The sequence below is a fragment of the Gordonia sp. 135 genome (assembly GCF_009720185.1).
Lineage (GTDB): Bacteria > Actinomycetota > Actinomycetes > Mycobacteriales > Mycobacteriaceae > Gordonia > Gordonia alkanivorans.
In genome coordinates this window covers 3,788,007-4,249,379 of record NZ_CP046257.1, presented here as the reverse complement: position 1 = coordinate 4,249,379, position 461,373 = coordinate 3,788,007, and the positions used below count along the sequence as shown (strand labels likewise).

The following is a 461,373-nucleotide window of genomic DNA, read 5'->3' as shown; positions in this document are numbered from 1 at the left end:
CGCGCTGAGAGGTGATCCACTTGCGCATGAGGACCACCTGCATCCGCCTGGGATCGTCGTCGGCGAGGCCGGCGGCGATCTCCTCGAGTCGATGCTCCGCCTCCCGTGAGGCCCGGTCCTGGGCGGCGGCGTAGGCGAGACGATCCTGCGCGCGCTCGTCGCCGGTGACGCCGAGCTTCCGGATCACCCAGGGCAGGGTGGTGCCCTGGATCAGGAGGGTGCCGACCACGACCACGAACGTCAGGAGCAGGATCTCGGCGCGCGCCGGGAAGGGTTCGCCGGATTGGGTCGTCAACGGGATGCCGAAGGCGGCGGCGAGCGAGACCACTCCGCGCATCCCCGCCCAGGAGACGACGAAGACGGAGGCCGGCGTCGGGCGCGGATCGGGGCCGAGTCTTCCGCGGAAGATGACACCCGGCAAGTAGGCCGCCGGGTAGACCCAGAGGAACCGGATGACGATCGTGGCGGTGAGCACCGCGGCCGCGTCGATGGCGACCTGAACCCACGATTCACCTTCGACACCCTCGATGATGAACGGCATCTGGACGCCGATGAGCAGGAAGACGAACGATTCGAGGATGACGTCGATGGACTTGCGCACCGCTTCGTCCTGGAGTCGGGTGGCATAGCCGAGGCGGACCGAACGCTGACCGAGGAACAGTCCGGCGGTGACCACGCCGATCACGCCCGAGCAGTGCAGTTGTTCCGCGACGAAATAGGTGGCGAACGGCACCATGATCCCGATCGCGGTCTCCATCGGAGGGTCGGTCAACCAGATCCGCACCCACGAGACGGCCACGCCGAAGAGGAGCCCGACCACGAGTCCGCCGACCGCCGCGACGGCGAAGGTCAGCAAGCCCTCGCTCAGTGAGGCGGTCAGGCCGATGGCGGCGGCGAGGGCGATCCGGAACGCGGTCAGCGCCGTGGCGTCGTTGAGGAGACTCTCCCCGCCGAGGAGCGTCATGACCGGCCGCGGGAGTCCGAGGCGACGGCCGATCGCCTGCGCCGACACCGCGTCCGGAGGAGCGACCACGGCTCCGAGCACGAGTGCCGCGGACAGTGGGAGGTTGGGGACGGTCAGATGGGCCACGAACCCGACGACGACCGTCGTCACGAGTGGCAGACCCACGGCGAGTGCCGCGATCCCTCGCCAGCGTGCTCGGATCGCCTGGTAGGAGCTCTCCTGGGCGGCGGAGTACAGGAGCGGCGGCAGGATGAGGAAGAGCACGAGTTCGGGGTTCAGCTCGGGCGTCGGCAGACCGGGAATCCAGCCGATGGCCAGGCCGACGGTGACCAGGATCAGTGGCGAGGACAGCCCATGGCGACGGCAGAGTGCGGCGACCGCCAACGCGACGACCGCGATGACCAGAAGCGATGCACTCATCCGAGCGACTGTAATCGCGACAGGCGCCGTTGATAATGGTGAACATGCAGATCTTCCGTCGATCCTCGTCCCGCGGCGACGCCTCGTCGGGGCCGGCACCCGACGCCGACGACGCGTCGGTTCCGTCCGCGCGCTGCCCCGAGCTGGCCGCGGTCGCGGGTGAATCGATACCCGTGCCGGAACCCGCGGCGGGCGAGAAGCTCGGCTGCGAGGGCTGCGTGGCGATCGGGGGGGATCATTGGGCGCACCTGCGGATGTGCCTGCGATGCGGGTACATCGGGTGCTGCGACTCCAGTCCGCGCCGGCATGCGACCGCGCACTTCCACGACACCTCCCATCCGGTCATGCGGTCCGCCGAACCAGGCGAGAGCTGGAGGTGGTGTTACGTGCACGAGGTCATCGGTTGAGAGCCGCACTACGACACCGCGCAACCGGGTGTCACCGTGGCCGAACCCGGACCGACGACAAGTAGGATTTGGGAATGACGTCGAACAGCGAGAGCGCGACCAGCGCGGATCAGCCGGCGCCGACGATCGGCCCGCCGGATGTCATCGGCACGCCGCTGAGTCCGACGGCGACCAAGGTGATGGTGCTCGGTGCGGGCGAACTCGGCAAAGAGGTCGTGATCGCGTTCCAGCGTCTCGGCGTCGAGGTCGTCGCCGTGGATCGCTACGCCAACGCGCCCGGCCAGCAGGTCGCGCACCACGCGGAGGTCATCGACATGACCGACCCGGAGGCGCTGCTCGCCGTCATCGACAAGCACCGGCCCGCCTATGTGGTGCCGGAGATCGAGGCCATCGCGACGGAGGCCCTCGTCGATGTCGCCGAGCGGGGCCTCGCCGAGGTCATCCCGACCGCGAGTGCCGTCGTCGCCACGATGAACCGCGAGGGCATCCGACGCCTCGCCGACGAGGAACTCGGCCTCCCGACGTCTCCGTATCTCTTCGCCGACACCCTCGAGGAACTGACGGTCGCCGCCCGGCAGATCGGCTTCCCGTGCGTCGTGAAGCCGGTGATGTCCTCCTCCGGCAAAGGGCAGTCGGTCCTGCGCGGACCCGACGACGTCGCGTCGGCGTGGGAGACCGCGAACACCGGCGGCCGCGTTCAGGGCAACCGCGTCATCGTCGAGGGATTCATCGAATTCGACTATGAGATAACGCTTCTCACGGTGCGCGCGATCGACCCGCGAACCGGGTTGCTGACGTCGCACTTCTGTGCCCCCATCGGTCACCGGCAGATCAACGGCGACTACGTCGAGAGCTGGCAGCCGCACGAGATGAGTCCGGATGCGCACGCCTCCGCGACGTCGATCGCGGCCCGCATCGCCACCGCGCTCGGTGACGGAAAGCTCGCCGGCCGTGGCGTTTTCGGCGTCGAATTGTTTGTCCAGGGTGACGACGTCTACTTCTCCGAGGTGAGTCCGCGTCCGCACGACACCGGTCTCGTCACCATGGCGACCCAGCGGCTGTCGGAGTTCGAGATGCACGCCCGCGCGATCCTCGGCCTGCCCGTCGACGTCACCCTTGCGTCGCCCGGCGCGTCTGCGGTGATCTACGGACAGCTCGACCAGCCCGCCATCGGATTCGAGAACGTCGCCGCGGCACTCGCGGTGCCCGAGACCGACATCCGCCTGTTCGGCAAGCCCGAGAGCTTCCATCGCCGGCGCATGGGTGTGGTCACCGCGACCGCCGACGACGTGCCCGCCGCCCGCGAGCGCGCCGTGCGTGCGGCCTCGCTGGTCTTGCCCGTGCCGGGTCGGGCCGCCGTCCGCAAGGCGACGGTTCTGCCGCCGCCGGCCCCGCCCGCACCGCCGCGCCGTCCCGGCCCCCAGCCCGGACACGCCGGCCCGCCGCCCGGGCCCGTCGGTCCTCCGCCGGGGGTCGCCGGACCCCCGCCCGGTCGTCCCGTCCCGCCGCCCGGTCGTCCCGTCCCGCCACCCGGCCGGCCGGTACCGCCGCCCGGCCCGCGTCCGGCTCCCCGACCCGCCGGCGGTTCCGCCGGACCCGGAGGTCCCGGAGGTCAGCGGCCGATCGCACCTCCCGGGGCACCCCGTCCCGCAGGTCCTCCCCGTCCGGCGGCCCCGGGACAGTCCCCGGTCATGGCGTCGCTGGTGAAGACCGGCGATCCCGCCGACGAGCCGGCCCCCCGGTCGCCCGTCGCGGGCGAGTGACCGGGCGTCGAACAGGTGCCGCTCTGGGGTGAGCTGCTTGTCGCGGCCGTCATCTTCGTCGGTCTGGTCGGGATCGTCGTCCCGATCCTGCCGGGAACGCTGCTGATCGCCTCCGCGCTCCTCGTCTGGGCGATCGTCGTGGGCGGTTGGGCCTGGTCGGTGTTCGCCGCGGCCCTCCTCGCGCTCGTGGTCGGCGAGGTGATCAAATACCTCGTCGCCGGAAAGTCGTTGCGCACGGACGGTATTCCGAACCGGACCGTCGTGGTCGGCGGTCTCGTCGGGATCGTCGGTTTCTTCGTCGTGCCCGTGATCGGTCTGCTGCTCGGCTTCGTCGTGGGTGCGGTGGCCGCCGAACTCGTGCGTACCCAGAGTCTCGAGTTGGCTTGGCGCGGCGCGGTGGCCGCACTCAAGGCGGCGGCCAAGACGATCGGCATCGAACTGCTCTTCGCGCTCGTCGCCACCAGCATCTGGACGGGTGGCGCATTCGTCTGGTGAGGCCCGTTCTCCGAGAACGGGATACGCGCGACCTCCGCGTGCCAGAATGGCGCCTGTGCGCATCGGGATGACGATGCCCGTGATGGAGCCGGACCTCGACGCAGGAACGCTCCACTCATGGGCCACCACCATTGACGACGGCCCGTTCAGCTCCCTGTGCTGGGGTGAGCGGATAGCGTTCGACAACCCCGAATGCCTGACGTTCCTCGGTGCGGCAGCCGCGTGGACCCGGCGCGTGCCGTTGGTGATGACCGTCGTCGTGCCCCAGCTGCACGACCCGGTCATGCTCGCGAAGGCGCTGGCCACCGGAGACATGCTGTCGGAGGGCCGGCTCACCGTGGCGCTCGGGGTCGGCGGCCGACACGAGGATTACCGGGCCGTCCGCGCCGACCCGTCCACCCAGACCATGCGGCAGCTCGCCGAACGTGCCGAGACGATGAAACGGGTCTGGGCGGGCGAGAAGCTGACCGAGTCGGTGCTTCCGGTCGGACCGCTGCCGCATCGCAAGGGCGGTCCGTCGCTGCACGTCGGGACCACCGGGCCCAAGACGATCCGCAGCGCCGTCGACTGGGCCGACGGCATCGCCGGGGTCACCCTCGATCTCGACGCGTCGAAGCAGAACGAACTGTTCGACGTCGCGCGTTCGGCATGGGCCGAAGCCGGGCGTCCCGCACCGCATCTCGCGACGTCGTTCTGGTTCGCCATCGGCGAGGGCGACGCACCTCGGGCGCAGGTGACCCGGCACCTGCACCACTACATGAACTGGATTCCGACGGAGTTCGTCGACGCCATCGCACCCACAACGGGGTGGTCGGGTACCGAGGCCGAACTCGGGGAGGTGCTGCGCCGCTTCGCCGACGTCGGCACCGACGAAGTGCAGCTCATCCCGACGAGTTCGGACCCCGACCAGCTCCGACGCGCGGCGGACGTCGCCGCAGCGTTCACCTGATCTCCCCCGAAAACGACATTGCGGCAGTTGATTCCGGAATCCGGAACCAGCTGCCGCAAGTCCTCGGTGATCAGTGGGAGGCGTCTGCCCCGGGCTTGAGCATCACCAGGCACAGCACGGCGGCTGCCGCAGTGAGGATGCCCGAGAAGATCAGGCACAGCTGCATACCGTCGAGGAAGGCGTCGCCCACGGCGTTCATGACAGTCGGGGTGTCCGCGCCGAGATCGAGACCTGTCACCGCACCGAGGCCCTGACCGTCCACCGCGTCGACGACGCGCTCGCGCATCTCGCCGTCGACACCCGCGTCGGCGAGCTGCCCGGGCAGCGAGTCCACCGCGCCCGCGGTGAGCAGGGCGCCGAGGACGGCCGGACCGAGCGCGCCGCCGACCTGACGGAAGGCGTTGTTGCCGGCCGCCGCCATGCCCGCAAGCCGATAGGGCACCGCGGAGACCGCGGTCGCGGTCATCGGGGCCATCACGAAGCCCATACCCAGGCCGAGGACGACCAGGCGCCACCCGATCGCGGCGAACGAGGTGCCGGCATCGATGGTGAGCAGCGCGAACTGCGCCGCCGCGACCGCGGCCAGACCGCCGCCGATCAGGAAACGCGCCTGAACCTGGTGCATCATCTTGCCCGCGAGCGCACCCACGATCATGGATGCGCCGTTCATCAGCGCGAGGCGCCAGCCGGCCTCGATGGTGCCGAGCTGCTGCACCATGCCGAAGTACATGCTGAGCACGAAGATGAAGCCGATCAGCGACAGGAAGCTGATCATCGCGATCAGCGTGGTGACGGTGAAGGCGCGGCTGCGGAACAGTGCGAGGTCGAGCATCGGGCTGTCCGAACGGCGCTCGACCGCAACGAAGGCCGCACCTGAGAGAACCGCGATGATCAGGGCGGTGATCACGCGGGGGTCGCCCGGTCCGTTGACGCCGGCCTCGATCACGCCGAAGACCAGTGCGGTGACCGCGACGGCCGCGGTCACCTGACCGGGCCAGTCGAGACGTCGGGTGTGCGGGGCACGCGACTCCGGAAGCGCCGTCAGGGCGATCGCGAAGGCGGCGACGGCGAACGGGATGGGCAGCACGTAGATGAAGCGCCAGCCCATGTTCTCGGCCACCGGTCCGGCGATCAGCGGACCCACGGTGAGCGCCAGCATCAGCGACGAGGCCCAGATGCCGATGAACTTTCCGCGTTCACGGAAGTCGGGGACCGCGTGGCTGATGAGCGCAAGGGTCGTCGGCAGCAGCGCGGCGGCACCGGTGCCCGCCAGGGCCTGTCCGACCCACACGAACTCGATCGACTGCGCGGAGAGCGCGACGACGGCACCAAGGGTGGACAGCACGAGACCGGTCAGATAGACCTTGCGGCGGCCGTGGACGTCGCCGAAGACGCCGGCGGTCAGGATGAATGCCGCCATCGGCAGCACGAAGGCGTCCTGCACCCAGGACAGCTGCGCTGTCGATGCGCCGAGGGCGTTGCCGATCGCCGGCAGGCTGACCGCGACGCTGGTGATGGGCAGGTAGGCCACGAAGACGCCGAGGCAGGCCATCACGATGGTGGCCGTCCGGTGCTCCGGGGGAGCGGGAAGGGTGGTGGACGTGGTGGTCACGCACTCTCGCTTTCGATGTCGGGGGTGACCGGGCACGGCCCGGTGATCGGACGCGACCACGGGTCGTCGTCTCGGGAGGGGCCTCGGCGATGCGATGGTTGCCGCGCGATGAAGCGCAGAACCCAATTGTCCGGTGCACGTGTACAAAAACGGCAGCCGGATCACTCTGTGCGGAACATTTGTCGGTTGAGGTAATGATCACGCGTAGTATTCCTCCATGATGGACGACACCGACGGAACAATCCTCCGCGCTCTCCAGGTCTATCCGCGGGCATCGTTCCGCCTGCTCGGCGAGGTCGCCGGGATCTCCGAGCAGACCGCGGCGAGGCGGTATCAGGCCCTGCGTCGCGCCGGGGTGACCAGAGTCGTCGGCGTCGTCCGGCCGGCGGTGCGTGGCGATGCGGAGTGGGTGGTGCGCGTTCGGTGCCGTCCGGACCGGCTGGAACCGCTCGCCGCGTCCCTCGCTCGGCGCCGAGATGTGGTCTTCGCCTACGTCGTCTCCGGCGGAACCGAGATCGTCTGCATCGTCCGGGCACCGATCGTGGCCGTCGGCGACGATGCGCTGCTGGCGGCGCTGCCGTCGCGTGCGGCGGTCCTCGACCTTCGCGTCGATCTCCTGTTGCACGCATTCAACCCGGGTTCGGCGTCGAAGTGGACCGGTTTCGGCGGGTGCCTGCCGGAGGAGTCCCGGGCGCTGGTGGCCGCGGCGGCCTCCGGTGCCGCCGGTGTCGAGGAGGAGGCGGTCGACGGCGGGGCCGTCGAGAACGCGCGCCTGACCGACGACGACGCGCCGCTCATCGCCGCGCTGACACAGGACGGCCGTCTGCCGCATCGGGAGCTGGCACGTGTCTGCGGGTGGACGGTGGGGCGTGTGCGTCGACGGTTGCGGACGCTGGAGCAGGGCGGCGCACTGCAGTACGACGTCGAGATCCTGCCCGAGCGACTGGGTTTCGATCTGAGTGCCACACTGTGGCTCGAGGTGTCGCCGGGCGCGATCGATGCGGTGGGTGAGGCGGTCGCCGCGCACGACGAGGTGGCGTTCGCGGCCGCGATCAGCGGCGAACACAACCTCATGGTCTCGGTGATCTGCCGGAACGCCGACGATTTCTACCGCTATCTGCGCACCAGAATCGGTGCGATGGAAGGGATTCTTGGCTACTCGGTCAGCATCCGTGTCCGGCGGCTGAAGCAGAACGCGTCACTCGTGGTGCAGGGGCGGCTGATTCAGCCCGTCTGACCCCGATTGGCCTCGGTGACACGAATCTGCCGTTCGGAAGTACCGGCTGGGGGCGTGGTGCACGGTAACTTCCTTCTGTGACCTCGCCGACGACCGACAACCAGGGCCTGGTGCGGTTGTGCGTGCTCGCTGTCCTCGCCGGCTGCGTGACCGGCGTCCTCGGCGGGGCTTTCCGGTGGTGCCTCGACCATCTCAACCGGTGGCGGTTCGAGATGCTGGACTGGGCGGACGGTCTCGGCGCCCCGGGATGGTTCATCCCGGTCGCGGTGACAGCCGCGGGCGCGGCCTTCGGGGCGCTCGTCTCGCACCTGGTGCCGACCGCGGCGGGTAGCGGCATCCAGCATGTGGAGGCCGTCGAACGTGGTGAGGCGGAGCCGGCGCCGCTACGTGTCATCCCCGCACGATTCTTCGGTGGACTGGCCGCGATCGGTTCGGGTCTCATCCTCGGGCGAGAGGGCCCGACCGTGCACATGGGTGCCGCCGTCGGCTCCGAGACCGGACGCCGTGCCGGACTCGACCAATTCGACCTCCGCGTCATGCAGACCTCCCTCAGCGGGGCCGGCCTCGCGGTCGCCTTCACCGCGCCGGTGGGTGGCGCGCTCTTCGCGCTCGAGGAGGTGACGCACTCATTCCGGCTGCGGGTGGTCATACCGACCATCCTCGCAGTCGCTGCTGCGGTGGCCTGCGGTCACGTGATCCTCGGCGACCGGCCCGACTTCCTCGTCGGCGTGGTGGCCCCACCCTCGATCACCCTGCTGCCGGTGTTCGTGGTCTTCGGTCTGCTCAGTGGCCTCGTCGGGATCGCCTACGGGAGAGCGGTTCTCGGCGCGATCCAGGGGGTACGCGGGATCACCCGCGTTCCGGCGATCGCGAAGGCCGCGATCATCGGTGCGATCGTCGGCGGGCTGATGGCCATCGACACCGATGCCGCCGGGGGCGGAGACAACCTGGCGCAACAGATCTTCGACGGCTCGGTGGTCCTGCCGGTGGTCGCCGCACTGTTCATCGTCCGGTTCGTCGCCGGACCGTTGTCGTACGCCGCGGGCACCCCGGGAGGTCTGTTCGCGCCGATGCTCGCGCTCGGTGCGCTGTGGGGTGTCCTGTTCGCCGCGGGCCTCGACGCCGTGATCCCGCAACCGGATTCGACGCTGCGCGATGCCCTGGTGCTCGCGGGCATGGCCGCACTGTTCGGTGCGGTGGTCCGGGCGCCGCTCACCGGCATGGTCGTCGTGATGGAGATGAGCGCGACGACGACGGTGGCGGTCCCCATGCTCGCCGCGACCGCGGCGGCCGTGCTCGTGGCACATCTCTCCGGGACCCCGCCCGTCTACGACTCGCTGCGGGAACAGATGCTCGCCAACGACGCTTCCCGCGAACGGGATTCGGGCGCCTAGAAGGTACGCGTGTGCGCGCCGAGCGGCACGATCAGCGGTCCGCCCGAGATCGGGTCCGTCATCACATGTGCTCGCAGGCCGAAGGCTTCGTCGAGCATCTCGGCGTCGATGACCTGGGCCGGGGCGCCCGTGGTGACGATGGCGCCGTTCTTCATGACCACCAGTGAATCGCTGTAGCGGGCCGCGAGATTGAGGTCGTGGAGGACCATGACCACGGTCTTGCCGTGATCGTCGCGGAGACGACGGACCAGGTCGAGGACGTCGATCGAGTGTGCGAGGTCGAGATAGGTGGTCGGCTCGTCGAGCAGGATGAGGTCGGTGCCCTGCGCGAGCGTGAGCGCGATCCAGACCCGCTGGCGCTGACCGCCGGAGAGCGCGTCGAGGGTACGGTCGGCGAGTTCGAGGGTGTCGGTCATCTCCATCGCCTCGGCCACCGCGGCCTCGTCGGCGGCGGTCGCCTGCTGGTACCACCGCTGATGCGGATGCCGGCCCCGACCGACCAGGTCGGCGACGGTGAGACCCTCGGGCGCCACCGGGTTCTGGGGCAGGATCGCCAGGGTCCGGGCGACCTGCTTGGGCCGCACGTGCGCGATGTCCTCGCCGTCGAGGAACACGGTGCCCGCCTTTGGCGGCAGCAACCGGGCGAGGCATCGCAGGAGCGTCGACTTGCCGCAGCCGTTGGAGCCGATGATGGTCGTGACCCGACCGTCGGGGATGTCGATGTCGAGACCGTCGATCACCACTCGCTGGTCGTAGCCGACGGTGAGTCCGCTGCCGCGAAGCCGGGCCGTCGTCTGCGGGGCGTTCTCGGTGGGGGAGATGGTCATACGGTCGCCTTCCGGGACATCGCGATCATCAGGTAGATGAGGAACGGTCCGCCGATCGCGGCGGTGACTATGCCGACGGGTAGGCCGCCGGGCAGCACAGTGCGGCACAACAGATCTCCGCCGAGCACGAGGGACGCACCGACCAGGCCGGACAACAACGGCGTCGGAACCGCGGTGCGGGCCAGCCGCAGCGCGATCTGTGGGGCGAGCAACGCGACGAAGGCGATCGGTCCGGCGGCTGACACACACAGCGCACTGACCAGGACCGCGGTCAGCAGCAGTGTCGTGGACACCGCGCCGGTCCGGACGCCGAGTCCGCGTGCGAGATCCGGTCCGAGGCTGAGCATGCCGATCTGCCGCGAGAACACGACGATCACCACGATCCCGAAGACGACCCCACCGACCACCGGCCAGACATTGGACCAGCCCACGTTGGCGACCGAGCCGACCAGCCACACCTGGGCACGCCCGACGTCGCGGATGTCGGCACGGGTGAGCAGGAAGTTGGTCAGCGCCTGCAACATCCAGGTCATGCCGACGCCGATCAGCACGAGGCGGAACGGGTTGATGCCGCTGTTCGCCTTGCGGCCGGGCCAGGCGAGCACGTACATGAGCGCCGCGGTCAGGAGGGCGCCGATCATCGCCGACGCCGGGACGCCGAGGTCGCCGAACCAGCTGCCCCAGCTCGTGGTCGAGAAGGCGATTGCCGCGACCGCCGCCGCACTCGCACCGGCGGTGATGCCGAGGATGTCCGGGGTGGCGAGGGGGTTCTGGGAGATCAGCTGGGTGATGGAGCCGGAGAACCCGAGCCCGATGCCCACCAGCAGGCCGACGAGGGCCCGGGGGAGCGCGACGTCGAAGACGACGACGTTCTCGATGCGGGTGCCGCCGCCCAGCAGGATGCGCGCGACGTCGATCGGGGTGAGAGGGAAGTCGCTGACGCCGACGCCGGTCAGGAACAGCACCACCGCGAGTGCCGCCGAGACGAGCGCGACGACCAGCATGCGCGGACGCACGACGAACGACACCGGCTCGATCGCGAGGCGGTAGCCCCCGGGATGCGGGGCGACGCTGCGGGTACGTGCTGCGAGGCCACGAGCACGGGGCTCGGGCGTCTTCACGTCGGAGGAGTTCATACGGTTGCCAACCTCTGCCGACGGACCAGGAAGATCAGGAACGGAGCGCCGACCAGGGCCAGCATGACGCCCACCTGGACCTCACCCGGACGCGCGACGACGCGGCCGAGGATGTCGCAGCCGACGAGGAGTATCCCGCCGAGCAGTGCCGAGTACGGAATGATCCAGCGATAGTCGGCGCCGACGAACGCACGCGCGATGTGCGGTACCACCAGTCCGAGGAACACGATGGGCCCGCAGGCCGCGGTGGCGGCGCCGATCAGCAGAGTGATCGTCAGGATGCCGAGCGCGCGGATGAGGATCACCCGCGAGCCCAGGGCCTTGGTCATGTCGTCACCGAGGCTCAGGACATTCAGGAAGAAACCGCTCGCCAGCGCGAACACGAGTCCGACGCTGATGAACGGCAGGCTCGCCCAGAACACGTCGATGCCACGGCCGGCGGTCGAACCGACGCTCCAGAATCGCCACTGGTCGAGCGAGTTGGTGTCGACGAGCACGATCGATGATGTGATCGCGGTGAGCATCGCCGTCAGTCCCGTTCCCGCGAGGATCAGGGTCAGCGGACTCGAGCCGCTCAGTGCCGACAGCCCGAAGACGACGGTCGCGGCGATGATCGCGCCGAGCAGTCCGAAGAACATGAAGGCGACGGGGCTGGTGATCCCGAGCAGGTAGATCCCGGCCACGACCGCGCACGCGGCTCCGGCGTTGACGCCGAGCATGCCGGGATCGGCGATGGGGTTGCGCGTGTGTCCCTGGGTGATGGCACCGGCGGCGCCGACGGCCAGACCGGCGAACAATCCGAGCAGGGTTCGCGGGACGCGGAGATCCCAGACGATGCCGTCGACGTCGGTGTCCTTGGTGATCTCCGGCAGCCGGAGATCGAGGAGGGCGGCCCAGACCTCGGTGATCCCGGCGGCGAAACTCGTCCACACCTCGTCGAGCGGGACGGGGCGGGTACCGAACAGCACGGAGGCCACGACCAGCCCCACCAGAGCCGCGACCAGCACGGGAATGCCGAGAACACGAAGGGAGCGGCGCACGAAGGGTTACCTTACCAACGCTGGTCGGCGACTCTCGCGGCGCGGCACCGTGGATGTCGTTCGGGTAACGAAAGACCGCACCGGAGTTAGTGGAGGCTGTGTCTTCGGTAACACTGCGATGAGCTCGGATCGATATGCCCAGTGTTTCGAGGGTTCTGAAAACAGGAGGATCGATGAAGTCATTCAAACGGGCCGTTGTCGGAGTGTTGGCTGCGGGAAGCATCGCGGCGGGCACACTCGTGGGTGCCGCGCCCGCGCAGGCCGCCGTCCCCAACCTGCAGATGACGGGTGGGGTCTACTGCCAGTTCGGAGCCCCGGGTACCCCGTGGAACCAGGCGTGGAGCATGACCCGGTTCATGCGTGTCACGGCGCGTGACGGCGATTTCCGCAACGTCACCCTGCAGGAGAGCGGCGGCGCGACGAAGTTCAAGCCGCTGCTGAAGAAGAACGAATCCCTGCTGATCAAGACCACCTGGTTCGGCTGCTTCCCGTCGTCGATCTCCGGGTACGCGATCTCCGACTACGCCGAGAACCTGACCGACAACGTCGGCTTCTGGTGGAACGTGCGACGCATCGACAACCCGTTCGACCGGTTCGGCACGGGCTCGTCCGCGTCGGCGTCCGCGCTGACCGGCGGCGGCAACACGGTCAAGGGAGTGCCCACCATCCCCGGGCGCTGAGTCCGTAGAGAACAGACGACGAGGGGCGACCGGTGAGAACCGGTCGCCCCTCGTCGTCGATCTCCAGAGGTCGTCTCAGGCCGACGGCCGCGCCACCTTGTGGGGCTCCGACGCGGCGAGCATGTCCTCACGCTCGACGACCTTCACGCGCTCGCGGCCCTCGGCGGCACCGAGTGCGCGCTCATGCTCGTCGAGGCGGTACCAACCGTCCCACGTGGTGAACGGGATGTTCTTCGACTCGAGCAGCTCGATGATGGCGTCCTCGGCCGGAGCGGCGGGCTCGAGCAGCTTCTCGGCCTCCATGTCCTTGAGGATGCAGTCGACGGTCTCGTTGGCGTCGCCCTTGGTGTGGCCGATGAGACCGACCGGACCACGCTTGACCCAGCCGGTGGTGTAGACGCCGGTGAGCTGCTCACCCTCGTCGAACACGCGTCCGGCCTCGTTGGGGATGACCCCCGCCTGCGAGTCGAAGGGGATGCCGGGCAGGTTGTCCGACAGGTAGCCGACCGCACGGTAGACCGCTCCGACCTCCCAGTCGGTGATCTTGCCGGTGGGCTTGACGTTGCCGGTGCCGTCGAGCTGGGTGCGCTCGGTGCGCAGGCCGACGACCTTGCCGTTCTCGCCGAGGATCTCGGTGGGGCTCTCGAAGAAGTGCAGGAAGAGCTTGTGGATCGCACCCTGCTTGGGCTCGCGGATCGCGTAGTTCTCGATGATCGTCGCGACCTGGTCGGTGATCTTCGAGCCGCGGCGGGCGACGGTCGAACCCTCGTCGTAGTCGATGTCCTCGGGATTGACGATGACCTCGATGTTCGGCGAGTGGTCGAGCTCCTTGAGCTCGAGCGGGGTGAACTTGGCCTGCGCCGGTCCGCGGCGACCGAAGACGTGCACCTCGATGGCCTTGTTGGCCTTGAGACCCTCGTAGACGTTGGCCGGGATCTCGGTGGGCAGCAGCTCGTCGCCGGTCTTGGCGAGAACGCGCGCCACGTCGAGGGCGACGTTGCCGACGCCGATGACGGCTACCTTCTCCTGCTCGAGCGGCCAGGTGCGCGGGAAGTCGGGGTGGCCGTCGTACCAGGCGACGAACTGCGCGGCGCCGTAGCTGCCCTCGAGGTCGATGCCCGGGATGTCGAGCGCGCGGTCGTCGGTGGCGCCGGTGGAGAAGATGATCGCGTCGTAGTGCGACTTCAGCTCGTCGAGCGAGATGTCGGTGCCGTAGTCGACGTTGCCGAGCAGGCGGACCTGCGGCTTGTCGAGCACCTTGTGCAGCGCGGTGATGATGCCCTTGATGCGCGGGTGATCAGGCGCGACGCCGTAACGGATCAGACCGAACGGGGCCGGCATACGCTCGTAGAGGTCGATGCTGACGCCGCGATCCTTCACGGTGTCGGACTTCATCAACGCGTCGGCGGCGTAGATCCCGGCGGGACCCGCACCGACGATCGCAACCCGAAGCGGGCGGCTGTTCTCGCTCATGGAGTAGGTGTCTTCCGTTGCTCGGCGCGCCCCGCCACAGGAACCGGATCCGAAACCCTTGATTCTGGTGTCGACACGCTTGGATAAGGCCTATCCCTTCTACGGTAGGCGCTTGGTGTCCACTCCCAAAATTAGCTGTGAGGTAATCCTCACTTCTCGACGTCATCGCGATGACGCGGTGCGACGCGCGTCAGCGTGAGCCGGCAGCTTCGGCGAGGGGTCCGACGGCCTGATCGGCCACCCACGGGATCGTCAGCAGGGTCGGCACCGACATGGCACTGCCGACCTCCTGCGGCAGGTAGGCGACCCGTCCCGAACGCGCCACCTCGAGCCGGGTGAACGCCGGGTTCGACCGCAGCTTGTCGTTCGAACCCTCCCAGTCGACGGCGACGACGATGTCGGCCGCGTCGAGCCGGTCGAGGCTCTCGGCCGGTAGTTCGCCGTAGAACCCGCTGGTGATCGTGTCGCGGAGGACCGGCGGGAACGTGAGGCCGTAGCCCGCGACGGTCTGCGCCCGGCCGTCTTCGGGTCCGTACACCGAGACCCCGCCGGTCGGGCTCGCGGTCACCACGACGGCGGTCTTGCCCGCGAACTGCGGATTCTTCGCCCTGATGCCCGCGAGGAACGCCTCGGTCTCGGCGATCTTGCGCCGGGCGAGGTCGGGTTGCCCGATCGCGGTGCCGATCTGGATGGTCTGCGCATTCCACGGCACCTGCCACGGCTTGTACTGGGCGGGGCGGAGGATGGTGGGTGCGGTCTTGGTGAGCAGGTCGAACTGGTCGCGGGTGGGATCGGCGCCGACGGCGGTGATCAGGTCGGGGCTCGTGGCGAGCGCCTTGGGGATCTCGTTCCCGAGAGCTGCCGAAGTATTGGCGAGGACCACCGGTTGCGAGTCGCCGATCAGGTCGGCGTTCCACGGCGCGGTCGCCTGGTCGGGATCGGCGAACGGGGCGATCGTCGTCGGCATGACGCCGAGGGCGAGCAGCGTGTCGCCGTCACCCACGCCCAGCGCGGCGATCCGCGTGGGTGCCTTCTCCACGACCGCCGGGGCGTAGGCCTGCTGAACGGTGACGGGAATCGAGCCGGTCTCGGGAGCCGGGACGGACGCGGAATCGTCGGCGACCTTCTCCTCGGGAGCGGCGCAGGAGCTCACCACGAGGGCCGCCGCGGTCGCCGCGAGCACGATTCCGGACAGTCGATGGGGAAGCGGACGCATGTGGTTCCTCGTCGGTCGGCGTTAGGTTAGGCCCACCTTACCGAGCGCGGATCAGGTGCCCGCGCGATTCGACGCGATGGCGGCCGGAGAATCCGGACGGAGGTCACACCCGGCCTGTCGTTACACTTCGCGCCATGGCCAAAGCTGCAGGCGGGGGCCCCGACAAGCCCTCCGGTAAGGGTGCCGCATCCGGGAACACCTCTCGGGGCGCCGCGTCCTCGAAGAAGTCTGCCCTCGGCAAGGCGACATCGAACGACGACGTCGACGCCGCCCTCGTCGAGGAAGGGCCGCCGAACTGGAAGAACGCGTGGCCGTTCTTCGTGGCGGCAGGTGTCGTCGCGTTCCTCGTGCTGGGGATCGTGCTCTCGAGCATCTCGCGGCCGCCCGAGGAACGCGTCAGCGACGACGCGCGTGTCCAGTACGCCATCAACGACCTCTACACGGCGAAGAACGGCCCGAACTACGCCGAATATCGCGCCAACACCTGCGATGCCGACCTGGACAAAACCGGTTTCCCCTCCGAGGCGCAGTTCGTCGCGGAGAACCAGGCGTCGCTGGACCAGAACGGCCGCATCGAGATCCCCGAGATCACCGACCTGGTGGTCGACGGTGACCGGGCGACCGCCAAGGTCCATTGGCACTATAAGGACAAGGCCGATGCCAAGCAGGTCGTGGAGACGATCGTGGTGCGCGAGAACGGCGAATGGAAGGTGTGCTCCTCATGACCTATGCCGGCGACCTGACCCCGCGGGAAGCGTGGGAGAAGCTCGAGAACAATCCCGACGCGGTCCTCGTCGACTGTCGGACGCAGGCCGAATGGTCCTTCGTCGGCGTCCCCGACCTCGAGGTGCTCGGCAAGCGGACAATCTTCGCCGAGTGGACGACGTTCCCCGAGGGGCGCCGGAACGAGCAGTTCGTCGAACAGTTGCGCGGCGCCGGGGTCACCGATGACCACGAGGTCATCTTCCTCTGCCGCTCGGGGCACCGCTCGATCGGTGCGGCCGAGGCGGCGACCGCCGACGGAATCGGCAAGGCCTACAACGTGGTCGACGGGTTCGAGGGTGCCCTCGACGAGAACGACCATCGAGGTGCGTCGGGATGGCGCGCCGAGAATCTGCCGTGGAGGCAATCGTGAGTCCTGATTTGTCCGTGGGTCGTGAACTGCCGGAGGGTCTTTCACCCGACACCATCGCCGTCCGCGGTGGCCTCGCCCGCTCCGGCTTCTACGAGACCACCGAGGCGCTGTACCTGACCAGCGGATACGTCTACGACTCCGCCGAGGCCGCCGAGCGCGCCTTCACCGGCGAGGACCAGCGGTTCGTCTACTCCCGGTACGGCAATCCGACGGTCCACATGTTCCAGGAGCGGCTGCGTCAGCTCGAAGGTGCCGAGGCCTGCTTCGCGACGGCCAGCGGCATGGCCGCGGTGTTCGTCGCGCTCGGCGCCCTGCTCAAGGCCGGCGACCGGCTCGTCGCCGCCCGCAGCTTGTTCGGCTCGTGCTTCGTGGTGTGCAACGAGATCCTGCCGCGCTGGGGTGTCGAGACCGAGTTCGTCGACGGCGAAGACCTCGAACAGTGGGAGCGTGCACTGTCGAAGCCGGCCGACGCCGTCTTCTTCGAGACCCCGTCCAATCCGATGCAGACGCTCGTCGACGTCGCCAAGGTGTCCGAACTGGCGCATGCCGCGGGCGCGAAGGTGGTGCTGGACAACGTCTTCGCGACCCCGCTGCTGCAGCGCGGCCTCGATCTCGGTGCCGACGTCATCGTCTACTCGGGTACCAAGCACATCGACGGCCAGGGTCGCGTCATGGGCGGTGCCGTCCTCGGCACCAAGGAGTACATCGAGGGCCCGGTGCAGCAGCTGATGCGCCACACCGGCCCGGCGCTGAGCCCGTTCAACGCTTGGACCCTGCTGAAGGGCCTGGAGACCATGCGCCTTCGTGTCGACGCCTCGGTGGCCTCGGCGCTGCGCATCGCCGGGTTCCTGGAAGCCGACCCGCGGGTCCGCTGGGTGAAATACCCGTTCCTGCAGTCGCATCCGCAGTTCGAGCTGGCCAAGAGCCAGATGTCCGGTGGCGGCACCGTGGTGACCTTCGAGCTCAACGACCACGACGGCATCGACGGCAAGAAGCGCGCCTTCGAGGTCCTCAACGCGCTGCAGGTCATCGACATCTCCAACAACCTCGGTGACTCCAAGTCGCTGATCACCCACCCGGCCACCACCACGCACCGCGCGATGGGGCCCGAGGGGCGTGCCGCGATCGGTCTCAGTGACGCGGTCGTGCGCCTGTCGGTCGGGCTGGAGGGCATCGACGACCTGCTCGCGGATCTGGATCAGGCGCTCGGCTGAGCCCGCGCACGAGGCTCTCCTGCCCATGCCCATCAGGCCGCCCGGGCGGGACGCTCATGACGGAACCTGAGTGCGGCCAGCGCGACCGCGATGGGCAGGACACTGACGGTCAGCATGGTGAGTCGCACGGCGTCGGAGAAGTCCGCTCCGAGGTCGAGGCCGCCCACTTGCTGTAGCAGGTTCGGGTCGTATCCGACGCCACCCGGGCTCCGCGCCACTGCGCTACGCGCGGCGTCGACGGCCTCTTGTCCCTGTGTCACCGTCAGGCCCCGTTGTTCGCTGTCGGCGAGCCATTCACGCTCGAAGAACACATTCAGGAGGAGCAGGTACACGGTGGGCCCGAACGCGTAGCCCGTCATCCCGAAGGCCGTCTGCACCGAGGCCACTGTTCCGGACTGCCCACTCGGCGCATGCGAGAGCACCGTCTCCGACACGGATGTGGAACTCACCATCGACCCGAGGTTGTACAGCCATACGGACATCACGAGCAGCCAGAGCGCCATGATCGGGCTGACCGTGCCGGCCATCAGCAGCCCGGCGGCCGCCATGGTCGCGAGACCGGCGACCATCACCGGTCTCGGCGAGAACTTCTCCATCAGACTCCCGGACATGATCAGGGCGCCGGCGATCAGCAGCGAGCCGGGAAGGAACAACAGTCCGACCGTCTGCGGTGACAGCGCGAGCACCTTGCTGCCGTACTGCCCCAGGACGATGCTGAGCCCCGCGATCAGGAAGTTGAGTGTGAAGGCGGCGGCGAGCGCCACCGTGAACGTCCGGTTGCCGAACAGCGACAGGTCCAGCGCCGGTTCGGGGGTGCGCCGTTCGTGGCGGACGAAGAGCACCGCGCCGACGACGCTGACGAGTAGCGGCAGCCAGGCCTGGGGCCGGAGGACACCGTTCTGGGCGGCCGCGAGTCCGATGACGAGGGTCAGGAGTGCCACCCCGATCAGGACGATGCCGATCACGTCCAGCTTCGCACGCTCCTGACGTGGCGACTCCGGAACGAACTTCGCCGTCAGCAGCATCGAGACCACGGCAAGCAGTGGTGCGACCAGGAACACGAACCGCCAGCCGAGACCCGTCACGGCCCAGCCCGTCAGAGCGGGGAGCGCCCCGCAGAGAACCATCTCGATGGCGACGAAGATGCCGATGGCCTTCGGTCGCTGCTCTTCGGTCACCGATGTTTTGAGGAGGGCCAGCGATACCCCGAGCAGGGCCGCCATGCCCAGGCCCGCCGCGACGCGCATCGCCAGGAGAAAGCCATACCCGGGCGAAAGCATGGCGAGCACATCGGCGACGGCGACCACGGCCAGTCCGGACATCAGGAGTCGTCGGAGTCCGATCGAGTCGCCGAGATTCCCCGCGCCGAGGACGGACGCGGCCATGACCAGCGTCGACATTCCACCCAGCACTCCGACAGCAGCGGGCGGGACGTCGAGTTCCCGGCTCACCTGCGGCAGATTCAGGCTCAGCACCAGCGGATCGACGGCCGTGATCGTGAAGGCCAGGGACAGCGCGAAGATGATCGGCAGAATGCTCTTCCGGGTTGTCGACCGCTCCGCAGGCATCCGCTACGCCTCCCTGGCCCCTTCGCCCCGACGTTCATCGACCATAACGCCGACCTTCGTGGTCGGAGGCGAGATCGCGGGAGGGCGTGCTCACCGGAGGGTCAGTTCACGATGTCCGCGAGGGGGGTGCCGAGCGCGTTGAACACGGTCCGTAGTTTGAACTGCGTCTCGTCGAGTTCCGCCTGCGGGTCGGAGTGTTCGACGATGCCGCCGCCCGCCCAGGTGCGCAGACTCCGACCGTCGGCGGCGAGTTCGGCGCACCGGATGGCGACCATCCATTCGCCGTCGCCCGCGGCGTCGCACCACCCGACCGCGCCTGCGTAGAAGCCACGATCTCCCTCTACGTCTCGAATGATCTGTGCGGCAACGTCACTGGGGGTGCCGCACACTGCGGGGGTGGGTCCGAGGAGTAGTGCGAGGTCGAGTGCGGTGGTCGCCGGGTCGCGCAGCGTCGCGCGGATCGGGGTGGCCAGATGCCACATCTCGCCGGTCGACTCGAGCTGTGGGGTCGACGGCGCGTCGACGTCGTCGCAGAGATGTCCCAGGCGCTCGCGCAGATGATCGACGACGAAGGCGTGCTCGGCGAGGTCCTTTGTCGAGGCGGCCAGTTCGGCGGCGGTCGCACGGTCGACGACCGGGTCGGCGGATCGTGGTGCCGAACCCGCGTAGGGATGACAGGTCACCGTCGATCCCGACTTGCGCAGCAGTGCTTCGGGACTCGCGCCGAGCAACCACGAGCCCGAACCCGTCGCGGCGCCGAGGTCGACCGCGAAGGCGTTGTGGTCGGCGTTGCCGCCGGCGAGTGCGTCGAGGAATTCCGCCGGGCGGATCTGTTCGTCGAGCACCAGGTCGACGCTGCGTGCGAGCACGACCTTCCCGACGTCGCCGGCGACGATGCGCTTGACCGCATGTGCGATGCGCTCGCGGTGCTCATCCCGGGCCGGGTGGCTCACGGTCGACACCGCTCGCCGTGACAGCGGCCCGGTCCCGGGCAGCGGTGCTTCGCCGGTCCGGAGCCGGACGGGGGCGACCAGCGCCGCGGGGTCGCGGAGGTCGAAGGGGATCGCCCCGGTCAACGCCCCGACCTCGCCCGCCCGCAGTGCGGCGGATGCCTCGTCGACGTCGGTGAACGACCGGACCACCCCTTCGCCCCGCACGGTGCCGTGCGGGCGCGACAACACGAAGACCTCACTCGATGCCACGACAGCCAGGGTACAGGTAAGCCTGTCCTAACTAGGAATCGCGGTGAATCTAAATTGACACCCTTCGCCGGGATCCGCGAACCTTGTCGCAGGTCATGAGTGCCAGTGACAAAGCCCCGGCTCGCTGGTCGGCAACCCTCCTCCACGGTGGGGTGCTCCGGGTGACGACCTGGCTGCGTTCGAACCCGAACGCGGCAAGTGTGGATTCTCGAGGAGCTCTTGTCATGACTGCTGTGCTTTCGGCACCCGTCACAACCGTCCGCCCGACCCCTGCCGTGGTGTCCGCCGCCATCGCCGACCGGGCACCCTTCATCCCCGCGCTGGCGCCGGTCGTCGGCGCGGATGCGCAGGTTCCCGTCGCCGCCGGACACCGCGTCGGCTACGCCAATCTCGACTACGCGGCGAGTGCCCCGGCGCTGGCGTCGGTCGCCGCGCAGGTCGCCGGGGCCCTCGGCGAGTACGCGAGCGTGCACCGCGGCGCCGGCCACCTCTCGCAGGTCACCACCCGCCGGTACGAAGCCGCCCGCGAGACCGTGCGCGGCTTCGTCCGCGGCCGCGTCGACGACTCCGTCGTCTTCACCCGCAACACCACCGACGCGATCAACCTCGCCGCCCACATCACGCCCGGCGACGTCGTGGTCCTCGACATCGAGCACCACGCCAACCTGTTGCCGTGGTGTGCGCCGAAGGACGGTCGCAACCGGGCTCGCGTGGTCACCGCCCGCGCCACGATCGAGGACACCCTCGTCGCGATCGAGGCGGAGCTCGCGTCCGAGCCGGCGTCGCTGCTCGCGGTGACCGCCGCGTCGAACGTCACCGGTGAGGTCCTCCCGATCAGCAGGCTGGCCTCGATCGCCCATCGCCACGGCGCACGCATCCTGGTCGACGCGGCGCAGCTCGTCGCACATCGCCCCATCTCGATCGTCAGCCACGGTATCGACTATCTGGCGTTCTCCGGTCACAAGGCCTACGCCCCGTTCGGCGCCGGCGTCCTGATCGGACGCTCCGACTGGTTCGACGCCGCCGACCCGTACCTCGCCGGCGGGGGAGCGACCGCCGACGTCGAACTGGGCGGTGAGGAGAGTTCGGCCGGGACCACCTGGCACACCGGCGCCGCCCGCCACGAGGCCGGTCGCCGAACGTGCTCGGCGCCGTGTCGATCGCCGAGGCGTGCACCGCGCTCGCCGAGCTGGGGCCGGAGGCCATCGGCCTCCACGAACTACGGCTCTGCGAACGGCTCGACGCCGGCCTCGCCCGCATCGACGGCGTACGTCCCCTGCAGATCTTCACCGATTCGAAGGACCGCGTCGGCATCGCCGGCTTCACCGTCGACGGCTTCGCCCCGCGGGCCGTGGCCGAATACCTGAGCAGCGAGCACGGCATCGGGGTGCGGGACGGCAAGTTCTGCGCCCACCCGCTGCTCAAGCGACTCGGTCATCCCGAAGGGGCCGTCCGCGCGAGCTTCGGTGCGGGCACCACCTCTGACGACGTCGACCGCTTGCTCGACGCGCTCGGCACGCTCTGCGCCACCACCGACCACCGACCGACCAGAACTCGACGAGGGGTACCCCGCATGACCATCCAACTCGACACTCCGCGCAGTGCCGTCACCATCGGCCGTCCCGGCTTCCAGGTCGCGATCGCGGGAGATGTCGTCGCCCAGACCTTCCCGATCGTCGTGCGTCGCGAGACCCTGCGGGGGGCCCAGCGAGCGCGCTCGCTGCTTCGGGCCGGCACCCACGACCAGGCGAACTTCGTCGTCGCCCTCGAGGTCGAGGTGGCCATCGCATCGCACGCGGCATCGGCACGCGCCGCCGTCGCACAGGCCGGGGCCGCCACCGACAACTCGGACACCATCCGCTATGTCGGCACGACCCACGGCCTGATCACCCTGCTGCGTGACATCTACGCCGCCGAGGTCGCCGACGCGGTGATCCTGGTCCCGATCGACGGGTCGGCCACCGACAGCCGAATCCGCGAGCAGGTGCTCCCGGTCTTCGCCGAGGCGCGTCACCGGGTCGCCTAATCCATCAAGGCTTGCTGCGCTCTCGTGTCGTGGGGCATGTCGAGCATCTGACTGGCGAACCTCATCTCGACTGACAGACGTCGATCGACGTCTGTCAGTCGAGATGACAACGACCCGTGGTCGGGCTTGCCGCAAACGCCGACCGCCGACGACAGCGTGTGTCGTCGGCGGTCGTGAATGACTGCTCGGGTGGCGTCAGCCGCGCGAGGGCTCGTTGGCCTCGTCGGGGTGAGCGGCGAGACGGTCGATGGCCTCCTGGGCGACCTTCTCGGCAGCCTCCCGGCCGACCCAACCACCGGGCTGGACCTCCTTGCCGGGCTCGAGGTCCTTGTAGTGCTCGAAGAAGTGGCTGATCGGGCCCAGCTCGTACTCCGACACGTCGGAGATGTCCTTGATGTGGTCCCAGCGCACGTCGCCGGCGGGCACGCACAGCAGCTTGTCGTCGCCGCCGGCCTCGTCGGTCATCGTGTACATGCCGACGATGCGGGCGCGCACGATGATGCCGGGGAAGACCGACTCGGGCAGCAGGACCATCGCGTCGAGCGGGTCGCCGTCCTCACCGAGGGTGCCGTCGATGTAGCCGTAGTCGGCGGGGTAGCCCATCGAGGTGTACAGGTAGCGGTCGAGGTAGACCTTGCCCGTCTCGTGGTCGACCTCGTACTTGTTACGGCCACCTTTGGGGATCTCGATGGTCACATCGAATTCCACTGTTCCTCCTGGCAGTTGCGAATCGGGGGGTGTGATCGCCGGACGGCCAGATGGCCGCGCGTCGCAACAACGATACTGTTAGTCCGACGACCTCGGACTTCGTACCCCAGAAGTTCGCGGGTATATCAGGTGCCAGGTCGCATTACCCGACATAACGGTCAGAGCTGTGCGAGAGATCCGGAGGCTTCGTGGGCGCAACCACCAGACCCGCAGGTCGTGATGGCAGGCCACGCAGTCGCAAACTCCTCTGGTGGACGATCGTCGCCGTCGTGGTCCTCGCGCTGGTATCGACCGCTGCGGTGGTCGTGGCACTCCGTCTGGACAGGGAGGCCGAGCTGCCGCCGGGGATCCCGCCGCAGCCCGCCGCGATCTCCCTCGACCCGCAGATCGACCCCGTCGCCGCCACCGCTCCGGCCCCGACGCCGGCCGGTGTGTCCCGGGCGATCGCCCCCGCTCTGCGGAATCCGGCGCTCGGCGTCCTGAGCGGCATGATCTCGGACTCGCTGACCGGCGAGGTGCTGTGGTCGCGCAACCCCACCCGTCCGCGCATCCCGGCGTCGAACGACAAGGTTCTCTCGGCCGCGGCCTTCCTCGAGGCCATGCCGCACGACGCGCGCCTGACCACGACGGTCGTCGCCGGGTCGAACGGACAGGTGATCCTCAAGGGCGCCGGCGATCCGACCCTGACGGCGCAGCCCGCCGGTGCCGACACCTTCTACAGCGAACCCGCCCGGATCGCCGACCTCGCCGAGCAGATCAAACAAGCCGGCATCCCGGTCACCTCGGTGGCGGTGGACCTGAGCGCCTTCTCCGGCCCGACGATGGACCGGACCTGGGACCGTCGGGACATCCAGGGCGGCGACATCGCGCCGATCGAGTCGCTGATGGTCGACGGCGCCCGCCTCGAACCGCTCGACGAGTACTCGCCGCGGTCCGCGACGCCCGGGATCATGGCCGGTGAGGCACTGGCCGCGGCGCTCGGCGTCGACGCGCCGGTCGCCGAGGCGTCCGCACCCGCCGGCGACCGCGTCGTGGCGAAGGTCGAGTCCGCACCGCTGGTGACCCGGGTCAACGACATGCTCCGCTACAGCGACAACGTGCTCGCCGAGACGCTGTCGGTCGAACTGGCGGTGCATCGCGGCGGACCCGCGACCCTCGCCGCCGGTGTCGACGCGGTCGAGGAGGTCCTGTCGACCACCTTCCCCGATCAGTGGACGGGCACCACGCTGGCCGACGCCTCGGGCATCTCCTACGCCAACCGCACGACGCCCGCGCTGCTCGACGCGGTGATGACCGCGGCGAGCGGACCCTCGCATCCCAAGCTGCGACCGATGCTCGACGGTCTGCCGATCGCCGCCGGTACGGGCACCCTCGCCGACCGGTTCCCGGTCGCCACCACACCCGGTGCCGGATGGGTGCGAGCGAAGACAGGAACACTCACCGGCGTCAGTTCGTTGACGGGCATAGTCCAAACGATCGATGGCCGCGTGCTGTCGTTCGCCCTCATGTCCGGCGGCACCTCGCCGGCGGACGCGAGACCCGCCCTGGACTTCGTGGTGGGTCAACTCAGAGAGTGCGGGTGCCGATGAGCATGGCAGGAACCGACAGCAAGGCAGCGGTCGAGCCGGTGGGTGAGGACACCCGTCTGAGCATCGGGTCGCAGATCGACTGGCCGCTCGCCGCGTCGACGGCGAAACGGCTCGTCCGACCCGGCCCCAAGACCACGGCCTACACCTACGAAGCCGCGCAGGCCGAGCTCGCCGACGCCGCGACGCGTGCGGAGGCTCCGGTCCGCGAGGTCACCGGTCTCGCCGACGGACTCCGCATCCCGACGACCCGAATCCTCGACCGCTCGGGCTGGATCGACGCGGCCTCCGTCTCGATGCGATCAATGCTGGGGTCCGACGCCGGAGTCGGATCGTCAGGCCTCGCCGCCAAGTTCGGCGGTGTACAGGCCGGGGGGCTGCTGGCCTTCCTCTCCACGGCCATCCTCGGCCAGTACGACCCGTTCACGCCGGACCCGGAGACCGGTGAACCCGGCGTGCTGATGGTCGTGACACCCAACATCATCAACGTCGAACGCCAGCTCAAGGTGGTGCCTTCGGACTTCCGCCTGTGGGTGTGCTTACACGAGGTGACGCACCGTGTGCAGTTCTCGGCCAACCCGTGGCTGCGCGACTACATGCAGGACAACGTCGCCGTGCTCACCTCCGAGACCGGTGAGTCGACCACCGAGATCGTCACGCGGATGACCAAGGCGCTCAAGGGCTCCGAACCCCGCGAGAAGGGCATCATCGGCGCGATGCAGCTGCTGCAGAGCCCCGAGCAGTTCGACGCCTTCCAGCGGATGATGGTTCTCGGCACCCTGCTCGAGGGTCACGCCGACCACGTGATGGACGCCGTCGGCCCGGCCCACGTCCCGTCCGTCGCCCGTATCCGCACGGCCTTCGACAAGCGCCGCAAGGCGCCGCAGAACCCGGTGCAGCGCATCATCCGCGCTCTCATCGGTATGGACGCCAAGATCGCGCAATACGTCCGCGGCAAGGCCTTCGTCGACGAGGTGGTCGAGACCGTCGGCATGGAGCGGTTCAACACGGTGTGGACCTCGCCCGAGACGATGCCGCTGCCGGACGAGATCGACACGCCGCAGGCATGGATTCGACGCGTGCTGTGACGCGGGTGGTCGCGGATTTCTCGACCACCGTTCTCGACGACCCGCACGCCGCCGTCTGTGTCGGGCTCTCCGGCGGTGCGGACTCGCTCGCCCTCACGGCGACGGCCGTCCGCGCGGGACTCGACGTCACCGCGCTGGTCGTCGACCACGGTCTGCAGGAGGGTTCGGGCCACGTCGCGGCCCGAGCCGCCGAGACGGCACGCGAACTCGGTGCCGCCGCCCGCGTGCTCGAGGTCAGGGTCGGGACCCGCGGGGGACTCGAGGCCGCGGCCCGCGATGCGCGATATGCGGCGCTCGACGTGGCCCGGGACGGTCGTCCGGTCCTCCTCGCGCACACCGCCGACGATCAGGCCGAGACCGTACTGCTCGGCCTCGCACGAGGTTCCGGGGCACGATCGATCGCCGGTATGCGGGCGTGGAAGGGCCCCTGGGGGCGGCCGTTGTTGCGTGTCCGCCGGATGCAGACGCTGGCGGTGTGTACCGAACTCGGGCTGGCGGTGCACCATGACCCGCACAACCGCGACCCGCGGTTCACCCGCGTGCGACTGCGTGCCGAGGTGATCCCGCTGCTCGACGACGTGGTCCGCGGAGGCGTCGTGGATGCGCTGGGCCGCACCGCAGACGCGCTGCAGGACGACAACGACGCCCTCGATGCCTGGGCGGAGACGGTGTGGGGAAGTGTCCGAACCGTCGACGGACTCGACGTCGCACCGCTGCTGGACGTGCCGAGGGCGGTGCGGACCAGGGTGATCCGTCGCTGGTTGCTCGGAGTGGGGGCGACCGAGCCGACGCAACGGGTGATCGCCGCGGTCGATCGGCTCGTCGTGGAATCCGGAACGGGGCGCGCCCAGGTGGCGATCGGCGGCGACCCGGGCGTGCGCACGGTCGTGGAACGTGGTGGTCAAATGCTGACGGTCCGCCTCACCGAGAGGTGAGACGGACCGCCAGGAGAGAACTGCGACCTACCGCTTGGGCGGCGTGAACGGCGAGTTGATCGTGTTGAAGTAGTGGATTCCGGCTCCGATCAGCGTGCCGCCTCCTCCGATCACGAGACCGACGAGGCCGCCGACGGCAGCTGCGGGGGCGACGCCGACGAGACAACCGACGACCGGCGCGGCGATTCCGAAGACGAGGCAAGCGAGCCCTCCGCCGACGATTGCACCGACGATCGTGCCGACCAGCGACGAGATCGACGTGCCCGCACTCAGTTGCTGCTGGAAGCGGACCAATGCCTGATCGTCGCGCTCCTGACGGGTCTGAGGCGCTGCAACCTGGTGTCGTGCAAAACCACGCACTCTTTCGACGTCCGCCGGATTGACCTGCACGGACCGCGCGTTGTTACGCGACGGAATGAGCGTCACCTTGTTACCGGCCTGACGTGCGTCGATCGGGAACTGACGGTCCTCCAAGCGATATGCAAGAGGCATACGGAACAGCTCCGCGCCGTTGCGACCGCGAATGGTCAGCGAACCGTTATCGGTGCTCGCGGACGCATTGTGCAGCGTGAGGGTCAGCGACGACTGATTCCAGGTTGCGTCGTAGGTCGCCGGCCCGACCTGCTTGGGGGCGGCCTGCGCGGTCCCGGCGAAGGCCGTGATCACAACAGTGGCAAGCGATATGGCAACGGCGACCAATGTGCGCGTGGACTTGCGCGACAAGGCCCCGTCCTGTCGTTCAGTTGACATGAAGGAATTCTTTCCATGAAGGGGAGTTCCCCGAGGAAGGGAATGGGGGAACTGTGATCGATCATATTCACAGGTCGAATTGCCCCTGCTACCCACGGTGCTGGCGGGTTCATCAACGTTCACAAACCCGGCAAAACAATTGTGAAAAAAAGTTTCGCTAGGGGCTGATGTTAAAGTTCGTTATCTGACTGTTATACAAGCAAACAACTCGGCGGTCAAAATTGGTCCGAACGGTCTACTCGCTACTCGCGAGTAATTTCCGGCGGCGGTCCCACCCGTCGGCCATGTGACCCGCGAAACATGACAAGCTGTAAAGGTGCAGTCCGCTGACCCCTACGCCGCTGACATCGACGCTGTTCTGATCACCGAGGAGCAGATCAAGCAGCGCACCGTCGAACTAGCCCACTCCGTCGCCTCTCGGTACACCGCCATCGAGGACGACCTGGTCCTGATCGGGGTACTCAAGGGAGCGGTCATGTTCATGACCGATTTCGCGCGCGCCCTGCCGATCCCGTCGCAGCTGGAGTTCATGGCGGTGTCGAGCTACGGCTCGTCGACCTCATCGTCCGGCGTCGTGCGGATCCTCAAGGACCTCGACCGCGACATCGAGGGCCGCGACGTCCTGATCGTCGAGGACATCATCGACTCGGGTCTCACCCTGTCGTGGCTGATGAAGAACCTCGCCACGCGTTCGCCCCGCAGTCTCGAGGTGTGCACGCTGCTCCGTAAGCCCGAGGCCGTCCGGTCGCCGGTTCGTGTCGCCGACGTCGGCTTCGACATCCCGAACGAGTTCGTCGTCGGGTACGGACTCGACTACGCCGAGCGTTACCGGGACCTGCCCTACATCGGGCGCCTCAAGCCCGCGGTCTACAGCAGCTGATCCGTGAGACCCGAACCCGCCACGACCTGCGCGCCGTCGCGGTGATCCTGCGACGGGAACGGTTTCACCAGCGTGATCGTTGACCGGTAGCCTCAATGTGTACGTCGATGGGAAGGACATGGGAACGGAGTGGGCGCCGGGACTCGATCCCGCACGCCGGTCGAACCCCCACCAACTGGCATGAACCGTAAGACAGTCTTCCGCAACCTCGCCATCCTGGCGCTCGTCCTGCTCGCACTGTGGGGCTGGAGCGTGATGAGCGACTCCGACCGCGAGTACCGGGGCGTCGACACCTCCGTCGCGCTGGAGCAGCTGAACAAGAAGAACACCAAGTTCATCAGCATCGACGACCGCGAGCAGCAGCTGCGCATCGAGCTCAACTCGCCGATCAAGGTCGACGACGCCGACGCGGACAAGATCAGCACCAAGTACCCCGCCCAGGCCGGCGAACAGATCTTCGACGCGGTCCAGGAGACCGGCACCAAGTACACGACGAACGTCAACGAGCAGTCGGTGCTCTGGCAGATCCTCATCTTCGTCCTGCCGATGATCCTGCTGTTCGGTCTGTTCTTCTTCGTGATGAGCCGCATGCAGGGTGGTGGCCGCGGCGGCGTCATGGGCTTCGGCAAGTCGAAGGCCAAGCAGCTCAGCAAGGACATGCCGAAGACGACCTTCGCCGATGTCGCCGGCGCCGACGAGGCCGTTGAAGAGCTCTACGAGATCAAGGACTTCCTCCAGAATCCGGCCCGCTACCAGGCCCTGGGCGCCAAGATCCCGCGCGGCGTGCTGCTGTTCGGCCCGCCCGGAACCGGTAAGACCCTGCTTGCGCGTGCGGTCGCCGGTGAGGCCGGGGTGCCGTTCTTCACCATCTCCGGCTCCGACTTCGTCGAGATGTTCGTCGGTGTAGGTGCGTCCCGCGTCCGAGACCTGTTCGAGCAGGCCAAGAACAACAGTCCGTGCATCATCTTCGTCGACGAGATCGACGCCGTCGGCCGCCAGCGTGGTGCGGGCCTCGGCGGTGGCCACGACGAGCGTGAGCAGACGCTGAACCAGCTGCTCGTCGAGATGGACGGCTTCGGCGACCGGTCGGGCGTTATCCTGATCGCGGCGACCAACCGTCCCGACATCCTCGACCCGGCACTGCTGCGCCCTGGCCGCTTCGACCGTCAGATCCCGGTCGGCAATCCCGACATGGCCGGGCGCCGCGCGATCCTCAAGGTGCACGCCAAGGGCAAGCCGATCGACTCGGACGCCGACCTCGACGGTCTGGCCAAGCGCACGCCGGGTATGTCCGGCGCCGATCTGGCGAACGTCGTCAACGAGGCCGCTCTGCTCACTGCACGTGAGAACAAGCAGACCATCACGGCCGAGGCGCTCGAAGAAGCCGTCGACCGGGTCATCGGCGGGCCGCGGCGCAAGGGCCGGATCATCAGCGAGCACGAACGCAAGGTCGTGGCGTACCACGAGGGTGGGCACACCCTGGCCGCGTGGGCGATGCCCGACCTGGACCCGATCTACAAGGTCACGATCCTCGCGCGCGGTCGCACCGGCGGTCACGCCCTCGCCGTGCCCGAGCAGGACAAGGACCTGATGACGCGGTCGGAGATGATCGCGCGCCTGGTGATGGCCATGGGCGGCCGCGCCGCCGAGGAACTCGTCTTCCACGAGCCGACCACCGGCGCGTCGTCGGACATCGACCAGGCCACCAAGATCGCCCGCGCGATGGTCACCGAATACGGCATGAGCGCCAAGCTCGGCGCCGTACGGTACGGCCAGGACCAGGGCGATCCGTTCCTGGGCCGCTCGATGGGTGCCCAGTCGGCCTACTCGGCGGAGATCGCCAGCGAGATCGACGACGAGGTCCGGCGTCTCATCGAGGCGGCGCACACCGAGGCGTGGGCGATCCTCACCGAGTACCGCGACACCCTCGACGTGCTCGCGACCGAGCTCCTCGAGAAGGAGACGCTGACCCGCAAGGACCTGGAGAAGATCTTCTCCGACGTCGTCAAGCGTCCGCGGATCACCGCCTTCAACGACTTCGGTGAGCGGACCCCGAGCGACAAGCCGCCGGTGAAGACTCCGGGTGAGCTCGCCATCGAGCGCGGCGAGCCGTGGCCCCCACCGGAGGCGGCAAAGATCCCCGAGCCCGTCGGTGCGGGCTACCCGGGTGGTTCGCAGGTTCCGGGGCAGGTTCCGAACTACCCGCCCACCTACCCCGAGCCGGGTACCCAGGGCGGACCGGTTCCGCCTGGATCGGGGAGCCCGAATCCCCAGTACCCGAATCCCCAGTACCCGGATCCCCAGTACCCGGGTGCGCAGTATCCGGGTGCGCAGAATCCTGCTCCCCGGTATCCGAATCCCCAGTACCCGAACCCGGGTCAGTCGGCTCCGCCGCCCGGTGGTCCGTACACCGGCGGCACCCGCCCGGATTACGGTGCGCCGCGCGACTGGTCGGCACCGGGATGGCCGCCGGAGCAGCCCTCGGCCGATCGTCCCGCCTCCAACGGGACCAACGGCTGGGGCCGGCACGGCGACAACGGGAATGCCCGGACGGACAGTGCCGGTGAGGGTGATGACGGGCGAAGCTCGTAAGGTTTGACGCATGACGATCAGCGAGGGGCGCGACGCCGTGGTGAATGGGCACCGGTCGGAGTTCGATCAGGCACGTGCCGAGGCCGCGGTCCGCGAGCTGCTGCTGGCGATCGGCGAGGACCCCGACCGTGAAGGTCTGGTCCGCACCCCGACGCGGGTGGCCAACGCCTACCGCGAGATGTTCGCCGGCCTGTACACCGACCCCGACGAGGTCCTCGCGACCACCTTCGACGAGGACCACGACGAACTGGTGCTGGTGAAGGACATTCCGATGTACTCCACCTGCGAGCACCATCTGGTGTCCTTCCACGGTGTCGCGCACGTCGGGTACATCCCGGGGACGTCCGGCCGGGTCACCGGCCTGTCGAAGCTGGCGCGGCTCGTCGACCTGTACGCCAAGCGCCCGCAGGTCCAGGAGCGGCTGACCAGTCAGATCGCCGACGCGGTCATGCGTAAGCTCGAACCCCGCGGCGTCATCGTCGTCATCGAGGCCGAGCACCTGTGCATGGCGATGCGGGGCATCCGGAAGCCGGGGGCGACCACCACGACGTCGGCCGTCCGCGGAATCTTCAAGACCAGTGCGGTATCCCGCGGCGAAGCCCTCGACCTGATCACCCGGTGACCCCGGCCGATCCTCCGATGACTCCCTCGAGCGCGGTCCCGGCCGGTGGTGGGAACCACCAGACGCTGGTGATGGGCGTCCTGAACGTCACCGCGGACTCCTTCTCCGACGGCGGTCGCTACCTCGACACCGACGCAGCGGTCGCGCACGGACTCCAGCTGATCGAGCAGGGCGCCGACCTCATCGACGTCGGTGGTGAGTCGACCCGTCCGGGCGCCATCCGCGTCGACCCCGACCTCGAGGCGAAGCGCGTCGCCCCGGTCATCGCAGCCCTCGCCTCACACGGCGTCGTCGTCTCGGTCGACACCATGCGCTCCGAGGTCGCGGCCGCCGCCATCGAGGCCGGTGCCTCGATCGTCAACGACGTCTCCGGCGGTCGTGCCGACGCCGACATGGCGCGCGTGGTCGCCGACGCCCGACTGCCCTGGATCCTGATGCACTGGCGGCCGGCGGGGGAGAGCACGGATCGTCGGTTCACCCACCGCATCGGTGATGTCGGTGGGTACCGCGACGTGGTCGCCGAGGTCAGCGGTGAGTTGCTGGCGCAGGTCGACGCCGCGGTCTCCGCAGGCGTCGACCCGGATCAGCTCATCCTCGATCCGGGACTCGGCTTCGCCAAGACGGCCGAACACAACTGGGCTCTGCTGCATGCGCTCCCGACCTTCATCGGGCTGGGTTTCCCCGTCCTCGTCGGTGCGTCCCGCAAACGGTTCCTCGGCACACTTCTCGGTCGCGACGGCGTCGACCGTCCGCCCGCGGGCCGCGACATCGCGACGGCGTCGATCTCGGCGCTCACCGCCGCGGCCGGCGCCTGGGGCGTCCGCGTCCACGATGTGGCGAGCACCTACGACGCCGTGACCGTCGCCGAGGCCTGGCGTGCGGGCGGCTCACGCACCACATTCGGAGCAGGAGGGTCGCATGGCTGACCGGATCGAACTACGCGGACTGAAGGTCCGTGGGAATCACGGGGTCTTCGACCACGAGCGCGAGGACGGCCAGGACTTCTTCATCGACGTCACCCTGTGGCTCGACCTGCGTGCCGCCGCCGACACCGACGACCTCGCCGAGACCGTCGACTACGGCGCACTCGCCCAGCAGGTCGCGGCGATCGTCGGGGGCGAGCCCCGCAACCTGATCGAGACGGTCGGTGCGGAGGTCGCGGAGACGATCATGGCCGACGAACGCATCTCCGCCTGCGAGGTCACCGTGCACAAGCCGTCGGCACCGATCCCGTTGACCTTCGACGACGTCGCGGTGGTGACCCGCCGCTCCAGGAAGGGCATGCGATGAGTCGCGCGGTGCTCTCGGCCGGCTCCAATGTCGGGGATTCACTGGGCCATCTGCGGTCGGTGGTCGAGGGTTTCGGAGACGAACTCGTCGCGGTGTCCGCGGTGTACGCGACCCCACCCTGGGGCGGCATCGAACAAGACGACTTCCTCAACATCACCCTCATCGTCGACGGGCCGCTGAGCGCGCGGCAATGGCTGGACCGGGGCAACGAACTGGAGCAGGCCGCCGACCGTACCCGTGAAGTCCGTTGGGGGCCGCGAACTCTCGATGTCGACGTCATCTCCGTCACGGAGGCCGGGGGCGTCGTCGTCGACGACGACCCGGTGCTGACGCTTCCGCACCCGCGGGCGGCGCAGCGTGCTTTCGTCCTCATCCCGTGGTTGGAGATCGAACCGGAGGCCACTTTGTGGACGCCGGAGGGGGAGCGGCCGGTGCGTGAGCTGATCGATGCCCTCGACGCCGCCGAACGGGACGCGGTGCGTGCCGTCGAGCGACTCGGGCCGGGCGGGGGTGGCGGGTCATGACGCTTCCCGACCCACGCCGTCCGGGGCAGGACGACGAGGAGACCGGCCTCGGTCCCACCCGGCTCCGCGACCTCGTCGTCATCGCCGCCGTCACCGCGATCGCCGCGTGGATTCTGGTGCGCTACAACTACAACGACTTCCCGCCGCTGCCGCTGCTGGCCGGGATCGTGCTCTACGTGCTCGCCGCTCTCGAGGTCGTCATCGCCTTCGTCGTCCGGTCGAGGGTCGAGTCCCGGGACGTGGGTCGTGCTCGCGGACAACTCCATCCGCTCACCGCGGCACGAGTGCTGGCCCTCGCCAAGGCTTCTGCCATCCTCGGGGCGATCGCCGTGGGCGTGTGGACCGGACTGCTCGTCTTCCTCCTCGGTCAGCAGAACGTGACGGCCGCCGACCAGGACCGACCCGGCGCGATCGTGGGCCTGATCGGGGGCGTGTTGTTGGTGTGCGCGGCGATGTGGCTCGAGTACTGCTGCCGGGCGCCCGAGGACCCGCCCGCCGTCGGCGATTCCTGACATCGCTCGTCGGCCACCACAGAGGAATTCTCGGCATGGGGGACCCGAACCGACTCCGGCGCACACGGCGAAATATGGGCGACATAACACGTCGCCGATCTGAGAAACTCCGAACCCGGTTCGCGTGTGAATGTACTGACAGCGGGTAAGTTCACGATCATGACGACCTCGAACGGCCGTTCTGCCGACTCGCGACGCTCAAGTCGGTCGGCGGCGCAATGGCTGCTCGGTCTGCTGATCGTGCTCGCCCTGGCGGCCAGCGTACTGATGGTCTTCACCGATCGCCTGTCGATCCTCGGTTCGCTGGCGGTCATCGCTGCCCTGTGGGCGGCGGTCATCGGCGCGATCCTCGTGACCAAGTTCCGGCGGCAGGCCGAGAGTGCGGAAGCCAAGAGCCGCGACCTCCGACTGGTCTACGAACTGCAACTCGAGCGGGAGATCGCCGCGCGTCGTCAGTACGAGCTCGACGTCGAGACGACCATCCGCAAGGAGATCACCGCCGAATCCAACGAGGAACTCTCCGAGCTCAAGGCCCAGGTGCTCGCACTGCGGTCGAGTCTCGAAATGCTTCTCGGGGAACCGCTCCCGGATCAGCGTGCCGCGCTGTCGAGCGAGAAGATGCGTGAGCTGGCCTCCGGTCTGTCGGGTGCCCACGCGGGGTCCTTCGGCGGAGAGTTCGGCGGCGTCCCGCCCTACCGCTCGACATATGACGACGACGGTCTGCGCGCCGCACGCGACTTCGCGGCCACCGCGCCGACCGCGGACGACGGCCGCCACACCGGGCCCGTCGACCCGAACGAGATGACCGAGGTGATCCCCGTCATCACCGACGATCCGATCTCCGGTCGGATCGCCACCGAGGTTCCCGTCGAGGAGGTCGACCAGCACTCCGCCGGTTCGACGCCGTTCGCCCCACGCGCCGATGAGTCCCGGACCGCCGACGCCGAGGACGTGTCGGATGCGGAGGTCGTCGACGATTCGCGCGGTGCGGACGAGTCGGCCGCCTACACCGACGAGACGCCGACCGACGAGTGGGCGACCGGAGCGAGCGCCGAAGCTCCGGCCGAGACCGGCGAGACCGGCGCCGCACCGGAAGAGGAAGAGACCGCGACCTCCGACGTCGAGGCCCCCGCGTTCCTCGGTGCCGCCGGTCGTCACGAAGGAAACGCCGGGCGCCCCGCCTCGACCTTCGGTGGTGGTCGCCGTCGGCGAGCGGCCGACGACGACTCCGAGTCCGCGCACTCGGCGGGCCTGCCCGTCTCGGAACTGCTCAACCAGCTGCGTCAGCAGTCCGGGACCACCGGCGGTGGTCGCCGGCGACGCGACTGATGACAGCCGCGCTTCTGCCGTCGACAGACGATTCGTCGAATTCGTATCGGCTTCGTCATCCGGTTGGATCAGTTCTGTGACGTAGGTGCTTATTCGCGCCGTAGAAGTTGGACGGTCGACCTAGACTGCCCGCATGAGCGGAGCTCTGGCAGGCGGTGAGCCCGGTCTGGTCGACCGGGCCGGCACCCCCTACGTGCCGCTCCGCCACACCGACCGCGGAACCGCGATCAAACGGTCACTGGTCAGTGCGTCGTTGTTCCTGCCGCTGCTCGCATGGTGGCCGATGGTGTTGTGGCTGTTCACCTTCGATCCGCTCAACGAGACCCCGTTCCCGGAGTATTACGCGGACTATGTCGCCAACGGGCCGGCGACGAGCCTGATCCTGATCTGGGCGCTCACCGCGTTGATGCCCGTCTACATTGTCCTGGTGCTCGCGTTCTGGTCACGCAGTATGGTTCGAGCGGCGATCGCGGTCCCGATCGGGGCGATCGGGGCACTCGGTTTCTGGGGCGGTCAGGTCCCGGTGCTGGTGCGGTCGGGCGAGTACGGGATTCTCAATCTCTGTTCCGAGCACATGCCGGCGTGGGTCGTGTTGCTGATCGTCGCGTGGTCGATCGCGCGCCGGCGACATTTCTGGTGGGTTCTCGCAGTTCCGGTCATCGCGTTGCTCGCGATCAATGCCTACGAAGGGTGGGCGACGAATCCGGTGGACACGATCGTCGACGGCACCGGCGATCTGCTGGGGGTTCCCGCGGCCGAGGTTCTCGATCCCTTCTCTCCCCGTTTCCGATCGCCGTTCGACGACGCAGTCGACATCATCGCCGGCGTGCTGACGCTGTGGATCGTCGACGCGGTGATCGGTGCCCTGGCGCGACAGGACCGACCCGAGCCGACGACCTACTCGATCGACGAACGCTGACCCGACGCACCGGTGGGCCGTCAGAACTGCAGGACGATGGCGCGGACGATGGTGAACCCGAGCAATCCGACGCTCAGGAGCATTCCCAGGACGCACAGGGTTCGGGCCAGTCGCGCCGCCGACGAGGCGCGGCCGCGTCCGGCGAGGTACCAGCCTGCAACGCCCACGGGCAGGCCGAGGCCCCCGACGACGCTGAGTGGCACCGCCGCGATGCCGCAGGCCAGCGACGCCGTGGTGAATCGTGCCGGGTCGGTCTCGGGCGGGAGAGGTTCGATCACGTGCAGGTCGCCGGAGGCCCGGATCATCGTCGACTCCAGGGCGGAACCGGGAACCGTCTGACCCGGGAGTTCCGAGTACGCCGTGGCCGCGGGGAACCCGTGACCGTGTGAAGAAGCCGGGGGTACGTGCCCGGTGTCGGCAGGCCGCGATCGGGGTGTCCCTTCCACCGGCGCGGTGCGCAGGCCCGCGGCCTCGGTCGGCGGCAAGGCGCCGCGGACACGCATCGTCCGGGTCTGCGGTGGGATCGGAGTACCAGCACCCGGCCGTGCTCGGGGCGGTGCCGTGGCAGCAGGCCGTGGGCCGGGGGCGGGAAAGAAGCCGGTGGTGTCGACCGCGTACCGGAACTCGGCGGCGAACGCGCCCGCCGAGGGCGGCCGGTCCGCGGGATTCTTGGCGAGCCCGTGGCGCACCGCCTCCGACACGGCCGGCGGGAGACCGGGCCGCAGGGACGACACGTCCGGCGGGGGTGTCGTGAGGTGGTGATGGATCATCATCATCGGTGTACGGGCGGTGAACGGGACTGTGCCCGTAAGTAGTTCGAAGGTCGAGCAGGCCAACGAGTAGACGTCGCTGCGGGCGTCGAGGGCCTCCGCCGAGAGTTGTTCGGGTGAGGAATAGGGGAACGAACCGAGCACCAGGTTGGCCGATGTCAGCGACGTGCCCCCGTCGGTCTGCCGCGCGATTCCGAAGTCGGCCAACCGGATACGACGCTCCTCGGGGCCCCCGGTGTCGGATTCGGCTGCGCTGATGAGGATGTTGGCGGGCTTCACGTCGCGGTGCAGCAGTCCGTGGCGATGGGCATGGTCGAGGGCGGCGCCGATCGAGTCGCTCACCGCCGCGACGTCGTCGAGCGGAAGGCCTCCGGGGGACGCCTTGACGAGGGCTGCCGCATCGGTTCCGGCCACGTACTGCATCGAGATCCACAGCCGGCCGTCGACCTCGCCGCGGTCGTAGACGCTGACGATGCACGGATGGTCGAGTTGGGCGGCCAGGTCGGCTTCGCGGGTGAATCGCGCGCGGAACGTCGGATCGTTGGACACGTGCTCGGCGAGCACCTTGATGACGTCGAGGCGGGGGAGTCGAGGGTGTTGCGCGAGGTAGACCGCGCCCATGCCGCCGGCGCCGATCTTGCGCACGATCGTGTAGCCGGCGAACTGGGTACCCGCTTCCAGGCTCATCTGCGGACCCCCTGAGGTCGGGCGATGGAGCGATGAACGCCTCGGACGGCCTCAGCGTACGCCGGTTCGGCCCAGGTCACAGCTGGGTCTGTCGGCCGATGGACATCGACGGCCGTCGACTCGCCGTCGGCGGCGGACGAGAGCCCCGGGTGACACCTGTCACACAGTTGGCCCGGACCGCGGTGAGAGTCCTACCCTTGCTCTGCAACGTCTGGTACCCGTGCCGAGGCCGCCGTGGAGAGAACTCCGTCCACGCGGAATCCGGTGAAGGCGGGACTGGAACGAACCATGGAGGACAGCGGTGACCTCACCGACCGGTGATCCCGGCGTGCCGTTCGCACGGCAAGCCGGTGGCGACGACGCCCACGGCAGCACTGCCGCGGACGCTTTCGGTGACCGCCCGTATCCGGTCCGGTCCGATCCTTTTCCCGGTACCTCGAACCTGCCTGCACCCGCCCGCCTCACGGTCGGCATCGTCTCGGCCGGCCGTGTGGGGACCGCGCTCGGCGAGGCTCTCGAGAAGGCCGGGCACGTCGTCGGCGCGGTCGTCGCCCGGTCGCCGCAGTCCCGGGCCCGCGCCGCCCAGCGTCTCCCCGATTCGGAGATCCTCGCCCTCGACGCCGTCGTCGCCCGTTCGGAGCTGCTGCTGCTGAGCGTGCCGGACGCCCGGCTGAGCGCGGTGATCGACGAGATCGCGGCGTCGGGCGCGCTGCGTCCCGGCACGATCGTCGCGCACACCGCCGGCGCCCAGGGCGTCGACATCCTCGCGCCGGTGACCGCACGCGGCGCTCTCGGACTGGCCCTGCATCCCGCGATGACCTTCGTCGGCAGCGCGGAGGACACCGCGCGTCTGACCAACGCCTGCTTCGCGATCACCGCCGCCGACCCCGTCGGCGAGGCCATCGCGTCGTCGCTCGTCCTGGAGATGGGCGGGGAACCGGTACGGATCGCCGAAGCCGACCGCACGCTCTACCACGCGGCACTCGCCCACGGCGCGAATCACCTGATCGCACTGATCTCCGACGCAGTGGCCGCGCTGAACGCCGCGATCGACCACTCCGGACGCGACGTCGCGACCGTCGACGGCAGTGGCACGCGCCTCGCCGAACGCATCCTCACCCCACTCGTCACCGCGTCGTTGAACAACGTGCTCGATCTCGGCCCGTCGGCGCTCACCGGTCCGGTGGCGCGCGGCGACGCCGAGGCCGTCCGCAAGCACCTCGCCGCGCTCCGTGCCGTGCCCGGCGGGTCCGGCGAGCACGGGATCGCCGAGGCCTATCGGACCCTCGCCCGCCGGGCCGCCGAGCGGACCGACGCCCCGGCCGCACTCCTCGACCTCTTGGAGGAGCGATGAGCCAGACCACCCATCCGACACCGCCGATCAAAGGAGATGCCGTGAGCGCCCCGCCCGATGAGACGCCGACCTACAAGGCCGGTCAGATGACCGTGCACCGCGAACCGGCGACCCTGACCCGGGTGACCCGGGCGCTGCGCGCCGCGGGCAAGCGAGTGGTCTTGGTCCCGACGATGGGCGCTCTGCACGCCGGCCACCTGCAACTCGTACGGGCGGCGAAGGCCAAGGGCAACACGGTGGTCGTCGTCTCGATCTTCGTCAACCCGCTGCAGTTCGGCGCCAACGAGGACCTCGACGCGTACCCGCGCACACTCGACGCCGACCTCGCGTTGCTCGAGCCCCTCGGCGTCGAACTCGTCTTCGCGCCGAACGCCGCGTCGATGTACCCCAACGGGCAGCGGACGATGGTGCACCCCGGCGAGGCCGGTGGAATCCTCGACGGCATCTCGCGCCCGACACATTTCGCCGGGATGCTGACGGTGGTCCTCAAGCTGCTCAACATCGTCGGACCGAATGCCGCCTTCTTCGGCGAGAAGGACTATCAGCAGCTCGTCCTGATCAAGCAGATGGTCACCGACCTCGATCTCGACGTCGAGATCGTCGGCGTCCCGACCGTCCGCGAATCCGACGGGCTGGCGATGTCGTCGCGCAACCGCTACCTGACCCCCGAGCAGCGCGAGCTGGCCACGACGCTGTCGGCAGCGCTGGTCGCCGGCGCCCATTCCGCCGAGGGCGGCCGGGACGCGATCGTCGCGTCGGCGCGGGCCGTGCTCGACACCGTGCCCGAGATCGACGTCGAATACCTTGCTCTTCGCGGCCGTCAGTTGGAGGAGGCGCCGGAGAAGGGGGCCGCCCGGTTGCTCGTCGCCGCGCGCCTCGGAACGGCGCGTCTCATCGACAACGTCGGCGTGAACGTCGGCGGTCTCGCCGCACTCGAAGAAGAAATCGCCTGGAACAACGCCGCCACCACCACGACAGAGGGACGATGACCATGCTGCGCACCATGATGACCTCGAAGATCCACCGCGCCACCGTGACCCAGGCGGATCTGCACTACGTCGGCTCGGTGACGATCGACCAGGATCTGCTCGACGCCGCGGGACTGCTCGAGGGTGAACAGGTCACGATCGTCGACATCGACAACGGTGCCCGTCTCGTCACCTACGCGATCGCCGGTGAACGCGGCAGCGGTGTCATCGGGATCAACGGCGCCGCCGCACATCTCGTGCACCCCGGCGACCTCGTCATCATCATCGCCTACGGCATGCTGAACGAGGCCGAGCTCGAGGAGTATGCGCCGAACGTCGTCTTCGTCGACGACCACAACCGCATCCTCGAATCCGGCGACGACCCGGCACACGCACCCGAGGGCTCGGGTCTCCTCGACCCGCGGCAGCTCGACGGCCCGGTCTTCGCCGACGCGACGGTCTGACGCCGGCGAACGACACGGAGCCCATCGATGCTGCTCACCGTCGACGTCGGCAACACCAACATCCACCTCGGCGCGTATGCCGGGACCGGGGATCACGCACGGCTGGTGCGTGATTGGCGCATCCACACCGACCCGCACTACACCGCCGACGAACTCGCCTGGGTCTTCCGCGGCATGCTCGGCTCGGACATCGAGCAGGTCACCGGCGTCAGTGCCCTGTCGACGGTGCCGTCGTTGCTGCGGGAGTTGCGGGTCATGCTGCCCCGCTACTTCGGCGACGGCCCGCACGTCCTGCTCGAGCCCGGCGTGCGTACCGGGGTGCCGCTGCTCGTGGACAACCCGAAAGAGGTGGGCACCGACCGCGTCTCCAATTGCCTTGCCGCACATCACGAATACGGCGGACCCTGCATCGTGGTGGCCTTCGGCACCGCGACCGTCGTCGACGCCGTGTCGGCGAAGGGCGAGTTCCTCGGCGGCGCCATCGCGCCGGGCGTGAACCTGGCGGTCGAGGCGCTGTCGGAGCACACCGTGACCGTGCGCAAGGTCGAGTTGATGCCGCCGCGCAGCGTGCTCGGCAAGAACACGGTCGAGGCCCTGCAGTCGGGCATCCTGTACGGCTTCGCCGGCCAGGTCGACGCCCTCGTCGACCGCGTCTGCGACACCGTGCCGGGCTTCGACGGCGACGACGTCACCGTGGTCGCCACCGGATACCTCGCCCCGCTCATGTACGACGAATGCCGGTCCCTCACCGACCACCACCCGCACCTCACCCTCGAAGGGCTGCGACTGGTGCACGAACGGTCCAAGGCCAGTCCGCGGCGGGGCAAGTAGGACTCGCCTCACCGTCGGCTCCGCAGCGCCCCTCCGGTATACGCCGCGATCCGGTCGGTGAGCTCGTCCTCGTCGAGACCGGTGCCGGCCAGCTGATGGATCTGCGCGTCGAGCGCGGGGAACGTGAGGCGTAGGTCGGCCTGCGCGTCGTCGGGCGTCCAGCCGTCGGCCACGAGATATTCGGTCAGTCGGGTGATGAGGCGTTGCGCGAAGGCGGTGTAGAGGTCTCCGACAACGGCGGGGCTCGCCAGTTCGCGAAGGCGACCGTGCGCCCGGCCATGACTCGAGTTCTCCGCCACCGCAGCCGCGACCACCTCGCGCAGCACGGTCGGCCAGGCTGCCGATTGGACCGGGTGGGCGTCGAGGACCGCGACCATCCGCGCTTCTGCCTCCGCGAGATGACGGGCGGCGAGCTCGTCGAAGATCGCCTGTTTGTCACCGAAGTACTGATAGATCGAACCGACCGAGACGCCGGCGGTCTCGGCGATCCGATTGGTCGTCAGCGCAGCGCCCTCGGTGTCCAGAAGCTGAGTCGTCGCCTCCAGGATCGCCTCGACGGTGAACGAAGATCGTTGCTGTCGTGGTCTTTTGCGCATGTCCGAGGTCTCCGGTGAATGCGAGTTGTGCCGGGTTCGCGGGCGCTCGACGATTGATGGGTGACTTACGGATCGTACCTACGCTTCCTACCCGAACCCTGGCGTTCGGCCGCCGCGGGCATCGATGCCACGTCGTCGTGGTGGCGGTGGCCGGCGAGTGAGACGCGCGCGTCGGGCCCGGTGGACGTCCACATCCGGGCGTCGCGGCCGGCGGCGCCGCTACGGGTGCTCCTGCTTCACGGCGGTGGTGGGCACAGCGCGCTGGTCTGGCCACTGGGTGCCGTGCTCGCGGGGGAGGGGTACGACGTGCTGGCACCAGACCTCCCGCAGTACGGACGGACGCGCGTCGCCGATCTCGGTCGCGTGCGGTACCGGGACTGGATCGATCTGGTCGGTGATCTGATCGCCGCGGAGACCGAGCGCGATCCCCGGCCGATCGTCGTGTTCGGTGCGAGTCTCGGCGGCATGCTCGGCTACGACGTCGCGGCACGGGGTGCGCGGGTCGCCGCGGTCGTGGCCACCTGCCTCCTCGACCTCGCCGGCGATCCGGCGGCGCGACGAGCAGTCGCCCGCACGCCTGCCCTGGCGCGCTTCATCCCGCTGATGTCGGCCACGGCGCGGATCGGGGTGCCGGCTCGGCTGCGGTTCCCGATCAGGTGGGTCGCGCCGATGGCGCGGATCAGTAACGACCCCGCGGTGTCGCAGGCCTGCATCGACGATCCGCGTGGGGCGGGCTCGGTTGTCTCTCTGGGGTTCCTGGCGGACCTGATCACCCACGAGGTTCCCGTGCCGGAGGACTATCGGGGGCCGCGGGTGGTGCTGGTCCATCCGGCGGCCGACACCTGGACGCCGCCGGACATCAGCATCCGGTTCGCACAACGGATCGCAGCGCGAACCGACATCCACCTGCTCACCGGCTGCGGTCACTTCCCGGTCGAGCAACCGGGCGTGGACGAGTTGGCCGGCCATCTGAGGGCGCTCGGCGACGAACTGATCGAACCCGGCAGTACGTCGTCGGGGTCGGCCGAACATGTGCGGTAGCCCCGAGCAGGATCGTGGTCGGCGTTCGGCGATCTAGCCTCTTCTCCATGCGGAGGAGAACGTCGTGAAGGTCGCCGTGGTCGGCGCGGGCATCGCCGGTCTGTGTACCGCGGCCGGGCTGTCGTCGTCGGGCGCGGAGGTCATCGTGCTCGAGCGTGCGTCCGAGGTTCGTGGGGGAGGGTCGGCGCTCAGCCTGTTCGGCAACGGGCTCCGAGCGCTCGAATCGCTCGGTCTCCGATCTGTGGTTTCCGGCGCCCGAGGGGTTTCGCCCACCCTGAACGGAACCCGCCGTCCTGATGGGCGATGGCTCACCCGCTTCGACCCGTCGGCCATCGAGCAACTCCGGGTGGTGCGGCGGACCGACCTCCACGAGGCACTCCTCGGCCGGGTCGGATCGGGCGTGGAGATCCGGACCGGAACCGGCGTGCGCGAGGTGCGCGGCGGGACCGTCCAGCTCGACGACGACACCACGATCGATGGCTGCGACGTGATCGTCGGAGCGGACGGTCTGCGGAGTCGGGTGCGTCCCGCCGTCACCCACGACCCGGGCGCGGCCTACAGCGGCTACGTCGCCTGGCGGGCCATCACCGCGCGGCCGGTCGACCTCGACGCGGCGGGCGAGACGATGGGGCACGGGCAACGGTTCGGTATCGCGCCGCTACCGGACGGGCACGTCTACTGGTTCGCCGCGGTCAACTATGACGAGGGTGTCGAAACGGGCGGCATCGGCGAAGTGCGAGAACGTTTCTCGGGATGGCACGCGCCGATCGGGGAGATCCTCGAGGTGACCGATCCGGCGGACGTCGGGGTGCTGCCCATCGAGGAACTGGCGCGCCCCCTCCCCACCTTCGTGCGGGGCCGATGCGTGCTCGTCGGCGACGCCGCTCATGCGATGACCCCGAACCTCGGGCAGGGGGCGAACCAGGCGATGGAGGACGCGGCGACCCTCACCGCGCTGCTGGGCAGCGCAGGGATGGATGTCGACGACGCTCTGCGTACCTACGACCGTCCGCGTCGGCGTCGTACCCAACGCATCGCGCGCCAGGCGTCGGCCATCGGGAAGGTCGGGCAGTGGCGGTCGGCACCCGCGGTCCGGCTGCGCGATCTGGCGATGCGGGCCGCTCCCGACGCGGCGCTCAACAGACAGTTGCGGCGTATTCAGGATTGGCAACCGCCCGTGCGGTGATCGTCACCGGAGTCTGGTCCCGGGCGTGGAGCTGTGGCATACTCGTCGCCGTGATCAAGAGCTGTCAGGAGTGTTGTCAGGGCTAGTACCGCATCTGCGGCTGCCCTACTTCGCGCTCCCCGCTCGTTTTCGATCACCTGAGGACTCCCTCTCATGACCGCTTCGGTTGCCACCTCTGTCGTTTCCCGCACCATCTTCGCCGCGACCGCGCCGACCGTCGCCCCGGCACCTGCCGCACCGCTGTCCCTGCAGGTCAGCGACTATGCGAATGCTGTCGCAGAAGGCGCCACGCCGGTGGACGTCCGCTCCCATCGCCGACGCCAGATCGACGGCGCACTGTTCGGCGCGCTCGCCATCGACGCCGTCGAGGTACTCGACCGGCTCACCCCCGGCACCTCCGAGTCGCTGACCGCGGCCCGCGCCGACTCCCGCTGGATTCTCGTCAGCGAGGACGGCCACGAGGCCGAGTGGCTGGCGTGGCACCTGCAGGCGCGGGGCGTCCACGGTGCGGTGTTCGTCGTCGGCGGGCATCGTCGGATGCGCCAGGCCAAGGTCAACGGCCGCATCCATCCGGACGAGCTCGCCATGATCTCCGCGCACGAGAGCTGAACCGCCCCGTCCGTCCCTGTCACCGCTGTCACAGCAGGTGCGGCGAGTTGGGAGTCGGTGACCGGCCCCGATAGTGTGCGTGGGGTGAGTGACAGCCCGACCAGCACCGCCTCCACCGCGGCCGAGACGACCACGGACGCCGACGACCAGACTCCCGAACAGCTGCGAATCCGACGCGAGAAGCGCGAGCGCATCCTGTCCGAGGGTCGCGAGGCGTATCCGGTCTCGATTCCGCGCACCCACTCTCTCGGCGAGATCCGCGCCGCCTACCCCGATCTCGAGGCCGGCACCGAGACCGGTCAGCACGTCGGTGTCTCCGGGCGCGTCATCTTTCTGCGGAACAAGGGCAAGCTGTGCTTCGCAACCCTGCAGGAGGGCGACGGCACGCAGCTCCAGGCGATGATCAGCTTCAACGGCGTCGGCGAGGATGCGCTGGGCCGCTGGAAGTCCGACGTCGACCTCGGCGACATCGTCTTCATCTCCGGTGAGGTGATCAGCTCCCGTACCGGTGAGCTGTCGGTGATGGCCGACGGCTGGCAGATGGCGTCGAAGTCTTTGCGTCCGTTGCCCGTTGCCCACAAGGACATGAACGAGGAGACCCGGGTGCGGCAGCGCTACGTCGACCTCATCATGCGTCCGGAGGCCCGCAGTATCGCCCGCACGCGCGTGTCGGTGGTCGCCGAACTCCGTGCGGCACTGGATCGTCGGGGCTTCCTCGAGGTCGAGACCCCGATGCTGCAGACACTGCACGGCGGTGCCGCGGCGCGTCCGTTCGTGACGCACTCCAACGCCTTCGACATGGATCTGTTCCTGCGTATAGCGCCGGAGCTGTTCCTCAAGCGGTGCGTCGTCGGCGGCATCGAGCGGGTCTTCGAGATCAACCGCAACTTCCGCAACGAGGGCGCCGACTCCACGCACTCGCCCGAGTTCGCGATGCTCGAGACCTATCAGGCCTACGGCACCTACGACGACTCCGCGAGAATGATCCGCGAACTCGTGCAAGAGGTTTCGCAGGCTGCGCTGGGCACCCAGACCCCGACCATGCCCGACGGTTCGACCTACGACCTCTCCGGCGAGTGGACCTCCCTCGAGATGTACCCGTCGCTGTCGGAGGCGCTCGGCGAGGAGATCGTGCCCGCCGGCAATCCGGGGGAGACCACCGTCGAGCAGCTGCTGGCGATCGCCAAGCGCGTCGGCCTGGAGGTTCCCAAGGACAAGGGGTACGGCCACGGCAAGCTCGTCGAGGAGCTGTGGGAGCACATGGTCGGCGAGAAGCTGAGCGAGCCGGTGTTCATCCGCGACTTCCCGGTCGAGACCTCGCCGCTGGTGCGCTCCCACCGGTCGGTCAAGGGTGTGGTCGAGAAGTGGGACCTCTACGTCCGCGGCTTCGAGCTGGCCACCGGCTACTCCGAGCTCGTCGACCCCGTCATCCAGCGCGAGCGCTTCGTCGACCAGGCCCGCCTGGCCGCCGCCGGCGACGACGAGGCGATGGTCCTCGACGAGGAGTTCCTCGCCGCGATGGAATACGGAATGCCCCCGACCACCGGCACCGGCATGGGCATCGACCGCCTGTTGATGGCCCTCACCGGCCTCGGCATCCGCGAGACCATCCTGTTCCCGCTGGTGAAGCCCCGCACCTAGCCGTTTTATAGCTCGAAACCGCGCTCACCGCGGCTTCGAGCTATCGATCTGCGCACGTTGGCCAGCACCGACGCCGGCTGGCCGGTGATGTCCTGCCAGGTGAACCGCAGCACGGTCCATCCGTTGGCGATGAGGACGTTCTGCCGCGTGCGGTCGTGCTGGAACGACGCCGCGTCGCTGTGGAAGGCGAAGCCGTCGATCTCGACGGCGACCTTCTGGTCGATGAAAGCGATGTCGACCACATAGCCGCACACCTTCGCGTTGGCAGTCCAGCCGGTGATCTCCGCGGACCGGAGCAAGGCGAGCGCCTTCCTCTCGGCCTCGGAGCGGGAGCCGTCCGTGATCGCGGCGACCATCTCGCGAGACCTCCGCGACCCGCGTCGACCGCTGTTGCGGATCTGGGCGTCGACGACGTCGGCCACCTTCGTGTGCTCGCGCAGCAGGGCCGAATCCAGCAGGCGGGAACCGCCGTCGACGGCCGCGTCGAGCACGGTCAGTGCTTTCGTCGTGATCTGGAGTCCGTCGACCTCGGTGAGGTCTTGCGGTGCGACCGTCCGATGCCAGATGCGAACGCCGTCGATGGCGCGTCCGTGGCGTCCCTGCGGCGTGACGACATGGATCTGCTTGGGCGCCTTCGTGGTGAAGCCGTGCCACCAGTAGGCGGATTCGGAACACAACGCCGCTCGTGGCGACGTCGACAACACCGCGATGCGGGCGCGCATGCGGTCGTCGAGGCTGCGGTCTCCGACGTGATAGACGCCGCGCCAGACCCGAACCCACTCGCCCGATTTCACCCGCCGGAACGCGGTGTCGGAGCTGATGGCGCAGGCAGTGACGTCGGCGGACGTGAACACGCCGTCGTGAGCGGCGACCAGCTCGCGGAACTTGTCGAAGTCGGGCACGCAACTTCGACGCGGCAGACCGGCGTCCGGTTCCCTCCCCGCAAGTCATAGCTCGAACCCGCGGTGAGCGCGAGTTCGAGCTATAGAACGGCTAGGTGAGATTCCGCTTGAGGATCTTGCCCGACGCGTTGCGCGGGAACTGGTCGACGAACACCACCGACCGGGGCACCTTGAAGTTCGCGAGATGCTGCTTGGCGAAGGCGATGACCTTCGCCTCGTCGAGGTCGGCGCCGTCGTGGACGGTGAGGTAGGCCCGTCCCACCTCGCCGAGCCGGTCGTCGGGGACGCCGACGACGGCCGATTCGGTGACACCGTCGAGGCGTGCGAGAGTCTGCTCGATCTCGGCGGGGTACACGTTGAAGCCGCCGCAGATGTACATGTCCTTGAGCCGGTCGGTGATCGTGAGGTTGCCGTGCTCGTCGAGGGTGCCGATGTCGCCGGTGTGCAGCCAGCCGTCGGCGTCGATGGTCTCGGCGGTCGCCTGCGGGTCGTCGAGGTACCCGACCATCACGTTCTCGCCGCGTGCGAGGACCTCCCCGACGTCGGAGAGTTTGATCTCCATGCCGGGGAAGGCTCGGCCGCAGGTGTTGGCGACGGTCTCATCGTCGTCGTCGGGGGTACACGTGGAGACGAACCCGCTGGCCTCGGTCAGGCCGTAGGCGGTGATGACGGTGTCGACGCCGAGGTCGTTCTGCAGTCGTTGTACGAGGACGACCGGCACGATCGACGCCCCGGTGATCACGATGCGCAGGCTGGACAGGTCGTGATCGGAGCGCTTCGGGTCGTCGAGGATGGTCTGGAAGATCGTCGGCGCGCCGGGGAAGACCGTCGCGCGTTCGTCGGAGACGAGCTTCATCGCCTCGGTCGGCGAGTACACCGCGAGCGGCAGGATGGTGACGCCGAAGAGCACGCACGGCAGGATGCCCGCCTTGTAGCCGAAGGTGTGGAAATACGGGTTGACCATCAGGTACCGGTCGCCGGGGTGCAGGCCTGCGTTGGAGCCCCACCCGTGCGACCCGTTGAGCGTCTGGCGGTGGGTCGCCAACACTCCCTTGGACTTCCCGGTGGTGCCGGAGGTGAACAGGATGTCGGAGATGTCGTCGGGGGAGACGGCGGCGGCTCGACGATCCGCCTCGGTCAGCGCCTCGTCGGTCTGGCGTCCGAGGAAGTCGTCCCAGTCCACCGCGCCGTCGGGGGTCGACGACCCGCCCGACAGAGGCACCCGGATCACCAGATCCGGCAGCTTGCCGCGATGGTCGCGCAGGAGTTCGGCCGCGTGGTCGGCACCCAGGAACTCACCGGACACGACGAGCCCGCGCGCGGCGGAGCGCTCGACGATCTCGACGGCCTCGCCCGCGGTGTAGCGGGTGTTGAGGGGGACCAGCGTCGCGCCGGCGTAGTGGACGCCGAGGGCCGCGATCGGCCAGTGGAAGCTGTTCGGCGACCAGATGGCCACCCGGTCGCCCGCCTCGATACCCGAGGCGACCAGCGCCGCGGCGAAGGTGCGCACCGCGTCGTGGAACTGCGCCCACGTGAGTTCGAGCTGCGGATCTGTCGAAGGGAGCCACTGGCCGTCGACGATGGCGATACCGTCAGGCCAGCTGCGCGCTGCGCGCTGCAACGCGGCCGGCGTCGTCGTCACGGAGAGAGTCCCTGCCCGGGAGGTCTGCGCCATGCGGCCCAACCTAGCACTTGCTTGGTGGGTTATGCTAGCGCCATGACCTCGATCAACCTTGCGGATCGTGGTGTCGACCTGGGTGAATGGGCCAAGTCGACACCGAACGCCGCCGACGAGTTCGCCGCCGCGGTGCGGTCCTGGCTCGACGAGAACCTCACGGGCGACTTCGCCCACCTGAAGGGGCGCGGCGGACCGGGCAGCGAGCACGAGTTCTTCGCCGAGCGGCTCGCATGGGACCGGCACCTCGCGAGCGCGGGCTGGACCTGCATCGGCTGGCCCACCGAATACGGCGGCCGCGGTGCGACGCTCGAGCAGCGCATCATCTTCCACCGCGAGTACGCCCGCGCGAACGCGCCCGCCCGCGTGAACCACCTGGGCGAGGAACTCCTCGGCCCGACGCTCATCGAGTACGGCACCGACGAGCAGAAGGAGCGGTTCCTGCCGGGCATCGTCGACGTCACCGAACTGTGGTCGCAGGGCTACTCCGAACCCGGCGCAGGCTCCGACCTCGCGGGCGTCTCGACCTCCGCTCGCCTGGACGACGGCAAGTGGATCATCAACGGGCAGAAGATCTGGACCTCGCTCGCTCACGTGGCGCAGTGGGTGTTCGTGATCGCGCGTACCGAGAAGGGATCGGCGCGGCACGCCGGCCTCAGCTTCCTCCTGGTCCCGCTCGAGCAGCCCGGCGTCACCGTGCGCCCCATCCAACAGCTCACCGGCACATCGGAATTCAACGAGGTCTTCTTCGACGACGCGACGACCGACGCCGATCTGATCGTGGGCGAACCGGGCGACGGCTGGAAGGTCGCCATGGGTCTGCTCCAGTTCGAACGCGGCGTGTCGACGCTGGGCCAGCAGGTCGGTTTCGCCCGCGAGCTGGAGAACCTGACCGAGGTGGCCCGGGCCAGTGGCGCGGTCGCCGATCCCGAACTCGCCTCACGTCTGGCCCGCGCCGACATCGGACTGAAAGTCATGCGGGCACATGCCCAGCGGACGCTCGACGGTGACGTCACCTCGCAAGCAGGTGCGGCGTCGGTGTCGAAGCTGTTGTGGGCCAACTGGCATCGCGACCTCGGCGAACTGGCGATGGACGTCGTCGGTGCGCCGGCGCTGATCGGACCCGACGCCACCGCGGAGGGGCAGCCCAACGACATCGCCGACCCCGAACACGTCGAACTCGACGAATGGCAACGGCTCTACCTGTTCACGCGCGCCGACACCATCTACGGCGGCTCGAACGAGGTGCAGCGCAACATCATCGCCGAGCGGGTGCTCGGCCTTCCCCGAGAGGCACGCTGAATGACCGCAACGGATGCAGGTACCCCATTGATCTCACCGCTCGCCACCCCGCCAGCCGAGATCCCCGGCCACAACCTGTTGCTGGGCAAGAAGGTCGTGGTCACCGCCGCCGCAGGCACCGGCATCGGATTCGCCTCCGCGCGTCGTGCGCTCCTCGAAGGCGCCGACGTCCTCATCAGCGACTGGCACGAACGCCGCCTCGGTGAGGCCGCCGAGAAGCTCGCGGCCGAATTCCCCGAACGCACGATCGCCCAGCGCACCTGCAACGTCCAGGTCACCGCCGAGGTCGACGCCCTGATCGCCGACGCCGCAACCGAACTCGGCCGCATCGACGTCCTGGTCAACAATGCCGGACTGGGCGGGGAGACGCCGGTCGCCGAGATGACCGACGAGGAGTGGGACCGAGTTCTCGACATCACCCTCACCGGCACCTTCCGCGCCACCCGAGCCGCACTCCGCTACTTCGGGTCGGTCGAACACAACGGCGTCATCGTCAACAACGCCTCGGTCCTCGGCTGGCGCGCCCAGCGCGGACAGGCGCACTACGCGGCGGCGAAGGCCGGCGTCATGGCCCTGACCCGGTGCTCGGCCCTCGAAGCCGCCGACATGGGGGTGCGGATCAACGCGATCGCGCCGTCGATCGCCAAACACCCCTTCCTCGCGAAGGTCACCAGCGACGACCTGCTCGACGAACTGGCCTCGAAGGAGGCCTACGGTCGTGCCGCCGAGGTGTGGGAGGTCGCCGCGACCGTCGCCATGCTCGCCAGCGACTACACCACCTACCTCACCGGCGAGGTCATCTCGATCTCCAGCCAGCGAGCCTGAACCGGTTGCCCTCCAGCGCCGCCCACCCCAAGGAGTACCGCCCATGACCACACCGCAGGCCTACATCGTCGACGCCATCCGCACCCCCGTCGGCAAACGCAACGGTTCGCTCGCCAAGGTCCACCCCGCCGACCTCGGCGCACACATCATCTCCGCACTCGTCGAGCGGACCGGGATCGACCCCAACGTCGTCGACGACGTCGTGTTCGGCTGCGTCGACGCCATCGGCCCCCAGGCCGGCAACATCGCCCGCACCGCGTGGCTGGCCGCAGGCCTGCCGCTCGACATCCCCGGCACCACCGTCGATCGACAGTGCGGATCGAGCCAGCAGGCCATCCACTTCGCCGCACAGGGCGTCATGAGCGGCACCCAGGACGTCGTCGTCGCCGGCGGCGTGCAGAACATGAGCGCGATCCCGATCTCCCAGGCCATGATCGCCGGCCAGGAATTCGGATTCACCACGCCCACCGCAGAATCGGCGCGCTGGCGCGAGCGCTTCGGCGACGCCGAGGTCTCCCAGTTCGTCGGCGCAGGCATGATGGCCGAGAAATGGGACATCAGCCGCGAGGACATGGAGCACTGGGCCCTGCAGTCCCACGAGCGTGCCCGCGCGGCCATCGCCGCCGGCCGCTTCGACAACGAGAACGTCGCACTCGGCGACTGCGTCGTCGACGAATGCCCTCGTGAGACCTCGTTGGAGAAGATGGCCGGACTGCAGCCCCTCGCCGAGGGCTCCCGCCTCACCGCGGCCGTCGCCTCGCAGATCTGCGACGGCTCGTCGGCCACCCTCGTGGTCTCCGAACGCGCTCTCAAAGAACACAACCTCACCCCGCGCGCCCGCATCCACCACATGTCCGTCCGTGGTGACGACCCGGTGATGATGCTGTCCGCGCCGATCCCCGCCACCAAGTACGCCCTCGGCAAAGCCGGCCTGTCCATCGACGACATCGACGTCGTCGAGATCAACGAGGCCTTCGCGCCGGTCGTGCTCGCCTGGCTCAAGGAGACCGGCGCCGACCCGGCCAAGGTCAACCCCAACGGCGGTGCCATCGCTCTCGGTCACCCGCTCGGTGCCACCGGTGCCAAACTGTTCGCCACCATGCTCAACGAACTCGAACGCACCGGCGGCCGCTACGGCCTCCAGACGATGTGTGAGGGCGGCGGGACCGCCAACGTCACCATCATCGAACGGCTCAGCTGAGACAGGCGGTCAGCCGCGGGTGTGAGGGCGGCGGGACCGCCAACGTCACCATCATCGAACGGCTCAGCTGACTCCCAGCGCGAACTGACACGTTCCAACCGAAAGGTCGGGACCTCCCCGGACATCCCCTCGGGCGAGGTCTCGACCTTTCGCCGTACCGGTCGTACCCTTCTGGCAACCGACGTGCCCACATGTACTTGTGATCTGGCGCATACTATGGTGTGGGACAAGCGGACGTTTTTGTTTCAAAGTCCACATCGCCGCAAGTCCGACCTGCAGCAAGAACTACCTGAGGGGATCTCGATGACCAAGCCTGCTGAGCACACCAGCACCGGGGCGCCGATCGCGAAGCGCGGCGTCTCGTCCGAAGAGCACACACTGACCGAGTTGGTCGAGATCCAGCGAGCCGCGTTCCTCCGTGACGGCATTCCCGACGCCGACACCCGCATCGACCGCATCACCCGTCTGGCCGCGCTGCTGCTCGACCACTCGGACGAGATCGCCGCCGCGCTCACCGAGGACTACGGTTCACGTCCGCGCGAGCTGTCGCTGGCCGCCGACGTCGCCGGCTGCATGATCGACCTCACGCACCAGCGTCGTGGCGTCAAGGAGTGGATGGGCGAGACCAAGTACGCCAAGGTCCAGGGCCTGCTGGGCTACAAGCAGAGCGTCCGCCACGACCCGCTCGGCGTCGTCGGCATCATGGGCCCCTGGAACTTCCCGCTGCAGCTGACGATCGTCCCCGCCGGATCGGCCTTCGCCGCGGGTAACCGCGTGGTCATGCGCCCGTCGTCGATCACCGCCAAGACCACCGAGGTGCTCGCCAAGTACGCGCCCGACTACTTCTCGATCGAGGAACTGGCCATCGCCACCTCGAAGCACGGTTCGGGCTCGGACTTCGCGAAGCTGAAGGTCGACCACATGTTCTTCACCGGTTCACCCGAGGTCGGTGCCTCGGTGGCCCAGGAAGCCGCCAAGAACCTGATCCCGGTAACCCTGGAGCTGGGCGGCAAGAACCCGGCCGTCGTCGACCTCGACGCAGACATCGACAAGGCCGCGAACATGCTCGCCGACGCCCGCCTGGTCAACGGCGGCCAGGTGTGCCTGTGCCCCGACTACGTCTTCGTCCCGGAGGCCAAGCTCGGCGAGTTCACCGACAAGGTCATCGCCCGCTGGACCGAGCACTTCCCGACGATCTACGACAACGACCAGTACACGGCGACGATCAACCAGAAGAACTTCGACCGCATCGTCGGCCTGATCGACGACGCCGTCGAGCTGGGCGCCGAGAAGCGTCAGGTCATCCCCGGTGGGGAGCCGCTGCCGAACGCCGAGCGTCGCAAGATCCCGCCGACGCTGCTCACCGGCGTCAAGGCCGGCATGAAGATCGAGGAGGACGAGGTCTTCGGTCCGGTGCTGACCGTGTACCCGTACCGCGAGCTGTCCGAGGTCATTAGTCACATCGCGTCGCACCCGCATCCGCTGACCATGTACTGGTGCGGCGATCGCAACGACCGCTTCGAGAAGCTGGCCGACAACACCCGTAGCGGTTCGATCAACGGCAACGACTTCGCCATCCACCTGTTCAGCGGCGACCTGCCGTTCGGTGGCGTCGGACGTTCCGGTATGGGCGGCTACCACGGCAAGACCGGTTTCGAGACCTTCAGCCACGCCCGCGCGGTCGCGTTCTCGACGCTGCCGCTCACCGTCGCCGAGATGATGTCCCCGCCGTTCCTGGCAAAGGACTCGAAGATGACCGATCAGCAGCTCAAGCTGTTCAAGTTCTTCAACTCCCGCGCGATCAAGAAGGTGCGCAAGCGCCTAGGTGTACTGCCCAGGCAGGTTGGTTGAGGGATTGCGACGACACGCGGTAGTGGGTCGTTGAACAGCGAAGGTCTCCCGTCGTGAAGTGGAGCTGCTACGACACACACTCCACAACCGGGAGACCTTCGTGGTTCACGCTAACGCACCTTTGACCCCCAAGGGCCGACTACTGCTGGCCCGTCGCATCGTCGATGACGGCTGGCCCATCGTCAGGGCAGCCGAACACTTCAACGTTTCGTGGCCGACCGCCAAACGCTGGGCCACTCGCTATGTCGAGATGGGCCCAGAGGGCATGTACGACCGCTCGAGTCGTCCTCATCGCAGTCCGAACCGCACCCCCGAGCCGATCAAACGCAAGATCGTGGCCCTGCGGTGGCGTCAGCGCCTCTCACCCCAGGCGATCGGCTCCCGACTGTCGATGCCGGCCTCGACCGTGCACGCGGTGCTGGTCCGATGCCGGCTCAACCGGCTCTCCCACATCGACATCCGCACTGGGGAAGTGATCCGCCGCTACGAGCACCCTCATCCGGGCTCGATGATCCACGTCGACGTCAAGAAACTCGGCAACATCCCCGTCGGTGGCGGCTGGCGGTTCGTCGGACGCGCCAAAGGACGCAAGAATCGGCAGGCCACGCCGGGAACCCGCCGGAGCAAGCACCACAACGAACTACTCGGACATGCCTTCGTGCACACCGTCATCGACGATCACTCTCGCGTCGCCTATGCCGAGATCCATGACGACGAAACCGCTGTCACCGCAGCCGGAGTCCTTCAGCGAGCCGTGGGCTGGTTCGCGGCCCGCGGCGTCACTGTCGAACGAGTCTTGTCCGACAACGGTGGCTGCTACCGCTCAGCGTTGTGGAAGCGCACCTGCACCGAGCTCGGAGTCACGGCGAAGTACACACGCCCCTACCGGCCGCAAACCAACGGCAAGATCGAACGGTTCCACCGGACCATGGCCGCCGAATGGGCTTTCGCCCGGCACTACCGGTCCGAACAAGCCCGACGCGCAGCGTTGCCAGGATGGTTGCACACCTACAATCACCACCGGCAACACTCCGCCATCGGCCGGAACGTTCCCTTCAGCCGCTTGACCAACGTCCCTGGGCAGTACACCTAGGCGCGTGACACTGCCGCGCATGACCTGCGCATAGCAGCTCCGCTTGGCCAGGTTCGTCGTACGACGTTCCCGGCCAAGCGCTTGCTAGGGTGATGGGCAGACTCTCCAGGAGGATGCGTGTCCCCACGTGGCCAGACGAAGACCAATGACAAAGCCGGCGCCGACACCGCCGTCCGTTCGTCGCGCCGCGACGAGTTGCTCGCCACCGCCGGGCGGATGTTCGCCGAGAACGGCCTGCGTTCGACGACGGTTCGCGACATCGCCGACGCCGCGGGAATCCTGTCGGGAAGCCTCTATCACCACTTCGACTCGAAGGAGTCGATGGTCGACGAGATCCTGCGCCGATTCCTCGACGACCTGTTCGCCCGCTACCGCGAGATCGCCGGAGCGGGACTCTCGGCAAGCGAGACGCTCCGCGGACTCGTCGTGGCGTCGTTCGAGTCCATCGACGCGGAACGCAACGCGGTCGCGATCTACCAGGACGAGGCCAAGCGGCTGTCGGGGCAGGAGCGCTTCGGCTACATCGGCGAGCTGAACGTCGAGTTCCGGCAGTTGTGGCACGCGGTCTTGCAGCGTGGTGTCGACGACGGTGAGTTCCGTCCGGATCTCGATGTCGAACTGGTCTACCGCTTCATGCGCGACACCGTGTGGGTGGCCGTGCGCTGGTACCGCCCGGGAGGTCCGATGACCGTCGAGTCGATCGCCGACCAATACCTGTCGATCGTCCTGGACGGCATCCTGCCCCGCTGATCCCAGGAAGTTAGGGTACCTTTCCCTACGTCTCTCGGGTGTCGCTAAGGTGCGGATATGACAATTGGCGGAACACAAGTGGCCGCACCCACGCCGACTCCGGAACCCGAGCACGCGCCCGATGATCCGAAGGCCGCGCGGGTCAAGGCCCGGGCGGAGGCCAAGGCCAAGTCGGCGGCTCTCGCCGATGTCCTGGCGCCGGTGAAGACGCGCACCGTTCTCGCCCAGTTCGTCCAGATCCTTGCCTCCGCTGCGACCGTCGTGCCGTTCATCGGCATCGTCGAACTCGGTCGCACCCTGTTGGCCCCGGGACCCACCGACACCGGGCGGGTGTGGCTGGTGGTGTGGCTCGTCGTCGGCGGGCTCGCGGCGCGCGCCCTGTTCGCGTTCCTCGCGCTGGCGATCACCCACTTCGCCGACCTCGACCTCCAGGCGCAACTCCGAATCCGCATCGCCGACAAGCTCGGCCGGCTGCCGCTCGGCTGGTTCAGCCGCACCAGTTCGGGCGCGGTGCGCAAGTCGGTGCAGAACGACGTCGCGGACCTGCACTATCTGGTCGCCCACGCACAGGTCGAGGCGACCGCGGCGGTCCTGTCGCCGATCTTCGCGCTGATCTACTGCTTCATCCTCGACTGGCGCCTCGGTCTGCTGGCCATCGCCACCGTGCCGCTGTACGCCCTGACCTACTCGTACATGGCGCGAGATCTCACCGCCGAGATGGAGAAGATGGACACCGGAGTCGCCCGTATCAGCGCCACCATCGTCGAGTTCATCGCCGGTGTCGCGGTGGTCAAGACGTTCGGGCAGACCGGAAAGGCCCACCGCCGCTTCATCGATGCCGCCGACGAGTTCAACGACGACTTCGCCGGGTACATGGGTCCGATGCTGCGCGTGCAGGCCATCACCACGGTCCTGATCTCCGCTCCGCTGATCCTGCTGGTCAACCTCGGTGTCGGCTACTGGCTCGTCGACAAGGGTTGGGTCACGCCGATCGAGCTGGTCGGTTCGACGCTGATCGCGATGATCCTGCCGACCGCGCTGCTCACCGTCTCCACTGCGGTTCACACCCGCCAGCAGGCATCGGCTGCGGCACTGCGCATCGCCGACCTGCTCGCCGAACCCGAGCTCGCCGTCCCGGAGAACCCGCAGGTTCCCGCCGGCCACGACGTGCGCATCGAGAACGTGCACTTCACCTATCCGCCGCGTCTCGGCATGCCGTCCGGGGTGAAGGCGCTAGACGGCGTCAGCGTCGAACTCGCCGAGGGTACCGTGACCGCGCTCGTCGGGCCGTCGGGCAGCGGTAAGTCGACGCTGGCGACACTGCTCCCGCGCTTCGGCGATCCCGACTCCGGCTCGGTGCGCATCGGCGGCGTCGACGTCCGCGACATCGCCCCCACCGAGCTCTACCGCCACGTCGGCTTCGTGCTGCAGGACGTGCAGCTGCTGACGATGTCGGTGCGGGACAACATCCGACTCGGCCGGCCCGAGGCCACCGAGGAGCAGGTCCACGACGCCGCCCGCGCGGCCCGGATCCACGAACGCATCCTGGAACTGTCCGACGGCTACGACACCGTCGTCGGCGACGGCGCACACTTCTCCGGCGGTGAGGCGCAGCGCGTCTCGATCGCCCGCGCCCTGCTCGCCGACACCCCGATCCTGGTTCTCGACGAGGCGACCGCCTTCGCCGACCCGGAGTCGGAGGCCCAGATCCAGCAGGCCATCGGTGCGCTGATGGTCGGCCGGACGGTCCTCGTGATCGCACACCGGCTCGGTTCGATCACCCACGCGGACAACATCGTCGTGCTCGATCGCGGGCGCGTCGTCGAACAGGGACGTCAGGACGAACTGGTCGCCAACGGCGGTCTGTACGCGTCGATGTGGGCCAGTTACGAGGCCGGCACCACCCGGCAGGACGAGAAGATCGCGCTCGGCGCGGTCGGAAGTGACGAGGTGGCGCGATGATCCGCGGTTTCTACACGATCCTGGGTTCCGAGCGCGCCCGGATGGTCGTCTTTCTGAGCTGGGTCGTCCTCTACGGCGTCGCGCAGGGCCTGGCGATGCTCACGCTCGTCCCGATCACCGAGAACCTTCTCGACGGTGACCTCTCGGCCGCCGCGAAGTGGTTGTGGCCGTTGGCCGTTCTGGTGTTGATCTGCACGGTCAGCGCCTACGTCCAGTCCCTCAAGGGCATGACGATGGCCCTGTACGCGATGCGTATGCTGCATCACCGGCTCGGCGATCACATGGTGACGCTGCCTCTCGGCTGGTTCACCCGCGAACGCATCGGCGACGTCTCGCAGATCGCCGTCAAGGGAACGATGTTCGTCGGCAGTACCGGTGCGCACTACATCACGCCGGTCGTCGTGAACACGGTCAGCTCGGTGGTCGTGGTGATCGGGATCTGCCTGTTCGACTGGCGCATCGGCCTGCTGATGGTCGCTGGAACGCTGGTTCTCATGTACATCGGCAAACTGTCCAGCCGGTTCCTGGCGAAGGCCGAGCGCCGCAAGCGGGCCGAGGCCGTGAAGGTCAACAACCGGGTGCTGGAGTACGCGCGTTGCCAGGCGGTGTTGCGTGCCTTCGGCGCCGCCGACTCCGCTCACGCACCGCTGGCCGAGGCGCTCGGTCAGCAAGCGCGCGTGGGCAAGTCGATGCTCTGGCGATCGATCCTCGGCATCCTGCTCAACGGCCTGTCGGTCCAGGTCGTGTTCAGCGCGGTCCTCGCCCTCGGTGCCTGGCTCGCGGTGGCCGGCCACATCGAGCCTGCCCTGCTCGTCGCGGTGTTCGGACTCGCGGCCCGCTTCTTCGGCCCGATCGGCGAACTCGCCGAGCTCGGTTCGACGCTGCGCATGTCGACCGACGAGATCAACCGCATCACCGGTGTCCTCGACACCGACCGCATGCCCGTCCCGGATCAGCCGAAGCCGATCACCGAGCCGGGCGCGGTCGAACTGTCCCACGTCGCTTTCGGTTACGAGAACGGCACTCCGGTGCTGCGGGACGTGTCCGTGCGGGCGCAGCCGGGCACGATGACCGCACTCGTCGGACCGTCCGGTTCGGGCAAATCGACCATCTTCCGGCTGATCGCCCGGTTCTACGACGTCGACGGCGGTTCGGTGAAGGTCGGGGGCACCGATGTCCGCGACCAGGAGACCGGCGCACTGATGGGCCAGCTGTCGCAGGTCTTCCAGGACGTCTACCTCTTCGACGACACCCTCTGGGAGAACATCAAACTCGGTCGCCCCGACGCCACCGACGACGAGATCCGCGCGGCTGCCGAGACCGCCGGCGTCACGTCCATCGTCGAGCGTCTGCCCGATGGCTGGCAGACCGTGGTCGGCGAAGGCGGGTCGGCCCTGTCCGGTGGTGAGCGCCAACGTGTCTCGATCGCACGCGCGCTGCTCAAGGACGCCCCGATCGTGCTCTTCGACGAGGCGACATCCGCCCTCGACCCGGAGAACGAGGCGCACGTCGCGGAATCCATCCGCCGCCTCGCCGACCGCAGCACCGTGCTCGTCATCGCGCACAAGCTGTCGACCGTGACCGCCGCCGACCAGATCGTCGTCCTCGACGACGCGGGCGGCGTCGACGACATCGGCACCCACGACGAATTGCTCAGCCGCGGTGGCCGTTACATGGAGTTCTGGAACCAGCGCACCGCAGCCGCCGGCTGGACGCTCACGGCGGCGAAGTAGCCCGACCCTCGCTGCCTGAGGTGCGAGGAGCGAAAGCGACGAGCCACGAAGGCCTGCTGACATGACGTCGGCGGCCCTTCGTGGCTCGCTCCGCTCGCACCTCAGGCAGCAGAGGGGTGGCCCGAAGTAGCGATTCTGCTCAACCCAGCGACCCGAGCGTCTTCAACCGCTCGTGGGCCTGGTGCATGATCGACTGGATCAGCTCGTCGCAGCTGGGCAGGTCCTCGATCATGCCGACGACCTGACCCGAGGCGAGGACACCCGCGCGGGTGTCGCCCTCGACGAGACCGGCCTTCAGCAGCATCGGGGTGTTCCCGGCCATGATGACCTGCTGCCACGTGCGTTCGCCCGACTTCTTCATCGTGCGACCGTCTCTGAGCATGGTGGTCCAGCGCATGCCGGTCATCTGCTTGAACTCGTTGGCATTTCGCGCGGCGGCGAACAGCGCCTTCACCGGGCTGCCGCTCTCGAGTGCCTCGACGAGCGGGGTACGCAGCACGCGGTGGGGCATACCGTCGACCTTCACCGAGACGACGGTGTCGTTGAGCCCGCGCTGCAGATACTCGTGCTTGACCGAGTCGGGGACCGCGCTGTCCGACGTCAGCAGGAAGCGGGTACCCATCGCGACGCCCTGGGCGCCGTAGGCGAGCGCCGCGGCCAGTCCGCGACCGTCGAAGAAGCCGCCGGCCGCGACGACCGGCATGTCGATGTTCTTGGCTGCCAGGGCATCGAGCACCGACGGCAGCAGCAGGGTGGTCGCGACCGGGCCGGTGTGGCCGCCGCCCTCGCCGCCCTGCACGATGACGGCGTCCGCGCCCCACGACGCGACCTTCACCGCGTGCTTGGCCGCGCCGATCGACGGGATCACGACGATGCCGTGGTCCTTGAGTTTCGCGATCAACTCGGGCTTCGGGGCGAGCGCGAACGACGCGACCTTGACGCCTTCACGGATCAGGAGATCGATCCGTTCCGGTGCGTCGGTGGCGTCGGCACGCATGTTCACACCGAAAGGCTTGCTGGTCAACGACTTTGTCTTGGCGATGGCCGCCTCGAGCTCGCCGTAGGTCATCGTCGCCGACGCCAGGATGCCGAGACCGCCGGCGTTCGACGTCGCCGAGGTCAGCGACGGCCCGGACACCCAGCCCATACCGGTCTGCACGATCGGGTACTCGATCCCGACGAGTTCGGTGAACGAGGTGGACAGGCCCGCAGCCCTGGCCGGACTCATCGGACTTCCTTGTTGCGAACGCCCCTGGGATCGAGCACGTCTCGGATCAGGCTCAGTTCCTCGGCGGTGGGCTGCCGCGTCTCCGGCGCGTCGGCCAGACCCTCGATCTCGAAGCCGGTGTTCTCTGCGACCTCGTCGGCGGTGACCCCCGGATGCAGCGACAGCGCGCGCATCGTGTGATCCGCCCCGCCGAAGTCGAAGACGCCCAGATTGGTGACGACGCGGTGGATGTCGAGATCGTCGAACGCCGGGTTGGCCGGGTCGACCTTGTCGAAGCCGACGCCGGAGACGATGTCCACCGAGTCTCCGAAGACCCGGGCGGAGTGGCGGGGCACCCAGTAGCTCGTCGGGTGGTTGATCGTGTTGCCGGGCGCGCCGCGCACACCGAACATCTGGCGTGTCGGCTTCTGCAGCGGGCCGAACGCGGAGAGGTTCTGATTGCCGTACCGGTCGATCTGGTTGGCGCCCATGACCACGTGGCGACGGCCCGACGCCACGACGTCGAATACCTTGCGGAACGGCATCCAGCCCTCGATGGGGCCCGACTTGCCGATGCCCGGGGTGTCGGCGAAGATCAGCGCCTCGCCGTCGGTGATCAGCAGGTCTGGTTCGGTGGTGAGGCGCGCCAGGCGGGCTCCCAGCAGGGGCACCGGCGCCATCGGCGACGCCATGATCTCGCCTGCACCGGAGAAGATGTCGGCACACGAGATGACGCAGTACTCGGCACGACCCACTTCTGCGGGGGCCTGGCTCTCGACGGTGCTCACTGTCCGTCCTCCTTCTGCTCGTCCTGCCATGCGCTGACCTCGCGCTGGTAGGTCTCCTCGTCGACCTGGAGGAACCTGCGGGAGAATGCCTCCCAGGTGTCGGGTTCCTTGGCGCTGGCGACGTAGAACTGCTGGAACTTCTCATCCCGCCCGTAGTCAGCTGTGACATTGGGCCCGCTCGCTGCGCTCCCGGCACCCGCGAAGGTGAAGTGGGCGCCGTTGGGCGTGTGCACCACCCGGTCGACGTTCATCCGGTTCAGCAGGAGTCGCTGATGCGGAACGGTTTTCACGAGCACCTCGGTCGACACGAGCTGGTCGGTCTCCAGGTAGCGGCGCTCGGCGGCCGCGCAGTAGAGGTCGTCGAAGTACGGGTCGACGCCGGTGTAGGCGGCGTTGCCGTGGGCGTCGGCGAGATCGAGGTGGACGAAGGCGGCGTCGAGCTTCAGCGCGGGCATCGCGATCAGCGTCTGGGTCCGGCCGTCGGCATCAGGGTAGGGCGACTGGACCGTCTTGAGTTCACCTTCCCAGAACTTCAGGACGTCGGAGCCGAGTCCGGCGCGGATCGGGAGGAACGGTAGACGGGCGGCCGCGGCCTCGAGGCCGCACTTGACCATGCCCTCGTCCATCTCGCGCACCTCGATCTCGCCGTTGGTGCGTGCCTTGGCGAACCACGGGTCGTAGAAGGGGGCGGAGTCGAGGGAGACGAATCCGTAGTAGGCGCGACGCACCTTGCCTGCGGCGCAGAGTAATCCGAGGTCGGGGCCACCGTAGGTCACGACCGTGAGGTCCTTGACGTCCGAGCGGGCGATCGCGCGGACCAGTGCCATCGGCTTGCGGCGCGAACCCCAGCCGCCGATGCCGATGGTCATGCCGTCGCGGAGTTCAGCGACGACGTCGTCGAGGGTGCTTGTCTTGTCGGTCGGCATCTCAGGCGTGTCCTCCGTTGTCAGAAGCGTTCGAGGCGAGGGGCTTACCGGTCGAGACGAAGGCGTCGCGATGTTCGTCGGCGACGCCGGCCAGGTTCAGCTCGAAGGTGAAGCCCTGTTCGAGGCGGTAACTGGCCTTCACGTCGACCGGGTCGATGTGGTTGATGGCCTCCTTGGCCGCCCGGATGACCCGGGTGTCCTTGGCGGCGATGGCCTCGGCGACCTCGAGCGCGGCGTCGAGGAGCTCCTCGCGGGGCACGACGCGGTACACCGAACCGAAATGCTCGAGCTGCTGGGCCGTCACGTTCTTCGCGGTGAAGTAGAGGGTGCGCATCATGTGCTGCGGCACCAGGCGGGCGAGATGTGTTGCTGCACCGAGTGCTCCGCGATCGACCTCGGGAAGGCCGAAGACCGCGTCGTCGGAGGCGACGATGACGTCGGCGTTGCCGACCAGGCCGATGCCGCCGCCGACGCAGAAGCCGTTGACCGCGACGATCACCGGGACCGCACAGTCGTAGACGGCGCCGAAGGCCGCCGCACATCCGCGGTTGGCGCCGATCAGGGCGTCGAAGCCCTCGGTGGCCTGCATCTCCTTGATGTCGACGCCGGCGTTGAAGCCGCGTCCTTCGGCGCGCAACACCACGACATGCGTCGCCGGGTCGACGCCGGCTGCGGTGACCGCATCGGCGAGTTCGAACCACGCCGCCGATGGCAGCGCGTTGACCGGCGGGTAGTCGACCGTGATGGTCACGATGCCGGATTCGGTACGTGTCGTGGTGATCGGCACGCGTGCTCCTCTCGTGGCTGCCTTGGCAACCTCGTGGGCTGCGCAAGCATTGAACCAAGCAAGTGCTTGGTTGTTTGGTAGGGTAGCACCCATGCAGACGCAGTCACAGGCCGAGCTGGGCCTGGTCGGGAAGGTTGTCCTGGTCACCGGAGGCGCGCGCGGCGTCGGGGCGGGTATCACCCGGGTGCTCTCGTGCCTGGGTGCCCGTCCGGTGATCTGCGGTCGCAACGCCGACAGCCTGGCCGACGACCTCCGCGAGTTCGATTTCTTCTCCTGCGACGTCCGCGACGCCGCCGCCGTCGAGGCGATGGTCGACGGCATCGTCGGCCGGGCCGGACGCCTCGACGGGGTGGTCAACAACGCCGGTGGGTCGCCCTTCGCGCTGGCCGCCGACGCCTCGGTCCGCTTCGCGAGCAAGATCGTCGACCTCAACCTCCTGGCGCCGCTCGCCGTGGCCAAGGCGGCGAACGCGGTCATGCAGACGCAGCCGGACGGTGGCGCGATCGTCAACGTCTCGAGCGTCAGCGGGCACCGACCCTCGCCGGGCACCTCGGCCTACGGTGCGGCGAAGGCCGGCCTCGACAACCTGATGACCTCGCTGGCCGTGGAATGGGCCCCGAAGGTGCGGGTCAACTCCGTCGTCGCCGGACCCGTCGAGACCGAACAGTCGCACCTCCACTACGGAGACGATGCCGGGGTCGCGGCCGTCGGCGCCACCATCCCGCTGGGCCGGATGGCGACGCCCGTCGACGTCGGGAACGCCGTTGCCTTCCTGCTCTCGCCGCTCGCCGGTTACATCAGCGGTTCGACGCTCACCGTGCACGGCGGGGGCGAGAAGCCCGCGTTCCTCGACGCCGCGACCGCCGGCAATGCCGTTTGATTCATCTGATCCACAAGTCTTTGCAGTTCAGAAAGGAAACACCGTGAGCAGCAAGTTGAATGAGGGCCGCGTCGTCATCGTGACGGGTGCCGGACAGGGCATCGGTCGGGCTCACGCCCTCGCCTTCGCCGCCGACGGCGCCAAGGTCGTGGTCAATGACTACGCGGAGAACCTGGCTGCCGGGGTCGTCGACGAGATCCGCGCGGCCGGCGGCGAAGCCGTTGCATCGGTGGGCGATGTCGCGGACTGGGCGAGCGGCGAGACCATGGTCGCCACGGCGCTCGAGACGTTCGGTCAACTCGACATCCTCGTCAACAACGCCGGTTTCGTCCGCGACCGGATGCTGGTGTCGCTCTCGGAGGATGAGTGGGACGCCGTCATCCGCGTGCACCTGAAGGGGCATTTCGTCGGACTGCGCCATGCCGCGGCCTACTGGCGCGCCGAGGCCAAGGCCGGCCGCACCCCGCAGGCGCGGATCATCAACACGAGTTCCGGTGCCGGACTGTACGGCTCGGTGGGCCAGGGCAACTACGTCGCCGCGAAGGCGGGAATCTCCGCGCTCACCATCCAGGCGGCCGCCGAGCTGGGTGGCTACGGCGTCACGGTCAACGCGATCGCGCCCGCGGCCCGAACCCAGATGACGATGGGCGCCGGCGACGAGATGGCCGCACAGATGGCCGCACCCGCCGATGGCTCCTTCGACGCGATGGACCCGGCGAACATCTCGCCGCTCGTGGTGTGGCTGGGTTCACCCGAGGCGGGGTCGGTGACCGGCCGGGTCTTCGAGGTCGAGGGCGGCAAGGTCTCGGTGACCGACGGCTGGCAGCGAAGTGTGGAGCGCGACAAGGGTTCTCGCTGGGAGGTCGCCGAGCTCGGCCCGGTGATCGAGGAGATCCTGGCCAAGGCGCCGGTCCCGATGCCGGTCTACGGCGCGCGGTGACCTCGGCGGACGACAGAGACCAACAGCGGGTCGCGGCGGCCCGGGCGTATGTCGACGCCCTGGTCAGCCACGACCCGTCAGCGGTGTCGCTGCATCCCGACTGCACCCGCGTCGAGTTCGGCGTGCGTACGGGGCGCAACGGACCGCACATCGCCCGCAGCCTCGCGAAGGGTCCGCAGTTCCGCCTGATCCATCGCGTCTCGGACTTCACCGCGACCGTCGACGGGCACAGCGTCACCACTCGCTACGTGGTGCACGTCCGCCCGCGGGCACTGCGCCTCGGTGCCCCGGTGTCGGAGACGTTCGTCGTCGACGAGGAGAACCGGATTCGCGCGATCGTCGCGCGGTTCGGGCTGCCGCGGCCCCAATCCGCCTGACCTGCAACGGAGAACGACGACGAAACGGCCGAACCCACCACCCCGTCGGGCAGTGGGTTCGGCCGTTTCGTGCTGTGAGACTAGGCGCCGGGTGCGCGCACGACCATCGGCACTCCGGGGAAGTACGCGGCCATCTCCGAGCGCGACTTGCGCAGGGCGGCGGTTCCATAGCCGGACTTGCGGTACTGCGGGTGAATCCAGATGCGCAGGTCGACCTCGCCGTTCTTGAGCTCGCCGAAGACGAAGCCCACCTTGGAGTCTCCCTCGACGGCGACGAGCCACACGGCCTCCTCGGCGTCGACGCGGTCGGTGGCGGCGCTGATCTCGGCGGCGACGTCACCGGCCGGTGCTCCCGAACCGTCGCCTGCGGTGCCGAGTTCGTCGGTACGGGCCGCGAACAGTTCGGCGTCGGCCTGCGGGTCGAACGGACGCAGGTCGAGGGTGTCCCCGCTACTGGCCGGACGCTCCACCAGGGTGAAGGTCAGGGCGTTGTTGAGGTCGTCGAGCTCAGCCTGATTCTTGCGGCGCTCGTCCTTGGTCAGCTGGTTCAGCTTCATGTCCAGGATCGCCTTCGCACCCAGCTGCGACTTGCCGAGCAGCTCGACGATGGCGGTGACGGCCTCGTCGTGATTCTCCGCGTCGACGATGGCGTCGAGGACCTCGTGTCGCCGCTCAAGCGCGGTGAGCAGGGCGTCGGCGATGTCGCGGCGAGTGGTGGCCAGGTCAAGATCAGTCATGCTTCGATCCTAGGACACCCCCGGCCCTTCCGGGGCTCGGCATCGTGGGTTCGAAACCGTGCCGGCGGCGTCGAGTTAGAACAGGTTCTACGCATCAGAACCGCCATTTGGTGGAGGTTCTTTCGAGAACCTGTAACACGTCCTAGTCTTGTGGCATGACGAACGAGGGCACGACGACCGCACCGACCGACTTCGATCACCTTCGCGGGGGCACGCACATGGGCGACCTGATGGTCGCCGCGCTCAAGCGCCATGCCGATCGCACGGTGTTGTCCCTGGGGGACACCGAGATGACGGGTGGTGAGATGGCCGCCGCGATCAGCCGGTACATCCAGGCCTTCGAGGGTCTGGGCGCGGGCACCGGCACGGCGGTCGGTCTGCTGGCCCTGAATCGTCCGGAGGTGCTCTTCGTCATCGGGGCCGGCCAGACGCAGGGATGGCGACGCACCGCGCTGCACCCGCTCGGCTCGCTCGACGACCATGCCTACGTCCTCGCCGACGCCGGCGTCTCGACCCTCATCATCGACCCCGTGCCGATGTTCGTCGAGCGGGCGGCCGCCCTGCTCGAACGCGTCCCCGGCCTGAAGCAGGTGCTGACCCTCGGTCCGGTGCCCGAGCAGTTGTCGGCGCAGGCCCGTGACGTCATCGCCGAGGCGGAGAACTTCGAGCCGAAGCCGCTTGTCGCCGCGCATCTGTCACCCGAGCACGTCGTCTCGATCACCTACACCGGCGGGACCACCGGAAAACCCAAGGGCGTCATCGGAACCGCGCGTGCGATGGCGACCATGACGCAGATCCAGCTCGCCGAATGGGAGTGGCCGGAACACCCGCGGTTCCTGCTCTGCACCCCGCTGTCGCATGCGGGTGCGGCCTTCTTCATCCCGACTCTCATGAAGGGCGGGTCGATGGTGGTGCTGTCGAAGTTCGACCCCGCCGAGGTCCTCAAGACCATCGAGGAACAGAAGATCACGGCGACGATGCTCGTGCCGTCGATGCTGTATGCGCTGATGGATCACCCGGATTCGCGGACGCGTGATCTGTCGTCGCTGGAAACCGTGTATTACGGTGCGTCGCCGATCAATCCGGTGCGTCTCGCCGAGGCGATCGAACGGTTCGGCCCGATCTTCGCCCAGTACTACGGTCAGTCCGAGGCGCCGATGGTGATCAGCTACCTCGCCAAGGGCGATCATCCGGGTCCGGGGGAGGACCAGCGTCGCCTCAGCAGTTGCGGCCGGCCGTCGGCGTTCCTGCGCACGGCTCTCCTCGGCCCCGACGACAAGCCCGTCCCCCAGGGCGAACCGGGCGAGATCTGTGTCGCCGGACCGCTTCTCGCCGGTGGTTACCTCGGCCTCCCGGAGCAGACGGCCGAGACCTTCCGCGACGGATGGCTGCGTACCGGCGACGTCGCGCGTGAAGACGAGGACGGCTTCTGGTTCATCGTCGACCGCACCAAGGACATGATCGTCACCGGCGGCTTCAACGTGTTCCCCCGCGAGGTCGAGGACGTCGTGGCCGAGCATCCGGCCGTCGGCCAGGTCGGCGTGATCGGTGTGCCCGACGAGAAGTGGGGTGAGGCCGTCACGGCGATCGTCGTCCTGCGTGCCGATGCGGACGCCGACGACGCGGCCAAGGAACGCATCACTGCCGAGATCCAGCAGACGGTCAAGGACCGCAAGGGTGCGGTGCAGTCGCCGAAGCGGGTCATCTTCGCCGAGTCGTTGCCGCTGACCGCCCTGGGCAAGCCGGACAAGAAGGCGCTGCGGTCGCAGTACTGGGCCGACTCCGAGCGCGGGGTCGGCTGACCTCAGACGTCCACCTGAGAACCGCTCCTGACAAGCACCCCTGAAAACGCCCGCTGTGGCCGGGCCGTCGACATATTCGCCGAACCGCCTGTGGAGGGTCGACTCCAGGGGCAGATCGCATGGGCGGTTCTCAGTGGCGTGCGAGGACTGCCCGGGCGCGGTCGGCCAGGGTCTCCCGGACCCACTCCGGTTCGAGTACGACGATGTCGCGGTCGAACATCAAGCCCCACAACGCACCGGCGGCATGCCGATGGTCGGCGAACCGGAGTCCGACGCGCTGCCGATCTCCGGCATCACTCAGCGTCTCTGCGGAGAGTGCGGTTGCCCGGAGCGTCTCGACGTCCGCGGGGGCGCAGTCGACCACCACGTCGACCGGATCGAACGAGGACCGGAACGCCGCGCGCCGACGCTGCCAGATCTCGTCGAGATCCACGTCCTCGTCGCGTACCGCCGGCTCGTCGAGGACCTCGACCTCGCTCATCCGGGACAACCGGTACATCCGTTCCTCGGTCCCCTCACGCGACCCCGCACCGTGTGCGACGAGGTACCACGTGTCGCCGGCGATGATGAGTCCGACCGGATCGAGAAGCCGTTCGCGTGCCTCGTCGGCGTCGCGCGGGCGGTAGCGGGTGCGGATACGCCTGCCCGCGAAGACCGCGAACTGCACCGGATCGAGCGCATGGAGTTCTTCCGGCCTGCGCACGAATCCCTCGGGACGGACGAGTACCCGCTGTGCGGCCCTGACCGCGGTTCCCCGGTACGCCTCGGGAATGGCCGCGGTGACCTTGCGCATCGCACTGGCGAAGGCGGGGGAGTCGAGCCGACCCGTTCCGGCGAGCAGTGAGGTCGCCTCCTCGACTGTCAGACCGGTCAGGTCGGTGCGGTAGCCGGGGACCAGCGAGAAGCCGCCGTGCCTGCCGCGCTCGGCGTACACCGGGACCCCGGACAGCGAGAGTGCCTCGATGTCGCGCAGCACGGTCCGCTCCGACACCCCGAGTTCGGCGGCGATCGTCGACGCGGTCACCCGATCGTGTCTCTTGAGCAGCATCAGGACCGCGATGAGGCGTTCGGCGCGCATGCCCAATCATCTCGCAAAAATATGACAGAAGATGTCAGGTTTCACGGTTTGACTGGACTCGTCAGTCAGCGAGAGAGGAAAGAACATGAACGCACCGACCACCCCACCGGATCCCCGCCCGGCCTTCGCGGCCGCCACCACCTGGGTCACCGGACTGCTCTCCGAGGTGACCGCCGAGCAGCTGGCCGCGCCGACGCCGTGCGACGAGTTCGACGTCCGCACGCTCGGGGCCCATCTGCTGGCGACGGCCCAACGAGCGGCGGCGCTACCCGAGGGGGTCGACGTACGGGCCATGCCGTTCATCGCCGACCGTTTCGACGCGCAGGAGTACGCAACGGTCGTGGCGCGGGCGGTCGGCCTCTGGTCCGACGACGCCGTGCTCGCCAGGATGGTGCAGGTGCCGTGGGGTGAGGTGCCCGGCGCCGGCGCGTTGTGGGGTTACGTCAACGAGACGATCGTGCACGGATGGGATCTCGCGGTGGCGACCGGGCAGCCGTCGGAAGCGGTTCCGGAAGCCGCCACCGCCACCCTCGCGATCGTCCGCCGGTTCATCCGGCCCGAGATCCGCCAGGACCCGAACGTCCCCTTCGGCGTCGTCGTCGAACCCCGCGACGGGGCGGGACCCGTCGAGACCCTGGCGAACTGGTCCGGACGAGATTCTGCCGCATGGGTTTCGGCGGCAACCCGGTGAACCCGGTGATCAGCTGCGATACGCGACGTCGAGCTGTTTGACCCCGTTCAGCCAGCCCGATCGCACGCGACGCAGCTCGCCGAGTCGTGCGATGTCGGGCAGGGTGTCGGCGATGGCGTTGAAGATCAGGTTGAGTTCGAGCCGGGCGAGGTTGGCGCCGATGCAGAAGTGGGCGCCGTTGCCGCCGAAGGACAGGTGGGGGTTGGGATCTCGCGTGATGTCGAAGGTGAACGGGTCGTCGAAGACCTCTTCGTCGAAGTTCGCGGAGCTGTAGAACAGCCCGACGCGCTGGCCGGCCGCGATGTCGACGTCGCCGAGTCGGGTGTCGGCCAGTGCGGTTCGCTGGAAGCCGTGAACGGGTGTCGACCACCGCAGGATCTCTTCGATGGCGGTCGCGGGACGTTCGCGTTTGTACAGATCCCACGTCTCCGGGTGGTCCAGGAAAGCGTTCATCCCGTGCGAGGTCGCGTTGCGGGTGGTCTCGTTGCCGGCGGTGATGAGCAGGACGACAAAGAATCCGAACTCGATCTCGGTCATGCCCTCGCCGTCGATGTTGGCCTCGATGAGGGTGGTGATGAGGTCGTCGGTGGGGTTGTTGCGTCGTTCCTCGGCCATCGCATAGGCGTAACCGAGTACCTCGGCATTCGCGGTTGCCGGGTCGATCGTTTCCTCAGGATCATCGTTGTTGATCATCGCGTCGACGAGCACATGGAGGCGCTCGCGATCGGCCTGCGGGACGCCGATGAGGTCCAGGATCGACTGCAGGGGAAGGTGTACGGCGATGTCGTCGACGAAGTTGCCCCTGCCCTTCGCGGCCGCGGCCTCGACGATCTCGTGCGCCGAGGCGGTCAGCTGTTCCTTGAGCAGCGCGACGGAGCGCGGAGTGAACATGCGCGACACGATCTTTCGCAGTCGAGTGTGCTCCGGCGGATCATGGTTGATGAGCAGTGCCTTGGTCAGTTCGATCTGGTCCGGGGTCACGTAGTCGGGCAGGCACAGGATCGCGCCCTTGGCGTTGGTGGACCACAACTGGTGGTTCTTCGAGATCTCACGGATATGCGCGTGCTTGGAGATCACCCAGAATCCGCCGTCGGTGAAGCCGGACGTACCTTCCGGTTGCGCGTTCCACCAGACCGGCGCGGTGCGTCGTAGCTCGGCGAACTCCCGCACCGGCATGCCGTGCTGCTGGAGCAGGTCGGGATCGGTGAAGTCGAAGCCGTCGTGGAACGGGCCGGCCCTGGTCGGTGTCGTCATCTCGAACCTCCGGTCGACGGGCACGCGGGTGCACTGTGTGCCACGTCACCACACCATACACCAACTATGAAATCGTATGGTCAGTCGAAGCGGTCGCCGGAAAACTGCTGGTCCAGCTGCCTGAGGAGCGAGCGCAGCGAGCCTTGAGGGGTAGGCTCGTGAGCTGATGCGCACACATGGTTGGAGTGGTCGGGTACCCGTCAACGACGCCGAGGCGGTCGCGCGGATCCTCGCGGCGACCCGCACGACCATCGATCGGCGCGGCACGGCCACCAGCATCGCCGACGTCGCACGCGAGCTGGGAGTCACCCGGCAGACGGTGTACCGCTACTTCTCCGGGATTGAGGAGTTGTTGTCGGCGACCGCATTCGACGCCGTCGAAGGGCTTCTCGAACGAGTGATGACGCGGCTGGCCGGCATCACCGAACCCGACGCGGCGATCGTGGAGGGTATTGCCGCAGTGCTCGAAGAACTCGCCGAAGACGACTACGTCGGCCTGCTGCTACGAGCGGACAAGTTGAGCGTGCCGGTGGTCGGCGGATTCACCTCCGACGACGCCCGACGATTCGCACGCACGATGGTCGACCGGCTCGAGGCCAGTTGGACCGACCATTGCCACGACGACGCCGCACTCGACCTCATCGCCGAGATCGTGTTGCGCACATTGCAATCCATGGTGCTCGACGCCGTGTCGCACCGGAGCGGCGACGAACTCAGGGCGTTCCTCGACGCCTGGACCGGTGCGGCGGTGCGGGAGCTGGCGCGACCGGGTTAGCGCTGCGCCGGCTCACAGATGACGACCGGGATCGTTCGGTCCGTCCACGCGACGTAGGTGTCGAAGTCCGCGTAGACCTCGACCAGTTCCGGCCACACCTCGGCGCGTTCGGCCTCGGTGGCGGTACGCGCCGTGAGGTCGAACGTCTCCTTGCCGAGCTGGACTGTGACGCTGGGGTTGTCGCGCAGGTTGAGGTACCAGGCAGGGTGTTTCGCCGAGCCGCCCTGCGACGCGACGACGACGAACTGGTCGCCGCGCCGGAGGTAGACCAGCGGCACGGTCCTGGGTTCACCCGACTTGCGGCCGATGGTGGTGAGCAGGCACACCGGCGCGGGCTTCTTCAGGCCCGCGCCGACGCGCCAGGTGCCACCGATCCGGCCGCCGGTCGCCTTGTACAGCCGCGTGTTGATCCGCGAGCCGACCTTGATGAGTGTGCCGACGATCGGCGAATCGAGCTGTGCGGGCTTCTTGTCCGGGTCGAGGAGGGGCATCCGATACTCAGATGCGCTCGAGGATGGTGCCGGTGGCCATGGCGCCGCCAGCGCACATCGTGATGAGAGCGGTCTGGCCGTCGCGGCGCTCGAGCTCGTGCAGTGCGGTCGTGATGAGGCGGGAACCGGTGCTGCCCACGGGATGTCCGAGGGCGATGGCGCCGCCGTTGACGTTGACGCGATCCATGTCGGCGTTGTGGACCTGGGCCCAGCTGAGCACGACCGAGGCGAAGGCCTCGTTGATCTCGACGATGTCGATGTCGGACAACGACATCCCCGACTTCGCGAGGACGCGCTCGGTCGCCTGGACCGGGCCGTCGAGGTGGAAGTGGGGTTCCGAACCGACGAGCGCCTGCGCCTTGATGCGGGCGCGCGGGGTCAGTCCGAGTGCGCGGGCCTTCGCCTCGTCCATGATCAGGACAGCGGCTGCGCCGTCGGAGATCTGCGACGACGTTCCGGCGGTGTGGATGCCGCCCTCGATGACGGGCTTGAGTGCAGCGAGGGATTCGAGGGTGGTCTCACGCAGGCCCTGGTCGCGGCTGACGTCGATGATGTTGCCGGTGAACTCGCCCTCCTTGGTCCGTTCGGGCGCCTTGAACGAGAGGATCTCGCGGCCGAAACGGCCTTCGTCCCAGGCTTGACGGGCGAGGCGCTGGCTGCGCTCACCGAGTCCGTCGACGTCGGCGCGGGTGATCCCGCGACGCTTCGCGATGCGCTCGGCCGCCTCGAACTGGTTCGGCAGGTCAACGTTCCACGAGTCCGCGTGGTACGGGCCGGCGCTGGTGCCGACATTCGCACCGAGCGGCACGGTGGTCATCGTCTCCACGCCGCAGGCGATGCCGACCTCGATGGCGTCCGAGGCGATGAGCCCGGCGATGAGGTGGTTGGCCTGCTGGGCCGATCCGCACTGGGCGTCGATCGTCGTGGCGCCGGTGTGCTCGGGGAGTCCGGCGGACAGCCACGCCTTGCGGGAGACGTTGCCCGCCTGTGAGCCGGCCTGCGTGACGCAACCGCCGATGACCTGCTCTACGAGTGCCGGGTCGATACCGGCCTTCTCGATGAGACCGCGCTGTGTGATGCCCAGCAACTCCTCTGCATGGAGGCCTGACAACCACCCGGCGCGCTTGCCGATCGGCGTGCGTACTGCTTCCACGATGACCGGAACGCCCATCTCAACTCCTTCGTTCACCCGGCGGAACCAGTCCGTCGTCTACGGGTCGACGGCGCTTCGACGGATGTGCCGAGGCCGTGTATTCAAGCTAGAACATGTTCTATGTTTGCGTCCATGGGCGGCATTGGAAGGCTGGTCGCGACCGCCTCGAGCGGCGATTCGAGCCCTCCCGCTGCCTACTGGAACGTAGTGGATGTTACTTGTTCCATGGATTAAGTCCGCAGTTGGGGGACCATCCGGTCATCCAAAACTAGAACAAGTTCTCATCGGGGGCTGTCGCGTGTGTCACAATGTGGTCTAATGAGAGTGAAACAGGTTCTAAATCTCCAGCGAGGTGGTGTGACGTGACCCAGGCCCAGAGTGCCCCGATCGGCAGTGAGCCGACCACGGCGGATTCTGCGCGCACGAGCCCTTCCGACGTCGTCGGCAAGTGTGCGTTCATGGAGCAGGAGGGGTGGGATTTCACCAACCCGGACCTGCTCGAGCAGGGAATCCCAGTGGAGGAGTTCGCGCAGCTCCGTAAGACCGCGCCGGTCTGGTGGAACGCCCAGGCACCCGGCAAGGGTGGTGGCTTCCACGACGGCGGGTACTGGGTGATCTCCAAGCACGCCCACGTCCGCGAGATCTCCAAGAACAACGATGACTGGGAGACCAACGCCAACGGCGTCATCATGCGTTTCGAAGACGACATGACCGCCGAGCAGATCGAGATCACCAAAGCGCTGCTGATCAACCACGATCCGCCGGAGCACACCCGCCTCCGCAAGCTGGTCTCCAAGCTGTTCACCCCCCGTGCGGTGCACTCGCTGGAGGAGAAGCTCGACGACGCCGCCCGCGAGATCGTGTCGCGTGCCGCGGAGAAGGGCACCGGCGACTTCGTCAAGGATGTCGCCGTCGACCTGCCGCTACTCGCCATCGCAGACCTCCTCGGTGTGCCCCAGGAGGACCGCGAGAAGCTGTTCGACTGGTCGAACTCGATGATGAACGCCGACGATCCGGACTACACGACGGATCCGCAGCAGGCCAACGCCGAGATCCTCGGTTACGGCTACCAGATGGCCGAGGAGAAGCGTCGCAATCCGGGCGACGACATCGTCACCACTCTCGTCAACGCCGACATCGACGGCCAGCATCTCGACGAGACGGAGTTCGGGTTCTTCTTCATCCTGCTGACCGTCGCCGGCAACGAGACCACGCGCAACGCGATCAGCCACGGTATGAACGCCTTCCTGGACAACCCCGACCAGTGGGAACTGTTCAAGAAGGAGCGTCCGGCGACCGCGGTCGACGAGATCGTCCGCTGGGCCACCCCGGTCAACTGCTTTCAGCGAACCGCCAAGCGCGACACGCAGATCGGCGGCGTCGACATCAAGAAGGGCGAGCGCGTCGGAATGTTCTACGGCTCGGCCAACTACGACGAAGATATCTTCGACGATCCGTTCTCGTTCAACATCCTTCGCGACCCGAACCCGCACGTCGGCTTCGGTGGCAACGGTGCGCACTTCTGCGTCGGCGCCAACCTGGCACGCATGGAGATCAACCTGATGTTCAACGCGCTTGCCGACCTCGTCCCGGACATCACCAAGCTCGACGCGCCTCGTCGTCTCCGCCACGGGTGGATCAACGGTGTCAAGGAACTCCGCGTCGACTACGGGACGAAGTGACCGCAGCTGAAGAGGCACCCGCCTACCTGAACATCGACCGCGAGAACCATCCCGCTGTCGTGGCGGGGCGTCGTTCCCGAGAGTTCGTGGAGTCCCGCGACAAGCAGGCGTGGATCGACAACTTCGCGCCGGACGCCATCGTCCAGGATCCGGTGGGCCCCTCGATGTTCGACCCCGAGGGTGTCGGATTCCGGGGATACGACCGCATCTCGGAGTTCTGGGACAAGTCGATCGCAGCCACCGAGAGCATCGAGTTCCGCTTCGACGAGGAGATCATCTGCGGGAACGAGGTCGCCTACATCGGCAGCATCGTCACCCACATCGCAGGTCACGTCTCCGAGGCACGCGGCGTGTTCACCTACCACGCCGACTCGGAGGGCCGGCTCTCGGCGCTCCGGGCCTACTGGGAGGTCGAGAGGACGATCAACTCGGTGCGCAAGGCCTGACCTCGCACAACGATCCGCCGCGGGCGGGACCGGTGACCACGTCACCTGTCCCGCCCGCGGTTTCTTCGTCCGATCCGTCGTTACAGCCGGCGGTGCCGGGCGGAAGATGAGTCGAGGGAACGTCGACACGAAAGGTGTGAGGACTCGGAGTCCGGCGCGATCGACCAGTTCGACGCGGTGTACCGCGAACACGTTGCGGGGGTCTGGCGCTACGTGCGTACACGCGTGCCGGGAGACGCCGACGCCGACGATGTGACCGCGGAGGTGTTCGCCAAGGCGATTCGTTCGCGGGGCGGCTTCGACGACCGGCGCGGCACGATAGGCGGGTGGCTCATCGGGATCGCCAGACACGTCGTGGCGGACTGGTGGGCACGCAATGCCCGGGAGGTGCCCGTGGCCGAGGTGGATGTCGACATCGACCGGCGCGGGGCCGCCGCGGATGATCCGGAGACGGCGATGCTGCGGGCCGCAGACGTCGAGGATGTCCGAAGCCGGTTGTGGGTGCTCACCGCCCGGGAGCGTGAGGCGGTCACGCTGCGATTTGCCACCGAGCTGACCTCGGAGGAGATCGGAGCGGCGATGGGTATCTCGGCGACCGCCGCCCGGATGCTCGTCTACCGAGGCGTGGCGAAGCTGAGGGAGGTGATGCCACAGTGACGTCGCCTGATCCGTACGAGGCCGACGTGGCCTTCGACCCTGTCGAGATCGCCGCCGCTGCGCGTCTCGACGACGACATCGCAGCAGTCCTGGCCGGCTCCGCCCGGCCGGGGTCGGTGGACCCCGACCTGGTGGTGCTGGCGAACGCGTTCCGGCGCGAGCCGTCCGCGTCGACGTACGCCGCCGTCGAACGACGGGTCGCCGAGGCGAGGCCGCGGGACAGTCGGTGGCGATGGTCGCTCGCGCAGGTTTCCGCAGCCGTGCTGGGCATCGTGCTGGTCGTCCACGGTGTGGTGAACATGGTTGCAGGCGAGTGGATCTCGACCTCGCTCGGCGAGCCGTACAACCAGCACGCGATGATCGACGGCGGCCTCGCGTTCATCGCGATCGGTGCCGCGATCGCGGTGGCGTCGACGCGTCGGCGTGGGCTGCCACTGGCGGTCATCGTCGGGGTGCCGCTCGGGCTGGTCATGGGCGGCCGTGGCGTGCACGAGATCGGGGTCTTCGCGTGGGGGGCCGTGGCGCACGGGTCGGCGGGGCTGGCGGCGATCGTTCTGCTGGTCACATACTTGATCGCGTGGCGTTACAGCCACCGGCGAGGACGGGAAGAACCGGTATGAGATCACTACATCGAATCCGACACTTCATCCGCGCGTTCGGGCAGGCGAAACGTCATCGCACCGACCTCATCCGGCAACTCGGGCGCCGCCCGCTGCTCGCCGGGGCTACGGTCGGGGTGGAGAGCGCGATGCTGCTGTCCAACAAGGTGGACCCGAAACTCAAAGAGCTCGCCGAACTCAAGGCCGCCGGGATGGTGAGCTGCGAGTTCTGTCTCGACATCGGATCGGCGCTGGCCGCGAGTTCCGGCGTCACCGAACAACAGATGCGCGACCTTCCGCGCTATCAGAACTCGACGGCCTACAGCGATCTGGAGAAACTCGTCATCGCCTACGCCGAGGCGATGACCCTGACCCCAGCAGTGGGGGATGATCTCGCGGACCTGCGTCGACGCCTCGGTGAACACCTCACGGAGACTCAGATCGTCGAACTCGCGATGACCGTCGCCTGGGAGAACCAGCGGGCACGCCTCAACCAGTCGCTGGGTGTCCGCCCGACCGGAATGTCAGATGGCGCGACCTGTGCTCTGCCCGAACGGATTTCGTAGCATTCATGCGCAGATGGCGCGCAAGAATGCTACGAAACGCCGGTCAGTGGAGCGGCTTGTCGGCTCCGACGAGCCACATCGAGAAGTACTGTGAGCCACCGCCGTAGGCGTGACCCAGGGCCTTACGGGCACCGTCGACCTGGTGGTCGCCGGCCTTGCCCATGACCTGGATCGCGGCCTCGGCGAAACGGATCATGCCCGACGCGCCGATCGGGTTCGACGACAACACGCCACCCGAGGCGTTGAGCGGGATGCGGCCGCCGATCTCGGTGTCACCGGATTCGGTCAGCTTCCAGCCCTGGCCTTCGTCGGCGAACCCGAGGTTCTCCAGCCACATCGGTTCGAACCAGGAGAACGGCACGTAGATCTCGGCGACGTCGATCTCGTCGAGCGGATTGCTGATCCCGCCCGACTTCCACAGTGCGGCAGCGGCATCGCGGCCGGCCTGCGGACTCACCACGTTGCGGTGGGCGAAGGACAGCGGTTCGGTGCGCATCGCGGTGGCGTGGATCCAGGCGACCGGGTTGCCGGCGGCGACCGCGTCGTCGGCAACCTGTTCGTCACCGATCACGACCGCACACGCGCCGTCCGACGACGGGCACGTCTCGTCGTAACGGATGGGGTCCCAGAGCATCTGCGAGCTCATGACCTTCTCGACGCTCTGATCCGGCTGGTGGAGATGCGCAAGGGGATTGAGGGCGCCGTTGCGACGGTCCTTCGCCGCGACCATCGCGCCGATGTGCTCCGGGGCGCCCGACTGGCGGATGTAGGAACGCACGTGCGGCGCGAAGAAGCCGCCCGCGCCGGCGCCGACCGGTTTGGTGAACGGCACCGGGATCGACAATGCCCACATCGCATTGGACTCGGACTGCTTCTCCCATGCGACGGCGAGCACGCGCTTGTGGACGCCGGCGAAGACCAGGGACGCGGCCACGTTCGCCGTCGAACCGCCGACCGAGCCGGCGGTGTGCACGCGGATGAGCCGCTTGCCGACCGCGCCGATCGCCTCCGCCATCGCGAGCTCGGGCATCATCGACCCCTCAAAGAGGTCGGGGGCCTTGCCGATGACGATCGCGTCGATGTCGTCGAGGGAGACCTTGGAGTCGATCAGTGCCGCATCGATGGCCTCGCGGACCATCCCGGCCATCGTGACGTCGGATCGCTTGGCAACGTAGCGGGTCTGGCCGGTACCGAGGACCGCCGCACGGTTCTTGTGCCCCATCAGTTTCCGCCTCCCGCGTTGTTCTGTGCGCTCAAGGTGACCACCATGTTCTGCTGCAGCAGTGGACCGCTCGTCGCGTGGGCGACGGCGGTTCCGGCGTTGCCGCTCAGGATCTCGTGGGCCGCGTAGCCGATACGCTGCAGGCCCGCAGAGAACAGCGAGTTGCCGGCCAGTGCGCCGCCGGACGGGTTGATCCGCACCGAATCCGGGAGACCCAGAGCGTTGCGCACGATGATCTCCTGGTGGGTGTACGGCGCGTGGATCTCCGCGACGTCCACGGCGCGACTCGCATCGCCGAACGCGGTGTCTCCGGCGAGCTTCGTCGACGGCGAGATGGTCAGGTCCCGAGCGCCGAAGTTCGGGGTGTCGATCCGGTGGTCCCAGCCGGTGACGAACGCCGGATTGGCCACCAGTTCACGGGCTTTGCGTTCGCTGGCGATGACGACCGCGGCGGCGGCGTCGGTGTAGGGCGCGATGTCGTGGCGGCGCAGCGGACTCGCGACGTAGTCGCTCGCCAGCAGATCGTCGACGGAACCGCCGGACGTGCGGGCCCCGATGGCGGCCATGTCGGCCTCGGTCCAGGTTCCGGCGTCGACGCCGGCGCGCGCCTGCAGGGCCGCGAGCGACCGGGCGTCCGGACGCAGCGGGGCGACCGTATAGGGGTCGGTCTGCAGCGCCAGGGTCTGGTCGGTGTTGCCCGCGGAAGCCTTGCCGAAGCCGTAGGCCAGCGCGAGGTCGACCTCGCCGGTGGCGATCTTCACCCACGCCTCATACAGCGCCCAAGCGCCGTCCATCTCGACGTGGGACTCGTTGATCGGCGGCATCGCCCCGATCGAGTCGATCGCGGAGATGAACGAGAAGGCGCGTCCGGCAAGGTAATCTGATGATCCGCTACACCAGAACTCGATGTCGGTGCGGGCGATGCCCAGTTCGGCGTAGAGCTTGTCGAAGCAGGGGATGAGCATCTCGACACCGTTGGTGGTGCCGTGGCTTCCCTCGATGTTGGGGCTGTGGGCGAATCCGATGATCGCGATCGGTGGCAGTGTCATCAGAGGTGATCCTTGTAGGTTTCGTAGTCGGCGTCTGGTTCGCCGGTGGGCGCGAAGTGGCTGATGTTGCCGATCGAGTACTCCCACTCGTCTTCGGGGAGCCAGACGGCCTTGACTCGCATGCCCATTCGGACATCAGCGGCCTCACAGTCGAGGATCAGGTGCAGGAACGGGATGTCCGCGCCGTCGAGGAGCACGTAGGCGGCCACGTAGGGCGGCTTGATCCGCTGGCCCTGGAACGGCACGTTGACGATGCAGAACGTCGTCACGATACCGGTGTGTGCGAGTTCGACGCGTTCGACGGCCCGTGACCCGTCGGCGGGACTCACCCCGCGGGGCGGGAAGTACACGCGACCTTCGTCGACGCCCGAACCGATGCGGGTGCCGATCAGCTTGCCGGCCTTCAATCCTTCGAGGTAGACGGACTCCTCCTCGTTGGCGGAGTGCGTGATCTCGGTGGTGACGGGGGTCGGGATGACGACGAGGCCGGTGTCGGCGCCCTTCGGTGCGTCCGCGGTGTTCTCGGGTGCGGCGTCGGTGCTCTCACCCGGGGCGAAGTACGCGATGTCGTCGATGCGGCCGATCCGTGCCGCGGAGAACACCGCGTGCACGCGCAGGCCGGTCGAGATCTCCGACGGGGAGTCCACCGAAACCGCGTGCAGCAGTGTGGTGTCCGCGCCGTCGAGTTTGATCAGGGCCCAGGCGAAGGGCTTGTCGAGCGGCTGTCCGGGCACCGGGGCGTCGTGCCAGGTCCAGCTGGTGACGGTGCCGACGGTCGAGACCTCCACGATCTCCGTCGACTGTTGTCCGGTGACGGGATCGAATTCGACCGGCGGCACAGACACTGCGCCGTCGCTGCCCTTCGACCCCACGATCCGGCCGTCGCGCAGTGCGAGCGCGAACTGGCTCAGCACCGGGCCCAGTGACCGGGTGTAGTCGAAGGAGTTGATCAGGGGAGCGGTCAGGATCGGGGACTTCGGCTCGGGCACCGTGGCAACGGGACTGGCGATGGGGTTGCCGGCGGCGGGAGACGTTACGCTCATGCTCACGACTTGAGTAGAACACGTTCTAGTATTGGACACAAGATGCATGTCAGGCCGCGAGATTCCCGACGGCCCGGCGAGAGGGGAGTGGAGTGAAACTCGGTCTGCAACTCGGATATTGGGGTGCCGATCCGATCCCGAACGCGCCGAAGTTGATCGCGGTCGCGGAGGAGTGCGGGTTCGACGCGGTGTTCACCGCGGAGTCCTGGGGATCGGACGCTTACACACCGCTGGCGTGGTGGGGCGCGGCGACGTCGCGCATCCGGCTCGGCACCGCGGTGGCCCAGCTGTCGGCACGGCCGCCGACATCGCTGGCAATGCATGCGTTGACCCTGGATCACCTGTCGAACGGCCGGCATATCGTCGGCCTCGGTGTCTCCGGGCCGCAGGTGGTGGAGGGCTGGTACGGCGAACCGTTCGGAAAACCGTTGGCGCGCACCCGCGAATACGTTCAGGTGGTCCGCGACGTGCTCGCGCGTGCCGACAAGGTGACCAACGACGGGCCGCACTATCCGCTGCCATATCCCGCCGACGCGCCCGGTGCCACCGGACTCGGCAAGCCGCTCAAGCCGATCACGCACCCGCTGCGCGCCGATTTGCCGATCTGGCTGGGCGCCGAAGGTCCGAAGAACGTCGCGCAGACCGCCGAGATCGCCGACGGCTGGCTCGCCATCTTCTTCAGCCTCGGACTCGCCGATCAGTACAACTCCTGGCTCGACGAGGGCTTCGCCCGCCCGGGCGCCCGCCGCAGCCGTGAGGACTTCGAGGTCGCCGCCACCGTGCAGGTCGTCATCACCGACGACGTCGCGTCGGCGATCGAACTCTACCGGCCCTCGACCGCGCTGTACGTCGGCGGAATGGGCGCCAAGGAGAGGAACTTTCACGCCGAGCTGTACAAGCGGATGGGTTACGGCGAAGCGGTCGACGAGATCGTGAGTCTGTTCCTCAGCGGCAAGAAGGCCGAGGCGATGGCCGCGGTGCCCGACGAGATGGTCCGCGAGACGATGCTCGTCGGCACCGCCGACGAGGTCCGCGCACAGATCAAGGAATGGGAGGCCGCCGGCGTCACCATGCTGATGGTCACCGCCCGCGACACCGACACCATCCGGCAGCTGGCGACGCTGGTGTGATCCGTGTTTGGGGCGCTACGCCTCGAGGCCGTCCATGATCTCGGCGAGCGTCTCGTCGGCGAGCGGGAACGGTTGGTAGATGGCGACATCCGTGGCGATGTCATCCGATCGTGCGCGGATCGTCGCGGCCACGTCGCGGGGGCTGCCGTGGGCGACGATGAGCTCGAGGAGCTCGTCGTCGACGAGTCCGACCATCTCGGCCCAGCGGCCCTGCTTCGACAGCAGGTTGAGTTCGGTCTGGAGGTCGCCGTAGCCGTGCAACTCCAGCACCGGCCGATAGGCCGGTGTGGAGCCGTAGAACGACAGCAGGCGCCGGGCCGCGTCGACCGAGGTCTCGAACTCCTCCTCGGTACGACCGGTGGCCACGATGATCTCCGGCATCACCGAGAAGTCCTCACGACGACGCCCCGACGCCGCCAGGCCGGCGTCGACACGCGGCAGGATCGATTCGCGGACGAACCGGTCGGTGGTGAACGGCATGACGAGCAGGCCGTCCGCATGTTCGGCGACGGCGCGGGTGAGGCGCGGTCCCAGGGCACCGACGAAGATCGGTGGCAGCCCGTGCGGATTCGGTCCGGGGTTGAACATCGGCGTCATGAGCCGATGGCGGTAGAACTCGCCGTCGAAGTCGAGGCGGGCGCCGTTCTGCCAGCAGTCGAAGATCGCGCGTAAAGCGGCGACGAATTCGACCATGCGGTCGACCGGACGCTCGAACGGCACCCCGAACCGCTTCTCGATCTGCGGGCGGATCTGAGTCCCCAGTCCGAGCGTGAACCGGCCGCCGCTGAGCAGCTGGAGATCATTGGCCTGATGGGCGACCGTGATCGGATTGCGTGGGAACGCGATCGCGACGTTGGTCATCAGCGCGACGTCGTCGACGCCGGACGCGCCGAACAGCGGGCTGAAGACGTCGTGCGGGCCGTCGAACGTGAACACCCCGTCGACTCCGACGTCCCGTAACGCCCGGGTGCGTTCGGCCGCGTGCTGTGGACCGAAAAGTGCGGTGTGGATTCTCACCGGCGGTGGGTGGCTCTCACTCTCCGGTGAACTCCGGGGTGCGCTTCTCCGCGAACGCGCGGGGTCCGACCTTGGCGTCCTTCGACTTGAAGACCGCGACGCCGATCTTCGCGTCGAGCTCGAAGGCGTCGAGTTCGTGCAGACCCTCGGTGTCGCGGATGGTCTTGAGGATGCCCTGGACGGCGAGCGGACCGTTGGCGGCGATCTTCTCGGCCAGCTCGAGCGCCTTGTCGAGTGCCTTGCCGTCCTCGACGACGTGGCCGATGAGGCCGTACTCGAGGGCCTCGCGTGCGGTGACGTGACGGCCGGTCAGCAGGATGTCGCAAGCGACGGTGTAGGGAATCTGGCGGACGAGGCGGACCGCGCTGCCGCCCATCGGGTAGAGGCCCCAACGCGCTTCGGACACACCGAACTTGGCGCTCTCGCCGGCGATGCGGATGTCGGTTCCCTGCAAGATCTCGGTACCGCCTGCGATGGCCGGGCCCTCGACCGCGGCGATCAGCGGCTTGGTCAGGCGACGGCCCTTCAGCAGCGCCGGCAGCGACGCGGGGTTCCAGGCGCCGGAGTCGACGGTGTCACCGGGGGCCTTCTTGTTCATGCTCTTCAGGTCGGCCCCGGCGCAGAAGTAACCGCCCGCGCCGGTGAGGATCGCGACCCGGATGTCGGGATCGGAATCGACCTGATCCCAGGCCTCGGTCATGATCCGCATCATCTCGGTGGAGAGCGCGTTACGCGCCTCCGGACGGTTCATCGTGACGATGAGGATGTGTCCGCGCTTCTCGACGAGGCACTCAGGAGCCTTGTCGGTGACGGACTCGGTGGGGGTGGCTGTGGTCATCGCTGTCTCCCGGTCATATTCCGCACTTGCCCAGAACGATAACACGTTCTAATTTTGAGCCATGGCCTATACGATCGCTGATCTCATCGAGCACGCCGTCGACCTTGTTCCGGAGCGGGTCGCCCTGGAATCCGGCGATCGCAGCCGTAGCTATGCCGAACTCGAGGCGCGGTCCAACGCCCTCGCCCACAAGCTCCGCGGACTGGGTGTGCAACCCGGTGACCGGGTCGGCCTGTACAGCAGAAACACCATCGAGTCGGTCGAGTCGATGATCGCGATCTTCAAGGCCCGGGCGGTCATGGTGAACGTGAACTACCGCTATGTCGAGGCCGAATTGGAGCACATCTTCACCGACTCCGGGATGAAGGTCCTGATCCACGAGCGCCGCTACTCGCCGCGGGTGTGCAACACGTTACCGAAATCGCCCTCCATCGAGTACCGCATCGCCATCGAGGACGGGACGTCGGAAGACCTGTGCTGTGAGGGCCACGGCGACGCGATCCGCTACGAGGCCGCCATCGCCGAGTCGTCGTCGGAACGCGATTTCGAGGAGCGGTCGAACGACGACCTGTACATGCTCTACACCGGCGGTACCACCGGGAAACCGAAGGGCGTCGTCTGGCGTCAGGAGGACGTGTGGCGCGTCCTCGGCGGCGGAATCGACTGGTACACCAGCGAACCCATCCCCGACGAGTGGCACCTCGCCAAGACCGGCGCCGACGGCGGCCAGCTGGTTCGGTACCCGATCCCGCCGTTCATCCACGGCGGCTCGCAGTGGGCGATCTTCCAGTCGCTGTTCGCCGGCGGAAAAGCCGTGGTGTACCCCGAGTTCAGCGGGTCGTCGGCCTGGGAGATCGTCGAGCGACACAAGGTCAACGTCGTGTTCATCACCGGAGATGCCATGGGGCGCCCCATGGTCGAGGCGCTCGGACAGGGCGAGGAGTACGACCTGTCGAGTGTCGTCTCGATCGCCTCGTCGGCCTGTCTGTTCTCGCCGAGTGTGAAAGAGCAGTTCCTGGAACGATTCCCGAACGCGGTGATCGTCGATGCGATCGGCTCGTCGGAAACCGGCTTCGGCGGTCTGGGCATCGTCGCGAAGGGCACCCCGCACACCGGTGGCCCGCGCGTGAACGCCGACAGCGAGACCCACGTTCTCCGCGAGGACGGTACGCCGGTGGAGCCGGGCAGCGGCGAGGTCGGGGTGCTGGCGCGGTCCGGGCATGTGCCGCTGCGCTATCACAACGATCCGGAGAAGTCGGCCAAGACGTTCAAGGTCTTCAACGGCGTGCGCTACTCGCTGCCGGGTGACAACGCCGTGCTCGAGGCCGACGGCAGCATCACGATGCTCGGTCGCGGCTCGGTGTCGATCAACACCGGTGGCGAGAAGGTCTTCCCGGAAGAGGTCGAGGGCGCGCTCAAGGCACATCCCGACGTCTTCGACACCGTCGTGGTGGGCGTCGCCGACGACCGTTGGGGTCAGCGCGTCGCCGCGGTGATCGCCGCGCGCGACGGAGCCCGACCATCCCTGGAGAGCCTCAACGACGTCGTGCGCAAGGAACTCGCGGGCTACAAGTGCCCGCGCAGCGTCTGGTTCGTCGATGAGATCAAGCGTTCGCCCGCAGGAAAACCCGACTATCGCTGGGGGGCGGCGGTCACTGCCGAACGACCCGCCGACGAAGCGCTGTAGCGCCGAAAATCTGACAGAGGCGCTGTAGAGCGCCGGAAACGAGTAGTAGCAAAAATGCGTACAGAACTCGCCGACAAGTTCGGCATCGAATACCCGATCTTCGGGTTCACGCCCAGTCAGGATGTCGCGGCCGCGATCAGCCGTGCCGGCGGACTCGGCGTGCTCGGGTGCGTGCGGTTCAACGAGGCCGAGGAACTCGACGAGGTCCTCGAGTGGATGCACGAGAACACCGACGGTAAGCCGTTCGGCGTCGACATCGTGATGCCGGCCAAGATCCCGACCGAGGGTTCCAAGGTCGACCTGGATTCGATGATCCCGCCGGAACATCGGGCGTTCGTGGAGCGCACGCTCGACGACCTCGGCGTTCCGCCACTGCCCGGTGAGGACCGCGTCAATGCGGGCGTGCTGGGTTGGCTGCACTCGGTGGCCCGCTCGCATGTCGACGTCGCCATGGAGCATCGTCGTAAGTACGGGCAGATCAAGCTGATCGCGAACGCTCTCGGTTCGCCGCCGTCGGACGTCATCCAGACCGCACACGACAACGGCGTGCTGGTCGCCGCGCTCGCGGGCGCGAAAGACCATGCGCTGCACCACGTCGAGGCCGGCGTCGACATCGTCATCGCCCAGGGATACGAGGGTGGCGGACACACCGGCGAGGTCACCTCGATGATCCTGTGGCCCGAACTCGTCGACGCGGTCGGCGACACCGCGCCGGTGCTCGCCGCCGGCGGCGTCGGTAGCGGCCGCCAGATCGCAGCTGCGATCGCGCTGGGTGCGCAGGGCGTGTGGATGGGGACCTACTGGCTCACCGCTGCCGAGTACAAGCTCGGAGTGCCGGAGGGATCGGACAAGCCGTCCACCGTGCAGCAGGCGCTGCTCAAGGCGACGTCGCGGGACACCGTGCGTCGTCGTATCTACTCCGGCAAGCCCGCCCGCCTCCTGAAGACCGCCTGGACTGACGCCTGGGACGCCGACAACGCACCCGAGCCGTTGCCGATGCCGTTGCAGAACCTGCTCGTCGCGGAGGCGCACGCGCGGATCTCGGCTGCCGACAACCCAGACGTCGTCGCGATGCCGGCAGGCCAGATCGTCGGGCGCTGCAACGCGATCACCCCGGTCGCCGATCTCATCGCGGACCTCGTGAGCGAGTACGAGGAGGCCGTCGGCCGGATGAACAAGACGCTCCACAGCTGACCCGCTCCACAAACCCATCCCTTTTCCTCAAACACGCCCCGACGACGACGGGCGGGTATACGGAAAAGGGGTGGGTTTGTGTCAGGGGCGGTAGGTACAGCGCCGGCCGCCACGATTTTGACGGACGCAATCATCCCTTGTTAGCTGGTTGCCCTCGGTGCCAGGGGGCCTGGAAAAGCCGCGTCGTCAATCCATCACGACGAAGAATGCGATCGCGAGACCTCCAAGGACAAAAAGAGTTCCGATCGCGACGCCGGTGCAAATATGCCTCGTTTTCCCGTGCGCGTACATCCCGATTGCGCCAGCAAGAAACAGAAGTATGTCGAGGACCAGTCCCGGCGCCCAAAGGAGCGTGTATGCGAGTAGAGATACCGCTGATGCTGCGACAGTGACGAACGGCGTCACAGGTCCGAAGAATCGCTTATCCATCAGTCAAGACTCCAGGACGGTCAACAGAACAGCGCTGGCGAAAACTGTTCCTGAGATGATTGCAGGCCATTCCCGCCACGGCTTCCCGATCGCCAGGAGGGCGCACGAGATAACAAGGGTTCCCGCCAGAAGAAGTAAGCGCGAGGCGACAGCTGGCCATGCCGGGATGACGTTGGGTATCAGGAATGTCACGTACATCAGTAGGACGGCCATGAACGTTTGCACCACGAAGGTGGTTTGGGGTGCGTGACGGTTCGAGTCGTTTTGACTCTCCTCTGGAGTCATCGGCCGAAGGGGTGATAAGAGTCGGAGAAAGAAAACCTCGTCAGACCGAGAACGTCTTGGCGATTCATCGCGCTCCTTCAAGCTCAGGAGGATCGTCCGCGCTACCCAGGTCGGTCATGCCGGTAATGTTGCCTAGGTCAATCGGATACGAGTGATTGCCAGGTGACGTGTACTTCTCCGTCGGAAAGCGATCGAGGTCATTGTCGTAGTCTCCGTAGTCGTGATGGAACTTGAGGTTCAACATAGGTCCGGTCTTGTCGTGGTCGCCCGCGTCGTCGCGGTGAAGGACCTCAGTGCGGCCGTCAGGTAGATGCTGGTACGTCTCCATCGACGGATAGTCTGTGGCCTCGCCTGAAACGCGAGCGCCGCCGGCCTCAGGTGTGACAATGGTCTGGCCATTCACGGACCAACCGAGGTCCGCTGCGATCTCAGGGGCCAGTGGATCTGAACCTTCGTAGACGATTGCGACCGTTCCGTCAGCCAGTTGGCTGGCCTTGACCGAGGGCGTCCCGGTCTTCACATTGCCGTGCTCATCGACAGATGGATTTTGGCGTGCGACGATTACGCCATTCTCATAATCGATGAAGTATGACACGCGGGTGTCTTCGGGTGCGAAGTTGACATCGAATTCGCGATTGTCGCCTAGATTCCTAGGGAGTGGCAGCGGTTTGTCCGCTTTCATGCCGGCGATGACCTCGTCAATAGGAATGAACAATCCAGTGGCTACAACGCCTTGCCCGGGGACAGGTCTTATCTTTATGACACTGATAGCCGGCGGCACGCCCTTGTTCTTCGGGTCGTAACTGTGCGGATCGAGGGCGGCGGCAATGCGCCAGTCGTTCGCCGTGGCGGGCATGTAGCCGTATACCTGCTCAAAGGCCTTCGCCTGATTGGTTGTTCGCGTCATGGTGCCGCTGGCGGTAGCGATGGACGCAGGGGTGATTCCACCGATTTCGCTGAGCGCCGATTCAATCGCGTTTTTGGTGTCGGTAACTGCCTGGTCGGATGCCGTGCCGTGAGCAGGCAAAGCCGTTTGATGTTGGAAGGCGAGATCTGCGCTGTACTCGGCGCCGGACGGGGCCGTGTTCGGGTCGAACGTAACGGTGTACTCGCGGCTTCCGCGGTCGAGGATATAACCTTGGTCGCCCGCCGCCTCCGTAGCGTTCTTGAGTGTGGTAACAGCACTCTCTATATTCGCCGCTCCGGAAGTGGCGGCGGATGCCAGATCGCCATACTCGTCCGCGACGTTCCTCAGCCATCGCGTGACCGATTCTGCTCTCGAATCAGCTGGTCCTCGGGCCTCGCCTGTCCATTCAGCGGGGGTGAGGTCGAGGACTGGGTTCCCGGCTAGAGGTGCTTCCAGGTCGAGGCTCGCTTTGAGCGCGAATATCCCGTTCGCGATGGAGACGAGGTTTGAGGGCTTCCATGACGTGACTTCGTTGTAGCTAGGCGGCATCTAACGTGGCGCCCTCGTGAGTACGTCCATCAGGATTGGCACCGGAACCGGGTGGTCTGTCGCAGGTCCGACACGTGCGGGGTACGCGACCGCGTCGCGGATGAGCTTCCCGCTGCTCTGATCCGTTTCGACGGTGGTGTTTCGGCATGCCATCACCAGCTCTGCGAATGCTGATACAGCATTGGAGGCAGTCGACAAGGAGCTTTGGATTAGACGATCACCGTGCGCAGCGATACCTGACATGTCGTCAGTCGCGCCTCGGAAAGAGCCAGCGAGTGTGCTGAACGTTTGAGTCATAAAGCTGGTTCCGAGGCCAGCATTGAGGCCGAGTTCGCCGATACGGGTCGCACAGTCGTGAATCTGGGTGGCGGCCGAAACCAGCGACGGCGGCTCTACGATCAGTTCTGACATCATCTCCCCCGAATGTTCCGGTCGAAGCTAGCACGCACAACGCAGTCCTGGCGTTTAGCCGTCTTCGACGTCGTTCACACTAGTGGTGACCAGTGGGTTCGCGGGGGAACGATCCACATGCAGCGGCAGGATCGCGGGCACAGGCGCCCCACAAACCCACCCCTTTTCCGTAAATCCGCCCCGTTAGCGAGGGGCGGGTTTACGGAAAAGGGGAGGGTTTGCGTCAGGGGCGGTAGGCGCGACCGTCACGAACCCACGTCGGCGGGGTGGGGTCCGACGCGAGCAGTCGCTTCACGGTCTTGAACGTCGCAGTCTCGGGAAGCGATTCGACGATCCGCACACGGTGCGGCCATTGCTTCGGGCCGAGATCGTCCTGCGCGGAGAGGAACTCGGCGAAGTCGTCGGGGTTCAGGCTTCCGTCTACGACGACCACCGCCTCGATCTCGTCGCCGATCTCCACCGGAACCCCGTGCACCGCGGCCTGTCGGATCGCGGGATGCCGCAGCAGGATTCGTTCGATGGGCCCGGTGCCGAGGTTCTCGCCGTCGACGCGCAGCCAGTCACCGAGTCGGCCGGCGAAGTGCAGGTAGCCGTCGTCGTCGACCCAGGCCAGGTCGCCCGTGTGGTAGATGCCGCCGTGCATGCGTTCGGCGGTGGAATCGGGATCGTTGTAGTAGCCGGCGAACAGTCCCGGCCCGGAGGAGTTCACGATCTCGCCGATCACACCGGTCGGCACGGGTTGTCCGGTCTCGACGTCGACGACGGCCGTCGGTTCACGCAGGGGACCCAGCGCGTCGTGCGGGGTGTCCGGCGTACGCGTGATGGCGACACCGCCTTCGGTGGAACCGAATCCGTCGACGACGCGGCAACCGAACCGCTCGGCGAATCGCTTCCAGTCCACCGCCGACGCCTCGTTGCCGTACATGATCCGCAGTGAACTCGATGCGTCGTCGGGATGCGGGTCGGTGGCGAGGATGTAGTTGAGGGGCTTGCCGACATAGTTGGCGTAGGTCACGCCGTAGCGGTGGAGGTCGGCGACGAAGCCGCGCGCGGAGAAGCTGCGGCGCAACGCGATCGACGCACCGCTGGCCACTGCCACACTCCAGCCCGCGATCATCGCGTTCGAGTGGAACATCGGCATCGACAGATAGACGACGTCGTCGGCGCCGATCTCGAAACGCTCGGCGAGCATCGGTCCGCTGACCGCGAAGGTGCGATGGGTGCAACGCACGGCCTTCGGATCGCCGGTGGTTCCCGACGTGAAGATCAGCATCAGCAGATCGTCGGGTGAAGCCTCGGCAAGCGGCGCCGCAGCAGCGGCAGAGACCGCCGACGACCACTCCCGCCCGTCGACGTCGACGACGCGGACATCGCCGAGGTCGACGTCGGTCAGCAACTCGCGGGTGTCGTTGCCGTACAGCACGATCTGGCAGTCGGCGCGTGCGACATCGGCCGCGAGCGCGGCTCCTCGGCGGGTCGTGTTCAATCCGACGAGGACGAATCCGTGCCGTGCCGCGGCCGCGAACAGGGCGGCGAATTCTGCTGTGTTGGAGAGCAGTACGCCGACGTGTGGAGGTCGCTCCGGCGACAACCACTCGAGCAGGACGCCGGCCCGGACCGCGGCATCGTCCAGATGACGCGCCCAGGGGGTGAATTCGTCCTCGAAGTGCACACCGCGATCGGTCACGGCGGACAGGTCGGCCAGCAGGCCGGCGACCGTGGACCGCTGGGTCACGGCTCCCGAGACGCTCACGCCGGGGTGGCGGCCAACTCGGTGCCGATGGCGCGCACCGACGCGGTCGCCGAACCGTAGGCGAACTCGTTGTGCTTGGCGCGCAGGAAGTACCGGTGGACCGGGTGGCTGGTGTCGAGGCCGACGCCGCCGTGGACGTGCACCGTCGTGTGCGCGACCCGATGACCGGCTTCAGCGGCCCAGAACTTGGCGGTGGCGATCGCATTGTTGATCTCACCGGCATTGTCCGAGTTGGCCAGCAGCCAGGCGGCCTGCGTGGTGGTCAGGGCGAGACCCTGGGCATCGATGTACCCATCGGCCAGACGCTGGGCGACGGCCTGGAACGAGCCGATCGCGCGACCGAACTGCTCACGCTCACGGGCGTATTCGGCGGTCAACTCGAGTGCGCGCCCCACCACGCCCGTCTGCTCGGCGCTGCAGGCCAGCGTCACCCGGACCCGAAGCGCGTCGGCCACGTCCGAACCCGCCAGCACGGCGTCGGAATCGACGGGAACGTCGGCGAACTCGACGTGTGCGGTGGGGATCAGGCCGGTCGCCGGGGTGGCGGTGATCCGGATGCCTTCCGCGGTGGTGGGAACCGCCACCACGACGACTCCGTCGGGGCCGGTTGCGTTGACCAGCAACAGATCCGCTGCCTCGGCGTAGGGCACGCCGACCTTGACGCCGGACAGTCGGGAGCCGTCGGAGGAGAGCGTCGTGGTGGGGGAGTCGGTCGGCGAACCCAGGTCCTCCTCGATGGCCACCGACACGACGAGACCACCCGACGCGGCGGACGCCAGCACCCGGTCGCGCAGACCGGACGAACCGTGTGCGGCGATCACGGGCAGCGCGGCCACCGCGTGCTGGCCGAACGGCACCCGTGCGAGCACCCGGCCGAGTTCGGTTGCGACGAGGGCGTTCTCGATGACGCTCAGGTCGCCACCGGCATCGCCGACGGCCGCCGACGACAGTTCGAGTCCCAGCAGACCGGCGCTGCCTAGTTGCTGCCAGAGATCGGAGTCGATCGGCGCGCGGGTCGACTCGAGGTCGGCGACGCGTTCGGGCGTGCTGACGGAGGTGGCGATGTCGCGGGCCAGGCCGCGGACGTCGTCACCGGATTCGGGGAGGGAGAAGTCCATGGTGGAGAGCCTTTTCGAGGGTGGGGTCAGCGACGCTGGTGCGGCAGGCCGAGGGCGAGCATGGCGATGATGTCGCGCTGGATCTCGTTGGTGCCGCCACCGAAGGTGAGGATCAGCGAGGTGCGCTGGAAGCGTTCGAGGCGACCGTTGATGTGGGCGCCGGGGCTGCCGGCGCGCAGCGTCGCGGCCGGGCCGACGACTTCCATGAGCAGGCGGTAGGCCTCGGTCGCGAACTCGGTGCCGTACACCTTGGTCGCCGAGGCGTCGGCCGGCGACGGCGCGCCGCCGGAACTGGCCGCCGAGGCGATCTTCCAGTTGATGAGCTTGAGGAACTCGACCTTCGCATGCACCCGGGCCAGGTTCTGCTGAACCCACGGGGCGTCGATGACGCGTTGGCCGTCGCCGGTCTTGGTCTGCTGCGCCCAGGCGATCGTCTCGCGCAGAGCGGTCTGGATCGGTGCCGCGCTGCACAGCGCGACCCGCTCGTTGTTGAGCTGGTTGGTGACCAGGGGCCAGCCGCCGCCCACCTCGCCGACCACCGACGATGCCGGCACCCGCACGTCCTGGTAGTAGGTGGCGCTGGTGTCGACCCCGGACATCGTGTGCACCGGCGTGTAGCTGAAGCCCTCGGCGGTCGTCGGCACGATGAGCACCGAGATGCCCTTGTGCTTCTTGCCGCCCTCCTGCAGCGTCGACGGGTCGGTGCGGCAGGCGAGCCAGATGTAGTCGGCGTACGGGACCAGGCTGGTCCACATCTTCTGGCCGTTGATCACGTAGTCGTCGCCGTCGCGGACCGCGGTGGTGCGCAGGGCGGCGAGATCGGTACCGGCGCCCGGCTCGGAGTAGCCGATGGAGAAGTGCAACTTGCCCGCGGCGATGCGCGGCAGGAAGAAGGACTTCTGCTCGTCGGTGCCGTAGTGCATGATCGTCGGCGCCACGGAGTTGATGGTCAGGAACGGTACGGGCGCACCCGCGATGGCGGCCTCGTCGGTGAAGATCAGCTGATCCATCATCGAACGGTTCTGGCCGCCGAACTCGGTGGGCCAGCCCAGGGCGAGCCAACCGTCGGCGCCCATCTGCTCGACGACGTCGCGGTAGGCGTCACCCTCGCCGAGCTCGCCACCGTCGCCGCCGGACAGAGCGGCCCGGCGGTCCTCGGTCATCAGGTTCGAGAAGTACGCGCGGAGCTCCCGCCGGAGCTCGGACTGTTGATCGGTATAGGCGATTCGCATCGAAACTCCATGGGTGGGTGGCTAGCGTCCGGACCCCGCTTGTGGTCAAGTTATGGGGGTAAGGCTCGTCTAGTTTCTGAAACACGTTCTAACCTGTTCTGGCAGCCCCGTCAACAGGCGACGAGCCGGTGAGGAGAAGGTTCTGATGCGTATCAAGGCAGATTTCGACCTGTGCGAGTCCAATGCCATCTGTGTGGGGATGGCGCCGGACTTCTTCGACCTGGACGATGAGGATTACCTGGTCATTCTCCAAGAAGAGATCCCCGCGGACCGCGTCGAGGAACTGCGACAGGTGGCGGCGAACTGCCCCAAGTCCGCCCTCACGGTCGTGGAGGACTGACCCAGCTGGAACTCCCGTTCGGTTCCATCCGACGGGGAATCATGCTAGAACAGGTTCTAGTTTCAGCTCAGGAGGAATGTCGGGTGGGTTACTCGTTGGACGGTCGCGTCGCGGTCGTCACCGGTGCAGGTGCAGGTCTCGGGCGGGCGGAGGCCATCGGCCTCGCGGCGGAAGGTGCCACGGTCGTGGTGAACGACCTTCCGGCAGCGCTCGATTCGAGTGATGTCATCGACACGATCACGTCGGCCGGTGGCCGCGCGGTCGCCGTCGGGGGTGACATCAGCGACTCGTCCACCGCCAGTGCCATCATGGCCGCGGCCACCGAGCAGCTCGGCTCACTCGACATCGTCGTGAACAACGCAGGCGTGGTCCGCGACAAGATGCTGTTCAACATGACCGACGACGAGTGGGATCTGGTCATCCGCGTTCACCTGCGGGGCCACTTCCTGCTCAATCGCAATGCGGCGTCGCACTGGCGTGCGGCGTCGAAGGCCGCTGGTGGCCCGGTCTACGGCCGGATCATCAACACCTCCTCGGAGGCCGGGCTGCTCGGCCCCGAGGGACAGGCCAATTACGGTGCCGCCAAGGCCGGCATCACCGCGCTCACGCTGTCCGCGTCGCGAGCACTCAAGCGTTACGGCGTCCGCGCCAACGCGATCTGTCCGCGTGCCCGGACCGCGATGACCGCGGACGTCTTCGGAGACGCGCCCACCGACGGCGTCGATCCGCTCGATCCAGCACATGTGGTCCGGCTCGTGAGCTACCTCGCCGGACCCGAGGCCGACGGCGTCACCGGTCAGGTGTTCGTCGTGTACGGCCCCAAGGTCACCCTCATGGCGGCACCCACGGTCGACGAGGTGTTCACCGCCGACGGCGATGCCTGGGACTCCGACGACTTGGCCAAGACCCTCACGGGCTTCTTCGCCGACCGCGATCCCGGACGCACGTTCTCGGCAAGCGCTCTGGTCAACTGAGCATTTCGTCGAGTTTCTGCGTGATAGGTTTCGCGATGGTTCGAGGGTGAAGGGGGTCCGCTGGTGCTGAGCAAACTGGCCACGCCCCTTGGGGGGATCGGCGACTTCGTGGCGCTCGGCGTCGAATCGGCGCGCGAGTTGTTCCATCGCCCGTTCCAGTGGCGGGAAACAGTAGAACAATCGTGGGCGATCGCCCGTGTTTCGATGGTGCCGACGCTGCTCGTCGCCATCCCCTTCACGGTGCTCGTCAGCTTCACGTTGAACATCCTCCTGCGCGAGATCGGCGCGCAGGATCTGTCCGGGGCCGGCGCCGCCCTGGGAACGATCACCCAGATCGGTCCGATCGTGACGGTGCTGATCGTGGCGGGTGCGGGTGCCACCGCGATCTGCGCGGACCTCGGTGCCCGCACCATCCGCGAAGAGATCGACGCGATGAAGGTGCTCGGCATCAACCCGATCCACCGGCTCGTCGTGCCGCGCATCGTTGCGTCGACCTGCGTCGCGCTGCTGCTGAACAGTCTCGTCTGCACCATCGGCATCGGCGGCGGCTTCATCTTCTCCGTCTATCTGCAGGACGTGAACCCGGGCGCCTTCGTGGCCAACCTGACGCTGCTCACCGGCTTCGGTGAGCTGATGATCTCCATGGTCAAGGCCGCCTTGTTCGGCCTCTTCGCCGGCATGGTCGGCTGTTACCAGGGACTCAACGTCAAGGGCGGTGCGAAGGGTGTGGGCGACGCCGTCAACGAGACCGTCGTGTATTCGTTCATGGCGCTGTTCGTGGTCAACGTCGTCGTCACCGCGGTCGGACTCAAAGCGACGGCGGGCTGAGCGATGGTACTTCCTTTCACAACCCGATTCCGGACCGCGCGCGTCGCGGTGAAACGAGCCGGCGAGGACTGGGACCAGATCGGCGATCAGGCACTGTTCTACTGGGACAGCGTCGTGTCGATCCCCCGCGCGATCAAGCACTACAAGAAGGAGACCCTGCGGCTCATCGCCGAGATCTCCATGGGTACCGGCGCGCTCGCCATGATCGGCGGAACCGTCGTGGTCGTCGGCTTCCTGACGCTGTTCACCGGCGGCACGATCGCCGTCCAGGGTTACAGTTCGCTGGCCAACATCGGCGTCGAGGCGCTCACCGGCTTCTTCTCGGCCTTCATCAACGTGCGCATCGCGGTGCCGGTGATCTCCGGTATCGCCCTCGCGGCGACCATCGGTGCCGGAGCCACCGCGCAGCTCGGCGCCATGAGGGTCTCGGAGGAGATCGACGCCCTCGAGACGATGGCGATCTCCTCGATCCCGTATCTGGTCAGCACCCGCATCATCGCCGGCCTGATCGCGATCATCCCGCTCTACGCGCTGGCCTCGCTCGCCTCGTTCCTCGCGAGCCGCTCGGCGACGGTGTTCCTCTACGGACAGTCACCGGGTGTGTACGACCATTACTTCGACACCTTCCTGATCCCGTCGGACATCCTCTGGTCCTTCGTGCAGGCCATCTGCATGGCCGTCGCGGTGATGCTCATCCACACCTATTACGGGTACAACGCCTCCGGCGGCCCGGTCGGCGTGGGCGTCGCGGTCGGCAACGCGGTCCGCGCGTCGCTCGTCGTGGTCGTCGTGATCACCCTGCTCACCTCCCTCGCCATCTATGGCGCGGACGGCAAGTTCAACCTGGCGGGCTAAACCATGAGCAGAAAACAAGAACGGACACGGAGAACCCGTCGCCTGGCCGCCGTCGCGATGGTCGCGGCGCTGCTCGCGCTGATCATCGGCGCCAGCGCGTCGTTCCTCGGCGCGTTCAAGGGCACCCAGCAGATCACCCTGGTCGCGCCGCGTGCCGGCCTGGTGATGAATCCCGACGCCAAGGTCAAGCTGCGCGGGGTCGAGGTCGGTCGCGTCGGCAAGATCGACGAGCAGGGCGGCAACGCGATCCTCACCCTCGACATCGCGAACGACTCGATGTCGAAGATCCCGGGCAACGTGGTCGCCGACATCAAGTCGAACACCATCTTCGGTGCCAAGGCCGTGAACTTCGTCGTGCCGGGCGAGGCCGAGGGACAGCTCAGCGCGGGCGACGAGATCTCGGCCGACCGCGTGGTCGTCGAACTCAACACCGTCTTCCAGCAGCTTGTCTCGGTACTCGCCGACCTGCAGCCGGAGAAGCTCAACGCGACGCTCGGCGCGGTCGACACCGCGCTGTCGGGTCAGGGAGAGGACATCGGTGTGGCGCTCGAGCAGCTGACCACCCTGTTGGGCAAGACCAATCCGCATCTGCCGGCGCTGAACCGGCTGTTCCGCGAGGGCGCGACGGTCACCAACGTCTACGCCGACTCGATGCCCGACCTGATGCGCACCGTCGACAACTTCACCACCGTCGGGAACACGTTGGTGGACAACACCTCCAACCTCGACGCGCTGCTGATCAACGCCACCGGGATGGCCAACACCATCGACGGCGTCATCGCACCGACGAAGAAGACCCTCATCGGTGCGCTGTCGGATCTGAATCCCATTGCGGCGCTGCTCGGTTACAACTCGCCGGGCATCAAGTGCTTCCTCACCGCGGGCGCCATCGCCTCCGAGGTCGCCGCGCCGTTCATGGGCGGCCGCAACGGTATGCTGATGCTCGACGCCGGTCTGCTGCCCGGTAGGGACCCCTACGCCTACCCGTACGACCTGCCCGAGGTCGGGGTCGAGGCACCGCCCACCTGTGCGGGTGGCCTGTCCGACCCGGGCACCACCGATCACGCCCCGTTCTTCGTGGGCGACAATGCACCTCAGCCCTACCAGCCCAGGACCGAGCCGAAGGCGAACTCGAAGAAGCTGTTCCAGATCTTGTTCGGGGAGCCGCCCCGTGGATAACCGCGCACGCGCATTCCGCGCGATCCTCATCAAGCTCGGCGCGTTCACCGTGGTGATGATCCTGGTGTTCGTCGCGCTGGTCGTGGTCTTCAGCCGCTACCGCTCCGGGGCGTCGAACGAGTTTTCCGCGGTCTTCACCAGTGCCTCGGCCATGAAGTCGGGCAGCAAGGTCAAGATCGCCGGCGTCGAGGTCGGGGCCGTCGGCGACGTGGGGCTGAACCGTGCCAACGAGGCAGTGATCACCTTCTCCGTCGACGAGCAGTACCCGCTCCCGAAATCCGTTCGGGCACTGATCCGTTACGAGAACCTCACCGGTGACCGCTATCTCGAGCTCCAGCAGGGGGCCGGCGACACCTCGACCTTCCTCGGCGGCGGCGCGCAGATCCCGGTCACCCAGACCGAACCGGCGCTCGATCTCGACAAGCTCGTCGGTGGCTTCAAGCCGCTGTTCCGCACCCTCAACGCCGACGAGGTCAACGCGCTCACCAGCTCGCTGATCGCGGTGTTCCAGGGACAGGGCGGGGCGCTGAACACCCTGCTGTCCAACACCGCGTCGTTCACCGATGCCCTCGCCGACCGGGATCAGCTCATCGGTGACGTCATCGACAACCTGAACACCACGCTCGCGACGCTCGACGGCGACCGCGCGGGACTCGACACCAGCGTCGACCTGCTGCAGCAGCTGGTGACCGGGCTCGCCGAGCAGAAGGGCACGATCGGCAACGCTCTCACGCAGACGTCTCGGGTCACCAACGGTCTCTCCGACCTCCTCTCGACGACCCGGCCCACGCTGCAGTCGATGGTCACCAACACCGGCCGGGTGTCGGAGGAGCTGCTGGCTGCCGAGCCGTTCGTCCGGAACCTGCTCACGCGCCTGCCGGAGGACTACAAGACCCTGTCCAACCTCGGTTCCTACGGGGCGTGGCTGCAGATCTACTTCTGCCGCCTGCGTCTCCTGCTCCCCGCACCCGGTGGGCAGACGATCATCTACACCTCGAACAACGTGATGGGTGACACCACCCGTGCGGGCGGAAGGTGTGACGGCTCATGAGCCTTCCCTTCGGCGGCATGTTCTCCAGCCGCAGAACAGAATCGGACCAGGCCGACATCGCGCGCGAGGAGAAGCACGGCGGACGCACCCGCGCCCAGGTCGGTGTCATCGGCATCGTCGTCATCGCCTTGGTGGTCATCACCGCGATGCAGATGGACAAGCTGCCCTACCTGGCGCCCATCAGCACCTACAGCGCGTACTTCGACGACGCCGGCGGGTTGGCCAAGGGCGACATCGTGTCGGTCTCCGGTGTGCAGGTGGGGACGGTCGAGGGCATCGAACTCGCCGGCACCGACCAGGGCACCAAGGTGAAGGTGTCCTTCCGGATGGACGACACCATCGAGATGGGCGACGAGACACAGGCCGCCATCCGCACCGAGACCGTGCTGGGCCGCCGCAACCTGACGGTCATCCCGCACGGCGGCGAACGCATCAAACCGGGCGGATCGATCACGCTGGGCAACACCATCGCGCCGTACTCGCTGCAGGACGCGCTCGAAGGTGCCACCGACACGATCTCCGGAACCGACACCGACCAGCTCAACACCGCGCTGAACACCCTCACGGTCACCTTCTCCGAGACCCCGGATCAGGTGCAGGGCGCGGTCGACGGCGTCGCCCGACTGTCGAAGGCCGTCGCCGACCGCGACGACGAACTCCGGGCCCTGCTCGCCAAGGCCAACCAGGTCAGCAAGATCGTCGGGGACCGCAACGACCAGATCAACCGACTGCTCATCGACGCCAACGCACTCGTCGGCGAGATCGAGATGCGCCGGTATGCGCTCGATCAGCTGATCAAGGGGATCGGCGACGTCACCACGCAGCTGCGCGGCTTCATCGCCGAGAACAACGCCCAGCTGACACCGGTGCTCGAGAAGTTCGACCGCGTGGCGAACATCCTCACCGACAACGAGAAGAACCTGAAGGAGACGATCGACCGGTTGGGTCCGTTCGCCAACACCCTCGGTGAAGCCGTCGCATCCGGTCCCAACTTCGATTCCCTGGTCGGCCTGAACACCTTCGGCGACTACACCGCCATCTTCCTGAACGCGCTGCGCGGCCGGTACCCGCAGGTCTGGCAGTCGCTGATGTACTCGGCTTTCCCGCTGATCCCGGACAACTACAAGCTGGGCCCGCCGGACAACACCGACACCCCGCGCGGTCCGCTGCCGTCCCCGACCTATCCCAAACCGGCACCGACCACGAGAGGAGGACGGTGACCATGACCATCGGACGCAAAGTCCTGCTCGGCGTGCTCGCCGTCGTGCTCGCCATCGCCCTGGTCGTCGTCGGGCGGACGGTCTTCCTGAAGTCCACGACCAACACCTTCACCGCCTACTTCGGCTCGGTCGCCAGCCTCTACGAGGGCGACCCGGTGCGGGTGCTGGGCGTCAACGTCGGCAGCGTCTCGAAGATCACGCCGCGCGAGAACGACGTCAAAGTCGAACTGCGCGTGGACAAGAGCATCGACATCCCCCAGGACGCGAAAGCGGTCATCGTCGCGCAGAGCCTGGTGTCGGGGCGGTTCCTCCAGCTGACCCCGGTCTACTCGGGCGGACCGACCATGCCCGACGGCCACGACATCCCGATGGATCGCACCGCCGTCCCGATGGAATGGGACGACATCAAGGCCCAGCTCACCAAGCTGACCGAGGCAATCGGTCCGGAGGGACCGGATCAGGGCTCGGCGGCCAAGGCGGTCAACGTCTTCGACGAGAACCTCGCGGGCAACGGTGCCGCGATCAACAAGTCGATCCGTGAGGTGTCCGATGTGATCGGCACCCTCGCGGCCGGACGCGGAGATCTGTTCTCGACCATCCAGAACCTGCAGAAACTGACCGATGCCCTCGCGGGCAGTCACGAGCAGCTCGTGCAGTTCAACGGCCGGATCGCCTCGGTCAGTTCGGTTCTCGCCGACAACACGACCGAACTCGACGAGGCGCTCAAGGGTCTGGACTCGGCCATGACCGACGTACAGGTCTTCATCGACACCAACAAGGATTCGCTGTCGTCGTCGGTGGAGCGTCTGGCGTCGACGACCAAGATCGTCGCCGACAAGAACGAGCAGGTCGAGGGTGTGCTGCACTCCGCACCCAACCAGCTCGCGAACTTCTACAACATCTACAACCCGCTCTCCGGTTCCCTGTCGGGTGTCTTCGGCCTCGCGAACGGCACCAACCTGATCACGCTGCTCTGCGGCTCGATGGATGCCACCAACCGGCCGGGGACGTCCAAAGTGGACATCGACAAGTGTGTGGAGATCCTCGCGCCGGTGCTGTCGTCGATCTCGATGAATTACCCGCCGTTCCTCGCCAACCCGGTGCAGGGAGCGAATGCGTTGCCGAGCCAGCTGCAGTACCAGAACGCGGACGTGAAGGCCCGCGCCCAGGCCGGTGTGCGTCGCATCGACAACGAGACCCGGCGGGACAACGCCGGCTCTCCGCTCGGAAACCTGCTGGTGCCGTTCGGGGGTGACCGATGATGTCGTCCCGCCTGCGGGGCGGACTCGCGGCGGGCGCGGTGGCGCTCACGACGCTGCTCGCCGGATGTTCCTTCGACGGACCGAATTCGCTGCCCGTCCCCGGTGCGGCCGGAACCGGCAGCGGGTCGTACCAGATCACCGCGCTCATCCCGTCGGCCGCAGGCCTTGTCAACAACGCACCGGTCCTCATCGACGACTCGACCGTCGGCAGCGTCGGCGACATCGAGGTCCAGGACTGGAACGCACTCGTGACGATCCGCCTCAACGAGGGCGTCATCATCCCGCGCGGATCGCATGTGATGGTCGGGATGACCAGCGTGCTGGGGTCGACGCACCTCGAGATCGTCCAGCCCGCCGAACCGGAGGGCGGACGCCTAGAAGAGGGCGACGAGATCCCGCTGACCAAGTGCCCCGAGCAGTCCAACATCGTCACCGATCCGAAGGTGCCGGCGGTGCCCGACATCAACGCCGCACAACAGGTTGCGGCCTGCACCTACCCCAGCACCGAACAGGTACTCAGCTCGCTGTCGGTGGTCCTCAATGGCGGCGGACTGTCGCAGGTCGGCGACATCGTGCACGAGATGAGCGAGGTGTTCGGCGGACGCGAGGACCAGATCAAGAAGCTCATCCCGCGACTGAACACCCTCGTCGCGGATCTGGATGCGCAGAAGGACAACATCATCCGCGCCACCGAAGGACTCGATCGGTTGTCCCGCACGATGAACGAGCAGAAGGACACAATCGAACGCGCACTCGACGCCAGCCCGCAGATCCTGCAACTGCTCGTCGACCAGCGTCAGCAGTTCCTCGACACCCTCGCCTCGGTGTCGAAGCTGTCGAAGACCGCCAACGACATCCTCGACGCCAACACCGAGGACATCGTCACGATCGTCGAGGGTATCGAACCCGCCCTCGACCAGCTGCAGGCCTCGGGACCGGCGATGACGCAGTCGCTGAACATCCTGCTGACCTTCCCGTTCTACGAGCCGACCATCCGGACGATCGTCAAGGGCGACTTCGTGAACTCCGACCTCGTACTCGATCTCACGGTGGACCGCCTGAGCGAGACCATGTTCGCCAGCCTCGGCGTCACCGGACCCGAAGGCGTCTTCGGTAAGCCGGCCGGTGCGGCCGCCCGCGGACTCAATCCGTTCACCGCGCCGCTGATCCCCGGCGGGGAAAAGCTCCCGGACACCGCGGAACCGGTTCCGGCGAACCTCATCCCGCCGGTGCAGGTGCCTTCGCCCACCGCCCCGCCGACGGTGCCCGCCGATCAGAAGGGCGGCCGCTGATGAAGATCACCAGATTCGTCCGGATGCAGCTGATCATCTTCTCGATCGTCACCGTGGTCGCGATGGTCGTGATGGCGCTGTTCTACATCCGCATCCCGTCGATGTTCGGCGTCGGCAGTTATCGCGTGCAGCTGAACATGGAGACCAGCGGCGGGCTGTACCAGAACGCCAACGTCAGCTACCGCGGCGTCTACGTGGGCAAGGTCGACTCGGTGAAGCTCACCGACGACGGCGTGCAGGCCACGCTCGTCATCGACTCCGGCACCGACATCCCAGCATCGGCCAAGGCATCGGTACGCAGCGTCTCCGCGATCGGCGAGCAGTTCGTCGAGTTCACCCCGAACCCGGATCCGCCTGCCGATGCCCCGACCGGTTACCTGCACAACGACTCCGAGGTCACCGTCTCCGAAGTGCCCGTGGAGATCTCGACGATGCTGGACCAGGCCGATGCGCTCCTGAAGGAGATCGGCGACACCAAACTCCGCTCGCTCGTCGACGAGGCCTTCGTCGCTTTCAACGGCACCGGTGAGTCGCTGCAGCGCCTCCTCGATTCGATGACCCTGTTCATCGGCGAGGCCAACAAGAACACCGACACCACGATTTCGTTGATCGAACAGGGTGCACCTCTGCTGGGCACACAGTCCCGCACGGCCGACGACATCCGGGCGTGGACCCGCAACGTCACCGCGTTCACCGATCAGCTCCGGGCCGACCGCCCCGAGATCGGCGACATCCTCCGCAAGGGACCGTCGACGACGTCGAAGGCGCAGGACCTGTTCGAATCGCTCGGCGGGTCATACCCGCTGCTGGTGTCGAACCTGGGCACGATCGCCCACACCCAGGTGGTCTACCTGCCGAACTGGAAACAGATCCTGGTGCTCTACCCGCGCCTGATCAACTCGTTGATCACCGCCCTGAACACCGGCACCAACAACTTCGGGCCGAACGTGAACTTCTCCCTGAGCTTCCAGGACCGGCCAGGGTGCAACATCGGCTTCCTGCCCAAGGAGGAGTGGCGGTGGCCGTCCGAACAGACCGCTCGCGAGCTGCCCCCGGGCATGCTGTGCCGCGTCCCGCAGAACTCCAACATCGCCGTGCGCGGCGCCCGCAACTACCCCTGTGCCGAGTTCCCCGGCCGCCGTGCGCCCACGCCGGCGGAATGCCGGACCGGGTACAAGCCGAACCCCGGCTCGGTGGATCCCTTCCAGAACGGCCTGCCGTTCGGCCTGAAATGGGAGCCCGCGTCCTCCGGTACCGTGACACCGGGCACACCGAAGGACTTCGAGGCAGAGCCTGCGGTGTACGCCACGACATACGATCCGGAGTCGGGCAACTTCATCGGACCCGACGGCAAGACGTACAACGCCGGCACGGGGCGTGAAGGGCAGGGACAGAGCAGTACATGGCAGACGATGATCAGCGGGACGGTCAGTCCGTGACCCCTGAGGGCACCGGCACCACCACCCCGGTCACCAGGAACCCGACCGACACCACACCGAACCGCACCGGCTCCACCGACCGTCGGGCGGCCAAGCGTCCGGTCCGATCGGCACCCATTCGCCGCGGCCGCTCGGGGGGAAAGAAGCCGTCACAGCGCTCAGCGGCAACCCCGGTGACCGAGACGGCCGTCGAGGACACAGCCACCCCCAATGCAGCCGCCCCGGATGCCGTGGAGACCCCGGCCGACCGGAACGCGGAGACCGCGACCGGTGCGGTGTCGCTCACGAAGCCGGACGCCGGGGAGGAGATCGCCCCCGATCCGTCAGAGGTCGAGAAAACCGTCAGCTACCGGGAGCGGCGTCGCAACCGACTGGCGTCGAAGACCCCGGAGAAGACGGGCAAGGGCAAGGTCCGCTACCGCGGCTCCGGCCGGCGGTCGTCGCGGACCGTGGTCGGCGTCGTCGTCGGGATCGTGCTCATCGCCGTCTGCGCGGTGGCGTCGGTGGTGTTCGCCCTCGGCATCGCCCGCCAGGACCAGCAGAACGACCTGCGGGCCGAGTACTCGGCATTCGCCTCGCAGGTGTTGATCAACCTGACGAGCATGAACCCCGACACCGTAGACCAGACACTGAAATCGGTGCAGGACGACACCTCCGGCAAGGTCAAGCAGGAGGTCCAGAACAACATCCAGCAGGTCGCCTCGCTCGTCCGCGACGGGAAGCTCGAGACCAAGTCGATCATCCTCAGCTCGGCGGTCACCAAGTCCGAACCCGACGAGGGATCGGTGATCATGGTGTTCGGCTGGCATCAGCAATCGCTCGACGGCCAGACCCCCGCCCAGGACAAGGTGTTCCGCTGGCGCGTCGACATGACCCGCATCAACGGTGAGCTGAAGATGACCGACTTCGAGTGGGTGGCGTGATGGCCGACAAGAAGCCCGGAACCGACAAGGGACGCCTCGGACTGATCGTGCTCACGGTGCTCGTCGTCGCGGCTCTCGCGGCCACCGCGTTCCTCGGCTACCGGTACATCGAGGGTCGATCGGTGGAGGATGCGCGCGAGTCCTCGCTCGCCGCCGCACGCGACTACGCGAACACCATGTTCGGCTACAACGCCGAGAACGTCAGCGACCACATCGACCAGTCCATGAGCGTGCTGACCGGCCCGGCCAAACCCGAGTACACCAAACTGATCACCGAGAACAACCTCGCCGCGGAGGTCCGCAAGCAGCAGGTCGTGTCCGAGGTGACCATCCAGGACGCCGGCGTGGTCACCAACACCGCCGACACCTCGAACGTGCTGATCTTCATGAACCAGTCGGTCACCCGCGGTCAGAAGGAACTCGTCAGCATCAACCCGTCACGGCTGACCTTCAACATGGAACTCCAGGGTGACCGCTGGATGATCAACAACATCGAGGTCATCACCGACGACACCTTCCGCTCCAAGCTCGAGGTCGTCGAGTCCCTGCCCCCGGACGCCAAGCCGTTGCCCGGGCAGTCACCGGCCCCGTCTCAGGCGCCGTCCGCACCGCCCGCGGCTCCGGCCCCCGAATCGGGCGCACCCGCGGTTCCCGTGCCCTGACACTCCTCCGAAATCCCGTTGCGGGACGCCGGAATCGGGCGTACTTTCGCGGGTACACAGGGAAGGAGGTGGTCTGATAGTGATATCTCATCGGACATGTGAGGTGACCATCCGTTAGCAGCTGACCGTGTGGCATTCGTGTCGCCGGAGGTGGATCCCCGCCTCGTCAGCGCCGACGAATACCAGGTGGTCACCCGGCCCCCGCATCCCGACCCGGTCCGGTCGGCACGAGGCTCGTATGAGCGATGCGGGGGCCGTTCCATGTCCGGGCATCGTGTCCGGACATTGTCGTTCGGGTGGTGGACTACTCGAGAGTTCGGGGTGCGGGCGTTATGAACCGGAGCAGTCCGGCGATGTACCTGTCACGAATACCTGCCACAGGGGACACCCGCCCGAGGAGAGAACGATGGTCGCCACGAACGCAGTCCGCGAACAGTCGGTCGGTCCTGGTCTCGGAGGTGCTGTCGCCGACGACGCCGCTGCTCGCGACGGCCGGTGGGACGATCTGTACTGGGGTCCCGGCGATCCCGACTTCGGAACCACGACGCCGCCCCGCTTCACCTTTGCCGACCCCCACGAGGCCGGACTCTTCCATGCCGACGACGAACACGTGTCCATCCACAACCGGGGTGCCGGCCCCGCGGCCGCGCTGATCTTCTTCGTCGACGGCCGCGTCGAGCTCCGGCGTCTCGGACCCGGCGAGATGATCATCCTGCCCGACGAGGATTCGTTCACCAACGTGCAGGCGCCTCGACGCGCCGACGGTCGTCCGGTGGTCTATGGCGGGGTGTGGGTCCAGCAGGGGAGGGCGAGGCCGGTGACCATCCCGATCCCGACCGAGCGGGAGTTCCTCGCCCAGCGTTACCTGACCCCGTGGAGCACGGATTGGGTCGGCGGACTCGCCGGCTGCCGCCTACGGGACCCGGCGGAGGATCGGATCTCATACCAATACCGGTCCGGTGGAACGACTTTCACTGTTCGCAATGCCGGCGACAGCTGGGTTGCGGTCGTTCATCGGGCCGGGACGGAGTACAGCGTCGTCGAATGTGGTCCGCGTGAGCGGGTCGACTTCCCGGTCTCCCCGCACTCAGCGCAGAGCGACGTGTTCTCGGTGGTGGGACAACGGCAGACCGGTTCGCCCGGACGTGGCCCCTACGTCTCGGCGTCGGGAACCGTGCACCCCGGATGGGCGGGTCGCCCCGGAGCCGCCACGGCATACGGATCGGTTGTGGTCATGCTCGGATCGCTGGTGTACAGCGCGCTACCGAAGCGCAACCTGTACGTGGCGTTCTCGGATCGCCGACGCGGCTGCAGCCGGGTGCATCGCTGAGCGACGCCCGGAGCGCGCGTCGAGAAGAGTGCGGCCGGGCTCAGCCGACGTGGCGTCGTAGTTTGGCCGACAGTCGGGGGAAGAGGTCACCGTCGGTGCCGACCCGTTCTTCGACGTAGGCGAGGTCGCCGTCGGGAACCAGACCGTAGAGCCGCTTGGCACCGCCGGCGCGACGTCCGGACTGGGACTTGATGACGACGTCGGTCGCAAGTTCCCACGAGGTCTGATTGAGAGGCGTGCCGTAGAAGAGTTCGACCGACCCTTCGGCGTGGGCGAGGAGCAACTCGATGGTGTCGTCCTCACCGATGCGCCAGAATCCCGATTCGCGAAGGTCGGGCCGCACGAAGGCGGCGTCGTCGTCGATGACCCACGAGCGGGACTCCCAGGTGAGGAAGTTCTGGCCGTCGTGCGAGACGACGATCTGCTGCGCGAAGTGGTAGTCGGTGTCGGCGTCGACGTCGTGGCCTTCGCCCTCGCCGCGCCATACACCGACCAGCGGCAGCAGTGCCAGCAGGCCGGGATGGAGGTCGGCGCCGAGACGGAGGTTCGCGGTGTCCGCGGGCAGCGGGAGGTCGTCCCACGTAGGGATGTTGCGCTCACGGCTACCGGACTCGACGGCGCGTGCCTCGGCCTGGTTGATCGCCTCGTCGCCTGAGCGATGGGCGCCACCGTCGGCGACGACACCGTCGCCAGAAGGCACACCGTCCCCGGAGGAGGCGGCGCCGACTGGCTCGTTGCCGGCGTCACCGGCTCCCGGGTGGGACGTCACGACTCGTCGGTGACCAGGCGGTAGAGGGTGTAGACACCAAACCAGGTGATCAGCACGGCGGCCAGGATCAGCAGGATTTCGAAGAAGAGGACCACGACGCAAATTCTAACCCGGGGATGTCCGGGAAGTTCAGGGGGTCACCCTTCGAAACGCTTCGCTCCTCAGGGGACGGAAGGGGTGGACACCCACCCCTTCCAACCCTCGGAAACGACGAACCCGGTCACCGCAATGCGGTGACCGGGTTCGTCGTGGGGTGTCAGACGCCCACGATCAGGATTGCATCACTTGGAGACGATGATGTCCTGCTCGTGGATGCCGGGACCCTCGGGGCTGATCGACGCATCGCCGTTGCCCACGGAAGACAGGGCGCGAACCGTCCAGGTTCCGGGAGCGGCGAAGAACCGGAAGTCACCGGTGGGCGAGGCGACGACCTCGGCGGTGAATTCACCGGTCGAATCGAGCAGACGCACGAAGGCGCCGGCAACCGGGTTGCCCGAGCCGTCGGTGACCTGTCCGGTGAGGACGGTCTCCTTCTCCACGTCGACGCCCGCAGGCAGCTTCTGTCCCTGCTTGGGTGCAGCACACATAGTTGTTACTTTCCTTCTCCGAGTTCGATCGGGGCGCCGACCAGCGAGCCGTACTCGACCCAGCTTCCGTCGTAGTTCTTGACGTTCTTCTTGCCGAGCAGCTCGGTCAGCACGAACCAGGTGTGGCTCGAGCGCTCGCCGATGCGGCAGTACGCGATGGTCTCGCGGCTGTCGTCGAATCCCTTGTCCGCGTACAGAGCGGTGAGCTCCTCGTCGGACTTGAAGGTGCCGTCCTCGTTCGCGGTGGTCGACCACGGGATGTTGATGGCGCCGGGGACGTGGCCACGCTGCTGCGCCTGCTCCTGCGGGAGGTGCGCCGGCGCGAGGATCTTGCCGGAGAACTCGTCAGGGCTGCGCACGTCGACCAGGTTCTTGGTGCCGATGGCGTCGATGACCTCGTCGCGGAACGCGCGGATGCTCAGGTCGGGCGAGGAGGCCTTGTACTCGGTGGCCGGACGGGTGACCGCATCCGAGGACAGCGGACGGCCGTCGAGCTCCCACTTCTTGCGGCCGCCGTCGATCAGCTTGACGTCGTTGTGGCCGTACAGCTTGAAGTACCAGTAGGCGTAGGCCGCGAACCAGTTGTTGTTGCCGCCGTAGAGGATCACGGTGTCGTCGTTGGCGACGCCACGCTCGGACAGCAGCTTGGAGAAGCGGTCGGCGTCGACGAAGTCGCGACGGACGCCGTCCTGCAGATCCTGCTTCCAGTCGAGCTTGATCGCGCCCGGGATGTGGCCGCCATCGTAAGCCGAGGTGTCTTCGTCGACCTCGACGAAGACCGTGTTGTCGGCGTTGAGGTTCTGCTCAGCCCACTCGGCGCTGACCAGGACGTCGGAACGTGCCATGTCTGGTTCCTTTCGGATGAATAACTGGTGATGGATGGATCGGATGGTGCGGAATAGCGGCGAGGCGCGGACGGCGCCCGCGGCTCTGTCTGTGATGAACGAGGAGGCGCATGGAGAAGACACTCAGGCCTCGGGAGAAACGCACCCCGTCGTCATCGGCGGTGCGCATGGCGCGGCTGCGGGGCAGCGCTTGTCATGGCACACCGTCAGCGGTGCGTGCGACAGCAACAATCGGCGACACGACAGAAGTCGATCGCCCGGCGACGTGTGAGCATGTACTCACGGCGCTGTTGCATGCCAACGAGGGTACAACAGTGCCGAACAGAGTCCGAAACCCCGGGTGGATTGCACTCTGACCTGCGAGAAAAGGCTGCGAACGGAATGTGCGCGAGTCTGGTCGCGGCGTCGGGTCAGAACCGGTCCGGACGCACGTCGGTGACGCCCGATTCGGAGACCAGCTGGACGTCACCGCCGAAACTCTCCGCGCGCTGCGCGACGAGACCCCAGGCCATCGGGAGTCGGGGGAGGACCATGCTGAATCGGTCGAGTACGGCGGCGCGCATGTCCTCGGGGACTTCGGCATCCAGGTGGCGTTCGGGTCCGGTGTAGAAGTCTGTCGCCCGGATCTCCAATGCGCCGTAGGTCACCGAGAGGTCGACCGCGACGCTGACCCGGACCTTCGGACCGGTGTACGCCGACGCCGACGGCGGATCGTCGGCGTCGAGGCCGTCCTCGGGCGGCAGTGCCACCGTTCCGGTGAAGACGACTCCCTCCGAACGTGAGACGACACCGTCCTGGGGGCCACCGCCGCCGGCTCTGCCGTCGGGGGCGGGCGTGCTCACGGTCAGGTCGGTGATCCGGAGATAACGGGCGAGGGTGACCGCGTCGAGGCGGGTGTACGCCGAGATCGACGCGGTGTGCAGAACATCACTCCCGGTGAAATCGCCCCGATCCGCGCCCTGAAAACGCCCCAGGGTGGCGCCGAGTTCGCCTCGGCAGACGCCACGCGCGGGCTCGCAACCGGGCATTTCGACACCGCGCGCGGAGATCGTCGCTCCCGAGTACTCACCGTTCGCGGCCTGCGTGAGAAAGGGGAACCCGGCGAGCGTGACCTCGGGATCGAATGGGACGCGGGGGGATTCGGCGAGGGCCCGGGACAGTCGGTGTTCGCCGCGGATTGCCGCGCCGACGTCGACGAGAAGCGCGGCCGCTGCGGCGACGACCGCCACGGTCACCGCCACGACGAGGATCTTCCGCATGCCCGGCATATCGGACGACCACCCTCCCCGTCATCTGCAGCGTTGCCCCGGCCGGCTTGTTAACAGCGAAGTGCGGCGGTGGCGCTATTCTGTCATCTATCTCGCACACGTTGGTAAGGCAGCGTAAACAATCCTCGGTGACGTGTGCGTAGTCGTTCACAGCGTGGTGAGCAGATCGGAAGGTCCGGGACGGGACGAACGAGATCGGAGTTCTAGGTGGATCTCTTGTTGTTGACGGCCGACCCCAATCCGGAGTCGGTCCTGCCGTCGCTGTCGCTGCTCGCCCACAACGTGCGTGTCGCTCCGACGGAGGTGTCCTCCCTCATGGAGGCGGGCAACGCGGATGTGGCATTGGTCGATGCGCGCGCAGACCTCGCTGCGGCGCGGGGACTGTGCCGACTGTTGGGTAGCACCGGTTCGTCGGTGCCGGTGGCGGCTGTACTGACCGAGGGTGGGCTGGTCGCGGTCAATGCGGACTGGGGCATCGACGAGTTCCTGCTGCCGGGTACGGGGCCGGCGGAACTCGACGCGCGATTGCGTCTGCTGGTGGCACGCACCCGTGGCGTGGCGGCAGAGGAGACGTCGGGCAAGGTCACGCTGGGGGAGCTGGTCATCGATGAGGGGACGTACACCGCGCGACTGCGTGGACGTCCCCTCGACCTCACTTACAAGGAGTTCGAACTCCTGAAGTACCTGGCGCAGAACGCGGGTCGCGTGTTCACGCGCGCCCAGCTGCTCCAGGAGGTGTGGGGGTACGACTTCTTCGGTGGCACACGCACGGTCGACGTGCACGTGCGTCGTCTGCGTGCCAAGCTCGGCAGCGAACACGAGTCGCTCATCGGTACGGTTCGCAACGTCGGATACAAGGCGGTGCGGCCGACGCGCGGCCGGGCATCGGCTGCCGAGATCGCGGACACGGCGGAAGGTGTTGCGGCGGATGTCGACTCGGCCGACTTCGACCACGATCTCGACGGACCCGATCCCTTCGACGAGGAGTTCAGTGCCAGCGCCGGAAACTGACGAGATGCAGGTACGACGAGGCGCCGCTCCGGCGGAGGTGGCCGCCGAAGCGCACCGCATGGTGTGTGCGGCGACGTCCGCCGACGGTGTCGGACCGCTGTCGGACGACGCGGTCAAAGCGATTGACGCAGCACCGGATTCGCCTGTCGTCCACGTGTGGTCGAAGGGTGCCTACGCGAACATCGTGCCCGGTCGTGACGGCGAGCCGTCGATGATCGAGGTGGTCGTCGACCCGGAGCGGCGACGGCGGGGGCTGGGCCGATCGTTGCTCGACACCGCGTTCGCCGCGGCGCGACAGGACGGCCTCGAGGCGCGGGTGTGGGCGCACGGCGATCTTCCCGGTGCGGTGGTCCTCGCCTCGGCGATGGGGCTGCAGAAGCGTCGGGAACTGCTGCAGCTACGACGCCCCGTCGGGGAGGGACACGAACTCCCCGAGCTGGCAGTCGATCCGGGACTCACACTCCGGACCCACGCCGGGCCGGCGGACGATGCGGAGATCCTGCGCGTCAACAACGCCGCCTTCGACTGGCATCCCGAACAGGGCGGCTGGGAGCTGGATCAGATCACCGAGCGGGTTGCGGCCGACTGGTTCGACCCGGAGGGTCTCTTCCTGGCGTTCGACACCGAGGACCCGACACGGCTTCTCGGCTTCCACTGGACCAAACAACACGACGCCGATCTCGGCGAGGTGTACATCGTCGGCGTCGATCCGCAGGCTCAGGGGCGCGGGCTCGGTCGGCTGCTGACGCTGGCCGGACTCCACCACCTCGCACAGCGTGGTGTCGCCGAGATCAACCTCTATGTCGAAGGCGACAACACGGCGGCGTTGCACACGTATGAACGCCTGGGCTTCACCAGGTTTGCCGTCGACGTCGCCTACGGCTGAGTCGCGATCTCCCGCGCGCGGTGCTGCGCTGTGTGCTGATGCCGACCGTTCCGTAGCGCAGATCACTCCGGGGCGGGGTGCCGAGGTCACGGAGATATCCGCACCGGACTGCCTTGGTCGGTTCACCTGTCGTTCACCTTCTGGCGGGGATTCGGCCACCCGGCGCGCATAGCTTTCCCTTCGGACACTCCGGACACCCGAGCCTCGGGACGGAGCACGAGACGGAAAGGCAACACCTGCGGTGAGAATCAAGCGGAACGGCGCTCTGGCGGCGGTGTCGACGATCGCGGCATTGACCCTGGTGACGGCGTGTGGTGGGGGAGACACCCAGACGGTGAGTGGAGAGGGTTCCACTGCCCAGCAGAAGGCCATGGAGCACTTCAGCCAGATCCTCTCGGACGACAGCGACATCGTCCTCGACTACACCGGCAGCGGCTCCGGTGACGGCATCAAGAAGTTCATCGCCGGCGACGTCGACTTCGCGGGTTCGGACTCGGCCCTGAAGGGCGACGAGATCACCCAGGCCAAGGAACGCTGCAACGGTAACGATCCCTGGCATCTGCCGCTGGTCGTCGGACCGGTTGCGATCGCCTACAACCTCGAGGGCGTCGACAACCTCAAGCTCGACTCCGCCGTGATCGCCAAGATCTTCAACGGCAAGATCACCAAGTGGAACGATCCGGCGATCGCCGCACTCAACCCGGGTGTGCAGCTGCCCGGTGGCGACATCGTCCCGGTCTACCGCTCCGACAGCTCGGGCACGACCGACAACTTCCAGCGGTTCCTGCAGAACTCGGCGCCGAACGACTGGCCGTATGAGCACAGCAAGGAGTTCGCTCCCAAGAACGTCGGTTCGGGTGCGTCCAAGTCGACCGGAGTCGGTGACACCGTCAAGAAGACCCCCGGCTCGATCACCTACGTCGAGTGGGGCTTCGCCACCGAGAACGACCTCGGCGTCGCCGACATCGACTTCGGAGCAGGTCCGGTGGAGCTGAACGCCGCCAGCGCCGGCAAAGCCCTCGACGAGCTGGCCTTCAAGAACCCGGACAGCAAGGACCTGGTCGTCGACACCGACGCGCTGTTCGCGTCGAAGGCCCCGGGTGCCTACCCGCTGCTGCTGACGCCGTACTCCATCGTCTGCTCGGCGGGCTACTCCGACGATGCGACCAGCACCACCCTCAAGGACGCGTTCACGAAGATCCTCGGCGACGGCCAGACCGGCCTCGAGGAGATCGGCTACGTGCCGGTGCCGCAGAACTTCAAGGCCAAGCTGCAGGGCAGCATCGACGCGCTCGCCGGCAGCGGCAACGCCTGACGTGACACAACTGAACAGCGCGTGCGGGGCCGCCACGGTTTGCGGCCCCGCACGCGCGGTTGACACACTGACACGACTCTTCGCGTGTTGCACGGACTGTGAGCGGTGGACCGGGAAGTGGCCCCAATGACCAGAGCGGAAGCACAAGAGGGACGCATGACGTCGCTGAGCAAAGAGGATGGCGCGGTCTCGCCGGATTCGGACGGGCCGGCCCTTCACGGGCCGCCGGACGGAGCCGCACCCGGCGGCCTGGATTCGGCCGCCCGTCACCGCGTGGCCGACCAGGTCTTCCGCACCCTGGCGGTCGGTTCGGGATTCGTGGTCTCGCTCGTCATCGGACTCATCGCACTGTTCCTCCTCGCACAGGCCGCCCCGTCGCTGGCGAAGAACGAGGAGAACTTCTTCACCTACACCGGTGACTGGATCACGAGCGGCAGCCAGCTCGCATTCGGCATTCCGCAGCTGTTCTACGCGACGGTCGTCGTCGCCGTCATCGCTCTCCTGATCGCGATGCCGGTCGCGCTCGGGATCTCGATCTTCCTCACCGAGTACGCCCCCAAGCGCCTGGTCGGACCGATCACCTACACCGTCGACCTGCTGGCCGCGGTGCCCTCGATCGTGTACGGCCTCTGGGGCATCCTCGTTCTTGGTCCGGCGTTGGTCCCGGTGAACGAGTGGCTCGTCGGCCACCTCGGCTTCCTGCCGTTCTTCCAGCAGCCCACGCAGGTCGCGAACATGTCCACCGGCGGCACGCTGCTCACCGCGGGCATCGTGCTCGCCGTCATGATCCTCCCGATCATCACCGCGGTCACCCGCGAGGTCTTCATGCAGACGCCGAAGGGTCACCGCGAGGCGGCCCTCGCGCTCGGCGCGACGAAGTTCGAGGTCGTGAAGCTCGCGGTGCTCCCGTTCGGCTTCTCCGGCTACATCTCCGGGTCGATGCTCGGCCTCGGTCGCGCGCTCGGCGAGACCATGGCGCTGCTGCTGATCATCTCCACGGCCGGCCCGATGAACTTCAACCTCATGGAGAGCGGCGAGACCTTCGCGACCAAGATCGCGAACAACGCGGCCGAGTTCGACTCGCCCGCCAAGACCGGCGCCTACATCTCCGCCGGCCTCACCCTCTTCGTCCTGACCTTCGTCGTCAACGCCGCCGCCCGCGCGGTCGTCGCCGGAAAGAAGTGACCATGACCGTCACCACCTCGTCGCCCACGGCCGACCCGGTAAAGAAGCCCTCGGGCTTCACCCCGCTGGCCAAGCGTCGGCGCCTCACCGATCACGTCGTGCGCGTGACCGTCATCGCCGCGCTGCTCGTCGCGCTGGTGCCCCTGGTGTGGCTGGTCTCGACACTGGTCATCCGGGGCATCGAACCGCTGCTCGACATCGACTGGTGGACGCTGCCGGAACGCAAGGGCGGCGCCGCGAACGCCATCGTCGGCACGCTCATGCAGACCGCGCTGGCGGCCGTGATCTCGATCCCGCTCGGCATCTTCGTCGCCATCTACCTCGTCGAGTACGCCACCAAGAAGTCGGTGCTGGCCCGGGTCACCACCTTCATGGTCGACATCCTCTCCGGTGTCCCGTCGATCGTGGCGGCCCTGTTCGTCTACGCGGTCTGGCGCACCACCCTCGGCCTCCCGCGCTCCGGTTTCGTCGTGGCGATCGCGTTGGTGCTGCTGATGGTCCCGCTGGTGGTCCGCGCGACCGAGGAGATGCTCAAGATCGTCCCGCAGGACCTGCGTGAGGCGTCGTATGCACTGGGCATCCCGAAGTGGAAGACCATCGTGAAAATCGTGCTGCCGACGGCACTCTCGGGAATCGTGACCGGCGTGATGCTGGCCATCGCCCGCGTGATGGGGGAGTCGGCACCCGTGCTCATCCTGGTCGGCTCGACGCGAGCGATGAACTGGAATCCCTTCGACGGCAATCAGGAATCGCTACCGCTGATGATGGTGCAGCAGTACAACAACGGGCCCGGCGCCTTCGACAAGGTCTGGGGCGCGGCCCTGTGCCTGGTCATCCTCGTGGCCATCGTCTACTTCGGGGCCAAGATCGTCTCGAAGATCTTCGCGCCCAAGACCTCCTGAACACCTCTGTAGAAACGGAAAAGTCATGGCGAAGCGCCTCGACATCAAAGACCTGAACATCTACTACGGCGACTTCCACGCGGTGAAGGACGTGACCCTCGAGGTGCCGCCGCGCTGCATCACCGCCTTCATCGGCCCGTCCGGCTGCGGCAAGTCGACGGTGCTGCGCACCCTCAACCGCATGCACGAGGTCACCCCGGGGGCGTACGCCGAGGGCAGCGTGTTGCTCGACGGCGAGGACATCTACGGGCGCAACGTCGACCCGGTGAGCGTCCGGGCCACGATCGGGATGGTGTTCCAGCGGCCCAACCCGTTCCCGACGATGTCCATCAAGGACAACGTGGTCGCCGGTCTGCGTTTGCAGGGCGTGCGCAACAGGGCCGAGCTCGACGAGGTCGCGGAGCGCAGCCTGCGTGGTGCGAATCTGTGGGAAGAGGTCAAGGACCGCCTCGACAAGCCGGGCGGCGGCCTGTCCGGCGGTCAGCAGCAGCGCCTGTGCATCGCGCGGGCCATCGCGGTCTCGCCCGATGTGTTGCTGATGGACGAGCCGTGCTCAGCGCTCGACCCCATCTCGACCCTCGCGATCGAGGACCTGATGGGTGAACTCAAGAAGGAGTACACGATCGTCATCGTGACCCACAACATGCAGCAGGCCGCGCGCGTGAGCGACCAGACCGCTTTCTTCAACCTGGAGGGCGTCGGCCAGCCCGGGCAGCTCGTGGAGATCAGCGACACCGAGACGATGTTCTCGAATCCGTCGAAGAAGGCGACCGAGGACTACATCTCGGGTCGTTTCGGCTAGATCTGCGGCGATTTCACTCCGACAGGGTCCTTCCCGCCACGGGAGGGGCCCTGTCTGCATCTCACATGTTGATCAGAAGGATGACGAGCAGAGCGGCGAGCGAGGCGATGACACCGAGGTAGGTGATGATCTGCCGGCGGTGAGCGGCGGCCGCGGCGTCCTCGTCGGTCATCGCATTGAAGTCGGGTTCGATCGGCTGATGCTGGCCCATGCCCGCCACCATAACGGGGACCTGTGTGGCTGCGAAATCGTTTCCGGGCACAAACGGCCCCAGATGTTCACTGATATGAAGAGAGGCCGAGTTCAGTTCGTCGAACTGAATTCTCGGCCTCTCGAGATGTGTGCCCTCGCTCGCCCCGGGGAGGTGAGCGAGGAAGATCACCCGACGTTCTGGAACTGCTCGGGCGTCTTGCCGGTCGCGGTGAACACCACCCGGCGACCGATCAGCACGGCGTGATCGGCGAAGCGTTCGTAGTAACGGCCGAGCAGGGTCACATCGACGGCGGCGGCGACGCCGTGCTGCCATTCGCGGTCCATCAGGACGGTGAACAGGTGGCGGTGGAGGTCGTCCATCGCGTCGTCGTCCTCCTGCAGGCGCAGCGCGGCCTGGGGATCGCGGGTCTCGAGGACCTCGTGAGCGCTCTTCGCGAGGGTCACCGCGAGCCGGCCCATCTCCGCGAAGTACCCGTTGACCTCCTCGGGGAGGGCCTTCGCGGGATGGCGTCGACGGGCGACCTTGGCGACGTGCAGGGCCAGCGCGCCCATCCGGTCGGCGTCGGCGACGATCTGGAAACCGCTGACGACGCCGCGGAGGTCCCCGGCGACGGGCGCCTGGAGTGCGAGAAGGGCGAAGGACTGCTCCTCGGCGCGGGCCGACAACTGCGTCATCCGCTCGGCGTCGCCGATGACCTCTTCGGCAACGGCGAGGTCGGCTTGCAGCAGTGCCTGGGTGGCTCGCGACATCGCGGTGCCCGCGAGTTCACACATCTCACCCAGGACGTGGGTCAGCGCCTCGAGTTGCTCTTGGTAGGCGGTACGCATGTTCCCAGGATACGTCGGGAATCGGTCCAGCCCGCCCACGGCCGATGAACGCAGCGTGAACGCCCGGTGCAGAACCTTCGATGTCGGTTCGTCCGGACCGGCCGGACTAGGTGCAGGTGGTGTCGCCCGCGTTGGTGACGGCGAGGTCGTTGGGCAGGTCACCGGAGTTCTCGGCCGGCGCGAGCTGCTCGACGTTCACTGTGGCGCCGGCGTCGGGCACCGACCCCAGCTCGCCGGTGAAGTCGGACCCGAGGATGAGTTCGACACCCGACTTGACCGTCCGGTCGAGCTGGATCTCGGCGCCGGGGAACATCGCGGCCAGCGTGGCGGCCGCGTTCTGCTGTCCCGGGCCGTACCGCACGACGGTGTCGTCCCGGTCCTCCGACGCGTCGGCGACGCCGCGGACGTCGAAGCCGTACGGGGTGAGCTGCTCGGAGACCTCGGCGGCCAGACCGGTGGTGGAGGTGCCGTTGAGCACGCGGACACCGACGTTGCCGGGGTTCTGCGCGGTGGCGTTGATCCGTCCCGGGGTCTCGGTCGAGTTCCGCGAACTCGGAGCCCGTGAGGGGGCCTTCGATGTCGGCTTCTTCTTCTCGACCTTCTCACCGGGCAGTGGGAGGTCGTCGATGATCGCGTTGAAGATCGCGTCGATGTCGTCGGTGCGCGGGATCTCGTTGTTCTGACCGTCCTCGGAGGTGCCGGAGGTGGGGATGGTCAGGAAGGAGACGCGGCCGGCCTCGATGCCCTGCATCGACTCGGCGAGATTGATCAGCGACTGGGTGTCCACACCGTCGACGTAGCTGTACTCGATGAAGGTGTTGACGATGCTGTTGAGCTTGTTCGGGTTGGACAGCACGTTGCCCGACAGTGTCGACCGCAGCAGCGACGACATGAACAGCTGCTGGCGCTTGATGCGGCCGTAGTCGCCGTTGCCCTCCGAGGCGATGTTGCGGGCGCGGACGTAGTTGAGCGCGCGGCGACCGGTCAACTTCTGCTTGCCGGGCTTACGGAGGATGTGGCCGATCTCGTAGTCGTAGAGCGGGACGGTCGAACAGACCTCCACGCCACCGATCGCACGGACGACCTTCTCGAAACCGTAGAAATCCATGCCGATGAAGTGGTTGATGTTGAGACCACTCATCTGGGTGATCACGCGGACCAGGCACTGCGGGCCGCCGTAGAAGTAGACGCTGTTCAGCTTCACGCCGGTCTGTGCCGGCATCTCCGCGCCGTACTCACCGGATTCGTTGTCCCACGAGTTGCAGGCGGGCTGGTCCACTTGGAGATCGCGCGGAAAGGACACCGCGACGACGCGCTCGCGGTTGGCCGGGACGTTGACCAGGATGACGGTGTCCGAACGCGCACCCTCGGCGTCGGCAGTGGTTCCTGCACCCACCTTCGCGTTGTTGCCGCCGCGCGTGTCGGTGCCGACGATCAGGTAGGTCTCGTCACCGTTCTGGGCGTCTTTGTTGCGGATGTTCTTGTCTTCGGCGTCGACGGCGGTGACGTTGCGCCAGTTGCCGTTCCACGACTGCAGGTAGTTCCAGACGAAACCGGTGCCGACCAGGGCGGTCACACACGCGATGGCCACCAGGATGCGTCCGGTGGCGGTGGTCTTGCGGACGAGTGAGCCGCGGCGGTCGCCGTCGCCGCGTCCCGGATGGCGGCGAGGGGTCTGGCGGAGTTGCAGCGGACCGGTCAGGTCGGGGGTTCGTTCGAGCGGTTCACGCCGGGCGGGCGGCTCGCTCGGGGTGGCGGGCGGCACCATGGCGTCCTGGGCGCGCGACTCCTCGATGGCCCGCTTCGCGGTGGCCCGGTCCGACAGGTCGGGTGCCGGGTCGCCGGGCTTGTCACCGATCGTGGGGATCTTCTGGGTGACGTCGTTGCCGAAGTGATGGATCTCGGTGGGACGATCGTCGCCCGCGGGCTGGCCCCGGTCGCTCCGTCCGAGCGGGGGACGCGGGGGCGGGACCTGGTCGGGTTGCGCCGGGTCGAAGCGACGCGACCGGCCGCGGGTGGTGGGCGGGATGGACGCGGATCGACCGGCCGGGGGTGCCTGGTCGGGGGCGTCGGCGCGGGAACGTCCACGACGCGGGGTGTCGGTCGGAGGTGTCCGCGGCTCCTCCGCGTTCATCTGCTCCATGAGCTCGCGGACGGTCAGACGCGTCCGCCCGCGGACGAAACGATCGCTGGCACGCGGTTCACGGAGACTCGGGTGCGCACTCGACGCGGAGGCATCCTGGGCGCGTGGTTCCAGCGGGGGACGGCGGTCGTTCGCATCGTCCGGGCGCCCGGCACGACGGCCACGACGAGACCTGTTGGCCTCGTCCCCCGCCTCCGGTTCGTCCGGGCCCGATGTCCAACGACTCAATGCACGTTCCTCATGCCCCGAGGTCTACAAAGCGCCAACCGCGCGTCGGGGCTGGTCGACGCGGTGCGCACGCACGTACGGACCCGGCAGGCCGGGACCTCCGCGCCATCTTACTGATCACACCTGAGAAGAGGCCTCAGCCAGAGGTGCGTTGTGACGGTTTTCGCAGAATGTGTCAGCCGCCGGAGTGCATGATCTCCGCGCCGGCGGGCACGACGTCCTCGTCGGGATCGTCGAGCCAGCCGTCGGGCAGCGCGACCTTCGCCGGCGAACCCTGACGGCCTCGCGGACCGTGGCCGTCGCTGGGGAACGGCGCGTCGGCGGGCAGTTCGGACAGCAGTTCCCGTAGCTCGTCGACGCTGCCGACGAGTGCCATCCGCCGCCGGATCTCCGAGCCGGCCGGGAATCCCCGCAGGTACCACGCCACGTGCTTGCGGATCTCGCGGCAGCCCTTCATCTCCCCGTGGTGGTCGACGAGCAGCTGGCAGTGCCGGACCATGATCTCGGCGACCTCGCCCAGGTTCGGAGGAGTGGGTGCGTCGAATCCGTTGAGCTCGGCGGCGAGTTCGGCGAACAGCCACGGGCGTCCGAGGCAGCCGCGGCCGACGACGACACCGTCGCAGCCGGTCCGGTTCATCATCGCGACGGCGTCGGCGGGTTCGAAGATGTCGCCGTTGCCCAGGACCGGCACCGAGGTGACGTGCTCCTTCAGACGGGCGATCTCGTCCCAGTCGGCCTCGCCGGAGTACCGCTGTGACGCGGTCCGGGCGTGCAGGGCGACCGCCGCGGCACCCTCCTCGGCGGCGATGCGGCCGGCGTCGAGGTGCGTGCGGTGGTCGTCGTCGATGCCGATGCGGAACTTGACGGTGACCGGGATGTCGGTGCCCTCGGTGGCCCGGACGGCAGCCGCGACGATCTTGCGGAACAGCGTCCGCTTGTAGGGGATGGCCGAGCCGCCGCCCTTACGCGTCACCTTCGGTACCGGGCAGCCGAAGTTCATGTCGATGTGGTCGGCGAGGTTCTCGTCGACGATCATCTTCGCGGCCTCGTATGTGTACTCCGGATCGACCGTGTACAGCTGCATCGACCGCGGGTTCTCGTCGGGCCCGAAGGTGGTCATGTGCATCGTCACCGGATGGCGTTCGACGAGTGCGCGAGCGGTCACCATCTCGCAGACGTACAGGCCGGAGACGGTTCCGGTGCGGGCGAGTTCGAGTTCACGGCACAGTGTGCGGAACGCGACGTTGGTGACACCGGCCATCGGGGCGAGCACGACGGGGCTCGCGAGTTCGATGGAACCGATGCGGAGTTTCGCGGACGACGCAGAACCGGCGCCTTCGGAGGTCGAAGGCGCCGGGCTGCTCAGGGTCGTGCTCAGGATGCCTGCTGCTCCCGCTTCTTGGCCTCGCGGGCGAGCGAACGATCGCGCATCTCCTCGAAGCGGATGGTGTCCTTCTCGAGCTGCTCGAGGAAGGCGGCCAGCTCCTCGCGGACCTTCTCGCCCTCGGCGGTGAAGTCGTCGCGCTCGAAGACGTTCCACTTGCGCAGAACCGGCATGACGACCTCTTCGAGGTGCTGGCGGAGGTCGTAGATGCCGTGCTTGGCCATCAGCACGCCGTGCCGACGGAAGTTGGGCATACCTGCGCCGGGCATCTGGAAGTTGGTCACGATGTCGGTGACCGCGCGCAGCGTCTGGTCGGGGGCGATGTCGAAGCCCGCGCCGCAGATGTTGCGGTAGAAGATCATGTGCAGGTTCTCGTCGGCCGCGATGCGCTGCAGCATCTTGTCGGCGATGGGGTCGTTGCAGGCCTTGCCGGTGTTGCGGTGGCTGACGCGGGTCGCGAGCTCTTGGAAGGTCACGTACGCGACCGAGTGGAGGAGGCCCAGTTCGTCGGCGTGCTCCTCGAGTTCGTCGACGCGGCCGGCGTCCGCCAGCATCGGGTCGTAGCCGTTGGTCATGTGGATCATCCGGGCCTCTTCGAGGGCGACCGGATCGACACCGCGGGTGACCACGAGGTAGTCGCGCATGACAATGCCGTGGCGGTTCTCCTCGGCGGTCCAGCGACCGACCCAGTGGCCCCACGCGGAGTCCATCGAGAAGTTGTCGGCGATGACCCGGTGGTACGAGGGCAGGTTGTCCTCGGTCAGCAGGTTCGTGATCATCGCGGCCTTGGCGACCTCGTCGAGGTGCGACTGCTCGGGGTCGTAGTCGACGCCGCCGAGGGCGGCGAAGTTGCGGCCCTCGTCCCACGGGACGTAGTCGTGCGGGTTCCAGTCCTTGGCGGTCTTCAAGTGGCGGTTGACGTTGTCCTCGGCAACGGGGGCGAGCTCCTTGAGAAGCTCGAGTTGCGTCAGCTCGCGTGCCATATAGATGTCCTCCGAAACGGTGTCCGCGTGTGTCGTCGTACGTGTGTCGTCATTGTCAGCCTCGCGGCGGTGCCACGAGTGTGATCGCGACATCGTCGTGGGCGGGTCGCGCCCACCCGGGCGGATCTTGGGTGGTCTCGGACACGCGGCCGCGCAGCCCTACCCCCACTGGTCAAAGCTCTAGCCTACGGCACTCGGGACCGCGTCCCAAGTCCGTCAGTGATGCTGTCGTGTCCTGCTGGTGCCGACGTTACGACCGTCCCCGGTGGTTTCGGTCACGGTCGTCGTGGCCGGCCGCCCGGCGGTCTCGTCGCAGGTGGGCAGGGTCCCTGCCGGTGTCAGTCCTTGCTGCGGGGCCGGGCGAAGAAGGCGCCGGTGGTCGTCATCCACTGTTCGGCGGCCTCGTCGAGGTTGCCGAATTCGCGGGCCTTCTCACACCACCGCATCGCCGCCCGGCCGAACTCCATCGGGTTGTAGACGTCTTCCTCCTTGTTCCACAGGCCGTCGCCCGCATAGGTGAGGATGGTGATGTTGGTGGCGGTGATGAGGCTCTGGTCGCCGGGGTCGCGCATCGGGTTGTCGACCTCGCAGATCACCCGGCTCGTCGGGGCGTCGACGACGTGCCACAGCGAAGGAAACGACGTCATGTGGCTGCCGGGGAAGGCCGTCATGGTGCGCCAGGCCCAGGCCCGGATCTCCTCGCGGCCCCGCATCGTGCCCAGCGCGTGCTCTACGAAGTCGGCGTCCTCGGTGAACATGTCGGCGTAGCGGTCCCAGTCTCCGCCGGCCGCGACCTCGGCGACCGTGCGCTGGAACCCTGCAAACGCCTCGTTCAGTTCGTCGGCGCTGAAGGTCCCGGTGGTGTCGGTCACTTTCTCGGTGGATTTCATCGTCGCCGATCCTAGGGTTCGGATGGTGTCCTCCGGCCGCGTTTCGCGACACTCGGTAGCATTCGGTGCCTACGCATCCGCCCGAAGGCATGGGTGCAAGGGCCGATGAGGACGACATGTACCAGGTAGGGGACCTGATCGCGGGGTACCGCGTCCTCGACGTGCTCGGACGAGGCGGCATGGGCGACGTCTACAAGGCGGCCCATCCCCGGCTCCCACGGTCGGACGCTCTCAAGGTCCTGCGGTCGGGTCATGCCACGGACCCGGTCTTCCGCGCCCGGTTCGAGCGGGAGGCCGACATCGTCGCGCCGTTGCACCATCCCAATGTCGTGACCGTCTACGACCGCGGTGTCTTCGACGGGCAGCTCTGGATCGCGATGGAGTACGTACCCGGTATCGACGTCGCGCGGATGCTCGCGGCCGACTCGCCGCTCGACCCCCGGCTGGCGTGCACGATCGTCACCGGGGTGGCGGCCGGACTCGACGCCGCCCACCGTCGCGGGATCATGCACCGCGACATCAAACCCGCCAACATCCTCGTCACCCCCGGCGTCGGTGGCGGTCCCGGCAACACCGGGTCGCTGCCCCCGGAGGCGGTGAAGGTCACCGACTTCGGCATCGCGCAGGTGCTCGACGAGGTCACGAACCTGACCGGCACCGGCATCACGATCGGGACGATGCACTACGCGTCGCCCGAGCAGATCGAGGGTCGCCGAGTCGACGCCCGCAGCGACATCTACTCGCTCGGGGCGACCGCCTACGAACTCCTGACCGGTGCACCGCCTTTCGACTCCCCGTCGTTGCACGGCCTGATGACTGCGCACATGTACCACGAGCCGCCGGCGGCGAGCAGTCGCAACGGGGCGTTGCCGACCGCGGTCGACGGGGTGCTCGCACGGGCGATGGCCAAGAACCCCGACGACCGGTATCCGGCCGCGGGTGAGTTCGCCGACGCCCTCCGCGATGCCTTCGACACCCGCCAGACCCTCGTCGGGTCGGGTCTGCAGCCGACTCCCGGTGGCTATCGGTCTTCTTCGGGGCAGGCCCCGGTGGCGCCGGCCACCGGACACCCGACATCGTCTGCGGCGCCTCATGATCAACCGACCGATCCGACGACCCGAGCGCGATTGGGGCCACCGCGGAGCGTCTCGGCAGAGACCCTGCACGGATGGTCGCCCGCGCCCGCCGCGGAACCGGCCCGGCCGGCCCGCCGTGGTGTCGCCACGGTGGTCGCGATCGGGGCGTCGCTGGCGCTGATCGCCGGAATCCTCGGTGCCGGAGCGGCATTCGTGAGCACCTCCGCGGGGAATCTGGAGACCCCCAGTCCGCCCGATGCGGAGGTGTCGACGACGGCGGTCGAACTGTCCTGGAGCCACGTCGACGATGCGACGAACTACGTGGTCACCCAGAACGACGAGGTGATCTACTCCGGTCCGGGCACCAAGTTCACCGCGCCGCGTCCCGTACCGGGGACCTACACCTATCAGGTCGCCGCGCAGGACGAGGACGGCCGGACCTCCGAGTTCTCCCGCAACTCCGAGGCGGTCGACGTCTTCATGACGTGGGGCGAACTGCAACCCATCGCCGACCTCTACCACGACCTGGTGCCGGCATCACCGTTGAGCACCAACGGTTTCGACGGCATGCGGTGCTGGGGCGAGGACGGCGACCTCGCGTTCGAGTCGTCCAAGCGCACGGTCTGGTGCACCCGCTACCTCGACGAGGAGGCCAAGAACGCCGACTACCAGGTGATCATCGACGTGTACGACACCCCCGAGGAGGCGCGGGCCGCGGCCGACGTGACCGCGTACAACCTGCGCGGGACCGGTTACACGACGGCCCAGGGCCACACCGGCACGCTGTATCTCTCGGACAAGCAGCGCGATCAGGGGCAGGCCATCCTCGCCCACGACACCGGTGACCGCGCGAAATCGGTTGTGTGGGTAGTGGTTCCCGGCAAGACGGCCGCAGCCGCGGCCGATCTGCTGAAGAGGCTGCCGATCTGATGGCGCAACCGGTCACCACCCAGCCCGCGGGGCCGCCCACCACCCCGCCGCGTACGCCGACCCTGCGGCCGTGGACCATCGCGTTGATCGTCCTCGCCGTGCTGTTGACGGCGGTCGGCTCGTTCTTCTCCGTGCGGGCGTTCACCAGCGTCGACGTGCCGGACACGCCCACCGGTCTGACACTCGACGCCGGTACGGGACGCCTCGTCGCGACCTGGGAACCGGTTCCGGGGGCGACGGGTTATCAGCTCGTCCGCGACGACGGGTTCGTCGTCTACCGCGGTACGGAGACCGAGGTCCTCGACGCGGCCGTGCCCGCGGGTGAGCACACCTACCGGGTGGCCGCACTGGACGGGAACGCCGTCTCGCCGCCGAGCCCGCCGCAGTCGGTACGGACCGGCGCGAGCTGGGGTGTCTACGCGCCACTCGTCGAGCAGTTCCCCGAACTCCTCCCGCAGACGCCGGACACCGCCGCGAAGTGGAACGACACCGAGTGCGTCCGCCGATACGCCGGTGGCCGCGACGAGGTCGGCCCGTCGGAGACCGGAAACGGCAAGGTGCGCACCGTGTTCGTGGTGCGCTGTGCCGCCGGGGCCGTCGACCGCCCCTTCGGCGTGTTCTGGTTCGCCTCGAGGGATGCGCTCAACGCCGAGTACTCCCGGTCGTCGGCGACCTCGCGTCCGGTGCGGTGGAGGCACGGCACCGGCCTGATCGACGAGAACGGTCGCGGCGTCTTCAAGATCACCGACGACCCGGCCCGGGAACTGGCGATGATCGTGGTGTTGCAGACCCCCGCCCAGAACGTCCTCGAGATGGTCGATTCGATGCCGATCTGAGTCCTCCTCGAGGGGATCGGTGGCAACCTGGACGAGCGACTGAGACGAACACACATCCGGGGTCTCCCGCGTGCGGCATGATGGCGTGGGGGCCCGGGGCCGGGACGGAAAGGCTGGTGTCATGCAGCGGTTGAGTGGTTTGGATGCGTCGTTCCTCTACCTGGAGACCCGCAGCCAGCTGATGCACGTCATCGGTCTCGTGGAGATCGATCCGAGCACCATGCCGGACGGGTACGACTTCGCCAAGCTGCGTGCGGAGATGGAGCGGCGCGTCGCCGCGATCCCGGCCTTCCGCCGCAAACTCGACAACTCCGTCTTCAACATCGACCACCCCGTGTGGATCGAGGACGAGGACTTCGACATCGAGCGTCACGTCCATCGGGTGGCCGTGCCCGCACCGGGCGGTGCCGGTGAGGTCGCCGAACTGTGCGGTCATCTCGCCGGTCAGACCCTCGACCGGGGCAAGCCGCTATGGGAACTGTGGATCATCGAGGGACTGTCCAACGGCCGTATCTGCGCGATGCTGCGCATGCACCACGCCGGCACGGACGGTGTCACCAGCGCCGAGATGCTCGCCCAGATGTGCACCCTCACACCGGAACCACCTGAACTCGACTCGTCGAAGATCCGCGAGTCGGCCGGTCCGCCGTCGCGCGCGACGATCGCCGCGACGGGGGCGCTCAACTACTTCGTCCAGCGCCCGCTGGCGATGGCCAAACTGCTGCCGCGAACGGTCAGCGTGCCGGTCGGGTGGCTGCGCCGCGCCCAGCACCAGTCGGCCATGCCCGCTCCGTTCATGGCGCCCCGGACGCGGTTCAACTCGACGATCACGCCCCATCGCAGCATCGGCCTCAGCCAACTGTCGCTCGACGACGTCAAGCGGGTGAAGAACCACTTCGGGGTGAAGATCAACGACGTCGTCCTGGCCTTGGTCGGCGGTGCGCTGCGCACCTACCTTCTCGAACACGACGAACTGCCCGACAAACCGCTCGTCGGGATGGTGCCGGTGTCGGTGCACGATGCCGACGAGAAAGATCTCGTGGTCGAGGGGACCAACAAGGTGACCGGGATGTTCACCCAGTTGCCCACCGACATCGAGGATCCAGTGGAGCGACTCGAGAAGCAGGCGGAGTTCAGCCGTACGTCGAAGGAACACCACGCCGAGATCGACGCCAACATCCTGCGATCCTGGGCGCAGTTCGCGCCCGGGACCACGTTGTCGACGGCGATGAAGGTCTACGGCAACCGGAAGCTGGCGTCGGCGCATCCGCCGATCTTCAATGTCCTCGTGTCGAACGTCGCCGGTCCCGACTTCCCGTTGTACTTCCTCGGTTGTCGGGTCACCGCGGTCTACCCGCTCGGACCGATCTTCCACGGACTCGGCCTGAACATCACGGTGTTCTCCGCCGACGGGAACCTCAACATCGGCATCCTGGCGTGCACCGATCAGACCCCCGACCCGTGGGAGATCGCCAACGCGTTCGACGATCAGCTCAAGCAGCTGCTCGCCGCCTGCGACTGAACGTCTACTCTCCCCGTCCGCCCGCGAGCTGGTCCAGCCAGACGCGTGCGGACGCGTCGGACGGCGACCGCCAGTCGCCGCGGGGCGACAACGAACCGCCCGAACCGATCTTGGGGCCGTTGGGCATCGCGGTGCGCTTGAACTGGTTGCCCATGAAACGCTTCAGGAAGACGCCGAGCCAGTGCTCGATGGTCGCGGCGTCGTACTCGTTGCGCTTGTCCTCGACGAGCAGCTCCGACCACGGCCCGCTCGAGCGGTCACCCCAGGCCTGCCGGGCGAGGTAGACGACCTTGGTCGGCCGGTACCCGAATCGAGTGACGTGGTAGAGGAAGAAGTCGTGGAGCTCGTACGGCCCGACGGTGTCCTCGGTGGACTGGATCTTGCCGTCGTCGCCGGCCGGGACGAGCTCGGGGGAGATGACGTCGTCGAGGATCTCGGCGAGCACCTCGGTGGTCTCCGCCGAATGGTGGCTGTTGCTGATCATCCACCGGATCAGGTGCTGGATCAGGGTTTTCGGCACCGACCCGTTGACGTTGTAGTGGGACATCTGGTCGCCGACACCGTAGGTGCACCAGCCGAGCGCGAGCTCGGACAGGTCGCCGGTGCCGAGGACGATGGCGCCGTGATGGTTCGCCAGCCGGAACAGGTGCGATGTGCGTTCGCCCGCCTGCACGTTCTCGAACGTGACGTCGTAGACCTTCTCGCCGCGGGAGTACGGGTGGTCGAGATCGGCGAGCATCTGCTCGCACGACGGCCGGATGTCGATCTCCTTGCCGCTCACGCCGAGTGAGTTCATCAACACGTGTGAGCGACGCAGCGTCGCGCCGCCGGTGGCGAAACCGGGCATCGTGTAACCCAGGATGTTGGTGCGGGGCAGGCCGAGTCGGTCGAAGGTGTCGACCGCGACGAGCAGGGCGAGGGTCGAGTCGAGGCCGCCGGAGACGCCGATGACGATCTTGTCGATACCTGTCGATCGCAGGCGCTGGGCGAGTCCCTGCACCTGGATGTGGCGGACCTCGGCACACCGCTCGTCGCGGTCGGCGGAATCGGCCGGTACATAGGGGAACCGGGGCACGACACGGCGCAGCACATCGTCGTCGCCGCCCAGCTCGCCGAATGAGAAACCGATGCGGCGCAACGACTTCAGGCGATCGGAGTAGTCGCCGGCCTGGTCGCGCAGGCTGATCATCCGCATGCGTTCCTGCCGGATCCGATCGAGGTCGATGTCGGCGGAGATCACCTGATCGGTGGTCGCGAACTGTTCGCTCCGTGCGAGTAGGGAACCGTTCTCGGTGATGAGGGCGTCACCGTCCCAGGCGAGATCGGTCGTGGACTCGCCGTAACCCGCAGCGACATAGACGTGCCCGGAGATCGTGCGCGCGGAATGGCCGGTGCACAGGTTCTTCCGGTAGGACTCCTTGCCGACGGTGACCGGGCTGCCGGAGAGATTGGCCAGCACGGTTGCGCCACCGAGAGCGGCCCAGGTGCTCGGCGGGATCGCCACCCAACCGTCCTCACAGATCTCCACATGCAGTGCGAAGCCGGGCAGATCGGCGGCCTCGAAGATCAGATCGGCCCCGAACGGGACCTCCTCGCCTTCGACGGTCACCGTGGTGGGCACCGCGTCGCGGGCCGCGGAGAAGAACCGCTGCTCGTAGAACTCGCGATAGTTCGGCAGATACGACTTCGGGACCACGCCCAGCACCGCCCCGTCGCGGATCACGGCCGCGCAGTTGAACAGTCCGTCGCCGACGACCATCGGCAGACCCACGACGACCAGCGGCCGGAGACCCCTGCTGGCCGCGACGATCTCACCGAGCGCGACGCGGCAGCCGTCGATCAGCGCGTCCTGGTGGAACAGGTCGTCGACGCTGTAGCCGCACAGCCCGAGTTCGGGGAAGACCACCAGCGCGGCGCCGTCGTCGGCGGCCTGCCGCATCAACTCGATGGTGCGTGCGGCGTTCGCGGCGGGTTCGGCGATCGTGAGGACGGGCACGGCACCCGCGACCCGAACGAAGCCGTTTGCGTAGACAGACACGTCGACAACAGTAAACGGCGCGGTGTGCGGTGGGCGCGATGTCTGTCGTCAGGCCCGCCACCACGTGTCGTCGAGTTCGACCGGCGTCGTGCGCTTGTGGCGATTGCGGTGCCAGGCCGCCTCGATCCTCTCCGCCGTCTCGACCGGGACCTCGCGGCCCTCGAGGTAGTCGTCGATGTGCTCGTAGGTCAGGCCCAACTCGTCCTCGTCGGTCTGGCCCGCCTTCTCGTCGAGCAGGTCGGCGGTCGGGACCTTCGCCCACAGTTGCCGCGGCGCGCCGAGGTGACGCAGCAGCGACCGGCCCTGGCGTTTGTTCAGACCGGCCAGCGGCAGGATGTCCGCGGCGCCGTCGCCGTACTTGGTGAAGAAGCCGGTGACGTTCTCCGAGGCATGGTCGGCGCCGACGACCAGGAGCCCGCGATCGCCGGCCACCGCGTACTGGGCGACCATGCGGTGGCGTGCCTTGGCGTTGCCCTTGGTGAAGTCGGTGAGCGCGGTGCCCGTCGCCTCCGAGATCTCGTCGTTGAGGGCGTCCACCCCGGGCGCGACGTTGACGGTCAGCGTCTCGTCGGCCGCCACGAACTCGACGGCCGCCGCGGCGTCGTCCTCGTCGTGCTGCATCCGGTAGGGCAGGCGCATGCCCACGAACACCGCGTCACCACCGTCGGCGCGGACGCGCTCGACCGCGATCTGGGCCAGGCGTCCGGCGAGGGTCGAGTCGACGCCGCCGGAGATGCCGAGCACATACCCCGAGGCGCCGATCGTGCCCAGGTAGTCGGTGAGGAATCGCACCCGCCGCTCGACCTCGTCGGCCGGATCGATCGAGGGTTTGACCCCCAGGACGTCGATGATGGTCCGCTGGGTCTCACGCATTCGCGCTCCAATGCTCGCTCGGGGTCTCCGTCGACCAGCCGAGGTCACTCCTCGCGGGGTATCCGGACGCCGACGAGGTGGGCGTCGGGGTCCGGGGTCATACCGAGTCGATCCCAGGGCTGCGACACGGTGAGTACCGCATAAGCGGATGTCGGAAACCGATCTATGGGACCGGAGGGGTCGAGCGTGAGCGCGGTCTGCGGCATCCCGGGTTCGTGACCGACGACGAGCAGCGTGGACGCCTCGACAGGCGCATGGATGCGGATGGCCTCCAGCACGTCGTCGGCGTCGCCGCCGTAGATGTCCTCGACGTAGGCGACCGGCGCCCGGACGCCGGTCCGCTCGAGGGTCTGGCGGGTCCGGGTCGACGTCGAGCACAGCACCGCGTCGACGCGCAGGCCCTCGTCGGACATCCACCGTCCCGCGAGAGCGGCCTGGCGATCGCCGCGTTCGGCCAGTGGACGGTCGTGGTCACGCGTCGCCGGGGGATAGCCCGACTTGCCGTGACGCATCAGGATCAGCGTCCGCATGCCGCTCATGCGATCCCGGTGCGCCGGGATCCGGCCGGATAGGCGTCGGGGTCGGCGGCGATGGTGCGCAGCAGGCGGACGGTCGCGCGCCACGCCGCGGCCTCCTGGCGGAGGAAGGCGGCGTGCTCGTGCTCGTCGTGCAACTCGGCCTCGTCGGCCAGCGCATCGAACTCGAGATGTTCGTCGACGGCACAACCGATGAGTTCGTCCAGAGTCGTGCAGTCGGCGCAGGCCCGCTCGATCGCGGCCGCGTCGAGGGTGGCCAGGCGTTCCAGATCCGACCGATACCGCATGGTTGTCGAATGTACGCCGTCGGCGCTGGTTGCCGGCGTTGCGACACCGGGTGCAGCGTCGCCGACCGGTGCCCGATTCGGGCGCGGGGTCCGCGACGCCCTTACCCTTGTGGACGTGCACACCTGGGTACCCGCGCTCCTGGCGGTGCTGGCGGCGTTGTTGATCGCGGCCGGCACCGTGCTGCGGCAGCGTGCGTCGCGGGTCAGCGGGGCGATCACCGCCGGATGGTGGGTGGGTGCCGTCATCGCGCTCTGCGGCTTCGGCCTACAGGCGTCCGCGCTGGGTCTCGGGTCGATCCTGCTGGTGCAGCCCCTCGTCGTGCTGGCCGTGCTGTTCGCGCTGCCACTGGAGGCCTGGGCCGATCACCGGCATCCCGCGCGGATCGAGTGGGCGTGGGGTGGGGTGCTGGTCGCCTGCGTCGCGACCTTCCTCCTCGTCTCCCGGCCGGAGCCGTCACTCCGAAGACCGGATGCGCTCCTGCTGTGGGCCACGGTCGGGGCAGTCGTCGGGATCGTCGTCGGCCTGGTGTTGCTGGCACGGCGCTCCAGCCCGCACTACAAGGCACTGTTCTACGGGCTCGTCGCAGGCACGATGTTCGGGGTCTCGGCGCTGCTGGTCAAGGCGGTGATCTATCAGATCACCCACGAGTTCTGGCGCACCTTCGTCCAGCCGGAGATCTACCTGTTCGTGCTGGTCGTGGTCGGTGCGGTGGTGGCGCAGCAGCTCGGTTTCGGAGCGGGTGACCTGCAGACCTCGTTCCCGTCGATGACGGTCGCCGAGCCTGCGGTCGCGATGGTGCTCGGCGTGCTGCTGCTCGGCGAGAACCTCAACGTCTCCGTGCCCACTGCGATGTTCCTGGGCATCGTGCTCGCGATCATGATCCGGGCGGTGTGCGAGCTGGCGAAACTGTCGGCCGTCCGCGGATACGAACAGGCGGTCGCCGCAGAAGCGGAGATGCCGCCGACCGCTGGGCGGTCGGCGGCATGATCGAGCCGTGATCAGACGGTACTGAGCCCGCCTGCTCCGATCAGCCCTCGACCAGCTCCGCGATGCCCTCGGCCCACTCCTCGGCCTGCTTGGCGGGCTTGACCGACGACGAGCTGTCGTGGCGGGCGTGCTCGCCGACCTGAACCGCGCCACGCTTCGTCAGCATCTCGGCGACGATCTCGCCGCCGCGGTTGAAGGTGTCGTAGATCGAGTCGCCGAGCCCGAACACGGCGAAGCGCAGTCCGCTCAGGTCGGGGTTGACGCTCTCGAGCTCGTCGGCGAACGGCTCGGCGCCGGTGGGCAGCTCGCCCTCGCCGTAGGTCGAGCAGACGATCACCAGGAAGTCGGCGGGATCGAGGTCCTCGACCGCGTACTCACTCATGTCGTAGATCGAGGGATCGTGCTGGTTGAGCGCGTCCGCGATCGCGTCCGCGACGAGCTCACCCGTTCCGGTCTCGGTTCCGTAGAGGATGACGACCGACATATGCAGAACTCCTCTCGACGTCGGCTTTTCGCCAGAGAGGCTAGCCTAACCCGCTCTCCGTGGCTAAATCGCAGGTGGGAAGGGGGTTGGAAGAAATACTTGGATGTCCTACTATGTGGTGACAGAGGCCATAACCCCGAACTCCCGGATCGGGGCGCTCGCCGCCGGCTCACAGGCCGGCGAGGCAGGTCCGAAAGCTCCGAATACACGTCAAGGCCGTCGAGGCCGGAAGACCCGACCAGACAACCCCCAGAGAAGAATCAAAGGTGATCTGAAGTGTCCGCTCCCGCTGTCCCGTCCATCCCGCACTTCCTGAACGGCAAGCGCGTCACCGCCGAGGGCGGCCGCTTCGCCGACGTCTTCAACCCCAGTACCGGTGCCGTGCAGGCCCAGGTGCCGCTCGCCTCGACCGACGAGGTCGCCGCCGCCATCGCCACCGCGTCCGAGGCACAGAAGGAATGGGCCGCGTGGAACCCGCAGCGTCGCGCGCGCGTCCTCATGCGCTTCGTCGACCTGGTCAACAAGAACGCCGACGAGCTCGCGACCACCCTGTCGCTCGAGCACGGCAAGACCCACGCCGACGCCCTCGGCGACATCCAGCGCGGCATCGAGGTCATCGAATTCGCCATCGGCATCCCGCATCTCATCAAGGGTGAGTTCACCGAAGGTGCCGGCGGCGGCATCGACGTGCACTCGATCCGCCAGCCGCTCGGTGTGGTCGCCGGCATCACGCCGTTCAACTTCCCGGCCATGATCCCGCTGTGGAAGGCCGGCCCCGCGCTCGCCTGCGGTAACGCCTTCATCCTCAAGCCGAGTGAGCGCGACCCCTCCGTGCCGGTCCGCCTCGCCGAATTGTTCACCGAGGCAGGGCTTCCCGACGGCGTCTTCCAGGTCGTCCACGGTGACAAGGAAGCGGTCGACGCGCTGCTCACCCACCCGGACGTCAAGGCCCTCGGCTTCGTCGGCAGCTCCGACATCGCGCAGTACATCTACTCGACCGCCGCCGCCCACGGCAAGCGTTCGCAGTGCTTCGGTGGCGCCAAGAACCACGCGATCATCATGCCCGACGCCAACCTGGACCAGGTCGTCGATGCGCTGATCGGTGCCGGTTACGGCAGCGCCGGCGAGCGTTGCATGGCCATCTCGGTCGCGGTCCCGGTCGGTGAGGAGACCGCAGACCGTCTGCGCGCCAAGCTGATCGATCGCGTCAACGCGCTGCGCGTCGGCCACAGCCTCGACCCGAAGGCCGACTACGGTCCGCTGGTCACCGCCGCCGCTCTCGAGCGCGTCCGCGGTTACATCACCAAGGGCGTCGACGAGGGCGCCGAGATCGTCATCGACGGCCGCGAGCGCACCAGCAACGAGCAGACCTTCGGGGATGACGACATCTCGAAGGGCTTCTTCATCGGCCCGACCCTGTTCGACCGGGTCACCAAGGACATGTCGATCTACACCGACGAGATCTTCGGTCCGGTGCTCACCATCGTCCGCGCCGGCGACTACGAAGAGGCTCTCGCTCTCGCGTCGGATCACCAGTACGGCAACGGTGTTGCGATCTTCACCCAGGACGGCGACGCTGCCCGCGACTTCACCGCGCGGGTCGAGGTCGGCATGGTCGGCGTGAACGTGCCGATCCCGGTTCCGGTGGCGTACTACACCTTCGGTGGCTGGAAGCGTTCGGGCTTCGGCGATCTCAACCAGCACGGCCCGGCGTCGATCCAGTTCTACACCAAGACCAAGACGGTCACGACCCGTTGGCCGTCCGGCATCAAGGACGGCGCCGAGTTCGTCATCCCGACGATGGACTGAGTGCGGCCACAGATATGACCACACTTGCCGAGGCCGCAGTCGCGCGGCTCGACGGTGACGAACGCGTCATCGTCGAGACCGCCGCGGCGTTCGCGACCAAGAAACTGGCGCCGTATGCGCTGGAATGGGATGCGTCCAAACACTTCCCGGTTGCCGAGCTCCGCGAGGCGGCCGAACTGGGGATGGGTGCCATCTACTGTTCCGAGGATGCCGGGGGCAGCGGACTCCGTCGTCTCGACGGCGTGCGGATCTTCGAGCAGTTGGCCTACGCCGATCCGGCGGTCGCGTCGTTCCTGTCCATCCACAACATGTGCGCCTGGATGATCGACCACTACGGCACCGACGAGCAGCGCAACAAGTGGGTGCCGCGGCTGGCGACGATGGAGACCATCGCCAGCTACTGCCTGACCGAACCCGGAGCCGGGTCGGATGCGGCGGCGCTCGCCACCCGCGCCGAACGTCAGGGTGACGAGTACGTCCTCACCGGCGTCAAGCAGTTCATCTCCGGTGCCGGGTCGTCGGACCTGTACGTGGTGATGGCCCGCACCGGCGACGCCGGACCCAAGGGCATCTCCACCTTCCTGGTCGAGAAGGACACCCCGGGACTGAGTTTCGGTGCGCAGGAACACAAGATGGGCTGGCACGCGCAGCCCACCGCGCAGGTCATCCTCGACGAGGTGCGGGTCCCGGCGTCGAACCTTCTCGCCGAGACCGAGGGCATCGGGTTCGGCATCGCGATGAACGGCCTCAACGGCGGCCGGCTCAACATCGCGGCGTCGTCGCTCGGTGGCGCCCAGGCGGCCTTCGACAAGGCGGCCGCCTACGTCTCGAGTCGTCGTGCGTTCGGCAACTCGCTGCTCGACGAGCCGACCATCCGGTTCACGCTCGCCGACATGGCGACGTCGCTGCAGACCTCGCGGCTCATGCTGTGGCACGCGGCGACCGCTCTCGACGACAACTCCCCCGACAAGGTGGAGCAGTGTGCGATGGCCAAGCGATTCGTCACCGACAGCTGCTACGACGTCGCAGACAAGGCACTGCAGCTGCACGGCGGCTACGGGTATCTGTCCGAGTACGGAATCGAGAAAATCGTCCGCGACCTCCGTGTGCACCGCATCCTGGAAGGGACCAACGAGATCATGCGGGTCGTCCTCGGCCGTTCGATCGCGTCCCGCTACCGGGAGAGCTGACGCGAACTCGCGCCCAACGCAATGGTTTTCGCAGGCAAACACTTTAGGGAGCAATGACAATGACGACGATCGCTTTCCTCGGTCTCGGCAACATGGGTGGCCCGATGGCCGCCAATCTGGTCAAGGCCGGCCACACCGTCCGCGGGTTCGACCTGTCGCCCGAGGCGATCGAGACCGCCAAGTCCAACGGGATCGAGACGTTTCCCGCGGCCATCGAGGCGGTGTCCGGATCCGAGGTCGTGATCACCATGCTGCCCAACGGCGGCATCGTGAAGAAGGTCTACGACGAGGTCCTGCCGGCCGCCCAGACCGGTGCGCTCTTCATCGACTCGTCGACCATCTCGGTCGACGATGCGCGGGAGATCCACCGCCGGGCCGTCGACCACGGTTTCGCGCAGGTCGACGCCCCGGTGTCGGGTGGCGTCAAGGGGGCCACCGCGGGCACGCTGGCCTTCATGGTCGGCGGCGAGGACGAGGCCTTCTCCGCGGCGCGGGGAACCCTCGACCCGATGGCCGGCAAGATCATCCACTGCGGTGCGGCGGGTGCCGGCCAGGCGGCGAAGGTGTGCAACAACATGCTGCTCGCCGTCCAGCAGATCGCCGTCGGCGAGGCCTTTGTCCTGGCCCAGAAGCTGGGTCTCGACGAGCAGGCGCTCTACGACGTCGTGACCGGTGCCACCGGCAACTGCTGGGCCATCGAGACCAACTGCCCGGTCCCGGGCCCGGTCCCGACCTCGCCGGCGAACAACGACTTCAAGCCGGGGTTCGCCACCGCACTGATGAACAAGGACCTCGGTCTCGCGATGGACGCCGTCGCCAGCACCGGTGCCCGCGCCCCGCTCGGTTCCCACGCCGCTCAGCTGTACCGCGGCTTCGCCGAGCAGCACGGTGACCTCGACTTCAGCGCGATCATCACCTCGCTGCACTAGGTCGCAGCACCTGCTCTGGTTCTCTATGACGTTGTGCCCGGTTTACGGGCACAACGTCATACTGCTTTTCAGCTGGCGGCGCGCTGACGAGCGGCTCTGACCTCGTCCACGATCTCTGTCGGGCGTTCGACGAGGTCGGCCCAGGTGAAATTGAGGACGGTCCACCCGTTCGCGACCAGTAGGTTCCGCTTCAACCGGTCTCGCCGGAACGCGGCTGCGTCGCGGTGGAATGCGAAGCCGTCGATCTCCACTGCGACCTTCACGTGCGGGATCGCGAAGTCGATGATGTACCCGTAGGCGGGCATGTTCGCGATCCAGCCGGAGACGCCACCGGCCGACAGCAGGTTCGCGGTCAGTCTCTCGGCTTCCGACCTCGCGCCATCTCCCAGGAGCCGCAGATAGGACGCTGCGCTTGTCGCGCCATGGCGCCTCGGGTAGCGGGCGTGCGCCGCCTCGAGGTCTTCCACCGTGACTCGCTTGGTCAACAGGGCCGAGTCGAGGATGCTCATCCCGATGTCGAGCGACGCGTCGAGGACGGTCAGCGAGGGTGCTGTGGTCCGCAGCCCTTCGTGCACCGTGATGTCCGCGTCATCGAGAGGCCGGTATCGGGCCAGCGCCGTCGCCGACGACCGCCGGGCGGCGCCACGCGTCTTGGTGAACACGACGTGCTTGCGGGGCTCTGCATCGTGGAGACCCAGCCACCACGCGGCAGCAGCACCACCCAGTACCGCGTCGTTGTGCACCGACAGCACTGCGATCCGTGCCTGCGCCCGCGCCGACCGTGCGTGCCCGCTGACGAGGTAGACGCCTCGCGCCACGGCCTTCCATTCGCCGACGGCCACCTTGCGCTGGATCGATGAGGAGCTGACGCCGCACTCGCGTGCCTCCTGGGCCGAGAACACACCGTCTCGACGAACGGTCAGTTCGGTGATGTCCACGATGGATTGGACGCGAGCGGCGCCGAATCGGTTCCCGCGTTATGAGCCGCGGTGTTCCGTATGACGTTGAGCCCGGAAGCCGGGCACAACGTCATACACATCAGAAGTCGCCGTTGTGCTTCCGCAACGACTGGATGGCGCCGACGAGGCCGGCCATCTCGTCGTCGGTCATGCCCACGTCGGCGAAGACCTTCTCGTTGAGGGTCTTGGTGGCGTCTTCGACGGTGGAGCGGCCGAGGTCGGTGATCTCGACGAGGGTGGTGCGGCCGTCCGTCGGGTGTGGGACGCGGCGGACGAGGCCGCCTTCCTCGAGGCGACGGATCGCGTGGGTGACGCTGGTGACGTGGACCTGGAGGCGGTCGCTGGCCTTGGTGATCGGGAGCGCGCCCTGGCGAGAGAACGCCAGCAGTCGGAGGAGCTCGAACCGGGAGAAGCTCAGATCGAAGGGGCGCAACGTGGCCTCGACACGGGCCAGCAGGATCTGGTGGGCACGCATCACCGAGGTCACCGCGACCATGCCGTCGGCGACGTCGCCCCACCCGGCCTCGGTCCAGTTGTCCCGTGCCTCGGCGATGGGATCGAAGTCCATGCTGCGCCCTGCCATGAATCCACCCTAATCGGGTTGTCGCGTCACCGATCGACGGCGCGCCAGCCATCGCCGAGGCCGGCCCGACGGAGGCCGGACGGGCTCGGGCGGGGCAGGAGCCGGCCGATGACGCCGCCGTGTCCCGTGACCGACGACCCTCACCGGGTGACCAAAGTCCCTCGGTGAGTGACAGATGGCCTCGGCGGCAACGTAACAATATGTTCGCCATGCCAGGGCAATTGCTTGACTCGGTGTCGTTTCCTGAAACGACAACCCCCGAATCGAGACCAACTGTGCTGATTTGGAATGAAGGTGTAGCTTCAATATCGAAATGATCACGGCGCCGTTAGCAGAATTCTCCATACCCTTTAGCTACGCAATCTAAAGAAATCGCGATTTGAGCCCTATGGGCGATTTGTGGCAATTATCCAAGTCGGGTTGCCACTCGAAATCGATACCCCTGCAGGCAGATTCAGTACCATACCTGGTCGGATGTGAATCTGGATCCGAATCTGCTTCTGTCGCGCGCGATATGCAGAGGTGTCCGGGAAAAACACCCGGTCCGGAGAATGTCATCCGATCGGACCAATCGGCGGATGTCATCATTCCGAGACCTTTCTCTCCTGGGTCGTATGACCGATCTAGCTTCTCGGAAATCGTTGTGGCGGAAAGTTTCGCGAGAGTACGGTCAGTTCTTGTCGGCGGGGCGACAACTATCCAGGGGGGCTGCATTGCCCATTCTCGCTTCAGGCGCGAGACGGGCAATTTGTGGTCTGACGATTCCGCCCGGGCTGTGCCCCCAGGCTCGGCGGGTGCAGTCGATGAGGACGCATGGGGAGGCCGCGTGACCATCTCAGAGAAGAACTTCGAGTCAACCTTCGACGATGACTCGGGTGCTCGGTCACGGGTCGGCACCTTGCCGCTGTCCGCGGCGCAGCGGGGCATCTGGTTCGCGCAGCACGTGGCGGGTGACCTGCCGATCTCGGTGGCGCAGTACGTGGAGATCGAAGGCGAACTCGACACCGACGTGCTGGAGGACGCCGCACGGACGACCGGAACAGAGTTCGGTTCCGGATACCTGCGGCTGATCGAGGTCGACGGCGAGCCGCGACAGTACGTCGACGAGGCGTACGGGGCCCCGGTGTACACCCTTGATCTGCGTGAAGAGCCCGACCCGGTCGGGACCGCGCATCGTCTGATGTCCGAGGACTATTCGCGGCCGCTGGATCTCCTCGTGGACCACCTCATGACTAGCGTCGTCTATCGGGTCGGGACGAACCACTACTTCTGGTATCTGCGTGCACACCACATCGCTCTCGACGGATTCGGTGCGGTCACGATGGTCCGGCGGATCACCGAGCGGTACAACGCCGGCATCCACGGTGAGGAGCCGCCACCCTGCAAGGCAAGCGATCTCGCCGACATCATCGAGCAGGACGCGTCCTATCCCGGGTCGACCCGCTACGAGAACGACCGGAAGTACTGGAGCGAACACCTCGAAGGTGCCCCGCCGGTGGTCAGTCTCGCCGGCCGACTCGGTAAGCCCACGCTGCACCCGACCCTCGTGAGCACGCCGCTGCCGGAGGAGACCGCGCGTCTCCTCGACGACGCGTCGCACGACGGTGGGGTCACCCCGGTGATCGTCGCCGCCTTCGCCGTCTACCTCGCCCGGATGACCGGAAGTCCCGAGGTCCTCCTGAGCCTGCCGGTCTCGGGGCGGCATTCGGCAGTCCTGCGACGCTCCGGCGGCATGGTCGCGAACGTCGTGCCTTTGCGGGTCCCGGTCGCGGGCTGCACGCTCGACGAGGTCGTCACCGCCGTGAAGGGGGAGCTGCTGAGCGCACTCCGGCGGCAGCGCTACCGCCAAGAAGACATCTTCCGCGACATGGGGATCGCGCGCGACGAGGCGTCGTCGTTCGGTCCGGCCGTCAACCTGATGATGATCGACAGCGAGGTCGTGTTCGGCGACGTGGCGGGTCGCCTGCACGTGCTGACGTCCGGCCCGACCTCCGACCTCTTCGTCAACATCTATCCCGGTGCGGGTCACGACAGCACGCACATCGACTTCCAGGGCAATCCGAACGTCTACACGCCCGCCGAGCTCGCCGACCATCACCGTCGGTTCCTGATGTTCCTGCACGAGTTCCTCGAAGGCGCGTCGGACGACCAGGTGGGCCTGCTCGAGCTGCTCGACGAGCACGAGCGTGACGCGCTCCTGCCCGTGCGCGGTTCGGAAGATGTTGCGCCGCAGCTTCTCCCGGACATCCTCGCCGACAGTGTGGCGCGTAACGGCGACCACGTCGCGATCGCGTCGGACGGCCGCCGGCTGACCTACCGGGAACTCGACGCCGTGTCGTCCCGGATGGCGCGCCGCCTGATCGACATGGGCTGCGGGCCGGACACGTCGGTCGCGATTCTTCTCAGACGGTCTGCCGAGTCCGTCGCCGCCGCGTGGGCGGTTGCGAAGTCCGGGGCTGCCATCGTTCAGGTGGACCCGGACTACCCACGCAAGCGTATCGAGCACATCGTCGCCGACAGCGGCGCCGAAGTGGCCATCACAGGCGACGAATTCACCGACCGGCTCCCAGAGTCGATGCCCACGGTGATCGTCGACGGCGAGGGCGGTCTCGGGGAGGGGGCCGCCCTCGCCCCGGACGAAGTGATCGGGGACCGCGACCGCATCCGTCCGCTGCGTGCGGACAACGTCGCGTACATCACCTACACCTCCGGATCGACCGGTGTGCCGAAGGGCGTCCAGGTCACGCACAACGGCCTCGCGAACCTCATCTCCGACCGATCCGAGGTCTACGGCCTGGACTCGGGATCACGGGTGTCCTATGCCCTTTCCCCGAGTTTCGACGCGTCGATGGAACAGCTGCTGACCTGCTTCGCGAACGGGTCCGCGTTGATCGTCGTGCCGCCGGACGTGATCGGCGGGGAGCGCCTCACCCGCCTGCTGGCCGACGAGGGTGTCACCCACCTGACGCTGACGCCGGCGATGCTGGCCACCGTCGAGCCGGAAGCCCTGACCGACCTGCGGGCCGTCATGGTCGGCGGCGACAAGACCGCGCCGCGCATCGTCGAACGCTGGACGCGGTGTGCGCGGATGATCAACGAGTACGGGCCGACCGAGGCGACCATCACCGCGGCGAGCAGTGTCATCGACCCGGCCGAGGACCTGACGGTCGGCCGTCCGGTGCGCGGTGCGTCGATGATGATCCTCGACCCCGCGCTGCAGCCGGTCCCGATGGGTACCGCAGGCGAGCTGTATCTGGCGGGGCCGGGTCTCGCGCGCGGTTACGCGAATCTGTTCGCGCAGACCGCGGGCCGGTTCGTCGCCAACCCCCACGGCGAGCCCGGCGAACGGATGTACCGCACCGGCGATCTCGCCCGCTGGGTCGGCAGTCCGGCCGCGCTGTCGTTGGAACTGTTGGGTCGCACCGACTTCCAGCTGAAGATCCGTGGCTACCGGATCGAGCCCGGCGAGATCGACGCGGCTCTCGTCGGCCACCCCGACGTAGAGGCGTCGATCACCGTGCCGGTTCGCAACAACGCCGGCGCGACGGTGCTCGCGTCGTACGTGTCGCCCGTCCGCGACCATCGGATCGATGTCTCCGAGCTGAGTCGGTTCGCCCGCGAATCGCTTCCGCCGCACATGGTCCCGGCGGTGATCACCACGCTCGACGCGTTGCCGCTCAACGCGTTCGGCAAGGTCGACCGGAAGGCGTTGCCTGCTCCGGTCTTCGCGGCCGCCCGCACCGGACGGCCACCGTCGACGCCCGGGGAATACCGGCTGGCACAGCTGTTCGCCGAGGTCCTCGGTGTCGACGAGGTCGGTGCCGACGACAGCTTCTTCGTCCTCGGCGGCGACAGCATCTCCTCGATCGAACTCGTGGGCCGGGCCAAGGCCGCCGGGCTGGCGTTCTCGACCCAGGACGTGTTCGAGTGCAAGACCGTCGCGGCTCTCGCGGTACGGGCGACCGACGCGTCGGCCGACGACACCCTTCGGGAACTCCCCGGCGCAGGCGTGGGTTCGTTCCCGCTGGCGCCGATCATGCACGCGATGCTCGAGCGGGGACACATCGACCGTTTCGCACAGGCCGCGCTGATCGAGCTCCCCGACGATCTCCGGCGACCCGACCTCGTGCGCGCTCTCGGCGCTCTCGTCGACCGCCACGACATCTTGCGCGCGGTCCTGCGCGACCACGCCGGCGAGGGGTTCGTCGAGGTCCGGGAGCACGGGTCGGTCGACGTCGAGGAGACGCTGACCGAGGTGTGGCTGGAGCGTCGCGACGCCGACGAGATCGACCGGGAACTACAAGCGGCCGCCGATCTGCTGGACCCGCGCGCCGGGTTGCTGACGCGATTCGTCTGGCTGCGCGACCGCGACGGCTCGAAGCCGGACCTGCTGTGGCTGGTCATCCACCACCTCGCTGTCGACGGCGTGTCGTGGCGCATCCTGCTGAGCGACCTCGCGGTCGCCCACGGTCAGATCGCCGCGGGCGGCGACCCGCAGCTCAGCACGCCGACGACCTCCGTGCGCCGCTGGGTCCACGGCCTGGTCGAGAGGTCCTCGGGCCGTACCGCCGCCGAGCTCGATCTCTGGTCGGACACCCTCGCGGCCGGCGACCGCCCAGTCGGCGCACGCGCGCTCGACCCCGACCGGGACATCACCGCCTCGGCGGGACGCGTGCGCATGCGCATTCCCGCCGACGTCACCGAGACGATCGTGACGACCATCCCCGGCCGGTTCCACGGCAGCCCCAACGACCCGCTGCTCGCGGCACTGGGACTCGCGCTGGCGCGCTGGCGGTCGCTGCACGGCGAGGCGCCGGGTGGCGAGCTGATCGCACTCGAGGGGCACGGCCGTGAGGAGTCGGCTGTTCCCGGCGCCGATCTGACGGCGACGGTCGGCTGGTTCACCTCACGGTTCCCGGTCCGGATCGACCTCGACGACATCGACCTCGACGACGCCTTCGCCGGCGGGGCAGCCGCCGGTACGGCGATCAAGCGGGTCAAGGAGTTCCTGCGCGCGGTGCCCGACAACGGCATCGGTTACGGAATGGTCCGGCACCTGGATCCGGTCGGCTGCAACGAACTCCAGAACCGGCCCGAACCACAGATCAGCTTCAACTACCTGGGCCGCGCGGGCACCCGCGACGTCTTCGGGCCGTGGACGCCGTCGCGTGAATTCGACGCGCTGGCCGGCACCGCCGACCCGTGGATGGCCCTCCCGGCGATCCTGGACATCAACGCGATCGCCGAGCCGGGTTCGGACGGCCTCGAACTCGACGCGGTGTGGGAGTTCGCCTCGCTGGTGCTCGACCGCGCCGCGGTCGAAGAACTGTCGCAGTTGTGGGTGCAGGCACTCGAGGCACTCGCCCGCCATGCCCGGGCCGACGACGCCGGCGGGTACACCCCGTCGGACTTCCCGCTCGTCGAGACCACGCAAAACGAGATCGACGGCTGGCTGCGCGATCACCCCTCGATGGTCGACGTCTGGCCGCTGACGGCACTGCAGGCCGGGCTCCTGTTCCACGCCACCTACGACGGTATCGACACCAACGCCGCCGGCGGTGTCAGCGGCGCGGACGGCTACGTCGTGCAGGCCGAACTGACCCTCGGCGGATCGCTGCGGCCGGAGCGGATGCGGCGCGCCGCACAGGCGCTCATCGACCGTCACGACAGCCTGCGCGTCGCCTTCGTCGAGACCGCCGCCGGTCCGCGCCAGCTCCTGCTGCATGACGTGGCCGTCGACTGGACGGACTCCGACCTCACCGGCATCGCCGATCCCGGGGAGCGGCACCGCGAACTGCGTCGGCTGATCACCGAGTCGGCGACCCCCTTCGACCTGACACGGCCACCGCTGATGCGGTTCCACCTCATCCGGGTCGACGACGACGAGTTCATGCTCCTGCTGACCAATCACCACATCGTGCTCGACGGCTGGTCGATGCCGCTGGTCGTCCAGGAGTTGCTGGCGCTCTACATCACCGACTCGACGGACGGCGCCGCGGTCGGGCTGCCCACACCGCGGTCCTTCCGGGACTACCTGCAGTGGCTGGATTCCCAGGATCACGCGGCGACGGTCGAGGCCTGGGAGGAGATGCTGGCCGACATCGAGAGCCCGACGCGACTGACCGGCAATCCGGAGCGGGTCGCCACCGCCGAGGTCGCACAGGTCGACCTCGACCTCGACGCCGCAACCACCGACGCGGTGCTCGGACTCGGTCGCGCCCACGGCGTCACCCCCAACACCGCCATCCAGGTGGCCTGGGCGCTGCTGCTCTCCGCCATGACCGGTCGGTCGGACGTGGTGTTCGGCAACACGGTCTCCGATCGTCCGGCCCACATCGCGGGGATCGAGCGGATGATCGGCCTGTTCATCAACACCCTGCCGGTGCGGGTCCGGCTCGATCCCGACGAGACCGTCACCGAGCTGCTCACGCGGGCGCAGGCCGAACAGGCCGCCATGCTCGATCACCGCAACATCGGCCTCGCCGAGCTCCAGCGGGCCGCGGGGATGGCCGACATCTTCGACACCGCTACGGTTCTGGAGTCCTATCCCATCGACGCCGAAGGTGTGGCGGGTGCGCTCGCGGATGCCGGGCTGCAGTGGAAGGGCGTCGTCGCTCACGATGCGACGCCGTATCCGGTCAGCCTCCAGGTCACGCCGCCGCGGCCGTCGCGGGCCGGAAGCGAGCCGGGGCAGTACGAGCTGATCCTGAAGTACGCCTCCGATCGTCTCGACGCGCAGTCCGCAGGGCTGTTGCTCGAGCGCTTCGTCATGCTGCTGGGTCAGATCGCGGCGGACCCGGGCCGGAACGTCGCGACGGTCTCTCCGTGCTGGGACACCGAATGGGCGGAGTTGGCCCGCGTCGAGGGGCCGCCGGCCATGACACCGCGGACACTCCGGGGCATCCTGTCCGACACCGCGCGCCGCCACCCCGACATGCCGGCCGTGCGTTCGAGAGAGAACACGCTGACGTACCGGGAGCTTGACCGACGGGCCGATCGTGTCGCCCGTGAACTCATGCGCCGCGGCGCCGGACCCGAGGGGTTCGTCGCGCTGGCGCTCCCGCGGTCGGTCGAGTTGATCGTTGCCATGTGGGCGGTGGCCAAGTCGGGCGCGGCCTTCGTCGCCCTCGATCCCGGCAACCCCGCATACCGCCTGGCCGAGTTGCTGGCCGATTCTCACTGCACGCTCGGCATCACGGTCGAGGAGGTCACGAAGAACCTCCCGGATTCCGTGGACTGGCTCGTCCTCGACGCCGCCGGCCGGTCGGATGACGAAGGGGCGAAGGCGGAGTGGTCGACGACCCCGGTGGAGGCCGACAGCAGTGCGTACCTGATCTTCACCTCCGGGTCGACCGGGCGGCCGAAGGCGGTCCACATCGCCCATCGGGGGCTGCGGGACCGGGTCACCGCACTCGCCGACTATTTCGGTGTACTGCCAGGTTCGGCAGTCCTGCAGGTGGCCTCCCCGGGTTTCGACGCCTGCGTCTCCGAGGTCCTGCTCGCCCATGGCAACGGGGCCTGCCTGGTGGTGGCGCCCCAGGATGTCTACGGCGGCGTCGATCTCGAGGAACTGGTTCGGGCCGAACAGATCTCGCACGCGATCATCACGCCGACCGCCCTCAACACGATGGACCCCGCACGGGTGCCGTCGCTGGCGACGATCGCGGTGGTCGGCGAGGCCACCGGCGCGGACATCGTGAACCGCTGGGCACCCGGCCGCCGGTTGATGAACCATTACGGACCCACCGAGACCACCATCTGGGCCACCGCGGCCGACGATCTGCAGCCCGGGGAGCCGGTGACCATCGGCGAACCGGTCCGCGGAGTGTCCGCGGTGGTGCTCGACGCGTGGCTGCGTCCGGTTCCGGTCGGCGTGGCCGGCGAACTGTACCTGGGCGGACCGGGTCTGGCCCGCGGGTACTTCGGCCGCCCCGGCCTCACCGCATCCCGGTTCGTCGCCGATCCGCGGTCGGCGACCGGCGAACGCATCTACCGCACCGGTGACCAGGTGCGGTGGATCCGCGGGCGCGACGGACTCGAACTGGACTACCTGGGACGCAACGACCAGCAGGTCAAGATCCACGGACTGCGGATCGAAACCGGGGACATCGACGCCCATCTCGCGCGGCACGACGCCGTGGCGCAGACCGCCACCCTGGTCCAGCCGGGCCCGACCGGCCAGCCGGTCATCGTGTCCTACGTCGTCGGTACGCCGGGGGAGCAGCTCGACGTCACCGCGTTACGCGCGGATCTCGCGGAATCGCTGCCGCGCTACATGGTTCCGGCCGCCATTCTCGAGCTACCGGCGATGCCGGTGACCCGCACCGGCAAGGTCGACCGGAAGGCCCTCCCCGCGTGGGACTTCCGCGCCGAGAGTGCCGGCGGCCGAGCGCCGTCGACACCCACCGAGGAGCTCATCGCACGACTCTTCGCCGAGGCACTGAACCTCGAGACGGTGACCGCCGACGACAACTTCTTCGCCCTCGGCGGCGACTCCATCGTCTCGATGCAACTGGTGGCCCTGGCCAAGTCGGCCGGACTGGACATCACCGGCCGCCAGGTCTTCGAGGCCAAGACGGTCGCCGCGCTGGCAGCGCTGGTGGACCCGGACAGCGCCGGACATGACGACGCCGGCCGGCCGGTCGCCGCGGTGGGGTCCCGTCTCGACGATCACGATGTGCTCTCCGCCGGCGACTTCGCTGACGTGTGCGACTCGGATGCGGAGCTCCTCCATCACCGCTACCCGGAACTGTCGGAGATCTGGCCGCTGTCGCCGACGCAGTCCGGCATCCACTTCCACTCCACGCTCGACCCGGACACGGCGGACAACTACACCGTGCAGTCGACGATCCGGTTGTCCGGGTACCTCGACGGGTCGCGGCTGCGTCGAGCCGCGCAGGCACTGGTCGACCGGCACGACATCCTGCGTGCGGGTTTCGTCGAGACCTCCCGTGGCCCACGCCAGGTCGTGGTCGGCCACGCCGAGGTCGCCTTCCGCGAGATCGACCTGTCCGACCGGCCCGCCGACCGGGCCGGGGAGGAGGCCGAGCGCATCGCCGTGGAGGACGCGGATGCAGGCTTCGACCTGAGCATCCCGTCGCTCATCCGGTTCACCCTCATCCGTCTCGACGCCGAGGCGTTCGAACTGCACATCACCAATCACCACGTGATCCTCGACGGCTGGTCGATGCCGCTGCTCATCGGCGAACTCCTCGAGTTCTACGGCGAGCCGGAGCGGATCGAGCACGCCGGGTCCGCGCCCTCGTACCGCGACTACCTGCGCTGGCTGGCCCGGCAGGACCACGAGGCGTCCATCGCCGCATGGACTCGGGCCTACGCCGACGTCGAGGGAGCCACCCGCGTCAGCCGGCGCGACCCGGCGATGTCGGGTGATCTGGCCGGCGAGGTCGGCGCGGAGCTGCCCGCCCAGGAGTTCCTGCGGTTGCGTTCCGTGGCAGCCGATTCCGCGGTGACCGTCGGCACCGCGGTGTCGACGGCGTGGGCACTCGTCCTGCGTGTGCTGACCGGCGAGACCGACGTGATCCTCGGCTCGGCCGTCGCCGGACGACCGCCGGAACTGCCGGGCGTCGAGCAGGCCCTCGGCATGTTCCTGAACACCGTCCCGGTCCGGGTCCGGCTCGATCCCGCGGCGTCGTTGCGCGACCTGCTGGTCGGTGCCCAGGCCAGCAACGCCGAACTGCTCGACCATCACTACGTGGGACTCCCGGCCATCCACCGGGCGGTGGGGCTCTCGGAGATGTTCGACACCGCGCTCGCCTTCCAGTCCTTCCCGCTTCGCGAGTCGACCCTGCAGGAGCTCGTGTCCTCGGCGGGACTCCGCGTCGACGGGATCACCGGCGTCGATGCCACCCCGTATCCGCTGAGTCTCGTCGTCGCACCGAAGAACGATGTGGGAGAGGGGGAGCCGGGTCTGTCGATCACGTTGCGCTTCCGCCGCAGCGACTTCGACCCCACCCGGGCGCGGGAGATCCTCGACCTCTTCGTCGAGTGCCTGGCCCGGATCGCCGACGACCCGGACACCCGCCTGGGTGTGCTCGCGCACGGCGGTGGCGAACTGGATCTGCCTGCGTCACCGCGGAATCTCCGGCCGGCGACGCTGCCCGACATCCTCGCCGCATCCGTTGCCCGCCAACCGAACGCCATCGCGGTGACGTGTGGCGCGTCGGTGTCGTACCGCTGGCTCGACGAGCGGTCGAACCGAATGGCCAGACTCCTCCTGCGCCGGGGAGTCGGATCACAAGATGTGGTCGCCAGTGTGTTGCCGAGATCGCTCGACGCGGTCGTCGCCATCTGGGCGGTGGCCAAGACGGGCGCGGCATTCCTGCCGGTGGACCCGACCCTGCCTGCTGAACGGATCGGATACCTGCTCTCCGATGCCGATGTCAGGCTGGGTCTCACGCACGCCGGGACCGCTACCCTGGACGGTCCCGGCGTGCCCCCCGGCATCGAGTGGCTCGAACTCGACGACGAACGGCACCCGTGCCTGCTCGACGCCGAATCGGACGCACCGATCACCGACGCGGAGCGCGGTGGTCCGATCCGGATCGGTCAGACGGCCTACGTGATCTACACCTCCGGTTCGACCGGGATGCCGAAGGGTGTGCTGATCAGCCACCGCGGTCTCGCCCGGCTCGTCGAAGCGCAGCACCGCGTCCTGTTCGCCGACGACACCGCGAGTGTTCTCCAGGTGGCCTCGCCGAGCTTCGATGCCTCGGTGTTCGAGCTGCTGATGGCCCACGGTGCCGGTGGACGCCTGGTGGTCTCACCACCCGACGTGTACGGCGGCCCCGAGCTGGCCGAACTGATCCGCCGCGAACACGTGACGCACGCGGTGGTGACGCCGTCGGCTCTGTCGACCGTGCCCGAGGCGGATCTCGACACGCTGCGCGTGCTCGCACCCGCCGGTGAGGCGGTCGGCCCGGAGCTGGTCGCCCGGTGGGCGCCGGGACGCAAGATGATCAACATCTACGGTCCCACCGAGATCACCATCTGGGCCACGGCGAGCGAACCGCTCGATACGCACGGCCCGGTGACAATCGGCCGCGCGATCGGACCGGTCGCCGGTGCCGTGCTCGACACGTGGCTGCGCCCGGTACCCCAGGGTGTCGTCGGCGAGCTCTACCTCTTCGGGCCCGGACTGGCCGACGGCTACGTCGGGAAGCCGACGACGACTGCGGCCAGGTTCGTCGCCTGCCCGTTCGGTGACACCGGCGAGCGGATGTACCGCACCGGCGACCTGGTCCGGCGAACCGTCGACGATCAGCTGGAGTACCTGGGACGCAACGATTTCCAGGTCAAGATCCGCGGCACCCGGATCGAGATCGGCGAGATCGACGCGGCTCTCGGCGGCCGGTCCGACGTCGCCTACGCGGTCACCGTCGCCCGCAGCGACAACGGGATGCCGCAGACGCTGGTGTCCTACGTGGTGGCCGCGCCGGACGAGGAACTGTCCGGCGACGAACTGCGGGATTTCCTGTCGCAGAGTCTGCCGGCGTACATGGTCCCGGCCGCGGTCGTCGAACTCGATGAGGTCCCGCGGACCCCGACCGGCAAGCTGGACCGGGGTCGGCTGCCCGAACCCGTGTTCGCGGCAACCGAATTCCGGGCACCGTCGAATCCCGCGGAGTCCGCGGTGGCCACCGCCTTCGAAGAGGTGCTGGAGATCGACCGGGTCGGTGCCGACGACGACTTCTTCGCCCTCGGCGGCGATTCGCTGAGCGCGTCGGTGGTGGCGGCGCGGGTGGGTGCGGCGCTGGGAGTCCGTGTCCCGGTGCGTACCCTGTTCGAGGCCCCCACCGTGTCGGCCCTGGCCGCCCTGGCCGGATCGCTGCAGGAAGGACAGCGTGCCCCGCTGATCCCCGGTCCGCGACCGGAGCGGATTCCGCTGTCGCTCGCACAGCAGCGCATGTGGTTCCTCAACCGCATGGAGCCGGAGTCGCCCGCCTACAACATCCCGGTGCTGCTGAAGCTGACCGGACGCCTCGACATCGCGGCGCTGGAGGACGCGCTCGCCGACGTGATCGGCCGCCACGAGGTGTTGCGGACGATCTACCCCGACGACGCCGGTGAACCGCACCAGGTGGTGTTGGACCACGTCGCGGCCGCCGTCGAGGTGCGGTACGTGCCCGAGAGTGCGGTCGAAGAAGTGGTGACCGAGTTCGTGCGTCGCGGCTTCGACGTGACCACCAGGGTGCCGATCCGGGTGGGCCTCCTGCGTATCGACGAGCCCGGCAAGGCTGTCGGAGGCCGGTTGCACCAGGCCGGAGAGTTCCTGCTGGTCCTCGTCGTCCACCACATCGCGGGTGACGGGCAGTCCATGGCGCCGCTGGCACGAGATGTCATGGTCGCCTACGCGGCCCGGCTCGAAGGCCAGGAACCCGCCTGGGAACCGCTCGAGGTCCAGTACGCCGATTACGCGCTGTGGCAGCGGCGGGTCCTCGGGGAGCCCGACGATCCGCAGTCCCTCATGCACGCCCAGCTGGACTACTGGCGGTCGACGCTGGCGGAGATCCCGGATGTGCTGGATCTGCCCACCGACCGTCCGCGGCCCGCGGTCGCGAGCCTGTCCGGCGGTCACGTCCCGGTGGAGATCGACGCGCGACTGCACAACCGCCTCGTGGAACTCGCACGGTCGCGGAACGCGTCTTTGTTCATGGTCCTGCACGCCGCGCTCGCAACGCTTCTCGGCCGCTTGAGTGGTGGTGACGACATCGTCATCGGCACCCCGGTCGCCGGTCGTGGTGAGCCCGGACTCGAACCGCTGGTCGGGATGTTCGTGAACACTCTCGCCCTCCGCACGCCGCTCGACCGTGAGCAGTCCTTCGTCGACCTGCTGGGTCAGGTCAGGGACACCGACCTGCACGCCTATGAGCACGGTGACGTCCCGTTCGAGCGGATCGTCGAAGAACTGAATCCCCAGCGCTCGACGGCGCACCATCCGCTGTTCCAGGTGGCGCTGGCCTTCCAGAACCTCTCGAAGGTCGACGTCGCGCTACCCGAGGTGACCGTGTCCCGCGCGCAGGCCGACACCGGTGTCTGCCAGTTCGACCTGCAACTCGTGGTCGCCGACTCCTACGGCGAGAACGGTGCCGCCAAGGGCATCTCCGGCGCGATGATGTTCGCGAACGACCTCTTCGACCCCGAGACGGTCCAGGGCTTCGTCAAGCGACTGTGCCGGGTGCTGGAAGCGATCGTCGACGATCCGGACGCCCCCGTCGGCGAGATCGACTGGCTCGACGCCGCGGAACGTACCGACCTGCTGTCCCGCGTCGGCCGCCCGCGGCTCGCCGCCGAGGGACCGCCGCCGGTGCTCCTGCCGGAGGTCTTCGCCGCCGCCGTCCGCCGCAACCCGCGCGGTCCCGCGATCGTTGCCGGCGGATTCGAGTTGACCTACACCGAACTCGACCGTCGCTCGAATCGCCTGGCGCGCCACCTCATCCGACTGGGTGCGGCGACGGAACGGCCGGTCGCCGTCGCGGTCGAGAGGTCCCTGGACTCCGTGGTCGCCTGGTGGGCCGTAATCAAGTCCGGTGCCGCCTACGTGCCGGTCGACCCGCACTACCCGACTGCCCGCATCGACCAGATGGTCACCGATTCCGGTGCGTCGCTGGGCATCACGATGCTCGGCGCACGCGCGGGACTCCCCGGGACCATCGACTGGGTCGTCGTCGACGATCCGGCCGACGCCGCGCGCATCGACGCGCTCGACGACGGCGAGGTCGGGCAGGCCGATCGCATCCGGCCGGTACGTGCGGAGAACACGGCCTGGGTCGTCTTCACCTCCGGATCGACCGGTGTGCCCAAGGGAGTCGCGGTCAGCCACGCCGGGGTCGCCGACTACCTGTCCTCGCTGTTCGTCGATCCCGAGAGCGGTCCCACCTCCCGGGTCCTGCATTTCGCGTCGCCGTCCTTCGACGCCTCCCTGCTCGAGATCCTGCTGTCGATCAGTTCGTCCTCGGCGCTCGTGGTGGCGCCCACCGACGTCCGCGGCGGCAACGAGCTCGGCGACTTCCTCCGCGATCAGCGCGTCACCCACGCGTTCGTGACGCCCGCCGCCCTGGCGTCGGTCGATCCCGAGGGCCTCGACGACCTGCGCGAGGTGATGTCCGGCGGCGACGAGGTGCCGACGGATCTGATCACCCGCTGGGTGGGCGACGATCCGGCCCGTGCCCGCCGGTTCCGCGTGCTGTACGGCCCCACCGAGACCACGATCGTCGCGACCGCGACCGAACCGCTGAACGCGGGGGAGCGCTCGACGATCGGCACGCCGTTGGCCGGGATGCAGGCACTGGTCCTGGATCCGCGGATGCAGCCCGTGCCGGTCGGCGTGGCCGGCGAGCTCTACCTGGCCGGTCCGGCACTGGCCCGGGGCTACCTGAACCGCCCCGGTGTCTCCGCGTCGCGGTACGTGGCCCATCCCTTCGGCGAGCCCGGCGACCGGATGTACCGTACCGGCGATGTCGTCCGCTGGAATGCGGAAGGATCGCTGGAGTTCCTGGGACGCAACGACTTCCAGGTGAAGATTCACGGCTTCCGGGTGGAGCTCGGCGAGATCGACTCGGCACTGGGTGAGCATCCCGGGGTGTCGTTCGCGGTCACGGTGCCGCGGCGCGACAGCGGGGTCGGCATGCGCCTGGTCTCCTACGTCGTGCCCGCTCCCGGTGAGGTCATCTCGGGGGAGAAGCTGCGTGCGCTTCTCCTGGACTCGCTGCCGCCCTACATGGTCCCGGCCGCGGTCATGGTGCTCGACGAGATCCCGCTGACGCCGAGCGGCAAGCTCGACCGCAAGGCCCTCCCCGCACCCCTCATCGCGACCCGTCGCTTCCGCGCCCCGGCGTCCCCGGTGGAGGAGATCGTGGCGGGTGTCTTCGCCGATGTCCTCGGGATCGAGGGCGGCGTCGGTGCCGACGACGACTTCTTCGATCTCGGCGGCAACAGCCTCGCCGCGACCCGCGTCGTGTCGAGGATCGGCGCGGCCCTGGGCACCAACGTCGGAGTGTCGATGATCTTCGAGGCGTCGACGGTGTCGAAGCTGGCGGTCCGAGCCGAATCCCACACGGCCATCGGCCGGATCCCGCTGGGATCGCTGGATCGGCCGGACCGCATCCCGCTCTCGTACGCGCAGCAGCGGATGTGGTTCCTCAGCCGGATCGAGCCCGACTCGCCGGCGTACAGCATCCCGATCGTCGTCCGGCTGTCCGGGCACCTGGACGTCGACGCCCTTCAGGCGGCGATCGGCGACGTGGTCGCCCGCCACGAGATCCTGCGCACGGTCTACCCGTACATGGATGCCGAACCGACACAGGTGATCCTGCCGCCGGCCACCGACCGCGTGCCCGTGGTCGTCGCCTCGGTGCCCGAATCGGAGTTGCCGCGGGCGATGTCGCAGCTGCTGGCCCAGCCCTTCGACGTCACGTCGGAGGTCCCGGTGCGGATCAGGCTGTTCTCGCCCGGCGACGACGAGTGGGTGCTTGCGGTGGTCATCCACCACATCGGTGCCGACGGTTCCTCGTTGACGCCCCTCGCCCGGGACCTGATGAACGCGTACGCGGCACGCTCCAACGGTGACGAACCCGGCTGGGAACCGCTGCCGGTGCAGTACGCGGACTACGCGATCTGGCAGCGTGTGGTCCTCGGTGCCACCGACGACCCCGACTCGCTGCTCCGCGCCCAGATCGACTACTGGACAAAGCAACTGGCAGACGCGCCCGCCCTGCTCGAACTGCCCGCCGACCGTCCGCGGCCGCCGACGCAGTCCTACACCGGTGGCAACGTCCCGCTGACGGTGGACGCCGACCTGCACGCTGCTCTGCAGCAGGTCGCCCGTGCACACAACACGACGCTGTTCATGGTCTTCCATGCGGCGCTGGCCGCACTGCTGGCGCGACTCGCGGCGACCGACGACGTGGCGATCGGCACCCCGTACGCCGGTCGCGGCGAACGCGAACTCGACGACCTGATCGGCATGTTCGTCAACACGCTCGTCCTCCGCACTCAACTGCGCCAGGACATGACCCTGCGCGAGCTGATCGACGACGTGCGGGACACCGATCTGGCGGCCTTCGGGCACGCGGACGTCCCGTTCGAACGACTTGTGCAGGAACTCAATCCGGTTCGGTCCGACGCCTACAACCCGCTGTTCCAGGTGATGCTGGCGTTCCAGAACATCTCTTCGGCGGACATCGAACTGCCGGAGCTGTCGGTGTCCGCCGTCGAGCCAGACACCGGGATGTCCCTGTTCGACCTGCAGGTCACGGTGTCGGACACCTACGACGCGAGCGGAGCGCCGGCCGGACTCCGCGGCGGGATCACCTTCGCCACCGACCTGTTCGACGCGTCGACGGTCGCCGGCTTCGGCGAACGCCTGGTGCGGATGCTCAGCGCGCTCGCCGAGGATCCCGCACGGCTGGTCCACGAGGTCGACCTCCTCGACGACACCGAACGCGATGCGGTCCTGCTGCGGTGCAACGAGACCGCGCACGCCGTCGACTCCACCGCCACACTCGCGTCGCTCTTCGCCGACTCCGCGGCCCGGTTCGCCGACAGCCCGGCGATCACGGCCGGCGACGTCACCCTGACCTACGCGGAGTTCGGCGGCCGCGTCAACCGGCTGGCGAGGTGGCTCGTCTCCCGCGGGGTCGGACCCGATTCCCTGGTGGCGCTGCGGATGCGGCGTTCGCTGGACCAGGTCACCGCGATGTACGCGGTGCACGCCGCCGGTGGCGCGTACGTGCCGATCGATCCCGGTCACCCGGCCGAGCGGATCGACTACATGCTCGAGTGCGCCGATCCGGTCGTGGTCCTCACCTCGCTCGACGGTGTCGATCTCGAGGGCTTCGACGATGCGCCGCTGACCGACGCTGACCGGCACGGTCCGCTCACCCCGGCGAATCTCGCCTACGTCCTGTTCACCTCCGGGTCCACCGGTAGGCCGAAGGGCGTTGCGGTATCGCACCGCTCGGTGGTGAACCAGGTGCTCTGGATCAGCGACGAATACGACCTGAACATCGCGGACGTCGTTCTCCAGAAGACCCCGGCCACCTTCGACGTCTCGGTGTGGGAGCTCTTCGCCACTCTCGCGGTGGGGGCGCGGCTGGTGATCGCACGGTCGGACGGTCATACCGACCCCGACTACCTGACCGACACGATCGCCCGGGAACGCGTGACCATCACCTCGTTCGTTCCGTCGATGCTCGCGGTGTTCGCCGACTCCGCGAGAACTGTTGCGCTGGACTCGCTGCGGGCACTACTCGTGGCGGGTGAGGCGTTCGGCCCGGACGTCGTGGCCGCGGCGCGACGGATGCTGCCGGGGGTGGAGCTGCACAACCTCTACGGTCCGACGGAGTTCACGGTGCACGCCACCGCGTATGCAGCCCATCCCGGTGACACCGGTGCCGTGCCGATGGGCCGGCCGGTGTGGAACGCCCGTGCCTACGTGCTCGATTCGAGGCTGCGGCCCGTGCCCATGGGGGTGACCGGCGATCTGTACCTGTCGGGGACCCAGGTGGCCCGCGGTTACCACGGCCGCCCCGGCCTGACCGCGGAACGGTTCGTGGCCGACCCGTTCGCGCCGGGCGAGCGGATGTACCGAACCGGCGACCTCGTTCGTCGACGCCCGACCGGCGACCTGGAGTACCTGGGCCGCAGCGACTTCCAGGTCAAACTGCGCGGTCTGCGCATCGAACTCGGTGAGATAGAGGCGGTGTTCGCCGAACACCCGAAGGTGGCCCGCGCGGTCGCCACGGTCACCTCGACCGAGACTGTCGAGTTCCTCGCGGTCTACCTCGTGCCGGCGAGCGGAGACGCCGAATCGCTGGACACCGACGAGGTGATGGCCTTCGCGTCGACGGAGCTGCCGGGCTACATGATGCCGACCGCCGTGCTGGTGCTGGAGACGGTGCCGCTGACCGCGTCGGGCAAGCTCGACCGCAAGCGACTGCCCAAGCCGACGGTGAACACCGCGGAGTTCCGCGAACCGTCCACGTGGCTGGAAGGTGAGATCGTCCGCACCTTCGAACACGTCCTGGGCGTGCAGCGGGTGGGTGTCGACGACGACTTCTACGAACTCGGCGGCAACTCGCTGAGGTCGGTGCAGGTGGTCAACGATCTGAAGAGCGAACTGCACATGGACATCCCGGTCCGGTGGATGCTCTCCGCCTCGAGCCCGGCCGATCTGGCCCGGCGGATCGAGGACTGGATGGGCAACGGCGAGGGCGCCGACGAATCCATGGAGTTCGACGCCTTGCCGCCGCTCGGTCTCGACGTCCTGCTGCCCATCCGGCCGGGTGGGGAGAAGCCGCCGCTGTTCTGCGTCCATCCCGCATCCGGTCTCTCGTGGGCCTACCACACCCTCGGCCGGCACCTCGCGTCCGGACGGCCGGTATACGGCCTGCAGGCACCGCAGATCGGTGGCGAGAACGATGGTCCCACAACGGTGTCGGGTCTCGCACGTCGCTACTTCGACGAGATCCGGACCGTGCAGCCGCACGGGCCGTACCACCTGATGGGGTGGTCGCTCGGCGGCACGATCGCTCATGCGGTGGCCGCCGAGATGCGGGCCGCCGGGGAAGAGGTCGCGTTGCTCGCGATGCTCGACACCGAGGCCGACGCCGTCGACACCGACGCGATCCAGACGATCACGGCCGGTGAACTGATCAGCAACCTCGGACCGGTCCTCGGCATCGACTTCGTCAGCGCCGACGCGACCGCGGAAGAGGCGGCCGAACAGATCGCCGAGCGTCTCGGGACCGGGCTCGGCATCGATGCCGACTCCATCGAGAACCTCACCGAGGCATACAACATGCTGATCCGGGCACTGGGTGACTGGCAGCCACCCGTCGTCGACGTCGACCTGCGGTACTTCACCGCGGTTCGCGATCGGCGAGCGGATGCGGTCGGCCACGACGGGTGGGCACCCTATGTCCGCGGCGACATCTCGAATGTCGACGTCGACGTGCACCACCTCGGAATGACCGAGAACGAGGCGATCATCCGGATCGCCGGGATTCTCGACGAGTACATGACTCGCGCAAACGGTCACGAAGCCGGCCGTTCCGGGTCTAGCGTTTTCAACAATGGGAGATTCACCATCAAGAAATGAGGTAGTCCATGAGCAGGTCAGGGACTTCGACCGAGCTACGCCGAACGCGCTTCCAGGGCTTGCGTGTTCGACGCCCAGCGGTCGCGATGTTGGGGTGTGCGATGGCCGCGTCGTTCGCGGTTACCGTGCCCGCCCACGCCGCCACCCCGGCGGCGGGCCCGCCGACACCGGGGATCGCGACGGTGGGGATCCCCACGATGGCGCTTCCGGCGGGGGCATTGCCGGACCTCCGCCCGGTGTCCCAGGTGGTGGTGTCCACTTCCGTTGGGCCCAAACAGGAATCGGTGGTGACATCGACCTGGCCGCGGGTCAGCGCGGGGGACAACACGATCCACCCGACGCCCCTGGGGCCCGCCCGTCGGGTCGCCGACCAGACCGCCGCGGCCGGCGACGTCGTGCGGATCGGAAACCTCGAACTCCGCCGCCCGCGCGCCGTGTCTCCGCAACTCGCCTCGGACATCAGCGCTGGGTCCGGTGAACTCGTCGCTGGGATCTCCGATGTTCTTCGGAGTAACGGGGTTTCGACCGCCCGCGCCGACAAGGTCGCCGAACAGATGGTCGGGGACGCCGCGGTCGGCGGCGTGATCGGCGCCGGGGTGGCGGCTCCGCTCGCCCTCGCCGTCGGCGGTGTCGTCGGTGGTGGGCTCGGGCTTCTCCTCACGCTTCCGCTCTGGCCCACCGGTCTGGTGTTCGGGCCGCTCATCGGAACAGCCGTGGTCGCGACTCTCGTAGCGCTCCCGGCCGTCGCGGCCGGTGTCGCCATCGGCGCGGCGCACGGCTACGACAAGGGATGGAAGGTGCCGCTCAACCGCAAGCCGGCCAAGCGGCCCCAGCCGACGACGGCCTCGCTCGATCGGGCCCCGGCGCTGGTGGCGCCATCGGTACCGGCGACCTCCATCAAGCGGCTGACCCCGATGCCCGCCGTCAAGCAGGTGGCCTCGGCGCCCGTGGTGAAGCGCGTGACGCCGACACCGGCGGTGAAGCAGATCGCGCCGTCGGCGCCCGCCCGTCGTGATGCGTTGCCGTGCACGTGGGCACGGATTGCCGAGGTCGCACTACAGGGAGGTGCCATCGGCAGCTGCTGAGCGCACGCGAGAGATCGGCCCTGACGCAGTCGCGGACTGCGTCAGGGCCGATCTCTGCTCTGGCTGCTTTCGTTCTCGCTAAGGCCGATGCTCGATCAGCATCCGGACCGCGCCGACGATCGTGTCGACGAGACCCTCGGCGGTGTGGCCGCCGAGTTCGCCGCGCTGTTCGTCGGCGCGCATCATGATGACCGACTCGACGAGGCGGAAGGGCAGCAGACAGCGCTTGTCTGCCGGATCGCCCAGCACCGCCGAGGTAAGGGCCGCGTAGGCGGCCGCGAGTTCCTGTCGCGCGGAGCGAAATTCAACGAAGCGCGGTTCCCCGACCTCGGGCAGCAGGTAGAGCGCCCCGAGGTTCCAGCGTGCGCGGGCGAGCTGTTCCACGTCGTAGCGGGCCAGGGTGAGCAGTCGCTCCAGCGCCGGTCCGTCGGCATCGAGCAGCGTGCGGGCCTGCTCGACCGAGCCGACGACCGTGGTCTCCAAGAGGTGCGCCAGGATGTCGTCCTTGGTGCTGAAGTGGTGGTACATCGAGGCCTGCCTGATGCCCACCGCCTCGGCGATCATCCGGGTCGACGTCCCGGTGTATCCGTGGCGGGTGAAGAGCTCGGCCGCGGCGTCGAGGATCTCGTCGCGAGCGGTCTCGCCCCGGCGCCTCGACGGCACCAGGCGTGGGCGCCCGGGGCTGCCGGACGTGGTGGCCGTGCGCGTGCCGGTCGCCATGATTCCTCCTGCGTTGGTGGATGTTCTCGACCTAGTTGACCATGCTCGAGAGTCCCCGGATGGCCGTGCGATCCCGCGACCTGCGCCGATTAACGCAGTCGTTACCGACGTTTTCGCAGACGGAACAGAACGGTCAATCGAAAGAAACGTGCGTTCGCTTATCTGTCACCTGACAGATACGCGCTCAACGAGGAGCTCCTCGAGAAGAAAGAACGCATCATGACCTCAACCCCGGAAAAGACCGTCGCGCAACCGGTCACCGCCCCGGCCGGTGACTTCGACGCCGACGACCTCTCCGATCTCGGTTACGACCAGCAGCTGCACCGGTCGCTCGGCAAGTTCGCCTCCTTCGCGGCCGGCTTCTCCTTCGTCTCGATCCTGACCACGGTCTTCCAGTTCTTCGGCCTGGGTTTCGGGTTCGGCGGCCCGGCCTTCTTCTGGACGTGGCCGATCGTCTACGCGGGTCAGTTCCTGGTGGCTCTGTGCTTCGCCGAAATCGCTGCGCGCTATCCGATCTCGGGTGCGATCTACCAGTGGTCGCGCCGCATGGGTGGTGAGGTCATCGGCTGGTTCGGCGGCTGGTTCATGATGATCGCGCAGGTCGTCACGGCGGCCGCGGCGGCCATCGCCCTCCAGGTGGTGCTGCCGTCGGTGTGGATGGGCTTCCAGATCGTCGGCGACGATCCCACGCTCACCAGCACCAGCGGGGCGTCGAATGCGGTCCTGTTGGGTTCGATCCTGCTGGTGATCGTCACCGCCATCAACTGTGTCGGCGTCACCTGGATGAGCCGCGTCAACAGCATCGGCGTGGTCTGCGAACTCGTCGGCGTGATCGCGGTGATCCTGGCGCTGTTCACCCACGCCCAGCGCGGTCCGGGTGTCGTCTTCGACACCGGCGTCCCCGGTCAGCAGCCCGGTTACATCTGGGCGTTCATCGTCTCGGGGCTGATGGCCGCCTACGTGATGGTCGGATTCGGCTCGGCCGGTGAACTCGCCGAGGAGACCCGCGACCCGCGCCGCGTCGCACCGCGCACCATCCGGATGGCACTGACGGTCTCGGCCATCGGCGGCGGCCTGATGCTGCTGGGCGCGCTCATGGCCGCGCCGACGCTCAGCGAGGAACTCGCCATCGGCGGCCTGCCCTACGTGCTGGACTCGGTGCTCGGAAGCTTCTGGGGCAAGGTCCTGCTCTGCGACGTCGCGGTGGCGATCTTCATCTGCACCCTCGCCATCCAGACCGCATGCTCCCGCCTGATGTTCTCGATGGCACGCGACGGCCGGCTCCCGTTCTCGAAGCAACTGGCACACGTCAATTCGCGGACGGGCACCCCGATCGCGCCATCGATCCTCATCGGCGTGCTCTGCATCGGCGTCCTGGTGGTCAACGTTGGCAACTCCGCGATCTTCGCGACGCTCGCCAGCGTGTGCATCATCCTGATCTACCTGGCCTACCTCGCCGTCACCGGTCCGATGCTCTACCGCCGGTTCCAGGGCTGGCCGCACACCGGCGGTGTCGACGCCGGCGGCCGGAAACTGTTCAGCCTCGGCCGCTTCGGGATCGTGGTGAACCTCCTCGCCGTGCTCTACGGGGCACTGATGGTCGTCAACCTCGCCTGGCCACGTGCCGAGGTCTTCGATCCCGCCGGCGACATGCCGATCCTGCGCTGGGCCGGACCGATCGTCATCGCGGTGACCGTCCTCGCCGGCATCGCGTGCTTCCCTCGCGGCAAGGAACATCCGAAGCCCGTCGACCCCGCCAAGTCCTGACTCGGGCCGAGGGTTGCGCCCACCCTTGCTGCCTGAGGTGCGAGGAGCGCAAGCCGCCGGGCTGAGTAAGCGACGAAGGAGCGCATCGAAGTCGACGAGCCACGAAGGCCCGGTGACCCGAGCTCCACAAACCCCGACCACACCCACATTCCGAGGAGACATCCGACATGACCATCACCGCCACCGGCACCGGGACCACCGCGGGAGCCCGCGAACACGCCCGGTCGCAGGCCGGTCGCATCACCGACAGCATGCCGGTCGTCCCGGCGTCGAACTGGCCGAACCCGCCCGCCGATGTGGATCCCGCTTCCCTCACCTGGGCCGAGACCGTGCCCGGGGGGAGGTACACGAGCAAGGTCCTGGCCCGCGGCACGCGGCTGAGGCTGCACGACGTCGCCGGCTCGGCCTGCGCACACATCCTGCTGTGGCGCGCCGACGCACCGTGGGAGCGGCTCAATGCGGCCGACACCGTGAAGGTTCCGTGGCAGGCCTACCTCGGTTCCGGGCATCCGCTGCTCAGTGACCAGGGACGCGTCCTGGCAACGATCGTCGCCGACGGTTCCGGGCACCACGACGCACTCTGCGGCACCACGACTCTCGCGGCCAACACCGCGAAACACGGGGACGGGAAGGTGCATTCGGCCAGCCCGGCGGGCCGTGAGATGTTCACCCTCGCCGCCGCGAAGCACGGCTTGACCCCGACCGACGTCGCCCCCTCGGTGTCGTTCTTCCACGGTGTGAAGGTCGACGACGACGGGTCGTTGCGCTCCACCGGTTCCGCGGGAGCCGACACATCGGTCGACCTGATCCTGCACCTGCCGTGTGTCGTGGCGATCGCGAACACAGCACATCCCGTCGATCCGTCGCCGACGTTCGACACCACCTCGCTCGAGGTGCTCGCGTGGAAGGCCCAGCCCGATCTCGACGCTCTGCTGGCCGGTGTCGCGGACACCGATCCCGAGTACCAGCGTGCCGTCGCCAACTCCGAAGACGTCTGGGCCGCAGCTCATTTCTGAGCTGCCCAATCTGAGAGAGGACACCACTCGTGACCACCACCATCGATCTCACCGCGGCACCCGCGGCCGATCTCGCCCTCGCTGACGGCACGGTCGTCGACGACGCCATCGTGGGCGAACGCGGCCCCTGGTCGGGCGTCGTCGCCGCCGGCGACATACTCACCATCGTCGACCTCCACGGCAATCAGGCCGTCGACACCCTCTTCTACGGGGCGGCCGATCACGCCAAGCGCTACTCGGCGCAGGCCACGATCGCCGCGCAGGGCAACATCTTCCTGACCACCGGCACCGTCATCCGCGACCAGGAGAGCGAACCGCTGATGACGATCGTCGCCGACGAGGTCGGCAACCACGACACCGTGGGCGGCGCCTGCTCGCAGGAATCCAACACCCTCCGCTACGGCCACCACACCAGGCATCAGCACGCGTGCGTCGAGAACTTCCTGATCGAGGGCAGCCGCCACGGACTCGGCAAGGCCGATCTGGTCGGCAACGTCAACTTCTTCATGAATGTGCCGGTCGATCCCGACGGCTCCCTCGGCATCGTCGACGGCCTGTCGGCCCCGGGCAAGCGCCTGGCACTCCGGGCCGAGGTCGACACCCTGGTGCTGATCTCCAACTGCCCGCAGATCAACAACCCCTGCAACGGATTCGATCCGACCGCGGTCCGCGTCATCGTGACCCGGCCCGTGGTCTGACGGCCAGTCGCGTCGATTTCCGCACCGCACAACGACCTTCGAGGAACCACACCATGACTGCCTCCACCGGGGCCGCCACGCCCGCCCCCGTCACCGTCCTGCGGTCCGGTCCGCTCACCACCATCCAGGACTGGCCCGGTCGTATCGGGTACTGGAAGGTCGGCGTCCCACCCTCCGGGCCCATGGACGACCTGTCGTTCCGCCTCGCCAACCTCGCGGTCGGCAACCCCGAGACAGCTGCTGGTCTCGAGGTCACCCTGATGGGTCCGGCGCTGCGGTTCGACGCCGACGCCGTCGTGGCCGTCACCGGCGCACCGGTGACCGTCACCGTCAACGGACGGACTGTGTCGCAATGGGTTCCGCTGTCGGTGTCGTCAGGTGACGTCCTCGACGTCGGAACAGTGGGGACGCTCGGCATGCGGGCGTACATCGCGGTGTCCGGCGGGCTCGACGCCGAGGACTACCTCGGAAGCCGTTCCACGTTCACGATGGGCCGCTTCGGGGGTCTCGACGGCCGTCCGCTCGCGGCCGGTGATCAGCTCACCCTGCTCGGCGGATCGACCGGCCCGGCGCGGCGCATCCTCGGCGACGAGCAGCCCGCCTTCACCAACACCTGGCAACTGGCGGTGACCGTCGGTCCGCACGGTGCGCCGGAGTTCTTCACCGAGGCCGACATCGGCGACGTCTTCGCCACCGACTACGAGGTGCACTTCAACTCCGACCGGACCGGCATCCGGCTGATCGGTCCCAAGCCGCGATGGGCGCGCAACGACGGAGGCGAGGCCGGACTGCACCCGTCGAACATCCACGACAACGCGTATTCCGTCGGCGCCCTGGATTTCACCGGCGACACCCCGATCCTGCTCGGGCCCGACGGCCCGAGTCTCGGCGGGTTCGTGTGCCCGGTGACGGTCGTGACCGCCCAGCGGTGGAAGCTCGGTCAGCTCAAGCCCGGTGACACGATCCGGTTCGTGGCCGTTCGCAGCGAGGCGACCGCCTCGCCGAAGGAGACCGGTCTCGGCCGGCGTGCCAGCTTCGTCGACGTTCTGTCCGCGGGCGGCGACGCCGACAACGGCATCCTCGGCTCGACGACGACCGCCGACGGATCGACGGCGGTGACCTACCGCCGCTCCGGTGACGACAACATCCTCGTCGAATACGGTGACATGCAACTGGATCTGGCCCTGCGCGCCCGCGTGCACGCGCTGAGCGAACGCATCGCCGCCGAGAAGCCCCGGGGCCTCATCGATCTCACGCCCGGCATCCGGTCGCTGCAGGTCAAAGCCGACCCGGACATGTGGTCGCAGTCCCGGATGCTCCAGTGGCTCATCGAATGTGAGAGCCAGCTGCCCGCGGCCGAGGATCTCGTGGTCCCCAGCCGAACGGTGCACCTGCCCCTGTCGTGGGACGACCCGGCCACCCGCGAGGCCATCAAGCGTTACATGCTCGGCGTGCGCTCCGACGCTCCGTGGTGCCCGTGGAACATCGAGTTCATCCGCCGCATGAACGGTCTCGACTCCGTCGACGACGTCCACCGCACGGTCTTCGACGCCAGCTACCTGGTGCTCGGCCTGGGCGACGTGTATCTCGGTGCGCCGGTTGCGGTCCCGCTGGACCCGCGGCATCGGCTCGTCACCACGAAGTACAACCCCGCCCGGACCTGGACCCCGGAGAACGCGGTCGGCATCGGCGGAGCCTACCTGTGCATCTACGGCATGGAGGGCCCCGGCGGTTATCAGTTCGTCGGACGCACCACGCAGGTGTGGAACCACCGGCACCCACAGTCGGCGCCCGGCTTCGATCCCCAGCATCCCTGGCTGCTGCGCTTCTTCGACCGCATCTCCTGGTATCCGGTCAGTGCCGAGGAACTCCTCGACATGCGCGCCGATGTCGCGGCCGGGCGCGGGGACAGCACGAAGATCGTCGACGGTGTCTTCTCGCTCGCCGAGCACCAGCAATACCTCGACGACAATGCCGCCGACATCGCCCTCCGGCGCGAGAAGATGGAGATCGCCCGCGCCGAGGAGCGTCAGAGATGGTCCGCGCAGGGCGAGTTCGCCGCCGACCTGAGCGCGGTCGGGGCCGAGAACGAGGAGCGGGTGGCATGAGCAGGGTCGACGAGATCTACATGCGGATCGCCGAGGCGGACCGTCCCGAGGTATTCATCGCGCTGCGTCCGCAGGCGGAGGTCGCTGCCGAGTACGACGCGGCTCTCGCGGCCGGCGGGCCACTGGCCGGCACCGTCCTCGCGGTCAAGGACAATGTCGACGTCGCCGGGTTGCCGACCACGGCAGCGTGCCCGGGCTACGCCTACACGCCCGCGGCCGACGCCCCGGCGGTCGCGGCATTGCGGGCCGCCGGTGCGGTGATGATCGGGAAGACGAACCTCGACCAGTTCGCCACCGGCCTCGTCGGAACACGAAGTCCGTTCGGTGCCGTTCGGGATTCGCGACGGCCCGAATACATCTCGGGCGGTTCGAGTTCGGGGTCCGCGGTGGCCGTGGCACTCGGGTTCGCCGACATCGCGATCGGCACCGACACCGCCGGTTCCGGCCGCGTGCCCGCCGGACTCCAGGGACTTGTCGGGATCAAGCCGACGGTCGGGTCGATCTCCACCGACGGCGTCGTGCCAGCGTGTGCCAGCTATGACACCGTGACGATCTTCGCGGCCGACCTGCCACTGGCGAACCGTGCGATGGCAGCGATGTCCGCCGCGCAGGGACCACGGCCGTTCGGCACGTCGGCGCCCCTGGCCGCACCGGAACGACCCGTCGTCGCCGTACCCGCCGAACTGCCGGACCTCGACGAGGCGTGGCGTGCCGCATTCGCCGAGGCGGTGCTGCGGGCCGAGGACGCCGGACTCGTGATCAAGACCATCGACCTGTCGCCCTTCCTTGCGGCGGCGAAGCTGCTGTACGAGGATGCGCTCGTCGCCGAACGACACGACGCCGTCGGCGACTTCCTGGATGCGACGGACGCGGACGACGTCGGGCTCGATCCCACCGTCGCCGGGATCATCGGTGCTGCTTCCCGATTCACCGCCGTCGACCTCCTGCGCGCACGCCGACGCCTCACCGAACTCCGTGCGGAGGCCATGGGGGAGTGGGGCGACGCGACCGTGCTGATGGTCCCGACCGCGCCGGGGCACCCGACGATCGCCGAGGTCGCCGCCGACCCGGTCGGCGTCAACTCGCGAATGGGCACGTACACCAACTTCTGCAATCTCTTCGACCTCTGCGGAATCGCCGTGCCGAGTGGCGTCGTGGCCGAAACCCAGGGCAGCGAAGCACAATTCGGTGTCACCCTGCTGGGTGCGGCGCACGAGGACGCGGTTCTCATCGAAGTGGCGGCCCGGTTCCTCGGCGTCCCCGATGTCGGGGCGTCGTGGGTGGAGACCGAGGAGTCGGTCGAGCTCGCGGTCTTCGGTGCGCACATGCGGGGCGGTCCGCTCACGCACGAACTCAGCGAACGGGGTGCCCGCTGGGCGGGGGAGATCGCGACGACGCCGACCTACCGCCTCGTCGCGCTCGACACCACTCCGCCGAAGCCCGGTCTGATCCGCGATCCTGTTGTGGGACAGGCGATCCGGGGTGAGGTCTGGCGACTGTCTGCGTCCGCGCTGGGCGAGTTCCTCGCTGCTCTCCCGGAACCGATGATGCTGGGCAAGGTCGAGGTGGCCGCCGGGGAGACCGGTCCCGCACGATGGATCGTCGGCTTCGGCTGCGCGGCCGACGCCGGTGCTGCCGGAACGGAACTCGACCGCGACCGCTGGTAGTCACGGCGTAACCGCCCGCTCCTCATCGGTATGACATCGAACCCGCAAACCGGGCTCGATGTCATACGGAACCGAGCGCCTCGCGCGATGACTGTCGACCTCCGACCTGGTCGTTTGTCCAACCCGGTGGTTTTGTGACAGGCCTCGTTTCGGCTACCAATTTTCGATTTCCGATGCTTAACTTGCTCAGCGCAAGGGGTGGGGAGAAAGAAAGTTGGACGAGTGACCAGCATGGGGCGGAACCGAACTCAGCGTTCGGAGAAGGTCGCGCGGCGCGCGGACCGCAAGCAGAAGCGTCAGCACCGCGTCGTCGCGGGCGCGGCCGCGATCGCCACGGTGGCCGCGATCGGCGCCGGGCAGGCGATGGAGCCGGCGGCCGCGGAGGCCTCGGCGCTGGACGACCTCAAGAAGTGGTCTGCTGGTTTCAACCAGGGCAATCCCATCGGGAATCTCGTCACCGGCCTCGGTAACGGGCTCGGTGCGAACCTCGCCGCGGAATGGCGTGTCGAATCATGCCTCTCGGGAGGTGCGCGCGGCGGCGCCGATTGTTCTCAGTCGAACACCGACTGGGGCGGTCTCGGGATCGCAGTCGTTCTCCCCGATCGGATCGAGGTCGTCCCGGTCACCGTTTATGACCCGGTCAAGAAGACCTACGACACCCTTTCCGGGTCGGCGCTGGGTGACATTGCCCGATGGTTGGGTCTGGATGTGCCGAGGGCGATGACTGACGCGCCGGGCACCGAGGGCTCGGCGAAGGTCATCGGCAACGGCTTCCAGCTCGCCGTGGCGTTCCGCGAAGGCGACGCGACTGCCATCTCGTACCTGCCGTTGAGCATCGCGACCGCGGGAGCGAGCGACGGCCGCACGGCCAAGTCCTTCGCCCTCCTCGGCATGGCCCACGCCTGGAACACCGGCGACCTCCCGGTCACCGTGCTGGGCAAGGAGATCCTCGAGATCCCCGGCATCAAGGGCGTCGGCTGCTACGGCGGCCTGACCGGTGCGTACGCCGACGGCGTCGGAGCCTGCGCGAATGTGCTGGGCACCTTCGACTTCCGTTACCAGCAGCCCAACGGTGAGGTGCAGTTCGCGCTCACCGACCCGACGGCGCTGCTGTCAGACCCGACGGGTGTCCTCGGCGACGCCGGTCAGGAAGCGCTGCAGGGAATCCTGGCGTCGATTCTGAGCGGTTCCGGCATCGACTTCGACGGCGACTGGATGTCCCTCTCCAAGGACTTCTCCCGCCTGAGCATCGGCGGCGACTACGACCTGTTCAGCGGCAACTTCCTCCGCCTCACCAGTGACTACGGCTTCACCGGGCCGATCACCGTCGACTGGCTGGGTTCCCAGGTGACGTTCCGCCCGCTGGTCGAGGTGAACGGCGAGTACCGTCCGAACCGCCTCGGCCTCCCGGTCATCACCTTCGGGCAGCTCGACACCGGCGAGATCGTCCCGGTCATCCACATTCCGAGCTATGAGTTCCCCTTCGGCATCCCGGCGACCGGCGGCGCGGTGATCCCGCAGTCGAACGCCGTCGCCCGGGTCGCGGCCTCGGCTCCCACCGCGTTCGCGGCGTCGACCTTCGCGGAGCCGGAAGCCGCAGAGTTCGTGGGCCCCGATCTCGTGGCGGCGCCCGAGATCGCATCCGACGACTCGGGCAGCGACGTCGTCGACGAGTACGTCGGCAAGCATCGGGCGGCCGATGACGGCTACGAAGGCAAGCACCGCGCCCCTGAGGCCTCCGACGCCGGGGATTCCGACGCCGGCCCGGACAACGGCTCTGACAACGGCTCCGACAACGGTGACTCGGATTCGGACGGCGGCTCGGACTCCGCGAGCTCCGGCGGCGACGCCGGCTCGGACAGCGGTTCCAGCTCGGCCGGTGACTCCGGTTCGGACAGCGGCAGCGGCAGCTCCGGCGCCGGCCGCGACGCCGACTCGGGCAGTGGTTCCGGCAGCGACTCGGGCTCGTCGAGCGGCTCCGGCGCCGAAGCGGCCTGACACCGGCCGCCCACAGACCGGCGCCCCGGCATTGGACTCGATCCGTGCCGGGGCGTCGACCATTCTCCAGCCCCCGACCGGGGAGTCAGGGCTCACGGTCGGTCGACGGATCGACCTCCGGCCGACCCGGACGACAAATGACTACGCTGGTCGAAAAGCGGAGCCGACCAGGGAGGCCGTGATGGCGATCGATCGCGACAGAAGCAGAGCAGTGTCGGAGGTCGTCCGGCAGCATCCGGTGATGAGCCTGGTCGCGGTGTCACCGGGCGTCGCCGTGTTCGTGGTCCTGCTGGTGCTCGACCAGACGTTCCTGGCGATCCTCTTCGCCATCCTGGCCGTCGGCGGCGGGGTGTACCTGCTGTCCCGCAAGCGGTGAGCACGACGCCCGCGCGGTGAACCCCGACTCGACGATCCGCGCGGCTACAGTGGTGGCCAATGAGCCCGACCGCATCGCTGCGCGGTGCCGGCGGGCACATGCGGGTGAAGGGAGTGTGGGCGCATGATCGACGATTCGGGACGTCACCACGGCCGGACGGCCGGGCGGCCGGGTCACTGACCATGTCCACGCGCGTCGATGCCTACATCTGGGCCATCCGCCTGACCAAGACCCGATCCGCGGCGGGTGCCGCATGCCGTGGGGGCCATGTCCGCGTCAACGGCGTGACGGCCAAGCCCGCCCAGCCGGTGGTTCCGGGTGACGAGGTCCGCGTCCGGCTCGACGGGCGCGAACGCATCGTCGAGGTCACCAAGACCATCAACAAGCGGGTGTCGGCGCCGATGGCCGCCGAGTGCTTCATCGACCGGTCGCCGCCACCGCCGCCCAGGGAGATCCTGGCGAGTCAGCCGCGTCGTGACCGCGGTGCCGGCCGACCCACCAAACGCGAACGGCGACAACTCGATCGGCTCCGCGACTCGAGCTTCCTCGTCGCCTTCCTCGCCGTCGTCGTGCTGCTCGTCGGTGGTTGTTCGGACGACGAGCCGTCCGACCCGAACAGGCCGAACACCCCCGAGGCGCCCGCGCAGGCCGGTTCCGGGCCGTTCTTCGGCAAATGCGGCGGCGTGACGCTGGAAGAGGTCACCCGCATCACCGGCTTCGGCGGACTCACCGAGACCGTCAACAACACGTCGGTGTGCGAATGGGACACCACCGGCTCGCGGACAGGGGCCGTCGCCTCGTTCAACTGGTACCGCGGTTCGCCGATCGGCCGCGAAGAGGCCAACGTGAAGCTGTCGCGCGACGTGACCAACAAACTCGAGATCGACGGTCACCAGGGGTTCATCGGCTATACCCAGTCAGGCCAGATCTGTGAGGTCGGTATGGGATTCGGCGCCGACTTCTTCGAGTGGTCGATCCGGGGCGACGCGGTCGAGGCGCGGCCCATCGAGCAGATCTGCGACGCCGCACGGGAGTTGGCGAAGCTGTCCATCGAGCGTGCCTCATGAGGCGGTCACTCGCGGTCCTCGTCGCGCTTCTCCTCGGCCTGACCGCACTCGTCGGTTGCGCGCGCACGGTCGACGGTGAGCCGGTGCCGGTGGGCGCCGCCGGACAGTCCGGCAGCAGCGACATCGACACCGATCAGTTCGACAAACTGCTTCTCGAGTGCGACGTGCTTCCCGACGCGATGATCGCCGACGTGGTGGCCGGCGGTGGGTTCGCCGAACGGTCCTTCAGCGGTGCCATCTGCCGGTGGCTGGTGTCCGGCGCGACCGACGTCGTCAGCGTGACGTTCAACTGGTTCGAGTGGGGCAACGTCAACCTCGAGAAGGAGACGGCCAAGAAGCTCGGTTTCCAGACCGAGAACATCAAGGTCGCCAGCCAGTCCGCCTTCACGCAGCGCGACCCCAACCGTCCGGGCGTCTGCGGGGTCACCGCGCGGGCTCCCAGTCGCGGGATCTTCACCTGGTTCGTCGAACCCCGCAGCGCACCCGCGGGCGACCCGTGCGAGGCTCCGATCAAGCTCATGGAGCTGCTCCTCCAGGGTGGTCAGTAGCCCCGGACTTCGTAGGTGCGCGCTGTCTACGGGTTCCTTCTACCGATTGGTGGGTAGCGGCCCCACCACGACACTCGCCGCGACGACCAGCTCGTCGCCGGTGCCGGGCATCATCAGCCACACGGTCAGGTGATCGCCCTCGCGGACACGACGCAGGAGCAGACGCGTCCCGGGAACGATGGGCCGCAGGTACTCGATGACGACGCGGTGCGGCATGTCGACGAGGTCGGGGTGCTCGACCAGCTCGTCCTCGATGGCCTCGAGGTAGGCGGCGTTGTTGAGGTGCTTGAAGGGGTCGAAGTCGGTGATCCGCAGGACGTGCTCGCGGTCGGGGAAGGGGATGTCCTCGGCGGCCGGGGCCTTCTCGGGGTTCATCGACTTCCACCGCAGGCGGTGCTCGTCGGTCATCGACGACAACATCTCGAAGGCCTCGTCGGAGAGCCGTGACGGAACGCCTTTGTCGTTGACGTTGATCCAGAACGCCTCGGTCTCGATGAGGCCGGCGGGGCGGTGGTCGGGATTGAACCGGTTGGTCTCGTGCTCTGAGGTGAGCCGCACCCGCATGTTGGTCCAGCGGGTCGACAGCGCGCCGCACCAGCGCTGGGCGGTCACCGTCGCCGGCCAGGTGATCGGCCGGATGACGTCGATGATGGTGCGCCGGACGATCCAGAAGGGCTCGGTCTTCCCGAACTCGGTGGCCTCGAGATTGTCGTTGGCGACGTCCTGCAGGTACCGCGCGACGGCGTCGAGCCGCACCCGCATGTCCTGGTCGACATCACCGGTCCGGACCCGGTATCCCGCCTGGTAGAACCGGGCGCCCTCCTTGCGGTCGGGTAGTGATCCCGCTCTCTCGCCTGACGTAACCTGGCTCACTCGGGTCCCTTCGATGGGTCGCAGGTATCTTTGCAGTTAAGATACAGTCAAGACTGAAACTAGAACACGTTCTACGTGTGGAATTACGGAGAAACAGCAGATGGCGCATGTGATTACCCGTCCATGTTGCAACGACGCCAGTTGCGTGAGCGTGTGTCCGGTGAACTGCATCCACCCGACGCCCGACGAGCCGGAGTTCTTGACTGCCGAGGCTCTGTACATCGACCCGGAGACCTGTATCGACTGCGGCGCGTGCATCGACGAGTGCCCGGTCGAGGCGATCGTCCCCGACGATCAGCTCACCGAGCGCGACGAGCCGTACCTGCAGATCAACGCGGACTACTACAAGGACCACGACGTCGAGGGCGGGCTCGTCCCGCCACGCAAGGCGCCGCAGCTGCCCGACCGGGAACTGCACGTCGCGATCGTCGGTGCCGGTCCGGCCGCCTTCTACGCCGCCGAGGAACTCGTCCGCAAACCGGCCATCAAGGTCGACATGTTCGACCGTCTGCCCACGCCCTACGGCCTGGTCCGCGCGGGCGTCGCCCCGGACCACGCCGCCACGAAGGGGGTCGAGAAGACCTTCGCGTCGGTCGCCGCCAAGAAGAACTTCGACTACTACCTCAACGTCGAGGTCGGCAAGCACATCAGCCACGACGAGCTCGTCGCCCGCTACCACGCGGTCATCTACGCGGTGGGCGCCGCGACCGACAAGCGGCTGAACATCGAGGGTGAGGACCTGCGCAACTCCGTCGCGGCCACCCAGTTCGTCGCCTGGTACAACGGCCACCCGGACTTCGCCGACCTCGACGTCGACCTGTCCTCGGAACGGGCTGTCGTCGTCGGCAACGGCAACGTCGCGCTCGACGTGGCGCGCATCCTCGTCACCGACCCCGACGAACTGGCCAAGACCGACATCGCCGACCACGCCCTGGCGAAGCTGCGCGAATCGAACATCTCCGAAGTCGTGCTACTCGGCCGCCGCGGCATCGCGCAGGCGGCGTACACCAACAGCGAGTTCCTCGCTCTCGGCGACGTCGAGGGCGTCGACGTGGTCATCGATCCTGAGGACCTGGTCCTCGATCAGTCGTCCGAAGCGGCCCTGGCCGACGACACCCTCGACTCGACGATCGCCACCAAGATCCGGTTGGCCCGTGAGTTCGCCGAACGTCCGCTGACGCCGGGCAACAAGCGAATCGTCTTCCGTTTCCTCACCTCTCCCGTCGGAATTGCCGGTGACGGCGAAGTGGCTACGCTGACGTGCGTGCGCAATGCCTACACCGAAGCCGACGACGATGCCGCCGGCCGCGTGGCCGTGAGGGCCACCGACGAGCGGTTCGATCTCGAGACCGGCCTGGTGCTACGGGCCATCGGGTACCGCGGCGTCCCGGTCACCGACCTCCCCTTCGACGAGGGGCGCGGCGTCGTCCCGAACGCAGGGGGGCGCGTTCAGGTCGCGACCGAGGGCGATGTGATGCCGGGGCTGTACGTCACCGGTTGGATCAAACGCGGAGCGACAGGTGGCATCGGCATGAATCGACTGTGCGGTCAGGAGACGGCACGCGCCGTCATCGACGACTTCGTCGCCGGGGCCATCGGCGATCCGTCGACCCCGCGTGACGATGTCGCCGCACTGTGCGCCGACCGCGGTGCCAACCGCATCGACCTCGCGGGATGGAAGGCCATCGACGCAGCGGAGAAGTCCGCGGGCAAGGCCGCCGGCCGTGCACGGGCGAAGTTCGTCAGCATCTCCGAGTTCGAGGCGGCGGCCGCCGCCGGAGCGCAGTAACCGTGCGGGTTGCACTGCTGTCCTACCGCAGCAAACCTCATTGCGGTGGGCAGGGCGTCTACGTCCGTCACCTCTCCCGCGAGCTCGCGCTGCTCGGGCACAGCGTCGAGATCTTCTCGGGACAGCCGTATCCGGAGCTCGACCAGTCGGCGATCGACGCCGGCGTCACGATCACCAAGGTGCCCAGCCTCGGGCTCTACGACGAGCCGGACCCGTTCCGTACGCCGAAGCTGAGCGAGTACCGCGACTGGATCGACATGCTCGAGGTCGGATCGATGTGGACGGCGAGCTTCGGCGAGCCGCTCACCTTCAGCCTGCGGGTCGCCCGGCTGCTGAAGGAACGGCGCGACGACTTCGACATCGTGCACGACAACCAGTGCCTCGGGTACGGACTGCTCGAGATCCAGAAGGCGGGCTTCCCGCTCATCGCGACGATCCACCACCCGATCACGCGTGACCGCACCCTCGCGGTCAAGGCGGCCAAGGGCTGGCGCAAGATCACCGCGTGGCGCTGGCACTCCTTCCTGCGTATGCAGGGACGCGTCTCGCGCCGGATCCCGGAGCTGCTCACCGTTTCTCGCAGCAGCGAGGTCGACATCCGCAAGGCGTTCGACATCCCGTCGGGCCGCATCACCACGATCCCGCTCGGCGTCGACACCGAGATCTTCACGCCCGGTGCCGACCGCGTCCCGGGCCGGATCGTCTGTGTCGCCAGCGCCGACGCGCCGCTCAAGGGTGTGTCGTACCTTCTGGAGGCGGTTGCGAAGCTCGCTGCCGAGCGTGACGACGTCAAACTGGTACTGGTGTCCAAGTTGGACCCTAATGGGCCGTCTGCCAAGATGATCGAGGATCTCGCGATCGCCGACCGGGTGTCGGTGGTCTCGGGGCTCGAGGACGCCGAGATCGCGGAGCTCCTGGCCTCGGCCGAGGTTGCCTGCGTTCCGTCGCTGTACGAGGGCTTCTCGTTGCCGGCCGTCGAGGCGATGAGCTGTGGGACACCGCTCGTGGCCACTCGCGCCGGTGCGATCCCGGAAGTCGTCGGCACGAGTGAAGAGGCCGCGTTGCTGGTGCCGCCGCGGGATTCCGGGCGCCTCGCACAGGCGATCGGACGACTGTTCGACGACGCCGAACTGCGTGCGCGTCTGGGCTCGGGAGGACGCCGCCGCGCCGAGGAGAACTACAGCTGGGCGGCGGTGGCCGCGAAGACTGCGGCCCACTACGAAACCGTGCTCGCCGGACACCGGCGAGCAACAGAAGGGACATCGAGTGCTGACAGTTGATTTCGACCGTCTGGGCGTGGGCCCGGGCACCAAGGCGATCGACATCGGGGCGGGTCAGGGACGACACTCTTTCGAGATGTTCCGTCGGGGAGCGGATGTCATCGCCTTCGACATGTCGGAGAGTGACATGGCCGACGTCGCGGAGATGTTCGACGCCATGACGGCCGAAGGGCATGTGCCCGCCTCGGCCAAGGCGCGCGCCGAGGTCGGAGATGCGCTGCGTCTTCCTTACGCGGACAACAGCTTCGACGTGGTCCTCATGTCCGAGATCCTTGAGCACATCCCGACGGACGAGGGTGCGATCAGCGAGATGGTCCGCGTCCTCAAGCCCGGTGGCGTGGCCGCCGTGACGGTGCCGCGGTACTGGCCGGAGAAGGTCTGCTGGGCCCTTTCGGACGAATACCACGAGGTCGAGGGCGGACACGTCCGTATCTACAAGGCCTCGGAACTGGCCGACAAGCTGCGCAAGGCGGGCCTCGAGGTCACCGGCATCGATCACGCACACGCCCTTCACGCTCCGTACTGGTGGCTGAAATGTGCTGTCGGCGTGGAGAACAACGACAACCTGCTGGTCAAGGGATATCATCAGCTGCTCGTCTGGGACATGATGAGCAAGCCGTGGCTGACCCGTGTGGGTGAGCAGGTGCTCAACCCGATGATCGGCAAGTCCGTGGCCCTGTATCTCCGTAAGCCCGAGACTGCCGCGTCTTCATGACGGCCGCTCCGGCTGTCCCTGGAGTGGTCACCGCCGAGCAGATGCGCGCCACCGGCGCGGCCATCGTCGGCATGCAGGAGGAATCCGGCGCACTGCCCTGGTTCCCCGGTGGGCAGACCGATCCGTGGGATCACATCGAATCGGCGATGGCGTTGTCGGTGACCGGCTTTCACGCCGAGGCCGAGGCGGCATACGAATGGTCGCGGCGTAAACAGCGAGCCGACGGCTCGTGGCCGATCCGCACCGTGTGCGGCAAGGTCGAAGACGCCGGCACCGACTCCAACTTCTGCGCCTACATCGCGGTCGGGGTCTGGCACCACTACCTGATCACCGGTGACGACGCCTTCCTGCAGCGGATGTGGCCGGTCGTCTGGTCGGCCATCGACTGTGTCCTGCGCTTCCAGCGGGACGACGGCGCGTTCCGGTGGGGCGGCGACCACCGCACCGGCGCGATGTTCGGTGAGGCCCTGATCACCGGCAACGCCAGCATTTTTCAGGCTATCGACTGCGCGATCCGGATCGCGGCCGAGCTGGATCAGCCCGACGCCGCGTGGATCGCCGCGCACACCAAACTCGGTGACGCCATCCGTACGGACACCGCGCGCGACGCCGAGTGGGAGATCTTCACACCTCCGTCCGAACATTCGATGGACTGGTACTACCCGATCCTCGGCGGCGCGGTGCGTGGGGAAGAGGGGCAGAAGCTGATCGCCCGCCGCTGGAACGAGTTCGTCGTCCCCGGCAAGGGTGTGCGTTGCGTCGACCACCGTCCGTGGGTCACCGGTGCCGAAACCTGCGAGCTGGCATTGGCTCTCGACTCGCTCGGCGACACCGCCGACGCCATCGAGCTCATCGCCTCGATTCAGCATCTGCGCGATCCCGACGGATCGTATTGGACCGGACTGGTTTTCGCCGACGGCAAACGCTGGCCGGTGGAGAAGAGCTGCTGGACCTCTGCTGCCGTCGTCCTGGCGGCCGATGCCGTGAGTCGCACCAGTGTCGCCAACGGCATCTTCCGCGATGTCCGTCAGCGGCTGGCCGTCGCGCCCTGATCGCACCCCCTGGTCTCTGTGGCGCCCATCACCTAGACTGGTGTCCAGTCAACCGTCCGATTCTGTTCCGGGCGGCCGCAACGGTGCCCGGGGAGGCCTCATGGAGTTCGGAATCGTGCAGTTCACCAGCGATCGCGGGCTCAAGCCGCACGTGCTCGCGCCGCTGATCGAGAACGCCGGCTTCGCGTCGTACTACGTGCCCGAGCACGGCCACATCCCCACCCGCCGTGACGCCGCGCACCCGCAGACCGGTGACGAGACCCTTCCCGATGACCGGTACATGCGCACCCTCGATCCGTGGACGTCGCTCGCCGCCGCCGCTGCGGTCACCGAGCGCATCCGTCTGGCGACTGCCGTGGCGCTCCCGGTCCAGTCGGACCCGATCACCCTGGCCAAGACGATCGCCACCCTCGACCACATCTCCGGGGGCCGGGTGACCCTCGGCGTGGGATTCGGTTGGAACCTGGACGAACTCGCCGACCACAACGTGCCGCCGAAGCGGCGTCGAACCATGCTGCGCGAGTACCTCGAGGCGATGCGTGCCCTGTGGACGCAGGAAGAAGCCGAGTACAGCGGCGAATTCGTGAACTTCGGGCCGAGCTGGGCGTGGCCCAAGTCGACGCAGGGACTCATCCCCGTTCAGGTCGGTGCGGCCGGCAACGAGAAGAACTTCAAGTGGATCGCCCGCAGCGCAGACGGCTGGATCACCACCCCGGGCGAGGAGGACATCGAGGGTTCCGTTGCCCTGCTCAAGCGCATCTGGTCCGATGCCGGTCGCGAGGGTGAGCCGGAGATCGTCGTCCTCGACTTCAGGCCGGTGCCGGAGAAGCTCGTGAAGTGGCGCGAGATCGGCGTGACCACAGTGCTTTACGGCTTGCCCGACGACTCGGTGGAACGCGCGACAGGCTACCTGGCGAAGCTGGCCGGAAAACTCGACCTCGCGCCGGCAGCCGTCTAGCGCCGGGTCAGGCGAGCGGGTCGGTACGCAGACCGGGTATCACGAACCGGTCGAGATGGCGCCGGACCTGCTCGGCGTCGTCGATGTCGATCGTCTCGCCCGGCGATGTGCCGAGGCTGATCAGCACGCGCGCAACCCATTCGGCGACCTCGTGCAGGTCGTGTCCGGCGTGGATCTCCCCGCGTCGGGCGGCGGCCTCGATGTACGGGAACCAGAAGCCGGCGAGGTCGGGTACCAGTTTCACGACGCCGACGCCCGCGCATTCGGCGAACTCCGTCGGTTCCTCGGTGCGCAATCGCATGAGGAGGGTTCCGGGGTCATCGTAGGCGCCGCGCCCGATCCGTACGCCGGCGGTCAGCTGGCCGGCCAGATCGCCGATGTCGTCGAGCGTCGCTCGTGCGTCGCGCCAGAACGATTCCGTCAGCCGCACGATGGTCGCGCCGATCATCGACGGTTTGTCGGGGTAGTGCCGGTACAGCCACGCCCGGGAGACCCCGGCGGACTCGGCGACCTGCTGCATCGTCGTCGCCCGAATGCCTTTTTCGGCCAGCAACTTCTCGGTGGCGTCGAGCAACCGGTCGTGAACCGACGGGTTGGTCGTCTCGGTCACGGGGTCTCCTGCGTCGCTCGTCGCCTGGGTCTGCTCTGTCGTCAGCGCTCCGGCGAAGACTAACAAGCCCGTAGACAGTTCGTGGAATCTGTGTACACGGTTCAGGTCATGGTGTAGACACAAACCAGATTGTGTCTACACCGCGATGTTCGATCATCACCGAAGTTTGTCCAGAGGGGGCAGCGTGCCTTTACCAACCACCGCGATCATCGGCGCCGGGATCAGCGGCCTGACCGCGGGCAAGATGCTCACCGACTACGGCGTCCCGTACACCTGCTTCGAGAGCTCCGACCGCATCGGCGGCAACTGGGCATTCGGCAACCCGAACGGCCACAGCAGCGCGTACCGGTCGCTGCACATCGACACCTCCAAGCATCAGTTGTCCTTCCGGGACTTCCCGATGCCGGATGATTACCCGGACTTCCCGCACCACACGCAGATCAAGGCGTACCTCGACTCCTACGCGGAGGCCTTCGACCTCACCTCGTCGATCGAGTTCACCAACGGCGTCGAGCACGCCCGTCGACTCGACGGTGGAGGCTGGGAGCTGGAGACCCAACGAGGTGAACGACGCCGCTTCGATCTCCTCGTCGTCGCCAACGGGCACCACTGGGACCCGCGGTTCCCGAGCTTCCCGGGTGAGTTCGACGGCATCGAGATGCATGCGCACCACTACATCGATCCGCGGACGCCGCATGACTTCATGGGCAAGCGCATCCTGGTCGTCGGCCTGGGGAACAGCGCTGCCGACATCGCGGTGGAGTTGTCGTCGAAGGCGCTCGACAACAAGCTGACCCTGTCCACCCGCTCCGGTGCGTGGATCGTGCCGAAGTATTTCGGCGGCAAGCCCGCCGACAAGTACTACAAGACCTCGCCGCACATCCCGATGGCGTGGCAGCGCAAGTTCGTGCAGATCATGCAACCGGTGACAGCCGGCCGTCCGGAGGACTACGGTCTCCCGACTCCGAATCACAAGTTCTTCGAGGCGCATCCGACGCAGTCGGTGGAGCTGCCGCTACGCCTGGGCTCCGGCGACGTCATCGCCAAGCCGAACGTCAGCCGGCTCGACGGATCGACGGTCCACTTCGACGACGGTACCTCCGACGACTTCGACATCATCATCTATGCAACGGGATACAACATCACCTTCCCGTTCTTCGACCCCGACTTCATCTCCGCCCCGGACAACCGGATCGACCTCTACAAGCGGATGTTCTACCCCGGTATCGACGACCTCGTCTTCGCCGGGTTCGCGCAGGCCGTCCCGACGCTGTTCCCGTTCGTCGAGTGCCAGGCGCGCCTGATCGGTGCGTACGCGACGGGCCACTATCGTCCGCCATCGGTTGCCCAGATGCGGGACACGATCGCGGCGGACACAGAGTTCTTCACCGGCCACATGGTCCAGAGCGCGCGACACACGCAGCAACTCGACCACTACCTCTACGAACACAACATGCGTACCAAAGAGATTCCCGACGGTCGACGCCGCGCGCAGGAGCAGGGGCCGATGACCTGGGCCGGTGTCGCGGATTCCGTGCCCGTCGGCACCGTCTCGGAAGCGGGGGCCTCAGCATGACCGCAGCGGGCACGACCACAACGTCCGGGGCGGAGACCGTCCGCTTCCCGTCGTCCGGCACCGACTGCGACGCATGGTTTTTCGCTGGTTCGTCGGCTTCGCCCTTCGAGGTCGACGGCAAACGGCCCGTCGTCGTGATGGCGCATGGTTTCGCGGGCACCAAGGACTCGGGTCTCGAACCGTTCGCCCGGCGTTTCGCGGAGGCTGGACTCGCGGTCTTCGCGTTCGACTACCGCGGTTTCGGGTTGTCCGAAGGTCAACCGAGACAGCAGATCTCGCTGGAACGCCAAGCCGACGACTATCGCGCGGCGATCGTTGCTGCGAAGAAGCAGCCCGGCGTCGACCCGAATCGGGTGATCCTCTGGGGAGTTTCGCAGTCGGGCGGTCACGTCCTGACTGTCTCCGGTGGCCGAACCGACATCGCCGCGGTGATCTCGGTGATCCCCCTCGTCAACGGGCTCGCGGCCGGTCGCGTCGCCTACGACCAGGTCGGGGGTGCGGCGATCGCCCGATCCACCGCGACCGCGGTGGCGAGTGCGCTGTCGGCGAAGCTGGGGCGCGGCCCGAAGATGATGCGCGTCGTCGGCAAGCCGGGGGACCGTGATGCGGCACTGACAGCGCCGGGGTTCCTCGAGAGCTACCTGGCGATCGCCGGACCGTCCTGGCGCAACGAGGTCGATGCGTCGGTGGGTCTGGAGATCGGCGGTTTCCGTGCCGACAAGCATGTCCACGAGCTCGACGCGCCGGTGCTCGTGCAGATCGCCGACTACGACTCGGCCGCGCCTCCTCACGCCGCGGCGAAGGCGGCGTTCAAGGCACGCGCCGAGGTCCGGCACTACCCGTGTGATCACTTCGACGTCTTCGCGGGCAACGACTGGTTCGAACCGTGTGTGGGCCACGCGATCGCGTTCCTCACCCGCAAGCTCGCGGTCGAGACGGTGACCGCCCGGTGAAGCGCGCGATCGTCATCGGGGGAGCGTCGGGAATCGGGCTCGCGACGGTCGATGCGCTGACGGCCGGGGGAGTGGAGGTCGTCGTCGCCGATGTCGACGCCGAGCGTGCCGAAAAGGTTGCGGCCGAGCGTCTCGGCACCGTCCGCGCACTGCGGCTCGACGTCACCGACGAGGATTCGGTGGTCGCGGCGTTCGACGCGGTCGGAGAGTTCGACACGGTGGTGAACTGCGCCGGACTGTCTGATCCGGGAGCCCTGACCGAACTCGAGTTGAATGCCTGGCGTCACACCGTCGACGTCTGCCTCACGGGCACGTTCCTGGTGATCAAACACGCCGGCCGACGGATCGCCGACGGCGGTTCGATCACCTGCATCGCGTCGCTCAACGGTCGGCAGCCGGGTGCCGGGATGGGTTCGTACTGCGCGTCGAAGGCGGGTGTGCTGATGCTCGTCGAGGTCGCGGCCCTGGAGTTGGCGGAACGGGGGATACGGGTCAACGCCGTATCGCCGGGTCTGGTGTCGACGCCGCTGACCGAGGGCATCGGATTCGTGCCGGGTCTCACCGAGGAGTACATCGAGAACACACCGCTCGGACGCAGCGGCGAACCCGCCGAGATCGCCGACACCATCGTCTTTCTCGCCTCCGACAAGGCGCGATGGATCACCGGAGCAGCGTTCGACGTGAACGGCGGCGCACACCTCAAGCGGTATCCCGACGTCCTCGGGAAAGCGCGCGCGATGTTGGAGCAGGCATAGGGCGCCAACGCCTTTCGGTGCAGGGTCAGGCCTGCAGCGGCGCTCCGACCTCACCCGAGTCGCGTCGGAGCACGCGCAGCGATCCTTCCGCCCGGACCTCGGTGAACTGGCCGGTTTCCAAAGCCTGGCAATAGATCTCGTAGGGCGGACGTCCGCCGTCGGCGGGGTCGGGGAAGACGTCGTGGATCAGCAGGGCGCCGCCGATGCGCACCCACGGAGCCCAGCCGTCGAGGTCGTTCTGGGCGGCTTCCATGCTGTGGCCGCCGTCGATGAACACGAAGTCGGCAGGCTTGCCCCAGATGCGGGCGGCGACTTTCGACGGTGCGAGGAGTCCGACGACGGTCTTCTCGAGTCCGGCGTCGAACATGGTGCGGCGGAAACGTGCCGAGGTGTCGAGCGTGCCGGTGTGTGGGTCGACCAGCGATTCGTCGTGGTACTCCCAGCCGGGTTGGTGCTCCTCGGAGCCGCGGTGGTGGTCGACGGTGACGAGGACGGCGTCGTTCGCCTCGGCGGCGGAACCCAGGAACACCGTGGACTTTCCGCAGTAGGTGCCGATCTCCACGCCGACCTTCGTCGAATCTGGTTGGGACAGATACTCTCCGGCGATCTCGAACAGCGTCTGGGCCTCGTCGAGCGGCATGAAGCCGGGCGCCTCGTCGGCGACTTTGCGACGTTCGGGGGACGGTGCGTTCGGCGACGGTGCCGTGGACTGTGACATGGCACAGATCCTATCGGGTGTGTGAGGGGCGCCGCGTAGGGTGACCGTTATGAAAGCTCAGGTACTCAGTGCAGAGACAGGCCCTTCCGGACTCGAATTGACCGAGGTCCCCGACCCCACTCCCGCCGACGGCCAGGTCGTCGTCGACGTCAAGTCCTGTGGAGTGTGTTTCCCGGACCTCCTGATGAGCCAGGGCAAGTACCAGCTCCGCGTGCCGACCCCGTTCACCCCGGGTACCGAGGTCGCGGGCGTGGTGCGGTCGGCACCCGAGGGATCGTCGGTGAAGGTGGGGGACAAGGTCCTCGTCGCCTCGATCGTCGGCGGTTTCGCCGAGCAGGTGGCGGCCGCGCCGGAACAGCTGCTGCCGCTGCCCGAGGGGCTCAGCTTCGAGCAGGGCTCTGCGATGGGCATCAATTATCAGACCGCGCTGTTCGCGCTGAAGACCCGCGCACACACCCAGCCGGGTGAGGTCGTCGGTGTGCTGGGTGCCGCCGGCGGTGTCGGCACCGCGTCGATCATGGTCGCCAAGGCCATGGGTGCGAAGGTCGTGGCCATCGTCCACCGCAAGGGTGCCGAGGAACTGCTTCGCAGCGCCGGCGCCGACGAGATCGTGCAGCTCGAGGAGGGCTGGGGCGACATGCTCCGGGAGGTCGCGCCCAAGGGTGTCGACGTCATGATCGATCCGTCCGGAGGTGAGGTCTTCGACGAGGCGCTGCGCCAGGTCGCGCCGGACGGTCGCTACGTGGTCGTCGGCTTCGCGGCGGGCGGGATCCCGACGGTCAAGCTCAACCGCGTTCTCTTCCGCAACATCGCGGTCGTCGGCGCGGCCTGGGGCGAGTACGTGCGCACCCATCCCGAGCTGAATCTCCCCGCGAAGCTGCACGAGGAGCTGAGCCAGATGATCGCCGACGGCATGACCCCGCAGGTCAACGTCACCTACTCGCTGGATCAGCTGCCCGAGGCGTTGACCGATCTCGCCGAGGGGCGGATTCTGGGTAAGGCGGTCGTGAAGATCGGCGACTGAGGACATCGGCTCGGCCGGCGACGATCGCAGGAGACAGCCACCTGCGAAGGGAACCGCCATGTGCCGCAACATCACCGAACTCCGCGGACTGGAACCGCCCGCCACGGCCGACGAGGTCGAGGCAGCCGCGCGGCAATACGTCCGCAAGGTGAGCGGTGTTCGGCACCCGTCGCCGGCCAACGCCGAGGCCTTCGAGGCCGCGGTCGTCGCCGTCACCGCAGCGACCCGCACCCTGCTCGACGCCCTGCCCGAGCGTCGTCAACCGCCGAAGACGGTTCCCCCGCTTCGACGCCCCGAGGTACAAGCGCGGATCGCCGCGCGGGGATAGGCACCCGGTTCAGCAATAGGTATCGCTCAGCGATACCTATTGCTGACTGCGTTCTGCTCTACCTGTGGAGTACCTGACAGCATCCCCATCCGTGAGCGGTTAGGATCGCGAGGATGTTTGATGCTGATCGTGGCTGCGCGCATGGTGGTCATCAGATTGGGTGGGGGAAGAGTGACACCGAAGCCTGTAGAGGTGAACCCGGGCAGTCTCGCTGACGCGGCGACGCACTTGCATTCGTACGGTACGTCGATTCGGGGGATTGAATCGCCGACTTTCGGAGCGATCCGAAATTCACTGGTTGGCTTTGAGACTGCATCAGCCACTGGCAGCGTCGATGCGTCAGTGAAGCAGGCGCTGACGACGATTGCAGGCCGACACGAACAGTTTGGCGATGCGCTGAAGTCCGCCTCGAGCGTGATGGTCAATGTCGACTACGTTGCCGCTCGACTACTAGAGTCGCTTGGCAATCTCAACCAGCGTCCTGAGTGATGGCGGCAAAGACACGCAGTGTTGTTCGCGATGCGCACCCCGAGGTTCTCGCTCATGCGGCGTCCGCCTTGGTACCGGTGTCGACCGCAATCGAGAGAAAAGCCGGGGAACTCCATGCGAAGGTAACTGGCCTCGATTGGAAGGGGGCCGCTCGTGACGGGGCGGTGACCCTCGCCGACTGGGAGAAAACGCAGATGACCCGTGTCGCGGACGCTGTCGAGGAACTCGGCGAAGCGTTCAAGTCGGGGGGCAGTCGAATGGCCCCGATGGTCGAGAACCTTAATACGTCAGCTACCAATCTCGAGAACGACCAGTTCTCCGTCTCTGAGGATTGGACCGTCCGTGACCTGAGAGACCACGCATCCGAAGAGAAGCGCAACGAGGGTGACTCCACGGCACTGTCTGAGATAGCCGAAGCTCGTCGCATCCGCGGCGAAGAAGCAACCAACGAGACCATCCGACTCCAGAGGCTTGCGCAGGAGTTGCACACTGCTGACGTCGACACGAAGCGCGCGATCAGTGAAGCAGAGGAACTCATCAGAACGCTCGCGCCCGTCACAGCGGGACTCAGTGTTCGTCAGTCCGAGCTAGACCTGAAGGCGCTCAAGGATGGCAAATTGTCGCCGGTGGCCCGAGAGCGACTGAGGCAAGCGACATCCTTGAGTCCCGAGCAGCTCGAAGCGCTCCGAGGTGGGCAGGCCACGGAGATCCCCCAGGGGCAGTACAACTACCTCAGCAGCATCATGACCGAGCTCAAGACAGCGAACATGGACGAGCTTCTCAAGGTTCATAACGCTGCGCCAGGCCTGCTCGGAGACGCCTTCCGCATCATGTCGTCTCCCAACGTACACACGAAAGCGGGCTCAACCGGCGGCCTTGACCGCTTGCCTGACTCGGTTGTGTCACTGCTTCGCGAGAATCCGATCAAGCGGACGACCGCAGGTATGTCGACGGGATACCCGTACTCCTTCGCAGGGGTTCCGCGTCTCGATGACTTCAAGGCTCTGAACACGATCTTGAGTGACCGTACCGACCGTGGTCTGCAGTTGGGCACTGACGTCGATCGAGGAATGCTCAAGCAGGCATCTGAAATCGCTGGAGCTCTTCCGGACGACGAAGATAAGCTCTTTGGTCTGTACGACGAAAATCAGCGCGTCGAGGACGTGCGAAAGCTCGCGAGCTCGATGCTCACCAACTCGAGTCACGACCGGCAAGCTGTCACCGATTTCCTGACCGGGGAACGGATGGGCGTGACGGTTGCCGAGGGGCATAGATACGACGCCGATGCGCACGTGCTGAACATTCTTTCTGAACGGTGGTCTGTCGACGGTGTGAAACTCGGTGCCGAAGGCGATTTGTCTGGCGGTAGAGATCTTTTCGATTGGATCGGGGCGGCGGCACCATCCGAGGGCTACGAAGGGCAGCTCGGTGGTAGGGCCGCCAATGCATTGGCGCGCATTCTGATCGATCACGAGAACGAACTCGATTCCTTGGTCGTCGAACGAGACTCAACAGGAAATAACAAGTACGAAACCTTCGGTGACCGGAATGCTCTGCTGTCGCAGGTACTTGCCAAGAACCTCGCGCCGTATTTCGGTAACTTCGCCGGTGCTCCGGATGGGGTCTTGGTCAACCACACAGCCGGTCCGCTCGAAGACACGGTGGAGTTCTCAAAACTCATCGGGGTGCTCTCCACGGATCCCGGTGCGGGTCGAGTTGCGTTGAGCGCAGCCGTGCAATGGGAGAATTTCCTCGCGCACGAGTACGGCAGCGACCCGGAAAACTCGGAGCTCGCCACTGCCGCTGCCAAAATACACAGGTCAATGGACGACGGCTTGACCAACGCGCTCTCAACCCTCGCCGACAACGACCACTGGGAGAGATTGCGGGAGTACAACGAGAAGTCCTTCTTGATCGACTCGGCCGGAGGGCTTTTGGCCGCTGGTGGGTTTAAGATCCCTGGGCTCTCCGAGGTCGCCGGCATGGCCGTGCCACTCGTGAAGATGGATGAGGTTGCGTTGCCGACCGCTGATCCGCAGGACAACGAATCTGCATGGAAGACAGAGCTTGAGAATCTAGGGACCGGCCTCGACAAGATGACGGCCGGGCATGATCGGGTTGTTCATGTGACGTCCGGCTATCTCGAGGATCGACCCGACCTCTGGGGTAAGGTGTGGACTGCGCGCGACGGTGCTCAGATAACATTTGTGAAGCCAGGCGGGTCTCTTGACCTGGAAGTGGTTCAGGCCAACGGCCGAGAATTCACGAGATTCTCGAAGGAAATCGGCGCGGAGAGTATTCGTTTCGAATACAACGACCACTTCGGTGAATCACTCGAAGATCCGACCATTAACGATTCCGACCAGTCCATGGAGGTAGTGGACCGTGCGCCGCGCTGACGTTGTCGCAGTTGCATTTCTGTGCCTTGGGCTTGTGACTTCCTGCAGTGACATCGGTATATCTCCACCCCCGGGATCTTCGGGCAATACCGCGTCCAGTTCGGTCCGATCTATGTCCCCCTCGGAAGCCCGGGCAGCAGACCGTCTGCAGTGGAGAATGCGCTGGCGTGAGGACGGGGCTGTTGACCTGTCATCACCGACTGGGACGTTCATTCGAGGGGTCATCGAAGGAGAAACCCTTCTGCTCTTCGATTGGGATGTTGAGGGTGAGTTTCCAGGCATCAAAGATGCGATTCCCAGCCGGAAGGATTGGATGCCGCCTCTGGGCAGCAACGACTACCAGACGGTGGATGAGATCTATAAGATTGCCAATATCCGTGACATCGGCGACAACTCTGCTGTCGCGCTTGTGTGCACAACCGGGCAGGTGAGTACCGATGAAGCGGCCTTTCCGCCCTACTTCGATTCGCAGGATGTCCCTGATGCCCGCGACAGGTTTGTGGCGGTCGAGCGCTTGACGTTTCATCGCGAGGGCGAGTCGCCGCCTGAAAGCCGGCCCGGTCCCAAGCTGTTTCCCGGGTATGACGTATTCGGAGATTGGTGGGTCTCGGAGTACACGGATTCGTGGGCGCCGCCGTCGGGTCCCGACGAGTGGGGGAGGGAACCGATGCCCGACCCGAGTATTTGCGGTGACATGGGCGACCTGACATCTCCAGGCCCGTCGTTCCCGGGCTGGTCGGGCGCTGGAGTCTGAGACGCCCGAACCCGTAGCGGGTCAGTCAGCAATAGGTTTCGCTGAGCGATACATATCGCTGATCCGTGCCGCCGCCAAACCTGGCGATTCAAAATAACCCCAGCTCACCGGGGTTAGGCTCACCGGTGAGCAAAAATTTGGGACGTGACCGCGGGGTCGGGCTAGGGTCCGAGTGGTGTCCAACCACCGATCTCACCGCGCTCATCAAGCCGCTCCGCGCGTGGTTCGCCTCCTCGCACTCGCGCTGACCGCCGCCATCGTCGGCATGCTGGCCATCCTCGGCGGACCTGCGCCCCGCGCGCAGGCCGCACCTGACGACAGCTGTGCGCCGGCCGGGCTCGCGTCCGCGTCGGCCGCGCCGGTCAATCTGGCCGCGGCGGAACAGGGCGGGGAGGACAAATACACCACCCCGAACACCACGCAGATCGACCAGCTCGACCTGAATGCGCTCGAGTTGCTCGCGCCGGGAAAGCTCTCCGTCGGCACCCTCTCCGACGCCGGGCCCAGCATCTGCGTGAACAGCGCCGGAGACTTCACCGGCTTCGACAACGAACTCCTGAAGGCCGTCGCCGCGAAGCTGGGTCTGCAGATCGAGTTCAACGGCACCGAGTTCGCGGGTCTGCTCTCGCAGGTCGCCAACAACCGGTTCGACGTCGGGTCGTCGTCGATCACCACCACCGACGACCGTCGTAAGACCGTCGACTTCACCAACGGCTACGACTTCGGCTACTTCTCGCTCGTCGCGCCCGAGGGCGGTTCGATCAAGGGATTCGGCGACCTGTCGGACTCCACGCGTATCGCCGTCGTACAGGGCACCGTGCAGGACGACTACGTGATCAACACCCTCGGCCTCGACCCGGTCAAGTTCCCGGACTATGCAACGGCTTACGCGAACCTCAAGAGCGGTCAGGTCGACGCGTGGGTCGCGCCGTCGCAGCAGGCGGAAGGAGCTGTCCGCGAGGGTGACGGCACCGCGATCGTCGAGAACACCTTCAGCGTCAACAACTTCGTCGCGTGGGCGGTCGGCAAGAACAAGCCCAATCTCGTCGAGGCGTTGAACTCCGGACTCGACGCCATCATCGCCGACGGCACCTACGCGAAGCTGTACGAGGACTGGGTGCCGCGAGAACTGCCGGCGGGCTGGAAGCCGGGCAGCAAGGCCGCGCCGGCACCCGAACTCTCCGACATCGCCGCGATCGCCGCGGAGAACGCCGAGAAGGCCGGCCCGACCGAGGCCACCAAGCCGAAGAGCACGCTCCAGCAGCTCGGTGACACCTTCTTCAACTGGGACCTGTACGAGAAGTCCTTCCCGGAACTGATCAAGACCGGTCTGGTGAACACGCTGATCCTCTCGGTCGTGTCCGGTGTGCTCGGCACCATCCTGGGCATGATCCTGGCGATCTGCGGCATCTCCCGTTCCCGCTGGTTACGCTGGCCCGCACGGGTGTACACCGACATCTTCCGCGGCCTGCCGGCGGTGGTCGTCATCCTGATCGTCGGCCTTGGCGTCGGGCCGGTGGTCAAGGGGATCACCGGTAACAACCCGTACTGGCTCGGCGCGGTCGCCCTGGCGCTCCTCGCGGCGGCCTACATCGGCGAGATTTTCCGATCCGGCATCCAGAGCGTCGACGACGGTCAGCTCGAGGCGTCCCGGGCGATCGGCTTCAGCTATCGGCAGTCGATGCGATTGGTGGTGGTACCGCAGGGTGTGCGACGTGTGTTGCCGGCCCTGATGAACCAGTTCATCAGCCTCATCAAGGACAGCTCCCTGGTCTACTTCCTCGGACTGCTCGCCAGCCAGCGCGAACTGTTCGCCGTCGGCCGAGACCTCAACGCGCAGACCGGAAACCTGTCGCCGCTGGTCGCCGCGGGCATCATGTATCTCATCCTGACGATCCCGCTGACGCACCTGGTCAACTACATCGACCGTCGCCTCCGTACCGGCAGGCCCGCAGATGTCCACGATGACCCGTTGCCCGTCACCGCCGTCGAGAAGGGATAGGCCATGCCTGCCACCACCACCACACGAAAAGCGGTGTCGCTGACCGGCACCGACCTACACCTGTCGTTCGCGAAGCACCATGTGCTGCGCGGCGTCGACATCCAGGTCGACGCCGGGACGACGACGACCGTCATCGGACCGTCGGGGTCGGGCAAGTCGACGCTGCTGCGGGTGCTCAACCGCCTGCACGAGCCCGACCAGGGAGACATCCTGCTCGACGGCCGGTCCGTCCTCGAGGACAACCCGGATGAGCTGCGCCGCCGAATCGGCATGGTGTTCCAGCACTTCAACCTCTTCCCGCACAAGACGGTCGTCGAGAACGTTGCGCTCGGCCCCCGGAAACTCAAGGGGCTCAGCAAGGACGAGGCCCGCGAGGTCGCGCTGAAGCAGCTGGAGATCGTCGGGCTGACCCAGAAGGCCGACGTTCGGCCGGCGCGCCTGTCGGGCGGTCAGCAGCAGCGCGTGGCCATCGCACGGGCGCTCGCCATGACGCCGGAGGTCATGTTCTTCGACGAGGCGACGTCGGCCCTCGACCCCGAGCTCGTCAAGGGCGTGCTCGCGCTCATGGCCGACCTCGCCTCCGAGGGGATGACGATGGTCGTCGTCACCCACGAGATGGGCTTCGCGCGCAACGTGAGTGACAACGTCCTGTTCATGGACCACGGCGCCGTGGTGGAGACCGGTGAACCCGGGCAGGTCTTCGACGACGCCAAGTCGGACCGCCTGCGCACCTTTCTGTCTCAGGTGCTCTGAGACCTCACATCCACTGGACGAGTTCGTCGGACCGTTCCGGGTGACGTTCCCGGAACCGTTCGACGACCTCGCTGATGTGGTCGTGCATCAGCGTCTCGGCCTTGCGCGGCCGGCCTGCGATGATCGCCTTGGCGATGTCGGCGTGGTCGTGGCTCATCGCGTCGTCCTCGGGGATGGTGTCGCGGCCCGTTCCGAGCACGTGTTCGACGACGATGTGGTCGATGGCTTGGGTCAGCAGGGTGAGCACCCGGTTGCCGCTGAGTTCGGCGATCACTGCGTGAAAGTTGTTGAGGTCGCTGAAGATCTCGCTCTCCTCATGCTCCTCGACATCGTAATCGAGGAACCGCGCGAAGGCCGCCTCCTTCAATCTGCGGTCCTCCAGCCGGGCGACCTTGGCCGACAGCTGCGGCTCGAGGATCTTCCAGGTGTCGAAGACCTCGTCGTACGTCGCGCCGGCGAGGTGGAAGTACAGGGTCGCGGTGCGCGCGAGGTAGGACGCATTGAGCGCGCTCACGAACGGGCCTCCACCCGGACCGCGCTTGAGCGTGATCAGACCCTGGACCTCGAGGATGCGCAACGCCTCACGCAGCGTCTCGCGGCTCACCGAGTAGTTGGCGAGCATGTCGCTCTCGGCAGGGAGTCGGTCGCCCCGTCGTAGGCCGAGACTGACGATGTCGGAGACGATCGCCGCGGCGGTGGTTTCCGACGCCTTCGGGGCACGCGTGGTCTCGGACCTCGCCGAGGAATGCATCTCTCCCGGGTTGTAGATGATCGGGAGGCCGGTGCGGGCCAGTTCGCGTGTCATCATCGACCTCTTCAATTGCGGTGAAACTGGCCCGGAGCCGCTGGCTGGAATCCGATCGGTTGCACTTTACGTGGTTGCCGGGACAAGACTCGGACAAATCGTACGAGTGAATGAAACCCCGCTACGTGTTCTAACACGCGGTCGGCATCGGCGCAGGGGAGCGCATGTCTGCGGTTCAGTGCTGCTCGATCGCGAACAACCGAGCCCCGTTGCGGTAGAACACATTGCGCAACCAGTCGTCGTCCATGCCGAGGCCGGTGATCACCTCGAGGGCATGCGTGTAGCCGTAGGGGATGTTGGGGAAATCGCTACCGAAGAGGATCTTGTCCCCGGCGTCGGCGAGGCGTGACCGCAGATCGGCGGGGAACGGGGCGTTCTCCTCGGCGAAGTCGGTGAACGCCATCGTGGTGTCGAGGTGGACGTTCGGGTATTCGAGTGCGAAGTCCAGGAAGGGCTCGTACTCGGGCATGCCCATGTGCGCAATGATCAGCGGCAGCGACGGGAACCGGTGCAGCAGAGCGCGAATCGGTTCCGGTCCGGTGTGGTTTCCGGGTGCGGGACCCGAACCGCAGTGGATGATCACCGGCACCTGCGTGTCGGCGATCTGCGACCACACGCCGTCGAGCAGCGAATCCATGGGGGAGTAGTCGCCGACCTGGATGTGGGACTTGAACACCCGTGTCCCGGCCTGGATGGCACGGGATACGTACGCGGTGGCCGATTCCTCCGGGTAGAAGGTCGCGGTGTGCAGACAGTCCTCGTGGTGGGCGGCGAAATCGTTGGCCCAGCCATTGAGCCACTCCGCCATGTCGGGCTTGTGTGGGTAGACGAGCGACGAGTAGGCGCGGATCCCGAAATCGCGCAGTGTCGACACCCGGACGTCTTCGTCGGCGCGGTAGGTGATGGGCCACTCGCGTCCGACGAGCGGGCCCGCGGAGTCGAAGTAGGCCCACACCTTGTCCATCACCGGACGTGGCATGAAATGCGTGTGGACGTCGACGATGCCCGGGAGGTCGAGGTCCTGCCAGACCGCGCGCACGCGATCCGCCTCGTGGGAACTGAACGGCACTGGGGACTCCGGAACGGCACTGTTCACCTGTACGACGGTACGCCCGGCGTCGGGCCTGGGGCACGGCGGCCGGTCAGCCGACGGCGGGGGAGATCAGCACCTTCCGATGGTCGTTGGGCGCCGACAGTTCGGTGAACACACGATGCACCGCATCGAGCCCGACGATCTCGCTGACCAGTGTCGACGACCCCACCGCGCCGCGGTTCAGTTCACCGGCAGCGGTGTCGAACTCGGCCTTCGTGTAGTAGGAGACGAAGTCCATCGACGCCTCCTTGACGATACCGGCGACGGGCATGAAGTGGTCGTCGCTCAGGCACACGCCGGCGACGACGATTCGTCCGTGCGTGCTCACCGCGTCGAGAGCCGCGGCGATCATCCCGGGTTTGCCGACGCATTCGATCACCACGTCGAATCCGTCCCGGATCTGCTCGATCACCGACTCCGGTGTGTGGACCTCGGACGCGCCGGCATCGAGTGCCGCGGCGCGACGACCGGGGGAGGGGTCGGAACAGATGACCTCGCCCGCGGTCCCGCGCGACAACCAGTGCAGCACAGCTGTCCCCACCGGACCGGCACCGAGGACGAGGACGCGGTCGCCGGATTCGACCGCAGCGCGCGTCACGGCGTGCAGGCCGACCGCGAGGGGTTCGACCAGTGCGCCTTCGACCGGGTCGATGCCGTCGATGCGCACGCTCTCGGCGGCACCGACGACGACGTACTCGGCCAAGGCGCCCGGCAACACACCCAGTCCGAGCGTGCGCGCGGACGGGCACCGCGCGACGTCGCCGGTCAGACAGGCGCGACACCGGTGGCAGCCTCGGACAGGCATCGACGCGACCTGGTCACCGACGCGGAACCCCGGCGCCGCGTCGGGGCCGACCGCTGCGACCTCACCCGCGAACTCGTGACCCATCACGGTGCCGGCGGGCAGGAACGGTGCGGTCGACAGATCGGAGCCGCAGATGCCGTTCGCGGCGACCCGGAGCACGAGTTCGCCGGGGCCGGGCGTCGGATCGGGGAGTTCCACGATCTCGAATCCGTCCGCCGAGGTGACCGCCGCCCTCATGGCCTCAGCCCGCCGACCAGCGCACCGGCGGGGCGTCGAGCGCCGATCGCGGCACGATGAAGACGCCCTCGGCCTCACAGGTCACACCCTCGGCGTCGGAGATGGTGCCGCGCGCGATGCGTTTGCGGCCGGTCTGCTCGGTGACCCAGGCCCGCGCGGTCAGCGCGCCCAGCCGGGTCGGACGGAGGTAGCGGATGGTGATGGTCCCGGTGTAGCAGGCGCTCTCGTAGCTGGCGGCGTTGCCGAGGAGGTGGTCCAGAAGCATCGCGCAGACACCGCCGTGCACACATCCCGGCGGGCCCTCGTAGGCCGCGCCCAGGGTGAACTCACAGCGCACCCCGTCGTCGACATGTTCGACGTTCAGCGGCGGCGCGAGGGCGTTGCGTACCCCGATGACCGCGTTTCCCCAGGCCATACCGGTGTTCTCGCGCGTGTGCCGCACCCCGTACGGCCCGTCCATCTGCTCTGACCGCAGATCGGCGACGATCTCGGCGATCCTCCGCTGGGCGACGGCGAGGGCGTCCTCACCGACTTCGGTCCTGATCACCGCGTCGACCAGGTCGCGGACGGTGTCGGTCAGGGGTGTGTAGACCCCGCGACGGCGCTCGACCTCGGCTTCGGCGATGTCCTCGAGGATGAACTGCATATGGCTACCCATCAGTAGGTGTGGCATAGGTAACGCCGACTGGCGACGTGCACTAGAACGTGTTCTAATTCAACACTAGAACGTGTTCTAGTTTTCCGCTTTCGCGGACATCGACCACCAGGTCATCCAGCCCGAGGTGACACGTCAGGAGCGGTGATCCGCCACCCGGAGACACAACCACAGGAGTTACGACGATGAGCGCCGGCACCTTCGACCTCACCGCCCGCGACGAGACCTGGGTCAAGCGGGTCCTGCCCGTCCTGAGACTCGTGGCCAAGAAGTACTTCCGGTCCGAGGTCCGTGGCATGGACAAGGTCCCCGACGGGGGTGTCCTGCTGGTCTCCAACCATTCCGGTGGCCTGATGGCCTTCGACGTCCCGGTGATCAGCGTGGCCTTCGCCGACGAGTTCGGAGCCGAACGGCCGCTGTACACGCTCGCGCACGACCTGATCTTCACCGGCGCGGGCAAGGACGTCTTCGGCAAGTTCGGCTTCCTGCCGGCCCATCCCAAGAACGCCGTCGCCGCGCTCGAGGCGGGCGCCGCGACCATCGTGTTCCCCGGCGGTGAGTGGGAGGTGCTGCGTCCCACCAGCGAGTCCGCGACCATCGACTTCCACGGTCGCACCGGCTACATCCGCACGGCCCTCGAGGCGGGCGTCCCGATCGTCCCCATCGTCACCATCGGCGGCCAGGAGACCCAGCTCTTCCTCAACCGCGGTGACGCCCTCGCCAAACTGCTCAAGCTGGACAAGCTGCTGCGCATCGACAGTGCGCCATTCGCCTTCGGCTTCCCGTTCGGGCTCACCGCTCATTTCCCGCCCAACATCCCGTTGCCCTCGAAGCTCGTCACCGAGGTCCTCGACCCCATCGACATCACCGCCGAGTTCGGGACGAATCCCGACCACGACGAGGTGGACCAGATGATCCGCAAGCGCATGCAGCACGCCCTCGACGGGCTCGCCCGCGAGCGCCGGTTCCCGGTTCTCGGCTGACCACAACAAAGGAGATCGACGATGATCAACCAGCTCCGCGATCGCGTCACCACCTACACGTGGCTCGTTCGCACCCTCATCCGAAGTGGCTTCCTCGGCTCACTGCGACTCGACCGGTACATGCGGATGGGTCTCAACCTGCGGCGCCACGGCGGCGCCTCCCCGGTCAGCGGCATCGGTCTCGCCGCAGCTCGCGCCCCGAAGGGGCTCGCCCTCGTCGATGAGGCGGGTGAGCTGACGTGGGGAGAGCTCGACGCCCGCTGCGACGCACTGGCCGTCGGACTGCGCGAGCTCCCCGGCGCTTCGGTGAACACCGTCGCCATCCTCTGCCGCAACCACCGCGGCCTCATCGAGTCCCTTGCCGCGACATCGCGTCTCGGCGCCGACGCGGTGCTGCTCAACACCGGTTTCGCCGGACCGCAGCTCGCCGACGTCCTCGAACGCGAGGGCGCCGACGTCCTGATCGCCGACGACGAGTTCGAGGCGGTCATCGCCCCTGCGGCAGACCGTCTTCCGGAGCTCCGTCGCGTCCACGCCTGGACCGAGACCAGTCCGGTGTCCGGAGACACGACCTACTCGCTCATCGACGCGAACCTCGGCCGACGCCCCGCTCGCCCCGAGCGTGCCGGCCGCATCGTGCTGCTGACCTCGGGTACCACCGGCGCCCCCAAGGGTGCACGCCGGGGTGGCAGCACAGACATCGCCTCGCTGGCCGCGATGCTCGACCGCATCCCTTGGCGCGCAGGCGAATCCACGGTCATCGCCGCACCGATCTTCCATGCCTGGGGCTTCGGGCAGGTGGCCATCTCGGCGACCATGACGTGCACGATGATCATGCGTCGGCGCTTCGACCCGGAGGCCACCCTCGACCTCGTCCGCGAGCACGAGGCGACCGGACTCGCCGTCGTGCCGGTGATGCTCGAACGCATCATGGATCTCCCCGACGAGGTCCTCGACACCCATCCGATGCCGAGTCTGCGGTTCGCCACCGCGAGCGGTTCACGGATGCGCACCGACGCCCTGGTCGCCTTCCTCGACCGTTTCGGCGACGTCGTCTACAACAGCTACAACGCCACCGAGGCCGGACTGATCAGTACCGCCACACCTGAGGACCTGCGCGTCGCCCCGGACACCGCAGGACGACCGCTGACGGGCACCAGCGTCCGCATCCTCGACGACGACGACCGCGAACTGCCGACCGGCGAGATCGGCCGCATCGTGGTCGCCAACAACTCCGGTTTCGACGGCTACACCACCGCCGACACCAAGGCGTTCAGCGACGGGCACATGGTGTCCGGCGACGTCGGACGGATCGACGAGAACGGCCGCCTGTTCGTCGTCGGCCGCGACGACGAGATGATCGTGTCCGGTGGCGAAAACGTCTACCCACTCGAGGTCGAGCAGGTCATCGGAGTCCTCGACGAGGTCCACGAGGTCGTGGTGATCGGCGTCGACGACGAGAAGTTCGGTCAGCGCCTGGCCGCCTATGTGGTGCGCGCCCCGCAGACCCTCATCGGCGCCGACCAGATCCGGCAGCACGTCAAGGAACAGCTGGCCGGGTTCAAGGTCCCCCGCGACGTCCACTTCCTCGACGAGCTGCCCCGCAACGCCACCGGCAAGATCCTCAAGCGCGATCTGCAGTCCGCCACCCCGGAACGAAAGGTGAGCTGAACGATGAACGCACGTAACACACTCCGCGTCACCGAGCTGTTGGCCGGCACCGACGCCACCCCGCACGACGCCGAGCGCATGACCGGTCCGGATGCACTGATGCTCAATATGGAGTCCCCGTCGAATCCGATGCACACGCTGAAGGTCGCGGTGCTCGACACGACCCGACGGGGCCGTCCGCTCACACTCGACGAGATCGCCGATGTGGTCCCGTGCTACCTCGGGATGTTCCCTCGCGCCACCCAGCGGGTGCGCTGGGTTCCCGGATGTTCTGCACGCCCGTTCTGGGTGCAGGACAACGACTTCGACGTCACCCGTCACATCGATGAGATGGAGATCGCGGCTCCGGGAGGGCGTGCCCAACTCGACGCGATGCTGTCCGAACTCGCCGTGCGGCAGCTGGACCGCGAACGGCCGCTCTGGGGGCTCACCCTGGTCCACGGTCTGGAGGGCGGTCGTCAGGCTGTCGTGGTCCGCGTCCATCACGCGGTGGCCGATGGGCTGGCGGCGCTCAACACGTTCATGGCGGCCACCGCCGAACCCGGCGAGCGGATTCACCCGGCACCCATCTCCGAGGCCCTCGAGCAGGACACGAGGACCCTCACGAAGGCGGCACGCGCGGAGTCGCGGCGCCTGGTCCGTCGACTCCCGTCCGTGGTCTCGGCGGGGCGGCGCGCGGTGCGGGCGCGACGCGAGGCGGCCAACGGTGACCTGATCCCCAAGCCGCTGACGGTGCGTCGCACCAGCTTCAACGCCCGCAGCGGGGCCGACCGCGTGTGTGCGTCGGCCGACATCGCACTCGCAGACGTCCAGCGGATCGCGCTGGCCGCGGGCACCACGGTGAACGGTGCGCTCCACGGCGTGATCGCCGGAGCGATCCGCAACGAGCTCCTCGCCCGGGGTGAGGAACCCGGTGACTCCGTGACCATCTTCGGGGTCTGCAAGGACCTCGCGTCGAATCGGGTGCACGGCAACGAGATCGCCGCCGCCATGGCGTATCTGCGCTCCGACCTGGCCGATCCGGTGGAACGGATCGTCGCGACGGGCGAGAGCTGCGGAGCCACCGTCGCGTGTCGTCGGGAGGTCGGTTTCGAACTGACCGAGAAGCTCGCCACCTACACCGGCCGGCTCGGCCCGCAGTTCCGCGGGCTGGCCGCCCATCAGATGCCGGTGGTGATGAACAACATCACCACCGCCAACATGCCCGGCCCGCGGACGACGCGCTGGATCGGTGACATCGAAGTGGTCGACTGGATCTCGTTCGCACTGGCCATTGCGCCCGCGGATGTGAACCTGACGACCTACAGTTACGCCGGACGGCTCAGCATGGGACTCATCGCGACACCGGAATCCATGCCTGATCCGGCCGGGTTTCTCCGCCGGGTCGTCGAGGCCGTCGACGAGGCGACCGATGCTCTCGGTATCGGCGCCATGGCACAGGAGGCCAGTTGATCGACTGGGAGACCGAGCGGGCCCGGCTGGGATTGTTCGCGGGCGTGCTGCCTCGCGCGATCGGCAGCTCGTTGGCCGCGAGACGGGGAAATCCGGAGACGGGTGTCCCGGCGGCCGGCTGCGGACCGCGGCAGATCGGGGAGACCGCGATCGACGAGATGTTCATCGCGATCAACTCCGTGATCCGGGACATTCCGCCGATGGAGTCGGTCGAGGACATGGTGGCGCGATGCGCCGACGTCGCCGAGGAGTTCGTACGCCTCGGACCCGCTGGGATTCATCGGGATCCGGGTCTGCCCCGCATACTCTCGCGCGACCGCAAGGTCTTCGGTACCACGTCGTTCGAGCACATCGACTTCTCCGTCGACGCGAAGCTGCCGGCGTCGGTGGCGTCCCTGGACCCGTATGCCGACGGCATCTCGTCGGTCCGGGTGATGACCAAGAACCGGGCCGGTACCCGATGGCTCATCTGGGTACACGGCGCGGCGCAGGGGCGGCCGGACGATCTGTACGCCTTCCGGGCGGCCCACCTGCACAAGAAGCTCGGCTACGACGTCGCCTTCCCGGTGCTGCCCGCACACGGTGGTCGGCGCGTGACGAAGGTGTCCTACCCGGGTTTCGACCCCCTCGTGAACACGCTCATCACCATCCGCGCCGTCGCCGAGATCCGGTCGTTGATCAGCTGGATCGAGCAGCACGACCCCGCCGAGATCGCCATCGCCGGGACATCTCTGGGTGGGCCGATCGCCGCGCTGGTCGCCTCGATGGACCCGCGCGTCGCCACCGTTCTCGCGGTGGTGCCGATGCTGGACATGCACGCGACGCTGGCCCACCACATGTCCCGCGGCGGACCCAAGGGTGAGCACCTCGCATCGTTGATGCGCGACGAGTCGGTGCGGGAAGTCGCAAGTGTCATCAGCCCGCTGCGGGTCCAACCGATAGCGCCGCCCGATCGCCGGATGGTCGTCGCCGCTCTCAACGACCGCGTGACCTGGGTGTCGGCGGCACAGCAACTCCACCAACACTGGGGCGGTCGCATCCACTGGTACCCCGGAAGCCATGTCGGTCACGCCATCTCGACCGGCATCCGGCACGCGACGGACGGTTTCCTCAGCGAACCCGCCCGCCCCGCCGGCCCGGCGGCGGAAGGCCGGCGCGCGGCGTTCTGAGTCGGTTTCCCGTGACGGGGTGCGCGCTACTCGGGCACCGACTCCGGGTTCGCGTCGGCGATCAGTTCGTCACGGTCTTCGACGAGCACGAATCCTGCGGCGATGGCCGCATCGGCGGCGTCGCGGTAGTGCTTCTCGTATTCGTCGCGGGTGCCGTAGCGTTCGGCGAGGAGATGTTCCGGCACCGGGTGGGTCGACCCGAACAGCAGACAGAGTCGGGAGATCGGTTCGGAGACAACGCCGCTCAGTACCTGGGTCGGTGCGTCGACGCAGGGGGTGCGGACGCCGCCGAGAACGTTGCCGATGTCGTCGACCTCGAACTCGGGCTCGGGAGTCGTGACGCCTCGGAGACGCAACGGGTCGGCGGCGGGTGGCGGATTCCCGCCGCCGGCCCACGCACGGAGGTGGCGGAGGCCGGCGCGCAGCACGAAGCGCTGCTGACCGCGGTTCACCGGGTCGGGGCAGCCGAGGAATTCCTCGAAGTCACCGATCTGATGCAGGTCGGCATGCGAGGTGCCGGCGATCTCCCACGCCCGCAGACGACCGGTGTCCGGTTGGCGCACGAGGTGGTAGCGGAAGTTGGTCAGCACATCGGTCTCGGTCTGGACGACGAGAACCGGCGCGTCGAGATCGGTGCGGATCGTGGTGGGTTCGCCGCTGAACACGGTGCTCACGTCGATCCCGGTACCGACCTCGCCCGCGGGAAGCCCTGCAGCAGCGCGACTGTGGATGAGGAACCCGTCGAAATCCCCATCTCCGGCAACCGCATTGACGTAGGTGGTCAGTGCCATCGCAGACTGGGATTCGCCGACCGCGAGCACCGAGCCGACGGTGAGCCCGGCGAGCGGGTGGTCCGGGGTCGGGCTCTCTCCGGAGTGGTCACCGCGGACCGCGAGGCCGATCGAACGGAAGATGTCGTAGCAGTACGCATCACCGGGATGATGCAGGCCTGCGTAGCGATCGGGGTCCTTGGCGGCGAGGCTCTGGGGTTCACCGGTGGCGACGCCCACTGATCCGGTGCCGCCCTCGATGCCGACGTACTGCGCCGACACTCCCACCCAGGCATAGCCGGCACGCACCAGCTCTGCGGCGACATACGAGTACTCCGGTGCGGCATCGCTGCCGCTGCTCACGTTCAGCCACTCCACGACGGCGCAGCCGTTGAACGCGGCCGCGTCGGCGGGGCGTCGGACGACGAGCCGCGTCGTGAACTCGGCTGGTGGCGTGTCCGCGTCGCCGACGAGCCGCCGGGCCAGTCCCGACGCCGCGTACTCGGTGTCGGTGTATCCGGCGGCCACGAGGTCGGGGACCGGCGAGGCGCTCAGGAGCGACGAACCCTTGCCGTCGGTCAGGGGGCGAAACGTGATCTGCTGGTTCACTTCTGCTTCCGGTGCTTCTTGATGACCTCACCGAACATGAAGTGCATTTTGGTTCCCTGGGGCCAGCCGATGTAGTAGCAGAGGAAGAGGCTGATCTCCTCGAGCTGCTCGGGCGTGAGTTCGCCGTTGCCGAGTGCGGCACCGGCCTGGATCTCGGCGACGTCGATGTTGTTGCTCGCCGCGAGTGCACCGAGCAGTAAAAGTCGCCGATCCCGGTCGGAGAGGCCCTCGCGCGCCCACACGTTGCCGAACACCTGGTCGGCGGTGTGGGCGAAGTAGTCGCCTGGACCGTCGCTCATCTCCCAGCCGTAGACCTCGGACATCCGCTTGAGGCCGCGTTTGCGCACCTCGTCGGGTGCTTCGTCGGAGATGTTGGAGCGGGTCATGCGGTTTCTCCTTCGAGGTGGGGGACACCGAGCCCGGGGGCCAGCTCGCGGAGTGCGATCTGGCCGAGGGGCAGATCGACGCCGAGGTCGTCGGCGAGTGCGAGTGCTAACGACAGGTCCTTCTCGCCCAGTGTACGAACGCCGGTGAAGATGCCGTACCACGGATCGTCGGCGTCGAGTGTCGCCGTGGTCTCGCGCAGCATGATGGCGCCGGCACCGCCGGTGATGGCGTCGGTGTGCCGAACGACCCTGCCCAGCTTGGTGATGTCGAGCCCGGCGGCCTCGGCGAGTCGCGCGGCTTCGGTGGTGGCGGTGAACGAGATGAAGTGCAGGAGGTTGCGGGCGAGCTTCATCTTGGTGCCCGCGCCGACCTCGGCTCCCGCGTGCACGAGCATGTCCGAGGTGAGCCGGAAGGGCTCCTTCAGCTTCTCGTAGGCGTCGCGCGGGCCGCCGACCATGATCGCCAGCCGTCCCGACGCCGCGCCCATCGCGCCGCCGGAGATCGGGGCGTCGAGAAGGATGACATCGCGTTCTGCGCACTGCTTCGCGAGATCGATCGCGGTGTCCGGGCCGATGGTCGAGTGGACGGTGATGATGGTGCCCGGGCGGGCCGTCGACAGGAGTCCGTCGGCACCGGTGACCACCGACCGGACCTGCTCGTCGTTCAGGACGCAGATACCGATGATGTCGGCGGCGGAGGCGAGTTCGGCGAGCGAACCGGCCGCCTTCGCACCCTTGTCGACGACCTTGGCGATCGCCTCCTCCGACAGGTCGAACACCGTGAGGCCGCCCGGCCAGGCGGCCAGGCTGCCGGCCATCGGGCCACCGATGTTGCCGAGGCCGACGTACCCCAGCCGGATCGGGGTCTCCTCTGTCATGACCGGATGACCTGCCCGCCGTCCACGTTGAAGATCTGCCCGGTGATCCAGCCGGCCTCCTCGGACAGCAGGAACAGGCACATCCCGACGAGATCTTCCGGCGTGCCGAACCGCTTGAGCGGCAGACGGTTCACGATGTCGGCGACCATCTCCTTGGGCGTGGTGGTGCGGGTGGCCTCGGTGTCGATGGGGCCGGGGGCGATCGCGTTGACGCGGATGTTCTGGCCGCCGAGTTCGGTCGCGAGCTGCTGGGTCAGGCCGTTGACGCCGACCTTCGCCAGACCGTAGAAGCCGCTGTACAGCCATGCGGCGGTGGAGGACTGGTTGACGATCGCCCCGCCGCCGTTGGTCATGTGCGGGTAGACCGCGCGGGTCACGTTGAGCGCACCGTCGAGGTTCACGCTCATGAACTTCTTGTAGTAGTCCCACGGCACGGTGATGAGGAAATCGAGCTTCATCCCGCCGTAGATCGCAGCGTTGTTGACCAGGCCGTCGATCGAACCGTAGGCGTCGACAGTCGCCGCGGCGAGAGCTTTCGCCGACTCCTCGTCGGCGACATCGGTGCTGACGTACAGGCCACCGATGTCGGCGGCGACCTGCTTGCCCTTCTCGTCGGCGAGGTCGGCGACCACGACGTTGGCGCCCTCGGCGGCCAGTGCCCGTGCGTAGGCCTCACCGATACCGCCGGCGGCGCCGGTCACGATGATGGTCTTGTTCTCGAAACGCTTGGAACTCATTGTCCTGCTTCCTGTATTGGTATTGCTCCCTGAGGTGCGAGCTTGCGAGCCACGAAGGTTCAGGCGGGCCGCGCGACGGCCTTGGTCTCCAGGTATTCCTCGAATCCGGCGACGCCCATCTCGCGACCGATGCCGGACTGTTTGTAGCCGCCGAACGGGACGTCGGCGGAATACCAGATGCCGCCGTTGACGCCCATGGTGCCGGTGCGAACACCGTTGACCACCTTGTTGATCCGATTCTCGTCGGTGCCGTAGACCATGCCCGACAGTCCGTAGGGGGAGTCGTTGGCGATGCGGATCGCGTCGTCGTCGCCGTCGTGGGCGATGATCACCAGGACTGGACCGAAGATCTCCTCCTGCGCGACGCGTGCCGAGTTGTCGAGTCCGGAGATCAGCGTCGGTTCGACGAAGAAGCCCCTGGATTTGTCGGCCGGACGGCCGCCGCCGATCTCGATCGTGCCGCCTTCCTGCTTGGCGATCTCGATGTAGGACTCGACGCGTTGACGCTGGCGCTCGGAGATCAGCGGCCCGCAGATCGTGCCCGAACTCGTCGGGTCACCGGCCGGCAGACCGGCCAATGCGTCGCGGGTCGCGGTGATCGCCTCGTCGAGCTTGGTGCGCGGGACCACGAGTCGCGTGGTGATCGCACAGCCCTGACCGGCGTGGGTGACGACGTTGAAAGCGGCCATCGCGCAGGCCGAACCGATGTCGGCGTCGTCGAGCACGATGAACGCGGACTTACCGCCCAGCTCGAGGAAGACCTTCTTCAACGACTCCGACGCCGCGGCCATCACCTTCTTGCCGGTCGCGGTGGAGCCGGTGAAAGAGACGAGGTCGACGCGGGGATCGGTGGACAGCTGCTCGCCGAGCCGGTGGTCGGTGGAGGTGACGATGTTCAGGACGCCGGGCGGGAAGTCGGTCTCCTCGGCGACGACCTTGCCGACCAGTGCTGCGCACCACGGGGTGTCGGGTGCGGGTTTGAGGACGACGGTGCACCCGGCGGCGAGGGCCGGCCCGATCTTGGCGAAGTTGATCTGGTGCGGGAAGTTCCACGGGGTGATCGCCCCGACGACGCCGATCGCTTCCGACCGCAGCTCGCGATGGTTCTTGATGCCCATCGGCTTGGCCGTGCCGAGATCGCGTGTCCACTCGTAACTCTCGGCGAGATCGGCGAAGTAGCCGAGATCGGTGACGGGACCCTCGAATTGCGGGCCGTGGGTGAGGAACGACGGGCAGCCGACCTCGGCGATCGTCAGCTCCCGGAACTCGTCGGTGTGGGCGAGCAGGGCGTCGCGGAGCTGGCGAAGGCAGCGGGCACGGAAGGCGTGGTCCCGCGACCAGTCGGTGGTGTCGAAGGCGGTGCGCGCGGCGGCGATCGCGGCGTCCATGTCGGCGGCGGTGGCCTCGGCAGCCTGCCCGATGACCTCCTCGGTCGCCGGGTTGACGACGTCGAAGACACCACCGCTGCCGGGGGTGAGTTTGCCGTCGATCAACAGGTCCGACGCGGATTCGGGGCGAAGGGTCATGAGCTGGAACTCCATCTGGACAGGTGTCTGGACTCGCGTTCAAACCTAGTGTAGCGTGGCTCACATGTCCAGCCCCGTGTCCCAGGAATCCACACGTCGCCGCCTGACACAGCAGCAGGCCGAGACGGTCGCGCGACTCACCGACGCGGCGGTCGACGTGTTGAACGCCGAGGGATTCGACGGGCTCACCGTGCGTTCGGTGGCCAAGCTCGCGGGCGTCGCACCCGCCACGGCGTACACGTACTTCTCGTCGAAGAGCCACCTGGTGGCCGAGGTCTTCTGGCGTCGGCTGTCCGCGGGCGTCTCCGAACCCGACCCGGCCGCCACGCCGGCCGAGCGGGTCGCCCAGGTGCTTCGCGAGGTCGCCCTCGTCGTCGCCGGAGAGGGGCAGCTCGGCGGCGCGGTCACCGTTGCGCTGCTGGGAACCGATCCCGACGTCGAGCATCTGCGCGTTCGCATCGGCGCGTTCATCCGTCGGCGTCTGGCGGCCGCGCTCGAGGAAGACCCGGAGAATCCGGGTCCATTGCTCGACACCCTGGAGATGATCTACTCCGGCGGCCTCGTCTACGCCGGCATGGGGCACATGACCTATGAGCAGACATCCGAACGTCTTGTCGCCGCAGCACATCTACTGATGGAGAAGTGATGACCGAAACGACATCGGTGCCGGGGATGGAGCGGGCGCTCCCCTTCGACCCGTATGCCTACGACTTTCACGAGGATCCGTATCCGACCTATGCGCGGCTCCGCCGGGAGTCGCCGGTCTACTACAACGCCGAGATGAACTTCTGGGCCCTGGCCAACCACGCCGACGTCCGCGCGGGATTCCGTGATGTGCAACGGTTCTCGAACAGCTGGGGCGTGTCGATGGACCCCTCGGCGTACGGGCCCGACGCGCACAAGTCGATGTCCTTCCTCGCGATGGACGACCCCAAGCACATGCGGATCCGCAAGCTCGTGTCGAAGGGCTTCACGCCGCGCCGTGTCAACGACCTGACCGGCCGGATCACCGCGCTGACGCACCAGCACTGGAGCAAGTGCCTCGACATGGGCGAGTTCGACTACGTCCACGACTTCGCCGCGCTCCTGCCGATGGATGTGGTCTCCGAGCTGCTGGGCGTTCCCGAGGCCGACCGTACGGATCTGCGTCACCAGTCCGATCTGCTCCTGCATCGCGAGGACGGCGTCCTCGACATCCCCGAGGCCGCGATCTACGCCTACATCGAACTGCACAAGTACTACTCGGAACTCATCGCCGACCGGCGGAAGAATCCCGGCGAGGATCTGGTCTCGGCCCTGATCGAGGCCGAGATCGACGACGACGAGACCGGGGAGAAGATCAAGCTCACCGAGGACGAGATCGTCGGCTTCATGGTGCTGATGGTGGTCGCGGGCAACGAGACGACCACCAAACTGCTTGCCAACGCCCTGTATTGGGGCGGGCGCAATCCCGACGAGCTCGCCAAGGTGTTCGCCGACCCCGAACTCGCGGTCCCGCAGTGGACCGAGGAGACGCTGCGCTACGACAACTCGACGCAGATCGTCGTGCGTCGCGTGGTCGAGGACGCACCGTACGGGGACTACGTGATCCCGGCCGGCGACCGCGTACTCCTCCTCGTCGGCTCGGCGAACCGCGATGAAGAGGTCTTCGGTCCGGACGCCGACAAGTACGACATCGGTCGCGACAACGGGCAGGCGCTGATGAGCTTCGGCCTCGGCGCGCACTTCTGCCTCGGCGCCCATCTCGCTCGCCTGGAGGCCAACATCGGTCTCGGCGAGGTGATCCGGTCGATCCGCTCGGTCGACATCGACATCGACAGGGCGGTCCGTGTGCACTCGGTCAACGTGCGCGGCTTCGCCGAACTCCCCGTGAAAGTGACGGTGCGCTGATGGCTTTTCGTCCTCATCCCGAACGTCGACCGGTTCTGGTCGCAGGAGCGTCGTCGGGAATCGGAGCGGCAACCGCCGAACACCTCGCCGCCGCAGGCCATCCGGTCGCCCTCGCGGCCCGGCGCGTCGAGAAGCTGCAGGAGTTGGCCGACAAGATCATCGCCGCGGGTGGCGAAGCGGTTGCGGTGCCGCTCGACGTGACCGACGAACAGTCGGTCATCGACTGTGTCGCGAAGGCGGAGGCCGCGCTGGGTGAACTCGAGATCGTGGTCGCCGGTGCCGGTGACCTCGCGGTCGGACTCTCCTATGAGACGAGCCCGGAGCACTTCGCCGATCAGGTCAACATCCACCTCACCGGCGCCTACCGCATCTACCGTGCGGTCATCGGCGGCATGATCGACCGTGCGCGAGGTGATTTCGTATTCATCGGCTCCGATGTCGTGCTCCATCCGCGGCCCTGGTCGTCGGCCTATGTGGCCGCGAAGTCGGGTATCGACGGACTGGTCTCGACCATCCAGCTCGAACTCGAGGGCACCGGCGTGCGTGCGGGTGTGGTCCGGCCGGGACAGACCTTGACCGGCATGGGCATGAATCTCGACCCGAAGACCACCGAGGACATGCTCAACGACTGGATCAAGCACGGTCTGGCGCGGCACGGCAACTTCCTCGAACCGCGCCACATCGCGCTCGCCGTCGCGGCCATGGTCACCATGCCGCGCGGCGCCCACATGCGCGCGGTCGAGGTGGAGGCCGAAGGGGCCGTCTCCCGCGACCGGAGTTCCGGCAAGACACAGCAAGACACACAGTCGACGAAGGACAAGGGGACCGATCGATGACCGCGATCACCGAATCAGGCCTGAAGAAGCCGCCTCGCGTTTCCGGGGGCGAGGGCGAACACGGACATCTCGACGAGCTCGCCACCGACCCGATCTCGCTGTTCTGGCGCGTCCGGGAGGAATGCGGCGACGTCGGCCTGTTCCAACTCGCCGACCGCGAGGTGGTGTTGGTGTCCGGGGCCGCGGCGAACGAGGAGTTCTTCCGCGCCCCCGAGGAGGACCTCGACCAGGCGGCCGCCTACCCGTTCATGACGCCGGTGTTCGGCGAGGGGGTCGTCTTCGACGCGAGTCCCGAGGAACGCTCCAAGGCGATCCACAACTCGGCCCTCAAGGGCGCCCACATGAAGCAGCACGCGGTGACGATCCCCAACGAGGTGGAGCGCATCATCGCCGAGTGGGGCGACGAGGGTGAGATCGACCTGCTCGACTTCTTCTCCGAACTGACGCTGTACACCTCGTCGGCGTGCCTTATCGGACGCAAGTTCCGCGAGCGTCTCAGCGCCCACATCGCCCACCTCTTCCACGACCTGGAGAAGGGCACCGACCCGATCGCCTACGTCGACTACAACGCCGACATCGAGAGCTTCCGCAAGCGCGACGAGGCACGCGCCGAGCTCGTCGAGTTCATCCAGGGCGTGATGGACGAGCGCATCGCGAACCCGACTCAGGACAAAGAAGATCGCGACCTGATGGACGTGCTCGTCCAGGTCGGCTTCGACGCGAACACGGTCACCGGCATGTTCATCTCGATGATGTTCGCCGGCCATCACACCACATCGGGCACCGCGGCCTGGACGCTGATCGAGTTGCTGCGCAACCCGGATTACATGAAGCGCGTCTACGACGAACTCGACGAGATCTACGGCGACACCCCCGACGGCGAACGTCCCGAGTACACCTTTGCCCACACCCGGCAGATGCCGCAGCTCGAGAACGCGCTGAAGGAGGCGCTGCGACTGCACCCGCCGCTGATCATCCTGATGCGCGTGGTGCAGAGAAACTTCCATGTCGAGGACTACGAGATCGCCGCCGGTCAGTCGATCGCGGTGTCGCCCGCGGTCTCCAACCGTCTGCCCGAGGACTTCCCGGATGCCGACGCCTTCGACCCCGACCGGTACGAGAAGCCGCGGCAGGAGGATCTGGTCAACCGCTGGACCTGGATTCCGTTCGGCGCCGGCCGACACCGTTGTGTCGGTGCGCAGTTCGCGATCATGCAGCTGAAGGCGATCTTCTCGGTGCTGTTCCAGAACTACGAGTTCGAGATGTTGCAGCCGTCCGAGAGTTACCAGAACGACCACTCGAAGATGGTGGTTCAGCTGCAGCAGCCCTGCCGCGTTGCCTACCGCAAGCGTCAGGATCGCTGATGCGCGTCGAGGTCGATCTGGATCTGTGCCAGGGGCACGGCATGTGCGAGCTCGAGGCCCCCGAGGTCTTCGCCGCCCATATGGACCATGTGGAGATCCTCGACGCCAACCCCGACGAATCCCGGCGAGCCGAGGTCGAGGCCGCCGTGCAGTACTGCCCGACGCAAGCGTTGCGTCTCATCGAAGATGACGAGTGAAGGTGGAACACATGTCTTTTGACCGTGCGGAACTGGAAGAGATGAAGGAACGGTGGCTGGCCGCCAACATCGAGGCGGAGAAGGCGGGGGACTGGAAGCCGCTCGCCGAGTTCTACACCGAGGACGCCACCTACGGCTGGAACTACGGCCCCAAGAAGGACTTCATGGCCGTGGGCCGCGAAGAGATCCGCGAGCTCGCGCTCGGTCAGGAGATGGAGGGCCTCGAGGGCTGGGAGTATCCGTATCAGGCATGGGTCATCGACGAGAAGACCGGCGACATGATCGGCCTCTGGAAGCAGGTCTACGAGGGCACCCGTGAGGACGGCAGCCATTACGCGCTCGAGGGCATCCAGGGCAGCTGGTTCAAGTACGGCGGCAACTTCCAGTTCTCCTGGCAGCGTGACTTCTTCGACTACGGCAACGTCTCCGCCCTGTTCATCGAGATGATGAAGAACAACGCGATGAGCGACGGAATGCTCAAGCGGGTGGAGAAGGCGGCGCCGGGCAACCTGCCGGGGTGGTACGACTTCGGTAAGGCGCCGGTCGCGTTCTGGTGACCTGACATGACTTCCACAGCCCCGACCTATCAAGGTCTGAGTCAGGCGCAGCTCGCCGTCCTGGTCCCCGAACTCCTGCTGTCCGGTCAGATGATCGACCGCAGCGGTATGGCCCACCTCATCAGCGCTTTCGGTCGAGATGTGATGGGCAGGATCGCCATCGAGGAATGGATGGCCGCGAGCCCGGTGTACACGCATCGCGTTCGGACGGCACTCGGAGTCGACGGTGACGGCGTTGAGGACATGTTCAAATGTCTCCAGCTCGACATCGGTGCACCGCCGCAGTTCATGGACTTCCGGTACCGCGTCGACGACAAGTACCACGGATCATTCATCCTCGATCATTGCGGCGCCCTGCTCGACGTCGAACCGCTCGGCGACGAGTACGTCACGACGATGTGCCACGACATCGAGGACCCGACCTTCGACGCGACGGCCATCGCGACCAACCGCCGGGCGCGTATCCGACCGGTGCATCGGCCACCTCGACGCCCCGTCGACCGGACTCCGCACTGCGAGTGGACGGTCACCATCGAACCGGACCGCGACGAACTGCCGCTTCCCCCGGATGCCGAGGAGATGTTCGGGACGCGCGCCGGCCAGATCGAGCTGTCCGCGATCGACGCGGCGTCGACCGACGGCTGGGTCGACTACCGAGGGCCACTCGTCGAGGATCTGCAGTTCGCGGAGTGGTCGACGTCGGCACTGGCGCGGATCGCGGAAGAGGTTGCGCTGCAACATCAGCTGCTGTCCCTCGGCTTCCTGATCAGCCTGCGGCGGTATGCGGAGAGCGAAGATCAGGTCGTCGAGATCTTCCGTAAGCAGCTGATCGGGATCGCCGGTCTCGCGGCGGACCGGATTCGCGCGGCCCTCGAGCTGTCGACAGACGCCGAAGGCCTGGCGCAGGTGCTGGCGCTGCATCCGTGCTTCGGGCCGGCGCAGTACACCGGTCTGACCGCGACCGCCGACGGCGACACCGTCTCCGTCCGGCTGCCCAGGGAATCCGACGCCATGACCGACGGCGGATGGATGTCGCTTCTCACGCCGGATCATCTGGAACCACTGCAGGCCGCCGCGACGGCGGTGAGTCCGTACCTGCGTGTCGAGGGTGCCGTCGAGACCGAGGATGCGCTCGAGATCCGGATCGTCACCTCGGACACGGCGCAGAAGGAGAGCGGCGAGGTGGCGATCGCACGGTTCAGCGGCGGCGCGAGTTTCGAGTTCGTCGATCGAGGCCGCTCGATCCCGATCACGCCGGTCGGCAGCTCGGCGTGAATCCGGACGGCGGCTGGTCTCCCGGGGCTGCCGGACTGGGCGGCCGGGTCGCCGTGATCGCGGGCGCCACCCGCGGGATCGGCCTCGCGGTGGCGTATGCGCTGGCAGGCCAGGGAGTTTCGGTCGTCGTCAACGGACGTGACGGAGATGCGCTCGAGGAGACCGTCGCGGAGATCCGCGGCGGCGGGGGACAGGCCGTCGGCGTCCGCGGCTCGGCCGGTGACGACGCCGTCGCCCAGCAGATGGTCGACGCCGCGCTCGGCGAGTTCGGCGCACTCGACATCGCCATCAACTGCGCGGGCATCGCCGAACCCGCCGGGTCGACGGTCCTGACCATCACCCCCGACGAGTTCCGGGCCCAGGTGGACGGACACCTCATGTCTGCGTTCCACCTCCTCCAGGCCGCGGGACGGGTCTTCGTCGAGCAGGGTTCGGGGTCGATCGTGCTCACCGGCTCGGCTGCGTCGCTCGGGATGTTCGGCGGCAGCGGCTATCCCGCGGCGAAGGGCGGCGTCAACGCGCTGGCCCTCGCCGCCGCCGCGGACCTGGCCGAACACCACGTCCGGGTCAACGTCGTGATGCCCGGCGCCAAGTCGCGGCTGTCGACCGGCGACGACTATGTCGCCCACATCGAGGGCCTGCATCGTCGGGGGATTCTCGATGACCTGACCCGGGAGGCCGCCCTCGATCCGGCGCCGCCGGAATACGTGGCACCGCTGTACGTCTTCCTGGCCAGCGATGTCGCCGAGCACGTCACCGGCAGCATCTTCAGCGCCGCAGGCGGTTTCATCGGACGGTTCGAGACACAGCAGGCGAGCTTCATCGCCTACCGCGATCACAAGGACACCTCGCCGTACAGCCTCGGCGAGCTGGCGGAACTCCTCGGCTGACCTGAATTTTTCGTCAGGACCGGCGGGCGGCCCGTCGCTCCAGCCAGAACCGTGCGCCCTCGGCGATCGCCTCGGTCACCGGTCTCGGCCGCCAGCCCAGGTCGCGCTCGGCCTTGCCGTGGTCCATCTCGGACATGAAGTGCATCAGCCGCACCGACGGGACGGTCAGCTGGACGGGCTTGCGGGTGAGGGCGGCCCGCGCCGAGCCCGCCGCACCGGCCGCGTACAGCGCAGGGCGGTTGAGCACGAGCCGGGGAGGCTCCCGGCCGGCGGTGCGGGCGGCGATCTCCACGATCTCGCCGGTGTCGATGGACCGCTCGGCGACGATGTACCGCTCGCCCACCTCACCCCGCTCGGCCGCCAGGGCGAGTGCGCGTGCAGCGTCGTCGATGCCCACCGACTCGGCCCGGCAGCCGCGAATGGTGAACGGCAGCTTGCCCAAAGCCGCACCGGCGACGAAAGACCCGTGTGGCGTCGGCTGCCAGTCGCCGGGACCGTAGGTGTTGGCGACGCACATCACGACGCCCGGCACGGCCCCGTCGCGGGAGTAGTCCATCAGTAGGTTCTCGGCGGCGACGCGACTCTTCACGTACCCGGGTGCGTGCTTCGGCCAGTTGAACGCATCGTCCTCGGTGGCCAGACGCCCCTGGACCCGCCCGATGGTGGCGGCGGTACTGGTGAAGACGAACCTGCGCAGCGGCTGTGTGGCGGCGACGTCCAGCACCGCCCGCAGGCCGTCGACATTTGTTCGGTACAGCGGTGCCGGATCCCGCAGCCAGGCACGGGTGTCGACGGCGCAGTGGAACACCACGTCGCAACCGTCCATCGCCGCGCGCACCGAGTCGGCGTCGAAGAGGTCGCCGGTGACGTGCTCGAAGTCCAGGCCGGACAGCGTGCGGAGATCGCTGGTCGGACGCGTGAGGACGCGTACGTCGTCCTCGTTCCCGACGAGATGACGGACCAGTCGGGCACCGAGGAAACCGTTGCCGCCGACGACGAGCTTCATCGTCCGGCCAGACCGCCCGGCACGAGATCCTCGATCGCGGCCGCGCTGCGGGACAGCATCGCGTCGAACATGGCGGTGCCGCGTTCGGTGGGTTGCGCGGCGGCCGAACCGAAGACGATGATCAGCGGCGCCTGGATGAGGTTGGCGACGTAGTCGTCCCAGCACTCGTCGAGCGTGTAGTCGGTGACGCCCTCGGTGACCACCGCACGGTGATACGACGCGACGATGCCGCGTTCGTGCTTTCGACGATCCTCGGTGGTCAGGCTGGTGCTGAGTAGAAAGGCGATGTCGCGCAGCGGGTTACCGGTGGTGATGGTCTGCCAGTCGATGACCGTCACCTCGCCGGTCGGGCTGAACAGCACGTTGTCCACACGTAGGTCTCCGTGGATGAGTGCGGTGTTCCGCAGAGGCGCGACCAGCCAGTCGCCGGCCTCGCGGACCAGCCAGTCGATGGCCGCCGAACTCTGCAGGTCGGGCGAGAAGCGGTCGCGGTAGACGTCGGCCATCGGGGCGAGGATCGTCTCCATCATCTCGCGTTCGGCGGCACCGGGCAGCGGCATCTCCTCGAGCAGTGCGGCGTCGTTCCAGCGGGGTGCGTGCAGACCGGCCGCCGCCACGGCGACCGACTCCGCCTGTGCCGGCGTGCATCCGGTGATCTGGTCGCCCTGCACCGCGTCGCCCATGTCCTCGAGCAGGAGCACGAACTCGGTGGCCGGGTCGGAGATGGTGGCGGCGTAACACCGCGGGATCGGGACGGTGAAGCCCGCGGCCAGATCACGGTAGAACCGGACCTCGTTGCGGAACACCCCGGACCCGAACTCCCGCTGCTCGGGAGCGCCGGTGGCCAGCTTGGCGACCATGGTGGCGGGCAGATCCGTCGGACCGTAGTGTTCGAGTGTCAGCCGATACGACCCGGCCATCTGCCCGGTCCCGACAGCCTCGGCGGTGACCGCGGTGATCGACGCGTCGTGGCCGTTCTCGCCGAGGAAGTCCGTCAGCCACGTCGCCGTGAGTTGCTCGACGCTCGTGGGTATCTCGAGGGTCTCCGTCACGAGGGCATCCTTCCGGGGTTGACCGGTAGTCCGACCGCGCGTTCGGGGCGAATGTCGCGGTAGGCCGAGACCACCGGCGCCAGTTCGGTTGGCGTCGCGCCGTGCAGGATCACCGAGTCGACACCGAGAGCGAACTGCTCGGCGACCGTCTTCGCGCAGTCCGACGGCGAGCCGGTCGCCGAGTCGGCGACCCACGCCTCGGGGATGGCTTCGGCCAGTTCGGCGAGTTCGTCGGCGGTGGCGGTGGCGTCGATGGGACCTCGAGCACCGGTGAAAGCGGTTGTCGCCCGGACGTGTTCGAGATCGGCGGGGTCCCACTGGTTGGCACCCATGAGCTGGTCGGGGTAACCCTGCAGGTACGTCGCGAGGCGCCCGTACAAGCGGCGCATCCGGTCGGCGGGGTCCAGTTCGTCGGACACGGTCGCCACGACCGACCAGATCCGGATCGACGCCGGATCGCGTCCGGCGCGTTCGGCCGCCCCGCGCACGTGGGAGACGGCCCGCCGGGTGGCGTCGGCGCTGAAGTACGTGTGCAGCACGACGCCGTCGGCGATCTCACCGGCGAGTTCGAGGGTCCGGGGACTCATCGTCACGAGCATCACCGGCGGCGGGGACTCCAGGGTCACCCCGAGGCTGAGCAACGGGTACGAACCGATGGGCCCGTCGTGACCGATGACCATCTCACCGGCCCACAGCTTGCGGAGCAGCCCGGTGATGTCGCGCAGGGCCGCACCGGTGACGAGCGGGACGCCGAGGATCTGCCACTGCGGGGTGATCCCGCGTCCGAGCCCGAGAGCGAAACGGCCGCCGGACACCTCGGCCAGGGTGGCACCCATCGTCGCGGTGATGATGGGATGCCGGGTGTTGTGGTTGGTTGCCGCCGTGGCGATCCCGAGGTTCTCGGTCGCTCCGGCGAGGGCGCCGCACAGGGCGGCCGCGTCCTTGACGTTGAACCGCTCCGAGACGAATGCCGTCCCGAGTCCGATCTCGTCGGCGAGCCGCGCCTCGCCGGCGAGTTCGCGCGGGGTGACCGGGTGCCGGGAGAGTGCGTAGTAGCCGAGCTCGGTGAGCTGATCCATGGACTCAGGCGCTCGCGCTGACAGCAGCGCGGTACTCCTGCGACCGCGCCTCGCGCACCCAGAGGGTGCCATCGCCGGCGCTAGCGCCCTCCTGTTTCAGGGTGCGCTTGAGGATCTTGTTGGTGGCTGTCGTGGGCAGGTCGTCGGCGATCCGCACGTACCTCGGCCACGCCTTCGGTGACAGGTCTGCCTGCGCGGCAAGCTGTCCGGCGAAGGACTCCGGGCTCAGTGAGGCACCGTCCTGCAGCACGACGGCGGCCATCACGGCGTCACCGACGTGTTCGTCGGGCACCGCATACACCGCGACGCGGTTGATCTCGGGCACCCGCAGGAGGATTCGCTCGATCGGTCCGGCGGCGAGGTTCTCGCCGTCGACGCGCATCCAGTCGCCGGTACGGCCGGCCAGGTAGATCCATCCGTCGGCGTCCTTGTAGGCGAGGTCGCCGGACCAGTACATCCCGTGACGCAGACGCTCGTTGGTGGCGTCGGAGTCGTTGTAGTACCCCATGAACATCCCGCCGCCTTCGACGTTCACCAGCTCGCCGATTGCCTCGTCGGGGTTGAGAAGTGCTCCGGTGTGGTCGAATTCGGCGGGAGGACACTCGGTGATCGTCGAGGAGTTGTAGACCGCGACGTTGGGGAAGCCGCGGCCGATCGAACCGTGCGGGGTGCCCGGCTCGCGGGTGATGATGATTGCGAGTTCGGTGGAGCCGAACCCGTCCCAGACTGTGCAGCCGAAACGCCGCGAGAATTCGTCGATGTCCCGGTCGGTGGCCTCGTTGCCGAAGGCGACGCGCAGAGGATTGTCGGCGTCGTCGGGCTTCTCCTCGGTGGCGAGGATGTAGGCGAGGGGCTTGCCGACGTAGTTCATGTACGTCGCGTTGTAGCGGCGGATGTCGTCGAGGAAGGTCGACGCGGAGAACTTGGCCGGCGCGATCGCGGCTCCGCCGCACAGTGCGACGCAGTAGCCGCCCATCAGCGCGGCGCTGTGGAACAGCGGCATCGACAGGTAGCAGACGTCGCCGGGACCGATGTCGTACTTGTCGGCGAGGACGGGGCCCGCGAACGGGATCATCATGTGCGCGAACTGAACCGGCTTGGGGTTGCCGCTGGTGCCCGAGGTGAAGATCAGCATGAACGTGTCCATCGCGCCCGGCACGGAATGCGGTGTGAGTTCGCCCGCCCCGGCGACGAGGTCGGTCCACTGCGGGGTTGAGGTGTCCAGGACCGTGACGCCCGGGAGCTCCAGGCCCTCGAGGAGGGGGCGGTGCTCGGCATCGGTGATCAGGATCTGGCAGTCGGCGCGCAGGATGTCGGCGGCCAGGCCGTCGCCGCGTCGGGTGTTGTTGATGCCGGCGGTGACGTAGCCGCCGAGAGCTCCGGCCGCGAGCGCGATGAGCATGTCCGGGGTGTTCCCCAGCAGCGTGCCGATGTGCATCGGGCGAGAGGCGTCGGCCACGGACAGGATTGCGGCAGCGGTCTTCTCCGCGTCGCGGATGTACTCGCGCCACGTCCACCGGCGTCCCTCGTAGGTGATCGCCAGGTTGTCGTCGTCGGCTCGTGCCTGGAGGAGCTGGGTCACTGTCTCGGCCATGCGGCCAAATCTAGAACGTGTTCACCAGGTCCGTGTACAGATCTGAAATATTGTCTACTGCGCCGCGTCGGAGACGCCTGGGTGTGGCCGTCGGAGACGCCTGGGCATGACAGTCCGAGACGCCTGGGCATGACAGGCGGAGACGTTGCACCACGGCCGGGGTTCCCGGAAACAACTCGGTCGGGGACGCCGAAGCGTCCCCGACCGAACGGGTGTTGCTGTCTGCCGCTAGCGCTTGAACGAGCCGCTACCGGGCACGACGGTGAACGTGCGGTCGTTCTTGCCGATGATCGTCGTGGTGAACTCGATCGAGCCGGCACCGGTCGCGAGGGCCACGCCGTCCGACGGGCGTGCGTCGCTGCAGGCATCGAAGACGTCGCTGCCGGACTGGCCGGTGGACTTGTTGGTCCAGCTGATGCCGACGCGTGCGTCCTTGAGGTTGGTTGCGCAGGCCTCGGTCGGCGTCGTGTTCAGTGCGACCTGGGTAACACCCGGTTCGGTCGCGGATGCGAGGATCGAGGCGAGGAAGCCTCCGCTGACGCCGTTCGAGCCGACGGTGATGCCCGTGTTCGGGACCTGTTCAACGCTCAGCGCCTGCTCACCCGGGGCGGCCTGCGCGGTCGCAGCGCCCAGCGTCATCGCACCGAATGCCGCAACGGCTCCGAGTCCAGCAATGGTCTTGCGTCCCATGTGTATCTCCCGTCACTTTGGACACTTCGAATCTACAGCGTACGGGAGTGATGTTGGACTCCTCAAGGTGAGGTCGGCGGCATTCTGCTGATACAGAAGACGTATGAGCGATCCGCATCACGCCGAGTCATCGAACCCGGGGCCACACGACCCGCTGTCCGCCTTCCATCTCGGCGACCTCGCCGTCGAGGGCAAGGGCGTGCGCGCCGCTCAGTTGCTCTGCTCGCAGTTCGCCGACCATCGCGGCCTGATCGAGCTGCCCGCGCTCGCCGTTCTGTTCGATCACTGCGGAGGCATCCCGTTCCATCGCACCCACGACGACCCGGCGGCCGCCACGCTGCAGGCGCGGTTGTCGTTGTCGACGCACGGTCGCGCGAACATCGGTGACCTGCTCGCGGCGCGTGCCGAGGTGGTGATGCACGACGACGGCTGGGGCTCGACATACGTCGAGATCCGCTCCGGGGCAGGGCAACTGTGTTGTGTGGGCACCGCCCGCAATGTTCGCGTCGGGCGCGCCCTGACGGGTCAGACTCCGTCCGCCGAGATCGGGATGGCGATGCCCAGCTGCGACGACGACCACGGCGTGACGCTCCCGGCCGCCATCCCCGCGGATCTGACCGGGCGGGCGGTGGTCGAGGAGATCGCCACCAAGCAGCGGGACCCCGGACCGCTGGTCGAGATGCTCAACGGCACGGTCGAGGTGCTCGACGGGGCCATCGAGTGCGACGCCGGTATTCGGTTCCGCAGCGCCACCGACCCCTGGATGGGCAACATGTTCGGCACCATGCACGGCGGCGTCATCGCGACGATCGTCGGCCAGGCGGGGTCCTTCGCCGGGCACCTGCACGCCGGGGCAGGGCAGGAGTACTCGATCGGTGACATGGCGATCGGCTTCTACCGATCGCCGGCGGTCGACGGCAGCGAGGTCACCGTCGCGGTGACGCCGATCAAGACCGGGCGTCGGATCTCCTCCTTCGAGGCGACCATGACCTCATACGACGATGTCCTGCTGAGCCGCGCCACGCTGGACGTTCACTACCACTGACGGCGGTTGCTCCGCTCCGATAACCAACCCTGATGACCGCCCCTGGGATCTGCCCCCGGTAGCGGAGTCGCCGACATATCGTCGGCGGACTCGCTTTTGAGGGTTGATCGCAGGGGCGGTTCACTGTGCGTCGCCAAAGAAACAATCAAGCGCGCTTGATTCTTCTACGGTCCTGTGTGACGCTATGGCGCATGACCGATCGAGCAGCGGCCGTGTACGGCGTCGTGGCAGACCTCGAAGCCGAGTCCGACCAGCTCGATGCGCTGGTCGCCGACCTCGACGACGCGGGATGGGCCACGCCGACGCCGGCCCCGGGGTGGACCATCGCCCACCAGATCGCGCACCTTGCGTGGACCGACGAGGTCGCCGCCATCGCGGCGACCGATCCCGAGCGCTTCACCGAGCTGGTGACCGAGGCTCTGCAGAACAGCCCCGAGACCTACGTCGACGATGCCGCCGAGGCCGGGGCGGGTGCCCCGGTCGAGGAGATCCTCGCGGGCTGGCGACTCGCGCGAGCAAAGCTGGCGGACGCGCTCCGGGAAGTGCCCCAGGGTGTGAAGATCCCGTGGTTCGGCCCGCCGATGTCGGCGGCGTCCATGGCGACCGCGCGGCTGATGGAGACGTGGGCGCACGGTCTCGACGTCGCCGACGCCCTCGGGGTGACGGTGCTGCCCAGCGACCGCATCCGCCACGTCGCACACATCGGTGTGCGCACACGCGATTTCGCCTACATCGTCAACAACAAGGTCCCGCCGGCCGAACCGTTCCACTACGCCCTGACCTCGCCGTCGGGTGAGCTGTGGACCTGGGGTCCCGAGGACGCGTCGAACATCGTGCGCGGCTCGGCACTGGACTTCTGCCAGCTCGTCACGCAGCGACGTGCCGTCGCCGACCTCGACCTGGAGTTCGTCGGCGAGGATGCGCTCGAATGGTCCGGTATCGCACAGTGTTTCGCCGGGCCTCCGGGCGCCGGCCGCGAGCCGCGCGGCGCCTGAACGCCGCGTCGAACCCTCCACTCGTTCCACACCACGGTCACATCACCTAAGGAGCCTCGGGTGCCCATCACCAGCCCCAACGTCTGGGACACGCCGGAACGTCTCGAACTGCGTTCGATGGTCCGCAAGTTCGTCGAGAAGCACATCGTGCCCTTCCAGGACGACTGGGAGCGCGACGGCGAGATCCCGCGTTCGCTTCACCTCGAGGCCGCCAGGCTCGGCCTGTTCGGCCTCGGGGTGCCCGAGGAGGTCGGCGGCTCCGGCGGCGACGTCATCGACACGACGATCCTCGCCGAGGAACTGCACTACGCCGGTGCGGCCGGCGGTATCTTCGCGGGCCTGTTCACCCACGGCATCGCCCTGCCGCACCTGATCGCCGCCGGCGATCCGGAGCAGATCGACCGCTGGGTCCGCCCGACTCTCGCCGGTGAGAAGATCGGCTCGCTCGCGATCACCGAACCCGGCGGTGGCAGCGATGTCGGCCACCTGACCACCAAGGCCGAGCGCGACGGCGACTTCTTTGTCGTCAACGGCTCGAAGACCTACATCACCTCGGCCGTCCGGGCCGACTTCGTCGTGGCGGCCGTCCGCACCGGCGGACCGGGCGCCGGCGGCGTGTCCCTCCTCGTCATCGACAAGGACACCCCCGGATTCACCGTCACCCGCAAACTCGACAAGATGGGCTGGCGCTGCTCGGACACCGCGGAGCTGTCCTTCGTCGACGCACGCGTCCCGGTGAAGAACCTCGTCGGACCGGAGAACTCCGGATTCGCCCAGATCGCCATGGCTTTCGTCACCGAGCGGTCGGGTCTGGCCGTCCAGGCCTACGCCAGCGCCCAGCGGTGTCTCGACCTCACCGTGCAGTGGGCCCGTGATCGCGAGACCTTCGGCAAGCCGATCATCGCGCGTCAGTCGGTCCAGGACACCCTGACCGAGATGGCGCGTCGTATCGACATCGCCCGCGTCTACACGCGCGCCGTGGTGGAGCGGAAGGTGAGCTCACACGACGATCTCATCGCCGAGGTGTGCTTCGCCAAGAACACCTCGGTCGAAGCGGGAGAATGGGTGGCCAACAAGGCCGTTCAGCTGCATGGTGGACTCGGTTACATGACCGGCACCGAGGTCGAGCGCCAGTACCGCGACATGCGCATCATCGGCATCGGCGGCGGCACCACCGAGATTCTCAACGGTCTGGCCGCCAAGCGACTCGGCTTTCACGCCTGAGCCGACGCACCATCCGAACCCGAACCGACACAGAGGAAAAGACGCGATGACCACCTTGGAGAACCCCTTCGTCGAAACCCCGGAGCGCGCCGCGCTGCGTTCCGCGGTCGCCGGTCTGGCCGCGAAGTACGGCCAGCAGTACTTCCGGGATTGCGCCCGCGACGGACGCAAAACCGACGAACTGTGGCAGGAGGCGGGCAAACTAGGCTTCATCGGCGTCAACCTCCCCGAGGAGTACGGCGGCGGCGGGGCCGGCATGTACGAGCTCGCGATCGTCATGGAGGAGATCGCCGCCTCCGGCACCGGTCTGCTGATGCTGGTGGTCTCGCCGGCCATCTGCGGCAACGTGATCGCACGTTTCGGCACCGACGAGCAGAAGCAGCGGTGGCTGCCAGGCCTCGCGGACGGCTCGATCACGATGGCGTTCGGCATCACCGAACCCGACGCCGGGTCGAACTCGCACAACATCACCACCACGGCCCGCCGTGACGGTTCGGACTGGCTGCTGTCCGGTCAGAAGGTCTACATCTCCGGCGTCGACCAGGCGCAGGCGGTCCTGATCGTCGCGCGTACCGAGGACGCCAGGACCGGCAAGCTCAAGCCGGCGCTGTTCATCGTGCCGACCGACGCGGAGAATTTCTCCTACACCATGATCGACATGGAACTGCAGAACCCGGAGAAGCAGTTCCAGCTGTTCCTCGACGACGTCCGGTTGCCGTCCGACGCGCTCGTCGGCGACGAGGACGCGGCACTCAGTCAGCTGTTCGCCGGGTTGAACCCGGAACGGATCATGGCCGCGGCGTCGGCGGTCGGCATGGGACGGTTCGCGCTCGACAAGGCCGTGTCGTATGTCAAGGAGCGCACGGTGTGGAAGACGCCGATCGGCGCACACCAGGCCATCGCACATCCGTTGGCGCAGGGCAAGATCGAGCTCGAGATGGCCAAGCTCATGATGCAGAAGGCCGCGACGATGTACGACGCCGGCGACGACTGGGGTGCCGCCGAGCCGGCGAACATGGCGAAGTACGCCGCCGCCGAGGCCGCGGTGAAGCTCGTCGACCAGGCCGTGCACTCGATGGGCGGCAACGGGCTGACGACCGAGTACGGCATCGCGCCGATGCTGAGCCTCGTCCGCATCGCCCGCGTCGCACCGGTCAGCCGGGAGATGATCCTCAACTTCGTCGCGCAGGCCAGCCTCGGCCTCCCGAAGTCGTACTGAGGCACTACCGATGGTGTCCACGCGTGTGTCGTCGAATCGTCGTGAACCGCAGCAGGAACGCTCACGCCTGACGCGTGAGCGCCTGCTGCGGGCGACGATCGACGCACTCGCGGCGGATGGTTGGGCGGCGGCCACCGTCGCCGCGGTCGCCGAACGCGCCGGCGTTTCGCGAGGCGCTGCGCAGCACCACTTCCCGACGCGGGAGTCGCTCATCACCGCTGCACTCGAGCAGGTCTTCGACGACCTGACGACGGCGGCGGACAGCAGGTTCGGGACGTCGGCCGCGCCGGGCGAGCCGATCACCCCTGCACGAGTGCTGGCAGCCGTTCAACGCGTGGTCGACGTCTACACCGGAACGGAATTCAAGGCGGCCCTGCAGGTGTGGGCGGCCGCGGCCTCCGATCCCGCTCTGCGCACCTTGATCCTGCCGCTGGAGGCGAAGTTCGCCCGCGCAGCCCATCAGCGCACGATGGCGGCGATGGGGGTCTCGCCGGCCGACGAGAAGGGGCATCGTCTCGTGCAGGCGACGCTCGACTTCGCGCGGGGGCTCGGCCTGGCCGACACCCTGACCGACGACTCGGCGCGACGAGCGCAGGTCGTCGACACCTGGTGCGAGCAGCTCGCGGTGTCGTTCGGGGTCGACGAGACCGACTGACGAGCAGACGGGTTCAGGCCGACGCCCGCCGCGCGTGCACCCCGCCGTCGGTGGCACGAACATGCGTCGCCGCCATCCTGCGGTCCGACGCGACGATGAGAAGATTCCTCCCATGGCACCGCCCTTCGCACTGACCGCACTGCTGACGACGCACGACCCTGGTGCGGCGAGGTTGCGCAAAGCCGCGCGCGGCGCGTCGGCGATGGCCATCGGTGCCCTGGTGGTTCTCGCGATCCGATCGGTGGTGAGCATCCCGGTCGCGGCCGAGCTCTCGGCCGGCTTCCTGTCGCTGTGGGCGACGGTCGGTGCGGTCAAGGACACGACCGCGCGGGCCCGGATCGTCACGACCGTCGCGCTGCTCGTCCCCGGCTTCGCGGCGGCACTCCTCGCGTGTCTGCTGCATCCGTGGCCGGTCGCGCGGGCGGTCGCCTTCGTCGCGATCGCCGGTCTCGCCGCCTGGACGACGCGCTACGGGCCCCGGGGGAGTGCGCTCGGGTTCTTCGGGTTCTTCGCGTTCTTCTTCGCCGTCGTGATGGAGGCCGAACTGCACACGTTGCCGGTGCTGTGCGGACTCGTCGTCATCGCCGTGGCGAGCGCACTCTTCGTGCGACTGGTGCTGGTCCCGGACCGGCCGGGTGGGGAACTGGTGCGCCTCCTGCGGAGCGTGGAGGTCTGCGCCGACGATCTGCTCCGGGTCGCGAGCGAACCGGAGGCGGGGCCGCAGCGGGTGGCGGCGTCGGTGACCCGGTTGTCGGCCGCGACGAGTGCGGTTGCCGGATGGCAGGAGAACTACGATGCGGCGCACTACTCGGATGTGGATGACACGACCCTGTCACGACGGGTCTCCATGCTTCATCTGTCCTGTGAGCAGGCAGCCTTCCGGGTGGTCGAGCACCGAGCGGATCCCGCCGTCGCCCAGTCGGTGTCGCAGGTCTGTGGTGCGCTGAGGTCGTCGGGCGACGCCGCCCCGGCGCTCGTCGGAACGGGTCAGATCATCGAGACGTTGCGCATCGTCGTGGGGGCGACAGCCGATCTGCGCGCGATCGCCGTCGGGCGCCAAAAGCCGACCACGCCGGCGACACCCACGGAGGCGACATCCACCGGCAAGACGTCGACGCCGGCAAAGACGACACCGAGGCCCGACACCACCCGATTCGCGCTCCAGGTCGTGGTCGCCTGCTCGGTGGCCCTCGCCGTCGGCGAGCTCATCTCGGCGAGCCGCTGGTACTGGGCGGTGCTCAGCGCCTTCATGGTCTTCAACGGGATGGCCACGCGCGGAGCCATTCTCACCAAGGCCGTCAAACGGGTGCAGGGCACGGTGGTCGGGCTGGTGATCGGTGTCGCCGCCGTGCTGATCATCGGCGAACACCCCGCGGTGCAGTACGTGATCGTGGTCTGCGCGGTCTTTTTCGCCTTCTACCTCGGCGCGATCTCCTACACCTGGACGATCCTGTTCATCACGATCGTCCTCACCAACAGCTACGACCTGCTCGGTGTCCTGGACCGCCACGTCCTCGAGTGGCGCATCGAGGAGACCCTGTGCGGTGCCCTCGTCGGCGCGGCCGCGGCCTTTCTCATTCTGAGTACGCCGACCTCACCCGTCCTCGACACCAAGCTGCGGGCGTATTTCGACGCCCTGGTCAACATGGCCTCGGTTGCCCTTCGCAGAGGCGAGAACAGGCCGGGGGAGCCCGACTCCGACGCGGCCCTGGCCGCCGTCCGAGTGCTCGACGGGGCCGAAGCCGCGATGCTCGACGCCGCGACCTCGGCAGTGTTCTCGCTCAGCCGATTCCATCGATCGACGTTGCGCCGTCTGCGGCCGCATCTCCACGAGACGACACGTGAGGCAAGAGGACTCGCGTGGTCGGCGACCGGCCTGACGCGGTCGGAGGACACCGGGAACGGCGACCGGGTCGATCCGGGGATCGAGCAGGACCTCGTCGAGGAGCTCCGGGGAGCCGCCGACGCGACGGTGTCGGCGATCGAACACGGCGGTGTGCCGTCGAGGATCGCGAAGTCGACCAGGGACGTGGAGGTCGAGTACACCTTTCAGGCAACCGAGCCCGCCGACGACTCGCCGGCCCGGCAGGCCCGACGACTCATCGCATCGGTGCAGCGCATGCGCGCGGCGATCGCCGGGCCCGTCCGAACTCCTCGTGCAGACGAACAGCTCGCCGGCGAATGACCTGCCGACGAGCTGTTCGAGTGTTCCGGTTGTCGGCTCATTCGCCGTGGATGATGACCCCGCGCAGGTTCTTTCCGTCACGGAGGTCCTGGTAACCCTCGTTGACCTGGTCGAGGGTGTAGGTCGTGGTGACCAGCTCGTCGAGCTTGAGCTGACCCTGATCGTAGAGACGCAACAGTTTGACGATGTCGTACTGCGGGTTGGCCGAGCCGAACAGGCTGCCCTTGATCGTCTTCTGGTTCAGCGTCAGGTCGGTGCCCGACACGTGCACGGTGAGCTTGGCCGGATCGGCCAGCCCGGTGATGACCACGGTGCCGCCCTTGCCGACGACGGCCGTCGCGTTGGACACGACCTCCTCGTCGACCGTGCCCACCAGGATGAGGGCCTGATCGGCCCCCTGCCCCCATGTCAGCTCGTTGACCTTGGCAGCGGCCTCCTGCGGATCGGAGTAGGCATGCGTCGCACCGAATTTCAGTGCGGCGTCACGCTTCATGTCGACCGGGTCGACGACGACGATGAACTTGGCGCCTGCCGACACCGCGCCCTGGACGGCGTTGATGCCGAGACCGCCGATGCCGTAGATCACCACGGTGTCACCGGCCCGCACACCACCGGCGTACACCGAGGTGCCCCAACCGGACGGCACACCGCAGCCGACGAGCACAGCCTTGTCCAACGGCAGCCAGTCGTCGACCTTCACCACCGAGTGCTGGGAGATGGTGGCCCGTTCGGAGAAGGTGCCCAGCATGCACATCGCACCGAAATCGTCCTTGCCCGAATGGAATCGGAAGGTGCCGTCGGGCATCGAGCCCTCGAGGATGGTCGCGCCCATGTCGCACAGGTTCTGTCGTCCCGTCGAGCAGTAACGACAGGTGCCGCAGTTGGGGATGAAGCTGCACACGACGTGGTCGCCCGGCTTCACCTTGGTCACGCCGGGGCCGACGGCCTCGATGATCCCGGAACCCTCGTGACCACCCACGATCGGGTAGCGGGGCGGCAGATCGCCGTCGGTGAGGTGGAGGTCGGAATGACACAGTCCGGCGGCGGTGTACTTGATCAGGACCTCACCCTCGCGGGGCTCGTCGAGATCGAGTTCCACGATCTCGAAAGGCTTTCCGGGGGCGGTGAGAACGGCGGCCTTGGTGGTGAGTGTCATGACGTGCTCCTTTGCACTTGGGGGAAACTCTGGAGAAAAGCAGGACGGCCGGTCACAGCGCGATGTTCACGGCCTTCGTCTGGGTGTAGAGGTCGATGGCCGAGGACCCGAGTTCGCGGCCCCAGCCCGACTGCTTGTAGCCGCCGAAGGGCATCGCGGTGTCGAAGCCGTTGTACTGGTTGACCCAGACCGAACCGGCCTTGATCTGACGGGCCGTCCGATGGGCCTTCGACAGGTCGGTGGTCCAGATCCCGGCGGCGAGACCGTAGATGGAGTCGTTCGCGGCGGCCGCGACCCCGGTGTCGGCGTCGAACGGCAGCGCGGCGACCACCGGCCCGAAGATCTCCTCCCGCACGATGGAGAAGTCCGGTTCGACGTCGACGAACACCGTCGGCTCGATGAAGAATCCCTCGTCGCCCCAACGCTTTCCGCCGGTCAGCGCACGAGCTCCGTCCGCGATACCGGCCGCGAGATAACCGGACACGCGGTCGAACTGTTCCTGACTCACCAGCGGACCGAGTTCGGTGGCGGGATCGAGACCCGGGCCGATCCTCGCCTGGGACGCCGCCTCGGCGACCGCCGCGGTGAAGTCGTCGAAGATCGGCCGCTCGACGAAGAGCCGGGTGCCGGCGACGCAGCACTGGCCGTGATTGAACATCCATGCGGCCACCGAACCGGCGACCGCCTTCTCGAAATCGGCATCGGCGAAGACGATGTTGGGGCTCTTGCCGCCCAATTCGAGCGAGACCTTCTTGAGGTTGCCCTTGGCCGCCTCGACGATCTTCTTGCCGACCTCGGTGGAACCGGTGAAGGCGATCTTGTCGACGTCGTCGTGCGCTGCGAGCGCGGCACCCGCCTCGCCGAATCCGGTGACGATGTTGACCACACCCGGCGGGAACCCGGCCTCGTCGAAGATCTCGCCGAGCAGGAGCGCGGTGAGCGGTGTCTGCTCGGCGGGCTTGAGGATGACGGTGTTGCCCGCGGCCAGCGCCGGTGCCAGCTTGAAGGCGGCCATCAGCAACGGGAAGTTCCACGGGACGATCAGTCCGCACACCCCGACCGGCTCGCGGAGCGTGTAGGCGTGGAACTCGCCTCCCGGCACGAACGGCATCGACACGTCGACCGTCGAACCGGTGATCTTGGTGGCCAGGCCCGCGTTGTAGCGGAAGATGTCGGCGGCCCAGGCGGTGTCGACGGCGGCGGCGATGGTCGCGGCCTTGCCGTTGTCGAGTGCTTCGAGCTGACCGAACTCGGCCGCCCGTTCGGTGAGGAGATCGCCGACGCGCCACAGCAGCCGTTCGCGTTCGTTCGGCTTCATCCGCGTCCACGGGCCGGAGTCGAAGGCCTCGCGGGCGGCGCGGACCGCGCGGTCGATGTCGGTGGCGTCGCCGTGGGCGACCGAGGTGAGCGGACGGGCGGTGGCGGGGTCGATGGTCTCGAAGGTGCGGCCCGACGCCGACCACACCCAGTCACCGCCGATCAGCATCGGGCGGTCGGAGCCGATGAAATCACGGACCTTCGGGAGCAGCTCGGTGGCGACTGCGGTCATGGGTACCTCCTGGTGAAGCACTCGACGCGGGGAGAGGCGAGCGGGCAGAGATGAGACGGTCGGGGGTGATCTGGGTCATAGCTGTGACCTGACTCATTTCTGCCACCTATCGGGGTGGTCGCCGTGTCCAGAAACTGAACAGTCCGCTTTGTCGTGAACGAATGACGTGAACAGGAGGTCGCGAAAGGCGAGTTGCGCGGCGTCGCTAGCGTGTCCGGGGGCAGCGATGGCTGCCTGTTCACGCAGAGAGGGAACCGATGGCAGCGCGCATGGCCGATCGTTTCAGCGGTGCGCTGCAGTCGTGGGGGCCGTCGGGGGCGTCCGTGCCGACGCGCGAGTCGGTGCGTGCCGGGGTCGGCTCGGCCCTGGGTCTCGGGCTCGTCGGACTCGTCCTCGCCACGTCCGGCGTCGACCTGAACGCGGGCCTGTTCCTGATCGCGCCGTTCGGGGCGTCGGCGGTCCTGCTGTTTGCCGCACCCAACAGTCCGCTCGCCCAGCCGTGGTCGGCGGTCGTCGGCAACACCGTGTCGGCGTTCGCCGCCGTGGCGGTGACACTGCTGGTCTCGCCGAGTCAGCTGCGCGTCCCGCTCGCGGTCGGTGCGGCGGTCGTGGCCATGGTGATCTGCCGGGCGGTGCATCCGCCGGGTGGTGCGGTCGCGATGACCGCCGGGCTCAGTCCGGACCTGGTCCACGCTCTCGGATTCCGGTTCGCCCTGGCTCCCGTCGCGGTCGGGACGATCGCGCTGGTCGCGCTCGCGGCGGTGTACGCACGCCTGACCGGACGCCGGTATCCGTACCGCCGGTTCGACGACGAGTCGTCGGCCACCGCACGGATCGGGCTGGACGAGGACGAGTTGACCGACATCCTCAACCGCTACAGCCAGTCCCTCAACCTCGGGGTCGCCGACCTCGCGCGACTCATCGGGGCCGCCGAACTCCAGGTCGCCGGCCATCGCGCCGACCCTCTCGTCACCGGTGACGTCATGTCCCGGGACCTCGTGACGGTGGGACCGGACTCGACCCTCACCGAACTGGCGCAGATGTTCGACACCCACCGGTTCACCTCGCTGCCCGTGGTGACGCGCGGAGGCCGGTTCCTGGGTGTCGTCTTCCAGATCCATCTCGTCTCCCGGCTACGCGGAGGTGCGACACGACGTGGGTCGGACCGCATGTTCGGCCGACTGCTGCGCCGCGACGGCAGCGTGCTTACCGCTGCCGACGTGATGGACACGACCTTGCCGATCGCGTCCCCCGACGCTCCGGTGACCGCGGTGCTCCCGATGCTCGCCGGCAGTGGCTGTGGCGCCGTGCCCGTGCTCGACGGGGATCTTCTGGTCGGCATCATCACGCAAACGGATCTCATCGCCGCCCTCGCGCGGCACACGCTGGCCGATCCGCTCGTCGACTGACGTCCGGCGCGGCAACATCGCGGTGTCTCCTAGATCCCGAGGGCTCGCATCCGCGCGTACAGCGTGGTGCGGCTGATCCCGAGGTCCCGCGCGGCGTGGACCTTGTTGCCGCCGGCACGGTCGAGTGCGTCGACGATCGCCGCGCGCTCGGCCTGCTCCCGTCCGGAGAGATGGGCCGCCCGGCTCGTCGTCCGATAGCCAGACGGCAGGTCGGTCGCCTCGATCACGCGTGCCATCCGATCCCGGCACGCTGCCGCGGCCTCCCGCAGGACCGCGATCAGCTCGGCGAAGTTGCCCGGCCAGTCCTGGCTGAGCAGGGCATCGGTCGCCGGGCCGGAGAGAGTGAGTTCCGGATCGATCTGACCGAGGACGCCGCTCGCGATGGCCGCCAGCTCGGAGCTGCGGTGACGTAGAGGCGCGGGATCGACGCGCCGCGCACACCGCCCGAGCAGGGCGGCGACCGCGGGAGACGCCTGCGCACGAGGACCGCTGACGAGGAGCAACGGAGAGGCCGCCGGCGTCGACGCCGTGGCGTGCGTGAGCAGCGCGATCGACCGGTCGTCGAGCAGATCCACGCCGTCGATCACGAGCGGGACGCCGGACGATCGAGCTCGGGTGAGGTCGGCGGCGACGTCCACCCGCCGGCCGTTGATCAGCGCGTCCGCGACGTCGACGACCACGGCCGCGGCCTCGGTGTCGAGCGCGTCGGTCCCCAGCGCTTCGGCGGCCAGTTCGAGGGCCAGCGTCGTGCGCCCGGTGCCCGGCTCACCGGATACGGCGACGGTCGTCGACGACGGCCGGACCGGGGTCGAGCGGGTCGGTGTCGGCGTGAGGAAGGGGCGGAAGCGGAACAGCGCGGCTCCGCGGGTACCGGCCACCGGTTCGACGGCGATCTCGACCTCGGCGCCCGAGACGAGTGTCAACGGCAGCGTCGTCGAACGCAGCGCCGGGTCGGTGGCGATCGCCCGCAGCGCGCCGATGTCGGTGGGGGAGAGCAGTTCGGCGGCCAGGGCATTGGTGAGCTGCAGGTCGTCGCCGATCGCGGCCACCGCGACGTCCCGGCGCGGGGCGGCGCGCTGGAAGGCGTCGAGCACGCGGCGCTGGTGCGCACGGGACCGGTCGAGCAACCGGTCGGCGATGTCGGCCACGATGCCGTTGACGACCGGGACCGCGAGCGGGTTGATGCGATCGGCGATCTCGGACATGCAGATGATCCCGGCCAGGCGCCGCGTCGCGGGATGGATGATCGGCTGCCCGAAGCAGCTGATCGTCCGGAACTGTTCGAGGTAGTGCTCGGTGCTGTTCACGATCACCCCGCCGCGCGTCTCCGCGGGTGTGCCGAGCGCGGTGGTCCCGACCATGTCCTCCCCGAACGGGACGCCGGGCGCCGCGCCGATCGCGTCGAGCCGACGTTCGACGGTCGTTCCGAACGCCACCCGCGTCACCATGCGGCACTCGTGATCGACGAGCAGCAGGGACACGTCGGTGTCGGCGAGACGAGCCGCCGCGTCGTCGAGGACGGGGCGCGCTGCGTCGAGCAGGGGGTCGGCGGAACCGATGTCGTGCGTACGTGCGGGAGTGTTGTCCTCCGGCCGCACTCCCGACATCGCCGACCGACGCCACGAGTGCTCGATGACGGGGCGCTGCGGCGTTCGATCGGGACGGGAAGGGAGAGTGTCGATGAGACCAACGTGACACACATCACCGACGAAGGAAAGCCCGGACGCCGCCTCGGATCGGCGTCGGTGTGTCGTACTACCGTGGGCCCATGCGCGTCGCGACCTGGAACGTGAACTCGGTGAAACAGCGGATTCCGCGCCTCCTCCCATGGCTCGACGAACGTCGCCCCGACGTCGTCTGCCTGCAGGAGACCAAGCTCTCCGACGACGCCTTCCACGAGGTCCTCGGCGCCGATCTCGCCGAACGTGGCTACGAGATCGCGCACGCGGGGCAGGGCCAGTGGAACGGTGTCGCGCTGCTCTCGCGGGTCGGGCTCGAGGACGTGCGCGTCGGCTTCGCCGGCATGCCGGGTTATCCGACGCCGGAGACGCTCGAGGCCCGCGCGATTTCTGCGGTGTGCGGCGGTCTGCGCATCCACTCCCTTTACGTGCCGAACGGCCGCAGCCCCGACTCGGATCACTACACGTACAAACTCGAATGGCTCGCCGCTCTCGCGAAGGCGGTCGCCGACCCGTCGACGACGCTCCTCTGCGGCGACATGAACATCGCGCCCGCCGACGCGGATCTGTTCGATCCCGACGCCTTCGCCGGGCACACGCACGTCACCCCTCCGGAACGTGCCGCGCTCGCCGAGTTCGCGGCGCTGGGTCTGCGCGACGTGGTCCGTGACCGCTGGCCGGATGACCGGGTCTTCAGCTACTGGGACTACCGTGCCGGAATGTTCCACAAGGACCTGGGCATGCGGATCGATCTCATCCTGGCGGGTGAGTCGGCCGCCGGCCGGGTCGAGGCGGCCTGGATCGACCGCAAGGCGCGCAAGGGCAGCAAGCCCAGTGATCACGCGCCGGTCATCGTCGACCTCGACGAGGCGCCCGACGGCGACATCGGTCCGGTGGTCCCGCCGCCGTCGAATCCGGCGAAACCCGGTGGCGCGAAGGTGAAACTGCCCCAGACCCCGGAGTGATCCCGCTCACGATTCTCAATCTTTCTGCGCGGCAATGTGATTCGTCGACCCGTTGGGCAGGATTGGCCTGTTGAGACGATTGCGGGGAGGTGTCTCTTCTCCGATATGATCATCGCGGCCCGAGCACGGGCCGAAAGATCCTCGTGAGAGAGAGAATCCACACATGAAGCACCTCAGGGCAGGGATCATGGCGCTGGCCATGATGGGTGCAGTACTCATCGCCGTTCCCGTTGCGACGGCACATGCGGTACCGGCGACGGTGGCGCTCCCGACGGCGTCCGCGGCGATCGCCGGGGACCACAAGAGCGTGATCGTCGACGTGCGCGGGGGCAGCGTCGTGGTCAGCCCGGCGGGGGCGCTGCAGATCCTCGATTCCCGCGGTCGCACCGTGTCGTCGATGCCGCTGTCGGGGCAGATGGACGGGTTCACCGTTCCGCTGCGCGCCGCGGTCAGCGTGGACCGGTCGCGGGTCACTCTGACCCCCACGGTCAGCCCGGACCTCCGTGCGCTGCTCGACTCGGCAGCCACCGACGCAGCCAAGCAGAAGCGTCTGACCAAGGCTCAGCGCTACGACATCATGTGGGCGGAACTGAACAAGGGCTGGCGGGGGAACACGCCCCTCTACACGCTGATCGGTGGCCTCATCGGGTTCATCGTCTTCGGTTGGATCGGTGCCGGCGTGGGTGCGTTCATCGGTGCGTACATCGGGTACGGCGAGTCGAACCCGAAGGCATGGCCGTCGGTCGTCGCCTGGTTCAACACTCCGTAGGCGCACGGCTTTCCACGACCCGCCCCCTGCCCGGATCCCCGGACAGGGGGCGGCGTCGTACCCGGGTCATATCGTGGGCGCATGCGCGCCGACCCCGTTGATCGACCGGCCGACCTCGACGCTGTCCGTGAGTCCTACGACCGTGTGGCCGACGACTACGTCCGACTGGTGGTGGACACCGGAATCGGCGACCCTCGCTGCCGTCCGTGGCTGAAGGCCGCACTCGATGCGTTCATCGATTCGGTGGCGGGCATCGGTCCCGTGCTCGACGTCGGCTGCGGACCCGGGACCGTGACCGCCTATCTCGCCGACCGCGGACTCGACGTGACCGGCGTGGACCTCTCGCCGCGCATGATCGAGAACGCGCGTCGCCTGCACCCGTCCTGCCGATTCGAGGTCGGCTCGGCGACCGAGCTGGATCTCGCCGATTCATCGCTGGGTGGTGTCCTGGGGTGGTGGTCGTTGTTCAATCTCCCGCGGGACGTTCTCCCGCAGGTGCTGGCCTCATTTGCCCGCGCATTGATGCCGGGCGGCTGCTTCATCACCGGTACCCACTCGGGCGACGAGGACGTGCGACGCACCGAGGCCTACGGCGGTCCTGTCGAGTGGACGACCCATCAGTGGTCGCCGGAGAAGTACGTCGGATTGATCGAGCAGGCCGGTCTGCGCCCCGTCGCCGAGCTCCGGCTGCCCGCCGACGAGCACGTCGGCCCCGGCCTGGTCGTCATGGCCGTGCGGGACTGAGACACTGATGCGCCGACGACTCCTCATCCACGTGGCTCGCGGTTACGGCCGGTTCCTCGGTGTCGTGCTGTCGCTCGCTCATCGAGTCGGAGGTGTACGTCTACCGGCGGGACCGGCGTCGACCGACGGAGTCCTCGTCGCCGCGCACGTCGCGATCGCCACGGTCTGGTTCGGGCCTCTGGGTCTCGTGATCGCCGGGATGGCCGGCGCCGCCGCAGGGATCGTCGCCCGCCTCAGTTTTCGGCACCGCCCCCTGTGCGATGAGGAACGGCGAACCGCCGAGCTCGTCTTCGGGCCCGCCGGATGGCTCGACGACGTCATCCTCACCGATCTCGCCGGACGAAGGGGACGCGCGTTCACCGTGCCCGGGGTCGATGGGCGCATCCTCTGCAATCTCGGCGCGATGTTCGACGCGCCCCTCGGGGCCGGTCCCGGGGCCTATCCAGTGCCCGGCCAACTGCTGGTCCATGAACTCGTGCACGCCCGGCAGATCGTTGGCGCCCGGTCCGCGGCGTCGTTCCTGGCCGATGCGCTCGCGGTTCAGGCGCGGCACGAACTCGGCGAGAACGTCTACGGCATCCGGGGGACGGGTGATGCTCACCACGCGTGGGCCGACCACAACCTCGAACGCCAGGCGACGATCGTCGACCGGTGGTTCGGCGGCCAGAGTTCGCCGATTGGGCGGCCGATGGATCCGGACAGTCCGTTCGCGGCATCGATCGCGAAGGTCCGGGCCCAGGTCGGAGCGCCGGCGGGTACCGGTCGGGCGGCGGTTCGCCGAAGGCTCGACGCGTCGGGTTCGGGGGTGTAAGAGTGGACAAGGTAATGCCATGTCTCAGCGTCGCCGGACCCCAGCGCACACGACCTGTTCACCTGCAGGTCGCGCGGAGGATCCGTTTTTTGACCTGTGCAAACCCGATCGGTAGAGTGGATCGTCGGTGCCCGGCCCATGCTGGGCCAGTCCGCATGCCCGGCCAACGGCTCTCGAGCCGGCCCTGAGATCGACCGACTCGGGGCACGGGCGGTCCGTGGGCTGACAAGCGAATCCGCTGTCGAGTGTATGACACGCCCGACCTCGGGGTAGCGAAAATGTACTGACCAGTGTGAATGCACTGGTGGGGCGAGTTGTGGAAGCACGCCGGAGGCGGCGTAGAGCCGAGATCCGTGAGCTTGCCCGGAGCACCAACCACAACTGACAACAAAGAGGAATGAACACCTAGTGCCAACAATCAACCAGCTGGTCCGCAAGGGCCGTCATGACAAGGCTGCAAAGACCAAGACCGCGGCCCTCAAGGGAAGCCCGCAGCGTCGTGGCGTGTGCACCCGCGTCTACACCACCACCCCCAAGAAGCCGAACTCGGCTCTTCGTAAGGTCGCCCGTGTGCGTCTGACCAGCTCTGTCGAGGTCACCGCGTACATCCCCGGTGAAGGCCACAACCTGCAGGAGCACTCGATGGTGCTCGTCCGCGGCGGTCGTGTGAAGGACCTCCCGGGTGTGCGCTACAAGATCATCCGCGGCTCGCTCGACACCCAGGGTGTCAAGGACCGCAAGCAGGCCCGTAGCCGCTACGGCGCGAAGAAGGGGAACTGATAAGTCATGCCACGTAAAGGACCCGCACCCAAGCGCCCCCTGATCAACGACCCGGTCTACGGTTCGCCGCTGGTCACCCAGCTGGTCAACAAGATCCTGCTGGACGGCAAGAAGTCGACCGCCGAGCGCATCGTCTACGGCGCCCTCGAGCAGGCCCGCGAGAAGACGGGCACCGACCCCGTCGTCACCCTCAAGCGCGCGCTCGACAACGTCAAGCCCACCCTCGAGGTGAAGAGCCGCCGCGTCGGTGGCGCCACCTACCAGGTGCCGATCGAGGTCAAGCCGAACCGCGCCAACACCCTGGCGCTCCGCTGGCTGGTGACCTTCAGCCGTCAGCGTCGCGAGAAGACGATGGTCGAGCGCCTGGCCAACGAGCTGCTCGACGCCTCCAACGGCCTCGGTGCTTCGGTGAAGCGCCGCGAGGACACCCACAAGATGGCCGAGGCCAACCGGGCGTTCGCGCACTACCGCTGGTGATCACTGCCGGCCGCGGCGGCCTTCGGGTCGCCGCGGCCGGACCCACCTCAGACCCAACAGCTCTAGCGAAATTGCGAGGCGAATAAGTGGCACAGGAAGTGCTCAGCGACCTGAACAAGGTTCGCAACATCGGCATCATGGCCCACATCGATGCCGGCAAGACCACCACGACCGAGCGAATCCTCTTCTACACCGGTGTGAACTACAAGATCGGTGAAACCCACGACGGTGCCTCGACCACCGACTGGATGGAGCAGGAGAAGGAGCGTGGTATCACCATCACCTCCGCGGCCGTGACCTGTTTCTGGAACAAGAACCAGATCAACATCATCGACACCCCCGGACACGTCGACTTCACCGTCGAGGTGGAGCGCAGCCTCCGCGTCCTCGACGGCGCGGTTGCGGTCTTCGACGGCAAGGAAGGCGTCGAGCCGCAGTCCGAGCAGGTGTGGCGTCAGGCCGAGAAGTACGAAGTCCCCCGTATCTGCTTCGTCAACAAGATGGACAAGCTGGGCGCGGACTTCTACTTCACCGTCCAGACCATCAAGGACCGTCTCGGCGCCAAGCCGCTGGTCCTGCAGCTCCCGATCGGTGCCGAGGACAACTTCGACGGCGTCGTCGACCTCATCGAGCAGAAGGCCATCACCTGGCGCGGCGTCGTGCCGACCGGTGCCGAGCCGACGATCGAGGAGATCCCGGCCGACCTGGTCGAGAAGGCTGCCGAGTACCGCGAGGCGCTGCTCGAGACGGTTGCCGAGTCCGACGAAGCCCTCATGGAGAAGTACTTCGGCGGCGAAGAGCTCACCGTCGAGGAGATCAAGGGAGCTATCCGCAAGCTGACCGTGAGCCGTGAGCTCTACCCGGTCATCTGTGGTTCGGCGTTCAAGAACAAGGGCGTCCAGCCCATGCTCGACGCGGTCATCGACTACCTGCCGTCCCCGCTGGACGTGCCGTCGGTCGAGGGTCACGCCGTGGGCGACGAGGAAGAGATCCTCTCGCGCAAGCCGTCCGCCGACGAGCCGTTCTCGGCTCTCGCGTTCAAGATCGCGGCTCACCCGTTCTTCGGCAAGCTGACCTTCGTGCGTGTCTACTCGGGCCACATCACCGCGGGCACCCAGGTGCTCAACGCGACCAAGGGCAAGAAAGAGCGCATCGGCAAGCTCTTCCAGATGCACGCCAACAAGGAGATGCCGGTCGAGGACGCCACCGCGGGTCACATCTACGCGATGATCGGTCTCAAGGACACCACCACCGGTGACACCCTCTGCGACTCGGCGAACCCGATCGTGCTCGAGTCCATGAGCTTCCCGGACCCGGTCATCAACGTCTCGATCGAGCCGAAGACCAAGTCCGACCAGGAGAAGCTGGGCACCGCGATCCAGAAGCTGGCCGAAGAGGACCCGACCTTCTCGGTCAAGCTCGACGAGGAGACCGGCCAGACCGTCATCGGCGGTATGGGCGAGCTCCACCTCGACATCCTGGTCGACCGCATGAAGCGCGAGTTCAAGGTCGAGGCCAACGTCGGCAAGCCGCAGGTGGCGTACCGCGAGACCATCCGCAAGACGGTCGAGAAGCACGAGTACACCCACAAGAAGCAGACCGGTGGTTCGGGTCAGTTCGCGAAGGTCATCATCAAGCTCGAGCCCCTCGTGGACGCCGAGGACGGTGCGACCTACGAATTCGACAACGCCGTCACCGGTGGTCGAGTCCCGCGCGAGTACATCCCGTCGGTGGATGCCGGCGCCCAGGACGCCATGCAGTACGGTGTCCTCGCCGGCTACCCGCTGGTCAATCTGAAGGTCACCCTGCTCGACGGTCAGTACCACGACGTCGACTCCTCGGAAATGGCCTTCAAGATCGCCGGCTCGCAGGCCCTCAAGGAAGCTGCGAAGATGGCCGGCCCGGTCATCCTGGAGCCGATCATGGCCGTCGAGGTCACGACTCCCGAGGATTACATGGGCGACGTCATCGGCGACCTGAACTCCCGCCGTGGCCAGATCCAGGCCATGGAGGAGCGCAGTGGTGCTCGTGTCGTGAAGGCACAGGTTCCGCTGTCGGAGATGTTCGGCTACATCGGAGACCTTCGGTCGAAGACCCAGGGCCGTGCAAACTACTCCATGGTGTTCGACTCCTACGCGGAAGTTCCCGCGAACGTGTCGAAGGAAATCATCGCGAAGGCCACCGGAGAGTAATTCCCCGGTCGCCCTGGCGACACGCGCTGGCCGACAAGCGGGCGCAACAACGTAAATGAAAACCCCTGCTGGGATCCGCCCAGTAGAGAACGACAGTCCAGGAGGACAATCAAGTGGCGAAGGCGAAGTTCGAGCGGACCAAGCCGCACGTGAACATCGGCACCATCGGTCACGTCGACCACGGCAAGACCACCCTGACCGCGGCGATCACCAAGGTGCTGCACGACAAGTACCCGGAGCTCAACAAGAGCTTCGCGTTCGACCAGATCGACAAGGCTCCTGAGGAGAAGGCGCGCGGTATCACGATCAACATCTCGCATGTTGAGTACGAGACCGAGAAGCGTCACTACGCTCACGTCGACGCCCCGGGTCACGCCGACTACATCAAGAACATGATCACCGGTGCGGCTCAGATGGACGGCGCGATCCTCGTGGTTGCCGCCACCGACGGTCCGATGCCGCAGACCCGCGAGCACGTGCTGCTGGCCCGCCAGGTCGGTGTGCCCTACATCCTGGTCGCCCTGAACAAGGCCGACATGGTCGACGACGACGAGATCATCGAGCTCGTCGAGATGGAGGTCCGCGAACTGCTGGCCGCCCAGGACTTCGACGAGGAAGCTCCCGTCGTCAAGGTCTCGGCTCTCAAGGCTCTCGAGGGTGACCCCGAGTGGGCCAAGTCGGTCGAGGAGCTCATGGCTGCCGTCGACGAGTCGATCCCGGATCCGGTTCGCGAGACCGAGAAGCCGTTCCTCATGCCCGTCGAGGACGTATTCACCATCACCGGCCGCGGCACCGTGGTCACCGGTCGTGTGGAGCGTGGCGAGGTCAACGTGAACGAGGAAGTCGAGATCGTCGGCATCCGCGAGAAGAGCACCAAGACCACCGTCACCGGTATCGAGATGTTCCACAAGCTCCTCGATTCCGCACAGGCAGGCGACAACGCCGGTCTGCTGCTCCGCGGCCTCAAGCGCGAGGACGTCGAGCGCGGTCAGGTCATCGTGAAGCCGGGCACCACGACCCCGCACACCGAGTTCGAGGGCCAGGCATACATCCTGTCCAAGGACGAGGGCGGCCGTCACACCCCGTTCTTCAACAACTACCGTCCGCAGTTCTACTTCCGTACCACGGACGTGACCGGCGTCGTGACCCTCCCCGAGGGCACCGAGATGGTCATGCCGGGCGACAACACCGAGATGAGCGTCAAGCTCATCCAGCCGGTCGCCATGGACGAGGGCCTGCGCTTCGCCATCCGCGAGGGTGGCCGCACCGTCGGTGCGGGTCGAGTCACCAAGATCACCAAGTGATCTTGTCCTGACGCACTGACTCTCTGAGTCAAGAGGCGCCCGGTCGCGAAAGCGGCCGGGCGCCTTTGTCTGTTCGGCACCGCCGAACCTCGATCCGACGATGCGACCTCGATCGACGTCGCATCGTCGAACAGAGGTCTGCGGGTGGTGGCATCGTCGTAGGGGTCCGATCCTCCTCGTCTGTTATTTCGTGTTCGACCAGCCCGACACCGAGTGGATGCTGTGGACCGGTATCGGGGTGACAGTGCTCGACGTCCTGATCGGCATCGGCGTCGCATCGATGTCTTACCGCGGGGAGTCCGCTCCGAGAGGCTTCGGGCCACCGGCGTACGAGGGTTCGCCGAGGTGACGTCGATGGGCCAGACCGGGGTCGAGATCAACAATCAGCCCCTCATGTCGCTGGGGTTGCGGATCTCGGGGTCGGGGTTGGTCCCCTTCGGGGTGAACACCCGCACGGTGGTCCCGATCTTCCGGCAGCCGGCGCTGTACCGCCGCCGGCTGGCGGTGCTCGTGGACCCTGCCAGTCAGGAGTCCGAAATTGACTGGGAGGCAACGGAATCAATGAGCGATCCGATGCCATCGACAGGTCTGTCGGAGGGTGGGACGCGCACCTTCGCCGACCGGCTCTCGTCACTCGACGACCTGTATCGCGTGGGTGCTCTCACCGAGGACGAATACCGACGCCCGTGAACGGATCGTCGACGAACTCTGAACCCGAGAAAGCCCGAGTGTGACGGGGCGCGCAAGGCCGCCTTTCGTAGGCTCGAGGGCATGCGTGTGCTCAGTCGACGTGCCGAACCCGACCTGGCGGTCCGGGTGGCCGGTGAACCCGACCGTGGCGTGCCGGTGGTCCTCGTCCACGGGATGGCGTCGGATCATTCGACCTGGCGGCCGCTTGCCGCGTCGTTGCGACGGCAGGGTCGTGGTGTGGTCAGCGTCGATCTGCGCGGGCACGGCCGCAGCGGACGCCCCGACGGCCCGTACCGTCTCGACGATTTTCGTGACGACCTGGTGTACGTGCTCGACAATCTGGGGATTCACGTGGCCGACGTGGTCGGGCATTCGCTCGGAGCCCACACCGCGTTGCGGCTGGCGATGTACGAACCGTCCCGTGTGCGTCGGATGGTCCTCGAGGAGGTCCCGCCGATGCCGCGGGACGAGGCCGATCTCTCCGAGGGAATCACCATGAAAGCGACGCTCGGCGAGCAGATCCGTGGGCTCGTCGCGCTGGCGCGCAACCCCTTCCCGGTCTTCCGGTTCGACGGACGGATGGGCGACGAGATCGTCGCCGAGTTCGATGTCTGCGCACCGCAGTGGTGGTCGGAACTGCCTCGCGTCAGCGCCTCCACGATGGTCATCTCGGGCGGGGAGCGCAGCTTCCTGCCGCCCCGCCACCTGCGGACGGTCAGCGAGGCGCTGCCGGACTCACGGTTCGTCATCCTCGACGCCGGGCACAGCGTGCACCGCGACCGCCGTGCGGAGTTCATCCGGCACGTCGAGGGATTCCTGGGGCGTTAGGCCGCGGGCTTGTTGTGCAACGGGCGGGGGTCGATGCCGACCTTTTCCCACGCCTCGTACGCCCACGGGACGTAGAGGTACTTGAGTGGGAGCCTGTTGACCAGCGGGTTGATCGCACGCATGAAAGCGGCGAAGCGCTGGAAATTCTTCTCCTTCTTGTCGTTCCACTCCAGGTCGCAGACATCGCGCATCTGCTGGGGGAGTGTCCCCACGATGACCGTGCGGATGAACGCATTGAGCGGAGCCGACAGGACGTTCCACACCGGGGCCGGGATCTTCTTGGGTCGGGGCAGTCCCTGGCGGATGTAACCGGTCGCGTAGACGATCGTCTTGTGGGGGACGAAACGGTTGAGCATGTCCTCCCAGTAGGCGACGAACTCCTCGTACGTCTGGGGCTGGCCGCGGTCGCTGACACCGTAGAGCTGGTACCAGACCTTGCTTTCTTCGAAGATCTGGACCTTCTCGGCATAGGTGAGGCGACGGATGAACGTGTCGGTGATGTAGAGAACCTGGTCGACGAAGGTTGCGTGGGCCCAGTAGAACAGCTCCGGGTTCAGCGCGTGGTAGCGCGAACCGTCGCTGATGGTGCCCTTGATGTCGCGATGGAAGTCGCGCACCGTGCGGCCCCATTTCTCGGGTTCGGTGCTATACACGGTCTTCATCACCGGCGGTCCGGTGCGCTTGGCGCGGCCGAGGAAGTCGCTGAAGATCACCGAGTGGTCGAGGACGGCCTGCCCGAGCTGCTCGATGCAGTTCTCGGTGCCGGCCAGGCGCTGAAAGCCGAGGATGCCCCGCGAGTCGCCGTAGAACTTCCACACGAGTGAGTCGGCTCCGAGCCGAGGCCGCACGATCTCGCCGGCGGTGTCCGGGGTGTCGTCGACGATCATCGGTTCCGCCTCGCGGATACCGGCATCGAATCCCTGGTTGACTGACATGAGAGCGAGGGTAGCGGACTTGGAACAAAGTGAAAAGGTTGTTCCATCGAATTCACACAACCCTCGTTCAAGGTTGACGCCAGCGACTCAGGAGGAAGCGATGCCCGGCGGCATGAGGGGCGAGTGGGAGCTCCCGGACGTGGAGGACCTGCTCGCGACGGCCGTGGTGGTCCGCCTCCCCATGCGGACCAGGTTCCGTGGGCTGACCTTCCGCGAGACGATGGTCTTCGCCGGGCCGGCGGGGTGGGGCGAGTTCGGCCCCTTCGTCGAGTACGAGGACGCCGAGGCCTCCGCGTGGCTGCGCGCCGGTATCGAGGCCGCCTATCTCGGTCCGCCACCCGCGGTCCGGGACACCGTGCCGGTCAACGCGACCGTGCCCGCCATCCCGGCCGACGAGGTGCCCGACCTGCTGAAGCGATATCCGGGCGCGGGGACCGCGAAGGTGAAGGTCGCAGAACCGGGTCAGACGCTCGACGACGACGTCGCGCGGGTCGCGGCGACACGTGAGCTGATCGGGAGGGTGCGGGTCGACGCCAACGGCGGCTGGTCGGTGGACGAGGCGATCACCGCCCTACGTGCGATCGGCGACGTCGAGTACGCCGAACAGCCCTGCCGCACGGTCGAGGAGCTCGCGCAGGTGCGGCGTGCGGTCGAGGTCCCGATCGCCGCCGACGAATCCATCCGCAAGGCCGACGACCCATTGCGCGTGGTCGCCGCGGATGCCGCCGATGTCGCCGTGGTGAAGGTGGCGCCCCTCGGGGGGATGCGTGCCACGCTCGAACTGGCCGACACCCTGGGTCTCGACGTGGTGGTGTCGAGTGCGCTCGACAGCGCAGTCGGCATGGCGGCCGGGGTCGCCGCGGCGGCGGCGCTGCCTCGGCTCGACCTCGCCTGCGGACTCGGCACGGGCTCGCTGTTCACCGCCGACGTCGCACCGTCGTTCCTGATGCGTGACGGTGTCGTCGAACCGCGCTGGTTCGGTCCCGATGCCGACGTCGACGCCGTTGCGCATGCCGCCCCGGAGGGCCGCAGACAGTGGTGGCGGGATCGGCTGCGGCGGTGTCATCGCCTGCTCGTCGAGGAGTGAGTTAGGAACGCTTTTACCGAATCGTCTCAACATGGTCTAGTATGCGATGTGGATCACATTCCGTAGGGCTCTCTGTTCGGAAGGAGACGGTCGATGGCATCGGTACTGGCGACCCCGCCGGCGGGTAGCGACCTGCAGGCCATCCCGTGCTCCGGCCGCAACAGCTCCCTCGAGATCATGTCGATGCGGCGTGACCCGTTCGGCTTCGCCGACCGTCGCCGGGCGCAGTTCGGCAACGTGTCCGGGCTGAACGCCTTCGGTGTGCAGATGGTCATGACCGGAAACCCGCGGGCCGCCCAGGAACTCCTGATGAACAAGGACCGGGCCTTCGCCAACGGTCCGGCGTGGAGCTATTTCATCGGTCCCTTCTTCAACCGCGGCGTCATGCTCCTCGACTTCGACGAGCACCGTCATCACCGGCAGATACTGCAGCAGGCGTTCGGCACCACCGCGCTCAAGGGTTACCTGCAGGAGATGCAGCCGATGATCGCCGAGCGCGTCGCGGAGTTCCCGGTCGGTTCGGTGAAGCTGTTCGACCAGTTCAAGGCACTCACCCTCGACCTCGCGCTCGAGGTCTTCCTCGGGCTGAACCTGCCCAGGGACGAGGCCGACCGGATCAACAAGGCGTTCATCGACACCGTCCGCGCCGGCGTTGCCTACGTACGCAAACCCGTGCCCGGTGGACGATGGTGGAAGGGACTGCGTTCTCGCAAGGTCCTCGAGGAGTTCTTCTACGCCAACATCGCGGCCAAGCGCGCGCGGGAGACGCCGGATCTCTTCTCGGTCCTGTGCCACGCGGAAACCGATGAGGGGCACAGCTTCGCCGACGAGGACGTGGTCAACCACATGATCTTCGTGCTCATGGCCGCGCACGACACCTCGACCATCACGATGACCCAGATGGCCTACAACATGGCCAAGCATCCCGAGTGGCAGGACCGCGCCCGCGCCGAGTCCCTCGAACTCGGACCGGAACTCGGCTACGACGCTCTCGCCGGCATGACGGCCCTGGATCTGGTGATGAAGGAGTCGCTCCGACTGTGCCCGCCGGTCCCGGCGCAGCCCCGTATGGCGGTCAAGGACACCTCGATCGAGGGCTTCTACGTCCCCGAGGGCACCATCGTCACCACGTCATCCCTGTCCAGTCATCGGGATCCCGAGTTCTTCACCAACCCTGACATGTTCGACCCGGAGAGGTTCGGTCCCGAACGCGCCGAGGACAAGTCCCACCGCTTCGCCTGGATGCCATTTGGTGGTGGCGTTCACAAATGTATCGGCCTGTATTTTGGCCAGATGGAGATCAAGACGATCATGCACCACCTGCTCCGCGGGTACGAGTGGTCGGTGCCGGCCGACTACGTCCTGCCCATGGACTACAGCGCGCTGCCCGTGCCCAAGGACAGGCTCCCCGTGACCCTCCGGCGTCGGTGAGTCGCGTGTCGGACAATCTCGTGAAGGACACCGTGAACAGCGCTGCAAAGGGGAAGGGCGTTCGCTCGTCCAACCGCAAGGTGCGCAACACCGCCAGCCCGGCCGACCAGGAGGCCGCGATCCTCGCCGCCGCGGGCTCGGAGTTCGCCGAGGTCGGGGTGCGGCGCGCCAACATCGACGAGGTCGCGGCCCGTGCGGGCGTCAGCCGCAGCACGCTCTACCGCCGCTTCCCCAACAAGGAGGCCCTCCTTTACGCCGTCGCCAACGACGCCTACGAGCGGGGCATGAAGAAACTCGAGGAATCGGTCAAGGGGATGGGCCCCAAGGATGCCCTGGTCGAGGCCTTCGCGGTGGGCGCCGAGCTGGTCAAGTCCGATCCGTCGCTGAGCCGGATCGTCCTCACCGACTCCGAGATCAAGAGCGTCACCGCGAAGATGACGTCGCTGTTCATCGACATGGTCACCGATCGGGTCGCCGCCACCCTGCGCGACGAGGGTGCGCAGATGCCGGTGGAGGACCTGCTCGAGGCCGTCGAGATCCATGTGCGACTGGTGATCTCGCTCCTGGAGACCCCGCCGTCGGACCCTGCCCGTACCGATCCGCAACAGGCCCGTGCGTTCGCCACGAAATTCTTCGCCCCGATGATCTGGTGATCAGCACGTGACTTTCGACGGCCCGTGGCGCCGTTACTCGCTTTCGATCCAACGACAACCACCCGAGGGGAACCAATGAGCCTGCGCGACAAGCTGTCCCGGACGCCCGATCACGACGCCATCCGAACGGCGCTGAAGGACAAGGTCGTCGTGGTGACCGGTGGTGCACGCGGAATCGGATTCGAGACCGCGACGCAGCTGTTCCAGGCGGGTGCGAAGGTCGCCATCGGGGACGTCGACGGCGAGGCGGTGGGCAAGGCCGCCGCCGACCTCGGCATCGAGGGCGTCGAGGTCGACGTCACCAAGCGGGAGTCCTTCGACGCCTTCCTCTCCGAGGTCGAATCCCGACTCGGACCGATCGACGTCCTCGTCAACAACGCCGGCATCATGCCGGTCGGTCCGTTCCTGTCCTACGACGACACGATCATCCGACGCACCTACGACATCGACGTCCTCGGTGTCATCATCGGCTGCCAGGAAGCCGCCCGCCGGATGGCCCCGCGTCGTACCGGCCACATCGTCAACATCGCGTCGACGGCCGGCCGTATCCCGACCCCGGGTCTGACCATTTACAACGGTGCCAAGGCCGCGGTGATCGAGTTCTCCGAGGCCCTCGGCGCGGAGCTGGAGCCGGAGGGCGTCACCGTCAGCGCCGTTCTCCCGACCTTCACCCGTACCGCCCTGATCTCCGGCCTGCAGACCAACAGATTCATCCAGACCGTCGCGCCCGAGGAGGTCGCAGCGATCGTGGTCGAGACCATCGCCCGCCCGGTGACCCGGGTCTACGCCCCGCGATCGATGCGCTGGGCCGACTCCAGTCCGCTGTTCCCGCAGGCGATGAAGCGGTTCACCCGCAAACTCACCAAGCTGGACTCGATCTTCCTGCGCCCCGACCAGGAGGCGCGCGCCGCCTACTCGAGCCGTATCCGCGGGGAGAAGATCGAGAACAAGCCGAACACGCGCCTGTCGTCGTAGAGGAGAGCGTGGCGTTGAGGGAAGGGGCGCGGTCGGGCGCCGCAGAGATCGCCGCGGAGCGCAGTGCTCGGCGTCAACTGGGCGAGGCGCTCGAAGAGTTGCACGCGCGCGAGGTCGACGCCGGCCTTCGCCGGCCGGTGCCGCGGCGCCGGTGGATTCTGGCGACGCTGGTGGCGGTCGTAGCCGTCGTCCTCGCCGGCGTCGCGGTGGTGGCGTGGTCCGACACGCGGAATGCCCCCACCGACGACGACTTCGAGCGCGCGGCCGCCGACCGTGTCGCCGTGCTGATCGCACCGGACCACCGCGATCCGAGTCGCGCGCGCAAGATCCTCGCCGGTGCCACCGGCACCTTCTATGACGAATTCGCCCAATCCGCCGACAGTTACAGCGCTTTCGTACAGGCCAACGGATCGGTGTCGGAATCCTCGGTCGACGGCACCGGGGTCTCCGCCCGGGACGGTGACAGCGCCACGGTTCTCGTCGCAGCGACCGTCGTATTCGACGCCGCCGGAGACACCGGGGAAGAGCAGGCACGCCGGTTCCGGCTTCGTGTGCTCGTGACCCCGGACGACGGTGCACTGAAACTCGGGGCGGTGCAATACCTTCCATGACCACATCCGGATACATCTCGGTGCGCGCCGGAGCTCTCCGAATGCTGGTGGCAGCGCTGGTTCTGGCCGCGGCGCTCGTCGCGGTGGGATTCGCGTGGCGTGCACACGCTGCGGGAGATGCGCTCCAGCAGAGCCGCGAACAACTCCGCGAACGCGCGGGCACGATCGTCGCCGACGTCTTCTCGGTGGATTCCACGCGGTGGCAACAGGATCGGTCGCGGGCTCGTGCGCTCGTCGCCCGCGACTTCCTCGACAGTTACGGCGCACAGCTCTCCCGGCCGCCGGAGCAGGGGACGGCCGCGGTCGTGTGGCGGCCGGAGGTCGTCAGCGTGGTCGACGCCGACGCCACCGAGGGGCAGGCGCTCCTCCGGGTGGCGGTGACGGTACGGTCCGACGCTCCCGCCCGGTCCGAAGCCGCCGCGACGACGGTCCGCCGATCGGTGCTGGCCCGCTTCGTCCGTGCCGACGACGCGTGGCTCCTCGCCGCTGCCGATGTGATCGGGTGATGGCGGTGACCGATGCTGCGAGAACCGAGTCTGTGACGACCGGCACGGCGACCACGGCCCGTGTGCAACTCGCGCGGGATCGGGTCGACGAGGCGCGAAGGGAAGCACGCACGACCAGGATCGCCGCAGCACCCGCGCTGCGGGCGCGTGCCGTGCGACGGACACGCCTGCTACGGACAGCCCTCATCGCCTCGGCGGGCGCCCTCGCGATCCTGGTGATCGCGGGTGCTGTCCTGGGATGGCAGATCCGCGGACAGCGGGCCGAGGTCGATCATCAAGCCGAGGTGCTGGATTCGGCGCGGGCGGGGGTCACGGCCATGCTCACCGCCGACCCGGCCGATGCGGACGGCTTCGTCGACGGCGTGCTCGCCGTGAGCACCGGCGCGCAGCGCGACCGCATCGACAGCGCGCGTGAAGCACTGGTCGCCGAGGTGCGCACGCAGACCGGACGCAGTGTCGGACAGGTGGTCTCGGCCGGGCTGGTGACCGACCCGACGTCGGACGACGCCGGCACCACCGTGGATGTGCTCGTCGTCGCGGACGCCACCAACCCGCTGCTGCTCGGTTCCGGAGGAACGGATGGGCAGGCCGCGGCCGTCGACACGACCGCCGAACGGATCACCGCGCTGATCACCATGGAACGCACCGGTGACGGCTGGAAGATCGCGGGGGCACGTCAGCCGTGAGCGACCTCCTGGAACCGCGCCCCACTCGCCGCCAACGCCACCGTCTCGCCGTCCTGGCCGCCGTCACGGTGACTGCACTCGTCGTCGCACTGATCGCCTGGATCGGGGTGCTGCGATCGGACCCGGGGCCCGCAGAGGACGAGCGCGCCGCCATCCTGTCCGCGGCGGGCGGGGCGGTCGCCGCACTCATGACCTTCGGGCCGGACGACCCACCCGACCAGCGTCGCCGAACCGACGCATTGCTCGCCGATCCATTGCGACTCGAGTACCGCAATCGTGGTGTCGACGTGGTGGTCCCGGGAGCGCGGGCCGCCTCGGTGTGGATGGTCGGACGCGTCGTCGGAGCCGGTCTGAACGACAGCATCACCGAACGGGCGAGGGTCCTCGTGTTCGTCGACCAGACGGTCTCGGTCCGAGACGACGGAAAATCTACGGGGTTTAGGGAACCGGCCGACGCGGGGGACGAGACGACCCCTATCGCGAGGTGGGCACTTATGCGTAAGGTCGACGGGAATTGGCTGTTGTCCGACCTGCAACCGGTCGGAGACGTAACCCGTTGAGGCGAGTCGCCGGGATGTCATCGGGCATCCCGGGCGGGACGGTGTCCGCGGGGTGAGAGGGGACGGAAGATGAGTGGATCAGTCGCGGGCGTCGTGATCGTCGGGGCGGGCCTGGGCGGGATCAGGATCGCGGAGAACCTGCGCAACAACGGGTTCACCGATCCGATCACCCTGGTGGGGGCCGAAGACCATCCGCCCTATGATCGTCCGCCTCTGTCGAAGTCGGTACTCCTGGGCAAGGACGATCGCGTCGACCTCAAACCGGCGGAGTTCTACGGCGAATCCGACATCACCCTGCGTCTGGGCTCCGCGGTGACCTCGGTGTCGCCGGCGGAGAAGACCATCACCCTGGCGTCCGGGGACACACTCGCCTACGACACTCTGGTGCTGGCCACCGGTCTTGATCCCCGTCCGTTCCCGGGTCTCGCCGACGCCGTCGCCGGCGTACACATGATCCGCACCTACGACGACGCGGTCGCTCTGCGCGAGGAGATCGATTCCGCCTCGACCGCCGTGGTCATCGGCGCCGGCTTCATCGGCTGCGAAGTGGCCGCGAGCCTCACCTCGCGCGGGTTGAGCGTCAGCCTCGTCGAACCCGCCCCCACCCCGCTGGCGGTGGCGCTCGGCGAGGAGATCGGCATGCTGGTGTCCCGGCTCCACACCGACAACGGCGTGGACCTGCGCACCGGGGTCGGCGTGGCCGAGATCGTCGTCGCCGACGATGCCGGCGGACCGAGGGTCACCGCGGTCAAACTCGCCGACGGCACCGAACTCCCGGCTGATCTCGTGGTCGTCGGCATCGGTTCCACGCCCGTCACGGGTTACCTCGAGGGCTCCGGGATCGAACTCGCGCCGCGTGAGGTGGGCGGTGGAATCGCCTGCGATGCAACCGGACACACCAGTGTCGACGATGTCTACGCGCTCGGCGACGTCGCCAACTGGCGTGACGACGACGGCACCCCGCATCGCGTCGAGCACTGGAATCACACGGTCGAACAGGCGTCGGTCGTCGCCCACCAGATCGCTGGTGGTGACGCGGTGACCGCGGCGGTCTCGTACTTCTGGAGCGACCAGTTCGATGTGAAGATCCAGGTTCTCGGCGCCCCTCGGGCCGACGACACCGTCCACGTCGTCGACGACGACGGCAAGAAATTCGTGGCCTACTACAGCAGGGACGGCATCCTCACCGCAGTCGTCGGCGCCGGCAAGGTCGGTGCGGTGATGAAGACCCGGCCGAAGCTGCTGACGCCGACACCCATCGCCGACCTGCTGTAGCACCGGTGGGTGCCGAGCTGACGGCTGCAGCGGTGCGCGCGGCCGCTGCCGAGGTCGCCGACCCGCAACGCGCCGTCGACCTCGCCAGGTTCTTCCAGGTGCGCCCCGGCGGCTACGGCGAGGGCGACGAGTTCATCGGCCTGCGCGTGCCGCAGCAGCGGGCCATCGCCAAGCGGTTCCGTGGCATCGACGCCGGTGAGGTTGTCGCGCTGTTGGATTCGCCGGTCCACGAGCATCGGTTCATCGCGTTGGCCCTGCTGCGGGGTGAGTTCGAACGTGCCCTACGGCCGCGATCGGGCCCGGACCGGGACGAGGCTGCGAGGTGGGTCGAGCTGTACCTCGACGCGGTTCGCCGGGGCCGGGTGAACAACTGGGATCTCGTGGACTCCTCGGCCGATCCGGTACTCGGTGAGTACTGCCGCCTGCGCGGCGACTCCGGCATCATCGTCGATCACGCCGCCGACGACGACCTGTGGCGGCGTCGGGTGGGGATCATCGCGACCTTCGCCCACATCAAACACGAGGACGCATCGGTCCTTCTGTCGGTGGCGCCACTCGTCCGCGACGACCGTCGGGACCTCATCCAGAAAGCTTTCGGATGGATGCTCCGGGAGACCGGCAAACGCGTCGACGATCGGATACTCCTGACGTACCTCGAGGAGAACGCCGGCCGAATGGGCCGCACCGCACTGAGTTACGCGATCGAGCACCGGAGCCCGGAGGAACGCGCGTACTTCCGTGCGTTGAGGTGAGGGGTCAGTCCTCGCGCGCCACGCGGATCGCCGCCCAGATCATCGGGAACTGGAACGGCAGGCGTGCCAGGGCGACGATCCGGTAGGGCAGTGGCTTGTCCCACCAGAGGCGCACCATGTTGAGGTTGGCGGGATAGACGGCGAGGAACAACAGCGCCGACAAAGCCGCGGAGAGACGACGGGTCCGCGGCACGAGAAGTCCGGCGCCCAAGCCGATCTCGGCGACACCGGACAGGTAGGTCAGGGTCCGCGGATCGCCGGGGATCTCCTCCGGGATGATCTCGTCGAACGGTTTGGGTGCGACGAAGTGAAGCACGCCGATGCCGAGGAGCATCACCGCCAGGCCGCGGGCGAGTTGGAGCGGATTCAGCCGAGACTTCCGGATGGTGGTCACGTCGTCGTGCTCCTTCGCGTTGGTCGGAACTGCCTGTCAGAACTCGATCTTGAGCGAGTCCGAGGTCGGGTGGGCCTGGCAGCCCAGGATGTACCCGTCCTCGATGTCCTCGGGGTCGAGGGCGCCGGCGTTGTCCATGTCGACGGTGCCCTCGGTGAGGGTGCAGGCGCACGAACCGCATTCGCCCTCCTGGCACGAGTACGGGGCGTCGAGACCAGCCGCCAGCATCACGTCGATGAGCGTCCGCTTGCGCGGCCAGCTGAGGGTGTGGGTCTCACCGTCGAGTTCCACCTCGACCGTGGCGGCGGAGGCTTGGTCCTCTTCGCTGACCTCTTCGAGTTCGACGTCGGCGAACGGGTCGCCGGACAGCGAGTTGTACACCTCGGTGTGGACGTTGTGATGCGGGAAGTTCGCCTGTGTCAACGCTTTGTGGACGGCGTCCATGAAGGGGCCGGGGCCGCACATGTAGGCGGTGTGGGTGGTCGAGTACGGCGCGAACACCGACGCGAGAGCCGCTGCGCTGGGCAGCCCCTGCAGGCTCTCCAGCCAGTGGACGACGGTGAGCCGGTCGGCGTGCGCGTGGAGCAGGTCGCGCAGCTCGGCGGCGAAGATGACGTCGCCCTCACTGCGGTTCGCGTAGAAGAAGACGACCGGAGCGCTGCTCTTCTTCAGTGCCGCCTTGAGGATCGACATCACCGGTGTCACGCCGCTGCCCGCGGCGATCAGGAGCAGTGGGTCGTCGTAGGACTTGGGTGTGAAGACGCCCGACGGCGGCAGCACCTCGACCTGGGAGCCGGGGGCGAGGTTGTCGCAGACCCAGTTGGAGCCGTAGCCGTCGACGGTGCGCTTCACGGTCACCTTGGGGCGTGCATCGGTGTACGGCGACGACGCCAGTGAGTAGCAGCGGGCGACCGAGCCGGTCTTCTCGCTCGGGATGCGCAGGGTGAGGAACTGTCCCGGCTTGTAGTCGGTGAAGGCGGCCGACGACGCCTCGGGGACCTCGAATGCGATGGACTTGGCATCGGACGTCTCATCGATCACCTCGGCCACCGTGAGGATCACGCTTCGTGAGCCGTGAGGGGTCAGGTCAGACATGTAGCAGCTCTCCGACGTCGAGGACCGGGGCGAACCGGCCGAATTAGAACACGTTCTACTTCAGGATAGCCCAATCGGTGGGTGTCCCACGAGGCCCTGTTGGAGCCGGTGTGGTCACGCCGCCGATCATGGCACGCGGGACAGCGATGCGACTCCGTTCGCGACGGTCCGCGCGCCGTCGGAGATCAGTTCCTCGAGGTCGGCGTCGGGGTCCGCGAGCCACTGCTCGTAGGCGGCGAGCGCCGCGCCCAGGCACAACCACCCGATGGTCTGGGGCAGGTGATCGTTCTCGTCGAGGCCGAGCCGGGCCGCGCAGAACTCGGCGATGACGTGACGCCAGTCGGCGTACATGATCATCGAGTGTGCCTGGAGCGCAGGAACTCCCAGCAGCAAGGACATGCGTCGGCGGTGGTTCTCCAGTTCCTCCGGCGGCACCCGGTTGAACACGACCAGGGCATCCACGAGGGCGTCGGCCATGGGGATGTCGGTGGGGATCTGGGCGAGGAGCCCGCGTAGCTCGCCCAGATGGTCGTCGAACTCTCCCCACGGGATCTCGTTCTTCGACGAGTAGTACCGGAACAGCGTGCGACGCGCGATGCCCGCGGCCTCGGCGATGTCGTCCACGCTGGTCTCCTCGAAACCCCGGGTGGTGAACAGGCCGATCGCGAGCGCGCTGATCCGGGCGCGCGAGGAGATCGGGCGTCGCCCGGGTGCGGCCCGCCCGGGGCCCGCATCCTGCTGTGTCGTCGCAGTCATCGAGACCTCACCATATGGGATCCGTTCGCGCGCAGCGGGTCGAAGGGGCCCGAACCGCCTGTCCGAACGGGCAGTTTTGCTCTAGCGGTAGAAATCTGCACTGAGTGCCACTATAGTCCATCGTGATCCGAGTCACTTAGAAGATCAGGAGGTATGGATCATGGCCGACCAGTCCGCGGTTACCGCTGCAAACTCGAACGAGACCGAACTCATCGCCGAGTCGCTCGTCGAAGAGGTGTCGATCGATGGGATGTGCGGGGTCTACTGATGTCAGCCCCGACATCGAATCCGACCTCCGGCGACCGTTCTGCGGTCGCCGGGGTCCGGTTCGACACCCCAGCCCCCGATGCCCCCGCCGGCTTCGACACGTTCGCCGCGTGGGAACTCAACCCGAAGGTGGCGCTGCGCCCCGAGCCGTTCGGCGCGTTGCTGTACCACTTCGGTACCCGCAAGCTCTCGTTCCTCAAGAACCTCACCGTGGTCGGGATCGTCCAGTCCCTCGCCGATCACGACTCCGCCGAGGCGGCCCTCCTGGCCGCGGGTGTCACGCCCGCCCAGCGGCCCCTGTACGTGCAGGCGCTCACGGCGCTGGCCGACAGCGCGATGATCACGCCCCGCGCGGCCTGACCGAGCTCCACCCCCGATCGACAGCCCCGATCGGCTCCCCGCTTCCGCCCAGACCCTAGGACCGACACGATGACGACCATCGAGATGCCGCCCACTGCAGCCGAACTCGTGACCTCACAGCGTGCGAGCGCGCCCGCCGACCAGGTGCCCAAGGTCGGCCGCCTCGTAGACCAGTTCGAGCGCGGCCTCGACGCGCCGATCTGCCTGACGTGGGAACTCACGTACGCCTGCAACCTGGCGTGTGTGCACTGCCTGTCGTCGTCGGGCAAGCGCGACCCGCGCGAGCTGTCGACCGAACAGTGCAAGGCGATCATCGACGAACTGCAGCGCATGCAGGTCTTCTACGTGAACATCGGCGGTGGTGAGCCGACCGTGCGCCCCGACTTCTGGGAGCTCGTCGACTACGCCACCAGCCACCAGGTGGGAGTCAAGTTCTCCACCAACGGTTTGCGCATCGACAAGAAGGTTGCCGCACGCCTCGCCGCGTCGGACTACGTCGACGTCCAGATCTCGCTCGACGGTGCCACCGCTGAGGTCAACGACGCCGTGCGCGGTCCCGGTTCCTTCGACATGGCGGTCCGGGCGCTCGAGAACCTCGCCGAGGCCGGCTTCGCCGACGCCAAGATCAGCGTCGTCATGACGCGGCAGAACGTCGCGCAGCTCGACGAGTTCAAGGCGCTTGCCGACCGCTACAACGCAACCCTGCGCATCACCCGCCTGCGTCCGTCCGGCCGTGGCGCCGACGTGTGGGACGACCTGCACCCGCTGCCCGAGCAGCAGCGTGAACTCTACGATTGGCTTGTCGCACACGGCGATCGCGTGCTCACCGGCGATTCGTTCTTCCACCTCTCGGCCTTCGGCGGGGATTCCGGCGGCGGCCTGCCCGGCCTCAACCTCTGTGGCGCGGGACGCGTCGTGTGCCTCATCGACCCGGTCGGCGACGTGTACGCCTGCCCGTTCGCGATCCACGAGAACTTCCTCGCCGGGAACATCTTGTCGGACGGCGGATTCCAGGAGATCTGGCAGCGTTCGGATCTGTTCACCGAACTGCGCGAACCGCAGAACGCCGGTGCCTGCACCAAGTGTGCGCACTTCGACGCCTGCCGCGGTGGCTGCATGGCGGCCAAGTTCTTCACCGGCCTGCCGCTGGCCGGACCGGACCCCGAGTGCGTGCAGGGTTACGGCGAGGAGCTCCTCGCCGGGGAGCGCACCAAACCGACGGCGAACAAGGATCATTCGCGCGGTACCCCGCTGACGCTGATGACCCGTCGACCCGACGGGGACCTCACCCCGGTCGGTCGGCCCACCAAGTCCTGTGATGAGAACCCGCTCGCCGGGTTCGCCCCTGCTGCGCGGTAATCCGCCCCGCGGCCCAACAGTGTCGAGTCCTCCCCGGGGTACACGGGGACCGCGGGCGATGGCACGCATCCGAATAGTGAGTGAGTAGGAGAAATGGCTCTCAACCCCTGGGCGAAAAACCCCTGGTTCGAAACGGTCACCGAGGCCCAGCGTCGGGCGAAGAAGCGACTGCCGAAGTCGGTCTACTCGTCGCTGGTCGCCGGCACGCAGGCCGGTGTGACCCTCGACGACAATGTGCAGGCCTTCAATGAACTGGGTTGGGCGCCACACGTTGTCGGCGCACAGCCGGAGCGTGAGATGACCACCTCGGTCATGGGGCAGGAGTTGTCCTTCCCGGTGATGATCTCGCCGACCGGTGTGCAGGCCGTCGACCCCGACGGCGAGGTTGCCGTCGCACGTGCCGCGGCGGCGCGTGGCACCGCGATGGGCCTGTCGAGCTTCGCCTCGCACGCCGTCGAGGAGGTCACCGCGGTCAACGACAAGGTGTTCTTCCAGATCTACTGGCTCGGCAGTCGCGAGGACATCCTCCGCCGCGCCGAGCGTGCAAGGGCCGCGGGCGCAAAGGGTCTCATCGTCACGACCGACTGGGTGTTCAACGTCGGCCGCGACTGGGGCAGCCCGGAGATCCCCGAGAAGGTGAACCTGAAGGCGCTGGTGCGTCTCGGCCCGGAGATCGCGGTCAAGCCGCGGTACGCGCTGGACTGGGTCAAGGGCGGCAAGGTCATCATCCCCGACCTCACCGCGCCGAACCTCACCCCGCAGGGTGTCCCCGGCCCGACCTTCTTCGGCGCCTACGGCGAGTGGATGGGCACCCCGCCGCCCACGTGGGAGGACCTGCAGTGGCTGCGTGAGCAGTGGGGCGGACCGTTCATGGTCAAGGGCATCACCCGTCTGGACGACGCCAAGCGCGCCGTCGACATCGGTGCGACGGCGATCTCGGTCTCCAATCACGGCGGCAACAACCTCGACGGCACCCCGGCGACGATCCGTCTGCTACCCGACATCGCCGATGCGGTCGGCAACGACATCGAGGTGCTGCTCGACGGCGGCATCCGCCGCGGTAGCGACGTCGCCAAGGCGCTGGCCCTCGGCGCCCGCGCCGTGATGATCGGCCGTGCCTACCTGTGGGGTCTCGCCGCCAACGGCCAGGCAGGTGTCGAGAACGTCCTCGATCTCATGCGTATGGGCCTAGACGGCGCGCTGATGGGTCTGGGGCACAAGAGCGTGCACGACCTCTCTGCCGACGATCTGATCATCCCGGACGACTTCAAGCGGTCCTTCGGACACGTCTGATCCGAGCAGACAAACACTCCCGCCCGCCGCCGGACATCCGGTCGGCGGGCGGGAGCGTCTCGGCCCTGTTGCCGGGCAGAACCCGCGGGAAACAGCACCCGCGACAGAACTAGAACGTGTTACAGTTCTGCCATGGGACAGTTCGACGGCAAGGTCGTCTACATCACCGGCATCGCCCGTGGTCAGGGCCGTAATCACGCGGTCCGGTTCGCCCGTGAGGGCGCCGCGATCGTGGGTCTCGACATCGCGGGTCCGATCATCGACCACGCGACCTATCCGCCCGCCACGGCCGACGATCTCGAGGAGACGATCCGGCTCGTCGAGGGTGTGGGCGGCAAGATCCTTGCCCGGCAAGGTGATACGCGGGATCTCGCGTTCCAGCAGCAGCTCGTCGCGGATGCGGTCGAGCAGTTCGGCCGCCTCGATCACGTCGTCGCCAACGCTGGTGTGCTCACCTGGGGCAAGGTGTGGGAGCTGACCGAAGAGCAGTTCACCGATGTCGTCGACATCAACCTCGTCGGCGCATGGAAGACGCTCAGGGCCACCGTCCCGGCGATGCTCGAAGCCGGCAACGGCGGCTCGATCACCATCATCAGCTCGGTCGCCGGATTGAAGGCGATGCCGATGCAGGCGTCGTACACGGCGTCCAAGCACGGCCTGGTCGGTCTGACGCAGACCGCGGCCAAGGAACTCGGCCACTACCGGATTCGCGTCAACAGCGTCCACCCCTACGCGGTCGACACCCCGATGGGAGTCGCCGACACCGAGGCCCACCGACTCTTCGAAAAGCCGTGGGTGACCCCGCATTTCGTGTCGATGCTGGACTACCACCCGGTCGCGTCGTGCGACGAGATCTCCGACGCCGTCCTGTACCTGTCCTCCGACAGCGCCAAGGGCATCACCGGTGCCGAGTTCCAGATCGACATGGGGCACTCGAAGGTCTGATCCCCTGCTCCCTGAGGTGCGAGCGAAGCGAGCCACGAAGGGCTGGTGAGGATTCTCGCCAGGCCTTCGTGGCTCGTCGCTTTCGCTCCTCGCACCTCAGGCAGCGGAGGGGAGTGCTCCTCGCTGCCTGAGGTGGTGGGAATCCTTGACGGATCAGGCCCAGAGGGTCTTCGGGTCGACGGCCTCGGTCGAGGGTCCGACCGGGGTCTCCGGCCGGGTGCGCGAGAAGCGCGGCGCGACCTGCGCCTGGGTGACGCCGTCGATGTCGATCAGGTTGGCGCGCGCGGCCATGTGCGCGTCGGCGGGCGCCTCGGCGAAGGTCAGCACCGGCGAGGTGCAGGCATCGGTGCCGTCGAAGACCTTGGCCCACTCGTCGCGGGTGCGGGACTTGAAGGTCTCGGTGAAGATCTCCTTCAGCGTGCCCCAGTTCGCGATGTCGTTCTGCGCCGGGAGATCGGCGTCGGCCAGGCCGAGGCCCTTCAGCAGCTCGGTGTAGAACTGCGGCTCGATGGCGCCGACGGCCATGTACTTGCCGTCCGAGGTCTCGTAGACCTCGTAGTAGGGGGCGCCGGTGTCGAGCATGTTGGTGCCGCGGTCGTCGCTCCACAGGCCGGTGCCGCGGAACGCCCACATCATCTGTCCCAGAACGGAAGCGCCGTCGACCATGGCCGCGTCGACGACCTGGCCCTTGCCGGAGATGCCGCGCTCGAGCAGAGCGGCGAGCACGCCCACGACGAGGAACATCGATCCGCCGCCGAAGTCGCCGGCGAGGTTGAGCGGCGGCACCGGACGATCGTCCTTGCGGCCGATGGCGTGGAGCAGGCCGGTGAGCGAGATGTAGTTGATGTCGTGGCCGGCGAGGTTGGCGCGGGGGCCGTCCTGGCCCCAGCCGGTCATACGGCCGTACACGAGGCCGGGGTTGACCTCGGTGAGGTCACCGGGGCCGAAGCCGAGGCGTTCCATGACGCCGGGGCGGAAACCCTCGATGATGACGTCAGCCTTGGCGACGAGATCGAGGATCGTGGCGCGATCGGTCTCGTCCTTCAGGTTGGCCTCGACGACGCGACGGCCGCGCAGCAGCGCGTCGGCGTTCACGCCGGGCTTCGGCAGCGTGCCGGGACGCTGGACACGGACCACGTCGGCGCCGAGATCGGCGAGCAACATGGCCGCGTGGGGTCCCGGGCCGATACCAGCGAACTCGATGACCCGGATGGAGCTGAGTGGGCCGGGTTTTCCGCTGTTGTGGGGTGTCGTACTGCTCATGTGTCGTCCTCCGGTCGTTGTACCGCCACTGTGTCAGGCGTCACGTGTCACGCAATAGCATTCCATAACCGATCGAACGCTCGTCAATGTGGTCGGCACGACGTTTTCGGCCCGTTTTTCTCGCTGTTTTTGGGCCGAGGGGCAGAAGCCTGGGAGCACGATGGCTAGCATTGGTCAGATGACAGGACCGTCGACGCTGGGGCAGTGCAGCTGGCCGGACCTCGATGGAAAGGTGATCACTCTCGTGGTACCTCTCGGTTCTGTCGAGCAGCACGGTCCGCACCTGCCTCTGGACACCGACACGCGTATCGCCGCGGCGGTCTCCGACGTCGTCTGTGAGCGCCTCGGGGATTCCGACATTCTCCGTGCCCCCGACCTCAACTACGGCGCGAGCGGCGAGCACGAGGGCTTTGCCGGGACGATCTCGATCGGACACGACGCCCTGCGCGGGATGCTCATCGAGTACGGCCGCAGTGCCTGCCGATGGGCGCGGCGCATCGTGTTCGTCAACGGACACGGCGGCAACACGCGCACGCTGATCGACGCGGTGACCCGACTCCGCTACGAGGGGCGGGATGCCGCCTGGTTCCCGTGTGCCTTCCCGGGCGCGGACGCACATGCCGGGTTCACGGAAACCTCGGTGCTGCTTCATGTCTCGCCGTCGTCGGTCGACGCGTCGCGGGCAGTCGCCGGCAATCGTGAGCCGGTCGGCGCACTGCTCGGTGCCATGCGCGAGGGTGGTGTCGGGGCGGTCAGCCCGAACGGTGTGCTGGGTGATCCCACCAAGGCCTCCGCCGACGAGGGGCGACGCCTGGTGGCCGAGGTGACCGATCGCCTCGGTGCGGCGCTCGTCTCCTGGGAGGTCGACGACCAGGGGCGACTCGGATGACCGCACTCGACGATTCGGCCCCCCGTGGCAGTGGCTCGGCCCAGGGCATCAGTGGCGACGACGTGACCGAGGGCAGGGACGTGACCGACCGGGACACGATCGACGGCGATGCCGCCAATGAGGGAAACGTCGGCGCACAAGATGTTTCGGAGAGCGACTCTGGTGAGGATGCCGATTCGACGGACGCGAGGGCGACGGGGAACCCCGCCGACCTGCCCGACGGGTTCCAGGTCCAGATCGACTTGCGCTCCGCGCGTGGCGGCGACCTCCGATACCTCGTCGGCGGCTCGCCGACGCGGTTGATGCGCATGTCCGACACCGCGCTCGGCATGACCTCGGACGACGGTCGAATTGAGGTGTGCGACAACGTGACCCGGCGTCTCGCGCGTGCGCTTCTCGACGCCGGGGTCGCCAACCCGCGCCCGATGTTCGGCCCGCGGCCCGCCGACGTCACCGTGGTGATACCGGTCAAGGACAACCAGACCGGCGTCGACCGCCTTCTCGACGCCCTCGACGGGCTGACCGTCGTGGTCGTGGACGACGGGTCGGAGGCCCCGATCGTCGCCGACCGGCCGGGCGTGAGCGTGATCCGATTCGACGAGAATCGCGGTCCGGCGGCTGCCCGGAACGCCGGATCGGCCGCTGCCACCACCGATTTCGTGGCCTTCCTGGACTCCGACGTCGTGCCCGACCCGGACTGGCTGACGGTGCTGCTCACCCACTTCTCCGACCCCACGGTCGGGATCGTGGCCCCGCGTATCGTGGGACTCCGGTCCGCCGACCGGTCGTCCTCGCTGGCCGAGTGCTACGAGAACGGCTGGTCCTCGCTGGATATGGGCCCCGAGGAATCCGCGGTCCTGCCGTCGACCCGGGTCCCGTACGTTCCCAGCGCGGCAATCGTGGTGCGGCGCAGCGCATTCTGCGGTTTCGACGAGTCGCTCAGGGTGGCCGAGGACGTGGATGCGTGCTGGCGTATGCACGCGGCGGGATGGCGGATTCGGTACGACCCGGTCGCACGGGTGGCACATGATCACCGCACCGACATGCGGTCGGTGCTGTCTCGCCGGTGCTTCTACGGAACCGGCGCAGCCCACCTCGCCGCACGTCACGGAAACCGGGCCGCCCCGCTGGTGATGTCGGTGCCGATGGCCGCGGCCGTCGCAGCTCTGCTGACCCGGACCCGCTTCGGCACCGCGCTGGCGATGCTCATCCTGACCCATCTCGCGACCCGGCTCCGCAAACGGTTGGGCGACCTACCGTCGGCCCCGCTCGTCTCGGCGCAACTCACCGGTCGGGCCGCCGGATTCGGCCTACTCCAGGCGGCTGATGCGATCTGCCGGCACTACTGGCCGGTGGCCCTGCTCATGGCGCTCGTGTCGAGACGCTTCCGCACACTCGCGATCCAGGTGGCGATCGTCGAGGGGGTGGTGTCCTGGTTCCGGGATCTCCTCGCGGACCCGACGACCCCACCGGCGCTGGGTCCGTTCCGCTACCTGCTGATGCGCCGCCTCGACGACCTCGCCTACGGCGCAGGTCTGTGGCAGGGCGTCATCACCCATCGAGACGCGGAGGCATTGCGCCCGGTCATCTCGCGATGACGTTGCCGCGCAATGATCGTCTGACGCCCGATGACATGAGCGCCGAAGTCCTGAGCGCCGACGTCGTCATCGTCGGTGCGGGGAGTGCCGGCTGCGTCCTCGCGGAGAAGCTGTCGAGGGAACCCGGGCGGCACGTCGTGCTGCTCGAGCGGGGACCCGGACGGTGGCCGGGGCCGGAGGCGCGGGACCTGCGGCGTCTCCCCATCGACGACCACGCGCCCTACGCGGTCCGGCACGCCACCGATCTCGACGGCCTCACCGCGGCGCGGGGGTCGGCGATCGGGGGGTCCTCCGTGGTCAACGGCGGATACTTCCTGCGTTGGCATCCCGAGGACTTCGCGGACTGGCCGGAAGGCTGGGACCTCGACGCGGTCGAGGCCGCCTACTCCGAACTCGACGGGGGCGGGGACGGGGATGGGGGCACGATGGGGGTCTCGCCGGTGCCCGACGATGAACTCGGTGATGCCGGAACGTCTTTCGAGCGGTACTGGTCGGCGCGAGCGGCTGTCCGTCCGCTCGACGACCGCTGGCCGGTCACCGGCGTGAACCGGGTACTCGGCAACCGATCCGGGATGGAGCGCCGGACCGCGGCTCAGGCCTACCTCGAGCCGGCGCTCGACCGGCCGAATCTCCGCGTGGTGGCCGACTGCGAGGTCCGGCGGCTCGAGGTCTCCGGCGGGCGGCGCGTCACCGGCGTGCGTACCGATCGGGCCACCTTCAGAGCCGGCGAGGTGATCCTCGCCGGCGGCACGCTGGGCACCGCGCAACTACTACTCGCTTCAGACCTCGAGCCGCTCGGCGGGGCCGCATTCCTCGACGCCGGTGAACACCGGGGACTGGCCGTCTCCTATCGCCGAAAGGGACCGGCCGAACCCGGGATGGTGCTGCCGTCGGTGGTGCACACTGTCGGTGGTCTCGAGATCCGTTGTTACCGGGATGATTTCGCGGCCTACATCGACGGTCTCCCGTACAGCGGGCCGATGGTCGAGGTGACCGCGATGGACCTATCGCCGGTGCGACTCGTCGCCGACGGCGAGCGCGTCCGTCTCGTGTTCGGAGAACCGTCGGCCGAGGTCACCGCCGCGATGCGTGCGGGCGCCGACCGGGTGGTGGAGATGCTGCACTCGACCGAGTTCGCCGGCATCGTCGTTCCGGGCAGCGTCTCGGTGGCCGCGGTGCCGGGGTTCTCGCAGCACACGTGGGGCACGATGCCGATGGGTGTGCGCACCGACGCGCTCGGTGCGGTGCACGGGACGGAGGGGTTGCGTATCGTCGACGGATCGATCCTGCCGACGGGCGGCCACAGCGGGCCGCACGCCACGATCATGATGGTGGCCGTCCACATCGGCAACCGGCTCTCGGATGAGGGGTGAGCGAGCAGTTCTTCGTCCTGGATACCGCATCCTTCCCGCGGTGTCTGTTTCCTTCCCGCAGGCGCTGTCCGGTAAGCGGGAAGGAATCGGCCACGCGGGAACCTGTACCTTCGGCCGGGAACACCTAGGCTGGATACATGTCTGGAACGTCGCTGTCGGATCCCGCGGTCCGGGAATTCCTGGCCTCCGGTACCAAGACCGGCCACCTCGGATACACCGCCGCCGATGGCAGGCCCCTGGTGGTCCCGGTCTGGTTCGTCCTTGACGGAGACCGCCTGGCCTTCAACACCGGTGCTACCACCGCGAAAGGTCGTGCGCTCCTGCGCGATCCGCGTGTCGCGATGTCGGTCGACCTGCAGGAACCGCCGTTCGGCTTCGTCCAGGTGCAGGGCCGGGCGGTGGTGACGGAGGACCCCGACGAAGTGCGGCGGATCGCCACGCTGTGCGGCGCGCGATACATGGGTGCCGAACGGGCCGAGGAGTTCGGTGCGCGCAACGGCGTACCGGGCGAACTGGGCGTCTGGATCGAACCGAGCAAGGTCATCGCGGAACTCGATGTCACCGCGTGAGTCCTCAGCGCGATGGACGGCGACGCGGCGTCGTGCCTGGCCCGCTGCGCCGTTCGCACCCACGCTGCCGAAACAGTGCTGGGGTTTCATGGTCGGGTCCGCCCTGTTCGCCCTCGGGTCGGCCCCCGGACTCGGGCAGCTCGCCGGCGCCGACGTCGTCAACCTGTGCTGTTTCGCCGGCGCCTGGTTCTTCACCGGGGCCGGCTTCATCCAGTTGGTGCGCAGCGCGTCGCCGGCCGAACTGGAGTCATCTCTCCCGGGGTCGGCGGTCCGCGCCGAATGGCTGAGCGCCGCAACCCAATCCGTCGGTACGATCCTGTTCAACATCTCGACGACGAGTGCCCTGTTCGCCCATACGGTCGCCGGTGAGCGCCACCTCGTGTGGTCTCCCGACGCCGGCGGCTCGGTGGCCTTCCTGATCAGCGGCGCGGTCGCCTTCGCCGCCTACTCCCGGTCGACGGGTCATGGTCTCGACTTCCGGGACCGGGCCTGGTGGTCGGTCCTGGTGAACTGGGTGGGGTGTGTCGCGTTCGGGGTGTCGGCCGTCGGCGCTTTCGTGAACAAGGACGGTGTGACGGCCGATGCCATCGCCGCCAACGCCGGGACATTCGTGGGCGCGCTCTGCTTCTTCGTGGCGTCGGCGATCGTGCTGCCGGAAACCCGGCACCGCTGATCCGCGTCGCACGGGAGAATGTGACGATGCCGGCCGGGATCTCCGTCGGCGCAACCGGTGCCGCGTTCTCCGCTACCAGCGCCTCCGTGACCACGCACGCAGGATCGGTCACCGAGATCCCCGGCGCGGTCCCGCAGTCGCCCGGCGAGCCGAAGTACAGTGTGAGCCGTGCGCTACGGCATCTGCATACTTCCCGATCTGACCTGGGAACAATCCCGGCCGCGATGGATTCTGGCCGAGGCGATGGGTTTCGACCACGCCTGGACCTACGACCACCTCGTCTGGGGCGGCCTGCCGGACTCGCTCTGGTCCGGCTGCATGCCGCTGTTGTCGGCGGCCGCCGTGGTCACGAGCACCATCGAACTCGGCGCGTTCGTGGTCTCGCCCAATTTCCGTCACCCGGTGGCTTTTTCGCGTGAGGTCGAGACCCTCGTCGACATCTCGGACGGTCGCTTCCTGCTGGGTCTGGGCGCCGGAGGCCAACCGGACGACGTCGTGCTCGGGCAGCCGGCGCTCACCGTCGGTCAGCGGGTCGACCGATTCCAGGAGTTCGTCGGACTGCTCGAGATGACCCTGAGCGAGGATCACGTCGACGCGGACGGCCGCTACTTCCGCGCGCGGAACATGCGCCTGGGACGTGGACCGGTTCGAGACCGGGTGCCTTTCCTGCTCGCCGGCAACGGTCCACGCTCGGTGCGGTTCGCCGCCCGTCACGGTGACGCGTGGGTGACCACCGGCCAGGCGACGGAGGGCCTCGACGAGTGGTTCGGGTCCGTCGGACGGGCCGTCGCCATCGTCGACGAGGAACTAAGTCGGCGACCGGGCCGTCGGATCGACCGATACCTCAGTCTCGAGGCCGCCCCGCGTAACCCGCTCGAGAGTGTCGGCCTGTTCGACGACATGGTCGGCCGCGCAGCCGAACTCGGCTTCACCGACATCATCGTGCCCTGGCCGCGGGACACCGAACCCTACAAGGCGTCGATGGACGTTCTCGAGGCGATCGCGGAGCGCGGGCTGGGTCAGAGCCGGTAGACCCGGAACGGGCCGCGCGACGAATCGCGCGGCCCGATCGATCAGCGCCGACTTCCTCCCGGGAGGTGTCAGGGTGATGACGTTCGTCGCATCAGTTGCCCGGTGCCTCTTCGGCGGTGACCCCGGCGACCGCCGGCTCCGGGGCCGGGTAGCCCACGGGTTCACCCGTGGCGTCGACCGCGATGTCGGTGGTGGTGTGAGCGGTGGGTGCCGCACCGTGGATCAGATGGGTGGGAACGACTTTCATGCCCAGCCAGTAGACCGCCAGGCCGAGGCCGGCGCCGATGAACCAGGTGAAGCTGGCCTGGTAGGCGGTGCCGAAGATGACGACACAGATCGGCAGGATGGAGGCGACGATGGTCGACGCGACCGCCACCGGATTCCATCCGTTGCGGTACCAGTAAGCGCCTTCCGGCTTCATGGTGAACAGGTCGTCGACGACGATCTTCTGCTTCTTGACCAGATAGAAATCGGCGATCAGGATGCCGAACAGCGGACCGATCACGGCGCCGAGCGTGTCCATCGTGTAATGGATCGCGGTCGGGTTGTTGAAGAGGTTCCACGGGGTGATCAGGACCGAGCCGACCGCGGCGATCATGCCGCCGGTTCGCCAGCTGATCCTGGTGGGGGCCACATTCGAGAAGTCGAAGGCGGGGGACACGAAGTTGGCGACGATGTTGATGCCGATCGTGGCGATGGCGAAGGTCAGCACACCGAGCACCGCGGCGGTGGTGTTGTCGATCTTGTCGACGATGTGGACCGGGTCGGTGATGATGTTGCCGTCCGCGTCCTTGCCGATGACCGTCACCGCCGCCGAGACCGTGCACACGACGAGCAGCGAGAAGAACAGGAAGTTGACCGGCAGGCCCCAGAAGTTGCCCTTCTTGACCTCGCCGAAACTCTTTCCGTAACGGGAGAAGTCGCCGAAGTTGAGCATCGGGCCGGAGAAGTAGGAGACCACGAGCGCGAACGCGCTGATCATCATCGTGATCGACGACCATCCGGTGAGGCCGTCGCCGACCGAGAGGTCGAGGCTCACGTTGCTCCAGCCCGCCTTGACGATCAGATAGCCGGCGAGCGCGATCATCACGACATAGACAGCGGGACCGCAGAAGTCGATGAACTTGCGGATGGTGTCCATGCCGTTCCAGAAGACGAAGGCCTGCAGGACCCACATCAGGAGGAAACCGGCCCAGCCGAGCAGCGACAGTCCCAGGAAGCCGTGCTGGTCGACGTCACCCCACGGTTCGAGACCCGGCCAGAACTTCAGCGCGAGCAATCCGAATGCGACCGAGGCGAGATAGGTCTGGATGCCGTACCAGACGACCGCGATCGCGCCGCGGATGATCGCCGGGATGTTGGCGCCCTTGACACCGAAGGACACCCGCGTCGTCACCGGGTACGGGACCCCCGCGATCTGAGACGGTTTGGCGACGAGGTTGCAGAGGATGTTGACGGCGACGATGCCCACCAGCAGGGCGACGAGGACCTGCCACGCGGCGATCCCCAGCGCGAAGAGGCTGCCGGCGAAGACGTAGCCGCCGACGCTGTGCACGTCGGACATCCAGAACGCGAAGATGTTGTACCAGGTCCACTTCTGTTCCTTCAGCGGTGCGAGATCGGTGTTGGTGAGTCGTTCGTCGTAGCTTGCCTTGATGACGCTCTCGCCCGCGGCGCCGTGATGCGACTGGGCCGCCTCGGCAGGGGTCGGTGTGGACATGTGTTCTCCCGGTTCGTCTCTCAGCGTGGAAACCCGCTCTCAGGTGCGGAAATGCTGATGGGACAAAAGTAGGAACGGTTTGTTACCTGACGATGAACGCGCAAATATATTCCGCTGGGCACATCGACGGGTGCCCGATTCGACGGTCCTGGGACGGGTCAATCGTGGCGGACGTCGAGGAGATCGGCCGCTTCGACGATCGCGCTCTCGAGTCGCTGGTGGTGCCGGCGTGCGACCTCGAGAACCGCCGGGGTGTCGCGGTCGGCGAAGGCATCGAGGAGGTCTTCGTGGTCGGTGTTGAGTGCGGCCTGGGTCTCTGAGGTCACCGCCCGCATCATCTGGAAGGGTTCGGTGAGGTTCCAGGTCGCCTCGAACATGTTGAGCAGTCGCGGCATCGCGCACGGGGTGGTGAGGGCGCGGTGGAACTCGCGGGACACGTCATGGAATGCCTTGCCGTCGTTGTACTTCACCGCGACGAGGAGCTCGGCGTGACGGTCCCGGGCGATCTGCAGTGCGGACTCGTCGATGAGCTCGACCGATCGGGTGAGAGCGGCCTGTTCGAGGGTTCCACGGACGAAGTAGATCTCGCGGAGCTCGTCGGTGGACGGCTGGCTGACGTGGTACCCGGCGTTGGGTCGATGGACGACGAGACCCTCACCGACAAGGGTCTTCAGCGCTTCGCGCACGGGTATCGGACTGACCTGGAAGGCGTCGGCGATCTCGGCGGGCGGGATCTGTGTTCCCGGAGGTGCACCACCGGACAGGATGAGACGACGGAGTTCCTCGAGTATGTTGGCGCGCTCGTTGCCGGTGCGGGTGTCCGCGAGCTGCGCGATCAACCGGTCGGTCATCCGCCGGTTCACCGCATCACCCCGGGCCGCGTCGGATACTTGGCGATCCACTCGGCGACGGCCTCGGTCAGTCGATGCTGATTGCTGCGCTTGACGATCTCGTGGCCCTCGTCGTCGAACATCAGCATCTCGGCGACTGCACCACGTGCCTGCAGCTCGGCGACGATCTGCTGTGACTCGCTGACCGGGACGTTCGTGTCGTGCGCGCCGTGTACGACGAGCAGGGGTGCGCGCACGTCGTCGATGCGGTGGATGGGGGAGAGGTCGGCGAGTAGCTCGCGATCCGATTCGGGGTGTCCGTATTTGGTGTAGGCGGCGACGGCGATCCACGGTTCGGTGTTGCGGAAGAACGACTCGAGGTCACTCATGCCGCAGATGGCGATACCGGCCGCGAACAGGTCGGGGTGGAAGGTCAGGCAGGCCAGGGTCAGGTAGCCCCCGTAGGAGCGGCCCGAGCAGTACACCGCGTCCGGATCGGCGATCCCCAGGCGGCACAGCAGTTCCGCGCAGTCCGCGGCGTCGTCGATGCCGGCATACCGGCCGTAGCGATCGTCTGCGTGGGAGAAGAGTCGGCCGTAACCCGACGAGCCACGGACGTTGGGGGCGAAGACGGTGATCCCGGCATCGACGAGCGGGCCGAAGAGGAACTGGTAGTCCGGTCGGGTTTGTCCCTCGGGGCCGCCGTGGAAGTAGAGCAGCGTCGGGCCGGGTCGCTCGTCGCGGGTCTTCTTCGCGGCCCGATACAGAAAACCCGACAGCGGCATGCCATCCCGTGCGAAGAACTCCACGAGCTCGGGGCGGAGAAGACTCGATGGACCCTCACCGGTGACGACGTCGTCCCGCACCGGCGTCACCCTCCGGTTCGCGACGTCGATCAGGTGGACGAGCGGCGAGTGCTGCGGGCTCGACACCGTCACCGACACCACCGATCCAGCTGCGCTGATCGACAGGTCATGGGCAACCTCGCCGGGGAGATCGATCGGCGGGTGCAGCGTCTGGTCGGGCAGCGTCAGGATTTGCAACTGGCTGCGGCCCTTCATATTCCACAAGAGGGCGACGGTGGACTGGTCGTGGCTGACGGCGAACTCGTCGAGCCCGATGTCGACGCGTTGCGCCATCACCCGGAACCGCACGCCGAACTTGCTGACCTCGACGCCGAGGAGACGGGGGAACTTCGCGTCGAAGTCGCTGCGCACCAGGGCCTGGACGCTGTCGAGGTCGCGGGTGGGTTCGTTCGGTGCGGGTACGAAGACCAGCGACGCGTGATCGAAGCCCTGATCGAGCACATAACCCTGATCGGTGACCGCGCCGGGGTCCTGGGGGAGCAACGGGGTCATCGTGAACTCGTCACCGGGCGAATCGGGACGGCGTCGGATCAGGAGCATGTCGTGGTAGCCGCGCGGTCCGACCCGGACGAGCGTCGCACCCTTCCACGAGTCGATCAGCTCGCTGCCGACGCGCAGGTCGAGGGTACGGGTGGTCTGGGTTCCGGGGTGGACGCGCAACGCATGCGTGGTGCCGTCGTGGTCGATCGCGGTGAGCAGGACCCAGTCGGTGTCCCAGCCGACGAGGCGGACGGTCCCGTAGGACCGGCCGTCCGGGCGGGTGGCCGCGATCCGGTGCGCGGTGTCGTCGTCGGGGTCGGTGGTGACCACCCAGACCTGGTGGTGCTCACCGCCGCTCGGTGCGATCTCGACGGCCAGCCAGCGGCTGTCGGTGGAGTGCACGATCTTTCGGACCGGGCCGGTGGACCGCAGCTTCACCCAGCGCAGGTCGCCGACCCCGTCCCGGGACAGGGATCGTTGCGCCGCACGGGGGTACCCGTTGCCGTCGTCGACGATGTACGCGAACGCACTCCCGTCCGGTGAGAGGGAGGCTCCGTAGGTCTTCCAACCGCGGTCGTCGAAACGCAGAGCGGTCACCGTCGGGCTTTCGCTTCCATCGTCTGGAGCCACATCTCGAGGAGCGCGACCTGCCAGAGTTCGTTCCCGTCGAGGCGCGTGCGGATGCCGTTGGGGTCGCCGAAGAGCTTGTCGAGCGCCTCGGGCCGGTAGAGGCCGCGGTCGACGGCGGACTGCGACCGGAGGGTGTCGTTGACGAGGTCGAGGACCCCGCCGGTCAGGTGGCGGATGCCGGGCACCGGGAAGTAGCCCTTGGTGCGGTCGATCACCGCCGACGGCAGGAGCGCCCGGCTCGCCTCCTTGAGAACACCCTTGCCCCCGTGCGCGAGTTTGAGTTCGGCCGGGCAGGTGGCGGCGAGTTCGACGAACTCGTGGTCGAGGAAGGGCACTCGGGCCTCGAGACCCCACGCCATCGTCATCGTGTCGACGCGCTTGACCGGGTCGTCGACGAGCATGACGGTGGTGTCGAGCCGCAGCGCCGCGTCGACCGAGGTGTCGGCGCCCGGAGCCGACTGGTGTGCTTGGGCGAAGGCGAAACTGGGGTCGTAGCCGGACTCGAGGAGGTACTCGCCGGCGAGGATGCTGCGGATGTCGGCGTCGTCGCGGTCGAAGAAGACGTTCGCGTAGGCGCGGGTCGTGTCCTGGCGCGGCACACCGCGCAGCGGCGGATACCAGCTGTAGCCGCCCAGGATCTCGTCGGCGCCCTGCCCGGACTGGACCACCTTGATAGACTTGCTGACCTCCTGCGACAGGAGATAGAAGGCCACGCAGTCGTGACTGACCATCGGCTCGCCCATCGCGGCGACGGTGTCGGGGATCGCGGGCAGCAACCGGTCGGTACCGATGTGGATCTTGTGATGATCCGTCGCGAAGGTGTCGGCGATCAGGTCGGAGTAGGCGTACTCGTCGCCGGATTCGCCGGCCGCCGAGTCGAATCCGATGCTGAAGGTGGCCAGGTCGGTCTGTCCCTGCTCGGCGAGCAGAGCCACGACGAGCGACGAGTCGACGCCGCCGGACAGGAGCACGCCGACCGGGACGTCGGCGACCATGCGGCGCTTCACCGAGGTGCGTAGGGAGTCCAGGAGCTCGGCATGCCATCGCTGCTCGTCCCAGTCGGCGCGATCGGGGTGGGCCTCGAAGCTCGGCTCCCAGTACTTCCGTTCGGTGCGTCGACCATCGGGATGGACGACCATGACGGTGGCCGGGGGCAGCTTGCGGATGCCGTTGTAAATGGTGTGCGGGGCCGGGACCACCGCGTGGAAGCTGAAATAGTGATGCAGCGCAACACGATCGATCGAGGTGTCCACGTCACCGGCACGGAGGAGTGCCTGTACCGATGATGCGAACCGTAGACGTCCCGGGGTGTCGGCGAGGTAGAGCGGCTTGATCCCGAGGCGGTCGCGGCCGAGGGTCACCACGCCGGTGTCGGTGTCGACGATCGCGAAGGCGAACATACCGATGAAGTGGTCCACGCAGTCGGGACCCCAGGCGTGGAAGGCCTTGAGGATCACCTCGCTGTCGGCGTGGGAGAAGAAGGAGTAACCCTTCGCCTCGAGTTCGGCCCGCAGCTCGTGATGGTTGTAGATGCAACCGTTGAAGACGAGCGCCAGTCCCAGGACCGGGTCGATCATCGGTTGGCTGCCCTTCTCGGACAGGTCGATGATCTTCAGGCGCCGATGTCCGAGAGCGACAGACCCTTTCGCGAAGACGCCGCTCCCGTCGGGCCCGCGGCGCGTCATCTCGCAGGTCATCGCGTCGACTGTCGAGACGTCGGGCACGCTACCGTCGAAACGGATCTCGCCGCAGATTCCGCACATGATCTCTGTCCTCCTGCTCGGTGGCGCCTGTCGGTCGGTTCCCCGTCGATACCGTCCCTCTTCGATACTGCCGCACTCCAGGGTCCGGCCCCGGGGTTCTTGCCCCGCTCCGGCAGGAGTGGCGTCGACGGCGGGACCTTCTCCACCCTATGAGCATCGTCGCCGGGAGGCAGGCCGAGACGATATCGCGGGATCGGCCCGGCACGCAGGTGAGCTGTGGCTACGATCGCCGCGAGGCGAAGGGAGAAAACATGTTCACACAGGTCAAGCATCGTGTCGGAGCCATCGTCGGCTTCCTCGTCGGTGCGGTGCTCGCGGCGGTGGCCGGCGTGGTGCCTGCCCCGGCATCGGCGGCCCCGCAGGGATATGCGCCGGGTCCGGGATGCGCGTGGCAGTTGATGTCGAACAGCACCGACCTCAATGTCGCCTTCCCCGACGCCAACGCGACCTACTGGATACTGCCGTATGCGCTCGGCCCGGGGGATTCGATCCGCCTGTCGGGGACCTTCCCGGCTGCCCGGTACTTCTCGCTCAACACCTACGGCACCGATCTCGACACGGTCGACACGCTGCGTGACAACCAGATCCGGCCCGATGCGGGCAGCATCAACCCCTTCGCCGCGCCGGTCCGCATGCCGCCGCCGTCCAAGCGCACATGGCACGCGACTGTCGTGCCCGGCGCCGCCGACCACTCGCGCAACGAGATCCGCGGGCTCCCCGCCGGTGGGCAGAACGTGCCGGTCGGCTTCCTCATCGTCCGGATCTACGTCCCCGACGATCCGAAATCCCCGAACGGCGGCGTCACCCTGCCGAACGTGACCTTCTCGATCGCCGGGCAGTCCGTCCCTGTCGCGCCGTGCGCGCAGCCGTTCAACCCGCGGAACTACAACGGACCGATCGCGCAGGCGCTCACCAGGGTGTTCGACGATGCGATCGGCAACGCCGCATCGGGGTCGTTCCCCGGCGACGCCGCCGAGGCCACCTTCGTCAATCCAGCGAGCACCTCGGGTCTGTTCCCCAACGGTGACAACAAGTACATCGGCTCGCTGCTCACCTACCGACCCGGCCGCGTCGCGGTGATCCGCGGCAAGGCGCCGAGCTTCCCGAACAGCCGGGCGGGGCAGTCGCCGGCCACCCCGGGCGAACAGCTCCGATACTGGTCGATGTGCCAGAACGACAAGGTGACGCCCTACCCGGTCGTCGCCTGCGCGGCCGACTACGCGACCCGGATCGACGCCGACGGTTATTACACCTATGTGGTCGCGGCGCCGTCGGACCTGACCGCACAGGTGGCCGGCTCCGACCTCACCGTCATCCCGTGGGGCAGCACATCGGTGCCGAAGGTGGTGTTCCTCCGCAACATGCTGCCGTCGGCGGACTTCTATCCGAACAGCGTGCAGGCGTCGCAGGCGAACAAGTCCGACCCGGCGTCGACGATGGGACCTTACTATCCGCGCGCGACCTACTGCGCGGCGACGACGGTACGCACCGCCGGATGGCAGGCCTGCTACCGCTGACTACTTGGGGGCGAGCCTGGCAATGAACCCTGCGCCGCTCGCACGTTGGACCCGACCGGGTTGTGGATGGCCACGGCCATGTGGCGCAGGGGGCGGATATGCTTCCCACTCGTGACACAGGGGGACAGAGCAAAGAATGTTGCGGTCGATCTCGGAGAGCTCGCAGCGGCGGCACAGTTGACCGGGGTCTGGACCGAAGACTGCGCTGACCGGTTCAGTACCGCCGGCAGACGAATGAACGACAGTCTCAGCGGCTGGGCGTGTACTTCAGGTGCAGCGATGGAAAAGATCACGACCCGCTGGGTTGAAGCCAATCGCCGGCTCGTCGAGCACGTGGGAACCCTCTCAGGCAGACTGCAACTCGCGCACTACGAACTGTCGTCTGCTGATCGCGAAAGTGCCGACCGGATCGAGCGCCCCAAACTGCTGAACCTGAACTGACACGTGGTCACTGTTCCGGACATCGACAGGTGGGATGCAGAGCAGGTTCGCGAGGTGTTCCGTCAGACGGAAGAGAACATCCAGAACTGCGACACAATGGTCACACGGTTCGCGAATCTGGCGGTCTTCGAAACCTGGTCCGGGGATTCCGCGGACGCCGCGGGTTCCCGTGTGGCGACGGCGGTGAAGGACTTCACGAACTTCCGCAACGAATCCGCTCTTATAGGTATGGCCGCGCGTCAGGCTGCGGAGTCCATCGATGAAGTCAAGCGACGATTGGAAGCAGTTCGCGAAGGAGCGCGGCAACTGGGACTGACCGTCACCGAGGCGGGGACGATCGACGGACCCACCCCGTCGCCTTCGGACACCACTTTTCCGCTCTTCGAAGTGCTGGCGTTCCTCTCGATGAAGGAAGATCTGCAGGAGCAGCTTTCTCAGCTACTCGCCGACGCCGCTCAAGTCGATCAGGACCTGGCAGCTGTGATCGAGGCAGCAGATGGCGACTTGCCCGTCACCGACGTCGATCCGATCACGGGAACCAGCAGTATCTCGAGGCGAGCCAATCAGACAAAGGTGTTCGAAGACCGGTTCGATCGGCCTCCATCGACGCCGAGCGAGTGGAAGCTTGCGGAAGCCATGGACCCGAACACCTACGATCCTCGGTACAAGGGAACGGACTCTGCCGTCGTCGTGAAGTCGATAGACAAAGTTCCGGGCGGAGGTCTCGTGCGTGTGAACGCATTCATCCCACGTGACAACGTCCACAACATCCCGCACGACAACGCCGGCGACAGCAGGGGATTCGATGGCAGCGCGGGCGCTGAGGACTGCAGGGTATCCATCTACATCGACTACGACAATGGCGTTGTCGTGATGCGTCAGAACCCGTCGGTCGAAATACCGTCTGGGGCTGTGAAGGTCGGTAGCCCCACCCTCGGTGTGGCGCAGGATGGAGAGCGCGTGCAGGTGACCTTCGAAGCGAAGGATCCGTTCATGCCCTTCTACGACCAGGAAGTAGGAAAGTGGGCTTCGAGCACGGTCGGGGCCAGCGTGCGAGGAACCTTGGTCGCAGAGCCATACGACGGTATGGAGCCAAGATTGGAAGGCCAGCTCACCAACTACCCAGCCTGGGAGGTCTACGCCGACTCCGACTCCGGGGTTCCGACGCAGGTCTACGGACACATGCCGGACCCGACCGACCTGTGGGGACCCCTGAGGCACCTGCCGGGGCACCACGACGTGAAGGTAGGCGGCAATTGATCGGACGATGGTTCCGCCCGTACTCGCTCAGGCTCGCGGTCATCTGCCTGCCGCTGAGTTACCTGGTCTTCGTTGCGGCCTTCTGGGGATGGACCTACTCTGCCGCCGCCGAGACCGCCACGACGAGCGCCGCCGAGGGGCTGGTTGTTGTCTCTGCCTGGTACGGCATGTCCTTCTACGTCTGGGCGCCGCTGCTGTGGTTCCTCGTCTCGTTGGTGGGGGTCCTGATCGGGCAGTTGCGAGCGCGGAGACGTCGAGCGGAAGCCGTTACCCAGGCGTCACCCAGGTGGTGATGTCGCAGTGGACCACCTCGACGCCCTTGGTGTCGGTGATGCTGACCGACACCGTGACGTCCGTGCCCTCGGTGAGAGTGGCGAAGTCGACCGGCTCGGCCAGGCGGGCCTCGGCGGTGAGTCGAGTGGTGGCCTTAGCCAGGTACTGAGTCTCCATCGCCTTCGGGATCCAGCGGTGCGACGTCGGGGTCGTCGCCTCCATCAGCACGCCCATCGCGGCCTCGGCCAGGTTGCACGCGGCAATCGCGTGGAAGGTGCCGATGTGGTTGTGGACCCCGAACCAGTTGGGGGCGGTGACCTTGGCGAAACCCGGCTCCATCTCCTGGACCAGAGGGAACACGGTCCCGAAGTAGGGGGCCTTGGCAACCAGGCCGAGCGAGAACAGGACGTTCCCGAGAGTGTTGTCGGGAAGCTTCTTGCGCAGGGCGTAGGTGGAACCGATAGCAGCCATGCGCGCATCTTACTCATGAGTCAGTTGAGCGGTCCGGGGGTGTGACGAGGTCGGATTTGAATCGGCACCCGTCTCTGTTGCATACTTGTCGGGTTGCCTTGACCGGCAGACGCACGTCGCACTCTGTGCCGACACCGCCGATGTGGTCAGGTGAATGACTCCCAGGCCCGGTTTACGGGGACTGGCGTGTAACGCGTGCTCCGAATCAGGTTCACGGACTCGACACGCCCGACCGCGGGTGCCGGAGCAAACCGGTTCGTTCCAGAGACGAGCCAACGTACAACGACAGATGAACAGCGTCGATTGCCGAATCTCACACGGCGGTCATGTGCTCAGCCGGCGAGAGCCTGCCCCTGGTCACGCGGTGTTTGTCTGTCGAGAACAACTGACGGAAGAGGACACAGCGTGGCGGGACAGAAGATCCGCATCAGGCTCAAGGCCTACGACCACGAGGCGATCGACGCTTCGGCGCGCAAGATCGTGGAGACCGTGACCCGTACGGGTGCACGTGTCGTTGGCCCGGTGCCGTTGCCCACCGAGAAGAACGTGTACTGCGTCATCCGTTCGCCGCATAAGTACAAGGACAGCCGCGAACATTTCGAGATGCGTACCCACAAGCGACTCATCGACATCCTCGACCCGACCCCGAAGACGGTCGACGCGCTCATGCGCATCGACCTGCCGGCCAGTGTCGACGTCAACATCCAGTAGGACGGGGGCGAGATAAATCATGAGCAACCAGAGTTCATCCAAGGGCATCCTGGGCACCAAGCTCGGCATGACCCAGGTTTTCGACGAGAACAACCGCGTCGTTCCGGTCACGGTCATCCAGGCCGGCCCGAACGTGATCACCCAGCTCCGTACGCAGGATCGTGACGGCTACACCGCCGTCCAGATCGCCTACGGCGCCATCGATCCCCGCAAGGTGACCAAGCCGGTCGCCGGCCAGTACGAGAAGGCCGGGGTCACCCCGCGCCGCCACCTGGCCGAGATCCGCGTCAACGACGTCAGCGAGTTCGAGATCGGTCAGGAACTGACCGCCGAGATCTTCGCCGACGGCGCGCTGGTCGACGTCACCGGCACCTCGAAGGGCAAGGGTTTCGCCGGCGTCATGAAGCGCCACGGCTTCGCCGGTCTGGGCGCCAGCCACGGCGCTCACCGCGTGCACCGCGCACCGGGCTCGATCGGTGGCTGCGCCACCCCGGGTCGCGTGTTCAAGGGCATGCGGATGGCCGGTCGTATGGGTAACGACAAGGTGACCACGCAGAACCTCACCGTCCACAAGGTGGACGCCGAGGCCGGCCTGCTGCTGATCAAGGGAGCGATCCCGGGTCGCAAGGGCGGCATCGTGGTGGTCCGCGACGCAGTGAAGGGTGGTGCGAAGTAGTGAGCACCGAGACCACGACCAAGTTGACGCTGGACGTCAAGACCGCCGACGGCAAGACCAACGGAACCGTTGACCTGCCGGCCGCGCTGTTCGACGCTCCCGCAAACATCGCGCTGATGCACCAGGTCGTCGTGGCCCAGCAGGCCGCGGCTCGCCAGGGCACGCACTCCACCAAGACCCGCGGCGAAGTCCGCGGTGGTGGCGCCAAGCCGTACCGCCAGAAGGGCACCGGCCGTGCGCGTCAGGGTTCGACCCGTGCACCGCAGTTCACCGGTGGTGGCACCGTCCACGGCCCGCAGCCGCGTGACTACAGCCAGCGCACCCCCAAGAAGATGAAGGCCGCCGCCCTGCGCGGTGCCCTGAGCGATCGCGCTCGCAACGAGCGCATCCACGTGATCACCGAACTGGTTGCGGGGCAGGCCCCCTCCACCAAGTCGGCTCGCGATTTCCTGGAGAGCCTCTCCGATCGTCGCAAGTTCCTGGTCGTTCTCGGCCGTGAGGACCTGACGGCGTGGAAGAGCGTGGCGAACCTGGAGAACGTGCTCCCGATCGCGCCCGATCAGCTCAACACCTACGACGTCCTGGATTCGGACGAGGTGGTGTTCAGCGTCGAGACGCTCAATGCCTTCATCGAGCAGAACACGGCGGATGCCAAGGCTGCCGTCGAGAAGACAGCAGAGGAGGCCTGACATGACGACCGTTGCCGATCCGCGCGACATCATCCTGGCGCCCGTGATCTCCGAGAAGTCCTACGGACTCATGGAGGACAACGTGTACACCTTCCTGGTGCACCCGGAGTCCAACAAGACCGAGATCAAGATCGCGATCGAGAAGATCTTCGGTGTGAAGGTTGCCAGCGTCAACACGGCGAACCGTCAGGGCAAGCGCAAGCGGACCCGCTCCGGCTACGGCCAGCGCAAGTCGACCAAGCGCGCCATCGTGTCGCTGACCGCAGACAGCAAGCCCATCGAGATCTTCGGAGGCTCGGTCAGCTGACCGGGGCTCCCAGAGAAGGACTAGATACTCATGGCTATTCGTAAGTACAAGCCGACGACCCCGGGTCGTCGTGGGGCCAGCGGCTCCGACTTCGCCGAGGTCACCCGTGACCATCCGGAGAAGTCGCTGGTGCGTCCGCTGCACGGGCGCGGTGGCCGTAACGCTCACGGCCGCATCACCACTCGTCACAAGGGTGGCGGCCACAAGCGTGCCTACCGTCTGATCGACTTCCGTCGTAACGACAAGGACGGCATCAACGCCAAGGTCGCTCACATCGAGTACGACCCCAACCGCACCGCGCGCATCGCGCTGCTGCACTACGTCGACGGCGAGAAGCGCTACATCATCGCGCCGAAGAACCTGAAGCAGGGCGACATCGTCGAGAGCGGTCCGGCCGCCGACATCAAGCCCGGCAACAACCTGCCGCTGCGCAACATCCCGACCGGTACCCAGGTCCACGCCGTGGAGCTGCGCCCGGGCGGTGGCGCCAAGATGGCACGTAGCGCCGGCGCGTCGATCCAGCTGCTCGGCAAGGAGGGCACCTACGCCACGCTGCGTATGCCTTCCGGCGAGATCCGTCGTGTCGACGTGCGCTGCCGCGCAACCGTCGGCGAGGTGGGCAACGCCGAGCAGAGCAACATCAACTGGGGCAAGGCCGGCCGCATGCGCTGGAAGGGCAAGCGCCCGACCGTCCGCGGTGTCGTCATGAACCCGGTTGACCACCCGCATGGTGGTGGTGAGGGCAAGACCTCCGGTGGTCGCCACCCGGTCTCGCCGTGGGGTAAGCCCGAGGGCCGCACCCGCAAGAACAAGGCCAGCGACAAGCTGATCGTCCGTCGCCGTCGCACCGGCAAGAACAAGCGATAACAGGAGGAGGTAAGAGAATGCCACGCAGCCTCAAGAAGGGCCCGTTCGTCGACGACCACCTCCTGAAGAAGGTGGACGTTCAGAACGAAAAGGGAACCAAGCAGGTCATCAAGACCTGGTCCCGCCGTTCGACCATCATTCCCGACTTCATCGGCCACACCTTTGCCGTCCATGACGGACGCAAGCACGTGCCGGTGTTCATCTCGGACTCGATGGTCGGTCACAAGCTGGGCGAGTTCGCCCCCACCCGCACCTTCAAGGGTCACATCAAGGATGACCGGAAAGCGAAGCGCCGCTGATGACTACGCAGACCGATAATCCGACCGCCAAGGCCACCGCGAAGTTCGTGCGCGTCACGCCGATGAAGGCCCGCCGCGTGCTGGACCTCATCCGCGGGAAGAACGTGGACGAGGCCCTCGACATCCTGCGGTTCGCCCCGCAGTCGGCGTCCGAGCCCGTGTACAAGGTGCTGGCCAGCGCTGTCGCCAACGCAGAGAACAACCTGGATCTGGATCGCCGGACCCTGGTCGTCGCCACCGCGTTCGCCGACGAGGGCCCGACCCTCAAGCGCTTCCAGCCGCGTGCCCAGGGCCGCGCATTCCGTATCCGCAAGCGCACCAGCCACATCACCGTGGTCGTGGAGAGCCTGCCGGAGAAGGCAGCCGGCGGCCGTGGCCGTTCGCGTCAGCCGAAGAAGAAGGGAGCCTAGTAGTGGGCCAGAAAATCAACCCGCACGGCTTCCGTCTGGGCATCACCACCGACTGGAAGTCGCGGTGGTACGCCGACAAGCAGTACGCGGACTACGTCAAGGAAGATGTCGCGATCCGCAAGCTCCTCTCGACGGGGCTCGAGCGCGCCGGCATCGCGAAGGTGGAGATCGAGCGCACCCGTGACCGGGTTCGCGTCGACATCCACACCGCGCGTCCGGGCATCGTCATCGGTCGCCGTGGCGCCGAGGCCGATCGCATCCGCGGCGACCTGGAGAAGCTGACCGGTAAGCAGGTCCAGCTGAACATCCTCGAGGTCAAGAACGCAGAGTCCGAGGCCCAGCTGGTGGCCCAGGGCGTCGCCGAGCAGCTGAGCAACCGTGTGGCGTTCCGCCGCGCGATGCGCAAGGCGATCCAGTCGGCGATGCGTCAGCCGAACGTGAAGGGCATCCGGGTCCAGTGCTCGGGTCGTCTGGGCGGCGCTGAGATGAGCCGCAGTGAGTTCTACCGCGAGGGACGCGTGCCGCTGCACACGCTGCGCGCCGACATCGACTACGGACTCTACGAAGCCAAGACCACCTTCGGCCGGATCGGCGTGAAGGTGTGGATCTACAAGGGCGACATCGTCGGTGGTCGCCGCGAGCTGGCTGCGGCCGCTCCGGCAGCCGAGGATCGCCGTCCGCGCCGGCCCAGCCGGCCCCGGCGTAGCGGTGCCTCGGGCACCACTGCGACGAGCACCGACGCCGCTCGCGCGGCCGAGGCCGCTCCCGCCGAGGCCACTGCTGGTGCGGCTGAGAAGCAGGAGGGCTAGGCCATGTTGATCCCACGTCGGGTCAAGCACCGCAAGCAGCATCACCCCAGCCTCAAGGGGCAGGCCAAGGGCGGCACCAAGGTGACGTTCGGCGATTACGGCATCCAGGCTCTGGAAGGCGCGTACATCACCAACCGTCAGATCGAGTCCGCTCGTATCGCGATCAACCGGCACATCAAGCGTGGCGGCAAGGTCTGGATCAACATCTTCCCGGACCGCCCGCTCACCAAGAAGCCGGCCGAAACCCGCATGGGTTCGGGTAAGGGTTCGCCCGAGTGGTGGGTCGCCCCGGTCAAGCCGGGTCGCGTGCTGTTCGAGATGACCTACCCGAATGAGGAGATCGCTCGCGAGGCCCTGCGCCGCGCACAGCACAAGCTCCCCATCAAGACCCGGATCGTGACACGAGAGGAGCAGTTCTGATGTCTCTCGGAGTTGCTGCGAACGAGCTGCGCGAGCTCAACGACGCCGATCTGGTCGACCGCCTGAAGGAGTCGAAGGAAGAGCTCTTCAACCTTCGTTTCCAGATGGCCACCGGCCAGCTCGACAACAACCGCCGTCTGCGCACCGTGCGTCGCGAGATCGCACGTATCTACACCGTCATGCGTGAGCGTGAGCTGGGCCTGGCGTCGGGACCGGAAGGTGAAGACGCATGAGTGAGGACCAGAAAGTGACCGAAACCCAGGCTGCCGAGCGTAACCGCCGCAAGGAGCGGATCGGCTACGTGGTCAGCGACAAGATGCAGAAGACCATCGTGGTCGAGCTGGAAGATCGTAAGAGCCACCCGCTCTACAAGAAGATCATCCGGACCACGAGCAAGGTCAAGGCACACGACGAGAACGGCGATGCCGGCGTCGGTGACCGCGTGCGGATCATGGAGACCCGCCCGCTGTCGGCGACCAAGCACTGGCGTCTGGTCGAGGTGCTGGAGAAGGCCAAGTAAGCCGACTCCCAGCGAGATCTACACGCGAACGGCCCGTTCCCCTCTCGAGGGGGACGGGCCGTTCGTCGTGCCGGGTGAGTCCGCCGTTCCCGTTGGTTCCCCCGATGGATTGACCGCGTCACCGGTGGGTGTGAGGGTTGACCTGATGGCCGCGACCGATGCATCTCTGACCGACACCCCGATGGACCATCCGGCGTGGATGCGTCGGGTGTTCGAATCCGACTCGGCCGAGCAGGATCTCGATCGTGTCCGACGCGTCGGTGCCCGCTTCCTCGGACTCGGTTTCATCGGCTACCCACTCGTCTCGATCACCCAGATCGTCGCGGCCGCTCCGCTGACGGCCCCGTGGTGGCCGCCGGTGAGCATCCTCCTGTCTGTCGGACCGGGAATCCTGCTGATCCTGGCCAGTTTCCGACCGGGTACGGCGTGGCTGGGACCGCTGGCGCTGACCACGTGGGGCGGTTATCTCCTCGGCGTCGCCCTCTGGTTCGTGGCCTGGAACGGCACGTCGCTGGCGGATCCGGGAGATTCCGCGCAGTGGATGATCGCGTTCTGCGGGATGCCGAGCATGGTGCTGATGCTCATCCACACCCGACTGGGGCTGATCAGTCTGGCGGTGTCTTCACTCGTCGCCAACATCTCCCAGCAACTCGGACGCTTCGGTGCCGTCAACGCCGATCTGGCCTTGGAGATCGTCTGGTCGTTCGTGTTCACCGGCGTGTTCCTCTCTGTCGTGCTGGTGGCGATCCGCACCGGACGCATGTTGGACGAGACGCGAGAGGCCACGTATCGCGCGGCCGCAAACGCTGCGGCGACGTCGGCGCGCGACGTCGAACAGGCTCGTATCGACGCCATCGTCCACGACCGGGTGATCGCATCGCTGCTCGCGGTCGAACCGGGCCGGCCCGACGCCCGGCTCGCCGCGCAGGCGCGCTCTGCGCTCGAAGAGCTGGCCCGGGTGCCCACGCCGACGGAGCCGGTCGCCGGGTCGGCGCGGGACGCGATCCGGCGCATGCGCTCCGCGGCCGCCGACATCTCGGAGCGGTTCGACGTCGAAGTCGTGATGGACGAGACCGACGACGGACTGATCGTGTACCCGGCCGAGGTCGTCGACGCGGTCGTCGAAGCGATGTCGGAGGCTCTGCGAAACGTGCTTCGTCACGCGGGTCCGGACGCCGACTGCGCCGCAATCGTGCACATCGCGCCCGACTCGTTGAGCATGGCGGTCGTCGACAACGGCACCGGTTTCGACCCCGGCTCCGTGGCGCCCGGCCGGCTGGGGATCGTGGTCAGTATCCGCGGGCGCCTGGCACGTATTCCGGGCGGTCGGGCGCATGTGAGCAGCCGGCCCGGCAGGGGCACCACCGTGTCGATCACCTGGGAGCGGCCGTGACGTGCGACCGCGACTCGGTCGCGCGCGTGGACGACCGAGGAGCGGTCGTCAACGCTTTCGGGATCGGTTCTCGGCCATTGCGGGTGATGATGGCGGTATTCGCGGCCAGTTACGTGATGTTGACGGTCTGCGCCAATTTCTCCGAATCCCTCGCGACGTGGCAGTGGGCTGGGCTTACTGCGGGATTCGTCCTGTTCCTCGTCGCCGGTGTCGCCCTGCTCGATGCCCCGGGCGACCCGTTGCCGACTCCGATCACCGTCGTCGTTGCGGCACTCGCGGTCGCCGCGGTCGCTGCGACGTTGTTCGCGTTGCCGTTCCCGGTGACCGAGGCGATTCAGTCCGGGCCGCCGATGGGCGCATCGGTGATCGTCCTAGCCCTCCTCGCGGTTCGCGGCCGACCGCTCGCGGCGTGGCTCGCGAGCGCGGCGATCACAGTCGTCGCCGCGGTGTGGGGACAGGTCAGCGGGGTCGGATCCGAGTACGGCGTGTCGATCACACTTCCCGGCTACGCCATCATGATCATGGGTTCGCTGTTCTCACTGATGCTGCGCCCGATGGCGCGGCAGATCTACGCCCTGCGCGCGGCGAATGAACGGCAGGTCGCAGCAGACGCCGCAGCAGCCGCGGCGGCCGAGGTACGGGACCGGCGACTGGCGGCACTCGATGAACGAGCCCGCCCGATCCTCACCTGGATCGCCGAGGGGCGTCGATTCAGTGTCGAGGAGGTGGCCGTCGCCCGACTCATCGAGGCACAGCTCAGAGACGGCATCCGCGCGTCCGGCCTGGACGTGCCAGAGGTGCGGGACGCGGCCTGGCGTGCGCGGCAGCGCGGCGTCAGGGTGGTACTCCTCGACGACGGCGGCCTGTCCGTCCTCGCCGAGGAGGAAGCCGCCCTCGCGCGAGAGCGTCTCGGTGCGGCGATCGCCGAGTTGCTCGCGGACGCCGAGAGCGGCCGCGTGACCGTGCGCATTCACCCCCCGGGACGGGAAACCCTGGCGTCGGTGGGGGTCGACACCGATGATCGGGTGGCGTTGGTCGGGTTCACGATCGTTGACATTCGCGATCCTTCCCCACTGCGGGACAAACGGTTCGCGCGATGACGGGGGTCGACGCGCGGCGTGGGTCAGGCGGGACGGACCTTATGGCGGAGTTGATCGATCGCCTCCGCCGAGACCTCGGTCGCGGTATCCGAGAGGACGCATCGGATCTCGACCGGCAGAAGAGGATCGGCTGCCGGTTCGTCGGTTCCGGGTTGCTCGCGTTCTGTGCCGTGATGTTCCCGGTGGCGATCGCCCGGGCAGATCTCGCGGCCGCGTGGTGGACGCCGGTGAGTCTGGTGCTGGTCGTCCTGCCGGCGACCTTGTTGGTGGCTTCCACCTTCCTGACCGTCCCGCGGGCTTTGTTGACACTCGTGTGTGCCTGCGCCCTGGGCTATCTCGTCGCGACGCTGCTGTGGTTCCCGGCCTGGCTCGGTGAACCGGACGAGGAGGCCCGCTGGGCGGTGTGGTTGTTCCAGTTCCCCTCGGTGTCGAGCTTCGGGCTGGTCGTCATGCTCCGCACCGGCATGGCGGTGACGAATCTCGTCGTTGCGACCTTCGCCGTTCACGTGGCGAATCAGATCGCCCGCTACGGTGAGCTCCGGCCGGCTGAACTGTTGAGTGTGCCGCTGTCGGCGGCGCTCGCCGGGGTGTTCCTGGCGGTGGCCGTGTCCGCGGTACGAAACGTCCGTGCCCTCGATGAGCGGCATCCCGCCGTCCTGGCGATGACCGCCCGCGCCGCGGCGAACGCGGCGCAGGAGGCGGAGCGCTCCCGGTTCGACGCGCTAATCCACGATCACGTGATCGCCACCCTCCTGGCGGTGCGCCGGGGGCCGCCGGATCCGCGCCTCGCGGCGCAGGCGGTGTCGGCGCTCGCGGAACTGGACCGCAGCACCGTGCCGCCGTCGGAGTTCACCGCCGCGACGTTCTCCTCCCGTACTGAGGACGCTGTCGTCGCGATGAGCGACCGCGCGTCGTGTACACACGTGATCGCCTCACCCGCGGCGAGCTATCCGGCGCAGGTGGTAGCGGACATGGTCGACTGCGTGGCCGAGGCGACCCGGAACTGGATGCGCCACGGGGGCGCCGGTTCGCGCTGCGAGGTCGCCGCCGAATTCAGGGACGGCTTCGCCCGAGTGTCCGTGGCCGACAACGGGGTGGGCTTCGACCCGGCTCTCGTCGATCCGCGGCGATTCGGCATCGCAGTCGGCATCCGGGCACGGATGGCCGGTCTGCCGGGCGGCAGTGCGGAGATCGACAGCGCGCCTGGAGAGGGCACGGTCGTGACGGTCGAGTGGAGGCGCCCATGACCTCGCAACCGCCGCCGGAGGACCCGATGGACCTCGATACGACGACCCTGAACCTGTTCGGACTCGGTTCGCCGCTGTTAATCAGGGCACTCGTCATCTTCGCGAGCATCTACGTGGTCGCGGTCATCGGCGCGGGTCGGGAGATCCGATCGGCCGCGACGTGGGTCGCGCTGGCGGCGGGTTTCGTCATGTTCGTGTCAGCCGCATCGATGCTCATGCGATACGGCAGGTCGACTCTGCCCAGGCGCACCGCCTTGGCGGTGACGACGCTCACGGTGGCCGGACTCACGACGTCGTTTTGGAGCCTGCCGCTCGACACGTACCTCACGGTGCAGACATCACCCATGACCTCGGCGATGACCATCATCCTGGCGATGGTGGTGCTGTACCGTCGGCCGCTGTTCGCCTGGGTGGGGGCGCTCAGCGCGACCGGACTGGCAGCGGTCGGCGGGCATCTGACCGGCATCGGCTACGCGGTCGGGGCCGGCAACACCATGTTCTGCTATCCGGTCCTGGTGCTGGCGACGCTGTTCGGGCTGATGGCCATCCCGATGCCCGACCGCCTCCGCAGCCTCCGGGAACAGGCGTTCGCGCAGGCTGCGGAGGAGGCCGCGACGACGGCGTCGGCCTCTGAACGTCGACAACAGCTCAAACGACTCGACGCCGGCGCCCGTCCGATCCTGGAGCGGATCGCCGCCGGACACGAGTTCGGCTCAGAGGAGGCGCTCGAGGTGCGGCTGACGGAGGCTCACCTCCGCGACACCATCCGTGCACCCGGGTGGGATGCGCCGGAGGTGGGGGAGTCGGTGCGGGCGGTACGCCGACGCGGCGTCTCCGTGCGGTTGCTCGACGACGGTGGCCTCGACGACCACACATCGGACGACCTCGACGACGAACATTCGCCGGGAAGCCTGGCCCGTCGGATGCTCGTCAACGAGTTGACCGCCGTCGAGGCGACGATGGCGGTTCAGGGCAGCGTGACCGCCCGTATCCTGCCGTCGGGCCGCGAGGTGGTCGCCTCGATCGTCGTCGATGTGGGCTCGCACATGCGCAGGTCGGAAATACTTCGGAACGGCGGTGTCGCCGTCGATGCCACCCCGGTCGGTGACGTGGACACGACGGGGCCCGTCACTCCGGCGTGAGCGTGATCCCTCAGGGTTGCTGACGTCGGAGCCAACCGAGAACATCGGGTGTCACCGGCCGCGTGGCGTCGGTGTACTCCGGATGCTTCCCGAGGAACGCCGCCACCAGCGGGCACACCCCGACGATGGTCAACCCGCGTGACCGGGTGTCGTCGAGCGCCTGGCGGACCAGGATCGTCGCCAGCCCGCGGCCGCCGAACTCCTCGGCGACCTCGGTGTGGAAGAAGACCCGCTCGGTGCCTGTCTCGGGATCGGTGCGGTCGCGGTACTCGGCGAAACCGGCGACGACGCCGTCCGGCGTCCCGTCGATGGTGATCTCATAGCGCCGGCCCGGTGCGTTGTCGCGAACCGTGGTCTGCGCGCCCGTCTTGTCGGCGGTCTGCTCGTGTTGTGTCACGGACTCACCCTCCCACGATCGGGCCCTGGACGGACCACGGGAAGTTGATCCACTTGTCGGTCGTCCGCCACGTGTAGTCGGGGGCCGTGATGGTGTGCGGCTTCTTGTAGAGCACCGCGTCGCGAACTTCGGCGACCCGCCCATACCCTACCGCGGAATGGAAGTGAGGCTTGTCACACAATATCGACCGCTTCGGGTTCGTATGGTTCGGGCGGGGGCGTTCGCGGATCGGCCGAAACCCGCGGTAACTCGTACCGAGCATGATTCGCGTTGTGTACCACGTAATGAAAAGAGACTGGAACGATATCACATAGACGGATGCAGGTCTCCAGTGCATTTCGGCGCGCTATTTTCCTCCGTTAACGTTAGGTCATGATCCCTTACGCTCGGCGCCTGCTGGCGGATAAATTGAACGATCGGCGAGACGGTGTCAAGACATTTTGGTGGCGCCGAGTCGGATTCGCTCACGACCGCCCGAACTTCGGTGATGAGCTGACCGCGCGACTCGTTCCAGAGATATCGGAGATTTCCTGCACGTGGGCCCATCCTAAACGGAGCGAGTTCATCGGGGCTGGTTCGATCCTCGAGATGGTGCAGGCGGCTGGGGCCCCCCGTGGATTGAAAGTGTGGGGTAGTGGGTTCATACAGGAGCCCAAACGTAAGCGTAAGTACGACTTCCCGGACTTCGACTTCTATGCCGTACGAGGGAAGCTGACTCTGGACCGGGTCCGCGCCGACCGGCGAGTGGCCCTCGGCGACCCGGGCTTGCTCGTCAGCAGGGTCTACCAGCCGGCGCCGGTCGTTCCGGGGCGGGTCGGCTTCGTCTACAACCATGAACACAGAAACGACCGGATTCTTCGCGCGCTGGCCCAAGCTGGACGAGTGGCGACTATCGACCCTTTGAGAGATCCGCGAGATGTGATCGTAGATATCACAAAGTGTGAATTCGTTTTCGCAACCAGTCTTCACGGCCTCGTCGTCGCCGACGCGTTCGGCGTGCCGAATGCGTGGGTTGCTTTGAAAAAACCACTCGGCGGCGGACGTTACAAATTCGAAGATTACTATTCTGCATTTGATGGCAATGCCGTGCAGCACAATGCTGCGATTGTGGAAGACGCTGACGCGATACAACAGCTGAAGGACGAATACACAGGGGTTCCCAACCTGCGGGTGCTGCAGGACGAGCTCTTGGCGGCATTTCCGTACTCGCCTGGACAGCAGGACGCGATCGAGTCGGCTCCCGGTCGTGCGGGCCGCGTCGATGGGTCGGCTCCCACTGGGATCTGATTTCCCGGGAAGGTACTCGAGCCAGGCGACCCCTCGAAGAGGACTCCGGTGCCCGGGCGCCGTCACCAGCAGACCGGACGGATGTCTTAGCGCGACGAGGCCGCACCAGCGTGAGGCCGTACTATCGTGAGGTCGCCGCCTGTCGGTAACCGCGTAGAGCAGGAACCGCGCACACCACCGTGATAGTCAGCGCCCACGCGATCACCTTGAGCATGTTCTCCGTGATCGGTCCCCCGGATGCGAGAGCACGCATGACCTCGATCGCAGGCGTCATCGGCTGATTCTCGACAATCGGCTGGAGCCAGGTCGGATAGGCCTCCACCGGACTGAACCCCGAGTTGAAGAACATCAGCACGCTCGACAGAAGGGACAGCATGGGTACAAGTGTCACGCTGGGCCGAACGTTGACCGCGACCGACAGGACGAATGTCGAGTAGGCGATCCCGAACATCAACGCGACACCGATTATCCCGATCGCCGCAAACGGGCCTTGCGTGAACCGGAACCCGATCAGCATTCCCGCCAACAGCAGGAGGACGGTTGTCACCACGATGCGGACCACCTCGCAGAGCACCCTGGACGTGAGGTCGGCGGCCCGATGGATCGGAAGGACGTAGAGCCTGCCGAGAAGTCCTGTCCCTCGCTCCTTGTTCAACCTGACGGCGCTCGCCAAGGACCCGAACATCGCGCTCACCAGGATGACGAGGGGAACCGTGCCGTAAACGCTGTCCTGGCCCGTCGCCTTTCCGACGGCATCGCCGAGGACCACCTTGAACATGAGCATGGTCAGCGCCGGCATGAGCAAAATCTGAAGGACCGTGGCGCGGTCCCGGACGAGGACGGCCAACTGGCGTCCGGTGAGGACCAGAGCCTGGTCGAGCAATGCGCGCGGTGACCGTTCGCCGGCCATCTCCGACGGCTCGGCGCCGCCGGCGGGAATCGGTGGATTCATCGTGTGAGTCGTCATCGAGCGATCTTCCGAACTCCGAGAGACATGAGCACGACCGCCAGAACCGCCAGTCCGACGCACCACCACAGCGAAGGCATCAGGATCTCACGCGTTGCGGTTCCTTCGTTCAATGCCCGCATGGCTGTCGCGAATTGCGATATCGGTTGATTGCGGACGAAGGGCCCGATCCAGTCCGGGAACTGGTTCTCGGGAACGAAACCTGTCGACAGCATCCCGAGTATCAAGATCGGTAGGGACAGCGCCTGACTCGTGGCTTCCGGACTTCCCGCGAGAAGGCCGATGGCGTCGGCGAGAACCGCGACGAGGAGGCCGACGGCCGCCGCGATGGCGAAGAGTCCGAGAGTCCCGGACACTCCGCCTTCCGCGCGCCACCCGATGACCAGGCTCGCCAATGTTGCGCAGACCAGTGAAATTGCGAGCAACACAGCGTTGACGCTCAAGCGTGCTAATACCGGAACAATCAGGGGCATCGGCATCGTCCGGAAGCGGGTGCTGATCCCCTTGGCCCCATCGAAAGCAGACCGCATCGCCGCAGACGACGCCATAAACCCCACTGCCTGCAATGTGATGATCGGCATGAGGAACTGCGCGTAATCCATTCCCGGGGTTGCGTTCATGATCGAGCGGAGCGGTAGGTAAAAACACACCGCCAAGAAAACAGGTGATATGAGCGCAAACAATACTTCGCCGGTACGGGTCATTCCGGCCAGGCCGCGAACCGTCAAAGCCCACCACTGGCCAAATGCGCTGATTCGCTCAGGAATCGCGTCGATCTGAATCGTCACGTCGCCGTGCTGTCTCGTGCGGGGTCGGTTAGCGACAGGAACACCTCGTCAAGGGACGGGCGTCGCAGCGCGATGTCGGAGAGCTCGATTCCCTCTGCGGTCGTCCGTCGGACAATCTCGACGAGCGTTTCCGCGCCGTGGGGTGCCGGCACCGCCACCGACAACTCGCCTCCCGAGTCGTCGTGGAGCGCGGAGAAGCCGCCGGTGTCGTCGCTGTCGATGATCGGCAAGCGTGCGGCCGGCGTGCGTGTCGGACCGATGAGATCGGCGAGTATTTCGTGGAGTCGGGGCAGGTCGTGAACGTGCTGGGGCGTGACCTGGCAGTACGAAGCGCCGGTCTGCTCCTTGAGCTCGTCCGATGTACCCTCAGCGATCACCCGGCCGCGATCGATGACCACGATCCGGTCGCTCAGGGCATCTGCCTCCTCGAGGTACTGCGTGGTCAACAGAGTGGTGACCCCACGGTCTCGAAGCCCGTTGACGAGACTCCACACTTCCTGCCGGCTTCGGGGATCGAGCCCCGTCGTCGGTTCGTCCAGGAACACGACCTGCGGCATTGTCACGAGGCCGCATGCGATGTCGATGCGGCGACGCATTCCGCCGGAGTATTCGCGGACGCGTCGCCCGGCCGCAGCAGAGAGGCCGAACTGGTCGAGTAGTTCATCGGCGCGAGCCCGTGCCTGGCTTTTCTTCAATCCCAGTAGCCTGCCGAACAGGACCAGGTTCTCCTGGCCGGTCAGCGATTCGTCCAGGGCGGCGAACTGTCCCGTCAGCATGATCGACCGGCGCACGGCTGGTGCGTCCTTGACCACGTCGTGACCCGCAACTGTGGCGGATCCGCCGTCCGGCGCCAGAAGAGTGCACAGCATGTTCACCGTCGTCGTCTTCCCCGCTCCGTTGGGTCCGAGTAGCGCGACGATGGAACCTCTGGGGACCGAGAAACTCACGCTCTCGACCGCGACCATGTCCTTGAACTTCTTGTGGAGGCCGTCGACACCGATCGCGATCACGGAATCTGCCGGCGGTTTCGCGTGCCGGTCCTGCGTCTCCCGGTTCTCGGGTGAAGGGTCGTCAACGGCGACCGTACGGGCCTCTGGCCGCGACGACGCAGGGGCTGGTGGGGCCTGCTGGGGCGCGGTGGACAGGTTGTGGTCCGGCGGATCGCCGGACCACACCGACGCCGGTGCCGGGGTGACGACAGGATCCCCGGACCAGCCCTGGCCGGAAACCGCGCTGTCGGTGTGGAGGGTCCCGGGTACGACAGATGAATGACCTGCGGTCGGGAGAGATGATTCGGGGGCGAGGGAGGGCTGCTGCCCGTCGTTCGCCTCTACCCGGACGCCGAACCCGCCGCGAGGCGCCCGTTCGCTCGTCGGTCGAGCGTCGAACCATGGAGACGGCTCGTGGTCTTGGCGTGCGTGACGCCCTGCCCGCGGACGCGATGGAGACGTAGCGCCGGGTTCGCGTGAGTCGGCACCGTTCCCTGGAGCGGTATCGGCCGGCTGGGGCCGGGGATCACCACGCCACGAGTCAACCGGGCGGGTGCGGTTGGATGACTCGTGTCGCCCCTGTGACACGTCGGACATGTATCTCCTTTTTCCGGCTCCCCGCGGAATCCGCCGGGTCGCCTCTCAACATACGCAGTCGTCAGGCAGCACGCGATCACCTGCGTGTCGTGGCGGGAGTAGTGCCAGAGGTCGAGAGGGGCACGGGCACCGGAACGTTGAGGTGGTCGGCTACGGGATAACGTGGAGGTTCGTAGTTGATTGTTTCAACGGTTGCCGCCAGGGCATTCGTCACATGCCGGATGACGTCGGCTCCAACCGGCGCGTCCATCGGTCGAATGTCACCCGGTGATGTAACGCAGGGAAGCAGGAATCCGAACAAACCACGTGGCGTTCGAGTGCATGGGAGTGTTGACCGCGGAAAATCGGATGATCACGGTTGATAGTTGCGAATCGACGGCGAGGCCGTGGTTGAGTTACGAACTGGACTATACGAAGGGGCGACTGAGTGACATCGCGTGTTACCAATTTGGTTCCGTATGGCTCATAATCAGGAGTTCGTGTGTCCGAATTGGTCACAAGTGACCATGAAATGTCGAGAGATGAGGCGCACCACGTGCACGATATGAACCCGGCGGGAGGTCCGACACAGCCGTCGAAGGTGCCGCTGACCGCGGCGCAGCGCGGAATGTGGTTCGCCGAGCGGCTCTCCTCCGGCTATTCGGTCAACATCGCGCAGTACCTCGACGTCAGGCACGCACCCGGAGGCTTCGACCAGAAGCTGCTGCGAGACTCGCTCGAAGAGGCATCGATCGCCAATCAGTCGCCCTACCTGCGAATCCTCGAGGAGGACGGCGAGCCCTACCAGATAGTGGACCTGGACAACTGGGGCCATGAGATGACGTATGTGGACGTGCGCCACGAATCGGACCCGTTCGAAGCGGCCCGCCGTTGGATGCACGACGATTACCAGCGTCCCCTCGATCTCGCCACCGATCCACTCGTCGTCACGTGCCTGATCCGTGTATCGGACGAGCGCACATTGTGGTACACCCGCGGTCACCACATAGTGATCGACGGTTACGGGGCGCTGACACTCATCCGCCAGACGGTCGAGATCTACAACGCGAAGATCGAAGGCCGCGAGTTCGACGAGAAACCGCCCGCAACCATCGCGGAGATCGTCGCTGACGACGAGAAATATCGCGCGTCCTCACGTCGCCAGACCGACGGTGAGCACTGGCGGGCCCGGACGGCCGACCTGCCCGAGCGCGTCACCCTCTCGACTCGCGGCGCCACAGCTCCGCTGACCCCCGTCAACCTGGTCTCATCGACCACGCTTCCGGCCGACGAGCAACGCCGTCTCGAGGTCCGCACCTCCGAACTCAACACGTCGGCCGCGGTCGTCCTCACAGCGGCGTTCAGCGCGTTCCTGGCCCGGATGACCGGGAAGGACGATGTGGTACTGACCCTCCCGGTGACCGGCCGCGCCAGTGCGAAGGTCAAACGCGGAGGCGGCATGGTCGCCAACCTTCTGCCGGTCCGGACCGCCGATGTCACCGAGGGCTCCGTACGGTCGTTGATCGAGAAGGTACAGATCGAACTGACCGGCGCACTTCGTCATCAGCGGTACCGCATCGAGGACATCCGTCGGGACGCGGGCCAGCTGGACTCGGCGTCGGCGTCGTTCGGCCCCGTCGTGAACATGATGTTCTTCGACAAGCCGATTGCGATCGCCGGTGCGACCACCGGTTATCACATCCTGAGCTCGGGGATTCTCGAGGACATGCTGCTGAATCTGTACCAGAGCAGCCCCGGTGCGCCGCTGGTGATAGACCTGCACGGCAACCCCGGCCTATACACCCAGGACGAGTTGGATGCGCTCCATTCCCGCTTCGTCAATTTCCTCGGCGAATTCCTGCGGCCCGAGGCCACGGATCGTCCGGTGGACGACATCGCCATCCTGACCGATTCCGATCGTCGTCTGCTCGAGACGCTTCCCCGCCCCGTCAGCCCGACCGCCAACGCCGACCGGACGATCATCGAGGTGTTCGGCGAGATCGCGCGACTTCATCCCGATCGGGGTGCGGTGACCGATTCTTCCGGCGTCACCCTCACCTATGGCGAGCTCGACGCCCGTTCCGATGTCGTGGCCCACGGCCTCGTCGCCCGTGGCGCGGGGCCGGGTGCGCTGGTGGGTGTCGCGACCGCGCGCGACGCGGGTCTGGTCGTGGCGATCATGGCCGTCCTCAAGAGCGGTGCGGCCTACCTGCCGCTCGACACGACCAATCCCGAGGACCGGTTGAGTTACATCGTCGGTGACGCCGCACCGGTTTGCGTGATCACAGATGGTCAGGACGGCGCGTGGCTCGGCGATGCGCCCGCGGTCACGCTGGAGCAGTTGACCGAATCCGGGCCCGGCGCATCGCCGTCGGCGGGAGTCCACTCCGGCAGTGGTGCCTATGTGATCTACACCTCGGGCTCCACGGGGCGTCCCAAAGGTGTCGCGGTGTCGCACCGTAACGTCCTCACTCTGCTGGACGCCGCGAACGAGGACTTCGACTTCTCGCCGGAGGACGTCTGGACCGTATTCCATTCGTACGCATTCGACTTTTCCGTGTGGGAGATGTTCGGTCCGCTGCTGAGCGGTGGCCGGACGGTGATCGTGCCGCGCGACGTGGCACGGGCTCCCGAGGAGTTCTTGGCGCTGTTGGACCGCGAGCGGGTCACCGTTGCGTCGCTGACCCCGTCCGCGTTCTACGTGCTCACCGACGCCCGGCGCCGGGCGCCGGCACATCTTTCCCTGCGGTACATCGTCTTCGGCGGTGAGGAACTGCGGTTTGACGAGGTCGCCCGCTGGTATGACAGCTTCGGTGACGACATCGCGCTGGTGAACATGTACGGCATCACCGAGACGACGGTGCACGTCACGTTCCGGCCGCTGGATCCAGAACTGGTGCGCGGATACAGCGGCAGCATGATCGGGCGACCGCTGTCGTCCTTGGCGCTGAAGGTCCTCGACCGCCGACTGCGTCCGGTGCCGCAGCATGCGGTGGGTGAGATCTACGTCGCCGGTGAGCAGCTGGCTCACGGCTATCGGGGTCGGCCCGGTCTGACCGCCACCCGGTTCGTCGCGAATCCCGATGGCTCGGGAACGAGGCTGTATCGCACCGGTGACCTCGGGCGTCGCATCAATGACGATGTCGAATACCTCGGTCGCGCCGACGATCAGGTTCAGCTTCGCGGGTTCCGGATCGAACTCGGGGAGGTGGAGACGGCACTGCGCGGGGTCGATGGAGTCACCGCGGCCGCGGCGGTCGTCGTCGACGGCAACGAGAGCGGCGGTGCCAAGCTCGTCGGATATGTCAGTGTCGAAGAGGGTTCGGCGCTCGACGCGCCTGCCGTGCGAGAAGGCGTCCGCAACCGCGTCCCGCAATACATGGTCCCAGACGTCGTGATGATGGTGGACGCCCTGCCGTTGACGGCGAACGGCAAGCTGGATCGCCGGGCGTTGCCGGCGCCGGTCCTCGCCGCGACCGCCGAATACGTCGCCCCCGAGACCGAGACCGAGACCGAACTCGCGGCACTGGTCACCGACGTCCTGCAGGTTCCGCGCGTCGGGATGCGGGACAACCTGTTCTCGGCCGGCGGGGACTCGCTCGACGCGGCCCGCCTGGCGGCGCGCATCCGCGACAATTTCCACACGTCGCTGCCGCTCAGCGAACTGTTCGAGAGCGAGGATTTCGCCGACCTCGCCCGTCGTATCGACCGCGCCGGTTCCGTACGGCTGCCCTCGGCAGCCGCCCGCGTCAAAGAACGTCCGGCGGTCCTGCCGCTGTCACCGGCGCAGACCCGGCTGTGGTTCATCAACCGGATGGATCCCGAGGCCGCGACCTACAACATGGCGGGCGCCGTCGCACTCGGGCCAGGTCATGATGCCGAGGCACTGCGCGCGGCCTTCGAAGCCGTCGTCGCGCGACACGAGCCGCTGCGTACCCGGTATCCCGCCGTGCACGGTGAGCCGACGCAGGAGATCCTGGATGTCGCCGACGTCGTCGGCGACATCATCGATCAGGTCCGCCGGGTCGCCGACGATGAGATCGACACCGTCATCGCCGAGGTGTCGGCCACCGGTTTCGACCTGGTTCGTGAAGTTCCCGTCCGGTGTGCCGTGATCGAGTCGCCATCAGGTCACACCGTGGTGATCGTCCTGCACCATGTGTGCGGCGACGGCCTGTCGCTGACCCCGCTGGTCCGTGACCTGATGCACGCCTACGACGCGGTGAGGCGCGGTACGGAGCCGGAATGGCAGCCGCTGCCGCTCCAATACGTCGACTACACCCTGTGGCAACGAGACGTCCTCGGCGATCGTGCTCAGCAGGGCTCGGTGGCCCATGACGAACTGGAGTTCTGGACCACCGAGCTCGCCGGACTGGACGACATGGTGGACCTCCCGACCGACCGCCCGCGCCCCGCGGTTCCAACCGGGGAAGGTGCGTACCTGGACCGCGAGATCGGCACCGATACGGTCTCGGCCATCGCGCAGCTAGCGGCCCGCAACCGGTCCACCCCGTTCCACGTGCTCCATGGCGCGCTGTCGGTGCTTCTCTCAAGGCTGTGGGGCGGCCAGGACGTGACCGTCGGGACGGCAGTGGCCGGCCGGGACGATCCTGCCGTCATCGACCTGGTCGGCATGTTCGTCAACACGGTGGTACTGCGGAGCCAAGTCCGTGCGTACGACTCCGCAGACGAGATCGTTGCGAAGAGCCGTCAGGTCAGTGCCCGCGCCCTCGCACACGCTCACGTTCCCTTCGAGCAGGTCGTCGAAGCCGTCGCACCCGAGCGCGCCCTGAACCATTCGCCGCTCTTCCAGGTGATGATGACCTGGAACCACGACCGCCTCGGCGCGGTCGAGGGCGGCTTCGGCGCCCGATTGCTCGACGCCCGGGTGCCTGCCGCGAAGTACGACCTCCACATCGCTTTCACCCAGGTCGATCGTCCCGACGGGTCGCGCATCGTCGCGGAGTTCGGTTATGCGACTGATCTCTTCGATCGCTCGACGATCGCCGAGGTCGCCGCGGAGTTCGAGCGCGTCCTGAACGCGATGGTGTCGAATCCGACATCACCGGTCGGTCGCATCGATCTGCTGGACGCGCGTCGGGCCGCCGAGGTGACGGCGGTGGAGGCGCCGGCTCGCCCGCGCACCTTCCGTGACGTCCTGGGGGATGCGGCCCGGGAACCGGGCCGGTCGGTGGTTGCCCTGTCGGGGGACACGACCGTCACCCGGGAGGTCTTCGAGGCACGGACCAACCAGATCGCGCGTGAGCTCATCAGGCTGGGCGCACGTCCGGGCGACGTCGTGGCAGTCGAGATGCGCCGATCGGTGTTGTCGATAGTCGCGACGGTTGCGGTCATCAAGTCGGGTGCGGCCTTCGTGCTCGTCGACCCGACCTATCCGGCGGATCGTCGCGAAATGCTCCTCGAGACCGCTGGTGCGCGAATCGGCCTCGCCAAGGCCGGGCACGCACCGACACAGCGCACCGGTATGCAATGGCTCGAGCTCGACGGTCCGGGCACCGAGATGCAGGTCGCCGGGCACAGCGGTGCACCCATCTCGGATTCGGAGATGCCGGTACCTGCGGGTCTCGACCATCTCGCGTACCTCGTGTTCACGTCCGGATCCACCGGCCGCCCGAAAGCGACGGCGGTGAGCAATCGCCAGGTGGCGAACCTCGCGGTCAGCGCGTTGAAGCGTTTCGGAGTCGATTCGCAGAGCAAAGTCCTCCACGTCGCCGCACCGAGTTTCGACGTCTCGATCCTCGAACTGCTGTTGGCGATGTGCGCCGGCGCCGAACTCGTCGTGGCGGGAGCAGACGACTATGCGGGTGCGGCACTGACGAAGGTGATCAACGACGGTGGTGTCACCCATTCGATGATGACCCCGTCTGTGCTGACGACGATCAACCCGGCCGACGTCCCGACGCTGCAGACGATCATGGCCGCCGGTGAAGCGTGCAGCGTGGAACTGGTCCGTCGCTGGGCGGGCCGACGATTCTTCAACGCGTACGGGCCCACGGAGGCGACGGTCATCGCGACAGTGGACGGCCCGATGTCCCTCGACGACCACGTGACCATCGGCCGGGCGTGGACCGGCGTCGGAGCCCTGGTCCTGGACTCCGCACTGCGCCCCGCCCCGGATGGGGTCGCAGGCGAGCTCTATCTCACCGGCGATCAGGTGGCGCTCGGCTATCTTCACCAGACGCCGTTGACCGCAACGCGTTTTGTGGCCAACCCGTTCGGTTCGGGACGGATGTACCGAACCGGCGACCGGGTGACCCGACGTCCCGACGGACGCATCGTCTACCACGGACGCAACGATTTCCAGATCAAGATCCGTGGTCTGCGCATCGAACCCGGCGAGGTGGACGCCGTGCTCGAGGACCATCCGGACGTGGTCACCTGCCTCAGCGTGGGCATGCCGGGACCGGGCGGGGAGACCCTGCTGGTCACCTACGCGACCACGACGCCCGGGTCCTGGGTGGGTCCGGATGCGCTGCTGGAGTTCGCTGCCGAGCGCCTGCCGCGTCACATGGTCCCGCACACCGTGGTGCTTGTCGACGAGTTCGAACTGACCCCGGTGGGCAAGATCAACCGCAAGGCACTCCCGCCTGTCGACCTGAGCTCGACAGCCGAGTACGTCGCCCCGCGGACCCAGATGGAGTCGGTGATCGCCGGGGTGTTCGCCGAGGTGACCGGCGGGGACCGGGTCGGTGCGACCGACGACTTCTTCGGTCTGGGCGGCACGTCGTTGTCGGCGGTGAAGGTCACCACCCGTCTCGGGGAGGTGCTCGACCGCACCATCTCCGTCCGGGAACTCTTCGAAGCCGCCACGGTCGCGGAGCTCGCCGAGCACCTCTCGACCCCCGAGGCGGGCGAGGCACCGCCGCCTCTGCGCCCGCGCAGCCGGGCCGAGCTCGTTCCGGTGTCGACGATCCAGCGCGGCATGTGGCTGCTGAACCAGGCCGCACCCGAGTCCGCCGCGTACAACGTGGCGCTGGCCCTGCGTGCCGAGGGTGAGTTCGACCACGAGGCGATGCGGCTGGCGGTCATCGACGTCCTGACGCGGCATGAGTCCCTTCGCACCACCTACCCGATGATCTCGGGTGAACCGGCGCAGGTGATCATCCCACCGGAGTCGGTGGTGGGTCAGATGGACTTCCGGACGATCCGGGTCGAGGGATCTGTCGAGGCGGCCATCGCAGCCGTGACCGGCGAAGGCTTCGACGTGACGAGCCAGCCGCCGGTTCGGGTTGCAGTGCTCGAGGTCTCGCCGACCGACCACGTGCTCGTCGCGGTCGTCCACCACATCTGTGGTGACGGTTCCTCGATGGCACCGATGGCCCGTGATCTGATGGCGGCGTACACGGCGCGTCGTCACCGTCGCGCGCCCCAGTGGTCGCCGTTGGAGGTGCAGTATGCCGACTTCACGTTGTGGCAACTGGAGAAGCTCGGCCGGGTCAACACCGACGGGCGTACCGAGGCGCAGTCCCAGCTCGACTACTGGACGGGCCGGCTCGCCGGTGCGCCGGAAGTGATCACCCTGGCGACAGACCGCCCGCGGCCGAAGACGCCATCGTATGAGGGTGGTCTCGTCGAGTTCGAGGTCGAGCCCGAACTCGTGCGTTCGCTCGAGAAACTGGCACGGGAGAACAACAGCACCCTGTTCATGGTCGCGCACGCAGCCTTCGCAGCCCTTCTCACGCGGCTCTCCGGACAGGACGAGGTCGTCATCGGCACGCCCTATGCCGGACGAGACGATCGGGCACTCGACGATGTCGTGGGCATGTTCGTCAACACGCTGGCGCTACGCACGCGGGTGGAGCCCGACGAGACCTTTGCCGGCCTGCTGGAACGGGTTCGCCGTCAGGATCTGGCCGACATGGCGAACGCAGACGTGTCCTTCGAGACGATCGCATCGGCGGTGCTGCCGGCGCCCCCGACAGCCTACAATCCGATCTACCAGGTCATGTTCGCATTCCAGAATCTGGAGTTCCCCACCATCGAACTCGAGGGCCTGCGGGTGTCGCACATTCCCGAGGAACTCGTCAGCGCGAAGGTCGATCTCCAGCTCACCGTGTACCCGGCAGGGTCGCCCGCCTGGGGAGATGCCGACGGCCCCATGCGAGGCCAAATCCACTACGCGACTGACTTGTTCGACGCTGCGACGGTGGACAAGCTGGCACAACGATTCGTGCAGGTTCTCGAGGCGGTGGCCGCGGACGTCGACTGTATAGTCGGAGACATCGTGATCCACACCCTTTCCGAGCTCGTCGACTCCGCCGAAGACAGCCGTGTCGACCTGAGTCTTCCGGCGCTGGTGGCGTCGGCGGCACAGCTCGAGCCCACTGCCGAAGCGATCGAGAACAACGGCTCGCAGATCCAGTTCGGGCAGTTGTCGTCGGCGGCGACCGCGATGATGGGCGTGATCCCCGGTTCCGATGAAGATGCGGCGCTGACGATGGCGTTGATGAGCAGTGTGCCCGGCCTGGCGGCCCAGGGGCCGGCAGCGCTCGACACCGTCCTCGCGCAACTACGTGACAACGCCGAGCGAATCGTGAGTGCGGGCCGACCACAACAGACCACTACGCAGTGACCGCCGCTGAATCAGGAGGATCAGAAATTTCTCGTCCATGGGGATCCAGCCCGGCGACACTGAACCTGGTGGCTTCCGCGGCCGCCCTCGATCCGGACGCCACCGCATTCGAAGGTGCGGCGGGTCCGGTTGCTTTCGGTCAACTGCACGCCCAGGCGTCGATGACCGCCGGCATCCTGGCGGCGCAGGGGCTCGATTCGGAGGCCGCCGTCGCGGCCGCGGTAACCGGTCTGGTGGTGGCACCCGGGAGTTCACCCGCCGAGATGGCGACTGCGACGCAGCGAGCGATCTCGACCATCCGGGATTCGGCGTCAGCCGTGCTCGGAACCGACGACTGGGCGAGCCTGCCCGGGGTTTTCCGGTCGTCCGTGCACCGTTTCGGCGATCGCGTCGCGGTCACCGATTTGGAGGGCGTGTCCCTGACCTACCGGGAACTGGACGAACGCTCCAACCGCGTGGCGGCGGGCCTGGTGGCGGCCGGTGCCGGTCCCGAGAAGCTCGTCGGCGTCGCGCTCAGCCGTGACGCCGAACTGATCGTCGCACTTCTGGGCGTCGTCAAGTCAGGTGCGGCATACCTTCCCCTGGATCGATCGCATCCGATGGAGCGGCTGCAATCGGTGGTCACCGATGCCGAACCGGTTCGGATCATCACCGACGCAGACACCGCGAACGACTGGCGTTCGGAGTTCGACGTCGATTTGTGCACGGTGGAGGAGATCTCCACCGCCGAGGGGCACGAGCGTATCCCGGCTCGGATCGACCCGCGCCATCCCGCTTATGTGATGTACACGTCGGGGTCGACAGGTAAGCCCAAGGGCGTGGTCGTGCACCACGAGGGCGTGATCCATCTGATGTCCGCGATGGAGCAGATGTACGAGTTGTCCGATCGCGATGTCTGGGCGATGTTCCAGTCGTACGCGTTCGATGTCTCGGTCGCCGAGATCTGGGTGTCGCTGATGTTCGGCGGTCGTCTGGTGGTCCTCGACTTCTTCACCACGCGATCGCCCGGCGATTTCATCGACGTCGTCAATCGCGAGCGGATCACCTTTGTCAACATGACGCCGTCGGCGTTCTACCAGCTGGCCGCAGCGTTGCGCCCGCCGGCTCTCGGCCGCCTCGCCGGCTCGCTCCGCTACCTCGTGCTGATGGGCGAGGCCCTCGACTTCGAACAGGTTAGACGCTGGTACGAGGACCGTCAGGAGATCGACGGCGGGACCGGTCCCGAGCTGAACAACATGTACGGGCCCACCGAGGTTACTGTTTACGCTACGCGACGCGACTGTACTCCCGAATTCGTCTCTCGCACAGCGGCATCGGATATCGGCGGTGCGCTTCCGGGGCTGACCGCGCATGTCCTCGACCGACGCCTGGCACCCGTTCCCGAGGGCGTCCCCGGCGAGCTCTACCTCACCGGCCCACAGGTGACTCGGGGTTATCTGGGACGTTCGGAGCTCAATGCCGCGCGGTTCGTGGCGAATCCGTTCGGCACCGGCGACCGCATGTACCGAACCGGTGACGTCGCCATCGTGCGCGGGGACGGACTGGAGTATCTCGGCCGCAGCGACGCGCAGGTCAAGCTCCGTGGTTTCCGTATCGAACTCGGTGAGGTGGAGGCGGCGCTGATGGCCGCGCCGGGCGTCAACGCCGCGGCCGCCGCCGTCCGCCAGCGGGAGAACAAGCTCGACTATCTCGTCGGTTACGTGACCGGTGCCGGTGCGGATGGCGCCGAACTCGACACGGCCGCAGTCCGTTCCGCGGTTGCCGAGCTGGTTCCCGACTACATGGTGCCCGACGTCATCATGGTCCTGGAACAACTGCCGCTCAACGTCAACGGCAAGCTCGACCGGGCGGCGCTGCCCATGCCCGCGCTCGACAAGGCCACGGTCGAGTTCGTCGAGCCGGCCGACGAACTCGAGCGACGGCTGGCCGAGGTGTTCGCCGAGCTGCTCGGCGTCGAGTCGATCAGCGTCACCGAGTCGGCCTTCAACCTGGGCGGCAACTCACTGGTCGCGGCGCAGATCGCCGCTCGCGCAACCGAGGTCCTCGAACTGCGGGTCGGCGTCCGGGACATCTTCGAGTGCCCGTCGGTGCGGACCCTCGGTGAGCGGGTCCGCGACCGCGCCCACGTCGAGATCCCGGAGCTGACGGTGATCGACCGTCCCGGGGATATTCCGCTTTCTTATGCGCAGCAACGGCTCTGGTTCCTGGCCGAGCTCGAGCCGGAAAGCGGGGTCTACAACATCCCGCTCGTCATGCGGTTCTCCGGTGTGCTCGAGTCCCGGCACCTGGCGGCGGCCATCGACGACGTCATCCGTCGGCACGAGGCGCTGCGCACCCGGTTCCCGTCCGTCGACGGTGTCCCGCAGCAGTTGGTCTGCGAAGTCGAGGACACCCCACCGGATGTCGTGGTCGACCCGCCGGTGCCGGTGGCTGCGCACGCGATCGACGAGACCGTCGACGCGCTGGTGCGTGCCCCCTTCGACCTGCACGCGGCACCGCCGCTGCGGGTGCGGTTGCTGCAGCTGTCGCGCACCGAGTACGTCCTGGTCTTCGTCGTTCACCACGTCATCGCGGACGGCGCCTCGATCGTGCCGCTCGCACGTGACGTGATGGTGGCCTACCGTGCACGGCACGGTGGCTCGGCACCCGACTTCGACAAGCTCCCGGTCCAGTACGTCGACTATGCGCTCTGGCAACGGGACGTGCTCGGTGATCCGGCCTCGACCGACACCGTCGCGGGCGCACAGCTGGCATTCTGGCGAGACGCCCTCGCCGGCGCGCCCGAGATCATCGACCTTCCGCTCGACCACGTTCGTCCGCGTGTGCAGACCAAGCGTTCCGCGCGCCACGCGTTCACCATCGGAGCGGGAATGGCAGCCGAGCTCGAGGAGCTCGCGCATCGCCATGGCGTCTCGCTGTTCATGGTGCTCCATGCGTTGTGGCTCGTGGTCCTGAACCGGATCACGGGCAGCCACGACATCAGCGTCGGGACTCCGTACGCCGGTCGTGGAGAGCGTGCGCTCGACAATCTGATCGGCATGTTCGTCAACACTCTGGTGCTGCGTACGGAGTTCGAATCCGACACGCGGTTCGACGAACTCCTGCGAGTCGTCCGCGACCGCGATCTGGCTGCGATGTCGAACGCCGATGTGCCGTTCGAGCTGGTCGTCGATGCCTTGCAGGTGCCGCGATCCGAATCGCACGCACCGCTGTTCCAGGTGGCTCTGGCCTTGCAGGACGCGACCGCGACCCAGTTCGAATTGCCCGGAGTGGCAGCGGAATTCGTCGACCAGACGCGCGCGCTGACCGACTACGATCTCAACATCACCTTTGTCGAAGGGCTGGCAGGGGAGCAGGCCGGCGGTGATTACCTCTCGGGCACGATCGATTTCGCGGTCGACCTGTTCGAGCCGTCGACGATCGCCCGATTCGTCGACCATTTCGAGCATGTGGCGCGTCAGGCCGTCGACTCACCCGACCGGCCGGTCCGTGACTTCGACATCATGGAGGCGGCCGGCCGCGACGCGATGGTGGTCGCCGGGCCCGACGCCGCTCCGCCGGTGAACCTGTCGGAGATCTTCCGCGCAGCCGCCGTGCACCGCGACCGCCCCGCTGCGGTCATGGGTTCGGCGCAGCTCACCTATGGCGAACTGGACACGGCATCGACGGCGTTGGCGCACAGGCTGATCGCCGCGGGCGCCGGACCTGAGCGGCCGGTCATCAGCGCGCTTCCCCGGGGCCTGGCGGGGCAGATCGTCCTGTGGGCGATCGCCAAGACCGGTGCGGTCTACTGTCCGGTCGATCCCGGGTATCCCGCCGAGCGGATCGCCGCGATCGTGGAGGACTCCGGTTCGACGATCGGCGTAGTCGGACGTTCACACCACGCCGCGATGCCGGCGGGGCCGAACTGGACGGTGCTGGACGACGACCTGGACACGCTCCTGCGAGCCCTGCAAGGGGAGACCGGCAGCGCACTTCCCGAAACAGGTGTCCTCACCGCGGATTCCGCCGCCTATCTGATCTTCACGTCCGGTTCCACCGGTCGTCCCAAGGGAGTGGTGGTCACCCACCGCGCCCTGGCGAACGTCGCCGATCTGGCAGCACGGGACTACGGCCTCGCCGCCGGGTCCCGCATGCTGTCGGTGAGCTCGCCGAGTTTCGACGCCTCCGTCTTTGAGTATCTACTCGCCTACGGAAATGCGGCAACTCTCGTCCTGTCGCCCCCCGACATCTACGGCGGGCCCGAACTCGCGGACATGATCGTCGCCCATGGGGTCACCCACGCCGTGATCGTGCCCAGCGTCCTGGCCACCCTCCCGGAACTCCCGGCGCAGGCGCTCCCCGTCCTGATGACCGCCGGCGAGGCGTTGCCGGAATCCGAGATCGCCCGGCGCACACTGGGACCGGACTCCGGCGGCCGGACGATGTTCAACCTGTACGGCCCGTCCGAGACCACGATCATCGCGACCGGCACCGGACCGCTACGGCCCGGTGCGCCGGTCACGATCGGTGCGCCTGTCCAGGGCATCACGACCCTTGTGCTCGACGAGTCGTTGCGGCCTGTCCCCATCGGAGTGGTCGGCGAGCTCTACCTCGCGGGTCCGCCGTTGGCCCGCGGATACGCGCACCAGCCCGCCCGGACCGCCGAGAGGTTCGTCGCGAACCCGTTCGGTGCCACAGGTGAGCGCATGTACCGCACAGGCGACCTCGTGCGATGGACCTCGTCGATGACCCTCGAATACGTCGGTCGTTCCGACTTCCAGGTCAAGATCCGTGGTCTGCGAATCGAACTCGGTGACATCGAGGCTGCGCTTCGTGAGCTGCCGGAGGTCGCGTCGGCCGTCGTCGTCGGCATACCGACCCCGGCAGGTACCCGGCTGGCCGCGTATGTGACCGCCGAACCCGGTCGTTCGGTGTCACCCGACGATGCGCTCGCCGCCGTGTCGCGGTCGCTGCCGCCGTACATGGTGCCCGAGGCGCTCGTCGTCCTCGACTCGATCCCGCTCAACCCGACCGGCAAGGCTGATCGAAAAGCGCTGCCGCAACCGGAATTCCGCTCGACGGCCGAGTTCGTGCCGCCCGCTGATGAAGCCGAACGGCTGGTCGCGGCTGCATTCGCCGACGTGCTGGGTGCCGAGGAGATCAGCGTCGCCGGGTCCTTCTTCGACCTCGGCGGCAACTCGTTGTCGGCAACTCGCCTCGCCGCGCGCGTCGGCGAGGCCATGGATGCCGAGGTGTCGGTGCGCATGGTCTTCGAGGCGCCGACAGTGCGCGATCTGGTGGCCCGGATCCGTCCCGGGAGCGGAACTCTCGAACCGATCGTCGCGGGGCCGCGGCCCGACCGGGTCCCCCTGTCGTTCGCACAGCAGCGCGTCTGGTTCATCAACCGTCTCGACACCGCTTCTCCCGCATACAATCTCCCCGCGGCTCTGCGACTCCGCGGCAATCTCGACGTAGAGGCCCTCCGGGGGGCGATCGGCGACGTCCTGGCGCGGCATGAGGTGCTGCGCACCGTCTTCCCCGCAGTGGAGGGCGTCCCGTACCAGTCCGTGCAGTCGGTTGCCGACGCCCTTCAGGGACTCGACTTCGGGGTCGTCGACGGCGAGGCCGACTTGTTGAAGGCGGCGATGACGGGCTTCGACGTCACCGTAGATCTGCCGATCCGGGTACGCCTGCTGCGCGAATCCGAGGACACGCACCTGCTCCTGGCAGTCATCCATCACATTGCCGGCGACGGTGAGTCGATCGGCCCGTTGGTACGGGACATGGTCGTCGCCTACCAGGCCCGCCGGGACGGCGGTGCTCCCGAGTTGCCGCCTCTGCCGGTTCAATTCGCAGACTTCGCGCTGTGGCAGCGCCGGGTCTTCGGCGACGTCGACGACCCCACTTCGGTGCTGGGTTCGCAACTGGCGTATTGGGAGCAGCAGCTCGCTGACCTACCCGATGTCATCGAGTTGCCGACGGACCGGCCGAGGCCTCCGGTGGCGTCGCTTCGCGGCGAAGCCATCGACTTCACGGTTCCCGCCCACACCGCTTCGCGCATCGCCGATCTCGCCCGTGCGTACGGCGTCACCGAATTCATGTTGACCCATGCGGTCCTCGCCGTGCTGCTGTCCAGGCTCACCGGTTCCGGCGACATCGCCATCGCGACGCCGATCGCCGGCCGCGGCCGGCAGGTGCTCGACGAACTCGTCGGCATGTTCGTCAACACGCTGGTGTTGCGTACCCGGTTGAGCGAGGACGACGGATTCGAGGCCGTTCTGGACCAGGTCCGCGCCACCGACCTCGATGCGCTGGCGCATGCGGATGTCCCTTTCGAGTACCTCGTCGAGCGGCTCGACCCGGTGCGTTCGGAAGCGTTCGCCCCGCTGAGTCAGGTCATGCTGTCGTTCGATCAGCACGACTTCGGACTGACGGGGGAGCCCGGCGTCGGGCTCGTCGCCGAGTTGCCCGGCCTGACCCTCGAGACCGTCAATCCCGGTACCGACTCGGCGAAGGTCGATCTCACCTTCAGCGTGGGCACCGCGACGCAGGACGGTTCATGGCGCGGTCAGATCGTCTACGCGACTGACCTTTTCGACGGTCCTTCGATCGAGGCGATCGCCGGCACGTTCGTCGCACTCCTCGACGATCTGACGACGGATCCGTCGCTCACCGTCGGTTCCGTCAGCCTGCTGTCGGACACCGCTCGCGCCGATCTGGTCTCTGTGTCGACGGGTGAGTCGCGGGAGTTGGTGCCGGAGACGGTTGCTGATGTGTTGGCGGCGGGTGTGGCTCGTGATCGGGATGCGGTGGCTCTGGTGTTCGAGGGCCGGTCGGTGTCGTACGGCGAGTTGTCTGATCGTGTGGCGGTGTTGGCGCGTGCGTTGATCGATGCCGGTGTGGGTCCGGATGTGGCTGTGGGTGTGTGTGTTCCGCGGTCGGTGGACATGGTTGTGGCGATTCATGCGGTGGTGTCGGCGGGTGGGCAGTATGTGCCGATCGATACCGGTGCTCCGGTTGAGCGTGTGCGGTACATGGTGGAGACCGCGGGTGCTGAGTTGGTGTTGGTCGGTCCTGGGCCGGTTCCGGCGGCGGTGGCTGATTGTGGTGCGCGGACGTTTGTGGTGGATGCGTCGGGTCCGGTGGTGGGTGATACGTGTCCGGTGACTGCTGCGGAGCGTCGTGGTGTGTTGTCGGTGTCCTCGGCGGTGTACACGATTTTCACGTCGGGTTCGACGGGTCGGCCCAAGGGTGTGACGTTGCCGCATGCGGCGGTGGTGAACCGGTTGTGGTGGGGTCTGCATCAGTTGCCGATCGATGAGTCGGATGTGGTGGTGCTCAAGACGCCGTACACCTTTGATGTGTCGGTGCCGGAGTTGTTCGCGCCGTTCATGGTGGGTGCGACGGTGGTGGTGCTCAGGGCTGATGGTCATCTGGATCCGGTCTATGTCGCGGAGACGATCCGGGAGACTCGGGCGACGATGGTGCATTTCGTGCCGTCGATGCTGTCGGTCTTCCTCGATCTCGCGGGACCACGTCGCCTCGAGGGCTTGACCAGCCTTCGCCACGTCGGCATTTCGGGTGAGGCGTTGCCGCCTGCGGTGGCGGGGCAGGCGTTGGCGGCGGTTCCGTCGGCGGAGTTGTACAACTTGTATGGTCCGACCGAGGCGGCGGTGGAGATCACGTATCAGCGTGTGGGTCGGGCTGATGGTGTGTTGAATGTGCCGATCGGTCGGCCGGTGTGGAATTCGACGTCGTTTGTGTTGGATTCGCGTTTGCGGTTGGTGCCTGATGGTGTGGTCGGTGAGTTGTATGTCGGTGGTGTGCAGTTGGCGCGTGGGTATGCGGCGCGTCCGGATCTGACTGCTGAGAGGTTTGTGGCTGATCCGTTCGGTGGGCCGGGTGAGCGGTTGTATCGGACCGGTGACTTGGTGCGGCGTAATGCTGGTGGGGACTTGGAGTATCTGGGGCGTACCGATTTCCAGGTGAAGTTGCGGGGTCAGCGGGTCGAGCTCGGTGAGATCGAGGCGGTGTTGGCGGGTGCGCCGGGTGTGGTGCATGCGGCGGCGACGGTGGTCAGTGCTGCTGGTGGTGAGCATCTGGTCGGTTATGTTGCGGGTGGTCCGGGGGAGCGGTTGGACCTCGAGGCGATCAAGGCGTCGGTTGCGGTCGGGTTGCCGGAGTACATGCGTCCCACCGCGTGGGTGGTGCTGGAGGATGTGCCGCTCAACAGTGCGGGCAAGTTGGATCGGAAGTCGTTGCCGGAGCCGGAGTTCACCTCGGCGGAGTATGTGGGGCCGGAGTCCGATCTGGAGCGGGTGATCGCGGATGTGTTCGCCGATGTGCTCGGGGTCGAGCAGGTCAGTGTGGTGGAGTCGTTTTTCGATATCGGTGGGAACTCGTTGTCGGCGACACGGCTGGCGGCGCGGGTGGCCGATGCGCTCGATGCCGAGGTGACGGTGCGGATGGTGTTCGATGCGCCGTCGGTGCGTGAGCTGGCGGTGCGGGTGGATGTCGGTTCGGTGCAGGCGCTTCCGCCGATCGTGGCGGGTGCGCGTCCGCAGCGGTTGCCGTTGTCGTTTGCGCAGCGGCGGATGTGGTTCATCAATCAGTTCGATGCGTCTTCGGGTGCGTACAACATCGTGGCCGGGTTGCGTTTGACCGGTGACCTCGACACCGACGCCCTGCGCGCAGCTTTCCTGGATGTCGTTGCGCGCCACGAGATCCTTCGCACTGTGTTCCCGAGCATCGACGGTGAACCCGTCCAGTCGATCGAGTCCGCCGAGCTGGTCGACTACCGGTTGGACTGGGCGGAGTCGACGTCATCCGATGAGCTCGTCGAGGCCGCCGGCGTCGGTTTCGATGTCACGCGTGAGTGGCCGGTACGCGTCCGCCTGTTACGTGAGGCCGGAGATCGGCACGTGCTCGTCGTGGTCGTCCATCATATCGCCGGCGACAACGAGTCGGTGCGCCCGTTGGTCCGCGATCTCGTGGTCGCGTACGACGCGCGGCGCCGCGGTGAGACCCCGCAGCTGCCCCCGCTGGCGATCCAGTTCGCCGACTTCGCCGTCTGGCAACGCGACGTCCTCGGCGATGTCGACGACGAATCATCGATTCTGGGACGGCAGCTCGGCTACTGGCTTCGGCAACTCGCAGACCTGCCGGACTTGCTCCGCATTCCGACCGACCATCCGCGCCCCGTCGTGGCATCGATGCGCGGCCACACCATCGCGTTCGAGTTCCCTGCCGAGGTTGTCAAGCGCGTCACGCCTCTTGCGCGCCGGGCGGGGGCCACGCCGTTCATGGTGGTGCATGCCGCGATGTCGGTAGTGCTGTCGCGCTTGGCAGCCGTCGACGACATCGCCATCGCCACGCCGGTTGCCGGTCGCGGAAGGTCTGAGATCGACGAGACCATCGGTATGTTCGTCAACACCCTGGTGCTGCGAACCGCGGTCGACCCGGCACGGAGCTTCGACGACTTGCTCGCCGACACCCGCGGAGTGGACCTCGACGCGTACGCGAACGCCGACGTCCCGTTCGAATACCTCGTCGAGAAACTGAACCCCGCGCGTTCGGAGGCGTTCGCACCGCTCGCGCAGGTAATGCTCAATTTCGTCGACGACACACCGTCGACCGCTTCCATCCCGGGACTGTCGGTCGAGCCGGCTGAGACCGGCGATCATCCTGCGCAGCTCGACCTCGCGCTGGAGATCCGCGCGTCCGAACAGAACTGGGCGGGTTCGATCACGTACGCCACCGACCTCTTCGAGGAGACCGGGATCCGGGTCTTCATCGACCGGTTGATCACAGTGCTCGACACCGTGACCGCCGATCCGGCCCTTCCGGTCGGCGACGTGTCGGTGGCAGTGCCGGCCGATGACGACAACGAGATCACGGCACGCGGTGACATCGCCGAGATCGACACCGCGGCGATGTGGGACCGGGTCTCGGAGCTGAGCCGGCTGACGCCCACGGCGCCGGCCGTCGTTCTCGACGATCGGGTGCTCGACTACGCCGAGTTCGCGGCCCGGGTGTCAATACTGGCTCGGACACTCCTCGGCCATGGAGTTGGCGCGGATGTCGCAGTGGCGCTGTGCTTGCCGCGCTCCATCGAGATGGTGATCGGTATCCATGCCGTCAATGCCGCAGCGGGACAGTACGTTCCCGTCGACCCGGCGGCACCGTCGGAGCGTATCGAGTACATCTTGTCCACCTCGGGGGCAGGCCTCGTGCTGACGCTCGCGGGGGAGCTGCCCGCGGCGTTGAGCGCACTAGAGGGCATCACTGTGATCGAGATCGACGCCGGCGCCGAGATCGACTCTGACGCACCCCTGATCGCGAGTGCTGACCTCCCAGTGTCCTCGCGCGAAGCCGACCGCGCCGCGTACACGATCTTCACGTCGGGTTCGACGGGCCGTCCGAAGGGCGTGACGGTCAGCCATCGATCGCTGTCGACCCACCTCGCCTACGACCAGTGGCGCTACGGCTTCACCGCCGACGACGTCGTCCTCCAGGTGCTGGAGTACACCTTCGACCCGTCGGTGCTCGAGTTCTTCCGGCCGCTGCTCGCCGGGGGCACCCTGGTCGTGACCGCCCCGGGCGGACACCGGGACCCGCAGTACCTTGCCGAGGTCATGCGGGCGCGACGGGTGACCTCCGCGATCTTGGTGCCGTCGCTGTTGTCGGTCTTCCTCGAGGTCGTCGACCGCGAGCAGCTCACGCAGCTCACGCGTCTGCGGCTGGTGCACACCGGTGGCGAAGCCCTGCCAGAGGCTCTGGCGCGACGCTTCCACGAGGCGTTGCCAGGAGTGAGCCTACACAACCAGTACGGTCCCACCGAGACGACCATCTACTCGACCGTTGACCACGTCGAACGACACTCGCACGTGACCATCGGACGGCCGGTGTGGAACACACGCGCACACGTGCGCGACGCGCGCCTGCGGCCCGTCCCGCCGGGCATCGTCGGCGAGCTCTACCTAGGCGGCGCCCTGGTTGCCCGTGGTTATGCGTCGCGTCCCTCGCTGACGTCGGAACGGTTCGTCGCCGATCCGCTAGGAGAGCCAGGCGCGCGTCTGTACCGCTCGGGCGACCTCGTCCGCTGGAACAGGGACGGCCGCCTGGAGTATGTCGGACGCAGTGACTTCCAGGTGAAACTGCGCGGACAGCGGATCGAACTCGGCGAGATCGAGGCGGTGCTGGCCGCGGCGCCGGGGGTCGTGCACGCGGCGGTCACCGTCGCGTCCGCGCCGGGTGGCGGAGAGTTCCTCGCAGCCTTCCTCGCTGCCGGCCCCAGCGAATCGGTCGATGTGGCCGTCGTCCAGGCAGCTGCGGAGGAAACCCTACCCGAGTTCATGCGACCGGCGTCGTGGAACGTCGTAGACGAGATGCCCCTGACATCGGCGGGCAAAATCGACCGAAAAGCATTGCCGGAAGCCCGTTTCGACAGCGCAGAAGAGGTCGCCCCCGAGAACCCGACCGAGCAGCTGATCGCCGAGGTGATGGCCGGTCTGCTGGGACGCCCGACCGTAGGGGTGACGGAGTCGTTCTTCGCGCTCGGTGGCGATTCGATCATGTCGATCCAGCTCGCCGCGTTGTTGCGCGCCGCGGGATTCGCGGTCCGTCCACGGGACATCTTCGAGCACAAGACCGTTCGCGCCCTCGCTGCTGTCGCCATGAGCGGGGCAGGGCAGACGCTCGCCGAGTTGCCCGGCGGCGGGACCGGTGCCGTGCCGCTTCTGCCGGTCGCACGCTGGATGCTGGAACGCGCCGACGCGCCGACGGACTACGCCGCTTTCGCCCAGGCGATGGTCGTCGGGATACCGGCGGGCATCCCGCATTCCGACATCGTCGACGTCCTCACCGCGCTGATCGCCGCTCACCCGATGCTGTCGGCCAGGTTGGTCCACTCCGAGTCCGGCGTACCGCATCTCTTGGCCGGCGAGGCATTCGATGCGAAGGCCGCTGTCGAGGAGCAGATCGTCGACGCGGTGCCGGGCACGACCGAATTCGAAGCCGCGGTCCACGCGGCGCACCGTGACACCATGCTGCGCCTGGACCCCGAGAGCGGTGCGATGGTCCGCTGTGTCGTCCTGCGGCCGGCCGACGGTGGGAACGGCCGGATGGTCGTCACCATCCATCATCTCGTGGTCGACGCGGTCTCCTGGCAGACCGTTGTCGCCGACCTGGTCAACGCGGGGGCGCAGCGCGCCCGCGGGGAGGAGATCTCGTTGCCCGCCGAGGGCACATCCATGCGCCGTTGGGCTGCGGCGATCGCTGATCTCGCCACCGCCCGCGCCGACGAGGCCGCGCTCTGGGACCGCATGTTGCCGGACACCGACACCCCCGTACTGGCGCCGATCGACCGCGACCGTGACCGCGACCGCGCTCTGCGAGATGTGGTCTCGCGTATACCGGCCCGCATCGCCGAGCCGGTCCTCGTCGACGTGCCGGTGGCGTTCCGCACCCGCGTCAACGACGCGTTGCTGGCGGCACTTGGTAGTGCACTCGCCCGTTTCCGGGCCGAGCGCACGCCCGGAACGCCGTTGACCAACCTGACCGTGCTCGTCGAGGGGCACGGACGCGAGGAGCACGTCGCCCCGGGCGCAGATCTCACCCGCACAGTCGGGTGGTTCACCGGAATCGCGCCGGTGACCTTCCCGGTGACTGCGTCGACGTCCGACGCTTCGGTCGTCGGTCTGGTCAAGGGTGTGAAAGAAGCGCTGAACGCGTTGCCCGACAACGGCATCGGTTTCGGCGTGCACCGCTACCTCACTCAGGGTTCACCGGTCGCCGACCGCCCGATGCCCGAGGTCACCCTCAACTATCTGGGGAACGTGGCCGAATCGTCTGCGGACGCCACGGACGTGTCCTCGGATGTCGCATTCCTCCCAGCCGCGGAGCGGTACCTGCTGCCCGGCACGGTCAACGGCGGAATGGTCGTACCGGGCAACCTCAACGCGAACATCTCGACCGTGAGCACGGCAGACGGACGTGAGCTCGAGGTCGCGTGGAGCCATTCGCCGTCGGCAGTGTCCGACGACGAGATGCAGAAGCTGGACAGGTATTTCCTCGAGGCGCTCTCGGCGATTGCCGACGCGGTCGCGTCGTCGGGGGATGTGGGTTACTCGCCGTCCGACATTCCCGCCGCGAATCTCTCGCAGACCGATATCGACCGGTTGGCGGCTGAACACCCGGGTGCGAAGCTCTGGTCGCTCTCACCGTTGCAAAAGGGTCTGCTGTTCCAGGCCGAACTGGCGACGGCCGGCGACGAAGTCGACGTCTACGTGTCGCAGTCGGTCATCGGCGTCGCCGGGGACGTCGACGAAATGCGCCTTCAGCGAGCGGCCGATGCGGTCACACGGCGACACGCTGCACTTCGTTCTTCGTTCTTCCGAGCCGAAAGCGGCGAACCGGTAGTCGTGGTCCGTTCCTCGGTCAGCACGCCGATCGGTGTCGAGGACCTCTCGGAGCTCTCCGATGACGACGCGAGTGCGCGGCTCGATGCATTGGTGGACCGCGAGTACACCCGCCCCTTCGATCTGAGCCGTGCGCCGCTGCTGCGGTTCCTGCTTGTGCGGATGCCGGGTGGCAGGTGCGCTCTGGTGTTCACCAACCATCACATCATCATGGACGGTTGGTCTGCGCCGCTCGTGCTCGCCGACCTAGTATCGGTTTACCGAACCGGTACCACGGTGACCGACGCCGGCGTCTCGAAGGGCGCCGAGTTCGCCGACTACCTGCGATGGCTCGCGTCGCAGGACTCGAACGCCGGTCTGCGGGCGTGGCAAGAGGTCCTGGCACCGCTGGAAGAGCCGACGATCGTGGGGTCGAGCCGACCGGGAGCGCAGGAAGCACTGCCCGGGTCGACCCACTTCACCCTGGATGAGCGCCGAGTACTCGAGTTGAATGCGCTGGCGCGTTCGCTTGACGCCACGGTGGCCGAAGTGGTCCAGTTTGGTTGGGCCGTCCTCCTCGCACGTGTCAGCGGTACTCCGGTTGTGTCTTTCGGAGAGACGGTCTCGGGTAGGCCGTCGGTGCTGGAAGGCATCGATCGGGCAGTCGGGCTGTTCATCAACACGATTCCGGTGGTGGCCGAGGTCGACCCTGGCGTCCGTGTCGCGGATGGTATTCAGGCACTGCACTCCTCGAAGCTGCGTGTCCTCGATCACCAGCACATCGGACTGTCGGAGATCTTGCAGGTCTCACCGTTTGACGGTCTCTTCGACACGCTCTTCGTGTTCGAGTCCTATCCGATCCAGCTCGGCGAAGCCGCCGCTGCCGACCGGTCCGCGGATCTGCAGATCGACGACGTCGAGATGAAGGACGCCACCCATTACGCCATGACCCTCGAGGTCTCGCCGATCGGTGGGGAGCTTCGTCTGACACTCAAGTACCGTCCTGCCCACGTGTCCCGGGCCGCGGCTGAGACTTACATGACGATGCTCGAGCGGATTCTCGCCCAGGTGCCCGACCCGGGTCTGCGGGTGGACGATATCCGCGTCCTCGACACCGACGAAGCAGGCACGGTTCTGGCGGTGTCGACGGGTGAGTCGCGGGAGTTGGTGCCGGAGACGGTTGCTGATGTGTTGGCGGCGGGTGTGGCTCGTGATCGGGATGCGGTGGCTCTGGTGTTCGAGGGCCGGTCGGTGTCGTATGGCGAGTTGTCTGATCGTGTGGCGGTGTTGGCGCGTGCGTTGATCGATGCCGGTGTGGGTCCGGATGTGGCTGTGGGTGTGTGTGTTCCGCGGTCGGTGGACATGGTTGTGGCGATTCATGCGGTGGTGTCGGCGGGTGGGCAGTATGTGCCGATCGATACCGGTGCTCCGGTTGAGCGTGTGCGGTACATGGTGGAGACCGCGGGTGCTGAGTTGGTGTTGGTCGGTCCTGGGCCGGTTCCGGCGGCGGTGGCTGATTGTGGTGCGCGGACGTTTGTGGTGGATGCGTCGGGTCCGGTGGTGGGTGATACGTGTCCGGTGACTGCTGCGGAGCGTCGTGGTGTGTTGTCGGTGTCCTCGGCGGTGTACACGATTTTCACGTCGGGTTCGACGGGTCGGCCCAAGGGTGTGACGTTGCCGCATGCGGCGGTGGTGAACCGGTTGTGGTGGGGTCTGCATCAGTTGCCGATCGATGAGTCGGATGTGGTGGTGCTCAAGACGCCGTACACCTTTGATGTGTCGGTGCCGGAGTTGTTCGCGCCGTTCATGGTGGGTGCGACGGTGGTGGTGCTCAGGGCTGATGGTCATCTGGATCCGGTCTATGTCGCGGAGACGATCCGGGAGACTCGGGCGACGATGGTGCATTTCGTGCCGTCGATGCTGTCGGTCTTCCTCGATCTCGCGGGACCACGTCGCCTCGAGGGCTTGACCAGCCTTCGCCACGTCGGCATTTCGGGTGAGGCGTTGCCGCCTGCGGTGGCGGGGCAGGCGTTGGCGGCGGTTCCGTCGGCGGAGTTGTACAACTTGTATGGTCCGACCGAGGCGGCGGTGGAGATCACGTATCAGCGTGTGGGTCGGGCTGATGGTGTGTTGAATGTGCCGATCGGTCGGCCGGTGTGGAATTCGACGTCGTTTGTGTTGGATTCGCGTTTGCGGTTGGTGCCTGATGGTGTGGTCGGTGAGTTGTATGTCGGTGGTGTGCAGTTGGCGCGTGGGTATGCGGCGCGTCCGGATCTGACTGCTGAGAGGTTTGTGGCTGATCCGTTCGGTGGGCCGGGTGAGCGGTTGTATCGGACCGGTGACTTGGTGCGGCGTAATGCTGGTGGGGACTTGGAGTATCTGGGGCGTACCGATTTCCAGGTGAAGTTGCGGGGTCAGCGGGTCGAGCTCGGTGAGATCGAGGCGGTGTTGGCGGGTGCGCCGGGTGTGGTGCATGCGGCGGCGACGGTGGTCAGTGCTGCTGGTGGTGAGCATCTGGTCGGTTATGTTGCGGGTGGTCCGGGGGAGCGGTTGGACCTCGAGGCGATCAAGGCGTCGGTTGCGGTCGGGTTGCCGGAGTACATGCGTCCCACCGCGTGGGTGGTGCTGGAGGATGTGCCGCTCAACAGTGCGGGCAAGTTGGATCGGAAGTCGTTGCCGGAGCCGGAGTTCACCTCGGCGGAGTATGTGGGGCCGGAGTCCGATCTGGAGCGGGTGATCGCGGATGTGTTCGCCGATGTGCTCGGGGTCGAGCAGGTCAGTGTGGTGGAGTCGTTTTTCGATATCGGTGGGAACTCGTTGTCGGCGACACGGCTGGCGGCGCGGGTGGCCGATGCGCTCGATGCCGAGGTGACGGTGCGGATGGTGTTCGATGCGCCGTCGGTGCGTGAGCTGGCGGTGCGGGTGGATGTCGGTTCGGTGCAGGCGCTTCCGCCGATCGTGGCGGGTGCGCGTCCGCAGCGGTTGCCGTTGTCGTTTGCGCAGCGGCGGATGTGGTTCATCAATCAGTTCGATGCGTCTTCGGGTGCGTACAACATCGTGGCCGGGTTGCGTTTGACCGGTGACCTCGACACCGACGCCCTGCGCGCAGCGGTCGGTGACGTCATCGAACGTCACGAAGTGCTGCGCACCACGTATCCATCGGTGGACGGCCAACCGGTGCAGCAGATCTGGCCCGTCGACCGGGCGCGCCCCGCGCTGGATTGGGCCGACGAGACCGATCTCGACGCGCTGTACGCCTCTGCGGCGCGAGGTTTCGATGTCACCGCGGATCTCCCGGTACGGGTTCGTTTGCTCCGGGAGGCAGCCGACCGTCACGTCTTGGTGGTGGTGCTTCATCACATCGCCGGTGACGCCGAGTCCATTCGGCCGCTGGTCACCGACGTCGTCGTCGCGTACGACGCGCGCCGACGCGGTGAGACCCCGCAGCTGGCCCCACTGGCGATCCAGTTCGCCGACTTCGCCGTCTGGCAACGCGACGTCCTCGGCGATGCCGACGACCCGTCGTCGATCGTCGGACGGCAGGCCGGCTACTGGCAGGACCAGCTGGCCGGCTCACCCGACGTGATCGACCTCCCTGCCGACCGTCCGCGTCCGCGGGTTGCGTCGATGGGCGGCGCGTCGGTTCCGTTCGAACTACCCGCCGACGTGGTGACACGAGTCATCTCGGTGGCGCGTGAGCGCGGCATCACTCCCTTCATGGTTCTCCACGGAGCCCTCGCCGCCCTGATCTCTCGCCTCGCTGCGGTGGACGACATTACGATCGCGACCCCGGTCGCGGGGCGCGGCCGTCCGGAACTCGACCCTCTCGTGGGCATGTTCGTCAACACCCTCGTCCTGCGCACCGGCGTCGAGCCGTCGATGACGTTCGACCGTCTGCTCGACGATGTGCGCCGGGTGGACCTCGACGCTTACGCGAACGCCGACGTACCGTTCGAATACCTCGTCGAGAAACTGAACCCGGTCCGCTCGCAGGCCTTCGCGCCGCTCGCCCAGATATTGCTCAACGTCCTCGACGACACCGACGAACCGGTGTCGCTGGCCGGATTGCACATCGCACCGATGCAGACCGGCGACCGACCCAGTCAGTACGACCTCACCGTCGAGGTCCTGCAGGGCGCGGAAAGCTCGGCGTGGAGTGGCGTCATCCGCTACGCGACCGACCTGTTCGACCCGGCCACCGTCGGCACCTTTGCCGACCGGCTGCTCCGAACCGTCGAGACCCTGGTCGCGCGGCCTGACTCCGCGATCGGCGATGCCCCAGTCTTCGGCGACGTCGACTCGGAGGTCTCGGCCTGGTCCACCGGCGACCGGGTTCCGCTGCCCACCGCAGTGCTGCCGGATCTGCTCGCAGCCCAGGTGGCACCGAACGCACGGCGTACCGCACTCGTGTCCGGCGACCGCGAGATGAGCTACCGAGAGTTCGGTGCGCGTGTCGCGGAGACCGCGCGGGAGCTCATCGCGCGGGGAGTCGGACCAGACGTGGCCGTCGCGGTGTCCATTCCGCGTTCGGTCGAGATGCTCGTCGCCGTTCACGCCATCGTCACCGCCGGCGGACACTATGTGCCGGTCGACGTCGACGCGCCCGAGGACCGCGCTCGCTACATGCTCGAGACCGCCGACACGCGGCTTCTGCTGGTGGCCGCCGACGCACCGGTCTGGTCCGGTACCACCGACGTGGATCGCATCGTGATCGACTGTTCCTCCGAGGTGGACGTCGCGACGCCGGCGGTCACGGACGACGAGCGTGTCGCCCCATTGAGACCAGCGTCGGCCGCCTACACCATCTTCACGTCCGGATCGACCGGACGTCCGAAGGGTGTGACGGTCTCCCATGAGGCGATCGTGAATCGTCTGCAGTGGATGCAGTCCCGGTACGCCCTCAATGCGGCAGACGCGGTCCTGCAGAAGACCCCGTACACCTTCGACGTGTCGGTGTGGGAGTTGTTCTGGCCGTTGCTGACCGGCGCGCGACTCGTGATCGCCGAGCCCGATGGACACCGCGACCCGATGTACCTCGCCTCACTGATCGCGACGCAGCGGGTCACGACCCTGCACTTCGTGCCGTCCATGCTGTCGACCTTCGCCGACGTTCTCGCAGGCCAGGACTCCGCGGATCTCCGTTCGGTGCGGCAGGTCTTCACCTCCGGCGAGGCGCTCGCCCCGGCGGTGGCGGGGACCGCACTCGAGTTGCTGGCCGGAGCGAGCCTGCACAACCTGTACGGTCCGACCGAGGCTGCGGTGGATGTCACCGCGCACGAGGTGTTCGCCGGTGATCCGGCGATACCGATCGGTGCCCCGGTGTGGAATACGAGCGTCCACGTCCTCGATGCACGCCTGCGCCCGGTCCCGATCGGGGTGGCAGGTGAGCTGTACCTCGGTGGCGTTCAGCTGGCGCGCGGCTACGCCGGCCGTCCGGATCTCACCGCCGACAGGTTCGTCGCAGCACCTTCGGGTGCCCCCGGGCAGCGGCTCTACCGCACAGGTGACCTCGTTCGGTGGGCACGCGAGGGGGAACTGGAGTACTTGGGGCGCACCGACTTCCAGGTCAAGCTTCGTGGTCAGCGGATCGAACTGGGCGAGATCGAGGCTGTGCTTGCCTCCGCGCCCGGGGTGGTGAACGCCGCAGCCGCGGTGGTGTCGGCTCATGGTGGCGAACAGCTCGTCGGCTACGTCTCCGTTGCCGGGGCGGTCGATCTGGACGCCGTCAAGACGGTTGCAGCCGAGCATCTCCCGGAGTTCATGCGACCCACCGCATGGGTGGTGCTGGACGAGATGCCGCTGACCACTTCGGGCAAGATCGATCGAAAGGTGTTGCCCGCGCCGGTCTTCGAGGCCGCGGAGTACGTGGGCCCCGAAGACGAGAAGGAGTCTGCGATCGCCGCGGTGGTCGCCGACGTGCTCGGGGTCGAGAAGGTCAGCGTTGTCGAGTCGTTCTTCGACCTGGGCGGCAACTCGCTCTCTGCGACCCGGGTCGCCGCGCGGGCCGGTGAGATCTTCGGTGTCAATCTCGGAGTGCGAACGATCTTCGACGCGCCATCGGTGCGTGAGCTCGCCGCCGCGGTGTCCGAGCAGGATGCGGCGCTCGCACCCATCGTCGCAGTGGACCCGCGACCGGAACGGATACCGCTGTCCTTCGCCCAGCGACGCATGTGGCTGGTCAACCAGTTCGACACGGATTCGGCTGCCTACAACATCCCGACCGTGCTGCGTCTTACCGGTGACCTCGACACCGACGCTCTGCACGCGGCGATCGTCGGTGTGGTCCGCAGGCACGAAGTCCTGCACACGTCATTCCCGGCCGTCGACGGCGAGCCGTACCAGAAGGTCGGACGCGCATCGACGATCGCAGCCCGGTTGGACTGGGACGTCGTGGACTCCGAGGAGGAGATCGCCGGGGCCGTCGACCGCGGATTCGACGTCGCCAAGCAGTGGCCGATCCGGATCCGGTTGTGGCAGGTCGACGACGGCGAACACATCCTCGCGATCGTCGTGCACCACATCGCCTTCGACGGCGAATCGATGGGCCCGTTCGTCTCCGATCTCGTCGCGGCGTATCTCGCCGAGATCGAAGAGCGCGACCCCGACCTCGCCCCGTTGGAGGTCCAGTTCGCCGATTTCGCGATCTGGCAGCACACCGTGCTCGGGGCGTTCGACGACCCGTCGTCGACCGTCGGCGGACAGCTCGACTTCTGGAGGAGTGCGCTGGCCGGGCTCCCGGACCTGGTGGAGTTGCCCACCGACCGTCCCCGGCCGGCAGTCGCCACCCGGCAGGGTGATCGGGTCGAGATGTCGATCCCCGCGGAGATCGCCGACCAGATCGGCAAACGGGCCACCGAACTCGGTGTGACACCGTTCATGGTGGTGCACGCGGCGTTGGCCGCCATGGTCGCCAGATTGTCGGCGAACGACGACATCGCCATCGGCACACCCGTCGCGGGCCGCGGCCAGGCGGTGCTCGATCCGCTCGTCGGCATGTTCGTCAACACCCTCGTCCTGCGTACCCAGGTCGACTCGGGGGCGTCGTTCGCCGATCTGCTGGACCGTGCGCGCGCAGCCGATGTCGAGGCGATGTCGAACGCCGACGTCCCCTTCGAAGTGGTCGTCGACGCGCTCCGGCCGACACGATCGGATGCGTTCGCGCCGTTCACCCAGATCTGGCTCACGTTCGACCAGACTGCTCTGCCCGAGCTGGCCGGTTCAGATCTTGCGGCTGGGGAGATAGCCGGCCTGCAGGTCGCGCCGGTCATCACCGGCTCGGTCCCGGCCCGCGTCGATCTGCTGGTCGGAGTCGTGCCCGGCGAGGGCGACTGGCGTATCGCGCTGCTGTACGCCACCGACCTGTTCGAGGCGACCACCGTGCTGACCTTCGGCGACTATCTCGTCGGAATCCTCGAGGCGGCACTGGCGGATCCGTCGGTGGCAGTGGGTGACCTCCCCCTGCGGGCGCGGGACCACGGTGGCCCCGCGGCGGCCCAGGCGCCGGAGTCCTCCTCGGTCGCCGGAGGCGCCGGCTACCGGGTACTCGATCCGCTGGAGGGCACAGACCCAGAGGTACTCGCCGTCAGCGGTCCGAGCACCGCACCGGTCCTGCTGCGGGAGATCTTCGCCGAGGCCGCCACGACCTGGGGACCACGCCAGGCAGTCGTCGACGCAGAGGGAGCGACCCTCACGTACGCGCAGCTCGACGCAGAGTCCAACCGGCTGGCCCGATGGCTGCTACGCCGCGGGGTCGGGACCGAGACCCTGGTCGCCCTCGCCATCGGCCGCTCCGCCCGGTTGTTGACCGCGATCTGGGCGGTGGCCAAGACCGGTGGCGCATATGTGCCCATCGATCCCGACTATCCGTCCGAGCGGGTCGCGGCGATGGTCGAGGACTCCGGAGCCGTTCTCGGCCTCAGCGTCTCAGGGTCCGGCGAGCTGCCGCGGGGCCGGTTCGGCAGCTGGGAGCGTCTCGACGATCCCGGCGTCGTCGCCGAGATCGAGACGATGAGCGCCGATCCGATCGTCGATGAGGAACGGCCGACACCGACGCGGGTGCACAACACCGCCTACGTGATCTTCACGTCGGGATCGACCGGGCGGCCGAAGGGTGTCGTCGTCACCCACACCGGTCTCGCGAACTTCGCCGCCGAGGAACGGAAGCGTTCCAGCGCAGACGAATACAGTCGCGTGCTGGGCTTCGCGTCGCCGAGCTTCGATGCGTCGGTGCTGGAGTACCTGCTGGCGACCGTCAGCGGTGGTGTCCTGATCTACCGTCCGAGCGAGGCGGTCGGCGGGCCGGAGCTGCAGGACTTCATGATGCGGCAGGCGGTCACCCATACGTTCTTGACGCCGACGGTCCTGTCCACGTTGCAGTCCACGGCGCTGCCGGCCCTGCGCGTCGTCTACGCCGGCGGCGAAGCGGTGCCTCAGGCACTCAAGGACGACTGGGCGACGATGCGTCGGATCCAGAACCTGTACGGCCCGACCGAGACCACCATCGGTGTCACCATCAGCGAGCCGATGCATATCGGTGCGCCGGTGTACCTGGGCCGTCCGATCGACGGCGTCGGGCTGCTGGTCCTCGACAACCGGCTCAAGCCTGTGCCCGTCGGAGTGCCCGGTGAGCTGTACGTCGTCGGACACGCCATCTCGCGTGGCTACCTGGACCACCCGGCGCTGACCGCGGTGCGGTTCGTCGCCAATCCGTACGGGATTCCCGGGGACCGCATGTACCGGACCGGTGACGTCGTGCGGTGGCGCAAGGACGACTCCGGCCAGGTCGTACTCGAGTACTCGGGCCGCAGCGACGACCAGGTCAAGCTGCGCGGTCTACGCATCGAACTCGGGGAGATCGAGAGCACGCTGACCTCGCACCGTGCCGTGGACTCCGCGGTGGTGGTCGGGGTCGGCGGGTCGGTGGCAACGGCGCTGGCCGCATACGTGGTCGGCGACCGCGACTCGATCGATGTGACCGAACTGCGGACACACCTGTCCGAACGGCTACCGGCGCACATGGTTCCGGCGTCGATCACGGTGCTTGACTCTCTGCCGCTGACACCGGTCGGCAAGCTCGACAAGGCCGCACTCCCAGAGCCGGTCATCGAGGTGGGGGAGTACGTCGCCCCGGCCGACGATGCCGAAGCCCATGTCGCCGCGGTATTCGCCGATGTGCTCGGCGTGGAACAGGTGTCGGTCACCGACTCGTTCTTCGATCTCGGGGGCAATTCTCTGTCGGCGACCAGGGTCGTCGCCCGTGTCAGCGAACGCCTCGGCCGGCCGGTCTCCGCGCGTGACCTGTTCGATGCGCCGAGCGTGCGTGCCCTGGTGGCCGGCACCGCTGGACGTGACGCCTCGGGTCGCGAACCCCTGGTCGCGGGTCCGCGCCCGGTCCGCATCCCGCTGTCCTACGCCCAGCAGAGAATGTGGTTCATCAACCAGTTCGACACCACCTCACCGGCGTACAACGTGCCCGTCGCATTGCGGGTGGCCGGTGACCTCGACCTCGACGCGCTGCATGCCGCGGTCACCGACACGGTGGCACGACACGAGGTGCTGCGCACCGTCTTCCCCGCCGAGGACGGCACCCCTCACCAGCAGGTGCTCGACGTGGATGAGGCCGCCCGACGCCTGGACTGGCGGACGGCCGGGAGCGCCGACGACATACGTGCCGCTGCCGTCGAGGGTTTCGACGTCAAGCGCGATCTGCCCATCCGGGTCCGGGTGGCCGAGGTCGACGCCGGCGACCACCTGGTGCTCCTCGTGACCCATCACATCGCCTCGGACGGCGAGTCGGCCCCCGTCCTCGCCCGCGATCTGGTCACCGCATACGCCGCCCGGGTCAGCGGCCGGGCACCGGAATGGCGGGCCCTCCCGGTGCAGTACGCGGACTTCGCCCTGTGGCAGCGCCGGGTTCTCGGAGACCCGGACGACCCCTCTTCCGTTCTCGCGGCACAGATCGAATACTGGCGGGGGCGCCTCGTCGACCTGCCTGAGGTGTTGCCCCTGCCCACCGACCGCCCACGGCCGCCGGTGTTCGATCCGACCGCGGGCCGGGTCGACTTCACCATCGAGCCCGCGGTCATGGGCGCGGTGGGTGAACTCGCCGGTGCCGTCGGCGGGACACCGTTCATGGTCGTCCACGCCGCGCTCGCCGCGACCCTCGCACGCGTGGCCGGGACCGACGACATCGCGGTCGGCGCGGCCGTCGCCGGACGTGGCGAGGCCGCACTCGACGAGATGGTGGGCATGTTCGTGAACACGGTGGTGTTGCGAACCGTCGTCGACTCTGCGGAGTCTGTCCGCGACTTGCTCGCCCGCGTTCGGCAGGAGGATCTCGACGCGTTCGCGCACGCCGATGTGCCATTCGAGCAGATCGTCGAAGCGATTGCGCCGCAACGATCCACCGCGCATGCACCGCTCTTCCAGGTCGGCTTCAACTATCTCGTGGAATCCGACCAGGAAGACATCGCCGAGGCACTCACGTCGTTCGGGGTGGGCTTCGAGGAAGCCGCCGCCCCCGCGACGAAGTTCGACCTCGCCTTCGCTTTCACCGAACGTGCCGGTGAGTCCGACGCCCGGGAACTCCGCGGTGAGGTCTCCTTCGCCGCCACACTTTTCGACACGGATACCGTCGACCGTTTCGTCGGTGTGCTCCGCCTGGTCCTGGCCGCGATGACTGCGGATCCGGACCGACCGGTCGGGGAGATCGCCATCGTCGACGACGAGACACGCGCTCGGCTGGCGCCTGTGGCCCTCGCCCGTACCGAGGGTGTCCAACCGGCCACCTTGACCGACATGCTCGCCGCGCGAGACCTCGACCTCGATCGCCCCGCGGTGATCGAGGGGGACCGGGTCATGACCTACCCTGAGTTCGAGGCGGTGACCAACAGGTTCGCCCGAGAACTCATCGAACGTGGCGTCGGTCCGGAAATTCCCGTAGCAGTTGGCATCTCGCGGTCCATGGAGTCGGTGATCGCGGTGTGGTCGGTCATCAAGGCCGGCGGCGCCCACCTTCCGGTGGATCCGCGGCACCCCGCCGACCGGATTCGTCACATGCTCACCGATTCGCGGGTGTCGGTCGGTGTGACCGTCGCGGGCGACGCGGCGTCCTTCCGTGGGCTGACCGACACCGACTGGGTGGTGCTGGACGATCCCGCGACCGGCGCCCGGATAGCGGGTCGGTCGGATGCCCCGATCGCCGACGGTGAACGCCTGGCGGCGGTTCGCCTCGACAACCTCGCCTATCTCATCTACACCTCGGGATCGACCGGGCGGCCCAAGGCCGTGGCGGTTTCCCACCGCGGCATCGCCGACCTCCTCTCCCGGCAGCTCACGGTGTCCGGGAAGGGGCCCGACGTGCGGGTGCTGCACGTGGCGTCACCGAGTTTCGACGCTGCGTTCTTCGAGTTGATGTGGGGTTACCTACCCGGTTTCACGACCGTGATCGCGCCGGCGGATGCCTATGCCGGCGAACCTCTGGCAGAGGTGGTCACGGCGGGCGGCGTCACCGACATGGTTGTCACGCCGTCCGTTCTCGGGACCCTGTACCCAGAGTTGATTCCCACGGTCCGTCACCTCCTGACCGCAGGCGAGCCCTGCCCGCCTGAGCTGGTGGCCCGCTTCGCGAACCTGAGTCCGATCTGGAACTTCTACGGTCCCGCCGAGGCCACGGTGCTGTCCACCGTCGGCGCGATGGTGCCGGACCGTCCGATCACGATCGGGCGCCCGATCCCCGGCTTCGCCGTGGTGCTCCTCGACAATCGTCTGCAGCCCGTTCCCGTGGGAGTCGTCGGCGAAATCTACGTCATCGCCGATGGCGTCGGCCGCGGATACCTCCATCGACCCGATCTCACGGCCGCGCGCTTCGTAGCCGCGCCGTTCGCGTCCCCCGGCACACGCATGTACCGGACGGGCGACCTCGCTCGCTGGACCGTCGACCACGAACTTCTCTACGCAGGACGCTCGGACTTCCAGGTCAAGATCAACGGTCAGCGAGTCGAGCTGGGGGAGATCGACGCCGCGCTGAGCGAGGAGCCGGGAGTCGATCAGGCGTTCACGCTCGGGATGGACAGTCCGACGGGGACCAAGCGCCTCATCGGCTACGTGGTGACCACGGAGCCTGCCGCCTTCGACGCCGAAGCCGCGCGGAAGCGACTGGCCGGGCGGCTCGCGGAATACATGGTGCCGTCGGCGATCGTGGCAATGGACGAGGTTCCACTCACGCCGACGGGCAAGCTCGACCGGACGGGTTTGCCGGTCCCGGGAATCGTCGACAACGACACCTTCGAGTCCCCGGCCACCCCGACCGAACAGGTCCTTGCCGACGTCTTCTCGATGGTCCTGGGTGACCCCCAGATCTCGGTTACCCGTTCGTTCTTCGAACTGGGCGGCGACAGCATCATGTCCATCCAGTTGTCCTCGCTACTCCGTGCCGCTGGACTGACCGTCACCCCGCGGGACATCTTCGAGTACCGCACGGTCCGGGCCCTGGCCGCTGTCGCCCGTAGTGGTGAGGGCGAAGTCCTCGCCGAATTGCCTGGTGGCGCAACCGGTCCGGTTACCGCGCCCCCGATGGCGCACTGGTTGCTCGAGCATGCCGCCACCCTCGCCGACATTGCCGACTTCTCCCAGTCGGCGGTACTGGCCCTACCCGACGTGTTCACCGAAGAACAACTCGCCCAAGTCATCTCGGCGGTCGTCGCCCACCATCCGATGTTGTCGGCGACGTTCGCGGTTGACGACGACGGCGTGCCGGTCCTGACCGCGGGCGGGCCGTTCGACGCGACAGCCGCGATCAGCATGATGGAGACCTCGGCACGACCCGGCGAGACAGAGTTCACTTCCACCGTGCTCGATGCCCACCGGCAGGCCCTCGGCCGACTCGATCCTGCGACCGGCACGATGGCGCAGTTCGTCGCGCTCCGGCCCACCGATGGGGAGAACGGCCGTCTACTCGTCGTGGTCCACCACCTGGCCGTGGACGCGGTCTCCTGGCAGGTGCTCGTCACCGATCTCGCCACTGCATGGGCTCAGGTGGCCGCCGGTGCGGTCGTGGAACTGCAGCCGGTTGGCACGTCGTTCCGCCGGTGGGCGGACGTACTCGCCGGCCTCGCCGACTCGAGCGACGCCGACCGGGCGTTCTGGAGCCGCCAGCTGCCCGCGGGGCCGCAGGCGTGGGCACCCCTCGATCGTGCCCGGGACAGGATGTCTACCGTCCGGAGCCTGGCCGTCGAGGTTCCCGCGGATGTCGCCGAACCGTTGCTCGTCGACGTACCGGCCGCCTTCCGATCGGCCGTCGACGACGCACTGATCGCAGCCCTCGCCGTCGCCGTCGGTGCGTCGGGAGAACTCGGGTCGGTACCGGTGCTGCTCGAAGGACACGGTCGGGAGGAGGAGGTCGCGCCGGGCGCGGATCTCGCCCGCACCGTCGGCTGGTTCACCTCGATCATGCCGATCGAAGTCGACGTGGCCGGCAGTACTCCCGCTGACGCCGCGGCACTGGTCCAGCGTGTCAAGGCGGTCAAGGAGACACGCCGGTCCATGCCTGCCCGGGGCCTGTCCTTCGGCTCCGCCCGCTACCTCGACCCCGCGTCGGGTCTGCGCGACCGGCCGCTACCCGAGGTGAGCTTCAACTACTTCGGCAACACCGCGGCGGCGGTGGAGAACGGTGACCTGGTCCCGTTCACCCCGGTGCCCGAGCGCTACAGCCTCCCGCCGACCGCATCGGGGGCGATGGCGGTCTCCGCGGTGCTCTCGGTGAACGTGTCGACGATCGTCGTCGACGGACGCCGAGTGCTGCACGCCGAACTCACCTTCCCGTCGGCGGTCCTCGACGACGCCGAGGTGACCGAGATCGCCGGTCGCTGGCTCGAGGCACTGCGGACTCTCGTCGGCTGGGTCGGCGACGGCGGCGTCCCGGGCCGGACTCCGTCGGATGTCTTGGCTCCCGGGCTGACCCAGGCGGAGGTCGACGATCTCACCGCACGTTTCGGCGACGCCGAGATCTGGCCGCTGTCCCCGCTCCAGCGCGGACTCTTCTATCAGGCCGAGCTGGCAGCGGAATACGAAGCGGCGGACGTGTACGTCACCCAGGCCACGCTGTCACTGCACGGGACGCTCGAGCCGGACCGGATGCGTCACGCGAGTCGACTGTTGCTCGCACGCCATGCGATCCTCCGGTCGGCCTACGTGCGCACGAACGCCGGAACCGTCGTCGCAGTGGTCCCGCCTGAGGTCGAGCCCGAGTGGTCGGTGGTCGATCTGCGCGATGTCTCCGCCGCCGAACTCGACGACCGCCGGAACGCGGTGGCCGACGCGGAGCGGGAATCGCGGTTCGAGATGGCGCGGCCCGGACTCATCCGCTTCGCGCTGATCGCCGAACCGGGCGACCGTCACAGCCTGGTGATCACCAACCATCACATCCTCCTCGACGGGTGGTCGGGACCGCTGGTGCTCACCGATCTCCTCGTCGCCTACTTCACCGGGTCGATCCTGACCGCGTCTGATGCGTCAGGTTACGACGCATTCCTGCGATGGTTGGGCCATCGCGATCGCGACGCCGGACTGGCGGCCTGGCGCGAGACCCTTGCCGGGGTAGAGGGTCCGACACTCGTCGCCCCGACACAGATGTCGCCGGAGCAGCGGCCCCTTCCGCGCGATCTCGCGGTCGAGCTCGACGCGGCGGCGGCAGCGTCGCTGACCGAGCTAGCACGTACGCGAGAGTTGACCCTGTCCGTGGTGCTGCAGACCGCGTGGGCGGTCCTGTTGTCGCGTATGACGGGGCAGCGGTCGGTGGTGTTCGGCGAGACCGTCTCCGGCCGGCCCGCCGATCTCGACGGTGCCGAGGCCATCGTGGGGCTGTTCATCAACACCCTGCCGGTCGCCGTCGACGTCGACCCCCGCGCAACGGTTGCCGACGTCATGGGACGGCTACAGCGCGCGAAGACCGCGGTGCTGGACCACCACCACATCGGACTCGCCGAGATCGCCGCGGCGATCGGGGAGAGCGCTCTCTTCGACACCCTGACGGTGTACGAGTCCTATCCGGTCGATACGTCGAGCGCGGCGGACGCCGTCGCAGGCGGTGAACTCGAGGTCCGCGGTGTGTCCGGGCGCGACGCGACGCATTACCCGCTGACCCTCGCCGCGGCGCCGTCGGCGGGTGGTCTCACGCTGACACTGAAGTACCTGCCGGACGTGTTCGACGAGCCGACCGTCGCCGGCTTCGCCGCGGTCGTCCGTCGGCTACTGGGATCGTTCGCCGCCGACCCCGAGCGCATCATCGGGCAGATCGAGTTGCTCGACGCCGAGGCGATGACCGCACGGCTCGCGGTCACGGGTGCGACGCCGGCCCCGGTGCTCACCCTCCCCGAGATGCTGAGTGGCTCCGCGGCTCGCCATGCGTCGTCGACCGCAGTGATCTACGACGGCAGTGCACTGACCTATGCCCGCGTCGACGAACTGAGCAACTCCCTGGCCAGGATGCTGATCGAGCGCGGTGTCCGCGTGGAATCAATGGTGTTGTCGGCCTTCTCCAGGTCCGACCTGATGTACATCGCGATGTGGGCGGTGGCCAAGGCCGGCGGGGTCCTCACGCCCATCGACCCGAAGTACCCCAGCGATCGGGTGCGGATGGTCGTCGAGGACAGCGGTGCGGCACTCGGCCTGGCCGAGGCCGCGAGCGTCGAGTCGCTCCCGGCCGGACCCGAGTGGATCGTCATCGACCACGCTGCCCTGCAGACGATCTCGAACCGGTGGCCGTCCGATCCGGTCACCGACGCCGACCGTGGGGCGCCGATCCGCCCGCACAACGCCGCGTACGCGATCTTCACCTCTGGTTCCACCGGACGCCCGAAGGGTGTCATGGTCAGCCACACCGGCTTGCGCAACGTCGCCGACGGTCTACGCGACAAGCACCGTTCGGGCCCCTCGTCGCGGTGGCTGGCAGTCAGCTCACCGGCCTTCGACGCCACGATGCTCGAGGTACTGGGCGCGTTCCCGAACGGAGCCACCCTGGTGGTGTCACCGGCGGACACCTACGGCGGACCGGAGCTGACGCGTTTCGTCGACGAGCACCGAACCACTCACGCGTTCCTCGTCCCCAGTGTCGCGGCGACCATGCCCGATGTCGCCGATGGTGTACTCACGAACCTCATGCTCGGGGGCGAAGCGGTGCCCGAGACCGAGGTCGCCCGGTGGGTCACACCGGATGGCGGGCGCACCCTGTACAACGGGTACGGCCCCACCGAGACCACGATCATCGCGATAACTGCTCGCGATCTCCGGCCAGGTGCGCGTGTGGTGATCGGCGATCCGATGCCCGGTGTCGCCCCTCGGGTCCTCGACGAGTCCCTGCACCCGGTCCCGGTCGGCATGGCGGGCGAGCTCTATCTGGCGGGGCCGGAGTTGTCGCGCGGCTACGTCAACCAGAGCGGGCTGACCGCCGAGCGATTCGTGGCGGACCCCTACGGCGAACCGGGGTCGCGGATGTATCGCACCGGCGATCTCGTCAAGTGGCGGTCTGACGATCAACTCGAGTATGTGGGTCGCACGGACTTCCAGGTGAAGGTCCGCGGTCTGCGTATCGAGACCGGCGAGGTCGAGTCGGCGCTGTTGCGAGTCGAGGAGGTGACCGCGGCGGCAGTCATCGCCGTCGAGCGCCCGGCGGGCACCGCACTGGCCGGTTATGTCACGCTCTCCGGCGGGGTCGACAAGACGCCGGGGCAGATCCTGTCCGAATTGGGGGCACTGTTGCCCGCCTACATGGTCCCCTCGAGTCTGATGGTGCTCGAACGGATTCCGCTGAACCCGATCGGCAAGGCCGACCGCCGGGCTCTCCCGGAACCCGAGTTCGCCTCCACCGAGACGGTGGCGCCGCGGAACCCGTCGGAGGAGGCGATCGCCGCAGTTTTCCGCGAGGTCCTCGCGGTCGACGATGTGTCGGTGACGGCGTCGTTCTTCGACCTGGGTGGTAACTCCCTGTCGGCGACCCGGGTCGCCGGACGGCTGTCGGAACTGGTGGACCGTCGAGTCGGGGTGCGCGATCTCTTCGATCATCCGTCGGTTGCCGAACTCGCCCGGCATCTGCCCCCGCCGGACGGAACCGGTGTCGCGCCGATCGTCGCAGGGCCACGGCCTGAACGTGTTCCCCTGTCACTGGCGCAGCAGCGCATGTGGTTCATCAATCAGCTCGACACCACGTCGCCGGCGTACAACATCCCGACCGGACTGCGTCTGCGGGGGCCGCTCGACGTCGACGCCCTGCAGGCCGCGCTCGGCGACGTCGTCGAGCGCCACGAGGTGCTGCGGACGACTTATCCGTCGATCGACGGCGACCCGGTCCAGGCGATTGCCGAACCGCGAGACGCCCTGCGCGATCTCGATTTCGCCGTGGTCGAATCCCAGGAGGAACTGATCGCCGCCGCGACGCGAGGTTTCGACGTGACAGTCGACTCCCCGTTACGGGTGCGCCTGTTCGCCGAGACCTCGGACGGGCGATCGCATCTGCTGGCCGTGGTCGTCCATCACATCGCTGCCGACGGTGAGTCCATGGGACCGTTCGTGCGCGACCTCGTGGTCGCCTACGAGTCGCGCCGCACCGGATCGGAGCCGAACTGGGCGCCGCTGCCGGTGCAGTTCGCCGACGTCGCGCTCTGGCAACGCGCCGTCCTCGGGTCCGTCGACGATCGCCGATCCGTTCTGGGACGACAGCTCGACTACTGGGTCGAGCACCTCGCCGGCATTCCGGACGTCATCGACATCCCCACGGACCGCCCGCGTCCCGCCGTCGCCTCGCAGCGCGGGGCCCTCGTGGAATTCGAGGTGCCGCCCGCCGTCGCGGACAGGACGGCACAAACCGCGCGACTCCTCGGTGTGACACCGTTCATGGTGGTTCACGCAGCGCTCGCCGTGCTGCTGTCGCGACTGTCGGCAGACGACGACATCGCCATCGGCACGCCGGTCGCGGGTCGTGGCCGGCGGGAGATCGACGACCTCGTCGGAATGTTCGTGAACACCCTGGTTCTGCGCACTGAGGTGAGGCCGGGAACGACTTTCGCCGAGCTGGTCGACCAGGTCCGCACGACCGACCTCGACGCGTTCGCCAACTCCGACGTGCCGTTCGAGTATCTCGTGGAGAAGCTCAACCCCGTCCGGTCACAGTCGTTCGCGCCTCTGTCCCAGGTGATGCTGACATTCGGTCAGCCCTCGCCGTCCGCGCCGGACGCCGACGTGGACGGGGACGACCTGACTGTCGAACCGGTGGCCCCGGCCGACTATCCGGCTCAAGTCGACCTCACCTTCGGGATCACGACGGCGGGATCGGGCGATCCTTGGCACGGATCCCTGATCTACGCCACCGACCTCTTCGACGCCGCGACGGCCGAGCGCATGGCTGACCAGTTGGTACGGGTACTCGACAGCGCCACGGTGGATCCCGGCCTCGCGGTCGGCGACGTTCCGGTCTTCGACCAGGACACCGCGCAGGTGGCCGAGTGGGAATCTGGACCCGACGTGTCGGTGGCGCCCGCAGTGCTACCCGATCTCGTCGGACGACAGATCGCCGCCACCCCGGACGCGACCGCCCTGGTGGTGGAGGGCCGGGAGGTCTCTTACGCTGAGTTCGGTGGACGCGTGGCCCGTCTGGCGCGAACCCTGATCGAGCGGGGTGTCGGGCCAGACGTGCCGGTGGCAGTCGCGATTCCGAGATCGGTCGAGCTCCTGGTCGCCGTGCACGCCGTAGTCGCCGCGGGCGGACACTACGTCCCGATCGACGTGGATGCGCCGGCGGATCGGCTGCGCCATATCGCGACGACCGCAGGGGTGCGACTGGCCCTGGTGGCCGGCGCAGGAGAGCAGCTCCCAGACCTCGATCTGGACCGTGTCGTCGTCGACTGTGACGAGCCCGTCGGACGCCATGCACCCCGTTGGGTGTCGGCCGAGGAGCGCACCGGCGTCCTGCTACCGGACCACCTCGCCTACACCCTCTTCACCTCCGGCTCGACCGGGCGTCCCAAGGGTGTCGCGGTCTCGCACGCGGCGATCGTCAACCGCCTGGAGTGGATGCAGGGCGCCTTCCCGATCGCCGGTGACGACGTGGTGCTGCAGAAGACCCCGGTGACGTTCGATGTGTCGGTGTGGGAGCTCTTCTGGCCGTTGATGACCGGCGCCCGACTGGTCATCGCACGCCCGGACGGGCATCGGGATCCGCACTATCTGGCCCAGGTGATCGCCGACCAGGCGGTGTCGACCCTGCACTTCGTCCCGTCCATGCTCTCGACATTCCTCGAGGTGATCGGGCCGGACGGCGTCGGACGTCTCGACTCCGTTCGGCGGCTGTTCACTTCCGGTGAGGCGTTGCCGGTGTCCGTGGCCGCGGACGCGTCGACGAGGCTGCCGGAGGTGAGCGTGCACAACCTCTACGGGCCCACCGAGGCAGCGGTGGACGTCACCCATCACCCGGTGTCGGCGGGCGACACCGTCATCCCGATCGGCGTACCGGTGTGGAACACGACGGTGCGGGTTCTGGATGCGCGATTGCGTCCGGTACCCGTCGGGGTCAACGGTGAGCTGTACCTCGGAGGTGTGCAGTTGGCTCGTGCCTACTCGAGTCGCGCCGATCTGACGGCCGACCGCTTCGTCGCCGATCCGTTCGGTGCCCCGGGCGCACGTCTCTATCGCACGGGCGACCTCGTCCGGTGGAACGAAGGCGGGCAGTTGGAGTACCTGGGCCGCACCGATTTCCAGGTCAAGCTACGTGGTCAGCGCATCGAACTCGGTGAGATCGAGTCGGTCGCCGCATCGGCTCCGGGCGTCGCGCACGCGGTCGCGGCGGTCGTGGAGGCAGCCGGCGAAGAGCGCCTGGTGGGTTATGTCGCCGGGGCGGACCCCGCAGCCGTCGATCTGGACGTCGTCAAGGACGTCGTGGCCCGGGGCCTACCCGAGTACATGAGGCCCACTGCATGGGTCGTCCTCGAGGAGATGCCCCTCAGCGCGGCGGGCAAGATCGACCGGAAGGCTCTCCCGCAGCCTGTTGTAAAGCCGGCGGAATACGTGCCGCCGGCAGACGAGACCGAGTCGCTCATCGCCGAGGTCGTCGGCGAGGTTCTGGGGATCGAACGCGTGAGCGTGACCGAGTCGTTCTTCGACCTCGGTGGCAACTCCTTGTCGGCGGCGCGCGTCATCGGACGATTGCGTGAAAAGACCGGTCGTGCGGTCGATCTCGCGTGGCTCTTCGCAGACCCGACCGTGAGAGGTCTCGCCAGCCGTGTGCTCGCAGATCTCCGGGCCGAATCGTCGGCCGCGCTGACCGGTGACATCGTGATCCCGCTACGGGCCGAGGGACGGGGTGCGCCACTCTTCTGTGTGCATCCTGCAGGCGGTCTGGCGTGGTTCTACGGCGGTCTGGCGCCATATGTGGCGGACCGGCCGATCTACGGCGTACAGGACCCGCACGTGGTGACGGGTGAGGAACCTGCCGATTCGGTCGTGGAGATGGCGCGTCGTTATCTGAGCGAGATCCGCGCGGTGCAACCGACCGGCCCGTACCACCTGCTCGGTTGGTCTCTCGGTGGTGTGATCGCCCAGGAGATCGCGGTGCAGATCCAGGCGTCCGGAGAGACCGTCGGGCTCGTCGCGCTCATGGACGCGGCCCCGTCGGTGGCCGATCTCGCCCGCGATGATCGCACGGAGTCCGAGCCTGATGTGGCCGAACTGCTCGGGGCATGGCGGACACTGTTCGATCTGGAACCCGCCGACGGAGGGGAGGCGACGCCGGAACAGGTCGCCGAGCTGATCCGGACCCAGCTGCGGGCCACCGGACTGCTCGACGACGATCAGATCGACCGGATCATGACGAGCTTCCGCGTCGCCGACACCGTAATGGCCGAACACACGCCGTCGGCGCTGTCGGGTGACGTCGTCGTGTTCACCGCCATCGCCGACAAGGAGAATCCCGCCCGGGTGGCGGCGAGTTGGCGACCTTACGTCAGCGGCGACGTCGTGAACCACGACGTCGACGTCCCCCATCTCGGCATGGCCGATGGAGCGGCCCTCGCCCTGATCGGTCCGTTGTTGGACAAGGCACTTCGGATCTTGCCGGCACAGTGACCAGAAATGAGACCCTGGTGACAGAGTCTCGAGCAGAACGACCGAACCCAAAAGTGAAAGGACAAGACCATGACCAACCCATTCGACGACGAGAACGGTCGCTTCTACGTGCTCGTCAACGACGAGAACCAGCATTCGCTGTGGCCGACCTTCGCGGACATCCCAGCCGGATGGACCAAGGTGTTTGGCGAGGACAGTCGCGCTGCGTGCCTCGAGTACGTCGAGCAGAACTGGACGGACCTCCGGCCGAAGAGCCTCATCGAGGCCATGGAAGCGGACAAGGGCGCCGGTTCCTAAACCGCTTTGTCCGGTATCGATCTACCGGAATGTCGGGACGATCGCGCGTGAATAACAAGTTAACCAACGATTCGCAGTGCACTACCGTAACTAGAACCCCACCAGTAACATGAAGTTGCATTTTCCTCGCAGATTTGCTTGTGGAATGTGCCACAGATGCTGAAGTAGGAGTCCTCAAATTCTTTGAGGTAGGGCACACTGTGTGGAAGGGCCGCAACGTACCAACGTCTGGGGAGGCGAGGACGCCGCGGTCACGCCGAAGTGGCGGGGGGAAAGGTAGTTTGACCATGGACGATCTGCTGCACGACATTCAGAATCGTGGTGCGATCACGCCGCATCTCACTGCGGTGCGGTTGGGCGACAAGGCGCTCTCGTACGGGGAGCTCGCTGACAGTATCGAGGACTACGACACGGTGCTTGCCGACCAGGGCATGTCTCACACCGCTGCGTTTTACGCGGCGCTGATGCACTGCGTGCCCGCGCTTGCCGACATCGAGCCCGCCGAGGCCCGGCTGCAGGTGATCGGTGAGGTTCAGGCATGGCTCGGGCGTGAGCGCGGGGAGGTCGCCAGCGTGCGCCCCCGCCTTCGCGCTGTCAGCTAGGCCCACAGCACGCAACGTCTCGACGACGAGACCCGCCCGGTGACACCGGGCGGGTCTCGTCGTCTGGGACTACGTTCGTTTTGCGACGATTCGCGGGAATCTGTATTTGCGGGTGCGGGTGCTGCGAACTGGCGGTGTCGGTTCAAAGACCGAAAATCAGTGCCAGGACCAAAATGATCGGCCCGCCGACGACGACACTTCCGGCGCCACAGACGATTCCGGTGACCGCGCGACCGGTGCCTCTACGTGTCGCGGGTGCACGGCTGACCTGTCTGATCCCCACGATGCCGGCGACGATCGCGACCATTCCGAGAATTGCCCCGAGTCCGAGGACGAGGGTCATCGGAACCGCGATCAAACCGGTTGTCAGCGCCAGCGATGCGGCGGGCGCTACCGTACGGCGTACCGTCGGCGACGAATACGGCAACGGTCGGAAAGCGGGAGCCGGCCGGAAATCGATGATCGACACCGGCCGGCGAGTCGACGGTCGGGCGGGTCCGCTCGAGGTGATGCCGAGAACGGGGTTCTGGTCGGCGGAGATCTGCAGGTCCCAGAAGTCGCCCACTGGCGGGAGTGCGGCGTGGTCCGCCGGTGCCGGGCGCACACGCGGCTCTACGCGTGTGACGGGCCGCGGCGAGGGCCCAGGTGTCTGATGTTCGGCAGGAGGCGCGGCCTCTGCTGCGGAGTCTGACGCCGCGGGAAGTGAGTTGTCGTCGAGATCGTTGACCGCGGGCCATCGGTCATGACGTTCGGTGATCGCCGGTGGGAACGGCTGGGTGGGAATGTCGACGCGCACGGCACCTCCTCGCTCGACGGCTCGCTGGACGGGCCGTACCGGGGCGAGTCTACCGGCGAGGAGGAAGTGCCTGCCGGTGTCAGCGTCCGGTGGCCATTCCGGCGAGCTGGGTGACGGCGTCGGCGCTGAGCTTCCAGCCGCCGTCGGCGTCGACATAGGTGAGCTTGATGTCGACCGGGGCCGGGGCATGCGGGCTGGCGACCGAGACCATGGCGACGGCCTGCTTGTCGCCGTCCTTCGAGACGTCCTTCACGGTGTAGACCTCAGGGGTGTAGCCGGCGACCGACGAACCCTTCGCGAAGGCGATGACCGCAGCCTTGGTGGCGGGCTCCGAGGTGTCGACGACGGTGTCGATCTCGTCGGCAGGTGTCGCCGGGTCGACGGCCTTGCGCAGAATGTCCTGGGCCCTCGAGTCGCTGAGGCCGGTCACCTCGTCGATCGCGTCACCGGCGGCGGTGGAGACCTCGGACGCGGCGGACTCAACTGCAGTCGACACCTTGCTGGTGGCCTCGTCCACGTCCTCAGATGAGCAGGCGGTGGCAACGAACAGCGCGGACCCGGCCATGGCGATGGCGGCGACGGACTTCCGGATCTTCATTGATTCCCCTTCATGCGACGCCTCCGCGGATCGGCACCGCGGAGTAGTGAGCCAACACTAACCCAGCGCTGAGACGGAATTAATCGGACCGCGGTCCGGTTATGCTGGGCGAGGCTGCCAGAGCAGCAGGATCGGCACGCAACGGGAGGCGCGACATGCAGTTCGGAATCTTCAGCGTCAGCGACATCACGACGGACCCCACCACGGGCAGGACCCCCTCCGAGAACGAACGGATCAAGGCGATCGTCGAGATCGCCAAGAAAGCCGAGGACATCGGCCTCGACGTGTTCGCCATCGGGGAGCACCACAACGAGCCGTTCTTCTCGTCCTCGCCGACGACGACCCTCGCCTACATCGCCGCGCAGACACAGCGTCTGCAGCTCAGTACGGCGACCACACTCATCACCACCAACGACCCGGTGAAGATCGCCGAGGACTTCGCCATGTTGCAGCACCTCGCCGACGGGCGCGTCGACCTGATGCTCGGGCGCGGGAACACCGGACCGGTGTACCCGTGGTTCGGTCAGGACATCCGCCAGGGCATCCCGCTCGCGATCGAGAACTACCACCTGCTCCACCGTCTGTGGACCGAGGACGTGGTCGACTGGGAGGGCCGGTTCCGTACCCCGCTCACGTCGTTCACCTCGATCCCGCGCCCGCTAGACGGCGTCGCGCCGTTCGTGTGGCACGGATCGATCCGCAGTCCGGAGATCGCCGAGCAGGCCGCGTATTACGGCGACGGCTTCTTCGCCAACAACATCTTCTGGCCAAAGGAACACTTCCAGCGGCTCATCGCCTTCTACCGCGAGCGGTATGAGCACCACGGACATGGCAAGGCCCATCAGGCCATCGTCGGCCTGGGCGGGCAGTTCTTCATCAGACCGCGCTCGCAGGACGCAGTGCGCGAGTTCCGGCCGTACTTCGACAACGCACCCGTCTACGGTCACGGCCCGTCGCTCAAGGAATTCACGTCGCAGACCCCGCTGACGGTGGGCAGCCCCGCCGAATTCGTCGACAAGACGCTGTCGTTCCGCGAGAGCTTCGGGGACTACCAGCGACAGCTGTTCCTCGTCGACCATGCGGGCCTGCCATTGAAGGTTGTCCTCGAGCAGCTCGACCTGCTCGGCGAGGTCCTGCCCGAGCTGCGCGAGGGGTTCGCTCAGGGTAGGCTCGCCGACGTTCCCGACGCGCCGACACACGCGTCGCTGGTGGCCGCGCGCTCACGAGTATGAGACTCGCCGCTCCCTATAGGCAGCTGGGTATGCCGAGTCTACCCGGACATTGTGCCTGGTCCGGAATCCTCCGCCTCGCCTAAGCCTCTCGAACTTGGTAAGGTTCGCTAAGGAGGGGAGGTCCGAAAAGCGGGATTTGCGACTGGAGACCAGGATGCCGAAGCTGAGTGTGATCATTCCCGTCCTCGACGAAGAAGATGCCATCGGACCCTGTCTGGAGGCCATAGCTGCTCAGACCTATCCGGTGGACGAGTGTGTCGTCGTTGACAACAACTGCACGGACCGCACGATCGAGATCGCGCGAACCTTCGAAAATCGCCTACCCCTCAGGATCGTGGCGGAGAAGCGGGCTGGAGTTGCCTGGGCTCGTGAGCGAGGTTTCGAAGTTGCCATCGGTGACCTGTTGGGGCGCATCGACGCCGACACCCGTCTAGAACCCAACTGGGCGCAAACCGTCGTGGATTTCTTCGAACAGCGACCGGATGTCGCGGCGGCGTCGGGCGCTACGTATCCGTATGACGTCCCATTTGCCGGCTGGTTTGAGCGCAGAGTCAGGCGCATGGCGGATGCGGATCGCGGACGCGAACGAGAAAACTTATACGGCGCGAACATGGTCGTCCGCCGGGAAGATTGGGATTCGACCCGTGCCTTGCAGCTCCTCGAGACCGACTTGCTCGAGGACGTCGATCTCTGTCTGGCGTTCAAGAAGAAAGGCAAGGTCATGTGGTGGCTACCCTCGCTGGTTGCCTCGCAGTCCTATCGTCGGGTGAAATCTTCGCCGATGGCCAGCCTTCGATACGCTCTGGCGGCGCCGCGCACATACCTGCGTCACCGCGAGTACAAGACTGCTGCTGTGATCACCGGTCTCATGCCGATCTCTCTGATAGTCGGGTGGTCGTTCTGGATCGTGCTGCTGCCTTACGACATCAAGACCCAGACCTGGCACTGGCGCAATGTATTCGCCGGCCAGGGACGGGTTCTGCCGATGGACTGATCGGCCGAGCCGCGCCCGTCAGGCGCGGCCCGGCGTGTTCGTCCGCGGCCGCAGCCGCGAGTGCGGCAAGGCGGGGGCGGGCAGGTGCTGGATGTCTCCGTCGTATCCCTGTACCTGCCCGAACCGTTCGCTGTGGGCCATCCACTCTTCGCGGAATCCGACGATCTCCTCATGCGTGCGACCGATGAAGTTCCACCACATCACGATGTCCTCGCCGAACGGGGTGCCGCCGAGAAGGATCACGCGGGCCTCGTCGTCGGCGACGTTGGTCAGCGTCAGTCGCGACGCGCCCACTCCGACGTAACCGAGTTCGGTGCGCTGGAGGGGTGCGGCCCCGGTGTCGGCGACCTCGATCGTCCCGGCGTCGACGAGGATGCCGTGTTCGAAGGCGGGATCGACGTCGAGGTCGAGGGTGGCGCCGGGCGCGAAGTCGAGCTGGGCGCCGAGCAGCGGCGTGAACGTGTGCACCGGTGACCGGGTGCCGAGCAGCTCGCCGAGGAACACCTTGGCAGTGACCCCGTCCAGCACGGTGTCGTCCGGGCGGTGATGGGCGAAATCCCTTGGGGTGTCGACGGCATCGGCGGGAAGCGCGGTCCACAGCTGCACCCCGTGCAGGATCGTGGTCTCCGGCGTCGACACCTCGGTGTGGGCGATGCCGTGTCCCGCGGTCATCAGGTTGATCTCGCCCGGGCGGACCATCGCGTGATTGCCCATCGTGTCGCGATGCTCGACCTCGCCGGTGAACAGCCAGCTGACCGTCTGCAGGCCGGTGTGTGGATGCGGCGGTACATCCATGCCGCCGGTACTCGCCACGTCGTCGGGTCCGTAGTGGTCGACGAAGCACCACGCGCCGATGAGTGACCGCGACCGTTGGGGGAGGGTCCGGTGAACGGTCATCGCGCGCGGACCGCCGAGGGGTACGTCGCGTGCGGTGAGCACCTCGAGGCGAAGGCGTCCGGACCCGGTCGCACTTTCGGCGTCGGTCCGGCATTCGACCTCGGCCGGCTGGGCTTCCAGATTGCTCATGGTGACCATTCTCCCCGGCGTCGGGGATCGCGGTGCCCGGAAAGACTTCAGACGACGGTCGGGTCCTCGAATCGCATGGTGATCTTCTCCACCGAGCTGGTCATCAGCGCATGCCGGCCGAGTCGGAGTGAGCGGAGTTCGGTGGCGATCGGATGGTCGCCGAGCGTGAGGCTCGCCCCGCCGAGGCGCGTGCGGGTCCCGCTCACCGATGTCAGCCGCCAGGGGGTGAGTCGGGTGACGCCGTCGAGCTGGGAGTAGGCGTGCAGGACGGTGTCGGCGGTCGTGTCCGGGACCTTGATCCCCGGTTTGATCCGCAGATCCGCGATCAGCGCGCCGTCGGCCTCGAGCCGGCCGTGCCGGACCGATGAGGTGTGGTCGACGTCGAACTCGGCCAGGGTCTTGGGGAAGCCCCAGATCCCGCGCCCGGCCGCGAGGGTGAAGTCGCCGTCGACCGGGAGTCGGTGCACGAGGGCGCGTGCGTCGCCCTTGGCGAGCGAGCGGAGCGCCCGAAGAGGCGAGGTCGGGGGCTGCGAGGGGTCGTCGACGAGGAAACAGACACCGAACTCGTTGTACGGCCCGAGGTCGCCGTCGACGTAGTCGACGAAGACCAGCATGCACATCGCTCGTCCCGGTCGGATGCGCAGCGGACGCAGGGTGCCTGGGCGTGCGGACTCGCTGTCGATCGCTCGCTGGACCGCGGCCGCGTCGGCGGTGAAGCCCGCGACGAAACACTGCGCATGCCGGATCTCGACGGGCATGGTCACCGTGGTGCCGAGGATGTCGTGGGACGAGGGTGCGGTCACCGGTACTCCTTCTACTGCTCTGACGTGGGGGCTGCTGGAACGGATCGATGCAAGACTAGAACGTGTTCTAGTCTTGCACGGCCAGGGTGCGGGGGCGTCGTGGAAGGCGGATGTCCCCCATCCTGTGGACACCGAAGGCGACGAAACGAGACGGATTGTCGCAGGTCCGGGCCGGAAAGCGGCCGGTGTCCGACTCGTCGTATACGGTTCGCCTCGTGTGCGGACGCGCCACACTGTGTAATTGCTGAGAGACGCGTGAATGCCGCACGGTGAGCCGACGGAAGGGGGCGTCGTCGATGCCCGAGGGTAACGTCGCATCGCCGCACCGAAGGGGTGCCGCGCCGAGTCGGATGTCGACGGCGAGGTGCGCACGGTGACGGCGAACGATGTGGTGGCGGAGGGTCGTGTCATCCGCGTGGGGATGATCGACGATCACCGCTCGCCGATCTGGGGGATCGAGCGGGTGTTGGACCCGGTCGACGACATCTCGCTGGCATGCTCGGCGTCCACGGTCGCGGGCGTGCTCGCGGGGATGCCACTCGACGTCGTGCTGCTCGATCTGCGCCTCGACGACGGCACCACGCCCAGAGAGAACGTCAACACGCTCTCCGCGGCCGGTGTCGCCACGGTCGTGTACACATCCGGTGAGCATCCGGCGCTCCTGCGTTCGGCAGCCCGGGCGGGCGCGCTCGGAGTGGTACTGAAGTCGGCCGAGGAGTCCGTCATCATCGACGCGATCCGGGCGGCCGCCAAGGGGCGGGCGGTCCTGACCACCGAGTGGGCCGCGGCCATCGACGGTGACCCCGAGCTGGCCGCGGTCGATCTGTCGCCGCAGCTGCAGAAGGTGCTGGCGCTGTACGCGTCGGGGGAGACCTCTTCTCGGGTGGGAGCGGCCCTCGGGGTGTCCGCGGAGACGGTGAACGAGTACCTCAAACGAATTCGTCAGAAGTATGCAGACGCCGGCAGGCCGACCCGGACGAAGGTCGACCTGTTCAAGCGTGCGGTGGAGGACGGCTGGCTCCCGGTGCCCCAACGGCACCGGAGTCGTGGCGCTTCGGATCGTCGACAATAGGTCGATCCGGATCGGGACCAGGGACTGCCCGGTTCGGAATCAGTAGGCAGACAAGGGGAACGGTGGGGAATCAGTGGGCGATCGGCGCCGGAACAGTAGGAGTCCCCATTTCTGGGTCTACCGGGCGACCGACAGCAGCACTACTTTCAGATCATTGGGAATGACGCGTGGAGCGTGCGGCGTCGGGGGACGTGGGCGATGCGCCAGAAATTAGGGGATGGACCAGTGACGGCCACTTCAGAGTTCTACCGAACCGCACAGTCCCGGGGGGCCGTGGACCAGCGCCGGGTCGGCTCGCCGGAATCGATGCTCCACAACGGGCTCACCCGGCTTTCGGATTACCGCCCGGCCGTCGACCGTGCACCGGCGGCGCTGCCGCGGCCGAGCCTGTCCGACCGCGAGGTCGAGGTTCTGCTCGGCTGGCTCGCTGCCGAGTCGAAGGAAGAGGCGGCCGCCCGGCTCTTCATCTCGGCGTCGACCGTGAGTACCCACCTCGCACGAATCCGTGCCAAGTACACCGCGGTCGGCCGTCCGGCCCCGACGAAGACGCACCTCTTCGCCCGCGCCCTGCAAGACGGATACACCAGCCTCGATCGCTGGTGACCGACCCGTCACACGCGCGGCCTGCGGTGATCCCGGAACGGGGGTCAGCGCAGGTCGCGCGCCAGTTTCGGCCAGGTTGCGTACAGGTCGTCCTGCCAGTAGCCCCACGAGTGGGTACCGGTGGGACGTAGATTCACCTGGACCGGCAGCCCGAGTGCGCGCATCCGCTGCACCATCTGACGGGTACAGATGTCGATGGCGACCTCGATGCCGCCACCCACGACGGCCTGGTTGACCAGGTCGAAGGCGCTGCCGTCGATACTCGGATCCCCGAGCCGCTCGTGCGAACCGGGCAGGCCGGTCCCGCTGGTCATGTACACCTTGGTCCCCCGCAGCTTCTCGGCGTTGAGGTACGGGTCGTTCGCACGCCACCCCGGTCCGCTCAGCGGGCCCCACATGTTGACCATGTTCGCCCCGCCACGATCCTCGACGACCATCCGGATGTACTGCTGTCCGGCCGGATCACTCGTCCGGGCACAGCCGCTGAACGCGGCCACGGATCGATAGAGCCCCGGGGCGGCGATGGCCAGATTGAGCACCGAGGTCCCCGCCATCGAGATACCTGCGATGGCGTTCGCGCCGGTGGTCGGGAACTCCTCGTCGATGATCGGCGGGAGTTCCTCGGTTAGGAACGTCTGCCACTTGTTGCGGCCGAGTACCGGATCGTCACGCTGCCAGTCCGTGTAATACGAGAAGGCGCCGCCGATCGGCGTCACCACGTAGGCGTTCTTGTCGGCGAAGTACTTCTTGTATGTTGTCCGGGCGTCCCAGGTCGCCGAGTCCTCGCCGCCGCCGGCCCCGTTGAGCAGGTACAGAACCGGAGCCGGTCGAGACCGGTCGCGTGGCGTGAGGACGGTCACCGCGACCGACCGGTCCATCGCCGCCGAGTGCACCAACAGCGTCGTCTGCTGGGGGTCGTCGACGTAGCGGTCGATGACCCGCGATCCGGGTTCCGCGCCGGCGGGTGATGCGGATACGCAGCCGAGCGCGGCGAGTAGCGCCGTCACCGTCAACAGAACCGTCCGGAACCGTCCGCCGTTCACGCCCACCGCGCCCCACCTGTCTTCTCTGATTCATCCCACCTCTGCCGACGCAGGACGCGCCGGCCGGCGAAATGGCCCCGCCGTCAGTGTAGGCATCGTTCGCAGGCGTACTCGGCGATACGGCCTCGGCTCAGAGACGGACCTGGGCCAGGATCGGCGTGGTCGGCTGCGGGGAACCGCCCGCGGGCTCGATGGTCACCGCCAGCACCTGGGCGTCGCCGAGCCCGTCGACGACGACCGGTTCGGTGTCGCCACCGGGGATCAGACCGGCCGGGACCGGTTTCTCCGCTCCGCCGACCAGCCAGAGCTGAAAAGTGCTGTCCGGTGAGATCGGACGGCCCGGATCCCGGATGAGGGTCACCGCGCGGCCGGCGGTCTCGGAGGTGATGACGGTGATCGTGCCGCGGTCGTCCGCCAGGGGTTCGGCGGTGATGGTCGCATCACCGGCCGCGAGAACGGTGAGGACCTCCTGCTGCGTCTCGCCGACCGAGGTCGCGGCGGGCGAGGGTTCCGGTGCCGTGGTGCGGCCGATCAGGACGCCGGCGCCGAGAGCGACGACGACGGTCACCGCGGCGGCGGCGAGCACGGCCGTCGTCCGCTGTGGACCCTGTCGGCGTCCGCCGATGGGCACGGGCTCAGGAATCGGAGGCGGTGTCGGCGCATCGAATCCGGCGGCCCCGTCGAAGACGTGGGTCAGTACCCGACCCCGAAGGCCGGAAGGCGTCTCGAGTGCGTACGTGCTCGAGAATCCGGCCATCGCGGTGTGGATCTCGACGATCCGGTCCTCATAGGCCGATCGTGCGTCCGGCGGGAGCGCGGCGAGTTCCCGTTCCGCGCGGAGGGTCTCCTCCGGAGTCAGAGCGGAAACGGCATACAGCTCGATGTGATCGTCGAGCCAGGCAGACATGCGGTCATCGGGATCCGTGTCAGTGGTTGTCATGGTCAGTTCAGACATCCTCCTGCGTCCCCAAGCACTGTTTCAGGCGGCGTAGGCCGTCCCTGATGCGTGACTTGATGGTGGGCAAGGGGGTCTTGGTCTGCTCTGCCACCTCCGGATAGGTCAGACCGCCGAAGTAGGACATCTCGATGGAGCTTCGTTGCAGTTCCGTGAGCTCGCCGAGGCACGTCCGTAGCGTACGCGCCTCGTCGGCGTGGACAACCACCTCGAGCGGAATGTTGCGTGGAGTTTCCACCGAGGCAGCGCCGTAGTCGGACATCCGTTCCTGCTGGAGTTGCTCGGTGCGCACGCGATCGACGGCGCGACGATGGGCGATGGTCATCATCCAGGTGAGGACCGACCCCCGGGCGGCGTGGTACTGGCCCGCCTTCTGCCAGTACTGCAGGTAGGCCTCCTGCACGATCTCCTCCGCGTATTCGCGGTCGCGGACGACGCGGAACGCGAGCCCGTAGATGCGCGAACTCGTCAGGTCGTACAGACGCGTGAACGCGGCACGGTCCCCGGTGGAAGCCGATTCGAGAAGATCGCGCAACAAACGAGATTCGTGTCCACGTCCGTGGTCCGCATCGGGGGTCGCGCTGCCGTCGTCCGATGTCACCTCTTCACCGTAACCGGAATGGCCGGGAGTTCTCCGGCGATCCGCGATCACCGGTTTGCTGACCTTCGGTAAAGGGCAAGGGACACAGGGACGCACACGGCCAGGATGACCAACGACGAGCCCACCGCATACCCCACGGCATGGTCGGCGACCCACCCGGTCGCGGTCGGGAACATCGGTGGTGCCTCGTTCCCGAACAGCTGACGGCAGGCGGTCGCGACGGCGGTCACCGGGTTCCATTCCGCGATGGTCCGCAGGGGTCCGGGGAGGCTCTGCGCGGAGATGAACGCGCTCGACAGGAATGTCACCGGGAACATCCAGAGAAAGCCTATGCTCTGTGCCGCTTCGACATTCGGCGCCGCCAGGCCGCTCACGGCACCGACCCAGGCCATCGCGATGGCGAAGAGTCCGATGATGCCGAAGGCGATTGCGGCGTCGGCGGCGCTGCCGTAGATCCGCCAACCGATGGCCAGTCCGCAGGCGACCATCACCGCCAGTCCGACGGCGCCCAGGAGCATGTCCGAGGTGACCCGGCCGCTGATGACGCCCAGTCGGGTCATCGGCAGTGAGCGGAGGCGGTCGATGATCCCGTCCGAGGTGTCGTTCGCCAGGCCGACAGTGGTGAAAGCGGCATTGAACACGACGGTCTGCGTGAAGATCCCCGCCATCAGGAACTCGCGGTACGAGCTACCGCCGAAGGTCGCGCCGAAGACATAGGCGAAGAGGAAGACGAACATCAGCGGCTGGATCGTCGCGCTGATGAGAAGTGTCGGTATACGTTTGACGGTCAGTAGATTTCGTTCGACCAGTACTGCGGTGTCAGTGAACACGGGCTCGCTCCGATCGGCTGGGCGGAATGTCGGTTACGTCCGCGTCGGTGTCGTCTGTTCCGATGACAGGTCCGGCAAGACCGTCGACTGCCTTGCCATCTATGTCCGGTTCGGCGACCGTGAGGTACGAATCTGTTGGTGCGTCGGTGATCTGGTCGACAGTTGGAGGTTCGGTATGCCCCCGATCGGTGAGTGTCAGGAAGACATCGTCGAGCGTGGGTGTCGAGACGGATGCGTCGACGACCACGATGCCGGCCGTGGACAGCGCCCGGACCGCGGCGACCGCACTGCGGGTGCCGTCGTCGACGGGAACGGACCAGCGCACGGAATCGATGCCGATGTCACCGTCCGCGCCCGATTCGAGGCGTTCTGCCGGTCCGACGCCGATGTCGGTGAGGGATGCCGAGACCCGCGCGTCCGCGTCGTCCGTATGGGGGACAACGACTTCGACGGTGAGTATTGATCCACCGGTGGCGGACTTCAGCTCCGCTGCGCTTCCCTGGGCCCGGATCGTGCCGTGGTCGATGACGGTGATCTCGTCGGCGAGGGCGTCGGCCTCCTCGAGGTATTGCGTCGTCAGTAGGACCGTCGCGCCCGAGCTGACCTGCTCGGCGATGACCTCCCACATCTGGCGTCGGCCGCGCGGGTCGAGTCCGGTCGTCGGTTCGTCGAGGATCACCAGTGAGGGGCGGTTGATGAGGGCGCCGGCGAGATCGAGGCGACGCCGCATCCCGCCCGAGTAGGTCCGCATCGGCCGGTCGGCGGCATCCTCGAGGTTCAGCTCCGCGATCAGTTCGCGGGCACGTTCCGATGCCAGCGCACGCGGTTGCCCGTACAACTGACCGACCATGCGCAGATTCTCGAAACCGGTCAGGTTCCCGTCCACGGCGGCGTACTGGCCGGACACCCCGACGATCTTCCGGACCGCGCCGGGATCGGCGATGGCATCGATGCCGTCGACGATGACCGAGCCCTCGTCGGGGGTCATCAGCGTCGCCACCGCGCGGACCGTGGTCGTCTTGCCCGCGCCGTTGGGGCCGAGGAGGGCGTGCACGGTTCCGGTGGGGACCGAGAGATCCAGGCCGTTCAGGGCGTGGACCCGCGGGCCGCGGCCGAACAATCCGGTGCGGAAGGTCTTCTGCAGCCCGCGGAGCTCCAGCGCGTACGGTGACGCCCCACGGTCAGGGGTGTCGTCAGCGATACTGTGTCGCCCCACGGGTGACCTCGCTTCCCTCGTCCTGTGCACTTTCCATCGTCCGGATCAGGCTGGCGGGCCGCATGTCTCGCCAGTTCTGTTCGACGTACTCGAGGCATTCGTCGTGACCGGACGGGCCGAAGACGGTCCGCCAACCGTCAGGCACGGGTGCGAACTCCGGCCACAGCGAGTGTTGGTTCTCGTGGTTGACGAGCACCCGGAAGACTCCGTCGGTGTCGTCGAAGGGATTGGTCATCACTTCTCCTGTCGTGTGGCGGACGCCGGTTCTCCCGGCGATACACCGATGGCATGTACCCAGTCAGACACGTGCTCGGGCAACATCATTCGTGCATGCGTGCTGTGCGACTCGATCTCGACGACCCGTCCGGTCACCTTCGAGTACCAGGCCTCGACGGCGGGCGCGCCGGGCTGGGGGTCGACGGTGGCGGTGACGAAGCTCAGGTCGCCGTCGTAGACACGCGGCCGCCACTTCTCCGCGAGCGGTGAGGCGTGGCGGAACACCTCGTGGACCGTGCCCAGGGTGTCCCGCGCGAGGCCACCGAGCGCTCCGCCCACCGAGGAGATGATGCGGTGGGCATCGGCTACGGTGAGTTCGTCTGTGCCGGAGAGCTCTTCGCTGTCGAGGTCGAGACCGAACTCGCGCATCAGGTCGGTGATCGACGCCTCCGCGTCGAGGTCCGGCCGCTCGGAGATGACGTAACTGTCGAGCACGACGAGCCGGGCGACCTCGTCGCCGGCCTCGCGCAGCTGCACCGCCATCTCGTGCGCTATGAGTCCGCCGAGCGACCACCCGACGAGGTGGTACGGACCCTCCGGTGCGACGGTCCGGATCTGCGCCACGTAGTCCGCGGCGAGGTCGCCGATCGAGCGAGGGCAGCGCTTCCCGGACAGCGCCGGATGTTGCAGTCCGTACAGCGCCCGGCCGGCGGGCAGATGGGGCAGGAGCGAGGTGAAGCTCCACGACAGCCCGATCGCCGGATGGACGACGAACAGCGGTGGCTCGCCGGGATTCCCTGTGGTGTCACCGCGTTGCCGACGCAGCGGCAGGAGCATGTCCAGCCCCGCAGTGCCGGACTGTTCCGACGGATCGGTCGGCGCCGCCCCGTCGATCCCCAGTGCCGCAGCGAGTTCCGCCGGGCTCGGCGCGCCGAACAGTGACTGCGCGGACACCTGGCGGCCGGTCCGTTCGGTCAGGCGTGCGGTGACGGCGGTGGCCAGCAGGGAATTGCCCCCGAGGTCGAAGAAGCCGTCGTCGGCCCCGATCGTGTCCGGGGCGACTTCCAGGACCTCGGCGAAGACCTGCGCGATCGTCGTCTCCTCACCCGGCGCCGGTGCCCGACGGGTGGCGTCATCGGTGGATGCGGGCAGCGCCTTGCGGTCGAGCTTGCCGGTGGGGGTCAGCGGGATGGAGTCGAGCAGCGTCACCGAGGTCGGCACCATGTGCCGGGGGAGCCGGCGACTCACGCGGCGTCGGAGATCGGCGGGGTCCGGTGCGGCTCCGTCGGTCGCGGTGACGTAGCTGCGGAGCTTCGCCGCCGCACCGGTCCCGTCGACGAGGGTCACCGCGAAGTCGACATCCGGCTCGGTCGTCAGGGCGTCGTCGATCTCGCCGAGCTCGATCCGGAAGCCGCGGACCTGCACCTGGGTGTCGCCGCGGCCCACATAGACCAGTCGCCCGTCCTCGGTCCAGCGGACCAGGTCGCCGGTGCGGTACATCCGACGCCCGGCGAAGCGCGGGCCGGTGACCATCGGTGCCGGCACGAAACGGGTCGAGGTCAGGCCCGGCCGGCGATGGTAACCACGCGTGATCTGCGGTCCCATGAGGTAGAGCTCGCCGACCACCCCGGCCGGGACCGGATGGAGACGCTCGTCGAGGACGAGCGCGCCCACTCCGTTGTTCGGCGTGCCGATAGTCAATTGACGGTTGGGCGTGAGGGATTCGCTGCCGGTGATGATGATCGTGGTCTCGGTCGGACCGTACACGTTGATCAGGGTGCGTCCGGGAGCCCAGCGCCGGACCAGGTCGGCGCCGTAGTCCTCACCGCCGACGGCGAGCGCCCGCAACGAGGGCACCGCGGCCGGCGACATGCTCGCCACGGCCGCGGGCGTGATGAACGCATGGGTGACCTGCGCAGAGTCGATGACGTCGCTGAGGGCCTCACCGCCGTAGACCTGCGGACCGACGATGACCAACGGCGCCGAACCGGCAAGGGCGAGCAGCATTTCCAGGACCGACGCATCGAAGCTGGGCGACGCGAAGTGCAGCACCCGCGACATCGGACCCGGGGCCATCCGGTGGGCGAGTTCGTCGTGTACCGGACGCAGCCCGGAATGCGGCACGAGCACACCCTTGGGTCGTCCGGTCGAACCGGACGTGTAGATGATGTAGGCGAGCTGATCGGGCCGGATCGTCGAGCCGCGTTCGGAATCGGTGATCGGCGAGGGTGACGAGTGCTGCAGCCGGGTCATCGTCGACGCGTCGTCGAGAACCAGCAGCGGTGTCGGATCCCCGGCCATCCCGGCGGCGATGGATTCGCCGGCCGCCGCGGTCGTCACGACGAGCCGTGCACCACTGTCGCCGAGCATATGGGCGATCCGGTCGGCGGGATAGGTGGGGTCGATCGGCACATAGGCCGCGCCGGTCTTCACGATGGCCCAGATCGCCACGAGGGACTCGATCGACCGCTGCACGGCCATTGCGACTACGTGTTCGGCGTCCGCGGCGCCGACGCCGCGACCCAGCAGGACGCGGGCCAACCGGTTCGAACGGGCGTCGAGCTCTGCGTAGGTGATGGTTTCGGGTGACTCCGGCGAGCCCGCCATCGCCGCCACACCATCGGGGTTGCGTTGCACGGCCTGCGCGAACAACCGGTCGAGCGTCGTCGGCATCTGCGCCGGACGTCCGAGTGATGGTGTGCGCTCGGCGATCTCGAGCGGGTCGGTGATCCGGATGTCACCGATCGGGCGGCCCGGGTCACCCAGCATGCCGCGTACGACCCGCATCAGGCGCGTGGCCAGGAGTTCGGCATCCTGTCGGCGATATCGAGCGGTGTCGTAGGTGACCTGGAGGGCGGCGTCGCCGTCGCGTATGCCGGTGATCGTGAACTGAAGGTCGAATTTCGCTTCCGGGGAATCGAATTCGGCGATCGATGCGCGGAGTCCGGCATCCATCTCGATGGTCGCCGCCGGCAGGCCGTCGGCCGGAACCCCGGTGTTCCCGGCCGTGTAGTCGTGGACCGACAGCGCGACCTGGAACAGCGGATGCCGTCCGGGGGTGCGCGGCGGGTTCAGCGACGCGACGATGTCGTCGAACGGCAGGCCGCGGTGGTCGAGTGCGTCGACGTCGGCGTCGCGAATCCGGCGGACGAGTCCGGCGACCGTGTCGGCCGCCGCCAGACGCGTCCGCAGCGGCACGACGTTGACGAACATGCCCACCACACCGCTGTAGTCGTGGTCGGCGTCGTGCCCAATGCGATTCGCGACCGGGCTGCCGACGACCAGATCGGTGCCGAGGCCGAGCCGGTGCAGCAGGATCGCCAGCGCCGTGTGCAGCACCGAGAACGGCGTGGTCGACTGCTCACGGGCGAAGGCGACCAGGCCCGCTCGCGTGTGTGCCGGAAGCCCGAGACTCACCGAGCCCGCTCCGGACTCGGATGGCTGTGCGTCATCCGTCAGCGGCGCGACGGTGGTCTCCGCCGGGGCATCGGCGAGGGTCTCCTCCCAGAAGCGGAGGTCGTGGGCGAGGCTCTCGGCGTCGGCACTCTCGACCGCGTGGTCGCGGTAGTCGACGTCGGCCGGGGGCCAGTTCTCGGTACGGCCGCGTCGACGTTCGCCGTAGGCACGGGTGAGGTCGGCCACGAGGATCGGCAACGACGCACCGTCGGCGGCGATGTGATGCAGGACGAGCACGAGTACGTGCTCGGTCTCCGAGCCGGTGGTCGAGCTGTCCGCGACGAGTGTGGCGGTGATCGGCGCGCGCCGGGTGAGATCCATGGGCCGGGTTGCGGACCGGGTGATCTCGGCGGCGACGTCGGTCGTCCACTGCACGGTGAGGTCTCCGATCACGGCCTCCGGGTCGTCGAGCACTCGCCCCATGGGGCCGTGTTCGTCGGATTCGAAGATGGTGCGCAGGCTGGTGTGCCGGGCCACGATGTCGACGAGTGCGCCGCGCAGCGCCGGCACGTCGAGTTCTCCGCGGAGGTGCAGCACGAAGGGCATCAGGTACTCGGTGGACTCGGGGTTCGCGGTGGCCATCGAGTGGAGTCGACGCTGTGTGGGAGCCAGCGGGAACCGCTCGGGCCGGTCCGAACGCCGGATGGGCGCAGCATCTTCGACTGACCCCGAGATGACGTCGGCCGCGTCCGGTGCACTCGCGTCCCAACCCTGCGGGAGCACGAGCAGCTGCGCGAGCGCTTCGGGTGTCGGGTGATCGAAGACGTCCCGTACCCGCAGCCGTTCACCGATGTGGACGCGGTTGATCCGGCTGACGAGCGTGGTCGCCTGGAGCGACGTGCCGCCGAGGAGGAAGAAGTCGTCGGTGGCCCCGACCTCGTCCGGACGGAGATCGAGGACGTCGGCGAGGATGTGCGTCAGCGCGGTCTCGGCGAGAGTGCGCGGAGCGCGACCCGACGTCGACACCACTGTCGTGGCGGGGGCGGGGAGCGCGCAATGATCGAGTTTCCCGTTGCGCGTCAGCGGGATCGAGTCGAGCACGACGACCGCCGACGGGACCATGTGGCGCGGGAGTCGCTGCCGGACGGTGTCCAGGATCGCAGCGGTGTCCGGTGCACCGGTCGGATCGGTGACGGTGACGTACCCGACCAGCACCGCGTCGGCCCCCTGCCCGCGGACGATCGTCGTCGCGAAGTCGACGCCCTCGGCGGCGTTCAGCGCGGCCGTGACCTCGTCGAGTTCGATGCGGAAACCGCGGACCTTGACCTGGTTGTCGCTGCGGCCGTGGTAGATCAGCGATCCGTCGGCGTCGCGCCGGACGATGTCGCCGGTGCGGTACATGACGTCACCCGAACCGTCGGGTCGGGCGACGAACCGGGCGGATGTAGGTCCGCGCCGATCGAGATATCCACGGGCGACGCCTGGTCCGCTGAGGTACAGCTCGCCGGGGACGTGGTCGGGCACCGGGCGCAGGCGATGGTCGAGGACCAGTGCGGTGCAGTCGGTGACCGGGGTGCCGATGGTGATCGGCGCTCCCGGACGCAGCGGCCGTGACATGACGGCGACGATGGTGGTCTCGGTCGGACCGTAGGAGTTGATGTAGCTGCGGTCGGCTCCCCAGCGTGCCACCAGCTCCGGCGTCGAGGCCTCGCCTCCCACTCCCAGCGTGCGCAGCAGAGGAAGTGGATGCGGGGCGGCGGTGGCCAGCGCAGCCGGGGTGATGAACGCATGGGTGACTGCGTGCTCGTCGACGAAGTCGACGAGTTCGTCGCCGCCGTAGATCGTCGACGGGACGATCACCATCGTCGCGCCGACCTCGAAGGCCAGGAGGAACTCGAGCATCGCGGCGTCGAAGGCCGGCGAGGCGAAATGCAGGGTGCGGTCCCCGGGGGCCACCCGGTAGCGATCGCGTTGCGCTGCACCGAACGCGGCGAGTCCGCGATGGGTCACGCTGACGCCCTTGGGCTTTCCGGTGGATCCGGAGGTGTAGACGACGTACGCGAGCGAGTCGGTGTGGCGCGGACCTGCGAGCGAGTCGGCGCCCGGGGTCGGACTCTCCCACGGGACACCCAGGATGCCGGGAGAGGCCCACCAGATCTCCTGTGGCACGTCCGCGAAGCGATCTGCGGACGTGATGCCCAGGCGGGCCCCGGAATCGCTGATCATGTGGGCGACCCGGTCGGCGGGGTAGCGGGTGTCGACAGGAAGGATCGCGGCACCGCTCTTGGCCACCGCCCAGGTGGCGATCACCGACTCGATGCTGCGCTCGAGTGCCACGGCGACGACGTCGTCGGTGCCCACCTCGAAGGCCTGCAGGTTGTGCGCCCAGATCGTCGAGATCTCGTCGATCTCGGCGTAGGTCAGACTGCGATCGGAGTCCTCGACGGCCACCTGGTCGGGATACCGGCGTGCTGTGGCGGTGATGATGTCGGCGAGGTGGCGCGGTGTGACCGTGGGTTCGCCGACTGGTTGCCGGTCTGCGGTCGTCGTCAAGTGGAGATCGTCGAGGGGGACGTCGGGGTGCGCCGTCGCGGCGTCGGCGAGTTCGGCGAACATCCGGGCCAGGATCTCGACGCGAGCGCGGGTGTGGACGTCGGTGGCATACGTGAAGCGTGCGCGCCCGTCCCGGATACGGAGCTCGAGATCGAAACGCGCCACGCCGGTGTCGATCTCGTCGGCATCGATGCGCAGGTCGGAGATCCCGGAGCCGGCGGCGAGCGGACCCGATGGCGCTCTGTCGGTGGAGGCGTCGGTCGTCTGCGCGTCGAAGGCGAGCGCGATCTGGAAGATCGGATGCCGACCGTCACGAGGCGGATTGACCATCGACACGATCCGCTCGAACGGCATGTCGGATTGCGAGAGCGCCTCCAGGTCGCGCCGGCGAACGGAGTCGAGCAGAGTCGTGAAGCTCTCACGACCGTCCACCGGGGTCCTCAAGACCACCGAGTTCACGAACATCCCGACGACGTCGGCGAGACGGGGGTCGTTGCGCCCGGCGACCGGGGTGCCGATGATGATGTCGGAGGAGGCGCCACCCACATGGGTGGCGGGATCGGCGTGTAGACGGTGGAGCAGCGCCGCGAACAGTGCATGCACACTCATGAATTCGGTTGCGTGGTCGGGGGAGACGGCCATCAGCCGGCGACGGATCTCGGCGCCGAACTCCACCTCGACGACCTCGGCACGACGAGGTCGTCCGGCCGGGGCGTCGGGGATCAGGATGGGACCGGCGTCGATCCCGTCGAGTTCGCGTCGCCACCAGTCCGTGAGCTCACCGTGGTCGGCGAGGTTCTCGGCCTGCCACCGCAGGTAGTCGAGGTAGTCGATCGCGGTGTCGGTCATGGGCCTAGCGCCGGTCGTGGTTCCGTCACGGAGTTCGGCGTAGGTGTGGGTGATGTCCCGGTGGAGCGGGATCATGGACCACCCGTCGGCGGCGATGTGGTGGATGACGATCGACAGTCGGTGGTGCATGGCGTCGCCGTCGATCCGGTGCAGTGCGGTCCGCAGCGGGAGGTCGGTGGTCAGATCGAACGGGCGGGCGGCGAGAGCGCGGGCCATCTCCGGCCAGTGCGCTTCCGTGATGTCGGTGACCGCGAGATCGAGGGTGGCGGCGCCGGCGGGGTGCACCTCGAGGACAGGCCTGCCGTCGAGGTCGGGATAGACGGTTCGCAGCATCACATGACGGTCGACGGTGTGCCGGATCGCCGCGGCTAGTGCCTCGACGTCGAGATGACCGCGGAGGTCGAGCGCGAACGCGATCGCGTAACCGGCTGTCGCGGAACCGTCCCCGTCGGCGGCCTCGCCGACGGCGAGCTGGTTGAGGAACCAGAGCTGCTGCTGGGCGGGACCGGGCTCGACGGGTGCGTCGGGATCGTGCACGAGACGGGGGATACGCGTCACGTTCGTGTCCGGTCGCTCGAGATCCCGCGCGGGCACGAGGCGTGCGATGGCGGCGACGGTCGAATGGTCGAAGACCTCACGTACAGGTATCCGGTGACCGGTCAGGTGCTCGAGAGCGCCGACGATCTGGGTCGCCAGCAGTGAGTTCCCGCCGAGGTCGAAGAAGTCGTGGTGACGGCCGACGGTGTTGGGTTCGAGGTCGAGACGTTCGGCGATGAGGTCGGCCACGGTCTGCTCGGTGGGTGTGAGCGGCGCGACGTAGGCGACGCCGGTCTCGACCGGCAGGGCCTCCGGTGCGGGCAGCGCGCGCAGGTCGACCTTGCCGATCGGAGTCGTCGGGATCTCGTCGAGTTCGACGATCGTCGACGGGATCATGTGTCGAGGAAGACGATCCGACAGACGGTCACGCACGTCGGACGCAGTGTCCCCGGTACCGTCCGCCATCGTCACGTACGAGACGAGATGGGCGCGGTCGCCCTCGCCGTGGGTGGTCGTGACCGCCGCACGCACCGCGGCGTCGGCGACGAGCACGGCGTCGATCTCGCCGAGTTCGATGCGGTGACCGCGGACCTTCGTCTGATGGTCGGCGCGGCCCCGGAACTCGAGTTCGTGGTCGGTCGTCCAACGCACCAGGTCGCCGGTGCGGTACATCCGCTCGCCCGGGTCGCCGAACGGGTTGGCGATGAACCTCTTCGAGGTCAGTGGGCGCACCCCGTGGTACCCGCGGGCGAGATGCTCACCGGCGATGTACAACTCGCCGACCGCGCCGGGGGCGACCGGTTGCAGACGCTCGTCGAGCACGAGTGCGGAGACGCCACGAATGGGCCGTCCGATGGTCAGTGTCCGGTAGTCGGGTTCGATCGGCGACGACACGGCCGCGACGACCGTGGTCTCCGTCGGGCCGTAGGCGTTGAACAGCCGCGGCCCGCTCGACCACGTACGCACCACCTCCGGGTTCGGGTGCTCGCCGCCGATGACGAGGGCCTCGAGTTCGGGGACGTCGTCGGGCGACATGGTGGTGAGCACGGACGGGGTGAGGAAGGCATGGGTGACATGGCCTTCCCGCATCAGCTCGGCGAGTTCGGCGCCGCCGACGATGCCCGGCGGGATGATGTGCATCGTCGAACCGGCCGCGATCGCCATCAGGATCTCGAGCACCGACGCGTCGAAACTGGGCGAGGCCATGTGCATGGTCTGGCTGTCGGGGGTGATCCCGTACTGCGTGACCTGCTGCGCCGCGAAGTCCGCGAGACCGCGATGACTGACCACCACGCCCTTGGGTGTGCCGGTGGTGCCGGAGGTGTAGATCAGGTAGGCGGGCTGGTCGACGTCGAGCGGGCCCGGGCGTTCGCCGGACGACACCGGCGCGGCGGACATCCGGCGCACCGACTCGATGACCTCATCGTCGTCGAGAACGAGAGTTTGCGGGAGATGCCCGGGGTTGCTTGCCGATTCGTCGGCCAGTGCGGTCCGCGGGTCGGCGGACCGGTCGGTCAGGAGCAGGCAGGCACCGGAGTCGCCGAGCATGTGCGCGATACGCGCCGCCGGGTAGGCCGGGTCGACGGGCACCCACGCGGCCCCCGACCGGGCCACGGCCCACATGGCGATCATCCAGTCCACGCCACGGGGAAGCGCCACCGCGACATGACGTTCGGGTCCGGCGCCCCGTTCGATCAGCAACCGCGCGAGCCGGTTCGACGCCGCATCGAGGTCCCGATACGTCAGCGACCGCGTGCCATCGGTGATGGCGATCCGATACGGGGACGACGCGGCGGCCGTGGACAGCAGCGTCGTCAGATGCTCGACGGGTCGGCGTCCCTCGCCGACCGCGGGAACGAGATCGAGTCGCTCGTGGAGATCGAGGACCGGGAGGTCGCCGACCGCGGAACTCGGCTGTGCGGTGGCCGCCTGGAGCAGGCGGTCGAGGCGGGAGGAGAGCGCGGTCACCGTGGACCGGTCGAACAGGGCGGTGGCGTAACCGATCTCGAGTGAGAGTCCGGCGGGCTCGCCGTCGCTGTCCTGCGCCTCGGTGAAAGTCAGTTGAAGGTCGAAGGTGGTGTACCCGGTGTCGACGCGTGACGCGGTCGCCGAGAGGCCGGCGAAGTCGAGACGGATGGCCGAACGGTCCTCGAGCGCGAGCGACACCTGGAAGAACGGATGGACGTGCGATGACCGGTCCGGGTTGAGTTCGGTGACGAGACGGTCGAAGGGCAGGTCGGCGTTGTCGAACGCGTTGAGGTCGACGTCGCGTACGTGCGCCAGCAGGTCGACGAACGCGGCGTCCTTGTCGACCGCCGTGCGCAGTGCCAGTGTGTTGACGAACATGCCGACGAGACCGTCGAGGTCGGCGTCCCCGCGCCCCGCGACAGGTGTTCCGACGATGACGTCCGACGACCGGGACAACGACCGCAGAAGGGTGGCCACGGCGGCGTGCAACACCATGAACACGGTGGCGCCGGTGGCGGCGGACAGGTCTCGGATGGCGCGGTGCGTGTCGGGTGAGAGGGTGTGGGTCACCGACGCCCCCGATGCGTCACCTCGGCCGGTACGCGGGCGGTCGAGTGGGAGGTCGGTCTCGCCGGGGGCGTCCGCGAGGGTGGCCCGCCAGAACTCGAGTTCGGCCGTGGCGCCGCTGCTCTCGGACAGCCAGGCATGACGATCTGCACTGACCTGCGAGTAGGTGACGGGCAGTGCGGCCCAGTCGGGTTCGTTGCCGTCGCGCCGGGCGCGATAGGCGGTGGCCAGGTCACCGGCGAGGGGCGCCAACGACCATCCGTCCGCGGCGATGTGGTTGACCACCATGGTGAGGCGGTGGTCATCGTCGGAGGTACGGACGAGACGCGCCCGGATCGGCAGGTCGACGCCGAGATCGAAGGTCTGGGAGGCGAACTCACGGTCGGGGAGATCGCGCACGTCCGGTGTCCGTAGGACCGGTAGGTCGACGGAGACCGTCTCCGGCGATCGCGGCGACATGAAGGCGATGCCGTCCCGCTCGACGACGATGCTGCGCAGCGGTTCGTGGCGGACGATGACGTCGTTGAGGGCCTGCCGCAGGGCGTCGGTGTCGAGCGTGCCGACGAGCCGGACGGTGAAGGGCATGTTGTAGGTTGCCGCGCCGGCCGGATCGAGGCGGGTGGCGAGCCACAACCGGTGCTGTGCCGGTGACAGGGGTACCGGGGAGCCGGCGAGGACGGGTGAGCCGGTGCGGGCGGAGGTGCTCTGCGGGGAATCGTCGGCCCCGACACCCAGCTCGGCGAGCGCGTCGACGATCCCGCCGATGTCCGCGGCGTCGAAGATCGTGCGGATACCGATGCGCCGGCCGGTCGCCTTCGACAGACGGGAAGCCACCCGGGTCGCGGACAGCGACGTGCCGCCGATGGCGAAGAAGTCGTCGCGCAACGAGATCGGTGCGCTCTCCGTCGAATCAGGGTCCAGTCCCAGGACATCGGCGACGGTGCGCACGACGAACCGGTCGAGTGCGGTCTCCGGGGCGACGAACTCGCGGTCGGTGCGGAGTTCCGGCCGGGGGAGCGCACGGCGGTCGAGCTTGCCGTTCGAGGTGGTCGGGAGCACGTCGAGCACCATGATGGCCGTCGGGATCATGTGCGCGGGCAGCGCCGACTCCAGTTCGCTCCGCAGCTCGCGGGTGTGCAGGTCGGCGGTGCCGCTGACGTAACCGACGAGGACCGGTCCGTCGACGACGAGGTCGTCGCGGACGACGACACCCGCGGAGGCGACCCCGTGTAGAGAACCCAGCGTCGACTCGATCTCGCCGAGCTCCACTCGCTGACCGCGGATCTTCACCTGGGAGTCGGTGCGTCCCAGGTACTCCAGTTCACCGTCGGCGTTCATGCGGACCAGATCGCCGGTGCGGTACAGCCGTTCGCCGCTACCGGCGGGGGCGGCGACGAATCGCGCCGCGGTGAGATCAGGCCGTGCCCGGTAGCCGCGGGCGAGTTGGACCCCGCCGAGGTAGAGTTCGCCGACCGCGCCGGGCGGTTGCGGACGCAGGCGGTGGTCGAGGACGTGCACGCTGGTGTTCCACACCGGTCGGCCGATGGGCACGACCGGGACGTCCGCACGGCAGGCGTCGTGGTGGGTCACGTCGATGGCCGCCTCGGTGGGACCGTAGAGATTGTGGATCGGCGCGGAGGTGAGCGCCGCGGTCGCACCGACCGTGCCCGGCGTCAGTGCCTCACCGCTGGTGAAGATCTGACGCAACGACCCCAGGGTCGTCGAGGCGCGACGGTGTGCACCGCCCGGGGTGTCGGAGTCGGCGGAGAGGGCTGCGGAGAACGCGGTGAGCATCGACGGGACGAAATGCACCGTGGTGATGCGGTGTTCGTCGATCACGTCGCGCAGGTACCAGGGGTCGCGGTGCCCGTCGGCGGAAGGGACCACGAGCGCGGCGCCGGTGACGAACGGCCAGAAGAACTCCCAGACCGACACGTCGAAGGTGGACGGGGTCTTCTGCAGGACGCGGTCGGACTCGGTGAGGGAATACCATTCCTGCATCCATCCCAGCCGGTTGACGATGGCACGATGGGTGATCGCCACGCCCTTGGGCTTGCCGGTCGAGCCGGAGGTGAACAGCAGGTACGCGGTGTTGTCGGGGCCGGCGACCGGCGCCGGTTCCCGTCGGGCGGGGTTCGCGCGCAGCTCGGCCAGATTCGCGTCAGTGAGGACGAGATCCGGGGCGGCCACCGTCAGGATGTGCTCGAGACGGTCGGCCGGCTCGTCGGGGTCGACCGGGACGAAGGCCGCGCCCGCCCGGACGACGGCGTGCAGAGCCAGCACCTGATCGACGCTGCGGCGGAGCCGGACGGCGACGATGCTTTCCGCTCCGATGCCACGATCCTGGAGCGCCGCCGCCAGGGACCGTGCCTGCCGGGCGAACTCCGCCTGGGAGAGCGGCCGGGATTCGGTCGAATCCCGCGGGTGCGCTGCGATGAGGGCAGGCGCGTCGGGATGAGCTGCGGCAGCCTCGTCCAGCAGGTCGACCAGGGTGCGCTCGCCGAGTTCGACTCGGGCGCCGGTGGAGTGTTGCGACAACTCCGCGTACTCACACTCGCGCAGCACGCTGACATGCGACACCGGGGTCTCGGAAGTGGCGGTGACGAGAGCTTCGAGGAACTCGACGAGTCGCCGGTGATGGGTGACGATCTCGTCGTCGGAGTAGATGTTCGGATTGGCCTCCAGGTCGACGCTCATGCCGCCGTCGAGACTGTCGTAGACGTTGACCGACAGGTCCTCGATGGGTCCGGTGGACAGCACATTGAGTTCGCCGTGCACCGGCCCGAAGTCGATGTGTTGGAAGAACAGCATCACGTTGACCAGCGGTCCGAAGAACCCACGGCGGGCCCCGGCGGCGTCCAGGATGTCGGCGACGATGTCCTCGTGTCGGTACTTCTGGTGGCGCACAGCGCTCTTGATCTCCGCGTTCACCGAGGCCAGCAGATCGGCGACGGTGGCGTCGTGGTCGAGGGCGACGCGTAGCGGGACGACGTTGGAGACGAGGCCCGCGGAGGTACGCAGGACGTCACGGTCGCGCGCGGCGACCGGAAGACTGAGGACGGCCTCGTCACGGTCGGTGAACCGGGCGACATAGGCGGCGACGGCAGCGGTGATGACCGACGCCGGCCGCACCCGGTGGGCCCGTGCCAGGGAGCGGATGCGAGTGACCAGGTCGTCGTCGAGCACTGCCGATCGGACCGTCGACAACGGTGCCGCCGGACCGGAACGCCTGGTCAGAGTGGCCAATTCGGGCAGATCGGCCAGATGCTGCGACCAGTACTCCCGATCGTCGAGGAACTTCTCCGACGCACGGTAGGCGACGTCCATCGCGGCGATCTCGGCCATCGTCGCGGTGTCTGCCAGGGGAGGCGGAGCATTGTTGACAATCGCCGTGTAGTGCGACGAGACGCGGAGCATCAGATACATGGCGGCATAGCCGTCGTACCCGATGTGATGCCCGCGGCAGTACCAGATCGAATGTCCCGAACCGATTTTGAGCAGGTGTGTGTCGAGGAGAGGATCGGAGAACATGTCCGGACTCTTCGACCGGTGGTCGTCGATCCAGGCCAGTGCGGCTGCACGCGGGTCCGCGGCGTCGCTGAAATCCTGTGTGCCGAGGACCAATCGGCGCGACCGGTCGATGGTCAGGGTCGGTTCGGCGTCATCCGTCGGGGTCAGCCGCAGCATGGACGCTTCCGTCTCCAGCTCGGTCAGCGTCGTCGCGCGCTGGAGGATCTCGGGATCGATGTCGACCGGAGCGCCGTCGGAACCCGATGTGTCGCCACGGAACTCGATGTACGCGTCGATCGTCAGCGGTACATCGGGTTCGAGCTGCTGGGCATAGAAGATGCCGCGCTGGGCGGCAGTCATCGGGATGGCGGGGTCGCGGTCGGATGTGCTCTCGATACGGCTGGTGTGCCGGATCGTGTCTTCAGTGGTCACGCATGCCTCCCCTGTGGACGGGCGCCTGGCAGCCGGGAACCGAAGTCGTGAGAAGGCCAGGTCGCGCGTTTCGTGCTGGACGTCGGACCCCGATGGCGTGAAAACGTGGTCACGCTCGGGTCGAAGCAGATCCCCCCGGAACTCGTCACACTCGTCGGGTGCCCCGTCGGTCGCAGGTCTGCTTCCTGCGCACCGGATGGTGAAGCCGTACTGATCGCTCGTGGTTTGAATCGGCCAGTGCGGGCTGGTCTCGTCCCATGGGTGCTTCGTGTGGGGCACCGGGCCAGATGGGTCCGGTTCGAAAATAGTTTTGCCCGGTACGGGTGATGGCCAAACGCCTGACGGGGGTCCGCAGCGCGGATTTGGCTCCCACCTGCACGTTCCCCTACACTTATGGGGTTGCCTGCGGCACGGCTGTGTCGCGAATCGGCTCACGAACCCACTGGGCGATCCGTCCAGGTGTCACAGCCTGGTGGAAAACCCCAGGCAGGCGTGTGTTCGGTGGCAACGGACCGTGTGCGTCGGGTCGGAAATCCGCCGTACATAAGAAGCCAGGTCAAGGAGACTAACGAGTGATTCAGCAGGAATCTCGCCTGCGGGTCGCCGACAACACCGGTGCCAAGGAAATCTTGTGCATCCGCGTGCTCGGCGGTTCCTCGCGGCGCTACGCCGGCATTGGTGACGTCATCGTCGCCACTGTCAAGGACGCCATCCCCGGCGGCAACGTCAAAAAGGGTGAGGTCGTCAAGGCCGTCATCGTGCGCACCACCAAGGAGCGCCGTCGTCCGGATGGCAGCTACATCCGCTTCGACGAGAACGCCGCCGTCATCCTCAAGGGTGAGAGCGACCCCCGCGGTACCCGCATCTTCGGCCCGGTCGGCCGCGAGCTGCGTGAGAAGAAGTTCATGAAGATCGTGTCGCTGGCACCGGAGGTGATCTGAGCATGAAGGTTCACAAGGGTGACACCGTGATCGTCATCTCGGGCAAGGACAAGGGCGCGAAGGGCAAGGTCATCCAGGCCTTCCCGAAGACCCAGCGTGTCCTCGTCGAGGGCGTCAACCGAATCAAGAAGCACACCGCCGCGTCGGCCAACGAGCGCGGTGCCTCCTCCGGCGGCATCGTGACCCAGGAAGCCTCGATCCACGTCTCGAACGTGATGGTCGTCGATTCCGACGGCAACCCGACCCGCGTCGGCTACCGCGTCGACGAAGAGACCGGCAAGAAGGTCCGGATCTCGCGCAAGAGCGGGAAGGACATCTGACATGACCTCTACCGAAATCGAGAACGGCTCCGCCGGGACCAAGATCCAGCCGCGCCTGAAGACTCGCTACCGCGAGGAGATCAAGGGCCAGCTGAACGAGCAGTTCGAGTACCCCAATGTGATGCTGATCCCCGGCGTCGTGAAGGTCGTCGTGAACATGGGCGTCGGCGACGCCGCCCGTGACGCGAAGCTGATCAACGGCGCTGTCGAGGACCTGGCCAAGATCACCGGTCAGCGTCCGGAGATCCGCCGCGCTCGCAAGTCCATCGCGCAGTTCAAGCTGCGTGAGGGTATGCCGATCGGCGCCCGCGCGACCCTGCGCGGCGACCGCATGTGGGAGTTCCTGGACCGCCTCGTGTCCATCGCACTCCCGCGTATCCGCGACTTCCGCGGTCTGTCGGACCAGCAGTTCGACGGCAACGGCAACTACACGTTCGGTCTGAACGAGCAGTCGATGTTCCACGAGATCAACATCGACAACATCGACCGCCCGCGGGGTATGGACATCACCGTCGTGACGTCTGCCCGCACGGACGAGGAAGGCCGCGCGCTGCTGCGTGCCCTGGGCTTCCCGTTCAAGGACAACAACGTTAAGGACAACTGACATGGCAAAGAAGGCTCTGGTCAACAAGGCCAACAAGAAGCCCAAGTTCGCCGTGCGGGGCTACACCCGATGCAACAAGTGCGGTCGTCCGCACTCGGTGTTCCGCAAGTTCGGCCTGTGCCGAATCTGCCTGCGCGAGATGGCGCACGCGGGCGAGCTCCCGGGCGTGCAGAAGTCCAGCTGGTGACTTTCACCCGAGGCTGACGCTTTGACGAACGGCCCCACCTCTTCGCGGAGGTGGGGCCGTTTGGCGTCGATGGGTCATCGATGGTCTGGAACTCCGTGTCCTTGTAGGTGTCGACGCGGGTGAACTCTCCTCGCCAGTCCACCGTGCGGCCGAGGACGCTTCTTGCCTTTCCACTGTGCGCCGACCGCGACCGGATCGTCGGAGAGCGGGGTGATCTCCACGGTGCCGGGAAGATATGCGGCAGATGTTCTCTGGGGCGGTGGAGTACTCCCAGGCGGTTTCGACGGGTTGCTCGATGAGGACGGATGCGCTCGCTTAGAGCATGATTGAACCTGAATGGACGCGTGCTCTAGGTCGCCCGTTCCGGTGTGGACTGTTGGCGCGCAGTCTCTTCGGTCGTTTCAAGGGAGTCGACCGGCATGAGCGGGATGCTCACCGAGATCACCGTCGACGAGCCGTGTTCATCGGAGACGAGAACGGCGAAATCGTGGGTGGTCGGCCCCGGCGTCGCTCGTCGTTGGTCCTCCGTCGGCGTGAAAACGAATGTGCCACTGCCGGAATCGAGCGCCACCTGGGTGTCCGTGGTCAGGTAGCTCAGGGCGCAGGAAGCGCAGGCCGCGTCGGCCACCGACCCCGACACGGTGCCGGTATCCGGGTCGACGTCGTCAATGGTCGGGGTGACGTCGAACACCATGGCCGCGGCGGGATCGGCGGCGTGGCGCCCGCCGCCGTTCGCCATCTGAAGCGGGCGGATCGTCGTGGCGCCGGCATCGCCGGTGAGCAGGATGACGTCGTCGTCGAGCGTGAGGACGGGCCCGTGCGTCGAGTGGCCGTAGAACTCACCGGCCTCGACGGCCGGGCCGTCGGGGTGGAAGACCACCAGAGTCGTCTTCGGCCAACGGGTTTCGGGACAGAAGCGGGTGAGCGGCAGGTATGTGCGGCCGTCGTGTGCGATCGCCGGGGGGCCGGCCGGTTCGCCGACGACGGGCGCGGACACCGCGGTCGCGGAGTCGGGGTGTACGACGGCGAGGGAGATCAGTGGGTCCCCACTCGCCGGGTCGGTGGTGAGCATCGGAAGATGGGCGGCGCCGTGTCGGTCGAAGTGAACCGAGACGGGGGTCCCGTCGACGCGCGTATCGCCCGTCGTGCCGTCTCCGCAGATGACCGTCACGGTGGTGATGTCCTCGCCGTCCGGCGTGAGGGTCGTCGCCGTGAGGAAGACGGTGCCGCTCTCGTCGGCCCGGACCCATGCCTGCCCGATGCCCGCGGTCATCACCCTGGATTCACCGTTCGGCGAGATCCCGACGACGGTGTTCTCCCCGGTGAGGGTATTCGCCAGCGGGAGGTAGAGATGGTCGTCGGGTCCGGCGACGGCGTCGGAGTCGCTGGTGCCGGGAAGGACCACGGACCATCTGCGCCCACCGGAGTGCGCCGCGGTGACATGGACCGAATCGGGTGACCGGGAGACCACGTAGACGGCGGATTCGGTGGGGACCACAGAGGCCACCCGGCCGGGTATCCCATCGACGGTGTTCAGTGAACCGTCGGGGGCGCGAATCGCGAGCGTGGCGACCGGCGCGCCCGGATCGCCGTGATGACGAACGAAGTACAGCGAGTCGCCGCGCCGGGCCCAGATGTCGCCGCCCTCACCGTCGAACACCTGCCCGACGAGTGACAGTCCACCGGGGCCGGCTTCGTGGAGACGGGTTCCGTCGGCGTCCGACGTCGAGACGAACACCTTCCCCGACGGGGGCAGGATGAGCCGGCTGTCGGCGCCGGGAACGCGAGACAGAGTCGACGCGATGCCGTCGAGGCCCAGAGCGGTGAGATAGGTGTACGTCCGGCCGTCGTCGTCGGGCCAGGTGGTCAGCAGATAGCCGACGCCCGCCTCGTCGAACCCGAGGTGATCCGCGGGTAGGCCGAGGATCGGGTCCGTGGTCGACGCGGCCCCGGTCGGATCGATCCGGGTGATCCGAACCGATGTCCGGATGGTGCCGTCGGAGAATTCCGTGAGCTCGGTGAGCTGATGGGCCCGACCGTCGGGGCCGAGGACGACGCCGCGGTCGGGCTCGGTGGGAGAACCCGCGATGGGGACCGACGTCACCGTCATGGTCTTCGGTCGGACCACGGAGACCTGTGTGCACCCGTCCCCGCGCTGGGTGGTCACGAAGGCGACGTCCTCGTGCCCGACGACGACCTCGTCGATCTGGCAACCCGGCACGGTCACCTGCCCGAGCGAGTACGGGCTCGTGATGGGCAGGGCGACCGTGATCGGAGTCGTACCCCCGCGGCCGTTGTCGGCGGTGATCATGACGGAGTCGAATCGTACCGATTCCGGGGCTCCCGGCGCGCTGGCCGCGATGCGCGCCTGCAGGGCGGGCGTGTAGGTGTAGGCGCCGGTCGGTGCGTCGTAGCTGAACATGCTGCCGCTTGCGGTGCGGAAGGTGCGGTCGCCGGTGGGCGTGACGCCGTGCAGCGTCGTCGGGATCGGGTTCCCGTCCGGATCGGTGAATCTCAACGAGCCGTGCAGGATGCCGGTCGGGGCCGGTGTGAGAACCGGTTCGGCATGTGTTCGGTCCGGCACCGGGATCGTTGATGTCGGACCGTCCGCAGTGATCGTCACCGCCGCCGAGATGCGCTTGCGGCTGAGGAGTGCGGAACCGAAGACGAGGCCGCCGACGAGAGCGAACTGCGGGACGGGACCGGTCGTGTCCGGACCGTCGGCCGCGGTCAGGAACTGGTCCGGATCGCTCACCAGTCCGAATGTGTAAGGGGTGGCAGGGGATTCGGCGGATGCCACCGGTCCCTGGGTGCCGAAACGCCGTATCCACCACAGGAGCGTCCACGGCGCCGGGCTGGCCGCGCCGGTGCTTCCGCCGCCGAGGATGTTGATCCCCAGGAATGTGAGGATCCCGATGGCGCCGGTCCTGGCCGGCTGCGGGGCCACGGCGACCGGCGGGGTGGAGGTCTTGAGGAGGGGAGCCCAGGGAGGCGGATCACCGGATGGCGACACGTTCCGGCCGAACTGGGATCGGGTGACGTCGGCGGCTCGAGCGGCGAGGGCGGTGTCCCCGGGCCGCGGGCCGTCGGCTGCGGGCGGTGGCGTGGTGTCGGCACCGGTGCGGTCGGGCCCGTCGGGCTGGGCCGGAACGGGTTTCTTGGAGATGTCGACATCGAGGGAGGTGCGGTTCGGGGTGGAGTCGGAGGAGGACTCCGGGGCGGGCTCGGTCTCCACGGCGGCCGGCGGCACAGCCGCCTCGCCCGCTGATGATCCCTCGCTCTGGATGGTCGGATCGGGGTACACCGGGAAGATGTCGTTCTCCGCGGTGGGGCCCGAAGGTTCGCCCGTGGGATCGCCGGGGTCGGAATCCGGGATCGTACCGGTATCGGTTCCGGATGCGGGCCCGCCATCCCCGGAATCACCATCACCGGATCTGGTGCTGCCCGACCCCGAGTCGCTGCCGCCGGAACCGCTGCCGCCCGACCCGCTACCGCTGCCGCCGGAGCCGCTACCGCTTCCGCTGGAATCGCTGCCGCCGGAGTCTCCACCGCCCGAGCCACTGCCGCTGCCGCTGCCGCCGGAGTCACCCCCGCTGGAGTCACCACCGCCCGAGTCGCCGCCGGAACCCGGGGCGTCGACGCTGTGTGATCCGACGCCGAAGGGGCTCGGTTCGGCTGTCGCGGGGGCTTGGCCTCCCCAGTAGAGGGCCAGTCCCACGGCAGCTGCAACCGCGAGCGCCCGGACTCGGCGGGGTCGCGCAGTGGTCATGGTCATCTTCGGAGGACCTTCGATACGAAGCAGCACATTGACCGCGAACGACGACGGGTGAGGACATCACCACCGCGGACACAGTCGATGCCTCTGACGGTAGCCGTTGGTGGTCGCGATCACTAACACTTCGTCGGACGGTTCATCCGGCCGGATTCCAGCGGGTGATCGACGGTCGCACGGACCCTCGAGGGCCCCAGAACGGGTGACATCCGGGTTGTGCTGTTGTGCAGCGCTTCCGGTGCCGGTCCGGCCCCCGGGTTCGGGTCGTCGGCGGCGAGATGATCCGTCGTCCGGATTCACCTCGGTCATTCGTGCGAGGTGAAAACCGTCCGACCGGACGACAGTCGTGTCGTGTCCTCCCGGCGGGGGTCCAGTGGTTCAGCGCCGTGCCGCCCACTCGTCGACGAGGCGCGGCAGCCTGCGGGCGCTCGCCGCGAGCGACCGCTGGAAGGCGCGGATGGCCAATGCGTCGGCGATCCTGCCGATCGCCCCGCCCCCGACGCCGTCGTTGTGGACGCGGTAGGTGAGACGTACTCCGTCGCGGGCGTCGTCGAATGTCGCGGAGATGGTGAACCCGAACGGCGACTCGGTGGAGGTGAACTCGGTCCCCTGCGCAGGGTCGACGCGGGTGAACTCGCCGACCCATTCGACCGTGCGTCCCAGAGCCCTCATCTGGCCCTTCCACGTGGTGCCGACGCGAGTGGGGCCCTCCGACACCGACGCGATGCCGACGACGCCCGGCGTGAGCGCCGCGACGTGTTCCGGGACCAGGCAGTACTCCCAGACCGTGTCGGCCGGCAGCTTGATCACGACGGAGGCGGAGGCTTCGGGCATCGTCGAACTCCTGCGGTGGTGGCGGTGTGTGGCATCGACGGTACCCACGCCCCGGGATTCCGACGCGAAAGAGCGGATATGGTGAGCATTTCGCCACGGGAGGGGGTGTTAAGCTCTCACGCCGGGGCGGCTGATCAGTGCGATGGGACGACCCGTTTCCCTGCCTACTGCCGACGCATGACCGCAGGGAAGGTGGAGATTCTTCGATGGCCAAAGTGATCGCGACGATCAGCTTGAAGGGCGGGGTCGGCAAGACCACGGTGACCGCGGGGCTGGCCGAATACATGTCGGCGGAGTTCGGTCAGCGGGTGCTGCTCATCGACCTCGACTCACAGATCAATCTGACCACCATGATGATCAGCGAGGAGCGCTGGCTCGAGCTGAACACCAACGGTCGGACGCTCGCCACACTGTTCTCCGATGCGGTCAAGGGCACCCGGTACTTCCGGCTCGACGAGGCCGTCGAGCGGGGTGTCTCACCGGTGAAGAAGGTGAACTCCGTGGACCTCCTCGCGTCGTCGCTGGACCTCATCGAGGTCCAGGAGGACCTGAGTGCGCTGCGCGTCGAGGGGCGGGTGCCCAACGGTGGCACCGGCTTCCTCCGCGAGGCGATCGAACCGGTCCTCGACTTCTACGACTACGTGCTGATCGACTGCCCGCCCAACATCGGGCCCATCACCCTGAACGGCCTGGCCGCCGCGGACGCCTACATCATCCCCACGATCCCAGATGTGTTGTCCACGTACGGAATCCCACAGATCCAGACCCGGGTGCGGAAGATCGGCCACGAGATCGGCCGGACCATCGTCGAGCTCGGTGTGGTGATCACGAAGTACAAGGCGAACTCGGCCGTGCACCGGTCGACAGCGATGCGCCTGCGCCGTGACCCCACCATTCAACATGTGCTGCCCAGTTACATCAACGAGGCGAATTCCGTTGCCGCAGCTGCGGAGTTCACGTCGTACGGGACGCTTCGGGTCAAATACGGCAATCAAGGACAGTTCGACCAGTTCCGTGGCCTGACCATGGACGTGATGACCGAGGCGCAGGAGAAGATCCGATGAGTTCCGACGACACCCGCCGGCGCATGGAGTACCAGGCCGTCGGCGGTGCGCTCGCGCAATTGGACGCGAAGAATCCACAGGCCGCACAGCTGATCGCGGGGCTGGTCACCGTGATCATCGCCGAGGCCGAGCGGTCCTCGCGTTTCGCTTCCGCGCTCACCGGGGTGGTCGACGCGCTTCGTCCGGTCGACATCGCGCTCGACGGCGCTCCCGTGGCGGCGCCGCGGAAGCGGGCGGCGGCGCCGAAGAAGCGGGTGACACGTCAACCGGGCGCGTTCGATCCGTTCGTCGTCTACCGCGAGGGCGGTGGCCAGGAACTGTCGGCGCGACTCGGCGAGCTGACCCTCGACCAGCTCCGGGACATCATCGCCGAGCAGGAGCTCGACACCCGCAAAGAGACGAGCCGTAAGCGCAAGCCCGAGGTGCTCGTCTCGTGGATCGTCGAGCGCGTCGAAGCGTCCGAGAACAAGGGGAGCGTCTTCCGGTAGTCGGCCTACGCCGGTAGGCGATCGCCGGGCTCAGCGGCCCAGGATGCCGCCCAGTACCCCGCCGGCGCCCGAGCCCGCGGCCCCACCACCGCCGGTGCCGCCGATGAACCCGCCCGGCGGCAACTCCGACGGCTGCACGACGACGAAGCCCTGGCCGGAGAACGCGAGGGTGAAGCGTTCGCCGGTGCTGCGGCCCATCAGGGTGCCGAGGTTGAACGAATCGTTGGACTTCACCGAGGTGCGCAGGCTCGACGACCAGGCGACCGCGGCCTGCGGGTCGGCGTAGGTCGCGGCGTCGACGTTGAGGACCACCGGTGTGCCGTCGGTGGTGATGGCGATACGTCCGCGGCCGGTGAACACGCAGTTGTACAGGCCCGCGTTGCTCATCGCGCCCGCGCCCTGGACGCGCTGGATGTCGTAGCGAAGGGTCGAGTCGAAGGCGAGGACATTCGCGCCGTTGATGGTCAGGCCGTCGGTGCCGTCGAGGTCGATCAGATGGACGTCGGACGCGGCGTTGGCGAGGAACAGGTCGCCGCGACCGGTGACCTTCATCAGGGGGACACCCTCGCCGGTCATCGCCTGACGCATCATCCGGCCCAGACCGCCGGACCCGAGTGCTTCGAAGTGGAGATCACCCTGGTAGGCGACCATCGAACCGGTGCGGGCCATGACCTCACCCGAGAGGCCGACGCGGCACATCTTGCTGCCCTGCTTCTGGATTCCCTGGCCGCTGACCTCGGCGTGGGACGGGGCGAACAGATCGCTGTGCATGGGGACTCCCGAGGGTTGGGTCGTGACCGGAGGGTGGGGCGGGGTGGCCGGCGGCGGTGCGGCCGGAGGCGGTGATTGTGGTTGTGGGACCGGCTGATTCGTCGGCGGCCACGGCTGCGGATCGGTAACCCGCGGTGGCTGACCGGGAGGCGGCGGCGGTGCCGGATCGTCCTCGACGTCGATGCCGAACGCGGACACCAGACCGGCGAGCCCTGCGTCGTAACCCTGGCCGACGGCACGAACTTTCCAGGTATCGTTGCGGCGGTAGATCTCGAGGCAGACCACGGCGGCCTCGCTGGTGAGACCCGTCGGCGTGAAGCCGAGTTCCTCGCCGCCGCCGCTCAGGGTCGCGGTCAGTGCGCCGGCGGTCGCGAAGGTGGACGGGCCGGTGCCGTCCAGGCTCGCGGCGACGACGACCGTCGTGATGTCGCGGGGTAGGGCTGCGGTGTCGACGGTGACGATGTCGACCGCACCCGACGAGCGATAGCCGACACCCGGGCCGGTGGGCTGGTTGTAGAAGATCAGATCGGCGTCGGACCGGACGCGACCGGCATCGGTGAGCAGGATCGCCGAGGTGTTGACCGGCGATGCCGAACGCACCGACACCGTCACGGCCGACGACGGCAACGGACGGTTCTCTCCGGCGGACAGCGTGAGCACGTTGTCCATTGTGCCAAGTGCGGGCGCATGAGGAGATCGCTCTGTCGACCGACCGGCGCGTCACCGGCTGAGAACCGCCTCTCCGACGGCCATATGCACGGTGCTTCGCGGAGGCGTTTCTCAGCGCGTGAGCACTCTCCGGCCACAAAAAACAGTGGCGCCCAACGGCGGTTCCGCGCAACCATGTTCGGCAACAGTTCGTCACGGGAAGCCCGGGGCGATCCCAACGGTCCCGCAACGTGGTTCGCGGTGCGGAGCGAGGTGAAGGGGGTCGTCATGGCCGCAGTACCACTGGCAATCGTGTGCGGTCTCGTCCTGCTCGCGAGCATCGTCCGCACAGTTCTGGCCGTCGCCGGTGACGGCCGCCGGCGGGTGAGGTACCGGGAGGCGTACGACACCCGACGGCCGACCCTCTGACCTCAGCCGACTACCCCATTCGTCAAGGCGGGCAACGGATATCCGGCACGCCTCAGTGCCCCGAGATCCGGCGGCCCCGGCGGGGGCGGGTTCGGTCGGGTCCCGACTCGGTGGTGATCACGTGGGCGGCCCGTCGCGCGTGCGCCGAGAGATCCGGAATCCCCTTCACCGGCTGGTGCATCGGCAGCAGGATGTAGCCCTCCTCCCAAGGGAACCGGCCGTACTCGTCGGGCCAGACCACCTGCAGCGTCGGGTAATCGGGGAACAGCAGGTTGGCGAGGATGAGTTCGTCCTTGTCGACCTGCTCGATGAGTCGCACCGACACCGCGACCGTCTGCAGCCGGATGTCGGACTGGTCCGCGACGAGATCGCGCCAGTCCTCGCGGTGGAGGAGATCGCCGAGCTCGTTCAGGATGTGATGCGCGGGGAGCGGGTCGACGCCGTAGATGGCCAGTTCGGGGATCGCGTGCAACGAGAGCCCGGCGGTGTAGGAGAAGCCGCAGTCGGTCTCGCGACTGTTCGCCTCGGGAGATCCTTCGCCGACGGAGGTCACCTGCCATCCACACCGGCGGATGGTGTCGATGGTCGAGCGGATGACGGGATTGGGATGCCACCGGGGCAGACCTCGGATCGCGGCAGCGTGGTCTGACATGGATCGCTCCTTTGTTCGAAGGGTGACGACATGACACCACGGGGGTCCGACAAGTTCCGGTGCGGAGATATCTCGACGTCGGGAGTGGCGAACCGCGCCTGCCGGGACCCCGATATCCGTTAGCGTGCCCGCATGACGAAGGTGATGGTCGCGCTGCGTGCACCCGGGCCCGGTGTCGAACTGCCCGGTGCCGACCTGCTCGGTGTCGAACTGCTCGGTGTGGAGCTGCTCGGGGCAGGTTTCCGGCGGACGTGCGAACGGTCGGGTGCGCGTCGCGTGCAGGTGCACATCTCCGACGACGCGGTCACCGGTGCCATGCGGATCTCCGAACTCGACCCGCCGATCGAGGCGGTCGTCAGTCTGTGGGACGCCGACGTGGACATCGTGCTGACCGCCCTCGGCGAGTTCGCGACCGTGGTCGGTGCCTGGCGGGTGGCCGAACGTGCACCGCTCGATCCCGACCTACCCGCCGACGGCACGCGCGTCGACGCCCTCGCCAATGTCGCCTTCCTGCGTCGGCCGGCGGGGCTCGACCCGCAGGAGTGGCGTCGGATCTGGCTCGAGGAGCACACGACCGTGGCCATCGAGACCCAGGCGACGTTCGGCTACTACCAGAACGTCGTCGAAGACGCGCTCACACCGGAGACACCGCAGGTGGACGGCATCGTCGAAGAACTCTTCCCGATGGCCGCGGTCAGCGACCTCCATGCGTTCTACGGAAGCGGGGGAGACCGGGCGGAGCTCGAGCACCGCATGACCCGGATGCTCACCAGCGTCGGGAGATTCGGCGCCGACCGACACCTCGACGTGGTGCCGACGTCGCGCCACGACCTCGTGCTCGAGGTGCCCGCCCGGTAGTGTCCGACGAGGCGGTTGCCGGACGCGATTTGGGTCTGGCCAGCAGATTCCCTACACTAGACCGGTTGCCTGTGCACCTCAGGTGCCCGGGACACAACTGAATAGTCTCCGGTGCCGGCGAAAAGCCAAGGGCACCGGCGGCGAGAACCTTCAGAGAAACTATCCACTTCGTGGAAGGCCCACCGCAGGTCAGGGGAGATTTCCCCGGATCGGCGCTGTATGGGAACCGCCACGAGAAAGGTTGACGGTCACCCATGACCATGACTGACCCGATCGCAGACTTCTTGACACGTCTGCGCAACGCCAACTCGGCGTACCACGACGAGGTGAAACTCCCGTCGTCGAAGATCAAGGTGAACATCGCCGAGATCCTCAAGCGTGAGGGCTACATCACCGACTACCGCATCGAGGATGCGGAGGTCGGCAAGAGCCTCATCGTCTCCCTGAAGTACGGCCCGAGCCGTGAGCGCTCCATCGCTGGACTGCGCCGCGTGTCGAAGCCGGGCCTCCGGATCTATGCAAAGTCCACCAACCTGCCCAAGGTGCTGGGCGGCCTCGGCGTGGCCATCATCTCCACGTCGTCGGGTCTGCTCACCGATCGCCAGGCAGCCAACCAGGGCGTGGGCGGCGAAGTCCTCGCCTACGTCTGGTAGGGGAGGGAACGACATGTCGCGTATCGGAAAGAACCCCATCGAGATCCCCGCGGGCGTCGACGTCACCGTCGACGGACAGCGCGTGGCCGTGAAGGGCCCCAAGGGCGAGCTCTCGCTCACCGTCTCGGAGCCCATCGAGGTCGCCAAGGAAGACAACACCATCGTTGTCACCCGCCCCAACGACGAGCGTCGCAGCCGCGCGCTGCACGGCCTGAGCCGTTCGCTGATCAACAACCTGGTCATCGGCGTCACGCAGGGCTACACCACGAAGATGGAGATCTTCGGTGTCGGCTACCGCGTCCAGGCGAAGGGCAAGGACCTCGAGTTCGCCCTCGGTTACAGCCATCCCGTGCCGATCGAGGCCCCCGAAGGCATCACCTTCGCAGTGGAGTCCCCGACCAAGTTCTCGGTCACGGGTATCGACAAGCAGCAAGTCGGCCAGATCTCGGCGAACATCCGCCGCCTGCGTCGTCCGGACCCCTACAAGGGCAAGGGCATTCGCTACGAGGGTGAGCAGATCCGTCGCAAGGTCGGAAAGACGGGTAAGTAAGCCATGAGTGACACAGCTACCAAGACCAGCCGTAAGCCCCTCGGCAAGGACGTGTCGACGCGTCGTCGCAAGGCGACCGTCAACCGGCACTTCCGTCTCCGCAAGAAGGTCAGCGGAACCCCGGCTCGCCCGCGTCTCGCGGTCAAGCGCAGCTCGCGCCACATCCACGTGCAGCTCATCGACGACCTGGCCGGCAAGACGCTGGCCGCCGCGTCGTCGATCGAGGCCGACGTGCGCGCGGCAGGCGGCGACAAGTCGGCCCAGGCCCGCAAGGTCGGCGAGCTCATCGCCGCCCGTGCCAAGGCTGCCGGCGTCGAGGCCGTCGTATTCGACCGCGGTGGCAAGGACTACCACGGCCGTATCGCCGCGCTCGCGGATGCCGCCCGTGAGGGAGGCCTGAGCTTCTGATGACCATCTTCACCAGCTACACCCACAACACCGGAGGGAACCTCTGATGCCCGGACGTCAGCGTGACGGCGGAAACGGACCCGCCGGTAACGACAACAACCAGAACAATGCAGGTGGCGGCAACGACCGTCGCGGCGGTGGCCGCGGAGACCGTCGCGATCGCGGCGGCCGCGACCAGGACCGCAACCAGCTCGAGCGCGTGGTGACCATCAACCGCGTCTCGAAGGTGGTCAAGGGTGGACGTCGTTTCTCGTTCACCGCTCTCGTGGTCGTCGGCGACGGCCAGGGCATGGTCGGCGTCGGCTACGGCAAGGCCAAGGAAGTTCCGGCCGCGATCCAGAAGGGCGTCGAAGAGGCTCGCAAGAACTTCTTCCGCGTGCCGCTGATCGGTGGCACCGTGACCCACCCGGTTCAGGGTGAGGCTGCTGCCGGCGTCGTCATGCTGCGCCCGGCCAGCCCCGGTACCGGTGTGATCGCCGGTGGCGCGGTGCGTGCCGTGCTCGAGTGCGCGGGCGTCCACGACGTTCTCGCCAAGAGCCTCGGCTCCGACAACGCCATCAACGTCGTCCACGCCACCGTGGCGGCACTGAAGATGCTGCAGCGTCCCGAAGAGGTCGCGGCCCGTCGTGGCCTGCCGATCGAGGACGTCGCCCCGGCGGGTATGCTGCGCGCTCGAGCGGGACAGGGAGTCTGATCATGGCCGAGCTGAAGATCACCCAGGTCAAGGGCACCATCGGTACCAAGAAGAACCAGCGTGACAGCCTGCGGACCCTCGGACTGAAGGGCATCCGCCAGACCGTCACCCGCGAGGACACGCCGATCAACCGCGGCCTCATCAACGCGGTTCGTCACCTCGTGACAGTCGAAGAGGTTTAAGCAATGACCATCAAACTCCATCACCTTCGCCCCGCACCGGGGTCGAAGACCGACAAGACCCGCGTGGGTCGCGGTGAGGGGTCCAAGGGTAAGACCGCGGGCCGCGGCACCAAGGGCACCAAGGCACGTAAGAACGTGCCCGCCGGCTTCGAGGGTGGCCAGATGCCGATCCACATGCGGCTGCCGAAGCTCAAGGGCTTCACCAACCGCAACCGGGTCGAGTACCAGGTCGTCAACGTCGGCGACATCGCGCGTCTCTTCCCGCAGGGCGGCACCATCGGCGTCGACGAGCTCGTCGCCGCGGGCGCTGTGCGCAAGAACCAGTTGGTGAAGGTGCTCGGCGACGGAGAACTCTCCGTCAAGGTCGACATCACCGCCGACAAGTTCACCGCCTCCGCCAAGGAGAAGATCGCCGCTGCCGGAGGCAGCGTCACCGAACTCTGACGGAACAAACCCGCGGTCGGGCGGCAGCTACGCTGCCGCCCGACCGGGGCGTTTCGGCGTCACTGTTAGAGTTTCAGACGTTGTCTGCCGCATCCGCAAGATCGCCGCATCCCGAACATTGTCGATTGCCGAGCACACGGGGATCGGGTCGTGACCGACCCGGAAGATTGCCCTCGCGTGGTCGTTCCTAGGAGGAGTTAGTGCTTTCCCCCCTCTTCGCGGCCATACGGACGCCGGACCTGAGGAAGAAAATCCTCTTCGTTCTCGGCATCATCATCCTGTATCGCCTCGGCGCGACCGTGCCGTCGCCCGGCGTGGACTACCAGGCCGTCCGGGCCTGTCTGGACGAGGTCTCGGCCGGTGAGTCGAGCTCGGTCTACTCCCTGATCAACCTGTTCTCCGGCGGCGCGCTGCTGCAGCTGTCGGTGTTCGCGATCGGCATCATGCCGTACATCACGGCGTCGATCATCGTCCAGCTGCTCACGGTGGTCATCCCGCGGTTCGAGCAGCTGCGCAAGGAAGGTCAGGCCGGCCAGGCCAAGATGACGCAGTACACGCGTTATCTCGCCGTGGCCCTGGCGCTCCTCCAGTCCACCGGCATCGTCGCCCTCGCCGATCGCGGTCAGCTCCTCCCGCAGTCCTGTGCGACCAGCGGTGAGGTCCTCAACGACTCCAGCATCTTCGGTCTGATGATCATCGTGCTCGTCATGACCGCCGGCGCCTGTGTGGTCATGTGGTTCGGCGAGCTCATCACCGAGCGCGGTATCGGCAACGGCATGTCGCTGCTGATCTTCGCCGGTATCGCCGCCCGTATCCCGGCCGAGGGTCGCACCATCCTCAACACCCGCGGCGGACTCGTCTTCGCCCTGGTGTGTGTCGCCGCACTGATCATCGTCGCGGGCGTGGTCTTCATCGAGCAGGGCCAGCGCCGCATCCCCGTGCAGTACGCCAAGCGCATGGTCGGCCGCAAGATGTACGGCGGCTCGTCGACCTACCTGCCGCTGAAGGTCAACCAGGCCGGCGTCATCCCGGTCATCTTCGCCTCGTCGCTGCTGTACCTGCCGCAGCTGATCGTCGAACTGACGCGCAGCCCGGACGGCACCCAGTCGACCTGGCAGGAATACGTCACCAAGTACCTGACCGATCCCAGCAACGGGGTCTACATCGCGGTCTACTTCCTGATGATCATCTTCTTCACGTACTTCTACGTGGCGGTGACGTTCAATCCGGAGGAACGCGCCGACGAGATGAAGAAGTACGGTGGCTTCATCCCGGGTATCCGGCCGGGCGCCCCGACCGCGGAGTACCTGGGTTACGTGCTCAGCCGCATCACTCTCCCGGGTTCGATCTACCTCGGTATCATCGCGGTCCTGCCGAACCTCTTCCTTGAGATCGGTAACAGCGGCAACGTCCAGAACCTGCCGTTCGGCGGCACGGCCGTACTGATCATGGTCGGTGTGGGCCTGGACACGATGAAACAGATCAACAGTCAGTTGATGCAACGCAAGTACGAAGGATTCCTCAAGTGAGACTCGTAATTCTCGGCCCGCCCGGAGCAGGCAAAGGCACGCAGGCTGAACTGCTGAGCGAAGCCCTCGGCATCCCGCACATCTCCACTGGTGATCTGTTCCGCGCCAACATCTCCCAGGGCACCCCGGTCGGTATCGAGGCCAAGAAGTACCTCGACGCCGGCAACCTGGTCCCGTCCGAGATCACCGTCGACATGGTCCGTGCCCGTGTGGGCGAACCTGATGCGGCCAAGGGCTTCATCCTCGACGGCTTCCCGCGTTCGACCGAGCAGGCCGACGCACTCAAGGAGATCCTCGCGAACCTCGACGCCTCGCTGGACGGCGTGCTGTCCTTCGTCGTCGACACCGACGTCGTCGTGGAGCGCATGCTCGCCCGCGGTCGCGCCGACGACACCGAAGAGGTCATCCGCAACCGGATGGACGTCTACACCAAGGAGACCTCGCCGCTGCTCGCGTACTACGGCGACCAGGTCAAGACGATCGACGCGGTTGGCGACATCCAGGATGTCCACCAGCGTGTGCTGAGCGCCCTCGGCGCCGGCGTCAACTGACATCCCGAGACTGCGTCCGCTGATGGGTTTTCGCAAACGCAAGCGCGTTCCGTTCCGCTCCGCCGGCGAACTGGATGCGATGGCAGCAGCGGGCGCAGTCGTCGGATCGGCCCTCGTGGCCGTCCGCGCCGCCGCGAAGGCGGGGGTGAGCACCCTCGACCTCGACGAGGTCGCGGAGACCGCGATCCGCGAGGCCGGGGCAGTTCCCTCGTTCAAGGGCTACAACGGTTTCCCCGGATCGATCTGCAGCTCGGTCAACGACGTCGTGGTCCACGGAATCCCGTCGTCCGATGTCGTTCTCGCCGAGGGTGATCTGGTGTCGATCGACTGCGGTGCGGTTCTCGACGGCTGGCACGGCGACTCGGCCTGGACCTTCGGCGTAGGTGAGTTGTCGCAGCCCGACGCCGAATTGTCCGAGGCGACCCGACTGTCGATGGAGGCGGGTATCGCCGCCATGGTCGACGGCGCCCGCCTCACCGACATCTCCCACGCGATCGAACTCGGCACCCGCGCCGCCGAGAAGAAGTTCAATCGTCCGTTCGGCATCGTCGACGGCTACGGCGGCCACGGGATCGGCCGTGAGATGCACATGGATCCCTTCCTCGCGAACGAGGGCGAGCCCGGCAAAGGGCCGCTGCTGGTGATCGGGTCGACGCTCGCAATCGAGCCGATGCTGACCCTCGGCACCGTGGACACCACCGTCCTCGAGGACGACTGGACCGTCGTCACCGACGACGGATCCCGGGCCGCGCACTGGGAACACACCGTCGCGGTCACCGCCGACGGTCCGCGGATTCTGACTCCGCGACCCGAATGATTTTCTAGGCCCGACCTCCGAGATCTGCTGCAGAGTAAGAATCTGCCGTGCCTCGAAGTCCTGCTGCGCGGCCGGCATGGCGAAGAATGATTGATTGCGGCGGTGGCACTCGTCTCTGGTCATGACCTCGGCGAGCGGACCTGCCAGGCAGATGGCGAGTGTCGAGCAGAGGAGAGTTCGAGGAAGATGGCCACGGTGGAACTCGGTGATGGACTGACGGTTTCAGCTCTCGGATTCGGCGGTATGTCGCTGACCGACGTCTACGGGGCGGTATCCGATGACGATGCCTTCCGCACCCTCGCCCACGCGGTCGACAGCGGCGTGACGTTCATCGATACCGCGAACGTGTACGGGGACGGCCGAAGCGAGACCACGATCGGCAGGTTGCTCAAGACCCGCCGCGACGAGGTTCAGCTCGCCACCAAGTTCGGCATCGTCGGTCAGGGCGGCGTCGGGCAGCGCGGAGTCCGCGGTGACCGAGAGTATGTTCGCGAGCAGGTCGAACTCAGCCTGGCACGACTCGGCACCGATCGCATCGACCTGTACTACCAGCACCGCGTCGATCCGGTCGTCCCGATCGAGGAGACCATCGGCGCGGTCAAGGAACTGGTCGAGGAGGGCAAGGTCCTGCATATCGGTCTGTCCGAGGCGACCGGTGACGAGATCCGCCGCGCGGTCAGTGTGCACCCGATCGCCGCCATCCAGTCCGAGTGGAGCGTCGTCTCCCGAGACGTCGAGCGCTTCGTGGTACCCGCTGCCCGCGAGCACGGACTCGGGTTCGTCTCCTACTCGACGCTGGGCCGTAAGTGGCTGGCCGGGCTCCTCGACCACAACGATCTGGTCGAAGGCGATGTGCGCCTGAACATCTCGCGCTACACGCCCACCAACCTGGCATACAACAAGCCGATCCTCGAGGAGTTTCTGCAGATCGCCGACGAGGTCGGTGTCACCGGTGCACAGCTGGCGCTGGCCTGGTTCTACACCAAGGGTCGCGAGTTCGATCTCCCCGTCGTCTCGATCCCGGGTTCCCGGTTCGCCGAGCGTGTCTCGGAGAACCTGGCCGGCGTCGACGTCGAACTGACCGCGCAGCAGGTCGAGCGACTGGATACGTTGGCCGCCCGGATTCGCGGTCATCGGTCCGCTCAGCCGCAGTTGGTGTCGTCCGCACGCGAGTGACCCGCGACCGCACCACTGCGGGGTGAGTATCGGTCGCCTTCAGGGTGAACGTCGAATTGGTGTCGTGGTGAACGCGTCTCAAATTCGATGTGTCGAACTACAGACAGCCGCGTCACTCCTGCCTTACGATTTCCCTTGTCTCGCAAGAGAGCGAGGGGGATGCGCCGGTTGGGGTGCCCTTGATACGTTCGATCCGTATGTCCTCCACTAGGGTTTCCTCGGCTGTGGCCGCACGCCCGAGTCCAGGTGACGGAGGTGCGGAGTGGTCCTGTCGGCGTCGTTGTCCATCGTCAGTGGACCGGTACCAGTCGTCGTCACCGTCCTCGGTGTGATCGGTTTCCTGTGGCTCATCTTCTATCCGTCGGTCCGCTATCTCCTGATCGTCGTCCCGGTCTCGATCGCGGTCGCCGTCGGCGGCACGCTGTTGGCGCACTACCTGGTCGAGGATGTGTGGCGTCCGTTTCCGGAGGCGATCGAGACCGGTGTCTACATCTCGAGTTGTGTTGCCGCCCTTGCGCTGATTCTCGGGGTGGCCCGATTCGTGGCCGGTCACGGATGGTTGCAGAAGCTGATCACCGTGCTCGCCGGACTGTTCGCGGTGCTGATGGCGTTGTCGCAGATCAACGTCACCTTCGCCTACTATCCGACAGTTGATGCGCTGCTGGGTCATTCGGGTGCGCGGTCGGTGACGCTCGAGGAACTCGACGACGACTCACTGATCGTGGTGCCGATCGACAAATGGCGGGCACCGCAGAACATCCCGAGCGGAGGGCGGATCCTGACGGCGCCCATCCCCGGGACCAAGTCCGGATTCACGGCACGTCCCGCGAAGATGTATCTGCCGCCGGCTGCTCTCACCTCGCCGACACCGCGGTTGCCGGTGCTGCTCCTGCTGGCGGGTCAGCCGGGCGCCCCGGACGACTGGCTGCTCGGCGGTCAGCTGGTCGCCACGATGGACGCGTACGCAGCAGAGCACAACGGCCTGAGCCCAATCGTCGTCGTCGCCGACGGGACCGGATCGACGATGGCCAACCCGATCTGTGTGGACTCCAAGCTGGGCAACGTCGCGACCTATCTGTCGCAAGACGTGCCGGACTGGGTCGCGGCCAACCTCAAACTCGCGAACACGGACAGCAGGTCGTGGGCGGTCGGTGGCTTGTCCTACGGCGGAACGTGCGCGCTGCAACTCGCGACGAACTATCCGGACGTCTATCCGACGTTCCTCGACCTGTCGGGTCAGATCGAACCGTCCCTGGGGTCGCGTCAGCAGACCATCGACACGGCGTTCGACGGCGACGAGGCTGCGTTCAAGGCGGTCAATCCGATGGATCTGATGGTCACGCGGCAGTATCCCGACACGGCCGGTGCGTTCGTCGTCGGACGAGATGACGCGATGTACCGCGCCGGTCTCAAAGAGGTGTTCGAAGCTGCGCGGCGTGCCGGTATGGACGTGCATTTCAGCGAGGTGCCCGGTGGGCACAGCTTTGCGGTGTGGTCGGTGGGCCTGCGTCAGGAGATGCCATGGCTCGGTAAACGATTGGGGATTCCGGAATGAGCGCACCCGTTGTCGAGACAGAGCGAGACGAGGCCGACGGCCCCCGCGAGAGTGCGGTGCTGAACAAACTCAAGGCGTACGCGGCGGTGCTGATGCGGCTACCGTTCACCCTCGCGTTGTGGCTGACCGTCTTCGGTCTGGCGCTCTTCACGGGGTCGTTGTGGAGTCACGCGGCTCGGAAGTCCTGGTACCACGACGTCGCTTTCGGGGTCCCGGCGTTGGAGGACGGCAAGTGGTGGACCATCGTCACCTCGTCGTTCTTCGAGCCGAGCCCGGGCAAGTACGTGCTCGCGCTGATCTTCATCGCGGTCGGAATCGGTTGGGCCGAATACCGGTTGGGCACCGCGCGGGTCGCGGTGGTGGCATTCGGTGGCAAGATCGTCACCGAGTTGATCACGGTCGGTCTGGTCTGGTTTTTCAGCCGCGATTTCACTTCGTGGGAGTGGGTCGAACGCCTGTCGCACGTGCACAGCGCGAGCGCGATCACGATGGTCGTGGCGGCGGTGGCGGTGGCGACGGCCACGCTCCGGTCACCCTGGCGCCTACGCATCCGGGTCGCCCTCGGGGCTGTCGTGGCGATCGCTTTCCTGTTCGAGGGCACGTTCAGCACGGTCCAGTATGTGATCGCGGTACTCATCATGCTGCCGGTGGGCGAACGGTGGTTCAGTACCGCCGAGCACGGCTATCTGCCACGTACCCGACGCGAGGTGCGCATGCTGGGCTGTGCGGGCCTGCTCGTCATCGCGGGCGCGAACCTGCTGGTGTTCTTCTTCCCGGGTAGCGGGCCCCTCGGGCCCACCGACGCCAACGACGAGTCCACCTTCACGATGATCATCGGCCTGGTGATCAACCTGCTGATCGCCGACCAGTTGCGTCGAGGTCGGCGGTGGGCCTGGTGGGTTGCGGTGGTCTACGGCCTGCTCAACGTGGTTGTCACGATCGCGGTGGTGGCGTTGGTCGCCTTCACCGACTTCGCCGCAGAGGGAGGCGTCACCGTTGGCACCACGCTGCTGTGGGTGGTGGTCCTGGCGATTCTGCTGCCGGGGCGGTTCGCCTTCCGGGTGCCGTGGCGGACCCGCCTGACCGGCGATGTCGACGGCGATCCGCTGGAACGGGTCAAGGACCTGCTGCACACCCACGGCGGCGGCACGATGTCGTGGATGATCACCTGGCCCGGCAACAACTACCTGTTCCCGGCGGGCGGCCCCGGTGCGGGTGGACCGTCGGGTGTGGTGGCCTATCAGCACCACATGGGAACGCTGCTGGCACTGTCGGATCCGGTGTGTGCGCCGCAGGATCGTCGGGCGGCGGTCCAGGACTTCATCGACAAGGCCGAACACAGCGGCAAGGTGCCCTGCTGGTTCTCGGTCGGTGCCGAGACGGCCCAGATCGCCGAAGAGCTCGGCTGGCGGAGCCTCCAGATCGCCGAGGACACCATCATCGACCTGCCGAATCTGGCCTTCAAGGGCAAGTCGTGGCAGCACGTGCGGTCGGCACTGAACAAGGCGACGAAGGAGAACATCAGCTTCCGCCTGGTGACCCTGGCCGACGAACCGTTCGGCATCCGTTCACAGGTGCGCGCGATCTCCGAGGAGTGGGTGGGGGACAAGGGGCTTCCCGAGATGGGCTTCACCCTCGGCAGCGTCGACGAGGCGATGGACCCGGAAGTCCGTGTCGCGCTTGCCGTCGACGAGGCGGGCGATGTCCACGGCGTGTTGTCCTGGTTGCCGGTGTACGCGGCGTCCGGCGCCGACGGTGCGTCGGTACCTGCCGGAACCGTGCGCGGTTGGACGCTCGACGTGATGCGGCGTCGTACCGACGGATTCGGCCCGGTGATCGAATATCTCATCGCCTCGTCCGCGACGGCGTTCAAAGAGGAAGGCGCGCTGTTCGTCTCGTTGTCGGGCGCACCGCTCGCGCGGAGCGGCGACTCGGTCGAAGAGGGGATGGACCGCCTGCTCGACAGTCTGGGAGCCGCGATGGAGCCCTTCTATGGTTTCCGGTCGCTGCACGCGTTCAAGAAGAAGTTCAGCCCGCGCTACGAGCCGGTGTACCTGGCCTTCCGGGACGAGAGTGACCTGCCCCGTATCGGTCTGGCCATCTCGCGGGCCTACCTCCCCGACGCGACCCCCGGACAACTCGTCCGACTCGCCGCCTCGGGCAAGGGCAACTGACCGTCGACCGGGCACCACCTGTTCCCTGAGGTGCGAGGAGCGCAGCGACGAGCCTCGAAGGGCCCGCCGACCGGGCAGAGTCAGTCGTGCGCGCCGAGTTTGGTCGCCGTCTGGGACCGTAGACGCTGTTCCTCACGGAGCGCATCGAACTCGGCACGCCAGTCGGTGGTGAGTGTCAGCCCCTGACGCCCGGCCTCTTCGGTGCTGAGTTCGACGGGGAAGCCGAACGTGTCGCTGAGGGTGAAGAAGTCGGCTCCGGTGATGGGGCGGGCTTCTTTGACGATGTGCCGCAGCTCGCGCAAGCCCTTGCTGAGCGTGCGACGGAAGGCGCGCTCTTCCTTCTGCAGGACTTTGACGATGGTGTCGCGCTGCTCGCCGACCTCGGGATAGGCGTCGGAGTAGATGTCGGCGATCACCTCGACGAGTGGTGTCAGCACGTTGTTCTCGACGCCCAGTTCGGTGGCGAAGCGGATCGCCCGGCGCAGGAGCCGACGCATGACATAGCCGGCTTCGCGGTTCGAAGGGGTGACACCGTCGGCAGCCAGGAAGACCGCTCCGCGAACGTGATCGGTGACGATGCGCATGGCGTGGGTGGTGTCTTCGTAGCTCGTGCCCGAGAGTTCCTGGAGTTTCTCGATGATCGGCCACAGCAGGCTGACGCGGAAGACGTCGGGGCTGTCGATCGACGCCGCGGCGATGCGTTCGAGGCCGCCGCCGTAATCGACATTGCGATTGGGGAGCTCGGCAAACGACACGGCGCCGGGGGCGTCGGACTCGGCGCGGCGGTACTGCATGAACACCGAGTTGCCGATCTCCATGTACTGGCCGCCGTCGGAATTCTGGTGTGGGAAGCGACCGTACGTGGTGTCGTGTTCGACCTGCGGGAAATAGTAGAAGACCTCGGAATCGGGTCCGCCGGGGTCGCCGACCGGCATCGCCTCGGGGCCGCCGGCCCGGGACCACCAGTTCTTGTCCTGGTAGAACGCAATTCGTGCGCCCTGGTTACCGACCTCGTTGCCGTGTTCCTCGGTGATGAGGTCGACCCGGTCGTAGGAGACGCCCGCGGCCTTGAAGAGTTCGGTCCAGATGTCGGCGCTCTCCTCATCGCGCGGTATGCCGTTCTCCGGGTCACCGGCGAAGACGGTCACGTAGATCCGGTTGGGATCCAGGCCGACGACGTCGACCAGGAACGACCAGAACATCGGGATCTGCCCGGCCTTGAAATAGCTTCCCAGGCTCCAGTTTCCGAGCATCTCGAAGAACGTGGTGTGGCGGTTGTCGCCGACCTCGTCGATGTCTTGGGCGCGAACGCACGGCTGGACGTCGGCGAGCATGGTGCCGGCGGGGTGTGGCTCGCCGAGCAGGTGGTTGAGTAGCGGCTGCATTCCCGAACCGGTGAAGAGTGTCGTCGGGTCGCCCCGGGGCACCAGCGATGCCCGGTCGATGAGGGCGTGTCCACGCTCGGCCATCATCGCGAGGTAGGCCGAACGGATCTGCTGAGCGTCCATGACTGGCATTGTGCGGTCCGGCCTGGTGATATGGGCCGTGATTCGGCAAGGTGGGCGCGGTTCTGCCGATGCTCCGCTCACCGTTTCCGCTCCCGCTCACCCGATTTCGGTGAGCGGGAACGGATCGTGTGAGCGGCCCGCTGATCCGTGGCACATCTACGGCCGGGCGTCGCGGTGTGGTCGGTGCTCGCGGTGGTCGAGTACGCATACCGTCTCTGGATGACGACAGAGGACCCGGCAGTCTCGTTGCTGAACCATATCGACGCCGCGATCGCGGCATCCGCGTTCAGCGACTGACGGTCTGGGGGCGGTCAGCCCGCGCGCCGACGACCCGATCCGCCCGCGTGTAGACGACCATCGACTCGCCGCGGGAGAACCCGATCAGGGTGATGCCGAAGTCGTCGGCGAGGTCGGCGGCCAGGGACGAGGGTGCGGACACCGCGCTCAGCATCGGGATACCCGCCATCGCCGCCTTCTGTACCAGCTCGAAGCTGGCGCGACCCGAGACCTGAAGAACGGTGCCGGACAGGGGAAGTCGGTCGGCGAGGACGGCCCAGCCGATGACCTTGTCGACGGCGTTGTGCCGGCCGACGTCCTCGCGGACGACGAGCAGTTCGCCGTCGGCGTCGAAGAGTGCCGCTGCGTGCAGCCCGCCGGTCTTGTCGAAGACATCCTGCTCGGCGCGGAGACGGTCGGGGAGGCCGAGCAACGTGTCGACGTCGACCGTCAGCGTGTCCGCGGCCGGATCGTGAGCGGACGCGGTGTGGACGGATTCGATGCTGTCCTTGCCGCACACTCCACAGGCGCTCGTCATGGTGTTGCGACGGGCGACGCCGGGTGCGGGCGGCGGAACGTGGGGGGCGAGGGAGACGTCGACGACGTTGTAGGTGTTGGCGCCGGTCGAGTCGGTGCCCGCGCAGTACCGGGCCGTCGAGTAGTCGCCGCCCGCGGTGATGACGCCTTCGGAGACGAGGTACCCGGCCACGAGCTCGAAGTCGCTGCCGGGGGTGCGCATGGTGACGCTCAGCGGCTGACCGCCCACGCGGATCTCCAGTGGCTCCTCGACGGCCAGGGTGTCGGCGCGTTGCGTTGGGGCCGCATCGCGTCGGATGCGGGTGACGCGGCGTCGTGCGGTTACTCGTCCCACGCTTCGACCTTAGTCCTCAGACGTCGAGGATCAGGGTGACCGGCCCGTCGTTGACCAGGCTCACCTGCATGTTCGCCCCGAACCGTCCGGTGGCGACGGTGGCCCCGGCGTCGCGCAGGGCAGCGGCGACCGCGTCGACGAGCGGCTCGGCCACCGGGCCCGGGGCGGCGGCGTTCCACGACGGCCGGCGTCCCTTGGCGGTGTTGGCGTACAGGGTGAACTGGCTGATGACCAGGATCGGTGCGTCGATGTCGGCGGCCGCCTTCTCGGGTCCGTCGTCGCCGTTGAAGATCCGCAGGCGCCAGATCTTGTCGGCGAGTTTCGCGGCGTGGTCGGGGGTGTCGTCGTGGGTGGCGCCGACGAGGGCGACGATGCCGGACCCGCCGGCCGGGATGTCGAGTTCGCCGACGATCTCACCGTCGACGGTCACGCGGGCTTCGCTTACTCGCTGGATGACGGCTCGCACCGACCCAGGATGCCAGGCTGAATGGTCCCTTACCGGAGCAGGTGGGCGACGCGGCTACTTGATCTCGATGTCGCCGTCGAACTCGTAAGGAGTCGCCGCGGGCTCACATCCGCTGAACGAACCGGTTGGTGCAGGACCGTTCACCCCGACCTTGCTCGGATCGCCCTTTCGTACCGTGATCTGCACGGCGAGCGCGTCCTGCAACGGGGCGGGGATCAGATTCGGGTCGGTCGCGCTGATGGGATAGACCAGGGACGCGGTGTCGCCGTCGGTGTGGATGCAGGTGATCGGTCCCTTGACCTTGAACGGCAGGGGATTGTCGTCGTCGCCGGCCAGCAGCGTGGCTTCGTACGTGCCGGTGGTCTTGCCCTCCGCGTTCGTGGCGCCCACGGCCTTGATCGCGAGGAGGTCGAGGTCTGCGATCTCGAGTTCGCCCTCGATCATCAGCGACTTGGTCTCCGCGGCATCGGCCGGTGCCGAGACCCCCAGTGTTGCGAACACTGCGGCGGCCGCCAGGGCGGTGGTGCTGAGAGCGCGTGCTCGGAAACCCGTCATGACAATCTCCTTCGGTCGACCGTGGTCGGGTACCCAGGGGCGGACCCTGAAAACCATCCCCGAAGTACGCCCTCCACAGACCGTCTGACGACACTGTGCCGCCGGCGGCGCTGCCGAGGGTGCCTCTGAGGGGCGCTTCTCAGCGCTCAGTTGAGCCCGAAGGTCACCGTGACCGTGAAGGTCAGCTCCTGCTCGCCGGGCTCGATGGGCACGGGCGACGCGGCGACGTCGCGCTCGAAGGTGCCGGGGGAGGCGGGCTGTTCCTGACCGCTGGTCGTCTCCTTGATGGTCAGCACCTTGCCGAGTGAGTCGTCGGCGAGCGAGGCGTACTGCTCGGCGCGGCCGCGGGCGTCGTCGAACGCCGCTTCCCGGGCCTCCTTGAGGAGCTGCGAGTCGTCGTCGATGGTGAAGGAGACGTTGCTGATCCGGGTGTTGTCGCCGCCCGCGGTGGCGGCTGCGCTCAGGACCGTGGAGGCCGTGGAGATGTCGCGGATCGTGACGCGGATGGAGTTGGTCGCCATGTAGCCGCTGATCTGACTGCTGCCACCGGGGGCGGGACTGGAGTACTGCGGGGTCACCGACACCTGCTGGGTGGCGACGTCCTTGCGTTCCACGCCTGCGTCGACGACGGCATCGGTCACCGCGCGCACCTTCTCGCTCGTCTCGTTCAGTGCGGTCGTCACGTCGCCCGCGGTCGCCTCGACGCCGATGTCGGCGCGAAGGGTGTCCGGCGCGCCGCTGACCTGTCCGGTGCCGACGACGGTGACCGAGCGCTGTTGGTCGACGGCGCCGTCGCTGCCGCACGCGGCGAGGGCCAGGACGAGTGCGGACACGACGGCCGCCCCGAGTCCTGCGCGTCGCACGCCGACCGATGACCTCACAACCGCCCTCATCGGTCCACCGGATCCCGCATCAGCAGCCCGAGCAGCCAGCCGACGACCGACACGACGATCGCGCCGAAGATCGCCGACCAGAAGAAGTCGTCGACCTCGAGACCCCAGTGCGTGGTGTTCCGGGTGATCCAGGCGGTGATCTCGAGCATCAGCGCATTGATCACGATGTGGATGAGCCCCAGCGTCAAGATGTAGAAGGGGATCGAGATGATCTGCACGATCGGCTTCACGAACGCATTGAGGACGCCGAAGATGACCGCCACGACCAGCGCGATCCCGACCTTCTCTGCAGTCGTCGACCCGCCTACGAACTCGATTCCCGGGACGATCAGAGTCGCCACCCACAACGCCACCGCGGTGCACACGGTGCGGACCAGAAATGCCAGCATGCGCAACAGTCTGCCAGTACGACCGTGCCGGAAACGTCCGTCTGATGTGCGAGTCGGGCGGAATGCGGTGGCCGACCGGCACGCATTTGGACTGTTCCCGCAGTTCGCGTAACATAGATCGTCGGTGCGTCTCGCGTGCCCGCATCCGCGTGTCCCCACGCGGATCGGAGCGCTCGCACCGGGTGTTGGTCCTCGCCGAGCGGTGACCACACCTTAACGGACAAACACTGATTCAACCGGGCCAACGACGCAGCACCACCCGGGTGTCGCGGAAACGGCCAGGATCGCGGAGGAAATGGCGAAGAAAGACGGGGCCATCGAGGTCGAGGGTCGAGTGATCGAACCCCTGCCCAATGCGATGTTTCGCATTGAGCTGGAGAACGGTCATAAGGTTCTCGCCCACATCAGCGGCAAGATGCGGCAGCACTACATCCGCATCCTGCCCGAGGACCGGGTCGTCGTGGAACTCTCGCCCTACGACCTTGCTCGTGGGCGAATCGTGTACCGCTACAAATAAGACTTTCCCGGCCTCGCCGGGAGAAGACTTCCCGGACATCCGTCTGGGAGGAGACCGACACCCACGTGTACGGCCGTGTTCAGGCGTGCGCGCGGGCGAACCGAGCAGGAGAGATTGACGTGAAGGTTCAGCCGAGCGTCAAGCCGATCTGCGAGAAGTGCAAGGTGATCCGCCGCAACGGTCGGGTCATGGTGATCTGCGAGAACCTGCGTCACAAGCAGCGTCAGGGCTGATCACGCGCACCCTCCGGGTCGCTTGAGTCAGAACAACTGAATACAGACAACTGAAGATCAGAAGACCTCTCAGCACCAGTGGCGACAGACGCGTCACCGCCTACCTCCGGATCAGAGGCCGGAGCCCACGAGGCCGGACACACGGTTCGGCACCAGCTCGCGGGACGGACTGGGAGAAGACCTCTGGAAATCGAAAAGGAAATCCGCCACATGGCACGTGTTGCTGGTGTGGATCTCCCCCGCGAAAAGCGGCTGGAGATTGCACTGACCTACATCTACGGAGTTGGACGCACCACCTCCAAGGAGATCCTCGCGGGAACGGGCCTCAGCCCCGACCTCCGGGCGAAGGATCTCACCGACGCAGACGTCTCGAAGCTGCGTGAGTACATCGAAGCCTCGGTGAAGGTCGAGGGTGACCTGCGTCGCGAGGTGCAGGCCGATATCCGACGCAAGATCGAGATCGGCTGCTACCAGGGTCTGCGCCACCGTCGTGGCCTGCCCGTCCGCGGACAGCGCACCAAGACCAATGCCCGCACTCGTAAGGGCCCGAAGAAGACCATCGCCGGGAAGAAGAAGTAATGCCTCCGAAGTCACGTAGCGCAGGCCCCAAGAAGGGCACCCGCCGTCGCGATAAGAAGAACGTCCCGCACGGCCACGCGCACATCAAGTCGACGTTCAACAACACCATCGTGTCGATCAGCGATCCCAGCGGAAACATCATCAGCTGGGCGTCGTCGGGCCACGTCGGTTTCAAGGGCTCGCGCAAGAGCACCCCGTTCGCGGCTCAGCTCGCGGCCGAGAACGCTGCGCGCAAGGCCCAGGAGCACGGCGTCAAGAAGGTCGACGTATTCGTCAAGGGACCGGGTTCGGGTCGCGAGACCGCGATCCGCTCCCTGCAGGCAGCCGGCCTCGAGGTCGGCACCATTTCCGATGTCACCCCGCAGCCGCACAACGGTTGCCGTCCGCCCAAGCGGCGTCGGGTCTAGTCGGGAAAGGGAGGAACAGAGAAAATGGCTCGTTATACCGGCCCCGCAACAAAGAAGTCTCGTCGCCTTCGCGTCGACCTGATCGGTGGTGACGCCGCATTCGAGCGTCGCCCCTACCCGCCCGGCCAGCACGGCCGCTCGCGGATCAAGGAGAGCGAGTACCTGCTCCAGCTGCAGGAGAAGCAGAAGGCGCGCTTCACCTACGGAGTGATGGAGAAGCAGTTCCGTCGCTACTTCGAGGAAGCCAATCGTCGCAACGGCAAGACCGGTGACGAACTGCTGAAGCTCCTCGAGACCCGTCTCGACAACGTCGTGTACCGCTCGGGCATCGCACGGACCCGTCGTCAGGCCCGCCAGTTGGTCAGCCACGGCCACTTCACCGTCAACGGTGTGAAGGTCGACGTCCCCAGCTACCGCGTCAGCCAGTACGACATCATCGACGTCCGTCCGAAGTCGCTGCAGACCGTCCCGTTCCAGATCGCCAAGGAGCTCGTCGGCGATCGTCCGGTCCCGGGTTGGCTCCAGGTCGTGCCCTCGACCCTGCGTATCCTCGTGCACTCCGTGCCCGAGCGCGCTCAGATCGAGGTCCCGCTGACCGAACAGCTCATCGTCGAGTTCTACTCCAAGTAGACGCTCGAGCAAGACCAGCCCGACAGCTACCTGCTGTTCGGTTCACTTTCGAGGTCGTCATATAGCGGGCGGCCAAAGGAGAAAACGAAATGCTCATCTCACAGCGACCCACCCTCACCGAGGAAGTCATCGCCGAGAACCGGTCGAAGTTCGTCATCGAACCGCTCGAGCCGGGCTTCGGTTACACCCTCGGTAACTCGCTGCGTCGTACCCTGCTCAGTTCGATTCCGGGTGCTGCCATCACCAGCATCCGCATCGACGGAGTGCTCCACGAGTTCACCACCGTCCCCGGGGTCAAGGAAGACGTCACCGACATCATCCTGAACCTCAAGGGCCTCGTGGTCTCCTCGGACGAGGACGAGCCGGTCACCATGTACGTGCGCAAGCAGGGTCCGGGCACCGTCACCGGCGCCGACATCGTGCCCCCGGCCGGTGTCACCGTGCACAACCCCGATCTGCACATCGCCACCCTTAACGACAAGGGCAAGCTCGAGATCGAGCTCGTCGTCGAGCGGGGCCGCGGCTACGTGCCGGCCGTGCAGAACAAGGCGTCGGGTGCCGAGATCGGCCGTATCCCGGTCGACTCGATCTACTCGCCGGTGCTCAAGGTGACCTACAAGGTCGAGGCCACCCGTGTCGAGCAGCGCACCGACTTCGATCGGCTCGTGCTCGACGTGGAGACCAAGAACTCGATCAGCGCGCGTGACGCGCTGGCGTCGGCGGGCAAGACCCTGGTGGAGCTCTTCGGGCTCGCCCGGGAGCTCAACGTCGAGGCCGAGGGCATCGAGATCGGACCGTCTCCGGCGGAGGCCGACCACATCGCGTCGTTCAGCCTGCCGATCGAGGATCTCGAGCTGACCGTCCGTTCGTACAACTGCCTCAAGCGCGAGGGTGTTCACACCGTCGGCGAGCTGGTTGCCCGGACCGAGTCGGATCTGCTCGACATCCGCAACTTCGGCCAGAAGTCGATCGACGAGGTCAAGGTCAAGCTGCACGCACTCGGCCTGTCCCTCAAGGACAGCCCGGCCAGCTTCGATCCGTCGCAGGTCGCCGGATACGACCCCGCCACCGGTACGTGGTCGGAAGACGCGTCGTTCGACGCCGATTCCGGTGAGGATTTCGCCGAAACCGAACAGCTCTAGTCGCCTCCGGCGGCGGCTGTCACGCTCGCCCAAACCCTGACTTCCCGCTCGAGTGATCGGGAGTCCTCCTAGGAGAAGACAATGCCCAAGCCCACCAAGGGACGCCGCCTCGGCGGGTCGGCCAGCCACCAGAAAGCGATGCTGGCGAACCTCGCCACCTCGCTCTTCGAGCACGGCCGCATCACCACCACCGAGGCCAAGGCCAAGCGCCTGCGCCCGTACGCGGAGAAGATCATCACCCACGCCAAGGCCGGCAAGCTGGCCAACCGCCGTGAGGTGCTGAAGGACATCCGCAACAAGGACGTCGTGCACACGCTGTTCGACGAGATCGGCCCGTTCTTCGCCGATCGCAACGGTGGATACACCCGCATCATCAAGACGCTGCCGCGCAAGGGTGACAACGCCCCCATGGCCGTGATCGAGCTGGTTCGCGAGACCACCGCGTCGAGCGAGGCGTCGCGCGCGACCCGTGTCGCCGCGTCCAAGAAGGCCGAGGAGAACGTGGTGGAGGCCGTCGAGGCCGACGCCACCGACGCCGAGGTCGCCAACGCCGACGCTGTCGCCGAGGCCGTCGACGACGAGTCGACCGCTGCCACCGCCGTCGAGGCGGAAGAGGCGACCACCGACGCAGACGACGACAAGAAGTAGTCGACTGAGTCGAGAACTGCTGACCGAACCCGTCGGCCCGGATTCCGGTGCCGGCGGGTTCTGTCGTCTGCGCTTCGACCTCGGCTACGACGGCACCGATTTCGCCGGGTGGGCACGGCAGATCGGGCAGCGCAGTGTGTGCGAGGAACTCGAGACCAGGTTGTCGACGATCCTGCGGGTCCCGGTCCGGCTGACGGTGGCCGGGCGGACCGACGCCGGTGTGCACGCCACGGGGCAGGTCGCACACGCCGTCGTCCCGCGGTCGGCGTTGGAGACGCGGTCGATCGCCGGGGACCCGTCGACGCTGGTCGGCCGGCTGGCGAAGATGTGTCCGGACGACATCCGGGTGAAAGAGGTCCGGGTGGTCCCGGACGCGTTCGATGCGCGTTTCTCCGCGCTACGGCGCCACTACCGCTATCGGCTCGACGACTCGCGGTGGGGGCCGGAACCCGTGGTCGCGCGGACGACTGCGACCTGGCGCCGCCCGCTCGACGTCGACGCGATGAACGCCGCGTCGACGGAACTCTTGGGGCTGAACGACTTCGCCGCCTTCTGTCGGCGGCGGGAGGGTGCGACGACGATCCGGGACCTGCAGCGCTTCTCGTGGACGCGTGACGCGGACGGCGTGCTCGTCGGTGAGGTCAGCGCGGATGCGTTCTGCTGGTCTATGGTGCGGTCGCTGGTGGGTGCCGTCGCCAGCGTCGGCGACGGCCGGCGGAGCGTCGACTGGTGCAGTGCGTTGCTCGCGGAGAAGGCGCGCAGTTCGCAGGTGCCGGTGGCCGAGGCCAGGGGACTGTGCCTGGTCGGCGTGGACTATCCCGCCGACGACGAACTCGCCGCCCGCAACACGGTGACCCGCGACGTGCGCGGAGCCACCGGTTGCTGCGGAGGCTAGTTACCGAGCTTGAGGCCGTTCTTGTCCCGGACACTTCCGGTCAGCATCATGATGCCGTCGACGAGGGCCCAGATCGCCACACCGAAGATCAGCACGAATCCGATCAGGAAGATCGCGGTGATGTAGCCGATGATCGTCAGGCCGAGCTGGATGCCGCCGATGGTGTTGTCGCCGATGTAGAAACGGCCGACACCGAGCGTGCCCAGGAAGATCTGCAGCAGACCCGCCACGAGCTTCGACTTGTCCGACAACGGTTCGCCCGTCGCGGGGTCGCGGCCGTACGGCGCGCTCGGATCCGGTGCTCCGGGATAGCCGTAGCCGGCCGGTGCACCGTACGGGGGTGCACCGTACTGCGGGGCGTCGTACTGAGGTGCGCCGTACTGCTGCCCGCCCCCGTACTGCTGCCCGCCCCCGTACTGCGGCGGGGTGCCGTATTGCTGCTGGGCCTCGTATCCCTGCGGTGTCCCGTATCCCTGTGAGGCATTGTCGGGTGTCCCGGACGGCGGCGGCGCGTACCCCGCGTTCGGGTCGGTGCCGTAGGTGGGGGTGCCCGGCTGGGAGGTGTCCGCGGGCGGGGGTTGTTTCACGAACGGGTCGTACGGCTTGTCGCCGGGGTTCTCCGGGCTGGTCATCGGTCGGTCCTCCTCGGTGGGTCCTGCGTGGTGTCGTCGGGTCGGTGTGGTCGTGTCGGGTCGTGCGGTCAGGCCATCGCGGCAAGGGTGCGGGCGTAGTTGACGCGACCCGAGACGTCACCCATGGTGACCGGCGAATACGCCGGGATGTTGGTGACGTGCAGGAAGCCGCCCGCGCCGCGCACGGTCACCTGGATGTATCCGGTGGTACTGCGTTCCTTCATCAGCAGGAACAGCAGGCTGAGAAAGCACACCATGAAGAAGCCCACGATGGCCAGTACCAGCCCCGTCTGTGACATCCGTTCGGTCGACACGGACATGTCGGTGACGACCCACTGCGTACCGGCGATGGGGCAGGTACCCGACGGCGTGATGACGAAGCTCTGGGTGCACGTGATGTCGCCGATGACGACGAGCGGCTGCTCGGGGACCGGTGCGCCGCCGTACTGATACGGTGCCGGATTCGCTTGTGGCGCACCGTACCCGGGCACGGCGAAACCGGGGCTCGAGTCGTACTCGGAAGGTTGGTGGCCGAACGGCGTCGTACCGTCCGGCCCGTCGCCCGGGTGGGTCATGGACTCATGGTTGCACAGACCTGTGACGGAGGACGGCGGTGCGCGGACTCAGGTCGCGTTGCGCTCGTCCTCGAAGGCCTCCATGACGATCTCGAGTGTGTCCTCGTCGTCGATGAAGTCCTGCGGATGCGCGCCCTCAGACAGCAGATGCCGCCAGTTCAGCGGATCGAACACGATGGGGTCGTGCCGCGACAGGAAGTCGATGACCACCCGGCAGAACCGTTCCGGGTCGTCGCGGAACGGGAAATGTCCTGCGCCTTCGAACGTTTCGAGTTCCGAGTGGGGGATCGCGGAGTGGGCGAGTTCGGCGTGGTGATAGGGGATGACGATGTCCTCGTCGCCCCAGATCAGCAGGACCGGGAGTCGTTCGGTGAGGTAACAGCGGTCGAGCATGGTGACCGACTGTCCGCGCCAGTCGACGACGGCCCGCAGGGTTCGCAGGAACGCCGCGTAGGCGGTTGGGTCGGCGAGATCGCCGAGGACGCGCATGAGGTCCTCATGGTCGGCGAGAAGGCGTTTGGGTGTGGCGGTCACCGGTGCGAACGGGAGCACCGGGGCGGCCGCGACGGCCTTGGCCGCGACTCGCAGTCCCGGCACGACGCCCGGAATCCGCAGCGCGGACAGGGCCTGGTGCACCACGGGCAGCGAGATGAGGCGCAGGGCCGGATTGACCTCCCGCGTCACCCCGCCGGCCGCGACGAGGACGAGACGCTCGACGAATCGCGGGAACTGGTAGCAGAACTGCATGGCCACGCCGCCGCCGAGGGAGTGACCGACGACGGTGACCTTGGTGTGGCCCAGGACGACCAGCAGATCGCGCATCCCGTTGGCGAACGCGGGGACGGAGTAGTCGGCGCGCGGCTTGTCGGAGCGGCCGTGGCCGAGGAGGTCCGGCGCGATGACCGTGTAGTGCTGCGCCAGGATCGGGATGACCTCGTCCCACGTCGACGAATTGTCGCCGATCCCGTGGATGAGCAGGAGCGCCGGACCGCTGCCGGCGATCCGGTAGGCGCGGCGGTAACCGTGGATCGTGTGATACTCGATGCGAACGTCGGTGTCCGAAACAGGACGCAGGGCCGGAGCCGGTGGCTTCGACGGACCGGGGGTCCTCGACGGCATTGTGGTTCCCCCTTCTTGCTCGAGGTGCGCTGCTTACGGTCGAGTAAACCCCACCTGCGTGGAGTTCGCGCGTCGGCGGTCGGGTGGGACGGATGACCCGACCGGCCGTCCCCGGCGACGCCACCGCGGCCCGCGGGGTCGTTCGGTCGGATCACCGCTCTCACCTGCGCGAACCGTTTACTGTGGGCCCTGATGAATCCGTTCGACGTCGAGTCCTTCGTGGCCACCGGTGGCCTGATCGGTCTGTGCGTCCTCGTCTTCGTCGAGACCGGGTTGCTGTTCGGTGTGATCTTTCCCGGGGACTCGCTCCTGTTCACCGCGGGTGTGTTCGCCGCGCAGCCGGACCCGTTCGCGCCGGTCTGGCTGGTGGTCCCCCTGGTGGCGCTCGCGGCGATCGCCGGGGACCAGTGCGGTTACTTCATCGGTCGCCGCCTGGGACGCAGCGTCGTCGAGGGTCGGATGATGCAGCGCATCGGGCCGCAGTACGTGACGCGAACCAACGCCTTCTTCGACCGATTCGGGCCGTTGACGGTGTTCTTCGGCCGGTTCATCGGCATCGTCCGCACGCTGGTGCCCCTCACCGCGGGCTTCAGCGGGATGCCTTACCGCGCGTTCACGTTCTTCAGCGTCCTGGGCAGCTTCGCGTGGGCGGGCGGGATCATCGTGGCCGGGTACCTGCTCGGCAACGTGCCGATCATCCGCGACAACATCGAGATCCTGATCATCGCGTCGGTACTCACGGTGGTGGTGCCGATGTCCGTCCACGCCGCGCGACGCTGGCGGGCGACGAGACGCCGGCAGGGCGTCGTCGCCGCAATGGACGTGACCCCGCCCGAGGATGAGGCGCCGCCGGAGGAGCGCTGATCCGGCGGTCTACCCGAGGTACGGCTCTTCCCGCGGCAGCGTGGTGCCCGAGAAGTCGTCGGCGATGGTGGCCGCGAGTTCGACGAACGACCGCTTGGCGGCCTTCGACATCAGTTCGAGGTCGACGTCGGCGCCCTCGGCGAGATGGTCGTCGAACGGGATCTTGTGGACCGCACGGCACCTGGTGAGGAAGTGCTGACCGAGCTGGTCGGTGTCGATGGTCGACGACCCCGGACGCGACGAACTCAGCACGACGACGGCCCGCGACACGAGGTGACCGAAGCCGTGGGCCTCGAGCCAGTCCAGGGTGGCGCCGGCACTGCGTGCGCCGTCGAGCGCCGGTGAGCTGACAAGGATGATCGTGTTCGCGAGGTCGAGGACACCGTTCATCGCCGAGTGGCTCAGACCGGTGCCGCAGTCGGTGATGATGATGTTGTAGAACCGCTGCAGGATGGTGACGACCCCGCGGTACTCGTCCTCGTTGAACGCCTCGGCCATCGCCGGATCGCGTTCGGAGGCAAGTACTTCCAGTCGGCTAGGGGCCTGCGACGTGTGGGCCCGGACATCGGAGTAGCGGTACACGTTCTGATCGGCGAGCAGGTCGCGAACCGTCGAACGCGTCTGCTGCGGGATACGTTGCGCGAGCGTGCCGAGGTCGGGGTTGGCGTCGACGGCGATCACCCGGTCCCCGCGCAGGGAGGCGAAGGTCGAGCCGAGACCGACGGTGGTCGTGGTCTTTCCGACGCCGCCCTTCAGCGACAGCACCGCGATGCGGTAGTCGCCGCGCACGGGTCGGTTCACCCGTTCGAGCAGCTGCTGGTAGGCGATGTCGCCCTGCGACTCACCGGGATTGATGGCACCGGCCGACATGGTGTGGACGGCGCGCCGCCAGCCGCGACTCGGTGCGCGTCGGGCTTTGCGGATCAGTGCGACCTCGTCCAGCGACGGACCACCCAGCGGCGGACCGTAACCTGCGGGCGCCTGCTGGGCCGCATACGCGGGTGCGGGTCCGGGGCCCGGACCGAACGGTCCCGGCGGCATCTGGCCGTTCCCGACCGGCGGACCGGCGGGATGTGCGGGGCCGGGAGCCCCGGTCTGCGGGAACGGTGGCGGCTGGTGAGTCGCCGGCGGGGGTGTGTGGTCGAACGTGGGCATGGGTCCCGGCCCGAACGGCGGGCCGGCGGGCGGCGTGTGGAAGTCCCGTCCTCGAGGCGTGTCGGGGAAACGGGCGGGTTCCGGAGCCGGCGGCGTGTGGGCACCTGCGGTTGCTTCCTCCGGTGGGCGCGGTGCATCGGGGCGCGGCGCCGGAACGGGATTCGGCGGCGCGATGCCGGGGGCCGGCGGGAAATCCGTCTCCCGGTCGTCGTTCGCGGGAGTCCGAGGCGCCGACGGTGGCTGCGGAGCCGGTGTCGGCTCCTGCGGAGGCGGCGCGAACTGCAGCCACGGGGGCGGTGCCGGCGCATCGGCGCCGTCGGGCGTCGTCGAGTTCTCGTACGTCATCGGGGAATCCTCTGGTTTTGCGGCCGGGCCGACCTGGCGAGCCGTGATCTGTGCGCGAGCATGATCACCGGCAGCATGCGAGGATCGATGAGGCATCGATCCTCGGTGCGATCTGCTTGCACTCTGACCGACTCCGGCAGCGTCGACGAGAGTCTACCCAAGGGTATGAGAGGATTTCGGACGAGCTCCACAGTTCATCTCACACTCTCGCTTCTACATACCGAATTCGGCGTGTGGTGGCGTTGATCGAGTTGTGGCAGGATCAGGCACTTGAACCCCAGGTGCGAGGCGGGGCGGCACCGTGGTCGTGGCTGGTCGACGACCCGGTGAACCGGCATCTGGGGGAGGCGGTTTCATCGAACGGGAATTCGATGGAACCGGGAGGAACCCCGTCTGCGTCTAAATCGGCGTGAAGGGGGGTTCGGCTTCTATGAGCTACACCGAAGGGGCGGCAGCGCATTCCGACGATGCGCGCACCGGCGACGATCCGTGGGCCGTCGTCCACCAGTTCTCGCAAGCGCGTTCGCGGTCGGGCGGTATCGCCGTCCGGACCACGGCCCAAGGCCTGCCGGTGGCCGTGCACATCGCCTCCACCGAACTCGACAAGCATCCGGAACTGTTGGCCGCCGACATCCTGCGCCTCTGCAAGCAGTCCGCGATGTCGGCCGGAATCCGGTTGCGCGAGAACCTGCTCGCGGCCGGGGCGGATCGCGATCTCGTCAACGAGATGAAGCTGCCGCAGCCCGAGGACCTGGCCGCGGCCGAAGAACGTGACGACGAGGAAGCCGACGCCATGACGTCGTGGTTGCGGCGATGAGTTGGGCGATGGACGAACTCGAGGCACGTGCCGCCCGTCAGCTGGACGGCCTGCGGTCCTTCCAGGAGAACCTCGAGGCGATCGCGGTGACGGTGACCTCGGCCGACGGCCTGGTGACGGTCGAGGTGGACGCCAAGGGCGCCCTGGTCGACCTCCGACTCGCACACGGCGCGAACGAACTGGGCGCCACCCGGCTCGGTGAGCAGATCGTGGCGACGTCGGCTCTTGCCGCACAACGGGTCTACGCGCGGGTGGCATCGGTGACCGAGGATTTCAACGAATCATTCGGCGACATGCTCGGCGCGCGTCCGGCGGGTGAATGACGTGAACCGGCCGACAGACGGTCGATCGACAGGACTTGCACTCACAAGGGGGTTGCGATGACGAACGTGAAAGTGACATACGAGGCGCTCGAAGGCTTCGCGGCGACGAATGCGGCGATGGCTTCCGCAATCGGGACGGCCGGGTCGATCGACGCCGCCGCCAACACTGCCGCAATGGTCCCGGTCTTCGGCCTCATCGGGCAGGAGTTCCTCGCGTCGTTCATCTTCGCGCAGGCCAACCATCTGATGTCGGTCGGGCAGCTCGCCGCGGTACACGCCGCGACCGCCGCCTCCACCGTCGCGGGTCTCGCCGAGTACGAAGGCACCGATGCCGCGACCGCTGCGGCGATCCGTTCGGTGCTGTGACCCCGTTCCCTCCGTTGCCGGGCCCGTTGCCCGGCGTCCCGGATGTACCTGCGCTCAGTCACATGACCGTGCAGGAGATGATCGATGCCAGTCCGCTGGGACCGATTCTCGATCGCACGGTCGCGGATGTGCTCGGGGGCCTTGGGCTTCCCCCGCTGCCGGTACTGCCGCCGTTGCCGCCGATGCCCGGGCTGCCGCCGATGCAGCCGCCCGATCTCGACATGTTCATCAAGCCGATCACCGATCTGCTCGGTGGTTTCGGCAGTGGTGACCTGAGCGGCGCCGGCTTCGACCCGACGATCATCTTCGACAGCCTCACCAAGGTGCTCGAGACGTCGATGACGATGGGGCAGAGCGCACTCAAGCTCGCCGATCAGCTGTGGGCGGGTCAGGGTGCGGTCGGTGCGGCCACCAAGACCGCCGAGGCCGGAACCAACAGCACTGCCCTGGCCGCGCAGGGGTCCGGGATCTCGATCGACACCAAGATGGCTGCCGCCATCGTCGCCAAGGGGCTGGCCGTGGTGCAGGGCATCGTCGCGGCGACGGTCGCCAAGATCTCGGCTCTGGTGCCGGTCATCATGAGCCCGGCGATCGCGGTCGGACTCAGTACCGCCGCCGTCGTCGCCGGGGCCGGGCTCGAGCTGGCCACCGCGGCGGTCGCCGTGACCCGGGCCGAACTGCTCGCCCCCACGACCGCCATGACCGCCAACGGTGCGCCGGTCGCGATCACCGGCGCACCGACCGCGGGTGCAGGGCAATCACCCTTCGCCCTGGCCGGCTCGGTCCTCGACGTGGTCTCCCCGGCGGTGTCGACGGCCATCGAACTGCCGTCCACGCTCATGCAGCCGATCAGCAAGATGCTCAGCGTCAATCCGGATTCGGCGATCGTCGCGCCCGCCGGGAGCCCGCTCACCAAGGCCAAGGGTGCCGGAGGCGGCGGCGGAGGTGGAGGCGGCGGCGGTGGCGGCGGCGGAATCGCCGGCGTGATGACGCCGCTGAGCGCCTCCCGGCCGACGGTGCCGACCGGCTTCGGCGGCGGCGAACCCTCCCTGGGATCGTCGGCGGCCCCGCGTGTCTCGACCACGCCCGCGGCGATGCCGATGGGCGGCGCCCCGATGGGTGCGGCCGGCGCCGGTGCACGCGGGGCGGGCGCCTCCGAAGGCCAGCACAGCGTGCCGGACTACCTCGTGACCGAGGACAACGGGCGTGCGGTGGTCGGTGACGACCCCGAGGTCGCACCGGCGGTCATCGGCCACGAAGAGGCGGCCGAGGCCGATTCGGGTCCCGACATCGAACTGCGGCTGGGCGTGCCCGGTCTGACACGAAACGAGGAAGCATGAGCAACGCACAACTTCGCGTCGAACCGGCCGAGTTGATCTCGGCTGCAGTCGATCTCGACAAGATCGCGGATCGGCTCGAGCTGGCGCTGAACGGTGCGGGGCCGAAGCTCACCGTCGACGCCCAGGGGCGCGACGAGGTGTCGACCGCAACCGCGGCCAGCTTTACGACGGTCGCCCGGGAGTTCGAAAAAGACACCGCCGGCGGCGTTCTCGAGCTCCGCAAGATCGCCGCGCTGCTACGGGCGCAGGCCTCCGGCTTCCTCGAAGGCGAGGCCGAGGCGGCCGCCGCCTTCAAGCTCCAGGTGTGATCCGACACAACTGACCGCTGCCGCCGCTGCGGCAGCCCGACTCGGACATCGCATCAGACTCGTCGCCCAGCAGAGGGGAGGGACCATGACCAGCACGACCGGAGCCGGCTTCACCGGCGTCAACTGGGACTCACGTACCAGTGAACAACTGGCCGCCGACCTCGGCGCCGGGCCGGGGCCCGCGCCCCTGGTGGAAGCGGGGGCCGCGTGGGCGTCACTCGCGACCGAGATCGGCGAAGCCGGGATCGAATACGCGGCGGTAATCGGACGGCTGGGCGTGCACTGGCAATCCGCGCACACCAGTGCAGCGTTCGAGAAACTGACGAAGCTCGCGCCGTGGTTCGCCGAGACCGCCACCGAGGCCGCCGAGAACGCCGTCCGTGCGGAGGCGCAGGCCGCGGCCACCACTGTCGCGCGCCTGAACATGCCCAACCTCGCCGAGGTCGAGGTGGTGGAGAAGTTCCACGAGATCGCCACCACCGCAACGGCTGTCGCCCCCATCATCGCCGGGGCCGCGGCCGAGGCCGAATGCGCGATGACTCAGCAACGCATGCGCGCCGCTCGCGTCATGCAGACGTACGAGAATGCGACGGAGCCCGTGGGCACGCCGTGGCCGTCCTCCCGCCGGGCGCCCGACCTGGTGTCCGGAGAAGCCCTCGCATCGGAGGAGGCCGCCGCGGCCCGTGCCGCCGCCCCGCCCACGGTCACACCTCCGGTGACACCGGCCATGCCGCCGATGTTGGGTGCGATGCCCGGGGTGTATGCGCCGCCCGCCGAAAAGCTCCGGTATGCGCCGACTGTCGTGGCGAGTGCGGTATCCCCGTCCGCCACCCCTGTTTCGGCACCCACGAGTTCGACCACCACGCCGGGGCCCGGCGTGCCGCCACCGATGGCACCCGGGATGGCGGCGACCGGTGATCGCGGTGCCACGATCCGCGGTGTCGCCGTCGAATCCGAGGCGGCGCCCACCGACGAAAGCCTGGCCCGCGCGTCGGACAGCCTCGACGCGCCGCTGACGTGGGCGGACATCGAGACCTCCGATCGTCCTGCGGCCTACTATGTCTCGGCGTCGGACGCCGAGTCTCCGAAGGTCGATCCGCGGTACCTCTCGGAGAAGCTGCTGCTCGGGAACCCGGGGGACCCCGCATGATGGTGACGACCCACGACGCCCCCGTTGCGCTCGACGCGGCCGTGCTGCGCCGACTCGGCGATCGTTTCGGCGTGCAGACCTGGCCGGTCGTCCTCGACATGCCCGTCGGCGCCGCGGACGAGACCGCACAGCGTCTGGCCGACCGCGAGAGCGATGCCGCCATCGCCGCCCTCGACCTGGTGGACCACGACGAACCCGTGCCGTGGCTGGCCACCGTCCTCCGCGTCCTGTCGCGGCCCGAACGCGAGATCGAGATGCGCGGCTTCACCGAGACCGGCGTGCGACGGATTTGCCTGGCCCGCAGGGGTTATGAGCACATTCTGGCCGAACGTGCGGGCGACCGGCTCGACCTGGCCGTCGTCGAGGTCGCCGACCTCGATGCCGTGGCCGACCTCCTGCGTTCCCGGTTCGACGACGCCACCGCGTGCGAGTTCACGTCGTTCTCGGTTCCCACCGACGACCTGGTCGACGGTCTCGGACGCAGCGGATCGGCCACCGAGATCACCGACGCGTTGTACACGCTCGGCGCGCCGCTGTCCGATGCCGTCGTCATCTCCTCGGCATTCGCGTCCTGCCGGGTGCGCACCGAGATCGTCGCCTCTGCGAACGAGGACGGACGATTCTCCCAATCTTCTGGGGCCCTGGCCGTTTTCGACACCGCCCGGGGGCGGATCGTGTCGAGTCCCAGCAAGTCTCCGGACGGTCGGGTGTGGACCACCCTCTCGCCGGGTTCGGGTCATCGGATCGCGCAGGCCGTGCGCCTGCTGATCGAGACCCTCCCGGACGGGACGTGGTCGACGTGATCGGGGTCGGGGGATCTCGCGGTCCATACCTCCGCGGGAGACAACTGTCAGCGGTATCTGTGTCACGGATACCAACGGGGGCATCGCCAAACGGTGCCGTTACACAGGAGGAGAACTCATGCTGAATCTGCCGGGAGCAGGCGGCGCCGGAGTGAAGGTCGATGTCGCGGAGGGTCAGGCCACCGCAGCGGCGGTCGGCGGGATCGTCGCGGACATGAAGGAGACGATCGGGGTGATCCAGAAGCACGCTGCGAACACCACCCCGACGTGGCAGGGCAAGGCGGGTGCGGCTTTCGACGGCACGCACACCGACTGGAACAAGGAAGCCAACACGCTCAACCAGCTTCTCGATCAGATCAAGGCGCAGATGACCAACGGCTTCGCCGGTTACGAAGACCAGGACTCGGCTGCCGCCGGGCACTTCGGCGTCTGACCTTCCCACCCTCTCTTCGAAAGGCACTCTCATGACCATCAATTACGACTTCGCGGCCCTGGGCGACCTGAGCAGTGGGCTCGGCCGCGCCTTCCAGCAGCTCGACGACCAGAACACGCAGCTGAAGAACCAGGTCGCCGCGCTCGACGGCAACTGGAACTCGGCGCAGGCGAAGGCCGCCTACCTCGAGGCCCAGGCGAACTTCGACCGTGCCTTCGCACAGTCGCGCGAGCGTCTCATGGCGCTGCAGAACGGCGTCACCAACGCCAGCCGCACCATGTCCGACACCGACTCCTCCATCGCGAGCGGCTTCCGTTCGCTCGCCTGAGTGAGCTGAATCGACGGGGACTCCGCGGTCACACGCGGGGTCCCTGTCGTCGTCTGTCCGAATGACGCGGTGTCCGCCCGTGGGCGTTTCGACAGGCCGACCACAACCTCCGCGGGCGAGGGGATGAGTGCGATAGCGTCAGCACCTGACAGTCCCCGGGGCACCCGTGTCCCGCGGACTCAGCGTTCGATGAGGAGGTAGCAGTGACGTCTGCGAAAGCCGCTGGAGGAAACCGGGAGACCTTCACTCGGAACTCCGGATTCATCTTCGCCGCGATCGGTTCCGCGGTGGGGCTCGGCAACATCTGGCGCTTCCCGGGCGTCGCCTACGAGAGCGGCGGAGGGGCCTTTCTCATCCCGTACCTCGTCGCGCTGCTGACCGCGGGAATCCCGGTGCTGTTCCTCGACTATGCGGTCGGCCATCGCTTCCGCGGGACGGCGCCGCTGTCGTTCCGGCGGATCAAGAAACCGGTCGAGGCGCTCGGTTGGTTCCAGACCGGCCTGCTGTTCGTCATCAGCGTCTACTACGCGGCGGTCATCGCCTGGGCGCTCAGCTACTTCTTCTTCTCGTTCAACCAGAGCTGGGGCGATGATCCGGCCGCCTTCTTCACCGGCGAGTACCTGAAGGTCGGTGATCCGGGGGTCTCCACGACGATCGTCGGCGGAGTCGCGCTCCCGCTGATCGTGGTGTGGCTCGCGGTTCTCGCGGTGCTGCTGCTCGGTGTCGCGAACGGCATCGAGAAGGTCAACATCGTCTTCATCCCGCTGCTGTTCGTCGGGTTCGCCGGACTGGTGATCCGCGCGGTCACGCTGCCCGGTGCCGTCGATGGCCTCAACGCACTGTTCACCCCGCACTGGGAGGCGCTGAAAGACCTCGACGTGTGGATCGCGGCGTACAGCCAGATCTTCTTCTCGTTGTCGATCGCATTCGGCATCATGATCGCCTACGCATCGTTTCAGCGGCGGAAGGCGAACATGACGAGCTCCGGGCTCGTCGTCGCGTTCGCCAACTCATCCTTCGAGATCCTGGCCGGCATCGGAGTGTTCTCTGCGCTCGGATTCCTCGCCTACCAGCAGCAGGTCGCGGTGTCCGATCTGGAAGGGCTCACCGGCCCGATCCTGTCGTTCGTGACGTTCCCGGCCGTCATCTCCGAGATGCCCGGCGCGGCGTTCTTCGGCGCGCTGTTCTTCGGCTCGCTGGTGATCGCCGGCTTCACGTCGCTGATCTCGCTGATGATCGGTGTCTCCGCGGGCATCCAGGAGAAGTGGGGTCTCTCGCGCACCAAGGCGGCGGTCGGTGTGTCGGTGGTGTGCGGGCTCATCTCGATCGGGCTGTTCTCCACCACCTCGGGTCTCATCGCCCTCGACACCGTCGACATGTTCGCCAACAACGTCGGCGTGGTCTCCTCGGCCATCCTGATGACGATCATCCTGATCTGGGTGCTGCGGCGCGGCGACATGTTGCGCAACCACCTGAACGCGGTGTCGACGTTCAAGGTCGGCAGGATCTGGCTGGGACTCGTCGGCGTCGTCGCACCGATCTTCCTGACGATCATGCTCGTCCAGAAGGTGTGGTCGGTGATCGACGAGGGATACGAGGGATACCCGACCTGGTACATCAGCGTCTTCGGTTGGGGCACAATCGCTCTGGTGATCGTCGCGGCGGTCGGTCTGTCCCTGCCGTCGTGGAGGGGTCGCGACGATCCCGACTTCTTGCCGTGGCCGCCACTACCCGAAGGCGTTCGCGGAACCGACCACAAGGCCAGTAAGGAGACAGTCTGATGAGTGGGATCGCCATCGTCATGCTCCTCATCTCCATCGGAATCGTGTGGGGAGGGCTGGTCGCGAGCGTCATCTTCCTGAACCGTCACCCCGAGGTCGACGGTCTCCACGAGGACCCCGATCTCGTGCGGGACGACGAGGAGCGCGCGGCGCAACCGCACCCGTTCCGCGACACCTGATCCGCAACCGCTCCACCTCTCGGCGCACGTCGCCCTCGATGCGAGCGCGACGTCCGATGAACCGTCTGTCCGAGATAGCCTGGAAAGATCGCGGGGCGCGCGACCCTCGGCCCGAGGAGGCACGATGAGTAACCCGTTCAAGCGCGTCAAGTCGGTCGAGCAGTCGATCAGCGACACGGACGAACCGGACACCAAACTCCGCAGAGACCTCACCGCGTGGGATCTCACCGTCTTCGGTGTGGCGGTTGTCGTCGGCGCCGGTATCTTCACGCTCACCGCACGCACGGCGGGCAATCTGGCCGGCCCGTCGGTGTCGGTGGCGTTCGTGCTGGCCGCGATCGCGTGCGCACTCGCGGCGCTCTGTTACGCCGAGTTCGCCTCGACCGTGCCTGTCGCCGGTAGTGCCTACACCTTCTCGTTCGCCACCTTCGGTGAGTTCGTCGCATGGGTGATCGGGTGGGATCTGATCCTCGAGTTCGCTCTCGCTGCGTCCGTGGTCGCGAAGGGCTGGTCGCTCTACCTGGGCAACATCCTCGGATCGGCGGCATCGGTCGAGCTCACCGACTCGATCAGCTTCGACTGGGGCGCGGTGCTGCTGATCGCGGTGCTGACCGTCCTGCTCGCGCTCGGCACCAAGCTGTCGTCTCGGGTGTCGCTGGTCGTCACCACCATCAAGGTCTTCGTCGTCTTGCTGGTCATCGTGGTCGGCGCGTTCTACATCAAGCTGAAGAACTACGACCCGTACGTGCCGCCCGCCGCTCCGCCGGCCGAGGGCGACACCGGCCTCCACCGGACACTGTTCTCGGCGATCACCGGCGCAGAGGGCAGTACCTTCGGCTGGTACGGCCTCCTGGCGGCGGCCTCGCTGGTGTTCTTCGCCTTCATCGGTTTCGACGTCGTGGCCACGACCGCGGAGGAGACGAAGAACCCGCAGAAGGCGATGCCGCGCGGCATCCTCGGATCTCTGGCCATCGTGACGGTCCTCTACGTCGCGGTCAGTCTTGTCGTGTCCGGGATGGTCCCCTACCCGGAACTGGCCGACAAGACAGATCCGGTGACCGGCGAGGTCACCGGGTCCACCCTCACCACGGCATTCGAGGCGAACGGTGTCACGTGGGCGGGCTGGGTGATCGATCTCGGTGCGCTCGCCGGCCTGACCACGGTTGTGATGGTGCTGCTGCTCGGCCAGACCCGCGTCGGGTTCGCGATGGCGCGCGACGGACTGCTGCCCAGATCGCTGGCACACACCGGCAAGCGCGGTACTCCGGTGCGCTTCACGGTCGTCGTAGGCGTCGTCTCGGGTGTGCTCGCGGCGTTCTTCCCGATGGGCACCCTCGAGGAGATGGTCAACATCGGAACCCTGTTCGCGTTCGTGCTGGTGAGTGTCGGGGTCATCGTCCTCCGCCGAACCCGGCCCGATCTCGAACGTGGGTTCCGGGTGCCCCTCGTGCCGTTCATCCCGATTCTGTCGATCCTGGCCTGCCTGTGGCTGATGCTGAACCTGTCCGTGGAAACCTGGATCCGGTTCGTGATCTGGATGGTGCTGGGTGTGGTCGTGTACTTCGCCTACGGCTACCGCAACTCGGTCTTCGCCCGGCGGGAGCGCGGTGAGGAGGTCGGAACGGCGGAAGTCGCGGCCGGGGAAACCGGGCCCGACACCTGACCATGGGCTCGGCGGGCATGGTCCGATAGCCTGGATCGAACGCACAGATCGCTGCACACGCGGCGCACGAAGCGAACGACAAGGGGATCAGATGACGACTGCTCAGGACGAGCTGAAGGCCGACAGCCGCAACGGGATCGACTACAAGGTGGCCGACTTGTCCCTGGCGGACTTCGGCCGCAAGGAGATCGAGCTCGCCGAGCACGAGATGCCCGGACTCATGGAACTGCGTCGTGAGAACGCAGATGTCTTGCCGCTCAAGGGTGCTCGAATCTCCGGATCGTTGCACATGACCGTGCAGACCGCCGTGCTGATCGAGACACTCGTCGCGCTCGGCGCCGAGGTCCGCTGGGCGTCGTGCAACATCTTCTCGACCCAGGATCACGCGGCTGCGGCCGTCGTCGTGGGTCCGCACGGCACCCCGGACGAGCCCAAGGGCGTCCCGGTCTTCGCCTGGAAGGGCGAGACCCTCGAGGAGTACTGGTGGGCGGCCGAGCAGATGCTGACCTGGCCCGAGGCGGACAAGCCGGCCAACATGATCCTCGACGACGGCGGCGACGCCACCATGCTGGTGCTGCGCGGTGCCGAGTTCGAGAAGGCCGGCGTGGTGCCGCCGACCGAGGACGATCACCCGGCCGAGTACAAGGTCTTCCTCGAGCTGCTCCGCGAGCGCTTCGAGACCGACAAGAACAAGTGGACCACCATCGCCGAGTCGGTTCAGGGCGTGACCGAGGAGACCACCACCGGCGTGCTGCGGCTCTACCAGTTCGCCGCTGCCGGTGAGCTGACGTTCCCCGCGATCAACGTCAACGACTCGGTCACCAAGTCGAAGTTCGACAACAAGTACGGCACCCGCCACTCGCTGATCGACGGGATCAACCGCGGCACCGACGTTCTCATCGGTGGCAAGAAGGTTCTGATCTGCGGTTACGGCGACGTCGGCAAGGGCTGCGCGGAGTCGCTGGCCGGCCAGGGCGCCCGCGTCCAGGTCACCGAGATCGACCCGATCAACGCGCTGCAGGCCCTCATGGACGGCTACGACGTGGTCACCGTCGAGGACGCGATCGGCAACGCCGACATCGTGATCACCTCCACGGGCAACCTGGGCATCATCACCCTCGACCACATGCGTCAGATGAAGCACCAGGCGATCCTGGGCAACATCGGCCACTTCGACAACGAGATCGACATGGCCGGCCTCGAGCGTTCGGGCGCCAAGCGCATCACCGTCAAGCCGCAGGTCGACCAGTGGATCTTCGAGAGCGGCAAGTCGATCATCGTCCTGAGCGAGGGTCGTCTGCTCAACCTCGGCAACGCGACCGGCCACCCGTCGTTCGTGATGAGCAACAGCTTCTCGAACCAGGTGATCGCGCAGATCGAGCTGTGGACCAAGAACGACGAGTACGACAACGAGGTCTACCGCCTGCCCAAGCATCTCGACGAGAAGGTCGCGCGCATCCATGTCGAGGCACTCGGCGGCAAGCTGACCAAGCTCACCAAGGAGCAGGCCGAGTACATCGGCGTCGACGTCGAGGGCCCGTACAAGCCGGAGCACTACCGCTACTGAGGTAACCCGCTCACGCAAACCCACCCTTTTTCGGCAGATCCACCACCCTCGCTGGGGGTGGAAATGCCGAAAAAGGGTGGGTTTGCGGCGTTTTGGGGTCAGGCCCCGATGTCGGGTTCGGCGTCAGGGCAATAGATCCACGAGCCGCGTTCCTTCAGGAACCGTTCCTTGGATTTCTCGGATTCGGTTCGGCGGCTGCCCTTTTCGAGATGGGACACGACCTCGGATTGGGCGACGTTGCCGTCGAAGACCGTCTCGAGGAAACCGTCGAGCACGATCATGCCGTCCTCGGCGGGCGGCGGGCCGGTGATGCGCTCCCGCGACTGCGTGCAGACCGCGGCCTTCATGCGTACGACGTCGCGTGCGTTTCGAGCTGACACGTAGTTCTGCAGGGCAGCGCGGATCTGGGAAAGCGCTGCGTAGTCGGCGGATTCGGGGTCGGAGTCGGTGCTCGTCGAACCACCCGGAGAGGTGCTCGACGAGGTGCTCGAACCTGTCGCGACAGAGGAATCCTCCGGTCCGGACGACGTCACGACCAGGGTGACGACGAGGGCGACCAGGGCGATGACGGCGACGCCGCCGGTGATCCAGGCGACGATCGCGCCGGTGTTGCGCTCGGGCGGCGGGGGACCGCCGGGAGGGCCTCCGTAGCCGCCGCCCGGGGCATAGGGCCCGGGTCTCTGGACGCCGTAGGGCGGCGGGGCTCCGTACGGGCCGTAGGGAGGTCGCGGCTGCGACGCGGGCGGGAACTGCCCGGAATACGGCCGCTGTCCACCGGGGCCGGGCCCCTGGGGGTACCCGGGCCGACCGGGCCCGAACGGTGGCGGTGGGCCACCGGGTGGTGGCGGCTGATAGGTCATTCGACCCCCTCCCCAGTCATTGATCCAGGCTAGCGAAGAGCCTTGTCGACGGCAGAGCCCGGTCGGCGGGGTGGCGTACGTCCGAATGACGCCCGTCGGGGTGACTTGCGGTCGACGGATCGGTCGGAGGTCAGCGGGTCAGGAGGCCGGCCAGCGCGGCGATGTCCTCGCCGTCGTACCGGTGCCACGGGGACGTCCAGTCGGCCTCGGCGAGTTGGCGATACACCGCGTCGACGCGGCGCTGCAGGTCGCTGTCGCGTTCGTAGGCATCGCGTGCCCGGCTCGCGTCGACGGCGGCCCGGCTCTCGGCACGCTGCATGGCCACCTCGGCGGGCACCCCCAGCAAGACGTGGCGGTCGGGGACCGGCATGCCGAACCGTCCGTACTCGAGGTCGGCGACCCACCGCACGACCTCGCCGTCGGCGTCCTGTTCCAGGCGACCGGCGTTGTAGGCCGCGTTCGACGCGACGTAGCGGTCGAGGATGACGATGTCGTTCGATCCGGTCGCCGCGGTGATGTCCGCGGCGGCGTCGGCCCGGTCGAGGGCGAAGAGCAGCGCCATGGCGTACACGCTGTCCCGGAGATCGCCGTGCGAACCGTGAAGTGCCTCCGAGGCGATGTCGGCGGTCGCCGACTGCCCGTAGCGGGGGAAGGTGAACGTCGCGACCCGCAGGCCCGACGCCGTCCAGCGCTCGACCAGACCGGCCACCAAGGTGTTCTTACCGGCGCCGTCGAGCCCCTCCACCGCTATCAACTGACCCACGCGGAGGAGTCTATGGGGTGGGACGAATCGGGCGAGAACGTACGCCTCCGGCGCGTCATTCACCACGCTTTCATCACGATGGTGTCACCATTGGACACATGAAGCCTCGCATCCTCGTCGTCGACGACGACGCCGCTCTCGCCGAGATGCTGACGATCGTGTTGCGCGGCGAGGGTTTCGAACCCTTCGTGGTCGGTGACGGTACCCAGGCACTCACCGCGGTGCGGGAGATCCGCCCCGACCTGGTGCTGCTCGACCTCATGCTCCCGGGCATGAACGGCATCGACGTGTGCCGTGTGCTGCGTGCCGACTCCGGCGTCCCGATCGTCATGCTGACCGCGAAGTCAGACACCGTCGACGTCGTGCTGGGTCTCGAATCCGGCGCCGACGACTACATGGTCAAGCCGTTCAAGCCGAAGGAGCTCGTCGCCCGTGTGCGCGCCCGCCTGCGCCGCACCGACGAGGAACCGGCCGAGCTGCTGTCGATCGGCCCGGTGGAGATCGACGTGCCCGCGCACAAGGTCACCCGCGACGGTGTGCCGATCTCGCTGACCCCGCTCGAGTTCGACCTGCTGGTCGCGCTCGCTCGCAAGCCGCGGCAGGTCTTCACCCGCGACGTGCTCCTCGAGCAGGTGTGGGGCTACCGTCATCCGGCGGACACTAGACTCGTGAACGTGCATGTCCAGCGTCTGCGCGCGAAGGTCGAAACCGACCCGGAGAACCCTGAGGTCGTCCTGACTGTGAGGGGGGTCGGCTACAAGGCCGGCCCGCCGTGATCGGTCGATCTCGACGACGGGTCAACAGCACTTTCGGGCGTTTCACCCGCGCTGCCGGCGCTGTCGGACGTGCCTTCGGGCACATCTGGCGGCGCTCGTTGCAGCTACGGGTCGTGGCGTCGACGTTGTTGCTGTCGGTCGTTGTGCTGCTCATTCTCGGTTTCGTGCTGGTCTCCCAGATCACCGACCGCCTTCTCGACGTGAAGCTGGCCGCGGCCACCGAGGAGATCGACCGTGCCCGTATCTCGGTGGAACGCGACCTGTCCAGCGGCGCCGGCAACATGTCGGTGCAGAACCGGCTGCGTCAGACGCGATCGCTGCTCACCGACCGTGATGCCGACACCGGGCAGGCGTCCGGCACGGTCGGCGCCTTCGACACCGTGCTGCTCGTCCCCGGCGCGTCCGAGAGCAGTGCTGCCAGCGGTGTCGGCCCGACCGCCGAGGTGCCGTCGAACCTGCGGGACATGGTCCGCGGCGGCCAGGTGGCCTACCAGTACACCCAGGTGCCCGACGGTTCCGGCGGACAGGCGCCGGCCCTGATCGTGGGTACCCCCACCAACGCCTCGGTGCCTGGGCTCGAGCTGTATCTGGTGTTCCCGCTGACCGCGGAACAGAACACCGTCGACCTCGTCCGCGGCACCCTGCTGACCGGCAGCATCGTCCTGCTGGGTCTGCTCGCGGCCATCGCCTGGCTGGTCTCCCGGCAGGTCGTCATCCCGGTGCGGTCCGCCTCCCGGATCGCCGTCCGGTTCGCCGACGGCCGTCTCAAGGAGCGCATGCCCGTTCGCGGCGAGGACGACATGGCCCGTCTTGCGATGTCGTTCAACGACATGGCCGAGAGCCTGTCGAAGCAGATCACCCACCTCGAGGAGTTCGGAGGCCTGCAGCGCCAGTTCACCTCCGACGTCAGCCACGAGCTGCGGACACCACTGACCACCGTGCGGATGGCGTCCGACGTGCTCTACGAGGGCCGCGACGAACTCGACCCGGTACGGAAGCGTTCGGTCGAGCTGCTGGACAAGGAACTCGACCGGTTCGAAACGCTGCTCAACGAGCTGCTGGAGATCTCCCGCCACGACGCCGGGATGGCCGAGCTGGCGGCGGAACGGATGGACATGGCCATCCCGATCGACGGCGCGCTGGCCACCGTCCGGCACCTGGCAGAGGAGACCGGGACCGAGCTCGTCCTCGACCTGCCCGCCGAACCGGTGCTCGCCGAGATCGATCCGCGCCGCGTCGAGCGAATCCTGCGGAACCTGCTCGCCAACGCGATCGACCACGGCGAGCGGAAACCGGTGACACTCACGATGCGGTCCGACGGCGACGCCGTCGCCATCACGGTCCGCGACCAGGGCATCGGGCTGCGGCCGGGTGAGGAGAAGCTGGTGTTCAACCGGTTCTGGCGTTCGGATCCGTCGCGGTTCCGACGCTCTGGCGGCACGGGTCTCGGCCTGGCCATCAGCATCGAGGACGCCCGCCTGCATCAGGGCAGACTCGAGGCGTGGGGCGAGCCCGGCAAGGGCGCCTGCTTCCGGCTGACGCTGCCCCTCGTCCGCGGCCACAAGGTGCTCGGTTCGCCCCTGCCGCTGAAGTCCGTCGGCTCGGCACCCCGGGCCGCAGCCAAGGCGGCTGGCCGCACACCAGGCGTGGAGGCTGGTACCGAATGAGCGTCGAACGTCGTCCGGAACACCCACGGCGGAGTGTTCTGGGGTTCCTGATCGCCGTCGCCACGGCGACCGTGGCGATGGTCGTGGTGTCGGCGTGCGGGTCGATCCCGAACGACTCGTCCCCGCAGCCCATCAAGTCCTTCCAGCGCGAGGGCGCCACCAACGCGGCCCCGGTGCCCCAGGCCGACATGGACCCGGAGGCCCTCGTCCGGGCGTTCCTCAAGTCCACGGTCGATCCCGACTCCGGCCACGACGCCGCCCGCGCGTTCCTGACCCCGGTGGCCTCGCAACAGTGGGACGATCGCGGCGACGCACTGATCCTCGACGAGATCAGCATCTTCGTCGATCAACGCAACGAGGACTCCGTGCGCATGCGGCTGACCGGCGACAACGTCGGGACGCTCAAATCCGACGGGCAGTTGCTGCCGGCGTCGGGACGGGTCGAGACCAGCATCAGCCTGACCCGCCAGGGAGACCAGTGGCGCATCGACGGGCCGCTGCCCAACGGGGCGATGATCGACCGCGACCAGTTCGACAACACCTACCGTCCGGTCTCGCTCTACTTCTCCGACCGCACCGGCCGGCGACTCGTCCCGGACCCGCGCTGGTTCTACGCAGGACAGGCGACCGATCCGACGGTGCTGGTCAACCGGCTCATCGCCGGACCCGCCGCCGACCTGTCCGCGGCCGTGGACAGCGGCTTCCCGAGCGGTTCGACACTGCGCGGGCCGGTTGTCGGCCTCGCCGGCGGCGGGGTACGTGTCGACCTCTACGGCATCGGCAACGCGTCGAGCCGGGATCGGACGGTGCTGGCCGCGCAGATCGTCTGGACCCTCGACGACGCCGACATCTCCGGGCCGTACGTGATCGACGCCGACGGTGCGCCCCTCGCCGCCGAACGCGCCTCGGGATGGCAACCCGCCGACCTCCGCTCCTTCGATCCGAACGCGGTGCCGTCCACCGACGTCGGCCTGAACGTCGTCACCGGCGGCGCATTGCGCGCGGTGACCGACACCGCGACCGTGCCGGTGCGCGGACCTCTCGGTTCGTCTCGCGACGTGCGGGCGGCGACGATCTCCGACAACGGCGCGCGGGTCGCCGCGGTGCGGACGGCTGGAGACCGCCGGCTCGAGTGCGTGATCGGCGACTACGGCGGCGACGTCGGGCCGATCGTCAGCGGGGTGTCCATCACCCGTCCCTCCTTCGGCGCCGACGAGAACGCTGTGTGGGTGGCCGTCGACGGGAAGCCGGTGCAGTGGCAGCGCGACGACGACGGCACCCAGACCGTCCCGGTCGAGGCATCCTCGATCCCGAGGGTGGCGCGCGGCGCGATCACCGAGATGCAGGTGGCTCCGGACGGTGTCCGGGTTGCCCTCGTCGTAGGCGGGCAGATCGTGTTCGCCGTGCTGTCGACGAACGCCGAGGGGCAGGTGTCGTTGACCAGCCCGCGGATCGCGGCCTACAACATCGGCAACCGTGCGGTGTCCTTGGACTGGGCGTCACCGACGACTCTGGTCGTCGCCCGGGAGGCGCCGGAGTCCCCGGTGGTGCAGCTGTCGATCAACGGCACCCCGGCGGTCGGCCTGCTCAGCGGGAACGTGTCCCCACCGGTGCGGGCCGTGGTGGCGAATGCCTCGACCATCTACGTCGGGGATCAGCGCGGCGTGCTGCGCCTCGGCAGCAACAACGGGCAGCCCGACCAGTACTGGACCGAGGTCGAACCCGCCATGATCGCCGGGGCGATCCCGGTTCTGCCCTGATCGCCGGGGCGGGATCTTCCTAGGCGGCGGCCAGGACGACGACCGCCGCGACCCCGATCCCGGCGGCGTGCAGAACGCGGACCGACTCGGCTGCAGTGGCCCCGGTGGTCAGCACGTCGTCGACCAGGAGCGCCGCGGCACCGTGCGGTGGACGCGCACCGCCGCGGAGACGGACCGCCCCCGCGAGGTTGCGAGCACGTGCCCGGGCGTCGAGTCCGGCGGAGTCGCGGGCGGTCGCCGCGGTCATCAGCAGCGGTGCGACGGTCACACGGGAACCCAGGAGTGGTGCGGCGTGTTCGGCGATCGCGGCGACCCGATCGCCGCCGCGGCGTCGTGCGCTCAGCCGGCGGGTGGGCGCGGGGATCAACGCCAGTCGGTCGGCGTCGGGTAGCTCGCCCCACCCGGCCAGCACCCGCACGGCGTGGGCGAGTGCGGCGCCCAGCGGCGGGATCAGATCACGGCGGTCGTGTTCCTTGACGGCGATGATCCCGTTCCGGTGGGGACCCCGGTAACGACCGAGGGCCCACACCGGCACACCCGGTGAGATCCGCGGGCGGGCGGCGACCGGAGCGTCGTGCCAGGCGGTCTCGCAGCGGGCACACCACGGAGTCCCGGGCCGTGCGCACCCGCCGCAGACCACCGGGAAGACCAGATCCGCCGCCGCGGCCGGCACCTGACCCCAGACCATGTCCCGACCGTAGACCCGGGCGCCGCACGCCAGGTGTGGCCGGCGGAGCCTGTGGAGAGATCCGCCCTGTTCGGAGAGTTGTCCGAGTCCTTGGGATCACCGCGCGCGGGCCCTCGGTCCCGACTTGTCCCGGGATACCCGACGCGGCGGGGCAAAACGTGGCCGATACCCGAACTTGCGACTACGGTCTTGGGTACATCGGGTTGCCGGGAGGACAGTTGAGTCCCCGCGCCGGAACGACCGATTTTCGGGAGGTGTTGCCCCTGTCGATGAGTGCCAGCTGTCAGCTGGCATGGACAAATCCTCAGCGTCGGCCAAATCATCAGTGCGACAACAGATCACGATGACCCCACCGCCGCCGGGAACAATTCAGGAGGTAGTTGAATGTCCACAGTCATCCATCGCAAAGGCCAGCGCGAGCCCAAACTCGCAGACCCCAGGCCGACCGTGGAGCAGGGCCTCGAGCCCAACCACCAACCCGCCCAGACCGAGTCCGACGACCAGGAGTTCGCGTTCGTCCGTCCACCGGGAACGGTGGAGTCCGACGAACCCGCCGAGCCCATCGCCAAGGTCGTGTTCAGCGGCCGGAACGTCGAGATACCCGACCATTACCGCATCTACGTCGGCGACAAGCTCGCCCGCCTCGAGCGTTTCGATCCGACGATCTACCGATTCGACGTCGAGCTGAACCACGAACGCAACCGGAGACAGTCCAAGGTCTGTCAGCAGGTGGAGATCACCGCGACGGGTAAGGGGCCGATCGTCCGTGCGCAGGCCTGCGGTGAGAACTTCTACGCCGCCCTGGAGCATGCACTCGACAAGGTCGAGTCGCGGCTGCGGCGAGTGAAGGACCGTCGGCGCGTGCACTACGGCAACCGGCGCCCACAGTCGGTGGCCGAGGCCACCGAGGTCGGAGCGCCGCTGCTGCGCGACAACCAGTTGACCGTGGAGGGGCACGTCGGCGACCCCGGCATGCTCGAGGCCACCGAACGCGGGGAGTGGGACGACGGCGTCGACGAGTACATCCCAGGTCAGATCGTCCGCGTCAAGGAGCACACCGCGGTACCGATGACCGTCGACGACGCGCTCTACGAGATGGAACTCGTCGGGCACGACTTCTTCCTGTTCCACGACAAGGAGAGCGACAAGCCGTCGGTGGTCTACCGCAGGCATGCCTTCGACTACGGCCTCATCCGCCTGACATGAACACGGGCTGAGCGGTTCCGGACGGCCGCGGACGAATCCGAACGATGAAGTCGTCTCGGTTACGTGCCGGTCGATCAGGGTCTGCTCAGCTCACCTCGCTACCATGGGATCCGGTCTGTGCGTTCGCACGGGCCGGATTCCGTGTGTTTTCTACAGGTGAGGGACTCGATCCACGGTGCTGAACAAGCTGTTGCGTGTCGGCGAAGGCCGCATGGTCAAGCGACTCGACGCTATCGCGTCGCACGTCGAGGCGCTGTCCGACGAGTTCGAGGCGCTCTCCGACGCCGAACTGCGAGCCAAGACAGACGAGTTCAAGAAACGTATCGCCGATGGTGCGACGCTCGACGAACTGCTGCCCGAGGCCTTCGCGACGGCCCGCGAGGCGGCCTGGCGCGTGCTGGACCAGAAACACTTCCACGTCCAGATCATGGGTGGCGCGGCGCTGCACTACGGCAACATCGCCGAGATGAAGACCGGTGAGGGCAAGACCCTCACCTGTGTCCTCCCGGCGTACCTCAACGCGCTGTCCGACGAGGGCGTCCACGTCGTCACCGTCAACGACTACCTCGCCAAGCGCGACTCGGAGTGGATGGGACGCGTCCACCGCTTCCTCGGCCTCGAGACCGCAGTGATCCTCACCGGGATGTCCTCGGCCGCGCGCCGCGAGGCCTACGCCGCCGACATCACCTACGGCACCAACAACGAGTTCGGCTTCGACTACCTGCGCGACAACATGGCGCACTCGCTCGCCGACCTCGTCCAGCGCGGCCACGCCTACGCGATCGTCGACGAGGTCGACTCGATCCTCATCGACGAGGCCCGCACCCCGCTGATCATCTCCGGCCCCGCCGAAGGGTCGAGCAAGTGGTACACCGAGTTCGCGCGTATCGCGCCGCTGCTCGAGAAGGATGTCCACTACGAGGTCGACATCAAGAAGAAGACGATCGGCGTGCACGAGGCCGGCGTCGAGTTCGTCGAGGACCGCCTCGGCATCGACAACCTGTACGAGGCGGCCAACTCGCCCCTGGTCAGCTACCTGAACAACGCGATCAAGGTCAAGGAGCTCTTCCAGCGCGACAAGGACTACATCGTCCGCAACGGAGACGTCCTGATCGTCGACGAGTTCACCGGTCGTGTGCTCGACGGCCGACGCTTCAACGAGGGCCTGCATCAGGCGATCGAGGCCAAGGAAGGCGTGGAGATCAAGGCCGAGAACCAGACTCTCGCCACGATCACCCTGCAGAACTACTTCCGACTGTACGACAAGTTGTCGGGCATGACCGGTACCGCCGAGACCGAGGCCGCCGAGTTCGACCAGATCTACAAGCTCGGTGTGCTGCCGATCCCGACCAACCGGCCGATGGTCCGCAAGGACCAGGGCGACCTGATCTACAAGACCGAAGAGGCGAAGTTCGCCGCGGTCGTCGACGACATCGTCGAGCGTCACGAGATCGGCCAGCCGGTGCTGATCGGTACCACCAGCGTCGAGCGCTCGGAGTACCTGTCTCGTCAGCTGAAGAAGCGCGAGATCCCGCACAGCGTCCTGAACGCCAAGTTCCACGAGCAGGAAGCCCAGATCATCGCCGAGGCGGGCCGCCTCGGGGCGGTCACGGTGGCCACCAACATGGCCGGCCGAGGTACCGACGTGGTGCTCGGCGGCAACCCGGACATCATTGCCGACACCCGCCTGCGCAAGGCCGGACTCGACCCGGTGAACACCCCGGACGAGTACGAGGCCGCGTGGGACGAGGCCATCGAGGTCGCGCGCACCGAGGCCGCCGAGGAGGCCGAGGCCGTGCGCAAGGCCGGTGGTCTGTACGTGCTCGGCACCGAGCGCCACGAATCCCGCCGTATCGACAACCAGCTGCGCGGCCGTTCGGGTCGTCAGGGCGATCCCGGTGAGTCGCGGTTCTACCTGTCCGTCGCCGACGAACTGATGCGCCGCTTCAACGGCGGTGCGCTCGAGGCGATCATGAGCCGTCTGCCCGACGACGTGCCGATCGAGGCCAAGATGGTCACCAAGGCCATCCGTAGCGCTCAGACCCAGGTCGAGCAGCAGAACTTCGAGATGCGCAAGAACGTCCTCAAGTACGACGAGGTCATGAACGAGCAGCGCAAGATCATCTACGCCGAGCGCCGCCAGATCCTCGAGGGCGAAGATCACCACGAGCAGGTCAAGCAGATGATCGACGACGTGGTCAGCGCCTACGTCGAGGGCGCGACCGCAGAGGGCTACGCCGAGGACTGGGATCTCGACGAGCTGTGGACCGCGCTGCGCACCCTGTACCCGATCGAACTCGACCCCAAAGAGGTCGTCAACGAGACGGAATACGGTGAGCGCGAAGACATCTCGGCCGAAGAGCTGCGCGAGACCCTGGTCGCCGACGCGAAGGCCGCCTACGACAAGCGCGAGAAGGCGATCGACGAGATCGCGGGCGAAGGCGCCATGCGCCAGCTCGAGCGCAGCGTCCTGCTCAGCGTCCTCGACCGCAAGTGGCGCGACCACCTGTACGAGATGGACTACCTGCGCGAGGGCATCCACCTGCGGTCGATGGCGCAGCGCGACCCGGTGGTCGAGTACCAGCGCGAGGGCTTCGACATGTTCACCGGCATGCTCGAGGGTCTCAAAGAGGAAGCACTCGGCATCCTCTTCAACGCCCAGGTGCAGACCGAGCAGCCGGCACCGCAGGCGCCGCTGCCCACCGCCGCCGACCTGCGTGCCGCGGTCGGTGCAGGTGCGCCCGCGCCCGCGCCGGCGGCCGACTCCGGTGCGCAGGTGCCCGCAGCGCTGCGTGGTTCCGGGGCCTCCGGCGGCGATGTGCCGATGACGTTCTCCGGACCCGACGAGGGTGGTGGCACGGTCGTCCACTCCGAGGAGGAGGAACTGGCCGGTGCCGCCGACTCGGCCAGTCGGCGCGAGCGCCGCGCGGCCGCGCGGGCGAACACCAAGGGCAGCCGTCCGAAGCCGCCGAAGGCCAAGAAACAGCGCCGCTGAAAAAAATCCGGGAGAAAGCGGAACCCGACAGGGGAGTGGCTGCGTCCAATCTCCATGCAAACACTCACCTCCGCTCCTCCCGTCTCCACACGGACGACGCGGGTTCGGGTACTGCCCGCCCCGACGTATGAGCCGGCCGGCCCCGGTGCGATGGGTGCCGGGGCGGTCGGTTCCGGGACGGTGCGCGCCGTGTTCCCGGGGCCGCGTCCCGATGCGGGACCGTCACGCAAGACCCTGACCGCCGCGGTGGAGGCCCGGCGGTTCACCGTCGCCACGTCGCGACTGCTGTTCGAGGTGATCGACCGTCGACGAGGGATCGCGCACCTCGGTGACTCCGTGTCGCCGTCGATCGTCGATCAGGTGGCGGCGCTGGTTCGTCACGACGCCTTCCGTGTGGCCGAAATCGCCGGTGCCCCTGGAGGTCCACCCGCTCGCGGTACGGTCCTCCAGCGCGTGCACGTCCAGTTGTGCGACACCAGTGCTGCCGAGGTGTTCGGCTCCTACCTCAGCGGTGGCCGCGTCCGAGCCTTCGCCGGGCGCGTGGAGCGCAAGCCGCGCCGTGTGCGCGGGAACGATCCGCGGCCCGGCGGCGCCGGCGCGCGAACCGGTCTCGGCCAGGTCGAATACCGCTGGCAGCTCGTGGCGCTCGAGTTCTGCTGAGCCCGTCGAGTCCGGCCCCGACGCAGCCGAACGGCTAGGATCGGCGGCGTGGTGAACCGTTTGTCGCCGCGCGACGCGATGTACTACTTCCTCGACGATTCCCGGTCGACGACGCATCTCGGGGCGTTGCTGGTCGTGGACCCCTGTGCCGGCGAGGGGAAGAAGTCCGGCGACCCGACGCCCGGGGAGAACGGCACAGCTTCGGCGACCCGTCGACCCGCGCTCGACTACCAGTCGCTGGTGTCGCTGGTCGAGAACCGGCTCCAGCTGGCGCCCCGGTACCGGCAGGTGGTCCGCGAGGTCACGCTCGGACTGGCCCGCCCGGTGTGGGTCGACGACCGGGATTTCGACATCAACTTCCATATCCGGCGCTCTGGGTTGCCGCGGCCGGGTGGTCCCGCGGACCTCGCCGAGCTCATCTCCCGGGTGATGTCCCGGCCGTTGGATCGCACCCGACCGCTGTGGGAGATGTACCTGATCGAGGGCCTGGCCGACGGCAGGCTCGCGATCCTGACCAAGTCGCACCGGTGCCTGATCGACTCTTCGGGCGATCCGGAGATCAGCGAGGTCATCTGCGACCTCACCGACGAGCCGGAGCAGCTGCCCGAGGAACTGTGGATGCCCGGGTCGCCGCCGGGATCGGCGAACCTGGTCGTGGGTGCACTCGCCGAGGCGATGGCCCGTCCGGGCGATCTCGTCGAGACCATGGTGCACGGCAACGGCCTGGTCTCCGAGGTGCGCTCGGTGGTCGGCAGAACCGTCCGTCGGGCCGGTGACGTCGTCGGCCAGCTCACCGACTCCGCTCCCCGCAGCCCACTCAACAACACGGGCACGACCACCCGCACCTTCACCACGGCGTCGGCGCCGCGGCGCGACTGCGCCAAGATCGCCGAACACCACAACTGCACCGTCAACGACGTGGAACTCGCCATCATCTCGGGGGTGGTGCGGCGATGGATGCTGTCCGTCGACCCGGCGGCGGTGCCTGCCGACACCGTCCGCGTGGTGATCCCGCTGTCGCCGCGGGACCCCGGGGTGGAGGTCGAGGCGGGGGCCGAACCGGGCTGGATCAACCTCGGCAAACCGAGCTTCGTGACGGACCTGCCTGTCGGGGAGTCGAATCCGACGGTGCGTCTCGCCCAGGTGGCGGGCCTCGCCGAGCGTTATGCGCAGTCGTCGCGGCGGATGAGCACGGGCCCGAGCCCGCTGTTCCCGGAGCTGGGTATGGTGCCCTTCGCCGACTTCAGCTCCCGCGCGTTCCGGTCGCTCGACAGTCGCGCGTACAACGTCCCGGTGGCGATGAGCACTTCCCCGGTCGCCGACCGGTTCGTGCTCGGCGTGCCGGTCCGCGAGATCTTCTACATCCCGGTTCTCGTCTCGCAGCGGGCGCTTGCGGTCAGCGTCGTCGAATACGGTGACCGGCTGCAGTTCTCGTTCATGGCCGACCGCGGGGTCATTTCCGACCTGCCCGTGCTGGCGGATTACGTCACCGAGTCCTTCGAGGAGTTGCTGATCACCGACTGAGTCGGGGACGCGGCTAAGGTGAGCGGGTACCGCAATCGGACCGCCAGGAGCGGGGGTCGTTATGAGAGCGATGGTCGAATGAGGGTCTACCTGCCGGCGACGTTGGCAATGCTGATGGAGCTCAATTCCGATGGCGAGTTCCGTCCGATCGGCGGAACCGGGTTCGCGTTGACCCCGGCTCTGCGCGAGGCGTTCGTCGCGGGCGACGACGAGGAGCTCTCGGAGGTCGCGATGCGCGAGGCCGCGCGGGCGTCGCTGCGTCTCCTGGCCGGGGAGGCGCCGGAATCCGGCGACGCCGAGGCCGAGCGCGATCTCGCCGCCGACGAGGCGCTGACGAAGCCGGGCGTGACCCCTTCGCTGCCGCCGCGCCGCGTGGTCGTCGCCGCCGACGTCGAGGACGTCAAACTCCGTCCCGATCTCGACGATGCGGTGGTCAAGGTCGGCGGGACGATCCCGCTCTCGGCGGTCGCCTCGGTCCACGTCGACGTGAAGGAGGCGGAGGACAAGGTTCGCGCCGCTGTCGTCGTCATCGATGCCGCCGACATGGGTGACCTGGACGCCGAACTGGCCGTCGGCGACATCGAGGACTTCGACCTCGCCTGGTACGCCACCCAGGAGCTGCCGTTTCTCCTCGAACTGCTCTGAAACTCGTGTGAGATCCTGGATGGCGCTAACCTACGGTTGCGTAGGTTAGAGTGTTCGGAGACGTTGAAGGCGGTGTGTGAGTTGGGTCTGCTCGAGCGATTCGAAGAACCGGTGGCCGGGGTCGCGGCGCGTAGCCGCGGTGCGCAGTGGGTTCGTGCGGCGGTCACCCGCATCACGACGCCGTTGCTCCCCGACGACTACCTGCATCTCGCCAACCCGCTGTGGTCGGCCCGTGAGCTGCGGGGCAAGGTCATCTCGGTGAGGGGGGAGACCGAGGACACCGCAACGATCCGGATCCGTCCGGGCTGGGGATTCTCGTTCGACTACGCGCCCGGCCAGTACGTCGGTATCGGCGTGCTGATCGACGGTCGATGGACGTGGCGTTCGTACTCGCTCACCTCGACCCCCGACGCGTCGGCGAACGACAAGACCATCGCGATCACCGTCAAGGCGATGCCGGAGGGTTTCCTGTCGACCCACCTCGTGAACGGCCTGACGCCGGGCACCGTGGTCCGTCTCGCCGCGCCCCGCGGCGAGTTCGTCCTGCCCGACCCGCTGCCGGAGAAGATCCTGTTCGCGACGGCCGGCAGTGGCCTCACCCCGATCATCTCGATGCTGCGCACGGTCAGACAGCGGAAGCAGAACACCGATATCAGGCTGATCCATTCGACGCCCTCCGAGGCCGACCTGCTGTTCGCCGACGAACTCGAGGCGATGGCGTCGTCGGGTCTCGTCGACCTGCACGTGCAGTACACCCGCACCGACGGACAGGTCACCCCGGAGTCGCTGCCGAGTCTGTGTCCCGACTGGCGCGAACGTCAGACCTGGGCATGTGGACCGGCGGGATTCCTCGACGGCCTGCATCGCCTCTACTCCGACGCCGACCTGGACGAGCGGCTGCACATCGAGCGGTTCGCCCTCGAACGCGGTGTGGTGGGTGCCCAGGGCGGCACGGTGACGTTCAAGCGCTCGGGCAAGACCGCCGAGGTCGACGGCGCGACCACCCTTCTGGAGGCCGGGGAGGCCGCGGGCACGATCATGCCGTTCGGCTGCCGGATGGGCATCTGCCAGAGCTGCGTGGTGATGCTCGACAAGGGCTGCGTGCGAGATCTGCGGTCCGGCGTCGAACACGTCGAGGGTGAGCGTATCCAGACGTGCGTCAGTGCGGCCGCCGGGGATTGCACGCTGGACGTCTGACCTGGCTGTTCGTCTATGACCCGGCGATGCCCCGGGAACTGCCGGTACGCTCGAAAACGTGCTTGGTCACAGTGCTGGGACCCGTCCCGTTCGGCCCGAGGGCTGACCGGTGAAAGCCGCGGTCCGGATTCCCGAAAACGTCCCCGTTCTCACCGACGGCGGGGTGACACTGCGGCCTCATGAGCCCCGAGATCTCGATCGCATGGTCGAGCTCGCGGCCGATCCGGCCATGATGCGGTGGACACCCGTCCCGGCGCCCTACAGTCGCGCCGCCGCCGAGAGATTCGCCCTCGACTATGCGCCCAGGTCCTGGGCGGACGGCTCCCGCATGTTGTGGGCCGTCGAGTTCGACGGCAGGTTCGTCGGCACCGTCGACCTCGCCGGGGAGGGCCCGCTCAGCAGGCTCAGTTACGACCTCCATCCCGACGCCCGCGGCTGGGGCGTGATGAAACGCGCCGTCCTGCTCGCGGTCGACTATGCCTTCACCGAGGCCGGCAAGGAGGTCGTCCGCTGGACGACGGTCGCCGGCAACATCGACGCGTTGCGCGTCGCGCACTCCTGCGGATTCCGGCTCGACGCCGCGGTCCCGGACGGGGTCGAGGTCCGCGGCCACATCCGTGATGCGTGGGTCGGCTCGCTGCGAGCAGACGACGCACGGGAGCCGCAGACCGAGTGGCGCACCGACGTCTTCGAGACCGAGCGGTTCCGCCTCCGGCCCCTCGCGGAGCACGACGACCCACGCATCCGCGAGACCCTCGACGACCCGACCTCCCGCAAGTACCTCTTCGCGCGGCCCGACCCGCTGGAGCTCGAACACGCGGCGGCCGAACGTCTGCGCAAGTGGTGGACCGCTGCGCAGGGCGTCACCTGTACGTGGGCCGTCGCCGACCTCGAGACCGACGACTACCTGGGCGACATCACCCTCTTGCACATCGACGAGGTCACCGGCGCCGAGGCCGGCTTCTACACCCATCCCGAAGCGCGCGGGAAAGGCGTGCTGGCAGAGGCGTTTCCGGCGTCCGTGCGCTACGCGTTCGAGAAGTTCGGTTTCCGGCGGCTGACGCTGTTCGCCGCCGACAGCAACGAGGGCAGCAAGAAGCTCGCCCGCGCAGCCGGTTTCCGCGAGGTCAGCAGGCAGAAGCTCGCCGCCCGCTCCGACGGTGTCTTCGAGGATCTCATCGGCTTCGAGCTGTTCGTCGACGACTACCGTGAGGCCGCGGACAGCTGATCCCGCCGGTTTCCGCCGGTCGAGCCCACCCTGCCGGTTGAGCCTGTCGACCCCCCCCGCGCAAAAAACCGTGCCGTCAGGGCGGCTCACCGCTGGACACACCCGCGCCCCGTAACCTACGCTTGCGTAAGTTACGGAAACGTAAGGGTCGGAAGATTCGGCGTGAGCCGGTCGGTGTAGAGGTCGTCGTCGACCCCCACCGAGACCCATCCCACCTGCGAAGGGACCACACGTATGGCGATCACGGACATCCCCGAATACGCACACCTGTCCGAGGCGGACGTCGAGGCACTCGGCGCCGAGCTCGATGCGATCCGCGCGGAGGTCGAGGCCAGCCGGGGTGAACGTGACGCCCGCTATCTCCGCAACACCATTCGCTTCCAGCGTGGCCTCGAGCTCGCCGGACGCGCACTGCTCTTCGGCTCCACCAAGAAGTCGCTCTGGTGGGCCGGCGCTGGTGCGCTCGGCGTGGCGAAGATCGTCGAGAACATGGAGCTCGGGCACAACGTGATGCACGGGCAGTGGGACTGGATGAACGATCCCGAGGTGCACAGCTCGACGTGGGAGTGGGACAACACCGACCCGTCGGCGCACTGGAAGCACACCCACAACTACATCCATCACAAGTACACGAACGTGCTGGGCATGGATGACGACGTGGGCTACGGCCTGCTGCGCGTCACCCGCGACCAGCGCTGGCGTCCGTTCAACTACGGCAACCTCGTCTACAACACGATCCTCGCGCTGGCGTTCCAGTACGGCGTCGCCGTGCAGCACCTCGAGCTGGGCAAGAAGCGACGGACGCCGGAGGAACGGGAACAGTACAAGCGCGACGTCGCCGACGTGCTGTCGAAGATCGGCAAGCAGGTCGCCAAGGACTACCTCGCCTACCCGGCGCTGGTCAGTGCGACCACCGGGCACAAGGTCGGGTACGTCAACGCCTACCGCAAGGCGGCCACCGCGACCGCGCTCGGCAACGTCATCCGCAACGTGTGGAGTAACGCCGTCATCTTCTGCGGGCACTTCCCCGACGGTGCGGAGAAGTTCACCAAGCAGGACATCGACAGCGAGTCCCAGGCCGAGTGGTACCTGCGCCAGATGCTGGGCAGCGCCAACTTCGACTCCGGTTTCGTTCTCGCGTTCATGAGCGGCAACCTGTCGTACCAGATCGAGCATCACATCTTCCCGGACCTGCCGAGCAACCGGTACGCCGAGATCGCGGTGAAGGTGCGCGCGCTGTGCGACAAGTACGACCTGCCCTACACCTCGGGTCCGTTCCCGGTGCAGTACGCCAAGACGTGGCGGACCATCGCCAAGCTGTCGCTGCCGGACAAGTACCTCAAAGCGACCGCCGACGACGCGCCGGAGACCGCGTCGGAGCGCCGCTTCAAGCAGGGGCTGCCCGAGGGTGCCCGGCTGCGGGCCACCATCGACGAGCAGACCGGTACCCGTCGCGGACTGCGCTCGGCCATCGCCGGGCTGCGTGAGCGTCGTCGCGCCGGTCGCGGACGTGCCGTGGTGACGCCGCTGCGTGCGACGCGTGACGACGAGGCCGCCGCCTGATCGGCGATGGCGGGTGGTCGGACCCCGCGCCGGGGCAGGGAATCGAAAAGGTCGGCATAATGGGGCTCAATGGCCATCGCTGACATCAATGAGTACGCGCATCTGACCGACGCCGACGTGGAGGCGCTGGGTGCCGAACTCGACACCCTTCGCCGCGAGATCGAGGCGGATCGGGGGATGCGTGACGTCAAGTACCTGCGACGCACGATCCTGGCGCACCGCGCGCTCGAGGTGACCGGACGCGTCGCGCTGCTCGGCAGCCGCTCGCGGCCGCTCTGGCTGCTCGGTACCGGCGCGCTCGCTCTCTCGAAGATCATCGAGAACATGGAGCTCGGGCACAACGTGATGCACGGGCAGTGGGACTGGATGAACGACCCGGAGGTCCACTCGACCACCTGGGAATGGGACATGGTGTGCGCCTCGCCGCACTGGAAGCATTCCCACAACTACATCCATCACAAGTACACCAACGTTCTCGACATGGACCACGACGTCGGTTACAAGACGTTGCGCGTCACCCGGGACGATCCGTGGCAGCCCAAGCTGCTTCTGCAGCCGCTGACCAACGTCGTGCTCGCGGCGCTGTTCGAGTGGGGGATCGGTCTGCACGACCTGGATCTGAAGGACGTCATCTCGGGTGCCAAGCCCAAGGAGATCGCGAGACCGCAGCTCAAGTTGTTCGCCCGTAAGGTCGGCAAGCAGATCGTGAAGGATTACGTGTTGTTCCCGGCGTTGTCCGGTCCGAACTTCACACACACGCTGACGGCGAACCTCACCGCGAACCTGATCCGCAACCTGTGGGCCTATGTGGTGATCTTCTGTGGCCACTTCCCTGATGGCGCAGAGAAGTTCACGGTCGAGTCCCTCGAGAACGAGACACAGGGGCAGTGGTATCTGCGGCAGATGCTCGGGACGGCGAATTTCGACGCCGGGCCGGCGATGGCCTTCTTCAGCGGTAACCTCTGCTACCAGATCGAGCATCATCTCTATCCGGATCTGCCGAGCAACCGCTACGCCGAGATCGCCGTTCGGGTCCGAGCGCTGTGCGACAAGTACGACCTGCCCTACACCACGGGTCCGCTTGCGGTGCAGTACTTCCAGACGCTGCGCACGATCAACAAGCTGTCGCTGCCCGATCGGTTCCTCCGTGCGACCTCCGACGATGCGCCGGAGACGGCGTCGGAGAAGCGCTTTGCCGGGATGCCGCGGGCAACCGGCCTCAAGGCCGCGATTCGGGAGCTTCGGGCGCGGCGTCGTCGGCGCTGAGTCCGCCGCCGACCGCGACGAGTAGGTGTCGCACGGCCATCGCGCGACGATAGGAGTGTCCCCCGAGTCCGTCGAGTTTGCACTCCGGATCTGCCGGCGGGCCGAGATGTGTACAGCCCCTGGGGCATTCGGCGATGGCATCCTGGAGATCGTCGAAGGCGGCAACGATGTCGTCGGCTCCGACGTGGGCGAGTCCGAACGACCGGATTCCGGGGGTGTCGACGACCCAACCGCGCGGGACACTGTCGCCGGGTAGCGGCAAGGCGACCGACTGGGTCGAGGTGTGCCGCCCCTTACCCACCCCGGACACCACGCCGGTTGCTCGATAGGCATCGGGCACAAGACGATTGACGAGCGTCGACTTGCCGACACCGGAGTGTCCGATGAATGCGGTGATACGGCCCCGGAGCGTCGCGAGGATCTCGTCGAGCGGATCGTCGCGCCCGGCCCGGATGACGGGAAGCTCGAGGTCGGCGAAGGCGGCGGTGAACTCGGTCGGGTCGGCGAGGTCGGATTTCGTCAGGCACAGGATGGGGGACAGGCCGCCGACGTAGGCCGCCGCCAGCGCGCGTTCGACGAATCCGGTACGGGGTGGCGGGTCGGCCATCGCGGTGACGATCAGCAACTGGTCGGCGTTGGCGACCACGATCCGTTCGTACGGATCCGAGTCATCGGCGGTGCGGCGCAACACACTTCGACGCTCGGCGACACGCACGATCCGCGCCAGGGTGTCGGGTTTCCCGGAGAGATCACCGACCACCGACACGTCGTCACCGACGACGATGGGGGTCCGGCCCAGCTCTCGCGCGCGCATCGTCACGACGCGACGGTCAGGATCGCCGCCGAGGACGACACCCCAGCGGCCGCGATCGACCGACACGACCATGCCCTGCTCGGCGTCGTCGTGGGACGGGCGGGTCTTGGTGCGAGGACGGGTGCCCTTGCCGGGACGAACCCTTACATCGGATTCGTCGTAGCTCGCCGCCCGGCGGCTCAATGGTGCCCGATCATCTGCTGCCACATACCGGGGAAGTCGGGCAGCGTCTTGCTCGTCGTCTCGATGTCGTCGACCACGACGCCGGGGGTCACGAGTCCGATGATGGCGCCGGCAGTGGCCATGCGGTGATCGGCGTAGGACTCCCAGGTCCCGCCGTGCAGGCTCGTCCCGGTGATCCGGAGACCGTCCTCGGTCTCGGCGCAGATCCCGCCGAGACGGGTGATCTCGGTGGTGAGGGCCGCCAGCCGGTCGGTTTCGTGGCCGCGCAGGTGGGCGATGCCACTCAGCGTCGACTCGCCGTCGGCGAGGGCGCAGAGGGCGGCGATGGTCGGGGTCAGTTCACCGATGTCGCGCAGGTCGAGGTTCACGCCCTTCAGCACCTCGGGTCCGCGGACGCTGAGGGTGCCCTCGAGGTGCTCGACGGTGCATCCCATTGCGGCCAGGACGTCGGCGATGCGGGCGCCGGGCTGTGTGGTGACCGCCGGCCAGTACGGCACCCGGACCTCTCCGCCGGTCACCGCGGCAGCGGCCAGGAACGCCGCCGCGTTCGACAGGTCGGGTTCGACGGTCCAGTCGACGGCCCGGATCGGACCGGGCGACACGCGCCAGACATCGGGTTCGGAGGTGTCGACCTCGACGCCGGCGGTCGCCAGCATCTCGACGGTCATGTCGATGTGGGGAGTCGACGGGACGGGCGGTCCGACGTGGCGGATGACGAGCCCCTCGTCGAACCGGGCCGCCGACAGCAGCAGACCCGACACGAACTGCGAAGACCCGGACGCGTCGATGGTGACCTCGCCACCGCGCACGCGTCCGGTGCCGTCGATGGTGAAGGGCAGCCGGTCACCCTCGATCGCGACCCCCAGCCCGCGCAGGGCGTCGAGGATCGTGGTCTGGGGCCGGACCCGGGCCTGCGGGTCGCCGTCGAAGCGCACCCGGCCGGCGGCCAGCGCGCCGAGCGGCGGCAGGAATCGCATCACCGTGCCGGCGAGACCGCAGTCGACGTCGGCGCCGTGCAACGGTCCTGGGGTGAGCGAGACGGTGGTCTCCGCCGCGGGGTCGATGCGCACCTGCACACCGAGTGCCTCCAGAGCACTCAGCATCAGGTTGGTGTCTCGGCTGCGGAGGGTTCCGCGGACGGTCGACGGGCCGTCGGCGAGCGCGGCGAGGGCCAGCGCGCGGTTGGTGATGGACTTGGAACCGGGCAGCTCGACGGTGGCATCCAAGCCGCTCGCGCAGGTGGGCGCGTTCCAGGAACTCATGCGATCCAGTTTGTCATGCCCGGTCCGGCCGGTTTCATCACCGCCGATGCCCTCCGGCTAGCGGTTGTCCTTGCGCAGCGGATGACCGGTGGGGATCTCGACGACGATGATCGTGCGTCCGTCAGGGTCCTCGGCGTGCATCTCGATCAGGCCCCACGGCTCGGTCCGCGGCTCGCGGGTGACCGTCACCCCGCGATCCCGGAACTGCTTCCCGGTGGCCTCGGCGTCGCGTACCTGCAACCAGAGCACCGCGTTGCTCATCGGGTCGGGGGCGTCGGTCTTCATGTGCGTCGAGATCTCGATGAGCCCGTTGCCGGCGAAGAACACGATGCCGCCGGGGTACTCCCGATGGATCGGGAGACCCAGCTGGTCACGGTAGAAGGCCTGCAGACGCTCGGGATCTGCCGAGAGTAGGAGCACCCGGCTGGACAAGACCTCCATCTACTGCCCCTCGGTGCTTCCGGCGGAGCCGCCCACGGCGTGGCCCCGGTTGTAGTCGGTGTGACCGGCGGCCTCGTACGCCGCGCGTTCACGCGCCAGGCGATCTGTCTCGCCGATCGGCGTCGCATCCCCGAAGGCGAAGGCCGACGCGTGCGGCCACTCGTGCGGTACGTCGGGGTCGACGATGCGGTCGTCGAGGCCGTCGGCTGCGGAACCGTCGTCGGCGCCGGGGCCGGGTTCGAATCTGGAGGACATGGAACCCACGATATGCCGATTCGCGGCGAGGGGGGCCGTGTCCGGGGTCCCGCGGCGTCGTGTCGGGCGGAGGCGGCTTCGGCGCCCCCACCTGCGCCGGATCGTGTGCCGACCGCTACCGAACCGCAAGGTCGGGTTCGTAGCGTCAGAGGAGGGTCGGGTGGATCCAAACCGGAGGGAATCATGACCGCCACCAAGCATCGCACCGAGCACCGCGACTTCGCCTCACCCGACGAGGTCCGCACCTTCGGTCACGGCCGGATGAACGTGCTCAACGTCGGGGACTCCGAGATCGGCCGGCTCGAGTTGCAGCCCGGCTGGCGGTGGTCGGTCGACGTGAAACCGATCGCCGGCACCGAACTCTGTGAGGCGCCGCATTTCCAGTACCACGTCTCCGGGGTGCTGCACATCGTGATGGCCGACGGTACCGAGTTCGACGCCGGGCCCGGGCAGATCACGTCGCTGCCGTCCGGGCACGACGCCTGGGTGGTCGGCGATGAGCCGGTGGTCACCGTCGATTTCTATGGCGCGAGCAACTACGCGAAGGCCGATGCGGGGTAGGGCGCGCCGAGAACTGAATCGTGGATGTCGCCTGCCGTGACGCCGGTCGACACGTTCGGCGACATCTGGACGGTCCGCCCGTTCACGAACCGCGCCGCGAGAACCCGCCGTCGGTGTAGCCGTCCCAGGTCTCGAAGACCCGCATCACCTTGGGATCGCCGAGGCCTCTGATGTGGTCGCACAGGTCCTTCGGGCTCGACGGGTTGGTCACGATGAACTGGTGCAGCGACGCGTCGTGATCGGCGAGGTAGCGCAGGGTCTCCGGCGGGGTGTCGGGGTCGGCGGCCGCAAGGGCGTCCCGCGGGTCGAACGCCGGTGCCCGGACGCCGTCGGAGGCCGAGACCGTGGGTTCGCCGACGACCGCGATGTCCCCGGTGTTGTGGTAGTCGACCGGATCGGACGACACGCTGCGGGTGTTGAGCAGCAGGTTCAGCAGGATCGCGGTGATGGCGCCGGCCGAGATGCCCGAGTGGAAGATGGTCTGGAACCAGTCCGGGAACTGCGAGTACATGTCGAGCACGACGTCGACCGGGGCATCGCCGAGAGCGCGGTCGGTGTAGTAGATCTTCGCCTCGGTCAGCATCGCAACGCCCACCGAGATCGCGACGACGAGCACGTTGACGTTGTTGAACTTCACCTTGGTGAGGGTCCGGATGCCGCTGGCCGCGACCATGCCGAACAGTGCCACACCGGCGCCGCCGAGCACCGGGAGCGGGATGCCCTCGACGACCGCCGCCATCTTCGGCAGCAGACCGAGGACCACCAGGATGATGCCGGCACAGGTCGCCACGTGGCGCGTGCGGACGCCGGTGATGGCGACGAGGCCGACGTTCTGTGCGAACGCCGTGTACGGGAACGTGTTGAAGATGCCGCCGAGGACGGTGCCGAGTCCGTCGGCGCGCATGCCGTCGGCCAGGCGGCGCGGGGTGATCTTCTCGTCGACGATCTCACCGACCGCGACGATGTCGCCCGTGGTCTCGGTCATGATCACCACGCCGACGATGATCAGCGAGATGATCGCGCTGATCTCGAAGGTCGGCGCGCCGAACTGGAACGGCTGCGGCACACCCACCCACGGGTATTCGCCGACCTTGTCCCAGTGGGTCATCCCGAACGGGATGGACACGAGCGTGCCGATCGCCAGGCCGAGGAGGATGGAGACACGGCGGACGGCGTCGGGTGCGAAACGCTCGATGGCGACGATGATCGCCAGGGTGAGGAAGCCGAAGCCGATGTTCTTCGGGTCGCCGAAGTCGGGGCCGGAGGCGGTGCCGCCGCCGAACCAGCCGGCCGCCACCCGCATCAGCGAGACGCCGATGATCAGGATGATCGTGCCGGTGACCAGCGGCGGAAAGAACCGGATGAGCCGCCCGACGATCGGTGCCACCGCGATCATGAACACGCCGCACGCGATCACCGAACCGTAGATGGCGGTGATGCCGTAGCTGGTGCCGATGGTGATCATCGGGCCGACGGCGGCGAAGGTCACGCCCTGCATCAGCGGGAGCCGGACGCCGAACCGCCAGAACCCGACGGCCTGCAGGATCGTCGCGATACCGGCGACTAACAGGTCGGCCATGATCAGGTGGACGATGTCGCCCTGCTGTAGCTGCCCGGCCCCGACCATCGCGCCGCCGACGATCAGCGGGACCGCGACCGCACCCGCGTACATCGCGAGCACGTGCTGGAGGCCGAGCGGGAACAGTTTGACGAACGGCGGGATCTCGTCGACCGGACGCGCACCGGTCTTCCCGTTCTTCACGACGTCGATTAACGGCATGACTGGTTTCTACGTACCCGGTATTTCCGCGGAGGCGCGTCCGTGTGTCGGCGGTGTTTCCGCGAAGATATATCGGTGACCGTATCCTCGACTCGCCGCAGCGCGGGCATCCTGCTGTTCCGCCGTAGCGGCCCCGACGGCGTCGAAGTGCTCATCGCTCACCCCGGCGGCCCGATCTGGGCCCGCAAGCCGGACGAAGGCTCGTGGTCGATCCCGAAGGGGCTGGTCGACGCCGACGAATCGGAGTGGGACGCCGCGCGTCGTGAGTACCTCGAGGAGATCGGCAGCCCGCTGCCCGGCGGTCCGCACATCGACCTCGGCGAGGTGAAGCTCAAGAGCGGCAAGACCGTCATCGGCTTCGGCGTCGAGGGCGATCTCGACGTGACGACCGTCGTATCCAACACCTTCGAGATGGCGTGGCCGCCGCGGTCGGGCCGCATGCGATCGTTCCCGGAGATCGACCGCGCCGAGTGGTTCGACCCGGAGACCGCGAAGAAGAAACTCAACCCCGCTCAGGCGGCGTTCGTCGACCGGCTGCTCCAGGCGCTACCCGACGCCGGGTGATCGACGATCCCGCCTGTCGGATTCCTTCCCGCCGATCGAGCTCGGTAGGCGGGAAGGAAATCACCATGCGGATGCGGGGCCGTCGACCTACTCGGCCATCGGACGGAGGAACGGTGCCACCCAGTCGGGTGTCACGTCGGAAGTGATCGCCGCGGCGGTCGCATCGTCGACGTCGACGAGCGAGTAGTGCTCGGAACCGGCGGCCGTCGCGAGGATCAGCGTGCTCACCCCGGCACGGCGTTGGAAGACCGATGACCGGCTCGCCCAGCCGATCACGCCGGCGCGGTCGACGACGATCCGCTGCCGGGCGACCGTCGGGGGAGCGATGACCACCGACCGGGCGGTGAGACGGTGACCGAGGTGCCGGGCCCGGACCATGCCGAGACCGATCGAACCCGCGAGCGCGAGCACACCCACGGCGATCCAACCGACCGGGATCGCGCCGCCGATGACCGCGATCGAGATCCCGGCGAGGATCACCAGACCCGAGAGGAATCCCCGGTTCAGGCGGCGGATGCGGGCGACGCGGCCGTGTCCGGTCAACGCGGCGGTCAGTTCGGACCGCTCGTGGGTGACGAGGTCGGCGACCCGCATCGCCTCGGACATCGGGGCCGGCGGCAGCAGCAGCGGGTGTTTGGTCGCACCGGTCGCGATCGCCTGCAGACGGGCACCCTTCAGCGGTCGCATGAGGATCGGTTCGGTCAGGTGGCTGCCGCGGATGCGCTTCTCGTCGAAGCTGATCGAGTTGGTGGTGAGTAGTCCGCGTTCGGTGCGCAGGGTCCCGTCGGGATGCCGGGTGAGGCGGAAGTCCCAGTAGCTCAGGACATATCCGATCACCGAGAGGACGGCGCCGATGAGGATCACGGCCACCACGGCCACGGCGATGACCAGTGCGAGCGGGATCGACCGCACGGTGTCGAAGGCGTCGCGTGCGAGGCCGACCCCCTCGTCGAACATGCCTGCGTCGTTGGCGATCTGGACCCCGACGCCGGCGACCGCGGCGGCGATCGCGAGACCGCCCATCGAGAACGGCGAGTACCGCAGCCAGGCGTTCTGGAAGCTGGTGAGCACCTCGGGTGCGGCCGTCGGCATCTCGGCAGCGAACTGCTCCTCCGACGCTGCTGCCGCAGACCGGGTTCCGGCCGTCGGCATCAGGTTGTCGTGCAGGGCGCGCGCCTCGGGGAGGGTGACGGCGCGGAGTTTGACCTGCGACGCCTGTTCGTCGCCGCCGGTACCGATGGTGACCTTCTGCAGATTCAGCACACGGTGGACGAGTGAGGCGGTGAGGTCGACGCTGCGGATGCGGTCGCGGCGGGCGGTGGCGACCTTCTTGGTGACCAGCCCGCTCCGGACCCGGACGTGTTCTGCGGTCACCTGATAGAAGGTGGTCAGCCACGGCACCACCGTCACCAGCGGCACGAGGACCACGGTGGCGAGAAGTGTCACCAGGGGCGCGCTCCGCCCGGCGAAGACCAGTGCGATGAGGACCGGAACCAGCGACGGGAGCGATTCGACGACGGTCACCGCCATCATCCACGGGGACAGTCGATGCCATTCGTCCGGCGCGTCGATGTAAAGGCCCGGGGTGGCCGGCGGCACCGCACCGGGTTGCGGCTCAGGTCGCGTCATCGGTGAACGCCTGGGTGCGGATGGTCAGGTCGGATGCGGTCGCGCGGGCGAGTTCGGCGTCGAGCCCCTCGATGTGGATCGTGCCCGCCGACGACGCCGTGGTCACCGTGAGCTTCCCCAGTTTCAGCAACTGTTCCAGGGGACCGGCCTCGGTGTCGACGACCTGGATACGTGCGATCGGGATGATCACCCGGTGCCGGACGAACCAGCCCGATTGGGCGTACACCGCATCCTCGCTGACCTCCCAGCGGTGAAAGCGATACCGCCACAACGGGACCACCACCGTGTAGAACACGGTCAGCAGGGCCAGGGCGATCGCGGCGAGCGTTGCACCCCACCGTGCGTCGGGCACGACGACCGCGACCACGATGGCCGCGATGGTCGCCGGTACGCCCAGGATCAGCGGACCGATGCGCCACAGGGTCTTGGCGCGCGGATCGACCTGGTTGACCGGCTCTCGCAGGGTGGGATGCAGCGGATTGTCGGGAGCGGGTGCGGATTCCATTGCGACCAGTCTAGGGCCGCCCCCGCCGCCGACCGCGGCAATCGCGTGCCGCTTCTAGGTGATGGTGACGCCACCGTCGACTGCGAGGGTCTGCCCGGTGACGTAGCCGGCGGCCGCCGAGGACAACCAGATCGCGGTCGCGGCGAGCTCTTCTCCGTAACCGGTGCGACCCAGGACGACCCGCGGCATCTGCGAGTCGAGGTAACCGGGCTGGTAGGTGTCGGTCATCTCGCTCTCGAAGAAGCCGGGGGCGATGGCGTTGACGCGGATTCCCTTGCGCGAACCCCACTGCTGGGCCAGGTCCCGGGTGAGACCGATGACGCCGGCCTTGCTCGCGGCGTAGGCGGCCTGCGGCAGCCCCGCGGTGGTGATGCCGAGGATCGACGAGATGTTGACGATCGCGCTGCCCGGCTGCATGACCCGTCCACACGACTGGGCCATCCAGTAGGAACCGTTGAGGTTGATGTCGATGACGTTCCGGAACTGTTCGGGGGTCTCCCGAGTCGCGGGATAGGCGGTGCCGACGCCGGCGTTGTTGATGAGGACGTCGACCTTTCCGAACGTTTCCATCGCCGCGTCGACGACGCGCTGGCAATGCTCGGGGTCGGAGACGTCGGCGGGGACGACAAGAGCCTTGCGGCCCAGCGCTTCCACGGCGGCAGCGGTGTCGGCGAGCTTCTCCGCTCGACGCGCGGCGAGCACCACGTCGGCGCCGGCCTCGGCGAAGCCGCGGGCGAAGGAGACACCGAGTCCCGACGAAGCGCCGGTAACGATGACCACCTTGCCGGTGGTGTCGAACAGATCCATCACGGACATCGTTGTCTCCCTTGCGTGTTTCTCCGGTGACGCGGCGCAGAGGCGCCGCGCCGTGATCGGCGGGTGTGGTCAGAACCAGGACGGTTCGACGTCGAGGGTGGTGCGGTCGAGCGCGGTGAGGAGGTCGAGCTGCGGACCGGTCTTCGGTAGTTCATACCGGAAGAAGTACTGCGCTGCAGCGCGTTTGCCGTCATAGAAGTCGCCGGTCCGGCCGTCCGCGGCGAGGAGTTGTTCGAGCCACATCCAGGCGATGACGATGTGGCCGGTGGCCTCGAGGTAGAGCGTGGCGTTGGCGAGCGCGAGCTTCGGGTCGCCCGACGACCAGATGTGTGCGGTCACTTTGACGAGCCGGTCGACGATCGACTGCAGGGTCTCGGCGTATCCGGCGGCGGCCGGCACCTCGAGTGCACGTGCGACGGTCGCGCCGATGGTCTCGGCGAGCAGTGCCAGACCGGCACCGCCCTGCATGATCACCTTGCGGCCCAGCAGGTCTAGGCCGTGGATGCCATGTGCCCCTTCGTGGATGGGGTTGAGGCGGTTGTCGCGGTAGTACTGCTCGACGTCGAACTCACGGGTGTATCCGTACCCGCCGTGGACCTGGATCGCCAGGCTGTTGGCCTCCAGGCACCACTGCGACGGCCAGCTCTTGGCGATCGGGGTCAACACCTCGAGCAGCAGCTCGATGCGGGCGCGTTCCTCGGCGTCGGCGGTCGTCGCGGCCTGGTCGACGAGAACGCTGCAGTACAGCTCGAAGGCGAGCGCGCCCTCGACGTAGGACTTCTGGGCCAGCAGCATCCGCCGGACGTCGGCGTGCTCGATGATCGGCACCGGCTTCGAGGACGGATCCTTCTGGTCGACGGGGCGTCCCTGCGTGCGCACCTTCGCATACTCCAGCGACGCCTGGTACCCGGCGTAACCCAGTGCGGTGGCGAGGAATCCGACGCCGATGCGTGCCTCGTTCATCATGTGGAACATGTAGGAGAGGCCGCGGTGCTCCTCGCCGACCAGATATCCCACCGCGCCGGGGGTCGTGTCGGGGGAGAAGGTGCCGTCGCCGAAGTTGAGCAGCGTGTTGGTGGTCGCGCGGTTGCCCATCTTGTGGTTGAGGCCGACCAGGGCGACGTCGTTGCGGGTGCCGTCCGGCAGGAACTTCGGCACGATGAACAGCGAGATCCCCCTGACGCCGGGACCGCCACCGGGCGCTTTGGCCAGCACGAGATGCACGATGTTCTCGGTCAGTTCGTGGTCGCCGGCCGAGATCCACATCTTGGTCCCGGTGATCCGGTAGGTACCGTCGCCGGCCGGTTCGGCCTTGGTGGTGATGTCGGCCAGCGACGACCCGGCTTGCGGTTCGGACAGGCACATCGTCCCGGCGAAGCGGCCTTCGACGAGCGGGCGGACCCAGGTGTTGCGTTGTTCGGGGGTCGCGTACTCGGCCAGCAGGTTGGCGTTGCCGACCGTGAGGAAGTTGTAGGACGACATGGCCGCGTTCGCCGCCTGGAACCACACCGCGGACGCTTGCCGGATGACGGTCGGCAGCTGCATGCCGCCGAGTTCCTCGTCGAAGGAGGCGGCGATGAGGCCGGCCTTGCGGAACTCGGCGAGGCCCGACACCACCGCGTCGGGGAGGACGACCTTGCCGTCGTCGCCGATGTAGGGCTCGTTGGCGTCGCCGATCTTGTTGGCCGGGGCGAAGCATTTCATCGCGATGTCGGCGCTGAGCTCGAGGACGGCGTCGAAGGTGTCGCGCGAGTGCGCCGCGAAACGGTCTCGGGAGGTCAGGGCCTCGACGTCAAGCCATTCGTACAGCAGGAACTCGAGGTCCCGCCGGGACATGGGTGTGGCCATCGCACTTCCTCGTGATCGGACCGCCGTTGTGGTGCCGTTCAGGGGCACCCGTTCATCATGCATCTACCGATCGTCCGCTCGGTATCCGACCCTATTTGGAGGGGCCGCTTTTAACCATCGCTCGACGGTTGTTACGAGTATCACACCTTGTCACTTCTCCTTGTAAAGGTGTGTGGCCCGTGATGGACTACTGCCGATTCACGATCGTGAATAACTTCGGTTATGGCGTGAAGATGCAGGTCACGGGGACGGTGCCATTCGGCGGGGGTGGCATCGTCCCGACCTGCCCGCCGCCGATCCCGACCGCCGATCCCCGGTGCCGGCGCCGACTACACGTCGATGCCGAACTCCTTGATCTTTCGATAGATCGTCGCCCGGGAGATGCCGAGTGCATGGGCCGCCGCGACCTTGTTCCGACCGTTCTCCTCCAGGCTCCGCACGATCGCATCCCGTTCGAGCGCCTCGATGCGGGTGAGGGTGTGCCGGCTCTGTGCGCGATAGGTCGGCGGCAGATGCTGCGCCGTGATCGTCCCCGACCGATGGTGGATGACCACGTCCCGTAGCGCCTGCCGGAGTTCTGCGACGTTGCCCGGCCAGGTGTACTTGCTCAGCTGCCGCATGGCGTCCGGCGCGACCTCGAGTTCCCGTCCGCGCGTGAGTTGCAGGAGGATGGCCGGCACCAGCACCTGAAGGTCCTCGATGCGATGGCGCAGTGGCGGTACCTCGATGGTGTGCGAGAAGAAGGGGAGCAGGGTGACGCCCAGGGTGGGTGTCGCGTCGCCGGCGCTGAGGGTCATCCCCAGCCAGCCCGCGTGCTCGCGTCCCTGCATCACCTCGGCGACGTCGAACAGCATGTCGTCGTCGAACTCGTCGGCATCGCGCAGGATGATCGCGAAGCCGTCCGTGTCGAGCTCCGCGGCGAAGCTGTCGAGGGTGTCGGTGTCCTGGAAGTCTGCGGCGGCGTACACGCGAATCGTCCCGTGCCGGCATTGTCCCGCCGCTGCGCGGAGAACCGCCGACCGCCCCGAACCCCGTTCGCCCGACACCGCGATCCAGTGGCCGGCACCCACGTGCTGGGCGATGCGGTCGCTCGCCTGCCGCCACGATGAGCTGCGGCCGACGATCCCGGGCAGCATTGAGGCCGTCGAGGGTCGGCGCTGGGGTGAGGTGGCGGTGGCCGAATCCATCAGGTGCACATGGAAAACCGCGATGCCGGCCGCTGCGTCAGAGAACTCGACGACCGGCGCGAGTCGTACCGAGCGGCCGCTGGGCAGCGTGTTCACCCGCCGCCCCGCGGCGACATCAAGGGTCTGGTCGACGGCGTGCTCGAGCATCGACACCTGATCCTGCGGGTCGATGCTCTGCCGAAGACGTCGGTTCATCAGCACGACGTCGGCGGCGATGGCGAGGACCATCATCTGGGGTGCGCGTCGACAGGTCGCGAGATAGGCCGAGAGGAGCCGGGATTCGCTTTCGCTGGCGTTCGCGAGCATCTGCTGTTCGATCTGCACGGTCGCCGACTTGGCCAGGGACAGCAGCAGGGAACCGCCCTTCTCCACCCACCCGGTGAGGTCGAGGGCCCCGACGACGCCGCCGGAGAACGGGTTTCGGATAGGTACCCCGGCGCAACTGAGCTGGGCGAGGCATCCCGCATAGTGTTCGGCACCGGTGACGAGGGTGGCCTGCCGGGTTTCGAGGGCGGTGCCGATCCCGTTGGTGCCGGCGTGCTCTTCGCTGTAGCTGTAACCGGGTGCGAGTGACACCGCGTCGAGCTGGCCGAGGAGTTCGCCGCTGCCGGCGGCACGGGACAGCACCACACCGTCCGGCGAGGTGAGGATGATGCTCACCGGTTCCGACGAGAGGTCGGTGGCGAGCTGGTCCAGCACCGGCCGGGCCGCGGTCATCAGCGGACTGTCGGTGTTCGGCTCGCGGACGAACGGGAGTTCCAGCCGGTCTGTCTGCACCTTGAACGAGCGCGAACGGCGCCACGAGGTCGAGATCGCATCTCGAACGGCACCGGTCAGGCGATCGTCGACGACACCGTCTTCGCTGAGGAATCGCTCGCGCGCCCGTGCTACGTGGGCGACGGGTTCACGAGACTGGTCTGTTGGCTTGGGCTTCACCGGGACCGCAACTCCCTACTGTGATGTAGGTCTCATTCCAAGGCAGTGTAGCGGACGAGCCTACGTTCACGCGCGTGAACGACCAGGTGTCTTCATCCGATTCGTACTGGTCAAGGGGCATACGGGTGACATTTCGGGCAGCCGGAAGTGGGCCGGTCGCGATCCACGCCGAGAACGAATCTGCAATCGCGACCGGCCCCCGTCGCCGCTGCAGCGACGACGTCCCCGCCGGGGTCTTGGAGGAGGGCGGACTAGTAGATGTTGGAGGGCCGCACCATCCCCTCGGCGAGATCACCGAAGCCCGGGGCCTCGATCGCGCCCGGATGCGTGAACACCTCCTCGACGACGGCGGTCTCGGTGGTGATCAGCAGTGCGGCGATCGACGCGGCGCTCTCCAGCGCGGCCTTGGTGACCTTGGCCGGGTCGATGACGCCTTCGTCGAACATGTCGCCGTAATTGCCGGTCATCGCGTTGAATCCGTGGCCGAGGGGCAGTCCGCTCACGACCTTGACCACCTCCTCGCCGTCGAAGCCGGCGTTGGTGGCGATCCAGAACAACGGTTCGGCCATCGACCGGCGGACGACGTCGATGCCGGCGCCCTCGTCACCGCCCACGTCGCCCAGCGCCTCGAGGGCCCGATGTGCCTGTGCCAGCGCGGTTCCGCCGCCGGAGACGATGCCGTCCTCGACCGCCGCCCGCGTCGCCGCCAGGGCGTCCTCGACGCGGAGCATGCGTTCCTTCAGTTCGACGCTGGTCACGCCACCGACTCGGATGACCGCGACCCGGCCGGTGAGGCGCGCGATCCGTAGCTCCAGGCTGTCCCGGTCGGCGTCGATCCGCGCACGTGCGTGCTGCGCCTCGAGTTGCGCGACACGAGCGTCGACGAGGGTCTGGTCGCCCCGCGCACCGACGATCGTGGTCGAGTCCTCGGTGACGGTGATCCGGTCGCACTGTCCGAGGTGTTCGAGGGAGACCTCGTGCAGCTCGAGGCCGGTGTCCTTGGCGATCACGTGACCACCGAGCGCGACGGCGAGATCCTCGAGTTCGGCGACGCGGCGATGACCGAAGCCGGGTGCCCGGACGACCACCGACTGCATCGTCTTGTGCATGTTGCCGCCGACGAGCAGTTGCAGGGCGGGACCGTCGACGTCCTCGGCGAGCACGACGAGCGGACGGTCGGCGCGCTTGGCCGCCTCGATACTCGGCATGATCTCCTGCACCGAGGTGATCTTCTTGTTCGTCAGCAACACCACCGGGTTGTCCAGAACCGCTTCCATCCGTTCGGGATTGGTGACCATGTACCCGGAGATGTAACCGTGGTCGAACTCGATGCCGTCGACGACGTCCACCGACAGGCCGAGGGTGTCGCTCTCCTCGGTGGTGATGACGCCGTTGCGGCCGACGTATTCGACCGCGGCGGCGATGGCCGAACCGATGACCTCGTCGTCACTCGCGGCCAGGGTCGCGATGCGTTCGAGATCGCTGCGGCCGCCGAGTGTGACGGACTGTTCCGACAGCGCGTCGATGACCGTGCTGATCGCACGCTCGATACCGCGGCGCACCCGCATCGGGTTGGCGCCCTGCTCGACGGCGCGCAGACCTTCGCGAACCATGGCCTGCGCCAACACGGTTGCGGTGGTGGTGCCGTCACCGACAACCCCGTTGGTCTTCATCGCCACTTCCTTGACCAGCTGTGCGCCCATGTTGGCGAACGGATCACGCAGCTGGATCTCGCGGGCGATGGTCACCCCGTCGTTGGTGATGGTCGGTGGGCCGGTGAGCTTCTCGAGGACCGCGTTGCGGCCCTTCGGTCCCAATGTCACCTTGACCGCGTCGGCGAGTGCGTTCACTCCTCGCTCGAGCCGCAGTCGCGCTTCGGCGTTGTAGCGCAACTCCTTGGCCATGGTCGTCCTGCCTTTCTGTGGTGTTCTCGGCTGAAAAATCGAAGGGTCAGGGCACGAGGATCGCGCGACCGCGCACGCGGCCGGCGTCGAGATCGTCCAGTGCCTGCTGGAAATCGGCGAGGGCGTAGGTGCTGGTGTGCAGCTTCACCTTTCCCCGGGCGGCGAGGTCCATCAGCTCACCGAGGTCGTTGTAGGAACCGACCAGGTTGCCGATGAAGTTGATCTCGGTGGAGATCACGTCGATGGTGGGGACGTCGATGTTCTCGCCGTAGCCGACCACGAAGAAGCTGCCGGCGCGGCGCAGCATCGCGGTTCCCTCGGCGGTCGCCCCGCCCTCGCCGACGAAGTCGAGCACGGCCTCGGCACCGTGTCCGTCCGTCAGGTCGAGGACCTGTTGCACATGTGTTCCGTCGGCGACGATGCCGATCTCGGCACCCACCTCCGTGGCGAGTTCCACCGCATCCGGGTTCCGGTCGACGACGACGATCCGCAGGGCGGAGATCGCGGCCAACACCTGGATTCCGATGTGTCCCAGACCTCCTGCGCCGATGACCACGCAGGTGTCGCCGGGCCGCGTCATCCGCGCGACCTTGGCGGCCGCGTGGTAGGCGGTGAGGCCGGCGTCGGCCAACGCCGCCACGTCGGCGGGTTCGAGGGAGTCGTCGATCTTCACGACGCTGCGTGCGGTCGTCTTGAGGAACTCCGCGTAACCGCCGTCGGTGTCGATGCCGGGGAACCGGCTGTTCTCGCAGTGGACGTCGTCGCCGAACCGGCAGGCCCGGCAGAGTCCACAGGTGATCAGCGGATGCAGGATCACCTTGTCCCCGACGGCGACGTTGGTGACCGCGTCACCGATGGCCTCGACCCAGCCGGCGTTCTCGTGGCCGATCGTGTAGGGAAGGGCGACACCGCTCTTCGCCTCCCACTGGCCCTCGAGAATGTGCAGGTCGGTGCGGCAGACGCCGGCACCGCCGATCCGGACGATGACGTCGTGCGGCCCGGTGATCTCGGGGGCCGGGACCTCGTTGAGTTGCAGCTTGTCGTGATAGCCGACGACCTGGACTGCGCGCATGGTTTACTCCTGTTCGCTTCGAGGGTGTGCGCGAAGGCTTTCGCGGAGGTTGGTGATGACGGGGCCGCTGGCCCCGTCGCATTCGTCGTCGTCGGCGTAGCGGGTGGCGAGCAGACCGCGACAGAAGTGGCTGTTGCCCTCCATCGAGATGCGAACGGACCGTGCGAATCTCAACCGCATCGGGATCTGGTCGGCCGGCAGCGCGTGCCCCGCCTCGTCGACGACGACGAGGCTGTTGGGGCAGATGCTGAGGCCCAGCTCCATCCGGCGTCGGAGGAGCGCCGCCTTGTGGCGACCGCGCGGTACATCCCGCAGCGCCAGCCGATCCACCTCGGCCACGGTGACCCGACCGGCAGCGATCTCGGCGGCCACGCATCGTTCCATCGCGGCGGTGTGCGCCTTGCGCTGGAAGGTCAGGCGCAGCTCGTCGAGGCTGTCGAGGGCCTCGACGCCGAAGGTGCCCTTGTATCCGGCACGGGCGTCGAGTCCGGCGTTGATCTTGTCGCTGTCGTGATGATCGTCCAGCAGCACCCGGACCTGTCCGATGCCGTCGACGTCCTCGAGCGCGTCGAGTGCATCGGACCCCATCAGGTAGGCGAAGTTGGGCGAGCAGAAGGACGTCGGGAGACGCAGGTGCACGGTCACGCCCGCCTCGTCGATCAGGATCGACCGCACGAACCTCAGTTCGGTGATCGGCTGGTCGAGTTCGGGATCGAGGACGGTGTCGAGCGCGGCGAGGACGTCGCGCTCGAGGTCCGTCGCGGCATCGGCGACATAACCGGGGGGAGGTGCGATCGTGGTCATGCCGTCACCACATCCTTCGCGCCGGCGGCCACCTCGACTTCCGGATCGGCGGCGCTGGTCGGGAGCTTGAGTTCCTCCGGCACCTCGATGTGCGGGTAGAGCGCTGCCGCGTTGAGGCCGAGGATCTTCTTCTTCTGTTCGACGGTGATCGGGGCGTATTCGGTCATGTCCTCCGGGATCTGGAAGTCGACGAACCGCTCCACGAGCCACTGCGGCGTCCACAGCGCGTAGTCGCTGGCGAACAGGATCTTGTCCTCACCGATCCAGTAGAGGAGTTCGCCGATGATCTGCGCGAAGTACCGGGGCCGGGTGTGGATGAACGGGATCGCCACGGCGAGACCGCCGAACACGTTGGACTCCTGGGTGGCGATCCAGCAGAAGTCCTCGAGCCGCGGCAGGCCGACGTGCTCGATGATGAAGTTCAGATCCGTGTAGTCGGTGGCCACCTTGTCGACGTCGGCCACGTCGAAGGCATCCCGGTCGAGGGGCCGGATGGTGGGTCCCTTGTGGATGTGGATGTTCTTGATGCCGAGTTTGATGCACTCCTCGAGGTAGCGGCGTGACCAGGCGTCGTCGAGCTTGTAACCCCGTGAGTCGCCGATCCATTCGGCGGTGTACAGCTTCACGCCCTTGAGGTTCATGTTGTCGGCGTCCTTGCGGAGCTGCTCGAGGCCGGCCTCGCCGTGGCGGGGATCGTAGGCGTGGTTGTAGGTGAGCAGCTTCGGGTTGTCCTCGCACAGCTTCAGCGAGTCGTCGACCTGGGCGAAACCGTTGACGTAGAAGTCCTTCAGGATCGTCGCCTGGAAGATGGCGTGATCGGCCGGGCCCTCCTCGAACAGGTCGCGCATCAGCCGGTCGGGACCGTAGTAGGTGTAGGTGTCGTAGTCCCAGACCTCTTCCTCGGGGCTGAGATTGCGGTGGTAATCGTAGAAGCAATCGATGAACTGCTTGCCGTGGATGTTGCGCTGATTGGATTCACGGGCGTCCCAGAGGTGGACGTGTGCGTCGACGATGAAGTACTTGTCGCCATTCTTCTCGTACATCGATGACTCCTTGATCGTTCTCGGTGGAAGCGGGCTGCATCCGATGGGGTTGGCGGGGATCGAGAGTTGTTGCCGGCGGGGATTTCTGGGGTGCGCCGTGGCCGCCGGGTGTCCTCGCCGGCGGCCACGACGCAGATCGGGGGGGGGGTGGGGCCTGCGCTCAGCTGGACGCGGTGAGATCGAACCCGATGAACTCGGCGGCGTCCTCGGGGCTCGCGAACAGGAAGGTCCGGTCGTCGAGGTGCACCATTCGCCCGTAGTGGGTGGAGCTGATCTCCTCGAAGATCGATCCGTCGAACTCCTGACCCAGGGCGTCGGTGAGCTCGTCGTAGTCGAACTCGAGCCGGTTGACGCCGTCGACGCGGATCATCGACGGGTACTCGGTGAGTTCGACACCCTCCTTGGCGCCCATGACGTCGGCGACGACGCGGCCGATGGGCGTGTTCATCAGGGTGACGCCGCACATGTTGGAGAACTCGGTCTGTGCGCCGAATTGCATACTGCTCATTGGTTCAGCTCCTCGGGGATGTCGACTTCGATGGCTTTGAGGACGTCACGGAACTTCTCGGTCGCGGCCTCGAGGCTCGTGGCGAAGGTGACCGACTTGTCCGCCGGCTGCGACCAGATCGGTTGCAGCCCACGCGCAGCGTCGAGGCAGCGCGGCACCCATTCCGACAACCACTCGCCGAACAGTGCCCGGTTCTGCGCGCCGTACTGTTCGTCGCGGGAGAGCATCAGGAACAGGGCCCGGGTGTAGTTCAGGTCGCGGTCGTAGTCGTACTCACCGGTGCCGACGATCGTCGGGGTGATGTAATCGCCGTTGCGCGCCGCGACCTGCATGATCAGCTCGGTCCGGAACAGCGAGCCGACGAGCTGCTCGAAGACGATGTTGGTGCAGAACAACAGCTTCGCCCAGTCGCCGATCGCGGTCAGCCGCTCCACGGCCTCCCGGGTCGGCTGCCATTCCGGCGCCGACTGCCAGACCTCCTTGTGCGCCGACCCGTCGAAGGCCTCCTCGGCCTCGGCGAGATCGAGGTTGAACAACGCGAGGTCCTGGGCGAAACGCAGCTTGTGCGCCGCACTGACCGCGACGGCGTTGTTGATCATGTTGGTCGGAGCCGACCGCTGGATCGAGGTGAACACGTGCAGGCCCATGCCGCTCTCGGCGTGCATCCAGGCACCGAGGTTACGCTCGATGAACTTGAGCCAAGAAGGATTCCAGCCGTCGTACACGCGGGCCCGCTTGGCATTCTGCAGACACAGATCGACCTGGTGGACCACCGCCGAGTTGTTGCGGAAGATGGTCTGTTCCCACTCCTCGTTGGGATCGAGGAAGGCGTGCCAGTTGCTCGACTTCGCGGCCGTCCACTCCTGCGGATAGCCGCCGGGACCGCTGCCGAAGCCGTAGATCCAGCCCTGGGTCAGGTGGCGCTCCGGGTCGGGCTGCACGTCGACGGTGACGTCCTCGTAGATCGTCGCCCGCTTCTTGGCCGGCTGATAGTAGTTGTACTTGCGGCTCTTGCTGCTCGGGAATTCCTTGGCGCCGGCCTCGGCGTCGGTGAATTCGATGCTCGGGAAACTGCGTTCGCGCTGTGGTGATTTCGGCGCGGTGGGTGCGGACATACCTGTCGTTCCTCCTCGTTCGGCGACTGCTAGTCGAAAGCCGGGCTGGTGAACTTGTCGTAGAAGGTCTGGTCCCGGGGGACCGAATGTTGGTCGGCGAGAGCGAGAGCCGCATCGACCATGGGTGGGGGGCCGCAGAAATACACCTCCGTTCGGGCGAGGTCGGATTCGCGAGAGTTGACGATGTCGGTGACGTTTCCCTCGGCGACCTCGACGCCGTCCGGGGCGCCGTCGGCCGACTCCGACAGGCAGGCGACGAATCTGAAGTCGGCGATCTTCTCGCCGAGTGAGGCGATCTCGTCGAGGTAGAACAGATCCGCCGCGGTCCGGGCGCCGTAGTAGAAGCGCACCGGCCTGTTCAGACCGGTCTCGCTGACATGGCGCAGCAGCGAGAGCAGCGGGGCCATACCGGCCCCGCCGCCGATGCAGATGATCGGCAGCACATGGCCGTTGCGCAGGGTGCACGACCCGTACGGCCCGTTGATCATGATCTCGTCGCCGGGGGAGAGCCCGTCGGAGAGGAGACCGGCGAAGAGGCCACCCGGGTACTTCTTGATCAAGAACTCCAGCTTGTCCGGAGTGGCCTGGGTGGTCGCGATCGAGAACGAACGCTTCTCCTCGGTACCGGGTACCGAGAGATCCACGTACTGACCGGGTTTGAACTCGAAGGTTTCCGGTTCGACGACGTCGAGACGGAGCGACACGATGTCGGCCGTCACCGGTTCGATGGCGGCGACCCGGGTGCGCACGTCCTGGATCGGTGCGCCGCCGAGGAGTTCGTCCTCGTCGAAGTTGAGAAGCTCGATCTCGCAGTCGCTGTAGGCGTAGGACCGGCACAGCAGCACATAGCCCTCGGCCTCCTCCGCCTCGTTGCAGGCGAAGGTGGAGTAGTTGTCCATCTGGACGTCTCCGTCGAGCATGTACGACTTGCAGGCCGAACAGCGGCCCTCGCGGCACCCGTGCATCAGGTGGATGCCCTGCCGGAACGCGGCATCGAGGATCGATTCGTCCTCGGTCACCTCCATCTCGATGTCGACCGGGGCGAAGTTGATGTGATGTGTGTCGGCCACTGGAACTCCTGTGTCTGGATGAGGGGATGCTGCGCTCCTCAGGGAGCTGGGGGAGGCGACGGCTTGCGGTCGTCACCGCTCCCTGAGGAGCGAGCTCGCGAGCGTCCCCTGCTCCCTGAGCAGCGAGCTTGAGAGCAAACTCGAAGGGGCGCCCGCCTGCGTGCCGTCAGGCCGGCACGGCCCCGTTGGGATTGGCGCGATAAGCCGCGATGTGCGCGTCCCGCTCGGCGTCGGACATCTCGTTGAGCAGCACGTTGGGACTGTTGAAGACGTTGCCGCGGACGTCGTCGAGCGTCCACATCTTCTTCGGGTCCAGATTCAGATGCGGCTGCGGGATGAGGGTCTTGCCGTCGTCGCGGACGTAACCCAGATCCTCGATGATGTCGGCGAGGTCCTTGCCGTGATGCAGGGTCTCCCATTCGCGGAACCCGGTGAGCCTTCCCATGTTCGGGGTGTCCCGGCCGTCGTAGTGGTCGCGGAAGGCGACCGCGTCGGTCCAGTGACAGGTCTCCGAGCAGTAGGTGCGCCACTGATCGTCGACCTTGTCCACGACCATGTCCTCACGGACGAGGCACGGCACCATACAGGTCCAGCAGCGGTGCGGGTACTCGTAATCGACGTCCTCGAAGGCGATCGGCTTGTTGCGGCCCGGGTAGGCGAGGCGGTTGTAGTTCTCCCACCACTTGCCGAACTTGTTGTACCAACCGGGGTACTTCTCCTCGAACCACTCGAAGTCCTTGTCGGTCATGGCGTCGATGCGCCAGTAGTTGACCGGCCAGCCGGTGGCGAAGAAGCGTGCCACCTCGTGGACGTAGTGCTTGTTGGTGATCCGGTTCCAGGCTTCCTCGACCAGATCGTGCGGGATGGTGAGCCCGTACTTCTCCAGCGGCAGAAGGTAACTGCGGTAATAGTCGTCGTAGATCCACCGGCGCCACATCTCCGCGTAGCTTTCCCGGTCCTTGCGCCGGTCCTTGGTGCCGTACTCGATGAAGGTGCCGATCGCGGCGTCGACGACGCAGTGGTTGTTCCACCACGCGTACCGCAGATCACGTTCCAGCAGAGGACGATTGCGCTCGTCGGCGAGCGCCATCAGCAGAATCGAGTAGCCGTTCGAGATGTGCCGCGACTCGTCGGACTGCACCGAGTGGAAGACGGTGGGGAGCAGGTAGTCGCCGTTGGCGGCGGCTTCGTCGGGCATCGCGACGAACAGCGTGTTGGTGAAGGCCGTTTCGGCGACGACGGTCAGGTAGATGTTGGCCGCCGTGATGGCGTCGCCGGTGATGAACCCCTCGCCGAACTGTCGGCCGATGGTGCCGGCGTAGTTGTTGGCGAACGCCTTCTCGGTGATGTCGAAGCCGGCCGGGTCGATGTAGTTGTTCATGTACAGCTTCTTGAGGTTCATCTGAATCGTCGAATGACGGACCTCGTCGATCATCTGCACGGCCAGCCCGTTGTGGATCTCCGGGTTGGGCACCGCGTCGATGGCCATCGGCATCGCGCGGGCCGCCGAGATCTCGGGGAACGGGATGATCGACAGGAACAGCTTCTGCCACTCCAGCCACCGTTCCTGGACCTGGCGGAACATGTTGCCGCGGATGGCGCCGTCCATGGCGCCGTACACGCGGTTGTCCTTCTCCTCCTCCATCGGGAAGTACGACCGCATGATCTGCTTCAGCGGGTCCTTCTTGGGGGCCTTCTCGAAGGTGTAGTCGGTTCCGAATCGAGTGGCCGGGGTCGCGAAGGTGGGCTCCCAGGACAACTCGGTGATCTTCGCATGGGCTTTCGTCAAGCTCTGCCTGCTCAAAGTGCGCCTCCTCTTAGAGGGAGCCGGCGGGTGTGCCGGCCCGCATGGACTGGAGCGACTTCGATACAACCGTGTGATGCAGGTAACAAACGTCTCACTGTGAGACGACTGACCGAATCGCCGGTCTGCGGACGACGAACGGAGGGCCCGCGATGCGGACCCTCCGGGGAATGTGCAGGTGAGGCCGGTTACTCGCCCGACGCGTAGGAGCCGGACGGTGTGAGGGGATCGTTGAGACGCTGCGCGTACTGGTCGAAGTACACCCGGGCGATCAGTTCGCGGCGGCTCCGGACCCCGGCCTTGTCGAACTTCGACTTCAGGTGATCCTGCACCGTGTATGCCGACACATGCAGGGCAGCGGCGATGTCTTTGGTGGCGACGTTCTGCAACACCATCTGGGTCACGTCACGCTCGCGTGCGGTGAGCCCGAAGGCCTCGACGACCAGGGGGATGATCTCCGGCGGGCGCGCCTCCTCGATCGTGACGACGACCTCGCCGGGCCGTCCGTCCACCGAGGACAACGGAGATGCGTTGATGACGAGCCACATACCCGACCGGCCGCGGACCCGCAGGCGCGGCGGTACCTGAGTCTCGCCGGCGCCGTAGCGTCGTGCTGCACCGATCAGGCCGTAGATGGGGTTCGCCGCGGCGGCACTGTTCGGGCCCGCCGCGAGGTCGTCGATGCGCTCCTGGCTGCCGGCGCTCATCTGCACGATCTCGTTGTTGCGATCGATGATCAGGACGGCGGGCCCGCAGTTGATCGAGGGCCGCTGTTCGGCGACGACCCTGCTGAGCAGGCCGATCCGTACCCCGTGGGCGAGGGTCTGGGACAGCGAACCGAGGAAGTCGATCTCGTCCTCGGTGAACGGGCGGCAGCCCGCCCCGCTGCGGAACATCGCGATCCCGGCCCACACCCGGTCCCCGTCGCGCAGCACGACGCGCGCCTCGTCGTGGAAGCAGTACTCCGGGATCATGAGCTGCGTCATGCGTTCGGACTGCTGGGTCCGACCCCGGGTCAGGAGATTGAGACCGACGGCATCGCGCTTCTGCGCCACCAGTTCTCGGTAACTGGACGGTTCGACCTGGCCGTACTCGAGGAGACCCCAATCCGGGTCTTTGTGATCCTGCCCGAGCAGGTCCCCGTATTTGCGCGCCGATGTCAGCATGATGGTGTTGGGATCGAAGGTGCCGATGCAGGCGGCATCGATGGGTACCGCACGACGTAACGAATCCACGGTTTCCGCGAAGAAGTCGTCGAGGCCGAGACCGGCGTGCGCCACGACTTCGATGTCGCGGCGCACGCGCTCGGCGGTCAGGCTCGATGTCATCTGGCAATGATGTTCCTGAGCTGCATCGATGTCTATCCCACAAAGCTGGGATCATCCACCCGGAGGACCCCGGTCGGGTCGTGACGGCGGCGGATCGTCTCGAGGCGCACCCGCTGGTCGGGTGTCCAGAGCTGCTCACGTTCGGCGGCGTCGAGTCCGCAGAAGTTCAGCAGTGCACCGGCCGACCACGGCGCGACGGCCCGGGTGACCGCGGTCAGATGTGCGCCGACCTGGTCGCCGAGGGGACCGGCGGGCACTCCGATCGCGATCACGTTGAAGGCGCCGTGGCGACCGGCGATCGCGTTGGGTACGCGCTGCGGCTGCGTCAGCGCACCGCCCATCAGGCGGACCTCGACGATGGCCAGGGGGCTTGCGACGTGCGGCCCGGCGACCTCGAGAAGGGCGTCGACGGCCGACGCCGGGAACTCGCGCAGGACGCTGCCGCCCTCGGCGGAGGGCATCGGGCCGGGCGGGTCCATGTGCACGGCGTCGAGAGCAGCGGTCGGCAGCACGTCGATGTTCTCGAGCAGGATGGGGCCCGCCGAGCGCATGGGGGCGAGAAGCGCTGCCGCGGTGGCCGGGTCGCCGGTGTGGGTGTAGCGGACATGCACCGCGAGCTGCCCCTGCAACGGGGCCGGCAGGTTGGGGTCCGGCGGGAGGCGCAGGATCGCGACCGAGGTGCCGGCCTCCTCCGGCAGCGTCGGCGCCCATTCACGCCAGGCGTGGAGAACGTCGGCCGCCGCCGAGCCGGCGAAGAAGATGCCGCCGCCGTAGACGGTGGGGAGCTCGAAGAGGTCGAACTCGATGGCGGTGACGATGCCGAAGCCATCGCGTCCGCCGAGGATCGCCCAGTACAGATCAGAACCGGCCGAGGGGTCGACCGTTCGGACGATCCCGTCCGCGGTCACCAGTTCGATCGACCGGACATGATCTGCGGCCCAACCGAATCGGCGTCCGAGCGGACTGAGGCCGCCGCCTAGGTGGTAGCCGACCACGCCGACCGACGACGACGAGCCGGCCAGCCCGGTCAGTCCGTGAGGAGCGGTGGCCGCGGCGAGGTCACGCCAGCGGACGCCGGCACCGACGCGGGCGGTCCTGGTGGCCGGGTCGACGACGATGTCGGTCATCCGCGAGGTGGTGACGACGACCGTGCCGCGCCCCTCGATCGGGGCCCCGTGTCCGGTGGCCCGGGCGCCGACCCGCAGTCCGTTGGCCCGCGCGTATCGCACTGCGGCGGCGACGTCTTCGGCGCCGGTCGCGCCGACGACGACCTGGGCGGCCGGGATGGCGACCAGGTTGAACCCGGTCAGTTCGGCGGTGTAACCGTCGTCGGTCGGAGTCAGGACGGGACCTGCGACGGCGGTGACGAGGGCGTCGAGGTCGGTGAAGTCGATCGGTTCGGAGGTGATGGACACGGTGTGGTTCCTTCGCGGTTCGGTGATCGGAGCGGATGGTGGAGCGGGGTCGGGTGCGGTGTTCCGCACCGCGGGTCCCGATGTGTTCATGGCACTCAGAGTCGCTGAGCACCTTTTGTTCCCGCCATCCCTCGAACGCCGGAAATGTCGCGGCGGAACCTCTGGAACCGATGTGCCCCCAGATTTCTGGGGGTCGGCGTCGTCGGGTTCAGCCGGCCGGCCCGGCGTGATCCCGGAACTGACCGACGACGCCGAATTCACCCAATGTTCGCGGCCGTCCGCTCGCAACGGACAGTGCCCGCCTTCTCCGCGATCCGCTTCGGGTCCACGGTGTCGAGATCGCCGGTACTCATGGCGACGTCGCCCGGGCTCGAAGAGCGTTGCAGGCCATGCACTTTCCGCGGGGTCGACGTCAGCCGCGGATCATGCCGGGTTTCCGGCCCGCACGAAGGCCCCGAGCCGATCGACCGCGAGAGCGAGATCCTCGGTCGACGCCGCATAGGACAGCCGGACGAAGCGATCGGCCCCGGCGAATCCGAAATCCTTTCCCGGCGTGAGGGCGACGTGCGCCTCGCGTAGGGCGCGGTCGCAGAACTCCGCCGAACTCAGCCCGGTCGAACTCACGTCGAGGTAGACGTAGAACGCCCCGTCGGGGACGACCGGTACGTCGAGCCCGATCCGCGCGAGTCCGTCGATGACGAGATCCCGGCGGCGTGCGAACTCGCGCCGGTTGTCCTCGGCGACGGCCAGGGACTCCGGGGTGAAGCAGGCCAGCGCGGCGTACTGGGACGGGGTGGGCGGGCAGACGTAGAAGTTCTGCGCGAGCCGCTCGATGACCCCGACCAGCTCGTCGGGCACGATGCACCAGCCCAGACGCCAGCCGGTCATGCCGAAGTACTTGGAGAAGCTGTTGATCACGACCGTCTCGGCCGTACCCGGGGTGTCGGTGGCGAGAATGCTGCGCGGTGCCCGCCCGTCCGGATCGGGGTCGGACAGACCGAGGTAGATCTCGTCGACGATGGACCAGCCGCCGCGGGCGGCGACGAGATCGGTCATCGTGACCAGCTCGTCGTAGGGCATCGAGGTGCCGGTGGGATTCGACGGGGTGGCGACGATGACACCGCGGGTGGTGTCGGTCCAGGCCCGTTCGACGTCATCGGTGGTCAACTGGAACCGCGCCTGCGCGGTGGTCTCGATCAGGTCGACCCGCGCACCGAAGGCGTGGGCGAACTGGCGGTTGCACGGGTAGGAGGGATCCCCGATGATCACCCCGTCGCCGGGATCGATGAGCGCGGCGCACGACATGAGCAGAGCGGCCGAGGCACCGGATGTGACGGCGACCCGTCGAGGGTCGACATCCGCACCGAAGTGGTGCCCGTAGAAGCCCGCGATCGCGGCCCGCAGCTCCGGGAGTCCGAGTGCACCGGTGTACGCCAGCGGCCGGCCGTCGCTGACCTCCCGGGCCGCCGTGAGAACCGCGGGCGGCGGTCCGAAATCGGGTTCGCCGATGTTGAGCTTGACCACGTGGTGGCCCTGCGCTTCCAACTCGGCCGCATTCCGCGCGAACTCCATCGCATAGAACGGGGCGATCCCTTCGGCCCGTCGGGAGATCTTCATGAGTCACATTGTGCGCGCCGCCGCGACGCGCCCCGATGCATGGGCGTGCAGGATGTGAGGATGCCCATCCCTGACTTCATCCGCGACCTGCGTGCCCATGTCGGTCACCGCGAACTCTGGCTGTCAGGTGTCAGCGTGGTCGTCCGTGACGCCGACGGCCGCCTGCTGCTCACCCGGCGCGTCGACAACGGACAGTGGGCGGTCGTGTCCGGGGTGCTCGAACCCGGGGAGGAGCCCGCCCGCGCGGCGCTGCGCGAGGTCGCCGAGGAGACCGCCGTGACCGCTGAGATCATCCGTCTGACCAGCATCGACGTCACTCCGCTGATCACCTACCCCAACGGCGACCAGACGCGCTACCTCGACGTCTGTTTCCTCGCGAGGTACGTCGACGGCGAACCGCATGCGGCCGACGACGAGAACTCCGACGTCGCCTGGTTCGCGCCCGACGAACTGCCCGACAACCTGACCGACACCTCGCGACTGCGGATCTCCAAGGCCCTGAACGGCAATCCCGAGGCCTGGTTCCAGCGCTAGGGACGGACCTCAGGGATGTCCCTGAACTTCGCCCCATATACCGTCTGACCTGTGGCTTTTCGCGTGTTACGGGCGGAGACTCGGGGCATGAGCACATCAACGAATTCAGGAACCACGTTCTGGAAGGTCCTCGGGATCATCGCGGTCGTCCTCATCGCGCTGGCGGTGATCGGACCGCTCCTCGAGGGTCTCTTCTGGATCGCACTCATCGGGCTGGCCCTCTACGGCGGGTACATGCTGTTCCGCTCGAAGACCAAGGACGATCACCCGACTCCGCTGTGACGCAGCGTCGGTGAGCGATCAGAACCTCGGCAGCGGGTAGCAGGCCCACGGGGCGCAGATCTGCTCGGGGATCTCGATGTTCGGGAAACCCGGGACGGTCGGCCTGGCAGGTGCCTCCGACTCGGGTGCCGGCGCCGTCGGCCCGGCACCCGGAACGCTGACGCGGATCGGCGCCGCCGCCGTCGGGGTCATGTTGGTCAGCGGCGGGTCGGTTCCCCAGAACTGTTCCCGGGCGGAGCCCGGCGGCAGGGTGATGGTGGCGCAACCCCAGTAGATGTCGTAGGTCCCGTCGGGGATCGTCGTGGACCCCGTGAGCGTCGGCGGGGTGCCCGCAGTGACCCTCATCGGCACGTTCTTCGACGCACCTGGCGAGATCAGGGCGCCGAGTTCTTCCGGGGTCTGGTAACCGAAAACCACGCCCGACGCGGCGGGGGAGGTATTGGCCTTGACGCCGAAGATCTCGCAGCCGATCCGCTTGTTCGCATTGTTGGAGACCTTGAGGGTGATCGTGTTGCCGGCCAACGACGGCGAGACGGTGACATCGGCCGGGGCTGCCGACGCGGACGGTGCCAGTGCGGTGGCGAGCGCCACGGCGGCGGCGAATCCCATTCCAGCGGACAGCTTTCGGAGACGAGTGGTCCGGGGTCGAGTGGTCATGACGGTCCTTCCCTCGCGGAAGTCGTGCGGCCGCGGCCGGTGATCTGCGGGTACTTCCTGAAACGAAGAGAATGCGGATCGGTGCGTGTTTCCGGATTCCATGAAATGTGCCGATGGTGTCCGCACGGTCTCGGCGAGAATGTTCGGCGACGTCATTCTTGCAGATATCGACAGTGTCGGCAGAACGGGGTCGATGCGAATCCGCGATTCTGCGCGCGTGTCGACGCAGGTCCCGAGGAGTCGGGCGGCCGGCTCGAGTTGACGATTCGCCCTGTGAAGTCCGCCGCCCACGAGGTAAGTTGGCTAACCAAGATAACTAAGTTGACTGACCTCGGACCGTACGGAGCGCCACCTTGACCGTCCTCGATGATCACCTCGATGCCCTCGCCCCGCCCCCTGCGCCGGACGCCCCGGTGGATCCTGTGCTGGGACGCCCGCTCCGGCCGGCCCCGGCGCTGCGGCCGAAGTTCAATCCGGACTGGACGCCGGCTCGTCATCGACTCCTCGACGGCTGGGTCGACGTACAGGACCGACTACCCGAGACCGAGGGCATCGTCGCCCGCGCGAAGGACCACCTCTGGGTCGGCGACCCGGAGATGGATGCGGTGGTTCAGATGTTCCGCAGGCTGCCCCCGCGAACCGGCCGGCAGATGTTCGAAGACGCCCTCGACAACGGTCTGGACACCATCGACAGTCCACCTGAGGAGCTCGTCGCGCTCTTCGATCACATCGACAATCCGCCGGCCTGGATCACCAAGGATCGCGTCGATCGTGGCGCGATCGTCGCGAACGAGGTGAGCCCGGCAGGCAAGGCGTCGCTGATCTTCCTCAACACCCTGGCCACCGTGCAGGGCGGTTCGGTGGGTGATGCGGTCGGAACCATGGGGCGCATGCAGCGCAACATGATCAACCGGTCGCTGGAGTCCGCCGAATTCTGGTTGCACCTGCCGGCTCCCGGCGCGCTGGATCGCTTCGGCACGGCGTTCAAGAACGCGGTCCGCGTGCGCCTCATGCACGCCCAGGCGCGGGTCATGCTGCGCAAGAAGTGGGGCGAGGAGTGGGTCGCCCAGCATGGCGTGCCGATCTCCAACGCCGAGATGTCCGGCGGGATACCGTCGTTCGGCGTCGCCAACCTCATGTACGACATCAACTACGGTCGCCACTACGACTACCGGGACCTCGAGGATCTCAACATCTTCTGGTCGTACATCGGACACATCATGGGCATCCGTGAGGCGATGATCCCACGCACGTTCGGCGAAGCGGTTGAACTGCTGGACTACGGCTATGCGGTGATGGAGCCGCCGTCGGAGTTCTCCGAGGCGCTCAACGACGTCTCCGAGATGATGCTGAACACTCTCATGGACAAGGTGCAGATTCCGCTGATCGACCCACAGGTGAAGTCGGCGATCCATCAGACGCTGCACGGCCTGTACTTCTTCATCGGCGGGACGTTCCTCGGGCGCCGCATCACGGGTACGCCCGAGCCGACCCGGATCGGACGGATCGCACCGAAACTCATCACCGCGCAGGCGAAGCTCGCGAATCTGGACCGGCGCATCCCCGGCTACTGGAAGCGGGCCGACAAGCGTCGCGCCAACGGCGACACCTACTGGGCCGTCATGCACGACGCCTTCACCAAGCTGGCCGCCGAGCAGGACGGCGGGCGCGGTCCGACCTTCGCCCACCACGACAAGCCGGTCGAGGCCCTCGGCAAGGCCGGCTGAGAGGATCGTGCAAGACCGGTCGAGAGTCGCTGCGGCGCGAGTGCCACCCGGTTAGTCTGATTCGCGACGCAGGCCCACCGACCAGACCGGGGATCCCATGCCGACGGTGATCGCGACCATCAGCCTCAAGGGCGGGTCGGGAAGACCACGCTCACGGCCGGCCTCGCCGATTTCCTCGCCGGCGTCTTCGGCAAGAAGGTGCTCCTCGTCGATCTCGACGCCCAGACCAACCTCACGACGATGACGATCGGGGAGGACGGCTGGGAGGCCTGTAATGCCCGCGGGCACACCGTCGCGACCCTGTTCGCCGACGTTCTCGACGGCACCCGGCGGTTCGACCTGGAGAGCACCGTCCAACGGGACGTCTCGTCGATCGATGGGCTCGCGGGAATCGATCTCCTCCCGTCCTCGCTCGATCTGATCGACCTGCAGGAGGAGATGAGCGCGCGCCGAGTCGCCGCCGACGACCATCTCGCTGCCGTCGAGGTGCTGCGAGGCGCGTTGGCCCCGATCATGTCTCGCTACGACTACGTCCTCATCGACTGTCCGCCGAACGTCGGTCCGTTCAGCCTCAACGGATTGTTCATGGCCAGTGGATATCTCATCCCGACAATCCCGGACGTGTTGTCCACGTACGCGATTCCGCACATCCAGCGACAGGTCGCGGACTTCGGTGCCGAGATCGGCCGCACCATCGTCGAACTGGGTGTCGTCATCACCAAGTACCGGGCGTCGTCGTCGCTGCACCGCGACACCGTCCACCGGCTCCGGCGTGATCCGACGATCCAGAACATCCTGCCCGCATATCTCCACGAGGCCAACGCGATCGGCGCGGCCGCGGACCACACGCGGTGGCCGGGTCTGCACGCGAAGTACGGCTATCACGGGCACTACGAACAGTTCCGCGATCTGACGCGTGCGGTGATGATCGAGGCCGACGCGAAACTGCAGTCGATCGCCTGAGACCCACTGCGGTGCCGAAGGTCCCGAGATTCAGACATTTCTGTGCCAATGCGCAGCTCACGGGCTAGATTCTTCTCAGTCCGCCAGTCGGCGGCGTTCACGACTGCCCAGGAGTTCTCATGATGAACAAGGTGCACATCGCTTCAGTCCTCGGCGCGGCGGCACTGGCCGTCGCCGCAACCGCATGCGGCTCGGACGACTCGGGTTCCGGGAGTGCCGACGCGGAGGCCAAGGTGACCGTCGACGGCCAGGAGGTGGAACTGGCGGACAAGACCGTCGGCTGCACCGATGCCGCCGGAAAGGTGACGATCGGAATCGGTTCCGGGTCGGGCACCTCGGGCGTCGGCGTCGTGCTGTCGTCGGGGGATTCGCCGGAGGTCGAGTCGGTCGGGCTCGGTTCCGTGGACGGCGTGACGCTCGGTTATCAGAAGGGTGTGGGTGAGGGCAGCGCCGAGGTCGACAAGGACGGCTCCACCTACAAGATCACCGGCGAGGCGTCGGGGGTCGATCTCGCCAACCCGACCGAGAAGGTGACCAAGTCCTACGAGATCGAGGTGACCTGCCCCTGAATCCGACGACGCTGCAGGTCGAACGGCCTTACCGGCGGAGAAGGTCTCGGCATGACCGTCGTACCGGTCTCGATGTGCACACAGATCCACGCGCGCAGGTTTGGTCCTGAGGTTCCTGGGTACTTTGAGTCCTGTAGCAAATCGCACGATCTGGACGATTCGGACGATTTACGCACGCAGGATCAACAACTACCTAGGAGGCAGACATGCTGGGAATTGGCATCATTGCGTGGATCATCATCGGTGGTCTGGCCGGCTGGATCGCCAGCAAGATCATGAAGACCGATGCGCAGCAGGGGATCATCCTCAACATCATCGTCGGTGTCGTAGGCGGTCTCCTCGGCGGCTTCTTGCTGCAGCTCTTCGGCGTCGACGTCGAGGGCGCCGGATGGATCTTCAGCTTCATCACCTGCTTGATCGGCGCTTGCGTCTTGCTGTTCCTGGTCAAGCTCGTGACCGGGCGCGGCCGGACCCGCGTCTGATCGCAGCACCCACCGCGAACCCCGCCCCGGTTTCCGACGCACCTCGCGTTCGGGCCGGGGCGGTGTCGTTCGTGGATGGGTACGTTGGAGAAGAACGAGTGACGTCGACCGCGAAAGTGAGCAACCAGTGACCCGAGTGGCCATCATCGGCGGACACGGCAAGATCGCGCTGCGCCTGGCGAAGATCCTGACCGACCGAGGCGATCAGGTGACCTCGATCATCCGAAACCCAGAACACGCGCAGGACGTCGCGGAGACCGGCGCGGTACCCGTCGTCGCCGATGTGGAGACCCTCGACACGACCGGGATCGCCACGGCGATCTCCGAACACGACGCCGTGGTCTGGTCGGCGGGCGCAGGTGGGGGTGAGCCGGCACGGACCTACGCCGTCGACCGGGACGCCGCGATCCGCTCGATGGACGCCGCGGCGAAGGTCGGAATCCACCGGTACGTCATGGTCTCCTACTTCGGTGCCGGTCCCGATCACGGCGTGCCCGAGGACAATTCGTTCCACGCGTATGCCGAGGCCAAAGCGGCCGCCGACACCTATCTGAAGTCGGGCGACCTCGACTGGACGATCCTCGGACCGAGCAAACTCACCGACGAGCCGGGGACGGGCAAGATCGCCATCGGCGGCACGCGCGGCGGTGGCGACGAGGTCAGTCGCGACAACGTGGCCGCGGTCGCCGCAGCGGTTCTCGCACGACCCGAGACGGTGCACAAGGTCATCGAGTTCAACGACGGGCCCACGCCGGTCGTCGACGCGGTCGCACAGGTCTGACGCCGTGTCCGCGCATGCGGACGCCCTGCTGACACAGTTGCGCGCGGTGGTCGGCGCGGGCAACGTGCTCACCGATCCCGAGTCCATCGAGGGTTTCCTCGTCGACTGGACCGGCCGGTACCGGGGTGAGGCGGATGCGGTGGTGCGGCCGCGTACCACCGAGGAGGTCTCCCGGGTCGTCGGCGAGTGCGCCTCCATCGGCGCCCGAATCTGCGTGCAGGGCGGGAACACCGGACTCGTGGGTGGCTCGGTGCCGCCACCACGCAACGACACCGGACGGCCGGTGATCGTGTTGTCGACGGCCCGTATGACCGACATCGACGAGGTAGACGCGGTCGGCCGCTGCGTGGGTGCCCAGGCCGGTGCCACCGTCGACGCCATCGACGGCAAGGCCGCCGAGGCCGGCTTGGCCTTCCCCGTCGACCTGGCCTCCCGCGAGTCGGCCACCGCGGGCGGGGTGGTCTCGACGAATGCCGGCGGCATCCGCATGATCCGCCGTGGCAACACCCGTTCCCAGGTCCTCGGGATCGAGGCGGTCCTCGCCGACGGCCGCGTCCTGCGCCGGTGGACCTCGCTGGTGAAAGACAATGTGGGATACGACCTCCCGGCGCTCCTCGCCGGTAGCGAGGGCACCCTTGCGGTCATCACTCGCGTGCTGTTCAAACTCGTCGTGCCGCCGTCGACTGCGACCGTCGCAGTGGCCGCGGTCGAACACGTCGAGGATGCGATCGGACTGATCGCCGCCGCGTCGTCGCGCGGCCTCACCGTCGAGGCCGCCGAACTCATGACCGAGGCCGGCATCGAACTGGTGCACGAACACGGACACCGTCGGCCGACGGCGACACCCGGGCCCTTCTATGTCCTCCTCGAGGTGTCCGGGGTCGGCGACATCGAGACGACGATGGCCGAATTGCTCGGCGACACCGGCGGACTCGTCGACGCCGTCCTCGAACCGGCGCCCGCTCGAGCACTCTGGGGCGCACGCGAGAGCCACACCGAGACGATTGCCCGGTCGAGTACGACGCCGGTCGTCAAACTCGACATCTCCGTACCCATCCGCGCATTGCCGGAGACCTTCGCCGAACTGGCCGAGGTCGGTGCGGCAAGCGACTTCCCCTGTCGCCCGATCCTTTTCGGCCACGTGGGTGACGGAAACATCCACGTGAACCTGCTCGACGTCCCAGAAGAACACGCCGAAACCGTCACCGGCCGGGTCTTCGGAGTAGTCGCGGCCAACGGCGGGTCCATCAGCGCCGAACACGGCATCGGCCGCGCCAAGACTGCCTGGACGCACCTCGGCCGGTCCGACGTCGACCTCGACACCATGCGAGCGGTCAAGGCGGCCTTCGACCCACAGGGGTTGCTGAATCCGGGTGTCATCCTCGGTACCGGCGCACGCAGCGCGGACCCGCCCGAATCCTGAGACGATGGCGAGGTGGCTGACGTGATCCCGGAGAGATTGACCGAACTGGCGCATCGTCACGGTGTGGCCACCAGCTATGTGGGCTGGGACCAAGAGACCCACGAGGTGAGTACGGAGACGCTGGTCGCCGTCCTCACCGCCCTCGACGTCCCTGCGGACTCACCCGAGGCGATCGAGGAGTCGATCCGCGCGGTCGACGAGCGGCCGTGGCGCGAGTTCGTCCCGGCGGTCACGGTGGTCACCGAGGGCGGCGGCGACACGTTCTGGATCCACGTCCCGCACGGAAACCTGGTGAAGGTGTGGATCGCCACCGAGGACGGCCGCGACGTCGCGCCGGAACAACTCGACGTGTGGGTGGACCCGCGCGAGATCGACGGCGCGCTCGTCGGGCGGGCGACCTTCGCGATCCCCGACGACCTCGAACCCGGATACCACCGGATCAAGGCCCTCGACCTCGACGACTCGACGGCGTCGAGTGCACCGCTGATCGTCACCCCGCGCCGGCTGCACACCGCAGACCGGCTGCTCGGGCGGCAGCGGTGGGGCCTGGCCGTACAGCTCTACTCGATCCGTTCGGCGGACTCGTGGGGCGTCGGCGACTTCGCCGATCTGGCGGGCATCTGCGAGGTCGCGGGTAGCGCGTACGGCGCCGATTTCGTGCAGGTCAACCCGTTGCACGCGGCGCAACCGGACCCCCCGGTCGAGGCCTCGCCGTACCTGCCGGTCACACGCCGCTTCCTCAACCCGATCTACATCCGGGTCACCGACATCCCTGAACTCGACGGATTGCCGAAGGCCCAGCGCAAGTGGTTGAACAAGCTCGCCCGCGGGTTCTTGGGCGAGAACACCGCCACCGACAAGATCCGGCGCAACAAGTCCTACCGGGCCAAGCTGGAAGCACTCGAACTGATCTACGACGTGCCGCTGAGCCCCCGGCGCAAAACCGCCCTGCGCGAGTTCCGGCAGCGGGAGGGCAAAGGCCTCAAACGATTCGCCACGTGGTGCGCACTGGCCGAGCGCTACGACGCCGACGATCCCCGCTGGCAGGACAAGTTCCTCGATCCGGCACACCTGAAGAAGAAGCGCCGGAAACTGGCGCGGCGCATCGACTTCCACATCTGGCTGCAGTGGATCTGCGACGAGCAGCTCGCCACCGCGGCACATGCCGCGAAGTCCGCGGGAATGTCCATCGGCGTGATGGCCGACCTCGCGGTGGGGGTCGGCCGGCACAGCGCCGACGCCTGGGCACTCGGCCATGTGCTCGCCTCCGGGGCGACCGTGGGCGCACCGCCGGACGGCTTCAACCAGCAGGGGCAGGGGTGGGATCAGCCGCCCTGGCATCCCCGCCGTCTGGCCGAGGCCGGTTACGAGCCCTACCGCGACATGATCCGCACCGTGCTGCGTCACGCCGGCGGCGTCCGCGTCGACCACATCCTGGGACTGTTCCGGCTGTGGTGGATCCCCGACGGCATGGGACCGGCCGGCGGCACCTACGTGCACTACGACAGCGAGGCACTGATCGGCATCCTGGCCCTTGAGGCCCAGCGCGCCGATGCGGTGGTCGTCGGCGAGGACCTCGGAGTCTTCGAGCCGACGGTGCAGGACACCTTGCGCGGGCGCGGAATCCTGGGCACGTCGATCCTGTGGTTCGAGCAGGACCGCAAGGCGGCAATCGCGCCGGAACGCTACCGCGAACTGTGCCTGACGTCGGTGACGACCCACGACCTCCCGCCGACGACGGGTTACCTGGCCGGTGACCACATCGCACTGCGGGCACGGCTGGGGCTGCTCGAGACCGGGGAGGAGGCCGAACGGGACCGCAACGAACGCGAACGCGACGCCGTCCTCGAACTCGCCTACGAGCGCGGCCTGCTGTCGCGGGACATCCCGCTGTCGGACCCGAAGGTCGTCGACGCCCTCTACGCCGTCATCGCGCACACACCGTCGGTGCTGCTGAGCGTCGCACTCGTGGACGCGGTGGGGGAGCGGCGGATTCAGAACCAGCCCGGTACGAGTGCGGAGCAGTACCCGAACTGGTGCATCCCGCTCGCCAACGCCGACGGTGAGGTGGTGCTGGTGGAGGACCTCGTCAGCAGCGTGCGCTTCCGTCAGCTGGTGAACATACTCAACGAGTACGGGGTCCCGGGCGCCTGACGGTATATCGATGGTCAGTCGCCGAGGCGCCTGACGGCGATGATGGTCAGTCGCCGAGGCGCCTGACGGCGATGATGGTGAGTATCAACGCCACCAGCGCGAGAACCGCGACGCCGATGTTGAAGGCGATTCCGGCCGGCCTCAGTCCCCACTGCTGTGCGGCCACACCCTGCCCGACGATGGGCAGTGAGATCGCGACGTAGGCGACCACGAAATAGGTTGAGGTGACCTCGGCGCGTCGATCGGCCGGGCTGGCCGCGACCACCGACGCCAGCCCCTTGCTGAACGACATGCCCTGCCCCACACCGCACACCACCGCGCCACCCAGCAGAGCGGCGGTCGACGTGGCGACCAGGCCGACGATCGACAGGCAGGTGCCGCCGATCAGGATCGCGCAACCGGCGATCAGCGCGGACTCGGTGGGCATGCGCCGCACCACGATCTGCGTGACCGCCGAGGAAGCGAACAGCACGAAGACGAGGAAACCGGTGAACGCGCGGTCGTCGATGCCCAGTATCTGAGTGACGAACGAGGGCATGACGCCGGTGAACGTCCCCATGACCGCGAAGCCGGCGAACGCGGCGATCGACGCGCGGACGAACACGCCGCGTACGTCGGCCGGTACGGAGAGCCGCTGAACACCAAGACGGGCACCGGGTTTGACGTCGACCGTCTCCTGCAGTCGCCAGATGCCGGCGAAGGCGAGAGCCAAGAGGGCGAGGTCGAGGAAGAACGGGGTGTGCAGGGGATTGGGCGCATACTCGGCGATCAGGCCGGCGATGAGCGGTCCCATCCCGAGTCCGCCGATGTTGGCCGCGGTCGCGACGGCGGGCCCCCGGCCCCGCCACGACGGCGGTGCCAGTTCGATGACCGCGGTCGTCGCGGCGCCGGCGTAGATCCCCGCCGACAACCCGGACAGCACCCTGCCCACCAGCAGCTGCCAGACCGGTCCGGCGGTGAGGAAGACCACGGCGCTGGCCACTGACAGCAGGGCGCCGGCGATGAGCAGCTTGCGCCGCCCGATCACATCGGACCAGCGGCCGAAACCGATCAATGCGGCGATGACACCGACCGCGTACACCCCGAAGACGACCGTCGTCGTGGCGACACCGAAGCCGAGCTTCTCCCCGTAGAGCGAATAGAGCGGTGTCGGCAGCGTCGTCCCGAGCATGACGACG

General features: G+C 67.5%; 386 protein-coding genes, 3 pseudogenes and 1 riboswitch (2 of these 390 running past the window's edge). Of the genes and pseudogenes, 251 read left to right on the top strand and 138 right to left on the bottom strand.

Annotated elements, in window-relative coordinates:
- Window positions 1-1,384 carry the 5' portion of a Na+/H+ antiporter gene (locus tag GKZ92_RS19220; protein ID WP_006361004.1) on the bottom strand. The gene continues 209 nt to the left of window position 1, outside the view, so only the first 1,384 of its 1,593 coding nucleotides appear in the window; it begins with the start codon at window positions 1,382-1,384; its stop codon lies beyond the left edge, outside the window.
- A 44-nt stretch (window positions 1,385-1,428) separates the two neighbouring features.
- Between GKZ92_RS19220 and GKZ92_RS19215 the strand changes: the two genes are divergently transcribed.
- From GKZ92_RS19215 to GKZ92_RS19200, 4 genes are all read left to right on the top strand, one after another.
- A complete protein-coding gene (locus GKZ92_RS19215) occupies window positions 1,429-1,791 on the top strand; it encodes a UBP-type zinc finger domain-containing protein (protein WP_035754666.1) in 363 nt (120 codons plus the stop codon).
- 74 nt (window positions 1,792-1,865) lie between these two features.
- Window positions 1,866-3,554, top strand: coding sequence for a formate-dependent phosphoribosylglycinamide formyltransferase (gene purT, locus GKZ92_RS19210; protein WP_035754569.1), 1,689 nt, complete (start codon window positions 1,866-1,868; stop codon window positions 3,552-3,554).
- Between the two features lie 15 nt (window positions 3,555-3,569).
- Window positions 3,570-4,049 carry a DUF456 domain-containing protein gene (locus GKZ92_RS19205; protein WP_006357054.1) on the top strand — a complete coding sequence of 160 codons (480 nt, stop codon included), beginning with the start codon at window positions 3,570-3,572 and terminating at the stop codon, window positions 4,047-4,049.
- 46 nt (window positions 4,050-4,095) lie between these two features.
- On the top strand, window positions 4,096-4,998 hold the full coding sequence (locus tag GKZ92_RS19200) for an LLM class flavin-dependent oxidoreductase (RefSeq protein WP_006357053.1): 903 nt from the start codon (window positions 4,096-4,098) through the stop codon (window positions 4,996-4,998).
- A gap of 70 nt (window positions 4,999-5,068) precedes the next feature.
- Here GKZ92_RS19200 and GKZ92_RS19195 read toward each other — a convergent pair whose 3' ends face one another.
- Window positions 5,069-6,550, bottom strand: coding sequence for an MFS transporter (locus tag GKZ92_RS19195; protein WP_281430803.1), 1,482 nt, complete (start codon window positions 6,548-6,550; stop codon window positions 5,069-5,071).
- 280 nt (window positions 6,551-6,830) lie between these two features.
- On the opposite strand from GKZ92_RS19195, the gene GKZ92_RS19190 reads away from it, so the two are divergent.
- Together GKZ92_RS19190 and GKZ92_RS19185 are read left to right on the top strand one after the other, a co-directional pair.
- The gene (locus GKZ92_RS19190) at window positions 6,831-7,847 is read left to right on the top strand and encodes an Lrp/AsnC family transcriptional regulator (RefSeq protein ID WP_081474296.1); all 1,017 of its coding nucleotides are present in this window, start codon (window positions 6,831-6,833) and stop codon (window positions 7,845-7,847) included.
- Between the two features lie 77 nt (window positions 7,848-7,924).
- Entirely contained in the window at window positions 7,925-9,241 is a 1,317-nt protein-coding gene (locus GKZ92_RS19185; RefSeq protein ID WP_155225526.1) for a ClC family H(+)/Cl(-) exchange transporter, read from the top strand.
- On the opposite strand, the gene GKZ92_RS19180 is transcribed toward GKZ92_RS19185, so the two are convergent.
- Genes GKZ92_RS19180 through GKZ92_RS19170 form a run of 3 tightly spaced genes read right to left on the bottom strand, consistent with a single transcriptional unit; the run spans window position 9,238 to window position 12,244 of the window.
- Complete coding sequence (locus GKZ92_RS19180; RefSeq protein WP_075862542.1) at window positions 9,238-10,068, bottom strand: ABC transporter ATP-binding protein; 831 nt, start codon at window positions 10,066-10,068, stop codon at window positions 9,238-9,240. The genes GKZ92_RS19185 and GKZ92_RS19180 overlap by 4 nt on opposite strands.
- Window positions 10,065-11,204: a FecCD family ABC transporter permease gene (locus GKZ92_RS19175; RefSeq protein WP_155225525.1), complete on the bottom strand. Its 1,140-nt coding sequence runs from the start codon at window positions 11,202-11,204 to the stop codon at window positions 10,065-10,067. Before GKZ92_RS19175 ends, GKZ92_RS19180 begins: the two co-directional genes overlap by 4 nt.
- The gene (locus GKZ92_RS19170; RefSeq protein ID WP_006357047.1) at window positions 11,201-12,244 is read right to left on the bottom strand and encodes a FecCD family ABC transporter permease; all 1,044 of its coding nucleotides are present in this window, start codon (window positions 12,242-12,244) and stop codon (window positions 11,201-11,203) included. The genes GKZ92_RS19175 and GKZ92_RS19170 overlap by 4 nt, the downstream gene beginning before the upstream one ends.
- Before the next feature lie 173 nt (window positions 12,245-12,417).
- Between GKZ92_RS19170 and GKZ92_RS19165 the strand changes: the two genes are divergently transcribed.
- On the top strand, window positions 12,418-12,924 hold the full coding sequence (locus tag GKZ92_RS19165; protein ID WP_006357046.1) for a hypothetical protein: 507 nt from the start codon (window positions 12,418-12,420) through the stop codon (window positions 12,922-12,924).
- Between the two features lie 75 nt (window positions 12,925-12,999).
- Here the strand turns inward: GKZ92_RS19165 and GKZ92_RS19160 are convergent, their stop codons facing one another.
- Window positions 13,000-14,397: an FAD-dependent oxidoreductase gene (locus GKZ92_RS19160; RefSeq protein ID WP_155225524.1), complete on the bottom strand. Its 1,398-nt coding sequence runs from the start codon at window positions 14,395-14,397 to the stop codon at window positions 13,000-13,002.
- 190 nt (window positions 14,398-14,587) lie between these two features.
- Entirely contained in the window at window positions 14,588-15,613 is a 1,026-nt protein-coding gene (locus GKZ92_RS19155) for an ABC transporter substrate-binding protein (protein WP_035754573.1), read from the bottom strand.
- A 134-nt stretch (window positions 15,614-15,747) separates the two neighbouring features.
- Here GKZ92_RS19155 and GKZ92_RS19150 point away from each other — a divergent pair, with 134 nt between their 5' ends.
- From GKZ92_RS19150 to GKZ92_RS19140, 3 genes are read left to right on the top strand one after another with little or no spacing between them, the layout of a single operon-like run.
- The gene (locus tag GKZ92_RS19150; RefSeq protein ID WP_035754575.1) at window positions 15,748-16,338 is read left to right on the top strand and encodes an Rv0361 family membrane protein; all 591 of its coding nucleotides are present in this window, start codon (window positions 15,748-15,750) and stop codon (window positions 16,336-16,338) included.
- On the top strand, window positions 16,335-16,748 hold the full coding sequence (locus tag GKZ92_RS19145) for a rhodanese-like domain-containing protein (protein WP_006357042.1): 414 nt from the start codon (window positions 16,335-16,337) through the stop codon (window positions 16,746-16,748). The genes GKZ92_RS19150 and GKZ92_RS19145 overlap by 4 nt, the downstream gene beginning before the upstream one ends.
- Window positions 16,712-17,962: an O-succinylhomoserine sulfhydrylase gene (locus GKZ92_RS19140; protein WP_006357041.1), complete on the top strand. Its 1,251-nt coding sequence runs from the start codon at window positions 16,712-16,714 to the stop codon at window positions 17,960-17,962. Before GKZ92_RS19145 ends, GKZ92_RS19140 begins: the two co-directional genes overlap by 37 nt.
- Window positions 17,963-17,994: 32 nt before the next feature.
- On the opposite strand, the gene GKZ92_RS19135 is transcribed toward GKZ92_RS19140, so the two are convergent.
- Window positions 17,995-19,530: an MFS transporter gene (locus GKZ92_RS19135; RefSeq protein ID WP_035754577.1), complete on the bottom strand. Its 1,536-nt coding sequence runs from the start codon at window positions 19,528-19,530 to the stop codon at window positions 17,995-17,997.
- A 101-nt stretch (window positions 19,531-19,631) separates the two neighbouring features.
- Window positions 19,632-20,711: an isochorismate synthase gene (locus tag GKZ92_RS19130; RefSeq protein ID WP_035754670.1), complete on the bottom strand. Its 1,080-nt coding sequence runs from the start codon at window positions 20,709-20,711 to the stop codon at window positions 19,632-19,634.
- 112 nt (window positions 20,712-20,823) lie between these two features.
- A riboswitch (SAM riboswitch) is annotated at window positions 20,824-20,939 on the top strand.
- A gap of 17 nt (window positions 20,940-20,956) precedes the next feature.
- Here GKZ92_RS19130 and GKZ92_RS19125 point away from each other — a divergent pair.
- Window positions 20,957-22,309 (top strand): annotated as a pseudogene (locus GKZ92_RS19125) (aminotransferase class V-fold PLP-dependent enzyme).
- Window positions 22,306-22,758 (top strand): hypothetical protein, encoded by a 453-nt coding sequence (locus GKZ92_RS19120; protein ID WP_155225523.1) that lies wholly within the window; start codon window positions 22,306-22,308, stop codon window positions 22,756-22,758. The pseudogene GKZ92_RS19125 and the gene GKZ92_RS19120 overlap by 4 nt, the downstream one beginning before the upstream one ends.
- Before the next feature lie 195 nt (window positions 22,759-22,953).
- Here GKZ92_RS19120 and GKZ92_RS19115 read toward each other — a convergent pair whose 3' ends face one another.
- Entirely contained in the window at window positions 22,954-23,466 is a 513-nt protein-coding gene (locus GKZ92_RS19115) for an inorganic diphosphatase (protein WP_006357037.1), read from the bottom strand.
- A gap of 269 nt (window positions 23,467-23,735) precedes the next feature.
- Between GKZ92_RS19115 and dacB the strand changes: the two genes are divergently transcribed.
- Genes dacB through tilS form a run of 3 tightly spaced genes read left to right on the top strand, consistent with a single transcriptional unit; the run spans window position 23,736 to window position 27,075 of the window.
- Window positions 23,736-25,055 (top strand): D-alanyl-D-alanine carboxypeptidase/D-alanyl-D-alanine endopeptidase, encoded by a 1,320-nt coding sequence (gene dacB, locus GKZ92_RS19110; RefSeq protein ID WP_042378021.1) that lies wholly within the window; start codon window positions 23,736-23,738, stop codon window positions 25,053-25,055.
- Complete coding sequence (locus tag GKZ92_RS19105; RefSeq protein ID WP_042378028.1) at window positions 25,052-26,140, top strand: zinc-dependent metalloprotease; 1,089 nt, start codon at window positions 25,052-25,054, stop codon at window positions 26,138-26,140. The genes dacB and GKZ92_RS19105 overlap by 4 nt, the downstream gene beginning before the upstream one ends.
- Window positions 26,119-27,075, top strand: a complete 957-nt coding sequence (gene tilS, locus GKZ92_RS19100) for a tRNA lysidine(34) synthetase TilS (protein ID WP_042378022.1) — start codon at window positions 26,119-26,121, stop codon at window positions 27,073-27,075. Before GKZ92_RS19105 ends, tilS begins: the two co-directional genes overlap by 22 nt.
- 27 nt (window positions 27,076-27,102) lie before the next feature.
- Here tilS and GKZ92_RS19095 read toward each other — a convergent pair whose 3' ends face one another.
- Complete coding sequence (locus GKZ92_RS19095; protein ID WP_196222014.1) at window positions 27,103-27,825, bottom strand: glycine zipper family protein; 723 nt, start codon at window positions 27,823-27,825, stop codon at window positions 27,103-27,105.
- 316 nt (window positions 27,826-28,141) lie between these two features.
- Between GKZ92_RS19095 and hpt the strand changes: the two genes are divergently transcribed.
- The 9 genes from hpt to GKZ92_RS19050 all read left to right on the top strand — a co-directional run bounded on the left by hpt (window position 28,142) and on the right by GKZ92_RS19050 (window position 36,493).
- Complete coding sequence (gene hpt / locus GKZ92_RS19090; protein WP_042378024.1) at window positions 28,142-28,705, top strand: hypoxanthine phosphoribosyltransferase; 564 nt, start codon at window positions 28,142-28,144, stop codon at window positions 28,703-28,705.
- 180 nt (window positions 28,706-28,885) lie between these two features.
- Window positions 28,886-31,297, top strand: coding sequence for an ATP-dependent zinc metalloprotease FtsH (gene ftsH, locus GKZ92_RS19085; protein WP_035754590.1), 2,412 nt, complete (start codon window positions 28,886-28,888; stop codon window positions 31,295-31,297).
- A 10-nt stretch (window positions 31,298-31,307) separates the two neighbouring features.
- Window positions 31,308-31,919, top strand: a complete 612-nt coding sequence (gene folE, locus GKZ92_RS19080; protein WP_006357030.1) for a GTP cyclohydrolase I FolE — start codon at window positions 31,308-31,310, stop codon at window positions 31,917-31,919.
- Window positions 31,920-31,936: 17 nt separating this feature from the next.
- Window positions 31,937-32,845 (top strand): dihydropteroate synthase, encoded by a 909-nt coding sequence (gene folP, locus GKZ92_RS19075; protein WP_439111978.1) that lies wholly within the window; start codon window positions 31,937-31,939, stop codon window positions 32,843-32,845.
- A complete protein-coding gene (gene folB / locus GKZ92_RS19070) occupies window positions 32,838-33,209 on the top strand; it encodes a dihydroneopterin aldolase (protein ID WP_035754592.1) in 372 nt (123 codons plus the stop codon). Before folP ends, folB begins: the two co-directional genes overlap by 8 nt.
- The gene (gene folK / locus GKZ92_RS19065) at window positions 33,206-33,733 is read left to right on the top strand and encodes a 2-amino-4-hydroxy-6-hydroxymethyldihydropteridine diphosphokinase (protein WP_006357027.1); all 528 of its coding nucleotides are present in this window, start codon (window positions 33,206-33,208) and stop codon (window positions 33,731-33,733) included. Before folB ends, folK begins: the two co-directional genes overlap by 4 nt.
- Window positions 33,730-34,245, top strand: a complete 516-nt coding sequence (locus GKZ92_RS19060) for a DUF3180 domain-containing protein (protein ID WP_006357026.1) — start codon at window positions 33,730-33,732, stop codon at window positions 34,243-34,245. The genes folK and GKZ92_RS19060 overlap by 4 nt, the downstream gene beginning before the upstream one ends.
- A gap of 159 nt (window positions 34,246-34,404) precedes the next feature.
- Window positions 34,405-35,574, top strand: coding sequence for a DUF6779 domain-containing protein (locus GKZ92_RS19055; protein ID WP_006357025.1), 1,170 nt, complete (start codon window positions 34,405-34,407; stop codon window positions 35,572-35,574).
- A 133-nt stretch (window positions 35,575-35,707) separates the two neighbouring features.
- Window positions 35,708-36,493, top strand: coding sequence for a hypothetical protein (locus tag GKZ92_RS19050; RefSeq protein ID WP_042378025.1), 786 nt, complete (start codon window positions 35,708-35,710; stop codon window positions 36,491-36,493).
- A gap of 20 nt (window positions 36,494-36,513) precedes the next feature.
- Here the strand turns inward: GKZ92_RS19050 and GKZ92_RS19045 are convergent, their stop codons facing one another.
- Complete coding sequence (locus GKZ92_RS19045) at window positions 36,514-37,950, bottom strand: serine/threonine-protein kinase (protein WP_035754596.1); 1,437 nt, start codon at window positions 37,948-37,950, stop codon at window positions 36,514-36,516.
- A 301-nt stretch (window positions 37,951-38,251) separates the two neighbouring features.
- Between GKZ92_RS19045 and GKZ92_RS19040 the strand changes: the two genes are divergently transcribed.
- The 4 genes from GKZ92_RS19040 (at window position 38,252) to GKZ92_RS19025 (ending at window position 41,567) form a co-directional block, all read left to right on the top strand.
- The gene (locus GKZ92_RS19040; RefSeq protein ID WP_006357022.1) at window positions 38,252-39,304 is read left to right on the top strand and encodes a Rossmann-like and DUF2520 domain-containing protein; all 1,053 of its coding nucleotides are present in this window, start codon (window positions 38,252-38,254) and stop codon (window positions 39,302-39,304) included.
- 86 nt (window positions 39,305-39,390) lie between these two features.
- Window positions 39,391-40,293 carry a pantoate--beta-alanine ligase gene (gene panC / locus GKZ92_RS19035; RefSeq protein ID WP_372512898.1) on the top strand — a complete coding sequence of 301 codons (903 nt, stop codon included), beginning with the start codon at window positions 39,391-39,393 and terminating at the stop codon, window positions 40,291-40,293.
- 2 nt (window positions 40,294-40,295) lie between these two features.
- Window positions 40,296-40,736 carry an aspartate 1-decarboxylase gene (gene panD / locus GKZ92_RS19030; protein WP_035754598.1) on the top strand — a complete coding sequence of 147 codons (441 nt, stop codon included), beginning with the start codon at window positions 40,296-40,298 and terminating at the stop codon, window positions 40,734-40,736.
- 27 nt (window positions 40,737-40,763) lie between these two features.
- Window positions 40,764-41,567 (top strand): type III pantothenate kinase, encoded by an 804-nt coding sequence (locus tag GKZ92_RS19025; protein ID WP_006357019.1) that lies wholly within the window; start codon window positions 40,764-40,766, stop codon window positions 41,565-41,567.
- A gap of 8 nt (window positions 41,568-41,575) precedes the next feature.
- Here the strand turns inward: GKZ92_RS19025 and GKZ92_RS19020 are convergent, their stop codons facing one another.
- Window positions 41,576-42,163 (bottom strand): TetR/AcrR family transcriptional regulator, encoded by a 588-nt coding sequence (locus GKZ92_RS19020; RefSeq protein WP_035754600.1) that lies wholly within the window; start codon window positions 42,161-42,163, stop codon window positions 41,576-41,578.
- Window positions 42,164-42,223: 60 nt separating this feature from the next.
- Here GKZ92_RS19020 and GKZ92_RS19015 point away from each other — a divergent pair, with 60 nt between their 5' ends.
- The 4 genes from GKZ92_RS19015 to lysS all read left to right on the top strand — a co-directional run bounded on the left by GKZ92_RS19015 (window position 42,224) and on the right by lysS (window position 46,640).
- Window positions 42,224-43,204, top strand: a complete 981-nt coding sequence (locus GKZ92_RS19015; RefSeq protein WP_035754602.1) for an alpha/beta hydrolase — start codon at window positions 42,224-42,226, stop codon at window positions 43,202-43,204.
- Between the two features lie 64 nt (window positions 43,205-43,268).
- Window positions 43,269-44,390, top strand: coding sequence for an FAD-dependent monooxygenase (locus tag GKZ92_RS19010; RefSeq protein ID WP_035754604.1), 1,122 nt, complete (start codon window positions 43,269-43,271; stop codon window positions 44,388-44,390).
- A gap of 153 nt (window positions 44,391-44,543) precedes the next feature.
- The gene (locus GKZ92_RS19005) at window positions 44,544-44,999 is read left to right on the top strand and encodes a hypothetical protein (RefSeq protein ID WP_006357015.1); all 456 of its coding nucleotides are present in this window, start codon (window positions 44,544-44,546) and stop codon (window positions 44,997-44,999) included.
- 57 nt (window positions 45,000-45,056) lie between these two features.
- Window positions 45,057-46,640, top strand: coding sequence for a lysine--tRNA ligase (gene lysS, locus GKZ92_RS19000; RefSeq protein ID WP_006357014.1), 1,584 nt, complete (start codon window positions 45,057-45,059; stop codon window positions 46,638-46,640).
- 5 nt (window positions 46,641-46,645) lie between these two features.
- Here the strand turns inward: lysS and GKZ92_RS18995 are convergent, their stop codons facing one another.
- Window positions 46,646-47,542, bottom strand: coding sequence for a DUF559 domain-containing protein (locus GKZ92_RS18995; protein WP_006357013.1), 897 nt, complete (start codon window positions 47,540-47,542; stop codon window positions 46,646-46,648).
- A 91-nt stretch (window positions 47,543-47,633) separates the two neighbouring features.
- Entirely contained in the window at window positions 47,634-49,217 is a 1,584-nt protein-coding gene (locus GKZ92_RS18990) for a FadD3 family acyl-CoA ligase (protein WP_155225522.1), read from the bottom strand.
- Window positions 49,218-49,259: 42 nt separating this feature from the next.
- On the opposite strand from GKZ92_RS18990, the gene GKZ92_RS18985 reads away from it, so the two are divergent.
- The 8 genes from GKZ92_RS18985 (at window position 49,260) to GKZ92_RS18950 (ending at window position 59,934) form a co-directional block, all read left to right on the top strand.
- On the top strand, window positions 49,260-50,519 hold the full coding sequence (locus GKZ92_RS18985; RefSeq protein WP_006357011.1) for an acyl-CoA dehydrogenase family protein: 1,260 nt from the start codon (window positions 49,260-49,262) through the stop codon (window positions 50,517-50,519).
- Window positions 50,520-51,344: an SDR family oxidoreductase gene (locus GKZ92_RS18980; RefSeq protein WP_006357010.1), complete on the top strand. Its 825-nt coding sequence runs from the start codon at window positions 50,520-50,522 to the stop codon at window positions 51,342-51,344.
- Between the two features lie 43 nt (window positions 51,345-51,387).
- A complete protein-coding gene (locus GKZ92_RS18975) occupies window positions 51,388-52,545 on the top strand; it encodes an acetyl-CoA C-acetyltransferase (RefSeq protein WP_006357009.1) in 1,158 nt (385 codons plus the stop codon).
- A 303-nt stretch (window positions 52,546-52,848) separates the two neighbouring features.
- The gene (locus tag GKZ92_RS18970) at window positions 52,849-54,396 is read left to right on the top strand and encodes an aldehyde dehydrogenase family protein (protein WP_042378027.1); all 1,548 of its coding nucleotides are present in this window, start codon (window positions 52,849-52,851) and stop codon (window positions 54,394-54,396) included.
- 100 nt (window positions 54,397-54,496) lie between these two features.
- A complete protein-coding gene (locus GKZ92_RS18965; protein ID WP_035754953.1) occupies window positions 54,497-55,489 on the top strand; it encodes an IS481 family transposase in 993 nt (330 codons plus the stop codon).
- A 117-nt stretch (window positions 55,490-55,606) separates the two neighbouring features.
- Window positions 55,607-56,239, top strand: coding sequence for a TetR/AcrR family transcriptional regulator (locus tag GKZ92_RS18960; protein ID WP_006360709.1), 633 nt, complete (start codon window positions 55,607-55,609; stop codon window positions 56,237-56,239).
- Between the two features lie 57 nt (window positions 56,240-56,296).
- Window positions 56,297-58,201, top strand: coding sequence for an ABC transporter ATP-binding protein (locus GKZ92_RS18955; protein ID WP_006360708.1), 1,905 nt, complete (start codon window positions 56,297-56,299; stop codon window positions 58,199-58,201).
- Window positions 58,198-59,934 (top strand): ABC transporter ATP-binding protein, encoded by a 1,737-nt coding sequence (locus GKZ92_RS18950; RefSeq protein ID WP_006360707.1) that lies wholly within the window; start codon window positions 58,198-58,200, stop codon window positions 59,932-59,934. The genes GKZ92_RS18955 and GKZ92_RS18950 overlap by 4 nt, the downstream gene beginning before the upstream one ends.
- A gap of 139 nt (window positions 59,935-60,073) precedes the next feature.
- On the opposite strand, the gene GKZ92_RS18945 is transcribed toward GKZ92_RS18950, so the two are convergent.
- From GKZ92_RS18945 to echA20, 4 genes are read right to left on the bottom strand one after another with little or no spacing between them, the layout of a single operon-like run.
- Window positions 60,074-61,162, bottom strand: coding sequence for an NAD(P)H-dependent flavin oxidoreductase (locus GKZ92_RS18945; protein WP_006360706.1), 1,089 nt, complete (start codon window positions 61,160-61,162; stop codon window positions 60,074-60,076).
- A complete protein-coding gene (locus GKZ92_RS18940; protein WP_373278722.1) occupies window positions 61,159-61,959 on the bottom strand; it encodes a CoA-transferase subunit beta in 801 nt (266 codons plus the stop codon). The genes GKZ92_RS18945 and GKZ92_RS18940 overlap by 4 nt, the downstream gene beginning before the upstream one ends.
- A complete protein-coding gene (locus GKZ92_RS18935; protein ID WP_006360704.1) occupies window positions 61,926-62,855 on the bottom strand; it encodes a CoA transferase subunit A in 930 nt (309 codons plus the stop codon). The genes GKZ92_RS18940 and GKZ92_RS18935 overlap by 34 nt, the downstream gene beginning before the upstream one ends.
- A gap of 1 nt (window position 62,856) precedes the next feature.
- Complete coding sequence (gene echA20, locus GKZ92_RS18930) at window positions 62,857-63,642, bottom strand: (7aS)-7a-methyl-1,5-dioxo-2,3,5,6,7,7a-hexahydro-1H-indene-carboxyl-CoA hydrolase (protein WP_006360703.1); 786 nt, start codon at window positions 63,640-63,642, stop codon at window positions 62,857-62,859.
- Between the two features lie 91 nt (window positions 63,643-63,733).
- On the opposite strand from echA20, the gene GKZ92_RS18925 reads away from it, so the two are divergent.
- Genes GKZ92_RS18925 through GKZ92_RS18915 form a run of 3 tightly spaced genes read left to right on the top strand, consistent with a single transcriptional unit; the run spans window position 63,734 to window position 65,839 of the window.
- A complete protein-coding gene (locus tag GKZ92_RS18925) occupies window positions 63,734-64,522 on the top strand; it encodes an SDR family oxidoreductase (RefSeq protein ID WP_006360702.1) in 789 nt (262 codons plus the stop codon).
- 43 nt (window positions 64,523-64,565) lie between these two features.
- Entirely contained in the window at window positions 64,566-65,462 is an 897-nt protein-coding gene (locus GKZ92_RS18920) for an SDR family oxidoreductase (RefSeq protein ID WP_006360701.1), read from the top strand.
- Window positions 65,459-65,839, top strand: a complete 381-nt coding sequence (locus tag GKZ92_RS18915; protein ID WP_006360700.1) for a hypothetical protein — start codon at window positions 65,459-65,461, stop codon at window positions 65,837-65,839. The genes GKZ92_RS18920 and GKZ92_RS18915 overlap by 4 nt, the downstream gene beginning before the upstream one ends.
- Before the next feature lie 80 nt (window positions 65,840-65,919).
- Here the strand turns inward: GKZ92_RS18915 and GKZ92_RS18910 are convergent, their stop codons facing one another.
- On the bottom strand, window positions 65,920-66,576 hold the full coding sequence (locus tag GKZ92_RS18910; protein WP_006360699.1) for a GNAT family N-acetyltransferase: 657 nt from the start codon (window positions 66,574-66,576) through the stop codon (window positions 65,920-65,922).
- 155 nt (window positions 66,577-66,731) lie between these two features.
- Here GKZ92_RS18910 and fadD8 point away from each other — a divergent pair, with 155 nt between their 5' ends.
- Window positions 66,732-68,378, top strand: coding sequence for a fatty-acid--CoA ligase FadD8 (fadD8, locus tag GKZ92_RS18905; protein ID WP_006360698.1), 1,647 nt, complete (start codon window positions 66,732-66,734; stop codon window positions 68,376-68,378).
- A 130-nt stretch (window positions 68,379-68,508) separates the two neighbouring features.
- On the opposite strand, the gene GKZ92_RS18900 is transcribed toward fadD8, so the two are convergent.
- Window positions 68,509-69,456, bottom strand: coding sequence for a helix-turn-helix transcriptional regulator (locus tag GKZ92_RS18900; protein WP_006360697.1), 948 nt, complete (start codon window positions 69,454-69,456; stop codon window positions 68,509-68,511).
- Between the two features lie 85 nt (window positions 69,457-69,541).
- Here GKZ92_RS18900 and GKZ92_RS18895 point away from each other — a divergent pair, with 85 nt between their 5' ends.
- Window positions 69,542-70,147 carry a TIGR03086 family metal-binding protein gene (locus GKZ92_RS18895; RefSeq protein ID WP_006360696.1) on the top strand — a complete coding sequence of 202 codons (606 nt, stop codon included), beginning with the start codon at window positions 69,542-69,544 and terminating at the stop codon, window positions 70,145-70,147.
- A gap of 9 nt (window positions 70,148-70,156) precedes the next feature.
- Here the strand turns inward: GKZ92_RS18895 and GKZ92_RS18890 are convergent, their stop codons facing one another.
- Window positions 70,157-71,401 (bottom strand): cytochrome P450, encoded by a 1,245-nt coding sequence (locus GKZ92_RS18890; protein WP_006360695.1) that lies wholly within the window; start codon window positions 71,399-71,401, stop codon window positions 70,157-70,159.
- Between the two features lie 166 nt (window positions 71,402-71,567).
- Between GKZ92_RS18890 and GKZ92_RS18885 the strand changes: the two genes are divergently transcribed.
- The gene (locus GKZ92_RS18885; RefSeq protein ID WP_006360694.1) at window positions 71,568-72,176 is read left to right on the top strand and encodes a TetR/AcrR family transcriptional regulator; all 609 of its coding nucleotides are present in this window, start codon (window positions 71,568-71,570) and stop codon (window positions 72,174-72,176) included.
- Here the strand turns inward: GKZ92_RS18885 and GKZ92_RS18880 are convergent.
- Window positions 72,173-72,667, bottom strand: a complete 495-nt coding sequence (locus tag GKZ92_RS18880; RefSeq protein WP_006360693.1) for a nitroreductase family deazaflavin-dependent oxidoreductase — start codon at window positions 72,665-72,667, stop codon at window positions 72,173-72,175. The two genes, GKZ92_RS18885 and GKZ92_RS18880, sit on opposite strands and share 4 nt — an antisense overlap.
- 7 nt (window positions 72,668-72,674) lie before the next feature.
- Complete coding sequence (locus tag GKZ92_RS18875) at window positions 72,675-73,838, bottom strand: steroid 3-ketoacyl-CoA thiolase (protein WP_006360692.1); 1,164 nt, start codon at window positions 73,836-73,838, stop codon at window positions 72,675-72,677.
- 344 nt (window positions 73,839-74,182) lie between these two features.
- Here GKZ92_RS18875 and GKZ92_RS18870 point away from each other — a divergent pair, with 344 nt between their 5' ends.
- The 5 genes from GKZ92_RS18870 (at window position 74,183) to GKZ92_RS18850 (ending at window position 77,770) form a co-directional block, all read left to right on the top strand.
- A complete protein-coding gene (locus GKZ92_RS18870) occupies window positions 74,183-75,502 on the top strand; it encodes a cytochrome P450 (protein WP_006360691.1) in 1,320 nt (439 codons plus the stop codon).
- The gene (locus GKZ92_RS18865) at window positions 75,499-75,948 is read left to right on the top strand and encodes a nuclear transport factor 2 family protein (protein ID WP_006360690.1); all 450 of its coding nucleotides are present in this window, start codon (window positions 75,499-75,501) and stop codon (window positions 75,946-75,948) included. Before GKZ92_RS18870 ends, GKZ92_RS18865 begins: the two co-directional genes overlap by 4 nt.
- Before the next feature lie 177 nt (window positions 75,949-76,125).
- A complete protein-coding gene (locus tag GKZ92_RS18860) occupies window positions 76,126-76,605 on the top strand; it encodes an RNA polymerase sigma factor (RefSeq protein ID WP_006360689.1) in 480 nt (159 codons plus the stop codon).
- Window positions 76,602-77,225, top strand: a complete 624-nt coding sequence (locus tag GKZ92_RS18855) for a hypothetical protein (protein ID WP_006360688.1) — start codon at window positions 76,602-76,604, stop codon at window positions 77,223-77,225. The genes GKZ92_RS18860 and GKZ92_RS18855 overlap by 4 nt, the downstream gene beginning before the upstream one ends.
- Window positions 77,222-77,770, top strand: coding sequence for a carboxymuconolactone decarboxylase family protein (locus GKZ92_RS18850; protein WP_155225521.1), 549 nt, complete (start codon window positions 77,222-77,224; stop codon window positions 77,768-77,770). The genes GKZ92_RS18855 and GKZ92_RS18850 overlap by 4 nt, the downstream gene beginning before the upstream one ends.
- Window positions 77,771-77,813: 43 nt before the next feature.
- On the opposite strand, the gene GKZ92_RS18845 is transcribed toward GKZ92_RS18850, so the two are convergent.
- The 3 genes from GKZ92_RS18845 to GKZ92_RS18835 are packed head-to-tail and all read right to left on the bottom strand — an operon-like array spanning window position 77,814 to window position 81,084.
- A complete protein-coding gene (locus GKZ92_RS18845) occupies window positions 77,814-78,992 on the bottom strand; it encodes a thiolase domain-containing protein (protein WP_006360686.1) in 1,179 nt (392 codons plus the stop codon).
- Complete coding sequence (locus GKZ92_RS18840) at window positions 78,992-80,041, bottom strand: thiolase domain-containing protein (RefSeq protein WP_006360685.1); 1,050 nt, start codon at window positions 80,039-80,041, stop codon at window positions 78,992-78,994. Before GKZ92_RS18840 ends, GKZ92_RS18845 begins: the two co-directional genes overlap by 1 nt.
- On the bottom strand, window positions 80,041-81,084 hold the full coding sequence (locus tag GKZ92_RS18835; protein WP_006360684.1) for a Zn-ribbon domain-containing OB-fold protein: 1,044 nt from the start codon (window positions 81,082-81,084) through the stop codon (window positions 80,041-80,043). Before GKZ92_RS18835 ends, GKZ92_RS18840 begins: the two co-directional genes overlap by 1 nt.
- A gap of 92 nt (window positions 81,085-81,176) precedes the next feature.
- On the opposite strand from GKZ92_RS18835, the gene GKZ92_RS18830 reads away from it, so the two are divergent.
- Window positions 81,177-82,214, top strand: a complete 1,038-nt coding sequence (locus tag GKZ92_RS18830) for an LLM class F420-dependent oxidoreductase (protein ID WP_006360683.1) — start codon at window positions 81,177-81,179, stop codon at window positions 82,212-82,214.
- 15 nt (window positions 82,215-82,229) lie between these two features.
- Here GKZ92_RS18830 and GKZ92_RS18825 read toward each other — a convergent pair whose 3' ends face one another.
- Both GKZ92_RS18825 and GKZ92_RS18820 read right to left on the bottom strand, forming a co-directional pair.
- A complete protein-coding gene (locus tag GKZ92_RS18825) occupies window positions 82,230-83,231 on the bottom strand; it encodes a TIGR03617 family F420-dependent LLM class oxidoreductase (protein ID WP_006360682.1) in 1,002 nt (333 codons plus the stop codon).
- Window positions 83,232-83,247: 16 nt separating this feature from the next.
- Window positions 83,248-84,069, bottom strand: a complete 822-nt coding sequence (locus tag GKZ92_RS18820; protein WP_042377526.1) for a crotonase/enoyl-CoA hydratase family protein — start codon at window positions 84,067-84,069, stop codon at window positions 83,248-83,250.
- Between the two features lie 61 nt (window positions 84,070-84,130).
- Between GKZ92_RS18820 and GKZ92_RS18815 the strand changes: the two genes are divergently transcribed.
- Window positions 84,131-85,756: an acyl-CoA synthetase gene (locus GKZ92_RS18815; RefSeq protein ID WP_035754629.1), complete on the top strand. Its 1,626-nt coding sequence runs from the start codon at window positions 84,131-84,133 to the stop codon at window positions 85,754-85,756.
- 54 nt (window positions 85,757-85,810) lie between these two features.
- Window positions 85,811-86,950 carry an NAD(P)H-dependent flavin oxidoreductase gene (locus GKZ92_RS18810; protein WP_006360679.1) on the top strand — a complete coding sequence of 380 codons (1,140 nt, stop codon included), beginning with the start codon at window positions 85,811-85,813 and terminating at the stop codon, window positions 86,948-86,950.
- A gap of 186 nt (window positions 86,951-87,136) precedes the next feature.
- Here GKZ92_RS18810 and GKZ92_RS18805 read toward each other — a convergent pair whose 3' ends face one another.
- From GKZ92_RS18805 to GKZ92_RS18785, 5 genes are all read right to left on the bottom strand, one after another.
- Window positions 87,137-87,379, bottom strand: coding sequence for a hypothetical protein (locus tag GKZ92_RS18805; RefSeq protein WP_035754632.1), 243 nt, complete (start codon window positions 87,377-87,379; stop codon window positions 87,137-87,139).
- 349 nt (window positions 87,380-87,728) lie between these two features.
- On the bottom strand, window positions 87,729-89,120 hold the full coding sequence (locus GKZ92_RS18800) for a hypothetical protein (protein ID WP_006358688.1): 1,392 nt from the start codon (window positions 89,118-89,120) through the stop codon (window positions 87,729-87,731).
- Between the two features lie 634 nt (window positions 89,121-89,754).
- Window positions 89,755-91,284, bottom strand: coding sequence for an AMP-binding protein (locus GKZ92_RS18795; protein WP_155225520.1), 1,530 nt, complete (start codon window positions 91,282-91,284; stop codon window positions 89,755-89,757).
- A complete protein-coding gene (locus GKZ92_RS18790) occupies window positions 91,281-92,402 on the bottom strand; it encodes an acyl-CoA dehydrogenase family protein (protein WP_006358685.1) in 1,122 nt (373 codons plus the stop codon). The genes GKZ92_RS18795 and GKZ92_RS18790 overlap by 4 nt, the downstream gene beginning before the upstream one ends.
- 26 nt (window positions 92,403-92,428) lie before the next feature.
- Window positions 92,429-93,634: an acyl-CoA dehydrogenase family protein gene (locus GKZ92_RS18785; RefSeq protein WP_035754638.1), complete on the bottom strand. Its 1,206-nt coding sequence runs from the start codon at window positions 93,632-93,634 to the stop codon at window positions 92,429-92,431.
- 145 nt (window positions 93,635-93,779) lie between these two features.
- On the opposite strand from GKZ92_RS18785, the gene GKZ92_RS18780 reads away from it, so the two are divergent.
- From GKZ92_RS18780 to GKZ92_RS18720, 13 genes are all read left to right on the top strand, one after another.
- On the top strand, window positions 93,780-93,974 hold the full coding sequence (locus tag GKZ92_RS18780) for a ferredoxin (protein WP_035754640.1): 195 nt from the start codon (window positions 93,780-93,782) through the stop codon (window positions 93,972-93,974).
- Between the two features lie 83 nt (window positions 93,975-94,057).
- A complete protein-coding gene (locus GKZ92_RS18775) occupies window positions 94,058-94,948 on the top strand; it encodes a 3-oxoacyl-ACP reductase (protein WP_035754642.1) in 891 nt (296 codons plus the stop codon).
- Between the two features lie 63 nt (window positions 94,949-95,011).
- A complete protein-coding gene (locus tag GKZ92_RS18770) occupies window positions 95,012-95,776 on the top strand; it encodes an MlaE family ABC transporter permease (protein ID WP_005201556.1) in 765 nt (254 codons plus the stop codon).
- A 3-nt stretch (window positions 95,777-95,779) separates the two neighbouring features.
- The gene (locus tag GKZ92_RS18765; protein ID WP_004022039.1) at window positions 95,780-96,631 is read left to right on the top strand and encodes an MlaE family ABC transporter permease; all 852 of its coding nucleotides are present in this window, start codon (window positions 95,780-95,782) and stop codon (window positions 96,629-96,631) included.
- A 57-nt stretch (window positions 96,632-96,688) separates the two neighbouring features.
- Window positions 96,689-97,810 carry an MCE family protein gene (locus tag GKZ92_RS18760; RefSeq protein WP_006358680.1) on the top strand — a complete coding sequence of 374 codons (1,122 nt, stop codon included), beginning with the start codon at window positions 96,689-96,691 and terminating at the stop codon, window positions 97,808-97,810.
- Window positions 97,803-98,861, top strand: coding sequence for an MCE family protein (locus GKZ92_RS18755; protein ID WP_006358679.1), 1,059 nt, complete (start codon window positions 97,803-97,805; stop codon window positions 98,859-98,861). Before GKZ92_RS18760 ends, GKZ92_RS18755 begins: the two co-directional genes overlap by 8 nt.
- Window positions 98,858-100,081 (top strand): MCE family protein, encoded by a 1,224-nt coding sequence (locus GKZ92_RS18750; protein WP_006358678.1) that lies wholly within the window; start codon window positions 98,858-98,860, stop codon window positions 100,079-100,081. Before GKZ92_RS18755 ends, GKZ92_RS18750 begins: the two co-directional genes overlap by 4 nt.
- A 2-nt stretch (window positions 100,082-100,083) precedes the next feature.
- Window positions 100,084-101,343: an MCE family protein gene (locus GKZ92_RS18745; RefSeq protein ID WP_035754644.1), complete on the top strand. Its 1,260-nt coding sequence runs from the start codon at window positions 100,084-100,086 to the stop codon at window positions 101,341-101,343.
- Window positions 101,340-102,635, top strand: coding sequence for an MCE family protein (locus GKZ92_RS18740; RefSeq protein WP_006358676.1), 1,296 nt, complete (start codon window positions 101,340-101,342; stop codon window positions 102,633-102,635). The genes GKZ92_RS18745 and GKZ92_RS18740 overlap by 4 nt, the downstream gene beginning before the upstream one ends.
- Complete coding sequence (locus GKZ92_RS18735; RefSeq protein WP_006358675.1) at window positions 102,635-104,074, top strand: MCE family protein; 1,440 nt, start codon at window positions 102,635-102,637, stop codon at window positions 104,072-104,074. Before GKZ92_RS18740 ends, GKZ92_RS18735 begins: the two co-directional genes overlap by 1 nt.
- Window positions 104,071-104,997, top strand: a complete 927-nt coding sequence (locus GKZ92_RS18730) for a hypothetical protein (RefSeq protein WP_006358674.1) — start codon at window positions 104,071-104,073, stop codon at window positions 104,995-104,997. The genes GKZ92_RS18735 and GKZ92_RS18730 overlap by 4 nt, the downstream gene beginning before the upstream one ends.
- The gene (locus GKZ92_RS18725; protein ID WP_006358673.1) at window positions 104,997-105,659 is read left to right on the top strand and encodes a hypothetical protein; all 663 of its coding nucleotides are present in this window, start codon (window positions 104,997-104,999) and stop codon (window positions 105,657-105,659) included. The genes GKZ92_RS18730 and GKZ92_RS18725 overlap by 1 nt, the downstream gene beginning before the upstream one ends.
- A gap of 406 nt (window positions 105,660-106,065) precedes the next feature.
- Window positions 106,066-106,989, top strand: a complete 924-nt coding sequence (locus tag GKZ92_RS18720; RefSeq protein WP_143932415.1) for a hypothetical protein — start codon at window positions 106,066-106,068, stop codon at window positions 106,987-106,989.
- 40 nt (window positions 106,990-107,029) lie between these two features.
- Here the strand turns inward: GKZ92_RS18720 and GKZ92_RS18715 are convergent, their stop codons facing one another.
- From GKZ92_RS18715 to GKZ92_RS18700, 4 genes are all read right to left on the bottom strand, one after another.
- Window positions 107,030-107,758, bottom strand: coding sequence for an FABP family protein (locus GKZ92_RS18715; RefSeq protein WP_042377536.1), 729 nt, complete (start codon window positions 107,756-107,758; stop codon window positions 107,030-107,032).
- Window positions 107,759-108,039: 281 nt separating this feature from the next.
- Window positions 108,040-108,345, bottom strand: coding sequence for a DUF1416 domain-containing protein (locus tag GKZ92_RS18710; RefSeq protein WP_006358670.1), 306 nt, complete (start codon window positions 108,343-108,345; stop codon window positions 108,040-108,042).
- Window positions 108,346-108,350: 5 nt separating this feature from the next.
- The gene (locus GKZ92_RS18705; protein WP_006358669.1) at window positions 108,351-109,190 is read right to left on the bottom strand and encodes a sulfurtransferase; all 840 of its coding nucleotides are present in this window, start codon (window positions 109,188-109,190) and stop codon (window positions 108,351-108,353) included.
- Between the two features lie 410 nt (window positions 109,191-109,600).
- On the bottom strand, window positions 109,601-110,458 hold the full coding sequence (locus tag GKZ92_RS18700) for an LmeA family phospholipid-binding protein (RefSeq protein ID WP_155225519.1): 858 nt from the start codon (window positions 110,456-110,458) through the stop codon (window positions 109,601-109,603).
- Window positions 110,459-110,665: 207 nt separating this feature from the next.
- Between GKZ92_RS18700 and GKZ92_RS18695 the strand changes: the two genes are divergently transcribed.
- The 6 genes from GKZ92_RS18695 to pstB all read left to right on the top strand — a co-directional run bounded on the left by GKZ92_RS18695 (window position 110,666) and on the right by pstB (window position 116,559).
- Window positions 110,666-111,469 (top strand): winged helix-turn-helix domain-containing protein, encoded by an 804-nt coding sequence (locus tag GKZ92_RS18695; protein ID WP_006358666.1) that lies wholly within the window; start codon window positions 110,666-110,668, stop codon window positions 111,467-111,469.
- A 4-nt stretch (window positions 111,470-111,473) separates the two neighbouring features.
- Window positions 111,474-112,355 carry a mycothiol synthase gene (gene mshD, locus GKZ92_RS18690; RefSeq protein ID WP_155225518.1) on the top strand — a complete coding sequence of 294 codons (882 nt, stop codon included), beginning with the start codon at window positions 111,474-111,476 and terminating at the stop codon, window positions 112,353-112,355.
- Window positions 112,356-112,596: 241 nt separating this feature from the next.
- Window positions 112,597-113,670 (top strand): phosphate ABC transporter substrate-binding protein PstS, encoded by a 1,074-nt coding sequence (gene pstS, locus GKZ92_RS18685; protein WP_006358664.1) that lies wholly within the window; start codon window positions 112,597-112,599, stop codon window positions 113,668-113,670.
- Window positions 113,671-113,826: 156 nt separating this feature from the next.
- On the top strand, window positions 113,827-114,855 hold the full coding sequence (pstC, locus tag GKZ92_RS18680; RefSeq protein ID WP_006358663.1) for a phosphate ABC transporter permease subunit PstC: 1,029 nt from the start codon (window positions 113,827-113,829) through the stop codon (window positions 114,853-114,855).
- Window positions 114,856-114,857: 2 nt separating this feature from the next.
- Window positions 114,858-115,757, top strand: a complete 900-nt coding sequence (pstA, locus tag GKZ92_RS18675; RefSeq protein ID WP_006358662.1) for a phosphate ABC transporter permease PstA — start codon at window positions 114,858-114,860, stop codon at window positions 115,755-115,757.
- Between the two features lie 25 nt (window positions 115,758-115,782).
- The gene (gene pstB / locus GKZ92_RS18670; RefSeq protein WP_006358661.1) at window positions 115,783-116,559 is read left to right on the top strand and encodes a phosphate ABC transporter ATP-binding protein PstB; all 777 of its coding nucleotides are present in this window, start codon (window positions 115,783-115,785) and stop codon (window positions 116,557-116,559) included.
- Between the two features lie 61 nt (window positions 116,560-116,620).
- On the opposite strand, the gene GKZ92_RS23595 is transcribed toward pstB, so the two are convergent.
- From GKZ92_RS23595 to GKZ92_RS18645, 6 genes are all read right to left on the bottom strand, one after another.
- Window positions 116,621-116,770 carry a hypothetical protein gene (locus tag GKZ92_RS23595; protein ID WP_164905310.1) on the bottom strand — a complete coding sequence of 50 codons (150 nt, stop codon included), beginning with the start codon at window positions 116,768-116,770 and terminating at the stop codon, window positions 116,621-116,623.
- A 167-nt stretch (window positions 116,771-116,937) separates the two neighbouring features.
- Window positions 116,938-117,600 (bottom strand): phosphate signaling complex protein PhoU, encoded by a 663-nt coding sequence (gene phoU, locus GKZ92_RS18665; RefSeq protein WP_042377541.1) that lies wholly within the window; start codon window positions 117,598-117,600, stop codon window positions 116,938-116,940.
- A gap of 106 nt (window positions 117,601-117,706) precedes the next feature.
- A complete protein-coding gene (locus tag GKZ92_RS18660; RefSeq protein ID WP_006358658.1) occupies window positions 117,707-119,971 on the bottom strand; it encodes an LCP family protein in 2,265 nt (754 codons plus the stop codon).
- 175 nt (window positions 119,972-120,146) lie between these two features.
- The gene (gene dusB / locus GKZ92_RS18655; protein ID WP_035755863.1) at window positions 120,147-121,232 is read right to left on the bottom strand and encodes a tRNA dihydrouridine synthase DusB; all 1,086 of its coding nucleotides are present in this window, start codon (window positions 121,230-121,232) and stop codon (window positions 120,147-120,149) included.
- A gap of 113 nt (window positions 121,233-121,345) precedes the next feature.
- Entirely contained in the window at window positions 121,346-122,338 is a 993-nt protein-coding gene (locus GKZ92_RS18650) for an acyl-ACP desaturase (protein WP_035755837.1), read from the bottom strand.
- A 338-nt stretch (window positions 122,339-122,676) separates the two neighbouring features.
- Complete coding sequence (locus tag GKZ92_RS18645; RefSeq protein WP_006358655.1) at window positions 122,677-123,228, bottom strand: nuclear transport factor 2 family protein; 552 nt, start codon at window positions 123,226-123,228, stop codon at window positions 122,677-122,679.
- Window positions 123,229-123,344: 116 nt separating this feature from the next.
- Here GKZ92_RS18645 and GKZ92_RS18640 point away from each other — a divergent pair, with 116 nt between their 5' ends.
- The 3 genes from GKZ92_RS18640 (at window position 123,345) to GKZ92_RS18630 (ending at window position 127,592) form a co-directional block, all read left to right on the top strand.
- Window positions 123,345-125,234, top strand: a complete 1,890-nt coding sequence (locus GKZ92_RS18640) for a protein kinase domain-containing protein (RefSeq protein ID WP_035755860.1) — start codon at window positions 123,345-123,347, stop codon at window positions 125,232-125,234.
- Window positions 125,234-126,070 carry a fibronectin type III domain-containing protein gene (locus GKZ92_RS18635; protein ID WP_006358653.1) on the top strand — a complete coding sequence of 279 codons (837 nt, stop codon included), beginning with the start codon at window positions 125,234-125,236 and terminating at the stop codon, window positions 126,068-126,070. Before GKZ92_RS18640 ends, GKZ92_RS18635 begins: the two co-directional genes overlap by 1 nt.
- Window positions 126,071-126,191: 121 nt before the next feature.
- The gene (locus GKZ92_RS18630) at window positions 126,192-127,592 is read left to right on the top strand and encodes a WS/DGAT/MGAT family O-acyltransferase (protein ID WP_006358652.1); all 1,401 of its coding nucleotides are present in this window, start codon (window positions 126,192-126,194) and stop codon (window positions 127,590-127,592) included.
- Between the two features lie 4 nt (window positions 127,593-127,596).
- Here the strand turns inward: GKZ92_RS18630 and GKZ92_RS18625 are convergent, their stop codons facing one another.
- Genes GKZ92_RS18625 through GKZ92_RS18610 form a run of 4 tightly spaced genes read right to left on the bottom strand, consistent with a single transcriptional unit; the run spans window position 127,597 to window position 131,326 of the window.
- Window positions 127,597-129,630 (bottom strand): NAD(+) synthase, encoded by a 2,034-nt coding sequence (locus tag GKZ92_RS18625; RefSeq protein WP_006358651.1) that lies wholly within the window; start codon window positions 129,628-129,630, stop codon window positions 127,597-127,599.
- Window positions 129,631-129,678: 48 nt separating this feature from the next.
- A complete protein-coding gene (gene nadE / locus GKZ92_RS18620; protein WP_006358650.1) occupies window positions 129,679-130,503 on the bottom strand; it encodes an ammonia-dependent NAD(+) synthetase in 825 nt (274 codons plus the stop codon).
- Between the two features lie 44 nt (window positions 130,504-130,547).
- Complete coding sequence (locus GKZ92_RS18615; protein WP_006358649.1) at window positions 130,548-131,042, bottom strand: SixA phosphatase family protein; 495 nt, start codon at window positions 131,040-131,042, stop codon at window positions 130,548-130,550.
- A complete protein-coding gene (locus GKZ92_RS18610) occupies window positions 131,039-131,326 on the bottom strand; it encodes a hypothetical protein (protein WP_006358648.1) in 288 nt (95 codons plus the stop codon). Before GKZ92_RS18610 ends, GKZ92_RS18615 begins: the two co-directional genes overlap by 4 nt.
- A 115-nt stretch (window positions 131,327-131,441) precedes the next feature.
- Here GKZ92_RS18610 and GKZ92_RS18605 point away from each other — a divergent pair, with 115 nt between their 5' ends.
- Complete coding sequence (locus GKZ92_RS18605) at window positions 131,442-132,314, top strand: DMT family transporter (RefSeq protein WP_035755857.1); 873 nt, start codon at window positions 131,442-131,444, stop codon at window positions 132,312-132,314.
- A gap of 40 nt (window positions 132,315-132,354) precedes the next feature.
- Here the strand turns inward: GKZ92_RS18605 and GKZ92_RS18600 are convergent, their stop codons facing one another.
- On the bottom strand, window positions 132,355-132,798 hold the full coding sequence (locus GKZ92_RS18600) for a flavodoxin domain-containing protein (protein WP_006358646.1): 444 nt from the start codon (window positions 132,796-132,798) through the stop codon (window positions 132,355-132,357).
- A gap of 276 nt (window positions 132,799-133,074) precedes the next feature.
- Between GKZ92_RS18600 and GKZ92_RS18595 the strand changes: the two genes are divergently transcribed.
- Genes GKZ92_RS18595 through mmsB form a run of 3 tightly spaced genes read left to right on the top strand, consistent with a single transcriptional unit; the run spans window position 133,075 to window position 136,726 of the window.
- Window positions 133,075-134,607, top strand: a complete 1,533-nt coding sequence (locus GKZ92_RS18595; protein ID WP_006358645.1) for a CoA-acylating methylmalonate-semialdehyde dehydrogenase — start codon at window positions 133,075-133,077, stop codon at window positions 134,605-134,607.
- Between the two features lie 14 nt (window positions 134,608-134,621).
- A complete protein-coding gene (locus GKZ92_RS18590) occupies window positions 134,622-135,797 on the top strand; it encodes an acyl-CoA dehydrogenase family protein (RefSeq protein WP_035755828.1) in 1,176 nt (391 codons plus the stop codon).
- A 59-nt stretch (window positions 135,798-135,856) separates the two neighbouring features.
- Window positions 135,857-136,726 (top strand): 3-hydroxyisobutyrate dehydrogenase, encoded by an 870-nt coding sequence (gene mmsB, locus GKZ92_RS18585; protein WP_006358643.1) that lies wholly within the window; start codon window positions 135,857-135,859, stop codon window positions 136,724-136,726.
- A gap of 68 nt (window positions 136,727-136,794) precedes the next feature.
- Here mmsB and GKZ92_RS18580 read toward each other — a convergent pair whose 3' ends face one another.
- Window positions 136,795-137,664, bottom strand: a complete 870-nt coding sequence (locus tag GKZ92_RS18580) for a type IV toxin-antitoxin system AbiEi family antitoxin domain-containing protein (RefSeq protein WP_006358642.1) — start codon at window positions 137,662-137,664, stop codon at window positions 136,795-136,797.
- Window positions 137,665-137,764: 100 nt separating this feature from the next.
- Window positions 137,765-138,268 (bottom strand): MarR family transcriptional regulator, encoded by a 504-nt coding sequence (locus tag GKZ92_RS18575; RefSeq protein ID WP_005201490.1) that lies wholly within the window; start codon window positions 138,266-138,268, stop codon window positions 137,765-137,767.
- A gap of 826 nt (window positions 138,269-139,094) precedes the next feature.
- Between GKZ92_RS18575 and GKZ92_RS18570 the strand changes: the two genes are divergently transcribed.
- Window positions 139,095-157,388 carry an amino acid adenylation domain-containing protein gene (locus GKZ92_RS18570; RefSeq protein ID WP_155225517.1) on the top strand — a complete coding sequence of 6,098 codons (18,294 nt, stop codon included), beginning with the start codon at window positions 139,095-139,097 and terminating at the stop codon, window positions 157,386-157,388.
- Between the two features lie 101 nt (window positions 157,389-157,489).
- A complete protein-coding gene (locus GKZ92_RS18565) occupies window positions 157,490-158,473 on the top strand; it encodes a hypothetical protein (protein ID WP_230461835.1) in 984 nt (327 codons plus the stop codon).
- Window positions 158,474-158,551: 78 nt separating this feature from the next.
- Here the strand turns inward: GKZ92_RS18565 and GKZ92_RS18560 are convergent, their stop codons facing one another.
- Complete coding sequence (locus GKZ92_RS18560; RefSeq protein ID WP_006358639.1) at window positions 158,552-159,193, bottom strand: TetR/AcrR family transcriptional regulator; 642 nt, start codon at window positions 159,191-159,193, stop codon at window positions 158,552-158,554.
- Window positions 159,194-159,412: 219 nt separating this feature from the next.
- Between GKZ92_RS18560 and GKZ92_RS18555 the strand changes: the two genes are divergently transcribed.
- From GKZ92_RS18555 to GKZ92_RS18515, 9 genes are all read left to right on the top strand, one after another.
- Window positions 159,413-160,960, top strand: coding sequence for an amino acid permease (locus GKZ92_RS18555; protein ID WP_006358638.1), 1,548 nt, complete (start codon window positions 159,413-159,415; stop codon window positions 160,958-160,960).
- 167 nt (window positions 160,961-161,127) lie between these two features.
- Window positions 161,128-161,976, top strand: a complete 849-nt coding sequence (locus GKZ92_RS18550; RefSeq protein WP_006358637.1) for an urea amidolyase associated protein UAAP1 — start codon at window positions 161,128-161,130, stop codon at window positions 161,974-161,976.
- A gap of 29 nt (window positions 161,977-162,005) precedes the next feature.
- A complete protein-coding gene (locus GKZ92_RS18545; RefSeq protein ID WP_006358636.1) occupies window positions 162,006-162,674 on the top strand; it encodes an urea amidolyase associated protein UAAP2 in 669 nt (222 codons plus the stop codon).
- 53 nt (window positions 162,675-162,727) lie between these two features.
- Window positions 162,728-164,782, top strand: a complete 2,055-nt coding sequence (locus tag GKZ92_RS18540; RefSeq protein WP_035755822.1) for a 5-oxoprolinase/urea amidolyase family protein — start codon at window positions 162,728-162,730, stop codon at window positions 164,780-164,782.
- Window positions 164,779-166,449, top strand: a complete 1,671-nt coding sequence (gene atzF / locus GKZ92_RS18535) for an allophanate hydrolase (protein WP_035755820.1) — start codon at window positions 164,779-164,781, stop codon at window positions 166,447-166,449. Before GKZ92_RS18540 ends, atzF begins: the two co-directional genes overlap by 4 nt.
- Window positions 166,450-166,680: 231 nt before the next feature.
- Window positions 166,681-168,447 (top strand): hypothetical protein, encoded by a 1,767-nt coding sequence (locus GKZ92_RS18530; protein ID WP_035755817.1) that lies wholly within the window; start codon window positions 166,681-166,683, stop codon window positions 168,445-168,447.
- A gap of 181 nt (window positions 168,448-168,628) precedes the next feature.
- Complete coding sequence (locus GKZ92_RS18525) at window positions 168,629-168,823, top strand: hypothetical protein (protein ID WP_006358632.1); 195 nt, start codon at window positions 168,629-168,631, stop codon at window positions 168,821-168,823.
- Between the two features lie 182 nt (window positions 168,824-169,005).
- Window positions 169,006-169,890 (top strand): DUF3558 family protein, encoded by an 885-nt coding sequence (locus GKZ92_RS18520; RefSeq protein WP_035755854.1) that lies wholly within the window; start codon window positions 169,006-169,008, stop codon window positions 169,888-169,890.
- Window positions 169,887-170,438 carry a DUF3558 domain-containing protein gene (locus GKZ92_RS18515; protein WP_155225516.1) on the top strand — a complete coding sequence of 184 codons (552 nt, stop codon included), beginning with the start codon at window positions 169,887-169,889 and terminating at the stop codon, window positions 170,436-170,438. Before GKZ92_RS18520 ends, GKZ92_RS18515 begins: the two co-directional genes overlap by 4 nt.
- Before the next feature lie 39 nt (window positions 170,439-170,477).
- Here GKZ92_RS18515 and GKZ92_RS18510 read toward each other — a convergent pair whose 3' ends face one another.
- A complete protein-coding gene (locus GKZ92_RS18510) occupies window positions 170,478-171,311 on the bottom strand; it encodes an acyl-[acyl-carrier-protein] thioesterase (RefSeq protein ID WP_155225515.1) in 834 nt (277 codons plus the stop codon).
- A 100-nt stretch (window positions 171,312-171,411) separates the two neighbouring features.
- Here GKZ92_RS18510 and GKZ92_RS18505 point away from each other — a divergent pair, with 100 nt between their 5' ends.
- From GKZ92_RS18505 to GKZ92_RS18485, 5 genes are all read left to right on the top strand, one after another.
- Window positions 171,412-173,100: an FAD-dependent oxidoreductase gene (locus tag GKZ92_RS18505; RefSeq protein ID WP_155225514.1), complete on the top strand. Its 1,689-nt coding sequence runs from the start codon at window positions 171,412-171,414 to the stop codon at window positions 173,098-173,100.
- A gap of 2 nt (window positions 173,101-173,102) precedes the next feature.
- Window positions 173,103-174,380 (top strand): glycosyltransferase family 4 protein, encoded by a 1,278-nt coding sequence (locus tag GKZ92_RS18500; RefSeq protein ID WP_005201455.1) that lies wholly within the window; start codon window positions 173,103-173,105, stop codon window positions 174,378-174,380.
- Window positions 174,367-175,095, top strand: a complete 729-nt coding sequence (locus GKZ92_RS18495; protein ID WP_006358627.1) for a class I SAM-dependent methyltransferase — start codon at window positions 174,367-174,369, stop codon at window positions 175,093-175,095. The genes GKZ92_RS18500 and GKZ92_RS18495 overlap by 14 nt, the downstream gene beginning before the upstream one ends.
- A complete protein-coding gene (locus GKZ92_RS18490) occupies window positions 175,092-176,147 on the top strand; it encodes a prenyltransferase (RefSeq protein ID WP_035755810.1) in 1,056 nt (351 codons plus the stop codon). The genes GKZ92_RS18495 and GKZ92_RS18490 overlap by 4 nt, the downstream gene beginning before the upstream one ends.
- 100 nt (window positions 176,148-176,247) lie before the next feature.
- Window positions 176,248-177,105, top strand: a complete 858-nt coding sequence (locus tag GKZ92_RS18485; RefSeq protein WP_155225513.1) for an LLM class F420-dependent oxidoreductase — start codon at window positions 176,248-176,250, stop codon at window positions 177,103-177,105.
- Between the two features lie 7 nt (window positions 177,106-177,112).
- On the opposite strand, the gene GKZ92_RS18480 is transcribed toward GKZ92_RS18485, so the two are convergent.
- A complete protein-coding gene (locus tag GKZ92_RS18480; RefSeq protein WP_006358624.1) occupies window positions 177,113-177,715 on the bottom strand; it encodes a TetR/AcrR family transcriptional regulator in 603 nt (200 codons plus the stop codon).
- A gap of 184 nt (window positions 177,716-177,899) precedes the next feature.
- On the opposite strand from GKZ92_RS18480, the gene GKZ92_RS18475 reads away from it, so the two are divergent.
- Genes GKZ92_RS18475 through GKZ92_RS18465 form a run of 3 tightly spaced genes read left to right on the top strand, consistent with a single transcriptional unit; the run spans window position 177,900 to window position 180,999 of the window.
- Window positions 177,900-179,291, top strand: a complete 1,392-nt coding sequence (locus tag GKZ92_RS18475) for a flavin-containing monooxygenase (RefSeq protein ID WP_035755805.1) — start codon at window positions 177,900-177,902, stop codon at window positions 179,289-179,291.
- A complete protein-coding gene (locus GKZ92_RS18470) occupies window positions 179,288-180,244 on the top strand; it encodes an alpha/beta hydrolase (RefSeq protein ID WP_035755801.1) in 957 nt (318 codons plus the stop codon). The genes GKZ92_RS18475 and GKZ92_RS18470 overlap by 4 nt, the downstream gene beginning before the upstream one ends.
- Window positions 180,241-180,999 (top strand): SDR family NAD(P)-dependent oxidoreductase, encoded by a 759-nt coding sequence (locus GKZ92_RS18465; RefSeq protein ID WP_081724879.1) that lies wholly within the window; start codon window positions 180,241-180,243, stop codon window positions 180,997-180,999. The genes GKZ92_RS18470 and GKZ92_RS18465 overlap by 4 nt, the downstream gene beginning before the upstream one ends.
- A 25-nt stretch (window positions 181,000-181,024) precedes the next feature.
- Here GKZ92_RS18465 and GKZ92_RS18460 read toward each other — a convergent pair whose 3' ends face one another.
- On the bottom strand, window positions 181,025-181,717 hold the full coding sequence (locus GKZ92_RS18460; protein ID WP_035755798.1) for a class I SAM-dependent methyltransferase: 693 nt from the start codon (window positions 181,715-181,717) through the stop codon (window positions 181,025-181,027).
- Between the two features lie 49 nt (window positions 181,718-181,766).
- Between GKZ92_RS18460 and GKZ92_RS18455 the strand changes: the two genes are divergently transcribed.
- From GKZ92_RS18455 to GKZ92_RS18425, 7 genes are all read left to right on the top strand, one after another.
- Window positions 181,767-182,741 (top strand): NADPH:quinone oxidoreductase family protein, encoded by a 975-nt coding sequence (locus GKZ92_RS18455; RefSeq protein ID WP_035755796.1) that lies wholly within the window; start codon window positions 181,767-181,769, stop codon window positions 182,739-182,741.
- Window positions 182,742-182,799: 58 nt separating this feature from the next.
- Window positions 182,800-183,069, top strand: a complete 270-nt coding sequence (locus tag GKZ92_RS18450; protein ID WP_006358618.1) for a DUF2277 domain-containing protein — start codon at window positions 182,800-182,802, stop codon at window positions 183,067-183,069.
- A gap of 120 nt (window positions 183,070-183,189) precedes the next feature.
- On the top strand, window positions 183,190-183,558 hold the full coding sequence (locus tag GKZ92_RS18445; RefSeq protein WP_081724878.1) for a hypothetical protein: 369 nt from the start codon (window positions 183,190-183,192) through the stop codon (window positions 183,556-183,558).
- Window positions 183,558-185,957: a TPR repeat region-containing protein gene (locus GKZ92_RS18440; protein ID WP_155225512.1), complete on the top strand. Its 2,400-nt coding sequence runs from the start codon at window positions 183,558-183,560 to the stop codon at window positions 185,955-185,957. Before GKZ92_RS18445 ends, GKZ92_RS18440 begins: the two co-directional genes overlap by 1 nt.
- A gap of 157 nt (window positions 185,958-186,114) precedes the next feature.
- Complete coding sequence (locus GKZ92_RS18435; protein WP_230461834.1) at window positions 186,115-186,711, top strand: hypothetical protein; 597 nt, start codon at window positions 186,115-186,117, stop codon at window positions 186,709-186,711.
- 265 nt (window positions 186,712-186,976) lie between these two features.
- Window positions 186,977-188,713 carry an ABC transporter substrate-binding protein/permease gene (locus tag GKZ92_RS18430; protein WP_230461971.1) on the top strand — a complete coding sequence of 579 codons (1,737 nt, stop codon included), beginning with the start codon at window positions 186,977-186,979 and terminating at the stop codon, window positions 188,711-188,713.
- Window positions 188,714-188,716: 3 nt separating this feature from the next.
- A complete protein-coding gene (locus GKZ92_RS18425; protein WP_006360327.1) occupies window positions 188,717-189,466 on the top strand; it encodes an amino acid ABC transporter ATP-binding protein in 750 nt (249 codons plus the stop codon).
- A 4-nt stretch (window positions 189,467-189,470) separates the two neighbouring features.
- Here GKZ92_RS18425 and GKZ92_RS18420 read toward each other — a convergent pair whose 3' ends face one another.
- From GKZ92_RS18420 to GKZ92_RS18405, 4 genes are all read right to left on the bottom strand, one after another.
- On the bottom strand, window positions 189,471-190,271 hold the full coding sequence (locus tag GKZ92_RS18420) for a FadR/GntR family transcriptional regulator (protein WP_006360326.1): 801 nt from the start codon (window positions 190,269-190,271) through the stop codon (window positions 189,471-189,473).
- A gap of 175 nt (window positions 190,272-190,446) precedes the next feature.
- Window positions 190,447-191,367, bottom strand: coding sequence for an amidohydrolase family protein (locus tag GKZ92_RS18415; protein WP_035753463.1), 921 nt, complete (start codon window positions 191,365-191,367; stop codon window positions 190,447-190,449).
- Window positions 191,368-191,413: 46 nt separating this feature from the next.
- Window positions 191,414-192,406: an alcohol dehydrogenase catalytic domain-containing protein gene (locus GKZ92_RS18410; RefSeq protein ID WP_035753466.1), complete on the bottom strand. Its 993-nt coding sequence runs from the start codon at window positions 192,404-192,406 to the stop codon at window positions 191,414-191,416.
- 4 nt (window positions 192,407-192,410) lie between these two features.
- Entirely contained in the window at window positions 192,411-193,052 is a 642-nt protein-coding gene (locus GKZ92_RS18405; RefSeq protein ID WP_035753467.1) for a PaaI family thioesterase, read from the bottom strand.
- 194 nt (window positions 193,053-193,246) lie between these two features.
- Here GKZ92_RS18405 and GKZ92_RS18400 point away from each other — a divergent pair, with 194 nt between their 5' ends.
- Genes GKZ92_RS18400 through GKZ92_RS18385 form a run of 4 tightly spaced genes read left to right on the top strand, consistent with a single transcriptional unit; the run spans window position 193,247 to window position 198,336 of the window.
- Window positions 193,247-194,044, top strand: coding sequence for a 1-acyl-sn-glycerol-3-phosphate acyltransferase (locus GKZ92_RS18400; protein WP_035753469.1), 798 nt, complete (start codon window positions 193,247-193,249; stop codon window positions 194,042-194,044).
- 21 nt (window positions 194,045-194,065) lie between these two features.
- Window positions 194,066-195,715 (top strand): AMP-binding protein, encoded by a 1,650-nt coding sequence (locus GKZ92_RS18395; RefSeq protein ID WP_035753472.1) that lies wholly within the window; start codon window positions 194,066-194,068, stop codon window positions 195,713-195,715.
- Window positions 195,716-195,718: 3 nt separating this feature from the next.
- Entirely contained in the window at window positions 195,719-197,167 is a 1,449-nt protein-coding gene (locus tag GKZ92_RS18390) for a wax ester/triacylglycerol synthase domain-containing protein (protein WP_155225511.1), read from the top strand.
- Window positions 197,164-198,336, top strand: coding sequence for an alpha/beta hydrolase family protein (locus tag GKZ92_RS18385; protein WP_035753474.1), 1,173 nt, complete (start codon window positions 197,164-197,166; stop codon window positions 198,334-198,336). The genes GKZ92_RS18390 and GKZ92_RS18385 overlap by 4 nt, the downstream gene beginning before the upstream one ends.
- A gap of 26 nt (window positions 198,337-198,362) precedes the next feature.
- Here GKZ92_RS18385 and GKZ92_RS18380 read toward each other — a convergent pair whose 3' ends face one another.
- Genes GKZ92_RS18380 through GKZ92_RS18360 form a run of 5 tightly spaced genes read right to left on the bottom strand, consistent with a single transcriptional unit; the run spans window position 198,363 to window position 203,242 of the window.
- On the bottom strand, window positions 198,363-199,715 hold the full coding sequence (locus GKZ92_RS18380; RefSeq protein ID WP_035753476.1) for an alpha/beta hydrolase domain-containing protein: 1,353 nt from the start codon (window positions 199,713-199,715) through the stop codon (window positions 198,363-198,365).
- Complete coding sequence (locus tag GKZ92_RS18375) at window positions 199,712-200,101, bottom strand: carboxymuconolactone decarboxylase family protein (RefSeq protein WP_035753484.1); 390 nt, start codon at window positions 200,099-200,101, stop codon at window positions 199,712-199,714. Before GKZ92_RS18375 ends, GKZ92_RS18380 begins: the two co-directional genes overlap by 4 nt.
- A complete protein-coding gene (locus GKZ92_RS18370) occupies window positions 200,098-200,979 on the bottom strand; it encodes an NAD(P)-dependent oxidoreductase (RefSeq protein ID WP_006360316.1) in 882 nt (293 codons plus the stop codon). The genes GKZ92_RS18375 and GKZ92_RS18370 overlap by 4 nt, the downstream gene beginning before the upstream one ends.
- The gene (locus GKZ92_RS18365; RefSeq protein ID WP_006360315.1) at window positions 200,976-201,716 is read right to left on the bottom strand and encodes an SDR family oxidoreductase; all 741 of its coding nucleotides are present in this window, start codon (window positions 201,714-201,716) and stop codon (window positions 200,976-200,978) included. Before GKZ92_RS18365 ends, GKZ92_RS18370 begins: the two co-directional genes overlap by 4 nt.
- Window positions 201,717-201,775: 59 nt before the next feature.
- Window positions 201,776-203,242 carry an aldehyde dehydrogenase gene (locus tag GKZ92_RS18360; RefSeq protein ID WP_035753614.1) on the bottom strand — a complete coding sequence of 489 codons (1,467 nt, stop codon included), beginning with the start codon at window positions 203,240-203,242 and terminating at the stop codon, window positions 201,776-201,778.
- A gap of 64 nt (window positions 203,243-203,306) precedes the next feature.
- Between GKZ92_RS18360 and GKZ92_RS18355 the strand changes: the two genes are divergently transcribed.
- Genes GKZ92_RS18355 through GKZ92_RS18320 form a run of 8 tightly spaced genes read left to right on the top strand, consistent with a single transcriptional unit; the run spans window position 203,307 to window position 210,251 of the window.
- Window positions 203,307-203,888, top strand: coding sequence for a TetR/AcrR family transcriptional regulator (locus GKZ92_RS18355; RefSeq protein ID WP_006360313.1), 582 nt, complete (start codon window positions 203,307-203,309; stop codon window positions 203,886-203,888).
- Window positions 203,888-205,132: a cytochrome P450 gene (locus GKZ92_RS18350; RefSeq protein ID WP_035753487.1), complete on the top strand. Its 1,245-nt coding sequence runs from the start codon at window positions 203,888-203,890 to the stop codon at window positions 205,130-205,132. The genes GKZ92_RS18355 and GKZ92_RS18350 overlap by 1 nt, the downstream gene beginning before the upstream one ends.
- Window positions 205,132-205,968 carry an SDR family oxidoreductase gene (locus GKZ92_RS18345; protein ID WP_006360311.1) on the top strand — a complete coding sequence of 279 codons (837 nt, stop codon included), beginning with the start codon at window positions 205,132-205,134 and terminating at the stop codon, window positions 205,966-205,968. Before GKZ92_RS18350 ends, GKZ92_RS18345 begins: the two co-directional genes overlap by 1 nt.
- On the top strand, window positions 205,965-207,332 hold the full coding sequence (locus tag GKZ92_RS18340) for a cytochrome P450 (RefSeq protein WP_006360310.1): 1,368 nt from the start codon (window positions 205,965-205,967) through the stop codon (window positions 207,330-207,332). Before GKZ92_RS18345 ends, GKZ92_RS18340 begins: the two co-directional genes overlap by 4 nt.
- Entirely contained in the window at window positions 207,332-207,529 is a 198-nt protein-coding gene (locus GKZ92_RS18335; RefSeq protein ID WP_006360309.1) for a ferredoxin, read from the top strand. The genes GKZ92_RS18340 and GKZ92_RS18335 overlap by 1 nt, the downstream gene beginning before the upstream one ends.
- Window positions 207,530-207,540: 11 nt before the next feature.
- The gene (locus GKZ92_RS18330; RefSeq protein WP_035753617.1) at window positions 207,541-208,086 is read left to right on the top strand and encodes a nuclear transport factor 2 family protein; all 546 of its coding nucleotides are present in this window, start codon (window positions 207,541-207,543) and stop codon (window positions 208,084-208,086) included.
- 6 nt (window positions 208,087-208,092) lie between these two features.
- Complete coding sequence (locus tag GKZ92_RS18325; protein WP_006360307.1) at window positions 208,093-209,361, top strand: hypothetical protein; 1,269 nt, start codon at window positions 208,093-208,095, stop codon at window positions 209,359-209,361.
- Window positions 209,358-210,251 (top strand): SDR family NAD(P)-dependent oxidoreductase, encoded by an 894-nt coding sequence (locus GKZ92_RS18320; protein ID WP_035753491.1) that lies wholly within the window; start codon window positions 209,358-209,360, stop codon window positions 210,249-210,251. Before GKZ92_RS18325 ends, GKZ92_RS18320 begins: the two co-directional genes overlap by 4 nt.
- A gap of 13 nt (window positions 210,252-210,264) precedes the next feature.
- Here GKZ92_RS18320 and GKZ92_RS18315 read toward each other — a convergent pair whose 3' ends face one another.
- The 5 genes from GKZ92_RS18315 to GKZ92_RS18295 all read right to left on the bottom strand — a co-directional run bounded on the left by GKZ92_RS18315 (window position 210,265) and on the right by GKZ92_RS18295 (window position 215,672).
- The gene (locus GKZ92_RS18315; RefSeq protein ID WP_006360305.1) at window positions 210,265-211,257 is read right to left on the bottom strand and encodes an NAD-dependent epimerase/dehydratase family protein; all 993 of its coding nucleotides are present in this window, start codon (window positions 211,255-211,257) and stop codon (window positions 210,265-210,267) included.
- Window positions 211,254-212,309 carry a phosphotransferase family protein gene (locus GKZ92_RS18310; protein WP_006360304.1) on the bottom strand — a complete coding sequence of 352 codons (1,056 nt, stop codon included), beginning with the start codon at window positions 212,307-212,309 and terminating at the stop codon, window positions 211,254-211,256. Before GKZ92_RS18310 ends, GKZ92_RS18315 begins: the two co-directional genes overlap by 4 nt.
- The gene (locus tag GKZ92_RS18305) at window positions 212,306-213,388 is read right to left on the bottom strand and encodes a TIGR03857 family LLM class F420-dependent oxidoreductase (protein ID WP_155225510.1); all 1,083 of its coding nucleotides are present in this window, start codon (window positions 213,386-213,388) and stop codon (window positions 212,306-212,308) included. Before GKZ92_RS18305 ends, GKZ92_RS18310 begins: the two co-directional genes overlap by 4 nt.
- 4 nt (window positions 213,389-213,392) lie before the next feature.
- Window positions 213,393-214,982, bottom strand: a complete 1,590-nt coding sequence (fadD1, locus tag GKZ92_RS18300; RefSeq protein ID WP_155225509.1) for a fatty-acid--CoA ligase FadD1 — start codon at window positions 214,980-214,982, stop codon at window positions 213,393-213,395.
- Window positions 214,983-215,210: 228 nt separating this feature from the next.
- Window positions 215,211-215,672: a hypothetical protein gene (locus GKZ92_RS18295; protein WP_006360301.1), complete on the bottom strand. Its 462-nt coding sequence runs from the start codon at window positions 215,670-215,672 to the stop codon at window positions 215,211-215,213.
- A gap of 103 nt (window positions 215,673-215,775) precedes the next feature.
- Here GKZ92_RS18295 and GKZ92_RS18290 point away from each other — a divergent pair, with 103 nt between their 5' ends.
- The 6 genes from GKZ92_RS18290 to GKZ92_RS18265 all read left to right on the top strand — a co-directional run bounded on the left by GKZ92_RS18290 (window position 215,776) and on the right by GKZ92_RS18265 (window position 222,995).
- Window positions 215,776-216,717: a PaaI family thioesterase gene (locus tag GKZ92_RS18290; RefSeq protein WP_006360300.1), complete on the top strand. Its 942-nt coding sequence runs from the start codon at window positions 215,776-215,778 to the stop codon at window positions 216,715-216,717.
- Window positions 216,718-216,908: 191 nt separating this feature from the next.
- Window positions 216,909-217,712: a TIGR03084 family metal-binding protein gene (locus GKZ92_RS18285; protein ID WP_006360299.1), complete on the top strand. Its 804-nt coding sequence runs from the start codon at window positions 216,909-216,911 to the stop codon at window positions 217,710-217,712.
- Window positions 217,713-217,772: 60 nt separating this feature from the next.
- Window positions 217,773-218,936, top strand: coding sequence for an acyl-CoA dehydrogenase family protein (locus GKZ92_RS18280; protein WP_155225508.1), 1,164 nt, complete (start codon window positions 217,773-217,775; stop codon window positions 218,934-218,936).
- A 46-nt stretch (window positions 218,937-218,982) separates the two neighbouring features.
- Window positions 218,983-220,155, top strand: coding sequence for an acyl-CoA dehydrogenase family protein (locus GKZ92_RS18275; protein WP_127962503.1), 1,173 nt, complete (start codon window positions 218,983-218,985; stop codon window positions 220,153-220,155).
- Between the two features lie 10 nt (window positions 220,156-220,165).
- Window positions 220,166-220,810 (top strand): TetR/AcrR family transcriptional regulator, encoded by a 645-nt coding sequence (locus GKZ92_RS18270; protein WP_006360296.1) that lies wholly within the window; start codon window positions 220,166-220,168, stop codon window positions 220,808-220,810.
- A 112-nt stretch (window positions 220,811-220,922) separates the two neighbouring features.
- The gene (locus GKZ92_RS18265; protein WP_155225507.1) at window positions 220,923-222,995 is read left to right on the top strand and encodes an FUSC family protein; all 2,073 of its coding nucleotides are present in this window, start codon (window positions 220,923-220,925) and stop codon (window positions 222,993-222,995) included.
- A gap of 37 nt (window positions 222,996-223,032) precedes the next feature.
- Here GKZ92_RS18265 and GKZ92_RS18260 read toward each other — a convergent pair whose 3' ends face one another.
- Together GKZ92_RS18260 and GKZ92_RS18255 are read right to left on the bottom strand one after the other, a co-directional pair.
- The gene (locus GKZ92_RS18260; RefSeq protein ID WP_006360294.1) at window positions 223,033-224,151 is read right to left on the bottom strand and encodes an NDMA-dependent alcohol dehydrogenase; all 1,119 of its coding nucleotides are present in this window, start codon (window positions 224,149-224,151) and stop codon (window positions 223,033-223,035) included.
- Window positions 224,152-224,203: 52 nt separating this feature from the next.
- Window positions 224,204-225,700 (bottom strand): aldehyde dehydrogenase family protein, encoded by a 1,497-nt coding sequence (locus GKZ92_RS18255; RefSeq protein ID WP_155225506.1) that lies wholly within the window; start codon window positions 225,698-225,700, stop codon window positions 224,204-224,206.
- A gap of 257 nt (window positions 225,701-225,957) precedes the next feature.
- Here GKZ92_RS18255 and GKZ92_RS18250 point away from each other — a divergent pair, with 257 nt between their 5' ends.
- Entirely contained in the window at window positions 225,958-227,109 is a 1,152-nt protein-coding gene (locus GKZ92_RS18250) for an HPP family protein (RefSeq protein WP_006360292.1), read from the top strand.
- 29 nt (window positions 227,110-227,138) lie between these two features.
- Here the strand turns inward: GKZ92_RS18250 and GKZ92_RS18245 are convergent, their stop codons facing one another.
- Window positions 227,139-228,809, bottom strand: coding sequence for a sigma-54-dependent Fis family transcriptional regulator (locus tag GKZ92_RS18245; RefSeq protein ID WP_035753501.1), 1,671 nt, complete (start codon window positions 228,807-228,809; stop codon window positions 227,139-227,141).
- Window positions 228,810-228,877: 68 nt separating this feature from the next.
- On the opposite strand from GKZ92_RS18245, the gene GKZ92_RS18240 reads away from it, so the two are divergent.
- The 11 genes from GKZ92_RS18240 to GKZ92_RS18195 all read left to right on the top strand — a co-directional run bounded on the left by GKZ92_RS18240 (window position 228,878) and on the right by GKZ92_RS18195 (window position 238,348).
- Window positions 228,878-229,753 (top strand): exodeoxyribonuclease III, encoded by an 876-nt coding sequence (locus GKZ92_RS18240; RefSeq protein WP_035753502.1) that lies wholly within the window; start codon window positions 228,878-228,880, stop codon window positions 229,751-229,753.
- A 163-nt stretch (window positions 229,754-229,916) separates the two neighbouring features.
- A complete protein-coding gene (locus GKZ92_RS18235) occupies window positions 229,917-230,522 on the top strand; it encodes a hypothetical protein (RefSeq protein WP_035753503.1) in 606 nt (201 codons plus the stop codon).
- Window positions 230,523-230,603: 81 nt separating this feature from the next.
- Window positions 230,604-231,266, top strand: coding sequence for a class I SAM-dependent methyltransferase (locus GKZ92_RS18230; RefSeq protein ID WP_006360288.1), 663 nt, complete (start codon window positions 230,604-230,606; stop codon window positions 231,264-231,266).
- 7 nt (window positions 231,267-231,273) lie between these two features.
- Window positions 231,274-232,077, top strand: a complete 804-nt coding sequence (locus GKZ92_RS18225) for a hypothetical protein (RefSeq protein ID WP_006360287.1) — start codon at window positions 231,274-231,276, stop codon at window positions 232,075-232,077.
- Window positions 232,078-232,485: 408 nt separating this feature from the next.
- Window positions 232,486-232,857, top strand: a complete 372-nt coding sequence (gene rpsL / locus GKZ92_RS18220) for a 30S ribosomal protein S12 (protein ID WP_004020596.1) — start codon at window positions 232,486-232,488, stop codon at window positions 232,855-232,857.
- Between the two features lie 6 nt (window positions 232,858-232,863).
- A complete protein-coding gene (gene rpsG / locus GKZ92_RS18215) occupies window positions 232,864-233,334 on the top strand; it encodes a 30S ribosomal protein S7 (RefSeq protein WP_005199940.1) in 471 nt (156 codons plus the stop codon).
- An 86-nt stretch (window positions 233,335-233,420) separates the two neighbouring features.
- Window positions 233,421-235,526: an elongation factor G gene (gene fusA / locus GKZ92_RS18210; protein ID WP_006360286.1), complete on the top strand. Its 2,106-nt coding sequence runs from the start codon at window positions 233,421-233,423 to the stop codon at window positions 235,524-235,526.
- 113 nt (window positions 235,527-235,639) lie between these two features.
- Entirely contained in the window at window positions 235,640-236,830 is a 1,191-nt protein-coding gene (gene tuf / locus GKZ92_RS18205) for an elongation factor Tu (RefSeq protein WP_005199938.1), read from the top strand.
- Between the two features lie 190 nt (window positions 236,831-237,020).
- Window positions 237,021-237,179, top strand: a complete 159-nt coding sequence (locus GKZ92_RS23795; RefSeq protein WP_230461832.1) for a hypothetical protein — start codon at window positions 237,021-237,023, stop codon at window positions 237,177-237,179.
- Between the two features lie 5 nt (window positions 237,180-237,184).
- Complete coding sequence (locus GKZ92_RS23790) at window positions 237,185-237,520, top strand: hypothetical protein (RefSeq protein ID WP_230461831.1); 336 nt, start codon at window positions 237,185-237,187, stop codon at window positions 237,518-237,520.
- Window positions 237,521-237,601: 81 nt separating this feature from the next.
- Complete coding sequence (locus GKZ92_RS18195) at window positions 237,602-238,348, top strand: alpha/beta fold hydrolase (RefSeq protein WP_035753618.1); 747 nt, start codon at window positions 237,602-237,604, stop codon at window positions 238,346-238,348.
- Here GKZ92_RS18195 and GKZ92_RS18190 read toward each other — a convergent pair.
- Complete coding sequence (locus tag GKZ92_RS18190) at window positions 238,345-239,283, bottom strand: oxygenase MpaB family protein (protein WP_006360283.1); 939 nt, start codon at window positions 239,281-239,283, stop codon at window positions 238,345-238,347. The genes GKZ92_RS18195 and GKZ92_RS18190 overlap by 4 nt on opposite strands.
- Window positions 239,284-239,383: 100 nt before the next feature.
- Between GKZ92_RS18190 and GKZ92_RS18185 the strand changes: the two genes are divergently transcribed.
- The 10 genes from GKZ92_RS18185 to GKZ92_RS18140 all read left to right on the top strand — a co-directional run bounded on the left by GKZ92_RS18185 (window position 239,384) and on the right by GKZ92_RS18140 (window position 247,819).
- Complete coding sequence (locus tag GKZ92_RS18185) at window positions 239,384-240,370, top strand: o-succinylbenzoate synthase (protein ID WP_006360282.1); 987 nt, start codon at window positions 239,384-239,386, stop codon at window positions 240,368-240,370.
- A 93-nt stretch (window positions 240,371-240,463) separates the two neighbouring features.
- The gene (locus GKZ92_RS18180) at window positions 240,464-241,801 is read left to right on the top strand and encodes a cytochrome P450 (protein ID WP_035753507.1); all 1,338 of its coding nucleotides are present in this window, start codon (window positions 240,464-240,466) and stop codon (window positions 241,799-241,801) included.
- A 5-nt stretch (window positions 241,802-241,806) separates the two neighbouring features.
- Window positions 241,807-242,454 carry a TetR/AcrR family transcriptional regulator gene (locus tag GKZ92_RS18175; protein WP_035753510.1) on the top strand — a complete coding sequence of 216 codons (648 nt, stop codon included), beginning with the start codon at window positions 241,807-241,809 and terminating at the stop codon, window positions 242,452-242,454.
- Window positions 242,455-242,529: 75 nt separating this feature from the next.
- Window positions 242,530-243,429, top strand: coding sequence for an SDR family oxidoreductase (locus GKZ92_RS18170; protein WP_035753517.1), 900 nt, complete (start codon window positions 242,530-242,532; stop codon window positions 243,427-243,429).
- A 14-nt stretch (window positions 243,430-243,443) separates the two neighbouring features.
- Window positions 243,444-244,040 carry a hypothetical protein gene (locus GKZ92_RS18165; protein WP_035753619.1) on the top strand — a complete coding sequence of 199 codons (597 nt, stop codon included), beginning with the start codon at window positions 243,444-243,446 and terminating at the stop codon, window positions 244,038-244,040.
- Entirely contained in the window at window positions 244,037-244,546 is a 510-nt protein-coding gene (locus tag GKZ92_RS18160) for a hypothetical protein (RefSeq protein ID WP_035753520.1), read from the top strand. Before GKZ92_RS18165 ends, GKZ92_RS18160 begins: the two co-directional genes overlap by 4 nt.
- The gene (locus GKZ92_RS18155; RefSeq protein WP_075863999.1) at window positions 244,546-245,232 is read left to right on the top strand and encodes a hypothetical protein; all 687 of its coding nucleotides are present in this window, start codon (window positions 244,546-244,548) and stop codon (window positions 245,230-245,232) included. The genes GKZ92_RS18160 and GKZ92_RS18155 overlap by 1 nt, the downstream gene beginning before the upstream one ends.
- On the top strand, window positions 245,229-245,792 hold the full coding sequence (locus GKZ92_RS18150) for a hypothetical protein (RefSeq protein ID WP_035753521.1): 564 nt from the start codon (window positions 245,229-245,231) through the stop codon (window positions 245,790-245,792). Before GKZ92_RS18155 ends, GKZ92_RS18150 begins: the two co-directional genes overlap by 4 nt.
- 69 nt (window positions 245,793-245,861) lie before the next feature.
- Window positions 245,862-247,067: an NAD(P)/FAD-dependent oxidoreductase gene (locus GKZ92_RS18145; protein ID WP_035753523.1), complete on the top strand. Its 1,206-nt coding sequence runs from the start codon at window positions 245,862-245,864 to the stop codon at window positions 247,065-247,067.
- Window positions 247,068-247,072: 5 nt separating this feature from the next.
- Window positions 247,073-247,819, top strand: a complete 747-nt coding sequence (locus GKZ92_RS18140; protein ID WP_035753524.1) for a DNA alkylation repair protein — start codon at window positions 247,073-247,075, stop codon at window positions 247,817-247,819.
- Window positions 247,820-247,823: 4 nt separating this feature from the next.
- On the opposite strand, the gene GKZ92_RS18135 is transcribed toward GKZ92_RS18140, so the two are convergent.
- The 3 genes from GKZ92_RS18135 to mftR all read right to left on the bottom strand — a co-directional run bounded on the left by GKZ92_RS18135 (window position 247,824) and on the right by mftR (window position 250,064).
- On the bottom strand, window positions 247,824-248,213 hold the full coding sequence (locus GKZ92_RS18135) for a DoxX family protein (RefSeq protein ID WP_035753526.1): 390 nt from the start codon (window positions 248,211-248,213) through the stop codon (window positions 247,824-247,826).
- Window positions 248,214-248,249: 36 nt separating this feature from the next.
- Window positions 248,250-249,308 (bottom strand): ferredoxin--NADP reductase, encoded by a 1,059-nt coding sequence (locus GKZ92_RS18130; RefSeq protein ID WP_035753527.1) that lies wholly within the window; start codon window positions 249,306-249,308, stop codon window positions 248,250-248,252.
- Between the two features lie 126 nt (window positions 249,309-249,434).
- Window positions 249,435-250,064 (bottom strand): mycofactocin system transcriptional regulator, encoded by a 630-nt coding sequence (gene mftR / locus GKZ92_RS18125; protein ID WP_035753528.1) that lies wholly within the window; start codon window positions 250,062-250,064, stop codon window positions 249,435-249,437.
- Between the two features lie 160 nt (window positions 250,065-250,224).
- On the opposite strand from mftR, the gene mftA reads away from it, so the two are divergent.
- The 5 genes from mftA (at window position 250,225) to GKZ92_RS18100 (ending at window position 254,288) form a co-directional block, all read left to right on the top strand.
- Window positions 250,225-250,332, top strand: coding sequence for a mycofactocin precursor MftA (gene mftA / locus GKZ92_RS18120; protein ID WP_035753529.1), 108 nt, complete (start codon window positions 250,225-250,227; stop codon window positions 250,330-250,332).
- Window positions 250,332-250,691 (top strand): mycofactocin biosynthesis chaperone MftB, encoded by a 360-nt coding sequence (gene mftB / locus GKZ92_RS18115; RefSeq protein ID WP_035753531.1) that lies wholly within the window; start codon window positions 250,332-250,334, stop codon window positions 250,689-250,691. Before mftA ends, mftB begins: the two co-directional genes overlap by 1 nt.
- A gap of 69 nt (window positions 250,692-250,760) precedes the next feature.
- On the top strand, window positions 250,761-252,050 hold the full coding sequence (mftC, locus tag GKZ92_RS18110) for a mycofactocin radical SAM maturase (RefSeq protein WP_035753532.1): 1,290 nt from the start codon (window positions 250,761-250,763) through the stop codon (window positions 252,048-252,050).
- A gap of 93 nt (window positions 252,051-252,143) precedes the next feature.
- A complete protein-coding gene (gene mftD, locus GKZ92_RS18105) occupies window positions 252,144-253,343 on the top strand; it encodes a pre-mycofactocin synthase MftD (RefSeq protein WP_035753535.1) in 1,200 nt (399 codons plus the stop codon).
- Window positions 253,344-253,475: 132 nt separating this feature from the next.
- Window positions 253,476-254,288, top strand: a complete 813-nt coding sequence (locus tag GKZ92_RS18100; protein ID WP_075864003.1) for a mycofactocin-coupled SDR family oxidoreductase — start codon at window positions 253,476-253,478, stop codon at window positions 254,286-254,288.
- Between the two features lie 153 nt (window positions 254,289-254,441).
- Here the strand turns inward: GKZ92_RS18100 and GKZ92_RS18095 are convergent, their stop codons facing one another.
- On the bottom strand, window positions 254,442-255,551 hold the full coding sequence (locus GKZ92_RS18095) for a CaiB/BaiF CoA transferase family protein (protein ID WP_075864004.1): 1,110 nt from the start codon (window positions 255,549-255,551) through the stop codon (window positions 254,442-254,444).
- Between the two features lie 178 nt (window positions 255,552-255,729).
- On the opposite strand from GKZ92_RS18095, the gene mftE reads away from it, so the two are divergent.
- The 6 genes from mftE to GKZ92_RS18065 all read left to right on the top strand — a co-directional run bounded on the left by mftE (window position 255,730) and on the right by GKZ92_RS18065 (window position 261,685).
- Window positions 255,730-256,440: a mycofactocin biosynthesis peptidyl-dipeptidase MftE gene (gene mftE, locus GKZ92_RS18090; protein ID WP_075864005.1), complete on the top strand. Its 711-nt coding sequence runs from the start codon at window positions 255,730-255,732 to the stop codon at window positions 256,438-256,440.
- A complete protein-coding gene (mftF, locus tag GKZ92_RS18085) occupies window positions 256,437-258,038 on the top strand; it encodes a mycofactocin biosynthesis glycosyltransferase MftF (RefSeq protein WP_075864006.1) in 1,602 nt (533 codons plus the stop codon). The genes mftE and mftF overlap by 4 nt, the downstream gene beginning before the upstream one ends.
- Window positions 258,039-258,073: 35 nt before the next feature.
- Window positions 258,074-259,411: a mycofactocin system GMC family oxidoreductase MftG gene (gene mftG / locus GKZ92_RS18080; protein ID WP_155225505.1), complete on the top strand. Its 1,338-nt coding sequence runs from the start codon at window positions 258,074-258,076 to the stop codon at window positions 259,409-259,411.
- A 137-nt stretch (window positions 259,412-259,548) separates the two neighbouring features.
- Window positions 259,549-259,980, top strand: a complete 432-nt coding sequence (locus tag GKZ92_RS18075) for a PPOX class F420-dependent oxidoreductase (RefSeq protein WP_155225504.1) — start codon at window positions 259,549-259,551, stop codon at window positions 259,978-259,980.
- Complete coding sequence (locus GKZ92_RS18070) at window positions 259,967-260,653, top strand: hypothetical protein (protein WP_419773316.1); 687 nt, start codon at window positions 259,967-259,969, stop codon at window positions 260,651-260,653. The genes GKZ92_RS18075 and GKZ92_RS18070 overlap by 14 nt, the downstream gene beginning before the upstream one ends.
- 168 nt (window positions 260,654-260,821) lie before the next feature.
- Window positions 260,822-261,685: an LLM class flavin-dependent oxidoreductase gene (locus GKZ92_RS18065; RefSeq protein ID WP_155225503.1), complete on the top strand. Its 864-nt coding sequence runs from the start codon at window positions 260,822-260,824 to the stop codon at window positions 261,683-261,685.
- 91 nt (window positions 261,686-261,776) lie between these two features.
- Here the strand turns inward: GKZ92_RS18065 and GKZ92_RS18060 are convergent, their stop codons facing one another.
- The 4 genes from GKZ92_RS18060 to GKZ92_RS18045 all read right to left on the bottom strand — a co-directional run bounded on the left by GKZ92_RS18060 (window position 261,777) and on the right by GKZ92_RS18045 (window position 267,974).
- The gene (locus GKZ92_RS18060; RefSeq protein WP_155225502.1) at window positions 261,777-263,405 is read right to left on the bottom strand and encodes an NCS1 family nucleobase:cation symporter-1; all 1,629 of its coding nucleotides are present in this window, start codon (window positions 263,403-263,405) and stop codon (window positions 261,777-261,779) included.
- A 158-nt stretch (window positions 263,406-263,563) separates the two neighbouring features.
- Window positions 263,564-264,256, bottom strand: a complete 693-nt coding sequence (locus GKZ92_RS18055) for a GntR family transcriptional regulator (protein WP_155225501.1) — start codon at window positions 264,254-264,256, stop codon at window positions 263,564-263,566.
- Between the two features lie 8 nt (window positions 264,257-264,264).
- Window positions 264,265-266,178, bottom strand: coding sequence for a S9 family peptidase (locus GKZ92_RS18050; protein WP_155225500.1), 1,914 nt, complete (start codon window positions 266,176-266,178; stop codon window positions 264,265-264,267).
- A complete protein-coding gene (locus tag GKZ92_RS18045; protein ID WP_155225499.1) occupies window positions 266,175-267,974 on the bottom strand; it encodes an N-acetylglutaminylglutamine amidotransferase in 1,800 nt (599 codons plus the stop codon). Before GKZ92_RS18045 ends, GKZ92_RS18050 begins: the two co-directional genes overlap by 4 nt.
- 251 nt (window positions 267,975-268,225) lie before the next feature.
- On the opposite strand from GKZ92_RS18045, the gene GKZ92_RS18040 reads away from it, so the two are divergent.
- The 4 genes from GKZ92_RS18040 (at window position 268,226) to GKZ92_RS18025 (ending at window position 271,485) form a co-directional block, all read left to right on the top strand.
- Complete coding sequence (locus GKZ92_RS18040) at window positions 268,226-269,491, top strand: hypothetical protein (RefSeq protein WP_155225498.1); 1,266 nt, start codon at window positions 268,226-268,228, stop codon at window positions 269,489-269,491.
- 111 nt (window positions 269,492-269,602) lie between these two features.
- Window positions 269,603-269,932, top strand: coding sequence for a hypothetical protein (locus tag GKZ92_RS18035; protein WP_155225497.1), 330 nt, complete (start codon window positions 269,603-269,605; stop codon window positions 269,930-269,932).
- A gap of 3 nt (window positions 269,933-269,935) precedes the next feature.
- The gene (locus tag GKZ92_RS18030) at window positions 269,936-271,192 is read left to right on the top strand and encodes a hypothetical protein (protein ID WP_155225496.1); all 1,257 of its coding nucleotides are present in this window, start codon (window positions 269,936-269,938) and stop codon (window positions 271,190-271,192) included.
- Window positions 271,189-271,485, top strand: coding sequence for a hypothetical protein (locus GKZ92_RS18025; RefSeq protein ID WP_155225495.1), 297 nt, complete (start codon window positions 271,189-271,191; stop codon window positions 271,483-271,485). The genes GKZ92_RS18030 and GKZ92_RS18025 overlap by 4 nt, the downstream gene beginning before the upstream one ends.
- On the opposite strand, the gene GKZ92_RS18020 is transcribed toward GKZ92_RS18025, so the two are convergent.
- Window positions 271,460-271,936: a hotdog fold domain-containing protein gene (locus GKZ92_RS18020; RefSeq protein ID WP_155225494.1), complete on the bottom strand. Its 477-nt coding sequence runs from the start codon at window positions 271,934-271,936 to the stop codon at window positions 271,460-271,462. The genes GKZ92_RS18025 and GKZ92_RS18020 overlap by 26 nt on opposite strands.
- A gap of 405 nt (window positions 271,937-272,341) precedes the next feature.
- On the opposite strand from GKZ92_RS18020, the gene rpsJ reads away from it, so the two are divergent.
- From rpsJ to GKZ92_RS17945, 15 genes are all read left to right on the top strand, one after another.
- Window positions 272,342-272,647, top strand: a complete 306-nt coding sequence (rpsJ, locus tag GKZ92_RS18015; protein WP_003938093.1) for a 30S ribosomal protein S10 — start codon at window positions 272,342-272,344, stop codon at window positions 272,645-272,647.
- A 19-nt stretch (window positions 272,648-272,666) separates the two neighbouring features.
- Window positions 272,667-273,323, top strand: coding sequence for a 50S ribosomal protein L3 (rplC, locus tag GKZ92_RS18010; protein WP_035753586.1), 657 nt, complete (start codon window positions 272,667-272,669; stop codon window positions 273,321-273,323).
- A complete protein-coding gene (gene rplD / locus GKZ92_RS18005; protein WP_035753588.1) occupies window positions 273,323-274,012 on the top strand; it encodes a 50S ribosomal protein L4 in 690 nt (229 codons plus the stop codon). The genes rplC and rplD overlap by 1 nt, the downstream gene beginning before the upstream one ends.
- Before the next feature lies 1 nt (window position 274,013).
- Entirely contained in the window at window positions 274,014-274,319 is a 306-nt protein-coding gene (rplW, locus tag GKZ92_RS18000) for a 50S ribosomal protein L23 (protein ID WP_005194638.1), read from the top strand.
- A gap of 30 nt (window positions 274,320-274,349) precedes the next feature.
- Window positions 274,350-275,186, top strand: a complete 837-nt coding sequence (gene rplB / locus GKZ92_RS17995; RefSeq protein WP_035753589.1) for a 50S ribosomal protein L2 — start codon at window positions 274,350-274,352, stop codon at window positions 275,184-275,186.
- Between the two features lie 17 nt (window positions 275,187-275,203).
- Window positions 275,204-275,485, top strand: a complete 282-nt coding sequence (rpsS, locus tag GKZ92_RS17990) for a 30S ribosomal protein S19 (RefSeq protein ID WP_004020551.1) — start codon at window positions 275,204-275,206, stop codon at window positions 275,483-275,485.
- On the top strand, window positions 275,485-275,895 hold the full coding sequence (gene rplV / locus GKZ92_RS17985; protein ID WP_005194644.1) for a 50S ribosomal protein L22: 411 nt from the start codon (window positions 275,485-275,487) through the stop codon (window positions 275,893-275,895). The genes rpsS and rplV overlap by 1 nt, the downstream gene beginning before the upstream one ends.
- Before the next feature lie 2 nt (window positions 275,896-275,897).
- A complete protein-coding gene (gene rpsC / locus GKZ92_RS17980; protein WP_004020549.1) occupies window positions 275,898-276,704 on the top strand; it encodes a 30S ribosomal protein S3 in 807 nt (268 codons plus the stop codon).
- Window positions 276,705-276,707: 3 nt separating this feature from the next.
- The gene (gene rplP, locus GKZ92_RS17975; protein WP_004020548.1) at window positions 276,708-277,124 is read left to right on the top strand and encodes a 50S ribosomal protein L16; all 417 of its coding nucleotides are present in this window, start codon (window positions 276,708-276,710) and stop codon (window positions 277,122-277,124) included.
- Window positions 277,124-277,357 carry a 50S ribosomal protein L29 gene (gene rpmC / locus GKZ92_RS17970; protein WP_005194647.1) on the top strand — a complete coding sequence of 78 codons (234 nt, stop codon included), beginning with the start codon at window positions 277,124-277,126 and terminating at the stop codon, window positions 277,355-277,357. The genes rplP and rpmC overlap by 1 nt, the downstream gene beginning before the upstream one ends.
- Complete coding sequence (rpsQ, locus tag GKZ92_RS17965; RefSeq protein ID WP_006360249.1) at window positions 277,354-277,644, top strand: 30S ribosomal protein S17; 291 nt, start codon at window positions 277,354-277,356, stop codon at window positions 277,642-277,644. Before rpmC ends, rpsQ begins: the two co-directional genes overlap by 4 nt.
- Window positions 277,645-277,789: 145 nt before the next feature.
- Entirely contained in the window at window positions 277,790-279,037 is a 1,248-nt protein-coding gene (locus GKZ92_RS17960; protein WP_155225493.1) for a sensor histidine kinase, read from the top strand.
- Window positions 279,034-280,137 (top strand): hypothetical protein, encoded by a 1,104-nt coding sequence (locus GKZ92_RS17955; RefSeq protein WP_155225492.1) that lies wholly within the window; start codon window positions 279,034-279,036, stop codon window positions 280,135-280,137. Before GKZ92_RS17960 ends, GKZ92_RS17955 begins: the two co-directional genes overlap by 4 nt.
- 41 nt (window positions 280,138-280,178) lie before the next feature.
- A complete protein-coding gene (locus GKZ92_RS17950) occupies window positions 280,179-281,384 on the top strand; it encodes a sensor histidine kinase (RefSeq protein ID WP_230461830.1) in 1,206 nt (401 codons plus the stop codon).
- A complete protein-coding gene (locus tag GKZ92_RS17945) occupies window positions 281,381-282,526 on the top strand; it encodes a hypothetical protein (protein WP_075864016.1) in 1,146 nt (381 codons plus the stop codon). The genes GKZ92_RS17950 and GKZ92_RS17945 overlap by 4 nt, the downstream gene beginning before the upstream one ends.
- A 10-nt stretch (window positions 282,527-282,536) precedes the next feature.
- On the opposite strand, the gene GKZ92_RS17940 is transcribed toward GKZ92_RS17945, so the two are convergent.
- Both GKZ92_RS17940 and GKZ92_RS23785 read right to left on the bottom strand, forming a co-directional pair.
- Complete coding sequence (locus GKZ92_RS17940) at window positions 282,537-282,923, bottom strand: GNAT family N-acetyltransferase (RefSeq protein ID WP_075864017.1); 387 nt, start codon at window positions 282,921-282,923, stop codon at window positions 282,537-282,539.
- Window positions 282,924-282,927: 4 nt separating this feature from the next.
- Window positions 282,928-283,065: pseudogene (locus tag GKZ92_RS23785) on the bottom strand (phosphoribosyltransferase); the annotation flags it as partial.
- A gap of 230 nt (window positions 283,066-283,295) precedes the next feature.
- Here GKZ92_RS23785 and GKZ92_RS17930 point away from each other — a divergent pair.
- Complete coding sequence (locus GKZ92_RS17930; protein WP_155225491.1) at window positions 283,296-284,210, top strand: polysaccharide pyruvyl transferase family protein; 915 nt, start codon at window positions 283,296-283,298, stop codon at window positions 284,208-284,210.
- Window positions 284,211-284,331: 121 nt separating this feature from the next.
- Here GKZ92_RS17930 and GKZ92_RS17925 read toward each other — a convergent pair whose 3' ends face one another.
- Genes GKZ92_RS17925 through GKZ92_RS23965 form a run of 3 tightly spaced genes read right to left on the bottom strand, consistent with a single transcriptional unit; the run spans window position 284,332 to window position 287,110 of the window.
- Window positions 284,332-285,177: an ABC transporter permease gene (locus tag GKZ92_RS17925; protein WP_187346539.1), complete on the bottom strand. Its 846-nt coding sequence runs from the start codon at window positions 285,175-285,177 to the stop codon at window positions 284,332-284,334.
- The gene (locus GKZ92_RS17920; protein ID WP_075864020.1) at window positions 285,174-285,965 is read right to left on the bottom strand and encodes an ABC transporter permease; all 792 of its coding nucleotides are present in this window, start codon (window positions 285,963-285,965) and stop codon (window positions 285,174-285,176) included. The genes GKZ92_RS17925 and GKZ92_RS17920 overlap by 4 nt, the downstream gene beginning before the upstream one ends.
- Window positions 285,962-287,110, bottom strand: a complete 1,149-nt coding sequence (locus tag GKZ92_RS23965) for an ATP-binding cassette domain-containing protein (RefSeq protein ID WP_407043650.1) — start codon at window positions 287,108-287,110, stop codon at window positions 285,962-285,964. The genes GKZ92_RS17920 and GKZ92_RS23965 overlap by 4 nt, the downstream gene beginning before the upstream one ends.
- Before the next feature lie 985 nt (window positions 287,111-288,095).
- Between GKZ92_RS23965 and GKZ92_RS17910 the strand changes: the two genes are divergently transcribed.
- From GKZ92_RS17910 to GKZ92_RS17895, 4 genes are all read left to right on the top strand, one after another.
- Window positions 288,096-296,123 carry an amino acid adenylation domain-containing protein gene (locus GKZ92_RS17910; RefSeq protein WP_139319583.1) on the top strand — a complete coding sequence of 2,676 codons (8,028 nt, stop codon included), beginning with the start codon at window positions 288,096-288,098 and terminating at the stop codon, window positions 296,121-296,123.
- Window positions 296,120-330,610 carry a non-ribosomal peptide synthase/polyketide synthase gene (locus GKZ92_RS17905; RefSeq protein WP_155225490.1) on the top strand — a complete coding sequence of 11,497 codons (34,491 nt, stop codon included), beginning with the start codon at window positions 296,120-296,122 and terminating at the stop codon, window positions 330,608-330,610. Before GKZ92_RS17910 ends, GKZ92_RS17905 begins: the two co-directional genes overlap by 4 nt.
- A 69-nt stretch (window positions 330,611-330,679) precedes the next feature.
- Window positions 330,680-330,907: an MbtH family protein gene (locus tag GKZ92_RS17900; protein WP_075863961.1), complete on the top strand. Its 228-nt coding sequence runs from the start codon at window positions 330,680-330,682 to the stop codon at window positions 330,905-330,907.
- 287 nt (window positions 330,908-331,194) lie between these two features.
- Window positions 331,195-331,509 carry a hypothetical protein gene (locus GKZ92_RS17895; protein WP_075863960.1) on the top strand — a complete coding sequence of 105 codons (315 nt, stop codon included), beginning with the start codon at window positions 331,195-331,197 and terminating at the stop codon, window positions 331,507-331,509.
- Window positions 331,510-331,651: 142 nt separating this feature from the next.
- On the opposite strand, the gene GKZ92_RS17890 is transcribed toward GKZ92_RS17895, so the two are convergent.
- Both GKZ92_RS17890 and GKZ92_RS17885 read right to left on the bottom strand, forming a co-directional pair.
- Entirely contained in the window at window positions 331,652-332,305 is a 654-nt protein-coding gene (locus tag GKZ92_RS17890; protein WP_075863958.1) for a DUF4190 domain-containing protein, read from the bottom strand.
- 79 nt (window positions 332,306-332,384) lie between these two features.
- On the bottom strand, window positions 332,385-332,903 hold the full coding sequence (locus tag GKZ92_RS17885) for a DUF4878 domain-containing protein (protein ID WP_075863957.1): 519 nt from the start codon (window positions 332,901-332,903) through the stop codon (window positions 332,385-332,387).
- A gap of 155 nt (window positions 332,904-333,058) precedes the next feature.
- On the opposite strand from GKZ92_RS17885, the gene GKZ92_RS17880 reads away from it, so the two are divergent.
- Together GKZ92_RS17880 and GKZ92_RS17875 are read left to right on the top strand one after the other, a co-directional pair.
- Window positions 333,059-334,135: an LLM class flavin-dependent oxidoreductase gene (locus GKZ92_RS17880; RefSeq protein WP_075863956.1), complete on the top strand. Its 1,077-nt coding sequence runs from the start codon at window positions 333,059-333,061 to the stop codon at window positions 334,133-334,135.
- A gap of 154 nt (window positions 334,136-334,289) precedes the next feature.
- The gene (locus GKZ92_RS17875) at window positions 334,290-335,129 is read left to right on the top strand and encodes a glycosyltransferase (RefSeq protein WP_075863972.1); all 840 of its coding nucleotides are present in this window, start codon (window positions 334,290-334,292) and stop codon (window positions 335,127-335,129) included.
- A gap of 18 nt (window positions 335,130-335,147) precedes the next feature.
- Here GKZ92_RS17875 and GKZ92_RS17870 read toward each other — a convergent pair whose 3' ends face one another.
- Both GKZ92_RS17870 and GKZ92_RS17865 read right to left on the bottom strand, forming a co-directional pair.
- Window positions 335,148-336,155, bottom strand: coding sequence for a pirin family protein (locus tag GKZ92_RS17870; RefSeq protein ID WP_035755168.1), 1,008 nt, complete (start codon window positions 336,153-336,155; stop codon window positions 335,148-335,150).
- Window positions 336,156-336,202: 47 nt separating this feature from the next.
- Entirely contained in the window at window positions 336,203-336,958 is a 756-nt protein-coding gene (locus GKZ92_RS17865) for an acetoacetate decarboxylase family protein (RefSeq protein ID WP_035754969.1), read from the bottom strand.
- 421 nt (window positions 336,959-337,379) lie between these two features.
- On the opposite strand from GKZ92_RS17865, the gene GKZ92_RS17860 reads away from it, so the two are divergent.
- Together GKZ92_RS17860 and GKZ92_RS17855 are read left to right on the top strand one after the other, a co-directional pair.
- On the top strand, window positions 337,380-338,030 hold the full coding sequence (locus GKZ92_RS17860) for a helix-turn-helix transcriptional regulator (protein WP_035755171.1): 651 nt from the start codon (window positions 337,380-337,382) through the stop codon (window positions 338,028-338,030).
- A gap of 225 nt (window positions 338,031-338,255) precedes the next feature.
- Window positions 338,256-338,633, top strand: a complete 378-nt coding sequence (locus tag GKZ92_RS17855) for a LuxR C-terminal-related transcriptional regulator (protein ID WP_155225489.1) — start codon at window positions 338,256-338,258, stop codon at window positions 338,631-338,633.
- A gap of 44 nt (window positions 338,634-338,677) precedes the next feature.
- On the opposite strand, the gene GKZ92_RS17850 is transcribed toward GKZ92_RS17855, so the two are convergent.
- The 7 genes from GKZ92_RS17850 to GKZ92_RS17820 form a co-directional block, all read right to left on the bottom strand.
- Window positions 338,678-339,682: an alpha/beta hydrolase gene (locus GKZ92_RS17850; RefSeq protein WP_035754972.1), complete on the bottom strand. Its 1,005-nt coding sequence runs from the start codon at window positions 339,680-339,682 to the stop codon at window positions 338,678-338,680.
- Window positions 339,683-339,806: 124 nt separating this feature from the next.
- On the bottom strand, window positions 339,807-340,631 hold the full coding sequence (locus tag GKZ92_RS17845) for an anti-sigma factor (protein ID WP_035754977.1): 825 nt from the start codon (window positions 340,629-340,631) through the stop codon (window positions 339,807-339,809).
- Window positions 340,624-341,232, bottom strand: coding sequence for an ECF RNA polymerase sigma factor SigK (gene sigK / locus GKZ92_RS17840; protein WP_155225488.1), 609 nt, complete (start codon window positions 341,230-341,232; stop codon window positions 340,624-340,626). The genes GKZ92_RS17845 and sigK overlap by 8 nt, the downstream gene beginning before the upstream one ends.
- 47 nt (window positions 341,233-341,279) lie before the next feature.
- Window positions 341,280-342,062, bottom strand: a complete 783-nt coding sequence (locus tag GKZ92_RS17835) for an ABC transporter permease (protein WP_035754986.1) — start codon at window positions 342,060-342,062, stop codon at window positions 341,280-341,282.
- Window positions 342,052-343,278, bottom strand: a complete 1,227-nt coding sequence (locus GKZ92_RS17830) for an ABC transporter ATP-binding protein (RefSeq protein WP_155225487.1) — start codon at window positions 343,276-343,278, stop codon at window positions 342,052-342,054. The genes GKZ92_RS17835 and GKZ92_RS17830 overlap by 11 nt, the downstream gene beginning before the upstream one ends.
- A complete protein-coding gene (locus tag GKZ92_RS17825; protein WP_005197647.1) occupies window positions 343,256-343,513 on the bottom strand; it encodes an MbtH family protein in 258 nt (85 codons plus the stop codon). The genes GKZ92_RS17830 and GKZ92_RS17825 overlap by 23 nt, the downstream gene beginning before the upstream one ends.
- Window positions 343,513-357,306, bottom strand: coding sequence for a non-ribosomal peptide synthetase (locus tag GKZ92_RS17820; RefSeq protein WP_155225486.1), 13,794 nt, complete (start codon window positions 357,304-357,306; stop codon window positions 343,513-343,515). The genes GKZ92_RS17825 and GKZ92_RS17820 overlap by 1 nt, the downstream gene beginning before the upstream one ends.
- Window positions 357,307-357,878: 572 nt before the next feature.
- Here GKZ92_RS17820 and rplN point away from each other — a divergent pair.
- Genes rplN through GKZ92_RS17800 form a run of 4 tightly spaced genes read left to right on the top strand, consistent with a single transcriptional unit; the run spans window position 357,879 to window position 359,358 of the window.
- A complete protein-coding gene (rplN, locus tag GKZ92_RS17815; protein ID WP_005197644.1) occupies window positions 357,879-358,247 on the top strand; it encodes a 50S ribosomal protein L14 in 369 nt (122 codons plus the stop codon).
- Between the two features lie 2 nt (window positions 358,248-358,249).
- Window positions 358,250-358,567 carry a 50S ribosomal protein L24 gene (gene rplX, locus GKZ92_RS17810; protein ID WP_005197643.1) on the top strand — a complete coding sequence of 106 codons (318 nt, stop codon included), beginning with the start codon at window positions 358,250-358,252 and terminating at the stop codon, window positions 358,565-358,567.
- A 1-nt stretch (window position 358,568) separates the two neighbouring features.
- Complete coding sequence (gene rplE / locus GKZ92_RS17805) at window positions 358,569-359,171, top strand: 50S ribosomal protein L5 (protein WP_035754990.1); 603 nt, start codon at window positions 358,569-358,571, stop codon at window positions 359,169-359,171.
- A gap of 1 nt (window position 359,172) precedes the next feature.
- The gene (locus GKZ92_RS17800) at window positions 359,173-359,358 is read left to right on the top strand and encodes a type Z 30S ribosomal protein S14 (RefSeq protein WP_005197641.1); all 186 of its coding nucleotides are present in this window, start codon (window positions 359,173-359,175) and stop codon (window positions 359,356-359,358) included.
- 349 nt (window positions 359,359-359,707) lie between these two features.
- On the opposite strand, the gene GKZ92_RS17795 is transcribed toward GKZ92_RS17800, so the two are convergent.
- Both GKZ92_RS17795 and GKZ92_RS17790 read right to left on the bottom strand, forming a co-directional pair.
- Complete coding sequence (locus GKZ92_RS17795; RefSeq protein WP_051405992.1) at window positions 359,708-363,133, bottom strand: hypothetical protein; 3,426 nt, start codon at window positions 363,131-363,133, stop codon at window positions 359,708-359,710.
- Window positions 363,134-363,508: 375 nt separating this feature from the next.
- Window positions 363,509-363,964 (bottom strand): SRPBCC family protein, encoded by a 456-nt coding sequence (locus GKZ92_RS17790; protein ID WP_035754991.1) that lies wholly within the window; start codon window positions 363,962-363,964, stop codon window positions 363,509-363,511.
- 206 nt (window positions 363,965-364,170) lie between these two features.
- Here GKZ92_RS17790 and GKZ92_RS17785 point away from each other — a divergent pair, with 206 nt between their 5' ends.
- Both GKZ92_RS17785 and GKZ92_RS17780 read left to right on the top strand, forming a co-directional pair.
- Entirely contained in the window at window positions 364,171-365,028 is an 858-nt protein-coding gene (locus GKZ92_RS17785; protein ID WP_035754993.1) for a ParA family protein, read from the top strand.
- Window positions 365,025-365,516 (top strand): hypothetical protein, encoded by a 492-nt coding sequence (locus GKZ92_RS17780; protein ID WP_006360211.1) that lies wholly within the window; start codon window positions 365,025-365,027, stop codon window positions 365,514-365,516. Before GKZ92_RS17785 ends, GKZ92_RS17780 begins: the two co-directional genes overlap by 4 nt.
- 30 nt (window positions 365,517-365,546) lie before the next feature.
- On the opposite strand, the gene GKZ92_RS17775 is transcribed toward GKZ92_RS17780, so the two are convergent.
- Window positions 365,547-366,956: an AIM24 family protein gene (locus GKZ92_RS17775; RefSeq protein WP_006360210.1), complete on the bottom strand. Its 1,410-nt coding sequence runs from the start codon at window positions 366,954-366,956 to the stop codon at window positions 365,547-365,549.
- A 267-nt stretch (window positions 366,957-367,223) separates the two neighbouring features.
- Here GKZ92_RS17775 and GKZ92_RS23590 point away from each other — a divergent pair, with 267 nt between their 5' ends.
- Window positions 367,224-367,364 (top strand): hypothetical protein, encoded by a 141-nt coding sequence (locus tag GKZ92_RS23590; RefSeq protein WP_164905311.1) that lies wholly within the window; start codon window positions 367,224-367,226, stop codon window positions 367,362-367,364.
- Window positions 367,365-367,416: 52 nt separating this feature from the next.
- On the opposite strand, the gene GKZ92_RS17770 is transcribed toward GKZ92_RS23590, so the two are convergent.
- Window positions 367,417-368,016, bottom strand: coding sequence for a DUF4262 domain-containing protein (locus GKZ92_RS17770; RefSeq protein ID WP_035755178.1), 600 nt, complete (start codon window positions 368,014-368,016; stop codon window positions 367,417-367,419).
- A gap of 132 nt (window positions 368,017-368,148) precedes the next feature.
- Between GKZ92_RS17770 and GKZ92_RS17765 the strand changes: the two genes are divergently transcribed.
- The 13 genes from GKZ92_RS17765 (at window position 368,149) to GKZ92_RS17705 (ending at window position 379,607) form a co-directional block, all read left to right on the top strand.
- A complete protein-coding gene (locus GKZ92_RS17765) occupies window positions 368,149-368,874 on the top strand; it encodes an EthD domain-containing protein (RefSeq protein WP_035754995.1) in 726 nt (241 codons plus the stop codon).
- A 254-nt stretch (window positions 368,875-369,128) separates the two neighbouring features.
- Entirely contained in the window at window positions 369,129-369,527 is a 399-nt protein-coding gene (rpsH, locus tag GKZ92_RS17760; RefSeq protein WP_006360199.1) for a 30S ribosomal protein S8, read from the top strand.
- A 13-nt stretch (window positions 369,528-369,540) separates the two neighbouring features.
- Window positions 369,541-370,077 (top strand): 50S ribosomal protein L6, encoded by a 537-nt coding sequence (rplF, locus tag GKZ92_RS17755; RefSeq protein ID WP_006360198.1) that lies wholly within the window; start codon window positions 369,541-369,543, stop codon window positions 370,075-370,077.
- Window positions 370,078-370,080: 3 nt separating this feature from the next.
- Window positions 370,081-370,485: a 50S ribosomal protein L18 gene (gene rplR / locus GKZ92_RS17750; protein WP_006360197.1), complete on the top strand. Its 405-nt coding sequence runs from the start codon at window positions 370,081-370,083 to the stop codon at window positions 370,483-370,485.
- Window positions 370,486-370,531: 46 nt separating this feature from the next.
- Window positions 370,532-371,179 (top strand): 30S ribosomal protein S5, encoded by a 648-nt coding sequence (gene rpsE / locus GKZ92_RS17745; protein WP_005197623.1) that lies wholly within the window; start codon window positions 370,532-370,534, stop codon window positions 371,177-371,179.
- A 2-nt stretch (window positions 371,180-371,181) separates the two neighbouring features.
- Complete coding sequence (gene rpmD, locus GKZ92_RS17740) at window positions 371,182-371,361, top strand: 50S ribosomal protein L30 (protein ID WP_005197622.1); 180 nt, start codon at window positions 371,182-371,184, stop codon at window positions 371,359-371,361.
- Window positions 371,362-371,364: 3 nt separating this feature from the next.
- Window positions 371,365-371,805, top strand: a complete 441-nt coding sequence (rplO, locus tag GKZ92_RS17735) for a 50S ribosomal protein L15 (protein WP_006360196.1) — start codon at window positions 371,365-371,367, stop codon at window positions 371,803-371,805.
- A gap of 200 nt (window positions 371,806-372,005) precedes the next feature.
- A complete protein-coding gene (gene secY, locus GKZ92_RS17730; RefSeq protein WP_035754997.1) occupies window positions 372,006-373,334 on the top strand; it encodes a preprotein translocase subunit SecY in 1,329 nt (442 codons plus the stop codon).
- Complete coding sequence (locus GKZ92_RS17725; RefSeq protein WP_035754999.1) at window positions 373,331-373,885, top strand: adenylate kinase; 555 nt, start codon at window positions 373,331-373,333, stop codon at window positions 373,883-373,885. The genes secY and GKZ92_RS17725 overlap by 4 nt, the downstream gene beginning before the upstream one ends.
- Window positions 373,886-373,907: 22 nt before the next feature.
- Window positions 373,908-374,702, top strand: a complete 795-nt coding sequence (map, locus tag GKZ92_RS17720) for a type I methionyl aminopeptidase (protein ID WP_035755001.1) — start codon at window positions 373,908-373,910, stop codon at window positions 374,700-374,702.
- 186 nt (window positions 374,703-374,888) lie between these two features.
- Window positions 374,889-375,878, top strand: a complete 990-nt coding sequence (locus GKZ92_RS17715; RefSeq protein WP_035755003.1) for an aldo/keto reductase — start codon at window positions 374,889-374,891, stop codon at window positions 375,876-375,878.
- 262 nt (window positions 375,879-376,140) lie between these two features.
- The gene (locus GKZ92_RS17710; RefSeq protein WP_155225485.1) at window positions 376,141-377,433 is read left to right on the top strand and encodes an alpha/beta hydrolase; all 1,293 of its coding nucleotides are present in this window, start codon (window positions 376,141-376,143) and stop codon (window positions 377,431-377,433) included.
- A 92-nt stretch (window positions 377,434-377,525) separates the two neighbouring features.
- A complete protein-coding gene (locus tag GKZ92_RS17705) occupies window positions 377,526-379,607 on the top strand; it encodes a bifunctional lysylphosphatidylglycerol flippase/synthetase MprF (RefSeq protein ID WP_442903348.1) in 2,082 nt (693 codons plus the stop codon).
- Window positions 379,608-379,687: 80 nt separating this feature from the next.
- On the opposite strand, the gene GKZ92_RS17700 is transcribed toward GKZ92_RS17705, so the two are convergent.
- Window positions 379,688-381,115 carry an alanine--tRNA ligase-related protein gene (locus GKZ92_RS17700; protein WP_155225484.1) on the bottom strand — a complete coding sequence of 476 codons (1,428 nt, stop codon included), beginning with the start codon at window positions 381,113-381,115 and terminating at the stop codon, window positions 379,688-379,690.
- Window positions 381,116-381,262: 147 nt separating this feature from the next.
- Between GKZ92_RS17700 and GKZ92_RS17695 the strand changes: the two genes are divergently transcribed.
- Window positions 381,263-381,412 (top strand): hypothetical protein, encoded by a 150-nt coding sequence (locus tag GKZ92_RS17695; RefSeq protein WP_155225483.1) that lies wholly within the window; start codon window positions 381,263-381,265, stop codon window positions 381,410-381,412.
- On the opposite strand, the gene fdhD is transcribed toward GKZ92_RS17695, so the two are convergent.
- From fdhD to GKZ92_RS17670, 5 genes are all read right to left on the bottom strand, one after another.
- Complete coding sequence (gene fdhD / locus GKZ92_RS17690; RefSeq protein ID WP_075863937.1) at window positions 381,402-382,262, bottom strand: formate dehydrogenase accessory sulfurtransferase FdhD; 861 nt, start codon at window positions 382,260-382,262, stop codon at window positions 381,402-381,404. The genes GKZ92_RS17695 and fdhD overlap by 11 nt on opposite strands.
- 16 nt (window positions 382,263-382,278) lie before the next feature.
- Window positions 382,279-382,728, bottom strand: a complete 450-nt coding sequence (gene dtd, locus GKZ92_RS17685; RefSeq protein WP_035755010.1) for a D-aminoacyl-tRNA deacylase — start codon at window positions 382,726-382,728, stop codon at window positions 382,279-382,281.
- A gap of 54 nt (window positions 382,729-382,782) precedes the next feature.
- Complete coding sequence (locus tag GKZ92_RS17680) at window positions 382,783-383,283, bottom strand: hypothetical protein (protein WP_042376819.1); 501 nt, start codon at window positions 383,281-383,283, stop codon at window positions 382,783-382,785.
- Window positions 383,284-383,429: 146 nt separating this feature from the next.
- A complete protein-coding gene (locus tag GKZ92_RS17675) occupies window positions 383,430-384,176 on the bottom strand; it encodes an SIMPL domain-containing protein (RefSeq protein ID WP_035755013.1) in 747 nt (248 codons plus the stop codon).
- Complete coding sequence (locus tag GKZ92_RS17670; protein WP_127962578.1) at window positions 384,173-384,565, bottom strand: phage holin family protein; 393 nt, start codon at window positions 384,563-384,565, stop codon at window positions 384,173-384,175. The genes GKZ92_RS17675 and GKZ92_RS17670 overlap by 4 nt, the downstream gene beginning before the upstream one ends.
- Window positions 384,566-384,860: 295 nt before the next feature.
- Between GKZ92_RS17670 and infA the strand changes: the two genes are divergently transcribed.
- The 8 genes from infA (at window position 384,861) to truA (ending at window position 389,616) form a co-directional block, all read left to right on the top strand.
- Window positions 384,861-385,082 (top strand): translation initiation factor IF-1, encoded by a 222-nt coding sequence (gene infA / locus GKZ92_RS17665; protein ID WP_004023539.1) that lies wholly within the window; start codon window positions 384,861-384,863, stop codon window positions 385,080-385,082.
- Window positions 385,083-385,201: 119 nt separating this feature from the next.
- Window positions 385,202-385,315, top strand: coding sequence for a 50S ribosomal protein L36 (gene rpmJ, locus GKZ92_RS17660; protein WP_005207978.1), 114 nt, complete (start codon window positions 385,202-385,204; stop codon window positions 385,313-385,315).
- A 210-nt stretch (window positions 385,316-385,525) separates the two neighbouring features.
- Window positions 385,526-385,894, top strand: a complete 369-nt coding sequence (rpsM, locus tag GKZ92_RS17655) for a 30S ribosomal protein S13 (protein WP_006360180.1) — start codon at window positions 385,526-385,528, stop codon at window positions 385,892-385,894.
- Window positions 385,894-386,301, top strand: a complete 408-nt coding sequence (rpsK, locus tag GKZ92_RS17650; RefSeq protein ID WP_004023536.1) for a 30S ribosomal protein S11 — start codon at window positions 385,894-385,896, stop codon at window positions 386,299-386,301. The genes rpsM and rpsK overlap by 1 nt, the downstream gene beginning before the upstream one ends.
- 24 nt (window positions 386,302-386,325) lie before the next feature.
- The gene (gene rpsD, locus GKZ92_RS17645; protein WP_035755016.1) at window positions 386,326-386,931 is read left to right on the top strand and encodes a 30S ribosomal protein S4; all 606 of its coding nucleotides are present in this window, start codon (window positions 386,326-386,328) and stop codon (window positions 386,929-386,931) included.
- Between the two features lie 89 nt (window positions 386,932-387,020).
- On the top strand, window positions 387,021-388,073 hold the full coding sequence (locus GKZ92_RS17640) for a DNA-directed RNA polymerase subunit alpha (protein WP_005197582.1): 1,053 nt from the start codon (window positions 387,021-387,023) through the stop codon (window positions 388,071-388,073).
- Between the two features lie 81 nt (window positions 388,074-388,154).
- The gene (gene rplQ / locus GKZ92_RS17635) at window positions 388,155-388,721 is read left to right on the top strand and encodes a 50S ribosomal protein L17 (RefSeq protein ID WP_006360178.1); all 567 of its coding nucleotides are present in this window, start codon (window positions 388,155-388,157) and stop codon (window positions 388,719-388,721) included.
- A 19-nt stretch (window positions 388,722-388,740) separates the two neighbouring features.
- Complete coding sequence (gene truA, locus GKZ92_RS17630; RefSeq protein ID WP_081790136.1) at window positions 388,741-389,616, top strand: tRNA pseudouridine(38-40) synthase TruA; 876 nt, start codon at window positions 388,741-388,743, stop codon at window positions 389,614-389,616.
- Here the strand turns inward: truA and GKZ92_RS17625 are convergent.
- From GKZ92_RS17625 to GKZ92_RS17615, 3 genes are all read right to left on the bottom strand, one after another.
- A complete protein-coding gene (locus GKZ92_RS17625; protein WP_035755020.1) occupies window positions 389,613-390,248 on the bottom strand; it encodes a TM2 domain-containing protein in 636 nt (211 codons plus the stop codon). The two genes, truA and GKZ92_RS17625, sit on opposite strands and share 4 nt — an antisense overlap.
- A 68-nt stretch (window positions 390,249-390,316) precedes the next feature.
- Window positions 390,317-390,823 (bottom strand): hypothetical protein, encoded by a 507-nt coding sequence (locus tag GKZ92_RS17620; protein WP_035755022.1) that lies wholly within the window; start codon window positions 390,821-390,823, stop codon window positions 390,317-390,319.
- A gap of 48 nt (window positions 390,824-390,871) precedes the next feature.
- Window positions 390,872-391,942, bottom strand: a complete 1,071-nt coding sequence (locus tag GKZ92_RS17615; protein WP_035755024.1) for an alpha/beta fold hydrolase — start codon at window positions 391,940-391,942, stop codon at window positions 390,872-390,874.
- A gap of 192 nt (window positions 391,943-392,134) precedes the next feature.
- Between GKZ92_RS17615 and GKZ92_RS17610 the strand changes: the two genes are divergently transcribed.
- Window positions 392,135-392,806, top strand: coding sequence for a DedA family protein (locus tag GKZ92_RS17610; RefSeq protein ID WP_035755026.1), 672 nt, complete (start codon window positions 392,135-392,137; stop codon window positions 392,804-392,806).
- A gap of 9 nt (window positions 392,807-392,815) precedes the next feature.
- On the opposite strand, the gene GKZ92_RS17605 is transcribed toward GKZ92_RS17610, so the two are convergent.
- Window positions 392,816-394,306 carry a MinD/ParA family ATP-binding protein gene (locus tag GKZ92_RS17605; protein ID WP_035755028.1) on the bottom strand — a complete coding sequence of 497 codons (1,491 nt, stop codon included), beginning with the start codon at window positions 394,304-394,306 and terminating at the stop codon, window positions 392,816-392,818.
- Between the two features lie 430 nt (window positions 394,307-394,736).
- On the opposite strand from GKZ92_RS17605, the gene GKZ92_RS17600 reads away from it, so the two are divergent.
- The 13 genes from GKZ92_RS17600 to ahcY all read left to right on the top strand — a co-directional run bounded on the left by GKZ92_RS17600 (window position 394,737) and on the right by ahcY (window position 405,364).
- On the top strand, window positions 394,737-395,123 hold the full coding sequence (locus tag GKZ92_RS17600; RefSeq protein ID WP_035755029.1) for a hypothetical protein: 387 nt from the start codon (window positions 394,737-394,739) through the stop codon (window positions 395,121-395,123).
- Between the two features lie 8 nt (window positions 395,124-395,131).
- The gene (locus GKZ92_RS17595; RefSeq protein WP_006360170.1) at window positions 395,132-395,446 is read left to right on the top strand and encodes a YbaB/EbfC family nucleoid-associated protein; all 315 of its coding nucleotides are present in this window, start codon (window positions 395,132-395,134) and stop codon (window positions 395,444-395,446) included.
- A gap of 57 nt (window positions 395,447-395,503) precedes the next feature.
- Window positions 395,504-395,812 carry a type VII secretion target gene (locus GKZ92_RS17590; protein ID WP_035755030.1) on the top strand — a complete coding sequence of 103 codons (309 nt, stop codon included), beginning with the start codon at window positions 395,504-395,506 and terminating at the stop codon, window positions 395,810-395,812.
- The gene (locus GKZ92_RS17585) at window positions 395,809-397,152 is read left to right on the top strand and encodes a hypothetical protein (protein WP_155225482.1); all 1,344 of its coding nucleotides are present in this window, start codon (window positions 395,809-395,811) and stop codon (window positions 397,150-397,152) included. The genes GKZ92_RS17590 and GKZ92_RS17585 overlap by 4 nt, the downstream gene beginning before the upstream one ends.
- A complete protein-coding gene (locus GKZ92_RS17580; RefSeq protein ID WP_006360167.1) occupies window positions 397,149-397,460 on the top strand; it encodes a PE family protein in 312 nt (103 codons plus the stop codon). Before GKZ92_RS17585 ends, GKZ92_RS17580 begins: the two co-directional genes overlap by 4 nt.
- An 85-nt stretch (window positions 397,461-397,545) precedes the next feature.
- Entirely contained in the window at window positions 397,546-398,610 is a 1,065-nt protein-coding gene (locus GKZ92_RS17575) for a PPE domain-containing protein (protein ID WP_155225481.1), read from the top strand.
- On the top strand, window positions 398,607-399,413 hold the full coding sequence (locus GKZ92_RS17570; RefSeq protein ID WP_035755037.1) for an ESX secretion-associated protein EspG: 807 nt from the start codon (window positions 398,607-398,609) through the stop codon (window positions 399,411-399,413). The genes GKZ92_RS17575 and GKZ92_RS17570 overlap by 4 nt, the downstream gene beginning before the upstream one ends.
- A gap of 118 nt (window positions 399,414-399,531) precedes the next feature.
- Entirely contained in the window at window positions 399,532-399,846 is a 315-nt protein-coding gene (locus tag GKZ92_RS17565; protein WP_006360164.1) for a WXG100 family type VII secretion target, read from the top strand.
- A gap of 31 nt (window positions 399,847-399,877) precedes the next feature.
- Window positions 399,878-400,174 carry a WXG100 family type VII secretion target gene (locus GKZ92_RS17560; RefSeq protein ID WP_005197550.1) on the top strand — a complete coding sequence of 99 codons (297 nt, stop codon included), beginning with the start codon at window positions 399,878-399,880 and terminating at the stop codon, window positions 400,172-400,174.
- A 203-nt stretch (window positions 400,175-400,377) separates the two neighbouring features.
- Window positions 400,378-401,955, top strand: a complete 1,578-nt coding sequence (locus GKZ92_RS17555) for a sodium-dependent transporter (RefSeq protein ID WP_035755038.1) — start codon at window positions 400,378-400,380, stop codon at window positions 401,953-401,955.
- Complete coding sequence (locus tag GKZ92_RS17550) at window positions 401,955-402,134, top strand: methionine/alanine import family NSS transporter small subunit (RefSeq protein WP_035755039.1); 180 nt, start codon at window positions 401,955-401,957, stop codon at window positions 402,132-402,134. The genes GKZ92_RS17555 and GKZ92_RS17550 overlap by 1 nt, the downstream gene beginning before the upstream one ends.
- A gap of 124 nt (window positions 402,135-402,258) precedes the next feature.
- Window positions 402,259-403,797 carry an amino acid permease gene (locus tag GKZ92_RS17545; RefSeq protein WP_155225480.1) on the top strand — a complete coding sequence of 513 codons (1,539 nt, stop codon included), beginning with the start codon at window positions 402,259-402,261 and terminating at the stop codon, window positions 403,795-403,797.
- Between the two features lie 91 nt (window positions 403,798-403,888).
- Window positions 403,889-405,364, top strand: coding sequence for an adenosylhomocysteinase (gene ahcY / locus GKZ92_RS17540; protein ID WP_006360159.1), 1,476 nt, complete (start codon window positions 403,889-403,891; stop codon window positions 405,362-405,364).
- A 98-nt stretch (window positions 405,365-405,462) separates the two neighbouring features.
- On the opposite strand, the gene GKZ92_RS17535 is transcribed toward ahcY, so the two are convergent.
- Both GKZ92_RS17535 and GKZ92_RS17530 read right to left on the bottom strand, forming a co-directional pair.
- Window positions 405,463-406,224 carry a hypothetical protein gene (locus GKZ92_RS17535; protein WP_006360158.1) on the bottom strand — a complete coding sequence of 254 codons (762 nt, stop codon included), beginning with the start codon at window positions 406,222-406,224 and terminating at the stop codon, window positions 405,463-405,465.
- Window positions 406,225-406,354: 130 nt separating this feature from the next.
- Complete coding sequence (locus GKZ92_RS17530; RefSeq protein WP_040004319.1) at window positions 406,355-406,987, bottom strand: dTMP kinase; 633 nt, start codon at window positions 406,985-406,987, stop codon at window positions 406,355-406,357.
- Window positions 406,988-407,085: 98 nt separating this feature from the next.
- Here GKZ92_RS17530 and mtrA point away from each other — a divergent pair, with 98 nt between their 5' ends.
- The 3 genes from mtrA to lpqB are packed head-to-tail and all read left to right on the top strand — an operon-like array spanning window position 407,086 to window position 411,190.
- The gene (gene mtrA, locus GKZ92_RS17525; RefSeq protein WP_004023513.1) at window positions 407,086-407,763 is read left to right on the top strand and encodes an MtrAB system response regulator MtrA; all 678 of its coding nucleotides are present in this window, start codon (window positions 407,086-407,088) and stop codon (window positions 407,761-407,763) included.
- On the top strand, window positions 407,760-409,430 hold the full coding sequence (gene mtrB / locus GKZ92_RS17520) for an MtrAB system histidine kinase MtrB (RefSeq protein WP_035755046.1): 1,671 nt from the start codon (window positions 407,760-407,762) through the stop codon (window positions 409,428-409,430). The genes mtrA and mtrB overlap by 4 nt, the downstream gene beginning before the upstream one ends.
- On the top strand, window positions 409,427-411,190 hold the full coding sequence (gene lpqB / locus GKZ92_RS17515; protein WP_155225479.1) for an MtrAB system accessory lipoprotein LpqB: 1,764 nt from the start codon (window positions 409,427-409,429) through the stop codon (window positions 411,188-411,190). Before mtrB ends, lpqB begins: the two co-directional genes overlap by 4 nt.
- Before the next feature lie 19 nt (window positions 411,191-411,209).
- Here lpqB and GKZ92_RS17510 read toward each other — a convergent pair whose 3' ends face one another.
- Entirely contained in the window at window positions 411,210-411,878 is a 669-nt protein-coding gene (locus GKZ92_RS17510) for a ComF family protein (RefSeq protein WP_006360154.1), read from the bottom strand.
- A gap of 384 nt (window positions 411,879-412,262) precedes the next feature.
- Between GKZ92_RS17510 and hpf the strand changes: the two genes are divergently transcribed.
- From hpf to GKZ92_RS17465, 9 genes are all read left to right on the top strand, one after another.
- Entirely contained in the window at window positions 412,263-413,084 is an 822-nt protein-coding gene (hpf, locus tag GKZ92_RS17505) for a ribosome hibernation-promoting factor, HPF/YfiA family (RefSeq protein ID WP_035755053.1), read from the top strand.
- Between the two features lie 175 nt (window positions 413,085-413,259).
- Window positions 413,260-416,079 carry a preprotein translocase subunit SecA gene (gene secA, locus GKZ92_RS17500; RefSeq protein WP_035755055.1) on the top strand — a complete coding sequence of 940 codons (2,820 nt, stop codon included), beginning with the start codon at window positions 413,260-413,262 and terminating at the stop codon, window positions 416,077-416,079.
- Between the two features lie 54 nt (window positions 416,080-416,133).
- A complete protein-coding gene (locus tag GKZ92_RS17495) occupies window positions 416,134-416,739 on the top strand; it encodes an Rv3235 family protein (RefSeq protein ID WP_035755057.1) in 606 nt (201 codons plus the stop codon).
- 48 nt (window positions 416,740-416,787) lie between these two features.
- Window positions 416,788-418,263: a wax ester/triacylglycerol synthase domain-containing protein gene (locus GKZ92_RS17490; protein WP_075863925.1), complete on the top strand. Its 1,476-nt coding sequence runs from the start codon at window positions 416,788-416,790 to the stop codon at window positions 418,261-418,263.
- A 78-nt stretch (window positions 418,264-418,341) separates the two neighbouring features.
- A complete protein-coding gene (locus GKZ92_RS17485; protein WP_006360149.1) occupies window positions 418,342-418,908 on the top strand; it encodes a DUF6912 family protein in 567 nt (188 codons plus the stop codon).
- 81 nt (window positions 418,909-418,989) lie between these two features.
- Window positions 418,990-420,105 carry a ferredoxin reductase gene (locus GKZ92_RS17480; RefSeq protein WP_035755061.1) on the top strand — a complete coding sequence of 372 codons (1,116 nt, stop codon included), beginning with the start codon at window positions 418,990-418,992 and terminating at the stop codon, window positions 420,103-420,105.
- A gap of 109 nt (window positions 420,106-420,214) precedes the next feature.
- Window positions 420,215-421,333 (top strand): GNAT family N-acetyltransferase, encoded by a 1,119-nt coding sequence (locus tag GKZ92_RS17475; protein WP_155225478.1) that lies wholly within the window; start codon window positions 420,215-420,217, stop codon window positions 421,331-421,333.
- 234 nt (window positions 421,334-421,567) lie between these two features.
- Entirely contained in the window at window positions 421,568-422,896 is a 1,329-nt protein-coding gene (locus tag GKZ92_RS17470) for a fatty acid desaturase family protein (protein WP_006360146.1), read from the top strand.
- A 69-nt stretch (window positions 422,897-422,965) separates the two neighbouring features.
- The gene (locus GKZ92_RS17465) at window positions 422,966-424,162 is read left to right on the top strand and encodes a fatty acid desaturase family protein (RefSeq protein WP_155225477.1); all 1,197 of its coding nucleotides are present in this window, start codon (window positions 422,966-422,968) and stop codon (window positions 424,160-424,162) included.
- Here the strand turns inward: GKZ92_RS17465 and rsgA are convergent.
- Genes rsgA through GKZ92_RS17445 form a run of 4 tightly spaced genes read right to left on the bottom strand, consistent with a single transcriptional unit; the run spans window position 424,116 to window position 427,117 of the window.
- Window positions 424,116-425,159 carry a ribosome small subunit-dependent GTPase A gene (gene rsgA / locus GKZ92_RS17460; RefSeq protein WP_006360144.1) on the bottom strand — a complete coding sequence of 348 codons (1,044 nt, stop codon included), beginning with the start codon at window positions 425,157-425,159 and terminating at the stop codon, window positions 424,116-424,118. The genes GKZ92_RS17465 and rsgA overlap by 47 nt on opposite strands.
- Entirely contained in the window at window positions 425,156-426,421 is a 1,266-nt protein-coding gene (aroA, locus tag GKZ92_RS17455; RefSeq protein ID WP_155225476.1) for a 3-phosphoshikimate 1-carboxyvinyltransferase, read from the bottom strand. Before aroA ends, rsgA begins: the two co-directional genes overlap by 4 nt.
- A gap of 57 nt (window positions 426,422-426,478) precedes the next feature.
- Window positions 426,479-426,862, bottom strand: a complete 384-nt coding sequence (locus GKZ92_RS17450) for a VOC family protein (RefSeq protein ID WP_042377378.1) — start codon at window positions 426,860-426,862, stop codon at window positions 426,479-426,481.
- Window positions 426,863-427,117, bottom strand: a complete 255-nt coding sequence (locus GKZ92_RS17445) for a hypothetical protein (RefSeq protein WP_005197507.1) — start codon at window positions 427,115-427,117, stop codon at window positions 426,863-426,865. It lies immediately after the preceding gene.
- Window positions 427,118-427,300: 183 nt separating this feature from the next.
- On the opposite strand from GKZ92_RS17445, the gene GKZ92_RS17440 reads away from it, so the two are divergent.
- Window positions 427,301-427,678: a cupin domain-containing protein gene (locus GKZ92_RS17440; RefSeq protein WP_039880293.1), complete on the top strand. Its 378-nt coding sequence runs from the start codon at window positions 427,301-427,303 to the stop codon at window positions 427,676-427,678.
- Window positions 427,679-427,760: 82 nt separating this feature from the next.
- Here the strand turns inward: GKZ92_RS17440 and GKZ92_RS17435 are convergent, their stop codons facing one another.
- On the bottom strand, window positions 427,761-429,458 hold the full coding sequence (locus GKZ92_RS17435) for a nucleobase:cation symporter-2 family protein (protein WP_042377375.1): 1,698 nt from the start codon (window positions 429,456-429,458) through the stop codon (window positions 427,761-427,763).
- 75 nt (window positions 429,459-429,533) lie between these two features.
- Here GKZ92_RS17435 and GKZ92_RS17430 point away from each other — a divergent pair, with 75 nt between their 5' ends.
- Window positions 429,534-430,022, top strand: a complete 489-nt coding sequence (locus GKZ92_RS17430) for an NUDIX domain-containing protein (RefSeq protein ID WP_042377373.1) — start codon at window positions 429,534-429,536, stop codon at window positions 430,020-430,022.
- Window positions 430,023-430,109: 87 nt separating this feature from the next.
- Here GKZ92_RS17430 and GKZ92_RS17425 read toward each other — a convergent pair whose 3' ends face one another.
- The 16 genes from GKZ92_RS17425 to GKZ92_RS17350 form a co-directional block, all read right to left on the bottom strand.
- Window positions 430,110-431,651, bottom strand: coding sequence for a PH domain-containing protein (locus tag GKZ92_RS17425; protein ID WP_042377368.1), 1,542 nt, complete (start codon window positions 431,649-431,651; stop codon window positions 430,110-430,112).
- On the bottom strand, window positions 431,638-432,156 hold the full coding sequence (locus tag GKZ92_RS17420) for a PH domain-containing protein (protein ID WP_042377366.1): 519 nt from the start codon (window positions 432,154-432,156) through the stop codon (window positions 431,638-431,640). Before GKZ92_RS17420 ends, GKZ92_RS17425 begins: the two co-directional genes overlap by 14 nt.
- Window positions 432,157-432,210: 54 nt before the next feature.
- Window positions 432,211-432,972, bottom strand: coding sequence for an SDR family NAD(P)-dependent oxidoreductase (locus GKZ92_RS17415; protein ID WP_042377364.1), 762 nt, complete (start codon window positions 432,970-432,972; stop codon window positions 432,211-432,213).
- Window positions 432,973-433,041: 69 nt separating this feature from the next.
- Complete coding sequence (locus tag GKZ92_RS17410) at window positions 433,042-434,820, bottom strand: acyl-CoA dehydrogenase (protein ID WP_042377362.1); 1,779 nt, start codon at window positions 434,818-434,820, stop codon at window positions 433,042-433,044.
- A gap of 329 nt (window positions 434,821-435,149) precedes the next feature.
- The gene (locus GKZ92_RS17405) at window positions 435,150-436,943 is read right to left on the bottom strand and encodes a sigma-54-dependent Fis family transcriptional regulator (protein ID WP_042377361.1); all 1,794 of its coding nucleotides are present in this window, start codon (window positions 436,941-436,943) and stop codon (window positions 435,150-435,152) included.
- A 251-nt stretch (window positions 436,944-437,194) separates the two neighbouring features.
- Window positions 437,195-438,847, bottom strand: a complete 1,653-nt coding sequence (groL, locus tag GKZ92_RS17400) for a chaperonin GroEL (RefSeq protein WP_042377358.1) — start codon at window positions 438,845-438,847, stop codon at window positions 437,195-437,197.
- A gap of 46 nt (window positions 438,848-438,893) precedes the next feature.
- Window positions 438,894-439,919, bottom strand: a complete 1,026-nt coding sequence (locus tag GKZ92_RS17395; protein WP_042377356.1) for an NAD(P)-dependent alcohol dehydrogenase — start codon at window positions 439,917-439,919, stop codon at window positions 438,894-438,896.
- Window positions 439,920-439,922: 3 nt separating this feature from the next.
- On the bottom strand, window positions 439,923-440,723 hold the full coding sequence (locus GKZ92_RS17390) for an iron-sulfur cluster assembly protein (protein ID WP_042377354.1): 801 nt from the start codon (window positions 440,721-440,723) through the stop codon (window positions 439,923-439,925).
- Window positions 440,720-441,766 (bottom strand): amidohydrolase family protein, encoded by a 1,047-nt coding sequence (locus GKZ92_RS17385; protein ID WP_042377352.1) that lies wholly within the window; start codon window positions 441,764-441,766, stop codon window positions 440,720-440,722. The genes GKZ92_RS17390 and GKZ92_RS17385 overlap by 4 nt, the downstream gene beginning before the upstream one ends.
- A gap of 160 nt (window positions 441,767-441,926) precedes the next feature.
- A complete protein-coding gene (gene mimD, locus GKZ92_RS17380; protein WP_006360127.1) occupies window positions 441,927-442,274 on the bottom strand; it encodes a propane 2-monooxygenase effector subunit MimD in 348 nt (115 codons plus the stop codon).
- Window positions 442,271-443,389, bottom strand: coding sequence for an aromatic/alkene monooxygenase hydroxylase subunit beta (locus GKZ92_RS17375; RefSeq protein ID WP_042377350.1), 1,119 nt, complete (start codon window positions 443,387-443,389; stop codon window positions 442,271-442,273). Before GKZ92_RS17375 ends, mimD begins: the two co-directional genes overlap by 4 nt.
- A 29-nt stretch (window positions 443,390-443,418) precedes the next feature.
- Window positions 443,419-444,459 (bottom strand): 2Fe-2S iron-sulfur cluster-binding protein, encoded by a 1,041-nt coding sequence (locus GKZ92_RS17370; RefSeq protein ID WP_042377348.1) that lies wholly within the window; start codon window positions 444,457-444,459, stop codon window positions 443,419-443,421.
- A gap of 166 nt (window positions 444,460-444,625) precedes the next feature.
- Window positions 444,626-446,263, bottom strand: coding sequence for an aromatic/alkene/methane monooxygenase hydroxylase/oxygenase subunit alpha (locus tag GKZ92_RS17365; RefSeq protein WP_039880278.1), 1,638 nt, complete (start codon window positions 446,261-446,263; stop codon window positions 444,626-444,628).
- Between the two features lie 188 nt (window positions 446,264-446,451).
- Window positions 446,452-447,591, bottom strand: coding sequence for a LuxR C-terminal-related transcriptional regulator (locus GKZ92_RS17360; protein WP_155225475.1), 1,140 nt, complete (start codon window positions 447,589-447,591; stop codon window positions 446,452-446,454).
- Window positions 447,592-447,623: 32 nt separating this feature from the next.
- Entirely contained in the window at window positions 447,624-449,006 is a 1,383-nt protein-coding gene (locus GKZ92_RS17355; protein WP_042377389.1) for an FAD-binding oxidoreductase, read from the bottom strand.
- Window positions 449,007-449,429: 423 nt separating this feature from the next.
- Complete coding sequence (locus GKZ92_RS17350) at window positions 449,430-450,623, bottom strand: aminotransferase class I/II-fold pyridoxal phosphate-dependent enzyme (protein WP_035755095.1); 1,194 nt, start codon at window positions 450,621-450,623, stop codon at window positions 449,430-449,432.
- Window positions 450,624-450,683: 60 nt separating this feature from the next.
- On the opposite strand from GKZ92_RS17350, the gene GKZ92_RS17345 reads away from it, so the two are divergent.
- A complete protein-coding gene (locus GKZ92_RS17345; protein WP_006360120.1) occupies window positions 450,684-451,157 on the top strand; it encodes an NUDIX hydrolase in 474 nt (157 codons plus the stop codon).
- An 87-nt stretch (window positions 451,158-451,244) separates the two neighbouring features.
- On the top strand, window positions 451,245-451,439 hold the full coding sequence (locus tag GKZ92_RS17340) for a hypothetical protein (protein ID WP_006360119.1): 195 nt from the start codon (window positions 451,245-451,247) through the stop codon (window positions 451,437-451,439).
- Window positions 451,440-451,457: 18 nt separating this feature from the next.
- Here the strand turns inward: GKZ92_RS17340 and GKZ92_RS17335 are convergent, their stop codons facing one another.
- Window positions 451,458-452,096 (bottom strand): hypothetical protein, encoded by a 639-nt coding sequence (locus tag GKZ92_RS17335; RefSeq protein ID WP_035755189.1) that lies wholly within the window; start codon window positions 452,094-452,096, stop codon window positions 451,458-451,460.
- Between the two features lie 353 nt (window positions 452,097-452,449).
- Between GKZ92_RS17335 and GKZ92_RS17330 the strand changes: the two genes are divergently transcribed.
- The 7 genes and pseudogenes from GKZ92_RS17330 (at window position 452,450) to malQ (ending at window position 460,195) form a co-directional block, all read left to right on the top strand.
- Window positions 452,450-453,823, top strand: a complete 1,374-nt coding sequence (locus GKZ92_RS17330) for an oxygenase MpaB family protein (RefSeq protein WP_035755097.1) — start codon at window positions 452,450-452,452, stop codon at window positions 453,821-453,823.
- 97 nt (window positions 453,824-453,920) lie between these two features.
- Window positions 453,921-454,786, top strand: a pseudogene (locus GKZ92_RS17325) (ParA family protein).
- Window positions 454,787-454,905: 119 nt separating this feature from the next.
- Window positions 454,906-455,355, top strand: coding sequence for a lipoprotein LpqH (locus GKZ92_RS17320; protein WP_081724863.1), 450 nt, complete (start codon window positions 454,906-454,908; stop codon window positions 455,353-455,355).
- A 206-nt stretch (window positions 455,356-455,561) separates the two neighbouring features.
- On the top strand, window positions 455,562-455,837 hold the full coding sequence (locus GKZ92_RS17315) for a GlsB/YeaQ/YmgE family stress response membrane protein (RefSeq protein WP_035755099.1): 276 nt from the start codon (window positions 455,562-455,564) through the stop codon (window positions 455,835-455,837).
- Between the two features lie 127 nt (window positions 455,838-455,964).
- Window positions 455,965-456,618 carry an NAD(P)H-binding protein gene (locus GKZ92_RS17310; RefSeq protein ID WP_006360113.1) on the top strand — a complete coding sequence of 218 codons (654 nt, stop codon included), beginning with the start codon at window positions 455,965-455,967 and terminating at the stop codon, window positions 456,616-456,618.
- Between the two features lie 4 nt (window positions 456,619-456,622).
- Window positions 456,623-458,041, top strand: coding sequence for an FAD-binding oxidoreductase (locus GKZ92_RS17305; RefSeq protein ID WP_006360112.1), 1,419 nt, complete (start codon window positions 456,623-456,625; stop codon window positions 458,039-458,041).
- 12 nt (window positions 458,042-458,053) lie between these two features.
- Complete coding sequence (malQ, locus tag GKZ92_RS17300) at window positions 458,054-460,195, top strand: 4-alpha-glucanotransferase (RefSeq protein WP_081724864.1); 2,142 nt, start codon at window positions 458,054-458,056, stop codon at window positions 460,193-460,195.
- Window positions 460,196-460,241: 46 nt separating this feature from the next.
- On the opposite strand, the gene GKZ92_RS17295 is transcribed toward malQ, so the two are convergent.
- Window positions 460,242-461,373, bottom strand: the 3' portion of a protein-coding gene (locus GKZ92_RS17295; RefSeq protein ID WP_035755101.1) for an MFS transporter. Its footprint extends 110 nt past the window's final position; only the last 1,132 of its 1,242 coding nucleotides appear in the window; its start codon lies off the right edge, out of view; the stop codon is at window positions 460,242-460,244.

What these genes read in the sequence shown, in the direction of transcription:
- GKZ92_RS18835 (WP_006360684.1), bottom strand. Translation starts at nt 81,084, where the DNA reads ATGAGCGTAACGTCTCCCGCCGCCGGCAACCCCATCGCCAGTCCCGTT.
- GKZ92_RS17885 (WP_075863957.1), bottom strand. Translation starts at nt 332,903, where the DNA reads ATGAAGATCCGGAAGTCCGTCGCCGCCATCGCCATGGCCGGGTCCGCG.
- GKZ92_RS18650 (WP_035755837.1), bottom strand. Translation starts at nt 122,338, where the DNA reads ATGGCACGCGAGCTGACGCAACTCGAGCTTCTCAAGGAGCTCGCCCCC.
- GKZ92_RS18325 (WP_006360307.1), top strand. Translation starts at nt 208,093, where the DNA reads ATGACTTCCACAGCCCCGACCTATCAAGGTCTGAGTCAGGCGCAGCTC.
- GKZ92_RS17465 (WP_155225477.1), top strand. Translation starts at nt 422,966, where the DNA reads ATGGCCATCGCTGACATCAATGAGTACGCGCATCTGACCGACGCCGAC.
- rpmC (WP_005194647.1), top strand. Translation starts at nt 277,124, where the DNA reads ATGTCTCTCGGAGTTGCTGCGAACGAGCTGCGCGAGCTCAACGACGCC.
- rpsD (WP_035755016.1), top strand. Translation starts at nt 386,326, where the DNA reads ATGGCTCGTTATACCGGCCCCGCAACAAAGAAGTCTCGTCGCCTTCGC.
- rplR (WP_006360197.1), top strand. Translation starts at nt 370,081, where the DNA reads ATGAGTGACACAGCTACCAAGACCAGCCGTAAGCCCCTCGGCAAGGAC.
- GKZ92_RS18485 (WP_155225513.1), top strand. Translation starts at nt 176,248, where the DNA reads ATGGAGTTCGGAATCGTGCAGTTCACCAGCGATCGCGGGCTCAAGCCG.
- GKZ92_RS18265 (WP_155225507.1), top strand. Translation starts at nt 220,923, where the DNA reads ATGGCACCGCCCTTCGCACTGACCGCACTGCTGACGACGCACGACCCT.
- GKZ92_RS18520 (WP_035755854.1), top strand. Translation starts at nt 169,006, where the DNA reads ATGTCCACGCGCGTCGATGCCTACATCTGGGCCATCCGCCTGACCAAG.
- GKZ92_RS18875 (WP_006360692.1), bottom strand. Translation starts at nt 73,838, where the DNA reads ATGGGCGTTCCGGTCATCGTGGAAGCAGTACGCACGCCGATCGGCAAG.
- GKZ92_RS17320 (WP_081724863.1), top strand. Translation starts at nt 454,906, where the DNA reads ATGATGAACAAGGTGCACATCGCTTCAGTCCTCGGCGCGGCGGCACTG.
- GKZ92_RS17535 (WP_006360158.1), bottom strand. Translation starts at nt 406,224, where the DNA reads ATGACCTATCAGCCGCCACCACCCGGTGGCCCACCGCCACCGTTCGGG.
- GKZ92_RS18555 (WP_006358638.1), top strand. Translation starts at nt 159,413, where the DNA reads ATGACCTCAACCCCGGAAAAGACCGTCGCGCAACCGGTCACCGCCCCG.
- GKZ92_RS18525 (WP_006358632.1), top strand. Translation starts at nt 168,629, where the DNA reads ATGGCGATCGATCGCGACAGAAGCAGAGCAGTGTCGGAGGTCGTCCGG.
- rpsK (WP_004023536.1), top strand. Translation starts at nt 385,894, where the DNA reads ATGCCTCCGAAGTCACGTAGCGCAGGCCCCAAGAAGGGCACCCGCCGT.
- GKZ92_RS18760 (WP_006358680.1), top strand. Translation starts at nt 96,689, where the DNA reads ATGGTCGCGGCGCTGCTCGCGCTGATCATCGGCGCCAGCGCGTCGTTC.
- rplB (WP_035753589.1), top strand. Translation starts at nt 274,350, where the DNA reads ATGGCTATTCGTAAGTACAAGCCGACGACCCCGGGTCGTCGTGGGGCC.
- mftD (WP_035753535.1), top strand. Translation starts at nt 252,144, where the DNA reads ATGGCTCTCAACCCCTGGGCGAAAAACCCCTGGTTCGAAACGGTCACC.
- GKZ92_RS18750 (WP_006358678.1), top strand. Translation starts at nt 98,858, where the DNA reads ATGAGCCTTCCCTTCGGCGGCATGTTCTCCAGCCGCAGAACAGAATCG.
- GKZ92_RS17390 (WP_042377354.1), bottom strand. Translation starts at nt 440,723, where the DNA reads ATGACCACGATCGCACCTCCCCCCGGTTATGTCGCCGATGCCGCGACG.
- GKZ92_RS17625 (WP_035755020.1), bottom strand. Translation starts at nt 390,248, where the DNA reads ATGACCAGCCCGGAGAACCCCGGCGACAAGCCGTACGACCCGTTCGTG.
- rpmD (WP_005197622.1), top strand. Translation starts at nt 371,182, where the DNA reads ATGGCCGAGCTGAAGATCACCCAGGTCAAGGGCACCATCGGTACCAAG.
- aroA (WP_155225476.1), bottom strand. Translation starts at nt 426,421, where the DNA reads ATGAGTTCCTGGAACGCGCCCACCTGCGCGAGCGGCTTGGATGCCACC.
- GKZ92_RS17675 (WP_035755013.1), bottom strand. Translation starts at nt 384,176, where the DNA reads ATGAGGGCGGTTGTGAGGTCATCGGTCGGCGTGCGACGCGCAGGACTC.
- GKZ92_RS17350 (WP_035755095.1), bottom strand. Translation starts at nt 450,623, where the DNA reads ATGAAGATCTCCCGACGGGCCGAAGGGATCGCCCCGTTCTATGCGATG.
- GKZ92_RS18840 (WP_006360685.1), bottom strand. Translation starts at nt 80,041, where the DNA reads ATGACACTGCCACCGATCGCGATCATCGGATTCGCCCACAGCCCCAAC.
- rpsH (WP_006360199.1), top strand. Translation starts at nt 369,129, where the DNA reads ATGACCATGACTGACCCGATCGCAGACTTCTTGACACGTCTGCGCAAC.
- mftR (WP_035753528.1), bottom strand. Translation starts at nt 250,064, where the DNA reads ATGACTGCGACGACACAGCAGGATGCGGGCCCCGGGCGGGCCGCACCC.
- rpsE (WP_005197623.1), top strand. Translation starts at nt 370,532, where the DNA reads ATGCCCGGACGTCAGCGTGACGGCGGAAACGGACCCGCCGGTAACGAC.
- GKZ92_RS18020 (WP_155225494.1), bottom strand. Translation starts at nt 271,936, where the DNA reads ATGGCTGCTATCGGTTCCACCTACGCCCTGCGCAAGAAGCTTCCCGAC.
- GKZ92_RS19060 (WP_006357026.1), top strand. Translation starts at nt 33,730, where the DNA reads ATGACGCTTCCCGACCCACGCCGTCCGGGGCAGGACGACGAGGAGACC.
- GKZ92_RS18195 (WP_035753618.1), top strand. Translation starts at nt 237,602, where the DNA reads ATGCGTGTGCTCAGTCGACGTGCCGAACCCGACCTGGCGGTCCGGGTG.
- GKZ92_RS17485 (WP_006360149.1), top strand. Translation starts at nt 418,342, where the DNA reads ATGAGGGTCTACCTGCCGGCGACGTTGGCAATGCTGATGGAGCTCAAT.
- GKZ92_RS17510 (WP_006360154.1), bottom strand. Translation starts at nt 411,878, where the DNA reads ATGGTCTGGGGTCAGGTGCCGGCCGCGGCGGCGGATCTGGTCTTCCCG.
- GKZ92_RS19155 (WP_035754573.1), bottom strand. Translation starts at nt 15,613, where the DNA reads ATGCGTCCGCTTCCCCATCGACTGTCCGGAATCGTGCTCGCGGCGACC.
- GKZ92_RS18330 (WP_035753617.1), top strand. Translation starts at nt 207,541, where the DNA reads ATGTCTTTTGACCGTGCGGAACTGGAAGAGATGAAGGAACGGTGGCTG.
- GKZ92_RS18395 (WP_035753472.1), top strand. Translation starts at nt 194,066, where the DNA reads ATGATCAACCAGCTCCGCGATCGCGTCACCACCTACACGTGGCTCGTT.
- GKZ92_RS17895 (WP_075863960.1), top strand. Translation starts at nt 331,195, where the DNA reads ATGGACGATCTGCTGCACGACATTCAGAATCGTGGTGCGATCACGCCG.
- GKZ92_RS18290 (WP_006360300.1), top strand. Translation starts at nt 215,776, where the DNA reads ATGAGCGATCCGCATCACGCCGAGTCATCGAACCCGGGGCCACACGAC.
- GKZ92_RS18805 (WP_035754632.1), bottom strand. Translation starts at nt 87,379, where the DNA reads ATGGATAAGCGATTCTTCGGACCTGTGACGCCGTTCGTCACTGTCGCA.
- GKZ92_RS17900 (WP_075863961.1), top strand. Translation starts at nt 330,680, where the DNA reads ATGACCAACCCATTCGACGACGAGAACGGTCGCTTCTACGTGCTCGTC.
- GKZ92_RS18430 (WP_230461971.1), top strand. Translation starts at nt 186,977, where the DNA reads ATGCTGGCCATCCTCGGCGGACCTGCGCCCCGCGCGCAGGCCGCACCT.
- mshD (WP_155225518.1), top strand. Translation starts at nt 111,474, where the DNA reads ATGCAGGTACGACGAGGCGCCGCTCCGGCGGAGGTGGCCGCCGAAGCG.
- GKZ92_RS18955 (WP_006360708.1), top strand. Translation starts at nt 56,297, where the DNA reads ATGACAATTGGCGGAACACAAGTGGCCGCACCCACGCCGACTCCGGAA.
- GKZ92_RS17845 (WP_035754977.1), bottom strand. Translation starts at nt 340,631, where the DNA reads ATGTCTGAACTGACCATGACAACCACTGACACGGATCCCGATGACCGC.
- GKZ92_RS23590 (WP_164905311.1), top strand. Translation starts at nt 367,224, where the DNA reads ATGGCCGCAGTACCACTGGCAATCGTGTGCGGTCTCGTCCTGCTCGCG.
- pstB (WP_006358661.1), top strand. Translation starts at nt 115,783, where the DNA reads ATGGCGAAGCGCCTCGACATCAAAGACCTGAACATCTACTACGGCGAC.
- pstA (WP_006358662.1), top strand. Translation starts at nt 114,858, where the DNA reads ATGACCGTCACCACCTCGTCGCCCACGGCCGACCCGGTAAAGAAGCCC.
- GKZ92_RS17425 (WP_042377368.1), bottom strand. Translation starts at nt 431,651, where the DNA reads ATGACGCGACCTGAGCCGCAACCCGGTGCGGTGCCGCCGGCCACCCCG.
- GKZ92_RS17715 (WP_035755003.1), top strand. Translation starts at nt 374,889, where the DNA reads ATGGCCACGGTGGAACTCGGTGATGGACTGACGGTTTCAGCTCTCGGA.
- GKZ92_RS18615 (WP_006358649.1), bottom strand. Translation starts at nt 131,042, where the DNA reads ATGAGCGGCATGCGGACGCTGATCCTGATGCGTCACGGCAAGTCGGGC.
- infA (WP_004023539.1), top strand. Translation starts at nt 384,861, where the DNA reads ATGGCGAAGAAAGACGGGGCCATCGAGGTCGAGGGTCGAGTGATCGAA.
- mmsB (WP_006358643.1), top strand. Translation starts at nt 135,857, where the DNA reads ATGACGACGATCGCTTTCCTCGGTCTCGGCAACATGGGTGGCCCGATG.
- GKZ92_RS18710 (WP_006358670.1), bottom strand. Translation starts at nt 108,345, where the DNA reads ATGTGTGCTGCACCCAAGCAGGGACAGAAGCTGCCTGCGGGCGTCGAC.
- ahcY (WP_006360159.1), top strand. Translation starts at nt 403,889, where the DNA reads ATGACGACTGCTCAGGACGAGCTGAAGGCCGACAGCCGCAACGGGATC.
- GKZ92_RS18400 (WP_035753469.1), top strand. Translation starts at nt 193,247, where the DNA reads ATGAGCGCCGGCACCTTCGACCTCACCGCCCGCGACGAGACCTGGGTC.
- GKZ92_RS17435 (WP_042377375.1), bottom strand. Translation starts at nt 429,458, where the DNA reads ATGCCGTTAATCGACGTCGTGAAGAACGGGAAGACCGGTGCGCGTCCG.
- GKZ92_RS18635 (WP_006358653.1), top strand. Translation starts at nt 125,234, where the DNA reads ATGGCGCAACCGGTCACCACCCAGCCCGCGGGGCCGCCCACCACCCCG.
- GKZ92_RS18985 (WP_006357011.1), top strand. Translation starts at nt 49,260, where the DNA reads ATGACCTCGATCAACCTTGCGGATCGTGGTGTCGACCTGGGTGAATGG.
- purT (WP_035754569.1), top strand. Translation starts at nt 1,866, where the DNA reads ATGACGTCGAACAGCGAGAGCGCGACCAGCGCGGATCAGCCGGCGCCG.
- GKZ92_RS19140 (WP_006357041.1), top strand. Translation starts at nt 16,712, where the DNA reads ATGGCGCGCCGAGAATCTGCCGTGGAGGCAATCGTGAGTCCTGATTTG.
- mtrA (WP_004023513.1), top strand. Translation starts at nt 407,086, where the DNA reads ATGAAGCCTCGCATCCTCGTCGTCGACGACGACGCCGCTCTCGCCGAG.
- rplV (WP_005194644.1), top strand. Translation starts at nt 275,485, where the DNA reads ATGACTACGCAGACCGATAATCCGACCGCCAAGGCCACCGCGAAGTTC.
- GKZ92_RS17880 (WP_075863956.1), top strand. Translation starts at nt 333,059, where the DNA reads ATGCAGTTCGGAATCTTCAGCGTCAGCGACATCACGACGGACCCCACC.
- GKZ92_RS17620 (WP_035755022.1), bottom strand. Translation starts at nt 390,823, where the DNA reads ATGACCCACCCGGGCGACGGGCCGGACGGTACGACGCCGTTCGGCCAC.
- GKZ92_RS17670 (WP_127962578.1), bottom strand. Translation starts at nt 384,565, where the DNA reads ATGCTGGCATTTCTGGTCCGCACCGTGTGCACCGCGGTGGCGTTGTGG.
- GKZ92_RS17610 (WP_035755026.1), top strand. Translation starts at nt 392,135, where the DNA reads ATGAATCCGTTCGACGTCGAGTCCTTCGTGGCCACCGGTGGCCTGATC.
- GKZ92_RS18630 (WP_006358652.1), top strand. Translation starts at nt 126,192, where the DNA reads ATGCAGCGGTTGAGTGGTTTGGATGCGTCGTTCCTCTACCTGGAGACC.
- GKZ92_RS18565 (WP_230461835.1), top strand. Translation starts at nt 157,490, where the DNA reads ATGGCCGCGTCGTTCGCGGTTACCGTGCCCGCCCACGCCGCCACCCCG.
- GKZ92_RS18070 (WP_419773316.1), top strand. Translation starts at nt 259,967, where the DNA reads ATGTCACCGCGTGAGTCCTCAGCGCGATGGACGGCGACGCGGCGTCGT.
- GKZ92_RS17925 (WP_187346539.1), bottom strand. Translation starts at nt 285,177, where the DNA reads ATGACGACTCACACGATGAATCCACCGATTCCCGCCGGCGGCGCCGAG.
- GKZ92_RS19045 (WP_035754596.1), bottom strand. Translation starts at nt 37,950, where the DNA reads ATGAGCCTGGAAGCGGGTACCCAGTTCGCCGGCTACACGATCGTGCGC.
- GKZ92_RS17315 (WP_035755099.1), top strand. Translation starts at nt 455,562, where the DNA reads ATGCTGGGAATTGGCATCATTGCGTGGATCATCATCGGTGGTCTGGCC.
- GKZ92_RS17410 (WP_042377362.1), bottom strand. Translation starts at nt 434,820, where the DNA reads ATGGCCACACCCATGTCCCGGCGGGACCTCGAGTTCCTGCTGTACGAA.
- GKZ92_RS18455 (WP_035755796.1), top strand. Translation starts at nt 181,767, where the DNA reads ATGAAAGCTCAGGTACTCAGTGCAGAGACAGGCCCTTCCGGACTCGAA.
- GKZ92_RS17550 (WP_035755039.1), top strand. Translation starts at nt 401,955, where the DNA reads ATGAGTGGGATCGCCATCGTCATGCTCCTCATCTCCATCGGAATCGTG.
- rpsM (WP_006360180.1), top strand. Translation starts at nt 385,526, where the DNA reads ATGGCACGTGTTGCTGGTGTGGATCTCCCCCGCGAAAAGCGGCTGGAG.
- GKZ92_RS18405 (WP_035753467.1), bottom strand. Translation starts at nt 193,052, where the DNA reads ATGCAGTTCATCCTCGAGGACATCGCCGAAGCCGAGGTCGAGCGCCGT.
- GKZ92_RS17345 (WP_006360120.1), top strand. Translation starts at nt 450,684, where the DNA reads ATGCCCATCCCTGACTTCATCCGCGACCTGCGTGCCCATGTCGGTCAC.
- GKZ92_RS18355 (WP_006360313.1), top strand. Translation starts at nt 203,307, where the DNA reads ATGTCCAGCCCCGTGTCCCAGGAATCCACACGTCGCCGCCTGACACAG.
- GKZ92_RS17445 (WP_005197507.1), bottom strand. Translation starts at nt 427,117, where the DNA reads ATGTCCTCCAGATTCGAACCCGGCCCCGGCGCCGACGACGGTTCCGCA.
- GKZ92_RS19175 (WP_155225525.1), bottom strand. Translation starts at nt 11,204, where the DNA reads ATGAACTCCTCCGACGTGAAGACGCCCGAGCCCCGTGCTCGTGGCCTC.
- GKZ92_RS19055 (WP_006357025.1), top strand. Translation starts at nt 34,405, where the DNA reads ATGACGACCTCGAACGGCCGTTCTGCCGACTCGCGACGCTCAAGTCGG.
- GKZ92_RS19145 (WP_006357042.1), top strand. Translation starts at nt 16,335, where the DNA reads ATGACCTATGCCGGCGACCTGACCCCGCGGGAAGCGTGGGAGAAGCTC.
- folB (WP_035754592.1), top strand. Translation starts at nt 32,838, where the DNA reads ATGGCTGACCGGATCGAACTACGCGGACTGAAGGTCCGTGGGAATCAC.
- GKZ92_RS18440 (WP_155225512.1), top strand. Translation starts at nt 183,558, where the DNA reads ATGGCGGCAAAGACACGCAGTGTTGTTCGCGATGCGCACCCCGAGGTT.
- ftsH (WP_035754590.1), top strand. Translation starts at nt 28,886, where the DNA reads ATGAACCGTAAGACAGTCTTCCGCAACCTCGCCATCCTGGCGCTCGTC.
- GKZ92_RS17910 (WP_139319583.1), top strand. Translation starts at nt 288,096, where the DNA reads ATGAACCCGGCGGGAGGTCCGACACAGCCGTCGAAGGTGCCGCTGACC.
- GKZ92_RS17960 (WP_155225493.1), top strand. Translation starts at nt 277,790, where the DNA reads ATGGCCGCGACCGATGCATCTCTGACCGACACCCCGATGGACCATCCG.
- GKZ92_RS19120 (WP_155225523.1), top strand. Translation starts at nt 22,306, where the DNA reads ATGACCATCCAACTCGACACTCCGCGCAGTGCCGTCACCATCGGCCGT.
- GKZ92_RS17470 (WP_006360146.1), top strand. Translation starts at nt 421,568, where the DNA reads ATGGCGATCACGGACATCCCCGAATACGCACACCTGTCCGAGGCGGAC.
- fadD8 (WP_006360698.1), top strand. Translation starts at nt 66,732, where the DNA reads ATGACGAACGAGGGCACGACGACCGCACCGACCGACTTCGATCACCTT.
- GKZ92_RS17795 (WP_051405992.1), bottom strand. Translation starts at nt 363,133, where the DNA reads ATGACCATGACCACTGCGCGACCCCGCCGAGTCCGGGCGCTCGCGGTT.
- GKZ92_RS18295 (WP_006360301.1), bottom strand. Translation starts at nt 215,672, where the DNA reads ATGGGACGCAAGACCATTGCTGGACTCGGAGCCGTTGCGGCATTCGGT.
- panD (WP_035754598.1), top strand. Translation starts at nt 40,296, where the DNA reads ATGCTGCGCACCATGATGACCTCGAAGATCCACCGCGCCACCGTGACC.
- GKZ92_RS17640 (WP_005197582.1), top strand. Translation starts at nt 387,021, where the DNA reads ATGCTCATCTCACAGCGACCCACCCTCACCGAGGAAGTCATCGCCGAG.
- GKZ92_RS18420 (WP_006360326.1), bottom strand. Translation starts at nt 190,271, where the DNA reads ATGACACGCGAACTGGCCCGCACCGGCCTCCCGATCATCTACAACCCG.
- GKZ92_RS18935 (WP_006360704.1), bottom strand. Translation starts at nt 62,855, where the DNA reads ATGCCGACCGACAAGACAAGCACCCTCGACGACGTCGTCGCTGAACTC.
- GKZ92_RS18160 (WP_035753520.1), top strand. Translation starts at nt 244,037, where the DNA reads ATGACCACATCCGGATACATCTCGGTGCGCGCCGGAGCTCTCCGAATG.
- GKZ92_RS19020 (WP_035754600.1), bottom strand. Translation starts at nt 42,163, where the DNA reads ATGCGCAAAAGACCACGACAGCAACGATCTTCGTTCACCGTCGAGGCG.
- GKZ92_RS18460 (WP_035755798.1), bottom strand. Translation starts at nt 181,717, where the DNA reads ATGTCACAGTCCACGGCACCGTCGCCGAACGCACCGTCCCCCGAACGT.
- dusB (WP_035755863.1), bottom strand. Translation starts at nt 121,232, where the DNA reads ATGGCCGGTGTCACCAACGTCGCGTTCCGCACACTGTGCCGTGAACTC.
- GKZ92_RS18990 (WP_155225522.1), bottom strand. Translation starts at nt 49,217, where the DNA reads ATGGCGCAGACCTCCCGGGCAGGGACTCTCTCCGTGACGACGACGCCG.
- GKZ92_RS17680 (WP_042376819.1), bottom strand. Translation starts at nt 383,283, where the DNA reads ATGACGGGTTTCCGAGCACGCGCTCTCAGCACCACCGCCCTGGCGGCC.
- GKZ92_RS18075 (WP_155225504.1), top strand. Translation starts at nt 259,549, where the DNA reads ATGTCTGGAACGTCGCTGTCGGATCCCGCGGTCCGGGAATTCCTGGCC.
- GKZ92_RS19160 (WP_155225524.1), bottom strand. Translation starts at nt 14,397, where the DNA reads ATGAGCGAGAACAGCCGCCCGCTTCGGGTTGCGATCGTCGGTGCGGGT.
- GKZ92_RS18720 (WP_143932415.1), top strand. Translation starts at nt 106,066, where the DNA reads ATGGTCGCCACGAACGCAGTCCGCGAACAGTCGGTCGGTCCTGGTCTC.
- GKZ92_RS18180 (WP_035753507.1), top strand. Translation starts at nt 240,464, where the DNA reads ATGGCATCGGTACTGGCGACCCCGCCGGCGGGTAGCGACCTGCAGGCC.
- GKZ92_RS17590 (WP_035755030.1), top strand. Translation starts at nt 395,504, where the DNA reads ATGACGAACGTGAAAGTGACATACGAGGCGCTCGAAGGCTTCGCGGCG.
- GKZ92_RS18940 (WP_373278722.1), bottom strand. Translation starts at nt 61,959, where the DNA reads ATGGCAGGACGAGCAGAAGGAGGACGGACAGTGAGCACCGTCGAGAGC.
- fadD1 (WP_155225509.1), bottom strand. Translation starts at nt 214,982, where the DNA reads ATGGCCGAGACAGTGACCCAGCTCCTCCAGGCACGAGCCGACGACGAC.
- pstC (WP_006358663.1), top strand. Translation starts at nt 113,827, where the DNA reads ATGACGTCGCTGAGCAAAGAGGATGGCGCGGTCTCGCCGGATTCGGAC.
- GKZ92_RS23595 (WP_164905310.1), bottom strand. Translation starts at nt 116,770, where the DNA reads ATGGGCCAGCATCAGCCGATCGAACCCGACTTCAATGCGATGACCGAC.
- map (WP_035755001.1), top strand. Translation starts at nt 373,908, where the DNA reads ATGGGTTTTCGCAAACGCAAGCGCGTTCCGTTCCGCTCCGCCGGCGAA.
- GKZ92_RS18845 (WP_006360686.1), bottom strand. Translation starts at nt 78,992, where the DNA reads ATGGGGCACAAGAACCGTGCGGCGGTCCTCGGTACCGGCCAGACCCGC.
- GKZ92_RS18145 (WP_035753523.1), top strand. Translation starts at nt 245,862, where the DNA reads ATGAGTGGATCAGTCGCGGGCGTCGTGATCGTCGGGGCGGGCCTGGGC.
- GKZ92_RS18155 (WP_075863999.1), top strand. Translation starts at nt 244,546, where the DNA reads ATGGCGGTGACCGATGCTGCGAGAACCGAGTCTGTGACGACCGGCACG.
- GKZ92_RS18425 (WP_006360327.1), top strand. Translation starts at nt 188,717, where the DNA reads ATGCCTGCCACCACCACCACACGAAAAGCGGTGTCGCTGACCGGCACC.
- GKZ92_RS18705 (WP_006358669.1), bottom strand. Translation starts at nt 109,190, where the DNA reads ATGGCACGTTCCGACGTCCTGGTCAGCGCCGAGTGGGCTGAGCAGAAC.
- GKZ92_RS17790 (WP_035754991.1), bottom strand. Translation starts at nt 363,964, where the DNA reads ATGCCCGAAGCCTCCGCCTCCGTCGTGATCAAGCTGCCGGCCGACACG.
- GKZ92_RS17615 (WP_035755024.1), bottom strand. Translation starts at nt 391,942, where the DNA reads ATGCCGTCGAGGACCCCCGGTCCGTCGAAGCCACCGGCTCCGGCCCTG.
- GKZ92_RS18230 (WP_006360288.1), top strand. Translation starts at nt 230,604, where the DNA reads ATGCGCGCCGACCCCGTTGATCGACCGGCCGACCTCGACGCTGTCCGT.
- GKZ92_RS17780 (WP_006360211.1), top strand. Translation starts at nt 365,025, where the DNA reads ATGAGTTCCGACGACACCCGCCGGCGCATGGAGTACCAGGCCGTCGGC.
- GKZ92_RS18735 (WP_006358675.1), top strand. Translation starts at nt 102,635, where the DNA reads ATGAAGATCACCAGATTCGTCCGGATGCAGCTGATCATCTTCTCGATC.
- GKZ92_RS18880 (WP_006360693.1), bottom strand. Translation starts at nt 72,667, where the DNA reads ATGCCCCTCCTCGACCCGGACAAGAAGCCCGCACAGCTCGATTCGCCG.
- GKZ92_RS18285 (WP_006360299.1), top strand. Translation starts at nt 216,909, where the DNA reads ATGACCGATCGAGCAGCGGCCGTGTACGGCGTCGTGGCAGACCTCGAA.
- GKZ92_RS18505 (WP_155225514.1), top strand. Translation starts at nt 171,412, where the DNA reads ATGGCGCATGTGATTACCCGTCCATGTTGCAACGACGCCAGTTGCGTG.
- GKZ92_RS18410 (WP_035753466.1), bottom strand. Translation starts at nt 192,406, where the DNA reads ATGAGGGCGGCGGTCACCTCGGCGGACGGATTCGAGATCGTGGAACTC.
- GKZ92_RS17785 (WP_035754993.1), top strand. Translation starts at nt 364,171, where the DNA reads ATGGCCAAAGTGATCGCGACGATCAGCTTGAAGGGCGGGGTCGGCAAG.
- GKZ92_RS19135 (WP_035754577.1), bottom strand. Translation starts at nt 19,530, where the DNA reads ATGCCTGCGGAGCGGTCGACAACCCGGAAGAGCATTCTGCCGATCATC.
- GKZ92_RS18490 (WP_035755810.1), top strand. Translation starts at nt 175,092, where the DNA reads ATGACGGCCGCTCCGGCTGTCCCTGGAGTGGTCACCGCCGAGCAGATG.
- GKZ92_RS19150 (WP_035754575.1), top strand. Translation starts at nt 15,748, where the DNA reads ATGGCCAAAGCTGCAGGCGGGGGCCCCGACAAGCCCTCCGGTAAGGGT.
- GKZ92_RS17825 (WP_005197647.1), bottom strand. Translation starts at nt 343,513, where the DNA reads ATGACCAATCCCTTCGACGACACCGACGGAGTCTTCCGGGTGCTCGTC.
- GKZ92_RS17595 (WP_006360170.1), top strand. Translation starts at nt 395,132, where the DNA reads ATGGACGAACTCGAGGCACGTGCCGCCCGTCAGCTGGACGGCCTGCGG.
- GKZ92_RS18100 (WP_075864003.1), top strand. Translation starts at nt 253,476, where the DNA reads ATGGGACAGTTCGACGGCAAGGTCGTCTACATCACCGGCATCGCCCGT.
- GKZ92_RS18790 (WP_006358685.1), bottom strand. Translation starts at nt 92,402, where the DNA reads ATGGACTTCTCCCTCCCCGAATCCGGTGACGACGTCCGCGGCCTGGCC.
- GKZ92_RS18800 (WP_006358688.1), bottom strand. Translation starts at nt 89,120, where the DNA reads ATGCCGCCTAGCTACAACGAAGTCACGTCATGGAAGCCCTCAAACCTC.
- GKZ92_RS18365 (WP_006360315.1), bottom strand. Translation starts at nt 201,716, where the DNA reads ATGAGTTCCAAGCGTTTCGAGAACAAGACCATCATCGTGACCGGCGCC.
- folK (WP_006357027.1), top strand. Translation starts at nt 33,206, where the DNA reads ATGAGTCGCGCGGTGCTCTCGGCCGGCTCCAATGTCGGGGATTCACTG.
- GKZ92_RS18375 (WP_035753484.1), bottom strand. Translation starts at nt 200,101, where the DNA reads ATGACCCGCTCCAACATCTCCGACGAAGCACCCGACGAGGTGCGCAAA.
- GKZ92_RS17950 (WP_230461830.1), top strand. Translation starts at nt 280,179, where the DNA reads ATGGCGGAGTTGATCGATCGCCTCCGCCGAGACCTCGGTCGCGGTATC.
- GKZ92_RS18885 (WP_006360694.1), top strand. Translation starts at nt 71,568, where the DNA reads ATGCGCACACATGGTTGGAGTGGTCGGGTACCCGTCAACGACGCCGAG.
- GKZ92_RS18235 (WP_035753503.1), top strand. Translation starts at nt 229,917, where the DNA reads ATGAAGCACCTCAGGGCAGGGATCATGGCGCTGGCCATGATGGGTGCA.
- GKZ92_RS19195 (WP_281430803.1), bottom strand. Translation starts at nt 6,550, where the DNA reads ATGGCCTGCCTCGGCGTCTTCGTGGCCTACCTGCCCATCACCAGCGTC.
- GKZ92_RS18360 (WP_035753614.1), bottom strand. Translation starts at nt 203,242, where the DNA reads ATGACCCTTCGCCCCGAATCCGCGTCGGACCTGTTGATCGACGGCAAA.
- GKZ92_RS18700 (WP_155225519.1), bottom strand. Translation starts at nt 110,458, where the DNA reads ATGCCGGGCATGCGGAAGATCCTCGTCGTGGCGGTGACCGTGGCGGTC.
- GKZ92_RS18725 (WP_006358673.1), top strand. Translation starts at nt 104,997, where the DNA reads ATGGCCGACAAGAAGCCCGGAACCGACAAGGGACGCCTCGGACTGATC.
- GKZ92_RS18820 (WP_042377526.1), bottom strand. Translation starts at nt 84,069, where the DNA reads ATGACCACAGCCACCCCCACCGAGTCCGTCACCGACAAGGCTCCTGAG.
- GKZ92_RS18190 (WP_006360283.1), bottom strand. Translation starts at nt 239,283, where the DNA reads ATGTCAGTCAACCAGGGATTCGATGCCGGTATCCGCGAGGCGGAACCG.
- GKZ92_RS17775 (WP_006360210.1), bottom strand. Translation starts at nt 366,956, where the DNA reads ATGGACAACGTGCTCACGCTGTCCGCCGGAGAGAACCGTCCGTTGCCG.
- GKZ92_RS18335 (WP_006360309.1), top strand. Translation starts at nt 207,332, where the DNA reads ATGCGCGTCGAGGTCGATCTGGATCTGTGCCAGGGGCACGGCATGTGC.
- GKZ92_RS19105 (WP_042378028.1), top strand. Translation starts at nt 25,052, where the DNA reads ATGAGCATGGCAGGAACCGACAGCAAGGCAGCGGTCGAGCCGGTGGGT.
- GKZ92_RS18925 (WP_006360702.1), top strand. Translation starts at nt 63,734, where the DNA reads ATGCAGACGCAGTCACAGGCCGAGCTGGGCCTGGTCGGGAAGGTTGTC.
- GKZ92_RS19180 (WP_075862542.1), bottom strand. Translation starts at nt 10,068, where the DNA reads ATGACCATCTCCCCCACCGAGAACGCCCCGCAGACGACGGCCCGGCTT.
- GKZ92_RS17375 (WP_042377350.1), bottom strand. Translation starts at nt 443,389, where the DNA reads ATGTCCGCACCCACCGCGCCGAAATCACCACAGCGCGAACGCAGTTTC.
- GKZ92_RS17605 (WP_035755028.1), bottom strand. Translation starts at nt 394,306, where the DNA reads ATGACGTACGAGAACTCGACGACGCCCGACGGCGCCGATGCGCCGGCA.
- GKZ92_RS18435 (WP_230461834.1), top strand. Translation starts at nt 186,115, where the DNA reads ATGCGCTGGCGTGAGGACGGGGCTGTTGACCTGTCATCACCGACTGGG.
- GKZ92_RS18610 (WP_006358648.1), bottom strand. Translation starts at nt 131,326, where the DNA reads ATGCGGTATCGGTCGGATCTGGAACGCCTGGCCACCCTCGACGCGGCC.
- GKZ92_RS17705 (WP_442903348.1), top strand. Translation starts at nt 377,526, where the DNA reads ATGCGGCTACCGTTCACCCTCGCGTTGTGGCTGACCGTCTTCGGTCTG.
- GKZ92_RS18370 (WP_006360316.1), bottom strand. Translation starts at nt 200,979, where the DNA reads ATGACAGAGGAGACCCCGATCCGGCTGGGGTACGTCGGCCTCGGCAAC.
- GKZ92_RS18560 (WP_006358639.1), bottom strand. Translation starts at nt 159,193, where the DNA reads ATGGCGACCGGCACGCGCACGGCCACCACGTCCGGCAGCCCCGGGCGC.
- mftC (WP_035753532.1), top strand. Translation starts at nt 250,761, where the DNA reads ATGACGACCATCGAGATGCCGCCCACTGCAGCCGAACTCGTGACCTCA.
- rpsS (WP_004020551.1), top strand. Translation starts at nt 275,204, where the DNA reads ATGCCACGCAGCCTCAAGAAGGGCCCGTTCGTCGACGACCACCTCCTG.
- rplP (WP_004020548.1), top strand. Translation starts at nt 276,708, where the DNA reads ATGTTGATCCCACGTCGGGTCAAGCACCGCAAGCAGCATCACCCCAGC.
- rplC (WP_035753586.1), top strand. Translation starts at nt 272,667, where the DNA reads ATGAGCAACCAGAGTTCATCCAAGGGCATCCTGGGCACCAAGCTCGGC.
- GKZ92_RS17860 (WP_035755171.1), top strand. Translation starts at nt 337,380, where the DNA reads ATGATCGACGATCACCGCTCGCCGATCTGGGGGATCGAGCGGGTGTTG.
- tilS (WP_042378022.1), top strand. Translation starts at nt 26,119, where the DNA reads ATGGATTCGACGCGTGCTGTGACGCGGGTGGTCGCGGATTTCTCGACC.
- mimD (WP_006360127.1), bottom strand. Translation starts at nt 442,274, where the DNA reads ATGAGCAGTATGCAATTCGGCGCACAGACCGAGTTCTCCAACATGTGC.
- GKZ92_RS18275 (WP_127962503.1), top strand. Translation starts at nt 218,983, where the DNA reads ATGACCACCTTGGAGAACCCCTTCGTCGAAACCCCGGAGCGCGCCGCG.
- GKZ92_RS19005 (WP_006357015.1), top strand. Translation starts at nt 44,544, where the DNA reads ATGACCGCTTCGGTTGCCACCTCTGTCGTTTCCCGCACCATCTTCGCC.
- GKZ92_RS18910 (WP_006360699.1), bottom strand. Translation starts at nt 66,576, where the DNA reads ATGACTGATCTTGACCTGGCCACCACTCGCCGCGACATCGCCGACGCC.
- GKZ92_RS18055 (WP_155225501.1), bottom strand. Translation starts at nt 264,256, where the DNA reads ATGACCGACCGGTTGATCGCGCAGCTCGCGGACACCCGCACCGGCAAC.
- GKZ92_RS19025 (WP_006357019.1), top strand. Translation starts at nt 40,764, where the DNA reads ATGCTGCTCACCGTCGACGTCGGCAACACCAACATCCACCTCGGCGCG.
- GKZ92_RS17765 (WP_035754995.1), top strand. Translation starts at nt 368,149, where the DNA reads ATGACGAAGGTGATGGTCGCGCTGCGTGCACCCGGGCCCGGTGTCGAA.
- GKZ92_RS18575 (WP_005201490.1), bottom strand. Translation starts at nt 138,268, where the DNA reads ATGGCAGGGCGCAGCATGGACTTCGATCCCATCGCCGAGGCACGGGAC.
- GKZ92_RS18095 (WP_075864004.1), bottom strand. Translation starts at nt 255,551, where the DNA reads ATGAGCAGTACGACACCCCACAACAGCGGAAAACCCGGCCCACTCAGC.
- panC (WP_372512898.1), top strand. Translation starts at nt 39,391, where the DNA reads ATGACCGTGCACCGCGAACCGGCGACCCTGACCCGGGTGACCCGGGCG.
- GKZ92_RS18450 (WP_006358618.1), top strand. Translation starts at nt 182,800, where the DNA reads ATGTGCCGCAACATCACCGAACTCCGCGGACTGGAACCGCCCGCCACG.
- GKZ92_RS18045 (WP_155225499.1), bottom strand. Translation starts at nt 267,974, where the DNA reads ATGTGCGGAATCTGCGGCGAGATCCGTTTCGACGGTAGCGTGCCCGAC.
- GKZ92_RS19050 (WP_042378025.1), top strand. Translation starts at nt 35,708, where the DNA reads ATGAGCGGAGCTCTGGCAGGCGGTGAGCCCGGTCTGGTCGACCGGGCC.
- rplW (WP_005194638.1), top strand. Translation starts at nt 274,014, where the DNA reads ATGACGACCGTTGCCGATCCGCGCGACATCATCCTGGCGCCCGTGATC.
- GKZ92_RS17420 (WP_042377366.1), bottom strand. Translation starts at nt 432,156, where the DNA reads ATGGAATCCGCACCCGCTCCCGACAATCCGCTGCATCCCACCCTGCGA.
- GKZ92_RS18540 (WP_035755822.1), top strand. Translation starts at nt 162,728, where the DNA reads ATGACTGCCTCCACCGGGGCCGCCACGCCCGCCCCCGTCACCGTCCTG.
- GKZ92_RS18390 (WP_155225511.1), top strand. Translation starts at nt 195,719, where the DNA reads ATGAACGCACGTAACACACTCCGCGTCACCGAGCTGTTGGCCGGCACC.
- rpsG (WP_005199940.1), top strand. Translation starts at nt 232,864, where the DNA reads ATGCCACGTAAAGGACCCGCACCCAAGCGCCCCCTGATCAACGACCCG.
- nadE (WP_006358650.1), bottom strand. Translation starts at nt 130,503, where the DNA reads ATGCGTGAGACCCAGCGGACCATCATCGACGTCCTGGGGGTCAAACCC.
- GKZ92_RS19095 (WP_196222014.1), bottom strand. Translation starts at nt 27,825, where the DNA reads ATGTCAACTGAACGACAGGACGGGGCCTTGTCGCGCAAGTCCACGCGC.
- GKZ92_RS18810 (WP_006360679.1), top strand. Translation starts at nt 85,811, where the DNA reads ATGCGTACAGAACTCGCCGACAAGTTCGGCATCGAATACCCGATCTTC.
- GKZ92_RS18970 (WP_042378027.1), top strand. Translation starts at nt 52,849, where the DNA reads ATGACCAAGCCTGCTGAGCACACCAGCACCGGGGCGCCGATCGCGAAG.
- GKZ92_RS17930 (WP_155225491.1), top strand. Translation starts at nt 283,296, where the DNA reads ATGATCCCTTACGCTCGGCGCCTGCTGGCGGATAAATTGAACGATCGG.
- GKZ92_RS17560 (WP_005197550.1), top strand. Translation starts at nt 399,878, where the DNA reads ATGACCATCAATTACGACTTCGCGGCCCTGGGCGACCTGAGCAGTGGG.
- GKZ92_RS18270 (WP_006360296.1), top strand. Translation starts at nt 220,166, where the DNA reads ATGGTGTCCACGCGTGTGTCGTCGAATCGTCGTGAACCGCAGCAGGAA.
- GKZ92_RS18600 (WP_006358646.1), bottom strand. Translation starts at nt 132,798, where the DNA reads ATGTCGGTCGTCATCCTCTACGGAACCGAGACCGGAACGGGTGAGCTC.
- GKZ92_RS18980 (WP_006357010.1), top strand. Translation starts at nt 50,520, where the DNA reads ATGACCGCAACGGATGCAGGTACCCCATTGATCTCACCGCTCGCCACC.
- GKZ92_RS18305 (WP_155225510.1), bottom strand. Translation starts at nt 213,388, where the DNA reads ATGGATCAGCTCACCGAGCTCGGCTACTACGCACTCTCCCGGCACCCG.
- GKZ92_RS18350 (WP_035753487.1), top strand. Translation starts at nt 203,888, where the DNA reads ATGACCGAAACGACATCGGTGCCGGGGATGGAGCGGGCGCTCCCCTTC.
- GKZ92_RS18785 (WP_035754638.1), bottom strand. Translation starts at nt 93,634, where the DNA reads ATGCGAATCGCCTATACCGATCAACAGTCCGAGCTCCGGCGGGAGCTC.
- GKZ92_RS17875 (WP_075863972.1), top strand. Translation starts at nt 334,290, where the DNA reads ATGCCGAAGCTGAGTGTGATCATTCCCGTCCTCGACGAAGAAGATGCC.
- atzF (WP_035755820.1), top strand. Translation starts at nt 164,779, where the DNA reads ATGAGCAGGGTCGACGAGATCTACATGCGGATCGCCGAGGCGGACCGT.
- rplX (WP_005197643.1), top strand. Translation starts at nt 358,250, where the DNA reads ATGAAGGTTCACAAGGGTGACACCGTGATCGTCATCTCGGGCAAGGAC.
- phoU (WP_042377541.1), bottom strand. Translation starts at nt 117,600, where the DNA reads ATGCGTACCGCCTACCAAGAGCAACTCGAGGCGCTGACCCACGTCCTG.
- GKZ92_RS18530 (WP_035755817.1), top strand. Translation starts at nt 166,681, where the DNA reads ATGGGGCGGAACCGAACTCAGCGTTCGGAGAAGGTCGCGCGGCGCGCG.
- GKZ92_RS17440 (WP_039880293.1), top strand. Translation starts at nt 427,301, where the DNA reads ATGACCGCCACCAAGCATCGCACCGAGCACCGCGACTTCGCCTCACCC.
- GKZ92_RS18975 (WP_006357009.1), top strand. Translation starts at nt 51,388, where the DNA reads ATGACCACACCGCAGGCCTACATCGTCGACGCCATCCGCACCCCCGTC.
- GKZ92_RS17360 (WP_155225475.1), bottom strand. Translation starts at nt 447,591, where the DNA reads ATGACATCGAGCCTGACCGCCGAGCGCGTGCGCCGCGACATCGAAGTC.
- GKZ92_RS17580 (WP_006360167.1), top strand. Translation starts at nt 397,149, where the DNA reads ATGAGCAACGCACAACTTCGCGTCGAACCGGCCGAGTTGATCTCGGCT.
- GKZ92_RS18950 (WP_006360707.1), top strand. Translation starts at nt 58,198, where the DNA reads ATGATCCGCGGTTTCTACACGATCCTGGGTTCCGAGCGCGCCCGGATG.
- GKZ92_RS18240 (WP_035753502.1), top strand. Translation starts at nt 228,878, where the DNA reads ATGCGCGTCGCGACCTGGAACGTGAACTCGGTGAAACAGCGGATTCCG.
- rplE (WP_035754990.1), top strand. Translation starts at nt 358,569, where the DNA reads ATGACCTCTACCGAAATCGAGAACGGCTCCGCCGGGACCAAGATCCAG.
- GKZ92_RS18765 (WP_004022039.1), top strand. Translation starts at nt 95,780, where the DNA reads ATGGTACTTCCTTTCACAACCCGATTCCGGACCGCGCGCGTCGCGGTG.
- GKZ92_RS17565 (WP_006360164.1), top strand. Translation starts at nt 399,532, where the DNA reads ATGCTGAATCTGCCGGGAGCAGGCGGCGCCGGAGTGAAGGTCGATGTC.
- GKZ92_RS17385 (WP_042377352.1), bottom strand. Translation starts at nt 441,766, where the DNA reads ATGTACGAGAAGAATGGCGACAAGTACTTCATCGTCGACGCACACGTC.
- GKZ92_RS17495 (WP_035755057.1), top strand. Translation starts at nt 416,134, where the DNA reads ATGCAAACACTCACCTCCGCTCCTCCCGTCTCCACACGGACGACGCGG.
- GKZ92_RS17575 (WP_155225481.1), top strand. Translation starts at nt 397,546, where the DNA reads ATGACCAGCACGACCGGAGCCGGCTTCACCGGCGTCAACTGGGACTCA.
- GKZ92_RS18340 (WP_006360310.1), top strand. Translation starts at nt 205,965, where the DNA reads ATGACCGCGATCACCGAATCAGGCCTGAAGAAGCCGCCTCGCGTTTCC.
- GKZ92_RS17450 (WP_042377378.1), bottom strand. Translation starts at nt 426,862, where the DNA reads ATGGAGGTCTTGTCCAGCCGGGTGCTCCTACTCTCGGCAGATCCCGAG.
- GKZ92_RS17945 (WP_075864016.1), top strand. Translation starts at nt 281,381, where the DNA reads ATGACCTCGCAACCGCCGCCGGAGGACCCGATGGACCTCGATACGACG.
- GKZ92_RS18515 (WP_155225516.1), top strand. Translation starts at nt 169,887, where the DNA reads ATGAGGCGGTCACTCGCGGTCCTCGTCGCGCTTCTCCTCGGCCTGACC.
- GKZ92_RS17545 (WP_155225480.1), top strand. Translation starts at nt 402,259, where the DNA reads ATGAGTAACCCGTTCAAGCGCGTCAAGTCGGTCGAGCAGTCGATCAGC.
- GKZ92_RS19200 (WP_006357053.1), top strand. Translation starts at nt 4,096, where the DNA reads ATGGCGCCTGTGCGCATCGGGATGACGATGCCCGTGATGGAGCCGGAC.
- GKZ92_RS18550 (WP_006358637.1), top strand. Translation starts at nt 161,128, where the DNA reads ATGACCATCACCGCCACCGGCACCGGGACCACCGCGGGAGCCCGCGAA.
- mftF (WP_075864006.1), top strand. Translation starts at nt 256,437, where the DNA reads ATGACCGCACTCGACGATTCGGCCCCCCGTGGCAGTGGCTCGGCCCAG.
- rpsQ (WP_006360249.1), top strand. Translation starts at nt 277,354, where the DNA reads ATGAGTGAGGACCAGAAAGTGACCGAAACCCAGGCTGCCGAGCGTAAC.
- GKZ92_RS19215 (WP_035754666.1), top strand. Translation starts at nt 1,429, where the DNA reads ATGCAGATCTTCCGTCGATCCTCGTCCCGCGGCGACGCCTCGTCGGGG.
- lpqB (WP_155225479.1), top strand. Translation starts at nt 409,427, where the DNA reads ATGAGCGTCGAACGTCGTCCGGAACACCCACGGCGGAGTGTTCTGGGG.
- GKZ92_RS18225 (WP_006360287.1), top strand. Translation starts at nt 231,274, where the DNA reads ATGCGCCGACGACTCCTCATCCACGTGGCTCGCGGTTACGGCCGGTTC.
- GKZ92_RS17600 (WP_035755029.1), top strand. Translation starts at nt 394,737, where the DNA reads ATGAGCTACACCGAAGGGGCGGCAGCGCATTCCGACGATGCGCGCACC.
- GKZ92_RS18345 (WP_006360311.1), top strand. Translation starts at nt 205,132, where the DNA reads ATGGCTTTTCGTCCTCATCCCGAACGTCGACCGGTTCTGGTCGCAGGA.
- GKZ92_RS18590 (WP_035755828.1), top strand. Translation starts at nt 134,622, where the DNA reads ATGACCACACTTGCCGAGGCCGCAGTCGCGCGGCTCGACGGTGACGAA.
- GKZ92_RS18900 (WP_006360697.1), bottom strand. Translation starts at nt 69,456, where the DNA reads ATGCGCGCCGAACGCCTCATCGCGGTCCTGATGCTGCTCAAGAGACAC.
- folE (WP_006357030.1), top strand. Translation starts at nt 31,308, where the DNA reads ATGACGATCAGCGAGGGGCGCGACGCCGTGGTGAATGGGCACCGGTCG.
- GKZ92_RS17340 (WP_006360119.1), top strand. Translation starts at nt 451,245, where the DNA reads ATGAGCACATCAACGAATTCAGGAACCACGTTCTGGAAGGTCCTCGGG.
- GKZ92_RS17415 (WP_042377364.1), bottom strand. Translation starts at nt 432,972, where the DNA reads ATGTCCGTGATGGATCTGTTCGACACCACCGGCAAGGTGGTCATCGTT.
- GKZ92_RS18130 (WP_035753527.1), bottom strand. Translation starts at nt 249,308, where the DNA reads ATGTCTGACCTGACCCCTCACGGCTCACGAAGCGTGATCCTCACGGTG.
- rplQ (WP_006360178.1), top strand. Translation starts at nt 388,155, where the DNA reads ATGCCCAAGCCCACCAAGGGACGCCGCCTCGGCGGGTCGGCCAGCCAC.
- GKZ92_RS18315 (WP_006360305.1), bottom strand. Translation starts at nt 211,257, where the DNA reads ATGAAGCTCGTCGTCGGCGGCAACGGTTTCCTCGGTGCCCGACTGGTC.
- GKZ92_RS18250 (WP_006360292.1), top strand. Translation starts at nt 225,958, where the DNA reads ATGGCAGCGCGCATGGCCGATCGTTTCAGCGGTGCGCTGCAGTCGTGG.
- folP (WP_439111978.1), top strand. Translation starts at nt 31,937, where the DNA reads ATGACTCCCTCGAGCGCGGTCCCGGCCGGTGGTGGGAACCACCAGACG.
- GKZ92_RS18255 (WP_155225506.1), bottom strand. Translation starts at nt 225,700, where the DNA reads ATGACCGCAGTCGCCACCGAGCTGCTCCCGAAGGTCCGTGATTTCATC.
- GKZ92_RS17335 (WP_035755189.1), bottom strand. Translation starts at nt 452,096, where the DNA reads ATGACCACTCGACCCCGGACCACTCGTCTCCGAAAGCTGTCCGCTGGA.
- GKZ92_RS18815 (WP_035754629.1), top strand. Translation starts at nt 84,131, where the DNA reads ATGGCCTATACGATCGCTGATCTCATCGAGCACGCCGTCGACCTTGTT.
- GKZ92_RS18640 (WP_035755860.1), top strand. Translation starts at nt 123,345, where the DNA reads ATGTACCAGGTAGGGGACCTGATCGCGGGGTACCGCGTCCTCGACGTG.
- hpf (WP_035755053.1), top strand. Translation starts at nt 412,263, where the DNA reads ATGTCCACAGTCATCCATCGCAAAGGCCAGCGCGAGCCCAAACTCGCA.
- GKZ92_RS18645 (WP_006358655.1), bottom strand. Translation starts at nt 123,228, where the DNA reads ATGAAATCCACCGAGAAAGTGACCGACACCACCGGGACCTTCAGCGCC.
- GKZ92_RS18740 (WP_006358676.1), top strand. Translation starts at nt 101,340, where the DNA reads ATGATGTCGTCCCGCCTGCGGGGCGGACTCGCGGCGGGCGCGGTGGCG.
- GKZ92_RS17570 (WP_035755037.1), top strand. Translation starts at nt 398,607, where the DNA reads ATGATGGTGACGACCCACGACGCCCCCGTTGCGCTCGACGCGGCCGTG.
- mftA (WP_035753529.1), top strand. Translation starts at nt 250,225, where the DNA reads ATGGCCGACCAGTCCGCGGTTACCGCTGCAAACTCGAACGAGACCGAA.
- mftG (WP_155225505.1), top strand. Translation starts at nt 258,074, where the DNA reads ATGAGCGCCGAAGTCCTGAGCGCCGACGTCGTCATCGTCGGTGCGGGG.
- GKZ92_RS18060 (WP_155225502.1), bottom strand. Translation starts at nt 263,405, where the DNA reads ATGTCCACACCGACCCCTGCCGAGGCGGCCCAGTCGCATCACGGCGCC.
- GKZ92_RS18780 (WP_035754640.1), top strand. Translation starts at nt 93,780, where the DNA reads ATGCGTATCAAGGCAGATTTCGACCTGTGCGAGTCCAATGCCATCTGT.
- GKZ92_RS19165 (WP_006357046.1), top strand. Translation starts at nt 12,418, where the DNA reads ATGAAGTCATTCAAACGGGCCGTTGTCGGAGTGTTGGCTGCGGGAAGC.
- GKZ92_RS18185 (WP_006360282.1), top strand. Translation starts at nt 239,384, where the DNA reads ATGCCCGGCGGCATGAGGGGCGAGTGGGAGCTCCCGGACGTGGAGGAC.
- rplF (WP_006360198.1), top strand. Translation starts at nt 369,541, where the DNA reads ATGTCGCGTATCGGAAAGAACCCCATCGAGATCCCCGCGGGCGTCGAC.
- GKZ92_RS17700 (WP_155225484.1), bottom strand. Translation starts at nt 381,115, where the DNA reads ATGGACGCTCAGCAGATCCGTTCGGCCTACCTCGCGATGATGGCCGAG.
- GKZ92_RS18445 (WP_081724878.1), top strand. Translation starts at nt 183,190, where the DNA reads ATGCTGATCGTGGCTGCGCGCATGGTGGTCATCAGATTGGGTGGGGGA.
- GKZ92_RS18170 (WP_035753517.1), top strand. Translation starts at nt 242,530, where the DNA reads ATGAGCCTGCGCGACAAGCTGTCCCGGACGCCCGATCACGACGCCATC.
- mftB (WP_035753531.1), top strand. Translation starts at nt 250,332, where the DNA reads ATGTCAGCCCCGACATCGAATCCGACCTCCGGCGACCGTTCTGCGGTC.
- GKZ92_RS18260 (WP_006360294.1), bottom strand. Translation starts at nt 224,151, where the DNA reads ATGACACTCACCACCAAGGCCGCCGTTCTCACCGCCCCCGGAAAGCCT.
- GKZ92_RS18890 (WP_006360695.1), bottom strand. Translation starts at nt 71,401, where the DNA reads ATGACGACACCGACCAGGGCCGGCCCGTTCCACGACGGCTTCGACTTC.
- mftE (WP_075864005.1), top strand. Translation starts at nt 255,730, where the DNA reads ATGACAGGACCGTCGACGCTGGGGCAGTGCAGCTGGCCGGACCTCGAT.
- GKZ92_RS18945 (WP_006360706.1), bottom strand. Translation starts at nt 61,162, where the DNA reads ATGAGTCCGGCCAGGGCTGCGGGCCTGTCCACCTCGTTCACCGAACTC.
- GKZ92_RS17770 (WP_035755178.1), bottom strand. Translation starts at nt 368,016, where the DNA reads ATGTCAGACCACGCTGCCGCGATCCGAGGTCTGCCCCGGTGGCATCCC.
- groL (WP_042377358.1), bottom strand. Translation starts at nt 438,847, where the DNA reads ATGGCCAAGGAGTTGCGCTACAACGCCGAAGCGCGACTGCGGCTCGAG.
- GKZ92_RS17870 (WP_035755168.1), bottom strand. Translation starts at nt 336,155, where the DNA reads ATGAGCAATCTGGAAGCCCAGCCGGCCGAGGTCGAATGCCGGACCGAC.
- GKZ92_RS19190 (WP_081474296.1), top strand. Translation starts at nt 6,831, where the DNA reads ATGGACGACACCGACGGAACAATCCTCCGCGCTCTCCAGGTCTATCCG.
- GKZ92_RS18470 (WP_035755801.1), top strand. Translation starts at nt 179,288, where the DNA reads ATGACCGCAGCGGGCACGACCACAACGTCCGGGGCGGAGACCGTCCGC.
- GKZ92_RS17800 (WP_005197641.1), top strand. Translation starts at nt 359,173, where the DNA reads ATGGCAAAGAAGGCTCTGGTCAACAAGGCCAACAAGAAGCCCAAGTTC.
- rplO (WP_006360196.1), top strand. Translation starts at nt 371,365, where the DNA reads ATGACCATCAAACTCCATCACCTTCGCCCCGCACCGGGGTCGAAGACC.
- GKZ92_RS18895 (WP_006360696.1), top strand. Translation starts at nt 69,542, where the DNA reads ATGAACGCACCGACCACCCCACCGGATCCCCGCCCGGCCTTCGCGGCC.
- GKZ92_RS18850 (WP_155225521.1), top strand. Translation starts at nt 77,222, where the DNA reads ATGAGATCACTACATCGAATCCGACACTTCATCCGCGCGTTCGGGCAG.
- GKZ92_RS23790 (WP_230461831.1), top strand. Translation starts at nt 237,185, where the DNA reads ATGGGCCAGACCGGGGTCGAGATCAACAATCAGCCCCTCATGTCGCTG.
- GKZ92_RS17395 (WP_042377356.1), bottom strand. Translation starts at nt 439,919, where the DNA reads ATGCGCGCAGTCCAGGTCGTCGGCTATCACGACAAGCTGCAACTCAAC.
- GKZ92_RS18040 (WP_155225498.1), top strand. Translation starts at nt 268,226, where the DNA reads ATGTTCACACAGGTCAAGCATCGTGTCGGAGCCATCGTCGGCTTCCTC.
- GKZ92_RS18745 (WP_035754644.1), top strand. Translation starts at nt 100,084, where the DNA reads ATGACCATCGGACGCAAAGTCCTGCTCGGCGTGCTCGCCGTCGTGCTC.